At 66.9% G+C, this 461,373-nt stretch carries 414 protein-coding genes and 5 pseudogenes (2 of these 419 cut by a window edge); 226 read left to right on the top strand and 193 right to left on the bottom strand.

Annotation, left to right across the window (positions count from 1 at the left end; genetic code table 11):
- Positions 1-2,135, bottom strand: partial view of an FAD-binding and (Fe-S)-binding domain-containing protein gene (locus NWF22_RS06855; RefSeq protein WP_160900015.1) — the 5' portion only. Its footprint begins 979 nt before the window's first position; the window shows 2,135 of its 3,114 coding nt (coding positions 1-2,135); it begins with the start codon at positions 2,133-2,135; its stop codon lies off the left edge, out of view.
- Positions 2,132-3,457, bottom strand: a complete 1,326-nt coding sequence (locus NWF22_RS06850; RefSeq protein WP_160900016.1) for an aspartate aminotransferase family protein — start codon at positions 3,455-3,457, stop codon at positions 2,132-2,134. Before NWF22_RS06850 ends, NWF22_RS06855 begins: the two co-directional genes overlap by 4 nt.
- Positions 3,458-3,628: 171 nt before the next feature.
- Here NWF22_RS06850 and NWF22_RS06845 point away from each other — a divergent pair, with 171 nt between their 5' ends.
- The 4 genes from NWF22_RS06845 to NWF22_RS06830 all read left to right on the top strand — a co-directional run bounded on the left by NWF22_RS06845 (position 3,629) and on the right by NWF22_RS06830 (position 6,905).
- Positions 3,629-4,651, top strand: coding sequence for a D-2-hydroxyacid dehydrogenase (locus NWF22_RS06845; RefSeq protein ID WP_160900017.1), 1,023 nt, complete (start codon positions 3,629-3,631; stop codon positions 4,649-4,651).
- A gap of 4 nt (positions 4,652-4,655) precedes the next feature.
- Positions 4,656-5,588, top strand: a complete 933-nt coding sequence (locus tag NWF22_RS06840) for a TtfA family protein (protein WP_160900018.1) — start codon at positions 4,656-4,658, stop codon at positions 5,586-5,588.
- Positions 5,589-5,657: 69 nt separating this feature from the next.
- Entirely contained in the window at positions 5,658-6,221 is a 564-nt protein-coding gene (gene pyrE, locus NWF22_RS06835; protein ID WP_160900019.1) for an orotate phosphoribosyltransferase, read from the top strand.
- On the top strand, positions 6,222-6,905 hold the full coding sequence (locus tag NWF22_RS06830; RefSeq protein ID WP_160900020.1) for a TrmH family RNA methyltransferase: 684 nt from the start codon (positions 6,222-6,224) through the stop codon (positions 6,903-6,905).
- Between the two features lie 127 nt (positions 6,906-7,032).
- Here the strand turns inward: NWF22_RS06830 and NWF22_RS06825 are convergent, their stop codons facing one another.
- From NWF22_RS06825 to NWF22_RS06800, 6 genes are all read right to left on the bottom strand, one after another.
- Positions 7,033-8,517 (bottom strand): long-chain-fatty-acid--CoA ligase, encoded by a 1,485-nt coding sequence (locus tag NWF22_RS06825; RefSeq protein ID WP_160900021.1) that lies wholly within the window; start codon positions 8,515-8,517, stop codon positions 7,033-7,035.
- Between the two features lie 295 nt (positions 8,518-8,812).
- Positions 8,813-10,297, bottom strand: coding sequence for a long-chain-fatty-acid--CoA ligase (locus NWF22_RS06820; protein ID WP_160900022.1), 1,485 nt, complete (start codon positions 10,295-10,297; stop codon positions 8,813-8,815).
- A gap of 20 nt (positions 10,298-10,317) precedes the next feature.
- A complete protein-coding gene (locus tag NWF22_RS06815; protein WP_160900023.1) occupies positions 10,318-11,724 on the bottom strand; it encodes an SRPBCC family protein in 1,407 nt (468 codons plus the stop codon).
- Positions 11,725-11,736: 12 nt separating this feature from the next.
- Positions 11,737-12,750, bottom strand: coding sequence for an alpha-ketoacid dehydrogenase subunit beta (locus tag NWF22_RS06810; RefSeq protein WP_160900024.1), 1,014 nt, complete (start codon positions 12,748-12,750; stop codon positions 11,737-11,739).
- On the bottom strand, positions 12,747-13,814 hold the full coding sequence (locus tag NWF22_RS06805) for a thiamine pyrophosphate-dependent dehydrogenase E1 component subunit alpha (RefSeq protein ID WP_160900025.1): 1,068 nt from the start codon (positions 13,812-13,814) through the stop codon (positions 12,747-12,749). The genes NWF22_RS06810 and NWF22_RS06805 overlap by 4 nt, the downstream gene beginning before the upstream one ends.
- A gap of 67 nt (positions 13,815-13,881) precedes the next feature.
- Positions 13,882-14,880 (bottom strand): NAD-dependent epimerase/dehydratase family protein, encoded by a 999-nt coding sequence (locus NWF22_RS06800; protein ID WP_160900026.1) that lies wholly within the window; start codon positions 14,878-14,880, stop codon positions 13,882-13,884.
- A 157-nt stretch (positions 14,881-15,037) separates the two neighbouring features.
- Between NWF22_RS06800 and NWF22_RS06795 the strand changes: the two genes are divergently transcribed.
- A complete protein-coding gene (locus NWF22_RS06795; RefSeq protein WP_258321348.1) occupies positions 15,038-15,796 on the top strand; it encodes a MerR family transcriptional regulator in 759 nt (252 codons plus the stop codon).
- 27 nt (positions 15,797-15,823) lie between these two features.
- On the opposite strand, the gene NWF22_RS06790 is transcribed toward NWF22_RS06795, so the two are convergent.
- Positions 15,824-16,423: an MOSC domain-containing protein gene (locus NWF22_RS06790; RefSeq protein ID WP_160900027.1), complete on the bottom strand. Its 600-nt coding sequence runs from the start codon at positions 16,421-16,423 to the stop codon at positions 15,824-15,826.
- A 102-nt stretch (positions 16,424-16,525) separates the two neighbouring features.
- Here NWF22_RS06790 and NWF22_RS06785 point away from each other — a divergent pair, with 102 nt between their 5' ends.
- Positions 16,526-17,716 carry a phosphatase PAP2 family protein gene (locus NWF22_RS06785; RefSeq protein ID WP_309249736.1) on the top strand — a complete coding sequence of 397 codons (1,191 nt, stop codon included), beginning with the start codon at positions 16,526-16,528 and terminating at the stop codon, positions 17,714-17,716.
- Positions 17,717-17,771: 55 nt separating this feature from the next.
- Here NWF22_RS06785 and NWF22_RS06780 read toward each other — a convergent pair whose 3' ends face one another.
- Together NWF22_RS06780 and NWF22_RS06775 are read right to left on the bottom strand one after the other, a co-directional pair.
- Positions 17,772-18,494, bottom strand: coding sequence for a VTT domain-containing protein (locus NWF22_RS06780; RefSeq protein WP_160900028.1), 723 nt, complete (start codon positions 18,492-18,494; stop codon positions 17,772-17,774).
- A 219-nt stretch (positions 18,495-18,713) separates the two neighbouring features.
- Positions 18,714-19,697, bottom strand: coding sequence for a DUF368 domain-containing protein (locus tag NWF22_RS06775; RefSeq protein ID WP_160900029.1), 984 nt, complete (start codon positions 19,695-19,697; stop codon positions 18,714-18,716).
- A 182-nt stretch (positions 19,698-19,879) separates the two neighbouring features.
- Between NWF22_RS06775 and fbaA the strand changes: the two genes are divergently transcribed.
- The gene (fbaA, locus tag NWF22_RS06770; RefSeq protein ID WP_160900030.1) at positions 19,880-20,917 is read left to right on the top strand and encodes a class II fructose-bisphosphate aldolase; all 1,038 of its coding nucleotides are present in this window, start codon (positions 19,880-19,882) and stop codon (positions 20,915-20,917) included.
- Between the two features lie 460 nt (positions 20,918-21,377).
- Here the strand turns inward: fbaA and NWF22_RS06765 are convergent, their stop codons facing one another.
- A complete protein-coding gene (locus NWF22_RS06765; protein WP_160900031.1) occupies positions 21,378-23,393 on the bottom strand; it encodes an Rv0361 family membrane protein in 2,016 nt (671 codons plus the stop codon).
- A 244-nt stretch (positions 23,394-23,637) separates the two neighbouring features.
- Between NWF22_RS06765 and NWF22_RS06760 the strand changes: the two genes are divergently transcribed.
- The 7 genes from NWF22_RS06760 (at position 23,638) to NWF22_RS06730 (ending at position 32,561) form a co-directional block, all read left to right on the top strand.
- Positions 23,638-24,075: a DUF3151 domain-containing protein gene (locus NWF22_RS06760; RefSeq protein ID WP_160900032.1), complete on the top strand. Its 438-nt coding sequence runs from the start codon at positions 23,638-23,640 to the stop codon at positions 24,073-24,075.
- 38 nt (positions 24,076-24,113) lie between these two features.
- A complete protein-coding gene (locus NWF22_RS06755; RefSeq protein ID WP_160901323.1) occupies positions 24,114-25,208 on the top strand; it encodes an FUSC family protein in 1,095 nt (364 codons plus the stop codon).
- Positions 25,209-25,282: 74 nt separating this feature from the next.
- Positions 25,283-26,203, top strand: a complete 921-nt coding sequence (locus tag NWF22_RS06750) for a cation diffusion facilitator family transporter (protein ID WP_160900033.1) — start codon at positions 25,283-25,285, stop codon at positions 26,201-26,203.
- Positions 26,204-26,287: 84 nt separating this feature from the next.
- Positions 26,288-26,938, top strand: coding sequence for a pyridoxamine 5'-phosphate oxidase family protein (locus NWF22_RS06745; protein ID WP_160900034.1), 651 nt, complete (start codon positions 26,288-26,290; stop codon positions 26,936-26,938).
- A gap of 148 nt (positions 26,939-27,086) precedes the next feature.
- Complete coding sequence (locus NWF22_RS06740) at positions 27,087-28,145, top strand: alpha/beta hydrolase (protein WP_233750842.1); 1,059 nt, start codon at positions 27,087-27,089, stop codon at positions 28,143-28,145.
- A complete protein-coding gene (locus tag NWF22_RS06735) occupies positions 28,138-30,690 on the top strand; it encodes an AMP-binding protein (protein WP_233750843.1) in 2,553 nt (850 codons plus the stop codon). The genes NWF22_RS06740 and NWF22_RS06735 overlap by 8 nt, the downstream gene beginning before the upstream one ends.
- Positions 30,687-32,561: a glycosyltransferase family 2 protein gene (locus NWF22_RS06730; protein ID WP_160900036.1), complete on the top strand. Its 1,875-nt coding sequence runs from the start codon at positions 30,687-30,689 to the stop codon at positions 32,559-32,561. The genes NWF22_RS06735 and NWF22_RS06730 overlap by 4 nt, the downstream gene beginning before the upstream one ends.
- A gap of 5 nt (positions 32,562-32,566) precedes the next feature.
- Here NWF22_RS06730 and NWF22_RS06725 read toward each other — a convergent pair whose 3' ends face one another.
- From NWF22_RS06725 to NWF22_RS06715, 3 genes are read right to left on the bottom strand one after another with little or no spacing between them, the layout of a single operon-like run.
- Positions 32,567-33,424 carry an ABC transporter permease gene (locus tag NWF22_RS06725; protein WP_160900037.1) on the bottom strand — a complete coding sequence of 286 codons (858 nt, stop codon included), beginning with the start codon at positions 33,422-33,424 and terminating at the stop codon, positions 32,567-32,569.
- Entirely contained in the window at positions 33,421-34,245 is an 825-nt protein-coding gene (locus tag NWF22_RS06720) for an ABC transporter permease (RefSeq protein WP_160900038.1), read from the bottom strand. Before NWF22_RS06720 ends, NWF22_RS06725 begins: the two co-directional genes overlap by 4 nt.
- Complete coding sequence (locus tag NWF22_RS06715) at positions 34,242-35,255, bottom strand: ATP-binding cassette domain-containing protein (protein WP_160901325.1); 1,014 nt, start codon at positions 35,253-35,255, stop codon at positions 34,242-34,244. The genes NWF22_RS06720 and NWF22_RS06715 overlap by 4 nt, the downstream gene beginning before the upstream one ends.
- 278 nt (positions 35,256-35,533) lie before the next feature.
- Between NWF22_RS06715 and NWF22_RS06710 the strand changes: the two genes are divergently transcribed.
- Positions 35,534-52,858: a non-ribosomal peptide synthetase gene (locus NWF22_RS06710; RefSeq protein ID WP_202398134.1), complete on the top strand. Its 17,325-nt coding sequence runs from the start codon at positions 35,534-35,536 to the stop codon at positions 52,856-52,858.
- Positions 52,855-53,718: a glycosyltransferase family 2 protein gene (locus NWF22_RS06705; RefSeq protein WP_160900039.1), complete on the top strand. Its 864-nt coding sequence runs from the start codon at positions 52,855-52,857 to the stop codon at positions 53,716-53,718. Before NWF22_RS06710 ends, NWF22_RS06705 begins: the two co-directional genes overlap by 4 nt.
- 4 nt (positions 53,719-53,722) lie before the next feature.
- Here NWF22_RS06705 and NWF22_RS06700 read toward each other — a convergent pair whose 3' ends face one another.
- Together NWF22_RS06700 and NWF22_RS06695 are read right to left on the bottom strand one after the other, a co-directional pair.
- Positions 53,723-54,556 carry a site-2 protease family protein gene (locus NWF22_RS06700; protein ID WP_160900040.1) on the bottom strand — a complete coding sequence of 278 codons (834 nt, stop codon included), beginning with the start codon at positions 54,554-54,556 and terminating at the stop codon, positions 53,723-53,725.
- Positions 54,553-55,209: a hypothetical protein gene (locus NWF22_RS06695; RefSeq protein ID WP_160900041.1), complete on the bottom strand. Its 657-nt coding sequence runs from the start codon at positions 55,207-55,209 to the stop codon at positions 54,553-54,555. The genes NWF22_RS06700 and NWF22_RS06695 overlap by 4 nt, the downstream gene beginning before the upstream one ends.
- A 79-nt stretch (positions 55,210-55,288) precedes the next feature.
- Here NWF22_RS06695 and NWF22_RS06690 point away from each other — a divergent pair, with 79 nt between their 5' ends.
- On the top strand, positions 55,289-56,575 hold the full coding sequence (locus NWF22_RS06690; RefSeq protein ID WP_160900042.1) for an adenylosuccinate synthase: 1,287 nt from the start codon (positions 55,289-55,291) through the stop codon (positions 56,573-56,575).
- Positions 56,576-56,623: 48 nt separating this feature from the next.
- Entirely contained in the window at positions 56,624-58,174 is a 1,551-nt protein-coding gene (locus NWF22_RS06685) for an adenylate/guanylate cyclase domain-containing protein (RefSeq protein WP_160900043.1), read from the top strand.
- Here NWF22_RS06685 and NWF22_RS06680 read toward each other — a convergent pair.
- On the bottom strand, positions 58,158-60,158 hold the full coding sequence (locus tag NWF22_RS06680) for an HNH endonuclease signature motif containing protein (RefSeq protein WP_160900044.1): 2,001 nt from the start codon (positions 60,156-60,158) through the stop codon (positions 58,158-58,160). The genes NWF22_RS06685 and NWF22_RS06680 overlap by 17 nt on opposite strands.
- Before the next feature lie 837 nt (positions 60,159-60,995).
- Here NWF22_RS06680 and NWF22_RS06675 point away from each other — a divergent pair.
- From NWF22_RS06675 to NWF22_RS06665, 3 genes are all read left to right on the top strand, one after another.
- Complete coding sequence (locus NWF22_RS06675; protein WP_160901327.1) at positions 60,996-61,349, top strand: UBP-type zinc finger domain-containing protein; 354 nt, start codon at positions 60,996-60,998, stop codon at positions 61,347-61,349.
- 81 nt (positions 61,350-61,430) lie between these two features.
- On the top strand, positions 61,431-63,296 hold the full coding sequence (gene purT, locus NWF22_RS06670) for a formate-dependent phosphoribosylglycinamide formyltransferase (protein WP_160900045.1): 1,866 nt from the start codon (positions 61,431-61,433) through the stop codon (positions 63,294-63,296).
- A gap of 12 nt (positions 63,297-63,308) precedes the next feature.
- On the top strand, positions 63,309-63,788 hold the full coding sequence (locus NWF22_RS06665; protein ID WP_160900046.1) for a DUF456 domain-containing protein: 480 nt from the start codon (positions 63,309-63,311) through the stop codon (positions 63,786-63,788).
- 47 nt (positions 63,789-63,835) lie between these two features.
- Here NWF22_RS06665 and NWF22_RS06660 read toward each other — a convergent pair whose 3' ends face one another.
- Positions 63,836-64,951 carry an alpha/beta hydrolase gene (locus tag NWF22_RS06660; RefSeq protein ID WP_160900047.1) on the bottom strand — a complete coding sequence of 372 codons (1,116 nt, stop codon included), beginning with the start codon at positions 64,949-64,951 and terminating at the stop codon, positions 63,836-63,838.
- Positions 64,952-65,183: 232 nt separating this feature from the next.
- On the opposite strand from NWF22_RS06660, the gene NWF22_RS06655 reads away from it, so the two are divergent.
- Complete coding sequence (locus NWF22_RS06655; RefSeq protein ID WP_160900048.1) at positions 65,184-66,077, top strand: hypothetical protein; 894 nt, start codon at positions 65,184-65,186, stop codon at positions 66,075-66,077.
- 19 nt (positions 66,078-66,096) lie between these two features.
- Here the strand turns inward: NWF22_RS06655 and NWF22_RS06650 are convergent, their stop codons facing one another.
- The 3 genes from NWF22_RS06650 to NWF22_RS06640 are packed head-to-tail and all read right to left on the bottom strand — an operon-like array spanning position 66,097 to position 69,115.
- Positions 66,097-66,951: an ABC transporter ATP-binding protein gene (locus NWF22_RS06650; RefSeq protein WP_160900049.1), complete on the bottom strand. Its 855-nt coding sequence runs from the start codon at positions 66,949-66,951 to the stop codon at positions 66,097-66,099.
- Positions 66,948-68,069, bottom strand: a complete 1,122-nt coding sequence (locus NWF22_RS06645) for a FecCD family ABC transporter permease (protein WP_160900050.1) — start codon at positions 68,067-68,069, stop codon at positions 66,948-66,950. The genes NWF22_RS06650 and NWF22_RS06645 overlap by 4 nt, the downstream gene beginning before the upstream one ends.
- Positions 68,066-69,115 (bottom strand): FecCD family ABC transporter permease, encoded by a 1,050-nt coding sequence (locus NWF22_RS06640; protein ID WP_160900051.1) that lies wholly within the window; start codon positions 69,113-69,115, stop codon positions 68,066-68,068. The genes NWF22_RS06645 and NWF22_RS06640 overlap by 4 nt, the downstream gene beginning before the upstream one ends.
- A gap of 237 nt (positions 69,116-69,352) precedes the next feature.
- Between NWF22_RS06640 and NWF22_RS06635 the strand changes: the two genes are divergently transcribed.
- The gene (locus NWF22_RS06635) at positions 69,353-69,802 is read left to right on the top strand and encodes a hypothetical protein (protein WP_160900052.1); all 450 of its coding nucleotides are present in this window, start codon (positions 69,353-69,355) and stop codon (positions 69,800-69,802) included.
- 261 nt (positions 69,803-70,063) lie between these two features.
- Here the strand turns inward: NWF22_RS06635 and NWF22_RS06630 are convergent, their stop codons facing one another.
- Together NWF22_RS06630 and NWF22_RS06625 are read right to left on the bottom strand one after the other, a co-directional pair.
- Positions 70,064-71,461, bottom strand: coding sequence for an FAD-dependent oxidoreductase (locus NWF22_RS06630; protein ID WP_160900053.1), 1,398 nt, complete (start codon positions 71,459-71,461; stop codon positions 70,064-70,066).
- Between the two features lie 153 nt (positions 71,462-71,614).
- Complete coding sequence (locus NWF22_RS06625) at positions 71,615-72,649, bottom strand: ABC transporter substrate-binding protein (protein WP_160900054.1); 1,035 nt, start codon at positions 72,647-72,649, stop codon at positions 71,615-71,617.
- 103 nt (positions 72,650-72,752) lie between these two features.
- Here NWF22_RS06625 and NWF22_RS06620 point away from each other — a divergent pair, with 103 nt between their 5' ends.
- Genes NWF22_RS06620 through NWF22_RS06610 form a run of 3 tightly spaced genes read left to right on the top strand, consistent with a single transcriptional unit; the run spans position 72,753 to position 74,865 of the window.
- Positions 72,753-73,259, top strand: a complete 507-nt coding sequence (locus tag NWF22_RS06620) for an Rv0361 family membrane protein (protein WP_160900055.1) — start codon at positions 72,753-72,755, stop codon at positions 73,257-73,259.
- Positions 73,256-73,669: a rhodanese-like domain-containing protein gene (locus tag NWF22_RS06615; RefSeq protein ID WP_160900056.1), complete on the top strand. Its 414-nt coding sequence runs from the start codon at positions 73,256-73,258 to the stop codon at positions 73,667-73,669. The genes NWF22_RS06620 and NWF22_RS06615 overlap by 4 nt, the downstream gene beginning before the upstream one ends.
- Positions 73,666-74,865: an O-succinylhomoserine sulfhydrylase gene (locus NWF22_RS06610; protein ID WP_160900057.1), complete on the top strand. Its 1,200-nt coding sequence runs from the start codon at positions 73,666-73,668 to the stop codon at positions 74,863-74,865. Before NWF22_RS06615 ends, NWF22_RS06610 begins: the two co-directional genes overlap by 4 nt.
- A gap of 99 nt (positions 74,866-74,964) precedes the next feature.
- On the opposite strand, the gene NWF22_RS06605 is transcribed toward NWF22_RS06610, so the two are convergent.
- The 3 genes from NWF22_RS06605 to alc all read right to left on the bottom strand — a co-directional run bounded on the left by NWF22_RS06605 (position 74,965) and on the right by alc (position 78,151).
- Entirely contained in the window at positions 74,965-75,921 is a 957-nt protein-coding gene (locus tag NWF22_RS06605) for an ERCC4 domain-containing protein (protein WP_160900058.1), read from the bottom strand.
- Positions 75,914-77,008 carry an isochorismate synthase gene (locus NWF22_RS06600; RefSeq protein WP_202398135.1) on the bottom strand — a complete coding sequence of 365 codons (1,095 nt, stop codon included), beginning with the start codon at positions 77,006-77,008 and terminating at the stop codon, positions 75,914-75,916. The genes NWF22_RS06605 and NWF22_RS06600 overlap by 8 nt, the downstream gene beginning before the upstream one ends.
- A 159-nt stretch (positions 77,009-77,167) precedes the next feature.
- Positions 77,168-78,151 carry an allantoicase gene (alc, locus tag NWF22_RS06595; protein ID WP_202398236.1) on the bottom strand — a complete coding sequence of 328 codons (984 nt, stop codon included), beginning with the start codon at positions 78,149-78,151 and terminating at the stop codon, positions 77,168-77,170.
- Positions 78,152-78,350: 199 nt separating this feature from the next.
- Between alc and NWF22_RS06590 the strand changes: the two genes are divergently transcribed.
- Both NWF22_RS06590 and NWF22_RS06585 read left to right on the top strand, forming a co-directional pair.
- A complete protein-coding gene (locus NWF22_RS06590) occupies positions 78,351-78,851 on the top strand; it encodes a MarR family winged helix-turn-helix transcriptional regulator (protein WP_160900060.1) in 501 nt (166 codons plus the stop codon).
- Positions 78,848-80,530 (top strand): MDR family MFS transporter, encoded by a 1,683-nt coding sequence (locus tag NWF22_RS06585; protein WP_160900061.1) that lies wholly within the window; start codon positions 78,848-78,850, stop codon positions 80,528-80,530. The genes NWF22_RS06590 and NWF22_RS06585 overlap by 4 nt, the downstream gene beginning before the upstream one ends.
- A gap of 88 nt (positions 80,531-80,618) precedes the next feature.
- On the opposite strand, the gene NWF22_RS06580 is transcribed toward NWF22_RS06585, so the two are convergent.
- On the bottom strand, positions 80,619-81,131 hold the full coding sequence (locus tag NWF22_RS06580; protein WP_160900062.1) for an inorganic diphosphatase: 513 nt from the start codon (positions 81,129-81,131) through the stop codon (positions 80,619-80,621).
- A 134-nt stretch (positions 81,132-81,265) separates the two neighbouring features.
- Between NWF22_RS06580 and dacB the strand changes: the two genes are divergently transcribed.
- The 3 genes from dacB to tilS are packed head-to-tail and all read left to right on the top strand — an operon-like array spanning position 81,266 to position 84,671.
- Positions 81,266-82,669, top strand: a complete 1,404-nt coding sequence (dacB, locus tag NWF22_RS06575; RefSeq protein WP_258321346.1) for a D-alanyl-D-alanine carboxypeptidase/D-alanyl-D-alanine endopeptidase — start codon at positions 81,266-81,268, stop codon at positions 82,667-82,669.
- Complete coding sequence (locus NWF22_RS06570) at positions 82,666-83,742, top strand: Rv3626c family coenzyme F420 biosynthesis-associated protein (RefSeq protein WP_233750845.1); 1,077 nt, start codon at positions 82,666-82,668, stop codon at positions 83,740-83,742. The genes dacB and NWF22_RS06570 overlap by 4 nt, the downstream gene beginning before the upstream one ends.
- A complete protein-coding gene (gene tilS, locus NWF22_RS06565) occupies positions 83,721-84,671 on the top strand; it encodes a tRNA lysidine(34) synthetase TilS (RefSeq protein ID WP_160900065.1) in 951 nt (316 codons plus the stop codon). The genes NWF22_RS06570 and tilS overlap by 22 nt, the downstream gene beginning before the upstream one ends.
- A 143-nt stretch (positions 84,672-84,814) precedes the next feature.
- On the opposite strand, the gene NWF22_RS06560 is transcribed toward tilS, so the two are convergent.
- Positions 84,815-85,453 carry a DUF8020 domain-containing protein gene (locus NWF22_RS06560; RefSeq protein ID WP_309249735.1) on the bottom strand — a complete coding sequence of 213 codons (639 nt, stop codon included), beginning with the start codon at positions 85,451-85,453 and terminating at the stop codon, positions 84,815-84,817.
- 458 nt (positions 85,454-85,911) lie between these two features.
- Here NWF22_RS06560 and hpt point away from each other — a divergent pair, with 458 nt between their 5' ends.
- The 14 genes from hpt to lysS all read left to right on the top strand — a co-directional run bounded on the left by hpt (position 85,912) and on the right by lysS (position 99,054).
- Positions 85,912-86,508: a hypoxanthine phosphoribosyltransferase gene (hpt, locus tag NWF22_RS06555; protein WP_160900067.1), complete on the top strand. Its 597-nt coding sequence runs from the start codon at positions 85,912-85,914 to the stop codon at positions 86,506-86,508.
- Between the two features lie 192 nt (positions 86,509-86,700).
- Complete coding sequence (ftsH, locus tag NWF22_RS06550) at positions 86,701-89,163, top strand: ATP-dependent zinc metalloprotease FtsH (protein ID WP_160900068.1); 2,463 nt, start codon at positions 86,701-86,703, stop codon at positions 89,161-89,163.
- A 52-nt stretch (positions 89,164-89,215) separates the two neighbouring features.
- Positions 89,216-89,854: a GTP cyclohydrolase I FolE gene (gene folE / locus NWF22_RS06545; RefSeq protein WP_202398136.1), complete on the top strand. Its 639-nt coding sequence runs from the start codon at positions 89,216-89,218 to the stop codon at positions 89,852-89,854.
- A 17-nt stretch (positions 89,855-89,871) separates the two neighbouring features.
- Positions 89,872-90,792 (top strand): dihydropteroate synthase, encoded by a 921-nt coding sequence (gene folP / locus NWF22_RS06540; RefSeq protein ID WP_160900069.1) that lies wholly within the window; start codon positions 89,872-89,874, stop codon positions 90,790-90,792.
- Entirely contained in the window at positions 90,792-91,181 is a 390-nt protein-coding gene (folB, locus tag NWF22_RS06535; protein WP_160900070.1) for a dihydroneopterin aldolase, read from the top strand. Before folP ends, folB begins: the two co-directional genes overlap by 1 nt.
- Entirely contained in the window at positions 91,181-91,708 is a 528-nt protein-coding gene (gene folK, locus NWF22_RS06530; RefSeq protein ID WP_160900071.1) for a 2-amino-4-hydroxy-6-hydroxymethyldihydropteridine diphosphokinase, read from the top strand. The genes folB and folK overlap by 1 nt, the downstream gene beginning before the upstream one ends.
- Positions 91,705-92,232 (top strand): DUF3180 domain-containing protein, encoded by a 528-nt coding sequence (locus NWF22_RS06525; protein WP_160900072.1) that lies wholly within the window; start codon positions 91,705-91,707, stop codon positions 92,230-92,232. The genes folK and NWF22_RS06525 overlap by 4 nt, the downstream gene beginning before the upstream one ends.
- Before the next feature lie 84 nt (positions 92,233-92,316).
- On the top strand, positions 92,317-93,465 hold the full coding sequence (locus NWF22_RS06520; protein ID WP_160900073.1) for a DUF6779 domain-containing protein: 1,149 nt from the start codon (positions 92,317-92,319) through the stop codon (positions 93,463-93,465).
- Positions 93,466-93,685: 220 nt separating this feature from the next.
- Positions 93,686-94,687, top strand: a complete 1,002-nt coding sequence (locus NWF22_RS06515; RefSeq protein WP_160900074.1) for a Rossmann-like and DUF2520 domain-containing protein — start codon at positions 93,686-93,688, stop codon at positions 94,685-94,687.
- On the top strand, positions 94,684-95,601 hold the full coding sequence (gene panC / locus NWF22_RS06510) for a pantoate--beta-alanine ligase (protein WP_160900075.1): 918 nt from the start codon (positions 94,684-94,686) through the stop codon (positions 95,599-95,601). Before NWF22_RS06515 ends, panC begins: the two co-directional genes overlap by 4 nt.
- Before the next feature lie 27 nt (positions 95,602-95,628).
- Positions 95,629-96,054: an aspartate 1-decarboxylase gene (panD, locus tag NWF22_RS06505; RefSeq protein ID WP_160900076.1), complete on the top strand. Its 426-nt coding sequence runs from the start codon at positions 95,629-95,631 to the stop codon at positions 96,052-96,054.
- Positions 96,055-96,063: 9 nt separating this feature from the next.
- Positions 96,064-96,867 (top strand): type III pantothenate kinase, encoded by an 804-nt coding sequence (locus NWF22_RS06500; RefSeq protein ID WP_160900077.1) that lies wholly within the window; start codon positions 96,064-96,066, stop codon positions 96,865-96,867.
- A 154-nt stretch (positions 96,868-97,021) separates the two neighbouring features.
- Positions 97,022-97,444 (top strand): rhodanese-like domain-containing protein, encoded by a 423-nt coding sequence (locus tag NWF22_RS06495; protein WP_160900078.1) that lies wholly within the window; start codon positions 97,022-97,024, stop codon positions 97,442-97,444.
- Positions 97,445-97,509: 65 nt separating this feature from the next.
- The gene (lysS, locus tag NWF22_RS06490; RefSeq protein ID WP_160900079.1) at positions 97,510-99,054 is read left to right on the top strand and encodes a lysine--tRNA ligase; all 1,545 of its coding nucleotides are present in this window, start codon (positions 97,510-97,512) and stop codon (positions 99,052-99,054) included.
- A 63-nt stretch (positions 99,055-99,117) separates the two neighbouring features.
- On the opposite strand, the gene NWF22_RS06485 is transcribed toward lysS, so the two are convergent.
- The 3 genes from NWF22_RS06485 to NWF22_RS06475 all read right to left on the bottom strand — a co-directional run bounded on the left by NWF22_RS06485 (position 99,118) and on the right by NWF22_RS06475 (position 102,715).
- A complete protein-coding gene (locus tag NWF22_RS06485) occupies positions 99,118-99,270 on the bottom strand; it encodes a hypothetical protein (protein ID WP_160900080.1) in 153 nt (50 codons plus the stop codon).
- 294 nt (positions 99,271-99,564) lie between these two features.
- Entirely contained in the window at positions 99,565-101,052 is a 1,488-nt protein-coding gene (locus NWF22_RS06480; protein WP_160900081.1) for a bifunctional aminoglycoside phosphotransferase/ATP-binding protein, read from the bottom strand.
- 94 nt (positions 101,053-101,146) lie between these two features.
- Complete coding sequence (locus NWF22_RS06475; RefSeq protein ID WP_160900082.1) at positions 101,147-102,715, bottom strand: FadD3 family acyl-CoA ligase; 1,569 nt, start codon at positions 102,713-102,715, stop codon at positions 101,147-101,149.
- A 42-nt stretch (positions 102,716-102,757) separates the two neighbouring features.
- On the opposite strand from NWF22_RS06475, the gene NWF22_RS06470 reads away from it, so the two are divergent.
- The 6 genes from NWF22_RS06470 (at position 102,758) to NWF22_RS06445 (ending at position 110,149) form a co-directional block, all read left to right on the top strand.
- Positions 102,758-104,026 (top strand): acyl-CoA dehydrogenase family protein, encoded by a 1,269-nt coding sequence (locus NWF22_RS06470; protein ID WP_160900083.1) that lies wholly within the window; start codon positions 102,758-102,760, stop codon positions 104,024-104,026.
- On the top strand, positions 104,023-104,868 hold the full coding sequence (locus NWF22_RS06465; RefSeq protein ID WP_258321345.1) for an SDR family oxidoreductase: 846 nt from the start codon (positions 104,023-104,025) through the stop codon (positions 104,866-104,868). The genes NWF22_RS06470 and NWF22_RS06465 overlap by 4 nt, the downstream gene beginning before the upstream one ends.
- A 21-nt stretch (positions 104,869-104,889) precedes the next feature.
- On the top strand, positions 104,890-106,044 hold the full coding sequence (locus NWF22_RS06460; RefSeq protein ID WP_160900084.1) for an acetyl-CoA C-acetyltransferase: 1,155 nt from the start codon (positions 104,890-104,892) through the stop codon (positions 106,042-106,044).
- A gap of 162 nt (positions 106,045-106,206) precedes the next feature.
- A complete protein-coding gene (locus tag NWF22_RS06455; protein WP_160900085.1) occupies positions 106,207-107,715 on the top strand; it encodes an aldehyde dehydrogenase family protein in 1,509 nt (502 codons plus the stop codon).
- A gap of 97 nt (positions 107,716-107,812) precedes the next feature.
- Complete coding sequence (locus NWF22_RS06450) at positions 107,813-108,415, top strand: TetR/AcrR family transcriptional regulator (RefSeq protein WP_160900086.1); 603 nt, start codon at positions 107,813-107,815, stop codon at positions 108,413-108,415.
- Between the two features lie 135 nt (positions 108,416-108,550).
- Positions 108,551-110,149: an acyl-CoA synthetase gene (locus NWF22_RS06445; RefSeq protein WP_160900087.1), complete on the top strand. Its 1,599-nt coding sequence runs from the start codon at positions 108,551-108,553 to the stop codon at positions 110,147-110,149.
- 45 nt (positions 110,150-110,194) lie between these two features.
- Here the strand turns inward: NWF22_RS06445 and NWF22_RS06440 are convergent, their stop codons facing one another.
- Genes NWF22_RS06440 through echA20 form a run of 4 tightly spaced genes read right to left on the bottom strand, consistent with a single transcriptional unit; the run spans position 110,195 to position 113,752 of the window.
- Positions 110,195-111,286 carry an NAD(P)H-dependent flavin oxidoreductase gene (locus NWF22_RS06440; RefSeq protein ID WP_160900088.1) on the bottom strand — a complete coding sequence of 364 codons (1,092 nt, stop codon included), beginning with the start codon at positions 111,284-111,286 and terminating at the stop codon, positions 110,195-110,197.
- Positions 111,283-112,095, bottom strand: a complete 813-nt coding sequence (locus tag NWF22_RS06435; protein ID WP_202398138.1) for a CoA-transferase subunit beta — start codon at positions 112,093-112,095, stop codon at positions 111,283-111,285. Before NWF22_RS06435 ends, NWF22_RS06440 begins: the two co-directional genes overlap by 4 nt.
- The gene (locus NWF22_RS06430; RefSeq protein WP_160900090.1) at positions 112,065-112,964 is read right to left on the bottom strand and encodes a CoA transferase subunit A; all 900 of its coding nucleotides are present in this window, start codon (positions 112,962-112,964) and stop codon (positions 112,065-112,067) included. Before NWF22_RS06430 ends, NWF22_RS06435 begins: the two co-directional genes overlap by 31 nt.
- Positions 112,964-113,752 carry a (7aS)-7a-methyl-1,5-dioxo-2,3,5,6,7,7a-hexahydro-1H-indene-carboxyl-CoA hydrolase gene (gene echA20, locus NWF22_RS06425; RefSeq protein ID WP_160900091.1) on the bottom strand — a complete coding sequence of 263 codons (789 nt, stop codon included), beginning with the start codon at positions 113,750-113,752 and terminating at the stop codon, positions 112,964-112,966. Before echA20 ends, NWF22_RS06430 begins: the two co-directional genes overlap by 1 nt.
- A 68-nt stretch (positions 113,753-113,820) precedes the next feature.
- Between echA20 and NWF22_RS06420 the strand changes: the two genes are divergently transcribed.
- From NWF22_RS06420 to NWF22_RS06400, 5 genes are all read left to right on the top strand, one after another.
- Positions 113,821-114,645 carry an SDR family oxidoreductase gene (locus NWF22_RS06420; RefSeq protein ID WP_160900092.1) on the top strand — a complete coding sequence of 275 codons (825 nt, stop codon included), beginning with the start codon at positions 113,821-113,823 and terminating at the stop codon, positions 114,643-114,645.
- A 43-nt stretch (positions 114,646-114,688) separates the two neighbouring features.
- Positions 114,689-115,585, top strand: coding sequence for an SDR family oxidoreductase (locus NWF22_RS06415; protein WP_160900093.1), 897 nt, complete (start codon positions 114,689-114,691; stop codon positions 115,583-115,585).
- Positions 115,586-115,587: 2 nt separating this feature from the next.
- On the top strand, positions 115,588-115,971 hold the full coding sequence (locus NWF22_RS06410; protein WP_160900094.1) for a DUF8021 domain-containing protein: 384 nt from the start codon (positions 115,588-115,590) through the stop codon (positions 115,969-115,971).
- A gap of 190 nt (positions 115,972-116,161) precedes the next feature.
- Complete coding sequence (locus NWF22_RS06405) at positions 116,162-116,551, top strand: DUF5313 domain-containing protein (RefSeq protein ID WP_160900095.1); 390 nt, start codon at positions 116,162-116,164, stop codon at positions 116,549-116,551.
- A 5-nt stretch (positions 116,552-116,556) separates the two neighbouring features.
- Complete coding sequence (locus tag NWF22_RS06400) at positions 116,557-117,045, top strand: MarR family winged helix-turn-helix transcriptional regulator (protein ID WP_258321344.1); 489 nt, start codon at positions 116,557-116,559, stop codon at positions 117,043-117,045.
- 20 nt (positions 117,046-117,065) lie between these two features.
- Here NWF22_RS06400 and NWF22_RS06395 read toward each other — a convergent pair whose 3' ends face one another.
- Positions 117,066-117,722, bottom strand: coding sequence for a GNAT family N-acetyltransferase (locus NWF22_RS06395; protein ID WP_160900097.1), 657 nt, complete (start codon positions 117,720-117,722; stop codon positions 117,066-117,068).
- Between the two features lie 345 nt (positions 117,723-118,067).
- Here NWF22_RS06395 and fadD8 point away from each other — a divergent pair, with 345 nt between their 5' ends.
- Positions 118,068-119,708, top strand: coding sequence for a fatty-acid--CoA ligase FadD8 (gene fadD8 / locus NWF22_RS06390; RefSeq protein ID WP_160900098.1), 1,641 nt, complete (start codon positions 118,068-118,070; stop codon positions 119,706-119,708).
- An 84-nt stretch (positions 119,709-119,792) separates the two neighbouring features.
- Here the strand turns inward: fadD8 and NWF22_RS06385 are convergent, their stop codons facing one another.
- Positions 119,793-121,037, bottom strand: coding sequence for a cytochrome P450 (locus tag NWF22_RS06385; protein ID WP_160900099.1), 1,245 nt, complete (start codon positions 121,035-121,037; stop codon positions 119,793-119,795).
- A gap of 250 nt (positions 121,038-121,287) precedes the next feature.
- On the opposite strand from NWF22_RS06385, the gene NWF22_RS06380 reads away from it, so the two are divergent.
- Positions 121,288-121,893: a TetR/AcrR family transcriptional regulator gene (locus tag NWF22_RS06380; protein WP_160900100.1), complete on the top strand. Its 606-nt coding sequence runs from the start codon at positions 121,288-121,290 to the stop codon at positions 121,891-121,893.
- 35 nt (positions 121,894-121,928) lie between these two features.
- Here the strand turns inward: NWF22_RS06380 and NWF22_RS06375 are convergent, their stop codons facing one another.
- Entirely contained in the window at positions 121,929-122,417 is a 489-nt protein-coding gene (locus NWF22_RS06375) for a nitroreductase family deazaflavin-dependent oxidoreductase (RefSeq protein ID WP_202398139.1), read from the bottom strand.
- On the bottom strand, positions 122,417-123,580 hold the full coding sequence (locus tag NWF22_RS06370; protein ID WP_160900102.1) for a steroid 3-ketoacyl-CoA thiolase: 1,164 nt from the start codon (positions 123,578-123,580) through the stop codon (positions 122,417-122,419). The genes NWF22_RS06375 and NWF22_RS06370 overlap by 1 nt, the downstream gene beginning before the upstream one ends.
- 330 nt (positions 123,581-123,910) lie before the next feature.
- On the opposite strand from NWF22_RS06370, the gene NWF22_RS06365 reads away from it, so the two are divergent.
- Both NWF22_RS06365 and NWF22_RS06360 read left to right on the top strand, forming a co-directional pair.
- A complete protein-coding gene (locus NWF22_RS06365) occupies positions 123,911-125,200 on the top strand; it encodes a cytochrome P450 (RefSeq protein WP_373691983.1) in 1,290 nt (429 codons plus the stop codon).
- A gap of 10 nt (positions 125,201-125,210) precedes the next feature.
- Positions 125,211-125,663, top strand: a complete 453-nt coding sequence (locus tag NWF22_RS06360) for a nuclear transport factor 2 family protein (protein ID WP_160900104.1) — start codon at positions 125,211-125,213, stop codon at positions 125,661-125,663.
- Between the two features lie 200 nt (positions 125,664-125,863).
- Here the strand turns inward: NWF22_RS06360 and NWF22_RS06355 are convergent, their stop codons facing one another.
- The 3 genes from NWF22_RS06355 to NWF22_RS06345 are packed head-to-tail and all read right to left on the bottom strand — an operon-like array spanning position 125,864 to position 129,157.
- Positions 125,864-127,042: a thiolase family protein gene (locus tag NWF22_RS06355; protein WP_160900105.1), complete on the bottom strand. Its 1,179-nt coding sequence runs from the start codon at positions 127,040-127,042 to the stop codon at positions 125,864-125,866.
- Entirely contained in the window at positions 127,042-128,076 is a 1,035-nt protein-coding gene (locus NWF22_RS06350) for a thiolase family protein (protein ID WP_160900106.1), read from the bottom strand. The genes NWF22_RS06355 and NWF22_RS06350 overlap by 1 nt, the downstream gene beginning before the upstream one ends.
- Positions 128,077-128,122: 46 nt before the next feature.
- Entirely contained in the window at positions 128,123-129,157 is a 1,035-nt protein-coding gene (locus tag NWF22_RS06345; protein WP_160900107.1) for a Zn-ribbon domain-containing OB-fold protein, read from the bottom strand.
- A gap of 69 nt (positions 129,158-129,226) precedes the next feature.
- On the opposite strand from NWF22_RS06345, the gene NWF22_RS06340 reads away from it, so the two are divergent.
- Entirely contained in the window at positions 129,227-130,264 is a 1,038-nt protein-coding gene (locus NWF22_RS06340) for an LLM class F420-dependent oxidoreductase (protein WP_160900108.1), read from the top strand.
- A gap of 91 nt (positions 130,265-130,355) precedes the next feature.
- Here the strand turns inward: NWF22_RS06340 and NWF22_RS06335 are convergent, their stop codons facing one another.
- The 3 genes from NWF22_RS06335 to NWF22_RS06325 all read right to left on the bottom strand — a co-directional run bounded on the left by NWF22_RS06335 (position 130,356) and on the right by NWF22_RS06325 (position 133,137).
- A complete protein-coding gene (locus NWF22_RS06335; protein ID WP_160900109.1) occupies positions 130,356-131,954 on the bottom strand; it encodes an HNH endonuclease signature motif containing protein in 1,599 nt (532 codons plus the stop codon).
- Positions 131,955-132,125: 171 nt separating this feature from the next.
- Positions 132,126-132,728, bottom strand: coding sequence for a TetR/AcrR family transcriptional regulator (locus tag NWF22_RS06330; RefSeq protein WP_160900110.1), 603 nt, complete (start codon positions 132,726-132,728; stop codon positions 132,126-132,128).
- Entirely contained in the window at positions 132,700-133,137 is a 438-nt protein-coding gene (locus NWF22_RS06325; protein WP_160900111.1) for a PaaI family thioesterase, read from the bottom strand. The genes NWF22_RS06330 and NWF22_RS06325 overlap by 29 nt, the downstream gene beginning before the upstream one ends.
- A gap of 114 nt (positions 133,138-133,251) precedes the next feature.
- Here NWF22_RS06325 and NWF22_RS06320 point away from each other — a divergent pair, with 114 nt between their 5' ends.
- Entirely contained in the window at positions 133,252-134,673 is a 1,422-nt protein-coding gene (locus tag NWF22_RS06320) for a cytochrome P450 (protein WP_373691982.1), read from the top strand.
- Here the strand turns inward: NWF22_RS06320 and NWF22_RS06315 are convergent.
- The 4 genes from NWF22_RS06315 to NWF22_RS06300 all read right to left on the bottom strand — a co-directional run bounded on the left by NWF22_RS06315 (position 134,627) and on the right by NWF22_RS06300 (position 137,320).
- On the bottom strand, positions 134,627-135,421 hold the full coding sequence (locus NWF22_RS06315; protein WP_258321343.1) for a cytochrome c oxidase assembly protein: 795 nt from the start codon (positions 135,419-135,421) through the stop codon (positions 134,627-134,629). The two genes, NWF22_RS06320 and NWF22_RS06315, sit on opposite strands and share 47 nt — an antisense overlap.
- A 44-nt stretch (positions 135,422-135,465) precedes the next feature.
- On the bottom strand, positions 135,466-136,041 hold the full coding sequence (locus NWF22_RS06310; protein ID WP_160900113.1) for a DUF2243 domain-containing protein: 576 nt from the start codon (positions 136,039-136,041) through the stop codon (positions 135,466-135,468).
- The gene (locus tag NWF22_RS06305; protein ID WP_160900114.1) at positions 136,038-136,412 is read right to left on the bottom strand and encodes a hypothetical protein; all 375 of its coding nucleotides are present in this window, start codon (positions 136,410-136,412) and stop codon (positions 136,038-136,040) included. The genes NWF22_RS06310 and NWF22_RS06305 overlap by 4 nt, the downstream gene beginning before the upstream one ends.
- Before the next feature lie 86 nt (positions 136,413-136,498).
- Positions 136,499-137,320, bottom strand: coding sequence for a crotonase/enoyl-CoA hydratase family protein (locus tag NWF22_RS06300; protein WP_160900115.1), 822 nt, complete (start codon positions 137,318-137,320; stop codon positions 136,499-136,501).
- A gap of 70 nt (positions 137,321-137,390) precedes the next feature.
- Between NWF22_RS06300 and NWF22_RS06295 the strand changes: the two genes are divergently transcribed.
- The 3 genes from NWF22_RS06295 (at position 137,391) to NWF22_RS06285 (ending at position 141,126) form a co-directional block, all read left to right on the top strand.
- Positions 137,391-139,052, top strand: coding sequence for an acyl-CoA synthetase (locus NWF22_RS06295; protein ID WP_160900116.1), 1,662 nt, complete (start codon positions 137,391-137,393; stop codon positions 139,050-139,052).
- Positions 139,053-139,069: 17 nt separating this feature from the next.
- A complete protein-coding gene (locus tag NWF22_RS06290; protein WP_160900117.1) occupies positions 139,070-140,218 on the top strand; it encodes an NAD(P)H-dependent flavin oxidoreductase in 1,149 nt (382 codons plus the stop codon).
- Positions 140,219-140,307: 89 nt separating this feature from the next.
- Positions 140,308-141,126, top strand: a complete 819-nt coding sequence (locus NWF22_RS06285; protein ID WP_160900118.1) for a DUF1206 domain-containing protein — start codon at positions 140,308-140,310, stop codon at positions 141,124-141,126.
- 91 nt (positions 141,127-141,217) lie between these two features.
- Here the strand turns inward: NWF22_RS06285 and NWF22_RS06280 are convergent, their stop codons facing one another.
- The 3 genes from NWF22_RS06280 to NWF22_RS06270 are packed head-to-tail and all read right to left on the bottom strand — an operon-like array spanning position 141,218 to position 145,135.
- Positions 141,218-142,753 carry a long-chain-fatty-acid--CoA ligase gene (locus NWF22_RS06280; protein WP_160900119.1) on the bottom strand — a complete coding sequence of 512 codons (1,536 nt, stop codon included), beginning with the start codon at positions 142,751-142,753 and terminating at the stop codon, positions 141,218-141,220.
- The gene (locus NWF22_RS06275) at positions 142,750-143,898 is read right to left on the bottom strand and encodes an acyl-CoA dehydrogenase family protein (protein ID WP_160900120.1); all 1,149 of its coding nucleotides are present in this window, start codon (positions 143,896-143,898) and stop codon (positions 142,750-142,752) included. Before NWF22_RS06275 ends, NWF22_RS06280 begins: the two co-directional genes overlap by 4 nt.
- Positions 143,899-143,929: 31 nt before the next feature.
- Positions 143,930-145,135 (bottom strand): acyl-CoA dehydrogenase family protein, encoded by a 1,206-nt coding sequence (locus tag NWF22_RS06270; RefSeq protein ID WP_160900121.1) that lies wholly within the window; start codon positions 145,133-145,135, stop codon positions 143,930-143,932.
- A gap of 127 nt (positions 145,136-145,262) precedes the next feature.
- Here NWF22_RS06270 and NWF22_RS06265 point away from each other — a divergent pair, with 127 nt between their 5' ends.
- The 13 genes from NWF22_RS06265 to NWF22_RS06205 all read left to right on the top strand — a co-directional run bounded on the left by NWF22_RS06265 (position 145,263) and on the right by NWF22_RS06205 (position 157,706).
- Complete coding sequence (locus NWF22_RS06265; protein WP_160900122.1) at positions 145,263-145,451, top strand: ferredoxin; 189 nt, start codon at positions 145,263-145,265, stop codon at positions 145,449-145,451.
- Positions 145,452-145,546: 95 nt separating this feature from the next.
- Entirely contained in the window at positions 145,547-146,437 is an 891-nt protein-coding gene (locus NWF22_RS06260; RefSeq protein WP_160900123.1) for a 3-oxoacyl-ACP reductase, read from the top strand.
- A gap of 115 nt (positions 146,438-146,552) precedes the next feature.
- Entirely contained in the window at positions 146,553-147,293 is a 741-nt protein-coding gene (locus tag NWF22_RS06255; protein ID WP_202398248.1) for an MlaE family ABC transporter permease, read from the top strand.
- 3 nt (positions 147,294-147,296) lie between these two features.
- On the top strand, positions 147,297-148,148 hold the full coding sequence (locus NWF22_RS06250; protein ID WP_160900125.1) for an MlaE family ABC transporter permease: 852 nt from the start codon (positions 147,297-147,299) through the stop codon (positions 148,146-148,148).
- A 15-nt stretch (positions 148,149-148,163) separates the two neighbouring features.
- The gene (locus NWF22_RS06245) at positions 148,164-149,342 is read left to right on the top strand and encodes an MCE family protein (RefSeq protein WP_160900126.1); all 1,179 of its coding nucleotides are present in this window, start codon (positions 148,164-148,166) and stop codon (positions 149,340-149,342) included.
- Positions 149,335-150,393 (top strand): MCE family protein, encoded by a 1,059-nt coding sequence (locus NWF22_RS06240; protein ID WP_160900127.1) that lies wholly within the window; start codon positions 149,335-149,337, stop codon positions 150,391-150,393. The genes NWF22_RS06245 and NWF22_RS06240 overlap by 8 nt, the downstream gene beginning before the upstream one ends.
- Positions 150,390-151,616: an MCE family protein gene (locus tag NWF22_RS06235; RefSeq protein ID WP_160900128.1), complete on the top strand. Its 1,227-nt coding sequence runs from the start codon at positions 150,390-150,392 to the stop codon at positions 151,614-151,616. The genes NWF22_RS06240 and NWF22_RS06235 overlap by 4 nt, the downstream gene beginning before the upstream one ends.
- A 4-nt stretch (positions 151,617-151,620) precedes the next feature.
- Positions 151,621-152,874 carry an MCE family protein gene (locus NWF22_RS06230; RefSeq protein WP_160900129.1) on the top strand — a complete coding sequence of 418 codons (1,254 nt, stop codon included), beginning with the start codon at positions 151,621-151,623 and terminating at the stop codon, positions 152,872-152,874.
- Positions 152,871-154,148 carry an MlaD family protein gene (locus NWF22_RS06225; protein WP_160900130.1) on the top strand — a complete coding sequence of 426 codons (1,278 nt, stop codon included), beginning with the start codon at positions 152,871-152,873 and terminating at the stop codon, positions 154,146-154,148. Before NWF22_RS06230 ends, NWF22_RS06225 begins: the two co-directional genes overlap by 4 nt.
- Positions 154,148-155,572, top strand: coding sequence for an MCE family protein (locus NWF22_RS06220; RefSeq protein WP_160900131.1), 1,425 nt, complete (start codon positions 154,148-154,150; stop codon positions 155,570-155,572). Before NWF22_RS06225 ends, NWF22_RS06220 begins: the two co-directional genes overlap by 1 nt.
- Positions 155,536-156,423 carry an Rv1363c family protein gene (locus NWF22_RS06215; protein ID WP_160900132.1) on the top strand — a complete coding sequence of 296 codons (888 nt, stop codon included), beginning with the start codon at positions 155,536-155,538 and terminating at the stop codon, positions 156,421-156,423. Before NWF22_RS06220 ends, NWF22_RS06215 begins: the two co-directional genes overlap by 37 nt.
- On the top strand, positions 156,423-157,019 hold the full coding sequence (locus tag NWF22_RS06210) for a hypothetical protein (RefSeq protein WP_202398142.1): 597 nt from the start codon (positions 156,423-156,425) through the stop codon (positions 157,017-157,019). The genes NWF22_RS06215 and NWF22_RS06210 overlap by 1 nt, the downstream gene beginning before the upstream one ends.
- 66 nt (positions 157,020-157,085) lie before the next feature.
- Positions 157,086-157,706 (top strand): hypothetical protein, encoded by a 621-nt coding sequence (locus NWF22_RS06205; RefSeq protein WP_258321342.1) that lies wholly within the window; start codon positions 157,086-157,088, stop codon positions 157,704-157,706.
- Positions 157,707-157,771: 65 nt separating this feature from the next.
- Here the strand turns inward: NWF22_RS06205 and NWF22_RS06200 are convergent, their stop codons facing one another.
- The 3 genes from NWF22_RS06200 to NWF22_RS06190 form a co-directional block, all read right to left on the bottom strand.
- Positions 157,772-159,274 (bottom strand): aldehyde dehydrogenase, encoded by a 1,503-nt coding sequence (locus tag NWF22_RS06200; RefSeq protein WP_160900135.1) that lies wholly within the window; start codon positions 159,272-159,274, stop codon positions 157,772-157,774.
- A 91-nt stretch (positions 159,275-159,365) separates the two neighbouring features.
- Positions 159,366-160,019, bottom strand: coding sequence for an LON peptidase substrate-binding domain-containing protein (locus tag NWF22_RS06195; protein WP_309249734.1), 654 nt, complete (start codon positions 160,017-160,019; stop codon positions 159,366-159,368).
- A 45-nt stretch (positions 160,020-160,064) separates the two neighbouring features.
- A complete protein-coding gene (locus NWF22_RS06190) occupies positions 160,065-160,373 on the bottom strand; it encodes an antibiotic biosynthesis monooxygenase family protein (protein ID WP_160900136.1) in 309 nt (102 codons plus the stop codon).
- 64 nt (positions 160,374-160,437) lie between these two features.
- Between NWF22_RS06190 and NWF22_RS06185 the strand changes: the two genes are divergently transcribed.
- Together NWF22_RS06185 and NWF22_RS06180 are read left to right on the top strand one after the other, a co-directional pair.
- On the top strand, positions 160,438-160,821 hold the full coding sequence (locus tag NWF22_RS06185) for a DUF427 domain-containing protein (RefSeq protein ID WP_160900137.1): 384 nt from the start codon (positions 160,438-160,440) through the stop codon (positions 160,819-160,821).
- A 53-nt stretch (positions 160,822-160,874) separates the two neighbouring features.
- Entirely contained in the window at positions 160,875-161,702 is an 828-nt protein-coding gene (locus tag NWF22_RS06180) for an alpha/beta fold hydrolase (protein WP_160901333.1), read from the top strand.
- Between the two features lie 6 nt (positions 161,703-161,708).
- Here the strand turns inward: NWF22_RS06180 and NWF22_RS06175 are convergent, their stop codons facing one another.
- On the bottom strand, positions 161,709-162,605 hold the full coding sequence (locus NWF22_RS06175) for an iron-sulfur binding domain-containing protein (protein ID WP_160900138.1): 897 nt from the start codon (positions 162,603-162,605) through the stop codon (positions 161,709-161,711).
- Between NWF22_RS06175 and NWF22_RS06170 the strand changes: the two genes are divergently transcribed.
- Both NWF22_RS06170 and NWF22_RS06165 read left to right on the top strand, forming a co-directional pair.
- A complete protein-coding gene (locus NWF22_RS06170; protein WP_160900139.1) occupies positions 162,604-163,248 on the top strand; it encodes a carbonic anhydrase in 645 nt (214 codons plus the stop codon). The two genes, NWF22_RS06175 and NWF22_RS06170, sit on opposite strands and share 2 nt — an antisense overlap.
- 115 nt (positions 163,249-163,363) lie before the next feature.
- Positions 163,364-164,131 carry a hypothetical protein gene (locus NWF22_RS06165; protein WP_160900140.1) on the top strand — a complete coding sequence of 256 codons (768 nt, stop codon included), beginning with the start codon at positions 163,364-163,366 and terminating at the stop codon, positions 164,129-164,131.
- Between the two features lie 57 nt (positions 164,132-164,188).
- Here NWF22_RS06165 and NWF22_RS06160 read toward each other — a convergent pair whose 3' ends face one another.
- On the bottom strand, positions 164,189-165,196 hold the full coding sequence (locus tag NWF22_RS06160) for a LacI family DNA-binding transcriptional regulator (RefSeq protein WP_160900141.1): 1,008 nt from the start codon (positions 165,194-165,196) through the stop codon (positions 164,189-164,191).
- 159 nt (positions 165,197-165,355) lie between these two features.
- Between NWF22_RS06160 and NWF22_RS06155 the strand changes: the two genes are divergently transcribed.
- Both NWF22_RS06155 and NWF22_RS06150 read left to right on the top strand, forming a co-directional pair.
- Positions 165,356-166,543 carry an acyl-CoA dehydrogenase family protein gene (locus tag NWF22_RS06155; protein WP_160900142.1) on the top strand — a complete coding sequence of 396 codons (1,188 nt, stop codon included), beginning with the start codon at positions 165,356-165,358 and terminating at the stop codon, positions 166,541-166,543.
- Complete coding sequence (locus tag NWF22_RS06150; protein ID WP_160900143.1) at positions 166,540-167,736, top strand: CaiB/BaiF CoA transferase family protein; 1,197 nt, start codon at positions 166,540-166,542, stop codon at positions 167,734-167,736. Before NWF22_RS06155 ends, NWF22_RS06150 begins: the two co-directional genes overlap by 4 nt.
- Before the next feature lie 17 nt (positions 167,737-167,753).
- Here NWF22_RS06150 and disA read toward each other — a convergent pair whose 3' ends face one another.
- Positions 167,754-168,836, bottom strand: coding sequence for a DNA integrity scanning diadenylate cyclase DisA (gene disA, locus NWF22_RS06145; protein ID WP_160900144.1), 1,083 nt, complete (start codon positions 168,834-168,836; stop codon positions 167,754-167,756).
- 88 nt (positions 168,837-168,924) lie between these two features.
- Here disA and NWF22_RS06140 point away from each other — a divergent pair, with 88 nt between their 5' ends.
- Positions 168,925-169,455 (top strand): PaaI family thioesterase, encoded by a 531-nt coding sequence (locus NWF22_RS06140; RefSeq protein ID WP_258321341.1) that lies wholly within the window; start codon positions 168,925-168,927, stop codon positions 169,453-169,455.
- 12 nt (positions 169,456-169,467) lie between these two features.
- Here the strand turns inward: NWF22_RS06140 and radA are convergent, their stop codons facing one another.
- Both radA and NWF22_RS06130 read right to left on the bottom strand, forming a co-directional pair.
- On the bottom strand, positions 169,468-170,844 hold the full coding sequence (gene radA / locus NWF22_RS06135; protein WP_160900146.1) for a DNA repair protein RadA: 1,377 nt from the start codon (positions 170,842-170,844) through the stop codon (positions 169,468-169,470).
- Positions 170,845-170,994: 150 nt separating this feature from the next.
- Positions 170,995-171,588: a copper chaperone PCu(A)C domain-containing protein gene (locus NWF22_RS06130; protein ID WP_160900147.1), complete on the bottom strand. Its 594-nt coding sequence runs from the start codon at positions 171,586-171,588 to the stop codon at positions 170,995-170,997.
- 398 nt (positions 171,589-171,986) lie between these two features.
- Between NWF22_RS06130 and NWF22_RS06125 the strand changes: the two genes are divergently transcribed.
- From NWF22_RS06125 to NWF22_RS06095, 7 genes and pseudogenes are all read left to right on the top strand, one after another.
- On the top strand, positions 171,987-172,475 hold the full coding sequence (locus tag NWF22_RS06125) for a CarD family transcriptional regulator (protein WP_160900148.1): 489 nt from the start codon (positions 171,987-171,989) through the stop codon (positions 172,473-172,475).
- Between the two features lie 108 nt (positions 172,476-172,583).
- Positions 172,584-173,258 (top strand): annotated as a pseudogene (gene ispD / locus NWF22_RS06120) (2-C-methyl-D-erythritol 4-phosphate cytidylyltransferase); the annotation flags it as partial.
- A gap of 152 nt (positions 173,259-173,410) precedes the next feature.
- Entirely contained in the window at positions 173,411-173,869 is a 459-nt protein-coding gene (gene ispF / locus NWF22_RS06115; RefSeq protein ID WP_160900150.1) for a 2-C-methyl-D-erythritol 2,4-cyclodiphosphate synthase, read from the top strand.
- A gap of 53 nt (positions 173,870-173,922) precedes the next feature.
- On the top strand, positions 173,923-175,317 hold the full coding sequence (gene cysS / locus NWF22_RS06110) for a cysteine--tRNA ligase (RefSeq protein ID WP_160900151.1): 1,395 nt from the start codon (positions 173,923-173,925) through the stop codon (positions 175,315-175,317).
- Position 175,318: 1 nt separating this feature from the next.
- Positions 175,319-176,272, top strand: coding sequence for a 23S rRNA (guanosine(2251)-2'-O)-methyltransferase RlmB (rlmB, locus tag NWF22_RS06105; RefSeq protein ID WP_160900152.1), 954 nt, complete (start codon positions 175,319-175,321; stop codon positions 176,270-176,272).
- A gap of 188 nt (positions 176,273-176,460) precedes the next feature.
- The gene (locus tag NWF22_RS06100) at positions 176,461-177,213 is read left to right on the top strand and encodes a 5-oxoprolinase subunit PxpA (protein WP_160900153.1); all 753 of its coding nucleotides are present in this window, start codon (positions 176,461-176,463) and stop codon (positions 177,211-177,213) included.
- A gap of 124 nt (positions 177,214-177,337) precedes the next feature.
- Positions 177,338-178,888 (top strand): carboxylesterase/lipase family protein, encoded by a 1,551-nt coding sequence (locus NWF22_RS06095; RefSeq protein ID WP_160900154.1) that lies wholly within the window; start codon positions 177,338-177,340, stop codon positions 178,886-178,888.
- 5 nt (positions 178,889-178,893) lie between these two features.
- On the opposite strand, the gene NWF22_RS06090 is transcribed toward NWF22_RS06095, so the two are convergent.
- Positions 178,894-179,700: an alpha/beta fold hydrolase gene (locus tag NWF22_RS06090; RefSeq protein ID WP_160900155.1), complete on the bottom strand. Its 807-nt coding sequence runs from the start codon at positions 179,698-179,700 to the stop codon at positions 178,894-178,896.
- Between the two features lie 229 nt (positions 179,701-179,929).
- Here NWF22_RS06090 and NWF22_RS06085 point away from each other — a divergent pair, with 229 nt between their 5' ends.
- Genes NWF22_RS06085 through NWF22_RS06070 form a run of 4 tightly spaced genes read left to right on the top strand, consistent with a single transcriptional unit; the run spans position 179,930 to position 186,604 of the window.
- Positions 179,930-181,900, top strand: a complete 1,971-nt coding sequence (locus NWF22_RS06085) for a hypothetical protein (RefSeq protein WP_160900156.1) — start codon at positions 179,930-179,932, stop codon at positions 181,898-181,900.
- Positions 181,897-183,426: a hypothetical protein gene (locus NWF22_RS06080; RefSeq protein ID WP_160900157.1), complete on the top strand. Its 1,530-nt coding sequence runs from the start codon at positions 181,897-181,899 to the stop codon at positions 183,424-183,426. Before NWF22_RS06085 ends, NWF22_RS06080 begins: the two co-directional genes overlap by 4 nt.
- Positions 183,423-184,925: a glycosyltransferase gene (locus tag NWF22_RS06075; RefSeq protein WP_258321340.1), complete on the top strand. Its 1,503-nt coding sequence runs from the start codon at positions 183,423-183,425 to the stop codon at positions 184,923-184,925. Before NWF22_RS06080 ends, NWF22_RS06075 begins: the two co-directional genes overlap by 4 nt.
- The gene (locus NWF22_RS06070) at positions 184,922-186,604 is read left to right on the top strand and encodes an ArnT family glycosyltransferase (protein ID WP_160900158.1); all 1,683 of its coding nucleotides are present in this window, start codon (positions 184,922-184,924) and stop codon (positions 186,602-186,604) included. Before NWF22_RS06075 ends, NWF22_RS06070 begins: the two co-directional genes overlap by 4 nt.
- On the opposite strand, the gene NWF22_RS06065 is transcribed toward NWF22_RS06070, so the two are convergent.
- The gene (locus NWF22_RS06065; protein WP_160901335.1) at positions 186,597-187,685 is read right to left on the bottom strand and encodes a glycoside hydrolase 5 family protein; all 1,089 of its coding nucleotides are present in this window, start codon (positions 187,683-187,685) and stop codon (positions 186,597-186,599) included. The genes NWF22_RS06070 and NWF22_RS06065 overlap by 8 nt on opposite strands.
- Positions 187,686-187,784: 99 nt before the next feature.
- Between NWF22_RS06065 and NWF22_RS06060 the strand changes: the two genes are divergently transcribed.
- Entirely contained in the window at positions 187,785-188,288 is a 504-nt protein-coding gene (locus tag NWF22_RS06060) for a DUF2599 domain-containing protein (RefSeq protein ID WP_160900159.1), read from the top strand.
- A 96-nt stretch (positions 188,289-188,384) separates the two neighbouring features.
- Here NWF22_RS06060 and NWF22_RS06055 read toward each other — a convergent pair whose 3' ends face one another.
- The 5 genes from NWF22_RS06055 to NWF22_RS06035 form a co-directional block, all read right to left on the bottom strand.
- Positions 188,385-189,260, bottom strand: coding sequence for a metal ABC transporter permease (locus NWF22_RS06055; protein WP_160900160.1), 876 nt, complete (start codon positions 189,258-189,260; stop codon positions 188,385-188,387).
- Positions 189,257-190,135 carry a metal ABC transporter ATP-binding protein gene (locus NWF22_RS06050; protein ID WP_160900161.1) on the bottom strand — a complete coding sequence of 293 codons (879 nt, stop codon included), beginning with the start codon at positions 190,133-190,135 and terminating at the stop codon, positions 189,257-189,259. Before NWF22_RS06050 ends, NWF22_RS06055 begins: the two co-directional genes overlap by 4 nt.
- A gap of 4 nt (positions 190,136-190,139) precedes the next feature.
- Positions 190,140-191,141 carry a metal ABC transporter solute-binding protein, Zn/Mn family gene (locus tag NWF22_RS06045; RefSeq protein ID WP_160900162.1) on the bottom strand — a complete coding sequence of 334 codons (1,002 nt, stop codon included), beginning with the start codon at positions 191,139-191,141 and terminating at the stop codon, positions 190,140-190,142.
- Positions 191,142-191,232: 91 nt separating this feature from the next.
- Positions 191,233-191,811, bottom strand: coding sequence for a TetR/AcrR family transcriptional regulator (locus tag NWF22_RS06040; RefSeq protein ID WP_160900163.1), 579 nt, complete (start codon positions 191,809-191,811; stop codon positions 191,233-191,235).
- A gap of 9 nt (positions 191,812-191,820) precedes the next feature.
- Positions 191,821-193,086, bottom strand: a complete 1,266-nt coding sequence (locus NWF22_RS06035) for a cytochrome P450 (protein ID WP_160900164.1) — start codon at positions 193,084-193,086, stop codon at positions 191,821-191,823.
- A gap of 129 nt (positions 193,087-193,215) precedes the next feature.
- Here NWF22_RS06035 and mshA point away from each other — a divergent pair, with 129 nt between their 5' ends.
- From mshA to NWF22_RS06020, 3 genes are all read left to right on the top strand, one after another.
- A complete protein-coding gene (gene mshA / locus NWF22_RS06030; protein WP_160900165.1) occupies positions 193,216-194,562 on the top strand; it encodes a D-inositol-3-phosphate glycosyltransferase in 1,347 nt (448 codons plus the stop codon).
- 48 nt (positions 194,563-194,610) lie between these two features.
- Positions 194,611-195,228, top strand: coding sequence for a type III secretion system chaperone family protein (locus tag NWF22_RS06025; RefSeq protein WP_160900166.1), 618 nt, complete (start codon positions 194,611-194,613; stop codon positions 195,226-195,228).
- 187 nt (positions 195,229-195,415) lie between these two features.
- A complete protein-coding gene (locus NWF22_RS06020) occupies positions 195,416-197,020 on the top strand; it encodes a 4-coumarate--CoA ligase family protein (protein WP_160900167.1) in 1,605 nt (534 codons plus the stop codon).
- Positions 197,021-197,085: 65 nt separating this feature from the next.
- On the opposite strand, the gene NWF22_RS06015 is transcribed toward NWF22_RS06020, so the two are convergent.
- The 14 genes from NWF22_RS06015 to NWF22_RS05950 all read right to left on the bottom strand — a co-directional run bounded on the left by NWF22_RS06015 (position 197,086) and on the right by NWF22_RS05950 (position 209,533).
- Positions 197,086-197,727, bottom strand: coding sequence for a TetR/AcrR family transcriptional regulator (locus NWF22_RS06015; RefSeq protein ID WP_160900168.1), 642 nt, complete (start codon positions 197,725-197,727; stop codon positions 197,086-197,088).
- Positions 197,724-198,974: an NAD(P)/FAD-dependent oxidoreductase gene (locus NWF22_RS06010; RefSeq protein ID WP_160900169.1), complete on the bottom strand. Its 1,251-nt coding sequence runs from the start codon at positions 198,972-198,974 to the stop codon at positions 197,724-197,726. The genes NWF22_RS06015 and NWF22_RS06010 overlap by 4 nt, the downstream gene beginning before the upstream one ends.
- On the bottom strand, positions 198,974-199,294 hold the full coding sequence (locus NWF22_RS06005; protein ID WP_160900170.1) for a 2Fe-2S iron-sulfur cluster-binding protein: 321 nt from the start codon (positions 199,292-199,294) through the stop codon (positions 198,974-198,976). Before NWF22_RS06005 ends, NWF22_RS06010 begins: the two co-directional genes overlap by 1 nt.
- A 47-nt stretch (positions 199,295-199,341) precedes the next feature.
- A complete protein-coding gene (locus tag NWF22_RS06000; RefSeq protein WP_160900171.1) occupies positions 199,342-200,598 on the bottom strand; it encodes a cytochrome P450 in 1,257 nt (418 codons plus the stop codon).
- A gap of 129 nt (positions 200,599-200,727) precedes the next feature.
- The gene (locus NWF22_RS05995) at positions 200,728-201,150 is read right to left on the bottom strand and encodes a universal stress protein (protein ID WP_160900172.1); all 423 of its coding nucleotides are present in this window, start codon (positions 201,148-201,150) and stop codon (positions 200,728-200,730) included.
- A gap of 79 nt (positions 201,151-201,229) precedes the next feature.
- On the bottom strand, positions 201,230-202,297 hold the full coding sequence (locus tag NWF22_RS05990; protein ID WP_233750846.1) for an NAD(P)-dependent alcohol dehydrogenase: 1,068 nt from the start codon (positions 202,295-202,297) through the stop codon (positions 201,230-201,232).
- A 17-nt stretch (positions 202,298-202,314) separates the two neighbouring features.
- Positions 202,315-203,469, bottom strand: coding sequence for a thiolase family protein (locus NWF22_RS05985; RefSeq protein WP_160900173.1), 1,155 nt, complete (start codon positions 203,467-203,469; stop codon positions 202,315-202,317).
- On the bottom strand, positions 203,466-203,870 hold the full coding sequence (locus tag NWF22_RS05980) for a Zn-ribbon domain-containing OB-fold protein (protein ID WP_160900174.1): 405 nt from the start codon (positions 203,868-203,870) through the stop codon (positions 203,466-203,468). Before NWF22_RS05980 ends, NWF22_RS05985 begins: the two co-directional genes overlap by 4 nt.
- The gene (locus tag NWF22_RS05975; protein WP_160900175.1) at positions 203,867-204,895 is read right to left on the bottom strand and encodes an NADP-dependent oxidoreductase; all 1,029 of its coding nucleotides are present in this window, start codon (positions 204,893-204,895) and stop codon (positions 203,867-203,869) included. The genes NWF22_RS05980 and NWF22_RS05975 overlap by 4 nt, the downstream gene beginning before the upstream one ends.
- A gap of 8 nt (positions 204,896-204,903) precedes the next feature.
- The gene (locus NWF22_RS05970; RefSeq protein ID WP_160900176.1) at positions 204,904-205,668 is read right to left on the bottom strand and encodes an SDR family NAD(P)-dependent oxidoreductase; all 765 of its coding nucleotides are present in this window, start codon (positions 205,666-205,668) and stop codon (positions 204,904-204,906) included.
- A 115-nt stretch (positions 205,669-205,783) separates the two neighbouring features.
- Positions 205,784-206,383 (bottom strand): TIGR03086 family metal-binding protein, encoded by a 600-nt coding sequence (locus NWF22_RS05965; RefSeq protein WP_160900177.1) that lies wholly within the window; start codon positions 206,381-206,383, stop codon positions 205,784-205,786.
- On the bottom strand, positions 206,380-207,915 hold the full coding sequence (locus tag NWF22_RS05960; protein WP_258321338.1) for an AMP-binding protein: 1,536 nt from the start codon (positions 207,913-207,915) through the stop codon (positions 206,380-206,382). Before NWF22_RS05960 ends, NWF22_RS05965 begins: the two co-directional genes overlap by 4 nt.
- An 80-nt stretch (positions 207,916-207,995) precedes the next feature.
- The gene (locus NWF22_RS05955) at positions 207,996-208,817 is read right to left on the bottom strand and encodes a glucose 1-dehydrogenase (RefSeq protein WP_160900178.1); all 822 of its coding nucleotides are present in this window, start codon (positions 208,815-208,817) and stop codon (positions 207,996-207,998) included.
- Between the two features lie 101 nt (positions 208,818-208,918).
- Positions 208,919-209,533 (bottom strand): TetR/AcrR family transcriptional regulator, encoded by a 615-nt coding sequence (locus NWF22_RS05950; RefSeq protein ID WP_160900179.1) that lies wholly within the window; start codon positions 209,531-209,533, stop codon positions 208,919-208,921.
- A 72-nt stretch (positions 209,534-209,605) separates the two neighbouring features.
- Between NWF22_RS05950 and NWF22_RS05945 the strand changes: the two genes are divergently transcribed.
- Positions 209,606-210,241, top strand: coding sequence for a TetR/AcrR family transcriptional regulator (locus NWF22_RS05945; RefSeq protein WP_160900180.1), 636 nt, complete (start codon positions 209,606-209,608; stop codon positions 210,239-210,241).
- 61 nt (positions 210,242-210,302) lie between these two features.
- Here the strand turns inward: NWF22_RS05945 and NWF22_RS05940 are convergent, their stop codons facing one another.
- Entirely contained in the window at positions 210,303-210,716 is a 414-nt protein-coding gene (locus NWF22_RS05940; RefSeq protein ID WP_160900181.1) for a nuclear transport factor 2 family protein, read from the bottom strand.
- Positions 210,717-210,815: 99 nt separating this feature from the next.
- On the opposite strand from NWF22_RS05940, the gene NWF22_RS05935 reads away from it, so the two are divergent.
- The 16 genes from NWF22_RS05935 (at position 210,816) to NWF22_RS05860 (ending at position 227,657) form a co-directional block, all read left to right on the top strand.
- Complete coding sequence (locus NWF22_RS05935) at positions 210,816-211,913, top strand: Rv3169 family protein (RefSeq protein ID WP_160900182.1); 1,098 nt, start codon at positions 210,816-210,818, stop codon at positions 211,911-211,913.
- Positions 211,904-212,356, top strand: a complete 453-nt coding sequence (locus NWF22_RS05930; protein ID WP_160900183.1) for a nuclear transport factor 2 family protein — start codon at positions 211,904-211,906, stop codon at positions 212,354-212,356. The genes NWF22_RS05935 and NWF22_RS05930 overlap by 10 nt, the downstream gene beginning before the upstream one ends.
- The gene (locus NWF22_RS05925; RefSeq protein WP_160900184.1) at positions 212,353-213,117 is read left to right on the top strand and encodes an SDR family NAD(P)-dependent oxidoreductase; all 765 of its coding nucleotides are present in this window, start codon (positions 212,353-212,355) and stop codon (positions 213,115-213,117) included. The genes NWF22_RS05930 and NWF22_RS05925 overlap by 4 nt, the downstream gene beginning before the upstream one ends.
- The gene (locus tag NWF22_RS05920) at positions 213,114-213,710 is read left to right on the top strand and encodes a histidine phosphatase family protein (protein WP_160900185.1); all 597 of its coding nucleotides are present in this window, start codon (positions 213,114-213,116) and stop codon (positions 213,708-213,710) included. The genes NWF22_RS05925 and NWF22_RS05920 overlap by 4 nt, the downstream gene beginning before the upstream one ends.
- A 112-nt stretch (positions 213,711-213,822) precedes the next feature.
- Entirely contained in the window at positions 213,823-214,833 is a 1,011-nt protein-coding gene (locus tag NWF22_RS05915) for an NAD-dependent epimerase/dehydratase family protein (RefSeq protein WP_160900186.1), read from the top strand.
- Complete coding sequence (locus tag NWF22_RS05910) at positions 214,830-216,173, top strand: phosphotransferase family protein (protein WP_160900187.1); 1,344 nt, start codon at positions 214,830-214,832, stop codon at positions 216,171-216,173. Before NWF22_RS05915 ends, NWF22_RS05910 begins: the two co-directional genes overlap by 4 nt.
- Before the next feature lie 29 nt (positions 216,174-216,202).
- Positions 216,203-217,606 (top strand): aromatic ring-hydroxylating oxygenase subunit alpha, encoded by a 1,404-nt coding sequence (locus tag NWF22_RS05905; RefSeq protein ID WP_160900188.1) that lies wholly within the window; start codon positions 216,203-216,205, stop codon positions 217,604-217,606.
- On the top strand, positions 217,603-217,887 hold the full coding sequence (locus NWF22_RS05900) for a VOC family protein (RefSeq protein ID WP_160900189.1): 285 nt from the start codon (positions 217,603-217,605) through the stop codon (positions 217,885-217,887). Before NWF22_RS05905 ends, NWF22_RS05900 begins: the two co-directional genes overlap by 4 nt.
- On the top strand, positions 217,877-219,328 hold the full coding sequence (locus NWF22_RS05895; protein ID WP_258321337.1) for an aldehyde dehydrogenase family protein: 1,452 nt from the start codon (positions 217,877-217,879) through the stop codon (positions 219,326-219,328). Before NWF22_RS05900 ends, NWF22_RS05895 begins: the two co-directional genes overlap by 11 nt.
- 7 nt (positions 219,329-219,335) lie before the next feature.
- A complete protein-coding gene (locus NWF22_RS05890; protein ID WP_160900190.1) occupies positions 219,336-220,364 on the top strand; it encodes a thiamine pyrophosphate-dependent dehydrogenase E1 component subunit alpha in 1,029 nt (342 codons plus the stop codon).
- Positions 220,352-221,353, top strand: a complete 1,002-nt coding sequence (locus NWF22_RS05885; RefSeq protein WP_160900191.1) for an alpha-ketoacid dehydrogenase subunit beta — start codon at positions 220,352-220,354, stop codon at positions 221,351-221,353. Before NWF22_RS05890 ends, NWF22_RS05885 begins: the two co-directional genes overlap by 13 nt.
- Positions 221,354-221,649: 296 nt before the next feature.
- The gene (locus tag NWF22_RS05880) at positions 221,650-222,471 is read left to right on the top strand and encodes an ABC transporter ATP-binding protein (protein WP_160900192.1); all 822 of its coding nucleotides are present in this window, start codon (positions 221,650-221,652) and stop codon (positions 222,469-222,471) included.
- Entirely contained in the window at positions 222,458-223,357 is a 900-nt protein-coding gene (locus tag NWF22_RS05875) for an ABC transporter permease (protein ID WP_160900193.1), read from the top strand. Before NWF22_RS05880 ends, NWF22_RS05875 begins: the two co-directional genes overlap by 14 nt.
- Positions 223,354-224,457, top strand: coding sequence for a phosphotransferase (locus NWF22_RS05870; protein WP_160900194.1), 1,104 nt, complete (start codon positions 223,354-223,356; stop codon positions 224,455-224,457). Before NWF22_RS05875 ends, NWF22_RS05870 begins: the two co-directional genes overlap by 4 nt.
- 67 nt (positions 224,458-224,524) lie before the next feature.
- Entirely contained in the window at positions 224,525-226,834 is a 2,310-nt protein-coding gene (locus NWF22_RS05865; RefSeq protein ID WP_202398145.1) for an arylsulfatase, read from the top strand.
- Between the two features lie 46 nt (positions 226,835-226,880).
- Positions 226,881-227,657 (top strand): SDR family NAD(P)-dependent oxidoreductase, encoded by a 777-nt coding sequence (locus NWF22_RS05860; RefSeq protein ID WP_258321336.1) that lies wholly within the window; start codon positions 226,881-226,883, stop codon positions 227,655-227,657.
- A 102-nt stretch (positions 227,658-227,759) separates the two neighbouring features.
- Here the strand turns inward: NWF22_RS05860 and NWF22_RS05855 are convergent, their stop codons facing one another.
- Genes NWF22_RS05855 through NWF22_RS05840 form a run of 4 tightly spaced genes read right to left on the bottom strand, consistent with a single transcriptional unit; the run spans position 227,760 to position 229,927 of the window.
- Complete coding sequence (locus NWF22_RS05855; protein ID WP_160900197.1) at positions 227,760-228,053, bottom strand: DUF202 domain-containing protein; 294 nt, start codon at positions 228,051-228,053, stop codon at positions 227,760-227,762.
- Positions 228,054-228,073: 20 nt separating this feature from the next.
- On the bottom strand, positions 228,074-228,433 hold the full coding sequence (locus NWF22_RS05850) for a YidH family protein (protein WP_160900198.1): 360 nt from the start codon (positions 228,431-228,433) through the stop codon (positions 228,074-228,076).
- On the bottom strand, positions 228,423-228,887 hold the full coding sequence (locus tag NWF22_RS05845) for a nuclear transport factor 2 family protein (protein ID WP_160900199.1): 465 nt from the start codon (positions 228,885-228,887) through the stop codon (positions 228,423-228,425). Before NWF22_RS05845 ends, NWF22_RS05850 begins: the two co-directional genes overlap by 11 nt.
- Entirely contained in the window at positions 228,884-229,927 is a 1,044-nt protein-coding gene (locus NWF22_RS05840; protein WP_160900200.1) for an ABC transporter substrate-binding protein, read from the bottom strand. The genes NWF22_RS05845 and NWF22_RS05840 overlap by 4 nt, the downstream gene beginning before the upstream one ends.
- A gap of 384 nt (positions 229,928-230,311) precedes the next feature.
- On the opposite strand from NWF22_RS05840, the gene NWF22_RS05835 reads away from it, so the two are divergent.
- Entirely contained in the window at positions 230,312-230,629 is a 318-nt protein-coding gene (locus tag NWF22_RS05835; RefSeq protein ID WP_373691981.1) for a 2Fe-2S iron-sulfur cluster-binding protein, read from the top strand.
- 68 nt (positions 230,630-230,697) lie between these two features.
- Here NWF22_RS05835 and NWF22_RS05830 read toward each other — a convergent pair whose 3' ends face one another.
- The gene (locus NWF22_RS05830) at positions 230,698-232,134 is read right to left on the bottom strand and encodes an APC family permease (protein ID WP_160900202.1); all 1,437 of its coding nucleotides are present in this window, start codon (positions 232,132-232,134) and stop codon (positions 230,698-230,700) included.
- 102 nt (positions 232,135-232,236) lie between these two features.
- Here NWF22_RS05830 and NWF22_RS05825 point away from each other — a divergent pair, with 102 nt between their 5' ends.
- The 5 genes from NWF22_RS05825 to NWF22_RS05805 all read left to right on the top strand — a co-directional run bounded on the left by NWF22_RS05825 (position 232,237) and on the right by NWF22_RS05805 (position 236,321).
- Positions 232,237-232,893, top strand: coding sequence for a DUF1361 domain-containing protein (locus NWF22_RS05825; RefSeq protein ID WP_160900203.1), 657 nt, complete (start codon positions 232,237-232,239; stop codon positions 232,891-232,893).
- Positions 232,894-232,922: 29 nt separating this feature from the next.
- Positions 232,923-233,669: a phosphoglyceromutase gene (locus NWF22_RS05820; protein WP_160900204.1), complete on the top strand. Its 747-nt coding sequence runs from the start codon at positions 232,923-232,925 to the stop codon at positions 233,667-233,669.
- Positions 233,670-233,773: 104 nt separating this feature from the next.
- Positions 233,774-234,127, top strand: coding sequence for a GNAT family N-acetyltransferase (locus tag NWF22_RS05815; RefSeq protein WP_160900205.1), 354 nt, complete (start codon positions 233,774-233,776; stop codon positions 234,125-234,127).
- 119 nt (positions 234,128-234,246) lie between these two features.
- Positions 234,247-235,638 carry a sensor histidine kinase gene (locus tag NWF22_RS05810; protein WP_258321335.1) on the top strand — a complete coding sequence of 464 codons (1,392 nt, stop codon included), beginning with the start codon at positions 234,247-234,249 and terminating at the stop codon, positions 235,636-235,638.
- Entirely contained in the window at positions 235,635-236,321 is a 687-nt protein-coding gene (locus NWF22_RS05805) for a winged helix-turn-helix domain-containing protein (RefSeq protein ID WP_160900206.1), read from the top strand. The genes NWF22_RS05810 and NWF22_RS05805 overlap by 4 nt, the downstream gene beginning before the upstream one ends.
- Before the next feature lie 42 nt (positions 236,322-236,363).
- On the opposite strand, the gene NWF22_RS05800 is transcribed toward NWF22_RS05805, so the two are convergent.
- Positions 236,364-237,191, bottom strand: a complete 828-nt coding sequence (locus NWF22_RS05800) for a DUF3109 family protein (protein ID WP_160901340.1) — start codon at positions 237,189-237,191, stop codon at positions 236,364-236,366.
- A gap of 148 nt (positions 237,192-237,339) precedes the next feature.
- On the opposite strand from NWF22_RS05800, the gene NWF22_RS05795 reads away from it, so the two are divergent.
- From NWF22_RS05795 to NWF22_RS05750, 10 genes are all read left to right on the top strand, one after another.
- A complete protein-coding gene (locus NWF22_RS05795) occupies positions 237,340-238,332 on the top strand; it encodes a Ppx/GppA family phosphatase (RefSeq protein WP_160900207.1) in 993 nt (330 codons plus the stop codon).
- A 98-nt stretch (positions 238,333-238,430) separates the two neighbouring features.
- On the top strand, positions 238,431-240,152 hold the full coding sequence (locus NWF22_RS05790) for an Rv0497 family membrane protein (RefSeq protein ID WP_160900208.1): 1,722 nt from the start codon (positions 238,431-238,433) through the stop codon (positions 240,150-240,152).
- A gap of 7 nt (positions 240,153-240,159) precedes the next feature.
- Positions 240,160-241,074 carry a sugar phosphate isomerase/epimerase family protein gene (locus NWF22_RS05785; RefSeq protein WP_160900209.1) on the top strand — a complete coding sequence of 305 codons (915 nt, stop codon included), beginning with the start codon at positions 240,160-240,162 and terminating at the stop codon, positions 241,072-241,074.
- Between the two features lie 31 nt (positions 241,075-241,105).
- Positions 241,106-241,957 (top strand): thioesterase family protein, encoded by an 852-nt coding sequence (locus NWF22_RS05780; protein WP_160900210.1) that lies wholly within the window; start codon positions 241,106-241,108, stop codon positions 241,955-241,957.
- Between the two features lie 43 nt (positions 241,958-242,000).
- On the top strand, positions 242,001-242,870 hold the full coding sequence (proC, locus tag NWF22_RS05775; protein WP_160900211.1) for a pyrroline-5-carboxylate reductase: 870 nt from the start codon (positions 242,001-242,003) through the stop codon (positions 242,868-242,870).
- Positions 242,871-243,060: 190 nt separating this feature from the next.
- Positions 243,061-243,294: a helix-turn-helix domain-containing protein gene (locus tag NWF22_RS05770; RefSeq protein ID WP_160900212.1), complete on the top strand. Its 234-nt coding sequence runs from the start codon at positions 243,061-243,063 to the stop codon at positions 243,292-243,294.
- 266 nt (positions 243,295-243,560) lie between these two features.
- Complete coding sequence (locus tag NWF22_RS05765) at positions 243,561-243,662, top strand: 30S ribosomal protein bS22 (protein WP_003402602.1); 102 nt, start codon at positions 243,561-243,563, stop codon at positions 243,660-243,662.
- 172 nt (positions 243,663-243,834) lie between these two features.
- On the top strand, positions 243,835-244,887 hold the full coding sequence (locus tag NWF22_RS05760; RefSeq protein ID WP_160900213.1) for an NAD-dependent epimerase/dehydratase family protein: 1,053 nt from the start codon (positions 243,835-243,837) through the stop codon (positions 244,885-244,887).
- A gap of 173 nt (positions 244,888-245,060) precedes the next feature.
- Positions 245,061-246,260 carry a lysophospholipid acyltransferase family protein gene (locus tag NWF22_RS05755; RefSeq protein ID WP_258321334.1) on the top strand — a complete coding sequence of 400 codons (1,200 nt, stop codon included), beginning with the start codon at positions 245,061-245,063 and terminating at the stop codon, positions 246,258-246,260.
- Between the two features lie 68 nt (positions 246,261-246,328).
- Positions 246,329-247,492, top strand: a complete 1,164-nt coding sequence (locus NWF22_RS05750; protein WP_160900215.1) for a zinc-binding dehydrogenase — start codon at positions 246,329-246,331, stop codon at positions 247,490-247,492.
- Positions 247,493-247,501: 9 nt separating this feature from the next.
- Here NWF22_RS05750 and NWF22_RS05745 read toward each other — a convergent pair whose 3' ends face one another.
- Together NWF22_RS05745 and NWF22_RS05740 are read right to left on the bottom strand one after the other, a co-directional pair.
- Complete coding sequence (locus NWF22_RS05745) at positions 247,502-248,884, bottom strand: DUF2252 domain-containing protein (protein WP_160900216.1); 1,383 nt, start codon at positions 248,882-248,884, stop codon at positions 247,502-247,504.
- A gap of 21 nt (positions 248,885-248,905) precedes the next feature.
- Positions 248,906-249,922: an HAD family hydrolase gene (locus NWF22_RS05740; protein ID WP_160901341.1), complete on the bottom strand. Its 1,017-nt coding sequence runs from the start codon at positions 249,920-249,922 to the stop codon at positions 248,906-248,908.
- Between the two features lie 344 nt (positions 249,923-250,266).
- On the opposite strand from NWF22_RS05740, the gene NWF22_RS05735 reads away from it, so the two are divergent.
- From NWF22_RS05735 to NWF22_RS05690, 10 genes are all read left to right on the top strand, one after another.
- On the top strand, positions 250,267-250,533 hold the full coding sequence (locus tag NWF22_RS05735) for a glutaredoxin family protein (RefSeq protein WP_160900217.1): 267 nt from the start codon (positions 250,267-250,269) through the stop codon (positions 250,531-250,533).
- Between the two features lie 225 nt (positions 250,534-250,758).
- Positions 250,759-251,424, top strand: a complete 666-nt coding sequence (locus NWF22_RS05730) for a redox-sensing transcriptional repressor Rex (RefSeq protein WP_258321422.1) — start codon at positions 250,759-250,761, stop codon at positions 251,422-251,424.
- Positions 251,421-252,797: a glutamyl-tRNA reductase gene (locus NWF22_RS05725; protein WP_160900219.1), complete on the top strand. Its 1,377-nt coding sequence runs from the start codon at positions 251,421-251,423 to the stop codon at positions 252,795-252,797. The genes NWF22_RS05730 and NWF22_RS05725 overlap by 4 nt, the downstream gene beginning before the upstream one ends.
- Positions 252,794-253,744: a hydroxymethylbilane synthase gene (gene hemC / locus NWF22_RS05720; protein ID WP_258321333.1), complete on the top strand. Its 951-nt coding sequence runs from the start codon at positions 252,794-252,796 to the stop codon at positions 253,742-253,744. The genes NWF22_RS05725 and hemC overlap by 4 nt, the downstream gene beginning before the upstream one ends.
- Positions 253,745-253,790: 46 nt before the next feature.
- Positions 253,791-255,521: a bifunctional uroporphyrinogen-III C-methyltransferase/uroporphyrinogen-III synthase gene (locus NWF22_RS05715; protein WP_160900220.1), complete on the top strand. Its 1,731-nt coding sequence runs from the start codon at positions 253,791-253,793 to the stop codon at positions 255,519-255,521.
- A gap of 124 nt (positions 255,522-255,645) precedes the next feature.
- Complete coding sequence (gene hemB, locus NWF22_RS05710) at positions 255,646-256,623, top strand: porphobilinogen synthase (RefSeq protein WP_160900221.1); 978 nt, start codon at positions 255,646-255,648, stop codon at positions 256,621-256,623.
- Between the two features lie 69 nt (positions 256,624-256,692).
- The gene (locus NWF22_RS05705; protein WP_160900222.1) at positions 256,693-257,373 is read left to right on the top strand and encodes a hypothetical protein; all 681 of its coding nucleotides are present in this window, start codon (positions 256,693-256,695) and stop codon (positions 257,371-257,373) included.
- Positions 257,360-257,788 carry a hypothetical protein gene (locus NWF22_RS05700; protein ID WP_160900223.1) on the top strand — a complete coding sequence of 143 codons (429 nt, stop codon included), beginning with the start codon at positions 257,360-257,362 and terminating at the stop codon, positions 257,786-257,788. The genes NWF22_RS05705 and NWF22_RS05700 overlap by 14 nt, the downstream gene beginning before the upstream one ends.
- Positions 257,785-258,408, top strand: a complete 624-nt coding sequence (mce1N, locus tag NWF22_RS05695) for a transport-regulating membrane protein Mce1N (RefSeq protein WP_309249733.1) — start codon at positions 257,785-257,787, stop codon at positions 258,406-258,408. Before NWF22_RS05700 ends, mce1N begins: the two co-directional genes overlap by 4 nt.
- 142 nt (positions 258,409-258,550) lie before the next feature.
- On the top strand, positions 258,551-259,477 hold the full coding sequence (locus tag NWF22_RS05690; RefSeq protein ID WP_160900224.1) for a type IV toxin-antitoxin system AbiEi family antitoxin domain-containing protein: 927 nt from the start codon (positions 258,551-258,553) through the stop codon (positions 259,475-259,477).
- Positions 259,478-259,620: 143 nt separating this feature from the next.
- On the opposite strand, the gene NWF22_RS05685 is transcribed toward NWF22_RS05690, so the two are convergent.
- Entirely contained in the window at positions 259,621-261,651 is a 2,031-nt protein-coding gene (locus tag NWF22_RS05685; protein ID WP_160900225.1) for an acyl-CoA dehydrogenase family protein, read from the bottom strand.
- Between the two features lie 498 nt (positions 261,652-262,149).
- On the opposite strand from NWF22_RS05685, the gene NWF22_RS05680 reads away from it, so the two are divergent.
- From NWF22_RS05680 to NWF22_RS05665, 4 genes are all read left to right on the top strand, one after another.
- A complete protein-coding gene (locus NWF22_RS05680; RefSeq protein ID WP_160900226.1) occupies positions 262,150-262,902 on the top strand; it encodes a GAF and ANTAR domain-containing protein in 753 nt (250 codons plus the stop codon).
- Positions 262,903-262,907: 5 nt separating this feature from the next.
- Positions 262,908-263,597, top strand: a complete 690-nt coding sequence (locus tag NWF22_RS05675; RefSeq protein WP_160900227.1) for a TetR family transcriptional regulator — start codon at positions 262,908-262,910, stop codon at positions 263,595-263,597.
- A 116-nt stretch (positions 263,598-263,713) separates the two neighbouring features.
- On the top strand, positions 263,714-264,877 hold the full coding sequence (locus NWF22_RS05670; protein ID WP_160900228.1) for an acyl-CoA dehydrogenase: 1,164 nt from the start codon (positions 263,714-263,716) through the stop codon (positions 264,875-264,877).
- Positions 264,878-265,085: 208 nt separating this feature from the next.
- On the top strand, positions 265,086-265,976 hold the full coding sequence (locus NWF22_RS05665; RefSeq protein ID WP_160900229.1) for a PDDEXK-like endonuclease domain-containing protein: 891 nt from the start codon (positions 265,086-265,088) through the stop codon (positions 265,974-265,976).
- Between the two features lie 153 nt (positions 265,977-266,129).
- On the opposite strand, the gene NWF22_RS05660 is transcribed toward NWF22_RS05665, so the two are convergent.
- From NWF22_RS05660 to gabT, 3 genes are read right to left on the bottom strand one after another with little or no spacing between them, the layout of a single operon-like run.
- Positions 266,130-266,687 (bottom strand): YdcF family protein, encoded by a 558-nt coding sequence (locus NWF22_RS05660; protein WP_160900230.1) that lies wholly within the window; start codon positions 266,685-266,687, stop codon positions 266,130-266,132.
- 20 nt (positions 266,688-266,707) lie between these two features.
- Positions 266,708-268,177: an NAD-dependent succinate-semialdehyde dehydrogenase gene (locus tag NWF22_RS05655; RefSeq protein WP_160900231.1), complete on the bottom strand. Its 1,470-nt coding sequence runs from the start codon at positions 268,175-268,177 to the stop codon at positions 266,708-266,710.
- A 41-nt stretch (positions 268,178-268,218) separates the two neighbouring features.
- Entirely contained in the window at positions 268,219-269,571 is a 1,353-nt protein-coding gene (gene gabT / locus NWF22_RS05650) for a 4-aminobutyrate--2-oxoglutarate transaminase (protein WP_160900232.1), read from the bottom strand.
- Positions 269,572-269,708: 137 nt separating this feature from the next.
- Between gabT and NWF22_RS05645 the strand changes: the two genes are divergently transcribed.
- Positions 269,709-271,208, top strand: coding sequence for a PucR family transcriptional regulator (locus NWF22_RS05645; protein ID WP_160900233.1), 1,500 nt, complete (start codon positions 269,709-269,711; stop codon positions 271,206-271,208).
- Positions 271,205-272,107 carry an SGNH/GDSL hydrolase family protein gene (locus tag NWF22_RS05640; protein WP_258321332.1) on the top strand — a complete coding sequence of 301 codons (903 nt, stop codon included), beginning with the start codon at positions 271,205-271,207 and terminating at the stop codon, positions 272,105-272,107. The genes NWF22_RS05645 and NWF22_RS05640 overlap by 4 nt, the downstream gene beginning before the upstream one ends.
- A gap of 349 nt (positions 272,108-272,456) precedes the next feature.
- Here NWF22_RS05640 and NWF22_RS05635 read toward each other — a convergent pair whose 3' ends face one another.
- Both NWF22_RS05635 and NWF22_RS05630 read right to left on the bottom strand, forming a co-directional pair.
- Positions 272,457-273,668, bottom strand: a complete 1,212-nt coding sequence (locus NWF22_RS05635; RefSeq protein WP_160900234.1) for a PrsW family intramembrane metalloprotease — start codon at positions 273,666-273,668, stop codon at positions 272,457-272,459.
- On the bottom strand, positions 273,665-274,234 hold the full coding sequence (locus tag NWF22_RS05630; RefSeq protein WP_160900236.1) for a hypothetical protein: 570 nt from the start codon (positions 274,232-274,234) through the stop codon (positions 273,665-273,667). Before NWF22_RS05630 ends, NWF22_RS05635 begins: the two co-directional genes overlap by 4 nt.
- Positions 274,235-274,501: 267 nt before the next feature.
- On the opposite strand from NWF22_RS05630, the gene hemL reads away from it, so the two are divergent.
- Genes hemL through ccsB form a run of 6 tightly spaced genes read left to right on the top strand, consistent with a single transcriptional unit; the run spans position 274,502 to position 280,701 of the window.
- Positions 274,502-275,821, top strand: a complete 1,320-nt coding sequence (hemL, locus tag NWF22_RS05625) for a glutamate-1-semialdehyde 2,1-aminomutase (protein WP_160900237.1) — start codon at positions 274,502-274,504, stop codon at positions 275,819-275,821.
- A 14-nt stretch (positions 275,822-275,835) separates the two neighbouring features.
- Positions 275,836-276,465: a histidine phosphatase family protein gene (locus tag NWF22_RS05620; protein WP_160900238.1), complete on the top strand. Its 630-nt coding sequence runs from the start codon at positions 275,836-275,838 to the stop codon at positions 276,463-276,465.
- Between the two features lie 24 nt (positions 276,466-276,489).
- On the top strand, positions 276,490-277,119 hold the full coding sequence (locus NWF22_RS05615; RefSeq protein WP_160900239.1) for a TlpA family protein disulfide reductase: 630 nt from the start codon (positions 276,490-276,492) through the stop codon (positions 277,117-277,119).
- Positions 277,116-277,922 (top strand): cytochrome c biogenesis CcdA family protein, encoded by an 807-nt coding sequence (locus NWF22_RS05610; protein ID WP_258321331.1) that lies wholly within the window; start codon positions 277,116-277,118, stop codon positions 277,920-277,922. Before NWF22_RS05615 ends, NWF22_RS05610 begins: the two co-directional genes overlap by 4 nt.
- Positions 277,919-279,640: a cytochrome c biogenesis protein ResB gene (gene resB / locus NWF22_RS05605; protein ID WP_160900240.1), complete on the top strand. Its 1,722-nt coding sequence runs from the start codon at positions 277,919-277,921 to the stop codon at positions 279,638-279,640. Before NWF22_RS05610 ends, resB begins: the two co-directional genes overlap by 4 nt.
- Before the next feature lie 26 nt (positions 279,641-279,666).
- Positions 279,667-280,701, top strand: coding sequence for a c-type cytochrome biogenesis protein CcsB (gene ccsB, locus NWF22_RS05600; RefSeq protein ID WP_160900241.1), 1,035 nt, complete (start codon positions 279,667-279,669; stop codon positions 280,699-280,701).
- A gap of 62 nt (positions 280,702-280,763) precedes the next feature.
- Here ccsB and NWF22_RS05595 read toward each other — a convergent pair whose 3' ends face one another.
- From NWF22_RS05595 to NWF22_RS05585, 3 genes are all read right to left on the bottom strand, one after another.
- Entirely contained in the window at positions 280,764-281,246 is a 483-nt protein-coding gene (locus NWF22_RS05595) for a helix-turn-helix domain-containing protein (RefSeq protein WP_160900243.1), read from the bottom strand.
- A gap of 144 nt (positions 281,247-281,390) precedes the next feature.
- A complete protein-coding gene (locus NWF22_RS05590; protein ID WP_160900245.1) occupies positions 281,391-281,621 on the bottom strand; it encodes a hypothetical protein in 231 nt (76 codons plus the stop codon).
- A gap of 57 nt (positions 281,622-281,678) precedes the next feature.
- Positions 281,679-281,903, bottom strand: a complete 225-nt coding sequence (locus NWF22_RS05585) for a BldC family transcriptional regulator (protein ID WP_258321330.1) — start codon at positions 281,901-281,903, stop codon at positions 281,679-281,681.
- A gap of 204 nt (positions 281,904-282,107) precedes the next feature.
- On the opposite strand from NWF22_RS05585, the gene NWF22_RS05580 reads away from it, so the two are divergent.
- Positions 282,108-282,470: a DUF4229 domain-containing protein gene (locus tag NWF22_RS05580; RefSeq protein WP_258321329.1), complete on the top strand. Its 363-nt coding sequence runs from the start codon at positions 282,108-282,110 to the stop codon at positions 282,468-282,470.
- A 5-nt stretch (positions 282,471-282,475) separates the two neighbouring features.
- Positions 282,476-283,609, top strand: coding sequence for an L-cysteine desulfhydrase Cds1 (cds1, locus tag NWF22_RS05575; protein ID WP_160900246.1), 1,134 nt, complete (start codon positions 282,476-282,478; stop codon positions 283,607-283,609).
- A 2-nt stretch (positions 283,610-283,611) separates the two neighbouring features.
- Here cds1 and NWF22_RS05570 read toward each other — a convergent pair whose 3' ends face one another.
- The 9 genes from NWF22_RS05570 to NWF22_RS05530 all read right to left on the bottom strand — a co-directional run bounded on the left by NWF22_RS05570 (position 283,612) and on the right by NWF22_RS05530 (position 294,999).
- Positions 283,612-284,391, bottom strand: coding sequence for an alpha/beta hydrolase (locus NWF22_RS05570; RefSeq protein ID WP_160900247.1), 780 nt, complete (start codon positions 284,389-284,391; stop codon positions 283,612-283,614).
- The gene (locus tag NWF22_RS05565; RefSeq protein WP_160900248.1) at positions 284,391-285,314 is read right to left on the bottom strand and encodes a glycoside hydrolase family 16 protein; all 924 of its coding nucleotides are present in this window, start codon (positions 285,312-285,314) and stop codon (positions 284,391-284,393) included. Before NWF22_RS05565 ends, NWF22_RS05570 begins: the two co-directional genes overlap by 1 nt.
- Positions 285,311-286,597: a hypothetical protein gene (locus NWF22_RS05560; protein ID WP_160900249.1), complete on the bottom strand. Its 1,287-nt coding sequence runs from the start codon at positions 286,595-286,597 to the stop codon at positions 285,311-285,313. The genes NWF22_RS05565 and NWF22_RS05560 overlap by 4 nt, the downstream gene beginning before the upstream one ends.
- Complete coding sequence (locus NWF22_RS05555; protein ID WP_160900250.1) at positions 286,591-288,747, bottom strand: hypothetical protein; 2,157 nt, start codon at positions 288,745-288,747, stop codon at positions 286,591-286,593. Before NWF22_RS05555 ends, NWF22_RS05560 begins: the two co-directional genes overlap by 7 nt.
- On the bottom strand, positions 288,744-290,174 hold the full coding sequence (locus NWF22_RS05550; protein WP_160900251.1) for a glycosyltransferase family 2 protein: 1,431 nt from the start codon (positions 290,172-290,174) through the stop codon (positions 288,744-288,746). Before NWF22_RS05550 ends, NWF22_RS05555 begins: the two co-directional genes overlap by 4 nt.
- Complete coding sequence (locus NWF22_RS05545) at positions 290,161-291,507, bottom strand: polysaccharide pyruvyl transferase family protein (RefSeq protein ID WP_160900252.1); 1,347 nt, start codon at positions 291,505-291,507, stop codon at positions 290,161-290,163. Before NWF22_RS05545 ends, NWF22_RS05550 begins: the two co-directional genes overlap by 14 nt.
- On the bottom strand, positions 291,504-292,808 hold the full coding sequence (locus tag NWF22_RS05540; RefSeq protein WP_160900253.1) for a lipopolysaccharide biosynthesis protein: 1,305 nt from the start codon (positions 292,806-292,808) through the stop codon (positions 291,504-291,506). Before NWF22_RS05540 ends, NWF22_RS05545 begins: the two co-directional genes overlap by 4 nt.
- Entirely contained in the window at positions 292,805-294,022 is a 1,218-nt protein-coding gene (locus NWF22_RS05535; protein WP_160900255.1) for a glycosyltransferase family 4 protein, read from the bottom strand. The genes NWF22_RS05540 and NWF22_RS05535 overlap by 4 nt, the downstream gene beginning before the upstream one ends.
- 182 nt (positions 294,023-294,204) lie before the next feature.
- A complete protein-coding gene (locus NWF22_RS05530; protein ID WP_160900256.1) occupies positions 294,205-294,999 on the bottom strand; it encodes a glycosyltransferase family 2 protein in 795 nt (264 codons plus the stop codon).
- A 209-nt stretch (positions 295,000-295,208) separates the two neighbouring features.
- Between NWF22_RS05530 and NWF22_RS05525 the strand changes: the two genes are divergently transcribed.
- From NWF22_RS05525 to NWF22_RS05510, 4 genes are all read left to right on the top strand, one after another.
- Positions 295,209-296,267 (top strand): glycosyltransferase family 2 protein, encoded by a 1,059-nt coding sequence (locus NWF22_RS05525; RefSeq protein WP_233750847.1) that lies wholly within the window; start codon positions 295,209-295,211, stop codon positions 296,265-296,267.
- Complete coding sequence (locus NWF22_RS05520) at positions 296,264-297,097, top strand: glycoside hydrolase family 16 protein (RefSeq protein ID WP_258321328.1); 834 nt, start codon at positions 296,264-296,266, stop codon at positions 297,095-297,097. Before NWF22_RS05525 ends, NWF22_RS05520 begins: the two co-directional genes overlap by 4 nt.
- A gap of 187 nt (positions 297,098-297,284) precedes the next feature.
- Entirely contained in the window at positions 297,285-297,983 is a 699-nt protein-coding gene (locus NWF22_RS05515; protein ID WP_160900257.1) for an ABC transporter ATP-binding protein, read from the top strand.
- Positions 297,984-298,012: 29 nt separating this feature from the next.
- A complete protein-coding gene (locus NWF22_RS05510; RefSeq protein ID WP_160900258.1) occupies positions 298,013-300,541 on the top strand; it encodes an FtsX-like permease family protein in 2,529 nt (842 codons plus the stop codon).
- An 84-nt stretch (positions 300,542-300,625) separates the two neighbouring features.
- Here NWF22_RS05510 and NWF22_RS05505 read toward each other — a convergent pair whose 3' ends face one another.
- The 4 genes from NWF22_RS05505 to NWF22_RS05490 are packed head-to-tail and all read right to left on the bottom strand — an operon-like array spanning position 300,626 to position 304,875.
- Positions 300,626-301,342, bottom strand: coding sequence for a type 1 glutamine amidotransferase (locus tag NWF22_RS05505; RefSeq protein ID WP_160900259.1), 717 nt, complete (start codon positions 301,340-301,342; stop codon positions 300,626-300,628).
- Positions 301,343-301,365: 23 nt separating this feature from the next.
- A complete protein-coding gene (locus NWF22_RS05500; RefSeq protein WP_160900260.1) occupies positions 301,366-302,040 on the bottom strand; it encodes an aromatic-ring-hydroxylating dioxygenase subunit beta in 675 nt (224 codons plus the stop codon).
- The gene (locus NWF22_RS05495; RefSeq protein WP_160900262.1) at positions 302,037-303,350 is read right to left on the bottom strand and encodes an aromatic ring-hydroxylating oxygenase subunit alpha; all 1,314 of its coding nucleotides are present in this window, start codon (positions 303,348-303,350) and stop codon (positions 302,037-302,039) included. Before NWF22_RS05495 ends, NWF22_RS05500 begins: the two co-directional genes overlap by 4 nt.
- 28 nt (positions 303,351-303,378) lie before the next feature.
- A complete protein-coding gene (locus NWF22_RS05490) occupies positions 303,379-304,875 on the bottom strand; it encodes a glutamine synthetase family protein (RefSeq protein WP_160900263.1) in 1,497 nt (498 codons plus the stop codon).
- 163 nt (positions 304,876-305,038) lie between these two features.
- On the opposite strand from NWF22_RS05490, the gene NWF22_RS05485 reads away from it, so the two are divergent.
- From NWF22_RS05485 to NWF22_RS05435, 11 genes are all read left to right on the top strand, one after another.
- Entirely contained in the window at positions 305,039-305,941 is a 903-nt protein-coding gene (locus NWF22_RS05485; protein ID WP_160900265.1) for a MurR/RpiR family transcriptional regulator, read from the top strand.
- A gap of 67 nt (positions 305,942-306,008) precedes the next feature.
- A complete protein-coding gene (locus NWF22_RS05480; protein ID WP_160900266.1) occupies positions 306,009-306,329 on the top strand; it encodes a hypothetical protein in 321 nt (106 codons plus the stop codon).
- Positions 306,329-307,996: an alpha/beta hydrolase gene (locus NWF22_RS05475; RefSeq protein WP_233750848.1), complete on the top strand. Its 1,668-nt coding sequence runs from the start codon at positions 306,329-306,331 to the stop codon at positions 307,994-307,996. Before NWF22_RS05480 ends, NWF22_RS05475 begins: the two co-directional genes overlap by 1 nt.
- Before the next feature lie 70 nt (positions 307,997-308,066).
- Positions 308,067-308,348 carry a helix-turn-helix domain-containing protein gene (locus NWF22_RS05470; protein ID WP_160900268.1) on the top strand — a complete coding sequence of 94 codons (282 nt, stop codon included), beginning with the start codon at positions 308,067-308,069 and terminating at the stop codon, positions 308,346-308,348.
- Entirely contained in the window at positions 308,341-309,216 is an 876-nt protein-coding gene (locus tag NWF22_RS05465) for a Clp protease N-terminal domain-containing protein (protein ID WP_160900269.1), read from the top strand. The genes NWF22_RS05470 and NWF22_RS05465 overlap by 8 nt, the downstream gene beginning before the upstream one ends.
- A gap of 117 nt (positions 309,217-309,333) precedes the next feature.
- On the top strand, positions 309,334-309,651 hold the full coding sequence (locus NWF22_RS05460; RefSeq protein ID WP_160901351.1) for a hypothetical protein: 318 nt from the start codon (positions 309,334-309,336) through the stop codon (positions 309,649-309,651).
- Between the two features lie 150 nt (positions 309,652-309,801).
- The gene (locus tag NWF22_RS05455; protein ID WP_160900271.1) at positions 309,802-310,461 is read left to right on the top strand and encodes a response regulator transcription factor; all 660 of its coding nucleotides are present in this window, start codon (positions 309,802-309,804) and stop codon (positions 310,459-310,461) included.
- Positions 310,428-311,633, top strand: coding sequence for a sensor histidine kinase (locus tag NWF22_RS05450; RefSeq protein WP_160900272.1), 1,206 nt, complete (start codon positions 310,428-310,430; stop codon positions 311,631-311,633). Before NWF22_RS05455 ends, NWF22_RS05450 begins: the two co-directional genes overlap by 34 nt.
- The gene (locus NWF22_RS05445) at positions 311,630-312,709 is read left to right on the top strand and encodes a DUF8320 family protein (protein ID WP_160900274.1); all 1,080 of its coding nucleotides are present in this window, start codon (positions 311,630-311,632) and stop codon (positions 312,707-312,709) included. Before NWF22_RS05450 ends, NWF22_RS05445 begins: the two co-directional genes overlap by 4 nt.
- Before the next feature lie 141 nt (positions 312,710-312,850).
- The gene (locus tag NWF22_RS05440) at positions 312,851-313,150 is read left to right on the top strand and encodes a LuxR C-terminal-related transcriptional regulator (RefSeq protein ID WP_258321327.1); all 300 of its coding nucleotides are present in this window, start codon (positions 312,851-312,853) and stop codon (positions 313,148-313,150) included.
- A gap of 642 nt (positions 313,151-313,792) precedes the next feature.
- Positions 313,793-317,695: a DUF3376 domain-containing protein gene (locus NWF22_RS05435; RefSeq protein ID WP_160900277.1), complete on the top strand. Its 3,903-nt coding sequence runs from the start codon at positions 313,793-313,795 to the stop codon at positions 317,693-317,695.
- Positions 317,696-317,935: 240 nt separating this feature from the next.
- Here NWF22_RS05435 and NWF22_RS05430 read toward each other — a convergent pair whose 3' ends face one another.
- The 14 genes from NWF22_RS05430 to NWF22_RS05365 form a co-directional block, all read right to left on the bottom strand.
- On the bottom strand, positions 317,936-318,550 hold the full coding sequence (locus tag NWF22_RS05430) for a YdcF family protein (protein ID WP_160900278.1): 615 nt from the start codon (positions 318,548-318,550) through the stop codon (positions 317,936-317,938).
- 46 nt (positions 318,551-318,596) lie between these two features.
- On the bottom strand, positions 318,597-319,466 hold the full coding sequence (locus NWF22_RS05425) for a 1,4-dihydroxy-2-naphthoate polyprenyltransferase (protein WP_160900280.1): 870 nt from the start codon (positions 319,464-319,466) through the stop codon (positions 318,597-318,599).
- 38 nt (positions 319,467-319,504) lie between these two features.
- A complete protein-coding gene (locus NWF22_RS05420; RefSeq protein ID WP_160900281.1) occupies positions 319,505-320,896 on the bottom strand; it encodes an FAD-dependent oxidoreductase in 1,392 nt (463 codons plus the stop codon).
- 37 nt (positions 320,897-320,933) lie between these two features.
- Positions 320,934-321,608, bottom strand: a complete 675-nt coding sequence (locus tag NWF22_RS05415) for a GntR family transcriptional regulator (RefSeq protein WP_160900283.1) — start codon at positions 321,606-321,608, stop codon at positions 320,934-320,936.
- Positions 321,609-321,708: 100 nt separating this feature from the next.
- Positions 321,709-322,779, bottom strand: a complete 1,071-nt coding sequence (locus tag NWF22_RS05410; RefSeq protein ID WP_160900285.1) for an amidohydrolase family protein — start codon at positions 322,777-322,779, stop codon at positions 321,709-321,711.
- Positions 322,776-323,864 (bottom strand): ABC transporter substrate-binding protein, encoded by a 1,089-nt coding sequence (locus tag NWF22_RS05405; protein WP_160900287.1) that lies wholly within the window; start codon positions 323,862-323,864, stop codon positions 322,776-322,778. Before NWF22_RS05405 ends, NWF22_RS05410 begins: the two co-directional genes overlap by 4 nt.
- Positions 323,865-323,950: 86 nt before the next feature.
- Complete coding sequence (locus tag NWF22_RS05400; protein WP_160900289.1) at positions 323,951-324,775, bottom strand: ABC transporter permease; 825 nt, start codon at positions 324,773-324,775, stop codon at positions 323,951-323,953.
- Positions 324,772-325,623 carry an ABC transporter ATP-binding protein gene (locus NWF22_RS05395; RefSeq protein ID WP_160900291.1) on the bottom strand — a complete coding sequence of 284 codons (852 nt, stop codon included), beginning with the start codon at positions 325,621-325,623 and terminating at the stop codon, positions 324,772-324,774. Before NWF22_RS05395 ends, NWF22_RS05400 begins: the two co-directional genes overlap by 4 nt.
- Positions 325,620-326,501, bottom strand: coding sequence for an ABC transporter permease (locus tag NWF22_RS05390; RefSeq protein ID WP_160900292.1), 882 nt, complete (start codon positions 326,499-326,501; stop codon positions 325,620-325,622). Before NWF22_RS05390 ends, NWF22_RS05395 begins: the two co-directional genes overlap by 4 nt.
- 51 nt (positions 326,502-326,552) lie before the next feature.
- Entirely contained in the window at positions 326,553-327,749 is a 1,197-nt protein-coding gene (locus tag NWF22_RS05385; RefSeq protein WP_160900293.1) for an aromatic ring-hydroxylating oxygenase subunit alpha, read from the bottom strand.
- 39 nt (positions 327,750-327,788) lie between these two features.
- A complete protein-coding gene (locus tag NWF22_RS05380; RefSeq protein WP_160900294.1) occupies positions 327,789-328,211 on the bottom strand; it encodes a cupin domain-containing protein in 423 nt (140 codons plus the stop codon).
- Entirely contained in the window at positions 328,201-328,635 is a 435-nt protein-coding gene (locus tag NWF22_RS05375; protein ID WP_160900295.1) for a RidA family protein, read from the bottom strand. The genes NWF22_RS05380 and NWF22_RS05375 overlap by 11 nt, the downstream gene beginning before the upstream one ends.
- Complete coding sequence (locus NWF22_RS05370; RefSeq protein WP_160900296.1) at positions 328,632-329,546, bottom strand: fumarylacetoacetate hydrolase family protein; 915 nt, start codon at positions 329,544-329,546, stop codon at positions 328,632-328,634. The genes NWF22_RS05375 and NWF22_RS05370 overlap by 4 nt, the downstream gene beginning before the upstream one ends.
- A complete protein-coding gene (locus NWF22_RS05365; protein ID WP_160900297.1) occupies positions 329,543-330,055 on the bottom strand; it encodes a nuclear transport factor 2 family protein in 513 nt (170 codons plus the stop codon). The genes NWF22_RS05370 and NWF22_RS05365 overlap by 4 nt, the downstream gene beginning before the upstream one ends.
- Positions 330,056-330,568: 513 nt before the next feature.
- Here NWF22_RS05365 and NWF22_RS05360 point away from each other — a divergent pair.
- The 3 genes from NWF22_RS05360 (at position 330,569) to NWF22_RS05350 (ending at position 333,337) form a co-directional block, all read left to right on the top strand.
- On the top strand, positions 330,569-331,570 hold the full coding sequence (locus NWF22_RS05360; protein WP_258321326.1) for an ABC transporter substrate-binding protein: 1,002 nt from the start codon (positions 330,569-330,571) through the stop codon (positions 331,568-331,570).
- A gap of 14 nt (positions 331,571-331,584) precedes the next feature.
- A complete protein-coding gene (locus NWF22_RS05355; RefSeq protein WP_160900299.1) occupies positions 331,585-332,598 on the top strand; it encodes an isopenicillin N synthase family dioxygenase in 1,014 nt (337 codons plus the stop codon).
- A gap of 244 nt (positions 332,599-332,842) precedes the next feature.
- Positions 332,843-333,337 (top strand): hypothetical protein, encoded by a 495-nt coding sequence (locus tag NWF22_RS05350; protein WP_202398149.1) that lies wholly within the window; start codon positions 332,843-332,845, stop codon positions 333,335-333,337.
- Between the two features lie 178 nt (positions 333,338-333,515).
- Here NWF22_RS05350 and NWF22_RS05345 read toward each other — a convergent pair whose 3' ends face one another.
- From NWF22_RS05345 to NWF22_RS05335, 3 genes are all read right to left on the bottom strand, one after another.
- A complete protein-coding gene (locus NWF22_RS05345) occupies positions 333,516-333,797 on the bottom strand; it encodes a hypothetical protein (RefSeq protein ID WP_160900300.1) in 282 nt (93 codons plus the stop codon).
- Between the two features lie 22 nt (positions 333,798-333,819).
- Positions 333,820-334,653, bottom strand: a complete 834-nt coding sequence (locus tag NWF22_RS05340) for an SGNH/GDSL hydrolase family protein (protein WP_160900301.1) — start codon at positions 334,651-334,653, stop codon at positions 333,820-333,822.
- A 141-nt stretch (positions 334,654-334,794) separates the two neighbouring features.
- Positions 334,795-335,991 (bottom strand): alpha/beta hydrolase, encoded by a 1,197-nt coding sequence (locus NWF22_RS05335; protein ID WP_258321325.1) that lies wholly within the window; start codon positions 335,989-335,991, stop codon positions 334,795-334,797.
- Positions 335,992-336,102: 111 nt separating this feature from the next.
- Here NWF22_RS05335 and NWF22_RS05330 point away from each other — a divergent pair, with 111 nt between their 5' ends.
- On the top strand, positions 336,103-337,989 hold the full coding sequence (locus NWF22_RS05330; protein WP_160900302.1) for a glycosyltransferase family 2 protein: 1,887 nt from the start codon (positions 336,103-336,105) through the stop codon (positions 337,987-337,989).
- Positions 337,990-338,021: 32 nt separating this feature from the next.
- Positions 338,022-340,106: an acyltransferase family protein gene (locus NWF22_RS05325; protein WP_373692005.1), complete on the top strand. Its 2,085-nt coding sequence runs from the start codon at positions 338,022-338,024 to the stop codon at positions 340,104-340,106.
- A 95-nt stretch (positions 340,107-340,201) separates the two neighbouring features.
- Here NWF22_RS05325 and NWF22_RS05320 read toward each other — a convergent pair whose 3' ends face one another.
- Entirely contained in the window at positions 340,202-341,770 is a 1,569-nt protein-coding gene (locus NWF22_RS05320) for an HNH endonuclease signature motif containing protein (RefSeq protein WP_160900304.1), read from the bottom strand.
- Positions 341,771-341,986: 216 nt separating this feature from the next.
- Between NWF22_RS05320 and NWF22_RS05315 the strand changes: the two genes are divergently transcribed.
- Positions 341,987-342,847: a universal stress protein gene (locus tag NWF22_RS05315; RefSeq protein WP_160900305.1), complete on the top strand. Its 861-nt coding sequence runs from the start codon at positions 341,987-341,989 to the stop codon at positions 342,845-342,847.
- A 3-nt stretch (positions 342,848-342,850) separates the two neighbouring features.
- On the opposite strand, the gene NWF22_RS05310 is transcribed toward NWF22_RS05315, so the two are convergent.
- From NWF22_RS05310 to NWF22_RS05300, 3 genes are all read right to left on the bottom strand, one after another.
- Positions 342,851-343,861: a glycoside hydrolase family 26 protein gene (locus tag NWF22_RS05310; RefSeq protein ID WP_160900306.1), complete on the bottom strand. Its 1,011-nt coding sequence runs from the start codon at positions 343,859-343,861 to the stop codon at positions 342,851-342,853.
- Between the two features lie 375 nt (positions 343,862-344,236).
- Complete coding sequence (locus tag NWF22_RS05305) at positions 344,237-344,794, bottom strand: hypothetical protein (RefSeq protein WP_233750850.1); 558 nt, start codon at positions 344,792-344,794, stop codon at positions 344,237-344,239.
- A gap of 44 nt (positions 344,795-344,838) precedes the next feature.
- Positions 344,839-345,147: a hypothetical protein gene (locus NWF22_RS05300; RefSeq protein ID WP_160900307.1), complete on the bottom strand. Its 309-nt coding sequence runs from the start codon at positions 345,145-345,147 to the stop codon at positions 344,839-344,841.
- A gap of 130 nt (positions 345,148-345,277) precedes the next feature.
- Between NWF22_RS05300 and NWF22_RS05295 the strand changes: the two genes are divergently transcribed.
- The 7 genes from NWF22_RS05295 (at position 345,278) to NWF22_RS05265 (ending at position 348,611) form a co-directional block, all read left to right on the top strand.
- Positions 345,278-346,390 carry a T6SS phospholipase effector Tle1-like catalytic domain-containing protein gene (locus tag NWF22_RS05295; protein ID WP_160900308.1) on the top strand — a complete coding sequence of 371 codons (1,113 nt, stop codon included), beginning with the start codon at positions 345,278-345,280 and terminating at the stop codon, positions 346,388-346,390.
- Between the two features lie 232 nt (positions 346,391-346,622).
- Positions 346,623-346,805 (top strand): antitoxin VbhA family protein, encoded by a 183-nt coding sequence (locus tag NWF22_RS05290; RefSeq protein WP_160900309.1) that lies wholly within the window; start codon positions 346,623-346,625, stop codon positions 346,803-346,805.
- A 6-nt stretch (positions 346,806-346,811) separates the two neighbouring features.
- Positions 346,812-347,450, top strand: a complete 639-nt coding sequence (locus NWF22_RS05285; protein WP_160900310.1) for a Fic/DOC family protein — start codon at positions 346,812-346,814, stop codon at positions 347,448-347,450.
- A 63-nt stretch (positions 347,451-347,513) separates the two neighbouring features.
- Complete coding sequence (locus NWF22_RS05280) at positions 347,514-347,681, top strand: hypothetical protein (RefSeq protein ID WP_202398151.1); 168 nt, start codon at positions 347,514-347,516, stop codon at positions 347,679-347,681.
- A 21-nt stretch (positions 347,682-347,702) separates the two neighbouring features.
- Complete coding sequence (locus NWF22_RS05275; protein WP_160900311.1) at positions 347,703-348,101, top strand: phage holin family protein; 399 nt, start codon at positions 347,703-347,705, stop codon at positions 348,099-348,101.
- Positions 348,098-348,331, top strand: coding sequence for a DUF3618 domain-containing protein (locus tag NWF22_RS05270; RefSeq protein WP_160900312.1), 234 nt, complete (start codon positions 348,098-348,100; stop codon positions 348,329-348,331). Before NWF22_RS05275 ends, NWF22_RS05270 begins: the two co-directional genes overlap by 4 nt.
- 10 nt (positions 348,332-348,341) lie before the next feature.
- The gene (locus NWF22_RS05265) at positions 348,342-348,611 is read left to right on the top strand and encodes a DUF4235 domain-containing protein (protein WP_160900313.1); all 270 of its coding nucleotides are present in this window, start codon (positions 348,342-348,344) and stop codon (positions 348,609-348,611) included.
- Between the two features lie 25 nt (positions 348,612-348,636).
- Here the strand turns inward: NWF22_RS05265 and NWF22_RS05260 are convergent, their stop codons facing one another.
- Positions 348,637-349,779: an epoxide hydrolase family protein gene (locus NWF22_RS05260; protein WP_160900314.1), complete on the bottom strand. Its 1,143-nt coding sequence runs from the start codon at positions 349,777-349,779 to the stop codon at positions 348,637-348,639.
- Positions 349,780-349,930: 151 nt separating this feature from the next.
- Entirely contained in the window at positions 349,931-350,374 is a 444-nt protein-coding gene (locus NWF22_RS05255; protein ID WP_160901354.1) for an Hsp20/alpha crystallin family protein, read from the bottom strand.
- Positions 350,375-350,654: 280 nt separating this feature from the next.
- Here NWF22_RS05255 and NWF22_RS05250 point away from each other — a divergent pair, with 280 nt between their 5' ends.
- Positions 350,655-350,867, top strand: a complete 213-nt coding sequence (locus tag NWF22_RS05250) for a ribbon-helix-helix domain-containing protein (RefSeq protein WP_202398153.1) — start codon at positions 350,655-350,657, stop codon at positions 350,865-350,867.
- Positions 350,864-351,271: a PIN domain-containing protein gene (locus tag NWF22_RS05245; RefSeq protein WP_160900315.1), complete on the top strand. Its 408-nt coding sequence runs from the start codon at positions 350,864-350,866 to the stop codon at positions 351,269-351,271. The genes NWF22_RS05250 and NWF22_RS05245 overlap by 4 nt, the downstream gene beginning before the upstream one ends.
- Before the next feature lie 33 nt (positions 351,272-351,304).
- On the opposite strand, the gene NWF22_RS05240 is transcribed toward NWF22_RS05245, so the two are convergent.
- The 3 genes from NWF22_RS05240 to NWF22_RS05230 all read right to left on the bottom strand — a co-directional run bounded on the left by NWF22_RS05240 (position 351,305) and on the right by NWF22_RS05230 (position 353,798).
- On the bottom strand, positions 351,305-352,489 hold the full coding sequence (locus tag NWF22_RS05240) for an ABC transporter permease (RefSeq protein WP_233750851.1): 1,185 nt from the start codon (positions 352,487-352,489) through the stop codon (positions 351,305-351,307).
- Positions 352,490-352,491: 2 nt separating this feature from the next.
- A complete protein-coding gene (locus NWF22_RS05235) occupies positions 352,492-353,331 on the bottom strand; it encodes an ABC transporter ATP-binding protein (RefSeq protein WP_160900316.1) in 840 nt (279 codons plus the stop codon).
- A 173-nt stretch (positions 353,332-353,504) separates the two neighbouring features.
- Positions 353,505-353,798 (bottom strand): GlsB/YeaQ/YmgE family stress response membrane protein, encoded by a 294-nt coding sequence (locus tag NWF22_RS05230; RefSeq protein ID WP_160901357.1) that lies wholly within the window; start codon positions 353,796-353,798, stop codon positions 353,505-353,507.
- A gap of 603 nt (positions 353,799-354,401) precedes the next feature.
- On the opposite strand from NWF22_RS05230, the gene NWF22_RS05225 reads away from it, so the two are divergent.
- The 5 genes from NWF22_RS05225 to NWF22_RS05205 all read left to right on the top strand — a co-directional run bounded on the left by NWF22_RS05225 (position 354,402) and on the right by NWF22_RS05205 (position 360,155).
- A complete protein-coding gene (locus NWF22_RS05225) occupies positions 354,402-355,760 on the top strand; it encodes an IS1096 element passenger TnpR family protein (RefSeq protein WP_160900317.1) in 1,359 nt (452 codons plus the stop codon).
- Entirely contained in the window at positions 355,711-356,112 is a 402-nt protein-coding gene (locus NWF22_RS05220; RefSeq protein WP_160900318.1) for a plasmid pRiA4b ORF-3 family protein, read from the top strand. The genes NWF22_RS05225 and NWF22_RS05220 overlap by 50 nt, the downstream gene beginning before the upstream one ends.
- Before the next feature lie 736 nt (positions 356,113-356,848).
- Positions 356,849-357,982 carry a tetratricopeptide repeat protein gene (locus tag NWF22_RS05215; protein WP_160900319.1) on the top strand — a complete coding sequence of 378 codons (1,134 nt, stop codon included), beginning with the start codon at positions 356,849-356,851 and terminating at the stop codon, positions 357,980-357,982.
- Positions 357,928-359,490 (top strand): Hsp70 family protein, encoded by a 1,563-nt coding sequence (locus tag NWF22_RS05210; protein WP_233750852.1) that lies wholly within the window; start codon positions 357,928-357,930, stop codon positions 359,488-359,490. The genes NWF22_RS05215 and NWF22_RS05210 overlap by 55 nt, the downstream gene beginning before the upstream one ends.
- Positions 359,487-360,155, top strand: coding sequence for a nucleotide exchange factor GrpE (locus NWF22_RS05205; protein ID WP_160900320.1), 669 nt, complete (start codon positions 359,487-359,489; stop codon positions 360,153-360,155). Before NWF22_RS05210 ends, NWF22_RS05205 begins: the two co-directional genes overlap by 4 nt.
- Before the next feature lie 510 nt (positions 360,156-360,665).
- Here the strand turns inward: NWF22_RS05205 and NWF22_RS05200 are convergent.
- The 7 genes from NWF22_RS05200 to NWF22_RS24615 all read right to left on the bottom strand — a co-directional run bounded on the left by NWF22_RS05200 (position 360,666) and on the right by NWF22_RS24615 (position 368,637).
- Positions 360,666-361,535, bottom strand: coding sequence for a glycosyl hydrolase (locus tag NWF22_RS05200; protein ID WP_160900321.1), 870 nt, complete (start codon positions 361,533-361,535; stop codon positions 360,666-360,668).
- Position 361,536: 1 nt separating this feature from the next.
- Positions 361,537-362,577, bottom strand: a complete 1,041-nt coding sequence (gene galE / locus NWF22_RS05195; RefSeq protein ID WP_233750853.1) for a UDP-glucose 4-epimerase GalE — start codon at positions 362,575-362,577, stop codon at positions 361,537-361,539.
- Positions 362,574-364,532 (bottom strand): glycosyltransferase family 2 protein, encoded by a 1,959-nt coding sequence (locus NWF22_RS05190; protein WP_160900322.1) that lies wholly within the window; start codon positions 364,530-364,532, stop codon positions 362,574-362,576. The genes galE and NWF22_RS05190 overlap by 4 nt, the downstream gene beginning before the upstream one ends.
- Positions 364,529-365,512, bottom strand: coding sequence for a UDP-glucuronic acid decarboxylase family protein (locus NWF22_RS05185; protein ID WP_160900323.1), 984 nt, complete (start codon positions 365,510-365,512; stop codon positions 364,529-364,531). Before NWF22_RS05185 ends, NWF22_RS05190 begins: the two co-directional genes overlap by 4 nt.
- A 29-nt stretch (positions 365,513-365,541) precedes the next feature.
- Positions 365,542-366,861, bottom strand: a complete 1,320-nt coding sequence (locus NWF22_RS05180) for a UDP-glucose dehydrogenase family protein (RefSeq protein WP_202398154.1) — start codon at positions 366,859-366,861, stop codon at positions 365,542-365,544.
- Between the two features lie 358 nt (positions 366,862-367,219).
- Positions 367,220-368,089 (bottom strand): glycosyl hydrolase, encoded by an 870-nt coding sequence (locus tag NWF22_RS05175; RefSeq protein WP_160900325.1) that lies wholly within the window; start codon positions 368,087-368,089, stop codon positions 367,220-367,222.
- A gap of 206 nt (positions 368,090-368,295) precedes the next feature.
- On the bottom strand, positions 368,296-368,637 hold the full coding sequence (locus NWF22_RS24615) for a hypothetical protein (protein WP_507237299.1): 342 nt from the start codon (positions 368,635-368,637) through the stop codon (positions 368,296-368,298).
- 414 nt (positions 368,638-369,051) lie between these two features.
- Here NWF22_RS24615 and NWF22_RS05165 point away from each other — a divergent pair, with 414 nt between their 5' ends.
- Positions 369,052-369,393, top strand: coding sequence for a helix-turn-helix domain-containing protein (locus NWF22_RS05165; protein WP_160900326.1), 342 nt, complete (start codon positions 369,052-369,054; stop codon positions 369,391-369,393).
- Entirely contained in the window at positions 369,390-370,301 is a 912-nt protein-coding gene (locus NWF22_RS05160) for an ImmA/IrrE family metallo-endopeptidase (RefSeq protein WP_160900327.1), read from the top strand. Before NWF22_RS05165 ends, NWF22_RS05160 begins: the two co-directional genes overlap by 4 nt.
- 168 nt (positions 370,302-370,469) lie before the next feature.
- Here NWF22_RS05160 and NWF22_RS05155 read toward each other — a convergent pair whose 3' ends face one another.
- The 3 genes from NWF22_RS05155 to NWF22_RS05145 are packed head-to-tail and all read right to left on the bottom strand — an operon-like array spanning position 370,470 to position 372,909.
- Positions 370,470-371,030 carry a hypothetical protein gene (locus tag NWF22_RS05155; protein WP_160900328.1) on the bottom strand — a complete coding sequence of 187 codons (561 nt, stop codon included), beginning with the start codon at positions 371,028-371,030 and terminating at the stop codon, positions 370,470-370,472.
- 11 nt (positions 371,031-371,041) lie between these two features.
- Positions 371,042-372,247: a DUF1772 domain-containing protein gene (locus tag NWF22_RS05150; protein WP_160900329.1), complete on the bottom strand. Its 1,206-nt coding sequence runs from the start codon at positions 372,245-372,247 to the stop codon at positions 371,042-371,044.
- Positions 372,244-372,909: an MspA family porin gene (locus tag NWF22_RS05145; RefSeq protein ID WP_160900330.1), complete on the bottom strand. Its 666-nt coding sequence runs from the start codon at positions 372,907-372,909 to the stop codon at positions 372,244-372,246. The genes NWF22_RS05150 and NWF22_RS05145 overlap by 4 nt, the downstream gene beginning before the upstream one ends.
- A 460-nt stretch (positions 372,910-373,369) precedes the next feature.
- Here NWF22_RS05145 and NWF22_RS05140 point away from each other — a divergent pair, with 460 nt between their 5' ends.
- The 3 genes from NWF22_RS05140 to NWF22_RS05130 are packed head-to-tail and all read left to right on the top strand — an operon-like array spanning position 373,370 to position 377,569.
- The gene (locus NWF22_RS05140) at positions 373,370-373,600 is read left to right on the top strand and encodes a hypothetical protein (RefSeq protein ID WP_160900331.1); all 231 of its coding nucleotides are present in this window, start codon (positions 373,370-373,372) and stop codon (positions 373,598-373,600) included.
- Complete coding sequence (locus NWF22_RS05135; RefSeq protein WP_160900332.1) at positions 373,569-374,462, top strand: cupin-like domain-containing protein; 894 nt, start codon at positions 373,569-373,571, stop codon at positions 374,460-374,462. The genes NWF22_RS05140 and NWF22_RS05135 overlap by 32 nt, the downstream gene beginning before the upstream one ends.
- On the top strand, positions 374,459-377,569 hold the full coding sequence (locus NWF22_RS05130; RefSeq protein WP_160900333.1) for a lantibiotic dehydratase: 3,111 nt from the start codon (positions 374,459-374,461) through the stop codon (positions 377,567-377,569). Before NWF22_RS05135 ends, NWF22_RS05130 begins: the two co-directional genes overlap by 4 nt.
- An 85-nt stretch (positions 377,570-377,654) precedes the next feature.
- On the opposite strand, the gene NWF22_RS05125 is transcribed toward NWF22_RS05130, so the two are convergent.
- Together NWF22_RS05125 and NWF22_RS05120 are read right to left on the bottom strand one after the other, a co-directional pair.
- Positions 377,655-378,197 carry a hypothetical protein gene (locus tag NWF22_RS05125; protein WP_160900334.1) on the bottom strand — a complete coding sequence of 181 codons (543 nt, stop codon included), beginning with the start codon at positions 378,195-378,197 and terminating at the stop codon, positions 377,655-377,657.
- Between the two features lie 94 nt (positions 378,198-378,291).
- Entirely contained in the window at positions 378,292-379,230 is a 939-nt protein-coding gene (locus NWF22_RS05120; RefSeq protein ID WP_202398155.1) for a sulfite exporter TauE/SafE family protein, read from the bottom strand.
- Positions 379,231-379,693: 463 nt separating this feature from the next.
- Here NWF22_RS05120 and NWF22_RS05115 point away from each other — a divergent pair, with 463 nt between their 5' ends.
- Genes NWF22_RS05115 through NWF22_RS05105 form a run of 3 tightly spaced genes read left to right on the top strand, consistent with a single transcriptional unit; the run spans position 379,694 to position 382,574 of the window.
- Positions 379,694-380,353 carry a response regulator transcription factor gene (locus tag NWF22_RS05115; protein WP_160900335.1) on the top strand — a complete coding sequence of 220 codons (660 nt, stop codon included), beginning with the start codon at positions 379,694-379,696 and terminating at the stop codon, positions 380,351-380,353.
- Positions 380,317-381,516 (top strand): sensor histidine kinase, encoded by a 1,200-nt coding sequence (locus NWF22_RS05110; protein ID WP_160900336.1) that lies wholly within the window; start codon positions 380,317-380,319, stop codon positions 381,514-381,516. The genes NWF22_RS05115 and NWF22_RS05110 overlap by 37 nt, the downstream gene beginning before the upstream one ends.
- Positions 381,513-382,574 carry a DUF8320 family protein gene (locus NWF22_RS05105; RefSeq protein ID WP_160900337.1) on the top strand — a complete coding sequence of 354 codons (1,062 nt, stop codon included), beginning with the start codon at positions 381,513-381,515 and terminating at the stop codon, positions 382,572-382,574. The genes NWF22_RS05110 and NWF22_RS05105 overlap by 4 nt, the downstream gene beginning before the upstream one ends.
- A 26-nt stretch (positions 382,575-382,600) precedes the next feature.
- Here NWF22_RS05105 and NWF22_RS05100 read toward each other — a convergent pair whose 3' ends face one another.
- Positions 382,601-383,530: a PA domain-containing protein gene (locus tag NWF22_RS05100; protein ID WP_160900338.1), complete on the bottom strand. Its 930-nt coding sequence runs from the start codon at positions 383,528-383,530 to the stop codon at positions 382,601-382,603.
- Between the two features lie 626 nt (positions 383,531-384,156).
- On the opposite strand from NWF22_RS05100, the gene NWF22_RS05095 reads away from it, so the two are divergent.
- The 3 genes from NWF22_RS05095 to NWF22_RS05085 all read left to right on the top strand — a co-directional run bounded on the left by NWF22_RS05095 (position 384,157) and on the right by NWF22_RS05085 (position 385,546).
- Positions 384,157-384,375, top strand: coding sequence for a hypothetical protein (locus tag NWF22_RS05095; protein WP_160900339.1), 219 nt, complete (start codon positions 384,157-384,159; stop codon positions 384,373-384,375).
- Between the two features lie 271 nt (positions 384,376-384,646).
- Positions 384,647-385,024 carry a hypothetical protein gene (locus tag NWF22_RS05090; RefSeq protein ID WP_160900340.1) on the top strand — a complete coding sequence of 126 codons (378 nt, stop codon included), beginning with the start codon at positions 384,647-384,649 and terminating at the stop codon, positions 385,022-385,024.
- Between the two features lie 15 nt (positions 385,025-385,039).
- The gene (locus NWF22_RS05085) at positions 385,040-385,546 is read left to right on the top strand and encodes a hypothetical protein (RefSeq protein ID WP_160900341.1); all 507 of its coding nucleotides are present in this window, start codon (positions 385,040-385,042) and stop codon (positions 385,544-385,546) included.
- Positions 385,547-385,855: 309 nt separating this feature from the next.
- Here the strand turns inward: NWF22_RS05085 and NWF22_RS05080 are convergent, their stop codons facing one another.
- Together NWF22_RS05080 and NWF22_RS05075 are read right to left on the bottom strand one after the other, a co-directional pair.
- Entirely contained in the window at positions 385,856-386,302 is a 447-nt protein-coding gene (locus NWF22_RS05080; protein ID WP_160900342.1) for a hypothetical protein, read from the bottom strand.
- 153 nt (positions 386,303-386,455) lie between these two features.
- The gene (locus NWF22_RS05075) at positions 386,456-386,845 is read right to left on the bottom strand and encodes a DUF5997 family protein (RefSeq protein ID WP_160901362.1); all 390 of its coding nucleotides are present in this window, start codon (positions 386,843-386,845) and stop codon (positions 386,456-386,458) included.
- A 41-nt stretch (positions 386,846-386,886) separates the two neighbouring features.
- On the opposite strand from NWF22_RS05075, the gene NWF22_RS05070 reads away from it, so the two are divergent.
- Entirely contained in the window at positions 386,887-387,654 is a 768-nt protein-coding gene (locus NWF22_RS05070) for a LysR family substrate-binding domain-containing protein (protein WP_202398283.1), read from the top strand.
- Positions 387,655-387,950: 296 nt separating this feature from the next.
- Here NWF22_RS05070 and NWF22_RS05065 read toward each other — a convergent pair whose 3' ends face one another.
- Positions 387,951-388,103: a hypothetical protein gene (locus NWF22_RS05065; protein ID WP_202398156.1), complete on the bottom strand. Its 153-nt coding sequence runs from the start codon at positions 388,101-388,103 to the stop codon at positions 387,951-387,953.
- A gap of 577 nt (positions 388,104-388,680) precedes the next feature.
- The gene (locus NWF22_RS05060) at positions 388,681-392,331 is read right to left on the bottom strand and encodes a DUF4062 domain-containing protein (protein ID WP_160900344.1); all 3,651 of its coding nucleotides are present in this window, start codon (positions 392,329-392,331) and stop codon (positions 388,681-388,683) included.
- 1,611 nt (positions 392,332-393,942) lie between these two features.
- Between NWF22_RS05060 and NWF22_RS05055 the strand changes: the two genes are divergently transcribed.
- Both NWF22_RS05055 and NWF22_RS05050 read left to right on the top strand, forming a co-directional pair.
- Positions 393,943-395,574: a phenylacetate--CoA ligase family protein gene (locus NWF22_RS05055; RefSeq protein ID WP_160900345.1), complete on the top strand. Its 1,632-nt coding sequence runs from the start codon at positions 393,943-393,945 to the stop codon at positions 395,572-395,574.
- Positions 395,571-396,596 (top strand): ThiF family adenylyltransferase, encoded by a 1,026-nt coding sequence (locus NWF22_RS05050; RefSeq protein ID WP_160900346.1) that lies wholly within the window; start codon positions 395,571-395,573, stop codon positions 396,594-396,596. The genes NWF22_RS05055 and NWF22_RS05050 overlap by 4 nt, the downstream gene beginning before the upstream one ends.
- A gap of 27 nt (positions 396,597-396,623) precedes the next feature.
- Here NWF22_RS05050 and NWF22_RS05045 read toward each other — a convergent pair whose 3' ends face one another.
- Entirely contained in the window at positions 396,624-397,355 is a 732-nt protein-coding gene (locus tag NWF22_RS05045) for an MSMEG_1198 family transcriptional regulator (protein WP_160900347.1), read from the bottom strand.
- 181 nt (positions 397,356-397,536) lie between these two features.
- On the opposite strand from NWF22_RS05045, the gene NWF22_RS05040 reads away from it, so the two are divergent.
- On the top strand, positions 397,537-398,319 hold the full coding sequence (locus NWF22_RS05040) for a helix-turn-helix domain-containing protein (protein ID WP_160900348.1): 783 nt from the start codon (positions 397,537-397,539) through the stop codon (positions 398,317-398,319).
- Here NWF22_RS05040 and NWF22_RS05035 read toward each other — a convergent pair.
- The 4 genes from NWF22_RS05035 to NWF22_RS05020 all read right to left on the bottom strand — a co-directional run bounded on the left by NWF22_RS05035 (position 398,241) and on the right by NWF22_RS05020 (position 402,881).
- Positions 398,241-398,834 carry a hypothetical protein gene (locus tag NWF22_RS05035; RefSeq protein WP_160900349.1) on the bottom strand — a complete coding sequence of 198 codons (594 nt, stop codon included), beginning with the start codon at positions 398,832-398,834 and terminating at the stop codon, positions 398,241-398,243. The two genes, NWF22_RS05040 and NWF22_RS05035, sit on opposite strands and share 79 nt — an antisense overlap.
- A 281-nt stretch (positions 398,835-399,115) precedes the next feature.
- A complete protein-coding gene (locus tag NWF22_RS05030) occupies positions 399,116-400,429 on the bottom strand; it encodes a CHAT domain-containing protein (protein ID WP_160900350.1) in 1,314 nt (437 codons plus the stop codon).
- Between the two features lie 11 nt (positions 400,430-400,440).
- Positions 400,441-401,772, bottom strand: a complete 1,332-nt coding sequence (locus tag NWF22_RS05025) for a hypothetical protein (protein WP_160900351.1) — start codon at positions 401,770-401,772, stop codon at positions 400,441-400,443.
- Positions 401,772-402,881 carry a hypothetical protein gene (locus NWF22_RS05020; protein WP_160900352.1) on the bottom strand — a complete coding sequence of 370 codons (1,110 nt, stop codon included), beginning with the start codon at positions 402,879-402,881 and terminating at the stop codon, positions 401,772-401,774. The genes NWF22_RS05025 and NWF22_RS05020 overlap by 1 nt, the downstream gene beginning before the upstream one ends.
- 563 nt (positions 402,882-403,444) lie before the next feature.
- Here NWF22_RS05020 and NWF22_RS05015 point away from each other — a divergent pair.
- The 3 genes from NWF22_RS05015 to NWF22_RS05005 all read left to right on the top strand — a co-directional run bounded on the left by NWF22_RS05015 (position 403,445) and on the right by NWF22_RS05005 (position 405,658).
- On the top strand, positions 403,445-403,636 hold the full coding sequence (locus tag NWF22_RS05015) for a hypothetical protein (protein WP_160900353.1): 192 nt from the start codon (positions 403,445-403,447) through the stop codon (positions 403,634-403,636).
- A 73-nt stretch (positions 403,637-403,709) separates the two neighbouring features.
- The gene (locus NWF22_RS05010; RefSeq protein WP_160900354.1) at positions 403,710-404,180 is read left to right on the top strand and encodes an NYN domain-containing protein; all 471 of its coding nucleotides are present in this window, start codon (positions 403,710-403,712) and stop codon (positions 404,178-404,180) included.
- Positions 404,180-405,658 carry a hypothetical protein gene (locus tag NWF22_RS05005; RefSeq protein ID WP_160900355.1) on the top strand — a complete coding sequence of 493 codons (1,479 nt, stop codon included), beginning with the start codon at positions 404,180-404,182 and terminating at the stop codon, positions 405,656-405,658. Before NWF22_RS05010 ends, NWF22_RS05005 begins: the two co-directional genes overlap by 1 nt.
- 69 nt (positions 405,659-405,727) lie before the next feature.
- Here the strand turns inward: NWF22_RS05005 and NWF22_RS05000 are convergent, their stop codons facing one another.
- The 10 genes from NWF22_RS05000 to NWF22_RS04955 form a co-directional block, all read right to left on the bottom strand.
- Positions 405,728-406,246: a hypothetical protein gene (locus tag NWF22_RS05000; RefSeq protein ID WP_160900356.1), complete on the bottom strand. Its 519-nt coding sequence runs from the start codon at positions 406,244-406,246 to the stop codon at positions 405,728-405,730.
- Positions 406,243-407,979, bottom strand: coding sequence for a HesA/MoeB/ThiF family protein (locus NWF22_RS04995; RefSeq protein WP_160900357.1), 1,737 nt, complete (start codon positions 407,977-407,979; stop codon positions 406,243-406,245). The genes NWF22_RS05000 and NWF22_RS04995 overlap by 4 nt, the downstream gene beginning before the upstream one ends.
- Positions 407,980-408,043: 64 nt before the next feature.
- On the bottom strand, positions 408,044-408,874 hold the full coding sequence (locus NWF22_RS04990; RefSeq protein ID WP_160900358.1) for a hypothetical protein: 831 nt from the start codon (positions 408,872-408,874) through the stop codon (positions 408,044-408,046).
- Positions 408,875-408,991: 117 nt separating this feature from the next.
- A complete protein-coding gene (locus tag NWF22_RS04985; RefSeq protein WP_160900359.1) occupies positions 408,992-410,152 on the bottom strand; it encodes a hypothetical protein in 1,161 nt (386 codons plus the stop codon).
- Positions 410,152-411,273, bottom strand: a complete 1,122-nt coding sequence (locus NWF22_RS04980; RefSeq protein WP_160900360.1) for a hypothetical protein — start codon at positions 411,271-411,273, stop codon at positions 410,152-410,154. Before NWF22_RS04980 ends, NWF22_RS04985 begins: the two co-directional genes overlap by 1 nt.
- 119 nt (positions 411,274-411,392) lie before the next feature.
- Positions 411,393-412,667, bottom strand: coding sequence for a hypothetical protein (locus NWF22_RS04975; RefSeq protein WP_160900361.1), 1,275 nt, complete (start codon positions 412,665-412,667; stop codon positions 411,393-411,395).
- The gene (locus NWF22_RS04970; protein ID WP_160900362.1) at positions 412,654-414,222 is read right to left on the bottom strand and encodes a hypothetical protein; all 1,569 of its coding nucleotides are present in this window, start codon (positions 414,220-414,222) and stop codon (positions 412,654-412,656) included. Before NWF22_RS04970 ends, NWF22_RS04975 begins: the two co-directional genes overlap by 14 nt.
- A gap of 38 nt (positions 414,223-414,260) precedes the next feature.
- The gene (locus NWF22_RS04965) at positions 414,261-415,340 is read right to left on the bottom strand and encodes a caspase family protein (RefSeq protein ID WP_160900363.1); all 1,080 of its coding nucleotides are present in this window, start codon (positions 415,338-415,340) and stop codon (positions 414,261-414,263) included.
- A gap of 48 nt (positions 415,341-415,388) precedes the next feature.
- Positions 415,389-416,123 (bottom strand): type IV secretory system conjugative DNA transfer family protein, encoded by a 735-nt coding sequence (locus tag NWF22_RS04960; RefSeq protein ID WP_160900364.1) that lies wholly within the window; start codon positions 416,121-416,123, stop codon positions 415,389-415,391.
- On the bottom strand, positions 416,120-416,611 hold the full coding sequence (locus tag NWF22_RS04955) for a hypothetical protein (RefSeq protein WP_160900365.1): 492 nt from the start codon (positions 416,609-416,611) through the stop codon (positions 416,120-416,122). Before NWF22_RS04955 ends, NWF22_RS04960 begins: the two co-directional genes overlap by 4 nt.
- A 369-nt stretch (positions 416,612-416,980) precedes the next feature.
- On the opposite strand from NWF22_RS04955, the gene NWF22_RS04950 reads away from it, so the two are divergent.
- From NWF22_RS04950 to NWF22_RS04930, 5 genes are read left to right on the top strand one after another with little or no spacing between them, the layout of a single operon-like run.
- On the top strand, positions 416,981-418,354 hold the full coding sequence (locus tag NWF22_RS04950) for a hypothetical protein (RefSeq protein ID WP_160900366.1): 1,374 nt from the start codon (positions 416,981-416,983) through the stop codon (positions 418,352-418,354).
- A complete protein-coding gene (locus NWF22_RS04945) occupies positions 418,351-419,118 on the top strand; it encodes a vWA domain-containing protein (RefSeq protein WP_160900367.1) in 768 nt (255 codons plus the stop codon). The genes NWF22_RS04950 and NWF22_RS04945 overlap by 4 nt, the downstream gene beginning before the upstream one ends.
- Positions 419,115-420,350, top strand: coding sequence for an OmpA family protein (locus NWF22_RS04940; RefSeq protein WP_160900368.1), 1,236 nt, complete (start codon positions 419,115-419,117; stop codon positions 420,348-420,350). The genes NWF22_RS04945 and NWF22_RS04940 overlap by 4 nt, the downstream gene beginning before the upstream one ends.
- Positions 420,347-422,569: a type IV secretory system conjugative DNA transfer family protein gene (locus tag NWF22_RS04935; RefSeq protein ID WP_160900369.1), complete on the top strand. Its 2,223-nt coding sequence runs from the start codon at positions 420,347-420,349 to the stop codon at positions 422,567-422,569. Before NWF22_RS04940 ends, NWF22_RS04935 begins: the two co-directional genes overlap by 4 nt.
- Positions 422,566-423,366, top strand: coding sequence for a DUF5663 domain-containing protein (locus NWF22_RS04930; RefSeq protein ID WP_160900370.1), 801 nt, complete (start codon positions 422,566-422,568; stop codon positions 423,364-423,366). Before NWF22_RS04935 ends, NWF22_RS04930 begins: the two co-directional genes overlap by 4 nt.
- On the opposite strand, the gene NWF22_RS04925 is transcribed toward NWF22_RS04930, so the two are convergent.
- Positions 423,356-425,938: a hypothetical protein gene (locus NWF22_RS04925; RefSeq protein ID WP_160900371.1), complete on the bottom strand. Its 2,583-nt coding sequence runs from the start codon at positions 425,936-425,938 to the stop codon at positions 423,356-423,358. The two genes, NWF22_RS04930 and NWF22_RS04925, sit on opposite strands and share 11 nt — an antisense overlap.
- 103 nt (positions 425,939-426,041) lie before the next feature.
- Here NWF22_RS04925 and NWF22_RS04920 point away from each other — a divergent pair, with 103 nt between their 5' ends.
- Complete coding sequence (locus NWF22_RS04920; RefSeq protein WP_160900372.1) at positions 426,042-429,098, top strand: toll/interleukin-1 receptor domain-containing protein; 3,057 nt, start codon at positions 426,042-426,044, stop codon at positions 429,096-429,098.
- Positions 429,099-429,118: 20 nt separating this feature from the next.
- Here NWF22_RS04920 and NWF22_RS04915 read toward each other — a convergent pair whose 3' ends face one another.
- Positions 429,119-429,997: a hypothetical protein gene (locus NWF22_RS04915; RefSeq protein WP_160900373.1), complete on the bottom strand. Its 879-nt coding sequence runs from the start codon at positions 429,995-429,997 to the stop codon at positions 429,119-429,121.
- 230 nt (positions 429,998-430,227) lie between these two features.
- The gene (locus NWF22_RS04910) at positions 430,228-430,815 is read right to left on the bottom strand and encodes a hypothetical protein (RefSeq protein WP_160900374.1); all 588 of its coding nucleotides are present in this window, start codon (positions 430,813-430,815) and stop codon (positions 430,228-430,230) included.
- Between the two features lie 348 nt (positions 430,816-431,163).
- On the opposite strand from NWF22_RS04910, the gene NWF22_RS04905 reads away from it, so the two are divergent.
- The 3 genes from NWF22_RS04905 (at position 431,164) to NWF22_RS04895 (ending at position 433,390) form a co-directional block, all read left to right on the top strand.
- On the top strand, positions 431,164-431,919 hold the full coding sequence (locus tag NWF22_RS04905) for a hypothetical protein (protein WP_160900375.1): 756 nt from the start codon (positions 431,164-431,166) through the stop codon (positions 431,917-431,919).
- A gap of 77 nt (positions 431,920-431,996) precedes the next feature.
- Positions 431,997-432,674, top strand: a complete 678-nt coding sequence (locus NWF22_RS04900; RefSeq protein ID WP_160900376.1) for a hypothetical protein — start codon at positions 431,997-431,999, stop codon at positions 432,672-432,674.
- A gap of 251 nt (positions 432,675-432,925) precedes the next feature.
- Positions 432,926-433,390, top strand: coding sequence for a hypothetical protein (locus NWF22_RS04895; RefSeq protein WP_160900377.1), 465 nt, complete (start codon positions 432,926-432,928; stop codon positions 433,388-433,390).
- 42 nt (positions 433,391-433,432) lie between these two features.
- Here NWF22_RS04895 and NWF22_RS04890 read toward each other — a convergent pair.
- A protein-coding gene (locus NWF22_RS04890) for an IS3 family transposase (RefSeq protein WP_160900378.1) occupies positions 433,433-434,577 on the bottom strand; the annotation gives its coding sequence in 2 pieces (ribosomal slippage) (positions 433,433-434,310 and positions 434,310-434,577; 1,146 coding nt in all).
- 226 nt (positions 434,578-434,803) lie between these two features.
- Between NWF22_RS04890 and NWF22_RS04885 the strand changes: the two genes are divergently transcribed.
- Together NWF22_RS04885 and NWF22_RS04880 are read left to right on the top strand one after the other, a co-directional pair.
- Positions 434,804-436,054: a toll/interleukin-1 receptor domain-containing protein gene (locus NWF22_RS04885; protein ID WP_160900379.1), complete on the top strand. Its 1,251-nt coding sequence runs from the start codon at positions 434,804-434,806 to the stop codon at positions 436,052-436,054.
- Complete coding sequence (locus tag NWF22_RS04880) at positions 436,051-436,896, top strand: hypothetical protein (protein ID WP_160900380.1); 846 nt, start codon at positions 436,051-436,053, stop codon at positions 436,894-436,896. The genes NWF22_RS04885 and NWF22_RS04880 overlap by 4 nt, the downstream gene beginning before the upstream one ends.
- A 38-nt stretch (positions 436,897-436,934) precedes the next feature.
- On the opposite strand, the gene NWF22_RS04875 is transcribed toward NWF22_RS04880, so the two are convergent.
- From NWF22_RS04875 to NWF22_RS04850, 6 genes are all read right to left on the bottom strand, one after another.
- The gene (locus tag NWF22_RS04875) at positions 436,935-437,621 is read right to left on the bottom strand and encodes an LppP/LprE family lipoprotein (RefSeq protein WP_160900381.1); all 687 of its coding nucleotides are present in this window, start codon (positions 437,619-437,621) and stop codon (positions 436,935-436,937) included.
- Positions 437,609-437,854, bottom strand: a complete 246-nt coding sequence (locus NWF22_RS04870; protein ID WP_160900382.1) for a hypothetical protein — start codon at positions 437,852-437,854, stop codon at positions 437,609-437,611. Before NWF22_RS04870 ends, NWF22_RS04875 begins: the two co-directional genes overlap by 13 nt.
- Positions 437,855-437,931: 77 nt before the next feature.
- Positions 437,932-440,436 carry a toll/interleukin-1 receptor domain-containing protein gene (locus NWF22_RS04865; protein WP_160900383.1) on the bottom strand — a complete coding sequence of 835 codons (2,505 nt, stop codon included), beginning with the start codon at positions 440,434-440,436 and terminating at the stop codon, positions 437,932-437,934.
- Positions 440,436-442,586, bottom strand: a complete 2,151-nt coding sequence (locus NWF22_RS04860; protein ID WP_160900384.1) for a toll/interleukin-1 receptor domain-containing protein — start codon at positions 442,584-442,586, stop codon at positions 440,436-440,438. Before NWF22_RS04860 ends, NWF22_RS04865 begins: the two co-directional genes overlap by 1 nt.
- Entirely contained in the window at positions 442,583-444,826 is a 2,244-nt protein-coding gene (locus NWF22_RS04855; protein ID WP_160900385.1) for a WD40 repeat domain-containing protein, read from the bottom strand. Before NWF22_RS04855 ends, NWF22_RS04860 begins: the two co-directional genes overlap by 4 nt.
- A 41-nt stretch (positions 444,827-444,867) precedes the next feature.
- A complete protein-coding gene (locus tag NWF22_RS04850; protein WP_160900386.1) occupies positions 444,868-445,221 on the bottom strand; it encodes a hypothetical protein in 354 nt (117 codons plus the stop codon).
- Between the two features lie 485 nt (positions 445,222-445,706).
- On the opposite strand from NWF22_RS04850, the gene NWF22_RS04845 reads away from it, so the two are divergent.
- Complete coding sequence (locus tag NWF22_RS04845; RefSeq protein WP_160900387.1) at positions 445,707-446,906, top strand: toll/interleukin-1 receptor domain-containing protein; 1,200 nt, start codon at positions 445,707-445,709, stop codon at positions 446,904-446,906.
- Between the two features lie 108 nt (positions 446,907-447,014).
- Here the strand turns inward: NWF22_RS04845 and NWF22_RS04840 are convergent, their stop codons facing one another.
- The 9 genes and pseudogenes from NWF22_RS04840 to NWF22_RS04800 all read right to left on the bottom strand — a co-directional run.
- Positions 447,015-447,302: a hypothetical protein gene (locus NWF22_RS04840; RefSeq protein ID WP_160900388.1), complete on the bottom strand. Its 288-nt coding sequence runs from the start codon at positions 447,300-447,302 to the stop codon at positions 447,015-447,017.
- Between the two features lie 212 nt (positions 447,303-447,514).
- Positions 447,515-447,634 (bottom strand): hydrogenase maturation nickel metallochaperone HypA, encoded by a 120-nt coding sequence (locus tag NWF22_RS04835; protein ID WP_233750856.1) that lies wholly within the window; start codon positions 447,632-447,634, stop codon positions 447,515-447,517.
- 55 nt (positions 447,635-447,689) lie between these two features.
- The gene (locus NWF22_RS04830) at positions 447,690-449,138 is read right to left on the bottom strand and encodes a hypothetical protein (protein WP_160900389.1); all 1,449 of its coding nucleotides are present in this window, start codon (positions 449,136-449,138) and stop codon (positions 447,690-447,692) included.
- Positions 449,135-449,737, bottom strand: coding sequence for a hypothetical protein (locus NWF22_RS04825; RefSeq protein ID WP_160900390.1), 603 nt, complete (start codon positions 449,735-449,737; stop codon positions 449,135-449,137). Before NWF22_RS04825 ends, NWF22_RS04830 begins: the two co-directional genes overlap by 4 nt.
- Before the next feature lie 13 nt (positions 449,738-449,750).
- On the bottom strand, positions 449,751-451,304 hold the full coding sequence (locus NWF22_RS04820) for a DUF4407 domain-containing protein (RefSeq protein WP_160900391.1): 1,554 nt from the start codon (positions 451,302-451,304) through the stop codon (positions 449,751-449,753).
- Positions 451,301-451,846 (bottom strand): hypothetical protein, encoded by a 546-nt coding sequence (locus NWF22_RS04815; protein WP_160900392.1) that lies wholly within the window; start codon positions 451,844-451,846, stop codon positions 451,301-451,303. Before NWF22_RS04815 ends, NWF22_RS04820 begins: the two co-directional genes overlap by 4 nt.
- Positions 451,847-451,920: 74 nt before the next feature.
- The gene (locus NWF22_RS04810; protein WP_160900393.1) at positions 451,921-452,694 is read right to left on the bottom strand and encodes a protein phosphatase 2C domain-containing protein; all 774 of its coding nucleotides are present in this window, start codon (positions 452,692-452,694) and stop codon (positions 451,921-451,923) included.
- 104 nt (positions 452,695-452,798) lie between these two features.
- Positions 452,799-453,515, bottom strand: a complete 717-nt coding sequence (locus NWF22_RS04805; protein WP_160900394.1) for a vWA domain-containing protein — start codon at positions 453,513-453,515, stop codon at positions 452,799-452,801.
- 523 nt (positions 453,516-454,038) lie between these two features.
- Positions 454,039-454,599 (bottom strand): annotated as a pseudogene (locus NWF22_RS04800) (transposase); the annotation flags it as partial.
- 156 nt (positions 454,600-454,755) lie between these two features.
- Here NWF22_RS04800 and NWF22_RS04795 point away from each other — a divergent pair.
- Positions 454,756-455,579: pseudogene (locus NWF22_RS04795) on the top strand (transposase).
- Positions 455,580-456,118: 539 nt separating this feature from the next.
- Entirely contained in the window at positions 456,119-457,558 is a 1,440-nt protein-coding gene (gene ltrA / locus NWF22_RS04790) for a group II intron reverse transcriptase/maturase (protein WP_160900395.1), read from the top strand.
- Positions 457,559-457,825: 267 nt separating this feature from the next.
- Here ltrA and NWF22_RS04785 read toward each other — a convergent pair.
- From NWF22_RS04785 to NWF22_RS04775, 3 genes and pseudogenes are all read right to left on the bottom strand, one after another.
- A pseudogene (locus tag NWF22_RS04785) lies at positions 457,826-458,264 on the bottom strand (IS1380 family transposase); the annotation flags it as partial.
- A gap of 310 nt (positions 458,265-458,574) precedes the next feature.
- Entirely contained in the window at positions 458,575-458,907 is a 333-nt protein-coding gene (locus NWF22_RS04780) for a hypothetical protein (RefSeq protein WP_160900396.1), read from the bottom strand.
- Positions 458,908-459,270 (bottom strand): hypothetical protein, encoded by a 363-nt coding sequence (locus NWF22_RS04775; protein WP_160900397.1) that lies wholly within the window; start codon positions 459,268-459,270, stop codon positions 458,908-458,910. It abuts the gene before it with no gap.
- Between the two features lie 283 nt (positions 459,271-459,553).
- Between NWF22_RS04775 and NWF22_RS04770 the strand changes: the two are divergent.
- Positions 459,554-459,964 (top strand): annotated as a pseudogene (locus NWF22_RS04770) (LysR substrate-binding domain-containing protein); the annotation flags it as partial.
- A 62-nt stretch (positions 459,965-460,026) separates the two neighbouring features.
- Positions 460,027-461,373 carry the 5' portion of an ArnT family glycosyltransferase gene (locus NWF22_RS04765; RefSeq protein WP_160900398.1) on the top strand. 153 nt of this gene lie beyond the right edge of the window, so 1,347 of the gene's 1,500 nt are visible here — the first part of the coding sequence; it begins with the start codon at positions 460,027-460,029; the stop codon falls past the right edge of the window.

Raw genomic sequence — 461,373 nt, 5'->3', positions numbered from 1 at the left:
CCGGCGATGCCGAGCCAGGCGGGCATCCAACCCAGCGAATAGTGCGACAGGGGACGTCGTCGTCCGGCGTAGTGGTGGTGCAGGAACTCGGCCTTGTAGGTGGCCATGTCGACGCCGGTCGGGCAGTCGGTGGAGCACGCCTTGCAGGACAGGCACAGGTCCAGTGCCTCGGCCACATCGGTTGACCGCCAACCGGAGTCGATGTCCGGGGCGGTGCGCACCATCTCCTGCAGCACCCGCGCACGTCCGCGGGTGGAATCCTTCTCGTCACCGGTGGCCCGGTAGCTCGGGCACATCACCCCGCCCGACGACGCGCGGCATCGTCCGACACCGATGCAGCCCTGCACAGCGTGCACGAACGGGTCGAGGAGTAGCTGCTGGCGGCCCGGGTCCGGGGTGGCCGCTTGTGTGGAGCCGGCCCCGTGGCCGAGGTCGAACATCGTCGGCCAGCGGCGCGCGGGCACCTCGGCGAGCGCGAGATCGTCGGTGATCGGGTCCGGGTCGACGATGGAGCCCGGGTTGAGCACCCCCTGCGGGTCCCAGATCCGTTTGAACTCCGCGAAGGCGTCGAGCATCGCCGGCGAGTACATCACCGGCAGCAGCGCCGAGCGCGCCCGGCCGTCACCGTGCTCGCCGGACAGCGAGCCGCCGTGCTCGACGACGAGACGCGCTGCCTCGGAACAGAACCGGTCCATCGTCGCGCGGCCCTCGGCGGAGCGCAGGTCGAACGTGATCCGCACATGCATGCACCCCGCGCCGAAGTGGCCGTACATCACCCCGGTGAGGTCGTGATGGTCGAGGAGCCCGGTGAAATCGTCGAGATAGTCGGCCAGACGCTCCGGCGCGACGGCCGCGTCCTCCCAGCCGGGCCATGATTCGTACCCGCTGTCGGCGCCGTCGTCATCGGGATCGGCCAGGCGCGAGGAGAGCCCGGCGCCGTCCTCGCGGACCCGCCAGAGCGACTTGCGCGCAACCGGATCGGGCACGGTGGTGCCGGCGATCATCCGCCCGCCGGCCCGGAGCTCGTCGAGCAACCGCTTGGCGGTGGCCGCCACATCGGTCTCGGAAAGCTGTGTGGCGCTGTGCTCATCGAGATCGATGAACAGCCACGCCGTGCAGTCTCGATCGGCGATGCCGGGCAAGGCGGCGACGGTGTCCCGACCACGTCGCGCAGCCATGGTGGCGACGATCTTGCGGTCGATGCCCTCCACCGCCGACGGCGCGTAGGGCAGGATCGTCGGGACATCGCGCGCCGCGTCGCTGACCGTCGGGTACCCGACGCACAGCAGCAACGGCGAGGTGGCCACCGGAACCAGACGCACCCGGGCCGCAACCACGATCGCGCACGTGCCCTCACTCCCGACGAGTGCCCGTGCCACGTCGAACCCGTTCTCCGGCAACATCTTCGATAGGTGGTAGCCGGACACCTGGCGCGGGATGGTCTCCAGGTCGGTGCGCAAGATCGCCAGGTTGCGTGCGGTCAGATCCCGCAACTGCGCGGTCAGCAGGTCGGCGCGTGCGGCGGCGTCGGTGTCGGAGGGGTCGGTCGCGCTGATCCCGGTACGGGTGGCGGTCAGGCGCAATCCGTCGGCGGTGACGAGGAAGAGTTCCTCGACGTGATCGGTGGTGCGGCCGTGCCGCACCGAGTGATTGCCGCAGGCGTCGTTGCCGATGGCGCCACCGAGCGTGGCCCGCGACGCCGACGACGGATCGGGTGCAAATGTGAGCCGGCCGTCGGTGACCGAGCGGGCGTGGGCCGCGAGTGTGGTGAGCACGATGCCGCTGTCGGCGACCGCGGTGGCCTCCTCGGCGTCCACCGCACGCACCTGGTGCATGTGGCGGGACAGGTCGATGACCACACCCCGCCCGATGGCGTTGCCGGCCATCGACGTACCGCCGCCGCGCGCGATGAGCGCGATGCCGTGGGCATGGCAGTACGCGGCGGTGCGCGCCACATCGCGATCGGTGTGCGGGAACACCACCGCCAGTGGGCGAATCCGGTAATTGGAAGCGTCGTAGGAATACTCGGCGAGCCGCCGCGGCGCGGTGTCGACCTCGACACCGAGCGCGGTGAGGTCGCCGGAAACGTCTAAGTCTCCGGCGCGAGCGGATCCCCTGGTGTCGACATCGGTCATCTCTGCCCGAGCGTATCGTCTGCGAACACATCGGACAGGGTGGTCGCGAACCGCTCCAGCCCCAGCGCGATCTCGTCCTCGGTCACCACCAGCGCAGGGATGAGGCGCACCACGTTTCCGGCCGGGCCGCAGGTCAGGGTGAGCAGCCCGTGGCGGGTGGTGGCCTGCTGCACCGCGGCGGCGGCAGCCGCATCGGGTACCGGGACGTCGCCGTCGCCGCGCGCGACGAACTCGATGCCCGCCATCAGTCCCAGGCCACGCACGTCGCCGATCGCGTCGAAACGTGCGGCGATGTCCTGCAATCCGCTGAGCAGCTGCATGCCGCGGACGCGTGCGTTCTCCACGAGGTTCTCATCGCGGATCACGTCGATGGTGGCGATGGCGGCCGCCGCGGCGACCGCGTTGCCGCCGTAGGTGCCGCCCTGGGACCCGGGCCAGGCCTTGCTCATCAGCTCGGTCGACGCGGCGATCGCCGAGATGGGGAAGCCCGACGCGAGGCCCTTGGCGGTGATCAGGATGTCGGGCGTGAGATCCGTCGCATGCTGATGTCCCCAGAACTTGCCGGTGCGACCGAAACCGGCCTGCACCTCGTCGAGGATGAACAGGATGCCGTGGCGATCGGCACGCTCGCGCAGACCCTCCAGGAACCGTGGCGGGGTGGGCAGGTATCCGCCGTCGCCGAGGACCGGCTCGATGAGGAACGCGGCGGTGTCATTGGGCGCCACCCGCGACTGCAGCAGGTAGTCGAGCTCACGCAACGCGAAGTCGACGGCGGCGTCGGTGTCCCAGCCGTAGCGGTAGGCGTAAGGGAACGGGGACATGTGCACACCCGACATGAGCGGGGAGAAGCCGGCCGAGAAGCGGGTGCCTGCGGTGGTCAGGCTGGCCGCGGCCACGGTGCGGCCGTGGAAGCCGCCCTGGAAGACGATGATGTTCGGGCGGGCGGTGGCCATGCGGGCCAGCCGGATGGCGGCCTCGACGGCTTCGGAACCGGAGTTGGCGTAGAACACCGAGTCGAGGCCGAGTGGCAGGACGCCGCCGAGCTTCTCGGTCAGTTCCAGCAGCGGCGGATGCATCACCGTCGTGTACTGGGCGTGGATGATCTTGGTGCACTGCTCCTGGGCGGCGGCGACCACGCGCGGGTGGCAGTGGCCGGTGCTGGTGACACCGATGCCGGTGGTGAAGTCGAGGTAGTCGTGGCCGTCGGTGCCATGAATCCAGGAGCCCTGCGCGTGGTCGACGACGACGGGCGTCGCCTGTTTCAGTGCGGGGCTCAGCGATGCGGTCTGGGCGGTCTGCATGGTTTCGGCAGTGACGGTCATGCGTACACGGTGACGGTCGATCGTCGGATTGTCAACAATTAGACATCGAGGCTGGTCGGGTCCGTCGTCGTCGAGGTTTCCGGCCGCAGTTTCAGGTTCTGGCTTGGGGTCGGAAGTGCGGCCAAAACCCGTAGCTGCGGCCGGAACGAGCGGCTCTGGTTACGGTGAGGCGTGGCCACACAACGACCGATCATCGCGATCCTGGGGGCCGACGGGGTCCCGGACCCGACCAACCTCGATGAGATCTCCGATCTCGCCACCATCCGGCCGTGTACCGCGCAGACCTTGCCGACGGCACTGACGGGCGCCGACGTCCTGCTGGTATGGGATTTCTTCTCCCGCGCCCTCAAGGACAACTGGGGTCCGGCGACCGCGGATCTGCGCTGGGTGCATGTGTGCGCGGCCGGGGTCGATTCGCTGCTGTTCGACGATCTGCGCTCCTCGCCGATCGTGGTCACCAACGCCGCGGGGGTGTTCGACCGCCCCATCGCCGAGTTCGTACTCGCATCGGTCCTCGCGCAGCACAAGCAACTGCACGTGTCCCGAAGGTTGCAGGACCAGCGGGTGTGGCAGCACCGCGAGACCACCCGTACCGAGGGCACATCGGCGTTGGTCATCGGAACCGGCGGCATCGGCCGGGCCACCGCACGTCTGCTCCGCGCCGTCGGCGTCGAGGTGACCGGGGCGGGGCGCACCGCGCGCGCCGACGACCCCGACTTCGGGACCGTCGTCCCCACTGTCGACCTGGCCGCCCACGTCGGTGACTTCGACACGGTGGTGGCCATCGCGCCGCTCACCTCCCAGACCGAACGGATGATCGACGCCACGGTGCTGCGGGCCATGCGTCCCGACGCACATCTCGTGAACGTGGGCCGCGGGCAGCTCGTCGACGAACCGGCCTTGATCGCGGCGCTGCAGCAGGGTGAGATCGGCGCGGCCTCCCTGGACGTGTTCACCGACGAACCGCTCGATCCGTCGAGTCCGTTCTGGGCGATGGACAACGTGGCCATCTCGGCACATATGAGCGGTGACGTGGTGGGGTGGCGTGATGTGCTCGCCGATCAGTTCCTCACCAATCTGCGTCGCTACCTCGAGACCGAGGGACACCTCGCGGACACATTGGGCAATGTGGTCGACAAAGATCGTGGATACGTCGTGAGCGCTACACGCACGGGCGGCGATAGTAGGCTGTAGCGCGATGACCATCGTGTATTTCGTGATCGCCGTGTTGGCGCTGGCCGGTGCGGTCGCCCTGTTGTGGCTCGACCGGCAGCGCTCGAGTGCCGTGCGGCACCGGCGAGCGGTGTGGGGGGACGCACACGAGTTCAAGTTCCGGGAGACGGACAATAAGCTGCGCAAGGTTTTTCACCGCGCGACGATGAATGTGCCGGACCGGGTCGCGGTGCAGGACGTCGCCTTCGGTCACTTCGGTGGCACCGAGGCGGTGGTCTTCGACCTGGCGGAGACGGCCACGGTGGTCGCGGTTCGGCGGGCGACGCCGTCGTCGGTGGTGGTCGACCTGCGGCATGAGGATGTGCTCGCACCCGCCGAGGAAGATGTCGAGTTGCTGGGTGCGATGGGTCCGCGCGTCATGTTCTCCAACAACCTCGACGTCGCACGCCGGGTGTGCGACCGGCGGATGGTGGCCCTGGCCAACAACGCCCCACCGTTCATCGAGGTGCTGTGGAACGAGGGCAACTGGGTCCTGGGATCGATGCCCTTGACCACCGAGGATGCCCAACTCGACACCGGACTCGAGGTGGTGCGGCGCTTCGCCGACCTGCTGCGAGTGCTCCCGCCGACCGTCGATCCCCAGGATGCGCCCGATCCCCGCGATCCCCACGGCCCCACGCGCGCCGAGTTGGCCGACGAGAAGACCGAGTCGATGCGGGACAAGCAGCGCCGCGCCCGATTGGCCGCCGCGTCCGACGAGCCGCCACCGGAGGAGGCCACGACCGCCGTGGGTGACGACGCCCCGCCGTCACCGACCCGGGCATGGAGCGCGGCACCGGAATCGGCGCCGGGACGTCGGATGCAGCCGATGCCGGTGCGCCCGCCGCAGCGTCCCTATGACATGCCGCCGGGCACACCGCCGCCGGCGGAGCGGCCCAACCGGCACCGCAAGGACTGAGCCGGTCGCCGACCGCCGGATATCCGACGCCACCGACATCCCACATCGACCTCGAGAAGCGAGCCTGACATGTCCTCGTCCGCCCCGAACAGCGTGAGTACCGATGATCGATCGCGGTTGGCGCAGTTGGTCACCGACCTCGCCGTGGTGCACGGGCGGGTGACGTTGTCGTCGGGCAAGGAAGCCGACTACTACGTCGATCTGCGTCGGGCGACCTTGCATCACGAGGCATCGCGTCTGATCGGCAGCCTGATGCGGGAGTTGACCGCCGACTGGGAGTACGACTCGGTGGGCGGACTGACCTTGGGGGCCGATCCGGTGGCGACCTCGATCATGCATGCCGCCGGCCGGCCGATCGATGCGTTCGTGGTGCGCAAGGCCACCAAGACCCACGGCATGCAGCGACGGATCGAGGGTCCCGACATCGCCGGGCGCAACGTCCTCGTCGTCGAGGACACCTCCACCACCGGTGCGTCCCCGTCGACGGCGGTGGAGGCGGCGCGCGAAGCCGGTGCGACAGTGATCGGGGTGGCCACCGTGGTGGACCGCGCCACCGGTGCCGATGAGGTGATCTCGGCGCTCGGTGTGCCGTATCGGTCGCTGCTCGGCCTCGGCGACCTCGGACTGGGTTAGGTGGAGCACCAACCCGCCGACGATCAGCCCGGACCCACCGAGTGGCAACCGCGGTCGATTCCGGCGGTGGGGGTGGGACCGTGGGCCGACGAGCATGACGATGCACCACCGGCCGATCCGCGCTACGACGCGCAGCTCCTCGCCGACGGGGACACCCGCAATGTCGTGGATTCCTACCGGTATTGGACGCGTGATGCGATCGTTGCCGACATCGACGCGCGCCGACACCCGTTTCATGTCGCGATCGAGAACTTCGCCCATGACGCCAACATCGGCACGGTGGTACGTACCGCCAACGCGTTCGCCGCGGCTGCTGTGCACATCGTCGGACGCCGGCGGTGGAACAGGCGTGGTGCGATGGTCACCGACCGCTATCAGCATCTGATGCACCATGATTCGGTCGCCGAGCTGATCGGATGGGCGCGCTCTGAGGGACTCGCGGTGGTGGCGGTGGACAACACGCCCGGGGCGCAGCGCCTCGAGACGGCCGACCTGCCCAGAGAGTGTGTGCTGTTGTTCGGACAGGAGGGTCCGGGTGTGAGTGAGGACGCCCATGCCCACGCCGATCTCACCGTGTCGATCGCCCAGTTCGGGTCCACCCGGAGCATCAATGCCGGTGTGGCAGCAGGTATTGCGATGCATGCGTGGGTGCGCCGGCATGCCGACTTGGATGTGGCGTGGTAGCGGTGGGCTGGTTTCGATACGCCCGTGCTCGCGGGCTCGCTCGGGCCACTCAACCAGCGGTTGAGTGATCGCCCGGGACAGCGGCGCTCATCCCCCGACCGGATGAGCGCCGCTGACCCGAAGGTCTTCAGCCGACGGTGATCTCGCGTTTGAGGATCTTGCCGGTTGGTCCGAGTGGCAGTGCGTCGACGATGCGCACCACGCGGGGGTACTTATAGGCGGCGACGCGCTCTTTGGCGAACTCGCTGATCTCGTCCTCGGTCACCGACATTCCCGGTTTGAGGGTGATCACCGCGGCGATTTCCTCGCCGTGCATCTGGCTGGGGATGCCGACGACGGCGGCGCTGCCGACGGCGGGGTGGGTGTAGAGGACTTCCTCGATCTCGCGGGGGTAGACGTTGTAGCCGCCGCGGATGATCATGTCCTTGGCGCGGTCGACGATGTAGTAGTAGCCGTCCTCGTCGCGGCGGCCGATGTCGCCGGTGCGGAACCAGCCGTTGTGCATCACCGAGTCGGTGGCGTTGGGGTTGTTGAAGTAGCCCTTCATCACGTTGTGGCCTTTGATGACGATCTCGCCGTCGCTGCCCTCGGGTACCTCGTTCCAGTCGGGGTCGACGAGTTTCAGTTCGACGCCCTCGATCGGCTGGCCCACCGAACCGGGCTTCCGGACCCGACCCGCGTGGTTGAAAGTGGCCGCGGCAGACGTCTCCGACAGCCCGTAGCCCTCCAGAATCGAGGCGCCGTAGGTCTCGTCGAATGCGGACAAGACCTCGACCGGCAACGCGGCACCCCCCGACACGCAGCGGGTGAGGCTCGAGGTGTTGAACTGCGCGTGGTCCGGGAACTGAGCCAAGGCCACGTACATCGTCGGGACACCCCCCATGTGGGTCACCTTGTCGCGCTCGATGATCTCCAGCGCGCGCCGCGGTTCGAAGCGCGGGAGGAGGGTGAGGGTGGCGCCGGTCAGGAAAGCGGTGTTCATCATCACGGTCTGACCGAACACGTGGAACAGCGGCAGTCCCCCGAACACGACATCGCCGGCTGCGAGACCGAGAAGTGTTTCTGCGGCGCAGGTCTCAGCATTCTTCGTCATATTCGAGTGCGTCAGTTCGGCACCTTTGGGGGCGCCGGTGGTGCCCGATGTGTAGAGGATCACCGCGGTGTCGTCGTCGGCTCGAGGGGTGGCCCGGGTGGCGGCGTGCGACAACACCTCATAGAGGAAGTTGCTCGGGTCGACCTCGACGAAGGTCACGCCGGCATCGGCGGCGCCCTTGGCAGCCTGCTCGGCGACGCCGTTCCAGGCGAAGAATGCCGTGGCGCCGCTGTCGGCGAGGACATGGGCGAACTCACGGGCCTTGTAGAGAGGATTCATCGGCACCACGACGCCGCCCGCCCAGAGGATGCCGTAGTAGATCACCGGCATGTGCAGCAGGTTGGGCATGGACACCGCCACCCGGTCACCGGGCGCGACCCCGAGGTCGCGCAGCCAACGCGCGGTGCGGGCTGCCAGCGACTTGATCTCGGCGTAGGTGATCTCGGTGTCGTCCATCCTGACGGCAACGGCGGCAGGATGCCGTTCCGTGGTGTGGCGCAGGTTGTCGATGAGGGTCATGGGCGGTCCTTCTCCTGGATCCGAGGAATCGACATTCGAAGGGTCGTCGCGCTTGCCGCGCGTCGACACGGTCAGCACCGGATCGCTGGCAACTTACAGTAATTACTGTAACATGCCGGTAATACTTCACGATCCGCTATTTTGTGCAATCGCGGTGTGACGTTTGCCTCATACGCCGCCAGTGCATTCGCGATATCCACTCAACCAGCGGGGGATGCCCCAGGCTCGCGGTTCGCTCGGGAAGCCGGCGCGGCGCTCACCCCTCGACGGGATGAGCGCCGCAACTCAAAGGCGGTCAGCTGACGGTGATCTCGCGTTTGAGGATCTTGCCGGTTGGTCCGAGTGGCAGTGCGTCGACGATGCGCACCACGCGGGGGTACTTGTAGGCGGCGACGCGCTCTTTGGCGAACTCGCTGATCTCGTCCTCGGTCACCGACATTCCCGGTTTGAGGGTGATCACAGCGGCGATTTCCTCGCCGTGCAGCTGGCTGGGGATGCCGACGACGGCGGCGCTGCCGACGGCGGGGTGGGTGTAGAGGACTTCCTCGATCTCGCGGGGGTAGACGTTGTAGCCGCCGCGGATGATCATGTCCTTGGCGCGGTCGACGATGTAGTAGTAGCCGTCCTCGTCGCGGCGGCCGATGTCGCCGGTGCGGAACCAGCCGTTGTGCATCACCGAGTCGGTGGCGTTGGGGTTGTTGAAGTAGCCCTTCATCACGTTGTGGCCTTTGATGACGATCTCGCCGTCGCTGCCCTCGGGTACCTCGTTCCAGTCGGGGTCGACGAGTTTCAGTTCGACGCCCTCGATCGGCTGGCCCACCGAACCGGGCTTGCGTTCGCGGTCGGCGTGGTTGAACGACGCCACCGGCGACGTCTCCGACAGCCCGTAGCCCTCGAGAACCATGGCGCCGTAGGTATCTTCGAAGGCGGACAAGACCTCGACCGGCAGCGCCGAGCCGCCCGATACGCACCGGGTGAGGCTCGACGTGTCGTACCGGTCACGGTCGGGGTACTGCGACAGTGCGACGAACATGGTCGGCACGCCACCCATGTGGGTGACCTTGTCGCGCTCGATGATCTCCAGCGCCCGCTGCGGATCGAAGCGGGGCAGCAGGGTCAGGGTGGCGCCGGTGAGCACCGCGGCGTTCATCATGCAGGTCTGTCCGAAGACGTGGAACAGCGGCAGGCCACCGAACACCATGTCGCCGGCGGACAATCCGATCAGCCGGTCGTCGGCACACACCTCGGCGTTGCGCACCATGTTCGCGTGGGTCAGCTCGGCGCCCTTCGGTGCTCCGGTGGTGCCGGAGGTATAGAGGATCACCGCGGTGTCGTCGTCGTCACGCGCGGTGGGACGGGCCGTCGCATGAGCGGCGATCTGCCCGACGAAGGTGGCGGGGTCGACCTCGATGAACTGCACACCGGCCTCGGCGGCGCCCTTGGCGGCCTGCTCGGCGACGCCGTTCCAGGCGAAGAACGCCGTGGCACCGCTGTCGGACAGCACGTGGGCGAATTCCCGGTCCTTGTAGAGCGGGTTCATCGGCACGACGACGCCACCGGCCCACAGGATTCCGTAGTACAGCACCGGCATGTGCGGGATGTTCGGCAGCGACACCGCCACCCGGTCACCGGGTTTCACGCCGAGATCGCGCAGCCACTGTGCGGTCTTGGCGGCCAGGCCGCTGAGCTGGGCGTAGGTGATCTCGGTGTCGTCCAGTTTGATCGCGACAACATCGGGGTGATCTTCGGCGGTATGACGCAGGTTGTTCGTGAGGTTCATGGGGAAGGTCCTTTCGAAGGTCAGTGAGCGGTGCGTTCGGCGGCGCGGGCGAGGCCGTCGGCCAGCGTCTGCACCATGCGGCCGGTGATGGCGGTGGAGCCCGGCAGCAGAGTGCGGTACTGCGCCTCCCAGGTGATGGTGCTGCCGCCGCCCGGCTCGGCCTCGACGTCGACGAAGCTGTGGTACCGCTTCATGCCGGGGGCGCCCTTGGCGGTGTACTCCATCCGTCGGGGGGCCTCGGCCGCGACGATCTGCTCGTGGACCGTCATGCCGGCCGGCCCGCCGCTGAGCTTGCGGATGAGCCCGACGCCGTTGTCGTCTCCCGCACTGAGCACCTCGGACCGCTTGAACGGCGTCCAGTCGAACATCGACGCGTGATCGGTGAGCACCGCCCACACCTGTTCGGGGGTGGCCGAGGTCCGCGCGACGGCGCTCACCCGCTTGAGCGGTGGCCGCTTCTCGGTGAAACCGAGCTCGAGCAGACCCAACGGATCGACCGGACGACGCTTGCCCTTGCTCCCGTGCCAGAGCAACTCGATCGAGAAGCCCAGGGGGTCATTGACATACGAGGCGTACCAGAACTTGTCCACCACGGTGCCCTTGGTGGTGTTCGGCTCGATGCCGTGCGGCCGGCCCTTCTCCACGAGGGCGTCCAGCGACGCCCGATCGGGCAGTCCGAGTGCGATGTTGAGGATGCCGATGTCGCTGATGTGGTAGCCGGTCGGCCACGGCTTGCCGATCGGATCGAGGTACTGCACCACCTCGAGGAACGCGTCGCCGCTACGGACGACGAAGGACTCACGCGTGGAACCGTCGAGGCTCCAGAGCTTTTCGTGCTCGGTGTCGTGCAGGGCGAGGTCCACCTCGGGCAGCCCCATCACGTCCACCCAGGTGCGGCGGGCCTCGGCGAGGTCGGGCACCGACAAGGTGACGAAACGGGCGACGGCGGGGGAGTCCGGCCGGGCGCCCATGCCCTCGACGCGCGGGTCGTCTTCCATGAGTTCGAGCAGGATGCCGTCCGGGTCCTTGACGCAGACCCGGCGCGACCCGAGTATGCCCATCGGTTCGGTCAGCGGCGTCACGTTGCGGCGGGCCAGCGCCGCCAGCGTGGCATCGAAGTCGGCGACGTGGAATCCGACTGTGGTGTAACCGATGTCATTGGGTCGCCAGTCGGCAGGAACCGGCTTCGGGTGCGGCTTGGAGAATTCGAACAGTTCCATCTGGAAGCCGGGGGTGCCGTCGAGCATCCACCAGCAGACGCTGGTGGCGCCGGGAACATTCTGCACGTCCTCGGAACCGAGCAGCGGGACGAACGCGTGGGTGCCGCCGGACTCGGTGAAGCCGAAGATGTCGCGGTACCAACGCTGACTGTGCTGGATGTCGCGGACGCTGAGCGCGATCTGGACGAGGGGAAGTGACGTGGTCATGATGGTGTGTCCTCAGGCAAGGGATTTCGCGGCCGAGGCGATGCGCTCGGCGTTGGGCAATGCCGCGTATTCCAGATGCGGCGCGAACGGGATGGTCTGGTCGACCGCAACTCGCGCGTAGCGCGCGGAGGTGCCGGATTCCAAGAGCAGAGCGGCGATCTCGCCGGTCAGCCCGCCACGGCTGTAGTCCTCGTCGGCGACGACGACGCGGCCGGTGCGGCCGACGTGGGAGACGATCGCCTCGGTGTCGAGCGGGGCGAGGGTGCGCAGGTCGAGCACGGTCGCCTCGATGCCGTCGGCGGCGAGCTGGTCGGCGGCCTCGAGGCAGCGGTGTACACCGATGCCGACCGACACCAGGGTGATGTCACCACCCTCGCGGCGAGTTGCGGCCTGTCCGAACGGGATCGGGGTCACCACGTCGTCGACGTCGCCGATGGCGCCGGCCCTGGGCTGGACGGGGGTCAGGTCGAGCGTGTCGCGCTGGTCGCCGCCGAGGTAGTCCAGGATCTGCTGGTCGAGCAGCTTGGGGGTGAGGAAGACGGTGAAATCGTCGCTCTGCACGGCCGACAGCATCAGCCCGGCGGCGTCGGCCGGGGTGGACGGCACCACGACCTCGGTGGACGGATAGGACGCGAGGCTGCCCCAGAAGGTCTGCTCGTGCTGGCCGCCGTCGGCGTACCAGCCGCCGACACCGGCGCGCAGCACCATCGGGATGTTCCAGCGGCCGCCGGAGAAGTCCTTGAACTTGGAGCCGGCGTTGGCGATGGCCGACCAGCCGACCATGCCGAAGTCGATCATGTAGAGCTCGACCACCGGGCGCAGGCCGGCCATGGCGGCGCCGATCCCGGCGTACATGAAGCCCTGCTCGGAGATCGGGGTGTCGCGCACCCGCTCCACGCCGAAGCGGCTCTGCAGCACGCGGCGCAGGATCTCGACGTCCTCACCCCAGGTGACCACCGAGGGGTCGGCGGCCATGGCCTGGCCGAGGGCGTGATCGACGGCTTCGTCATAGCGCATGATGGTCATCGGGTTCCTCCTGTGGTGACGCCGAAGCCGATGCGCTTGCCGACGCGCGTACGGGCTGCGGTGATGGCGGCGAGCACGTCGGCTCGTTCCTGGGCTTCGATGGTGGCGGCGGCGTCCGCGTCGACCAGACTGCGGCCGCGGCGGACCGGGTCCTTGCGGTTGTTGACAACCATGTCGCGGGCGAAGCGGCCACTGCGCTTGCCGACGCCGATCATGGCGCGCACCTTCTCGCCGGTGGTGCCGCCCTCGGCGTTGGTGAGACCGCCCTGCAGTTCGGGCAGCCACACCGACAGTTGCTTCTTGGGGTCGCGCAGCAGACCCACCAGCGGGTCACCCTCGAGGTGTCCATTGGGGCGGTGGCAGGTCACATACAGGAACCCGGGGCCCTTGCCCGCGCGTGCGCGGTCGATGAGTTTGCCTGCGGCCCGGTGCACATCGCGCACCTTGTGGCCGGCAGCCGTCTCGACGGCGAGACCGAATCCCTTGGCACGTTGCACCGGACTGCCGGCGGTCTGATCGCTGGAGTAGGTGGTGATGCCCCACTTGTTGTCCTTGCAGACGAACACCACCGGCAGGTTCCAGGCGACGGCCATGTTGTAGGCCTCCATCATCATGCCCTGGTTCATTGCGGCCTCACCGTGGAAGGTGACCGCGACGTTGCCCGGGTTGGCGCGGGTGTGCGCGATGGCCTGTCCGACGGCGAGCGGCCCGCCCGCGCCGACGATGCCGTCGGCGCCGGCATTGCAGTCGGGATCGAAGATGTGCATGTGCCCGGCCATGCCGCGCGCGATGCCCTCGTCGGAACCGAGGACCTCGAGCATCAGCGGTTCGAGATCGATGCCGCGACCGACGAACGGACCGGTGTTGCGGTGATCGAGGGCGAGGGTGTCGGCGTCGTTGAGGTGCGCGAGGACACCGGCGTTGATGCCCTCCTCGCCCTGGGCCGAGTGGTACTCACCCGGCACCAGGCCGTCCTTCCAGGCTTCGACGAATGCCTCGTCCACCAGCCGCATCCGGACCATCATCCGGTAGATACGGGCGGCGTCCATCCGGGTGGTGCTCATCGGTGACCTCCGAAGATCGTGTTGTGTGTCATGGGGTTTCCTGTTCGGTGCGAGGGCAAGCGGTCGTTCAGATGAGGCCTTCGCGGCGTGCCCACGCCTTCTGGCGCGCCATGCCCTCTTCATAGGAGACGACGGGTTTGAAGCCGAGTACGTCGCGGGCCTTCGCGTTGGAGACGACGACGTGGCGGTTGAACATGTGCATCAGGGCCGGACCGAGTTCGCTCTTGACCCCGAGGCGGCGCTGCAGCTTGCCGACCACACCGAGCGCGGGTGCAGCCACCTTGATCGGCAGGGTGGTCACCTTGCCGCCGGGGACCCACGAGGCCAGCTCGCCGAAGTACTCGGCGCAGGTGCGGATCGATTCCTCGCCGACGTTGAAGATCTGGCCCTCGACCGACGCGCCATCGGCGGCCAGCAGCAGCACCATCGCGTCGACGAAGTTGTCGATGTAGATCACGTCGAAGACGCCGGATCCGCCCTCGGGCAGCAGCATCTGGTTCTTCTTGATCATCGCGAGCGGTTCGCGAATCCACACCGAGCCCGGGCCGTAGACGTCGGCGGGACGCACGATGACGGTCTCCATGCCGCGTTTGGCGTTGGCGAGCACCGTGAGCTCGGAGTTGGTCTTCGTATCGGTGTAGGTGCTGATCCCGCCGGTGACCCGGGTCGGGTGGTCCTCGGTGACGTGATCGGGGTAGTCCCAGCCGTACGCGGCGATCGAGCTGAGGTGCACGAAGCGGCCGACGCCCGCGTCCACTGCCGCGTCGATGACCTTCTTGGTGCCCAGCACGTTGACCTCCCATGCCTGTTCGACGGGGGCGACGGTGCTGACGATGGCGGCGGTGTGGATCACAGCGTCGACGCCCTCGAGTGCATGTGCCCAGGTCGACGGGTCGGTGGTGCTGCCGGCGATGATCCCCTCGGCGGGGTCGGCGACCAGGTCGACGCCGGTGACCGTGGCGCCGAGTTCACGCAGCCGGGCCGCGAGTGTGCGGCCGATGAAACCACCGGCTCCGGTGATGAAGACCGAACCGGGAACGGTGGGGTTGGGACGGGCGTCCGACATGGTGACCTCCGGGTGGATGCGGGTGCGAGGTGTGGGTCATCACTGAGTGTTGTCAGTAATTACTGTCACAACACAGTAAGGTGAGTCACATAGCACTGTCAAGTGTTGTTCAAGGCGCTACTGGGCAATGGCACCAGGAGGTGATTTCATAGGAGAGGTGACGACCAACAACGCCATCGAGGCCTCCTTCACCATCACCGAGCTCGAGAAGGTCGCCGAGGTGCCCGCACGGACGATCCGCTATTACCAGTCCGAGGGCCTGTTGCCGCGTCCGTCCCGCCGAGGCGGGCAGGCGGTGTACGGGCCGCAGCACCTCGAGCGATTGCGATCGATCGCCGCGTTGCAGGGACGTGGGTTGCGACTCCAGACCATCAAGGCGGTACTCGGCAACACCGGGGAGCCGACCTCGGAGGTGGTGGACCTACTGGGGCCCTCGATCGCCGGGGCGGCCTGGCTGGCGACATCGGAACGTGAGCTCGATGAGGGGGAACTCGCCGACCTGCTCGGCGATGCGTACCCCGACCGGGTGGCCGACCTGGTGTCCACGGGCTACCTCGAGCGTCGGCAGGGCGCCGACGGTCGCAAGGTGTGGTTTGCGCCGAGTGTCCCGCAGTTGCGCGGCGCGCTGGAGATGGCCGCCATCGGAACGGATCTGGAACTGAGTCGGTGGTCGGCCGACGAGATGCGGGTGGTCCTGCGGGATCTGTCTGAACGTCTGGTGGCGAAGTGGATCACCGAGGCCGGCAAGATCTATCACGGCACCGCGAGTCGGGCCGAGTTCGAGCAGAACCTGGAACGTATCCGGGCCGTGGCGTGGCAGTCGGCGGCGCATGTGATGGCCGAGGAGATCGGGTCGGCAGTGCACCGCACCGACGAGATCCGGGAGCGGCTCGCGGCCGGTGACATCACGCCGTAAGCGCTGCCCGGTGGTTGTCGGACCTGCTCAGTCGCGGCGGAACATCTCGATGAGCCGGTTCGCCGAATCGAGTGCGAGCACGCGGCCGCGCCGGGCAAGCCGTCGGGTCGGTGACGGCGGGGTGGGCGGTGTGATCGTCAGCGTGTCGCCCACCCGGATCCGGCCTGCTGTCGTCACGTCGGCGTAGACCCCGAGATACCGATCGGCGGTGCCGGCCACCGCGCGGGTCAGCGCGGCCTCCACCGGGAGATCCTCGTGGGCGCGACTGGGCACCACGCAGCGCACCGTCCGCATCACCACACGCAACCGTGCGCCGCCGACGTCGAGGGCGGTGTCCGGCCACGCCGACTCCGGTAGAACGTCGGCGGGTGGGCCGCCGGCCAGCACGACGTTCGGTCGGAACCGCCTGGCCTCGAGGTGATCGACACCCATCGCGGTCGCGATGGTCGACAGGCTCGTCTCGGTGATCAGGTGCACCGGACACAGATCGACGAAACTGCCCGGCGGGGTGGCATTACGGGTCAGCGTCGCCAGTGCGCGGGCATTCATGTCGGAGACCTTCGGCAGTTTCTCGTCGGGCCGGATACCGAGGTCGCGGGCGAGGGCATCGGGGGTCAACGAGCTCATCCGCTCTCCGGTCTGATCGTTGGCGGCATCGGCCGTGCCGGGCTCACGGTAACCGATCGTTCACTTGCGCAACCATCCTCGGGGACGGAAGAGTGATGAACCGTGTCGATCTCGCGCCCACGTCTCGCGTCCCGCCGTCTCGCGTCCCGCCGTCCTGCGCTCGTCCGTGCTGCCGTCACCACACTGGCCGCGCTGACCGTCGGGCTCGGATTCCTCTCCGGCGGGGTCGCCGTCGCCGCTCCCACCCAGGTGGCCGGGCCGGCCACCTTCTCGCCCGCCCAGATCCTCGGGCCGTACCCGTCGGACTACCCGCCGGGCGGCACCTATGTACCGGTGCTGGACGGATTCGACCACCTGCGCGACAACCGGCCCGACATCATCGCGCAGAACCTGGACACCGCGGTGCGGATCAACAACTCGGCGACCAAGGCGCAGCAGGCCGATGCGATCGCCATCAACTACGACGACCGGTTGATCTCGCTGTCAGAGGGACTCGGGACCAAGCTCGGTCCCGAATTCCGCCGGCTGCTCGCCGACGGCCAGATCCCCAAGGTGGCCGCGCTCACCGAGGGCTACACCGCGCGAGCGATGCTGCCGCTGGGCACCACGCTGATCGAGAAGGAGATCTTCGGCAACCCGCGTCCGTTCGTGGCGGCGCCCGGCCGCATCGAGCGCTACAACCGGCCAGGCGAGGACCTGTACGCCGATCTCGGCGGCAACGGGTCCTACCCGTCCGGGCACACCAGCATGGGTTACCTGTTCGGCGGGATGCTCGCCTATTGGCTGCCCGAACTCGGCCCGCAGATCATCGCCCGCGCCGGTGAGATCGGGCTGGGCCGCATCGTGCTGGGTGTGCACTACCCGCTGGACGTGATGGGTGGACGGATTCTGGCGACCGACCTGCTCACCGCGCGGCTGCGTGATCCCGGATTCGCGGCCCTCATCGACCAGGCCGGTCAGCAGCTGCGCGCCCAACTCGAGCGCGCGGTCGGCATGCCGCTGGCGAGGTTCATCGCCGCCGACACCCCGTACCTGAGTTCGCAGCAGGCAGTGCAGGCGCACCGGCAGATGATGACCTACGGTTTCGACCGGATCACGCCGCAACAGCGCAACGAGATCCCGGCGTCGGCCGCGCTGCTGCTGAAGAGTCGCTTCCCCCACCTGACCGATGCGCAGCGACTGGACATCATCCGCCGCACCGCGATCTCTTCGGGCTACCCGCTGGACAAGGCCGGGTCGAACGGCGGCTGGCTGCGAATCGACCTGGCCGCGGCCTACGCGGTGGTGCCGTGACCTGCCGCATGCACTGAGCTGCGGCGCCGTGTGACAGCGCGTCCGGGGTGGCCGACTACAGCGTGTGCTCCGGCGTCCCGGCCTCGACATCCACCGGCTCTTCGACGATGGGCCGACGCGAACGCAGGAATCGTTTGGTGACCTCGATGATGATCGGGACCACTGAGATGAACACGATCAGTAGGAAGATCAGGTCGATGTTGTCGCGGATGACGGCGATCTGGCCGAGGAAGAAGCCCAGCAGCGTGACACCGGCGCCCCACACGATGGCCCCCGCGACGTTGTAGACCAGGAAGACCGGATACCGCATCTTGGCAGCGCCGGCGACCAGCGGAGCGTAGGTGCGCACGATCGGTACGAACCGCGCCAAGAAGATCGTGATCGGGCCGTGCTTCTCGAAGAACTCGTGCGCCTCGAAGATGTAGCGCTCCTTGAGCACCTTGGCGTTCGGGCGGAAGAGCGAGTACCCCACTCGGTTGCCGATCCAGTACCCGACCTGATCACCGAGGAAGGCGGCGATGGGGATCGTCACCAGCAGCACCCACAGCGGGGCGAACGGTTCGATGTCGGCGGACTTCGCCGCGACGATCAGACCCGCCGTGAACAGCAGCGAATCGCCGGGCAGCAACGGGAACAGCAACCCCGACTCGATGAACACGACCAGCAGCAGGCCGGCCAGGATCCAGGTGCCGAAGGAGTTCAGCAGGTTGACCGGATCCAGGAACCCCGGCATCAGGGCGAGATTGGTCGTGGTGGTGGCAAGGGCGGTGTCGATCACGACGAATCAATGTACCCGCGCGGCGGGGGCGGACGATATTTCCGCGCTGGGAATTGGCTGAGTGGTGCTGTTCGTAAGTTCGTCCGGGGTATTCGGTGGAGCGATGGGCGACTGGCAAGGCGGAGGAGGGAGCGATGACAGCGTCATCGTGACCGACGACAACGCAGCCAGTCGTTCATCGAACGCCGAAGACACCCGACGAACTTTCGGACAGGACCACTAGGGGGTTGCTGTGGCCGAGGCGCGGGCGTCGGCGGCGTAGACCTTGTGCTGAACGAGCGCGACCAACCCCACCACGACCACGCCCAGGACGAACAACCCCAGCGCTCCGGGCCATTCGTCACCGACACCCATCAGGCCGCCGTCGTCGGTCTGCCAGGGCCACAGCGCCCGTAGCGAACCGAGTAGCAGGCCGGCGGCCGCGATCATGGCGGTGGTGTGATGGTGTTCGAGTATCCACTCGAGGATGCGGACGAAGGTCACGATGCCGACCAGCGCACCCAGGGCGAAGACCGCGAGATACTGCAGGTCACGGTCGTCGACGGCCGCCATCGTCGGTGCGTAGATGCCGACCACCAACAAGAAGAACGACCCCGAGACCCCCGGCAGGACCAACGCGCACACGGCGACCGCGGCGGCACAGAACACAAGGATCAGCGGCGGATCGGCGATCTCGCTGCGCGGCAGTGACGTGAGCACGAAGACCGCGGCGGCCATCGCGACGAACACCCCGGCACCGCGGAGCTTGGCGCCGCGGCGCTCGAGGTCACCGGGTCGCACCTCGAGGAACGGGATACCCACCGAGGCAGCGATCATGCCCATGAACAGGGCCTTGGAGTAGACGGGTTGCTCTGTGACGAACGTCTCCATGATCCCGGCGATGGAGAAGACGGCGATGAGCATGCCGACCGCCACCGGCAGGAGCAGCCACCAGTCGATGCAACGCGCATGTACTCGCCAGTCCGAGCGCAGGACCATGGCCCGCGGGACGTCGGTGAGGTGTTTGGCCGACGCGATCAGCCTGCTGTAGATCCCGGTGACCAGTGCGACGGTGCCGCCGGAAACTCCCGGAACGGTCTCGGCCAGCCCCATCAATCCACCGCGGACCACGTTGGCGACGGTGGCCCCGGTCGGGGGCCGCGGATTGTCGGGAGTTGAATCCTGCGGTGCCCGATTCTCCTCTGACGGCGTCACGGTTGCCATCCTAACGGTCACGGTGGGCAGCCGGCGGCGAGGCGCCCACGGGGCGATTCGCTCGCTCAGGGTGCCTGCGCCAGCGGGCCGGCATCTCATCAGGCAGCCGCAACAGCGGGCCGTATACCTGCCATACTGAGACGCGATGGCAGCTCGCGCCTGCGAGAACCCTACATTCGAAGGATTCGTCGATGCCCATTGCAACGCCAGAGCAGTACGCAGAGATGTTCGACAAGGCCAAGAAGGGGGGCTATGCGTTCCCCGCGATCAACTGCACGTCGTCGTCGACGATCAACTCAGCCATCAAGGGCTTCGCCGACGCCGGCAGTGACGGCATCATCCAGTTCTCCACCGGCGGCGCCGAGTTCGGCTCCGGTCTCGGCGTGAAGGACATGGTGACCGGCGCGGTCGCCCTGGCCGAGTTCGCCCACGTGGTGGCCGACAAGTACGACGTCACCATCGGTTTGCACACCGACCACTGCCCCAAGGACAAGCTCGACACCTACGTGCGTCCGCTGCTCGCGATCTCGCAGGAGCGCGTCGACGCCGGGAAGAACCCGCTGTTCCAGTCGCACATGTGGGACGGCAGCGCGGTACCGCTGCCGGAGAACCTCGAGATCGCCAAGGAACTGCTCGCCAAGGCGGGCGCGGCCAAGATCATCCTGGAGATCGAGATCGGCGTCGTCGGCGGTGAAGAGGACGGTGTGGAGGCAGCCATCGACGACAAGCTGTTCACCACGCCCGAGGACTTCGAGAAGACCCTCGACGCGCTCGGCGCCAGCGACACCGGCAACCGGTACCTGCTGGCGGCCACCTTCGGCAACGTGCACGGTGTGTACAAGCCGGGCAACGTGAAGCTGCGTCCCGACGTGCTCAACACCGGCCAGGAGGTCGCGGTCAAGAAGCTCGGCCTGGCCGAGGGTGCCAAGCCCTTCGACTTCGTCTTCCACGGCGGGTCGGGGTCGCTCAAGAGCGAGATCGAAGAAGCGCTCAGCTACGGCGTGGTGAAGATGAACGTCGACACCGACACCCAATACGCCTACACCCGGCCCATCGCCGGTCACATGTTCGCCAACTACGACGGTGTGCTCAAGATCGACGGCGACGTGGGCAACAAGAAGACCTACGATCCGCGCGTCTGGTCGAAGAAGGCCGAGGCCTCGATGTCCGAGCGCGTGATGGAGGCCTGCACCGACCTGAAGTCGGTGGGCAAGTCCATCAGCGCCTGATCACCGCACACGCACGACAGCGCCCGGTTCGCCGGGCGCTGTCCGCGTCTCAGGAGGGTGGTCGTGTGGCCCGGAGTGTTGTGTGGCCCGGAGTGTTGTGTGGCTCAGAGTGTGGTCAGCCCGACGGCGACCCCCACCGCGAGCGCCAGCATGACCAGTGCCGCCATCACGACAGGCGGATCGACCCGGCGTCGCGCCGGACGCGGAGCCGCAGCCGGCCGGGTCGGTTGGTGTTCGACTCGCAGCGGACGCGTCTGTGGTTCGAAGAGCGGGGGTTCGAAGAGCGGGGGTTCGACCCGTGGGGGGTCGAAAAGCGGGGGTTCGGCCCGTGCGGGTTCGACCGGCTGGGGTTGGTACCGACGCTCCCCGGCGCCGTTCGGTGCAGTCGGCGTGTCCGTACCGGTCGGGTGATGTACCCAGGTCGACTGGCGTCGAAGGCGTTGCGTGGGTCCGGTCCCGGTCACTGCGGCGTGCACACCTTCCACTCCTCGCCGGACTTCTGCAGGTTGATGGTCACCGTCTGCGGTTGGTCCGGGTTGGCGCTCTGCACCGCCGACACCTCGACCACCGCCTGCTCGCCGTCGCCGGTCAGCTTGACCGCTTTGATCTCGTCGATGCGGACGAGTTCGTCGCGTGCCCTCTGGCCGTCGTAGATCTTCTGGAAGTCGGCATCGCTGATCGACGCGTAGAACTGCTGCCGCTCGCCACAGGTGATGGAGCGCAGCGTCGCGAGATCACCTTCGTAGAGGGCCGTCGAGAACTCTTCGGCGGTGTCGGCGGCCTCGTCTGCCGGGGCCGGCGGACGGAGGTTGAGGAATCCGAACACCGCGCCGGCCACGGCCAGCACGACCACCACCGCGGCCGCGGCGATCCACCAACGCCGGCTGCCCCGCTTTTTCTCGCCGGATGTCCCGCGGGACTTCTCGGTCGCGGATGTCGTGGCGCCGCTCGCGCGGTCGGCCGGGCTTGTGGGCGGGATGACCTCCGGCTTGTGGGCGGCGGTCGACCAACCCTGTGCGGCGGATGTCTTGGCGGTGGCTGCGCCGGCGGCGGCCGCACCTGCCGCGGCGGCCGCCGGAAGCGCCTTCGTGGTGCCGGAATCGGCATCGTCGTCGGCGGTGGCGTCGGACTGTTCGTCGTCGTCATCCGTGTGGTCTGTGTCGACGTCGTCCGTGTCGCCGGGGGGTGTATCGCCCCCTTCGGATTCGCCCCCTTCGGATTCATCGCCGCCGGATTCAACACCGCCGGATTCAACACCGTCGGTTTCAACACCGGTGGCGACTGCCTCGTCGACGTCGGCCCACTCGTCGGTCGGGTCGTCGATCGAGTCGTCCGTGGGTTCCGCCTCGTCGGAGCCGGTGGGTTCGGCGTCGTCAGCGGAGTTCTCGGTGTGGTCGTCGGCGGGGGACGGTTCGTCGGCGACCGTCTCGATCGACTCCAGCGCCTCGAGTTCGTCGTCGTCGGGGAGGTCGTCGCGCCGGATGACGGTGGTGGCCGAATCGGTGGGGCCGATGCCGCCGCCGGGCTTGCGCCGTTCGACGGGCGCGTCCCCCTCATCGGTCGACTCATCTGTGGTCTCGTCGTCGTCGACCGCGCTGATGCTGTCGAGATCCTCGAGGTCGGCGATCTCGGGCAGGTCCTCACGCCGGATCACCGCGGTCGCGGAATCGATGCCCCGACCACCCTTCGGCTTCGGTCGGGAGGGCTCGGTCTGCTCCGCTGCGGCGGGAGTGTCGTGCTGGTCCGCCGACTCGACCTGCTCGGCCTCGACCTGCTCGGCCTCGGACGTCCCTGACTCAGCCTGTTCGGACTCAGCCTGTTCGGACTTGGCCTGTTCGGAGTCGGCTGGTTCGGATTCGGAGTCGGCGGGTTCGGCGTCGTCTGGCTCGGTATCGGTGCCGGCCTGCTCGGATGCGGCGTTGTCGGACTCGGCGTCCGCGGTTGCGTCGCCGTCTGCCGGCTCCGTCTCGGGGACATCGCCGTCCGATTCGCCCTCGGCGGCGTCGACGTCGTCCGGTGCGACGTCGGCAGTCGCGTCGACCTCGGACCCGCCTGCGGACTCGGCGCCGAAGTCGTCGGTCTCGGTCACCACGTCGTCTTGCCCGGTGTCGTCTTGCCCGGCACTGTCCTGCCCGGTGTCGTCGGTGTCGGTCCCGGCACCTTCGGGGTCGGCGACGTCGCTGTCCGCGGCCTCCGCGGCGGTGCCCTCCGGCTGGGTGTCGACCGCGGCGGTCGGCGCGGCCGACTCGCTCGTGTCCGGCTCTGTGTTCACAGGCTCTGCGTCCACAGAGGTGGGTTCGGCCACGCCATCGTTGTTCGTCTGGTCTGTCACCGCTGCGTCGTCGCCCTTCGTACTGTCGACCCAGGAATCATCCGGACCGCGGCGGCCGGGTCGGGCCGCCTGGTCGTTACCGCGATTGCGCCACGCCTGCAGGGCACGGCGGATCAGCGAGCCGTCGTCTCGCGATGAAGGCATCGTCGTCTACACCCCGCTTCCCCGGATGGAATCTGATCGGCGTCGGTGAGTGTGTGACGTCCCCCGCCGAATGGGTTCGCGTCGTGGCCGATCGCGCCACTCACACTAGCGAATGGCCACCCGATTCAGCACTTGGTGGGCACGGTTGCTGCTGTTGGGGAGACCGACTGCATGACCACCTCGCCGGGCCGCGTGCACCGGGCGGTCGCCCGTCCGTCCCCAAGCGGGGTGCTTCAATGGTGTGATGACTTCTTTCGGAGATCTCCTGGGCCCGCAGCCGGTGCTGCTCACCGGCGACGACGAGGCGGAATCGGACCTGCTCAACGGGGTGGCACCCGCACAGGTCGCGGCGGCGCATCCGACGGCATCCATCGCGTGGGCGTACCTGGCCGATGCGGCGCTCGGGGCGTCCGCCGACGGCTCGGACACCGGCAAGGTCATCGAGGCCTATGCCTATGCCCGCACCGGATACCACCGCGGACTCGATCAGTTGCGCCGGCACGGCTGGAAGGGTTTCGGCCCGGTGCCGTGGAGCCATGAACCCAACCAGGGCTTCCTGCGCTGCGTCGGCGCGCTGGCCCGCGCGGCCAAGGCGGTCGGCGAAGAGGACGAATACCTGCGTTGCCTGGACCTGCTCAACGACAGTGATCCGAACGCCGTGCAGCATCTCGGGCTGGCCTGACCGACCCGCCGGCGCGACCGCTGACCGCCGTGACCGACATGCTGCGGACCCGACTCCACGCGTTGCCGCCTCCGCTGTACCGACGCGTCCGCCGACTGTGGCTGTCGATCGTCCCGATCGTCCAGTGCTCGCTGGCCGCCGGAATCGCCTGGTGGGTGGCGGTGGTGGTGTTCGACCATCCGCAGCCGTTCTTCGCGCCCATCGCCGCCGTCCTCTCGCTCGGCCTGTCGTTGGGCAAACGATGGCGTCGATCGGTCGAACTGGTCAGTGGCGTCGTGATCGGCATCCTGGTCGGCGACCTGCTGATCTCGGTGATCGGCTCGGGAGCGTGGCAGATCATCGTGGTGGTCGCGCTCGCGATGGCCATTGCGGTGTTCGTCGACGACGGCCCGCTGATCCCGATGCAGGCGGCATCGTCGGCGGTACTGGTGGCGACGTTGCTACCGCCCGGCGGGGCCGGCGGATTCCACCGGGCGATCGACGCGCTGATCGGTGGCCTCATCGGCATCCTCATCGGCGCGCTGGTCCCGGTGAACCCGGCACACCGGGCCCGGCGCGACGCAGCCGGTCTGCTCGCCACGATGCGCGACGCGGCGCGCCGGCTCGCCCACGGGCTGCGCGACATGGACGAACACGAGGTGTCCGCCGCGCTGGCGTCGGCGCGTGGCACGCAAGAGGCCATCAACACCATGCGGGCCGACATGCGCGGCGGCAAGGAGGTCAGCGCCATCTCGCCGCTGTACTGGAGCTCGCGTGAGCGGCTGCAGCGCATCTCGGCGACCGCCGACCCCATCGACAACGCCGTGCGCAACTTCCGGATCATCGCCCGGCGCGCGCTGGGGATGACGCAGCGCGGCGAGGCGCTCGACCCGGCCATCATCGACATCCTGGACGACGTCGGCGAGGCATTCGAGGTACTCCGCGCGATGATGATCGCCAAGCCGAACGAGGAACCCGATCAGGCCGACGCCGCCCGGGTACTGCGCAGCATCGCGCGCAAGGCCAAACCGGAGCTCGTGGCGCACAGCTCGTTGTCGGAGACGGCGGTGATGGCCGAGATCCGCTCGCTGCTGATCGACATGCTGATGATCAGCGGCCTGCGCCGGTCGTCGGCGGCGGCCACCCTGCGCTGACCGATCCCGCCATGGGCCGGAGCGGAGCGCCGCCCTTGTCATATATGCGAAAAGCTGCATATATTGGCGTCGTCATGGGCCACTCACATTCGCACTCTCACACGCCCGGCGCCGTCGCCGAGCCGGCGGGCCATCGCCGGATCTGGCCGATGGCGGTCGCCGTCGCGATGATCGGCGCGTACTTCGTCGTCGAACTCGTGACCGGCCTGCTGGTCGACTCGCTGGCATTGATCGCCGACGCCGGCCACATGCTCACCGACGTCGTCGCGCTCTGCATGGGGCTGGTCGCGCTGCTGCTGGCCCGGCACGGCTCGGCCACCGACGACCGCAGCTTCGGCTGGTACCGGGCCGAGGTGTTCACCGCCGTCGCCAACGCCGTACTGCTGATCGGTGTCGCGGCCTTCGTGCTCTACGAGGCGATCCGCCGCATCGGCACCGATCCCGAGGTTCCCGGACTCACCCTCATCGTGGTCGCGCTGGTCGGTTTGGCCGTCAACGTGGCGATGATGCTGTTGCTGCGCGCCGATTCCCGGCAGTCGATCGCGGTGCGCGGCGCCTACCTCGAGGTGCTCGCCGACGCGGTCGGCAGCGTGGGGGTGCTTGTCGCCGGCGTCATCGCGCTGACCACCGGCTGGGGGTATGCCGACGTCGTGGCGGCCGTGCTGATCGCGCTGTGGGTGGTGCCCCGGGCGGTGCGGCTCGCGATGGACGCCCTGCGCATCCTCAACCAGCAGGCGCCCGCGCACGTCGACGTCGACGCCCTGCGGCAGGAGCTGGCGGCGATCCCGTCGGTCGACGACGTCCACGACCTGCACGTGTGGTCGTTGACCACCGGGATGGATGTTGCCACCGTGCATCTCGACAGCGACTGCACCAGCAGCGAGGTGCTGACCGCCGCCCAGGTGGTGATGGAGCGCCACGGCCTCGGGCACGCCACGATCCAGGTGGATCCGACCGACGTGCAGCGACGCTGCCGCGACGAACTCCAGTGGTGACCGCGTCCGGATCGCCGTGTACCCCACGTGCGAGGTGGCGATATTCGGTGGCGCGGAGGATGTTCGCTGGGCATCCTGACATCCATGACGACCGACGAACTGGCCTCCCTCACCCGTAAACCCGACCGGGGTGGTGATCGCGCACTGCTCGACGAGGTCCTCGACGAGGCGCGCGTCGGTGTGCTGTCGACGGTCACCGACAACGGCATGCCGTGGTCGGTGCCGATGCTCGCGGCGCGCGACGGTGATCGGCTATTGATCCACGGATCGTCCGGGGCCGGCGCGCTGCGGCACGTCGCCGCCGGTGCGCCGGTGACGTTCACGGCGTTTCTCATCGACGGCCTCGTGGTTGCCCAGACATTGTTCGACCATTCGATCAACTACCGGTCGGCAGTGGTACGCGGCGCGCTAGAGGCCGTCGGGCCCGACGACGCATCCCGCGCCCTCGACGTCTTCTCCGATGCGATCCTGCCCGGCCGCAGCGCCGAGGTGCGTGCGCACACGCGTAAGGAACTGTCGGCGACGGTGATCCTCGCGTTGCCGATCCTCGACGGGTGTTGGCTGACGAAGGCGCGCACCGGTGGGCCCGGCGACGGCGGGGCGGACGGGTGGACCGGTCACATTCCGATGCGGACGATCTACGACGATCCGGTGACCGCGACACCGGGTGCGGTGCCGGACTCGGTGACGAGGCTGACCAACCGCTCGTCGCGTGGTGATGCGGAGGAACAATGAGATCGCCTGTGGCTCAACGGTTGTTGCGCATTCTCGGTGATTGTGCCGCTCGCAGGCCTGCTGTTGCTGCGCACCCGTTGTACCTGTTGATATAAGGTAGGCTAAGCTAACTTTCGTGGACAGGGGTGCTTCCGGATTCAATCGAGTGATGAGCTCCTCGGTGCCGTTGGCGCAGAGCCGTTTCATGACGCCGCGCCGCCGTGCACGCCGCTCTGCGCGGGTCGGGCAGACCGTGTTCGTCACCGTCCTGCTCGCTCTCACGCTGACACAGCTGGGCGCGGGGACCGCGGCTGCGCGTGACCGGGAGGGAGCGGCAACGGTCACCGGACTGACGCAGGTCGACGGCGCACTGTGGGAGATGACCGTCGACTCGCCGACGATGGGGTCGGTCCCGTTCCAGGTGATCCGGCCGAACGGTGCGCCGGCTGGTGCACCCACGCTCTATCTGCTGAACGGCGCCGGTGGCGGCGAGGATGGGGCGAACTGGCTGGCGCAGACCGATGCCCAACAGTTCTTCGCCGACAAGTTCGTCAACGTGGTGATCCCGGCGCGCGGTCTGGGGAGCTATTACACCGACTGGATCGCCGCCGATCCCCGGATGGGACAACCGATGTGGGCGACCTTCCTCACCGACGAGCTGCCTGCAGCAGTGGACCATGCGCTGGCCGGCAACGGCCGCAACGCCATCGCCGGCCTGTCCATGTCGGCGACATCGGTGCTCGACCTCGCCACCATCGCCCCCGGCCTGTACCGATCAGTGGCCGCGTACAGCGGTTGCGCCCGCACCAGCACTCCGGAAGGGGAGGCCGCCGTACGCGGGATCGTGTACGCGGCCGCCGGCGGCGACGCCGACAACATGTGGGGGCCCAGTGGCTCGCCGCTGTGGCGTCAACACGACCCGTATCTGAATGCCGAGAAGCTGCGTGGCACGAGGCTCTACCTGTCCAGCGGCAGCGGTACGCCGGGGCGCTACGACACCCCGAGTGCCCAGGCGCCGGGTGCCCCGCCCATCGCCAACCAGATCCTGGTGGGTGGTGCGCTGGAGGCGGCCACCCGCGCCTGCACCGAAGCCATGGCGAAACGCCTGCGCCAGTTGTCCATCCCCGCGCAGGTGCACCTACCGTCCGCCGGCACCCATTCCTGGGGGTACTGGGAGGATGAGCTGCACCGATCCTGGCCGACCCTGGCAGCGGGACTCGATGACTGAACCGACCACCACCCTCGCCCGGTGGCGCGCGACCGCGGACCGTTGCGCGGACGCGATCGCCGTGTGCAGCCCCGACGGTTCGGTCACCTACGGCGAGGCTCGTGACCACGCCGACGAGCGCGGCCGTGCCCTGGCCGCCGCCGTCGACGAACCCGGCCGGCCGGTCGCGGTCGACGTGGAGTCCGACGTCGACTCGGTGCTCGCCGTGCTGTCGGTGTTGTGTTCGGGGCATCCGGTGATCCTGCTCGACCCGCTGCTGCCCGACGAGCGGCGCGATCACATCCTCGCGTTGTCGGGGGCCCGCAGGTTCTACCCCGCGGCGATCGCCGCCCTGCCCGCATCCGCCACCCCGGTGCCCGAGCCGGGACCGCTCGATCCGTCGATCCTGATCTTCACCTCCGGCTCCACCGGAAAACCCAAGGGGCTGATTCATTCCCAGCGCGGCTGGGTCAACCAGGCCGACGACGGCCACGAATTTCTCGGCCTCGGTCCGGGTGATCGGATGGCGGTGCTGCTGCCCATCGGTTTCGGCGCGGGCGTCGACTGCCTGGTGATGGGCTTGCTCAACGGGGCCACCCTGCTGCTGTGGGATGTACGCCGACGTACCACCGCCGGACTGCGCGACTGGCTCGATGCCGAGGCCGCGACAACCGCCCACTGCACACCGTCGCTGCTCCGGTCGTGGCTGGGTGACCTGGATGCCGACGCCGCCCTCCCGGCGCTGCGTCTGCTCTCGACCTGTGGCGAGCCGGTCCGCGGTGCCGATGTCACCCGGCTACGGCGCACGCTCATGCCGTCCGGTGTGTTCTGCAGCTGGTCGGGCTCCTCCGAGATGGGCAACCTCGCATTCCATCTCGTCGGCCCGGATCGGGATGTGCCCGACGGAGTCCTGGCGGTGGGTGTTCCGGCCCGAGACAAGCATGTCCGAATCGTCGACGATGACGGCAACGACGTCGCCGACGGCCAGGCCGGCGAGATCGTGGTCGAGTCCGGTCACCTGGCCCTGGGATATCACAACGACCCCGAGCTCACCGCCGCCCGATTCGAAGCACTGGGCAATGGCCGGACACGCTTGCGCACCGGCGATCTGGGTCGTCTTGACGACACCGGCATGCTGCACCTGATGGGTCGGCGCGACGACGCGATCAAGGTGCGCGGGTACCTGGTGGAGCCGGCGGAGGTGGAGACCGCGCTGCGGGCCATGTCGTGGACCGTCGACGCCGTGGTGTCCGCGAATGCCGCACGCACCCAACTCGTCGCACACGTGGCCGTCGCCCCGGACACCTGGACGCCATCACCCGCCGAGGTGCGCACGGCGTTGGCCACGACCTTGGCGCCCTGGATGATTCCGCGCGACGTGGTCATCATGACCGACCTGCCACGCAACGAACGCGGGAAGGTGGATCGGGCGGCGTTGCCGCAACCGGAACGTCGGCGCGACCCGGAGCCGGTGCGTGGACCCACCGAGTCGGCCCTGATGCATCTGTGGTGCGACGTGTTGGGAGTCCCCGACGTGGGCCGCGACGAGGATTTCATCTCGCTGGGCGGTGACTCGCTGGCCGCGGCCACAATGCTGGCCGAACTGCGCGAGCGGTGGCTGGTCGACATCTCGACAGCGGAATTCGTCGCCGCCCCCACGATCGCCACCCTCGCCGCGCTGCTCGACGATGCGCATCGCGAGCGGGTGGCGTCCGGCACGATCAGCACCGTGCGGGCCGGGAGTGGGCAACCGGTGTTCCTCATCGCCGGCGCGGGCAGCCCGGCGGCGAGTCTGGTACCGCTGGCACGCCGGATCGACGGGGATCGAAAGGTCTTCGGACTGCAGGCACACGGATTGGAGCAACGCGGCCGCGCCGACCGGTCGATCCGGTCGGCGGCCCGGCGCGCCGTCCGCGACATCACGGCAGCGGTCGACAACGGTCCCTACCTGATCGGCGGCTACTCCTTCGGTGCCTTCGTGGCGGTCGAGGCGGCGACCATCCTGCGGGACCGCGGCGAGGACTGCGCTCAGGTCGTCCTCATCGATCCCGTCTTCGAGCCAGAACTCCTGCACCGGGTCTGCGGCGATGTGCCGCAAGGGAATCGGGCGCACAAGGCTACACGGCGCCTCCTGGGCGACAGGTCGGCCGCACTGCCCGATCGCGGAGTCACCGAGCACGCCGACGACGGCCCGACGTCTCAGCCCGCCTGGCAGCGGTGGTGGAATGCGGTGGCGATGCGGGGGCTGGTTGCGACCGCCGGGCTGGTGCGGCTACCCACCACCCTGCAGTGGACCGTCTTCTGGGATCTGGGCCGTCAACTGATCCGCCGGCATCGACCGACGCCGTATGCCGGTCCGGTCACGGTGATCCGGGCAACGACCAATCCGGACGACCCCGGCGTGTGGAAGCGGTTGGCCACCGGCGACCTCACCGTGGCCACGGTACCCGGAGACCATCACTCGATGATGCGCGAACCGCTGGTGGCCGAGACCGCGGCGGCGGTGGACCGCGCCATCTCCGCCGATGCCGGAGCGCGGTGCGCTCTGCGGGCGGTCACATCGTGAGAACTGTTGCGGCGGTGATCGCGTCGTTCGAACCGGGACCGGAACTGGTGAAGTCGGTCGAGGCGGTTGTCGGTCAGGTCGAATCGGTGTATGTCGTCGACGACGGCTCGCCCTCGTTGAACGGGCCGACAGCCGACCGTGTCCGAGCGCACCTCGACGCATGCGCATCGCTGGGCGCCCACGTCCTCGGGACACCGATGAACAGCGGCATCGGACACGCCCTCAACCGCGGCGTCCGCGCGGCACTGGCGTCCGGGGCCGACGCCATCCTCACCCTCGATCAGGACTCGGTCATCGACGACGACTATGTGGCGTCGGTGACTGTGCACCTCGACCTGGCCGCCTCCGTCGGGATCGACGATGCGCTCGCCTCACCGGCCACCATCAACGGTGAGGTCGCACCGTTCTGGTTCGCGCACCAGGGGTTGACCCTTGCTTTCGAACCGCTCCAGTCGGGACTCGTCATCACCCGCAGTGTGTTCGAGAAGGCCGGACTCTTCGAGGAGGGGCTGTTCATCGACTGCGTCGACACCGAGTTCTATCTGCGCGCCCGCGCACACGGGGCGCATGCGCTGATCGTGCCCGGCACCGACATCCGGCATCGCCTGGGTCGGCCGGCGCGGTGGACCCCGCCGCGACCGGTGCGAAAGCTGCTGCGCGGCCGGCCGGCCGGAGCCGCGATCGAGTTCTCCGAGGACGCGCCGTTTCGGCACTACTACATCGCACGCAACCGGCTGGCGTTGTACCGCAGATACGGTGGTGCCGAGAAGCTGTGGGTGACGGCGTCGGTACTCAAGGACTCGTTCGTCCGGGGCCGGGCGATGTTGATCGGCAGTGAGCGTGTGTCCCGCACCTATTTCACCGTGGCCGGGGTCCGCGCCGCGGTGCGCGGGGAGACCGGTCGTATCCCGTCGCGGACGGTGCTGCGCGGGGAGCGCCTGCGCCCACGCCGTGTCACGACACCGGAGGCACGTGTGGGTGCCGAGCGCGCCGCGCCGGAGTTGGTGTCGGTGATCATCCCCGTCCGCGATGGCGTCGACGTCATCGACACTCAGCTGGACGCGCTCGGCGCGCAAACCTATCAGCGCCCATTCGAAGTGATCATCGCCGACAACGGGTCCCGCGACGGCCTCCGCGAACACATCGAACACCACCCGCTGCGCGAGCGGCTGAGCCTGGCATGGGTCGACGCGTCGGCACGCGGCGGCGGCTCCTTCGCCCGCAACGCCGGCGCGCATGCGGCGGCCGGCGACTTCTACGCGTTCTGCGACGGCGACGACCGTGTCTACCCGCAGTGGCTCGAGCACATGACCGCTGCGGCGATGCGCTACGACGCGGTCGGCGGTGCGGTCGAGACACATTCGCTCAATTCCGCCGATGCACAGAGCTGGCGTGACATGCTGCCACCGGAGACACCCTATGAATTCCCGGGTTTCCTGCCGGTGTCACCGACCTGCAACTTCGGTGTCTGGGCGGACATGTTCGCGAAGGTGAACGGTTTCGACGTCGAGTACGACCGTGGCGCCGAGGATTCCGACTTCGCGATTCGCGTGCAGCTCGCCGGCGGAGTACTCGGGCACGCGCCGCAAGCCCTGGTCGCCTACCGTCTGCGGGACACGCTGCCAGGGATCTGGAGCCAGTCGGTGATGTGCGGTGAGGGTGATGCCCAGCTCTACTCCGACTACCGCGCCTACGGCCTGCCCCGCCGGCCCTGGTACGGGACGGTGGATGTGGTGCTCTATCTCGTGCTGCGCAACCCGCTGCTGCCCACCGCGATCACGCGGGTCCCGACCGGTCGCTGGCTGTTCCACGCCGGTAACCTGGTGGGCCGCATCAAGGGCAGCATCCGGCATCGCGCGTACTACGTGTGAACACCTCACCCACGTAGCGCTGCCCGCCGGTAGCCGATCAGGGCGGGACCGGTGAACACCACCAGCACCGCGGCCGACCAGGCCGAGGTCAGCATCAGCGGCTGCAGCAGTGCTCCGCCGGTCGCCATCGCCTTGATGGCCTCCACCCCGCAACTGAGCGGCTGATATTCGACGATCGGGCGCAGCCAACCGGGGTAGGCGTCGGCGGGGACAAAGCCGGTGTTGAAGAACATGGCCAGATTGGTGCCGATCGCCACCCATTCGACGATGTGGGAGTCGCGCGAGAGCAACGCCAGCGCGGTCACCATCATCGAGAACGACAATCCGAAAGCGGTTGCCACACCCAGGATGCCGAGATATCCGAGGACTCCGGTCTCGATGCGGAAACCGATGGTGGTGCCGACGAGCAGGATGAAGCTCACGGTGACCACCACCCGCACCGCCTCGGCGGCGAGTCGGCCCGTCATCGCGGCGGCCCGGTGGACCGGCAGGGTCCACATCCTGGTCAGCAGGCCCGATGTCCGTTCGCGCCGCAGGCCGAGACCGCTGATCGAGGCTCCCGACATCGCGCCGATCAGAGCCACCATCGGCACCATTCCGAATGCGTACGAGGTACCGGAGTGGTCACTGACCGAGCGGTCGAGCACCAGCCAGAACAACAGCACCATCAGTGCCGGGAACAACAGTGATTGCAGTAGCGTCGCCGGATCCTTGCTCCACTTCACCAGGATTCGCTGCGCCTGCAGGCCGGCCCCGCGCATCAGGGCAAGCACACTCTGCTCCGGTGCCCACATGTCGCCTTCCGGGAAGGGGAGTGGCCCGGTGGTCGACGTGGCGATGTCGGCGGGCGTCGCGTGGTTCATGCGTGGGCCCGCCGATGGGTCTGGGTGTAGTGGGCCACGCCGACGAAGACCACCGCGAGACCCACGAGCCAGCCGAGCGCGGGTGCCGCGGTGTGCATCGTCGGCTCGCCGGCCGCGAGTTCCCGCATGGTCGCGGAGAAGTGGGAGATGGGCTGATTGCGGGCGAACGGTTGCGCCCACTCCGGGAAGGCGTCCTCCGGGACGAAGCCGGTGGACAGCAGACCCAGCACCAGTTGCGGCAACACCAACAACTGTGAGGTGGCCTCCGGACTTCGGGCGATCAACCCCAACGAATCGGCGCCGATCGCCAGGACCAGTCCCAGGGCGAGCGCGAACGCGACGAAGCCCAGTGTGTCCAGAGGGTCTCCGTCGAACGAGAAGCCCAGCACGGCCCCGAACAGCAGGGCCGCGGCCATCGAGATCACCGATCGGATCATCGAGGTGCTCATCCGGGCGCACAACGGCACGAGCGGGCGGACCGGCATCGACGCCAGCCGACGACTCATCCCACGCAACTTGTCCAACGTGGCGCGCTGTGCCGCGGCGACCGCGGTGAACGCGATGGCCTGCAGCACGATGATCGGCATCAGGAACTGCGCGTAGTCGATCCCCCGGTCGGCCATGATCAGCCGCAGGGGCAGATAGAAGCCGAGCGCGAACACCACCGGCATCACCACCGCGATCACGAATTCGCCCTCGGAGTGCGCCGAGCGAACCGCGCGCCCCGTCGCGGTGACCCATTGACGCCAGAACACCGGACCGCGGGCGAACACATCCGGGTCGGATCGGTCCGGCCACACGACCGGAAGCGGTGCCGTCATCGGCCGACACCGACCTGATCAGCGGTCGATCCGGTCAGCGTCAGGAACACGTCGTCGAGGGTCGGTTTACGCAAGCCCACATCGACGAGGCCCACACCAGCAGTGCGTGCGAGGGTGATCACCTGTTCCATGGTCTGGACCCCGTCGGGCGCCGCGAGTGTCACCGCACCGTTGTCTGACACCGAAGCGCGGTGTGCGGCACCGAGTTCCCGGGTGATGGCCACAACGAGCGTTGTGCTCTGGTTGGGATTGCGCAGGATCGCCTCGCAGTAGGTGCCGCCGACCTGATGCTTCAGTGAGTCGGCGCTGCCCTCGGCGACGACCCGGCCACGGTCCATCACGATGATGTTGTCGCTGAGCAGATCGGCCTCTTCGAGGTACTGCGTGGTGAGCAGTGTGGTGATCCCGTCGGCGCGCAGGGTCTCGACCAACGACCACACCGCCTGCCGACTGCGTGGATCGAGGCCGGTCGTCGGCTCGTCGAGGAACATCACCGACGGTCGGGTCACCAGCCCGCAGGCGATGTCGAGGCGTCGACGCATACCGCCGGAGTATGCGTACACGGGGCGCTTGGCGGCGTCGGTCAACCCGAACCGTTCCAGTAGGTAGTCGGCGCGCTCGCGTGCCGCGCCGCGGCGTAGTCCGAGCATTCGGCCGAAGAACACGAGATTGTCTCGGCCACCGAGGGTTTCGTCGAGCGCCGCATACTGTCCGGTCATCGAGATGACGTTGCGGACACCGGCGGGGTCATCGACCAGATCGTGCCCACACACCTCGGCCGAACCGGAATCGGGCGCGATCAGCGTGCACAGCACGTCCACCAGCGTGGTCTTCCCGGCACCGTTGGGACCGAGGATGCCCAGCACGCCGCCGCGTGGGACGTCGAAGGTCACCCCGTTGAGCGCATGGACCGATTCGAACGACTTGTGCAGGTCACGAACCGTGACCGCCGGATCCACAACTGACGTGGAGACATTGTGGCCCTGGGCATTACGAGGACGGACGCCCATTGTATTCTCACCCATCCCGCTACTCTCGACAGTGCCTCTCTCGTTGGTCAACGTAGCAAGGTCCATAGGGGCCATGAACCGCGCACTCGTTGACGATGGACGAACCACGGCGTTCGGTCGGTCGGATGCCGGTTAGGTTAGCCTTTGCTCTGTAGGTTACCCTAACCAAATGCTGACGCGGAACGCTAGGTCAGGACGCCACCCGCTCACTGCCGGACGGCTGTCATCGGCGTGCAGAGGTGCTCGGACAATGTCCCCGACAACGTGATGCGTGAGTGATGGTGATCGATCAATCGCCGGCCGAGCATGTGGTGCCCCTCTCGGCGGCCCAGCGCAGTATGTGGTTCGCCCAGCAGCTCGTCCCCGACGTCCCGCTGAACATCGCGCAGTACGTTGATGTCCGCGGCGACCTGGACCGGGCACTGCTGACCGAGGTGGGCCGCCAGGTGGCCCGCGACCTGCACGTCGGCATGATGCGACTGGTGCCCGGCACCACACCGGACGGGGTGCCGCAGCAGATGTTCGATGACTCGCTGCGCGATGAGATGCTTCATCTGGACTTCCGCGGCCGCGCTGACCCCGAGGCCGACGCGCGCGCCTGGATGGACGCGGAGTTCCGCCGCCCAGTGGATCTGCTGGCGGATCGGCTCATCGAGTCGGCGACGATCCGGATCGCCGACGATCGCCATTTCTGGTACACGCGTGTGCATCACATCGTTCTGGACGGCTACGGTGCGGCAACGTTCTCCCACCGTGCGGCCGAGGTCTACACCGCGCGCGTGGCCGGCCTGCCCGTCCCGCCGAGCCGCGCCGGGAGCATCGCCGACCTGCACGCCGACGACCTGGCCTACCGCGAGTCGGCTCGGTATGAGCGTGATCGCGAGTACTGGTCGCAATCGCTGCGCGACCTGCCCGAACCGGTGCGACTGGCCGACCCCGACCCAGCCGTCACCCCGCGCACCCACACCTGCGGAGATGCCCTCGACCCCGTCCTGAGCGACCGGCTCGCCGAACGCGCCAGCGCCTTCGGCACGGCGCTGCCCTCCCTGGTCACCGCCGCGGCCGCATTGTTCCTCGCCCAGGGCACCGGCGCCGACGACGTGGTCCTGAGCCTGCCGGTGTCCGCGCGCACCAATGCCCTGCTGCGCCGATCGGGCGGCATGGTGAGCAACGTGGTCCCGATCCGCAGCCGGATCACCGCCGAGACCACCGTCGCCGAACTCGTCGCCGGCGTGACCGCAGAGATGAGTGGGGCACTGCGGCGGCAGCGGTACCGCTTCGAGGACATGCGCCGCGACATGACCGACGGCGCCGCCGCGCGTCCGGCCACCGCCGACGTCGGACGCGGCTTCTTCGGGCCCGCGGTCAACGTGATGACCTTCCGATCCGAGACGCGGCTGGGCGAGTGCACGGGCCGCAGCTACATCCTCACCACCGGGCCGGTGGAAGATCTGTCGTTCACCATCTACACCGGCACCGGGTCGACGCGAATCGAGTTGGAGGGCAACGCCGCGGCATATCCGCCGGACACTCTGCGCGACCACCACCGGCGTTTCCTGCGGGTGCTGGCGCAACTGGTCGATGCACCGGGAGACCGGCGCGCGCTGGCCCTCGACTCCTTCACCGACGACGAACGCGCCCGGCTGATCCCGGCCGCAGGGCCGGCCGCCGCCACATCTGTCACGTTGCCCGACCTGTTCGCCGCGGTCACCGACCGGCACGCGGCGATGACCGCCCTCATCTCCGGCGACACCGACCTCACCTACGCCGAACTCGGCGCCAGGGTCAACCGGTTCGCCCGCGTCCTCATCGACCGCGGGGTTGGCCCGGGCAGCCTGGTCGCCGTCGTGCTGCCACGCAGTCCGTTGTCGGTGGTCACCGAACTCGCCGTGCTCGCGGCCGGCGCTGCGTTCCTCCCGATCGATCCCGAGTCGCCCGCCGACCGTATCCGCTTCCTGCTCGCCGACAGCGCTGCCGACCACGGCATCACCGCACCCGGGCACGACGATGCGCTCCCGGAGACGAGCGGTACGACCCGCTGGCACCGCTGCTACTCGCCGGAGATCCTGGACCGGCACCGGGCCGCTTCTCCGGAGCCGATCACCGATGCCGACCGCCTCCGGCCGCTGCGTGTCGACGATCCCGCCTACCTCATCTACACCTCGGGATCGACCGGCCGGCCCAAGGGTGTGCTGGTGTCCCACCGCGGACTGTCGTCGCTGGCGGCCGAGCAGAACCGGCGCTACGAGGTCGGACCGGGCGCAGTCACACTGCATTTCGCGTCCCCGAGCTTCGACGCATCGATCCTCGAACTGCTGCTCGCCTTCGCCTCCGGCGCCACCATGGTGATCGCGTCCACCGACGTGTACGGCGGCGCGGAACTGGCCGCACTGCTGCGCGGATCGCGGGTCACCCACGCCTTCATCACTCCGGCCGCCCTGGCGTCGGTTCCGGACACCGACCTCGACGACCTGCACACCGTCATCGTGGGCGGGGAGGCCTGCCCGCCGGAACTGGTCCGGCAGTGGGCGGTCGGGCGCCGGATGTTCAACGCCTACGGCCCCACCGAGACCACCGTGATGGCCGCACTGGCCGGGCCCATGCGCGGCTGCGAACCCGTGACGATCGGCCGGCCGATCACCGGAACCACCGCGGTGATCCTCGACCGCCGGCTGCGGCCGGTCCCGATCGGTTCGACCGGCGAACTCTACCTCGGCGGAGTCGGGGTGGCACTCGGCTACCACCGCCGAAACGCGCTGACCGCAGGCCGATTCGTGGCCGACCCGTATGGCGGTCCCGGCGCCAGGATGTACCGGACCGGCGACCTCGCGCGCTGGACCGCCGACGGCGAACTCGACTATCGGGGCCGAGCGGACCGGCAGGTCAAGATCCGTGGATTCCGCATCGAACTCGGTGAGGTCGAAGCCGCCCTGGCCGCGGTGCCCGGGGTCGACTTCGCCGCCTGCGACGTGCGCGGTGACGCCGGCGCGCCGATGCTGGTGGGCTACCTGACCGGCGACGTCGCCCACGACGAGGTCACCACCACGCTGCGCCGTCGTCTCCCGGCGCACATGGTGCCGGCCGCCCTGGTCACGGTGACGACGATCCCGCTGACCACCTCCGGCAAACTGGATCGCGCCGCGCTGCCCGCGCCGAGGTTCGACGCCGCCGACTACGTGCGACCCGAGACGGATGCGGAGCGGCTTGCGGCGGAGGTCTTCGCCGAGATCCTCGACGTCGGTGAGGTGGGGCGCAACGACGACTTCTTCGCGCTGGGCGGCAACTCGCTGATCGCCACCCAGGTGGTGGCCGCGATCAACGACCGCCTGGCCACCACCGTCCCGGTGCGCTGGATCTTCGAGTCCCCGACGGTCGCGGCACTCGGACTGCGGCTCGATCAACAGCCGGGTGGTGACGACGGCCCACAGCTGCGCCCGGTGCCCGCCGATGGCCGCGCCACCCCGCTGTCGCCTGCGCAGCACCGCATGTGGGTCCTGAACCAGTTCGACCCCGACTCGGCGATGTACAACATCCCGATCGCCCTGCGGCTGCGTGGGCCACTCGACGTGGCGGCGCTCACCGCCGCCGTGACCGACCTGCTCGACCGGCACGAACCGCTGCGCACGGTGTACCCGGACACACCCGACGGCCCGATCCAGGAAGTCCTCGACGTCGCCGACGTGACCCTCGAGCTGACCGGTGACATCCGCAGTGTCCCGGAATCCGAACTGTCGGCCACGCTCGTCGAACTCGCCGCGGCCGGATTCGACGTGAGCGCGACGCCACCGATCCGCGCGCACCTCCTGCGGGTGGCCGACGACGACCACGTGGTGCTCTGCGTGGTGCACCACATCAGCGCCGACGGGTCCTCGACCGCGCCACTGGCCCGGGATCTGGCGGTGGCCTACCGGAACCGCCGTCTCGGGGAGCAACCCGGCTGGCAACCGCTACCGGTGACCTACCGCGACTACACCCGCTGGCATCACGTCCTGATGGGCAGCGAGTCCGACCCGGCGTCCACGATCGCGCGGCAACTCGCCTACTGGCAACACCAGCTCGACGGACTGCCGGAACGACTCGAGCTACCCACCGACCGCCCCCGCCCGGCCGCCCTGCGCGGACACTGCGGCGAGGTGCGTACCGAACTGTCACCGACCGTGGTATCAGGTCTGCGGTCGGTGGCCGAGTCCACCGGGACGACACCGTTCATGGTGGCGCACACGGCTCTTGCGGTGACGCTGGCGCGGTTGTCCGGCAGTGACGACATCGCGGTCGGCACCCCGGTCGCGGGGCGTGGCCACCGGAGTCTGGTCGATCTGGTCGGCATGTTCGTCGGAACCCTGGTGCTGCGCACCCGGTTGCATCCCGGCGACGATTTCCGGACCGTGCTCACCGCCGTCCGCGACACCGACCTGGATGCGTTCGACCGCGCCGACATCCCGTTCGACCGACTCGTCGACCTGATCAACCCGGTGCGCTCGGCGGCGCACCATCCGCTGTTCCAAGTCGGCTTCTCCTATCAGAACATGGCGCCCACCCACCTGACCCTCGACGACCTCGAGGTCGAGGTCATCGAACAATCGGCCGGCATGGCCAAATCCGAACTGCACCTGACGATCACCGAGACCGACACCGGAATGTCCGTGCTGTGGGATTTCGACCGCGACCTCTACGATGAGTCCACCGTGTCACGCTGGCACGACCTGTGGACCGCCATCGTGGAGGCTGCCGTCGCCGACCCGAGCCGGGCCATCGGTGATCTCGCCGCCCCAGATCTCACCGCCCCCGGTCTCTCCGCCGGTGCGGGCAGTGCCGGGGTGCTCATCGGGGCGCGCGCCGAATCCGGTGTGCAAACGCTGCCCGATCTGCTCGACGCCGCGGCGGATCGGTCGCCCGACGCGATCGCGATCTGGAGCGAAACCGCCGACACCGTGGTCGAATCCACGTATCGGGCCACGGCATGCCGCACCAACCGACTCGCCCGCCTGCTGATCGATGCCAGGGTGGGACCAGAAAGCCGGGTGGTGGTGGCGATGGCGCGCTCGCCGCGCATGGTGGAGGCGATCCTCGCCGTGCTGCGTGCGGGTGGCGCCTACGTGCCGATCGACCCGGACGCACCGATCGAGCGCACCGCGCGGATCATCGAATCCACCTCGCCGGCAGTGATCCTCACCGACGCCGACCTCCCACACCTCACCACATCGGCCGCCTCGCTGGTCGATCTACGCATCGCCGAGGTCGACCGATTCGCCGGTCACCCCGTCACCGACGCCGAGCGCCGCCGCCCGCTGCGCGCCGACAACACCGCCTACGTCATCCACACCTCCGGGTCGACCGGCACACCCAAGGGAGTCGCCGTCTCACACGGCGCGATCGCGACCCAACTGCGATGGAAACGCTCCGCGTATCCCATCGGGGCCACCGACACGGTGCTGCTCAAGACACCCATCACCTTCGATCTGTCGGTGTGGGAACTGTTCTGGCCGCTGGTCTCCGGTGCGCGACTCGCCCTCGCGGCAGCCGGCGGGCACCGGGACGCGGGCTACCTGGGCGTGGTGTGCGAGCGGGCCGGTGTGACCGCGGCCCACTTCGTGCCATCGCTGTTGGAGGCCTACCTCGACTCGCGCGCCGACGGCACCGTCGCCGATCATGCGACGCTCGACACCGTCCTGTGCATCGGCGAGGCGTTGCGCCCGGCCACGGCCCGACGCGCCGCCACCGAGCTCGGCGTCCGCGTGGTGAACCTCTACGGACCCACCGAGGCCGCCGTCGGCATCACCGAACACCGTTGGCATGCCGACGAGGCCGCCTCGGTGACCGTCCCGATCGGCCGGCCGGTCGCCGGTTCCGACGCCCTGGTGCTCGACCGCCGGCTGCATCCGGTGCCGGCCGGGGTCACCGGCGAGCTCTACCTGGCCGGACCGCAGTTGGCGACCGGCTACCAGGGGCGCGCCGACCTCACCGCCGAACGGTTCGTGGCCGACCCGCGGGATGTGGGCCGGCGGATGTACCGCACCGGTGACCTGGTGCGTGTGAATACCGACGGCGAACTGGAATATCTGGGCCGCAACGACTTCCAGGTGAAGATCCGCGGTCAGCGCATCGAACTCGGCGAGATCGAACAAGCACTCATCCACGACACCGACGTCAGCGGCGCAGCCGTGGCCGTCCATCACGGCGACACCCTGGTCGCCTACCTGGTGCCCCGCCCCGGTGTATCCGTCGATCCCGACGAGGTCCTGGCACGCGCACGCGCGGTGCTGCCCGGCTACATGGTGCCGGCCGCGGTGATGATTCTCGACGAGTTGCCGCTGGGTGTACACGGAAAGCTGGACCGTTCCCGGTTACCGGTGCCGGAGCGCGCCGCGACGCCCTACGCCGCGCCGGCGACCCCGACCGAACACGTCCTCGTCGACATCCTCACCGACCTGCTCGACGGCCGCACCGCCGACGACCAGCCGATCGGCCGCGACGACTCGTTCTTCGGCCTCGGCGGCAACTCCCTGCTCGCGACGCGGTTCTCGGCACAGGTCGGCCGTCGGCTGGGTCGCGACGTGCCGGTGCGGGCGGTGTTCGAGGCACCGGTCATCGCCGATCTCGCCCGCTGGGTGGAGTCGGCACCGGTGGCCGATCGCCCCGCCATCGGAGCGCTGACACGTCCGGAGGTGCTGCCGCTGTCGCGGTCGCAGCACCGGATGTGGCTGATGGAACAATTCGCCCCGGGAACCGGTCTCTACAACCTGCCCGTGGCCGTCCGGCTGGCCGACACCCCCGATCCCGACACACTGCGCGCGGCACTGCGGCAGGTCATCGAGCGGCACGAGGTGCTACGCACCGTCTATCCCGACGACGGCGGTGTGCCGCGGCAGCTGGTGCTGCCTGCCGACGACGCCGTGGCCGATGTCGCCGGCGGCCTCGACGACGATCGTGTGGTCTCCGAAACCGAACTCGGCGCGACCATCACATCGATCGCGGCCGAGGGATTCGACCTCTCTACCCGAATCCCGGTGCGGGTCCGGCTGCTGCGTACCGATGCCGACTTGACGGTGCTGGTGCTGGTGTTGCATCACATCGCCGCGGACGGGTGGTCGTTCGGGCCACTGCTGCGCGACCTGCTCGCCGCCTACACCGGTGCGGACACCGCACCCGCCCTGCCCGTCCAGTACGCCGACTTCGCGCTCTGGCAGGCGCAGCTGCTCGGTGACGACGCGCATCCCGCCCACCCGTCGCTGCACCGTCTGCGCGAGTACTGGCGCGGGGTGCTCACCGATGCGCCCGGGCCGCTGCCGCTGCCCACCGACCGGCCCCGCCCGGTACATCCCACACATCGCGGCGCCACTCTCGACACCCACCTCGATCCCGAACTGATCGGTGCGGCCGACGACTTCGCGCGCAGTCGGCAGGCGTCACTGTTCCACGTACTGCATGCCGCGCTCGCGGTGACCCTCGCACGGTTCAGCGGTACCGCCGACATCACCATCGGCACCCCGGTTTCGGGACGGGGTGCCGCCGAACTCGACGACCTCATCGGCATGTTCGTCGAGACCGTGGTGCTGCGCACCCGCATCGACGAATCCGTCTCCGCCGCAGAACTCCTGCGTCAGATCCGCGACGTCGACGTCGCCGCCATCGCGAACGGTGAGGTGCCATTCGACGAACTGGCCGCACAATACGAACCCGACCGCTCTGGCTCCCACCATCCGCTCTTTCAGGTGATGCTCGCCGTCGGGGACCCGGCTCCCGAGATCGCCGGCGCCACCCTGATCGACGCCGAGCTGCCGGTGGCGCGCTTCGACCTGCACGCCACGGTCGATCTGCCCGCCGATGCCACGACACCCGACCGTCCGGTGCGGATCCGCTGGACCTACGCCACCGATCTCTTCGACGGGGCGACGGTGTCGCAGGTGGCCGAACAGTTCCGTGCCGTGCTGTCGGAGTTGCCCGTCCAGCCGACCCGAGCGGTGCACCGGACGGCAGGCCCGGACGTGGCAGGCCGCCATCGGATGATTGCCGAGTGGGGCCAGACCCCGGCGCCCGCACCGATTCTCGGGGTCAGTCATCCGGGCCGCACCCTCGCCGACCTGCTGCCGATCGCGGCAGACCGCACCCCCGACGCGGTCGCCGTGGTGACGGAGACCGACACCGTCACCTTCGCCGACTTCGCCGCTCGCGTCGCACGCACCGCGCGGATGTTGATCGCCGCCGGTGTCGCACCCGAACACACGGTCGCGGTGGTGGTGGAACGCTCACTGGACATGCTGGTCGCCGTGCATGCCACCGTTGCCGCAGGCGGCGCCTATGTGCCCGTGGATCCGTCCTGGCCGGCACAACGCATCGACACCATGCTGCGTGCGGTGCGCCCGGTCGTCGCCTTCACCCGCGAAGACCGCCATCTGCCGGCCGACCTGCCGACCCGCGTCGTCGACCCCGCCGATCCGTGCAGTGACTGGCCGGACTCGACGGTGACCGACAGTGACCGGCGTGCCCCATTGCGGCCACAACACCCCGCCTACGTGCTGTTCACCTCCGGTTCCACCGGCACGCCGAAAGCCGTGGTGGTGCCCCATGCCGGCATCGTCAACCGCCTCGACTGGATGCAGTCGGGGTACCCGGTGGACGAGTCGGATGTGATTGTGCACAAGACGCCCGCCATCTTCGACGTGTCCGTGTGGGAGTTGTTCTGGGGCTTGGCGACCGGTGCGCGGACGGTGCTCGCGCCGGCCGACGCCCACCGCGATCCGTATCGGATCGCCGAGTTGCTGCGCGACCACGCGGTCACCGTGGTGCACTTCGTGCCGGCCATGCTCGACACCTTCCTCGCCGCGCTCCCCGCCGACGCGCGGTTCCCGGCGTTGCGGCACGTGGTCACCAGCGGGGAGGCGTTGGGCTCACCGGCCGCCGCAGAACTGTTGCGGCGCACGCCGGGACGTCTGCACAACCTGTACGGACCCACCGAGGCCGCGGTCGACATCACCGCCGCCACCGTGCGGGCCGACGAGATCGCGGACCGGCCGGTCCCGATCGGCCGGCCGGTCCCCGGCGGGCAGGTCTACGTCCTCGACCGCTACCTGCGACCCGTGCCGTCCGGGGTCACCGGCGAACTCTATCTCGGTGGCATCCAGCTCGCCCGCGGCTACCACGGTCGCGGGGACCTCACCGCGGCCCGGTTCGTCGCTTCACCGTGGGCACACGGCGCCCGGTTGTATCGGACCGGCGACCTCGTGCGCTGGCGCACCACCGATCATGCCGCGTCCCCGGTACTGGAGTACCTGGGCCGCACCGACTTCCAGGTGAAGATCCGCGGCCAGCGGGTGGAACTCGGCGAGATCGAAACCGTGCTCGCCGCACATCCCGCGGTGGCCGCCGCGGTCGTCGTGGTCCACCCCGATCGCCGGCTCGGTGAGCAGCTCGTCGGGCATGTGGTGGCGCATACCGAGGCAGATCCGATCGACGAGCGGCTGCTGCGCGCTCATCTGCGGGAGATGCTGCCCGAACACATGGTGCCCGCGCACATCGTGGTCAGTGACGCCTTCCCGCTCGGGACCGGCGGCAAGGTCGATCGCCGCGCATTGCCCGCACCCACCCGATCCGCCGCACCCGCCCGATCCCGAGGCCCACAGACCGCGGCGGAGCGGGTGGTGGTGGCGGTGTTCACCGAGATCCTCGGGGTCGAGGTCGGGGTGGACGACGACTTCTTCGAGTCCGGCGGCAACTCGCTGGCGGCCACGCGCATCGTCGCGGGCGTCGCGCAGCGGCTCGGCGTGCAGGTACCCGTGCGAGCCGTGTTCGACGGGCGCACGGCAGCGGCGGTGGCCGCGGCCGCGGATGCGCTCGGCCCGAACACGCCGGGCCCGAATGCGGCGGCCCTGCGGCCGCGACCCGCCGAGCTCCCGCTGTCGGCGGCCCAGCGGCAGATGGTGGTGCACAACCGTATTCACCCCGACTCTGCGGCCTACCGCATCGTCGCGCCGGCGCGGGTGCCCCAGGCCATTGACGGCGCGGCGCTGCGGGCGGCGCTCGCCGATGTCCTCGACCGCCACGAGATCCTGCGCACCGTCTATCCCGACGGCAGTGCGGGGCAGGGGCCCACCCAACGCGTGCTCGAGCCGGGACCCGGGCAGATCGCCGACCTCGTCCGCATCGTCGACGGCCCGCTGCCCGCCGGTGCGTCCGTCGAGGAATCGCTGATGGCCGCCGGCCTCGCCGAACCGGTGGACCTGAGCACCGACCTGCCGTTGCGGCTGCTGCTGCGCCCCGTCGACTCCGACGCCACGAGTATCGTGCTCGTGGTCCACCATGTTGCCGCCGATGGTTGGTCGCTGCGCATCCTGGCGCGGGACCTGGCCGAGGCCTACACGGCGCGCTGCGCCGGACACGCTCCGCAGTGGTCGCCGCTGCCGCTGCAGTACGCGGATCACGTGCTGCGCACCGGCCGGCGTCTCGGTTCCGCCGATGACGAGACCTCGCTGCTGGCAGAGCATCTGCGTCACTGGCGGGAAGTGCTGGCCGACGCTCCGGCGCTGTCGGTACCCGAGGCGGACGCGGACGCCGAACCCGCAGCGACCGCCGCAGTGCAACGACTGGCTCTGGACACCGTGACGTGGCAGCGGATCGCCGAGCTGGCGACGCGACACCGCACGACGTCGTTCGCGGTGCTGCACGCCGCCCTCGCGGTCACCCTGACCCGGTCCGGGGCGGGGCGCGACGTGGTGATCGGTACGCCCACCGCCGGACGCTGGGAGTCCGACGTCGCCGAGTCGGTCGGCATGTTCGTGTCGATGGTGGCGCTGCGCAGTGTCGTCGACGAGACCGGCGACTTCGCTGCGGTGGTCGGTCAGTCCCGCGAACAGATCGTCGCGGCCCTCGAACATTCGGCCATCGACGTGGAGCAGGTCGTCGAGGATCTGGGCCTGTCGCGGGGCGACGGCCGCCACCCGCTGATCCAGGTGACGTTCACCGTGGACGGTGACGACCATCCCGCGGCAGCTGGTGAGGCGCTTGTGCCGCAACGGCTGGACGTGCCGATGGCCCGATTCGACCTGGAGTTCACCGCCGTCACCGACGCTCGCGGCGAACGGGTCCTCGAACTCGTGTATCGCCCGGATGTGTACCGCGCCGACACCGCTGCGGCCCTGTTGGCCCGGTTCGCGACCGCCGTCGATGCGCTGACCACACACCCGGGTGCGGCGTTGCACACCGTCGAGCTCCTGACCTCCCGGGAACGTCGCGCGTTGGACGCGGCCGCCGGTCCGGCAGCGGTGGCACCACGGTTGCTGTCCGACATCCTCGACACACCTGGTCACCGACTCCTCGGCTGCGATCCCTGCGCATCCGATTCCGCGCTGCGGGAGTTCGACGATGCCGAATTGCGGTGCGCAACCGAAGCACTTGCGGACCGCCTGCGCATCGCGGGTGCCGGGCCGGAAGCCGTGGTCGCGGTATACCTGAGCCGCTCGGTCCGCTTCTACATCGCGGTCCGGGCGGTGGCGGCGACCGGTGCGGCGTTCGTCCCGATCGACCCGCGCCAGCCCGATGATCGGGTGGCGTTCATGCTCGACGACTCCGGCGCACGCATCGTCGTCACCACCACCGGCGAGCGGAATGAGTGTGCCGCAGGGTTGTGGGACGGGGTCGGCGAGGTGATCGACCTCGATGCCGAACCGGCCGCGGTGCAACGACCGGCGCATCGGCCACCGCAGCAATCGGCCCGACGGCACGTCGACCAGCTCGCATACCTGATCTACACCTCCGGGTCCACCGGCCGGCCCAAAGCCGTTGCCGTCACCCACCGTGGGCTGTCGGCCTTCGCGGCCGAGCAGCGCCGCTACGGTGCCGGTGGTGACAGCCGGGTGCTGCACTCCGCGTCGCCGGGTTTCGACGCGGCCATCCTGGAGTTGCTGTTGGCCGCCGATGCCGGCGCGACATCGGTGATCGCACCGGCCGATGTCTACGGTGCCGGCGAGCTGACCGACTTCCTGCACGAGCATGCGGTGACACACGCCTTCCTCACCCCCGGCGCACTCGACACGATCGAGATGCCTGGCGACGACACGGGTGCTCGCGATCCGCTGCCGCGGCTCGAGGTGCTGATCGTCGGCGGCGACGCGTGCGCCCCGGACACCGCCAACCGCTGGATCGCTGTGGGCAAGAAGTTCTTCAACGCCTACGGCCCCACCGAGTCGACCATCATGGCGACCGCCGCCGGCCCGCTGCCGCCGGTGTCGGGCACCGCGGTACCCATCGGACGGGAGATCACGGGAACCACCGTCGGCGTGCTGACGTCGACCCTGACCCGGTGTGCGCCCGGGGTCACCGGCGAGCTGTATGTTGCCGGACAGGGGCTGGCCCGCGGCTATCACGGGCGGCCCGGTTTGACCGCGCTCACCTTCGTCGCCGACCCGGACGGCCCGCCCGGATCGCGCCGGTATCGCACCGGTGACCTGGTTCGTCAGGTTCCAGACGACGATGGGGCACTCACCCTGATCCATCAGGGACGCCGCGACTTCCAGATCAAGATCCGCGGCCACCGCGTCGAACTCGGTGAGGTGGAGGCCGCCCTGCGGTCCCACCCGGGAGTCGGGGCCGCCGTCGCCGTCGGCCGCCCCGGTCCGGGTGGTGGGCTCGCATTGGTGGCCTACGTCACGGTGGACGAAACGGGTGCGTTCGATCGCGGATCACTGCAGGCACATCTGCGGTCGAGGCTGCCCGCCTACGCGGTGCCGGCGTCGATCACCGAACTCGATGCGCTGCCATTGACCGCGGCCGGCAAGATCGATCGCCGCGCCCTGCCCGAACCCCGCTTCGAGGTCGTGGCGCAGGTGGCTCCGGCCACTCCCGACGAGGAGATGGTCGCCGGCGCCTTCGCCGAGGTCCTCGGCGTAGCCCGCATCGGAGTGCTCGACAACTTCTTCGAGGTCGGCGGCGACTCGCTGTCGGCCACCCGCGCGGTGTCCCGGTTGCGGGCGGCGACGGGTCGCGACCTCGCGGTCCGCGATCTGTTCGACGCCCCGACCGTCCGGGAACTCGTCCATCGGATCGGTCGGGCCGAGACCGGCAACACCCCGCTACTCGGAGCGCTGCCGCGCCCGGCGCAGATCCCGCTCTCCCCGGCCCAGCAACGGATGTGGTTCCTCAACCGCTTCGACCCGTCGGCGGCCACCGAGAACATCCCGATCATCTTGCGGCTCACCGGAACGCTGGAACACAAGGCATTCGAAGCAGCTCTGGCCGATCTCGTCGGCCGCCACGAGGCGCTGCGCACCAGGTACCCGGCCGACACCGAGGGACACCCGCATCAGGTGGTCCTGTCGCCCGCCGACGTCCCGGTGAAGCTGGCGCCGCAACTGGTGGCGGCGGCCGCCCTGCCGGATGTGGTGCGGGCGGTGATGCGCACCGAATTCGATGTGACCGCCGAGCCACCGGTGCGTGCGGATCTGTTCTCGGTGCAGCGAACCGATGGTGCGGTTACCGACCATGTCTTCGCGCTGGTGCTCCACCACATCAGCGCCGACGGTCTGTCGCTGGTCGGGCTCGCGACCGAACTGTCCGACGCCTACCGTGCCCGGCTGTCGGGCGCCGCACCGGACGTCGAGCCGCTCACCGTGCAGTACGCGGATTTCGCGATCTGGCAGCAGGCGTTGCTGGCCGACACCGGGGGCCGCGCCGCAACGGAACTGGCCTTCTGGCAGGCCCAGTTGGCCGACGCCCCACCGGTGATCGACCTGCCGACCGACCGGCCGCGGCCGGCCCGGCGAAACGGGGTCGGTGCGCGCATCGACGTCGACCTCGACGCCGACCTGCACGCCCGGATGCTCGCCTTCGCACAACGTCATTCGGCGAGCGCATTCATGGTGGCGCACACGGCGTTGGCGGTTCTGCTCGGGCGGATCGGCGCCAACCGCGACGTGGTGATCGGCACGCCGGTCGCCGGACGTGACGACGAACGGCTCGAACGCGTGGTGGGCATGTTCGTGAACATGCTCGCGCTACGCACCGAGATCCCCGCCCACGCCACCGGTACGGAGGCGCTGGCCATCGCGCGGGCCACGGATCTGGCGGCGTTCTCCCACACCACGTTGCCCTTCGATCGTGTCGTCGACGGACTGGAACTGACCCGCACCGCCGCACGGCATCCGGTGTTCCAGGTGGCGTTGTCGTTCCAGAACATCGGTCGCCTCGCGATCGACCTCCCGGATCTGTCGATCGAGGCCATCGACGACGACAACGGCCTCGCCGAGTTCGACCTGCACCTCACCCTGGGCGAACGCTGGAACGGTGCGACACCCGCCGGGCTGAGTGCCCAGTTGTCGTACGCCACCGAACTGTTCGACGACAGCACCGCGCGTGACCTGACCCGCCGGTTCATCGCGGTACTCGACGGACTGCTGACGCATCCGGAGCGGGCGGTCGGTGACCTCGACATCCTCGACGACGCCGAACGCCGGTCGGCGACAGCAGCAGCGCTGCCGACGGAGCCGGCCGAATTCGATCTCGCCGCACAGTTCGCGCGGCAGGTCTGCCGCACACCGGATGCGCGCGCCGTCTCGTGGGGTGCATGCCATCTCACCTACCGGCAGTTCCATACCCGGGTGGCCGCAGTGGCCGCGGAACTGGTGCGACGCGGCGTCGGACCGGAGGATCGGGTCGCGATCGCCCTGCCGCGTGGGCTCGATCAGCTCACCGCCATGTTCGCGGTGGTGACCGTGGGCGGAGCCTACGTGCCGGTCGACGCCACCGTCGGTGCGCAACGCGCACAGCTGATCGTGGCGTCGGCCGATCCCGCGGTGGTGATCGCCGACGACGGCACGGCCACGTTCGACCGGCCCGTGCTGACCATCACCGAGGTGACCCGCGAGCGAGCCCGGGCCGAGGGCCGATGTGGCCGGGTGCGGCCGCTACGACCCGACAACCCGGCCTATGTGCTGTTCACGTCCGGCTCGACCGGTCGTCCCAAAGGTGTTGCGGCGTCCTACGCCGCGGTCGCCGAACAGTTGCGATGGATGCAGCAGACCCATGCGCTCGACGACACCGACGCCGTCATGATCAAGACGGCCGCGGGCTTCGATCTGTCGGTGTGGGAGTACTGGTGGGCGCTGCTGTCCGGTGCCCGGGTGGTGATTGCCGACCCCGGCGTGGAACGCGACGGCCGCGCCCTCGGCGATGCCATGGAGCGGTCCGGGGTGACCGTGCTGCCCACGGTGCCGTCGGCGCTGTCGATGATGATCGACGGTGAACGGTTCCCGGCGTCGGTGCGCACCGTACTGTGCATCGGTGAGGAGTTGCCTGCCGCGGTGGTGCGGCGTGCGTCGGCGCTGTCGTCGGCCGAGATCCACAACCTCTATGGGCCCACCGAGGCGACCGTCAGCGTGACCGCGCACCGGGTGGATGCGGGTGCCGAGTCCGATCGCATCCCGATCGGCCGTGCGCAGCCGTCGGTGGCGTTGCGCATCCTCGATGCGCGGCTGCATCCGGTGGCCCCGGGTGTGGCCGGCGAACTCTACCTCGGCGGCATCCAGCTGGCCCGTGGCTACCACGGCGATCCGATGCGCACCGCGTCGTCGTTCGTGGCCGATCCGTTCACCGGCGAGCGGATGTACCGCACCGGAGACCTGGTGCGGTACAACACGAGCGGGGAACTCGAGTATCTCGGGCGCACCGACCATCAGCTCAAGGTGCACGGCTTCCGCATCGAACCCGGCGAGATCGAGGCCGCGTTGCGGCGCTGTGCCGAGGTCGACGACGCGGTGGTCGTCACCGCCGGCGACCACCACGATCTGCGGCTGGTCGGGTTCGTCGTCGGCACAGCCGCCGTCGACGACGTGCCACGGCAGCTGCGGGACCTGCTGCCCGCCTACATGATCCCGGAGATCCACCACCTCGAGTCGTTGCCGTACACGCCGAACGGCAAGATCGACCGGCAGGCGCTGCCGCAGCCGCCGCGACCGAGACGGGAGTACGTCGCGCCGTGCACGCCGGTACAGGCGGCCGTGGTGCGCGTGGTGCAGACCGTCACCGGCGCCGAGCGGGTCGGTGTGTCGGACAACTTCTTCGGCGTCGGCGGCAACTCGTTGTCGGCCACCCGGGTCGCCGCCGGGCTGGAAGCCGACCTCGGCGTGGCGGTCCCGGTGCGTGCGCTGTTCGAATCCGCCGATCTCGCCGAACTGTCCGATGCGGTGGCCGAACTGGTCGAGCGGGGCGTCGACGACGACACCGCGTTGGGCCGGGTCCGCATCGAGGGCGCGGTCGCGCCGATCGCGCCTGCACAACGCCGCATCTTCGCAGCCGTCGCCGACGGTGTCGGCGCCGACTGGAATGTGCCGTTCGCGCTGAGATTGTCCGGTGAGATGGACCTCGCGGCGCTGCGGGCGGCGCTGCTCGATGTGCTCGACCGGCATGAGGCGTTGCGGACGACGTATCGCGACGACGCGGAGCCCGAGTTGCTCGTGGCCGACGTCGACGATCTGCGCGGGATGCTGGAACGGGACCTGGATCCGGTGCCGGTCGACGCCGCGGAGGTCACTCGCGTGGTCGACGCGATCGCCTGGTCGCCGCTGGAGTTCGACGGGGTGGCGCCGCTGCGGGTGCGGCTGCTGAGGCTCGACGAGCACACCCATGTGCTGGTGGTGGTGGCCCACCATCTCGGTGTCGACGGACAGTCGATGTCGTTGCTGATCCGGGACATGGTGGTGGCGTTCGCCGCTCGTAGCAGCGGTGCGACCCCGGACCTGCCCGAGCCGGGTGTCCGGTACCGCGACTACGCCCAGTGGCAACGCCGCGTGCTGGGCGCGCCGGGTACGCCGTCGTCGCAGGGGCGACGTCAACTCGACTATTGGACCGCGAGATTCGCCGATCGGCGGGACGGCGTCCGGCCGCGGCTGCGGACCGACCGGCCTCGGCCCGAGCAATGGGACCCGGCGGGGGAGGGGATCGAGTTCGCGGTGTCGCCGTCGGTGCATGCCGCGCTGGACGATCTCGCGAAAACCCGTTCGGTGGCGTTGTTCTCGCTGCTGCAGGCGACGTTTGCGGTGGTCCTCGCCGAGCTCTCCGGCGACCCGGATGTGCATGTGGCGACTGCGAACGCCAACCGGCCGCAGCCGGAGCTGGCCGGTGTGGTCGGCAACTTCTCCGAGGATCTGCCGATGCGCCTGGACGTCGACGATCGCCGCACGATCGGGAAGGTGGTCGCCGACGTGCATGATCAGCTGATCGGTGGTCTGCGCCATCCGGATGTGTCCACTCCGGATCTGGTGGCAGCGCTGGGCATCCCGTATACGCCCGGCGAGCATCCGCTGTTCCCGGCGACGCTCATCGTGCAGCCGGCGCCGGAGGCGGGGGTGGACGCGGAACTCGATCTCGGTGCGGTGCGGGTGAGCCGTGAGCCCATCGGGCGGGTGGTGGCCAAACACGAAATGGAGATCACCATGCTGGAGCGGCGCGACGATGGCGCGGCGGCCGGGTTGACCGGGACACTGATGTATCCGGTGGCGCTGTTCGATCGCACCACAGCCGAATCGGTGGTGGCCGGTTTCGGGTCGGTGCTCGCCCAGCTGGCCGCGCGCGGCATCGATGTGTCCGTCGCCGAGCTGCGGAGCCTGCTGCAGTGAGCGCGTCGGTGGTGATCGCCGTCTACCGCGGCCTGCCGGATCTCGACGTACAACTCGACGCGCTGGCCGCGCAGGACCATCCGGGCCGGTTCGAGGTGATCCTCAGCGACAACGAGGGCAGCGACGAACTGCGGCGCCACGCCGCGACACATCCGCACCGGGAGCGTCTGGACCTGCGCTATGTCGACTCGTCGGCGGTGGCGGGAACCTCCTACGCCCGCAATGTCGGGACACGCGCGGCCCGATACGATTTCATCGCCTACTGCGATCAGGACGATGCGGTGTATCCGGGCTGGCTGCGGGCGCTGGTCGACGAGGGGCAGCGCTGCGACATCGTCGGCGGGCCGTTGGAGCGCGACACCCTCAATGATCCGGTGGTCGCGGCATGGCGGGCGTTGCCCGAGCCGGACCGGGAGGTGGTGCTCGCACGGTTTCTGCCGATCACGTTCGGCTGCAATCTGGGGGTGCGGCGCGACGTGTTCGACGCCGTCGGCGGGTGGGACGAGTCGTACCCGACTGCCGGCAGTGACGTCGAGTTCTGCTGGCGGGTACAGACAGCGGGCTATCGCTTCGGCTACGCGCCGGAAGCGATGGTGGCCTACCGGTATCGCACCGGGTTGCGCGAGACGTGGCATCAGGTGGTCGACTACGGACGTGCGGAGGCACGGGCGGCCAAGCAGTTCGGGGCACCCGGCCGCCACTGGTGGTGGTTTCCCGTCCACGCTGCCGTGGTGGCCGGGACGGCGCCGGTGTGGCCGTGGGCGTGGTCGCGCAAGCGTCGGGGAGCGTGGGTGTGGGTCACCGGCAACCTCGTCGGCCGCATCCGGGGCAGCGTCCGATATCGGCTGCTGTACCTGTGATCTGTCAGCGCCAGAACACGAACAGATTCCAGCCGTAGGCCGCCAGCACGCTCGGTACGCCGGACAGACCGAACAGCCAGTAGACGAGGTCGAAGAACGCCCGATTGAGGAATGGGATGAACAGCAACGCGAACACGATCAGGAAGCCGTACGGCGCGACCTTCTGCATCGAGAACCGGGTCTTGTCGGACAGATACGGTTCGATCGCGCCGTAACCGTCGAAACCGGGCACCGGCAGGAGGTTGAGCACGGCTGCGGTGATCTGCAGGAACGCCAGCATCGACAGGGCGGCCCACAGATTGAGGCCGTCGACCAGATAGAGCACACCGCCCGAGCCCTGGGCGCCGAGTCCGTCGGGTGCGTACAGACGCACCACGATCAACAGGATGGCGCCGAGAGCGGCGTTGGTGAGCGGACCGGCCAGCGACACGATCGTGCGTTTCGCCCGCGTGAAACCGTGCTGGTGGACATAGACGGCGCCGCCCGGAAATCCGATGCCGCCCAACAGGATGATCAGCAGCGGCAAACCGAGTGAGAGGCCGGGGTGGGTGTAGCGCAGCGGGTTGAGGGTGAGGTAGCCGCGGAGTTCCGCGTTGCGGTCGCCGAAGCGGAATGCGGTGACGGCGTGGGCGAATTCGTGCAGGCACAGTGAGATGACCCAGCCGGCCAGCACCAACAGCAGCGTGCCGCCGACCGATTCGAGGTTGCGGCCCGGTGCGGAGCCCGCGACCAGCCAGCCGCCCACCGCGGCGGCCACCACCAGGCCGAGGAACACCGGGCCGGGACGGACGGCGCGGATGATCTCGCGGGTCGTCGGACGCATCGGTGTCGAGGTCATGGGCGGACCAGGCGCAGGTCGGTGTCGTGCCGGTAGAAGGTGGAGCGTTTGAGTACGCGGGGATTCACCACACCCTCCCGTTCGACGACGATGTTGGTGCCGCCGGTCTGTGCGGCCCGGCCGGCTACCCAACGGGCGGGCAGCAGCAATCGTTCCACCTGGGCGCGCAGTCCCGGCGCGGTAGGCGTCGGTTCGATGAGGATCGAGCGCACCTCACCGCGGAACAGTCGCTCGCTGTCGACATAGGTCTCGCCGTGGAGTTTGGCGCCCTCGGCGCCGAGGTGGCGGGCGCGGCCGACCAGGACGGTGGCCGCGTCGTCGCGGATCAGGGGCACCGACGTCGCCGTGCCGTGTTCGGCGAGTTCCCGGGCTGCGGGGCCGTGCGGAAGGCCGTAGCGTTTGGTGGCGTCGGTGGCTTCCGCGGGCAGGAATGCCACGTCGACGTCGAGGCGTTCGGACAGCATCAGCGCGGCCAGCACGTGCGCGAAGTAGGTGTCGGCCTCGTCGGCGAGGGTGGGGGCGACACGCTCGGCGACCCGGGGTTCGACCAGGAGCCGGGTGAGCGTCGGGTCGGCCACCGCCTCGGTGACCGCGGCGCGGATGGCGGTCTTGTCGTCGGAGCGGGAGGCCTGCGAGATCAGCGCAAATGACACGCCAATAGCGTATCGACACCGGTGAACAAGTAAGGTTGGCCTGTTGTTCACCCGTCCCGACTCGAAGGAGTAACCGACCATGGCCGCGATCGTGCTGATCGGCGCCCAATGGGGTGACGAGGGCAAAGGCAAGGCGACCGACCTCCTGGGCGGGAAGCTGCAATGGGTTGTCCGCTACCAGGGCGGCAACAATGCAGGTCACACCGTGGTGCTGCCGAACGGCGAGACCTTCGCCCTGCACCTGATCCCGTCGGGCATCCTCACGCCGGGGGTCAAGAACGTCATCGGCAACGGTGTCGTGGTGGACCCGGGCGTGCTGCTCACCGAGTTGGGCGGGCTCGACGACCGCGATGTCGACACGACCGGTCTGATGATCTCCGCGGACGCGCACCTGCTGATGCCGTACCACGTGGCGATCGACAAGGTGACCGAGCGATTCCTCGGCAACAAGAAGATCGGCACCACCGGCCGCGGCATCGGGCCGTGCTACCAGGACAAGATCGCCCGCGTCGGCGTGCGCGCGGCAGACGTGCTCGACGAGAAGATCCTCAGCCAGAAGGTCGAGGCGGCCCTCGAGCTGAAGAATCAGGTCCTGGTCAAGATCTACAACCGCCGCGCACTCGACCCGGCGCAGGTGGTCGACGAGGTGCTCGAGCAGGCCGACGGCTTCAAGCATCGGATCGCCGACACCCGGCTGCTGCTCAACCAGGCGCTCGAACGTGGTGAGACGGTGCTGCTGGAGGGCTCGCAGGGCACGTTGCTCGACGTCGACCACGGCACGTATCCGTACGTGACGTCGTCGAACCCCACCTCGGGCGGCGCGGCGGTGGGCGCCGGGATCGGGCCCAACAAGATCACCACGGTGCTGGGCATCCTGAAGGCCTACACGACGCGCGTGGGTTCGGGGCCGTTCCCGACCGAGCTGTTCGACGAGTGGGGCGCCTATCTGGCCAAGACCGGCGGCGAGGTCGGCGTGACCACCGGGCGTGCCCGCCGCTGCGGCTGGTTCGATGCGGTGATCGCACGATATGCGACGCGCGTCAACGGCATCACCGACTACTTCCTCACCAAGCTCGACGTGCTGTCCAGCCTGGACACCGTGCCGATCTGTGTGGCCTACGACGTCGACGGTGAGCGTGTCGAGGACATGCCGATGACACAGACCGGTTTCCATCATGCGAAGCCGATCTACGAGGAGATGCCCGGCTGGTGGGAGGACATCTCCGGGTGTAAGACCTTCGAGGAACTGCCCAAGAACGCGCAGGATTACATTCTGCGGCTCGAAGACCTTGCCGGCGCACACATCTCGTGCATCGGTGTCGGTCCGGGGCGCGATCAGACCATCGTCCGCCGCGAGATCGTCTAGCGGGTCACCAGCGGTCGGAGCACGACGATAGGCCGTCGAGGGGGCGGGATGGATCGGGGTAGCCGCGACTACGGTTCGATCCTGCTCGGGTCGGCATCCGAGGGTGGGTTCAAGCAGCGGGTCCGTATCCAGACGCTGTTGACGTCATCGCTGTTGATCGCCAACCTGATCGGTGCAATTCTCGCGATCGCGTTGTCGGCGGTGGGGATTCCGCAGCCGTCGTTGTTCCAGTCGGACCTGTGGTGGGTCAACTACATTGCGGTACCGGTGTATGTGGTGGTGGCGTTCGTCGTCGGCACCGTGCTCGGGACCGTCGTGGTGGTGCGAGATCTGCAGTGGGCCATCCGGGATCGTGCGCCGACCGCGAAGGACGCCCGGCGTGCTCAGCGTGCACCGTGGCGCCTGGTGTTCATCCAGAGCGTGTTGTGGGCGGTGGCGACCGTCATGTTCACCATCATGTACGGCGTGCTGGACCCGAATCTGATCCCGAAGATGTTCTTCGTGGTGGGGCTCAGCGGCGTCGTCGTGGTCGCGATCTCCTACCTGCTCATCGAGTTCGCGCTGCGGCCCGTGGCGGCCGAGGTGATCAGCGCCGGCTACGGACGCCGTAAGCGTAGTGGTGTTCGCTCGCGGTCGATCGTGTCGTGGATGGTGGGGTCGGCGATACCGATCATCGGCATCCTGTTGGTGGTGTTCTTCGGTGCGTTCCGCGATGACACGTCGAAACTCGACCTGTTCGTGGGTGTCACGGTGCTCGCCGTGATCGCCTTGTCGACCGGGTTGCTGCTGACGGTGTTGACCAGTATCAGTGTGACGGCGCCGATCCGCAGTGTCCGGACCGCGATGAAGCGGGTGCAGAGCGGACGGATCTCCGAGGTCGATCTGGTGGTGTACGACGGTACCGAGCTCGGTGACCTGCAGGTGGGTTTCAACAGCATGGTCGGCGGGCTGCGTGAGCGCGAACGGATGCGGGATCTGTTCGGCCGTCATGTGGGTCGTGACGTGGCCGAGGCGGCGCTACAGCAGGACCCGGAGCTCGGCGGTGCCGAACGCACGGTGGCGGTGGTGTTCGTCGACGTGATCGGCTCCACCACACTCGCTGCCGGCCGCAGTCCGACCGAGGTCGTCGAGATCCTCAACCGGTTCTTCGCCGTGATCGTGGCTGCGGTGGAACGTGGGGAAGGGCTGGTCAACAAGTTTGAAGGTGACGCCGTCCTGGCGATCTTCGGTGCGCCGATCGCGATCGACGATCCGGCAGGCGCTGCGTTGGGGGCGGCCCGTGAGATCGCGGACTGCCTGGCCGACGACGTGCCCGACATCTCCGCGGGTATCGGCGTCAGCTACGGGACCGTGGTGGCCGGAAATGTCGGCGCCATCGAACGATTCGAGTACACGGTGATCGGCGATCCGGTCAACGAGAGTGCGCGGCTGTCGGAGTTGGCCAAGCGTGATCCGCGCCGGCCGCTCGCCTCGGGTCGAGCGGTGGATGCGGCCGGCGGGGAGTCGACGTCGTGGGAGCGGCAAGAGGACACAACGCTGCGGGGTCGCACCGAAGAGACGGTGGTGTACGCAGCACGCGTCGTCAGCGCGGGTAGGTGACGATGCACTGACCGGTGCGGGCGTTGCGCCAGGTGATGGTGCGGTCGGTGTGCATGGTGGGGAGCCACGGGCCGTCGTGTTTGCGGTCGTGGTCGGGTCGGCATAGGGGTGCGAGGTTGAAGGCCACGGTCCAGCCGCCGGCCAGCGGGTCGGCGTGGAGGAATTTGTGTAGGTGGTCGAGTTCGCACTCTTCGGAGGGTCGGCCGCAGTAGGGGTAGCGGCAGCGTCGGTCGAGTTGGATGATTTCGGCGCGTAAGGCTGCTGAGGGTGCGTAGGTCAGTGCCCCGGGTGGTGGGGTGGCGTAGCCGCCGTGCCCGGTGGGGTCGATCGGCGGGGCCGGTGTGCGGTTGCCGAAGATGATCAGGCCGCTGGCGGTGCGGGTTTCACTCGGTGGGGCGGTGATGGTGGTGGCGTGGGGTGCGATCCGTGCGGCGTGGGCGGGGTCGATGGCGCCGTAGCCCATCAGGCGGGTGGGGTCGAGGCCGGTGGGGTCGTGCAGCAGGGTCAGGCCGGGGACGACGAGGCCTTCGTTGGTGTCGGAATCGGTGTCGGAGTCCGGGTCGGTGTCGGCGGGGTCGTCGTCAGAGTCATCGGCTACCGCGGCGTCTGCTGTGTCCTCGGCGTGTTCGGCGTCCGTGGTGAGTTCGGCTGCTGGTGCCGCGGTGTTGTCGGTGTCCGCGTCGTCGGTGCTGTTCGCGTCGGGGTCGTCGGTCGGCTCTGCATCGGCCCCGTCGGTGTCGTGCTCGGCGCGAGGTGCGGTGATGAAGTCTCGTCGGGATTCCGCGGTGGGCGCGATGTCCGAGTCGATGTCACGGTGATCGTCGAGGTCGGCGAGGGTGATCGGCTGTTCTTCGGCCGCGTCAGGTCCACCCATTGCGGGTTCGTCGGTGGTGTCGACGGGTGCAGTGGCGTCGCCGCCCGTGCTGGTGTCGACCGACGAGTCGCGGACACTGTTGTCACCCGCACTCGGGGTGGTGGCCGATGCTGGGTTGTTGGTGCGGGTCTGTGTGGCCGGGCAGGTGTCGTCGCCGCAGTGGCAGCGCAACTTCGCGCCGGGGGCCTTGATGATCTCGGCGAATGCGGCGACGCGTTGGGCTTTGATGCTGCGGCCGTCGCGGCGGCACACTCGCCGGCTGATCAACGCGCCGATCCGGTCGCGCAGGTGTACGCCGTGTTCGGCGGGGATGCAGGCGTCGACGGTCATGTGTCCGAATGCTTCGCTACCGATTTTCACATCGCCGAATAGGTCGGCGATGTCGTCGTGGGCTTCGACGGCCCGGTCGGGGTCGAGGGTGATGATGATGGCGTCGAGATCGGCTTGCAGCGCGGTGTCGGTGGTCGGGCGGCTGGCCAGATCGAGGACCACATCGTCGAAATCCCACGGCTCATCGTCGGTGGGATCGGTGTCGGCCGCACCATCACCGGCATCACCGGCGTCATCGTCGGTGCCGGCATCGTCGGTACCAGCATCGTCGGTGCCGGCATTCTCGGTGTCGAAGTCGAGGGTGAGGTCCTCGTCGGTGTCGGTGTCGGTGTCGGTGGTGTCGGCGGTGTCGGTGAGTTCGGCCAGTCGGGCTCGGAGGTCGCCGGTGGGGCCGGTGGCGGCGCCGCGGATGGCCACGCCCAGGCGGTGGGGGCTCAGGTCACCGGCGCGGAAGGCGTCACGGATCTTGGGGTGTTCGTCGAGGAGTTCGTCGAGGTGGACCCATTCGCCGGCTTTGGTTCGGGCGATGCCCAGTTGCAGCGAGATTTCGCCTATGGCGGCTTTGTCGGCGGCGTTGCGGATTCGGTTCGGGACGTAGTCGTTGTATCCGGTGAGGCGCTCGTTGTAGGTGGATTGGCCGATTTGGCGGGCGATCTGCATGGCGACGGCTTGGGCTTGATTGCTCAGCCGGAGGGCGTCGCGACCGTACTGGGCCAACTCGTCGAGGCTGCTGGTGGCCAGCAGGGCGTCGTCGGCGGCACGGTCGGTGAAGGTGAACACGACACGCTCCTTTCCGGCGACGACAGCGAGATCGGGATCGGGTTTGGTTGGTGGGGAATCGAACTGCTACCAGACTATCGGGCGGGTCCGACAACTTTGGTGGGCTGCGGGTGGGGTGTGGATGAGTTTTTCGTTCGGTGTTGGGTTCAGGATATCGGTGGGGTGTGACAATTCCGTTCGGGGTGACATTGCCTGCGGGACAATGCTCGTGGCCGGTTCGTCTCGGGTGGTGGTGGTCTCGATACGTCCTCGGCTGGCGCCTCGGCCTACTCGACCACCGGAGGTGTCGTCGCGGGATTGGTTGGTGGGGAATCGAACTGCTGTCAGAGTATCGGGTGGATCCGACAGTTTCGTTGGGCTGCGGGTGGGGTGTGGATGAGTTGTTGGATCGGTGTTGGGTTCAGGATATCGGTGGGGTGTGACAATCTTGTTCGGGTGACATTGCCTGCGGGACAATGCTTGCAGCGGCTCTATCTCGGGTGGTGGTGGTCTCGATACGACCTCGGCTAGCGCCTCGGCCTACTCGACCACCAGAAAGGCTGGCGCCTCGGCCTATTCGACCACCAGATAGGCTGGCGCCTCGGTCTACTCGACCACCAGAGGGCTGGCGCCTCGGCCTACTCGACCACCAGTGAGTCGCTCCCGTCCAATCCGGTGGTTGAGTAGTCCGAGCCGATAGGCGAGGACGTATCGACACAGCCCGACCGCCCCTTGCCGAAGCTGGTCGCTACCTCGCAAATCCGGCTTTCCCGACCGCCCCCAACTCCTGCTTGAGCAAGGTTGAATTCGATGCCGGACCGCGTCCGTTCCTCGGTGAAACGGGGGATGATGGTGGGCATGCGAATCTTCGGGCGGCCCGCCGGTGAACATTCCAGGGGGAGAGAGCCCGGCGGCCCAGCGCGCGACCTCGACCCCCGCTGCGCTGAACTGGCGACCATCGGCGCTGACGTCAACGCCGACCCCGAACCGCGGGCCGGTGACCGCTCGGCGTGCGAGGAATGCACGCTACTCGGCGAGCACCATTGGTCGCACCTACGGATCTGCCTCACCTGTGGCCACGTGGGCTGCTGCGACTCCAGTCCGCGACGCCATGCGGCCGCCCACTTCGAGGAGACCGGCCATCCGGTGATGCGCTCGGTGGAGCCCGGCGAGGTCTGGCGATGGTGCTATGTCCATCAGTTGGCGGACTGAGGCAGTTGCTCGGGCGCCCGGCGAGGCGGTTCGGCGTGATCTGCCGGCGGTCGTGCACTGAACTGCACGTAGGATTTGGGCATGACGTCAGAGAGCGACAACGCTTCGCAGGCGTCGGCGCCGGCGGGCGGAGAGGCCGCGTCGGCACCGGACGCGCAGGCTCCCACCCCGGCAGAACACGCTGTCCCGGCCGAACAGGCACCGGCAGCACAGGCACCGGCCGACCAGCAGCAGGAGGACCGTGGTCCGGGGCAGGCTGTCCCGGCACCGGCCGTCGGACCGCCCGCGGTGATCGGCACCCCGCTGAGCCCGTCGGCCACCAAGGTGATGGTGCTCGGCGCCGGTGAACTGGGCAAAGAGGTCATCATCGCGTTCCAGCGTCTCGGCGTCGAGGTGATCGCCGTCGACCGCTACGCCGATGCCCCGGGGCAGCAGGTAGCCCATCACGCCGAGGTCATCGACATGACCGACCCGGCCGCGTTGCTGGCGCTGATCGAGCGCTACCGGCCGCACTACGTGGTCCCCGAGATCGAGGCCATCGCCACCGAGGCCCTCATCGAAGTCGAGAAGCGCGCGCTCGCCGAGGTCATCCCGACCGCACACGCCGTGGTCGCCACGATGAACCGCGAAGGCATCCGGCGCCTCGCCGACGAGGAACTCGGACTGCCCACCTCGCCGTATCTGTTCGCGTCGTCTGCGGAGGATCTGGAGGCGGCGGTCGCCGAGATCGGATTCCCCTGTGTGGTGAAGCCGGTGATGTCGTCGTCGGGCAAGGGCCAGACCGTGGTGCGCGCCCCCGCCGACATCGGTACAGCCTGGGAGAACGCGACCACGGGTGCGCGGGTGCAGGGCGAGCGGGTCATCGTCGAAGGCTTCATCGAATTCGACTACGAGATCACGCTGCTTACGGTGCGTGCGATCGATCCCGTCACCGGGCGGCTCGCCTCACACTTCTGCGCACCGATCGGCCATCAGCAGGTCGGCGGCGACTACGTGGAGAGCTGGCAGCCGCACGAGATGTCCGCCGACGCGTTGGCCGCCGCCACCTCCATCGCCGCACGTATCGCCACCGCGATGGGCGACGGCAAGCTCGGTGGCCGGGGCATCTTCGGCGTCGAACTGTTCGTCCAGGGCGACGACGTGTACTTCTCTGAGGTCAGCCCGCGCCCGCACGACACCGGACTGGTGACGCTGGCGACCCAACGCCTGTCCGAGTTCGAGATGCACGCGCGCGCCATCCTGGGTTTGCCCGTCGACGTCACCCTCGCCTCACCAGGCGCGTCGGCGGTCATCTACGGGCAGCTCGACGAACCGGCCATCGGATTCAGCAACGTCGCACGTGCACTGGCCGTTCCCGAGACCGACATCCGTCTGTTCGGCAAACCGCAGAGCTTCCACCGCCGACGGATGGGCGTCATCACCGCCACCGCCGACGACGTGGCCACCGCCCGTCAACGCGCTGTGCAGGCGGCCTCGCTGGTGACGCCGGTGGCCGCGCGACCCTTCGAACGCGCGGTCCCGGAGCCGCTGGGCAACCCGCCGGTGCCGCCACCGCCACGTCGACCCGGGCCGCCGCCGCAGGGCGCACCGACTCCGCCGGCGCCGGGCGGACCGCAGCGTCCCCACCAGCCCGGCGGCGGATATCCGGGTGGTCCACCACGTCCGGGCGGGCCGCCGATGCCCGGACAACCGCCGCGGCCGGGCCCCGGCGGGCGACCACCCCAAGGCGCACCGCCGGGACCTCCGCCGGGTGGCCCGCGCCCGGGCCCGCCCCCCATGCGTGGACCGCAGCCACCGCGCGGTGGCGCACCCGGACGTCCGGCCGGCCCGCCACCGGGCCGGCCCAGTCCCCCGCCGCCGGGTCCCACCCCGCCGCCGGTGTCGCATCCGGTCGGGCCCTCGGCGAACCGTCCGGCCGACGAACCGTCGCGCGCCTCGGTCGACTGACCCGAACGCCCCATGTCGCTGGGTGGAGAACTGCTCATCGGGGCGGTCATCCTGGTCGGATTGCTGGGCATCGTGTTCCCGGTGCTGCCCGGAACGATCCTGGTGGCCGCGGCCATCGGCGTCTGGGCATTCGCGGTCGGCGGCTGGGCATGGGGCATCTTCGCCGCCGCCGCCACGGTCATCGTGCTCGGTGAAGTGATCAAGTATTTCGTCGCCGGCCGATCGTTGAAGGCGGCCGGCATCCCCAATACGACCATCGCCGTCGGAGGTGTCCTCGGGATCATCGGATTCTTCGTCATCCCGGTGATCGGCCTGTTCATCGGGTTCGTCGTCGGCGCCATGATCGCCGAACTGATCCGCACCCGAAGCGCCCGCGCGGCCTGGCGGGGCACGGTGTCGTCGTCGAAGGCCGCGGTCATCACCATCGGCATCGAATTGTTCGCCGCGCTGCTGGGGACCGCGATCTGGCTGGTCGGGGCGGGGGTCTGGTGAACGAGGACGCACCCGGCTAGCTACCTCGCGGCGAACACCCTGGTGGGTCAGTGCGTTTGCTCGGCGTTCGGATCCGGTGTGACGTATGTGCCGGCGAGTTCCTTGAGAGACCGGAATACTCGTTTGGACGCCTCGGCCCACGGCATGAGGATGGGGAACACGTGGAACATGCCGGGTTCTTCCATGCCGCGTACGGACACCTCGGCTTTCTCGAGGCTCTCCACGAATTCGCGGATGCCGTCCCGGAACATCTCGTCGGCACCCCAGCAGACGAACGTCGGTGGCCACCAGGTGGGGTCCGGCTCGGCGTGCACGGGCGAGACCCGGGAGTCGTTGGGCTGGATGCCATGCAGGTACGGGGCAACCGGGACGTTCCACGGGAGAATGTCGGACTGTGCGTTGTCGGAGATCGACGGGTGATCCAGATCCAGATCCACCTCCGGTGAGAACAGCGCCATCGCAGCGGGTTTCGGCAGACCTTCGGCATGCAGATGCGAGATCAGCGACGTGGCGAGTCCGCCGCCACCGGAGTCGCCGGCGATGGCCAGGTGGCTCGGGTCGACACCGCGGTCCAACAACTCGCGGTAGACGTCGGCCGCGTCGAGCAGCGGTGCCGGGAAGGGGAATTCGGGCGCCATCCGGTAGTCGGCGATGAAGACCTCATATCCGGTGATCCCGACGAGGGAGGCGGCGAACGCCGCATACATGATGGGCGACGTCCCGATGTACCCGCCTCCGTGCAGGTACAGGACGGTGGCGCCGATCGACTCCTTGTTCTCCGCGTCCTCGACGTAGGCGTCGGTGCTCGCCTTTGCCCGACACCAGACGCCCGATACCCCGCCTACTGTGTCCTCGGTGATCTCCACACGGTTCACGACCTCGACGAACGGTGGTATCACCACCTTGCAGATGTCGTCGAGGATCTTCTCCATCGACCGGAACTCCTCGATCGGCAGGCCCATCGAGAACCCCATGAACGACCTGACGGTCTGGCGGGTGACGGATTGTCCGAGGTTGTCCAAGATGCCTGACGGTCCCTGCCACGGCCGGCGAAAAGGCACGCGCGCCAGCCCGTTCAGCAGGCACTCGGCCAGGCCCACCACCGTGAGCGCGGTGACCGGGGTGGAGGCGGTCTCGACCTCTGGGCGGTCGGCCATCACCATGCTGAGTTCCTCATCTCGGAGTTGTCGGAGTCGTGCGTCGGTGTTGGTGTCGGTCTCAGGCGATCGGTGATCCATCCCAGGATACGTCGAAGACTGAGCGGCCATCATCTCTAGGCCAGGTCCGGCAATCGTTGTTCGATGTCCTGTCACAGAACGCAACTGGGGTGTGCGACGGCATGTGAACGCACCCGGGTGAGCGACATGACCCGGGTGCGCCGGATATCGTCGGCGCATGTTCACGGTGGGAATCATTGCGGCCACCCTGGCGGCGGTGGCCTACGGACTGTCCACCGTGCTGCGCGCGATGGGCGCCCAGCGCGCCGACGACCTGTCGACGGACACGGTGACCGCGGGCGGTGCCGACCCGTCGTTGCGGTCCACCCTGCAGACCTTCCGTGATCCCGCGTTCCTGCTCGGCACCCTGATGGTGATCCTGGGCTTCGCCGGTGGGGCCGTCGCGGCTCGGTTGCTGCCGCTGTTCCTGGCGCAGACGATTGTCGCGGGCAACCTCATCATCACCGCGTTACTGGGCACTGTCCTGTTGAATACGGCTCTGCGTGGACGGGATTGGCTCGCGATGGGGGTTGTCGTCGGTTCCCTGTGCATGCTCGGGGCATCGGCCTCCCACGAAGCGCCGACCCGACCGGACGACATGTTCCATTGGGTCCTGTTCATCCTCGTCGCGTCGGGCACGGTGCTGGGACTGTTCGTCATGCACCTGCTCGGTCGGCGGGGTGCGATCTTCGGGGGAGCGTTGGCTGGGATGCTGTACGGCGCGATCGCAGTGGCGGTGCGTGTGCTGGACGGTGTGCACCCCTTCGACCCGGTGGTGCTGATGCTGGACCCGGCCGCACCGACGATCGCGATCGCCGGTGCGGGCGCCTTCTACGTGCAAACCGTTGCGTTGCAACTCGGACCGGTCAACGGCGTGACGGCCGTGCTCGTGGTCGGCGAAACGGGGTTGCCCTCGATCATCGGGGTGCTGTTTCTCGGCGACCAGGCGATCGACGGCCTGGCCTGGCTCGCCTACGTCGGTTTCCTGGGCGCCATCAGTGGTGCCGTCGCGGTCGCGCTGATGACGACACATGAGCAGAACGCGCCCGGCACCGCGTCGGAGACGGCATGACCGTGAGCGGCCGCGACGATCAGGCGCGTTGGATGCGTGGCAGCCGCGAACCGAGCGGGATGATCATCGGACCACCGGCGACCGGATCCGCCATCACGTGCGCCTGCAGGCCGAATGCGTGGTCGAGGAGTTCCGCGGTGATCACCTCGTCGGGCCGACCGTGCGCGACGAGCTGACCCGCCCGCATCACGAACAGCGAATCACTGTAGCGGGCAGCAAGATTGAGGTCGTGCAAGACCATCACCACGGTCTTGCCGTGTTCGGTGCGCAACGTGTGCACGAGGTCGAGGATCTCCACCGAGTGGGCGAGATCGAGGTAGGTGGTCGGTTCGTCGAGCAGGAGCAGATCCGTTTCCTGGGCGAGGGTCAATGCGATCCACACCCGCTGGCGCTGACCGCCCGACAGCGCGTCGATCGGGCGGTCGGCGAGATCGGCGGTCTCGGTCTGTTCCAGGGCCCACGCCACCGCGGCCTCGTCGGCGGCGGTGGCCTGCTGATACCAGCGTTGGTGGGGATGACGACCGCGGATCACCAGGTCGGCGACGGTGAGACCCTCCGGCGCCACCGGGTTCTGCGGCAACAGGCCCAGCGTGCGGGCCACCGTCTTGGGGCGCATCCGGTTGATGTCGTCGCCGTCGAGGTAGACCGTGCCGGCCCGCGGTGGCAGCAGCCGCGACAGCGCCCGCAGCAACGTCGACTTCCCACAGCCGTTGGGACCGATGATGGTGGTGATCTGGGCGTCGGGGATGGCGATGTCCAGGTCGGCGATCACCGTCCGGTCGTCGTAGCCGACGTGCAGGCCCTGCGCCCGCAGCCGGCAGGCCGAGACCGACGACACGTCCGGGATGAGGCCGGTGCCGGGAGCAGTGTTCATACCGTGGCCTTTCGGGACATGGTGATCATGAGGTAGATGAGGAACGGGCCGCCGATCGCGGCGGTGACGATGCCGACCGGCAGGTTGCCGGGCAGCACCGTGCGGCACAGCAGATCGCCGCCGAGGACCAGCATCGCGCCGATCAACCCCGACGCGAGCGGTGTGGGCTGGGGCGATCCGGTCAGCCGCAGCGCGATCTGCGGGGCCAGCAGCGCGACGAACGCAATCGGTCCGGCCGCCGAGACACACAGCGCGGTGATGAACACCGCGGCCACCAGCACGACCGCCGTGACCCGACCCGTGTTCACGCCGAGTCCGCGGGCGATGTCGGGGCCCAGACCCAGCACGCCGATCGGTCGCGACAAGCCGATCACCATCGTCATGCCGACGGTGACCGCGATCAGCGACGGCCACACGTCGGTCCATGTCGCCTGCGACACCGATCCCACCAGCCAGGTCTGGGCTCGCGCGGCGTCGGCGATCTGCGCCCGGGTCAACATGTAACTGGTCAGTGCCTGCAGCATCCAGGTGACGCCGACGCCGATGATGACCAGCCGGAACGGGTCGATGCCCGCATTGGCCCGGCGGCCGGGCCAGGCCAGGACGTACATGGCGATGGCGGTCACGAACCCGCCGAGCAGCGCTGCCGTCGGGATGCCGAGGCCGGCGAGCCAGGCGCCCCAACTCGTGGAGAAGGCGATGGCGGCGACCGCGGCGGCGCTCGCCCCGGCGGTGATGCCGAGGATGTCGGGGGTCGCCAGGGGGTTGCGGGCGATCCGCTGGGTCAGCGCACCGGCCATACCGAAACCGAAACCCACCAGCAGCGAGACCAGCGCCCGGGGCAGCGAGACGTCGAAGACCACCACGTTCTCGATGCGGGTACCGCCACCGAGCAGGACGCGGGCGACGTCGAGCGGGCCCATCGGGTAGTCGCTGACCCCGACGCTGAGCAGGAACAGCAGCAGGGTGATCGCGGCGCCCGCGATACCCACCGTCAGCATCCTCGGCCGGATCACCCAGGACGACGGTCCCACCCGGATGATGCGTCGGGTGGTCGGGCGTTGCGCCGTCCCGTCGGGTTCCGGCACGGCCGGCTGGGGCCGGAGGTCGACGGTCATACGCTCACCAGCTTCCGTCGGCGGACCAGGGCGATCAGGAACGGTGCACCGACCAGCGCGAGCACCACGCCGACCTGGATCTCGCCGGGTCGGGCGATGACGCGGCCGAGGATGTCGCACACCAGGATGAGGATCGCACCCAACAACGCCGAGTAGGGCACGATCCACCGATAGTCGGGTCCGACGATGGCGCGGGAGATGTGCGGCACCACCAGGCCCAGGAAGACGATCGGACCGCATGCGGCCGTCGCGGCCCCGATGAGCAGGGTGATGGTGAGGATCCCGACCGATCGGATCAGCACCACGCGGGAGCCGAGTGCTTTGGTCATGTCCTCGCCGAGGCTCAGCACATTGAGGAAGTAGCCGCTGCCCAGCGCCAGGATCAGCCCGACGACGATGAACGGCAGGCTCGCGGAGAACACGTCGAGTCCACGTCCGGTGGTGGCACCGACGTTCCAGAACCGCCAGGCGTCGAGGGTGACGCTGTCGGTGAGCACGATGCCCGAGGTGATCGCGAGCAGCAGCGCGGACAGTCCGGTACCGGCCAGCACCAGCGTCAGCGGACTCGCCCCGGACAGCGCGGACAGGCCGAAGACCGCACTGGCCGCGATGAGGGCGCCGAGCAGGCCGAACGCCATGTAGGCGATCGGGCTCTGGATACCGAGTACGTAGACGCCGACCACCACCGCGCACGCTGCTCCGGCGTTCACCCCGAGCATGCCGGGGTCGGCGAGCGGGTTGCGGGTGTGTCCTTGGGCGAGCGCGCCCGCGGCACCGATCGCCAGGCCCACGACCAGGCCGAGCACCGTCCGCGGGAACCGGAGGTCCCAGACGATGCCGTAGACGTCGTCGGCGCCGGGTGGGGCCGTGGGCGACTCCAGCACGACCCACGGCACCCCGTGGAAGTGGGTGAGGGCCAGATGCGGCCATCCGCCGGCCTGCAATGCGTCGATGACCTCGCCGAGTCCGAGCTGACGGGTACCGATGGCGACGGAGGCCAGGAGTGCCACCACAAGTACCGCGGTGAGCAGCACAATCCCGGTCATTCGACGCACAAAGGGTAACCTTACCAACCTTTCTCGGCCGCGGAAGTCAGGGCCGAACGTCCCAATATCCGTTGTATAACGAATTGTTCGCCGGGCTGTGAAGATGCTGAGCGGTGCGTAACGATTCGGCATGGACGGGCCGATAATCCCACCACACGTTGCAGAGAGAAGACGTCACTGACGAGACCGTGCCGTGCCGGCATGGCGTCATGAGGACAACAAGTAGGGAGAGGTTCGATGAGAGCATCACTCAAGCGTGCGGGGGCGGCCGTGCTGGCCACGGTCGGTATCGCAGCCGGTTCGCTGGCCGGTACCGCGCCGGCACAGTCGGCCGTACCGGGCGATCTGCAGATCCTCGGGGGGATCGAATGCCACTTCGGGCAGTGGGGCCAGCCGTGGAATCAGGCCTGGTACATGTATCGCTGGATGACCGTGCGCAACATCGGTGACACCACCATGCACGACGTGATCCTCAACGAGATCAACGGTGCGTCGGTACGCGTCAAGGAGCTCAAGCCGGGCGAATCGATGTCGAAGTGGAACGGCAACCGCTGGGTCCGCCCGATCGAGACCCGCTGGTTCGGATGCTTCCCGTCCTCGATCTCCGGGTTCACCTTCTCCAACGAAGCCGAGAACCTGACCAACAACTTCGGTTACTGGCAGAACTTCCGTCGGATCGACAACTGACGCCCACCCGCACGTTCGGGAGGTGACGTCACCTCCCGGTTTCGCGCCGACAGAACCCGGATTCGCGCCGACAGAACCCGGATTCGCGCCGACAGAACCTCGGCGTACGCCGACAGAACCCAAAAAATCACCGAGAGAACCCACCGTCTTGGACGGAGGCCCGCGACTGTGATCGCGGGTGGGTTCTCTCGGTGATTTTTTGGGTTCTGTCGGCCGCCGTGCTGAGCACGTTGGCGAGGTAGCTCGCCAACGTGCCTCGCGTCAGCTGGAGGGGCGCACGACCTTGTCGGGCTCGCTGGCGGCCAGCATGTCCTCGCGCTCGACGACCTTGACGCGTTCGCGGCCCTCGGCGGCGCCCAGGGCGCGCTCGTGCTCGTCGAGGCGGTACCAGCCGTCCCAGGTGGTGAACGGGATGCTCTTGGCCTCGAGGATCTCGATGAGAGCGTCCTCGGCCGGGCGGCTCGGCGAGAGCAGGGCACCGTTGGTCATGTCCTCGAGGATGCAGTCGACGGTCTCGTTGGCGTCACCCTTGGTGTGGCCGATCAGGCCGACGGGTCCGCGCTTGACCCAGCCGGTGGTGTAGATGCCGGTGAGCTGGCTGCCCTCGTCGAACACGCGGCCGGCCTCGTTCGGGATCACGCCGGCCTGGTGGTCGAACGGGATCTGCGGCAGGTTGTCCGACAGGTAGCCGACGGCACGGTAGACCGCGCCGATCTCCCAGTCGGTGTGCTTGCCGGTCGGCTTGACGTTGCCGGTGCCGTCGAGCTGGGTGCGCTCGGTGCGCAAACCGACGACCTTGCCGTCCTCGCCGAGGATCTCCACGGGGTTTTCGAAGAAGTGCAGGTAGAGCTTGTGGATCGCGCCCTGCTTGGGGTCGCGGATGGCGTAGTTCTCGATGATCGTCGCGACCTGGTCGGTGATCTTCGACCCGCGGCGCGCGACTGCCGAACCCTCGTCGTAGTCGATGTCCTCGGGTGCGACGATGACCTCGATGTTCGGTGAGTGATCGAGCTCTTTGAGTTCCAACGGGGTGAACTTGGCCTGCGCCGGTCCGCGGCGGCCGAATACGTGCACCTCGACGGCCTTGTTGGCCTTGAGGCCTTCGTAGACGTTGGCGGGGATCTCGGTGGGCAGTAGTTCGTCACCGGTCTTGGCCAGCACGCGTGCGACGTCGAGCGCCACGTTGCCGACACCGATGACGGCGACCTTCTCCTGATCCAGCGGCCAGGTGCGCGGGAAGTCGGGGTGTCCGTCGTACCAGGCGACGAACTGGGCGGCGCCGTAGCTGCCCTCGAGGTCGATGCCGGGGATGCCGAGCGCGCGGTCGTCGGTGGCGCCGGTGGAGAAGATCACCGCGTCGTAGAGGTCGCGGAGTTCGTCCAGGGTGATGTCGGTGCCGTAGTCGACGTTGCCGATGAGTCGTACCTGCGGCTTGTCGAGCACCTTGTGCAGCGCCGTGATGATGCCCTTGATACGCGGATGATCAGGTGCCACGCCGTACCGGATCAGACCGAACGGTGCGGGCATGCGCTCGAACAGGTCGATGCTGACGCCTCGGTCCTTGGCGGTGTCGGACTTCATCAACGCGTCGGCGGCGTAGATCCCGGCGGGACCTGCACCGACGATGGCAACCCGCAACGGGCGGCTGGTGTCACTCATGGAATAGGTGCTTTCCGTGGCTCTCTCGGTGACTTCCGGTGAAGAAGTCGGTGGCGGTGGCCGCTGACGCGGCGCCTATCCCTTCTACGGTAGGCGCTGATCGTCGTCGGCCAAAATCTCTTGTGAGGTAAACCTCACCTATGTCCTCGGTGGTCAGCGCTGTGCGGCTGCCGAAATGGGCTCGACGGCCTGGGCGGCCACCCACGGGATGGTGAGCACGGTCGGCACCGACATCGCGCTGCCCACCTGCTGATCGAGGTAGACGACGCGGCCCTCGGTCACCACCGGCAGCCGTGACCAGGCCGGATCGTTGCGCAGACGATCGTTGGCGCCGTCCCAGTCGACCGCGACCACCACGTCCACGTCGTTGAGCATGGACATGTTCTCGGCGGAGATCGAACCGTAGAAGCCGTTGGTGATGGCCGGTTGCAGCGACTCGGGAAAGCTGAGTCCGTAGTCGGCGAGGGCCTGCCCGCGGCCGTCATCGGCGCTGTAGATCGACAGCCCGCCGTCGGGCGCCGCGGTGACCACCACGCCGGTCTTGCCGGCGAACTCCGGATGCTGCTCGCGGATGTCGGCGAGGAAGGACTCCGTCTCATCGATCTTGGCCTGCGCCTGCTCGGGTAGCCCCACGGCGCGACCGATCTGCGTGGTCTGCACATCCCAGGGGACCTGCCAGTCCGGGTGGTCGGCGGGACGCACGACGGTCGGCGCGGCCTTCGACAGGATGTCGTACTGCTCGCGGGTCGGCGCGGCGCCGACGGCGGTGACCAGGTCTGGCTCGGTCTGCAGGGCCAACGGGATCTGGCTGCCGAATTGGGCCGCCGCCTGCGGCAGGATCACCGGCTCGGCATCACCGAGCAGGTCGGCGTTCCAGGGCGCGCTGCGCTGCGTCGGATCGGCGAACGGGGCGATCGTCGTCGGTGTGATACCCAGCGCCAACAAGGTGTCGGCGTCGCCCACCCCCATCGCGGCGACACGGGACGGTTGCGCGGACACCGTGGTCGCGCCGTACTCGTGGTCGATGGTGACCGGCAGGGCGCCGGGATCGGCAGCCGGCATCGACGACGATGCCGCGGTGTCCTCGTCGGGTGCGCTACACGCTCCGACGGACAGGGCGGCGACCACCGCGAGTGACGTGATCGCGATCCGTCCCGGGCGGGTGGGTCGTCTTCGGGGGACACGCATGAGGGCCTCCGGGCAGCGGTGGGTTGGTAAAGCTACCCTAACCACAGCCTGCGGGTCGGTGCCCCGGCCAGGGGGCCTGACGACGGTCGATAGACTGCGCGCCATGGCCAAGCGTGCGGATGATCAGGGTCGTTCGGAGTCCGGTGGGCGTTCCGACGACCAGATGACGCCCGCACCGTCCTGGAAGGCCGCGTGGCCGTTTCTGGTCGCGTTGGGCCTCGTCGTGGTCGCCGCAGTCGGCATCAGCATCTCCTATCTGATCCGCCCGGCCGACGATCGGATGAGTACCGAGGCGCATATCCAGCACGCCGTCAACGATGTGTACACGGCGCGCAACGAGCTGGACTACACGCGTTACCGCGAGGCCACCTGTGCTGCGGAACTGGCGTCGGACAGCTTTCCGGACGAGGACACTTTCGTCGAGCAGAACCGGGTGTCGTTCGAGGAGAACGGGCAGATCGTCATCCCGGAGATCAGCGAGATCGACGTGAACGGTGACCGGGCGACCGCGCAGGTACATTGGCATTTCGACGAGACGCCCGACTCAGAGCAGGTCACGGATGTGGTCGTGGTGCGAGAAGACGGGGACTGGAAGGTGTGTACGTCGTGAGCTATGCGGGTGACCTCACGCCACTGGAGGCGTGGGAGAAGCTGGAGAACGACCCCAAAACGGTGCTGGTGGACTGCCGCACCCAGGCCGAGTGGGCGTTCGTCGGGGTGCCGGATCTCGAGGTGATCGGGAAGAAGGCGGTGTTCATCGAGTGGAACCGCTTCCCGGACGGGCGGCACAACGACGCGTTCGTCGCCGAGTTGCGCGACGCCGGGATAGCCGACGACGACGAGGTGATCTTCATCTGCCGTTCCGGACATCGGTCCATCGGGGCCGCGGAGGCCGCGACCGCGGACGGGGTCGCGAAGGCATACAACATGCTCGACGGCTTCGAGGGTGGGCTCGACGCCGACGACCATCGCGGTGGCGCCGGCTGGCGCGCGCAGAACCTGCCCTGGCGGCAATCGTGAGCAAGCAACTACCCGAAGGTGTCTCGGCCGACACGCTGGCCGTGCGGGCCGGGTTGGACCGGTCCGGATTCTTCGAGACCTCCGAGGCCCTCTATCTGACCAGCGGCTACGTCTACGACTCCGCCGAGGCCGCCGAACGCGCCTTCACCGGCGAGGACGAGCGCTTCGTCTACTCCCGTTACGGCAACCCCACGGTCGAGATGTTCCAGGAGCGGTTGCGTCAGATCGAAGGTGCGCAAGCTTGTTTCGCCACCGCCAGCGGGATGGCCGCGGTGTTCGTCGCGCTCGGGGCGCTGCTGAAGGCCGGCGACCGGTTGGTGGCCGCGCGCAGCCTGTTCGGCTCCTGCTTCGTGGTGTGCAACGAGATCCTGCCCCGCTGGGGTGTGGAGACCGTGTTCGTCGACGGCGAGGACCTCGACCAGTGGCGCGACGCGCTGTCGACGCCGACCACGGCGGTGTTTTTCGAAACCCCGTCGAATCCGATGCAGACGCTGGTCGACGTTGCCGCGGTGACCGAGATGGCGCATGCCGCCGGCGCGAAAGTGGTGCTGGACAACGTGTTCGCCACTCCGCTGCTGCAGCGCGGACTCGACATGGGCGCCGACGTCATCGTCTACTCCGGCACCAAGCACATCGATGGCCAGGGCCGCGTGATGGGTGGTGCGGTGCTCGGCGAGAAGGAGTTCATCGACGGCCCGGTGCAGACCCTGATGCGCCACACCGGTCCGGCGCTGAGTCCGTTCAACGCGTGGACGATGCTCAAGGGCCTCGAGACGATGCGGTTGCGGTTGGACGCCGCGGTGTCGTCGGCGTTGCGGATCGCCGAGTTCCTGGAGGCCGACCCGCGAGTTGCGTGGGTCAAATATCCCTTCCTGCAGTCTCATCCGCAGTACGAACTCGCCAAGGCGCAGATGTCGGGCGGCGGCACCGTGGTGACCTTCGAGATCGCCGACCGCGACGGTGTGGCGGGAAAGAAGCGGGCCTTCGAGGTGCTCAACGGTCTGCAGGTCATCGACATCTCCAACAATCTCGGTGATTCGAAGTCGCTGATCACCCACCCCGCCACCACCACTCATCGCGCGATGGGGCCGGAGGGTCGCGCCGCCATCGGCGTCACCGACTCCGTCGTGCGGCTGTCGGTGGGGCTCGAGGGCGTCGACGACCTGCTCGCGGATTTGGATCGGGCGCTGGGGTAAGACAGTCGGCGGGCTGATCTCGATACGGCCCTCGGCTAGTGTCCCGCGCCGGAAAGTCAGCCCAACCGCTGGTCGACGTATCGAGGTCGGTCGCTCCGCTCACCCCTCCGGTCGGTCGTTGCGCCGCTCCCACGCCGCCCGCACCCGCGCGGGGATACGTCCCTTCGCGGGCACGTCGATGCCCCGTCCGGCCGCCCACGCGCGGATCTCGGCGGGCGACGCCGACGGTCCGGCCAGGTCGGCGACCACGACGTCGGTGCGCGTGGACAGTCGCCACTCGTGCAGGGCGGCCCCGAGCCAGCGGTAGGTCCACTCCTCGGCCAGCTTTCGGTTGTCGCAGAACACGATCGGTACGCGCGGGAAGCGGACCTGCGCTTCGGCGAGTGCCTCTGCCAGCGTCGTGCCGGAGACGTACTCGCGCTTGAACACCGCGCTGTAGGACGCCTCGACCACCACGGCGGCCCGATGCAGACCGGCGAGATCGGAGAGTTGGTAGGTCAGCTTGCCCGACGTCAGACCGGCGCTGAGGTCATCGATGGATTTGCGCTCCACCGCACCGATCACGGTGTCCCCGTCGGTCACCGCGTAGTCTCCGGCGGGGAGCTTGCGCCGGGTGGTCGTCGTCTGCTGGTGGCCGAAACGGTAGGCATACCGTTCACCGCTGTCGACGACGATCTCGAGTATCTGCCCGTGCGCGCGGGCGGTGGGCAGCGTGACGTTGGGGCGGGCCTGCTTGGTGGTGCGCCGGGATTGCCAGAAGATCATCTCCCGGCCCCGCGCCCGGGTCAGCACGAACTGGGAGCGGTTCTCCCGGCCCCGCTCCAGCACCAAATCGATGGCGGCGCCGCGCTGCGACACCGTACGCACCGGAAGGCGGTCCACGATGTCGGCGTCGGTGGGCCACTCCTCGGCGCGGTGGCAGTAGATCTTGCTGGTGCGCGGCCAGGTGTCTCGTACTTTGAGGATCACGCCGTTGGCGCCCAGCGGGATTCGCACCAGATAGGGCAGTGAGGAGCCTTCCTCGGGGTTGTGGGCGATCAGGAAGTCGTCAGGCATGCTCCACCCCGAGGGCGTTCAGGACGGTGGCGAGTTTGGCGGTGGTCTCGTCGAGTTCGTCCTGCGGATCGGACTGGGCGACGATACCGCCGCCGGCCCAGGTGCGCAGGCTCTCTCGGTCCGCGGCCAGCCGTAGGCAGCGGATGGTGACCATCCACTCGCCGTCGCCGGCGGCGTCACACCAGCCGACCGCACCACCGTACAGTCGGCGCGGCTCCTCGACGTCGCGGATCAACTCGGCGGCAACATCACTCGGTGTGCCGCAGACCGCCGGGGTGGGACTCAGCAACGCCGCAAGATCCAGCGCGGTGACCGACGGATCACGCAGCGTGGCGCGGATCGGCGTCGCCAGATGCCAGATCTCGCCGGTGGAGCGGACCTCTGGGGTCGACGGTGCATCCAGATCCGAACTCAACGGGGCGAGCCGGTCGCGGAGGTAATCGACGACGAATCGGTGCTCGGCGAGGTCTTTCGACGACGACGCGAGCGCCTCGGCGGCCGCCCGGTCCGCCGCGGGGTCGTCGGATCGGCGCGCCGAACCGGCGTACGGACTGCAGGTGACTACACGACCCTGCTTGCGCAGCAACACTTCCGGACTCGACCCGAGCAACCACGAGGCGTCGCCGGTCACCGCTCCCACATCCACGGCGAAGGCATTGCGGTCGACGTTGCCGCCGGCCAATGCACCCAACAACTCGGTGATCTCGACGCCCGGTCGCACCACGATGTCGACGGCTCGGGCGAGCACCACCTTGTCGACCACGCCGTCGGCGATCTGTTTGATGGCCGCCACCACCCGGTCGCGGTGGGTCCGTGGATCCGGGTGCGTCGTCATCGACACGACCTGACGCGGAGTCGGCGGTGTCGGCGTGAGCGGCGCGTCGTCGAACTCCAGCAACCCCGGTTCCACCAACGCCGCCGCATCGGCCGGATCGAAGGGAATCGCCCCGGTGATGGCCCGCGCCGCGCCCGTGGACAAAGCGGCCCGGGCCGCAGCGGCGTCGGCAAAGGCGCGTCGAACACCGCGGCCACGGACGGTGCCGTGCGGCCGGGACAGCACGAACACGTCGCCGTCGGATGTGGACATGACCTCACGGTACCGGCGCGGCGCGGCGTGCTTTGCGCACGCCGATCCGAAATCGACGTGGCCGGGGTCGTCGGTGCCGCGGCCCGCGGCATCCGCGCAGCGAGCCCGCATCCGCGCACGTCGGGACATGCGCGGATGCGCGATTGGTGCGCGCGAAGCTCAGGCCTCGCCGCGCTCCCACTGCTCGATGAGTTCGGCCTCCGCATCGTCGGTCAACGTGCCGTACAGCTTGAACCGGGCCATGCCGCCGTCGGGATAGATGTCCATGCGCGCCTCGGTCATCGGACGGTCGAGGTCGATGACGAAGCGGTGGCGGGTGTCGGGCTGCAACTCGGTGCGGGGCAGGACCTCGAACCACTCGCCGTTCTCACCGTCGCGGCCGCGGACCGTGGCGGCACCCGGCGCGTTGCCCAGGAAGTAGCTGGTGTCGAGCTCGACGAGGTTGACGTTGCCACGCCCGGCGAGCCGGACCTGGACCCAGTCGTTGCCGTCGTCGCGGCGCCGGGAGGTCTCCCAGCCCTCGCCCATGTGCCGGGCCCGACCGGGCATCAGCAGATTGTTGGGTGAGCTGTAGAACATGTTGGAGCAGGCCGTGATCAGGCCACCGTTCTCCAACGCGGCGAGGTCGAAGTGCCCGTACCGGAAGAAATGCGGATTGGGCACGCCACGACCGTGGACCCGGAATCGGGCCACGCCGCCGTCGGGGTGCATCGTCAGCCGCGCGTGGGTGAACCGGTTCTTCGCATCGACCTTGAAGGGGTTGCGGGTATCGCCCTCGGCAGGGGTCTTGTCGACGATCGGGACCCACTCCACGTCGTTGAGCAGTTGATCGACCGAGACGACGCCCTCCACGGCCGCCGCCTCCACCGAGATGTGCGGGGGATAGTTGCCCTTGAACCACGACGTGTCGACCACCACGCCGTACACCACGCCGGGCGCGCCGAGCCGCACGATCGCCTGGTCGACGCCGCTCTGCCGACGACGACGGGTCTCCCAGCCGTCGTACACCTGGCCCTTGTGGCCGAAGGTGGCGGGCTGATACTGCGCCGGCGGCGTCTTGATGAGGTTCTGCGCCTCGGCGAACAGGTCGTCGTTGGTCCAGACCACCGCGCCACCGAGATCGCGGAGTGCGAGATCGGGCATCGAGGTGAAATGCGGACGATTGCCCGATGAGGGTGGCGGCTGAGGGGTCACGTTGTCTGATCGTAGGTAAGAGTTTGCCTTCCCACTAATCCGAGTGCATACTTGCACTCGGCAACTAATTGTTGCCAGCAACTAATTGCAAAGAGAAAGTAAAGAACTCGAGGGGTCCGGCCCCGAAACGTGACCACCGGGAGGCGTGATGCTCGACCAAGGAGCTCTCGACGAGCTGTTCGACACTCTCGCCCGCTACATCCGCATCCGTGACCGTGCGACGCACACCACGTTCAAGACGCGTGACGGCGAGGTCGAGTCGGCCGCGTTCAAGTCCCTGTTCCACCTCGCGCGCCAGCCGATGCGGTCGCGGGAACTGGCAGAGAACCTCAATGCCGACCCCTCGACGGTGAGTCGCTACGTGGCCCAACTGGTCGATCTCGGGCTGGTGCGCCGGGAAGCCGACCCCGACGACGGGCGTGCCACCCAGCTGGTGATCACCGACGACGGACGCGCCCGGGTCGAGGCGATGCGGGCGGTGCGCCGCACGGCGATGGACCAGGCCATGTCGGACTGGAGCGACGACGAGCTGCGGACCCTGGTCGGGTTGCTCGGCAGGTTTGTCGACGCCGCCGAGACGGTCATCGCACCACCGTGCGCGAAGGCCGGGCCCGACTCGCTTGATGCGCTTGGGAAAGGACAGAAATGACAGAATCCATGGCCGCGGCGCCTCGCGAGGACGTCGCCGGGGCAGGGTTGAGCCATCGTCAGATCATGACGGTCCTCGCCGGCCTGATGAGCGCCATGTTCCTCGCCGCACTCGACCAGACGATCGTGTCGACGTCGATCCGGACCATCGCCGACGATCTCGACGGCTACGACATGCAGGCGTGGGCGACCACCGCCTACCTGGTGACCGCGACCATCGTCACCCCGCTGTACGGCAAGTTGTCGGACATGTACGGGCGCAAGCCGTTCTTCATGGTCGCCATCTCGATCTTCGTGGTCGGGTCGCTGCTGTGCAGCCTGGCCACCTCGATGTACGAACTGGCGGCGTTCCGCGCCTTCCAGGGGCTCGGTGCCGGTGGTCTGATGACGCTGGCGTTGACCACCATCGGTGACATCGTGCCGCCGCGTGAACGTGCCAAGTACCAGGGCTACTTCCTGGCCGTGTTCGGCACCTCCAGCGTCCTGGGCCCGGTGCTCGGCGGTCTCTTCGCCGGCCAGTCGTCAATCCTGTGGGTTACCGGGTGGCGCTGGGTGTTCCTGGTCAACGTGCCGATCGGGCTCGCCGCGTTGGTGCTGATCTACAAGGTGCTCAACTACGACCAGCAGAAGGGCGAGGGCGGTCGCACCGACTACTGGGGTGCCACCGCGCTGGCGGTCGCCGTCGCGCCGCTGCTCATCGTCGCCGAGCAGGGCCGTGAATGGGGCTGGACCTCGGGCGCGGCCTGGCTGTGCTACGTGGTCGGGGTGGTCGGCATCGCCGCGTTCATCTGGATCGAGCACCGGATGGGTGATGAGGCGTTGATCCCGCTTCGGGTGTTCCGCAACCCGATCTTCTCGCAGGGCATCGGCATCTCGGTGATCGTGGGTGCGGCGATGTTCGGTGGCATCTCGATGCTGCCGCAGTACTACCAGGTGCTGCGCGGATCGAGTCCGATGGTCGCCGGCCTGCAGATGTTGCCGATGGTGCTCGGCCTGATGACCGGCTCGATCCTCTCCGGCCAGCTGATCTCGCGTACCGGGCGGTACAAGATCTTCCCGATCATCGGGTCGGTGCTGATCACCGTCGGTGCGTTCCTGATGCATCTCGTCGGCGTCGACACCCCGCTGTACCTGGTGATGCTCACCGCCGCCCTGATCGGTTTCGGCCTCGGCAACCTGATGCAGCCCGTCATGCTGGCGATGCAGAACATCCTGCCGCCCAAGGACATGGGCCTGTCCACGGGCACGGCGACCTTCTTCCGCCAGATCGGCGGCACCATGGGTGTGGCGGTGTTCTTCTCGGTGCTGTTCTCCCTGATGGGTCCGAACATCGCCGACGAGATGAGCTCGGCCGCCTCGCAGCCGGAATATCAGGCGGCGGTGGCGCAAGCCGCGCAGAGCGACAACCCGCAGACGCGGGAGTTCGCCCAAGGTCTGATCGCGGCGTCACAGAATCCCGGTCAGGCGTCGGCCTCCGCGGATGTCATGTCCGACACGTCGGTGATCCAGGCGCTGCCCGACGAACTGGCCCGGCCGATCAAGGTGGGCTTCGCCAACTCGATGGACACCGTCTTCCTGGCCGTGTCGATCATGGCGGCGTTCGCGATCATCGGGACGGTGACGTGGAAGGAACTGCCGTTGCGCACCGGCCGGCCCGTCGGCGCGACCGACGCCTCGTAAGTCACCCAAGCAACGCGCCCAGACCGCCGTGAGGCCGGTCCCGAGGTGACCTCGCCGGTGGTGGTGGCGTTGGGAGATGAGGCGGCGGTCAGCCGCGAGAGGGCTCGTTGGCGTGGGCGGGGTGCTCGGCCAGGCGATCGATGGCCTGCTGAGCGACCTTCTCGGCCTCGGCCTTGCCGACCCAACCACCGGGCTGGACTTCCTTGCCCGGTTCGAGGTCCTTGTAGTGCTCGAAGAAGTGGGAGATGGGGCCCAGTTCGTATTCGCTGACGTCGGTGATGTCCTGGATGTGGTCCCAGCGCACGTCGTCGGCGGGCACGCACAGCAGTTTGTCGTCGCCGCCGGCCTCGTCGGTCATGGTGTACATGCCGACCACGCGGGACTTGACGATGACGCCGGGGAACACCGACTCGGGCAGCAGCACCAGCGCGTCCAGCGGATCGCCGTCCTCACCGAGGGTGCCGTCGATGTAGCCGTAATCGGCCGGGTAGCCGAACGATGTGTACAGGTAGCGGTCGAGGTAGACCTTGCCGGTCTCGTGATCGACCTCGTACTTGTTGCGGCTACCCTTCGGGATCTCGATGGTCACATCGAATTCCACAGTTCCTCCTGGCACAGTTTGTCGCTGGTGGTGACGGCAGCCGACGAGCAGTCGCCTGCGCAGATCGCCTCAACGATACTGTGAGGCGGACACGGGGGCCCGACCCCCACGGCGATCACCGGAGGTGGCAGGGCGTGCGGCTCGGATCGACGACGCGGGACAGCAGATCGGGTCGCTCGCTCCGGTCCCGCCGCGGGGTGCTGTGGACGGTGATCTCGGTGGTCATCCTCGCCCTCATCGGCGGCGGCGCAGTGGCCGTCGCCCTGCAGCTCGACTCCGTCGACGAACTACCGCCCGGCATCCCGCCGCAGCCCGCCGCGATCACGGTGAACCCGCAGATCAACCCGGTCGTGCCGAATGCACCCGAACCGACCCCGGCCGGGGTGCAACAGGCCATCGCCGACGCCGTGGCCGACCCCGCGCTCGGCGAGTTCACCGGCGAGATCAGCGACGCCCTCACCGGTCAACAGCTCTGGTCGGACTCGCCCGCCGAACCACGTGTGCCCGCCTCCAATGCCAAGATCCTCACCGCTGCGGCGGCCCTGTTGGCGTTGCCGCACGACCAGCGGATCACCACCACGGTCGTGGCCGGCCCCGGCGGGCAGGTGATCCTCAAGGGAGCGGGCGACCCCACCCTCTCGGCGCAACCGACCGGCGCGGACACCTTCTACACCCGCGCACCCCGCATCGCCGACCTCGCCGCGCAGATCCGCAAGGCCGGCATCGACGTGACGTCCGTCGCCGTCGACACCAGCGCCTTCACCGGACCGACGATGGTGAGCACCTGGGACGACGCCGACATCGCCGGCGGCGACATCGCGCCCATCGAATCGCTGATGGTCGACGGCGCCCGCATCGAACCGCTCGACGAGTACTCGCCGCGTGTCGCCGACCCGGCGATCACCGCCGGGGAAGCGCTCGCCGCGGCCCTCGGCGTCGATGTCGCGGTCACCGAGCAGACCGTGCCGACCGGCGGGCAGGTGATCGCGCAGGTGCAGTCGGCGCCGCTGGTGACCCGCGTCAACGACATGATGCGGTTCAGTGACAACGTGCTCGCCGAGACGCTGTCGGTCGAACTGTCCGTCGCGCGGGGCGGGCCGCCGAGCCTGGCAGGCGGAGTGTCCGCGATCGTGGCGACGCTGAGTCAGCACGGTTTCGACATGTCCGCGGTGTCGCTGCGCGACGCGTCCGGGCTCTCGTACGCCAACCGGGTGCCCGCCGGTCTGCTCGACACCCTGATGGGCGCGGCCGCCGGGCCGTCGCAGCCGCTGATGCGGTCCCTGCTGGACGGGCTGCCGGTGGCCGGTGGCACGGGCACGCTCGCCGAGAGGTTCGACCCGGACACCAACCCCGGCGCCGGGTGGGTGCGGGCGAAGACGGGAACCCTCACCGGGGTGAGTTCGTTGACCGGGATAGTCCAGACGATCGATGGCCGGGTGTTGGCGTTCGCACTCATGTCAGGAGGCACGTCCCCGGTCGACGCGCGGCCCGCGCTCGACGACGTGGCCGGCGCACTGAGGGAATGCGGGTGCCGATGAACAGCAACGACACGACTGTCGACCAGGCCGACACCGAGTCGATCGGTGCGCGCATCGACTGGGGGTTGGCCGCGTCCACCGGCAAACGGCTCGCCCGGTCGGGACCCAAGACCACCGCGTACACGATCGACGCCGCACACGCGGAACTCGCCGACGCGGCCACCCGGGCCGAAGCGCCGGTCCGGGAGGTGACCGGCCTCGCCGACGGCCTGCGGGTGCCCACCACGCGCATCCTCGATCGCAGGGAATGGGTGGACGCCGCGTCGCGCTCGATGCAGTCGATGCTCGGTGTCACCGGCGACGCAGACACCTCCGGCCTCGCCGCACTGTCGGCGAAGGCCGGGGGAGTGCAGGCCGGCGGACTGCTCGCCTTCCTGTCCGGCGCCATCCTCGGCCAGTACGATCCGTTCACCCCCGACCCCGACACCGGCGACCCGGGTGTGCTCATGGTGGTGGCACCCAACATCATCGCCGTCGAACGCTCCCTGAAGGTGGTGCCCAGCGACTTCCGGCTGTGGGTCTGCCTGCACGAGGTGACCCACCGCGTGCAGTTCTCGGCCAACCCGTGGCTGCGGCAGTACATGATCGACAACCTCGAGATCCTCACCTCGGATGCCGGGGAGACCACCGGCGAGATCCTCGGTCGCATCACCGAGACGCTGCGCGGCGACAAACCCCGCGAGAAGGGCGTCCTCGGCGCCATGCAACTGCTGCAGACACCCGAACAGTACGAGGCGTTCAACCGCATGATGATGCTCGGCACGCTCCTCGAAGGGCACGCCGATCACGTGATGGACGCCGTCGGGCCCGCGCATGTGCCCACCGTCGCCACCATTCGCCAGGCCTTCGACAAACGACGTACGGCGCCGCGCAACCCGATCCAACGCATCATCCGCGCCCTCATCGGCATGGACGCCAAACTCGCCCAGTACATCCGCGGCAAGGCGTTCGTCGACGAAGTGGTCGGCGCGGTGGGGATGGAGCAGTTCAACACCATCTGGACGTCGCCGGAGACGATGCCGCGGCCGAACGAGATCGACGAACCGCGTCTATGGATGCAACGGGTGCTGTAACCCGCGCGATCGCCGATTTCGCGGTTCGTCGCCCGGCCGTCGGGGACGAGGTGTGCGTCGGACTGTCCGGTGGTCCGGACTCGCTGGCGTTGGTGGCGTGCGCGGTACGCGCCGGCCTGCGAGTACATGCGCTCGTTGTCGACCACGGGTTGCAGCCGGGGTCGGATGCGGTCGCTGTCGAGGCGGCCGACGCCGCTCGAGGGCTCGGCGCGGAAGCAACGGTGCTGCCGGTGAGTGTCGGCTCCGACGGTGGGATGGAGGCCGCCGCGCGCACCGCCCGCTACGCCGCGCTCGACGACGCCCGCGACGGCCGGGCGGTGCTGCTCGCCCATACCGCCGACGATCAGGCCGAAACGGTGGTGCTCGGCCTCGCCCGCGGCTCCGGCGCCCGGTCGATCGCCGGGATGCGGCCGTGGAATCCGCCCTGGGGCCGACCGTTGCTGCGCATTCGACGCGCGCAGACGCTGGCCGTCTGCATCGAGCTCGGCCTGCGACCCCATCGCGACCCGCACAACCGCGATCCCCGCTTCACCCGGGTGCGGGTGCGTGGCGAGGTGCTACCGCTGCTCGACGACGTGCTGCACGGCGGGGTCGTCGATGCGCTCGGCCGCACCGCCACCGCGCTGCAGGCCGACAACGACGCGCTCGACGCGCTCGCCGAGGACTGGTACCGCCGTGCGGCAGTCGAGGGTGATCTGGACGCCGAAGTCCTTGCCGCCGCCCCGGCCGCCCTGCGCACCCGGGTCCTGCGCCGCTGGTTGCTCGACGTCGGCGCCACCGAACCGACCCACCGAGTGATCGGCGCCGTCGACCGCCTGATCGTCGAACCGGGTTCCCACGGGCACGTCGCGATCGGCGGCGACCCGACGTCGCGGACCGTCGTCGCCCGTGCCGGCCCCCGCCTGCACGTCGTGCACCTGTCCCGCTGATGTCGGCGGATAGTTCAGGCCGCAGTTCCAGGGTCCGGCCGCAGTTCCTGCTCCAAGCCGGAACATGCAGGTGCGGCCAGAAAGAGTGACGGCCCGCCTCGTCGAGCGTGGAGGCGGACCGTCGGGGGTGAAGCGTTGTCGACTCAGTTGCGGGGCGGGACGAACGGGGAGTTGATGGTGTTGAAGTAATTGACGGCGGACCAGATCAGCGAACCGCCGCCGCCGAGTGCCAGGCCGACAATCCCGCCGAGCGATGCACCCAACGGAATGATGAACGGACATCCGATGACCGCTGCGAAAAGCCCGAGCGCGCAGCCTGCGATGCCTCCCACAATTGCACCCAGTACCGTGCCCACCAGCGAGGAGATGCTGATGCCCGCGCTCAACTCCTGATTGAAGCGCTGCAGTGCCTCGTCATCCCGCTCCTGCTTGGTCCGCGGCGCGTCGACCTTCTCCGCAGCCTGCATTCGCAACTGCTCCACCTCGAGCGGATTCACCGGAATGGCCCGCGCAACGTCACGAGACGGTATCAACGTCGCGGTGTTGCCGGAGGTCCGTGCATCGATGGGGAATTGCAGATATTCCTTGCGATAGTTCAGCGGCATCTGAAATGCGGTCGCGCCGGCGTTATTGCGAATGGCGAGCACACCGTTATTGGTGCTGATCGATCCGTTGTGCACGGTGATGGAGAAGGACGACGCTGTCGTATGAATGTCGTACGTCGTCGGCCCGGGCTGCGTCGGGGCGGCCTGGGCAACCCCGGCGAACGCTGTAATCGCCACGGTGACAAAGGAAAAGATGCTGAGCAGGCGCAGATGACGGAGGGGGCCTGGTCGGCGGGCGCGGGTGCCTGGATGTGAATGCATATGCGGTGTCTTTCAGGTCATCGACTCCGCGACGAGAGTCGGGACGGACAGGCTGCGTGAAGGAATCTCGTTCGCAGAACAAATGACCAGGCCCCCTGAAATCGAAGCGTCTGCGAACGAATTCACCTTCACAAATAAATGTTCTTTGTTGGAGGAAAGTGTGTCGCGTGTGAATCATGTTGCCATTCGTGATCTGAGTGTGATGCGCGACATGCCGTTCTCGCCCGAACTGTCGTACGAACGACCTACTCCGTGACCGGGCGTACTGGGACGCTCGATCAACGTCGCGCCGACGGCGCGGACAGGCGACCGGATTCGCGCGCCGTTCCGGTGGTGTCGGGCACGCACAGCCCCAGGCATGACAAGCTGGAACCGTGCAGTCCTCACAGGGATCCGACAACACACACGCCGACAACCCACACGCCTACGGCGACGACATCGAGGCGATCCTCATCACCGAGGGGCAGATCAAGCAGCGCACCCGGGAGCTGGCCGAATCGGTGGCGTCACGCTATGGCGACATCGAACAGGATCTGGTGCTGATCGGCGTCCTGAAGGGCGCGGTCATGTTCATGACGGACTTCGCCCGGGAGCTGAGTATCCCGTCGCAGATGGAGTTCATGGCGGTGTCGAGCTACGGGTCGTCGACGTCGTCGTCGGGCGTGGTGCGCATCCTCAAGGACCTCGACCGTGACATCACCGGTCGCGACGTGCTCATCGTCGAGGACATCATCGATTCCGGCCTGACGCTGTCGTGGCTGATGAGGAACCTCGCGACGCGCTCGCCGCGGTCCCTGGAGGTGTGCACCCTGCTGCGCAAACCCGAGGCCGTGCGTTCACCGGTCGACGTCGCCGATGTGGGCTTCGACATCCCGAACGAATTCGTCGTCGGCTACGGCCTCGATTTCGCCGAACGCTACCGCGATCTTCCCTTCATCGGACGGCTCCGGCCCACCGTCTACCAGAACTGAGCTCTCACCAGCGGCGAGGAGCCCGCGAGGGCAGGCCGGAACGGTTTTCCCCGGATGTTCGTTGACCGGTAGCCTCTACAAATACGGACAGCCGCGCTCACGAGGCGCGGCCGGCCGCGACGTCGACCGGGAAGGACAGTGGGAACGGCACGGGCAGGCAAGCCAGACCCGCCCGAACCACCACCAACAGGCATGAACCGAAAGTCAGTCTTCCGCAACCTCGCCATCGTGGCGTTGATCGTGCTCGCCCTGTGGGGCTGGAGCGTGATGCGTGACTCGGGCCGCGAGTACTCGTCCGTGGACACCTCGGTCGCGTTGACCCAGCTCAACGTGAAGAACACCGACCGCATCGACATCGATGACCGGGAACAGACGCTGCGTATCGAGCTGAAGAACCCGATCCAGGTCGACGGTCAGGACGTCACCAAGATCAGCGCCAAGTACCCGGCCGCCGCCGGCGACGAAGTGTTCAACTCCGTCACCCAGACCGGTGCCCCGTACCAGACCAATGTCACCGAGGATTCGGCGCTGTGGCAGATCCTGATCTTCATCCTGCCGATGCTGCTGCTGTTCGGGCTGTTCTTCTTCGTCATGAACCGCATGCAGGGCGGCGGCCGCGGCGGCGTCATGGGATTCGGCAAGTCCAAGGCCAAGCAGCTCACCAAGGACATGCCCAAGACCACCTTCGCCGACGTCGCCGGCGCCGACGAGGCGGTCGAAGAGCTCTACGAGATCAAGGACTTCCTGCAGAACCCGACCCGCTATCAGGCGCTCGGCGCCAAGATCCCCAAGGGTGTACTGCTGTTCGGTCCGCCCGGAACCGGTAAGACCCTGCTCGCCCGCGCCGTCGCCGGCGAGGCCGGGGTGCCGTTCTTCACCATCTCCGGTTCGGACTTCGTGGAGATGTTCGTCGGTGTCGGCGCCTCCCGGGTGCGTGACCTGTTCGAGCAGGCCAAGAACAACAGCCCGTGCATCATCTTCGTCGATGAGATCGACGCCGTCGGCCGCCAGCGCGGCGCCGGACTCGGCGGCGGCCACGACGAACGCGAGCAGACACTGAACCAGTTGCTCGTCGAGATGGACGGTTTCGGTGACCGTTCCGGCATCATCCTGATCGCCGCCACCAACCGGCCCGACATCCTCGACCCGGCGCTGCTGCGGCCCGGCCGCTTCGACCGGCAGATCCCGGTCGGCAACCCCGACATCGCCGGTCGCCGCGCGATCCTCAAGGTGCATGCCAACGGCAAGCCGATCGACGACGACGCCGACCTCGACGGCCTGGCCAAACGCACACCCGGTATGTCCGGCGCGGACCTGGCCAACGTGGTCAACGAGGCCGCGCTGCTCGCGGCCCGCGAGCACAAGAACACCATCACCGCAGAGATGCTCGAGGAAGCCGTCGACCGCGTCATCGGCGGCCCGCGCCGCAAGAGCCGCATCATCAGCGAACACGAGAAGAAGGTGGTCGCCTACCACGAGGGCGGCCACACCCTGGCGGCCTGGGCGATGCCCGACCTCGACCCGATCTACAAGGTCACCATCCTGGCCCGCGGCCGCACCGGCGGACACGCCCTCGCGGTACCCGAGCAGGACAAGGACCTGATGACCCGCTCGGAGATGATCGCGCGTCTGGTCATGGCCATGGGCGGACGGGCCGCCGAGGAACTCGTCTTCCACGAGCCGACCACCGGCGCGTCGAGCGACATCGACCAGGCGACCAAGATCGCCCGCGCGATGGTCACCGAGTACGGCATGAGTGCCAAACTCGGCGCGGTGCACTACGGCCAGGAACAGGGCGACCCCTTCCTGGGCCGGTCGATGGGCAACCAGGCGTCGTACTCGGCGGAGATCGCCAGCGAGATCGACGAAGAGGTACGCCGGCTGATCGAGGCCGCGCACACCGAGGCGTGGGCGATCCTGTCGGAGTACCGCGACACCCTCGATGTCCTCGCGTCGGAACTGTTGGACAAGGAGACGCTGACCCGCAAGGATCTCGAAGCCATCTTCGCCGACGTGCACAAGCGGCCGCGGATCACCACCTTCAACGAGTTCGGCGACCGCACCCCGAGCGAGAAGCCGCCGGTGAAAACACCGGGCGAGCTCGCGATCGAACGCGGTGAGCCATGGCCGCCGCCGGCGCCCGAGCCGATCCCGGAGCCGGTGGGTGCGGGCGGACCGTCCGGACATCCGGGCGCCGAACCCGGCTATCCGAACCCGACGCCGGGGCAGTCGTATCCACCGGCCTACCCGCCGCAGTCGGCGCCCGGTCAGCCCTACGGCGGCTACCAGGGGGCCGGCGGACATCAGGGCTCGGGCGGATACCAGGGCTCGGGCGGGTATTCCGGCCAGCCCACGCACGGCACCCGGCCCGACTACGGGGCTCCGCGCGACTGGTCGGCACCGGGCTGGCCGCCGCAAGACGCCCCGCAGGGCGGACCCAACGGGTCCCCGAGCGGTCCCCAGGGCTACGCCGGAAACCCGGGCCGGCCGGGCAATCCGGGTGCCGGGTACTCCGGTGAGGGCGTTCCGGGGCCGCAGAACGGTCACGGCGACCACGGCTATCCGAACGGCGCGAACGGCCACGGGACCGGATACGGCTCTCCCGGCCGGTATCCGGACGACCGCGGCCCCGACGACTCCGGCGCACGACACTAGAGGCACCCGCCGTCGCGCCGAACGCACGTTCCAGAACGGACCAGATGACACGATGACCATCAGTGAACAGCAGGACATGGATCGCGCGGTCGACGAACTCGCCCCGCGCACGCCCAGCGGCCGGCAGTTCGATCAGGTTCGCGCCGAGGCGGCGATCCGTGAACTGCTGATCGCGGTGGGGGAGGACCCTGATCGTGAGGGGCTCAAGCGCACCCCCACCCGGGTCGCCAACGCCTACCGGGAGATGTTCGCCGGGCTCTACACGGATCCCAGTGAGGTTCTCGCCACCATCTTCGACGAGAACCACGACGAACTGGTGCTGGTCAAGGACATCCCGATGTACTCGACCTGCGAACACCATCTCGTCTCCTTCCACGGGGTGGCGCACGTCGGCTACATCCCCGGCCAGGGCGGACAGGTCACCGGACTGAGCAAACTCGCGCGGGTCGTCGACCTCTACGCCAAGCGTCCGCAGGTTCAGGAACGGCTGACCAGCCAGATCGCCGACGCCATCGTCAAGCGGCTCGAACCGCGCGGGGTGATCGTGGTGATCGAGGCCGAGCATCTGTGCATGGCGATGCGTGGCATCCGCAAACCGGGCGCCACCACCACCACGTCGGCGGTGCGCGGACTGTTCAAGACCAGCGCCATCTCGCGCGGCGAGGCGCTCGACCTGATCTCGCGGACCTGAGCGGTCACCACCACCCGATGCGTCTGGATGCCGACCGCACCCTCGTGATGGGGGTCATCAACGTCACCGCCGACTCCTTCTCCGATGGCGGCCGCTACCTGGACCTCGACGCGGCGATCGCCCACGGGCACGACCTGATCGCCCAGGGCGCCGATCTGATCGACGTGGGTGGCGAATCCACTCGCCCGGGCGCCACCCGCGTGGACCCGGAGGTGGAGGCGGCGCGGGTCGCGCCGGTCATCAAAGGTCTCGCCGATGCCGGTGTGCCGCTGTCGGTGGACACCATGCGGGCCGCGGTGGCCGAGGCCGCCATCGATGCCGGGGTCACGGTCATCAACGATGTCTCCGGCGGGCGGGCCGACGCCGACATGGCGCGGGTCGTGGCCGACTCGGGCCTGCCGTGGATTCTGATGCACTGGCGTCCGGTCGACCGGGTCGCGGCGCGTGCCGGTGCACCGTTCACCCACGGTGTCGACGACGCCGGCGGCTACCGCGACGTGGTGGCCGAGGTCAGCGGGGAACTGCTCGCCCAGGTCGACTCGGCGGTGGACGCCGGCGTCGACCCCGACCGGATCATCCTCGACCCCGGCCTGGGTTTCGCCAAGACCGCCGACCACAACTGGGCGTTGCTGCACGCGCTGCCCACACTGGTCGGGCTGGGCTTCCCGGTGCTGGTGGGCGCCTCACGCAAGCGATTCCTCGGCACTCTGCTCGCCCGCGACGGCCAACCCCGCCCACCGGCGGGCCGCGAGGTCGCGACCGCCGCCATCTCCACGCTGGCCGCTGCCGACGGGGCGTGGGCGGTGCGGGTGCACGACGTGGCGAGCAGTCGCGACGCCATCGCGGTCGCCGGCGCATGGCGCAGCGGCGGACGGCGCGGACCGCGTGACGCCGCGGCGCCGGGACCGACGCGACACACGGGAGTGGGGAACAGCTGATGACCGACCGCATCGAACTGCGCGGACTGGTCGTCCGGGGCAATCACGGCGTCTTCGAACACGAACGGCGCGACGGGCAGGACTTCATCCTCGACGTCACACTGTGGCTCGACCTGGCCGCGGCCGCCGCCTCCGACGACCTCGCCGACACCGTGGACTACGGGGCGCTGGCCCAACGCGCCCACGACATCGTCGCCGGGCCGCCGCGCAACCTGATCGAGGCCGTCGGTGGGGAGGTGGCCGAGGCGCTGATGGACGACGAGCGCATCGCCGCCTGCGAGGTCACCGTGCACAAACCGTCGGCGCCCATCCCGCTGCGGTTCGCCGACGTCGCGGTGGTGACGCGACGCTCCCGGAAGGCGATGAGCTCCCGAAAGTCGCAGATGTGATGACGTATTCGCGTGTCGTCCTCTCGGCCGGGTCCAACATCGGTGACCGGCGCGCTCACCTGGCCGGCGTCGTCGAACGCCTCGCCGACGACCTCATCGCCGTCTCACCGGTGTATTCGACGGCGCCGTGGGGCGGCGTCGACCAGGACGACTTCTTCAACGTGACGTTGCTCGCCGGTGCCGACCGCAATCCCGGGCAGTGGCTCGACATCTGTCACGAGCTCGAGCAGGCCGCTGACCGTACCCGTGATGTGCGGTGGGGTCCCCGGACTCTCGACGTCGACGTCATCTCGGTCAGCCGCGACGGCGAGATCGTGCGCAGCGACGACCCCGCGCTCACGCTGCCGCATCCGCGTGCGGCGCAGCGTGCGTTCGTGCTGGTGCCGTGGCTGGCCATCGAACCCGACGCCACGCTCTGGACGCCGCAGGGCGAACGCCCCGTGGCCGATCTGATCGCCGAACTCGACCCCGACGAGCGCGCCGGTGTGGTGCCGGTCGACGACCTGCCCGCGGTGAGGCGACGATGACCGCACCGAGACGTCCACCGGAGGAGAACCAGGAATCTGGCCTCGGCCCCACCCGGGTGCGTGACCTCGCGGCCATCGCCGTGGTGGTGGCGATCGTGGCCTGGATCCTGGTCCGCTACAACTACGGCAGTCTGCCGCCGATGCCGCTGCTCGCCGGCTTGGTGCTCTACATCCTCGCCGCACTCGAGGCGGTGATCGCGTTCGTCGTGCGGGCTCGGGTGGCCTCCCGCGATGTGGGTCGCGCGCGTGGCCAACTGCATCCGCTGACCGCCGCGCGGGTGTTCGCGCTGGCGAAGTCGTCGGCAATCCTGGGCGCCATCGCGGTCGGCGTCTGGACCGGGTTGCTCGTGTTCCTGTGGACCCGCCACGATCTCGCGGCTGCGCAGCACGACCGGCCCGGCGCGATCGTCGGGCTGATCGGTGGCGTGCTTCTGGTGGCGGCCGCCCTGTGGCTCGAATATTGTTGTCGGGCACCCGATGACCCGACGGAAGACGCTGTCGGAGGCCATCCGGGGCCGGCCTGACCATCGCGTATAGCACCCGAACGATTCGTGACTCTCCGCAGTGCTTGTGCTACTTCAGTGCGGTCAGACGGTAAGTTCACGATCATGACGACCTCGAATGGCCGTTCCGCGGAGCCGCGGCGCTCCGGTAGATCGGTGGGACAATGGCTGCTGGGTCTGCTCATCGTGCTCGCCATCGCGGCCAGCATCCTGATGGTCTTCACCGACCAGTTGTCGATCAGCGGGTCTCTGGCGGTGATCGCCGCGCTGTGGGCGGCCGTGATCGGCGCCATTCTGGTGACCAAGTTCCGCCGCCAGGCCGAGAGCGCGGAGGCGAAGAGCCGGGACCTGCGGCTGGTGTACGAACTGCAGCTCGAGCGTGAGATCGCGGCTCGGCGCCAGTACGAACTCGACGTGGAGACCACGGTCCGCAAAGAGGTCAGCGCCGAGGCCAACGAAGAACTCGCCGACCTGAAGGCCCAGGTGCTGGCGCTGCGGTCGAGTCTGGAAATGTTGCTCGGCGAATCGCTGCCCGACCCGAGGGTGGCGCTGCCGAGCGACAAGCTGCGCGAACTGGCGTCCGGCATCGGCGCGCCCGGTGCTACCGGCTATCGGGCGGGATACGGCGCCGGTTTCGGACGCGACTACGCCACCGACGACAGCGTGCGCGCCGCCCAGGATTTCGCGACCACCGCACCGGCCGCCGATGCCGGTCGGCGTATCCCGGCCGACCTGGACCCCAACGAGATGACCGAGGTGATCCCGGTGATCACCGACGAGGCGCCGATCTCGGGACGGATCGCGACCGAGGTGCCCAGCGAGATCGCCGACGACCACGTGGAGGACGCCGTCCTCGCCGACGACGAGATGAGCGCCGAGGAGTCCGCGCCGGCCGGTGGCTACGTCGACGAATCGCCGACCGACGAATGGCCGCCGGCGGAGGCCGAACCCGAGACCGCCACCTCCGAGGTCGAAGAGCCGGTTGCCCCGCCAGAGGTCGCCGAACCGACCCATGCGGAGCCCCTCTCGGCGACTGCGGCGCCCGAACCGTCGCCGGAGTCGGTGCCGTTCGCCACGGTGGGACGCCACGAGGGCAGCGGCGACGAGGCGAACCCGGCACTGCAGGGACGTCGGCGGCGGCGCACCGACGACAGCGAGAGCGCCCACTCCGCGGGCCTGCCGGTCTCCGAGTTGCTCAGCCAGCTGCGGCAGTCCGGTGCGCCCGGCAGCGGCCGCCGTCGCCGAGAGGACTGACCCGCCCGCCGCCGTCATCGACCGACCTCACCTGTGGGCAGAGACATGTCGCGCGCCGTGGGTCCATGACGACGGCTGAGGTCTCTGTGGCGGTGACGCGAGCCTCGCGTGAGACCTGTCACAGGCATTGGCGTCGGGGTGTACCCAGGGCCTAGTCTTGCTCTGCAACGTCTGGTACCCGAGCTCAGCCGGGACTGGAACTTATCAGCGGAGGACAGCGGTGACCTCACCGAGCGATGATCTCGGCCCGTCCGGGCTGCGCGGAGATGCCCCCTACCTGTCGGGCGTCTCGAATCTGCCCACCCCGGCGCGGCTGACCGTCGGACTCATCTCCGCCGGTCGTGTCGGCACAGCAGTGGGCGCCGCCCTCGAGCAGGCCGGGCATGTGGTCGGTGCGGTGGTGGCCCGATCCGAGGCGTCTCGGCGTCGCGCCACCGATCGGCTGCCCGACTCCGAGATCCTGGACCTGCGCTCCGTCGTGGCCCGTTCGGAACTTCTGATCGTCGCCGTTCCCGACGCCGCACTCGATGCCGTCGTCGAGGAGATCGCCCACAGCGGGGCGCTGCGGCCCAACACACTCGTCGCGCACACCGCCGGGGCGGCCGGCGTCGGCGTGCTCACCCCCCTCGCCGAACTGGGCGCGCTACCCCTTGCCATCCATCCGGCGATGACCTTCGTCGGCACCGCCGACGACACCGTCCGGCTGCGGCAGGCCTGCTTCGGCGTCACCGCCGCCGACGAGGTCGGCTACGCCATCGCCCAGGCGCTGGTGTTGGAGATGGGCGGCGAGCCGGTGCGGATCGCCGAAGCCGACCGGGTGCTGTACCACGCCGCGCTCGCGCACGGCGCCAATCACCTGATCACTCTCATCACCGATGCGGTGGCCGCTCTCAACGCGGCGATCGAGGGTCGTGGCGGGCAGGCCGGGCGGGCGGCGGCCACCGTCGACGGCAGCGGCGCGATGCTCGCCGAACGCATTCTCGGACCGCTGGTGACGGCGTCGCTGCAGAACGTGTTGGAGCTCGGACCGCAGGCGTTGACCGGTCCGGTCGCCCGCGGCGATGCGAAGGCCGTCGCCGATCACCTCGCCGCATTGCGGACGCTGCCCGCCGACGGCGCCGGTGTCACCGACATCGCCGAGGCCTACCGGGTGCTGGCGCGCCGGACCGCCGGGCTCACCGATGCGCCCGCCGACCTCATCGACGTGCTGGAGACGACATGACCACCGATCTCGGCGACAAACCGTACACACCAGGCGAACTGACCGTTCACCGGGATCCGGCGACACTGCACCGGATCACCGCCGCGCTGCGGCGCGCGGGTAAGCGGGTGGCGCTCGTACCCACCATGGGCGCCCTGCACGCCGGGCACCTCGAACTGGTCCGGGCCGCGAAGGCCAGCGGCAACACCGTCGTCATCGTGTCGATCTTCGTCAACCCGCTGCAGTTCGGCGTCAACGAAGATCTCGACGCCTACCCGCGGACCTTCGACGCCGACTGCGAGCTGCTGCGGCCGCTCGGGGTGGAGCTGGTGTTCGCGCCGACCGTCGCGGACATGTACCCCCACGGTCAGCGCAGCATGGTCCATCCGGGCCCGGCCGGTGCCGTGCTCGACGGCATCTCCCGTCCCACGCACTTCGCCGGCATGCTGACCGTCGTCCTCAAGCTGCTGACCATCGTCGCGCCGCACGCCGCCTACTTCGGCGAGAAGGACTATCAGCAGCTGGTGCTGATCAAGCAGATGGTCGACGATCTGAACCTCGACGTCGATGTGGTGGGCGTGCCGACCGTACGCGAGTCGGACGGCTTGGCGATGTCCTCGCGCAATCGCTACCTCGATGAACGCCAGCGTGACCTGGCCACCACCCTGTCGGCTGCGCTGGTCGCCGGCGCCCATGCCGCGGCCGGCGGGCGCGATGCGATCCTGGCCGCCGCGCAGTCGGTGCTCGATGCCCATCCCGAGATCGAGGTCGACTACCTCGCGCTCACCGGCCGTCAGCTCGAGCCACCGCCCGAGCGCGGCGACGGACGACTACTGGTGGCCGCACGGGTCGGGCCGGCCCGACTCATCGACAACGTCGGCGTCGCGATCGGCACCGGGTTTGCCGGCCGCGACCCCGAACAACCACACCACTGACACCGAACACCCACCGAAGGGAATCTGATGTTCCGCACCATGATGAAGTCGAAGATCCACCGGGTTCGGGTCACCCAGGCCGACCTGCACTACGTCGGGTCGGTGACCATCGACCAGGATCTGCTCGACGCCGCCGACCTGCTCGAGGGCGAACAGGTCACCATCGTCGACATCAACAACGGCGCCCGCCTCGAGACCTACGTCATCGCCGGCGAGCGTGGTTCCGGCGTGATCGGGATCAACGGGGCCGCCGCGCATCTCGTACACCCCGACGATCTGGTGATCATCATCGCCTACGGCATCATGAACGAGCAGGAGCTGCGCGAGTACTCGCCGTCGGTGGTGTTCGTCGACGACGCCAACCGCGTGCTCGAGGCCGGCGACGATCCCGCGCGTGTGCCCGAGGGCTCGGGCCTGCGGGATCCGCGCGTCCTCGTCGACGCCGTCGTCTGATCCCCGCCCATGCTGCTGACCGTCGACGTCGGGAACACCAACATCCATCTCGGCGTCTTCGCCGGGGCCGGCGAACACGCGACGATGGTGCGCGACTGGCGCATCCACACCGAACCGAACCTGACCTCCGACGAGCTCGCGCTGCTCGTCCGCGGCCTGCTGGGCTCCGACGTCGAGCAGGTGACCGGGGTCGCGGCGCTGTCCACGGTGCCGTCGCTGTTGCGTGAGTTGCGGGTGATGGTGCCGCGCTATTTCGGCGACGGTCATCACCACGTGCTGCTGGAACCCGGTGTGCGGACCGGGGTTCCGCTGCTGGTGGACAACCCCAAAGAGGTCGGCACCGACCGCGTCGCCAACTGCGTTGCCGCCCACCACAACTACCCGAAGGGGCCGTGCATCGTGGTGGCCTTCGGCACCGCCACCGTGGTGGACGCCATCTCGACGAAGGGCGAATTCCTCGGTGGTGCCATCGCGCCGGGCGTGAACCTCGCGGTGGAGGCGCTTTCCGAACACACCGTGACCGTGCGCAAGGTGGAGTTGATGCCGCCGCGCAGTGTGCTGGGCAAGAACACCGTCGAAGCGCTGCAGTCGGGCATCCTCTACGGGTTTGCCGGCCAGGTCGACGCGCTGGTGGACCGCGTCCGCGACACCATCGACGGCTTCGACTCCGACGACGTCGCCGTGGTGGCCACCGGGTTCCTCGCGCCGCTGATGTTCGACGAGTGCGAGACCCTCACCGCCCATCACCCCTACCTGACCCTCGACGGACTGCGGCTGGTCTACGAACGGTCCAAGCAGCAGCGGCGGCGCTGAGGCGGGCTCCGGGTCTGGTGCCCCGCGACGATCTGTGGCACACTGTTCGCCGTGATCATGAGCTGTCTGGAGTGTTGTCAGGGCTGAGTTCCGCATCTGCGGCCGCCCTTCTTCGACGACCCCCGCTCACTCGATCACTCTCACAGGACCTCACATGACCGCCGTCCTCGGTACCCCCGTCACCACTGTCACTTCCTCCGCCGGCGCTGCCCCGCTGTCGGCGCAGGCGACCGACTACGCCGCTCTCGTCGCCTCGGGAACGACGCCCGTCGACGTGCGCAGCCAGCGTAAACGTCAGGCCGACGGCGTCCTGTCCGGTGCACTGGCCATCGATGCCGCCGAACTCCTCACCCGCCTCACGCCGGGCACCCCGGAGTCGCTGAGCAGCGCACACGCCGATGCCCGCTGGCTGCTGATCAGCGACGACGGCCACGAGGCCGAGTGGCTGGCCTGGCATCTGCAGGCGCGCGGCATCACCGGCGCCGTGTTCGTCGTCGGCGGGTACCGCGCCCTGCGGCGGGCCCGCGTCGTCGGCACCATCAGCGAGCAGGAACTCGCCGCGATCTCGGCCCACTGAACCGAGTCGCCACCCAGCTCGACCGGGCAACGGGCGCGACACCTGATTCCGATAAGGTCTCGGGGGTGAGCAACACTCCTACCACGCAGAACGCGCCCGCAGACGCTGCCGACGACAACACGCCGGAACAACTCCGGATCCGTCGGGAGAAGCGCGAGGCCATTCTGGGCGAAGGACGCGAGGCCTACCCGGTCTCCATCGCGCGCACGCACAGTCTGTCGGAGATCCGGGCCGCCCACCCCGACCTCGAGGCGGGCACCGAGACCGGCGAGATCGTCGGCGTCGCGGGCCGCATCATCTTCCTACGCAACAAGGGCAAGTTGTGCTTCGCAACCCTGCAGGAAGGTGACGGCACCCAGCTGCAGGCGATGATCAGCTTCAACGGCGTCGGCGAGGACGCGCTGGTCCGGTGGAAGGCCCAGGTGGATCTCGGCGACATCGTGTACGTGCACGGCGAGGTGATCAGCTCGCGCACCGGTGAGCTGTCGGTGATGGCCGATTCGTGGGAGATGGCGTCGAAGGCGTTGCGGCCCTTGCCCGTCGCCCACAAGGAGATGAACGAGGAAACCCGCGTCCGGCAGCGCTACGTGGACCTCATCATGCGCCCGGAGGCCCGGGCGAACGCCCGCACCCGCATCGCGGTGATGTCCGAGCTGCGAAATGCGCTGGGCCGCAGAGGCTTCCTCGAGGTCGAGACGCCGATGCTGCAGACGCTGCACGGTGGTGCGGCGGCGCGACCGTTCGTCACCCACTCCAACGCCTTCGACATGGATCTGTATCTGCGTATCGCACCGGAGTTGTTCCTGAAGCGGTGCATCGTGGGCGGTATCGAGCGGGTCTTCGAGATCAACCGCAACTTCCGCAACGAGGGCGCGGACTCCACCCACTCGCCGGAATTCGCGATGCTCGAGACCTATCAGGCCTACGGCACCTACGACGATGCCGCGGTGATGACCCGCGAACTCGTGCAAGAGGTCTCGCAGGGTGCGCTGGGCACGCTGACCCCGATGATGGCCGATGGCAGCGAGTACGACCTGTCCGGCGAGTGGACGTCGCTTCAGATGTACCCGTCGCTGTCGGAGGCGCTGGGCCAGGAGATCGTCCCGATGAGCGGCGATGCCGGCACGAGTGTCGACGAACTGCTCACGATCGCCGACCGGGTGGGTCTGGAGGTCCCGAAGGACAAGGGGTACGGCCACGGCAAGCTCGTCGAGGAGCTGTGGGAGCACATGGTGGGAGAACGCCTTTCCCAACCGGTGTTCGTCCGCGACTTCCCGGTCGAGACGTCGCCGCTGGTGCGTGCCCATCGCACGGTGCCCGGCGTCGCCGAGAAATGGGATCTGTATGTGCGCGGCTTCGAACTGGCCACCGGCTACTCCGAACTCGTCGACCCGGTGATCCAGCGCGAGCGATTTGTCGATCAGGCCCGGCTGGCTGCCGCCGGAGACGACGAGGCGATGCGTCTCGACGAGGAGTTCCTCGCCGCGATGGAGTACGGCATGCCGCCGACCGCGGGCACCGGGATGGGCATCGACCGGCTGTTGATGGCGCTGACCGGACTCGGTATCCGCGAGACGATCCTGTTCCCGCTGGTCAAGCCGCGGACCTGACCCGGCTTCTTGCGCTCCCCGGACTCAGGGAGCGCAAGTAGCCGATCAGATGCGCCCGATCCGTCAGCCGTTGGTCGTCCACAGCGGAGGCAGGAACGGGAAGAGCGCGTTGTGGGTTCCCGCGATCACATCCCAGATCGGTAGCCACACATTGTTGTAGACATCGGTTCCGGACAGCCAATAACCGAGTTCCAGAATGGATTCCGTACTTCCCACGTCTGCGCCCTTCTCTCGAGATTCATGTGCACCAGTCGGCACGGCCGAAACGATATCGGACGCGGATCTGCTCGCGTTCGTTGGGGTTAGGTTTGGCTACCCAAACTCCATGGCGCCGGGTCTCGATACGCCTCGTCGCAGGCTCCTCGGCTACTCGACCAGCGGTTTGTGTCGTCGGGTCTGGGTATGCCAGCGGTTTTGTGTCGTCGGGTGTCGATACGCCTCGTCGCAGGCTCCTCGGCTACTCGACCAGCGGTCGGTACCACCGCGCGACGAAGACCCCGCGCCTGAGACCTACAGCACCCGTGTGGGATCGGGTGCCGGACCCGCGTCGACCACCGTCCAGTCGGCCGGCGTCGGCAATGACGGGCTCTGCCGGCGCACGATCGTCGCGTCGGCATCCGACGGGTCTGCCGTGCGCGCGGCGACCCGGGCGATCCGCTCGGATTCCGACAACTCGAGCCAGATTCCGGTGAACCCCACCCCAGCAGCGGTCGCCACGCCCGCGATGGCGGCGCGGTCGTCGTCGCGGGCATAGACGGCGTCGGCGATCGCGCTCATACCGCCGCGCAGCAGTGGAACGGCCAGCCGGTTGATCTCGGCATACACCCTCCGGCTGGTCTCGGTGCGGTAGGCAGCCTCCGGCAGCCGCGTGAACAGGGGGACTCCGGCAAGACGTTTGCGCAGCACATCGCTGCGCAGGATGCGTGCCCCGGGTGCCTGACCGACGAGTCCGCCGACGGCGCGCGCCCACGTCGACTTGCCCGTCCCCGATCCGCCGCCGAACGCGATCAGCCGGGCGGGCACCGCGTCGAGGACACCCAACGCGAGATCGAGGTAGTGGCGCGCAGTGTCGGCGTGCCCTTCGGCGGCCTCGACATGGGCGCGGACGGTGGCCCGCACACTCAGCATGGTCGGGAGGAGGCGGTAGGCGTCCTCGTCGTCGGGGGACAGGTCGAGGTAGCTGTTGACGACGATGTTGGCCTCGGTGCGCAGTCCGCGGGCCCAGAGGTCCATCAGCAGGAAGGCGAGGTCGTAGAGGACGTCGGTGGTCGCCAGCTCCGCATCGAACTCCAGGCAGTCGAACGGGACGGGTTGCCCGTCGAGGATCGCGATGTTGGCCAGGTGAAGGTCGCCGTGACCGTGGCGTACCCGGCCGGCGCGGGCGCGGCGGTCGAGCAGGTCGGTGTCGCGGTCGATCAGTGTGCGCAGTCGTTCGGTCAGCTCGGCGGCCCGCGCCTGGTCGAGGATCTCGGGATAGGCGGCCATGCTGACCACGTTCCCGTCGACGACATCGCGCAGCCGGGCCGCACCCGCCTCGTCCGTGCACACCTCGGCCGAGGCATGCAGCGCCACCACCGATTCGGCGAGCGACCGGAGGAGCTGTGCGTCGAGATGGCCGGTTTCCGCGCAGCGGATCAGCAGGGCATCGTCGTCGAAACGCGTCATCTCCAACACCCAGTCGACGGTCTCGCCGGGGCCGTCGAGCGACACCGATCCGTCGGTGTCACGGCGGACGGCGTGCAGCCCGCGATACAACCGCGGTGCGGTGCGCCGGTTGAGGCGCAGCTCGGCCTCGAGGGCGTCGTGGCGCCGATCGGGGGTGCTGAAGTCGAGGTAGCTGAACCGCACCGGTCGCTTGAACTTCCACGCCCGGTCGCCGTTGAGGACGACCACCGCGGCGTGGGTGTCGACGCGTCGGGTGGGCAGGTGCGGGTCGAGGACGCCCGCCTCGTCCAGCCAGACCGAGCCGTCGATGTCGGTGGACTGCTGCTGTGTCATCGACTCCGCCCGCCGTTGTGGTCTGGTGTGATCCGCTGCGCGCCCCAGTGTAGGAACGGTCGTGCGGTGGCGCGCGGCGGCGCGACAGTCGCGGTCAGGAGCGAGCGGTGAGTTCCCGTTTGAGGATCTTGCCGGCGGCGTTGCGCGGGAACGCGTCGACGAACACCACCGACCGCGGCACCTTGAAGTTCGCGAGGTGTTGTTTGGCGTGGTCGATCACCGCGGCCTCGTCGAGCGCCGTGCCGTCGCGCACGGTGAGGTAGGCCCGGCCCACCTCACCCAGGCGCTCGTCGGGCACGCCGATCACCGCCGACTCGGTGACACCATCGAGTCGCGCCAGGGTCTGCTCGATCTCCGCCGGATAGACGTTGAAACCGCCGCAGATGTACATGTCCTTGAGTCGGTCGGTGATCTTGAGGTTCCCGCGCTCGTCGATGGTGCCGATGTCGCCGGTGTGCAGCCAGCCGTCGTCGTCGATGGTCTCCTTGGTGGCAGCCGGGTCGTCGAGGTAGCCGCGCATCACCATCGTCCCGCGGGCCAGCACCTCACCCTGTTCGGAGAGCGTGATCTCCATCCCGTCGAACGCCCGGCCGCAGGTGTTCGCGACGGTCTGATCGTCGTCGTCGGGCGTGCAGGTGGAGACGAAACCGCTCGCCTCGGTCAAACCGTATGCGGTGATCACCGTGTCGACACCCAGGTCGCTCTGTAGTCGCTCGATGAGGACGACCGGCACGATCGCGGCGCCGGTCACCACCAGGCGCAGCGACGACAGGTCACGTTCGGCGCGGTCCGGGTCGTCGAGGATGGTCTGGAAGATGGTGGGTGCACCCGGGAAGACGGTGGCGCGCTGAGCTTCGGCGAGCTTCATGGCCTCGGTCGGTGAGTACACCGCGAGCGGGAGCATGGTGGTACCGAACAGCGTGCACGGCAGGATGCCGGCCTTGTAGCCGAAGGTGTGGAAGTACGGGTTGACCATCAGATAGCGGTCGTGCGGGGAGAGTTTCCCGTTGGCGCCCCACGCGTGCGCGCCGGCGAGGGTCTGTTGATGTTCGGCCAGTACGCCTTTCGACTTCCCGGTGGTGCCCGAGGTGAACAGGATGTCGGAGATGTCGTCGGGGGCCACGGAGTCGGCCCGGCGTTCGGCCTCGGCCAGCGAGCTCTCGGTGGCGCGGCCCACGAAGTCGGTCCATGCCACGGCGCCGTCGGGTACCGGTGACGACGCGTCGAGCATCACCCCGACCACGGTGGCGGGCATCGCGGCGCGGTGATCGCGCATGAGGTCGGTCAGGTGATCGCCACCCAGGAACTCCCCGGACACGATCACCGCCCGAGCCGCGGAACGATCGATGATCTCGATCGCCTCGCCGGCGGTGTAGCGGGTGTTCAGCGGGACCAGGGTCGCGCCCGCATACTGCACACCGAGTGCGGCGATCGGCCAGTGGTAGCTGTTGGGTGCCCAGAGCGCGACGCGGTCGCCCGCGCTCACACCCGATGCGACGAGCGCACCCGCGAAGGTGCGGACCTCCTCGGCGAGCTGTGACCAGGTCATCTCGATGTGCGGGGTGTCCGACGAAGTCCACTGGTCGTCGACGATGGCGGTGCGTTGTGGCCAGGTCTGTTCCGCCCTGCGCAGGGCAGCAGGGGTCGTCAGGATCGCCTCCATGTCCCCAACCTAGCACTTGCTTGGTGCGCTAAGCTAGCGGCCATGACCTCGATCAATCTGGCCGACCGGGCGGTCGACCTCGGCGAATGGGCACGAACTGTCCCGGATGCCGACGACCAGTTCGCCCGCGCCGTACGGGAATGGCTCGATGAGAACCTGGTCGGGGAGTTCGCGGATCTCACGGGGCGCGGCGGTCCGGGCAGTGAGCACGAGTTCTTCGACCAACGGCTGGCCTGGGATCGTCATCTCGCCCGCGCCGGGTGGACCTGTCTCGGCTGGCCCGTCCGCTATGGCGGCCGCGGCGCGACGTTGGAGCAGCGGATCATCTTCCATCAGGAGTATGCGCGGGCGAACGCGCCCGCCCGGGTCAACCATCTGGGCGAGGAACTGCTTGGTCCGACGTTGATCGAGTACGGCACCGAGGAGCAGAAACAGCGTTTTCTGCCGGGCATCGTCGACGTCACGGAGTTGTGGGCGCAGGGTTATTCCGAACCCGGCGCCGGATCGGATCTCGCCGGGGTGTCGACCACCGCTGCGCTCGACGACGCCGGCGAGCGGTGGATCCTCAACGGGCAGAAGGTCTGGACGTCGCTGGCCCACGTCGCGCAGTGGTGCTTTGTGATCGCCCGGACCGAGAAGGGCTCCAGCAGACACCATGGACTGAGCTTCTTGCTGGTGCCCATCGAGCAACCGGGCGTCACGGTGCGCCCGATCCAGCAGCTCACCGGCACATCGGAATTCAACGAGGTGTTCTTCGACGATGCGGTCACCGACGCCGACCTCATCGTCGGGGAACCCGGTGACGGGTGGACGGTCGCGATGGGGTTGCTGCAGTTCGAGCGCGGTGTCTCCACGCTCGGACAGCAGGTCGGCTTCGAACGGGAATGGCGCAATCTCGCCGAGATCGCGCGGGGTAACGGCGCCGTGCACAATCCGGAGATCGCCTCACGACTGACCCGGGCCTGGATCGGGCTGACCGTGATGCGCGCCAACGCCCAACGCACGCTCGCCGGCGACATCGTCTCCGGAACAGCCGCCGCCTCGGTGTCGAAGTTGTTGTGGGCCAACTGGCATCGCGATCTCGGCGAGCTGGCGATGGCGATCGTCGGCGCGCCGTCACTCGTCGGCCCCACGCACACCGCCGAAGGCGCCGCCAACGACATCACCGATCCCGACCGCGTCGAACTCGACGAATGGCAACGGCTGTTCCTCTTCACCCGCGCCGACACCATCTACGGCGGCTCGAACGAGGTGCAGCGCAACATCATCGCCGAGCGCGTGCTCGGCCTACCGCGGGAGGCCCGACAGTGACCACCAGAACGCCCGTCGATGTGCGCACCGACACGGACAGCACGCAGCGTTCGCCGCTGGCCGACCCGCCCGCCGAAACCCCCGGGCACGGTCTGCTGCTCGGCCGCAAGGTGGTGGTGACCGCCGCCGCCGGGACGGGAATCGGCTTCGCCACCGCGCGTCGGGCGCTGATGGAGGGCGCCGACGTGGTGATCAGCGACTGGCACGAACGACGACTCGGCGAGGCACGCGACGCGCTCGCCGCGGAATTCACCGATCAGACCGTCGGACTGATCGCCTGCAACGTGCAGGAGTCCGCCCAGGTGGACGCGTTGATCGACTCGGCGGCAAGCGAACTCGGACGCATCGACGTGCTGGTCAACAACGCCGGACTCGGCGGCGAGACCCCGGTGGCCGACATGACCGACGAGGAATGGGACCGCGTCCTCGACATCACCCTCAACGGCACCTTCCGCGCCACCCGTGCCGCGCTGCGCTACTTCCGCGGCGTCGAACACGGGGGAGTGATCGTCAACAACGCGTCGGTCCTCGGCTGGCGAGCTCAGCGTGGACAGGCGCACTACGCGGCCGCGAAGGCCGGCGTCATGGCATTGACCCGGTGTTCGGCCGTGGAGGCCGCCGACGTCGGCGTCCGCATCAACGCCATCGCACCGTCGATCGCCAAGCACCCGTTCCTGGCGAAGGTGACCAGCGACGATCTGCTCGACGAACTGGCCTCCCGCGAGGCCTACGGCCGGGCGGCCGAGGTCTGGGAGGTGGCGGCCACCATCGCCATGCTCGCCAGCGACTACACCACCTATCTCACCGGCGAGGTCGTCTCGATCTCCAGCCAGCGTGCCTGACAACCGAATCGGAGCCCTCACATGAGCACACCCCAGGCCTACATCGTCGACGCCGTCCGGACCCCGGTCGGCAAGCGCAACGGGTCGCTCGCCAAAACCCACTCGGCCGACCTCGGCGCCCACGTCCTCAGCGGGTTGATCGATCGGACGGGTATCGACCCGAACGTCGTCGACGACGTGGTGTTCGGGTGTGTCGACGCCATCGGCCCGCAGGCCGGCAACATCGCGCGCACCGCGTGGCTGGCCGCGGGACTGCCGCTGGCCATCCCGGGCACCACCGTCGACCGGCAGTGCGGATCATCGCAGCAGGCCATCCATTTCGCCGCGCAGGGCGTGATGAGTGGCACCCAGGACGTCGTCGTCGCCGGTGGCGTACAGAACATGAGCGCCATCCCGATCTCGCAGGCGATGATCGCCGGGCGAGACCTCGGCTTCACCACCCCCACCGCGGAATCCGCCGGATGGCGGGAACGCTTCGGCGACGCCGAGATCTCCCAATTCCACGGTGCGGACATGATGGCCACCAAGTGGGACATCACCCGGGAGGACATGGAGCGCTGGGCGCTGCAATCGCACGAGCGGGCCCGCGCGGCGATCGCGGCCGGACACTTCGACAACGAGAACGTCCCGCTCGGCGACTGCATCGTCGACGAATGCCCACGCGAGACGTCGATGGAGAAGATGGCCGGGCTGTCGCCGCTGGCGGATGGGTCGCGGCTGACGGCAGCGGTGTCGTCGCAGATCTCCGACGGCGCCTCGGCGACGTTGGTCGTCTCGGAAAGGGCACTCGAGGAGTACGGACTCACCCCACGCGCCCGCATCCACCACATGTCGGTACGCGGCGACGACCCGGTGATGATGCTGTCTGCGCCGATCCCGGCGACGGCGTACGCGCTGGCGAAAACGGGCTTGTCGATCGACGACATCGATGTCGTCGAGATCAACGAGGCCTTCGCGTCCGTCGTGCTGTCGTGGATCAAGGAGACCGGCGCCGATCCCGCCAAGGTCAACCCGAACGGTGGGGCAATCGCGCTCGGGCATCCGCTCGGCGCGACCGGGGCCAAGCTGTTCGCGACCCTGCTCAACGAACTCGAACGTTCCGGTGGACGGTACGGCCTGCAGACGATGTGCGAGGGCGGCGGTACCGCGAACGTCACCATCATCGAGCGGCTCTAGACCCTCCCGGCCTCCGTGTGGGGCGCGTTGCGGGGGAGCGTTCTGAAAACGAGCGTGGCCACATATAGCATGGTGTGACGTGCCGCATACTATGATGGAACACCCACGCTGATTCGTCCCATCGCGGTGGCGTGGACAGTCGCAACGTTCGGAGGATCACACATGACCAAACCAGCAGAGGTGCAGACCGCGGTCGGGGACCGCGTGTCGTCGGAAGCCCACACGATGACCGAGCTGCTGGAGATCCAGCGGGCCGCGTTCCTGCGCGACGGCATCCCGGACGCCAAGACTCGCATCGACCGCATCACCCGGCTCTCGTCGCTGCTGCTCGACAACTCCGAGGAGATCGCCGAGGCCCTCGAGGCCGACTTCGGTTCCCGTCCGCGTGAGCTGTCGATGGCCACCGACATCGTCGGCTGCATGATCGACCTCACCCACCAGCGGCGGCACGCCGAAAAATGGATGAAGGAGGTCAACGTCGCCAAGGGGCAGGGGCTGGCCGGTTTCAAGCAGCGGCTGCGTCACGACCCGCTCGGCGTCGTCGGCATCATGGGCCCGTGGAACTTCCCGCTCAACCTGACGTTCGTGCCGGCCGGCTCGGCGTTCGCCGCCGGCAACCGGGTGCTGATGCGTCCGTCGTCGATCACCGCGCGTACCACCGACGTCATCGCCAAGCACGCTCCCGACTATTTCTCCATCGAAGAACTCGCCGTCATCACCAGCAAGCACGGCTCCGGCTCGGATTTCGCCAAGCTCAAGGTCGACCACATGTTCTTCACCGGTTCGCCCGAGGTGGGCTCGTCGGTGGCGCAGGAAGCGGCCAAGAACCTGGTCCCCGTCACCCTCGAACTGGGCGGCAAGAATCCCGCGGTGGTGGACCCCGACGCCGACATCGACAAGGCGGCCAAGTTCCTGGCCGATGCGCGCATGGTCAACGGTGGCCAGGTCTGCCTGTGCCCCGACTACGTGTTCGTGCCGGAGGCCAAGGTCGGTGAGTTCACCGACAAGGTGGTCGCGCGGTGGAAGGAGAAGTTCCCGACGATCCGCTCGAACACCGAGTACACCTCGACGATCAACGAGAAGAACTTCTCCCGCATCGTCGGCCTGATCGACGATGCCGTGGCGCTCGGCGCGACCAAGCATCAGGTGATCCCGGCCGGCGAGTCGTTGCCGGATGCCGAGGCGCGCAAGATCCCGCCGACGCTGCTGACCGGGGTCAAGGCCGGCATGAAGATCGAGGAGGACGAGGTCTTCGGTCCGGTCCTGACCGTCTACCCGTACCGGGATCTGTCCGAGGCGATCAGCCACATCAGCAGCCACCCGCATCCGCTGACCATGTACTGGTCCGGCGACGACAACGCGAACTACAAGAAACTGATCGACGGCACCCGCAGCGGTTCGGTCAACGCCAACGACTTCGCCACGCACCTGTTCAGCCTCGAGCTGCCGTTCGGCGGTGTCGGCAAGAGCGGTATGGGTGCCTACCACGGCCGCACCGGCTTCGAGACGTTCAGCCACGCACGTGCGGTGACGGTCTCGACGCTGCCGCTGTCGATCGCCGAGATGATGTCGCCGCCGTTCACCAACCGCGACAAGAAGATGACCAACGGTCAGCTCAAGATGTGGGCGCGCTTCAACAACAAGGCGATCAAGAAGAACAAGAAGCGCTGACGTAGGTTTCCTCTCACAGGACTTCTCACCGGAAGTCGCTCCGCTTGGCCGGGTTCGCAATGCGCGGACCCGGCCAAGCGCTTGCTAGGGTGAGCTCATGGCCCCACGCAGCAGTACCGTCACCGGTTCCACCAGGCGTGACGAACTGCTGGCCACAGCGGGCCGGATGTTCGCCGAGAACGGTCTGCGCTCCACCACGGTGCGCGACATCGCCGACGCCGCCGGCATTCTGTCCGGAAGTCTCTATCACCACTTCGACTCCAAGGAGTCGATGGTCGATGAGATCCTGCGGGGCTTCCTCGACGATCTGTTCGCGCGCTACCGGGAGATCGCCGCGGCCGGTCTCAGCGCCGCGGACACCCTGCGCGGTCTCGTGGTCGCCTCGTTCGAGTCGATCGACGCGCAGCGCAACGCTGTCGCCATCTATCAGGACGAGGCGAAACGTCTTGCGGCACAGGAACGTTTCGGCTACATCGGCGAGCTGAACACCGAGTTCCGCCAGTTGTGGCATGCGGTGTTGCGGCGCGGTGTCGACGACGGCGAGTTCCGTGCCGATCTCGACGTCGAGTTGGCCTACCGCTTCCTGCGGGACACCGTCTGGGTGGCGGTGCGCTGGTATCGCCCGGGGGGTGCGCTCTCGGCCGACGACATCGCCGGGCAGTATCTGTCGATCGTGCTCGACGGGATACTGCCGCGCTGACCGCGATACGGCGGCAGTCCCACGGGGTCGCCGGGACGACTATTGTCGGGGCCTCACTCTGGGGCTGCAGCTGTATACCGGCTTGCTACTGTGACCCGGGTAACTCCGGTAGCCGGACGCAGCGAAGGGCAGGTCATGACAGAGCGCTACACTCCCGCAACGGCCACAGCGATCGACACGGTCCGTCAGCACACCCTCGGTGACGTGTTGCGCCGGACGGCATTGCGAATGCCTGACAAGGTCGGAATCATCAACGGTGACGCGACGTTGACGTTCGCCGACGTGGATCAGGCGGTGAACCGGTGTGCCAACGCGCTGTCAGCGCGGGGTGTGGTCAAGGGCGACCGGATCGCGCTCGTCAGCCACAACTGCTGGCAGTTCGCCGTCCTGCACTACGCCTCGGCGCGCCTGGGTACGGTGCTCGTCCCGGTGAACTTCGGCCTGGGGCCCGAGGAGATCAGCTTCATCCTCGACCATTCGGGCGCGAGCGTGGTGGTCACCGAGGACGCCCTCGCGCCCACGGTGAGCAAGGCGATGGAGTTGTCCGGTCTGACCGACGCGGTCCGTGGCTGGATCCCGATGGCCGGCGCAACCGCGGAAGCAGGCTGGGACAACGTCGACGACTGGATGACCGCCGGCGACGACTCTGCCCCGCACGTGGCCGTCGCCGACGACGATCCGCTGCGGCTGATGTACACCAGCGGCACCGAATCGCGGCCCAAAGGCGTATTGCTGTCGTCGAAATCCCTGATCAGTCAATATGTCTCGTGTGCCATCGATGGCGGGATGAGTGCTGACGACGTGGAGATCCACACGCTGCCGCTGTTTCATTGCGCGCAACTCGACTGCTTCCTGTCGGTCGACATCTATCTGGGTGCCACCAGCATCATCTTGCCCGGACCCGACCCCGCGACGGTGCTGCAGACGATCGAGCAGCGCAAGGTGACGAAACTGTTCTGCCCGCCCACCGTGTGGATCTCGTTGCTGCGTCATCCTGACTTCGACAGGCGTGACCTGTCGTCGCTGCGCAAGGGCTACTACGGTGCGTCCGCGATGCCGGTGGAGGTGTTGCGTGAACTCGGCGAGCGGCTTCCCGATGTCTCGTTGTGGAACTTCTATGGACAGACCGAGATGTCGCCACTGGCAACCATTCTGCAGCCCCACGAACAGCTCGAGCGGGCCGGATCGGCCGGGCGTGCAGCGCTCAACGTGGAGACCCGGGTCGTCGACGACGAGGACAACCCGGTCCCAACGGGCGAGGTGGGTGAGATCGTGCACCGCAGTCCACATGCGTCGCTGGGCTACTACAACGACGAGGACAAGACGGCGGCGGCATTCCGCAACGGCTGGTTCCACTCCGGCGACCTCGGCATCATCGACGCCGACGGCTATCTCTCGGTGGTCGACCGCAAGAAGGACATGATCAAGACCGGCGGCGAGAACGTCGCCTCGCGGGAGGTCGAGGAGGCCATCTATCTACTCGACGGGGTCGCCGAGGTAGCGGTGTTCGGTGTGCCGCACCCGAAATGGATCGAGGCGGTGACCGCGGTCATCGTGCCCAAGGAGGGCGTGGAGATCACCGAAGAGCAGGTCGACGAGCATCTGGCCGGCATCCTTGCCGGCTACAAGCGGCCCAAGTACGTGGTGCTCGCCGACGCGTTGCCGAAGAACCCCAGCGGCAAGATCCTCAAGAAGGATCTACGGACGCGGCACGCGGACATCGCCGGCGCCTGAGCCCGAGCACGGCGGCCGGCCGGGTGTGGAAATGACCGGCTGCCGTCAACCCAAGGTGCCGAGTGCCTTCAGCCGATCGTGCGCCTGCGTCACGATCGACTGCACGAGTTCGTCGCAACTCGGCAGATCATCGATCATGCCCACGACCTGACCCGACGCGAGCACCCCGGCCTCGGTGTTGCCCTCGACCAGCCCGGCGCGCAACAGCATCGGGGTGTTGCCGGCCATGATGACCTGTTGCCAGCTGCGTTCACCGGACTTGCGCATGGTGCGGCCGTCGCGCAGCATCGTGGTCCACTTCATGCCGGTCATCTGCTTGAACTCGTTGGCATTGCGCGCCGCCGCGGCGAGCGCTCTGATCCGGCTGCCGCTCTCCAGTGCCTCCACGAGCGGAGTCCGCAGGACGCGGTGTGGCATGCCGTCGACCTTCACCGACACCACCGTGTCGCCGAGGCCGCGCTGCAGGTACTCCTGCTTCACCGAATCCGGCACCGCGCTGTCAGTGGTCAGCAGGAACCGGGTGCCCATCGCGACCCCCTCGGCTCCGTACGACAACGCGGCGACCAGCCCGCGGCCGTCGAAGAAGCCACCCGCGGCGACAACTGGCATGTCGATGCCCTTGGCCGACAACGCATCCAGCACCGACGGCAACAGCAACGTGGTGGCCACCGGGCCGGTGTGGCCGCCGCCTTCACCGCCCTGCACGATCACCGCGTCGGCGCCCCACGACGCGACCTTGACGGCATGCTTGGCAGCGCCGATCGACGGGATCACCAAGATCCCGTTGGCCTTCAGCTTCGCGATCAACTCCTGCTTGGGTGCCAGGGCGAACGACGCCACTCGCACCCCTTCGCGGATGAGCAGATCGATGCGCTCCGGTGCGTCGGCGGCGTCGGCGCGGATGTTGACGCCGAACGGCTTGTCGGTCAACGACTTCGTCTTCGCGATCGCGGCTGCTAGCTCGGCGTAGGTCATCGTCGCCGATGCGAGGATGCCCAGGCCGCCGGCATTCGACGTGGCCGAGGTCAGCGACGGCCCCGACACCCAGCCCATGCCGGTCTGCACGATGGGGTAGTCGATGCCGACGAGTTCGGTGAATCGGGTCGAGAGGCTCGCTGCCCGGGCCGGGGAGGTCATTTCACTTCTCGATTCCGGACGCCCTTGGGGTCGAGCACATCCCGGATCAGGGTCAATTCCTCGTCGGTCGGGAGTCGGGTGGTGGGGGCATCGGCGAGGCCGGCGATCTCGAAGCCGGTGTTCTCGGCGACGTCCTCGGCGGTGACGCCGGGGTGCAGCGACCGTGCGCGCATGGTGTGGTCGGGGCCCTCGAAGTCGAAGACGCCCAGGTTGGTCACCACTCGCGGGATGTTCAGGTAGCGGAACGCCGGATTGTCGGGATCGACCTTGTCGTAACCGATTCCCGAGACGATGTCGACGGTGTCGGTGAACACCCGCGCCGAGTGACGGGCCACCCAGTAGCTGGTCGGATGGTTGATGGTGTTGCCGGGTGCGCCGCGCACGCCGAACATCTGCCGGGTCGGGTGTTGTAGCGGCCCGAACGCCGACAGGTTCTGGTTGCCGTACCGGTCGATCTGGTTGGCGCCCATCACCACGTGTCGACGTCCCGATGCGACGACGTCGAACACCTTGCGGAACGGCATCCACCCCTCGATCGGACCGGACTTGCCGATGGCCGGGGTGTCGGACAGGATCAGCGCCTCACCGTCGGTGATCAACAGATCGGGTTCGGTGGTCAGCCGGGCCAGACGTGCGCCGATCAGCGGCGTCGGCGCCATCGGGGACGCCATGATCTCGCCGGCGCCGGAGAAGATCTCGGCGCACGCGACGACACAGATCTCGGCGCGGGTGGTTTCGACAGGCTCAACCGGCGAAGAGCTCGTGTCGGCGGTGGTGCTCACTGCTGGTCCTCCTGCTCGCCTTGCCATTCGGTGACCGCATGCTGGTAGTCGGCCTCGTCGACCTCGAGGAAGCGTTTCGAGAACGCCGCCCAGGTGTCGGGGTCCTTCGCCGACTCCACATAGAACTGCTGGAACTTCTCGTCGCGGCCGTACTCGCCCGCAAAGGTGAAATGCGCGCCGTTCGGCGTGTGCACCACCCGGTCCACATTCATCCGGTTCAGCAACAACCGCTGGGTCGGAACGGTTTTGACCAGAACCTCGGTGGAGACGATCTGGTCGGTCTCGAGATAGCGGCGTTCGGCGGCGCCGCAGAAGATGTCGTCCATGTACGGGTCGACGCCGGTATAGGCGGCGTTGCCGCGGCTGTCGGCGAGATCGAGATGGACGAAGGCCGCGTCGAGCCGCAGTGCGGGCATCGCGATCAACGTCTCGGTTCGACCGTCGGCCACGGGGTAGGGGGACTCGACGGTCTTGAGTTCGCCCGCCCAGAAATTGGGGACGTCGGAACCGAGGCCGGCACGGATCGGCAGAAACGGCAGTCGGGCAGCAGCCGCTTCGAGGCCGCATTTGACCATGCCCTCGTCCATCTCACGTGCCTCGAGCGCGCCCGACGTGCGGGCCTTCGCGAACCACGGATCGTAGAACGGAGCGGAGTCCAGAGAGACGAACCCGTAGTAGGCGCGGCGGACTTTGCCGGCAGCGCAGAGTAGTCCGAGGTCGGGTCCGCCGTAGGTGACGACGGTCAGATCCCTGATGTCGGAGCGGGCCAGCGCGCGGACCAGCGCCATCGGCTTGCGCCGCGAACCCCATCCGCCGATGCCGATGGTCATGCCGTCGCGCAGTTCGTCGATGACGTCGTCGAGCGAACTGGTCTTGTCGGTTGGGGTGGCCGTCATCAGGCGCGTCCTCCAGTGCTGGTCGATCCGGCGGTGTCGAGGGCCTTACCGGTGCTGACGAAGGCGTCGCGGTGTTCGTCGGCGACGCCGGCCAGATTGAGTTCGAAGGTGAAGCCCTGCTCGAGCCGGTAGCTGCTCTTCACATCGACCGGATCGATGTGATTGATGGCCTCTTTGGCGGCCCGGATCACCCGGGTGTCCTTGGTGGCGATCTTCTCGGCCACCTCCATCGCGGCGTCGAGGAGATCCTCGCGGGCCACCACGCGGTACACCGAGCCGAAATGCTCGAGTTGCTGGGCGGTTACGTTCTGCGCGGTGTAGTACAGGGTGCGCATCATGTGCTGCGGTACCAGGCGGGCCAGATGCGTCGCTGCGCCGAGCGCACCGCGGTCGACCTCGGGCAGGCCGAACACCGCATCGTCGGTGGCGACGATGACATCAGCGTTGCCGACCAACCCGATCCCGCCGCCCACGCAGAACCCGTTGACCGCGGCGATCACCGGAACCGCGCAGTCGTAGACGGCGGAGAACGCCGCCGCGCACCCGCGATTGGCGCCGATCAGCGCGTCGAAACCGGCGGTGGCCTGCATCTCCTTGATGTCGACGCCGGCGTTGAACCCGCGCCCTTCGGCCCGGAGGATCACGACGTGGGTGGACAGGTCCTCGCCGGCTGCGGTGATGGCGTCGGCCAGTTCGAACCAGGCTGCGGACGGCAACGCGTTGACCGGCGGGTAGTCGACGGTCACCGTCACGATCCCGCTCTCGGTGCGTGTGGTGGTGATCGGCACACCTGCTCCTCTCGAGTCCTTCAGAACACAACCAAGCAAGTGCTTGGTTGTTTGGTAGGGTAGCACTCATGAAGGCAGACGGGCAGGTCGCTGGTCAGGGCGTCGCCGGCGCCGCTTCGGCAGCCGCGCGTGGGCTGGATCTGGGCCTGGACAAGCAGGTCGTGCTGGTGACGGGTGGGACACGAGGGGTGGGTGCGGGCATCGCGCGCGTGCTCGCCGATCTCGGTGCCGTTCCCGTGGTGTGTGGACGCAATCCCGGTCCCGACTCCGAGGTCGAGTTCGTGACCTGCGATGTGCGGGATGCGGATGCGGTCGATGCCATGGTGCGGGGCATCGTCGAGACGCACGGCCGGCTCGACGGTGTGGTGAACAACGCCGGGGGGTCGCCGTTCGCGCCGGCCGCCGATGCGTCGCCGCGTTTCGCGAGCAAGATCGTCGAACTGAACCTGCTGGCGCCGTTGACCGTCGCTCGTGCGGCGCACGCGATGATGTGCCAACAGGAGGGTGGTGGAGCGATCGTGAACGTGTCCAGCGTCAGTGGGCATCGACCGTCACCGGGGACCTCGGCCTATGGGGCGGCCAAGGCGGGGCTGGACAACGCGATCACGTCACTGGCCATCGAATGGGCGCCACAGGTCCGCATCAACTCGGTGGTCTGCGGGTCGGTGCTGACCGAACAGGCGCATCTGCACTACGGTGACGACGCCGGTGTCGCGGCCGTGGCTGCGACGATCCCGATGGGCCGGCTGGCGATGCCCGAGGACGTCGGCAACGCCGTCGCCTTTCTGCTCAGTCCGTTGGCCGGTTACATCACCGGTTCCACGCTGACAGTGCATGGTGGTGGTGAGCGACCGGCCTTCCTCGCCGCGGCGACCGCAGACAACAAGGTATGAGTCGCCCAGGATGGCGCAGGGCAATCGATGAAGGGGAGAAGTCGTGGTGGACAAGTTGAATGAAGGTCGGGTCGCCATTGTGACCGGTGCCGGACAGGGTATCGGGCGCGCACACGCGCTCGCCTTCGCCGCCGAGGGGGCGCAGGTGGTGGTCAACGACTTCGACACCAACTCGGCGCACGCCGTCGCCGACGAGATCGTCACGGCGGGCGGCCGGGCCATTCCCGTCGTCTCCGATGTGGCCGACTGGGATGCCGGCGCGGCCATGATCGCCACCGCCGTCGACACATTCGGCGGGCTCGACATCATCGTCAACAACGCCGGGTTCGTGCGCGATCGGATGCTGGTGGCCATGTCCGAAGACGAGTGGGATGCCGTGGTGCGAGTTCATCTCAAGGGTCACTTCGTGACACTGCACCATGCCGCCGCATACTGGCGTAGCGAATCGAAAGCGGGTCGTCAGCGAACCGCTCGCATCATCAACACCTCTTCGGGCGCAGGACTTTTCGGTTCGGTGGGGCAGGGCAACTATGTGGCCGCCAAGGCCGGTATCACCGCTCTGACCATCCAGGCGGCGGCCGAACTGGGCAACTACGGGGTGACCGCCAACGCGATCGCACCGTCGGCGCGTACGCAGATGACGATGGGTGCCGGAGAGGCGATGGCCGCGCAGATGGCCGCGCCGGCCGACGGCTCCTTCGACGCCATGGACCCCGCGAACATCTCGCCGCTGGTGGTGTGGCTGGGATCGACGGAGTCCTCCTCGGTCACGGGCCGCGTCTTCGAAGTGGAAGGTGGCAAGGTCACCGTCATCGACGCCTTCCAGCGCAGCGCCGAGCAGGACAAGGGCTCTCGGTGGGCACCCGGCGAACTGGGCCCGGTGGTCGACGAACTCCTCGCGAAGTCGCCGGTGCCGGTTCCGGTCTACGGCGCGCGGTAGACGTGACGCCGGACCGCGATCCCGAGCGCGCGGCGCAACGCGTCGCCGCCGCGCGTGCCTATGTCGACGCCCTGGTCAGCCACGACCCTTCCGGGGTGTCGCTACATCCGGAGTGCACCCGGGTCGAGTTGGGCCTGAAGACCGGCCGCAACGGACCGCATATCGCGCGGGGTCTCCGTCGGGGCCCTCAGTTCCGGCTGATCCACCGGATCAGTGAGTTCTCGGCCGACGTCGATGGCCACATGGTGGCCACACGGTACTGGGTGCATGTGCGACCCAAGGCGCTCGGGTTGGCTGCGCATGTCCACGAGTCGTTTGTCGTCGACGAGGAGTACCGGATTCGGGCGATCGTCGCGCGGTTCGGGGTGCCGCGGCGGCGGGTGTAGGCGGGGTCTCGATACGCGTGCTCGCCCAGGGGCTCGCAGGCTACTCGACCGGCGGGGGGCGCTTGCTCGCGCGGGGCTACTCGACGGGCCGGGGGCGCGTGCTCGCGCGGGGACAGTTCTGGTGATCGAGTAGCGACGAAGAAGCGTATCGAGATCATCGAGGAACGATTTGATCGTGTACGATTGATTCGTGCAAACGTCAACCACCAGCGATCGTCCTCGCGGGCTGCAATACATCCGATACTGCTACGGCGCGAGAATGCCGAAGTCGATGAACGAATGGGTCGCCAACGACCTTGCGGGACCGCACGCCACACTGCGCATGGTGGTGCGCTGGGCGATTCCGGTTCTCATGCTGATGCTGCCGTTCCTCCTGGTGCCGGCGCCGTGGGATGTCCGGATCACCATGGCACTACCGATCCCCATCGCCTACGTGTTCTTCACGTTGGCGCTCAACCGCGTCTACCGCCGGCATCGACTGGAACAGCACGGTCTCGATCCCGATCTGATCGACAAGCGCGAGAAGGAACGCAACGCGGACCTCTACGACGAGTACCACCGCAAGTATCGCGGGCGGTGACCGGCGTGACCACCTCAGGCGTGGACATCAAAGGCGGAGAGTCGAATCCGCTGCTGCTGGAACGGCAGGTGTGTTTCGCGCTGGCCGTGGCGAATCGTTCGGTGCTGAAGATCTACCGGCGACTGCTCGAGCCGCTCGGCCTGACCCACCCGCAATACCTCGTGATGCTGGCGCTGTGGGAGGACTCGCCGCGCGCGGTGAAGGACCTCGGGCAGGTTCTGCAACTCGATTCGGCCACGTTGTCGCCACTGCTGAAGCGGCTCGAGGCGTCGGGTCTCGTCGTTCGGCAGCGTCGTGGTGACGACGAACGCAACGTCGACGTCGCGTTGACCGATCAGGGCTGGGCGCTCCGCGAACAGGCCTTGGGTATCCCGCCCGCCGTGGTCGAGGCACTGGGCGTCGACCTCGACGTGCTCGATGAGCTGCACGACGTCCTCACCCGCGTCAATGCCGCTGCCACCCGGGCCGACGGGGCGGCCGCGGCTCGGGCCTGACGCACTTACGTGCAGCACCACTACGCGCTGGGTGCACGTACCACCATGTGGGCACCGGGGAAGTAGGCGGCCATCTCCGCGCGCGACTTGCGCAGGCATGCCGTCCCGTAGCCCTTCTTCCGGTGATCGGGGTGAATCCAGATCCGGACGTCGACCTCGCTACCCGTCAGTTCGCCGAACACGAACCCGACCTTCTCGCCGCCATCGATGCCGACGAGCCAGACCGCGTCCTCGTTGTGGACGCGTTCGTTGGCCTTGGCGATCTCGTCGGCGATGTCGCCGGCGGGGGAGCCCGAGCCGTCGCCGGCAACCTGGAGTTCCTCGGTGCGGGTGGTGAACAGGTCGGCGTCGGCGGTCGCGTCGAACGGGCGCAGTTCGAGCGTGTCGCCGCTGCTGGCGGGACGCTCGGCCAAGGTGAAGGTGAGCGCGCTGTTGAGGTCGTCGAGTTCGGCCTGATTCTTGCGACGCTCGTCCTTGGTGAGCTGGAAGAAGGACATGCCGAGGATCGCCTCGGCGCCCAGGGTGGACTTGTCGAGGAGTTGTGCGACAGCCTCCACTGCCTCATCGCGGTTCTCGGCGTCGACGATGGCGTCGAGGACCTCGTGCCGGCGCTCGAATGCGGTCAGGAGGGCATCGGTGATGTCGCGGCGGCTGGTGGCCAGATCCAGATCGGTCATGGTCACCGATCTTAGTGGTCCTGTCCGTAAGTTCGTCGGGTGTCTTCGGCGTTCGATGGGCGACTGGCTGCGTTGTCGTCGGTCACGATGACGCTGTCATCGCTCCCTCCTCCGCCTTGCCAGTCGCCCATCGCTCCACCGAATACCCCGGATGAACTTACGAACAGCACCACTTAGTTGAGCGCCCGCGACGTGTGGTGATGAGCACCACGAGACGCCAATCCGCGAGAAGGAACGTGTTCTACCATTGACGGTGGTCCTGAAACTCGGCATCAGACCACGTCAAGAAGCCGTATAGTCGTCAGTTCTTCCGAAATTCTGAAACACGTCCTAGTGTTGGTGTCCATGACTGCTCTTCAGGATTCGACGACCGAATTCGATCATTTGCGCGGCGGCACCCATCTCGGTGACCTGTTGGTGGCCGCACTACGTCGGCATGCGGACCGCACGGTGCTGTTCCTCGGCGACACCGAGCTCACCGGGCGTCACATGGCCGACGCCGTCAGTCGCTATCAGCAGGCATTCGAATCGCTGGGTGCCGGGACCGGTTCGACGGTGGGTCTGCTCGCGCTGAATCGGCCCGAGGTGCTGCTGGTGATCGGTGCCGGTCAGACCCAGGGCTGGCGGCGCACCGCGCTGCACCCGCTCGGGTCGCTCGACGACCACGCCTACGTGCTGTCGGATGCGGGCGTGACGACGTTGGTCATCGACCCGGTGCCGATGTTCGTCGAACGAGCAGCGGCATTGGTCGAGCGGGTCGACAGCCTCAAACAGGTGCTGACGTTGGGTCCGGTGCCCGAGCAGCTCGCCGCCTACGGCCGCGATGTCATCGCCGAGGCGGAGAACTTCGCGCCCAAGCCGTTGGCTGCGGCCGACCTGCCGCCCGAACACATCGTGTCGATCACCTACACCGGCGGCACCACGGGCAAACCCAAGGGCGTCATCGGTACCGCGCGGGCGATGTCGACGATGACCCAGATCCAGCTCTCCGAGTGGGAGTGGCCGGAGAATCCCCGATTCCTGATGTGCACCCCGCTGTCGCATGCGGGTGCCGCGTTCTTCGTACCCACTCTGATCAAGGGCGGGTGCATGGTGGTGATGGGCAAGTTCGACCCGGGTGAGGTACTGCGCGTCATCGAGTCCGAACGCATCACCGCGACGATGCTCGTGCCGTCCATGCTGTACGCGCTGATGGACCACCCCGATTCGAAGACCCGTGACCTCTCGTCGCTGGAGACGGTGTATTATGGCGCGTCGGCGATCAATCCGGTGCGACTCGCGGAGGCCATCGAACGATTCGGTCCCATCTTCGCGCAGTACTACGGCCAGTCCGAGGCGCCCATGGTGATCAGCTACCTCGGCAAGAACGACCACCCCAAACCCGGTGACGATCCGCGTCGGCTGAGCAGTTGTGGCCGGCCGTCGGCGTTCCTGCGGACCGCTCTGCTCGGGCCCGACGACAAGCCGGTGGCCCAGGGGGACCCGGGCGAGATCTGCGTGGCGGGACCACTGCTGGCCGGTGGCTACTGGGGGCTGCCGGAGCAGACCGCCGACACCTTTCGCGACGGCTGGCTCCGCACCGGTGACGTCGCCCGCGAAGACGCCGACGGATTCTGGTACATCGTCGACCGCACCAAGGACATGATCGTCACCGGCGGGTTCAACGTCTTCCCGCGTGAGGTCGAAGACGTTGTGGCCGAACACCCGTCGGTGGGGCAGGTGGGCGTCATCGGAGTGCCCGACGACAAGTGGGGCGAAGCCGTGACGGCCGTGGTGGTGCTGCGCGACGACGCCGACCAGGATGCGGTCACAAAGGAACGGATCACCCGTGAGATCCAGGAGTCGGTCAAGGCCCGCAAGGGTGCCGTCCAGTCGCCCAAGCAGGTCGTCTACGCCGACTCGCTTCCGCTGACCGCGCTGGGTAAGCCGGACAAGAAGGCGCTGCGTGCACAGTACTGGGAGTCGGCCGAGCGCGGCATCGGGTGAGTGCTGCTGGTCCCACTCAACCAGCAGTTGAGGGGGATACCTGGTGATCGAGTAGCCGCGAACGGAGTGAGTGGAGTGTCGAGATCATCGTCCATCCGGTCGGTAGGACACCTGCAGATCCTTGACGCCATTGAGCCAACCCGAGCGAACACGTTGCGGCTCGGCGAGTTTGGTCATGTCGGGAACGATGTCGGCGAGCGTGTTGAACATGGTGTTCACCTCGAGTCGCGCCAGATTGGCGCCGATACAGAAGTGCGCGCCGTTGCCGCCGAAGCTCAGGTGCGGATTGGGGTCGCGGGTGATGTCGAAGGCGAACGGGTCGTCGAACACCTCCTCGTCGTAATTGGCTGAGCTGTAGAACAATCCGACACGCTGGCCCGCGGCGATGGGCACCCCGCCGACCTCGGTGTCACATGTCGCGGTGCGCTGGAAGCAGTGCACCGGTGTCGCCCACCGGATGGCCTCGTCGACGGCGGTCGCGGGACGCTCACGTCGATACAGGTCCCACTGCCCGGGGTTGTCGAGAAATGCGTTGATGCCGTTGCTGATCGCATTTCGGGTCGTCTCGTTTCCGGCGATGACGAGCAGGATGACGAACAGGCCGAACTCGGTCTCGCTCAGCGCATGGCCGTCGATGTCGGCCTGTACCAGCACGGTGACGATGTCGTCGCGCGGAGTGGTGCGTCGGTCCTCGGCCATCGCAGAGGCGTAGTTCAGCATCTCGACGTTGGCGGTGAACGGATCGTATTTGCTGTCCGGGTCGTCGGGGTTGACCATCGAGTCGGCGAGTTCGCACAGATACGCGTGGTCACTCTCGGGCACGCCCAGTAGATCGAGGATTGCCCGCAGCGGCAGGTGGATCGCGATGTCCTCGACGAAGTTGCCGGTGCCGGTCTGCGCAGCGTTCGAGACCACCTCCCTGGCGTGCCGGGCGAGGGATTCCTCGAGTGTGGCGACGGCTCGGGGCGTGAACATCCGCGAGACGATCTTGCGCATCCGCGTGTGCTCGGGCGGATCCATGTTGAGCAGGAACGCGCGGGAAGCCTCCACCTGCTCGCGCGTAGATGTCTCGGGCATGCGCATGACCGCACCCTTGGCCCAGTTCGACCACGTGGCGGTGTCTTTGGAGATCGCTCGGATGTCGGCATGCCGGGAGACGACCCAGAACCCCTCGTCGTCGAAGAACGCCGGTCCGATCGCCTGAGGGTTCCACCAGACCGGGGCCGTCGCGCGTCGTTCGGCGAACTCGCGCAACGGCAGACCACGCTCAAGCAGCAGGGGGTCGGTGAAATCGATCTCGTCGAAGGTCTGCTCGGCCGATGTCGTCATGGCGTTCCCGCGTTCCCCGTGGCGCAGCTGGTGTGTCCTACGTCAGATGACGGTCCGGCAAGGGGTGATGTGGTCAACGCAGCCTCCTCATCGTGGCGCGGCGCGGGGCATTTGTCGTTTCCCTGTGTCGCCGGTCACTACACCATACACCTGTGTTCGACACGTATGGTCTATTGCCGCGCGCGGGTCGGCTGTGGATGCCGGTAGGCTGATCCGCCATGGACGGGTGCGCTGGCGTGGGCGGCGGTTGATGCGTACCCACGGGTGGGGTGGTCGGGTCCCGGTCAACGACGACGAGGCGCGGGCACGGATTCTCGAGGCCACCCGAACCACGATCGACCGGCGCGGCACGTCGACGGGCCTTGCCGATGTCGCGCGCGAACTCGGTGTCACCCGGCAGACCGTCTACCGGTACTACGCGGGCATCGACGAATTGCTCGCCGCGACCGCGGTACAGGCCGTCGATGCGCTGCTCGAACGGATCGCGGTGCGGCTGCGCGGTATCGAGCAGCCCGATGTGGCGGTGGTCGAGGGCCTGGTAGCGGTTCGCGACGAGCTCCGCGACGACGACTACGTCGGTCTGTTGCTCCGTGCCGACCGGGTGAGCGCGCCCGTCGTCGGTGAGTTCACCTCCGAGCTCGGCCGGACCTTCGCGCGCTCGATCATCGACCGGATGGACGTCGACTGGACGGCGTGCGGCTACACCGACGACGATCTCGGAACCCTCATCGAGATCCTGCTGCGCACACTGCAATCCATGGTGCTCGACCCGAGCGACCGTGACGGCGACGACATGCGTCGCTTCCTGGACGCGTGGGCCGGTGCGGCGGTGCGGGCGATGCCGACCGGTGGTTGAGTGGTGGCCATCTGATCGCCGGCCGCGCCCTTCGGTCAGCGCGGCTCGCAGATCACCACCGGGATCGTCCGTTCCGTCCAGGCGGCATACGTGTCGAAATCGGCATAGGTGTCGACGAGTTCCGGCCATAGTTCGGCGCGTTCGGCGTCCGACGCGGTCCGGGCGGTGAGGGCGAAGGTCTCTTTGCCGAGTTGGATCGTCACTGCCGGATCGGCGACGAGGTTGAGGTACCACGCCGGATTCTTGGGTAGTCCGCCCTGGGATGCGACGAGGATGAAGGTGTCGCCCTTGCGCAGGAAGATCAGCGGCGCCGTGCGGGGTTCGCCTGTCTTGCGTCCGGTCGTGGTGAGCAGGCAGACCGGAACGGGTTTGCCGAATCCCGCGCCGACGCGCCAATACTTGCCGAGCCGGCCCCCGGTTACCTTGTAGAGTCTGGTGTTCAGGCGTGAGCCCACCTTGATCAACGACTGGACAACCGGTGAACCCAACTGTTTCGGCCGATTGGCCGGATCCATGACCGGCATCAGATCCGCTCGATGATGGTGGCGGTCGACAATGCCCCGCCGGCGCACATCGTGATCAACGCCGTCTGCTTGTCGGCCCGTTCGAGTTCGTGCAGCGCCGTGGTGATGAGCCGGGAACCCGTGCTGCCCACCGGGTGTCCCAGCGCAATCGCGCCACCGTTGACGTTGACCTTGTCCATGTCGGCCTGGTGCACCTGCGCCCAACTGAGGACGACCGAGGCGAATGCCTCGTTGATCTCCACGATGTCGATGTCCGACAGCGACATCCCGGACTTCTCCAGCACCCGCTCGGTGGACTGGACCGGGCCGTCGAGGTGGTAGTACGGTTCTGCGCCCACCAGCGCTTGTGCCACGAACCGCGCGCGTGGGGTGAGTCCGAGTGCACGGGCCTTGGCCTCGTCCATGATGAGGACCGAGGCAGCGCCGTCGGAGATCTGCGACGACGTTCCCGCCGTGTGGATGCCGCCATCGAGCACCGGCTTCAGCGCGGCCAGTGATTCCAGCGTGGTGTCGCGCAGACCCTGGTCGCGACTGACGTCGAGGATCTTTCCGGTGAGCTCGCCCTCCTTGGTGCGCTCGGGGGCCTTGAGGGACAGCACTTCTCGATCGAAGCGTCCTTCTGCCCAGGCCTGCTTCGCCAGTCGCTGACTGCGTTCGCCCAGCGCGTCGGTGTCGGCTCGGGTGATGCCCCGGCGCTCGGCGATGCGTTCGGCGGAGGCGAACTGATTGGGCATCTCGACGTTCCACGACTCCGCGTGATACGGGCCGGCATCGGAGCCGACGTTCGCGCCCAGCGGGACCATGGTCATGGTCTCCACGCCACAGGCGATACCCACATCGATGGTGTCGGTGGCGATCAGTCCGGCGATCAGGTGATTGGCCTGCTGGGCCGAACCGCACTGGCAGTCGATGGTCGTCGCACCGACGTGCTCGGGCAGTCCGGCCGAGAGCCACGCCTTGCGGGTGATGTTGCCGGCCTGCGCGCCCGCCTGCGTCACGCAGCCGCCAATGGCCTGCTCCACGATCGACGGATCGATGCCGGCCTTCTCGATCAGGCCGCGCTGGGTCATCCCCAGGAGTTCCTCGGCATGCAGACCCGACAGCCATCCGGCCCGTTTTCCGATCGGCGTACGCGCCGCCTCCACGATCACCGGCACACCCATGCCCGTCTCCTCTTCATCTCTGTCGGCTTCGACCTCGCACCCAACGTAGAACAAGTTCTCATTGGCGTCCATGGGCCTGCCGGCCCCGCGCGCTGAACCTGTTCTGGAACGGCCAGCGGATAGTCGCGGAGGGCAAGGGGGCCGGCCGCGGTTCCGTCCACCTGCGTCAAATACTGATATTGCAATGGTCGTTGGTATCATTTGTGCACGTCATGGACTCGGCCGCCCGGCAAAACTAGAACAAGTTTCAATCCGGAACTGTCATCCGCATCACAATGTGCTCTAATGAGACTGAAACAGGTTCTAAATCTCAGAGCGAGGTGGTGTGACGTGACCCAGGCACAGGGTGCGACGACCGGCGCCGATTCGGGGGGCGCTACGGCCGGTTATCCGTTCATGGAGCAGGAGGGCTGGGACTTCACGAACCCGGAACTGCTCGAGAAGGGCATTCCGGTGGAGGAGTTCGCCCAGCTCCGCAGAACGGCTCCCGTCTGGTGGAACGCCCAGCTGCCGGGGAAGGGCGGCGGTTTTCACGACGGCGGGTACTGGGTGGTGTCCAAGCACGCCCACATCCGCGAGATCTCGAAGAACAACGACGACTGGTCGACCGCCACCAACGGCGTCATCATGCGCTTCGACGACGAGATGACCCAGGATCAGCTCGACGTCACCAAGGCGCTGTTGATCAACCACGATCCGCCCGACCACACCCGGCTGCGCAAGCTGGTCTCCAAGGCCTTCACGCCGCGCGCGGTGCATTCGCTGGAGGAGAAGCTCGACAACGCCGCGCGCACGATCGTGAGCAAGGCCGCCGAGAAGGGGACCGGCGACTTCGTCCATGATGTCGCCGTCGACCTGCCGCTGCTGGCCATCGCCGACCTGCTCGGTGTGCCCGAAGAGGACCGCGGCAAGTTGTTCGACTGGTCGAACAACATGATGAACTACGACGACCCGGAGTTCGGTGAGGACCCGGAGATGGCGTCCGCGGAGATCCTGGGATACGGCTACACGATGGCCGAGGCGCGGCGGAAGAACCCGGTCGACGACATCGTCTCGACCTTGGTGAACGCCGACATCGATGGTCAGTCCCTCGACGAGACCGAGTTCGGGTTCTTCTTCATCCTGCTGACCGTCGCGGGCAACGAGACCACACGCAACGCCATCAGCCACGGCATGAACGCCTTCCTCGACCACCCGGATCAGTGGGAGCTGTTCAAGAGAGAACGGCCCGCGACCGCGGTCGACGAGATCGTCAGATGGGCGACACCGGTCAACTGCTTCCAGCGGACTGCCAAGCGCGACACGCAGATCGGTGGAGTCGACGTCGCCGAGGGGGAGCGCGTCGGGCTGTTCTATGGCTCGGCCAACTACGACGAGGACGTCTTCGACAAGCCGTTCGACTTCAACATCCTGCGCGATCCCAACCCGCATGTCGGGTTCGGCGGCAACGGTGCGCACTTCTGCGTCGGCGCCAACCTGGCCCGCATGGAGATCAACCTGATGTTCAACGCCATCGCCGACTTGGTGCCCGACATCAGCAAACTCGAGTCGCCGCGCCGGCTGCGCCATGGCTGGATCAACGGTGTGAAAGAACTCCAGGTCGACTACGGCACGAAATGACCGGGCCGAAATGACCACGCAGGAAAAGGAGACGCCGGCCTACCTGAACATCGACCGGGAGAATCATCCCGCGGTGGTGGCGGGACGCCGGTCCCGCGAGTTCGTCGCCGCGCGCGACAAGCAGGCGTGGGTGGAGAACTTCGCCGCCGAGGGATCGGTGGAGGATCCGGTGGGGCCCTCGATGTTCGACCCGGAAGGCAAGGGATTCCACGGGCACGAACAGATCGCAGAGTTCTGGGACAAGTCGATCGCCACCACCGAGAGCATCGAATTCGTCTTCGACGACGAGATCATCTGCGGCAACGAGGTCGCCTACGTCGGCAAGATCGTCACCCACATCGCCGGGCATGTGTCCGAGGCGCACGGCGTGTTCACCTATCGCGCCGACGCCAACGGGAAGATGAGCGCGCTGCGCGCGTTCTGGGAGGTCGAGAAAACGATCGCGTCGGTCAGGCCTGTCTAACCCGACCTTGCAGCTCCGCGTGCCCAGCGCGGAGGCCGGCCACCTTTCGCGCCGACAGAACCCAGAATTTCGCCGAGAGAACCCTCCTCTACTCGCCGACGGCTTGATGCTGTCGGCGAAAGAGAGGGTTCTCTCGGCGAAATTCTGGGTTCTGTCGGCCTCCGTGTGGGGACGTTGGGAAGGGAGGTGACGCCCCCGGGCTAGTGGGTGGGCTTGGAGGCCCCGACCAGCCACATCGAGAAGTACTGCGAGCCACCGCCGTAGGCGTGGCCGAGGGCCTTGCGGGCGTCGGGGACCTGATGTGCGCCGGCTTTGCCCATCACCTGGATTGCGGCCTCGGCGAAGCGGATCATGCCGGATGCGCCGATCGGATTGGACGACAGCACGCCGCCGGAGGCGTTGAGCGGGATGCGGCCACCGATCTCGGTTTCGCCGGCCTCGGTGAGTTTCCAGCCTTCACCTTCGGCAGCGAATCCGAGGCTCTCCAGCCACATCGGTTCGAACCACGAGAACGGCACGTACACCTCGGCGGCGTCGATCTCCTCGATCGGATTGTCGATGCCGCCGGCTTTCCAGAGGGCGGCAGCAGCGTCGCGGCTGGCCTGCGGGTTCACCACGTTACGGTGGGCGAACGCGAGGGGTTCGGTGCGCATCGCCGTGGCATGAATCCATGCCACCGGGTTGCCGCCCGCGACGGCGGCATCGGCCACGTCCTCGGCGCCGATCACCACCGCGCACGCCCCATCCGACGACGGGCACGTCTCGTCGTAGCGGATCGGGTCCCACAGCATCTGGCTGCTCATCACCTTCTCGACGGTGAGATCCGACTGCTGCAGATGGGCCAGCGGATTGAGTGAACCGTTACGGCGGTCCTTGGCGGCGACCATCGCGCCGATGTGTTCGGGGGCGCCCGATTGGCGGATGTAGGCACGCACGTGCGGGGCGAAGAACCCGCCGGCACCAGCGCCGACCGGTTTGGTGAATGGAACGGGGATCGACAACGCCCACATGGCATTCGACTCGGACTGCTTCTCCCAGGCAACGGCAAGGACACGCTTGTGCACCCCGGCGAACACGAGCGATGCGGCCACGTTGGCCGTCGATCCGCCCACAGACCCGGCCGTGTGCACCCGAATCATTCGCTTGCCGACGGCGCCGAGTGCCTCGGCCATCGCCAGTTCGGGCATCATCGACCCCTCGAACAGGTCGGGCGCTTTGCCGATCACGATGGCGTCGACATCGTCGATGGACACCTGGGCGTCGGCCAGGGCGGCGTCGATGGCCTCCCGGCACATGCCGGCCATCGTGACGTCGTGACGCTTGGCGACGTACTTGGTCTGGCCGGTGCCCAGGACTGCTGCGCGATTGTTGTGGGCCATCAGTTCTCGTCTCCTGCCAGAGTGACCACCATGTTCTGCTGCAGCAGTGGGCCGCTCGACGCATGCGCCACCGCGGTGCCGGCGTTGCCGGTGAGGATCTCGTGAGCCGCGTAACCGACGCGCTGCAGTCCGGCGGAGAACAGCGAGTTGCCCGCCAGTGAGCCGCCGGACGGGTTGATGCGCACCGAATCCGGGAGGTCGAGTGCGTTACGCACGATCAGCTCCTGATGGGTGAATGACGCGTTGATCTCGGCGACGTCGACCGCGCGGCTGCGGTCGCCGAAGGCGGTGTCGCCGGCCAGCTTCGTCGACGGCGAGACGGTCAGATTCCGAGCGCCGAAGTTGGGTGTGTCGATGCGGTGATCCCAGCCGGTGACGAAAGCCGGATTGGCCACCAGTTCGCGGGCCTTGCGCTCACTGGCGATGATGACCGCGGCCGCAGCATCGGTGTAGGGGGCGATGTCGTGGGCGCGCAACGGGTCTGCCACGTAGTCGGCGCCGAGCACGTCGTCGACCGACGAGCCCGAGGTGCGGGCGGCGACGGCGGCCATATCCGCCTCGGTCCAGGTGCCGGCGTCGAGGCCGGCACGGGCCTGCAACGCTCCCAGTGATCGGGCGTCGGGCCACAGCGGCCCGACGGTGTACGGATCGAGCTGCAGGGCGAGAGTCTGATCCATGTTGCCTGCGGTGGACTTGCCGAAACCGTAAGCCAGGGCGAGGTCGACCTCGCCGGTGGCGATCTTGACCCACGCCTCGTACAACGCCCAGGCGCCGTCCATCTCGACGTGTGATTCGTGGATCGGCGGCATCGCGCCGATCGAGTCGATCGCCGAGATGAACGAGAATGCTCGACCGGCAAGGTAGTCCGACGAGCCGCTGCACCAGAACTCGATGTCGGTGCGGGAGATGCCGAGGTCGGCATAGAGCTTGCTGAAACAGGGGATCAGCATCTCGACGCCGTTGGTGGTGCCGTGCGTCCCGACGATGTTCGGGCTGTGCGCGAACCCGACGATCGCGATCCGGGGGAGGGTCACTGGAGAACTCCTAGAGGGAAGTGTTCGGTCGAAGAGTCGTTGTCACTCACAGGAACTCGCGATAGGACTCGTAGTCGGCGTCGGGTTCACCGGTCGGACGGAAGTGGCTGATGCTGCCCATGGACAGTTCTCGCTCCTCCTCGGGCTGCCAGACGGCCTGAACGCGCATGCCCATGCGTACGTCCGAGGCCTCGCAGTCGAGGATCAGGTGCAGGAACGGAATGTCGGTGCCGTCGAGGAGCACGTAGGCGGCCACGTACGGTGGCTTGATCCGCTGACCCTGGAAGGGCACGTTGACGATGCAGAACGTGGTCACGATCCCGGTGTCGGCCAACTCGACTCGCTCCACCGCGGCCGAACCGTCGGACGGGCTGACCGCCTTCGGTGGGAAGTAGACGCGCCCGGCATCCACCCCGGACCCGATCCGCGACCCGTACAGCTTGCCGGCCTTCAGTCCCTCGAGATACCAGGACTCCTCCTCGGTGGCCGAGTGGATGATCTCGGTGCTGATGGGGGTCGGCATGACGATGAGTTCGTCGTCGGAGTTCTCGGCCTCGTTCGCCGGTACCGCGTCGGCGGTGTCACCGGGCGCGAAGCAGGCGATGTCGTCGATACGACCGATGCGGGCCGCCTTCCAGACGGCATGAACCCGTAGGCCGGTCGAGATGTCGGCAGGCGAGTCCACCGCAACCGCATGCAGCAGTGCCGTATCGGCACCGTCGAGCTTGATCAGCGCCCAGGCGAAGGGCTTGTCGAGGGGTTGCGGCGCCAGCGGCTGCGGTTGCCACGACCAGGTGACGACGGTGCCCACCGAGGCGACGTCGACCAGCTCGGTGGTCTTCGCGCCGCCGATCGGGTCGAACTCGCGCGGCGGCACCGACACCGTGCCATCGCTGCTCTTCGATCCCACGATCCGTCCGTCGCGCAGGGCGAGGGCGAACTGGCTCAGGACCGGTCCGAGCGAGCGCGTGTATGCGAAGGAGTTCGTCAGCGGCGCGGACAGGATCTCCGACTGTGGCGCGGGAACCTCGGCGACCGGACTCGCCGGGGCAGGGCGGGGTGCAGTTGTGCTGGTGCTCACCCATCGAGTAGAACACGTTCTAGTATTGAGGCACAAGATGCACGTCACAGACCCGCGGAGGATGCCCACGTGAAGCTCGGACTGCAGCTCGGATACTGGGGTGCCGGCCCCATCGGCAATGCCCCGGAGCTCATCGCGGCCGCGGAGGACGCCGGCTTCGATGCGGTGTTCACGGCCGAGTCGTGGGGATCGGACACCTACACTCCGTTGGCCTGGTGGGGAGCAGCGACCGAGCGGATCCGACTCGGTACGGCCGTCTCGCAGCTGTCCGCGCGGCCGCCGACATCACTGGCGATGGCGGCGCTGACCCTCGACCACCTGTCGAACGGCCGGCACATCATCGGCCTGGGCGTCTCGGGGCCACAGGTGGTCGAGGGGTGGTACGGGCAACCGTTCGGGAAACCGTTGGCGCGCACCCGTGAGTACGTCCAGGTGATCCGCGACGTTCTGGCCCGCGAGGATCGGGTGACCAACGGTGGGCCGCACTACCCGCTGCCGTACCCGGCCGAGTCGCCCGGATCGAGCGGACTCGGCAAGCCGCTCAAGTCGATCACGCATCCGCTGCGCGCCGACATCCCGATCTGGCTCGGCGCCGAGGGACCCATGAACGTCGCGCAGACCGCCGAGATCGCCGACGGATGGCTAGCCATCTTCTACAGCCTGCGTCTGGCCGATCAGTACGAGCAGTGGCTGGCCGAGGGTTTCGCGCGGCCGGGTGCGCGGCATACTCGCGACGACTTCGAGGTGGCGGCCACGGTGCAGGTGGTCATCACCGACGACGTGTCCGCCGCGGTCGAGCGATATCGTCCGTCGACCGCGCTCTACGTCGGCGGTATGGGCGCCAAGGAGAAGAACTTTCACGCCGAGCTGTATCGGCGGATGGGCTACGGCGACGCCGTCGACGAGATCGGGGCGCTGTTCCGCGAGGGCCGGAAGGTCGAGGCGATGGCAGCGGTCCCCGACGAAATGGTGCGCGAGACGATGATCGCCGGCACGGCCGACGAGGTGCGTGCGCAGATCAAGCAGTGGGAGGCCGCGGGCGTGAGCATGTTGATGGTGACCGCACGTGATGTGGCAACGATCCGGCAGTTGGCGACGCTGGTGTGACCGGCGGCAAAATTCTCGCGCGCCCAGCGATCAACCGCGCGTGCAGTTTCGTGCGCGGTTGATCGGCGGGCGCGCGAGAGGTCCCGCGTGGTTACCGCGCCCGAGCCAGCAGCCGTCGTCGGGCCTGGTGACTTGTTCGACGTCGCTTGCGCTTTCGTCGTCGAGCACTTGCCGCCGCCCGCGCCGGGGGGATCGGCTTGCGCCGAACTGCTGCGGCCGCAGACGGTGGCGGTTCGGGTTCGGCGGCTTGCGGTTCCTCGCTGATCGTGCCGTTGCGTAGGTAGTGTTCGAACAGTTCACCGACCTCGTGCACCCGGTTGACCTGGGGTGGTCCGGGTGGGCTGCCGTCGAGTGGGTTCAGCGACCATCCGGCGCGTCCGGCGTCGCGACCTTCGCGGATGATGCGGGTGGTCCACTGTCCGGGTTTGGGGCCGACCATCCGGTTGTGCGGTGGGCAGGCAGGCGCGTTCATGTCGATGTCGGTGGTTCCGCCGTCGGCCCAATCCTTGTCTGCGTGATGGATTTCGACGATCGCGCTCGGACGCGGGCAGCCCGGTTTGGAACATCCACCGCCGCCGTCCTGGGCAAACAGCATCAATCGTTGCGCTCGGCTGGCCAACCGTTTGGCGGTACCCAGATACAGCGGCTCGGCCGTGTGGTCTTTGAACACCGCGAGGTGGAACTGCGCCTCGGCGGCCATCTCGATGATGTCGGACATGGGTAGTTGGGTGCCGGTCGCGGTGTGCCCGAACCCGGCGCGGTCACGTAGATCGGCTTCGTTGACCTTGACGATGATGTGTGGCGGCAGACCACGGTGACTCTTGCCGAGTACCCCACCGTCGAGGACCAGCTTGAACAGGGCTTCGAGGGCGTCGTGGTTGCGTTGTCCCGTCGACCGATGGTCGCGGCCGGCAGCCTCTTTCAGCGCTGCGATGTCGGCGTCGGTGTTCGCGCCTCGCGGCGACTGGTCGTCGTCGGGGTTGTTCATCCCGGGGGCGGCCATTTTCGCCAGAATCACATCGAGCATGGCGCGTGCCTTCGGGGTGAGTGCACCCTCGATCTCGCTCATCGACTGATCGTCTTGATCAGCGACCAGCACCGAGCGGCGGCGGGCGCGGTCACGTTCGTCGGCCAGGGTGCCGTCGGGGTCGATCCGGCCCAGTAACTCGGCACCGGCTTTGAGGATCTGTTTGGGTGTCAGGGTGCGGGCGAACTCGGCCATCATCGCTTCGGCCTTCTCCGCGACATCCAATGGCACCGACATCGGGATCTTCTTCAACACCTTCACCACGGCATCGACGTGCGCGGGTGCGGCGGCACCGTCGGCGACCACCGCAGCCAACGTCGGATACCGTGGCGGGGTGAGTTCACCTTGCAATGAACGGAATTGGGCCAACGCCCGCATATGCTTCAGGCGGCGGCGGTGATCGGGCATCCGCAGATGGTGCTCCATCACCTCGCCGATATGGCGGTACCCGAGTTGGCCGGCCACGCCGCGGTCGTTGCAATCCATCATCCGGCGGTGCCCGATCCCATACATCCGGCGGTAGGCACGCTCATGCTGTTCCGCGGCTGCGAGCACTGAACTGTCCAGGGCAGGGGTGACGTCGACAGCATCGATCCGGTCCAACAGGTCATGAAGCTGCGCATACAGCGACTCCACCTCGGTGACCTGATCAATGTCCGACAAATCTGCAGCCCCCCAGCCCGTCAGTTCGAACGTATATTCGAGAGTAACGCGGAAGTTCGATGGTTGCAACCATTTTCTCGCAGGACGCCGGTGAGAGTTCGGTATCGGCACATCAGTGACACCGTGCGGGTGGTCTTGCACGCACGGGCGCGCCCACAGCCGCTCTCGCCGTCACGGAAGGTCCGCAGGAACCTCGGCCAGGATCGCCTCGGCGGACCGTAGTGTGAAGTCGCGCAACCACTCCGCCGGCCGGCCGCGGTGGGGGAGGTGGCGCCGCACGGCGGCGTAGGGCAGGTCCACGAGGGCGAAGGTGACGCGATCCATCACCTCTGCATCGGCGCGGCCGAAGCGTCGTCGAGCGTAGTCGCGCACCGCTTCGCGCGTGGCGTGGTTGTGGGCTGTGAGGTCGGCGGCCAGGGTGTCGGGCCACGAGTTCAGCAGGTCGCGTTTGTCGTACTGGAGTAACAGCGTCGATTCACGGGGATGTGCCGCTGTCCAGTCGAAGCAGTGGGCAACCGCGGCCCCGGCCCCCTCGGCGACATCGTCGAGGCGCACGGCGGCGACCAGACCTTCCTGATACCGAACGATGGTGCGCAGCCACAACCGGGCCATCAATTCGTCGCGAGTCGCAAAGCGGTGATACACCGAGCCCGACGGAGCCTCGATCGCCTTGCCGACAGCGGTTGCGGTGGCCGCCGCGGGGCCGGATTCGATGACGATCGCCAGTGCCGCGTCGAGGATCTCGTCACTGCTGAAGCGCGGTTTTCGGCCCACGACTCCGAACCATGCTCGTGCCCTGCGCGGCGGCGACCACGCGCCGGCCCCCGTCCGCGTCGACGACGCTGATAACGCACCGCGCAACGGCTTTCGTGCGTCCTGCGTGCACGAGGGTGGCGTGGGCGACGAGTTCGCTGCCGGTGCGCGCGGGCGACAAGTACTCGATCGAGAACCCGCTGGTGACGATATCGGGACCGAGGCCGAGCGCCGCGGCATAGGTGAGCGCGTTGTCGGCGAGGTAGCTCAACACCCCGCCGTGGATGTAGCCGTACTGCTGACGCAGATCGTCGCGGACGTCGACGGCCAGCGTCACCCCGTCCTGGTCGAGCTGGGTCAGCCGAGCGCCGATCACCCGGCTGAATGGCTGGGCCTCGAGCACGGACTGCGCAAACTGCAGATCCATCATTTATTGGAGACTGCTCTCTATTACGCGATGTGTCAAGAGGGTGGGGTTACGGGATCGACAGAATCCAACCCTGGGTGGATTGACATCGCCCGCGCCCGGGCGCAGGGTCGAATCGTGGTCAGGACAGTGAAGAACGACTGGTCGGGGCAAACCTTTCCGCACGCCGGCCGACGCAAACCGATCATCGGCGACCTCGGTGTCTCGAGCCCGCGTCATCCGATTCTCGATCTGCTGGAGTGGGGCGCCGACCTCGGACCCATCTTCGAGATGCGGATCTTCCGGCAGAACTTCGTGTTCGTCTCCAGCGCCGAGCTCACCGCCGAACTGTGCGACGAGACCCGATTCTGCAAGGCGCTGCCGCCGGCGATCACCGCGTTGCGTCAGTACGCCGGGGACGGACTGTTCACGGCCCAGAACGACGAACCCAATTGGCAGCTCGCGCATGAGCTGCTGATGCCGGCATTCACCAAGTCGGCGATGCAGTCCTATCACCCGATCATGTTGGCCACCACCGATGAACTCTTCGACTACTGGCAACGACAATCCGGCCCGGTGGACGTCACGCAGTCGATGACGAAACTGACGATGGAGACACTGAGCCGCGCGGCGTTCAGTCACGACTTCGGGTCCTTCACCAGTGCACAGCCGCATCCGTTCGTCGGCGCGATGATCCGTGCTCTGGAGACCGGACGGCGCAAGGGTGGTCTGCGGACCGCCCCCGGCGGATCACTGCTCGGCAGGTTCATCGACCGGCGCAATGCCGGCGAACAGACCTACGTCGACGAGATGCTCGATGCTCTCATCGCCGAACGGTCGGGCTCCGCCGACGATCACGATCTACTCGGCATCATGCTCAACGCGTCGCACCCGGAGACCGGGGAGCGATTGTCACCGTTGAACATTCGCTATCAGATCCTGACGTTCCTGGTCGCCGGACACGAGACGACGTCGGGGGCGCTGTCGTTCACGCTCTACTACCTGTCCCGTAACCCGCACTGTCTCGCCGAGGCGCGGCGAGAGGCCGACGAGATACTCGGCGATGACCCGGATGCGGTACCGACCTTCGAACAGATCCCCAAATTCCGCTACATCCGGCGCTGCCTCGACGAGGCGCTGCGCATCTGGCCCACCGTCCCCGGCTTCGCCCGTGCTCCGCGCGAGGAGACCATGGTGGGCGGTAAATATCCGATGCGCCCGGAGGACTGGGCGGTGATCGTGCTGGGGCTGGTGCATCGCGACCCGTCGGTGTGGGACGCCCCGGACGTCTACGACCCAGACCGCTTCCTGCCGGCCAACGTCAAGAAGCGACCGGCGCACAGCTACAAACCGTTCGGCGCCGGGCTGCGGGCGTGCATCGGCCGGCAGTTCGCGCTGCACGAGTCGGTGCTGGTGCTCGCCCGGATCCTGCATCGGTACGAGTTGTCGGGTGACCCGGACTATGAGCTCGCGGTCGACGAGCGGTTGACGATGGTGCCGCGTGGTTTCCAGCTCAACCTGCAGCCGCGGCGCCATCCAGCCGTGGTGCCGGCGCGCTGATACCGGACGACCGGCGCGGCCGAATGGGCCGATGGGTCTGTCGATGATCGGGTCGCCACGTCAGCAGCAGCGCGAGAGCGAGCAGAATCTCGGCGATGTCACCCCAGTAGTACATCAGGGTCCCGCCGGCCCGGATCTCATCGGCCGGTGCGTCGACGGCGACGAATGCTCCGGCATAGAGCAGTTGGGCGATGACGGCGTGACCAGCGATCGCCACACCCAACACCACCAACCGAACCCGGACCCCTGGCCGCCCCGGCCCCGGATCAGGGCCGGCGATCAGCCACGCGAAGAGATATCCGACCACGAAGAAGTGGATGTGTATCGCCGTGTGCACGATGTCGGACCGCTGCGAGATCGCGAAGAGGGGGCTGAAATAGAGTGCGGCGAGGCCGCCGATGTTGGCGACGAGAAGCACGATGGGGTTGGTGACCAGGTGCGCGGGCGAAGACCGCAGGATGCGGCCGACGAAGCGACCCACCTGCGGCGGGCCCGATCGCAACAGCAACGTCACCGGCGCCGACAACACGATCGCCAGCGGCGCGAACATGCCGATCAGTAGATGGCCGAGCATGTGGCTGCCGAAACCGGGAGCCGTTGCCGGACCTACCGCGACCGCCAGGATGACCATCCCGGCCAGGAAACTTGCTGTCCGCCAGTGGTTCCAGCCGCGAGCCTCACGATGGCGGCGATGCGCGGCCGCGCAGTACACGACCACGGCGACAGCCGCGAGACCGATGGTGGCCACGGTCGCGACCGGAAACGAGGTGCTGCTCCCGTGCGCCAGCACCATCATGTGTCGGCGTGCACGGCGTCGGCCCCTCGTGGCTGAATCGGCCGCGCGGTGCGTTGCAGTGCCCAGCCGCCGACCACCAACAGCGCACCCAGCAACAGGAAGCCGAGATCCCACAGCAACTGGTGCTCACCGCTGCGTACATGGTGAATACGCAGGATGTGATGGTCGATGACGCCTTCCACCAGGTTGAACAGGCCCCAGCCGACCAGGACCCAGCCCCACAGCGCACGCGACGTCCACAAGCGACGGCGTGCGTCGGTGACCCGCGAGTACAGCAAGGCCAGACCGATCAACACCGCGAGCCACGTGAAGGTGTGAAAGAGACCGTCCCACACCGTGTTGATCTCCAGCCCGTGCACGGTGTCGGCCGAGTAGTAGGACACACCGATGCGGTCGTCGTCGGTGCTGGTGAGCATGTGGTGCCACTGCAGCAACTGATGCAGCAGGATCCCGTCGACGAAGCCGCCGAGTCCGACACCGAGCACGATGCCGGGTAGCGCCAGCGTGCGCCTGCGCTCGTCGGCCGGCGAGCCGGTGCGGTCGGTTGTGGTCTCGTGCTCGGCCGCGGTCATCGTGGCTCGTCGAATCCGGGGGTGCGTTGTGCGGCCGCCATCGATCCGCCCGCCTCGTCGGCAGTCTGGCCGCCGATGGCAGCCATTTCGGAATCGCCTGTGCCGTCGGTCTGTAGGTCGCCGTCAGGCACCTCGTCGATGTCGGGCTCTTCCTCGGCGAGCCGCTCGTCGAGTGTCTCGCCCTCGCGTTGCTCGCGTGTGGTGACCCCGGTGCGGTCGGCCGCTGACCACCCCTCGGGTGGATCGATCCCGTCCTCGAGCGGGTCGAGTTGGAGTCGGTCCTCGTCGAGGTCCTCGGCGTCGACGGACGTCGTGAGTTCCGGGTTCACCGAGTCGGCCGGATCGGGGATCATTGGCTGATCGGATGTCATGCGTGCCTCCTCTCCTCTGCGCGAGAGGGGCGTACCCGCTATCGGTGAGCGTCAATCATGGGCGGTGCCCATCGGTGGCCGGTGCATCACTCGCCGGTGAAGACTGGCTTTTCCTTGTTGGCGAACGCCCGCGGACCGACCTTGGCGTCCTTGCTCTTGAACACCGAGATGCCCAGCTTCGACTCGATCTCGAAGGCGTCGAGTTCGTGCATGCCCTCGGTGTCGCGCATCGTCTTGAGGATGGCCTGTACGGCGAGCGGGCCGTTGGCGGCGATCGTCTCGGCGATCTCGAGCGCCTTGTCCAACGCCGAACCGTCGGGCACCACATAGCCGATCAGGCCGTACTCCTTGGCTTCCGCCGCGGTGATGTGGCGTCCGGTCAGCAACAGGTCGGCCGCGATGGTGTACGGGATCTGCCGGGGGAGGCGTACCGCGCTGCCGCCCAGTGGGAACAGTCCCCAGCGTGCCTCGGCCACACCGAACTTCGCGCTCTCGCCGGCGACGCGGATGTCGGTGCCCTGCAGGATCTCGGTGCCGCCGGCGATGGCCGGCCCCTCGACCGCGGCGATCAGCGGCTTGGTGAGTCGACGGCCCTTCAGCAGTGCGGGCAGACTCGCTGGGTTCCAGGTGCCCGCCTCGGCGGTGTCGCCGGGCGAGTTCTGGTTCATCGCCTTGAGGTCCATGCCCGCGCAGAAGGCGCCACCCGCACCGGTCAGGATCGCGACGCGGATATCGGGGTCGGCGTCGACCTGATCCCACGCCTCGACCATGATGCGCATCATCTCCGCGGACAGCGCGTTGCGGGCCTGCGGGCGGTTCATCGTCACGATCAACACATGCCCGCGCTTCTCGACGAGGCAGTCGGGAGCGTGCTCGGTGGCGGTGTCGGAACCGGCAACTGTGGTCATCGAGAGTTCCTCGCGATCTCTGTGCGGATTGCTGCTTGCTCAAAACGATAACACGTTCTAATTTTGATCCATGGCCTACACGATTGCCGACCTCATCGAGCATGCCGTCGATCTGATGCCCGAGCGCACCGCCCTGGAATCCGGCGACCGATCCCGCACCTACGCCGAGTTGGAAGCGCGGTCCAATGCGCTGGCACACAAACTGCGCGAACTCGGTGTGCAACCCGGTGATCGGGTGGGCCTGTACAGCAGGAACACCATCGAGGCGGTCGAGTCGATGGTCGCCGTCTTCAAGGCCCGCGCGGTGATGGTGAACGTCAACTACCGCTACGTGGAGGCCGAACTCGAGCACATCTTCACCGACTCCGGGATGAAGGTGCTGATCCACGAGCGCCAGTTCTGCGAACGCGTCTGCAACACGTTGCCGAATGCACCGTCGATCGAGCATCGGATCGCGATTGAGGACGGCGCCGGGAGCGAAGCGAGCGGGTCGAGTGAACACGGCACCGATGCGACGTTGAGCTGCGAAGGTTACGAGGACACCATTCGATTCGAGGATGCGATCGCCGGGTCATCCACCGAGCGCGACTTCGACGAGCGCAGCAACGACGACCTCTACATGCTCTACACCGGTGGCACCACCGGCAAACCCAAGGGCGTGGTGTGGCGCCAGGAGGACGTGTGGCGTGTGCTCGGGGGCGGAATCGACTGGTACACCAGTGAACCCGTGGCCGACGAGTGGAAACTCGCGCAGGACGGGGCGGCCGGAGGGCAGCTGGTCCGATTCCCGATCCCGCCCTTCATCCACGGCGGATCGCAGTGGGCCATCTTCCAGTCGCTCTTTGCCGGCGGCAAGGCCGTCGTCTATCCCGAGTTCAATGGCGGCGCGGCCTGGGACATCGTCGAACGACATGGGGTGAACGTCATCTTCATCACCGGCGACGCCATGGGCCGGCCGATGATCGAGGCGCTGGCCGAGAAGGACAGCCACGATCTGTCGTCGGTCGTATCCATCGCATCGTCGGCCTGCCTGTTCTCGCCCAGCATCAAGGACCAGTTCGTCGACCGGTTCCCCAACGCGGTCATCGTCGACGCGATCGGGTCGTCGGAGACCGGGTTCGGCGGGATGAGCGTGGTGGCCAAGGGCGCCCCGCACAGCGGCGGTCCGCGGGTCAAGGCAGACAGCGAAACCCATGTGCTGCGTGAGGACGGCACCCCGGTGGAGCCCGGCAGCGGTGAGATCGGTGTGCTGGCGCGTTCCGGGCATGTGCCGTTGCGCTACCACAACGATCCGGAGAAGTCGGCCAAGACCTTCAAGGAGTTCGACGGCGTCCGGTACTCACTGCCCGGTGACCACGCGCAGCTGGAATCCGACGGCACCATCACGATGCTCGGCCGGGGCTCGGTGTCGATCAACACCGGCGGCGAGAAGGTCTTCCCCGAGGAGGTCGAAGGTGCGCTCAAGGCCCATCACGACGTCTTCGACACCGTCGTGGTGGGAGTGCCCGACGATCGCTGGGGTCAGCGGGTGGCCGCGGTGATCGCCACCCGCGACGGGGCCCGGCCGTCGCTCGCCGAGCTCAACGACGTGGTCCGCAAAGAGCTCGCGGGCTACAAATGTCCGCGCAGCGTCTGGTTCGTCGAGGAGATCAAACGTTCGCCTGCGGGCAAACCCGACTACCGGTGGGGTAGCGCGGTCACCGCGCAGCGCACCGCCGACGAGGCGCTGTAGCGCCGGAAAGAGCTGACATGCGTACCGAACTGACCGAACGCTTCGGCATCGACTATCCGATCTTCGGCTTCACCCCGAGCCAGCATGTGGCGGCGGCGATCAGCCGCGCCGGCGGCCTGGGCGTGCTGGGCTGTGTGCGGTTCAACGAGGCAGACGAACTCGACGAGGTCCTCGAGTGGATGCACGAGAACACCGACGGCAAACCGTTCGGGGTGGACATCGTGATGCCGGCGAAGGTGCCCACCGAGGGCAGCAAGATGGATCTGGACTCGATGATCCCGCCCGAGCACCGCGCCTTCGTCGAACGCACCCTCGACGACCTCGGTGTGCCGCCGCTGCCCAACGGCGACCGGGTCAACGCCGGAGTGCTCGGCTGGCTGCACTCCGTCGCTCGATCCCACGTGGACGTCGCGATGGAACACACCCGAAAGTACGGGCAGATCAAGCTGATCGCGAACGCACTGGGTTCCCCACCGGAGGACGTCATCGCGACATCCCACGACAACGGCCTGCTCGTCGCGGCGCTGGCCGGCGCGAAGGAACATGCGTTGCACCACGTGCAGGCGGGCGTGGACATCGTGATCGCGCAGGGCTATGAGGGTGGTGGGCACACCGGCGAGGTCACCTCGATGATCCTGTGGCCCGAACTGGTGGACGCACTGGGCGATTCGGCACCCGTGCTGGCCGCGGGTGGAGTGGGCAGCGGCCGGCAGATGGCGGCTGCGATCGCCCTTGGCGCCCAAGGCGTCTGGATGGGCACCTACTGGCTGACCGCGGCCGAATACAAACTCGGCATGGCGCCCGACGCCGACGGACCCTCCACCGTCCAGCAGGCGCTGCTGAAGGCGACCTCACGCGACACCGTGCGCCGGCGCATCTACTCGGGAAAACCGGCCCGCCTGCTCAAGACCAAGTGGACCGACGCCTGGGACGCCCCCGGAGCACCCGAGCCGTTGCCGATGCCCCTGCAGAACCTCCTCGTCGGCGAAGCACATGCCCGGATCTCGGCGGCCGACGACCCGGAGGTGGTCGCCATGCCCGCCGGTCAGATCGTCGGTCGCTGCAACGAGATCACCCCGGTCGCAGAACTCATCGACGGCCTGGTGACGGAGTACGAGCAGGCGATCGCCCGGATGAACAAAACGTTGACGACGCCGGTGGGCTGAACGTCCGTTTCGTTCCGGGGTGAATCGGATATCCGTGGCGTTGTGCACGCGAGGGCCGATCACCCTCACCCCGAACGGAACGGACACCGATGACCCACAATCAGGCCAAGCAGACCGTCGACCGCGTCACCGACAGCCCGTGGTTCGAGCGAGCGGCGCGCGCCGGCTACATCGTGACCGGTCTGCTCCACCTGCTCATCGCCTACATCGTGGTGCGGATCGCCTTCGGCGACGGCGGTAGCGCCGACAATTCGGGTGCCCTGGCGGTGTTCGCCGGCGAACCGGGCGGTCAGGTGGCCCTGTGGGTGGCCGCAGTGGCGTTCGTGGCGCTCGCATTGTGGCGGCTGGCCGAGGCCATCCTCGGCGGCAAGGCCAACGAGTCCGGTTCGGGAGACGACGGACTCAGCGGATGGTTCGACCGCGGGAAAGCGCTGGCGCTCTGTATCCTCTACTTCGGTCTCGCCTGGTCGGCGGCGAACTTCGCGATGGGGAGCGGTGAGTCGTCGGGCCGGCAGAACGCGAGCATGAGTGCTCGACTGATGCAGCACACCGGCGGCAAGGTGCTGCTCGTCATCGTCGGGCTGGTGATCCTCGCGGTCGGCGGCTACTTCGTCTACAAGGGCGTCACCCGCAACTTCCTCGATGACCTGCGCAGGGGCGGGGGAGAGATCGTCACCACCACCGGCATCATCGGCTACGCGGCCAAGGGCGTGGTCATCGGGGGCGCCGGGGTGCTGGTCATCGTCGCGGCGATCCGCGCCGACCCGACGAAAGCGGCGGGTATGGATGCAGCGGTCAAGACACTCGCCGGACTGCCGGCCGGACAGCTCTTGCTGATCCTCGCCGCCATCGGGCTGGCCGCCTACGGCGTGTACTGCTTCGTGATGTCGCGCTGGGCGCGGATGTAGCCGTTCCGCCGGTATCCGCCTGCGGTCGCAGCGTCGGAACGCGACGATTATTGCCGCGTGGACGCCCTGGTGCCGCGCTGGGATACCGACCTCAGGACGATGAACTGATGGCCGGCGCCACATAGGCCCCGTCACGCCGAACCCAGGTCGGCGGGCCCGATGTCTCGCGCAGCCGGCGTTTGACTGTCTTGAATGTCGCGGTGTCGGGTAGTTCGTGGGTCAGGCGTACCCGGTGCGGCCACTGCTTCGGCCCGAGATCGCCCTGGCGGCTGAGGAACTCGTTGAAGTCTTCGGGGTCGAGGGAGTTGTCGACCACCAACACCGCCTCGATCTCATCGCCGATCTCCACCGGGATGCCGTAGACGGCGACCTGCCGAACGGCGCGGTGGCGCAGCAGGATGCGCTCGATCGGTCCGGTGCCGAGATTCTCCCCGTCCACCCGCAGCCAGTCACCGAGCCGGCCGGCGAAGTGCAGGAAGCCGGCATCGTCGACCCAGCCGAGGTCGCCGGTGTGGTAGATGCCCCCGCGCATGCGATCGGCGGTGGCGTCGGGATCGTTGTAGTAGCCGCTGAACAGCCCGGCACCCGACGAATTGACGATCTCGCCCACCTCGCCGACGGCCACCGGTTCACCCGTCTCCGGGTCCACCACGCACGTCGGCGCGCGCAACGGTCCGAGTGCGTCCGGTGGGGTGTCGGGGGTGCGGGTGATCGCAACGCCGCCCTCGGTGGAACCGAATCCGTCCACGACGCGGCATCCGAACCGGTCGGCGAAACGTGCCCGGTCGCGGGCCGAGGCCTCGTTGCCGTACATGATGCGCAGGGTGTTGTCGGCGTCGTCGGGTGATTCGGGGGTGGCGAGGACATAGTTGAGCGGCTTGCCGACGTAGTTGGCGAAGGTGATGCCGAAGCGCCGGACGTCGGGCAGAAAACCGCCGGCGGAGAAGCGCTCCCGCAATGCGATCGATGCCCCGCCGGCCAGCGCGACCGACCACCCGGCGATCACCGCGTTGGAGTGGAACATCGGCATCGACAGGTAGACGACGTCGTCGCGGCCGATGTCGAAGCGCTCGGCCAGCATCGCGCCGCTCTGGGCGAAGGTGCGCTGGGTGCAGCGCACGGCCTTCGGGTCGCCGGTGGTGCCCGAGGTGAAGATCAGCATCATCAGATCGTCGGGTGCGGGGGTCTCGATTTCGACAAGCTCAATCCAGCGGATACGCCGGCTCGCTTCGCTCGCGCGGCTACTCGACCAGCGGGTGACATCGAGCACCGGAATCCCCGGTTCGACGTCGGCGAGCAGATGCCGACATCGACTGTCGGTCAACACGATCTGACAATCGGACCGGCGGATGTCGGCGGCCAACGCCGCGCCACGTCGCGTGGTGTTGAGCCCCACCAGCACAAACGATCCCAGAGCGGCGGCACCGAGCAGGTAACTGAACTCTGGTGTGTTGTCCATCAACACCCCGACGTGCGGTGGCGCGCCGTCGGGGAGGAGTCCGCGCAACGCGGCGCCGCGCGCAGCGGATTCGGCGACATGCTCACGCCACGAGACGAATCCGTGCTCGTGATGCAGACCGCGGTCGTCGACGTCGGCGATCGTGAGGAGTAGTTCGGCGAGGGTCACACCGGCGTCGCTGCCAGGTCGGCGCCGATCGCCGCCAACACCACGGGTGCCGAACCCAAGGTGAATTCGTTCTGCTTGGCGCGCAGGAAATATCGATGCACCGGGTGGCTGGTGTCGAGTCCCACGCCGCCGTGGACATGGACAGCGGTGTGCGCGACGCGGTGACCGGCCTCGGTGGCCCAGAACTTCGCGGTGGCGATCGCGGTCCGCAGGTCGGCTTTGGTGCCGGTGGGGGCGTCGGAGAAGAAGTTCGCGAGCATCCAGGCGGCCTGGGTGGTGGTCAACGACAGTCCTTGTGCGTCGATGTATCCATCGGCCAGTCGCTGTGCCACCGCCTGGAAGGAACCGATCGCGCGGCCGAACTGCTCGCGCTCTCGGGCATATTCGGCGGTCAGCTCCAACGCGCGAGTCACCACGCCGGACTGTTCGGCGCAGATCGCCAGAGTGAGGCGTTCGGCGACGTCCCGGACGGCCGCAGCACCGCCGTCGAGCACATGATCGGCGTCGACCGTGACGTCGGCGAGTTCCACCTCGCCGGTGGGGCTCTTGCCGGTAGAGGCGGTGTCGGTGATCCGCACACCCGGCGCGTCGGTCGGCACGACCACCGCGAGCGGGCCGTCCGGGCCGGTGGCGTTCACGATCAGGAACTGGGCCGCGGTGGCGTAGGGGACGTTGACCTTGGTGCCGTCGAGGATCACGCGATCATCGGAGATCCGCGCGCCGGCGGTGGGTGCGTTCACATCGACACCGAGGTCCTCTTCGAACGCCACGGTCACGACCGACTCGCCGCCGGCCGCGTGGCGGAGCAGCGATGTCTGCAACGACCGTGGGCCGCGCGCAGCGAGCACCGGCAACGCCGCACAGGCATGCACCCCGAACGGGACGCGCGCCAGTGCGCGACCGAGTTCCTCGGCGACCACGGAGTTCTCGATGGCGCCGAGGTCACCGCCGCGGTCGCCGGCGAGCGCGGCGGGCACCTCGAGTCCGAGCAGCCCGGCCGCACCGAACTCGCGCCAGAGTTCGGTGTCGATCGGGGCGTCGGATGCCTCCAGCTCGGCGACCCGTTCGGGAGTGCTGACCTTGGCGGCGATGTCGCGGGCGAGGCCGCGAATGTCCTCGGCGGTCTCGGGGAGGGTGAAGTCCATGGTGGGTGGCTTTCTTGTGGGGTGGATCGGGTCAGCGCCGGGCGGCGGGGAGGCCGAGGGCGAGCATGCCGATGATGTCGCGCTGGATCTCGTTGGTGCCGCCGCCGAAGGTGAGGATCAGCGAGGTGCGGTGGAACCGTTCGAGGCGACCGTTGAGATGGGCGCCGGCCGAACCCTGGCGCAGGGTGGCTGCCGGGCCGACCACCTCCATCAGCAGCCGGTAGGCCTCGGTGGCGAACTCGGTGCCGAACACCTTGGTGGCCGAGGCGTCGGCCGGGCTCGGCGATCCCCCGGAGCTCGCGATCGACGCGATCTTCCAGTTGATGAGCTTCAGGAACTCCACCTTGGCGTGCACCCGGGCCAGGTTGGCCTGCACCCACGGCGCGTCGATGACGCGCTGACCGTCGCCGGTCTTGGTGTGCTGGGCCCACTCGATGGTCTCGCGCAACGCGGTCTGGATCGGGGCGGCGCTGCACAGCGCGACCCGCTCGTGGTTGAGCTGATTGGTCACCAGCGGCCAGCCGCCGCCCTCCTCGCCGACGCGTGCGCTGACCGGCACCCGGACATCGGAGTAGTAGGTGGCGCTGGTGTCGACCCCGGCCATCGTGTGCACCGGCGTGTAGCTGAACCCCTCGGCGTCGGTGGGCACGATGATCATCGAGATGCCGCGGTGTTTCTTCCCGCCGGGCTCCAGCGTGGACGGATCGGTGCGGCAGGCCAGCCAGATGTAGTCGGCGTAGGGGACCAGGCTGGTCCACATCTTCTGGCCGTTGATGACGTAGTCGTCACCATCGCGGATGGCGGTGGTGCGCAGGGCGGCGAGGTCGGTGCCGGCGCCGGGTTCGGAGTAGCCGATGGAGAAGTGCAGTCGACCGGCGGCGATCTTGGGTAGGAAGAACGCCTTCTGTTCCTCGGTGCCGTAGTGCATGATCGTCGGCGCCACCGAGTTGATGGTCAGGAATGGCACCGGTGCGCCGGCGATCGCGGCCTCGTCGGTGAAGATCAGTTGATCCATCATCGAGCGGTTCTGCCCGCCGTACTCGGTGGGCCAGCCGAGCGCGAGCCAGCCGTCGGCGCCCATCTGCGCGACCACGTCCCGGTAGGCGTCGCCTTCGCCGAGTTCTCCGCCCTCGCCGCCACTCAGCGCGGCGCGGCGTTCGTCGGTCATCAATCCGGCAAAATAGGACCGGAGTTCCCGGCGGAGGTCGGCCTGATGATCGGTGTAGGCGATACGCATCGGGATCTCCGTGTCATAGTGGACAGCCGTGTGGTGGCGGGCGCATGCTCGCCAACTTCTGAAACACGTTCTAACCTGTAGATCACAGCCCGTCAACCAGACAATCCGTCGGGAGAAGGAGTTCGGTATGCGAATCAAGGCAGATTTCGACCTCTGCGAGTCCAACGCTGTGTGCGTGGGTATGGCACCCGACGTCTTCGACCTCGACGACAACGACTACCTGGTGATTCTCAAAGAAGAGGTCACTGCCGAGCGCGAGGAGGAGATGCGTCAGGTGGTGGCCAGCTGCCCGAAATCCGCGCTGTCGCTCGAGTGAGTCCCACGGAGCAATTCTGACCAACCGGTTCCGGTGGCCCCGCGTTCGTGCTAGAACAGGTTCTAGTTTTTGAAACCTTGGGAAAGGGTGAAGGCGTGGGCCGGTCGTTGGACGGACGTGTGGCGGTGGTGACGGGCGCCGGTGGCGGACTCGGGCGTGCGGAGGCCATCGGCCTCGCCGCCGAGGGGGCGACGGTGATCGTCAACGATCTCGCCACGTCTCTGGAGGCCAGTGATGTGCTCGACGTGATCGGCTCCGCCGGCGGCCGCGCGATCCCGGTGGCCGGCGACATCGCCGAGTCGGCGACAGCGACCGAGATCGTGCGCACCGCCACCGACGACCTCGGTGGTCTCGACATCGTGATGAGCAATGCGGGGATCACCCGCGACAAGATGCTATTCAACATGACCGACGACGAGTGGGACCTCGTCATCCGCGTCCACCTGCGCGGGCACTTCCTGCTCAACCGCAACGCCGCGAGCCACTGGCGCGCGGCAGCCAAGGCCGCCGGCGAACCCGTCTACGGACGCCTGATCAACACCGCCTCAGAAGCGGGGTTGCTCGGCCCCGGCGGCCAGGCCAACTATGCCGCCGCCAAATCCGGGATCATCGCGTTGACCGTCTCCGCCTCGCGGGCACTGGCCCGCTACGGCGTCACGGCCAACGCCATCTGTCCTCGTGCGCGCACGTCGATGACGTCGGACGTCTTCGGTGATGCGCCGACCGACGGGGTGGACCCGCTCGGTCCCGACCACGTCGTCACGTTGGTCAAATATCTCGCCGGCGCGGACGCCGGCAACGTCAGCGGGCAGGTGTTCGTCGTCTACGGCGGCAAGGTGATGTTGATGGCGGCGCCGACGGTCGAGGAGACCTTCAGCGCGGTCGGCGACGCATGGGAGGACGCGGACCTGACCAAGACGCTGACCAGCTATTTTGCCGGGCGCGACGCATCGCGGTCGTTCTCGGCGAGTGAACTGGTCGACTGACCAAATATCACGCGCGGTGCGTGATAGGTTCGCGGTGTTCGGCGGGGCGGGCACTTACGGCGGGTAGCTACCCGGGGGGTTAGGAGTGTTGGTGTTCGAGAAGCTCGCGACGCCCATGGCAGGCGTTGGAGACTTCGTCGCGCTGGGGGTGGAATCCTCGCGAGAACTGCTCCGTCGTCCGTTCCAGTGGCGTGAGACGGTCGAGCAGTCCTGGGCCATCGCGCGTGTCTCGATGATGCCGACGTTGCTGGTGGCGATCCCGTTCACCGTGCTCGTCAGCTTCACCCTGAACATCCTGTTACGCGAGATCGGTGCCCAGGACCTGTCCGGGGCAGGTGCGGCGCTGGGCACCATCACGCAGATCGGGCCCATCGTCACCGTGCTCATCGTCGCCGGTGCCGGTGCCACGGCGATCTGCGCCGACCTCGGCGCCCGCACCATTCGCGAAGAGATCGACGCGATGAAGGTGCTCGGCATCAACCCGATCCATCGGCTCGTCGTCCCCCGCATCATCGCCTCCACCGGGGTCGCGATCCTGCTGAACAGCCTCGTGTGCACCATCGGCATCGGCGGCGGATTCATGTTCTCGGTGTTCCTGCAGGACGTGAACCCCGGCGCGTTCATCGCGAACCTCACGCTGCTCACCGGGTTCGGCGAACTGATGATCTCGATGGTCAAGGCCGCGTTGTTCGGTCTGTTCGCCGGGATGGTCGGCTGCTATCAGGGCCTCAACGTCAAAGGTGGCGCCAAAGGCGTCGGCGACGCGGTCAACGAGACCGTCGTCTACTCGTTCATGGCGCTGTTCGTGGTGAACGTGGTGGTCACCGCGGTCGGTCTCAAGGCGACGGCGGGCTGAGCGATGGTCCTTCCGTTCACCACCCGCCTGCGCAGCGCCCGGGTCGCGGTCAAACGCGCCGGCGAGGACTGGGACCAGATCGGCGATCAGGCGCTGTTCTACTGGGACAGCATCATCGCCATCCCGCGCGCCCTGCGGCAGTACAAGAAGGAGACGCTGCGGCTGATCGCCGAGATCTCCATGGGCACCGGCGCGCTGGCGATGATCGGCGGCACCGTGGTGGTGGTCGGCTTTCTCACGCTGTTCACCGGCGGCACCATCGCGGTGCAGGGCTACAGCTCGCTGGCCAACATCGGCGTCGAGGCGCTGACCGGCTTCTTCTCCGCGTTCATCAACGTCCGCATCGCGGTGCCGGTGATCGCCGGTATCGCGCTGGCCGCCACCATCGGCGCCGGCGCGACCGCCCAGCTCGGCGCGATGCGGGTCAGTGAGGAGATCGACGCGCTGGAGACGATGGCGATCGCGTCCATCCCGTTCCTGGTCAGTACCCGGATCGTCGCCGGTCTGATCGCGATCATCCCGCTCTATTCGCTGGCGTCGTTGGCGTCCTTCCTGGCCAGCCGGTTCGCGACGGTCATCCTGTACGGGCAGTCACCGGGTGTCTACGACCACTACTTCAACACCTTCCTGATCCCGTCGGACATCCTCTGGTCGTTCGTGCAGGCGATCTGCATGGCGGTCGCGGTGATGCTGATCCACACCTACTACGGCTACAACGCCTCCGGGGGGCCGGTCGGTGTCGGTGTGGCCGTCGGCAACGCGGTGCGCGCCTCGCTGGTCGTGGTCGTGGTGATCACCCTGCTGACCTCTCTCGCCATCTACGGCGTCGACGGCAAGTTCAATCTGGCGGGATAGGGCTGGCGCACAGACATGGCACGACGACAAGAGCGGAGCAGGGCCGTCCGGCGCACCGCCGCGGTCATCATGGTCGGCGGACTCGTCGCGATCATCGCGGCCGCATCGGGCCAGTTCCTCGGCTGGTTCGCCTCCACACAGACGGTGACGGTGCAGGCGCCACGCGCCGGCCTGGTGATGAGTCCCGACGCGAAGGTACGGCTACGGGGTGTGCCCGTCGGTCGGGTCGAGTCCATCGACACCGGTGACGACGAGGCCGTGCTGACCTTGAGTATCGACTCCGATCAGATGTCGAACATCCCCGGAAACGTCGGCGCCGACATCAAGTCGAACACGATCTTCGGCGCCAAGGCCGTCAACCTGGTGGTGCCGGAGTCGGGCCCGAGCGGACAGCTACAGCCCGACCAGACCATCACCGCCGATCACGTCGTGGTGGAGCTCAACACCGTGTACCAGCAGCTGGTGAACGTGCTCGCCGAGTTGCAGCCGGAGAAGCTCAACTCCGTGGTCGGTGCCGTCAACACCGCGTTGGCCGGCCAGGGCGAGCAGGTCGGGGCCGCCCTCGAGCAACTGTCGAACCTGCTGGCCAAGACCAACGACCACCTGCCCGAACTCGACGAACTGATCCGGCAGGCCGCGACCACCACCAACGTGTACGCCGACGCGGCGCCCGACCTGATGCGCACCGTGGACAACTTCACCTATCTCGGCAACACACTGGTCGCCGAGTCCGCCAATCTCGATGCGCTGCTGATCAACGCGACCGGGATGGCCGACACCATCAACGGCGAACTCGCGCCGTCGAAGCAGACGCTGATCTCCGCGCTGACCAACCTGGACCCGGTGTCGCAGCTACTGGGCTATCAGGCCCCGGGCATCGAGTGCTTCCTCACCACGTCGGCGGTCTCGGCCGACCTGGCCAAACCCTATTTCGGCGGCAAGAACGGCAACCTGCTGCTCTACGCCGGCCTGCTGCCCGGCAAGGAGCCCTACACCTACCCGGAGAGCCTGCCCCGCGTGGCTGCCGCGGGTCCGCCGACATGTGCGGGCGGGCTGAGTGATCCGACCACCAAGGTCCACTCCGACTTCTATGTGACCGACAACGCGCCGGTGCCGTATCAGCCGCGTACCAAGCCGAAAGCCAACCGCGAGAAACTGTTCCAACTTCTGTTCGGGGAGCCGGGACGTGGATAACCGTGCACGCGCATTTCGCGCGACCGTCATCAAACTCGGCGCCTTCGCCGTCGTCATGGTGCTGGTCTTCGTCGGCCTCGTGGTGGTGTTCAGCAACTATCGCTCGGGTGCCTCCGACGACTACCGTGCCGTGTTCACCAGCGCGTCGGCGATGAAGTCCGGCAGCAAGGTCAAGATCGCCGGCGTGGAGGTCGGCCAGGTGTCCGGGGTGTCGCTGACCCGCGACAACGAGGCCGAGGTGGAGTTCTCGGTGGACCGCGAGTATCGGCTGCCGTCCTCGGTGCGGGCGTTGATCCGGTACGAGAACCTCACCGGCGACCGATATCTGGAGCTCGAACAGGGCACCGGGGCCGCCGGTGAGTACCTGTCGCCCGGCGATCGGATCCCGGTGGAACAGACCGAGCCCGCACTCGACCTCGACAAACTCCTCGGCGGCTTCAAACCGCTGTTCCGCACCTTGGATCCCGATGAGGTCAACGAGCTCTCGGCGTCGATCGTCGCCGTCTTCCAGGGGCAGGGGCCGGCACTGAACAAGCTGCTCGCCGACACCGCGTCGTTCACCAGCGCGCTGGCCGACCGCGACCAGCTCATCGACCAGGTGATCGGCAACCTCAACACCACCCTCGGTACCCTCGACGGCGACCGCACCGGCCTCGACAGCAGCATCGACCAGCTGCAACAGCTGGCCTCGGGCCTCGCCGCCCAGCGTGGGGTCATCGGGAATTCGCTGACCCAGACGTCGAAGGTGACCAACGGTCTGGCCGATCTGTTGCAGACCACCCGACCCGACCTGCAGCAGATGGTGGCGAACACCGGCAGCACGTCGCAGGAACTGCTCAACGCCGAACCGTACCTGCGGTCGCTGATCCCGCGGCTGCCCAACGACTACAAGATGCTGTCCAACCTGGGCTCATACGGCGCCTGGTTGCAGATCTACTTCTGCCGAATCCGGTTGTTGCTCACCGGTCCCGGCGGCAAACAGTACTTCTTCACCTCGAACGACGTGATGGGTGACACGACCAAGGCAGGCGGGAGGTGCGCGGCGCAATGACCGGACCGTTCGGCAGGCTCTTCAGCAGCCAGCGCAGCGAGTCGACCGAAGCCGAGGTCTCCCGCGAGGCCAAACGCGGCGGACGCAGCCGCGCCGGCATCGGCATCATCGGCGTGGTGGTGACCACGCTCGTGGTGGTGGTCGCGATGCAGATGGACAACCTGCCGTATCTTCGCCCGATCAGCTCGTACACAGCCTATTTCGACGACGCCGGTGGCCTGGTCACCGGTGACATCGTGACCGTCGCGGGGGTCAACGTGGGCACCGTGCAGAACATCGAACTCGCACCGACCGACGACGGAACCAAGGCGGCGGTGACCTTTCGGTTGAACGACACCGTGGTGCTGGGCACCGAGACACAGGCCGCCATCAAGACCGAGACCGTGCTCGGCCGCCGGAACCTGACGATCCTGCCGTACGGCACCGGCCGGATCGAGCCGGGCGGACAGATCCCGAATCGCAACACCGTCGCGCCCTATTCGCTCACCGATGTCCTCGACGACGCCACCACCACGCTGTCGGAGACCGACACCGACGAACTGAACGAAGCGTTGACCACGTTGTCGGCGGCCTTCGCCAAGACCCCCGACCAGGTGCAGGATGCGGTCGACGGAGTGGGTCGGCTGTCTGCGGCGATCGCCGACCGCGACAACACGCTGCGCGAACTGCTCGCCAAGGCCAACGGCGTCACCAAGATCCTGGCCGACCGCAACCAGCAGATCAACTCGCTTCTCGTCGATGCGAATTCGCTGCTCGGCGAGCTACAGATGCGACGTGCGGCGATCGCCGAACTGATCACCGGTACGCGCGACGTGGCCGCCCAGGTCAGTGGCTTCATCGCCGACAACAATGCACAGCTCGCGCCGACGCTGGAGAAGCTCGACGGTGTACTCGACATCCTGAACGACAACGAGCAGAGCCTGCGCGAGACCATCGACCGACTCGGACCGTATGCGAATGCGCTCGGCGAGGCCGTCTCGAACGGTCCCAACTTCGACTCGCTGGTCGGTGTCTCCACCTTCGGCGACTACACCGCGACCTTCCTCGAGGTGCTGCGGCAGAAGTATCCGGAGGCGGCGAAGGCCTTCAGTTACAGCGGTTTCCCGCTGCTGCCCAATGCGTGGAGCGAGGCGCCACCCGCCGGCAGTCGGCCGGAGTCGCCGAAGCCCCCGCCCGCGACGTATCCGACACCGCCGCCGACCAGCTCGAGATCAGGAGGGTAGTGCGATGACCAAACGTGTGATGCAGGTCGTCGCGGGTGTCGTGCTGATCTCGCTCGTGGCCGTCGCCGCCTACCTGGGATTCACCAAGGCGACGACGAAGACGGTGACCGCCTACTTCCCGTCGGCCACCGGACTCTACGACGGCGACCCGGTGCGGGTCCTCGGTGTCGACGTGGGGTCGGTCACCTCCATCACGCCCCGCGAAGGTGATGTGCGGGTGCAGATGTCGATCGACCGCGACACCCCGATCCCGGCGGACGCCAAGGCCGTGGTGGTGGCCCGCAGCCTCGTCTCCGGACGCTTCATCCAGCTGACCCCGGTGTACTCGGACGGCCCGCAACTCGACGACGGCGACGCCATCCCGATGAAACGCACCGCCGTCCCGATGGAGTGGGACGACGTGAAAAAGCAGCTCGGTGACCTGACCGAGGCGGTCGGTCCGCAGGGGGCCGAGCCGGGCACCGCCGCCACCGCCATCGACGTGTTCGAACAGAACCTCAACGGCAACGGCGCGGCGATCAACCAGTCGATCACCGAATTGTCGGACGTGATGGACACTCTCGCCGCCGGACGCGGCGACCTGTTCGCCACCATCCGCAGCCTGCAGAAACTCACCGACGCGCTCTCGGACAGCCACGAACAGCTCGTGCAGTTCAACGGCCGCATCGCGTCGGTCGGTGACGTACTGGCCGACAACACCGATGCGCTCGACGGTGCGCTGCACAATCTGGATTCGGCGATGACCGACATCCAAGGTTTCATCGCGCAGAACAAGGACGCGCTGACGACGTCGGTGGCCGATCTCGCCCAGACCACCTCGATACTGGCCGACAAGGACGAACAGTTCCGCGGTCTGTTGCACTCGGCGCCCAACCAACTGGCCAACTTCTACAACATCTACAACCCGCTGACCGGTTCGTTGTCGGGCGTGTTCGGGCTGGGCATGGGCAACAACCTCATCACCCTGTTGTGCGGCACCATGGACGCCAACAACCGGCCCGGCCAGAGCCAGGCCGACGTCGAACACTGTGTGGATGTGCTCGCACCGATGTTGTCGACCATCGCGGTGGCCTATCCGCCGTTCATGACCAACCCGGTCACCGGCATCAACGCCACCCCCGACCAGATCACCTACCAGAACGCGAGCGTGAAGGCGCGCGCCCAGGCCGGCGTCCGGGCCCAGGATGCCCAGACCCGACGCGACAACGGCGGCGGCGCTCTCGGCGATCTCCTCGTCCCGTGGGGAGCCGAAGGATGACCGGGCAGATCCTGCGCCGAGTGCGGCTGCTGCTGGTGTTCGCCACGGTGATCGTCGCGGCCACCGCCTGCGGATTCTCCGGACTCAACAGCCTGCCGGTGCCCGGCGCCCAGGGCACCGGAAACGGCGCCTACCAGATCAGCGCGGTCCTCCCCAACGCCGCCGGCCTGGTCCCCAACGCGCCGGTGATGATCGACGATGTCACCGTCGGATCGGTCGGCACCATCGAGGTGCGTGACTGGAACGCCGAACTCGACATCCGTCTCGACGAGGGGGTCGAGGTCCCCCGGGGCTCACACGTGATGGTGGGGATGACCAGCGTCCTGGGCTCGAACCACCTGCAGATCGTGGAACCCGCCTCCTCCTCCGACGGCTACCTGGCACCCGGCGATCAGATCCCGCTGCCGGCGTGCCCGGCATCGCCGAACATCGCGGAGCCGACCATGACTGCCGCGGTCCCCGACGTCACCTCGGCCCAACAGGTTCCGGGCTGCTCCTACCCGACCACCGAGCAGGTGCTGAGCTCGTTGTCGGTGGTGCTCAACGGGGGTGGGCTCTCGCAGTTCGGTGACGTCGTGCACGAGATGGACGCCATCTTCGGCGGGCGGCAGGAGGCGATCGCCGAACTCATCCCGCAGTTGAACGTGCTGGTCGCCGACCTGGACCGGCAGAAGAACGACATCATCCGGGCGATGGAAGGCCTCGACCGGCTGACCGCGGCCGTCAACGAGCAGACGCCGACGGTGGAGAAGGCGCTCGCGGATGCACCGCAGATCCTGCAGTTGCTCAACGATCAGCGCCAACAGTTCGTCACCGCGCTCGACTCCCTGGGCCGGCTGTCGAAGACCACCAACGACATCCTCGACGCCAACAGCGACGACATCGAGACGATCGTGGCGAATCTGAACCCGGTGCTCGAGCAGCTCGCGGCCGCTGGACCCGCACTGCCCGGTTCGCTGAAGATCCTGCTCACCTTCCCGTTCCTGGAGGAGGCCATCCCCACCATCGTCAAGGGCGACTACGTCAACTCCGATCTGGTGCTGGATCTGACCTTCGAGAGCCTCAACAACACCATCTTCCGGTCGGTCGGCGCCGTCGGACCCGAAGGCGTCGCCGGTACGCCCGCCGGCGCCGCCAAGCGCGGACTCGATCCGTTCACGTCGCCGCTCACCCCGGGCGGCGAACGGCGACCCGACTCCGACGAACCGGTGCCCGCGCCGGCGGCGACACCGAGCGCGGCCACACCGAAACCCGGTACGGGAGGTGGCAACTGATGAAGATCACCCGGTTCGTCCGCATCCAGCTGATCATCTTCGCGATCGTCACCGTGGTCGCGATGGTGGCGATGGCCCTCTTCTACGTCCGGCTGCCGGCGATGTTCGGCATCGGCCGCTACCAGGTGGAACTCAACCTGCCGAGCACCGGTGGCCTGTATCAGAACGCCAACGTCAGCTATCGCGGCGTCAACGTGGGCAAGGTGGAGGCGGTACGGCTCACCGAGGACGGCGTACAGGCGTCGCTGTCGATCGACAGCGACACCACGATCCCTGCGTCGTCGCAGGCGTCGGTGCGCAGCGTGTCGGCGGTCGGTGAGCAGTATGTGGAGTTCACGCCCCGACCAGACGGGCCGAGCGGCAACCTCCATGACGGGTCGGTGGTCACCAGCGACGATGTGCCGGTGGAGATCTCGTCGGTCCTCGATCAGGCCAACGCACTGTTGGACAAGGTCGGCGACACCAAACTGCGGGCGCTGATGGACGAGGCGTTCACCGCGTTCAACGGCACCGCCGAGGATCTGCGGCGGCTGCTCGACTCGATGATCCTGCTCGTCGACGACGCGGACAAGAATGCCGATGTGACCATTGATCTGGTGCGGGAGGCGGGTCCGCTGTTGGCGACGCAGTCGGCGACTGCCGACGACATCCGCGCGTGGACCGCCGACGTCACCGCGGTCACCGATCAGCTGCGTGCCAACAACCCCGAGATCACCGACCTGCTGCAGCAGGGGCCCACCACGGCCTCGCAGACCGAGCAGTTGTTCGCATCGATGGATCAGACCCTGCCCCTGTTGATCTCGAATCTGGGTGTGGCATCGAAAACCTTGGCGGTGTATCTGCCCAATCTGCAGCAGATCCTCGTCATCTATCCACGACTGATCGACGCGCTGCTCACCGCACTCAATGCCGGCGACCCGAGATACGGCCCGAGCGTGATGTTCTCGCTGGGCTTCCAGGATCCGCCGCCGTGTACGGTCGGCTTCCTGCCACGCTCGGACTGGCGGTTCCCCTCGGCCCAGACCGCGCGGGAGCTCCCACCGGGCATGTTGTGCCGGGTGCCGCAGGACGCCCAGGTCGCGGTGCGCGGGGCGCGCAACTATCCGTGCGTCGAGTTCCCCGGCCGGCGTGCGCCGACGCCCGCGGAATGCCGCACCGGCTACCAGCCGGAGGCCGGGACGAACGACGCCTTCCCCAATGGGTTGCCCGGCATCCGGTTGCCCAACGAACCGGCCGGCTACACCACTCCGGGGACGCCGTCCGACCACGAGCCCGGCCCGGCCGTGTACGCCACCGGTTACGATCCGAAGACCGGAGATTTCATCGGGCCGGACGGAAAGACGTACAACGCCGGCACCGGACAGGATTCGCAAGGACAAGACAGCACATGGCAGAGCCTGATAACGAAGACCGTCGAGGGCTGACCCCGCCGGCCGGGCAGCCCAGACCGGTACGCCGGGCACCGTTGCGGCGTCCGCGCCGCCCGGATGCCCGAGACACCGACGACACCGACGACACCGACGACACCGCCGACAGCGCCGACAGCGCCGACACCGCGAGCGCAACCGACCGCGGCGATGCCGGCGCGGAGGGTGCCGACAACTCAGCGGCGGCGAGCGCGGACACCGTCGATGAGGCCGCCGACCGCCCCACCGGGAAGGTCGAGGCCGATCCGACCGAGGTCGAACAACGACTCGGTTATCGGGAACGCCGCAAGCGTCGCCCAACGGCCCCGCAGCCCACGGCACCGACCTCGACCGGAGGCGTGCGCTACCGCGGCACCCGGCGCTCACGCGGGTGGATCGTCGGTGGCGCCGTGGGCGCGGTGATCCTCGTCGCGAGCCTCGTCGCCGCCGTCGTATTCGCGCTCGGCATCGGCCGCATCACCGACGAACAGGAACTGCGCCAGGAGTATTCGACCTTCGCCCAGCAGATGGTGGTGAACCTGACATCGCTCAACGCCGACAACGTCGACGACGCGATGAAGACGTTGGAGGACAAGACCAGCGGCCGCGCCCACCAGCAGATGCAGGACTCCATGAAGCAGGCGGTGAGCCTGGTGCGGGACCAGAACCTCGACACCAAGTCCACGGTGATCTCCGACGCCGTGACCCAGGCGACCCCCGACGAGGGCACCGTCATCTTGGTATATGGATGGCAGATGAAGCCCGAGAACCCCGACGAGCAGACCATCGTGCAGACCTTCCGCTGGCGGGTCCAAATCACCCGGATCAATGATGAGTTGAAGATGACGAACTTCGAGTGGGTGACCTGATGCAGCTCACCACCCGCCGATTTCTGGTGTCGGCCGCGATCGTGGTCACCATCGCATGCGTCTGTGTCGCAGGCTTTCTCGGATATCGCTACAACGAGCTACGGCTCACCGAGCAGGCCCGCGAGTCATCGCTGGCGGCGGCCGAGGACTACGCGACGACGATGTTCGGTTACACGCCGGACAACGTCGAAGATCATGTCGCACAGTCGAAGCAGGTGCTCACCGGTGCGGCCAAACCGACCTATGAAGACCTCGTGACGAAGAACAACCTGGTGTCCGAGGTGCAGAAGCAACTCGTGGTCTCCGAAGTGACGATCCAGGACGCCGGTGTGGTGACCAACACCGCCGACACCTCACAGGTGTTGATCTTCATGAACCAGTCGGTGACCCGCGGCGGAAAAGACCTCGTCCGGGTGGACCCGAGCCGACTGACCTTCGACATGGTCTCCCACGGCGGCCGCTGGATGATCACGGGTATCGATGTGATCACCGATGATTCGTTCCGCAGCCGGATCGAGCAGACCGACACACCGCCGCCGGGTGCGGTGCCGCTGCCGGCCCCGAGCGCGCCTGCGTCGCCGACTCCGGCGGGCTGACCGTTCGTGGTGGCAGGACGAGGGAGGATCGATCCGGTGTTGGTAGGTCGAGGTGTCGCTCTGGCAGTGGCAGCACCGGTGGTCGCGGCGACGGCGAGTGTGGCGGCGGTGTTTCTCAGTGGTGCGCATCGTCGTCTGGGTGCGTCGGTCGAGGAAGTCCGGATGTCGCTGCCCGGGGACGAGTTGCTGCCGACAGCGCAGGTGCAGAACGACCGCGCGTGCACCCTCCCGGCCGCGCCTGCCGACGTGTGGCCGTGGATCGCTCAGCTGGGGCAGGACAAGGCCGGGTTCTACTCCTGGGAGGCGCTGGAGAACCTCGCCGGCTGTCAGATCGTGGGGGCAACCCGGGTTCATCCGGAATGGCAGAACATCGCCGTCGGCGACCCGTTCCGGCTACATCCCGATGTCGCATTGCGGGTGGCCCGTGTCGAACCAGGGCGGGCGCTGGTCGTCACGTCACAGGGCGGCGATGCCCTGGGCGACATGGCCATCGAGACCACGTGGGCGTTCTGCCTGTCACCGATCGACGGATCGACGGGGTCGCCGGCCACCCGCCTGCACCTGCGCGAGCGCTACTGCACCCCCAGCCGGGCCTCCCGTGCGTTGACGGAGGCGACCAGCGTGATCAGTGCGCTGATGAGCTGGCGGATGATGTCGAATCTCGCCGCGCTGGTTTCGGTGTCGTAGGCTTCGGACAGAATCGGGGCCCGTCGACAAGGCGGTCGACGGGCCCCGGTATCCCCTGTGAGAGATCAGGCTTCGGAGGTGTATCCCATCGGCATGAGGATCGACTTGTGTTCGAGGTAGGACTCGAGACCTTCGCGGCCATTCTCGCGGCCGATGCCGGAGCTCTTGTAGCCGCCGAAGGGTGATGCGGGATCGATGGCGTACCAGTTGATGCCGAGCGTGCCGGTGCGGATCTGCTTGGCGATCTCCACGCCGCGCGCCACATCCGCCGTCCAGATCGACCCGGCCAGACCGTAATCGGAGTCATTGGCGATTCTGATCGCCTCGTCGACGGTGTCGTAGGCGATGACGCTGATGACCGGGCCGAAGATCTCCTCGCGCGCGATCGTCATGTCGTTGGTGACACCGGTGAAGATCGTCGGCGTCACGTAGAAGCCGTTGTCGAGGCCGTCGGGGCGGGTGCCCTCCAGCACCGCGGTCGCGCCTTCCGCTTTGCCCTTGGCGACATAGCCTTCCACCTTGTCGCGCTGTTTGGCCGTGATGATCGGACCCAGCATGGTGCCCTCGGCCGTGGGCAGACCGGGCGTGAACGACTTCGCGGTCTCCACCATCGCCGCGACGATCTCGTCGTGCCGTGAACGCGGGACCAGCACACGGGTCTGCGCCACGCACGCCTGCCCGGCGTTGATCAGGCCGGCCGAGAACACCAGCATGTGGATGTTCGACTCGAGATCGATGTCGTCGAGGACGATGGCCGCGGACTTGCCACCGAGTTCCAGCGAACAGCGTTTCAGGTTCTCGCCGCACCGTGCCGCGATCGCGCGACCGGCCGCGGTCGACCCGGTGAAGGTGATCTTGTCGACGTCGGGATGCTCGACAAGCGCCTTTCCGGTTTCCGGGCCGCCGGGCACCACCGAGATCACGCCTTCGGGCACCCCGGCCTCGACGAAGATCTGCGCCAACAGATTCGCGTTGAGCGGAGTCTCCGGTGCCGGCTTGAGGACGATCGAACATCCGGCGGCCAGCGCCGGCCCGAACTTGTTGCACAGCAGGAACAGCGGCACATTCCAGGCGATGATCGCGCCGACCACCCCGACTGCCTCCCGGGTCACCAGGGTCTCGCCGAACAGTCCGATGCGCTTTTCTTCCCAAGGGAACTCGGTGGCAGCCGCGGCGTAACCCTGCAGGACACCGGTCGCCGGCAACTGCTGCAGTGTCGCGACATCGGTGGGCGTCGCGCCCATCTCGGCCGATACCAGATTGGTGATATCGGCACTGCGTTCGTTGATCAGATCGGCGGCGCGGTTGAGCACGGCGGCCCGTTCGGCCGGCGGCGTGGCGCTCCAGATGCCCGAGTCGAAGGCCGCGCGGGCGCGGGTGACGGCGGTGTCGACGTCGGTCTCGTCGGCGAGCGGAACCGAGCCCACCCGTTCCCCGGTGGCCGGCGAGAACACCTCGAGCGTCTCGGCCGAATGCGGATCGACCCACTGTCCACCGAGGAACAGCTGCGGCTGGTCGCCGGCGCCGACGAGGGCGGACGGCGGTCGGGACTCGACGGTCTCGGTCATAGATGTGCTCCTGGATCGGGTGTGAACTACTCCACACCCGATACTAGAACACGTTCTAACTTTGTGGCCAGGGGCGGTCGCGGCCCGCCGATCAGCGACCGAAGCGGATCATTGCGGTCAACCCCTCGACGACGTCATCGAGCACGTCGACCTGCGCGGCGACCGTGTCACGCTCGAGGAGGAGCTGCCGGTCGGCCGGGCCGATCGGCAACCGCAGCGTCCAGGCGAACAGACCGTGTTCGACGACGTCGTCCACCTCGAACTCCGGAAGACCTGCCGGGGCAGCCTCCGGACGGGTCTCGGCGACCTCGTTGACGAATGCGGTCAGCCGGTCACGCAGGTCGAGAATGCGCGGGTGGTCGGCGGTGGCGATGGCGATATCGGGCAACGGCTCGGTGATCGCCCGCGGATACGGGTCGTCGGGCAACCATTCGGTCACCCGGAACCGCCCGGCTCCGGTGCAGGTCAGGGAGGCCTGACCGTCGGCCTGGCGCAACACGTTGTCGATGCGTGCGTACGTGCCGACGTCGTGGCGGACATCGCCGCCGCCCACCTCGTGGCCGCGGGCGATGAGCACCACACCGAAGAATCCGGACCCCTCGGCCTTCTCGGCGCGGCCGAGGCAGTCCGTCAGCATCTGCCGATAGCGAGGCTCGAAGATCCTCAGCGGCAACGGTTCACCGGGGAGCAGCGCCGTGCCCAACGGAAACATCGGCGTCACCGGCGGGCCGGGCTCCGGCGTCACAGGTCGGCCATCATCGGCGCTGCGACGAAGCGCTCACCGACACAGTCAGGTCGACGGTTTGGCGTCGAGTACGACCTCGAACTCGAGTAGGTCGGAGCCGCTGGCGACCGGTTTGGCCCGCTCTCCGGAATGTGCCTCGCGCGCGGGGCCCGACACCCACGCCTGGAAGTCCTCCTCGGTCTCCCAGTGCGTGACCACGAAGTAGCGGTCGTCGCCCTTGACCGGGCGCAGCAATTGGAATCCCAGGAAGCCCTGGGAACCGTCGACCGAATGGGCCCGATGGGCGAATCGCTTCTCGAGCTCGGGTCCGGCACCGTCGGGGACAGAGATGGCGTTGATCTTCACAACAGACATGGCCTCACCCTACTGGCATGCTGGAGGCCGAGACCGGCAGTTCGTATCGGAGGCGAGGTTCGAGATGGCACGGGAGCGATTGACGCCGGGGCCGGAACACCCCATCACGGTGGAGCCCGCGGGCGGACGGGTCGTGGTGCGCGCGGGTGACGTGGTGGTGGCCGACAGCGAGTCCGCGCAGATCCTTCGGGAAGCGAAATACCCGCCGGTGGTCTACCTCCCACTGGCGGATGTGAATTCGTCGATGCTGCGCGACAGTGCGTCGACCACGTACTGTCCGTTCAAGGGCGAGGCGAACTACTTCGACCTCGTCGTCGACGGCGGTGTGTCGGAGGACGCGGTCTGGGTGTACCGCGACCCCTATGATGCTGTCTCGACCATCGCCGGTCATGTCGCGTTCTACCCGGACCGGGTGCAGATGCAGACCGAGGTCGCTGCGGCCAGGTAGGTCGGCGCTGCCATACCCTGGAGTCCGTGACGACCGAGTACGTGGCGGAAACGATGAGCAGGTCGACCGAGGACTGTGCGGCGGTGGCCCGGGAGATCGGGCTGCGCGATCACGGCGGGCCGGTCGACGTCGACGGTCACACTGTTCGTGGCGTGGGTCCGATCGTGCTGTTGCACGGGCTGATGGGTCGCGGACGGACCTGGCGGCGCCAGATCCCGTGGTTGCGCCGGCACGGCCGGGTCTTCACCTTCGACGCGGCCTTCCACACCGGCGCCGACGTCTCGTCGCCCGATGACCCAGCCGAGCTGTCCACCGAGCGCTTCGTGGCCGACCTCGCCGAGATCCTCGTCTGGATCGATCAGGGCCCGGCCGTGCTCGTCGGCCATTCCATGGGCGGGCTGCATGCCTGGTGTACCGCGGCGGCCTACCCGGAGATGGTGTCGGCGTTGGTCATCGAGGATATGGCGCCCGACTTTCGCGGGCACACCACCCAGGCCTGGACACCGTGGTTCGAGTCCTGGCCCGAGCGCTTCGAGTCCGTCGAGGACGCCCAGCAGATGTTCGGTGAGGTCGCCGGGCGGTACTTCTTCGAGGCCTTCGACGACGGACGGCTCCACGGCAGCCTGCAGATGTGGACCGAGATCGCCGACGAATGGGGTCGTCGCGATTTCTGGTCGCAGTGGCGGTCGGTGGATGTGCCCGCCCTGCTCATCGAGGCCGGCAACTCGGTCACCCCGCCCGGGCAGATGCGCACCATGTGTTCGCTCCAGCAGCGGGCCGACCATCTGTGCGTGCCCGGTGCCGGACATCTCGTGCACGACGATGCGCCAGACGTCTACCGGGGTGCGGTGGAGGCGTTCCTGTCGGGGCTCCCGAGTTGAGGGCAGCTAAGGGGACTCTCCCGCAAGACAATACCGCCCGTCGTCGGTGAGCTCGACGAGTCCGTCGACGAGCAGGGAGTCGAGCGCGCGGTCGCGCTGCGCGGTGTCCGACGTCCACACCTGGTCGAGTCGCGGGCGTTCGACCGGATGGGTGGTGCCCCGCAGGACGTCGAGCAGCAATCCACGCACCTGGCGATCGGTGCCGGTGAACTTCTGCACCTTGCGCGGCGGGCCGGTGTGGGCGGGCCGTCCGAGTCGGACCCAGGTGCAGTCGGTGAGCGGGCAGTCGTCGCACCGGGGTTTGCGCGCCGTGCACACCAGTGCGCCGAGCTCCATCAACGCGGCGGAGAACCGGGGCGCCGAATCGCTCGGGGAGCCGTCGGCCGCGCGCGGGAGTAGCGCGTCGGCGTCGGCCAGATCGGCCCGCGCCGGGTTGCCCGGCTGCTCCCGCCCGTGCACCGCGCGCGCGATGACCCGCCGGACGTTGGTGTCCACCACCGGAACCGGCTGCCCGTAGGCGAAACAGGCGATCGCGCGAGCCGTGTAGTCGCCGATACCGGGCAACTGCAGCATCACGTGTACGTCGTCGGGGACCCGGTCGTCGTGATCGCGGGCCAGCACGGTGGCGCACTCGTGCAGTCGCAGGGCGCGACGCGGATAGCCGAGCTTGCCCCAGGCGCGGAGCACCTCGCCCGGGGACGCGGCAGCCATCGCCGACGGGACGGGCCAGCGCTGCACCCATTCCCGCCACGGTCCGACGACCCGTGAGACGGGAGTCTGCTGCAACATGATCTCGCTGATCAGGATCTGCCATCCCGACAATCCCGGCTCCCGCCACGGCAGGTCACGCTCGTGGAGGTCGAACCAGCCCAGCAGCGTGGGCGGTGGCACACTATTCGACATGAGCCAACTGACGCCCACCGAAGCCTGGAAGATCCTGCAAGAGGGGAACGATCGGTTCGTCGCCGGAGAGTCTCAACATCCCAAACAGGGTATCCAGGACCGTGCCCGCCTCACGTCGGGGCAGGACCCGCACGTCGTCTTGTTCGGATGCTCGGACTCGCGGCTGTCCGCGGAGATCATCTTCGATCAGGGGCTCGGCGACATGTTCGTGGTCCGCACCGCGGGCCAGGTCCTCGACTCGGCCGTCATCGGCTCGCTGGAGTTCGCCGCCGCCGTCCTGGAGGTGCCGCTGATCGCCGTGCTCGGCCACGACAGCTGCGGCGCGGTCAAGGCGACACTCAACGCGCTCGACAATCTCGAGATCCCCGGCGGATACATCCGCGACGTCGTCGAGAAGGTGAGCCCCAGCATCCTCGCCGGGCGTAGCGAAGGCCTGACCCGGGTCGATGAGTTCGAGGCGCGCCATGTGCTCGAGACCGGCAAACAGCTGATGGAGCGCAGCCGGATCATCGCCGAGCGGGTCGAGGACGGTCGCCTCGCGATCGTCGGGTTGACCTACGAACTCGGCGAGGGCCGTGCGCAGGTCCGCGGCGTGCTCGGTCAGCTCGACGGAGTCGAGACGGTCGGCGTGGTGCGTGGCTGAGGTCACCACCGGCAGCTGAACCCCAACTTTAGACTTTTCGCCGGTCAGACCCGGTTTGTGCGACACGCCGAGTTGGGTCGGACTGTCGTTTCTCGCCTCCCGTTAGCGTGGGGGCGTGATCGAACCGAGCGGCCCGCTACCACCCGAGATCTATTGGCGACGACGAGTCGTCGCGTTCGGTGGTGCCGTCCTCGTGATCGGTCTGGTCATCGGTTTGATCATCTGGGCCACCAGCAGCGGTGGCGACGAACCCAGCAACACCGCGGCCACATCGTCCGCACCGTCGTCGACGACCGCCTATGCGGCCGGGTCGTCGGAACCCTCGGAGAGTGCCGCGGTGGCCGGTGGTGGAACCGGCGGCGGCGTGGCCGGCGGCAACGTGGCCGCAGGGGACCCCAACGACGCCTCGGCGTCCGGAGATGTCCCGGCGCCCGGCGGCGAGTCACAGGCACCCGGCCCGGTCCCGGAGTCGGGGTTGTGCCCGGACGCCAACATCTCCGTGGTGCTCTACACCGACAAACCCACCTACTCCCAAGGTGACCAGCCGGTGTTCACCATCGTCACGACCAACGCCGGCCTCACCGAGTGCACTCGTGACGTCGGCAAGTCTGCCCAGAACGTGATCGTCCGCAACCTCGACGGCACCCGGACGCTGTGGTCGGCGCGCGACTGTTCGCCGCTGCAGACCCCGAACAACGTGAGCCTCAAGCCCTCCCAGCAAGTGCGCGACACCATCACCTGGTCGTTCACCACGAGCAGCCCCGGCTGTGACACGCCACGTGTGCCAGTCCCGGTCGGGGCCTACCAGGCCATCGGGAAGATCGGGGAGAAGGAGTCCGCGCCGATCACGTTCAACGTGGTCGCGCCCGCGCAGGAGCCGTGACCCCGGTTTTGTAGTACCAACCGTCGAAAAATCGCCTGTTCGTACTACAAAAACGGGCTAGGTGGTGGCTCGGGCGATGAGTTCGACCGGCAGGCGAATCGTTTCCGGTTCGCGGTCGGCGACCAGGTCGAGCAGGCGGCGAGTGGCAGTGGCGCCGATCTCGTGGGCGGGTGAACGCACCGTGGTGAGCGGGACCGGCAACTGAGCGACCACCGGGATGTCGTTGTAGCCGATCAGCGCGAGATCGTCGGGGATGCGCAAGCCGAGATCGCGGGCCACACCCATCACGCCGATGGCGATCGTGTCGGAGACCGCGAAGATCGCGCGGGGGCGGTCCGGGGTGTCGAGAAGACGACGACCGGCGGCGATCCCGCCGTCCACCTCGAACCCGGACGCGACGATCCGGCCCGGCGGCAACGGCACCGACGACGCCTGCAGGGCGGCGCGGAATCCCGCAGTGCGGTCCGATGCCGTCGTCGCGTGCGAAGGCCCCGCGATGACCGCGAGGTCGGTGTGGCCGCGGTCGAGCAGGTGGCGCGCGGCGAGATAGCCGCCGTGTCGGTCGTCGCCGCCGACGAACGGCAGTCTCGAGCCGGCATGTCGGGTGACCGCGAGCAGCGGGAGTCGACCCAGCTTCAGGGACTCGACGAATGGGTCGCCGGGGGTGTGCAGGCCGCTGATCATCAGCCCGTCGACCTGTCGACCGACCAGTAGTTCGACGGCCCGCTGTTGCGCTTCGAGGTCATCCGGCGGACTGGACAGCAGCACCGAGTACCCGGCCTTCGTCGCGGCCTCCTCGATGCCCTGATACGTCGTCGCGACCACGCCGTCGGTCAAGCGGGTCATCACCACACCCAGGGTGGTGGTCTTGCGGGTACGCAGGCTCGCCGCCCAGACGTTGCGCTGATAGCCGAGTTCGTCGGCCACCCGTCGCACCCGCTGGGCCGACTCCGACCAACCCACCACCGGTTCCGGCTGACGCAACACCCGCGACGCCGTCGAGACGTGCACACCGGCGCGCTCGGCGATCTCCTTGAGTGTCGGTGCCCGATCCGCTTCGGTCACGTGCTGGGCCTCCCCTCGACCGCGTTGACGAACCGCGAGTGTGACTCTACCCTAGGCGATGCAAACGTTCTCGCAAACGTTAGCGAGAACGTTCTTTCGCCACGTGAGCCCGCAGTAATGTGAAGACTGTTGCCGACGCTGCCACCGGAGGTAGATCTCATGTCCCGACCCCAGACCCTCGGCCAGCTGTTCGCGCTGGATTCGCTGCTCGAACCGGAGGAGATCGCCATCCGCGACACCGTCCGAAAATTCGGCGACGAACGACTCCGCCCGCACATCGCGGACTGGTTCGAGGAAGCGCACCTGCCGGCGCGCGATCTGGCGAAGGAACTGGGCGCGCTCGGCGCGTTGGGTATGCATCTCGACGGTTACGGCTGCCCGGGTATGAGCGCCACCGCCTACGGACTGGCGTGCCTCGAACTCGAGGCCGTCGACTCGGGCATCCGCAGCCTGGTGTCGGTGCAGGGTTCGCTCGCGATGTTCTCGATCCATCACTGGGGGAGCGAGGAACAGAAGCAGGAATGGCTGCCGCGGATGGCCGCCGGCGACGCGATCGGGTGCTTCGGGCTGACCGAACCCGACTTCGGCTCCAACCCGGCCGGCATGCGCACCAACGCCAAGCGCGACGGCCACGACTGGGTGCTCAACGGCACCAAGATGTGGATCACCAACGGGTCCATCGCCGACGTCGCGGTGGTGTGGGCGCAGACCGACCTCGACGACAGTCCGCGCGGCATACGCGGATTCGTCGTCCCGACCGACACTCCGGGCTTCTCCGCGCCCGAGATCACCAAAAAGCTCTCGCTGCGCGCATCGGTCACCTCGGAGCTGGTGCTCGAGGACGTGCGGCTACCGGCCTCGGCGATGCTGCCGAAGGCCGAAGGGCTCCGCGGACCGCTGACCTCGCTGGGCGAGGCGCGGTTCGGGATCATCTTCGGTGCGGTCGGCGCCGCGCGCGACTGCCTGGAGACGGCCATCGACTACGCACAGTCGCGTCATGTGTTCGACAAGCCGCTGGCGGGATATCAACTGACGCAGGCGAAGATCGCCGACATGGCGCTCGAGGTGGGCAAGGGGCATCTGCTGGCCTACCATCTCGGGCGGCTCAAGGACCGCGGCGAGATCACCCCCGAGCGTGTCAGCCTGGGCAAACTCAACAATGTCCGCGAGGCCATCGCCATCGCTCGCGAATGCCGAACCATCTTGGGCGCCAACGGCATAACCCTTGAGTACCCGGTCATCCGGCACGCCAACAATCTGGAGTCGGTGCTCACCTACGAGGGCACCTCCGAGGTGCATCAACTCACCATCGGCAAGGCACTGACCGGGGAGGGCGCATTCCGGTGAGCGCCGCGCTCGACGGTCTGGTCATCGCCGATTTCGGTCGGGTGCTGGCCGGGCCGTATGCGACGATGCTGCTCGCCGATCTCGGTGCCGAGGTGATCAAGGTCGAGCGGCCCGGTGTGGGCGACGACACCCGCGCCTGGGGGCCACCCTGGGTGGGCTCCGGTGATGATGTCGAGTCGTCGTACTTCCTGTCGGCGAACCGCAACAAGCAGTCCGTCGCACTGGATCTCACCGACGATGACGGACTCGACGCCGCCCGCCGACTGGTGGCGCGTGCCGATGTGGTGGTGGAGAACTTCCTGCCCGGCACCATGGATCGCCTCGGCCTCGGCTACGACGCGGTGCGTGAGATCAACCCCGACATCGTCTACTGCTCGGTCACCGGCTTCGGCGGTGGCAATCAGCTTCCCGGCTACGACCTGCTCATCCAGGCCGTCGGCGGCCTGATGAGCATCACCGGCCCCGACCCGGACACACCCACCAAGGTCGGTGTCGCGATGGTCGACGTGATCACCGGACTGCATGCGGCCGTTGGCATTCTGTCTGCGCTGCGGCATCGGGATCGCACCGGTGAGGGGCAGCGGGTCGAGGTCAACCTGCTGTCGTCGTTGCTGTCCGCGCTGGTGAATCAGACCTCGGCGTATGTGACCGCGGGCGTGGTGCCGCACGCGATGGGCAACCGGCATCCCAGCATCGCGCCCTATGAGGTGTTCGGTACGGCGGATCGGCCGCTGGTGCTCGCGGTCGGCAACGACCGACAGTTCGCTGCCCTCGTCGATGCGCTGGGCCGGCCGGAACTTGCTGCCGACGAACGGTTCTCGTTGAACCAGGCGCGGGTGGCGCATCGTGCGGAACTGGGGGAGATCCTCAACGGCGCGCTCGCCGCCGACACCGCCGACCGTTGGTTCGAACGACTCACGAAACGACGCGTGCCGTGCGGCCCGCTCAACGACATCGCCGACGCTCTCGCTCTGGCCGACCGTCTGGGTCTGTCACCCGTCGTCGAGATCGCGGATCCGCGCCGAGCCATGCCCCTCCGCACCGTCGCCAACCCGATCCGCCTGTCGGCCACCCCCGCCACCTACCGCACCGCGCCGCCCCGGTTGGGTGAGCACACCGTTCCGGCCGCAGCTGCAGGTTCCGGCCGCAGTTCCTGCTCCAAGCCGGAACCCGGGCCTGCGGCCAGAAGTTGAAGACCTCTCGGCCGCGACTACTCGTACCGTTCGATGCTGCTCTCGGCGAGACGGGAGAGTCCCTCGCGGATGTGGCGTGCCCAGATGCCGCCGATACCCTCGACCGCCTGCAGGTCGGCGGCACTCGTCGCGAGCAGCGCCTGCAGTGTGCCGAAACTGCGCACCAGCCGGTCGACGTGGGCGAACTGCAGACGCGAGATCCGCGCGAGCAGTCGATAGCCGCGCGGGCTCATCGCAGTGTCCTGCGCGTCGATCGTCGTCGGATATCCGAATGCGCCGGCCAGGAGCGTCAGATCGAGCAGGTCGGCGTCGGAGAGTTGCTCGACGGTCTCCAGGGTCTGCCGCACCTCCTCGGTGCTCGCCGGCTCGGGGCTGGCGAAGTAGTCGCGCACCAGGAGTTCGCGCATGGTGTCGTTGTCGCTGATCAGTTCCTCGAGCTGCAGGCTCACCTGGCGGCCGTTGACGCCGAGTTCGAGTACGTACTCCTCGATCTCGACCGACACCCGGCGCACCATCTCCATCCGCTGCGCGGTGGACATCGCGTCGCGCAACAATACGTAGTCCTCGATCTCGGCGCGGGACAGCTGTGCGATCACCTCGTCGAGCCGGGTCTTGTAGCGCTCTAGCGTCGCCAACGCGACGTTCGCGCGGGACAGGATGGGGTCGGGACTCTCGACGACCCGGCGCACGCCGCCCACGTAGACGCTGACGATCGACATCGATGCACTCACCGAGATCACCGGATGACCGGTCTGCACCGAGGTGCGTTCGGCGGCGCGGTGCCGGGTGCCGGATTCCTCGGTCGGGATCGACGGGTCGGGCACCAACTGGACGTTGGCCCGGACGATGCGTTTGCCGTCGGTGGACAACACCACCGCCCCGTCCATCTTGGCGAGCTCACGCAAGCGGGTCGGTGCGAACTCCACGTCGAGATGGAACCCGCCGTCGCAGATCCGTTCCACGTCGGAGTCATGGCCGATGACGATGAGCGCGCCGGTGCCGCCGCGCAGGATGCGCTCGAGGCCATCGCGCAATCCGGTGCCGGGTGCGACCCGCGCCAGGGTCTCCCGGGTGAGCTCGGATGTCGCGGTCTCCGCCATGTCGGCCTTCCTACGGCTCGGGTGGGTGCGCCCACCGCATGCAGGTGCGCTGCGACTAGGGTATCGGGACGTGAAGAGCAGTTTTGTGGTGCCTACCGACCTTGATCCCGTCCAACGCCATCCGAAGGCGGCGAAGGCCGGTGAGCGGATGCGGGCGCACAATCCGATGTGCTACGGGTGCGGCCAGGAGTCGGTCGAGGGATTGCGCCTGCAGATGTTCGCCGGCGAGGACTTCGAGGTGACCGCGGCCATGGATGTCCCGGCACGCTTCGAGGGTGGCCCCGGCGTCATCCACGGCGGTGTGCTGTCCACCGCATTCGACGACGTGATGGGCATGGTGCCGCTGCTGATCGGGCCAGCGGCGGTGACGGCGCATCTCGAGGTGGACTACCAACGGCCGATCCCGATCGGGTCGCGACTGCACTTCACCGCGACGCTGTTGGGTCGCCAGCGCCGCAAGGTCTACGCCGAAGCTGTCGCACATCTCGGCGATCCGGACCAACCTGTCGCGACCGCACACGCCATCCTCGTCACCATCAACGCCCGAGAACACTTCGCCGATCATCTGTCGAACAGCGCGATGGCCGACGAGTACAAGGCGCGGATGTCGCGCCCCTGAGGCGCGAAGCGCTCAGAACGGGGCGTCGACCACGTCGCGGCTCTTGGCCGCGACTGCCTGCGCGAGGTTGTCCACCCGGGTGATCCGGATGCCCGACGGCAGTTTCTCGTCGGTGCCGGCCGGGATGATCGCGTGTGCGAAGCCGAGCCGTTTCGCCTCGGCCACCCGACGTGCGACCGCCGACACCCGGCGCACCTCACCGGCCAGGCCCACCTCGCCGATCGCCACGGTGTTGTGCGGGATCGGTTGATTCTTGACGGCGGAACCGATGGCCAACGCGATCGCGAGATCGGTGGCCGGCTCGGTGACCCGCATGCCGCCGACCGTCGACACATAGACCTCTTGATCGTCCAACTTCACGCCGAGACGGCTCTGTAGGACCGCGATCAGCATCGCCACCCGCGCCGAGTCCACACCGGAGACCGCCCGCCTCGGCATGGCCATCGTCGATTTGTTGGTCAGCGCCTGGATCTCGCCGACGAGTGCCCGCTTGCCGTCCATCGTCACCATCGCCGTGGAGCCGCTGACGTCCACGTCTCGCTCGTGGCGGAAGATGCCGGACGGATCGGGGACCTCGTGCATGCCGTCGTCGCGTTGTTCGAAGCACCCCACTTCGTCGGCGGCGCCGAAACGGTTCTTGATGCCGCGCACCATCCGCAGCGTCGAATGGCGATCGCCCTCGAACGACAACACGACGTCGACGAGATGCTCGAGCGACCGCGGCCCCGCCACCGCCCCGTCCTTGGTGACGTGCCCGACCAGGATCACCGCGACGCCGCGGTTCTTGGCCATCGACACCAGTGCGGTGGTGACCGCCCGGATCTGGGTGACCCCGCCGGTGACGCCGTCGGTGCCGGTGGCCACGACGGTCTGCACCGAGTCCACGATCACCAGTGACGGATTGACCGCGTCGACGTGACCCAGGATCGTCGCGAGGTCGGTTTCGGCCGCGAGGAAAACGTTCTCGTGGACGGCGTCGGTGCGTTCGGCGCGCATGCGCACCTGTCCCGCGGATTCCTCGCCGGTCAGATACAGCGCGGTACGGCCGCCGCGCGCCCAGTGTTTGACGCTCTCGAGCAACAGGGTGGATTTGCCGACGCCGGGTTCGCCGGCCAGCAGGATCACCGAGCCGGGCACCACTCCGCGGCCCAATACCCGGTCGAGTTCCCCGATCCCGGTGGCGATGGCGGCCGAGGAATGGGCGTCGATCTCGGTGAGCGGGCGCGCCGGACTCGTCGGCGCCACCCCACCGCCGCCGGTGGCACGTGTGGGCATCGACGCGACCTCGTCGACGGTGCCCCACGCCCCGCAGTCCGGGCACCGGCCGACCCACTTGGCGACCGTGTGTCCGCAGGCGCTGCACCGGAACGTCGACCTCGCTTTTGCCACGCGCTCACCCTAGTCGCGTCGTCCGACGGCGCAGTCGTGACGAACCGGTGTCATCGACCCGGCGCACAAAAAACCTCACCTGTCGCCGGGGACCCTCCGCGTGGAAGGGGTCTGCGACGACAGGTGAGGTCTGTGAGTACGGCGCTCGGCTCAGTGCTCTTCGCCGACGTGCTGATCGGCGGGTGGCTCGGCCTGTCGGATCTTGTCCTGGCGCACCATGTAGGTGCCGGCATCGACCGGGGTGTCGACGGTGATCTCGCCGGACTTCTCGAAACGGAACGTGAGCGGTGTGGTGAGGCCCGGGGCGACGCTGTCGCCGGCGCCGTCGAGGGTGACCGACAGGCGTTCTTCCTCATCGGTGGCCTCGACGCCCTCGGGTTCGAGCAGTCCCACCGGCTTGCCGGCGCGCAGCGCCTGACCTGCCGGGATCGACTGATCGCCGCCGGTGATGGTCACCGAGCCGCCCTTCGGCGCGTCGATGCCGACGAGGCGATCGTTCTCCAGCGTATCGATGTTGCTGATGACGAATGCGACCTCGAAGGGCCCGCCGTTGCCGAACACCTCGTCGGCCTTCTCCGTCGGATAGATGATCTGTACGTCGCGCAGTTGCAGCGAGCCCAGCGTTGCCGTGTTGCCGTTGACGGCCGGCTCCATGCTGTTGGTCTGCGAGATCTGGCCGGCGCCGCAGGCGGTGGTGCCCAGCGCCAGGGCGATGCCGAATGCGGCGACCGCGGTGGCCTTCACCGCTCGCGCACCGAGTGTGCGTCCAGCGACAGTTCGCTCACTCTGAGTGTGCGCAGCCGAACGTCGAGCGGTTTTCCGAAGCACTGACACCCGTTCCTCCCAGGTTCAAAGAAGGCCGACACGCCACCCGGCGCGAACCCTGCACTACGCAGCGTAGTGGGCGCCGGGGAGAAAAGTCCGATCGGGTGCCGGATTGGTCTGCCCGAGCAGCGACGTACCCGGTTGTGCACAGGGTCCGAGGAAGGGTTCGTGGGGCCGATCACGGCGTGGTTTGTGCAGGTCCGTAGGCTCTCCCGAGGGCTGCGCGGGTGCCTGTTCAGGGCGTTGACCTGCACCGTTGGGTGTGCCCTCTCGGACGCCCGTGCTAGACTGGCTGTACTCGAAAGGGGCATGGAACATTGAACTTCAAAGTTGGCGACACCGTTGTCTACCCCCATCACGGTGCTGCTCGAGTCGAAGACATCGTGACTCGGACCATCAAGGGTGAACAGATCGAATACCTTGTTCTCAAAGTCGCCGATGGTGACATGACCGTCCAGATCCCCTCGACGAAGCTCGAATACGTCGGTGTGCGCGATGTGGTCGGTGAAGAGGGTCTCGACCAGGTTTTCCAGGTGCTTCGCGCCCCGCATACGGAGGAGCCCACCAACTGGGCCCGCCGCTTCAAGGCGAATCAGGAGAAGCTCATCTCCGGCGACATCATCAAGGTCGCCGAGATCGTGCGTGACCTGTGGCGCCGTGAGCAGGACCGTGGACTGTCGGCCGGTGAGAAGCGCATGCTGACCCGCGCCCGTCGTGTGCTGGTCGATGAGCTGTCGCTCGCGCAGAACACCGACGACGCGAAGGCCACGAGCATCCTCGACGAGGTCCTGGCCGCGGCGTCCTGAGTCGCGTAGGTGGCTGACTTCTCGGCCGACGCGGTTCGTCCCCCCGCTTTTCCTTCCTCCCCCCGTTATCGGCGGGGGAGGAATGAAAACGAGGCGGATGAACCACACTTGCGTGTCGCCGTCGTCATCCCGGCCGCCGGGTCGGGTACCCGCCTCGGTGAGTCGGTGCCCAAGGCGTTCGTCTCCCTCGGTGACCGGACGATTCTCGAGGTCTGCGTCGCGGGCGTTCTCGCCGCGCACATCGCCGACACCGTCGTCGTGGTGGTACCGACAGAGCTGATCGACACCGCGCAGCAACTCGTGCCCGAGGCGATCGTGGTCGCCGGTGGTGCGCACCGCTCCGACTCCGTCCGGGCCGGTCTGGCGGCGGCCGGTGCGGCCGACATCGTGCTCGTCCACGACGCCGCACGTCCCCTCACCCCGCCCGGGGTGTTCGACCGGGTCGTCGCAGCCGTGCGTGCGGGTCATCCGGCGGTGGTGCCCGGACTGCCCGTCGCCGACACCCTCAAACAGATCGACCCGCATCCGGTCGACGGTGCCGAACGCGTCGTCGCGACCGTGGATCGCGATCTGCTGCGCGCCGTGCAGACCCCGCAGGGCTTCACCCGCGAGGCGCTGCAGCGTGCCCACGCCGACGATTCCGGGCTGGCCACCGACGACGCCGGCCTCGCCGAACGCTGCGGCATCCCCGTGTACATCGTGGCGGGTGACCCCCTGGCATTGAAGATCACCACACCGTGGGATCTGCGGATCGCGCGCGACGTCGTCGCGGAGGGCGCATCTTCCGCTGGTCGAGTGGGCGAGGAGCCGTATCTTTCTGCTGGTCGAGTAGGTGACGAGCGTAGCGAGGAACCGTATCTTTCTGCTGGTCGAGTAGGTGACGCGCGTAGCGAGGAACCGTATCGAGACCCCCCGCCCCAGCATCGGAGAACCCCATGAGAGTCGGCATCGGAACCGACGCCCACCAGGTCGACGCCGACTCGCCGTGCTGGATGGTCGGCCTGCATTTCCCCGACGAGCCCGGATGCGCCGGACATTCCGACGGTGACGTCGGCGCCCACGCACTCTGCGACGCGGTGCTCTCGGCGGCCGGCCTCGGTGACGTCGGATCGGTGTTCGGCACCGGGCGACCCGAATGGGCCGGCGTGTCCGGGGTCGCGATGCTCCAGCACGTGCGGACCCTGATCGCCGCCGAGGGGCTCGGCGTGGTGAACGCGGCGGTCCAGGTGATCGGCAACCGACCCAAGATCGGTCCGCGCCGTGACGAGGCGCAGCGCGTGCTTGGTGCGGCGCTCGGTGCGCCGGTGTCGGTGTCGGCGACCACCACCGACGGGCTGGGGATGACCGGCCGCGGGGAAGGTGTGGCGGCGGTCGCGACCGCGTTGCTGGACTGACCCGATGCCGGGGCAGCCCGAACGGGGAATCTGACCAGGTAGACTCGCACGTCGTGACCTTGCGCCTATATGACACCGCAACCCGAGAGGTGCGCGACTTCGTGCCGCTGCGCCCCGGCCACGCCTCGGTGTACCTGTGTGGCGCCACCGTCCAGGGCATTCCGCACATCGGGCACGTGCGCAGCGGCATCGCGTTCGACGTACTCCGCCGCTGGCTCGAACACCAGGGCCTCGATGTCCTGTTCGTCCGAAACGTCACCGACATCGACGACAAGATCCTGCGCAAGGCCGACGATGCCGGGCGGCCGTGGTGGGAGTGGGCGGCCACTCACGAGCGGGCCTTCGACTCCGCCTACGACGCACTCGGCGTGCTGCCGCCCTCCGGTGAGCCGCGCGCGACCGGCTTCGTCACGCAGATGGTCGAGTACATGGAGCGGCTCGTCGAACGTGGGCACGCCTACGCCGCCGACGGCAACGTGTACTTCGACGTGCAGAGCCTGCCCGATTACGGCGCGCTGTCCGGCCACCGGCTCGACGACGTGCATCAGGGCGAGAGTGCGGGCACCGGCAAACGCGACCCGCGCGATTTCACTCTGTGGAAGGCCGCCAAACCCGACGAGCCGTCGTGGCCCACCCCGTGGGGGCGCGGCCGGCCGGGATGGCATCTCGAATGCTCGGCGATGGCGACTTCGCTGCTCGGCGCCGAATTCGACATCCACTGCGGTGGAATGGATCTCATCTTTCCGCACCACGAGAACGAGATCGCGCAGGCGCACGGCGCGGGCGACCCGTTCGCACGCTACTGGCTGCACAACGGGTGGGTCACCATGGGCGGCGAGAAGATGAGCAAGTCGCTGGGCAACGTGGTGGCGATTCCCGCGATGCTCGAGCGCGTGCGGGCCGTCGAACTCCGCTACTACCTGGGCAGCGCCCACTACCGTTCGATGCTGGAGTACTCCGAGGGGGCGCTGACCGAGGCCGCCGCCGGCTATCGGCGGGTCGAGTCGTTCATCAACCGGGTGTCCTCGCGTATCGGAACTGTCGAACTCGGCGATGTGCCGGACGAGTTCGGTGCCGCGCTCGACGATGATCTCGGTGTTCCGGCGGCGCTGGCCACCGTCCACAACGTGGTGCGCCAGGGCAACACCGCACTCGAATCGGGCGACGGCGCAGGTGCCTTGGCGGCCGCGACGTCGGTGCGGGCCATGATGGGTATCCTCGGTGTCGATCCGCTCGACCCGCACTGGATCGACGAGCAGGCCGACGAATCCGCGGCCACCACGGCCCTCGATGTGCTGGTGCGAGCCGAACTGCAGCGGCGTGCACAGGCGCGCGCCGACAAGGACTGGGCCACCGCCGACGCGGTCCGGGACCGGCTGGCCGAGGCCGGCATCGAGGTCACCGACACGCCGGACGGGGCGCAATGGTCGCTGAAGGGAACCTCCTGAGATGGCCGGAAACTCGAAACGCAAAGGTGCCGTTCGCAAGTCAGGCACCAAGAAGGGGCAGACCGTCGGCTCCGGCGGGCAACGTCGGCGCGGACTCGAGGGCCGCGGCGCCACACCGAAGGCCGTCGACCGCCCGTATCACCCCGCGCACAAACGGGCCAAGGCCGCATCGAAATCCACCACCGGACGTCCCCGTGCCAACCGCAAGGACGATGGGCCCGAGTATGTGTTGGGCCGCAACCCCGTCCTGGAATGTCTGCGGGCCGGTGTCCCGGCGACCGCACTGTATCTGGCGACCAATTCCGATCCAGATGATCGCGTGGCGGAGGCGGTCAAGATCGCCGGCGACAACGCGGTCACCATCCTGGAGGTCGGCAAACCCGAACTCGACCGGATGTCGTCGAACGGGATGCATCAGGGGATCGCGCTGCAGGTGCCCGAATACAGCTACGCCCACCCGAATGACCTGATGCGCGACGCGATCGACAGCGGCACCCCGCCGTTGCTGGTGGCGCTGGACAACATCACCGACCCCCGCAACCTGGGTGCGGTGATCCGGTCGGTGGCCGCGTTCGGCGGGCACGGCGTGGTGATCCCGCAGCGCCGCAGCGCCAGTGTCACCGCCGTCGCGTGGCGCACCAGCGCGGGTGCGGCCGCACGGCTGCCGGTTGCGCAGGCGCCCAATCTGACTCGCACACTGAAGGATTGGGCGGCGACTGGTGCGCAGCTCGTCGGGCTGGACACCGAGGGCGATGTGACCCTTGACGACTACGACGGCACCGGACCCACGGTCATCGTGGTCGGCTCCGAGGGTAAGGGGTTGTCGCGGTTGGTGCGGGAGAACTGCGACTCGATCCTGTCCATCCCGATGGCCGGCGACGTCGAGAGCCTGAACGCCTCGGTGGCGGCCGGTGTGGTGCTCGCCGAATTCGCCCGCCAGCGTCGTCAGGCCTGACCGCGCCGACAGAACCCCGACTCTCGCCGACAGAACCCCGAATCTCGCCGACAGAACCCCGAATCTCGCCGACAGAACCCCAAATCTCGCCGAGAGAACCCGGTTTTGACGGTGGAACCCCTGATCTGGCCGACACAAGCCGGTTGCCGCCTGGCGTCAGTGGTTCAGGTCGTCACTAGACTGAACTCATGACGCGGTCCGAGATCATCGTCGACCTGAACGCCGACCTCGGTGAGGGTGTCGGCGACGACGAGGCGATGATCGGCGTGGTGACCAGCGCGAACGTCGCCTGTGGTTTCCACGCCGGCGATCCGCACGAACTGCTCGCGACGTGCCGCGCGGCCGTCGCGGCCGGCGTGCGCATCGGCGCCCAGGTCTCCTATCCCGACCGCGAAGGGTTCGGCCGGCGGTTCATGGACATCGAACCGACACGGCTGACCGCCGACATCATCTATCAGATCGGTGCACTGCAGGCGATCGCACGATCTGTCGGTGCCGACGTCGAGTACGTGAAACCGCATGGCGCGTTGTACAACTCGATCGTCGCCCACGAACGCCAGGCCGATGCGGTGATCGATGCGATCGTCGAACTCGGTACCGAGTTGCCGCTGATGGGGCTGCCCGGATCGCTCTCCTTGCGTCGTGCGGAGCGCAGAGGTATCCGGGTCATCGCGGAGGCCTTCGCCGATCGCGGCTACCGGCCGGACGGCACATTGGTGCCCCGATCGGAGCGGGGTGCGGTGCTGACGGACACCGAGGAGATCGCACGGCGGGTGGTGGCGATGGTCGAACGCCACGAGATCCGGGCCGTCGACGGAACGGTGATGCGCATGGAGGCCGAGTCGGTGTGTCTGCACGGCGACACCCCGGGAGCCGTCGAGCATGCCCGGGCGGTCCGTAGTGCATTGGCCGCTGCGGGTATCGGCTTGGCGGCGCGCTGAGGGTTCTGTCGGCGAGATTCCGGGTTCTGTCGGCGCGATTTCGGGTTCTGTCGGCGGGTGGCGGGCAAGCGCGGAGTGACGGGGGTCACGATGACGCGGGAGCGCCTGCACTATCTTGGGGTCTATGACAGCGATCGATAGCAGGGTTACCACCGCCGATGGCATCGTCGAGGGGGCTCGGGGCAAGCGCACACGGCACGGCACCATCAGCTGGAAGGGCATCCCCTTCGCCGCGCCGCCGGTGGCCGGCCTGCGATTCCGGGACCCGCAGCCGGTGCATCCGTGGCCGGGGGTGCGCGACTGCACCCGCTTCGGCAAGGCGGCGATCCAGGAGAAGATGTACACCGCGGTCGGTCCCGGCCGGTATCAGCCGATGGGCGAGGACTGTCTGACCCTGAACGTGTTCGCCCCCGACCTGCCGTCGGAGCGACCACGCCCGGTGATGGTCTTCATCCACGGCGGCGCCTACATCCTCGGTACGGCGGCCACCCCGCTCTACGAGGGTTCGCTGCTCGCGCGTGCCGAGGACGTGATCGTGGTGACCGTGCAGTACCGGTTCGGGCCGTTCGGCTACCTCGATCTCAATGCGTACAGCACCGACGAGCGGCGGTTCGACTCGAATCTCGGCCTCAAAGACCAGGTCGCGGCCCTGCAGTGGGTGCAGCGCAACATCGCGGCCTTCGGCGGTGACCCCGACAATGTGACGATCTTCGGCGAGAGCGCCGGAGCGTCCGCGGTGTTGTCGCTGATGTGCGCGCCGGCCGCGAAGGGGCTGTTCGCGCGGGCGATCTCGCAGAGCCCCGCGCCCGACCTGGCCCTCGACGCCGACTCCGCCCGCATCTACGCCGACGAGTTCCTGCGGATTCTGCGTGACCCCACCCGGCGTGCCACCACGGTCGACGATGACGTCGACCCGATCGCCCCGGACGAGGTACAGGCCTTGTTGTCGCGGGCCTCGGCGCGCGACATCCTGCGGGCCGGGGACCGACTGATGAAGTTCGCGCAGGTGGCCGGGTTGCACCATCCGATCCCGTTCGGCCCGGTGGTCGACGGTGACTATCTGACCGAACTCCCGTTGGAGGCGGCCGCGTCCGGCACGACCCATCCGGTGCCGCTGATCATCGGGAGCAACCGCGATGAAGGCCTGCTGTTCCGGAAGCTGTGGGATGTGCTGCCCGACGCCGAGAAGGCTCTGGTGAAAGTCGGCGACGACCAGGCACGCGAGGAGATCGCCGCGCTCTACGACGGCGGGGATCGCGACCTCATCCGGTTGGCTGCGGATTCGGTGTTCTGGGCGCCGATGCTGGCGTTCGCGGAGGGGCACGCCGCAGTGGCGCCCACATACGTGTACCGCTACGACTTCCAGAGCCGGGTGCTTGCGGCCACCGGCATGGGCGCCACCCATGCGATGGAACTGTTCGCGGTGTTCGGCGCCTTCCGGTCGGCGATCGGCGCGGGCTTCGCGGTGGGGGACTGGCGCTCGACGGCCCGGATCATCCGGTCGGTGCAAGCCCGCTGGGGTGCGTTCGCGACGGCCGGGGTGCCCGGGTTGGGCTGGCCCGCCTACGATCCGGCCTCCCGCAAGGTCCTCATCATCGACAATCCCGATCGGGTGGAAGCCGATCCTGACGGTGCGCGCCGCCTCGCCTGGCGCAAGGTGCACGTCCCGGCCTGAGTGGCTCAGCGGTAGGGCACCCAGTGGGCGGGCGGCTCGGCCGCCAGGTACGAGATCACCAGCGGGTTGAACAGCTCCGGCGCCTCGACCGGCAGGATGTGGGTGCCCGGCAGCACGGCCAGCCGGCCGTTGGGCAGTGCGCGGACCATCTCGAGCACATGGTCGAGGCGGGCCACGCCATGGTCGGGTGCCACCACCAGCGTGGGCGCGGTGACACCGGCCAGCACCGCCAGGTCGAGGTCGGGTTCGCGTTCCAGCATGGCCAGGGTCTTGTCGTAGACGACGCCGAAGTGCTCCGGGCCGTCCGGGGTCACCGCGACGTAGCCGTCCCGCAGGAACTCCACCGTCGCGGGATGGCGGTTGCGGATCAGGTCCAGGAACTCGGCCGCGTCCTGCCCGGCCTGATTGACGTAGGTCGACGTCGCCACCAGTCTGTTCACCAGATCCGGACGACGCTGCGCGATGAGCAGGGCGATCACGGCGCCGTCGCTCCAGCCGACCAGATGCGCCGGGGTGCCCACCACGCCCTCGAGGTAGGCGATGGTCTCGGTGACCATGTCATCGAGGGTGAACGGCCCGGCATGGTCCGGTGAGTGTCCGTGACCGCTGCGTTCCGGCGCGAAGAGGGACATACCCGCGTGCGCGAAATCGGCGAACTGCGTACCCCAGGAGGACGCCGACCCGAACGCGCCGTGGAGCAGCACGACCGGCGGGCCGGACGGATCGCCGCCACAGAAATGCCAGATCCGCCGTCCGCCGACGTCGATGTAGACGCCGCCGTCGACCCGCTCACCGATGGTCACGCTCGACACCACGTCATCGTTTCAGAATCCGCGGGGCCGATGGGAAACGGTTGCGACTCGAATGCGCAACAGGAGCCGACACCGTCTGGCCGCCGGGCGATGTGCGGAATCGACCCGGCCGTGTCGTTGTCCGGCCGGTGACCGCGGATTCGGATACCTTTCCAGGTGGAGTTCACTGGACCGGTTGCTGTTGAGAGTGCGCGAGGGTCGGGGGTCGTCGTGTGCGCGGGAGGGTTCGATGTACGTTCGCCAGGGGTTTGGCCGTCGCGTGCACATGGTCTCGGTGGTGTCGGTCGTGATCGGGTTGATCGTGGCGGTCAGTGGTGTGGCAGGGTCGGCATCCGCCGCGCCCGGAGACCCGCCGCCGGCCATGAGCCTGCGCGATCTGGGCGCATCCACCACGGTCACGTTCCCCGGTCAGCAGGGCGAGGTCAGCCTGAGCCTGCCGGTCGCCCCCGATCTCACGCCGTCGGTGCTGCGCGCCGACACCCAGGTGCCCGCCTTCGTGACCGGTGGCAGCATCGACGTGCTGCAGGGCGAGCGGCTGATCTCCCGCACGCCGCTCCCCACCGGGGTCAACGCGTCGATCGAACTGCCGCTGCGCGGGGTCCGCGTCGATCAGAACGCCGTAAACCTCACGTTGCGTGCCTATCTGCGCGTCGACGGGTTCTGCCAATTCGATCCCGACAATGCGCTGCGGATGACCAACACCTCCGTGGTCTACACCGGCCGCGAGGCGATCCCGCAGACGGTCGCCGAATTCCTCCCGCCGACCCTGCGCGGACTCACCATCTACGTGCCCGACGACGTCGGCGAGGCCGAAGGTGCGGCAGCAGTCAATCTCGCCACCGCCGTGGTGTCGCAGTATGCACCCGCACCGGTACCCATCGAGACGGTCGCGTTGCCGCGCGGTTCGATGGTGCCGCCGACGGTCGCCGGCCCGCTCGAGCGGCAGATCGTCGTCAACGGTGACGCCGACCCCGGTCTGACCATCGAAACCTCGCGCGGTTCCTCGTATCTGGTGATCGGTGGTTCCGACGAGGACCTGCTCACCCAGACCCAGTTCCTGACCTCCAACCTGGCCCCCATCGCGTTGAGTTCCTCGGCGGTGGCCGGCGCCCTGCACAACGCGCCGCAGCTGCCGCAGTCGGTGCAGACACTGAGCAACCTCGGCGTACCCGACCAGTCGATCACCTCGGCGGCCTGGCCGCGGCTGACCTTCGGCATCGACCAGACGCGTCTGGGTTGGTCTGCCACCGGGGTCCGCGTGCAGCTCATCGGTTCCTACAGCCCCGGGCCCTCCGGCTCCTCCAGCTCCGACGGCGCCATCGCGGTGCGGGTGGGGGACCGGGTCATCACCACCATCCCGACCGACGACTCCGGCACCTTCAACACCTGGGTCGACATCCCCGACGACGTGCTGCGCCGCTATACCGAGGTGTCGCTGACCCTCGAACGCGGCAACCTCGGCGAGACCTGCGGCAGCGGCTACCGCAACACGTTGAGCTTGTCGTCGGCCGGCGAGATCACCTCTGAGCAGGCCGATCCGCCGCAGCCCGCGGGCTTCGGTTCGCTGCCGCAGGCGCTGATGCCGCGGACCCAGTTGGCGTGGACCACCGGCGATTCTGCCGACGTCGCGCGGGCCGTATCCATCGTCACCGGCCTGCAGGCGCTGTCGGCGGTGCCGCTCGGAATCGACGTGGTGTCGATGGACACCGCCTCGACGTCGGGGCAGCCCGCCATCCTGATCTCCGCCGACGGCGCCGGACTACCCGATCTGACGCTGCCGCTACAGGCCGACGGCCGGACGCTGACCGTCACGTCCACGGGCAGTTCCGCGCAGGCGTCGACGGTCACCCTCACTCCCGGCATCGAGTTCGGCGCGCTGGAGGTGACCCGCCAGGACGGGCGCACCCTGGTGGTGGCGACCTCGACCGACGACGCACGCGACCTCGACGCACTGCTGGACTGGTTGACCGCCGACAACGCCCGGTGGGCATCGCTCGACGGTGACGCCATCGTGCAGGTCAGCGGGCAGGAGCCGGTGGCGCTGTCGGCCGACGAGGTCAATCAGGGCGCCGAGGAGCCCGATCGCATCGGCTCGTGGATCATCGCGGTGGCGCTGCTCGGTGCGCTCGTACTCGCCGGCGCAGTGATCTTCGGGACGATCGTCATCCGGCGGCGGCGCGGGCGGCCGGAGTCGTCGTGACCACGACGACCGCGCCGGTTCCGGCACCGGGAGCGTCCGGACCGGGGCTGCGCGAGCGCATCTCGCAGGAGATCACCTGGGTGTTGATCCTGCGCTGGGTGCTGGTCTTGCTCGCGACAGCGGTGGCGTTCTGGAACACGTTGCGTGCCATCGTCATCGAGATGGGCGCGCAGACGATCATCACATATCTTCCGGCCGTGTTGGTTCTGGTGATCATCGCGGCCACCGGGGTCTCGTGGCGGCGTGGCGTGGAACGCCCGATCCACGATCGTCAGACCGATGTGATCGTCGGCGTCGTGCTGCTGTTCACCTCCGTGACCATCAAGTTTCTCAACCTGCGCTACACCGCCGCCTACCTGGTGAGCCACGTCGACCTGCTTGCGCTGTGGATGTTTGTGCTCGGCAGTTGCTGTCTGGTCTTCGGGCTGCGTCCGGTGGCCCGCTACCGCTGGGTGTGGTTGCTGCTGTTGATGATCTTTCCCGTGCCCTATCGGGTGGAGGTGCTGGTTCTGCACGGCGGTCCGATGTCGTCGGGCATCGTCATGGTGGCCTTCGGTGCGGCCGCGACCGGTGTCGCATCGGCACGGACACCGATGCGCGGACTCGTCGGCGCCTCGATCGCCGCCGTGGCCGGAACGCTCGGTCTGCTCGTGGTGCGCACCCTGACCCCCGACGCGCGCCTGTGGGTGTACCAGACGATCCCCGCGGTTGTCGCCGCACTCACTGCGTGTGCGGTGTTGTATGTCGACCGACGTCGCGTCACGCACGTCGCGTGGAGTCCGCTGGGCCGCGACAAGTATCCGCCGGCGGTGACGAAGGTGGGCCGGCCCGCTTATGTGATCGCATTGGCGGGGGTAGCGATGGCGTTGATTCCGATCCCCACCTTCGGTGCCACCGTGAACACCCGCGTCGACGGCCTCGACACCCGACCGCCGTTGCTCGTTCCGTCCGGCTGGGTCGCCGGGCAGGTCCGTCAGTACGACTGGGTCACCCGGATGTACGGTCGCACCGCGGTGATGACCGATCAGGACATCTATCAGGCGCAGGGCAGCCTCGAGTACGACAAGTTCGCTCGCCCACGCAAGATCGTCGCCAATACCATCGAGAGCCCTCGGCCGATCACATTCGAGGTGTATCCCGTCTACTTCGTATACGACCTGGTCGGTGACCGCTTCAGCGAGTCGCTGGAGATACCGCTGCCGGGCAGGGTGACCGGCTATCTGCAGACCGTCGTCGATGACACCAGCTACCTCACGTTCAACCGGCTGACCTGGGAATGGAACAACGGCACCACCACACAGCGGGTCACTCTCATCTCGGTCGACAACCATGAACCCGACGCGCAGTTTCCGTCGCCGCAACCCACCGTCGTCCGCAATCTCAACACCTTCATCACTGTGCTGTTCCGCGGCAACTCGGTGGTCACCGACCTCGAACCACAGTTCAAGGACATGAACCTGCTGATCGACTGCGCGACCGATCTGATCAACGCACAGCTCGAGGCGATCGAGGGGAGGGAGCCGTGACGCCGCGCGCCGGCCGTGGTGTCGCCGAGCTGCTCGACGACGCCGACTACCGGGAGGCGGCGCTCTACGACGCGGTGGAGCGGTTGCGTGACACCGACGCCCAGATGTCGGCGTCGCTGCCGTTCAGCCGGGGGCAGAAGATCATCGGAATAGTCGTGGTCATCATCGTGGCGGCACTGCTCGTCGTGTTCCCGGTGCCCACCGCCGCCGGCCTGATCTCGGTCGCGACCGTCGTCTACATCCTGGCGCTGATCGACCGGTTGATCATCTTCCGTCGCGGGCTGGTCAACGGCGCGATCCGGATCACCGACGAGCAGGCCCGGGCGATCCCGGACGACGAGCTGCCGCCGTACACCGTACTGGTGCCCGCCTACGGCGAACCCGAGGTCGTCGGAGATCTCATCGCGGCCATGGAATCGTTGGCGTATCCCCGCGAGAAGCTGCAGGTGCTGCTACTGCTCGAGGCCGATGACGAACCGACGATCACCGCCGCCCGGGACGTCGGCGACAACGACCTGGTGACCGTGGTGCTCGTGCCGCCTGCGGACCCGCGCACCAAGCCGAAGGCCTGCAACTACGGACTGCACTTCGCCACCGGCGACATTGTCACCATCTTCGATGCCGAGGATCTGCCCGACCCGCTGCAACTGCGTCGCGCGGTCGCCGCCTTCCGGCAGGAGGACGACCGCGTGGTGTGTGTGCAGTGCGCGCTCAACTTCCACAATCCCCGCGACAACATCCTCACCGAATGGTTCACCGCCGACTACGGCATCTGGTTCGGCTACCTGCTGCCCGGCCTGATGGTCAGTCGCGCGCCGATCCCCTTGGGCGGCACGTCGAACCACTTCCGCCGCGACATCCTCGACGACATCGGCGCCTGGGACCCGTTCAACGTGACCGAAGATGCCGACCTCGGGGTGCGGATCTCCGGAAACAATTACCGCACAGCGGTTCTCGACTCGATCACGCTCGAGGAGGCCAACGTCGACCCGATCAACTGGGTACGGCAGCGGTCGCGTTGGTACAAGGGCTACATGCAGACGTGGCTGGTGCACATGCGTCGGCCCGTCGCGTTGTGGCACATCCTCGGTCCGGTGGCGTGGTACCGGTTCACACTCCTCATCGCCGGCACCCCGGTCATCGCCTGCATGAACATGGTCTTCTGGCTGATCATGGTCATCTGGATGGCGGGACAGCCCGCCGTGTTCGCCGACCTGTTTCCCGGTCCGATCTACTACCTGTCGCTCATCTCGCTGATCTTCGGCAACGGCGCCGCCATCTACATGAACCTCGTCGCCCTGCGCGAGGACGGTCGCAGTGCGCTGGTGTGGTCGGGGTTGATGGTGCCGGCGTACTGGGTGCTGATGAGCATCGCCGCCATCAAGGGTATGTGGCAGATGCTGTTCAATCCGTCGTACTGGGAGAAGACCTTCCACGGCTTGTCCGGCGGCGGAGACGAGAAGACGAGCGCGGAGTCGACGAGCGAGGCCGCGACGTGACGCCGCGGCGGCAGACGATCGCTTTGTTTCTGGCGGTGTGGTTGTTCTACCTGGTGATCGCGGTGTGGCTGGCCACGGACATCCGCTGGTACTTCGGCGATTCGCTCTCCCGCGTCCAGTCGGCACAGAGTGTGCTGTTCAGTCGCGATCCGCACCTGTCGGCGATCGGATTCATCTTCACCCCGCTCACCGCGATCGTGCAGTTGCCGCTGACCGCGTTGACCCCGATCTTTCCCGCGATGACGACCTCGGCGCTCTCCGCGGCGGTGATGTCGTCGGTGTTCATGGCCGGCTCCGTGGTGCAGGTGGCCGGCATCGCCCGCGATCGCGGTGTGGCGCCATGGATCTCGATCACAGCGAGCGCCTGCTACGCACTCAACCCGATGATCGTGCTGTACGCCGCGAACGGGATGAGTGAGGCGCCGTACCTGTTCTTCCTGGCGTGGGCGGGTCGTCGCCTCATCCGCTGGGTCGACACCGACGACGTCCATGACCTCGTCGCTACCGGGATCGCGTTGGGTTTCGCCTACCTCACCCGCTACGACGGCGCGGCCGCAGCGCTGGGTACCGGGGTTGTGGTGGCGCTGGTGACCTTCCGACGAAGCGACCGGACCGATCGGGTGACGCGCGTGATCCTCGACGTCGCGCTCGTCGCGCTGCCGGCATTCGTCGCCTTCGTCCTCTGGGCCTTCACCAGCTGGCTGATCACCGGGGACCTGTTCGCTCAGTTGTCCTCGGCCTACGGCAACGCCGCCATCATCGAACAATCCGGCGGCAGCGGATCGGCTACCGCGCGGGAAGCGCTGGTGTTCTCGGCCACCGAATTGTTCATCCTCGCGCCGCTGTTCCCGCTGCTGTTGGCGGTGGTTGCCATCGTGCGCTATCGGCGCAGGCGGTTCTATCCACTGTTGGTACCGATGGCCGTCATCGGCGTCGTGGTGGTGTTCCAGGTGTACAGCTATTCGCAGGGATCGACGTTTGCGTTCCTGCGCTTCTATCTGAGCGCCGTCCTGCTGTCGGTCGCCGTCGCTCTGCTGGCCGTCCCCGCCCGTCGTGCGAGTCCGACGCGTCGGCCGGGTATCCATGCGAGTCGGCCACATATCGTCGTGCGACGTGGGTTCGGGTATGTGGCGCTGGGGGTGTGCGCCGTCATCACCATGGCAGTGGCGATTCCGACCACGGCCGTCGGCATGGGATCGCCGACCTACGCCCCGCAGGAGTTCGCGGTGTATTCCCTCGGGGCCGGTGCCGATGCGGTCGATCAGCAGACACTCGACGCGCAGCGGGTGATTCGCTCGTTCCGGACCGAGCGGTCGATTGCGCAGTACCTCGACGGGTTGAATCTGCCCGACGGCAGCGTGCTCTGTGACACGGTGTACGGCTTCGCCGTCGTTGCGCAATCGCAGAAGCCCAAGCAGTTCGTCATCCCGTCGGATCAGGATTTCACCGAGATCGTCAACGACCCGGCCAGGCACGGCGTGCAGTACATGTTGGCGGTACCCCGCAGTGGGCGCGGGGAATCCGACGCACTCAATGTTCGCTTCCCGACGCTCTACGAGAACGGTGCGCAGGTGGGAGTGCTGGTGATGGAGGCCCGAAACGTCGGTGCGGACCTTCCTGATTGGCGGATCTACCGGGTCACCACGTCCGGTGAACTGGTGGGCAACGGCGTCAGCTGACGGTGTCGGCCACGACCTGCCACGCCGGGTCGTCCGGTCCGATGTCGTAGGTGCACTCACCGGTGCGGGGATCGGGAACGTATGCCCACAGCAGCGCGCCCGCGGTACCGGCGTCGCGTTGCTGGTCGATCTTGATCCGCAGACCCCGCGCCCGAGTCGTGGCGTCGAGGCACGAGCCGGCCTCGACACCGATCTCGTTGACCACGATGGGTTTCCCGATCTCGCGGGCCTGGTCGAGGCGAGTAGGTAGGTCGCTGCCGGACGGGCCGTAGTCGCTGAGGTTGCCACCGTAGTCGTGGAAGTCGAGCACGTCGATCATCGCGGATCCGGCGACCTCACGGTAGTCGGAGCCCTCGAGCCCGCACTGATCACCGCCGACGAAGCCGGAGAAGATCGGGCGATCGGGATCGATGGACCGCAGCAGGGCGCCGGCGTCGTCGAAGAACGATCGCAGGACGGCGGCGCCGCCGGGCGGGCATTCGCGCACCTGCCAGTCGCAGCCCTGTGCGCCGCACACACTGGCCTCCGGCTCGCCGATGAGCTCCCACCCGGCGATCGTCGGCCGGCCCTTCCACCGGGTCACCGCGGTGCGGACCCAGTCGGCAAACGTCATGCCGCCCAGCGACTTCTGCGACTGCCAACCGTCGACGTACCACTCGCGTTCCTTGAATGCCTCGTCCTCACACTGGCCGGTGCTGCCGGCGAGGACCGGCAACACCATCTGCTCGTGCCGGGTCGCCGCGTCGAACACGGCGTCGAGCGGCCCGAAGTCGATGAGCCCACTGTTCTTGTCCACGACGAACATCGAGAACAGGTTGAACCGGGTCAGCGCCCGGGCGGGCAATCTGTCGAAATACGCGTCGAGATCCACCTCGGCGCCGCAGCCCTCGTTCACCGACCAGTCGGTGCCGAGCTGATACGCGTTGAACCCGGTCGGCCACCAGTCCTGGTTGTCGAGCCGCAGCCCGGTGTCGGTGACGGTCACGCGCTCGGTGAAGCCCTCGATGACGGTGGGACTCGTCAGCGGAGGGCGGGCACTCGTGGAGCAGGCGGCGAGGCCGGTCACCGCGACGACGAGCATGCACCACAGCGCGATCGATCGTGGGCGGCTCACCTTCGCAGGCTACCCGCGGTCGGGGTGACTGCCGATTCGGGTCGGGTGGGCGCTAACCTGCCGGGTATGGTGCGTCCTGACGATCTCGCAACTGCGGTTCGTCGTGCGGGTGCGCTCACTGCAGCCGTACTGCTCGGTGCGACGTTGAGTGGCTGCGCGGGAACCGACGACGCACCACCGCCGTCGTCGTCGACCGCGAGCGCGACGACGCAGACGACTGTGCCGGTGACGAGCACGCCGGTCACCGCGACCCCGGTGCTCCCACCGCCGTACGTCGACCACGCGACGTGGGTCGACACCGCGGTCGGGCCGAGCCTGCAGATCGTGCCCACCCCGGCCGGGCGACGCACCGAGAACCCCACCGGCGACGACATCGCCTGGGCGGAGGTACTGCAGATGGTCCCGGGAGCCGACACCCCGGGTATGCGCGCACAGTTCGACTGTCACTGGGATTTCGCGCGCCTCGTGGAGCCGGACAAACCCAGCTGGAACATCGAACCGCAGCGACCGGTGGTCACCGACGACGTGATGATCTCGACCCGGTGCAACCCCGGCTTCGCCGAGGAGTGACCCCCCCGCCCACCCCCCAACGCCACCGGCACAGTCAGCGCGAATCGGGACCCCCGCCGTGCCGATGGCGTTCGGGCGGGAAGCCAGCGGGCGGAGCTAACGGGTGACGAACTGCCGCCGATGACCCGCCCAGCGGCACACCACATAGATGACGAACGAGATCGTCGTGACGAACACCGACACCGGTAGTCCCGGCGCCAGCGACAGGATGAGCCCGCCGACCGCGGCGACCTCGGCGAAGATCACCGACACGATGACCACGGTTGTGGGGTTGGCGGTCAGACGCGCCGCCGCGGCAGCCGGGGTGATCATCAGCGACATCACCAGCAGCGCGCCGATGATCTGCACGCCCTGCGCGCACGCCAGACCCATCAGCACCGCGAACACCACCGACAGTGTGCGGATCGGCACGCCGGCGGCGGCGGCCAGCCGCGGATCGAGGGACGCGAACAGCAACGGACGGTAAATGATCGCCATCCCGACGATCACCACGACGGCGGTGATCGCGATGGCCGTCAGTCCGCCGGTGCCGACACTGACCACCTGGCCGGTGAGCATGGCGAAACCGGTACGCGCGCTGCCGTAGAGCGCCAGGAACAGCACGGCGAGACCCAGACCGAACGCCATCACCACGCCGATCACCGAGTCACGTTCGCGCGCACGGTTGCCGAGGAAGCCGAAGACCCCGGCTGCGATGACCGCACCGATCACCCCGCCGACGTTGACGCTGATGCCCAGCAGCAGTGCGGCCGCGGCGCCGGTCACCGACAGCTCGCTGACGCCGTGGACGGCGAACGACATCTGTCGGGCGACGATCAGCGGACCGAGGATGCCGCCGAGCAGACCCAGCAGTGCAATGGCCAGCAGCGACTGCTGGACGAAGTCGCGGCTCAGCAGATCTGCGGTGGCGCTGAAGTCCCAGAACTTGCTGAACTCGATCTCGGCGGCCGCCCATGGTTGTGCGACGGTCATGCCCGGGGGTCTCGCTCTGCGTTGACGACGGGTGACGGATCGACGGCCGCCGCGGGGAAGACGGGCGGATCGGCATGCTCCTCGCAGTGATGGCCGTCCTCACCGCCGATCACCACCAGCCGACCGTTGACCCGCAACACCTCGACGTCGCTGCCGTACAGATTCGACAGCGTCGCCGTGGTCATCACCTCGTCGGGGGTGCCGATCCGGAACCGGCCGCCCACCAGGTACAGGACCCGGTCCACGTAGGGCAGGATCGGGTTGATCTCGTGGGTGACGAACACGATCGCGGTGTTCGCGGAGCGTCGGCGTTCGTCGATGAGCTCGACCACCCGATGCTGGTTGGTGGGGTCCAGGCTCGACAGCGGCTCATCGCACAGCAACAGTGCCGGGTCCGACGTCAGGCTCTGGGCGACCCGCAGCCGCTGCTGTTCACCACCAGACAGCAGTCCCATCGGCGCGTCGGCGTAGGCGGTGGCGCCGACCTCGGCGAGCGCGGCGTCGACGAGTTGCCGTCGACGGCCGCGGCCGCGCAGTCCGATACCCCAGCGTGCGCCGTCGACACCGAAACCCACCAGGTCGCGGCCGCGCATCGCCATCGGGTCGGAGTCGTCGGCATGCTGTTGCGGGATGTAGCCGATCGCGTCGGTCACCTCGAGTTGTCCGGCGTCGAGTCCGTACTGACCCAGCAGACACCGCAGGAACGACGTCTTACCCGATCCGTTCGGGCCGAGGACGGCGACGAACTCGCCCGGCGAGATCGTCAGATTCAGGTCCTCCCACAACACCCTAGAACCGAACGCCAGGCGCGCATGGGAGAACGTCGCCACGGGCGAGTTCGGATCGCGCGGTGCGCGATGAGCCGATGGGGCCATGAGGTCAGTGTGCGTCATGCGATCCGAGGGCGTTGCTCAAGTCCTCGATCTGCGCGGACTGCCAGGCGATGTAGTCGGTGGTGCCGTCGGGCAGCGTCTCGGTGAACCGCACGACCGGCACATCCGAGCTCTGCGCCACCGACAGCACGGCCTCGGTCACCGAGTCCACCGCCTGGATGTTGTAGATCAGCGCGTGCACGGTGCCCGACGTCAGCAGGTCCTCCATCGCGGCGCGGTCGGCGGCCGCCGGCGACTGGCCCTCCTCGACGGACTGGGTGAATCCGGCCGGTGCGGAGTCGACGAGACCCGCCTCGGCCAGCAGGTAGCCGGCCAGCGGTTCGGTCTGGGCGACCTCGGTGCCGTCGTGGTCGGCCTTGATGGTCGCGAGTTCCCCGCGCAGCCCGTCGATCCCGGTGGTGAACTGTTCGGCGTTCGACCGGAACTCGTCGGCGTTGGCCGGGTCGATCTCGCCGAGTTGATCGGCCACCTGGGTCGCCACCTCGCCGACGACGGCCAGGTCGTAGAAGACGTGCTCGTTGAGTGCGGACTCGTCGTGGGCATGCGCGTCGTGGGATTCCGCCTCGTCGTGGGCGTCGCCGGATTCCTCGTCCGCGTGGTCCTCGTCCGCGTGGTCCTCGGCGGCGTGGTCCTCTGCGGTGAGCAGTTCGAAGGCGTTGATGGCGGGGACGTCGGTGCCGGCGATCGCGTCTTCCATGTACTGGTCGTAGTGGCCGCCGTTGAGCACCACGAGATCGGCGTCGGACACGGTGGCGGTGTCGGCCGCCGACGGTTCGAACTCGTGCGGGTCGCCCTCGTTGTTGGTGTAGAGGGTGGTCACCGTCGCCTTGTCGCCGGCGACCGTCGAGGCGACCGAACCCCAGACGTTGGTGGAGGTCACCACCGTCGGCATGCCGTCGGTCGACGTGTCGTCGCCGCCCGAGCATCCGGCCAGCACCAGGGTGCCGGTGCCGATCAATGCGGCTGTGGTGGCCAGGGTTCGCCTCATCGTTCTCCGCCTTACGCAAATGATAATCGTTGCCGAAAGCAGTGTAAGCGATGTGCCTGCGCGGCCGAAACCGGGTGTCGGGGCGGGTGGCCTATCGGGGTGCGAGCACCACGGGCACCACGAACCGGTCCAGCAGCGCGGCTTCGGCCTCCGCCGACTCGGCCGGACCGGTCAGCAGCGACACGATCACCCGCACCAACCAGCGGGCGCGTTCGGCGAGGTCGGCGCTGTCGGTGCCGGGCGCGACCTCGGCGAGGAACTCGGTGGCGAGGCGTTCGATGGCGGGGGACACCAGCGCCAGTGACGTCGACCGGCCCGCGGCGTCGGGGAGGAACCAGGTCGACAGCGCCGGGTTGTTCCGAACGCCGCGCACCGCCGTCAGCACCGCGGTCACCAGCCGCGTCGACGGTTCCGGCTCGTCGCGCACGGCATCGGAGACGGCGGCGCCCAGATCGGTGGCCGCGCGGTCGACATAGGCCGCGAGCACTTCGGATTTGCCGGGGTAGTAGCGGTAGAGGGTGGCGCGTGAGCAGCCGACCGCGGCGGCCAATCCACGCATCGTCACCGCGGCGACACCGTGCTCGACGAACAGCTGCTCGGCGACGTCGAGGATGCGGCCCGCAGCCAATTCGGCGCGTTCGGGGGCCAGCCAGTCCGTGCGTTCGGCCATCGATCTCCTCTACTCGGCCCGAAATGGGACATAGACGGGACGTCGCACGTAGTTGCCCTCGGCCCATTCGATGCTGTCGACGTCGACGAAGAAGTCCGGGAAGCGTGTGAGCAGCTCGGTCAATGCCACCCGGGCCTGCATGCGGGCGGCCGCGGCGCCGAGGCAGTGATGATTGCCGTGGCTGAACGTCAGGATCCGCCGGGGTCCGCGCGTGACGTCCAGCATGTCGGCGTCGGGTCCGAAGGCCCGCGGATCGCGGTTGGCCGACGCGTAGCAGAGCAGCACCTTGCGCCCGGCCGGGATGGTGACCGGGCCGTCGGGGGTGTCGGGGTAGGTGACTGCGCGGGTGGTGGTGCGGGCCAGGCCCTGCACCGGCGAGGTCAGGCGCAGCAGTTCGTCGACGGCACCGGGGATCAGGCCCGGGTCGTCGACGAGACGTCGGCGCTGGTCGCGATGGCGTTCGAGCAGGGCGACGCTGCCACCGAGCATGCCGGTGGTGGTGTCGTTGCCGCCGGCGACCATGGTGAAGGTGAACGCCAGGATCGACAGCAGGCCGCCCGGATCGGCGGGGTCGTCGGCGAGGCCCGCGCGCACCAGCTGCGACACCGTGTCGTCGGCGGGATGGCGGGTACGGAACTCCACGAGTTCGGTGAAGTAGGCCAGCATCTCCAGTGTCGCCGCGCCGGCCTCCTCGGCCGCCGCGGCCATCCCGCCGACGCCCGACGTCGCGCCGACGATGGCCTGCGTCCAACCGTCAAAACGGGTCCGGTCCTGTTCGGGGACCCCGAGATAATGCGCGACCACCATGCTCGGCAGCGGCTTGAACAACTCCCCGACGATGTCGGCGGGACCGTCGGTGCGCAGCCCCGCGAGGCGTTCGACCACGAACTCGCGCACCGTCGGCTCCACCTCGATCACCTGCCGCGGCGTGAACCCGCGTGCGACGAGTTTGCGGAATGCGGTGTGCGATGGCGGGTCCTGCATCACCATCGGCGGATGGTCGGCCATGCCGATGGCCTCGAGTTCGCCGTAGGTCACGGTCAAGCCCTGCGCCGACGAGAAGGTCGTGGCGTCGTCGGCGGCGGCGAGTACGTCGGCGTGCCGGGTGAGGACCCAGTAGTCGGCGGCCGGATCGCCGGGGTGCTCGACCCGATGGACCGGCGAGTGTTCGCGCAGTGCCGCGTACATCGGATATGGATCGGCCCACGTCGGCCCGGATCGCAGAGTGAACCGGGCTTCCGTCGCTCGCGCCGCATCAGACATGTCAGCCGTCATGTAGTGATGATGAGACACCGTAGAAAATGTGTCAACGAGGTGCGCCGACCGTGCCCGCGATCTTGCCGGTCGAGGCGGGGGGAACGGGGTGCGGCGTGCACATCCGCCCGTCTTCTCTAGGCTGAAAGGATGAGCAGCCCCTCGATGCCGCGGCGCGTCGCACTCGTCTCCGTGCACACGTCTCCGCTGGCGCAGCCGGGTACCGGCGACGCCGGGGGGATGAACGTCTACGTCTGGCAGACGGCGACACGGATGGCCCAGCGCGGTATCGAGGTGGAGATCTTCACCCGGGCCACGTCCTCGTCGGATGCACCGGTGGTGACCGCCGCGCCCGGGATCACCGTACGCAATGTGGTCGCCGGGCCGTTCGAAGGGCTCGACAAACGTGATCTGCCGGCGCAGTTGTGTGCCTTCACCGCCGGCGTGCTGCGCGCCGAGGCGATGCACAAACCCGGCTACTACGACCTCATCCACTCCCACTACTGGCTGTCCGGGCAGGTCGGCTGGCTGGCGCGCGACCGGTGGGGCGTCCCGCTGGTCCACACCGCACACACCCTGGCCGCGGTGAAGAATGCCTCGTTGGCCAAGGGCGACACCGCCGAGCCGATGCTGCGGGTCATCGGCGAACAGCAGGTCGTCGACGAAGCCGACCGCATGGTGGTCAACACCGACACCGAGGCCACCGAACTCGTCTCGATGTACAACGCCGACCCGGACCGCATCGACGTGGTCAACCCCGGCGCCGATCTCGACGTCTACTCGCCGGGGTCGCGTGAACTCGCCCGCGCCGAACTGGGACTGCGCGCCGACGAGACCATCCTGACCTTCGTCGGACGCATCCAGCCCCTCAAGGCGCCCGACGTCCTGCTCGCGGCCGCCGCGCCGATCATCGAGCGCGCCCGTCGATCGGGTCGGCCGGTGCGGGTGCTGATCGTCGGCGGACCGTCCGGGAGCGGGCTGGACCGCCCGACGGCGCTGATGGATCTGGCCGGCGAACTCGGTATCGGCGCCGAGGTGACATTCCTGCCGCCGCAACCGTCGGCTCAGCTGGCGCAGATCTACCGGGCATCGGACCTGGTCGCGGTCCCGAGCTACTCGGAGAGTTTCGGTCTGGTGGCCGTGGAGGCGCAGGCATGTGGGACGCCGGTGGTGGCCGCCGATGTCGGTGGCCTGAGCGTGGCCGTGGCCCACGGCCGCTCCGGTCTGCTCGTCGACGGCCACGACGTCGAGGACTGGACCGCGGCCATCGAAGGGCTGCTGGTCACCCCCGACCGACTCGCCGGTATGCGGCTCAACGCCCGGCCGCACGCCGAACAGTTCTCCTGGGAGCAGACCGCCGACGACCTGCTGGCCTCCTATTCCGCCGCGATGCACTCCTTCGCCGCCCGCAATCCCGGGTCCATCGGGGCGGCCTCCGCCCGCCGCGCGGCGCGCCGGTTGCGTCGGATCCGGCCGAAGGTTCACGTGAGCCAGTGAGCCGCACAATCCGTTGGATTCGCCCAATGAGTGCAGGGAAGTGATCGTGTGAACCAGGCCGAGATCGTCGACGTTCTCGAATCTGCGCTGACCGAGCGGGAGATCGACTTCAGTCGCCGGGATGCCGGCGGTGCGCAGGCCGACCACTTCGTCATCGAACTGCCCGGCGAACGCAAACTCACCACGACCGTGTTGCTCACCGCAGGACCGCACGGTGTGCGTGTCGAGGCCTTCGTCTGCCGACGGCCCGACGAGAACCACGAACAGGTCTACCGCTACCTGCTGCGTCGCAACCGACGGCTCTACGGCGTCGCCTACACCATCGACAACACCGGCGACATCTACCTGGTCGGCCGGATCTCCGGCGACGCGCTGGGCGCCGACGAACTCGACCGCGTGCTCGGACAGGTCCTCGAGGCCGCCGACGGCGATTTCAACACACTGCTCGAAATCGGCTTCCTGACGTCTATCCAGCGGGAATGGGCGTGGCGGGTGTCGCGGGGCGAATCGCTGCGCAATCTGCTGGCGTTCGAGCACCTCATCGACAAGGACTCCCTGCCCGAACCGGGTCAGCCGCTGCCCGGCCGGTACGTGCCCGGTGAGACCACCGCAGCCGATACCGCGGCGCAGCGCTCCGGCGGATCCTTCGCCGACGACGAGGACTGATCGCCCCTCGGGCCGCCGCTGGTGGTCCGGATCACACCGTTCGCGGCGCCCGTCGTAGAGTTGTCGGCGTGCCGATCGCCCGGCCGCCGGCAGAGCGGAATCAGGCGAATCGGGCAACGTGTTCCTGCCTTATGTGACAATGAATGTTGTTACGATTGCTGCCTGGTGTTCCCCCAACGGAGGTGTCATGAGCTTCACGAGTCCATTCCCCGATGTCGAGATCCCGAATCAGACGGTCTTCGACTTCTTGTTCGGATCGATCACCGATGACGACATGGACCGCGTCGCGCTGGTCGATCCGAAGTCGGGGGACGAGACGACCTATGCCCGGTTGATCGGACAGATCCACGCGGCTGCCGGCGCGCTGTGGGCCAAGGGCATCGGTGTCGGTGACGTCGTGGGGATTCTGTCACCCAACATCCCGGCGTTCGCGACCGTCTTCCACGCCATCCTGCGGGCCGGCGGCACTGCGACGACGATCAACGCGTTGTTCACCGCGCCGGAGATCGCCAAGCAGCTGACCGACTCCAAGGCGAAGATGCTGGTCACCGTCTCGCCGCTGGCCGAACAAGCCCAGATCGCGGCGAAGGAGGTGGGCATCTCCGACGAGAACGTGATCATCCTCGACGGTGCCGGTCTGAAGGAGACGGGTCATCCCAACGCCGTCGACCTGCTGGCCCCGAACCTGCCGGCGCCCCAGGTCACCATCGACCCGGCCACGCATGTGGCGGCGCTGCCCTACAGTTCCGGGACCACCGGCAACCCCAAGGGTGTGGCGCTGACGCACCGCAACCTGGTCGCCAACGTCGCGCAGATCAAGCCGTTGCAGGGCATGACCGCCGACGACGTGGTGATCGCCGTGCTGCCGTTCTTCCACATCTACGGTATGACTGTGCTGCTCAACGCGGCGCTCTACAACCGTGGCCGTCTGGTCATCATGCCGAGATTCGACCTGGTGGAGTTCCTGGAGAACATCCAGAACTTCAAGGTCACCACCGCCTACATCGCCCCGCCGGTGGCCGTCGCGTTGGCCAAACACCCGATCGTCGACAGTTACGACCTGTCGTCGCTGACGGTGATGATGTCGGGCGCCGCCCCGCTCGACGACGAACTCGGCAAGGCCGTGGCCAAGCGGCTCGACCTGCACATGCTGCAGGGCTACGGCATGAGCGAGCTCTCCCCGGTCAGCCACCTGATCCCCATCGACACGAAGGCGGCGCTCGGCTACGACGAGCCACCGCTCTCGTCGACCGGATGGGCCATCCCGAACACCGAGAACAAGATCGTCGACCCGGCCACCGGCGACGAGATCGGCCTGCCGGCCGAGGGGCTCTCGGAGCCCGGCGAACTGTGGGTCAAGGGGCCCAACGTGATGCTCGGCTACCTGGGCAACGAGCAGGCCACCGCCGACACCATCGACGCCGACGGGTACCTGCACACCGGCGACCTCGCACAGGTCGACCCGACCGGCTGCGTCTACATCGTCGACCGGCTCAAGGAGCTCATCAAGTACAAGGGCTACCAGGTGCCGCCCGCCGAACTCGAGGCCTTGCTGCTGACCCATCCGCAGATCGCCGACACGGCGGTGATCGGCGTCGTGGACGACGACGGTGAGGAGATCCCGAAGGCATTCGTCGTCGCCCAGGCCGGCGCGGAATTGACCGCCGATGAGGTGATCGAGTTCGTCGCCGCAAAGGTGGCCCCGCACAAGAAGGTCCGCGCCGTCGAGTTCATCGAGGCCATCCCCAAGTCGGCCTCGGGCAAGATCCTGCGGAAGGACCTGCGCAAGTAGTTCCCGCTGCCTCGTGGTCGAGTGGGTTGCCACTCGACCACGAGGCAGCACGTCAGACCGCAGCGTCAGGTCGTGAGCCGCAGGAGGCGCAGGAGGCCGTCGACGTCTGTGCGGGCGCTGCCGTGTGAGCTCAGATTGCGTTCCAGCAGCCATCCCATGACGGTGAAACGCAGGTGTTCGGCGAGTTCGTCGGTATCGAGGTCATCGGGGAACTCCGCATTACGCGTGCCGATCTCTGCGATCCGCTCGAACGAGCGCCGTTGAAGTTCGGTGCGGTGATCGACCAGTCGGCGGAATCGGGGATTCCGAGAGGCTTCGAGAGGCAGCGCCGTCAGGAACTCGGGGAAGTGCGGTAGTGTTTCGCCCGCTCGATCGGCCGCATTGACGAACGCTGCCAGTGCCTCACGTGCCGTGGACTTGTCGCGGATACTGTCCTGCAATACATCCCAGACTTTCGTGATCGAGGCGTCGAACACCGCCTCGTAGAGGGACTCTTTGTCGGGGAAATAATGATAGAAGGCGCTGGGGACGATCTCGGCACCCCGGCACACCTCGGAGACGGCCGCACGGTCGTAACCGTTCTCCGCGAACAGCTTTCGCGCCGACTCGATCAGATTTGCCCGTGTCTCGGCGCTGTTGCTCTTGGACGGGCGGCCACGACGCTTGCGCGTGGGCGGTACGGCAGCCACATCCGACGGCCGTGTCATGCGGCTGCGCTCGTGACGACCAACTTCTTCAGCGGGACTGACATGTCCGCACATTCGGCCATGTTCACAGTCATGACCTTACCAAGCAGGTTGCGGACGGTCACGAAGTCGACAGGACGGTTCACGCATTGGGCACCTCGCAGCCGGCCGTCGTCGAAGAACAACACCGAGAAGGCACCCGAACTCGGCTCTCCGCGCACCACGCGCTCGAGTCCGGGCGCCGACACATCGCCCACCATCTGCAGCTTGAGGTCTCCCTGATCCGACCAGAACCACGGGATGAGCTGATAGGGCGCAGGATTCCCGAGGAGCGTGCGGGCGGCGTTCTTCGCGTGCTCCGTGGCGTTGTTGACGCTCTCGATCCGGCGCCGACCGGAGCCGCCCGGCGCCGGGTTGGGCATCGACGCGCAATCCCCGGCGGCCACGGTGAGGCCGTCGGAGGCCCGGCCGAATTCGTCGACGACCACGCCGTCCTGGCACTCCAGACCCATCGATTCGGCCAGTGCGGTGCGCGGGCGGACACCGATGCCCACCAGCACGAGGTCGGCGCGCACGATGCGTCCGTCCGCGAGTTCGACGCCGGTGGCCATGCCGTCGGCCCCGCGGATTTCCTGCACAGCGGAGCCGAGGAACACCTCGATTCCATTGTTGCGGTGCGCATCGAGGAAGAACGACGAGATCTCCTCCTCGACGGCCCGACCCATGAGGCGCCCGGCCGCTTCGACCACGGTGACCCGTGCGCCGAGTTTGCGTGCCGTGGCGGCGGCCTCGAGTCCGATGAAGCCGCCACCCACCACTACGACGTCGTGCGCTGCACGCACCGCGACCGAGATCGCCAGAGCGTCGGACAGGTCACGCAGGTAGTGCACGCCCTCGAGGTCGGCGCCGGGCACCGGTAAGGCCACCACTTCGGCGCCGACGGTGAGCGCCAGACGTCCGAAATCGATTCGAGCGCCGGTGGTGGTGATGGCCTCACCCCCGTCGGAATCGCGGTGGATCTGGGTCACGTACTCGCCGGTCACGACGTCGATTCCGTGATCGCGATAGAACGACTCGCTGCGCAATGCAAGAGACTCCACCGTCGCGGTCCCGGCGAGCAGCCCTTTGGACAGCGGGGGACGGTGGTACGGCAGGTGCGGCTCGGCGCCGACGAGCACGATCGGCTCGGTGTCACCGTTCTCTCGCAATGAGGCGGCGAGCTGCATCCCCGAATGGCTGGCTCCGACGATCAGGGTTCCGGCCGGCATCAGTACTGGCTCTCCGGAGTTGTGACCCGTAGCCGCTGTTGCGCTGTCGGCCGGATCTGGCAGGACAGGCGTGAGTGGGGGAGGCGATCGGTGGCCACGCCGTCGAGCATGTCGTCCTCCATCTCACCGACCTCGCCGAACTCCTGCCAGCAAGCTTCGTCGACGTAGACGTGGCAGGTCGAACAACTGAGAGCACCACCGCATTCGCCGACGATTCCCGGGACGCCGTTACGGACGGCCGCCTCCATCACGGATTCTCCGGGGCCGGTGGTCTGGACGGTGCTGGTGCCGTCGGGATGAAGATATGTTACCTCGGACATGAGTACTCCTCGGGTTGGTCGGACGGCGGCTGAGTGCCGGGAGGATCTCAGAAAAGCTGTAGGTGAACGGATTTCGGACCGTACATGGTGTACATGGGCCGCATTTCCGGGGCCTGCGTCAACTGCATCGCCGGGTAGCGGGAGACGAGCGTCGACACCGCGACCTCGGTTTCCAGCCGAGCCAGCCAGGCGCCGAGGCAGCGGTGGATGCCGTAGCCGAGCGTGACGTGCTGGGCCGCATCGGACCGCGTGATGTCGAGTCTCTCGGGATCCGTGAAGACCAGGGGGTCGCGATTGGCGCAGGCGAGCAGCATCCGGACAGATCGGCCTCGCGCGACCGGCACACCGCCGGCCTCGGCGTCGGTGACGGCGACGCGACGGACTGACTGTACGGAGCCGTTGTGCCGGAGGAACTCGTTGACTGCACCGGCGGCCAGTGACGGATCGTCGCGCAGTCGATCGAACTGCTCTCGGTTGTTCAGCAGGGCGATGATGCTGTTGCCGATGAGGTTGGTGGTGGTCTCGTGCCCGGCGAACAACAGCAGAACCAGCATGCCCGTCAGCTGTTCCTCGCTGAGTCCGGTGCCGTCGGGGCTGCCGTTCAGCAACGCCCCGAACAGGTCGGTGGTGTCGCCACCGTCGCGGCGATGCTCGATCAGCTCGTGGATGAGCCCGCGGAAGCCGAGGTAGGCGTCGTAGGCAGCATCGAGGTTGGCGTGACCGGTGTCGAAGGCGACCGCGAGTTCGTCCGACCAGGCGCGGATCTCGGCGTTGCGGTCGCGGCCGATACCCAGCAGATCGCAGATGACGTTGAGCGGCAGGGGATGTGCGAGGTCCCTGACGAGTTCCATCTCGCCGCGCTCGTCGACGGGGGTGAGCAGTTCGTCGACGAAGGACTGGATCGTCTCCCGCATCTGCGCGACCCGGCGCGGGGTGAAGGCGAACTGGATGAGTCCGCGCATGTTCGCGTGTACGGGATCGTCGTTGTCGTTCATCCAGCCACTCTCGAAGCCGGCGAGTTCGTGCAACTTCGCGAGCTGCGCCGGGGACAGGTCATCGATGTCGCCGCCGTAGATCGAGCGGTCGCGCGCCGAGGAGAAGGTGACCGGGTTGCCGAGCACGGCACGCACATCGCCATGGCCGGTCAGGATCAGGTCGCCGTTCACCTCCAGGACCGAACCGTGCGCGCGCAGGCGTTCGTAGATCTCGAACTGACCGGCGAGTGACTCCACGTCACCGGAGAAGAGTCTGGCCAGCTCGAGCTCCAGGTCGGTAGCGGCGGTGGTGGCAGCGGCGGTGGCCATGGCGAGCCTTTCGAACGGCAATAAATGAAATTGCGTTCTATTTTATATACCGACGTGTGACTGTCAACACTCCCGCAACATCGAGTTGCCCGATTCCGGCACGCCGCTCTCGCGGCCGGGTGTTGGGGTTCAGACCGTCTTCGCGATGTAGACGTCGCAGGGGGCGTGATGGGCGACGGAGTTCGCCACACTGCCGAGCACCCGGCCGAGGCCCCTCATGCCCCGGTTGCCAACCACGATGAGATTCGCCTGGCGGCGTTCGGCCTCGTCGACGAGGACTTGCTGTGGCTTGCCGAGTGCGGAGCCGGCCGTGACGGCAGGCGTGATCTCCCGCAATTCATCGGCTATCTGCTCGGCGAGCGAGCGGGCCTCCTCGGCCGTCGCGACGGGCGCCACGTCGCTCCCGCTGCCGACGGTCTTGGTCTCGTGACGCTCGAATGCAGAGACAACGTGCAACGCGGCGTCCATCCCGAGAGCGAGATTTGCTGCGGTTCGTGCTGCCTCCCGGGCGGTGGCGCTGTCGTCGACACCTACCAGAACGAGTCCGGGCATGTTGATTCCTCCTGTTGCGGTCGGTCCTGCAAGTTTTGATAGCAGATCTATAGAAACTTTACCGCCCGCGCATCCGGAATCAGGGCAGAATGACGGCTCTTCCGTTGATGCGGCCGTCACCGAGATCACGGTAGGCGTCCGCGACCGCGTCGAGCGGGTACGTCGTCACATCGGCACTCAGAACGCCCCGCGCGGCCAGGTCGACCACGTCGGCGAGCTCGCTGCGGGACCCCCAGTATGTGGTCTGCACAGAGACCTCGTTCGGAAGTCGCTGCCCGAACCCGACCGAGGCCGCCCCGCCGGCGGCACCGACCACGGTCAGGTCACCCAGGGGCCGGACGATCGAGCTTGCGAGGTCGAGGCTGTCCGGAGAGCCGACGAAGTCGAGGACGACGTCGGAGCCCCGGCCCGAGGTGATGTCACGGATCTTCTCCGCCGCGGTGTCGTCGGGCGCAACGAGATGGTGGGCGCCCGCACGGCCGGCCGTTTCGCGTGACTCGGGACGGACGTCGACGGCGACGATCGTTGCCTGGGTGAGGCCTTTCAGTGCCTGTACCGCGAATCCCCCGAGACCCCCGATGCCGACAACGGTGACAGTGGCGTCGGGATCGGCCAGCTTCGGCAACGATCGCCGCACGGCGTGGTACGAGGTCAGCGCCGCGTCCGACAGCGGCGCCGCCTCGGCCACCGGCAGGCCCGACGGCAACGGTACGAGGTGTCGATCGGCGTCGCGCACCACCATGTACTCGGCCATGCCGCCGTCGAGTCCGAGGCCGCCTCCGCCGCCGGGGGCGGCGGCACGCTCCGGGTGATCGCAGTACGGGTCCACGCCGCTGACGCAGCGCGCGCAGCTACCGCAGCCCCAGGCGCCCATCACGATCACCGCGTCACCGTCGGCGTGGTCGCGGACGTCGCCGCCGACCTCGACGACCCAGCCGGCGTTCTCGTGGCCGAGGACGAAGCCTGCCGGCCACGGAGCGCCGGTGGCGTCACTGCGGTGCATCAGATGCAGATCCGACCGGCAAGCACCCGCGCCGGCGACGCGGATCAGTGCATCTCTCGGGCCAGGCCGGGGGATGGGCACGGTGGTCAGGCGCGGTGGGCTGCCCCATGCGTCGAGCCGGTAGGCCGTCATCGTCTCGGACATCGTCGTCCTCCGATCGTTCAGGCGGTCAGCACGGTGCACGCGCTGATGCCGGGGGCGCCGTACACATGGGTGAATCCGACCTCGGGTGCACCGCCGACCTGGCGTTCGCCGGCATGGCCACGTAATTGAGTGGCCACCTCGTGCACCTGCCGTAAACCTGATGCGCCCACCGGCTCACCGTTGGCCAGGCAACCACCGTCGGTGTTCACCGGCAGTCGACCGGAGAATGCGGTGCCGCCGGAACGGATCAGCTCGGTCTGTTCTCCGTGGGCGCACAGACCTGTCTCGGCCAGATGGATCACCTCGGCACCGGCGTCGGTGTCCTGCAATTGCGCGACGTCGACGTCGGCGGGTGCGATGCCCGCCGTGGCGAAGGCGTCGGCTGCGGCCGCCACCGACGGACTCGCGTCGGCGCCGGGGGTGAGCCAACTCGAGAAGACCTCGAAGGACCCGAACGGGCGGGTCCGCATCACCGACGCTGCCAGCCGGATCGGCCGGTGCGGCAGGTCCCGCGCGCGTTCGGGCGTGGTGAGGACCACTGCTACCGCCCCTTCGCCGGGCGAGCAGAGCATGTATTTGGTCAACGGCGGGTTCACCGGGGGTGCATCCATGATCTCGGCCGCGGACATCGCCTTACGGCGCCACGCGTCCGGATTCGACGCGCCGGCGGCGAAGGCCTTCGCCGCCACGTCGCCGAGCAGGTCGTCGGGCAGCCCGTGTACGTCGAGATAGCGCCGCGCCTTCATCGCGAAGAACTGCGTGGTGACCATCATGCCCGCTTCGGCGTACCAGTCGCCGTGACCATAATCCTTGGCCCGTGAACCGAATGCGCCACGACCGTGCTTGTCGAAGCCGACGACGAGTACCGTCTGCGCGTCCCCGGATCGGATCGCCTGTGCGGCGGTGGTCAATGCGACAGTCCCGGTCGCACAGCCGTTTCGGACGTTGACGAACGGGATGCCGGTCAATCCGAGTGAGGCCACCAGTGTGTCGGGTTTGCCGGACTCGTTGCTGCCGCCGACGGCATAGTCGATGTCCGACCACGTCAGTCCGGCATCGGCGAGTGCCGCGCGGGCCGCGTCGATACCCATCGCCCGGCCGCTGATGTCGTCACCCAAACGGCCGAATGCCGTGCGGCCCAATCCCACCAGCGTGATGTCGGCCGAACTCATACATCCTCCTCGACCGGTCGGAATGCGTAGCCCGTCGCGTGCTCGCCGTCGGGGGTGTCCCAACGGTGCGGCACCAGCCGCATGCGTGCGGCGGTGCGCAACTCATCGGGTCCGGCGTCGAGCAGTGATTCCACAATGACCTCGCCGAGATCGATGTACCCGACGCAGAACGGGGTGAATCCCTCCGGCGGTGCCACAAACGGCGGCTTCGGACAGAACGTCTGCACGGTCCATGTCCACAGGGTTCCCTCGCGCGGCAGGGCCACCTCACTCATCGAGCGGGTCGTGCAGCGCGGGCAGTCGGACTGCGGAGGGAATGTGGTGGTCGTGCAGGTCGTGCACCGAGAACCGGCCAGTTGCAGCGGATCTCGTGCGGCGAACAGTTGCGATGTCGGGCTCACGCGGACTCCTCGGACAGCTGGACCAGTGCCTTCCCCACGTTGCCGCCGGTCAGCATCGACAAGAACGCATCCGGGGCGTTCTCGATCCCGGTGCTCACCGTGGCCTGCGAACGCACCTTGCCCTCGCGCAGCCATGCCGAGACGGTCGCCTCGAACTCGGCGCGCAGGTCCTCGTGGTCGCGGACGATGAAACCCTGGATGGTCAAACGCTTCAACGTCGCCTGAATGAGATGGCTGATGGCCGGTGAGCTGTCGCGATCTCGCATGTCGGAGATCATGCCGCACAATGCTACTCGGCCACGCTCGCGCAGCGCGTACAGCGCGGCCACGAGATGCTCGCCGCCGACGTTGTCGAAGTAGAGGTCGATACCCGCCGGCGCAGCCGCGTCGAGACCGGCGGACAGGTCGTCGCGATAGTCGATCCCGGCGTCGAAACCCAACTCGTCGACGAGGAAGCGGGCCTTCTTCGGACCGCCGGCGCTGCCGATCACCCGGTCGGCGCCGAGCAGACGGGCGAACTGACCGGCAGCGCTGCCGACCGCGCCGGCCGCCGCGGAGACGAACACGGTGTCGCCCTTCGCAAGCCGGCCCGCGCGGGTCAGCCCCACATAGGCGGTGAATCCGGTCTGGCCGAGGATGCCCAGCCAGTCCGGCAGCGCCGCCGTCGACGGATCCACCGGGGTGGCCGTTGCCGCGTCGACGACGGCGTGTTCGCGCCACCCGAGGCGATGGCGGACGTGGCTGCCCACGGCCACCGCCGGTAGGGTGCTCGCGATCACCTCACCCACCGCCGACCCATCCAGTGGATCGCCGACGGTGAAGTTTGTGGTGTAGTGCTTTTCCGTGGTCTCCATCCGGCCGCGCATCGCCGGGTCCACGCTCATGTAGATGTTGCGGACCAGGAGCTGTCCATCGCGGAGTTCGGGCACCGGGGCCGTGACCACGTCGAAGTTCTCCGGGCCCGGTTCACCGTCCGGACGCGAGGCGAGGGTCACCATCCGGGTCTTTGCCACGGAAGACGTCATGAGCTCTCCTAGAACTGGACTCGGCTGACGAATCCACCGTCGACGACGAGGTTCGTGCCGGTGATGTACGAAGCCGCCGGGCTGCCGAGGAAGGTGACAGCGCGTGCCACATCCTCGGGAGTGCCGAGGTGGCCCATCGGGATTCGTTTCTGGATCGCCTCGTAGAACTCGGTGCGACCTTCCTTGATCCGCTCCCAGGTGCCGCCGGGGAACTCGACCGGGCCGGGGGAGACGGTGTTGACGCGAATGCCCTGCGGGGCGAGAGTGCGAGCCAGGGCTGCCGCGTGGTGGATCACACCGGCTTTGGCGGCGCCATAGGAGTTCGGGCCGGTCGGCGGCAGCGTGTCGAATGCGGACGTGGTTCCGATCGAGACGATCGCCCCGCTGTCGCTGTCGGACAGTCGCGGGATCGCGGCTTCGCAGAGCCGGACGAAAGCCAACAGGTCGGCGCGGAAGCTGGTCTCCCACTGCTCCGGGCCCTTCTGCGTGCCCACGGAGGCATTCGAGACCACGAGGTCCAGCCCACCGAGTTGGGCGACGGCGTCGGCGACGAACGGCTCGATGGCGGCGTCATCGGAGATGTCGAGGGTGGCCGTGTGCACCGTCGCGCCGGTGGCGCGCAGTTCTTCGGCGGTCTCCTTGAGTGCTTCCTCGCCGCGTGCGCAGATGGCGAGATCGACGCCTTCGGCGGCGAGTTGGGTGGCGATGGCCTTGCCCAGGCCCCGGCTGGCGCCGGTGACGATGGCCTTGCGGCCGGACAGTCCGAGATCCATGATGTGATCCTTTCTCGCGGTCGCCGGTTCGGCGCAGCCGCTGGTGGTCGGGGCCGTTGGTTCGGATCGGCCGTGATTCGGGCCTGATCAGGGCTGTCGGATCAGGCCGAGGGGATCAAGAGGTGAGCGGGCGGCGGCCCAGGAAGGCCATGAGTCGGGCGGTCGGCCCGTCCGACGGCGCGGGGGCCAGTTCGGGCGCGAACGCGCGCGGCCGTCGGATCGCCTCGTCGGGCAGCGATCGGAAGAAGCCGTTCATGTACTCCAGCCAACCCGCCGGCAACTCCTCGTCGATGCCGAGCGATTGGGCGAGATCCCAGCGATGGATCGCGAAGTCGCAGCCGTGAAAGCGCAGCTTGGCGTGCGGGGAGTCGTCAGCCAGCGGCCATCGCCCGTCGAGATCGGACACCTTGAGCTGCGCGCGCAACGCGGCGGAGGTCTCCCGCCACCGATCCAGGGCGGGCCCAGTCGATTCCGGCGCGACCCAGGTCGCTCCCCGCAGGAAGGCGACCGCGCGGTCGGCGGTGTCGGCGGTGTGCTGCACCAGATCCTCGATCGTCCATCCGTCGCATGTGGTGTCGCGCCCGAATTGGTCGGCGTTCACCTCGGCGACTCGCTCGTCGAACAGGGCCATGCCGCCGATCAACAGGGAGCGAAGTGATTGTGGTGTGGCGACCTTCTGGTCTCGGTCGGGACCGGTGTCCACTGAATTGCTCATCGGGCCGTCATCTCCTCGGTGTGTCGGTTTCGGAGCGAGCGTTTGTCGACCTTGCCCATGGCGTTGCGCGGGAGTTCGGTGATCTGTCGGAACGCGCGTGGCACCTTGTAGCCGGCCAGGGATTCCTTCATGAACGAGATCAGCTCTGTCTCATCGGTTTCGGTGTCGCCGGATGGCACGACCAGAGCTAGCAGCGACTCGCCGAGATCGGGGTGGGGCACGCCGATGACGGCGACCTCGGCCACATCGGGGTGTTGCTGCAGGACGCGTTCGATCTCCGCCGGGTAGAGGTTGACCCCACCCGAGATCACCATGTCGGAGATTCGATCGGTGACATAGACGAACCCGTCGTCGTCGACGTACCCGACATCGCCGAGAGTCGCGACACCGGGCGCAAGATGTGCCTTGGCGGTCTTTTCCGGGTCCTCGTGGAACTCGACGTCGTACTCGGGGGGAGTGCGAAAGCCCAGGACGCCCACCTCGCCCGCGGGGAGCGCGGTGCCGTCCTCGTCGAGCACCACAGCCTCGAACGGGGGGATCGCGCGCCCCACCGACCCGGGATGCTCGAGCCATTCGGTGCTGTTGATGCGGCACACCGTGCCGATCTCGCTGCCGCCGTAGGACTCCGTGAGTACGGGGCCCCACCACTCGATCATCGAGCGCTTGACGTCGGGTGGGCATGCCGAGCCGGTGTGGGCCACCGACACCAGCGACGACATGTCATAGCGCTCGCGGGTCTCCGGCGGCAGATCCAGCAATCGGCGGAAATGGGTGGGCACCATCACCGACGACGTCACCCGGTGACGTTGGATGAGCTCCAAGACGTGCTCGGGGTCGAACTTGCCTCCGACGATCACCGGACGACCGGACACGAGGTGTCGCAGCGAGGTCAGCGGGCCGTTGTGCTGCAGCGGCCCCACCACCAGGTGCGGGCCCTCGGGGAAGCTCTGCTTGGCGGACAGGGCGTCGGCGTAGTCGGCGGCCGTGGCGAATGTCCTCGGCAGCCACCGGACCTCGGTACCACGGGCCCGACCGGTGGTGCCGGAGGTGTACACCAGTGGGGGATGGGGCGCGCGATCCGACGCGTGCTCGCCCGCCGCGCTCCGGGTCGAAACCGATGCCGGCCACGGCTGCTGAGACCCGGTCGGCTCGATCCCGTGCACGATGACCGGAATGTCCAGGGCGGTGGCGGCTCCGGTTGCGGCCGCAGCGCTGCTCGGGCCTGACACGACCCCGGCGGCGCGCGCGTCGGTCAGCTGATCGATCAGTTCGGTGTCGGTCAGCTGCCGGGAGAGCGCGACGGTCCCGATACCGGTAAGGATGCCCGCGACGTGGGCGATCATGGTCTCCACTCGGTTCTCGCCGAGGACTCCGATGCGCCGCTCGGGCGAGTCGACCAGATCCTCGAACGCTGCGGCGGTGGTCTCGACCTCCGCAGCCAGTTCACTCCAGTCGAGGCTGCGGATGTCGTCGACCAGCGCGATGCTTTCCGGCTCGGCGGCGGCGCGGAGTCCGATGCTTCCGAGTCTCACGATGGTGCCTCCTTGGGGTGGCGTCTGTCCGACGCGCGACCACCTCATCATCGCTACTAACGCTATTACATGTCAAGAAACTACGAAGATCTTCTTGCCCAACTGGCCAACTGGTCGGTGGTGACGCCTTCTTTGGACCCCGAGGTCAGTCCGCCATCGACCATCACCGTGGTTCCGCTGACGAATGCGGCCTCGTCGCTGGCCAGCCACACCGCGGCATTGGCGACGTCCTCGGGTAGTCCGTGGTGTCCGCGCAGCGGGGTGCGCTTGCGGAAGGCCTCGGCCATCTGCTCCGGATCGTCCGGGTCGTCGACGACCCGGCTGATCGTCATCGGGGTGACGATCTTGCCCGGGCCGATCGCCACCACGCGAATGCCGTGGGTGGACAGTTCGGCGGCGACGTTGCGCGTCAGACCCACCACGCCCGCCTTGGCACCCGCGTAGAGATGCGGCCCCCAGCCTCCCTGCACTCCGGCGATACTGGTTGTAGACAGGATCACTCCTGCACCAACGGGTTTCATCACTCGTGCGGCATGCTTCATGCCCAGGAACACCGACCGCAACAGCACCGCTGTCACGAATTCGAACTCATCGAGCCGGAGTTCGTCGATGGGGCCGGAGGCGCCCACGACGCCGGCGTTGTTGAACATGCAGTCCAGTCGGCCGTGGCGGGTGACCGCGTCGTCGACCAGACTCGCGACGTCGTCCTCGGATGTCACGTCGCACCGGCGGAAAGCTGCGCGCGGACCGAGTTCCTCGGCGATCGCGTGACCCTGTGCCTCGTTGATGTCGGCGAGCAGGACGTCGGCGCCCTCCTCGGTCATGCGGCGTGCGCTGGCCTGACCCAATCCGCTCGCGGCACCCGTGACGATGATGACCTTGCCTTCGAGTCGTCCCGGCATCGTCTACCACCTTCCTTCGTGTTTCGACAGATGAACACGTGTAAGTGTTCAGCAACACTATGCACAGAAAGGTGGTGCTTTGCCCAGAGGCAATCTCGGGGTCAGACGCGGTCGTCGGCAGGGGTGAGCACCCGGGTGCACAGGGCGACGAACTCGTCGCGGAAGCGTCGCGGTCCCAGGGTTCGATAGGTGGAGTCCAGCGAGAGTTCGGCGCGCAGTGCGGATTCGAGGACGGTGTTGAGAGCCACTGCGTCCACGGCTGCACTCGTCGGTGTGCGGACCGGTTCGGCCCGGACGATCGCCGCGGTGGCTGCAGCGACAGCGCGCGCCGTGTAGGCCTGTCGCGCCACCTCTATCGCCACGTTGACGCCCTTGGATGTCACGAAGTAGACGGTCGCATGTGCGCGGCGACCGATCGCGTCGTCGAGCAGGTGGCCACACACGTCGATGACGTCCTGAAGTGACGCTGCCTGGCCCCACCACTCCTCGGCGTGTGTGGCCCACGACTCGCCGAAACTGCTGACGACCTCTTGAAACAGCTCGTCGCGCGACGAGAAGTGGTAGTAGAACGCCGCCGGGGTCATGTTCACGTGGCGGACGATCTCGGCGATGGTCACCAGATCCGGGGGTTTCACGGCGAACAACTCGACCGCGCCCTCGATCAGCTGATATCGGCGGGACGGCCGGTGCGCTGGCCTGCGCCTGGATTCTGGCATGGCGCTACACTATCGGACAGTCGCCCCGTTCCTTTTGCGTGAGGGTCTGCGGTACCGAGAGGGGAGAACGCGTTGGGATCACCAGAGGTCGTCGGCGCCAAGCCGGCGCATCGGCCGTCGCGTCGCCAGGAGCTGGTCCAAGCAGCCATCGGAGTCTTTGCACGTAACGGCTACGCCGAGTCCAGTGTGGAGCAGATCGCGGAGGAGGCCGGTGTGGTGCCGACCGCGATCTACTACCACTTCGGCACCAAAGAGGAGCTGTTTCACGAAGCCCTCAAGTGCGCGATGGACGAATTCAGTGACGCGATCTCGACGCTGCGCACCAGCGGCGAACCCGCCGGCGGCGATGTTCTGCGGGACGTGGTGCGGGCCGGTTGGAACTGGTGGGAGTCCCATCCGAACGAGAGCTTGTTGATCGGGCGGTACTCGCAGTCGACCACCGGCCGGGCGCTCGAGCTGCGTGGAGAGTGGGAAGATCGTCACGCTGCCCGCGCCTATGACTACCTGAGTGCGAATTCGGGCACGCCCAAGTCCAGTCGACTGGCCCGCGAACAACAGGCGGTGAGCACGCTCAAGATCCGCGCGTTGCTCGATGTGATTCTGTCGGCTGAGGCGTCGACGCTGCCCGGTGGGCCGCTGGCCGGGCACGATTCCGAAGAACTCGCCATGGAACTCGCAGAGGTGTGTGTCCGGCTCATGAACAACTGACCATCCGGCGGGCCGACGGCCGAGGAGGCCGCCGGCCCGCAGTGGCGTGCAGGTGCGGTGTCTACTGCATCGACCGCAGGCGTGCGCCGCCGTCGTGATAGTCCATCTCGTAGCCGACCTTCTCGCCGTCGAAGACGAGGTAGCTCATGCCCGGCACGCTCCACCGGCGACCGACGTACTCCTCCCCGAGTGAGGTGTCGGTCTGAGTGGCCGTCATCGTCCACGTCATCGCGAGGCCGTCCGGGCGGTGCCAGAACTCGCCGGTGGGTTCGAGGATCAGGTCGGGATAGCGCTTGAGGCCGTGTCCGAAATAGGCGCGGATGTTTTCCCAGCCCTCGTATCGTCCACCGACCGAATCCTCGAGAACCGGTGTGTCGCTGAGGTAATGGGCCGGCGCGTCGAGGTCTCCGCTGGACCATGCCGCGAACAGCGCCTTGACCACTGCTTCCCGTTCCTCGCGCTCGGAGATCGTCATCTCGGCATCCTTTCGTCGTGACCACGGGCTATAGATTCTGGAGTCAATCTACAGTATGGTGGCCCTGACAGTGAACGACAGCCCTCGGAAGGAAGTCCCGTGCTCATTGGGATGGACGAGTACCCGTTCCATCAGATCGCCGAATCCTTCGCGGGTGCCGCGACCGGCGATCCGTCCTGGAATGACGGACATTATTTCGGTATCACCGATCACGACGGTCGGGTCAGTCTGACCGCAAGCATCCGCCTGTACCCCAACAACGACGTGATCGACGGGTTCGTCTGCCTTCGTCATCGCGACAAGCAGTACAACGTCCGCGTGTCCCGCCGGCTGCGCCCCGACATCGACACCCTGCGAGTCGGACCGCTCGGTATGGAGATCGCCGAACCGATGAAGTCGGTGCGCCTGTTCCTCGAGCCCAACGAACGCGGCATCGAGCTGGATCTGTTGTGCACCACCACGGTTACGCCCGTACGCAGTCCGGTGGAGACCACCCGCATCGACGGCCGTCTGGTCAGCGAACGCACCACCTACGAGGTCACCGGCTCGGTCGCCGGATGGGTGCGGGTGGCCGACGAGCGCATCGAACTGCGCGACGACACCGCATCGTTCTTCCGCAATCATTCCTGGGGTATGCACCCGGGTCGTGGTGGGCCGCGTACATACGCCGCGCCCGGGCAGTCCAAGCGCCGGACTCCCGGCGTTCGTCAGTGGGTGCTGTTCCGCACACCCGGATCGGGTGGGCACTTCTTTCTCGACCCGAGCGGTCGGCGCGCATCCGGCCGGGGAGTGCTGATGTACCCGGACCGGCTGGTCGACGTCACCGAGGTCGAGTCGGCGCCCGAGTTCCACGACGGCGGCCGACGGCTGTCGGGCGGCAGCTTCACCCTCACCGCCGCCGATGGCGCGGTCACCACCTACAAGGTGACCGACCTGGGGTGGGTGTACTGCCAGGGTGGAGGCTACTTCGGTGGCTGGGACGACGGGCTCGGGCAGGGCGTGTTCCGCGGCGATTCCTACGCCGAGGGCGAGGTCTGGGACGTCTCCCATCCCACCACGGTGGTCGACGAGAGCGGTCGTTCGTTCGAGTTCGACCACGACTGGGCGGAGAACTTCGTCCGGCTCACCGGCCCGGACGGTGTCGGGGCCGCCCACTACGAATGTGTGGTCATCCGGGAGGCCGAGCAGTGGAGTTGAGTGATCTGCGCAGTCGCGCCGAGATCTCCGACGCGCTGGCTGCGCTGGCCTGGGCGCAGGACCGTAAGGACTGGGCGCACGTGCGCGCGGCCTATCTGCCCGACGCCACCTACGTGCATCCCGGTGGCCGTCTCGAGGGCGCCGACGCCATCGCCGACCGCACCTCACGCGCGCTCGACCTCCTCGATTCCTCCCAACACCTCGTGGGATCGATCGTGATCGAGGTGTGCGGATCGCACGCCACCTCGCTCGCCCAGTTCCAGGCGGTACACGTCCGCGAAGACGCTGTGGGCGGCGAGCTTTACACGATTGCGGGCAGTTACACGGACCGCTGGACGCTCACCGAGGGCGGTTGGCGCATCGCACATCGTGAACAGCAGTACTACTGGCGCACCGGCAACCGCGAGGTCGTGGTGCCGACCGACCTAGGAGACAAATCGTGACCGATCTGACGAACCGAACGGTGCTGATCACCGGAGCCAACCGTGGATTGGGCGTGAGTCTGGTCGACGTCGCCCTCGCGCGAGGAGCGAGCAAGGTCTACGCGGCCGCGCGAAACCCGGAAATGCTCGCCGAGGCGGTCGCCGCCGCGGACGGACGCGTGGTACCGGTGCGGCTGGATGTCACCGACCCCGCGCAGATCGAGGAGGCGGCTGCGGTCGGCGACGTCGACCTCGTGATCAGCAATGCCGGCATCACCTGCCAGGTGCCCATCGTCGCCACCGACAACATCGACGACTTCCGGAAAACCATGGAGGTCAACTACTTCGGCACGATGAATCTGGTGCGAGCGTTCGCCGATCAGATTCGGTCGCGCTCGGGCGGGTTCGTGTTCATTCTGTCGGTGGCCGCGGTCTCGCTGTCGCGCAGCGCACCCGCCTACAGCGCCAGCAAGGCGGCCACGCTGATGCTCGCATCCTCGGTACGCGAGGAACTGCGTGCCGACGGCGTGGAGGTGACCGTATCGCTGCCGGGCTGGATCGACACCGACATGGCCGCCGCGCTTCCCGGGGAGAAGGCGACTCCCCGTGAGGTCGCCGAACGCTCCATCGACGGCCACCTGGCCGGTGACGCGGTGGTGTGGCCCGATCGCTTCGCCGAACTGGTCCGCGACACCGTCGACGACCAGATGCTCGACCTGCTCACCCGGCCGCGTGACGTCATGAACGCACTCGCCCAGCAGTTCACCCGGACCAGCGCATGACCGAGCTGCTGTTGGTGCGTCATGCCCGGCCCCGCTCGGGCGGATTCGACCCGGAACTCGATGAGGTCGGTCGCGCGCAGGCGCATGCGCTGGCAGCGCAGCTGGCCGGCGAGCCACTGACCGCTGTGGTGTGCAGCGACCTGCGGCGAGCCTGCGAGACCGCCGAGATCATCGCCGCCGAACACGACCTCGTACCCACCCCGATGGGCGGTCTACGGGAGTGGGGACTCCCGGCGGATTCGATGGAGTACGTGGCGTTGGAATCGCTGGCCGCCGACCATCCCGGTGTCCGGGCCCTCGACGAGGGCCGGTTCATGGATTTCGTGCCCAAGCGGGTGGACGTGCCCGCGTTCCAGCAGGTCGTACGGGACACTTTCGACGCCATCCTCGAAGCGCACCCCGCCGGTCGGGTTGCCGTGGTCTGTCACGGCGGGACCATCAACGCCTATGTCGGCCAACTCGTGGCCATCCCCGACGTGTTCTGGTTCCACCCGGACTACACGAGCGTCTCGCGACTGGAGCGTCGGCCCAGCGGTCGGGTGGTGATTCGGTCCCTCAACGAGGCACATCACCTCTTAGTGGAATCCGAGTAGAAAAAGTCTGCCCGAAAGCCTAGGCAAGAGACCGCCTGGACAGTTAAAGTAGTCGTACTACAGAATCTATCGAGGGCTGTTGCCCAGAACACAGAAAGCGAAGGGGTACGGCATGCGTGCACTGGTACTCGGAGGCTCGAGCTTCGTGGGGGGTCGCCTGGTCCAGCGGTTGCTCGCGGACGGCGACGACGTCACCATCCTCAACCGGGGGAAGTCGGCTCCGGCCCCGGCGGGTGTGCGCACCCTGACTGCGGACCGCCGCGACATCGCGTCGATGCGCACTGCGCTGGCCGGTACCAAATGGGACGTCGTCTACGACGTCTCCGGTTACATCATGGCCACCGATGCCGAGAACTTCACCGGCCTCGTCGACATCCTCGAGGGCAACGTCGGGCGTTACGTCTACGTCTCCTCGGTGATGGCGTATGCGCAGGCGGGTCTGTTTCCCTGGACCGAGGACTTCGCGCAGCGTGACGAACCGCCGACCACCTACGGTGGCTTCAAGGTCTTTGCGGAGAACCTGCTGCTCGAGCGTCACCGCGCCAACGGCCTGCCGGCCACGATCGCGCGGCCGGCGGCCATCTACGGTCCCGACAACAACATCTTCGACATGGAGTCGGCGATGTTCCTGCGTCTGCGCAACAACCTGCCCGTGTTGCTGCCGCACGGTGGGTTGGTCACCGGTTCGTTCGGCCATGTCGACGACTTCGTCGGTGCGCTGCGTGCGATGGCCACCGCCGACGCCGCGGTCGGGGAGATCTTCAACGTGACCGGCTCCGGGATCACCGCCGCCGCCTACGTTCAGACTCTCGCCGAGATCGTCGGCGTGACGCCCGAGGTCATCCACGTTCCCGATGACATGCTCGACGAGCTGGAGAAGCCCGCGTTCTGCCGACTGTTCCGCGCCCGCCACCACGGCGTGCTGTCGACGCAGAAGATCGAGGACGTCCTCGGCGTGCCGCCGGAGCGTGGATTCCAGGTCGGCCACGAACAGACCTACGAGTGGTTCCTGAGCAGCCCGCTGGCCGGTGAAGCCTCGAATCTGGCAGACCCGCTGTGGGGCAAGGGTTTCGACCTGCAGTACGAGGAAGAGATCGTGCGCCGGCTGGGGGCGATGGCATGAGCCGCTCGCAGTCCAATCACGACGTCGCCCTGTGGCGTTCGGTGCAGGCGACACTCGAGGACCAGATCATCCCCGTCCTCGGACCCGGTATCGAACGCGACAACGCCCGCCAGCTGACCGGTGTGGCCCGCTACGTGCTCGCCCGTGAAGCCGACTCCGCCGAGCGTGACAGCGGGCTCGCCGACACTCTCGGCATGCCCGACGCCGAGGAGGCCGAGCTGTTGAGTCGGGCGGCGGATCTGCTGGTCGAGAACGTCACCGCCAACGGCTCGTCGACCGACGTCACCGCCGTCCGCAAGCACCTGCTCGACCGGCTTGCCGTCGACATCGCCGACGCCGCCCCGCTGCTGGAGACCTTCTCGGGACATGCGCCCGTGGAGGCCTCCGAGGACGCGGTCGAGGTGCCCGAACTCGGTGCTCTCACAACGTGGTTCGCGGCCAAGATCGGCGAACCTGTCGACCTGGGCCTGTCCGTGATGGTCGGGGGGCACTCACGACGGATGCTCAATGCCAAGGTGACGACGAGCAGCGAGGTGCTCGAACTGATCGTCCGGATCGAACAGGGCGGCATGTTCGGCACCGAGGGCACTTCCGAGGCCCGGGTGATGAAAGAGGTATCCGAGGCCGGTTATCCCGCGCCGAATGTGCGCTGGATCGAGACCGACGAATCCGTGCTGGGGCAGCCCTTCTTCGTGATGGACCGCGTGCCCGGTACGCCCGTCGTCGAGGATCCGGCGGTGATCGACACCTATGTCGCGAAACTGCACGAACTGCACCAGCTCGACCCCGTCGTGGCGACTGCCGGTCTCGGCCCGGTCCCCGAGTCGGGGGAGGCGGCCATCTCCGCGATGATCGACCACTGGCTGGGCATCTACCGCGACTCCGTGGAGCACCGGATCCCGCTACTCGAGGAGTGTGCGGAGTGGTTGCGAGTCAACCTGCGGCCGACCGGCCCAGTGGTGCTCGTGCACGGTGATCCCGGGCCGGGCAACTTCCTGCACGTCGACGGTGAGATTACCGCGCTCACCGACTGGGAACTGGCCCATTACGGTGACGCCGCCGAGGACTGGACCTACTTCGGTGCCATCCGCGCCCGTCGCATGCACGACGCCGCCACCTGGCGCTCGATCTTCACCGAGCATGCCGGCGTGACGTTCGACGACGAGGACTGGTTGGCCTGGGAGGGCTTCAACCAGTTCAAGGGCGCCTGCGTGAACCTCACCGCCCTACGCATCTTCAACGAGGGTGTCATCACCACACCCAACCTGCTGGCCATCGGAACCGCTGTACACCTGCGTTTCCTGAACCGGCTCACCGAGATCGTCGGACAGCTCCGCTGACCGCCGATCGACCCGATGGAGGAATTGCGATGACCACCACACACAACCGCGACATCGAGACCGCGCAGCCGCAGTCCGGTGAGGCGAACAAGGCGGTGCCGTGGTACGACCTGGTCCACCAGGATGCGATCGCCCTGCCGGAGTACTTGCGCGAGGCGCATCACTACACCCCGCGCAGCACCGAGGTGCCGTTGGATCGCTACACGTCTCGGGAGTGGCATGAGGCGGAGAAGAAGCATCTCTGGCGCAAGGTGTGGCAGATGGCCTGCCGCGAGGAGCATCTGCCCGAGGTCGGTAGCTATATCGTCTACGACATCGTCGGGGAGAGCTACATCGTGGTGCGTTCGCGGGACGGCATCAAGGCGTATGTGAACGCCTGCCTGCATCGCGGCCGAACCCTGAAGGACTATGACGGCCGTTGCAGCGAGTTCCGTTGCAGCTTTCATGGTTTCACCTGGCGACTGGACGGCTCGCTGCGCTTCATCCCGGCCGCCGGCGAACTCCCGGAGGTGGAACTCGACAGCCCGAAGTGGGCGCTGCCGGAGGCCAAGGTCGGCACATGGGGCGGATTCGTCTTCATCAACCCCGATCCGGATGCCGAGCCACTCGAGGACTTCCTCGGTGACCTGCCCGATCACTTCGCACGCTGGAACTTCGAGCAGCGCTATCTCGAGGCGCATGTGGCAAAACTGCTGCGCTGCAACTGGAAGGTCGCCCAAGAGGCCTTTGACGAAGGCCTACACCTCGGTGCCACCCATCCGCAGTCGTCACCGTATGTCGGCGACATCAACGCCGCGGTCGACGTGTACGGCAACTACGCCCGCCAGATCAGTCCGTCCGGCACGCCGGTGGAGGACCTGCCCGTTGACGTGGAGGACGTCGACATCGTCAAGCGCATGCTTGACATCCGTGAGGGCGAGGCACTGCCGATCCCGTTCCAGCAGGATTCAACTGCCCGCGGCAGCATGTCGGGGGCAGCTCGGGAGCGGTGGCGTGCGGCGATCGGGGACGAGGCCGACGACGTGTCCGACGCCGAGCTGATCGATCACTGGAACTACGCGATCTACCCTAATTTCCATCCGTGGGGTGGCTACAACCGGATCGTGTACCGCTTCCGGCCCAACGGAGACCGCCACGACGAGTGCATCTTCGAGGTCATGTTCCTCACACCCTATCGAGGCGAGCGTCCCAAGACCGCCGAGTGCACCTGGGTCGGTTTCGACGAGTCGGCCGCCGAGAAGGCCCCGGAGCTTTCGACTCTGGCGATGGTGATGGACCAGGACTGCTTCAACATGGAGGCAGTTCAGCGGGGACTGATGACGACCCGTCGGTCCACCGCGCTGTTGACCACCTACCAGGAGTCGATGATCGCCTGGCGTCACGACCTGCTCACCGACTGGGTCGAGAACGCTGAACAGGGAGACGGCTCGTGAGCGCGAATCGCAGGACGTATCAGGAGATGGCCGGCGACGAGATCGTCCAGGGCGCCATCCGAAATCCGTGGAACCCTCGTGCCGCCTACGTGTTCGACCCCGACTCGCACACCGTGGTCGTCACCATGGGGTCGCGGTGGGGGCGGTTCACGGCCAACGGTGAGCATCTCGAGGGACCGCTGTTCGAAGCCGACCCGGAACTGTGCATCTGGATGTCGCGGCCACGCCCGAAGAATCACCATCGCACCAGTCGAGTTGTGGAGGCCACCGGTGAGCGCTGAGACCATCGAACAGATCGACGGCGTCGATCTGCGCCCGGCCGCCTACATCGACGGCACCTGGCACCACGGCGACGACACGACCACCGTGACCGATTCGGCCACCGGTGCGCCGGTCGGCAGCATCGAGATGGCCTCGCAGCAGCAGGCCGTAGCCGCCGTGCAGGCCGCCGAGCTGGCGTTCGAGCAGTGGTCGCAGACTCCGCTGTCCGAGCGACGCTCGATACTGGAGAAGCTCACCGCCGGTCTGCGGGCCCGTAGTGGCGACATCGCGACGACGACGGCTGCCGAGGTCGGCAGCGTGATGTCGTTCGCCGAGCGTGTGCAGGCGGGTCTGCCCGTACGGGTGCTGGACTCGACACTCGACGTGATCGACGAGGTCGACCGCGAAGAGGTCATCGGAACCTCGCGGGTACTGGGTCGGCCTGTCGGCGTCGTGGCCGCCATCACCCCGTGGAACTACCCGCTGTACCAGGCGATGGGCAAGATCGCGCCCGCGCTGGCAGCCGGGTGCACCGTCGTGCTCAAACCTCCGCAGTTGGCGCCGCTGACCGCATACGACCTCGTCGACGAACTCGAGAAGGCCGGTCTGCCACCCGGGGTGCTCAATGTCGTGCAGGGCAGCGGGCGGGCGCTGGGCGAGGTCCTGTGTGATCATCCGTCAGTCGACATGGTGAGCTTCACCGGATCGACCGGGGCAGGATCGACAATCGCGGCGACCGCCGCGCGGACTGTCAAGAAGGTCGCGCTCGAACTCGGCGGTAAGTCCGCCAATGTGCTCCTCGACGACGCGGATCTCGACAAGGCGATCCCGAGTGCCGTGCGCTACTTCCTGATGAACAACGGACAGACCTGTGCGGCGCTCACCCGATTGGTGGTGCCGCGACGTCTCAAGGCGGAGGTCGAGGAGCGGATCGTGGCCGAGGTCGGTACCCAGGTCGTCGGCGATCCGCGCGATCCGGCCGCCACGGTGGGGCCGATGGTCAGTGATGCACAGCGGCGCAGCGTCGAGGGCTACATCTCGCGCGGGATCTCCGGGGAAGGTCGGCTGCTGGTGGGTGGCCTCGACGTTCCGGAGCATCTCGCCGGGGGCCACTACGTGATGCCCACGGTCTTCGGCGACGTCGATCCGTCGGCGGTGATCGCGCAGGAGGAGATCTTCGGTCCGGTGCTCGTCATCCACACCGTGGACGACGACGACGCGGCCGTCGCGGTCGCCAACGACTCGCCGTATGGCCTGTCCGGAGGCGTGTGGTCGCGTGATCGGGACCGGGCGGTCTCGGTGGCACGGCGACTGCGGACCGGTCAGGTCGCGATCAATGGCGCCTCTTTCAATGCGGCCGCCCCCTTTGGCGGGTTCAAACAGTCCGGATACGGCCGCGAACTCGGTCGACACGGTTTGCACGAGTACCTGGGGCCGCAGTCGCTCCAGTTCCACGAGTGAGGACGACATGACAGACACGCTCACCAACCCCGGTGTCACCGGCACGTCCGGCGACGGCGCACCGCCGCACGACGACCGGTTGGCGATGCATCGGATGATGTTGGAGATCCGCTACTTCGAGGAGGCCTGGACCCGGCTCTTCCATCGCGGTGCCACCGGTCCCGGGCACTCGTCGATCGGCATGGAGGCGATCGCGGCTGCCTTCGGCACACTCATGCGCCCCGGCGATTCCACCTACGCGACCTACCGCGGTCACGCGCACACGCTGGCCCGTGGGGTGCCGGCGGATGCCACGATGGCCGAACTGCTCGGGCGAGCCACCGGCATCAACGGCGGCAAGGGCGGATCCATGCACCTGACGAGCGTCGAGCACGGGATGATGGGTTCCTACGCCATCGTGGGTGCGCACCTGCCCATCGCCGCCGGGACGGCGCTGGCGGCCAAATACCGGGGCACAGACGACGTCACCGTGTGCTTCTTCGGTGACGGGGCGACCAACATCGGCGCCTTCCATGAGGCGCTCAACCTGGCGGCGACGTGGTCGCTGCCGGTGGTGTACGTGTGCGAGAACAACCATTACATGGAGTACACCGCGATCAGCGAGGTGACCGCGGTGCCTCGGCCCGCTGCCGACCGTGCGGCAGCCTACGGGCTCGACGCCATCGTCGTCGACGGCAACGATGCGGACGTGATGTACGCCGCGGCAGACGCGGCCATCGCGCGGGCGCGCTCGGGCGCGGGCCCGTCGTTGATCGAGGCGATCACCTATCGGCATCTGGGACATGCCAGTTCCGACCCGGGTAAGTACCGCCCGGCCGACGAGGTCGAGGAGTGGAAGGGCCGCGACCCCATCCCGGCTTACCGCGAGCGACTGCGCGACGCCGGGGTCGGTGCGGACGAACTGGACGCGATGGAGCAGCAGGCGCGCGAGATGGCCGACAAGGCAGCCACCTTCGCGGTCGAATCGCCGCTGCCGTCGGTGGACGGGGTCGACAAGAACGTGTGGGCAGACGGAGGTTCGGCATGGCGGAGATGACATATCGATCAGCGGTCGGGCGTGCGATCGCGCAAGAGATGCGCAACGACGACCGCGTGTTCCTGATCGGTGAGGACGTGGCCAAGGCCGGTGGCGTCTTCAAGACGACCGGCGGGTTGCTCGACGAGTTCGGCCCCGAACGCGTGATGGACACCCCGATCTCCGAACAGGCGATCATCGGTGCGGCGATGGGTGCGGCGTCCTCGGGTCTGCGACCGATCGCCGAGATCATGTTCGCCGACTTCGTTCTGGTGACCCAGGACATCGTGGCCAACCAGATCGCGAAGGCCCGGTACATGACCGACGGGCAGATGAACCTGCCGCTGGTCATCCGCTTCGGCTCCGGCGGCGGGTTGCGTTTCGGCGCACAGCATTCGCAGTCGGTGGAGAACTGGATGATGATGATCCCGGGTCTCAAGGTGGTGGCGCCGTCGACGCCGCGCGATCTGATCGGACTGTTCGCGGCCGCGGTGCGTGACCCGGACCCGGTGATGTTCATCGAGCACAAGGGTCTGCTCGCGAGCAAGGGCGAGGTGCCCGACGGCGAAATCGTCGACGAGCTCGGTGTGGCCAAGGTGCTCCGTGAGGGCCGCGACGCCACTATCGTCGCGGTCGGGATGATGGTCGGGCGGGCGCTGGCAGCGGCCGATGATCTGGCGCAGCAGGGCTTTGACGTCGAGGTGATCGACGTCCGTTCGCTGGTGCCGCTGGACATGACAACGATCTTGGACAGCGTGCGCAAGACCGGCTGCTTGTTCACCGTCGAGGAGAACCCGCGGCTGTGCGGCTGGGGTGCGGAGGTCGTGTCGATCGTCACCGAGGAGATCTTCGACCACCTCGACGGCCCGACAGTGCGCATCACCACCCCGCATCTCCCGCTGCCGCACGCAGGGGTACTCGAGGACGCGGTCATACCGTCCGTGGAGCGCATTGTGGATTCCGTCTCCTCCCTCCTGGGGGCCGAGCCGCGCCGGCTCACCCCCGCCTGAACCCCGGGTGGCACGTGGGCGTGTGCGGCCTGCGTGCCACTCGGCCAGCAACCGCGGCGATTCTGATGTCTACATTCAGTAATCGTCGCGGTTTCTGCTGTTCAAGGCGACTTGAATATTCCAGCTAGTAGTAGTGAGTTTCTAGAAAGTAGCCCGGAATGGCTTGACATCGGGTGTCTGATACCGCGAAAATGGTGTGCGTGCCGTCACAGGCGGCGCAGCCCCGTGGTAGATGCCACCGACCTGACCAAGCCCCTTTGCGGGCACCAGCACAACATGGGACGGCTGATGTCGACATGAACCTGATTTCCAAAGAACGAGAGACTCTCGCCCAGAAGCGGGACTCCGGCGCGCCCTCGGTGAACCTCGAAGGCGTCAGTGTGGCGTTCGACGTTCCCGGCAAGGGCAGCATGCTGGCTGTCGACAACATCGATCTCGAGGTGCCCGCCGGACAGTTCGTCGCTCTCGTCGGGCCGAGCGGTTGCGGCAAGACCACCGCGCTGAACATGCTGGCCGGGCTGATGACGCCCAGCGCCGGGACCGTCAGCCGCTACGGCAAGCCCGTCACCGGCCCGTCGCGCGACATCGGCTACATGCTGGCCCGATCGGCGCTCACGCCGTGGCGCACGGTCCGCAAGAACGTCGAACTCGGACTCGAGATCCGCGGTATCCCCGCGAAGGAGCGCAAAGAGCGCTCGATGAACCTGCTCGAGATCCTCAAGATCGACCACTTCGCCGACGCCTTCCCGTCACAGATGTCGCACGGTATGCAGCAGCGCGTGGCCATCGCCCGCACCCTCGCCATCGATCCCGACCTGTGGCTGATGGACGAGCCTTTCGGCGCACTCGACGCGCAGACGCGGGTACGAGTGCAGACCGACTTCATGCGCATCTGGGAGGGCAGCGGCAAGACGGTGCTTTTCGTGACCCACGACCTCTCGGAGGCCGTCATGATGGCCGACCGCGTCATCGTCATGACCCAGCGACCGGCCAAGATCAAGCTCGACATGATGGTCGATGTCGAGCGTCCCCGCAACCCGCAAGAGCAACTGTTCGACCCACGGCTCGAGGAAATCGAGCGCACGCTCTGGGAGGAGCTTCGCCATGAGTTCAACTGAGCGCCACGCCACGCTCCCGCCGCCGGTGTCTCCCGACGACGACAAGCCGGCCGCGAAAGCCGGCACCACGCAACAGCAGCCGCCGCGCAAGAAGCGATCGATCAATTTCGACTGGCCGGTACTCGCCGGGCAACTCGGCATCTTCGTCGCGCTGATCGCGATCTGGTACTGGGCCGTGGAGGCCGAGTGGATGCCGCGCATGTACACGGCCACCCCGATGGAGACGTGGAACCGTCTGATCGAACTGTTCGGCCAGGAAGAGTTCTGGAACTCGATGCGGATCACCATGCAGGAGACCCTCTTCGGCTGGATCATCGGTTGTTCGGCCGGTCTCGTCGTCGGTCTCATCATGGGTCGCTGGACTCGGATGGCCCCGATTTTCGACCCCTACCTGACCTTCGCCAATGCCACCCCGAAGATCGCACTCGCGCCGTTCTTCATCCTCTGGTTCGGCGTCGGCCCGTCGTCGAAGGTCGTGCTGGCAGCAGTCATCGTCTTCTTCATCGTCCAGGTACCCACCCAGGCGGCCGTGTCGCAGGTATCGCCCGACCTCAACACCGTGGCGACCACGATGGGCGCCACCGAACTACAGAAGTTCCGCATGGTGGTCCTGCCGGGCATCATGGCTCCGGTCTTCGGCGCTTTCCGACTCGCCGCGGTCTACTCGCTGCTGGCTGTGGTCATGGGTGAATTCATCGCCGCCCGAGAGGGTTTGGGGCAGGCACTGATCACCGCTACCAATCAGTTCGACATGAGCACGGCATTTGCCCTACTGATCGTCCTCGCGACGCTGGCGGTCCTGATCAACTTCGTGGTGACCGCCGTGGAGCGCCGGCTCTTGCGCTGGCGGACCATGGAGTCGGGCGGCAAGACGGTGTCGGTGTGACCTCTCGGACGCCGCGACCGGTGGCGAGACCGTTCCCGACCGGCTCGGATGAGCTCACCGGGAGCTGGCTCGCCACCACGCTCGGATCCAGCGGGGCGCGGACCCCCGAGGTCGAGGTGAGCCGGATCGGGGAGGGGCGGGGCCACATGGGTTCCGCCTTCCGGATTCGGGTCGTCGGCGACGAGCCGGCCGACCTGCCCCGTTCTGTGGTGGTGAAACTGCCCGCCACGCAGGAAGAAGCCCGACAGACCGCCGATCGCGGGGGTCTCTACGAGCGGGAAGTGCTCTTCTTCCAGGAGATCGCGCCACGCATCCCGATGCGGGTCCCCGGATGTCATGCCGCCGGATACGCCGCGGGTGAAGGGTTCGTCCTCGTGCTCGAGGACCTCGGTGGTGCCACCGAAATCGATCAGCTCGACGGTCTCGAACCCGCCCTCGCGGTGGGGATTCTGGAGCAACTCGCCGATTTCCACGCCATGTGGTGGGAGTCCGACGAATTGGCGTCGATGACCTGGGCGACCAGACACACCGACGCACACCGCGTCGCCAACCTCACCCGAATCCTGCGCGAGGGCTGGCCACGCCTGACGGCATCGCTTGCCGATGTGTTGCCGAACGGCTGTCACGAGGCCGGCGCGGACATGGCCGACCTGCTGCCGGACGCGTTCGCGGCACTGGCGAACGCTCCGCAGACCCTGCTGCATGGTGACGTCCGACTCGACAACGTGCTGTTCGTGGACCCCGAGTCGCCGGCAGTGATCCTGGACTGGCAGAGCGTGTCGCGAGGGGCGGCGGTGATCGACGTCGCCTATTTCCTTGCACAGAACATCTCGGCCACCGAACTCGAGGTGCGCGGCGGTGAACTACTCACCGCATACCGCAACAGGCTCGCCTGCCATGGCGTCGAGATGGACACCACGGCGTTGCGTGATCAGATCGCATTGGCGATGCCGCTCACCTTCGCCGTGGCGTCGTCGCTGTTCGTGCTCGCCGACACCTCCGATGAACGCACTCGTGAGCTTGCTCGAGTGATGGCGACACGGGCTGCCGCGGCCGTCGACCACTTCGGTCATCCGCGCGACGTCTTGCAGTCGGTGTGAAGACACACGTGTGGGACAGACGGTGCGGCTCGTGAAGTCCCATGATCCGGAGAAAGGAATGAACCCCGTGTCAGACCGAGATCCCTCGGCATACCGTGGATTCCAGGGAGAGGTCGGACCGACCTTCGCGTCGTCGTCACCTTGGTGGCCGCAGCGACCGACGGCGCCGGAAGGTGCGCCCAATGTCATCGTGATGCTCGTCGATGACATGGGGTTCTCCGACCTGGCCTGCTACGGCTCCGAGATACCCACCCCGCATGCCGACGCCACCGCCGAGCGAGGCATTCGGTTTGCCAACTTCCACAGCACGCCGATGTGTTCGCCCACCCGCGCTGCGCTGATGACCGGTCGCAATGCACATGCGGCAGGCGTCGGCTTCGTCGCACACGTCGACCCAGGATTCCCCGGCTATGCGTCCGAATTGCCGGCGAATCAGCCGACCATGGCCGAGACCCTGCGAGACAACGGGTACTCCACCTTCATGGTGGGCAAATGGCATCTGTGCAAGGAACAGGACATGTCCGAGGCCGGTAGCCGACATTCGTGGCCACTGCAGCGTGGATTCGACCAGTTCTACGGCTTTCTCGAGGCGTTGACCAACTTCCACCAGCCTCACCGGCTGTATGAGGGCAACACTGTCGTGGACACCGATCAGTTCGACGACGACTATTACCTCACCGACGATCTCACCGACCGCGCTGTCCGGATGATCCGCGAGACCAAGACCGCGAATCCGGACAAACCTTTCTTCCTCTACTACTCGCACGGTGCGGTGCACGCGCCATTGCACGCCAAGGCCGACGACATCGCCCGGCACCGTGGCAACTACGACGACGGATGGGATGCCCTGCGCGCCCGCAGATTCGAGCGGCAGAAGGAACTCGGCATCGTGGGCGAGGACACCGTGCTGCCGCCGCGCAACAGCGAACCCGGTGAGGACGTACGTGCGTGGGAGTCGTTGTCCGACGATGAGAAAGCGCTCTACCCGCGGTACATGGAGGTCTATGCCGCGATGGTCGAGTCCGTTGACCAGAGTCTCGGTCGGCTTCGGGAAACCCTGGCCGAACTGGGTGAGCTGGACAACACGATCATTGTGCTGACCAGCGACAACGGCGCCTCTCGCGAAGGCAAGGCGAGTGGTACCACCGCCTACTTCCGTGACGGTGGCAGCCAGACCCGCGACGTGGATGCCAAGGTCATCGCCGAATCCCTGGAGCGCATCGACGAGATCGGTGGCCCCACCACCTGGCCGCACTATCCCCGCGGCTGGGCGATGGCGTGTAACACTCCCTTCCGGCTGTACAAGGTCTCCACGGTCGCCGGCGGTCACCAGGTGCCGATGATCGTGTCCTGGCCGCAGCGACTCGCGCCGCGCGCAGAACCCGTGCGCTGGCAGTACTCCCATGTCACCGACCTGCTGCCGACGCTCATCGACTGGATCGGTCTGGCCCCCGTGCCGGATCGCCACGGGTTGGCCGCTGATCCGATGCACGGGGTCAGCCTGCGCTCGGTGATCGAGGACCCCGAAACGCCCTCGGAGCACACCCGCCAGCACTATGAGTGCATGGGCAATCGGGCCATCTTCGACGGTGGATGGGAGGCACTCACCATCCACACCGCCAAGACGCCGTTCGCGCAGGACAACTGGCAGCTCTACGACCTCGCTGCCGATCCCACGCAGACCAACGATCTGGCAGCCGCCGAGCCGGAGCGCCTCGAGCAGTTGGTGCGTCTGTGGGAGCAGGAGGCATGGGACAACCAGGTCTATCCGCTCGATGAGGGCGCTCGGGTCAAGTACCTGTACCGGCCCGATGGTGAGGAGGTCTACTCCGAGCCGCTCTCGATCCGCCGCGGCACACCGACTCTCGAACGGTGGCGTTCTGCGCGGCTGATCGCCGGACGTTCCTTCCGGATCGTGCCCGACTGGGACCCGCGTCCTGGGGACGAAGGCGTCCTGGTCGCGCACGGCGGACAGGAGTCCGGGTACCTCGTGTATGTGGAAAACGACTTGATCCATTTCGTGCACAACAACTGTGGGGAGATGCGGAAGGTCGCCACCCGGCTCGAGGGTCGCGACGTGGTGATCGACGTGAACGCGCCCGGCGGCGGCGTGTGGAACGTCGCCCTGGTGGTCGACGGTATCGTCCGTGACTGTCTGCAGGGTGTGCGTCAGTTCGCCGGCTTCTTGCCGTTCAACGGGATCGACGTCGGGAAGGACACCCGTTCGCCCGTCGACTGGGAGCTGAGCAGACGCAAGGGCACATTCCCATTCACCGGGGCGCTGCACGCGGTGCGCTATGAACCCGGCGAACTCGCGCCGGATGCACCCGCCAACCGCCTCGACGAGGCCGTGGCGATCGGCCTGGCGCTCGAATAACGTTCACCCACAACGAATTCAGATACAACGAACGACGGAGGACTACGTGACGAGTGTGCTGCAAGACAAGGTGGCGGTGATCACCGGCGGAACGGCCGGAATCGGCAAGGCGATCGCCCGAGCATTCCTGGACGAGGGCGCGCTGGTGGTGATCAGCGGCCGCAGTGCCGAATCTGGCGAGAAGGCGCTGGCCGAGCTCGGCGCAGGCGACCGGGCACGCTTCGTCTCCGCCGACGTGACCAGCCGCGCCGACCTGGACCGGCTGATCGACGCGGCGCAGGCGTGGCAGGGGCGCCTGGACATCACCGTGCTCAACGCCGGCGGCGTCGGGAAGTCGAGCCAGATCGCGGTGATGGATGACGACGAGTGGGAACTCGAGCTGAATCTGAATCTCACACATACCTTCCGTGGGATCCGGCGGTCCCTCAAGTACATGCTCGAACAGCGGTCGGGACGCATTCTGTGCATGTCCTCGGTCGAGGGCAAGCGTGGTCGGCCCGGGATCGGCGGGTACGCCGCGAACAAGGCGGCCATCACCACCCTGACCCGGTCGGTCTCCCAAGAGGTCGGTACCGAGGGTGTCACCGTCAACTCTTTGTGCCCCGGTCTGGTGGTGACCGACCAGGTCAACGATCGTGCCGGCAAGGGGCAGGGCATGTCCGGCGTCGACGAGGTGGTGGCGAGCTACAGCCGCGAGGCGGCCATCAAGCGGCCGGTGCTACCCGAGGAGGTGGCCGCCGCTGCCGTGTTCCTCGCCTCGGATGCTGCGTCGGGCATCACGGGGCAGGCGATCTCGATCGACGGTGGGACATCTCAGCACTGACGACGAGGTCGACGACAGGGGCCCGGACACCCGATCGGTGTCCGGGCCCACTGCTGTGGTCGTGTGGTCTGGTTTGTCGAACGGCTGTTCAGCCCGGCGACATCAGGTTCCGGTGACCAGTGCGATCGCCTCGCACAATCCGAGGACGGCCACGGCGAGGGCGACCAGCAGCGCGGCCCTACCGCCACGACTGCGCTGACGAGGGTGGCGCAGTCGCGCCTCGGCGAACGACCAACCACCCAGTCCGAGGCCCGCAACCAGCGGGACCACCGACCAGATGCCCCAGTTGTCGACCATGAGGCGGCACATGATCGCCCCGCCGGCCATGACCGCCAGGGCCGTGCGTTGCCAGGACAACGAGGTCCGTTCGTCGGCGACCCCGGTGTCGGCTGCCATGCCTTCGTCGTCCACGCTCTTCAGAGCACCACGAGCAGGATCAGGCCGAGCACGACGATCGCGGCCGCCAGTATCGCTGACGTCCACGAGGCCGGCAGCGGCCGGCCGCGTCGCAGTGCGTACTCGGCCCGAGCCCATCGGGACCACGACGCCCCGGCGCACAGGATGCCGAGAAACACCAGCGCTGCGGCCATCAGGTGCTGAACGGCCCGTGGGATGCCCAGGTCGAAGGCGTTCACGGCCACCCCGGCCGCGACCATCGCCAGCGCGGTGCGAATCCACGCGAGAAATGTCCGCTCATTGGCCAGGGTGAACCGGTAATCGGGTTCGTCGCTGTCACGATAAACCCACTTGGGCCAGCGTTGGGTGTCACTCACCATGACGGGGGAGGACAAATCCTTGGCCCTCCAGCGACGCCATCGGAGCTTGTCGATCGAAGTACTCCTCGTCGTGGACCACGAGTCCGTCGCGGAACGAGATCCAGGCCATCCCGTCGATGCGTGCTTTCCGTCCGGCCAGCTTGTCGCCGAACTTCGAGCCCTTCATGCGTCCGGTCATGGTCCAGGTGCATGCCGCAGTGTCGCCGTCGACCCAGACTCGGGTGGCGCGGCTACGCTGATCATCCCATGCGTCGAGGCTGCGTGCGTAGAACGCCTTGATGGCCTCACGGCCCTCGAACTGGCCGTTGACACTGTCGAAGAAGGTCGCGTCCGGGTGGAATCGCGCGGCCACCAGTTCCGGGTCCTCGCTGCTCCATGCCTCGAAGACCTGGTGCACCAGCTCCCGGACGTCGTGGGTTACGTCGGGGTGTGTGTCGGTGCGCTCGCCTGTCACTGGCCCTCACTCCCTGCCGTGTCCACTCGAATGGTGAAGTCCTCGCCGGTGTAATCCTTGGAGACGTCGCCGGTGCTCTTGACCCACTGCGCGGCCGTCGTCAGTTCCGAGATGTCCTCATCGGTGAGGGGCACCTGGTCTGCGAAGTTGTCCATGCTGTTGTCGTACAACGCATCAGCGGTGTCAGTGGGGACCGAGAGCGAGCTCTGCAGCAGCTCGATGACCTCATCGCGGTTGGCGGGATCCTTCATCCAGTCGAAGGTGGTCGTCATGACGTCGACATACCGGTTGAGCACGTCGGGGTTGGCTTCGGCGTACTCGGCGGTCACCGTGCCGATGACGCCCGGCCACATGAGGCTTTCCGGTCCCTCGCCGTCACGCAGCGAGAACGGCGCCTTGGCGAGTCCGTTCTGGGTCGCCTGCGTGATGCCGGGCTCGATGGTCATCGCCATATCGATCTGGCCGTTCTGCATCGCGGCCATGGTCGTGGCGGGCAGGCCGGTGGCGATGTAGGTCTGGCGCTCGGGATCGACGCCGGCCTCCTGGAACAGGGTGCGTGCCATGTCCTCGGCTCCGGTGCCGCGGGCGATGACACCGACCTTGGCGCCTTCGAGCTGCTTCATCGTTTCTTGCCAGTCGCCTTGCGCTGCGGTGATCGGGTAGTCCGACCGGACGATGATGTCGAACTGCGAGGCCTTGGTGACCGCAGTGAAGGCCTTGAGGTCGGTCCCCTTGTCGATGATCGGCAGGAGGTTGTTGGGCACATTGTCGACGATGTCGAGCTGGCCGGATACCTGCGCAGCGGTTTGTTCGGGCCCGCTCTTGATGCCGACGAACTCGGGTGCGAGGCCGCCCTCAGTGAAGAATCCCTTCTCCTCGGCGACGAACAACGGGAATTGGGGGAACGCCGGGGCGCGACCGATCTGCACCTCGATGTTGCCGTCTTCGTTCATGGCCGAGCCGGAATCGCCGCCACACGCGGCCATCGTTGTCGCCGCTGCCACAAGGGCGACGCCCGAAACGAATCTGCGGAACCTCATCTGCACATCTCCATCGTTGGAAGTGGACTGTATATCAAGTAAGTACCTTACACGGATTCTCTAGAAAGTGTGACCCCTGACACTGAAAAAAGTCTGACTCCCGCGCAACCTCGCGGGACCTCAGGGTGTTCGCGACACGATTCATCGTGGTGAGAGGGTGGTATGTCCGGTCGATCGGATGTGGTACCCGATCCCGCGGACTCGGGTGATGGCGGCAGGAGGGGCGTTGGGCGTGGACCGCGCCAGGTGTTGAGAAACATCTACCGTTGATACTTGAATTGAAGTACAGTAAATCATCGAATGTCGGAGTACCTTGAAGGCTGGCCAGCGGGCCGCGACGGTTCGAGGTGGGTAACGCGACCGAGCAATGCCGGAGGGATTGTGATGCAGAGCGCACACGCGGAATCGCCGACGGAGGCGACCACCTCCGCCGAGGGCGAGTTCACGGTGACGGCGGCCCGATCACAGGTCAGTACGACGGTGGCGCCTGATCGGACAGTACTGGAGGCATTGCGTGAGGCAGGCGTCGCCGTGCCGAGTTCGTGTGAAGTCGGCATCTGTGGCACCTGCGAGACCGCGGTTCTGCGAGGTTGCCCTGACCATCGTGACTCGTTGCTGACCGACGAAGAGCGCCGGTCGAATCAGGTGATGCTGGTCTGTGTCTCGCGCTCACGGTCTGCAGAGCTCGAACTCGACCTCTGAGCCGCTATTGAATGGGTGCGCCGGCCCCGCAAGCTCGCCTCCCAACGCGCCCACTCAGCCCGAGGAACTCACCTCACGTCTTCGAGGTGACGATTCCCGCCAACCGGGTGACGTCGGTGCCACCAGTAGGTGACGGCCCACAGGATCACCCCGAGTAGAAGCAGCCAACCGGCGATCACATACTGCTCGTTGTCGGCGCGGGCGAACGGCAGGGTGAGCGCGCCCGACGTCACCGCACCCAGGATGGCGAACACGATGTTGGTCTGGAAGTGCTTGTGTTCCACCTTGTCTCGCCGCAGGACCAGCACCGACACGTTCACCACGGTGAACACGGCCAACAGCAGCAGCGCGGTGGTGCCGCCGAGGAGGCCGACGACGTTGCTGTCCGGGTCGGAACTGACGTAGACGAGCAGACACAGCGCGATGACCGTGGTGAAGATGATCGCCGCGAACGGGGTCCGACGACCCGGGTGGACGTAGGCCAGGAACTTCGGCAGCACACCCTGCTTGGCCATCCCGTAGAGCAGGCGGCTGGCCATCATCATGTTGATCAGCGCGGTGTTGGCGACGGCGAACATCGAGATCCAGGGCACCAACTCGGTCATCGGGAAGTCCGGCGCCGCGGTCTCGACCACCTGGACGAGTGGCGTGTCACTGTCGGCGAGATCGCCGACCGGGACGATCGCGACGGCCGCGATCGCGATCAGCACGTAGACCACCGCGGTGAGGCCCAGCCCGGTGAGCATGACCTTCGGGAAGATGCGGGTCGGTTCCTTACACTCCTCGGCCATGTTCACCGAGTCCTCGAAGCCGACGAGGGCGAAGAAGGCCAGCGCCGTCGCGGCGGACACGGCGATGAAGGCGTTCTTGTCCGCGGCGGTGTCGAACGCCACCACCGCATCCCAGTGCTCGGCGTTGCCGCCGACGATGAACCAGTAGCCGATGAAGATCACCAGCAGCAGACCGGACAATTCCACCAGAGTCAGCACCACGTTGGTGCCGACACCCTCGGCCACCCCGCGGAAGTTGATGAACATCACCAGCAGCAGGAACCCGATCGCGCAGAACAGCAGTGCGGGACTGGTGGAGTCCGGCTCGTCGCCGCCGCTGAATGCGGTCAGCATGTTCGCGGCGAAGGCACGCGATGCCGTGGTGGCCGACGTGATGCCCGAACACATCACCGTGAACAGCACGATGAAGGTCAGAAAGTGGATTCCGAAGGCCTTGTGCACGTACAGCGCGGCGCCGGCGGCCTGTGGATACTTGGTGACCAGTTCGAGGTAAGAGAATGCGGTGAGGGTGGCGACCGCGAAGGCGATCAGGAACGGTAGCCAGGCCGCGCCGCCGACCTCGCCGGCCACCTGACCGGTCAGCGCGTAGACGCCGGTGCCCAGAATGTCGCCGATGATGAACAACAGCAACAGCTTCGGGCCGAGAACGCGTTTGAGCTCTGCTTGTTCGGGGGTGGCGGCACCGGTCGCGCCGGAATCCGCGCCGACGGTCATGAGAGTGAAACTAGACCTGTTCGCGGGTGTTCGCGCGATTTCGCTGCGGCGGTGACCGGATCGATGCCCGTGTCGGGCAGCGCGTTCGGGCACACTGGTCCGATGACGGACGCGCGCACGGTGATCCTGCTCGGCGCACTGCTGGCCACCACCGGACTCACCGTGGCACTCGGTGTCACCGACCCGGCCGCACCGCTGACCTATCCGACGCGATTCCTGGTCTGGAATCTCTTCCTCGCGTGGATACCGATGGCCTTCGCGTTGGCGTTCGTCGTGATCCGTCGGCGCGGTTGGCTGATCCCCGTCGGCCTCGGCTGGCTGGCGTTCTTGCCGAACGCGCCCTACCTGGTCACCGACCTGGTCCACCTCGGTCAGGGTGTCGACCTGTGGCGGCACGTCCTGCAGTATGGGTTCGCCGCCTGGACCGGGATCATGCTCGGTGTGGTGTCCATGCTGCTCGTGCATCGGCGGGTCGATCGCGACCACGGCGTGCTCGCGGGCTGGGCCGTCGTCGCCGTCTCGGTGGGGTTGTGTGCCGTGGGCATAGTCATCGGGCGCTTCCAGCGGTGGAACTCGTGGGACCTGGTGACCAGGCCGGATGCGGTGGTCGCGTCGACACTGGAGTGGGTGCGGTCGCCGCTGGCGGAGGTGGAGTCGACCGGTGTCGCGGTGGCCGTGGCGGCGTTCTTCGGGCTCGCCTATCTGACCGTCTGGTCACTGGGCGCGACCGATCTCCTCGCGCGTCGCGCGAGCAGGTGACGTGCCGGTGATTGTGCGAAACTCTACCCATGACCAACGGCACCTTGATCCTGATGCGGCACGGCGAGAGCGAATGGAACGCGTCCAACCAGTTCACCGGGTGGGTCGATGTGGCACTCACCGAGAAGGGTGAGGCCGAGGCGGTGCGCGCCGGCGAACTGCTCGTCGAGCACGATGTGCTGCCCGACATCCTCTACACCTCCTTGCTGCGTCGGGCCATCCAGACCGCCCAGATCGCGCTGGACAAGGCCGACCGGCATTGGATTCCGGTGACGCGTGACTGGCGGCTCAACGAGCGCCACTACGGCAAGCTGCAGGGCCTCAACAAGGCCGAGATCAAAGAGGAGTTCGGCGACGAGCAGTTCATGCTGTGGCGCCGCAGCTACGACACCCCGCCGCCACCGATCGACCCCGATGCGGAATACAGCCAGACCGGCGATGCGCGATACGCCGACCTCGACGAGGTGCCGCTGACCGAATGCCTCAAGGACGTGGTGGAACGGATGGTGCCGTACTTCATCGAGACCATCGCCGCCGACATCACGGCCGGCAAGACGGTGTTGATCGCCGCGCACGGCAACTCGCTGCGTGCGCTGGTCAAATACCTCGACGACATCTCCGACGCCGACATCGCCGGACTCAACATCCCCACCGGCAACCCGTTGCGCTATGACCTCGACGAGAATCTGAAGCCGCTCAACCCGGGTGGCACGTACCTCGACCCGGAGGCAGCTGCCGCCGGCGCCGCCGCGGTGGCGGCGCAGGGGCAGAAGTGAGTCGATCCGGCGGATGTCGCCGACCCCCGATTTCCACCATGCCGTTGGGCCTGTAATGAAAACGGCATGGTGGGAATCATGTGAGTCGCGCTACATTGGATGCCATGGCGAATGACAGGAGTCTGAGGATCGATCATTCCCCTGCTCAGGAGCGGTACGAGGCGATCTTGAGTGTGGATTCCAGCGGCTCTGCGGCGGAATCCGGGGACTATCCGACCGACGCAGACCAGGTGGTGGGCTACCTCGACTACGTGTCGGAGCCCTATCAGGTTGTGTTGACCCATACTGTGATCCACGAGCAGTTCAGTGGGCACGGCTATGCCGGGCAACTGGTGCGCGTGGTCCTCGATGACATCCGTGCCACGGGCAAGCAGGTGGTGCCCGTGTGTTCCTACGTGCAGCGGTTCATCAGCCAGCACCCGGAGTACGCCGACATGGCGGTTCCGGTTCCGCAGTGACGCGGACTTTAGCGGCGTCACCATCACACCGGGGCAGATAGTCCGAACGCCATATGAACAGCATCGGAACAATCGCGCTGGATGTGCAGGGCGCGTTCGCTGAGCCGTAAGCTGCCATTGTGACCGTTGCATTGCTCGTCGCGGCGATCGCCATCGCGCTTGTCTGTTTTGTCGGTGGAGCCCTTGCCGGGCTCCTCGCGCGTCGTCAGGGTCGGGGGGCCGGACTGTTGACCTGGTGGAGGAAGTCCTCCACCGATGGTGAGTCGTCCGAAGAAACCGCCTCCACGACGACCGGACTCGTCTCGCGTCGTGTGATCACCGCAAACGCCCCGCGCGAGGTGTCCGCCACCGCCGAACTGCGCGACTCCGACGTCAGCCTGACCACCGACGACGGCCGGATGACCAAAGCCGGTCTGCTCAGCCTGATCGTGCGCAACAGTGAACACGCGGTCGCCGTGGTCGACCGCTTCCGTGATGTCGTCCTCTTCAACCACCAGGCCGTCGAACTCGGCGTGGTCCGCGATCGGTTGCTCGCCGATGCGGTCTGGGATGCGGCCAAGGAGGTCCTGGACACCGCGGTCGAGGCCCGCTTCGAGTTCACCCCGGTGCAGTCGTCCTACGGCTTCGTCTCCACCGGCCGGGCGACCGCCCGTCAGGTCGAGTCGGTCCGCTGCCTGGTGCGGCTGGTCGCCCACGAGGACGAGCAGTACGCCGTGGTGTACGGCACCGACGACACCGAACACCGGCGGGTGGAGGCCACCCGCCGCGACTTCGTCGCCAACGTCTCGCATGAGCTGAAGACGCCGGTCGGCGCCGTTGGTTTGCTCGCCGAGGCCTTGCTGGAATCCTCCGATGACCCGGAATCCGTGGAGCATTTCGGTCGCCGCGTGCTGGTCGAATCCGATCGGCTCGGGAACATGGTCAGTGAGCTGATCGCGCTGTCCCGTCTGCAGGGTGGTGAGACACCGGAGTTCACCACCGTCGACGTCGACGAACTGCTGCGCGAGGCGGTCGACACCGCCGCCACGACCGCGGAGGCCGCCGGGATCACTTTGCGTGCCGACGACGAGAGTGGTCTGTGCGTACGCGGCGACCGGGTGCTGTTGCTGACCGCGATCAGCAACCTCGTGGTGAACGCGATCGCATACTCGCCGGCCAACACGACGGTCTCCATCAGCCGCCGCCTGACCCCGATCGACGGTCGCCCGATGGTGGCGATCGCGGTGACCGACCGAGGCATCGGTATCGCCGCCGACGATCAGGAGCGGGTCTTCGAACGGTTCTTCCGTGTCGACAAGGCGCGGTCGCGACTGACCGGCGGCACCGGGCTGGGGCTGGCGATCGTGAAGCACGTCGCAGCCAACCACGACGGCACGATCGGGCTGTGGAGCAAACCGGGTACCGGCTCCACCTTCACCTTGTGCATCCCCGAGGATCTGACCGCCAGCATCCTCGACGGCGACCACGCGGATGTGCCCAGCAACCAACGACAAGAGGACTTACATCGGTGACGCACGTACTGATCGTCGAGGACGAGGAATCGCTGGCCGATCCACTGGCCTTCCTCCTTCGTAAAGAGGGTTTCGAAGCGAGTGTCATCAACGATGGGGCGCAAGCGCTCTCGGCGTTCGACCGGGTGAGCCCCGACATCGTCCTGCTGGACCTGATGCTGCCGGGCATGAGCGGCACCGAGATCTGTAAGACACTCCGGGCGCGCTCGAGTGTCCCGGTGATCATGGTGACCGCCCGCGACAGCGAGATCGACAAGGTCGTCGGCCTCGAACTCGGTGCCGACGACTACGTGACCAAGCCGTACTCGGCGCGTGAACTGATCGCCCGCATCCGCGCCGTGTTGCGCCGCGGCGGCGACGCCGGTGAGGAAGAGCTCACCGTCGGTGTCATCGAGGAGGGCCCGGTCCGGATGGACGTCGAGCGCCACACCGTCGCCGTCAACGGCGACGCCATCACGTTGCCGCTCAAAGAGTTCGACCTGCTCGAGTACCTGTTGCGCAACGCCGGCCGCGTCCTGACCCGCGGTCAGCTGATCGACCGGGTGTGGGGTGCCGACTACGTTGGCGACACCAAGACCCTCGACGTGCACGTCAAGCGGCTGCGCTCCAAGATCGAACCCGACCCCAGCAACCCCAAACACCTCGTGACCGTCCGCGGGCTCGGCTACAAGTTCGAGCCGTAAAGCACCGCAACCTCACCGCCCACTCGACACGAAAGAAGGACCTCAGTCCTCGATGAGGTTGTACTTCTGATCGCTGTCGCGACGTGTGGTGGCGGCGGTGGTCGCCGGGTGCACGGCGATGAGACCCAGGCCGTTTCGGCGGCGGCAGGCGGCTGCGAGGGCTTCGTAGGCGGACGCTCCGATGAGTTCGGTCAGCTCGGGGGCGTACGACTGCCACACCTGCGTGGCGCCGACGTGGGCGTCGGGGGAGCCGGAGCAGTACCACTTGAGGTCGTGGCCGCCCTCGCCCCAGCCGCGGCGGTCGTATTCGGTGATCGTGGTGCGCAGCACCTCGGTCCCGTCGGGTCGTCCCACCCAGTCCTGCTCGCGGCGGATCGGCAGCTGCCAACAGACGTCGGGTTTCACCGTCAGCGGCTCCAGGCCCCGTTTCAGCGCCATCGAGTGCAGTGCACAACCCTCGCCGCCGGCGAAGCCGGGGCGGTTGAGGAAGATGCAGGCGCCCTTGTGTTTCCGGGTCTTCAGCGCGGGTTCGTCATCGAGGTCGCTCTCCTCGAGATAGCCGCGCGGACCGAGCGGATCCTTGCCGCTGCCCTTTTTGTGGAACTGCCAGTCGTCCTCGGTCAGCATCGCCATCGCCTTGGCGAGTTTCTTGCGGTCGTCCTTGTCCGACAGATACGCGCCGTGGCTGCAGCATCCGTCGGTCTCGCGGCCCTCGATGATCCCCTGGCACGCGGGGGTGCCGAACACGCATGTCCAATACGACAACAGCCACGTCAGGTCGGCCTTGATGACGTGTTCGGGGTTGTCCGGATCGGCGAATTCGTACCATTCGCGAGGGAAGTCGAGATCGACCTCGGGCGCGGGGGTGATGCGTTCAGGGGCCGCGGGACGCGAGGCTTGGGTGCGGGTCACATATCAACGGTAACCGTCGCGGGCCGTTGCAGCCCGGACGGGCGCAGCGCCCGATTCGACCCGCCGGGTCCCGGCCGCAACCGGCGAGGCAGTAGTCTTGAGGGCCGTGCGTCTAGGAGTGCTCGACGTGGGCAGCAACACCGTTCATCTGCTGGTGGTGGATGCCCATCGCGGTGGCCATCCCACCCCGATGAGTTCGACGAAATCAGTCCTGCGGCTCGCCGAGCAGATCGACGACCGCGGGCGCCTCACCGACCGCGCCGCCACCAAACTCATCGAGTCGGTGGACGAATTCACCCACATCGCGTCGACGTCGGGCTGCGAGCAGATCATGGCGTTCGCGACGTCGGCGGTGCGGGACGCGAGCAACAGCGACGAGGTCCTCGCCGCGGTCGCCGCCAAGACCGGGGTCGATGTGACCGTGCTGTCGGGCCGCGACGAGGCGCGACTGACGTCGTTGGCGGTCCGCCGCTGGTACGGATGGAGCGCCGGGCGCATCCTGGCCCTCGACATCGGCGGCGGATCGCTGGAGATGTCCAACGGCGTCGACGAAGAACCCGAGTCGGCGTTGTCGTTGCCGCTGGGTGCCGGGCGACTGACCCGGGAATGGTTGCCCGGTGACCCACCCGACCGCCGACGCGTCTCGGTGCTGCGGGACTGGCTCGACGCCGAGCTCCGCCCGGTCGCCAAGGAGCTGGTCGGTCCCGGTCGGCCCGATCTGGCCGTCGGCACGTCGAAGACCTTTCGCAGCCTGGCGCGACTGACCGGGGCAGCGCCGTCGAGCGCCGGTCCGCGGGTGAAACGTCAGCTCACCGCGAACGGGCTGCGGCAGCTGATCGCCTTCATCTCCCGCATGACCCGCGACGACCGCGCCGAACTCGAAGGTGTCAGCGCCGACCGGGCCGGACAGTTGGTCGCCGGCGCGCTTGTCGCGGAGGCCGCCATGCGGGCGATGTCAGTCGATACACTTGAGATCTGTCCGTGGGCTCTGCGTGAGGGGGTCATCCTGCGTCGGCTGGATTCCGAGCCGACGCAGGCAGCGGAAACCGTCGGCGCCGAGACCGTGGGCACCGCCCACGACGGTCGCGACCGCGGCTGATCGGCGCGCCTATTCTTGAGTCGGGACGAGCCGACCACATACTCACAAGACGTCCCGCGTGCGGGCGAGGAACATCTCGAGGACGGAGAGCGCACTGTATGGCTAGCGAATCAGGTTCCGGGGGCAGAGCGAGCGGGCCTGATGACACCGACTCCCGGCCGATCTCGGTCTCGGAGTTGCTCGCACGTAGCCGTGCGGAAGGCGAGGCGTCTGCCGCACCCACTCGGGAGTCCCGCAATCGGCGTCGTGTCGGCCGGGAAGGCGCGGTCTCGGTCTCGGAGCTGACCGGCGAGATCCCGCGGGTGCGCGTCGCCGATGAGCAGACCGAGAGCGGCGGGTCTGAGCAACCGGGCCGGTCGACCCCGGCCACCGGGCAGCGACCGACTCCGCCGTCGGCGCCGTTCCCGCGGTCCGCCGCGCCCGTGCCACGCCGTCATGCCGACGACCGCGCGTTCCCCGAGCGCGCACCCGGGGCGGCGGACAACGCCTGGACGCCGGCCGGTGCCACCCCGCCCCGCCAGATGCCCGGCATGTCGTCGAGCGGGATGCCCTCCTTCGCGCAGCCGGCCACCCGCGACTTCCGCGCCGCGGACGTCGCCGATCGGGACGTGCGGGCGACCGCGCCGTCGGCGACCCGATCGGCCGAGGAGAACGAGAACGCGAACGCTGTCACCGGCATCATCCCGGTCGTCGGGGACAACTCGGACGGGCTGGTGGTGGTCGACTCCGACGATGTCGACGTCGTGGAGCTCGCCGCACCCGAGGCGCCTACGCCCGAGACACCTACGCCCGAGGCCTCCACGTCCGAGACATCCACGCCCGAGATACCCACGCCCGAGAGATCCACGCCCGAGAGATCCACGCCCAAGGCCTCGGCAGACGACTTCGAGGCCTACCGCGCCTTCTCCGATATCGAGGAGGACGAGCCGGCACCGCGCAAGGGGTTGTTCGGTCTGTCGAAGGGCCTGCGGAAGAAGAAGGACCGTTCGGCTCGTCCGGCCGCCGCGCGCGAACGTCAACGACGCGCGGTCGAGGCCGCGACCGTCGCCGACGCCGACCACACACCGGCCGCGTCCGTCGAGGTCGAGGATGCTGCCCCCGCAGCCGAGCCGACCGCAGCCGAGCCGACCGCAGCCGAGAGCACCGCCGAGCAGTCCGCCACGACGCAGGAATCCGCAGACCAGCCCTCCGCAGACCAGAAATCCACAGATCAGGCGACCTCCGACGAGAGCCCCGCAGAACAAACCGCCGTCCTGGGCATGATGGCGGCCCCGGTGGCGGGCGCCGCGATCGCCGACGACACCGCGACGAACGACGACACCGCGATCCCCGAGGACACCGCGATCCCCGAGGACACCGCGACGAACGACGACACCGCGATCCCCGAGGACACCGCGACCCCCGCCGACACCGCGATCACCGACGATGCGGCGGAGACGGCGACGCAGGCGAGCGCCGATTCTGTCGAGTCGGCCGAGACCGGCGACACCACCGCGGCGGCCGACGACCACCCCGGTGAGACCGACGCCGTCACCCCCGACGCCGACGGCACGAAAGAGCCGTCACCGGTGCTCGCGTGGCTGTCGATCATCGGGCAGTCGCTGGCCGGCCTGGCCATCGGCGTCGGCCTGTTCTGGGGTTTCACCGAGCTGTGGAAGTGGAATGTGTACTTCGCGCTGGTGCTGGCGGTGCTGGTGATCTTCGGCATCGTCACCTTCGCCCACCTGGTGCGACGGACCAAGGACCTGACCACCACACTGCTCGCGATGGGGGTGGCGCTGATCGTCACGATCGGCCCGCTCGTGTTGCTGGCGACCTGACGGGCCCGTGAACACGACCCCGACCCCTCCGGTCCGCGACGAGATACCCGTCGGTTTGTCCACGGCCTCGGTGTACCCGCAGAACACCGAGGCGGCCTTCGTCTACGCCGCCGAACTCGGCTTCGACGGCGTCGAACTCATGGTGTGGGGTGAACCGGTCAGCCAGGACATCAAACACGTGGAGTACCTGTCGGAGCGCTACCAGGTGCCGGTGCTGTCGGTGCACGCGCCGTGTCTGCTGATCTCCCAGCGGGTGTGGGGCCGCGATCCGCTGGTGAAGCTCGGCCGGTCGGTGCAGGCCGCCGAGGACCTCGGTGCGCAGACCGTCGTGGTGCATCCGCCGTTTCGCTGGCAGCGCTCGTACGTCGACGGCTTCGACGACCTGGTCGCCGCACTCGAGGACGACAGCGGCATCGCCATTGCGGTGGAGAACATGTTCCCGATGCGGGCAGACCGGCTGTTCGGCGCCGGGGAGCGTTCGGCGCGCCGGCTTCGCGATCGCGGCGGCGGCCCGGGGCCCTCGGCGTCGGCGTTCGGCAAGTCCATCGACCCCACCGACGACGGCTACGCCCACTACACCCTCGATCTCTCGCACACGGCGACCGCGGGCGCGGATGCGCTCGCGATGTTCGACCGGATGGGAAGCGCGCTGAACCATCTGCATCTCGCCGACGGTGACGGGGCCGCAACCGACGAACATCTGCCGCCCGGCGACGGTGACCAGCCGTGCGCGCAGGTGTGCCGCCGACTCGCCGACAGCGACTTCGCCGGCGCAGTTGTGCTCGAGGTCACAACGAGTTCGGCCCGCACCAAACCCGAACGCAGTGCGCTGCTGGCACGTTCGCTAGATTTTGCCCGGCGGCATCTCGCACGGGGACTGCCGTCCGACGAAGCCGGTGCAGTGCGTTCCGAACGGAGCTGAGCTCCCGGCACAGCCGAGGAGACAGCCCATCATGAGTCACAAACTCGCCGAGATCCTGGCACTCACCGAGGTGTCGCGCGCCGGTGCCGACCGGATCACCTACCGCGCGAGGATGGACCCGGTGTTCACCATCGGCCCCAAGGTGCACGGCGGAAGCCTGCAGATGGTGGTGGCCAACGCCGCCCGCCGGGCACTCGTGGACCTCGCGCCCGACCACGATGCGGCCGCTGCGGACGGCAAGATCCCGGTCGCCATCACCAGCGACTACCTCTCGGCACCCGATGCCGCCGACGTCGACCTCGAGATCACCGTCCGCAAGCGGGGGCGCACGGTGACCGTGATGACCGTCGACGCGGTGCAGAACGGCCGCACCATGGTGTCGTCGTCGGTGACCTGCGCCCGGCCCGACACCGGCGCCCCGCACCACTCGGCCCCCAGCGTCCTCGACGACACGCCCGCCGATCCCGCGGTCGACGGCATCGGCCTCGACAACTCGCCGATGGCCGAGGTCAATCATCTGGGCCCGGCGCTGGACCTGGTGCTCGACCCGACGACGTTCCCTGTCGCCCGCGGCGAGACCGGTGAGCCCACCGTGCGTGGTTGGGCCCGGCCGAAGGGCGCCGAGTCCGACATCGACTTCGCCGTGCTGGTGTGCGACATCTCGCCACCGGTGGTGATGAACCTGGCCCTGTTCGGGTGGGCGCCGACGGTGCAGCTGACCACCTATGTGCGCCGGCATCCGGCGCCGGGGTGGCTGCGGTTCGCCGCGACGAGCACCGAGGTGGGACCCGGGATGTTCGAGGAGGATCACCTCGTGGTGGACTCGACCGGAACGGTCGTCGCGCAGTCGCGGCAGCTCGCGCTCATCCCGCAGCGGTCGTGACCGGCCGCGCACACACATCCGGAAGTTGCAGAAAGGCGCACCTGTGAGTGAACGCATCGCCATCGTCGGTGGCGGCAAGATCGGCGAAGCGCTGCTGGCCGGGCTGATCCAGTCCGGCAAGCAGACCAAAGATCTCGTCGTCGCCGAGAAGATGCCCAAACGTGCCAAGGAGATCGCCGACGAATACGGCGTCCTGGTCACCGATGTGACCACCGCGGCCGAGGGTGCGCAGTATGTGTTCCTGGCCATCAAACCCGACGACGTGGATTCGGTGCTGCGCGAGCTGTCCAGCGCCGACGACGACGCCGAGTCCGAACGCGTCACGGTGTCCCTGGTCGCCGGGCTGCCGCTGTCGCGCTACGAGAACGGACTGCAGGCGGGTTCCCCGGTGGTGCGGGTCATGCCCAACACGCCGATGCTGGTCAACGAGGCCATGTCGGCGGTGTCGGTCGGCCGCTACGTCGGTGACGATCAGCTCGCCGCCGTGGTGCGTCTGCTCGAGACGGTAGGCAAGGTCGCGGTGGTCCCGGAGAAGCAGATGGATGCGGTGACCGCGGTGTCGGGGTCGGGCCCCGCCTACGTCTTCCTGATGGCCGAGGCGATGATCGATGCGGGTGTGGCCCTCGGGCTGAGCCGGGTGCAGGCGAGCGAGCTGACGGTACAGACCATCCGCGGTGCGGGGCTGCTGCTCAGCGAGTCCGGGTTGTCGCCGGTGGATCTGCGGGCCGCGGTGACATCGCCCGGCGGCACCACCGCCGCTGCCATCCGTCAGTTCGAGGCGAACGGCTTCCGGCACGGTGTCTACGAGGCCACCCGGGCCTGCGCGGCCGTCAGCAAGAAGGCCGGATATCGACCCGACGTTGAGGGTTTGGGCGGTCCCAGCTCAGGCCGCACTGACGTCGACGCCCCATGATTTTGGGGTAGATTCGCCAGAAACCCCAGGATGTGGGGGTGAGCGCCGAATGTAGGCCCAACATTCGCACAACTCACGTCGCTTTTTTCACATCAGCCACGCTAAGCTCCTTTAAGCACGTGCGTGTCTGGTGTCCGCCGGAGGGGAAGCCGGCGGCCGCGACGCGTGCTCTGAGAGGTATGGGTTTTTCATGGCACCTGCAGACAAGCCTGGTGACAGGACCGGCGCGGTGAGCAATGCAGCCTCGGGTTCGCAGTTCCTCACGGTCGCCGAGGTCGCATCCCTGATGCGCGTTTCGAAGATGACGGTCTACCGCCTCGTGCACAGTGGCGAGTTGCCGGCCGTGCGCGTGGGCCGCTCGTTCCGGGTGCACGCCAAGGCTGTGCACGACTACCTGGAGACCTCGTATTTCGACGTCGGCTGAGGCCGGCCCCGAACCGATTCGACTCCCTCGACAGATCGCATGATGATGTGATCTGCCGGGGGAGTTGCGGCATGTGGGGCAGATGGTCCCGGTCGACGACCGTCGCTGTTCCGAGCCGATTTCTTCTGATCCACCCGATTTCTTCTGATCCACACCGACCGGTAATGTGGGAGGTCGCGTGCTGATGCCCCCGCGTCGCGTCAGGCACCGGCTGGGCACACCAGAGAAATCAGTAGTAACCGCGTCAACCGTGAGGAAGCACCCAAATGGGTTCAGTGATCAAGAAGCGCCGCAAGCGCATGTCGAAGAAGAAGCACCGCAAGCTGCTGCGGCGTACCCGGGTGCAGCGTCGTAAACTCGGCAAATAGTCGTCTCGAAGGGGCCCGACCGATCATGGTCGGGCCCCTTCGCGTTGTCGCCACCATCTCGCATGTCGCACCCCGGTCTCGTTCACGCTGCCGATCGAAGGCGCAGATCCGGACCGAGGGAGCGACGACCAGGCGCTGGGCGCGCCACCGGTGGCGCGGTTAACCTGTGACCATGTCCGACGAGCAGTCCTCACCGCCCCGGACCGTCCTGGTCACGGGCGCGTCCACATTTCTCGGCGGCTATCTGGTCGCCCGTCTGGCGGCCAACCCCGCCATCGAGCGGGTGCTCGCCGTGGACTCCCGGGTGCCCCGCAAGGACCTGCTGCGCCGGATGGGGCGCGCCGAGTTCCTCCGCCTCGACATCCGACGACCCGCCATCGCGAAGGCCATCGCCGGTTACGAGGTCGACACGGTGGTGCACGCGGCGACCTCGATCATGGAGACCGCCCCGCATTCGGCGGCGATCAAGGAGTTCAACGTCGTCGGCGCGATGCAGGTCTGCGCGGCCTGTCAACGCAGTCCCTCGGTCAAGCGGCTCATCCTGCGTTCCACCGCGATGGTCTACGGTGCGAGCGGGCGTGACCCGTCACACTTCTCCGAGGAGACCACCGCGCGCCGCGAACCCAAACGTGGGTATGGCCGCGATCTGCTCGACATCGAAGGCTACGTCCGCGGACTCGGTCGGCGGCGCCAGGACATCGAGGTGACCATCGTGCGGCCGCAGGCGATCCTGGGGCCGCGGATCAACACCCGCATGGGGTCGTATCTCTCCCTGCCCATCGTGCCGACGGTGATCGGGTATCAGCCGCGGCTGCAGTTCCTGCACGAGGAGGATGCGCTCGCGGCGATGGAGCATGTCACCCTGACCGGAAGACCCGGGACCTTCAACGTCTCCGGTGAGGGCGTGGTGACCCTGACGCAGGCGATCCGCCGGATCGGACACCTCGAACTGCCGGTCCCCAGCAGCCTGCTCGCGCCGATCACGGGCGTCTTCCAGGATCTGCGTTCGGCCAAGCTGCGGTCGAGTCAGACCGAATACCTCACGTACGGACGGGTACTCGACACGACCCGGATGCGCCTGGAACTCGGCTTCGCGCCCAAGTTCTCCACGTTGGAGACTGTCGACGACTTCATCGCCCGCGGCGGTTCACAACCGGTCGTCGGTCCGGATACGTGGCGCTCGCTCGAGCGCAAAGTTGTTGGTGCGGCGCATCAGCTGCAATGACGACATCTGATGTGAATATCCATTAGTCTGGGGCGTGTGCGAGTTGGCGCACACGCGAGCGCAACGGTGATGCAGCCTCTAGACTTGGACGCCAGACCCACTACGGGCACGCGTACCATTGAGGCTGATCGCCGACATGGGCGTCGGGGCTGATCGGATCAATGGACGCAGAGGTGAGTATCTTGGCAGGTGGCGGCGCTACGGACGCACGTACCGCGAAGGTGATTCAGCTGTATGCGACCTCCGGAGGCGTGGCGGAATCCCAGGGGAACCGCACCGCGGTACGCGAGCAGGGTCGCCGTCGACACCCCAGTCAGCAAACCGGCGGCCACGTCACGAAATCAACGCCCACGCAAGGAAATTCTCGGCAACCCGCGCAACTCGGACATCCCAACACCGACGGGTTCGGCCGGCCGGCGGCCGCGGTGACCCCGATCAGCGACGAGGTCCGACTGCCGGCCGAGTCGCTCGGGGTGGAACACCTCGGTCCCAACCGCTCGAGTCCGTTGTTCTCGTTGTCCGGTCTGCGCGGTGCGGTGGCCGATTCGCTGACCGCTACGGCCGGCTTCATCCGGGAGCGGATGACCGGCGACTACGAGGTCGACGAGTTCGGATTCGACCCCCACTTCACCGAGTCGGTGTGGTTCCCCGCGGTGCGACAAGTGTATGACAAATGGTTTCGGGTCGAGGTGACCGGCGTGGAGAACCTCCCCGTCGAGGGCGGGGCGCTGCTGGTCGCGAACCACGCGGGAACGTTGCCGATCGACGCGATCATGACGTCGTTGGCCGTACGCGACAATCATCCCACCGGTCGGCATCTCCGACTCCTGGCTGCCGACATGGCCTTTGAGGCCCCGGCGGTCGGCGAGGTGGCCCGCCGCATCGGCGCCACCGTCGCGTGCACCTCCGACGCCGACCGGCTGCTGCGGGCCGGTGAACTGACCGCTGTGTGGCCCGAGGGGTTCAAGGGCATCGGCAAGCTCTACAAGGACCGCTACAAGCTGCAGCGGTTCGGGCGCGGCGGGTTCGTCACCACGGCCCTGCGCAACGCGTCGCCGATCATCCCGGTCTCCATCGTCGGCTCCGAAGAGATCTATCCGATGTTGGCCGACCTCAAGCCGCTCGCGAAAGTCCTTGGGCTGCCCTATTTCCCGATCACGCCCACCTTCCCGTGGCTGGGTCCGCTCGGCGTGGTGCCGCTGCCGTCGAAGTGGCACATCCACTTCGGCCGTCCCATCGAGACCGGCTCCTACGACGAGTCCTCGGCCGACGACCCGATGGTGGTGTTCGACCTCACCGACCACGTCCGCGAGGAAATCCAGCAGACCTTGTTCCGGATGCTCAGTCGTCGCGGTAGCGTCTACTTCGGCTGACCTGGGTTCCTGAGCCACCTGTTCCCCGGCGAGCTGCTCAGGGCCAGTCGGGACACGAAGGGGCGTGGATGAAAGCGGTTGCGTGTCAGCACGGTGAGCTCTCCGTCGTCGAGCTGCCGACACCCACACCCGGCCCGGGGCAGGTGCTGATCCGCGTCATCCGCGCCGGCATCTGCGGCTCCGATCTGCATGCGCGCACCCACGGTGACGCCGGCGCCGACGTCGCCGACGAAGTGGGCTACCCGGGCTTCATGCGGTCGGCCGAGTCGGTCGTCATGGGTCACGAATTCACCGGCGACGTCGTCGCCTACGGGCCCGGATGTCGTCGCCGATGGCCGCCGGGCACGCCGGTGGTGTCGGTGCCGATGATCAAACACGGCGACGACGCCCACCTCACCGGGTTGTCGGCGCAGGCGCCGGGTGCCTATGCCGACCTGATGCTGGTCGCCGAGGACCTCACGATGCCGGTACCCGATGGGGTGCCGGCCGAGCTGGCCGCGCTCACCGAACCCCTGGCCGTCGCCCACCACGCGGTGCGCCGCGGCGATGTCGGCAAGCGCGACGTGGCGGTGGTCATCGGGTGCGGTCCGATCGGACTGGCGGTGATCCTGATGCTCAAGGCGGCCGGGATACGAACGGTGGTCGCCAGCGACCTGTCCGCCGGTCGCCGGGGTCTGGCCCGCCGGTGCGGCGCCGACATCGCGGTGGACCCGCGGACCGATTCGCCGTGGCAGGCGAGTACGCAGAAGCGACGCTATCTCACCTCCGCCACCGATCTCTTCGACACTGCGTTCTCCGCGATGCACGATCTGCAACGCCTTCCCGGGCTGCCGTGGGCGAAGGTGATGCGGGTGGCCGAACGAGTGGGCGCCACCCCGCGGGGGCCGGTGGTGTTCGAATGCGTCGGGGTACCCGGCATCATCGAGGACATCTGCTCGCACGCACCGTTCCGCTCGCGGGTGGTGGTGGTCGGGGTGTGTATGCAGCCGGACACCTTCCGGCCCGCCATGCCGATCAACAAGGAGATCGAGCTGCGCTTCGTCTTCGCCTACGATCCAGGCGAATTCCACGACACCCTGCAGATGATCGCGGATGCGAAGGTGGACCCACGTCCGCTGATCACCGCCACCGTCGGCCTCGGCGGTGTCGCCGCCGCCTTCGAGGCATTGGGATCGGCCGAACACCACGCGAAGGTGCTCATCGATCCGACCTCCGACGACGTCCGCCTGTAGCGCTGCTGCTCAGTTTTCGTCGGCGGGTACCCGACCCGCCCGGACCGCCGCGACGAGCGTCTCGTGGTCTGCCTCGGTGCGGTCGGCGTAGCGCACGGCGTGGCGTCCGATCACCTCGTCGAGGTCGGAGTCGTCCTCGAAGTAACCGGCGAGTAGTCGTGGGTCGAGCGACCGCGCATGGGCGCGGGCCAACAGGGCGCCGGCAAGGCGGCCGTAGTCGTCGAGATGATCGCGTTCCAGCGCGGTGGGGTCGATGTCGCCCTTGAGGTTTCGGAACTGTCGGACGATGTAGGGGCGGTCGTCGACGGTGGTCCAGCCCAGCAGGATGTCGGTCTCGGTCTGCACCAGACGGGCCCCGTGCACGATCCGCTTGCCCTCATGCCGGCCAGTGGGCTCCGGCAGGTACGGCGCCAGCGCCGACGGTTGGGCCTGCTTGAGTTGCAGCACCAGCACCTCGTCGTCGTTGCCCAGCAGCAGCGCCACATAGCTGCGCAGTCCGACGCTGCCGGTACCGACGATGCGGAACGCGACGTCGGCGACCGAGTAGCGGGCGATCAGGTTACGCCGCGACTCGCGCAGCGTGTCCGCGTAGCGTTCGAGGCCGTCGACGATCGCGTCGGAGACGGCCGGGTCGACCGCGGTCAGAATCGGTGGGTCCTCGACGAAACGTCTGCTGCGGATACCGGTTTCGTGATCCTCGAGATGTTCGGTCCACTTCGCGGCCACCTTCGCGCTGGTGTTGCGGCGTGCCTTCTGCGCCGCCTTCGCGAAGTCGTCGAGCAGTTCGTCGGCCTTAGCCTTCTCCAAAACCGATTCGTCGGGCAACGCGTTCCACGAGCGTAGGAACCCGATCTCGGCCAGCCCGCGCATGGTGCGGCGGTAGGACTTCACCGAATCCTCGGCGGCCTCGACACACCCGGATTCCGAGACCCCACCCTCGCGCCCGGCGAGGACCAGGCTCGCCGCCAGCCGTTTGAGATCCCACTCCCACGGGCCGTCCATGGTCTCATCGAAATCGTTGATGTCCATGACGATCTGGCCGTCGGGTGTGCCGTAGAGCCCGAAATTGGCGGCATGGGCGTCGCCGCACAACCGGGCGGTCAGACCGGTGGTCGGCGAGCCCGCGAGATCAGCGGCCATCAGGCCGGCGGCACCCCGGAAGAACGCGAACGGCGATGCGATCATCCGGCCGATCCGCAGCGGGATCAGATGCTCGAGACGATTGGCGTTGGAGGCCGCCACGAAGTCGAGAACCGCGGGCCGGGTGTCGGATTCGGCCGGGTGGTCGTGCGCCTGGATGGGGATGTTCGCGCGTAGCGCGCGCCCACGATCGAATAGTTCCCCGGAGTCGACGTGGGTACGCAGATCGACTCTGCCGCGGTGTGTGGCCATGGTGGATACCGCCGGTGGCGATCAGCCCCGATACTGACGGATCACCCGGGTCGCGGTGGCCGCGCCGGCTCCGGCGGCACCGAGCACCAACGCGGTGGTGGCACCGTACTTGGCCGCTTTGCGGGCGGTGCGGAAGTCGTAGATCTCCCACCCACGGACCTTCGCGACATCCCGGAGGTCGGCGTCGGGGTTGATCGCGACCGCGTTGCCCACCAACGACAGCATCGGCACATCGTTGTGAGAATCCGAATATGCGGTGCAGCGCTTGAGATTCAGGCCTTCGCGGATGGCCAGCGCGCGCACCGCGTGGGCCTTGCCCGGACCGTGCAGGATGTCGCCGACCAGCCGGCCGGTGAACACGCCGTCGACGCTCTCGGCCACGGTGCCCAACGCTCCGGTCAGACCGAGACGTTCGGCGATGGTCTGCGCGAGCTCGACCGGGGTGGCGGTCACCAGCCACACCTGCTGTCCGGCGTCGAGGTGGCGCTGTGCGAGTGCGCGGGTGCCGGGCCAGATCTTCTCCGCGATGTAGTCGTCGTAGATGTCCTCGCCGAGTTGGACGAGTTCGGAGGTGTGTCGTCCGGCGATGAACGACAACGCCTTCTCGCGGCCCTGCGCCACATCGTCGGCGTTCTCCTTGCCGGTGATCTGGAATTTCGCCTGGGTCCAGGCGAAGTCGAAGATGTCGCCGTAGGTGAAGTATTTGTGTGCGGCCAGCCCGCGCGCGAAGTGGATGATCGACGCGCCCTGCACGAGCGTGTTGTCCACGTCGAAGAAGGCGGCCGCGGTCAGGTCCCGCGGTGTGTCGGTCGGTTCGATGTCGTCGGCCGGACGCGCCCGCAACGAGTCGACGGCCGCCTTGGCGCTCGCCTCACCGGCCAGCGACTGACGCAACTCGTGAGCGGTCTGCCGGAAGCGGCCACTGGTCGCGCGGGCGCGTTCGGCGATCCAGGTCGCGACTCGGGACTGCTCCTCGTCGTCGGGATCCTCGTCGTGGTCGTCGCCGGAGTCGTCGTGGTGCGCACCGCCGGGGTCCATCGCGTCGGCGTGGGCTTCCCAGTCCTCCCCGTCGATCGCGGTCTCATCGGCGGCGTGCTCACCGGAGGCGGGGGCGGGTGGCTCCTCGGCCTCGTCGTGCACCGGCTCGGTCGGATCGTCCGCACCGGAGCCCGGGACCTCGGCCACGGCTCACCTCCACTCGCTCCATCGGAAAACCCAGCTCGTCGGAAACCCGGCTTGTCAGACACCCGGCTTCGTCGGGAGTCCCACAGTAGCCACGCTCCAGCGTAGTCGGGAGGGATTGCGAGGGGTGACACACTGGTCGGCACCACCGCCCGCGACGCGGTCGCGGTGACGCAGGCGGACGATCCGAGGAGAATGTTGTGTCGTTGACCTTGCTGACGCGCGCCGGATGCTCGTTGTGTCGCGTCGCCCACACCGAACTGACCCGCATCTGTGCAGATCTCGGGGTCGATTTCGACGAGGTCGACGTCGACCGGAAGGCCGCCCACGGCGATCCGGCGCTGCGTGCCGAGTTCGGCGATCGGCTGCCGGTGGTGCTGCTCGACGGCGAGGAACACAGCTACTGGGAGGTCGACGAGCCCCGGTTGCGGGCCGATCTCGCGGCGCGCCCCGGCGCCGGCGGGTGAACGGCATGTGTGGGGCCGTTTAAGAACACGTTATCGCGCGGTATACCCTCACCTGAGGTATTGGGGGTTCACAGCGAGGTTGGGGGCGGCCTCGGCGGGCCGGAAGAAGGTGACCACAGCGTGAGCGGCAGTGCGACGGCGTCGGGCGGCCCCCACGCCGCGAAAGCGGCCCCCGACAGCCCCGACAACCCCGACAACCCCGAGCCCCCGGCCCCGACGGCGGAGATCCCCGAGCCGACGGTCACCCGGCTGGCGACCTATCTGCACGTGTTGCACTCCTTCGGCCAACGTGGCGTCCTGGTGGCGTCCAGCAACCAGCTGGCCACCGCTGCCGGGGTCAATCCCGCCATCCTGCGCAAGGACCTGTCCCATGTGGGCGCCAACGGTGTGCGCGGCGTCGGCTACGACGTCGGCGGGTTGACCGCGCGGATCTCGATGGTCCTGCACACCGACAGCACCCACACCGTGGCGCTGGCGGGCGCCGGATGTCTGGGGCGCGCGTTGCTGACCCACGCCGGATTCGGCCGGGGTTTCCGTGTCGCCGCGATGTTCGACGCCGACCCCGACGTGGTGGGCACCGTGGTCACGCCCGGCGGCCCGCAGGTGGCCCCGCTGTCCGCGATCGCCGAGGTCTGTGCAGGTCGCGGCGATGATCCGATCGAGATCGGGGTCATCGCCACTGCCGACGACGACGCCCAGGCGGCGTGCGACGCACTGGTCGGGGTGGGGGTCCGTCAGCTGTTGAACCTCACGCCGACGACACTGACAACGGGCTCCGATGTCGTCGTCAGGCAGGTTGATCTAGCCTTGGAGCTACAGGTGTTGGCTTTCAACGCGACGCGTTCGCGTGTCCGCCGACCAGTCTTGGGTGAGGAAACGGTGACGGCGTGAGTGTTTTGTTGTTCGGGGTCTCGCACCGCAGCGCACCGGTCGAGGTGCTCGAGCGGCTGACGGTCTCCGACCATGATCGGCCCAAAATCGTCGACGAACTGTTGTCGTCGCGGGCCATTTCGGAAGCGATGCTGGTCTCCACGTGCAACCGGGTGGAGATCTACGCCGTCGTCGACGCGTTCCACCCGGCGCTGGAGTCGGTGGGTGCGGTCCTCGGAGACCACTCGGGGATGAGTGTCAACGAGATGACCCGCCACGCCTATGTGCGGTACTCCGAGGCCGCCGTCGAGCATCTGTTCACCGTCGCCGCCGGACTCGACTCGCTGGTCGTCGGTGAGCAGCAGATCCTCGGTCAGATCCGCAACGCCTATCTCGACGCCGACGCGCACAGGTCGGCCGGGCGGGTGCTGCACGAGCTCGCGCAGCAGGCGCTGCGTGTCGGCAAGCGGGTGCACACCGAGACCGGCATCGACCGGGCCGGTGCCTCGGTGGTCTCGGTGGCGCTGCACCGCGCCCAGTCGTTGCTGGTCCGTGAGGGCGCCGAGGGCATGCGCTCGGCGGTCGTCGTCGGCGCCGGCGCGATGGGTGGCCTGGCCACCGCCCAGCTCGCCCGGGAGGGCGTGCGGGACCTGGTCGTGGTCAACCGCACCGTCGCCAACGCCGAGCACCTCGCCGGCAACGTCGCCGCCAACCACGGCATCGCGGTGCGCGGTGTCGGCCTCGATGATCTCCCGGCGGCGATGGCGACCGCCGATGTCGTGGTCACCTGCACCGGATCGGTCGGTTCGGTGGTCGGAGTGGGTGAGGTCCATTCGGCGCTGGCCACCCGAACCGACTCGCGTCCCCTGGTGATCTGCGACCTCGGCCTGCCCCGCAACGTCGACCCGGCGGCCGGCCGACTGCCCCGCGTGCACGTGGTGGACATCGAGGGGCTGCGCGGCGACGCCGAGACGCAGGCCGCCGACAACGACACCTCGGCGGCGCGATCGATCGTCGCCGCCGAACTCGCCGATTACCTCACCCACCAGCGTCAGGCCGAGGTGACGCCGACCGTGGCCGCGCTGCGGCAACGTGCGGCCGAGGTCGTCGAGGCCGAGATCCTGCGCCTCGACGCGCGGCTGCCCGAGCTCGACGACCCGCAGCGCGACGAGGTCGCCAAGACCGTGCGCCGTGTCGTGGACAAACTGCTGCACGCGCCGACCGTGCGGGTCAAACAACTGGCCTCCACGCCCAACGGCGACCACTACGCCGAGGCGCTGCGGGAACTGTTCGAGCTCGCGCCGGGTGCCACCGAGTCGGTCTCTGCGCCCGAGGTCGGTGGGCTGGTCACACCCGACACCGGGCTCGCCGACCGCGACCGCGGAGAGAAGTGAGCGCGGCCGCCGGCCAGGACGTGATCCGCATCGGAACGCGGGGTTCACTGCTGGCCCGAACCCAGGCCCAGACCGTCGCCGACGCCCTGATCGCCGCCGGACACCCGGCCGAACTGGTCATCATCAAGACCGCCGGCGACGCCTCGCAGGCGCCGGTCGCCGAGATCGGGGTGGGGGTGTTCACCACCGCGATCCGCGTCGCACTCCAGAACCGCGAGGTCGACGTCGCGATCCACTCCTACAAGGACCTGCCCACCGCCCCCGAACCCGGCCTCGTCATCCCGGCGATCCCGCCGCGCGAAGATCCGCGAGACGCCCTGGTCAGCCGGGGTGGCATGGTGCTCGGCGAGCTGCCCCCGGGGTCCACGGTGGGTACGTCGGCGCCGCGGCGGGCGGCACAGCTTAGAGCATTGGGTCTCGGTTTGGAAATCCGCCCCCTACGAGGCAACCTTGATTCTCGGTTGGGCAAAGTCGCCAGCGGTGAACTCGATGCAGTCGTGGTCGCCCGGGCCGGTCTGGTACGGATCGGCAGAGCCGACGAGGTCACCGAGTCGCTGGACCCGGTGGTCCTGCTACCGGCACCGGCACAGGGCGCCTTGGCAGTGGAGTGCCGCTCCGACGATGCCGAACTGGTGAGAATACTCGCCGAGTTGGACGACGCGTCCACACGCGCGGCGATCGACGCCGAACGCTCGGTGCTCGCGGCCCTGGAGGCCGGGTGCACCGCGCCGATCGGGGCGATCGCCGAGGTGGTCGAGTCGATCGACGAGGACGGGCGGATCTTCGCCGAACTGTCACTGCGTGCCGCGGTGGCGGCGGAGGACGGATCGGATGTGATCCGGGCCTCGACGGTGGGACCGGTCGATCGCGCGGAACAACTCGGCAAGGATCTCGCCGCCGAACTGCTGGAGCTGGGAGCGGGCGAACTCGTATCGCATCTCCGGTAGCAGAAGGAACTGCAGCTCCGAACCAGGGGCAGGAGAGTGCGAACTCATGAGCCGTACGAAAAAGGTCAATCAGGGACGGAACCTGTCGGCGCCGGGAGCGAAGCGAGCGGGCCGGATCTTGTTCGTCGGATCGGGTCCGGGAGATCCCGATCTGCTGACCGTGCGTGCCCGCAACGCCATCGAGAAGGCGACCACCGCGTACATCGACCCTGACGTGCCGTCCGGCGTGGTCGAGATGCTCGGCGCAGCTCATCGGGATGAGGCTGCCGACGAGCCGCGGTCGAGCCGGGCCGCCAAGAAGACCCCGTCTACCAAGAAGGCGTCGACCACCGACGACAACACCACAGCCGACGCCGCGACTGGCGACACTGCGGCCGCCGGCGACGACGCCGAGACCGCCGAGGATTCGGTGGTGCATCCCGCGCTCGGCGATCCCGCCGAGGTCGCCAAGACACTCGTCGCCGCCGCGAAGGCCGGCGAGGACGTGGTCCGGGTGGTCTCCGGTGACCCGCTGACCACCGACTCGGTGCTCGCCGAGGTCAACGCCGTCGCGCGGACCGCGGTGCACTTCGAGGTGCTGCCGGGGTTGCCCGCCGCCTCGGTGGTGCCCAGCTACGCCGGCATGCCACTCGGCTCCACCCACAGCGAGGCCGACGTCCGCGCCGAGGGCGTCGACTGGGCGGCGCTGGCCGCCGCACCCGGCCCACTGGTGCTGCACGCCACCGCCGCTCATCTCGCGGAGACCGCCAGCGCGCTCACCGAGCACGGCATGGCCCCGCAGACCCCCGTCGCGATCACCGTCAACGGCACCACCTGCGCGCAGCGCACCATCGAGGCGACGCTGGCCACGCTCAACGAGCAGGGCAATGCTCTGGTGGGTCCGCTGATCCTGACCGTCGGCAAGGTCGTCGGCCAGCGCGGCAAGCTCTCCTGGTGGGAGTCGCGCGCGCTGTACGGCTGGACCGTGCTGGTGCCGCGGACCAAGGATCAGGCCGGTGACATGAGCGAGCGGCTGCGCAGTCACGGCGCCATCCCCAAGGAGGTGCCGACGATCGCCGTCGAGCCGCCGCGCAGCCCGGCCCAGATGGAAAGGGCCGTCAAGGGTTTGGTGGACGGCCGCTACCAGTGGGTGGTGTTCACCTCCACCAACGCGGTGCGTGCCGTGTGGGAGAAGTTCGCCGAGTTCGGGCTGGACGCCCGCGCGTTCTCCGGGGTGAAGATCGCCTGCGTCGGCGAGGCCACCGCGGAGAAGGTGCGCACCTTCGGGATCGAGCCGGAGCTCGTTCCGTCGGGTGAGCAGAGCTCGCTGGGACTGCTCGACGACTTCCCGCCGTACGACGACGTGTTCGACCCGGTCAACCGAATCCTGTTGCCGCGCGCCGACATCGCCACCGAGACGCTGTCGGAGGGGTTGCGCGAACGCGGCTGGGAGATCGACGACGTGACCGCGTACCGCACGGTGCGCGCCGCGCCGCCGCCCGCCGAGACCCGCGAGATGATCAAGACCGGTGGTTTCGACGCCGTCTGCTTCACCTCGAGTTCCACCGTTCGTAACCTGGTCGGCATCGCCGGAAAGCCGCACGCGCGCACCATCGTCGCGTGTATCGGACCCAAGACGGCCGAGACGGCAACCGAATTCGGTCTGCGGGTCGATGTGCAGCCGGAGAACGCCTCGGTGCACGAGTTGGTCGACGCGCTCGCCGAGCACGCCGCCCGGCTGCGCGCCGAGGGTGCCCTGCCGCCGCCGCGGAAGAAGTCGCGCCGCTCCCGGTCCTGACCTTCGGTCGGCACGGCGCGCTGCGAGCCAACGCAACCCGCGAGTGTTTCTCGGTTCTCGCGAGTCGGACGAGACTCGCGGGAACCGGAACCCACTCGCGGCGGGAGCTCACGAAGGAGCTGACATGTCACCGGTGATCCGTCCCCGACGTCTGCGGTCCACGCCCGCGCTGCGCAGGCTCGTCGCCGAGACCAGCCTCATGCCCCACGATCTGGTGTTGCCGATGTTCGTCGCCGACGGCATCGACGCCCCGCGGGAAATCTCCTCGATGCCCGGCGTCGTGCAACACACCTTCGATTCGCTGCGCACGGCCGCCGACGAGGCGGTGCGCGCCGGTGTCGGTGGGCTGATGCTGTTCGGCGTGCCCGCACCGGCCGACAAGGACGCCGAGGGCACCTGCGCCGACGCCGACGACGGGGTGCTCAACCGTGCGCTGCGGACGCTGTCCGACGACCTCGGTGACGCCACCGTGCTGATGGCCGACACCTGCCTCGACGAGTTCACCGACCACGGCCACTGCGGCGTCGTCGACGGCAGGGGTCGCGTCGACAACGACGCCACCCTCGAGCGGTACGTGTCGATGTCGCTGGCCCAGGCGCGCGCCGGTGCGCACCTGCTCGGGCCGAGCGGGATGATGGACGGCCAGGTCGCCGCCATCCGCGCCGGCCTCGACGCCGCGGGTTACACCGACACCGGCATCCTCGCCTACGCGGCCAAATACGCGTCGGCGTTCTACGGTCCGTTCCGCGAGGCCGTCGGGTCGTCGTTGCAGGGCGACCGACGCACCTATCAGCAGGACGCCGCCAACCGGATCGAGTCGCTACGGGAGATCCGCCTCGACATCGACGAAGGCGCCGACCTGGTGATGGTGAAACCGGCGATGAGCTACCTCGACATCGTCCGCGACGCCGCCGAGATCGCCGATGTCCCGGTGGCCGCCTACCAGATCAGCGGTGAATACTCGATGATCACCGCCGCCGCCGAACGCGGGTGGATCGACCGCGACGCCGCCGCCCTCGAATCACTCGTCTCGATCAAACGGGCCGGTGCGTCGGTCATTCTCAGCTATTTCGCGACCGAGGTCGCCGGCCGGTTGGCGTAGGCGCGTGGCAGCGCGGGGGGCCATCGGTGGGTGGATGGCCGCCGAGTCCGATTCACTACTCTGGAGCCCATGACCGCTCCGCACCAGCCAGCGTCGACGGAACCGGGGGCACGACCCCGGCGACCCGATGCCGTCGCCATCGCCACCGAACTCTGGGTGGTGGTCATCCTCGGTCAGCTCGTCGCCTTCATCGGCCAGTATCCGTCGCTGCGGGAGGCCTGGGACCGGCAGGTCAACACCCTGCCGGCGGATACCCCGCGCGAAGAACTCGACCTGCTCAACTCCTCGGCGACCCTCATCGCGGTGCTGGCGCTGGTCGGACTCGCGCTGACGGTGGTATCGGCGGTGCTGGTGCTGTTGACCCGCAACGGCTACAACTGGGCCCGCATCGTCATCGCAGCGGCCGGCGTGTTCCTCGCGGTGAACCTGGTGTTCATGATCTTCGGCGAGGTCGACCCGGTGTGGGTGATGGTGCCGATGGTGCTCAGTGGTGTCGCGGCGATCGGTGCCTCGGTGCTGCTGCTGCGCCGTGAGAGCGAGCAGTACTGCCGTGACATGAGCGAACATCGTCGCCGCCCCGCGCCTCCACCTCCGGGACCGCCGTCGGGCGGTGGTCACGGATACCGGCAGGGGCCGGCGCCGTGGACGTATGGTGGCGGACAGCACAATGGCGGACAGCATGGGGGCGGCGATCCCTACTCGAGCCGTCCACATCCGAACGAAGGAAACCGATCCCGTGGTGAGTCCTGACCCCGCACGCCGACCCAAACAGGTCTCCTGGGCCTACCGGTGTTGGACGATCAGCGGTGGCCTGCTGGTGGCGCTCGGCGTGTTCTACGTGATCCTCGGGATCATCGCGTCGGGCCCCGTCTTGCTGCCCGTCGGGCTCGGGGTCATCGTCGGCGCCGTCGGCGTCGCATTCGTCATGCTCGGCAGCAAGGCATTCCTCGGCGATGCGCGGTGGCGGTCGTCGCTGTCCGCGCTCACCCTGGTCGTGGTGGTGCTGCTGTTGTTCCTGAGCTTCGGTATCCCCATCCTCGCGTTCGCGCTGTTGGCCGCCCTCGTGGGCTTGTTCGGCTCGCTGCTGGCATTTCGGCCGGAGTCGGAGACCTGGTACTCCACCGACGATCCGGACGCCCCGTCGAATCCGACCCACCTCTCGTGACCGACGCCGACGACACTCCGGACGGGGACACTCCGCCCGGGGACGCTCCGCGCGGGGACGTTCCGGACGGGGACGTTGCAGCGGGCGACACCCCGGCCGAGGGGGCTTCGCCCGCCGCCGCGGCTCCCACCGATCCGTCGCCGGTCGACGAGGGTGAGCTGCTCTTCTACGAGCCGGGCGGCAGTTGGTGGGTGGTCGCGATCGGTCCGGTGCTGATCGGTGCGGTCCTCGCGATGGAGATCGCCGGTCCCGGCCAGGTGCACTGGCTGGTGCTCGGTATCTTCGCGGTCATCCTGGTCGGCTTCTCGGTGGTGCAGGTCCACGCCGCACGCACCCACGTCAGCGTTCGCCTCACCGAGACGACCTTGCAGCAGGGTACGCGCACGCTGCCGCTGACCGACATCGCGACCATCTACCCGGCCAACAACGGTGCCGAGCACCAGCCGTGGGAGAGCGCCCGCGCGCTGGGGGAACTGCCCGCGGTGCCGCGGCGCCGCAAGGGCGTCGGTGTGAAACTCGTCGACGGCGGTACCGCGCAGGCGTGGGCCCGCGACGTCGACCGGTTCCGCACCGAACTCACCGAAGCGCACCTGGCCGCGCAGATCCGCCGCGACTCCTGATTCAGGGGCCGCTCGCCGACCGGCCCGACGGCAACCACATGGAGAACTGACATCCACGGCGGTTGCTACCTGTGTGGATGTCAGTTCCCCATGTGGTTTGCCGTCGAGGGAGCCGAACGGGGTCGTCGTGCGTCCAAAAGACATGACGCAACCAACTCCCGACCACCACGGCATCATCTACCGTCGAGCAGCCCTCGACGAGGGGTACACCGACAAGCAACTCACTCGTCGTGTCGACGACGCGACGATGACCCGGATCTGGTCCGGTGCGTATGTGCTCAACACGGGCGAAACCCGCACACCGGAGGAACTGCACCGCCTCACGGCGATCGCCGCGGTCACCTCGAGTCCGGACAGCGGCTTCGCGCTGAGCCATCAGTCCGCCGGCGTGCTACACGGCCTTTCCCTGCTCACCCCGCAACTCGACCGCGTGCATCTCAGTACCGGATATGCCACCGGCGCGCGGCTGGAAAAGCGTCGACACCTGCACTCGGGCGCTCTCGACGATGCCGACACCGTCGTCGTCGACGGGATTCGCGTGACGTCGCTGGAGCGCACCGTGGTCGACATAGCCTGCAGTGTCGGCTTCGCCCAGGCATTGGCCGCATTCGACTCGGCGCTACGCAACGGCGCCGACGCGGCCGTCATCGCCGAGTATCTCGAGGGACACAAACGCGGTGTCGGGCAGGCTCGACGCGCCCTCGGCCACGCCGATGCCGGTGCGGAGAACGCGGGCGAATCGTGGGGCAGGGCGCAACTGATCTGCGCCGGACTGCCGACCCCACGGCTCCAACACGAGTTCTACGACGACGCGGGCGTGTTCATCGCCCGTACCGACTACGACTGGTTGGGCAAGCTGGCCGCGGAGTTCGACGGCATGGCCAAATACCAGCGGCACCTGGCCGACGGCGAGACCGCGTTCGACGCCATGCGCCGGGAGAAGGAACGCGAGGACGCGTTGCGCCGCCTGGGGGTGATGGTGATCCGCTGGGTCTGGGAGGACCTGCGCCGCAACCGGGTGGTACCGATGGTGCGGGAGTGGCTCGACCGCCTCGGCATCGCCGCGTGACGTCGGCGCCGCAGACGCCCACCGGGGATCGCATCCACATGGGGAACTGACAACCACACAGGTTGTAACCGCCGTGGATGTCAGTTCCCCATGTGGTGTGGCCGGGGTTGGCTGGGGCGGGGAGGCCCGAGCCGGCCCGGGCGTCAGCCGTTGCGCAGCATGGGGGCGGTCAGCAGCGCCTCGGGGATGCCGAAGGCGTCGACCAGGGTGCGCGCGTGCGGCCGCAGTTCCCGGCACAGTTCGTTGACGCCGCGCCGGATGGCCTTGGCCCGTTCCACCGACACATGCCGGTGCATCAGGAACCACGAGATGTCGTCCTCGAGGGCGGAGTAGACGAACAGATCGCACACCTTGCCGAGGAGTTCGGCGGCCGACCGCGAATCGCAGTCCTCGATGGCCTGGACGAACGCTTCGAGCACCAGCCGCTCGGTCCGTGCGCGCCCGACCTTCAGCAGATGATCCTGGGCATTGTTGAACACCTCGAACGGATCGTTCTCGTCATCAGTGGCCCGCCGCAGCCGCTGGGCGCATGTCCGCACCAGATGGTCCTCGCGGTTGCGGAACAATCGCAGCTGGGTGCCGCGGTTGGTGAGGTTCGACTTCTCGGTGTCCTCGTCGGAACTCTCCAGCAACGTCTGCACCACTTGGCGTACCGCGGTCTTCTCGACGACGACGTCGCGCGCCATACTCGCGATGAACTTCACCCAGCCGCCGGCCGACAGACCCTGCACGTCGTCGGCGTAGGCCGACAGCAACTCCTTGGCGACGAGTTGGGTGAGGACGGTGTTGTCGCCCTCGAAGGTGGTGAACACGTCGATGTCGCCGCGCATGATCGAGATCTGATTCTCGTCGAGATATCCGGCGCCGCCACAGGCCTCCCGGCTGACGTTGATCGCATGTGAGGCATGCCAGGTGGCGTAGGCCTTCAACCCCGCCGCGGCACTCTCCAGTTCACGCTGCCGGCCGGCGTCGGAGTCGTCGGGAGCCGACTGCACCGCGTGCAGTTCCTCGGTCAGTTCGTTCTGGGCGAAGGCGATCGCATACGACTTGGCGATGAGCGGCAACAGCTTTCGCTGATGTCCCAGGTAATCCAGGACGATGATCTCGCTCTCGGCGTCGGGCGCCTCGAACTGCTTGCGGATCAAGCCGTAACGCGTGGCGAGGGCGAGCGCCTTGCGGCCGGCCGCGCCGGCGGTCGCGGCCACACTGACGCGACCGCGGATGAGGGTGCCCAGCATCGTGAAGAACCGTCGGTTCGGGTTCTCGATCGGCGAGGAGTACGTGCCGTCGGCTTCGACGTCGGCGTACTTGTTGAGCAGGTTGTCGGCGGGCACACGGACGTGGTCGAACATGATGCGCCCGTTGTCCACGCCGGCCAGTCCGCCCTTGTAGCCGCAGTCACTGGTCGTGACGCCGGGCAGGTCGTTGCCGTCGGCGTCGCGGATCGGCACCAGAAAACAGTGCACGCCGCGACTCGTCGGCTCCTCGCCCGGTCCGCCGGTGATCAGCTGGGCGAACACCGCCGCGATGGTGGCGTGCTGGGCGGCGCCGCCGATGTAGTCCTTGCGCGCCGACGGGGTGGGGGAGTCGATGATGAATTCGCGGGCCTCGGGATCGTAGGTGGCGGTGGTCTCCAGCGCCTGCACGTTGGAGCCGTGGCCGGTCTCGGTCATCGCGAAGCAACCGAGCAGATCGAGGCTGATGGTGTCGGCGACGTACCGGTCGTGGTGCCGGGCGGTGCCCAGATTCTCGACCGCCCCACCGAACAGGCCCCACTGCACGCCGGCCTTCACCATCAGCGAGAGGTCGGCGTACCCCAGCATCTCGATCGCGGTGATCGATGCGCCGACGTCGCCGGTCCCGCCGTGGTCCTTGGCGAATCCGGCGGCCGAGAAGCCGCTGCCGCCCAGCTCGCGCATCTCCTCGAGCATGCGTGCGCGCGCCTCGTCGAGCGTGCGCGACGGGTCCGGCAAAAGGTCGGCCCGGTCGGCGTTGCTGCGGGCCATGTCGCGGGTGGATCGCCACGGACCGTCGAGTTCGTAGCGGAGGTTGTCCACCAGCAGGGCACGCTCGTCATCGGACAGGTCGTCGGTCGGCGGGACGACGACCTCGGGGTCGTCGCGGACGGCGTCGTCGTCGGTGGTGGTGGACGGGCTGTCGGTGGAGGTTGCCATGACTCCACGTTACGGATAAGCCAGCCGCAGATCGTGGTGTTCGCGCATGGTTCCGGTGCTGTCGAGATCGAAATGTTGGTGAGGTCACGGATGGCACTCGATGGCGCCCGACCGGTCGCGATGGCGCCATCACGAATGATATTTTCACCACCGTGCACAGCGCGTGCTGGCCGTCGTCGGGGCGGGCAGCCCGGCTTGTCGGGAGGTGGAAGCTGTGTTCGATTCGGATCAGGGCGATGGTTGTCGTCCGTGGGGCAGTCCCATCCTCATGTGTGTAGGTACCCGGTGGTATCAGGTCACCCTGCTGCCGACGCCGCCGCCCACCGCAGTGCGCCGCTGAGGCCTTCTGCGGCGCGGCCGGCTTCCCGTGCGTGACGGCTGTGCCGGCCAACGTCCAACCTGTCCGCGAGTCGCCCGCTTCGACGCTCGGGCGCTCGAATCCTCAGTGACGAGATCCCGCCACGGTCATGTCCGTGCTGCGGGACACGAGGTACGACCATGCCCAACAGAGTGCACCAATCGATTGCCGAACTGGCCCGGCGCCTACACGATGTGCCGGAAACGGCCGATCGGGTCGACGTATTGCTCGAGTCGGTGACCGCCGAGGCGATCGACAAGGTCCCGGGTGCCGATCATGCCGGGGTGCTGCTCCTCGACAAGAAGCAGACCATCACGACCCTCGCGTCGACCGACGAGGTGATGTCCAGGGTTGCGCGCATCCAGGTGGAGACGGGGGACGGCCCGTGCCTGCATGCCGCCCGGCACCACCGCGAGCAGGTGCTGATCAATGACATCGCCGCCGATCAGCGGTGGCCGACCTTCTCAGCGCGGGTGGTCGCCGAGACGACGGTGCGGGCCGGGTTGTCGTTTCACCTGTTCACCCATAAAGGGACCATCGGTGCGTTGAACCTCTTCGCCGATGAGGTCGACGCCTTCTCCCCGGACTCCGAGGAGGTCGGGGTCATCTTCGCAACCCATGCCGCCCTGGCGCTGGGTGCGGTTCGCGAGCAACAGAACTTCCGCAGCGCACTGGCCTCCCGCGACACCATCGGCCAGGCCAAAGGGATGCTGATGGAACGCTTCTCGATCGACGCGATCGGCGCCTTCGAACTGCTGCGTCGTCTGTCCCAGGAGACCAACACACCGTTGGTGGACGTGGCGCGTCAGGTGATCGAGACCGACGGCAGCTCGCCGGCGTCGTGCCGTTCGTCCGGGCGCGGGTCGGCGCAGCGTGCATCTCGCGCATACTGACTCCCATGCCGAGCGCATCTCCCAGCACCGACGACCCGGCCGATTTCCGCGTGCACGTCGTCGCCGAGTCGATCCGGCTGTTCGCCGAGCAGGGCTACGAATCGACGACCGTCGAGCAGATCGCGGCGGCCGCCGGCATCTCGCGCCGCACGTTCTTCCGCCAGTTCGGCGCGAAGGAAGACGTCATCTTCGCCGACCACGAGTCGCTGCTCACCGCGGTGTCGGCCCACCTCGCCGCCGGCGACGACCCGTGGCGGGTGGTGTGTTCGGCGGCCGAACTCGTGTTCGTGCACTTCCGGGATGCCCGCGAGATGGCGGTTCGACGGTTCCGGGTGGTCCAGGAGGTTCCCGCGTTGCGTGACCGGGAGCTGGTCACCACCTACCGCTACCAGCGTCTGTTCGAGGACTCGCTGCGGTCGCGGCTGCCCGACGAATCGCCGGTGCGGCTCATCGGCTATGCCGCGGCGGTCACCGGAGCCCACAACTACCTGCTGCGGGCGATGGTCCGCGGCGACGAAGACGCCACCCTGCAGCGGCTGCGCGACGAGCTCGACCACCTACGGGCGACGTTCACCGGGGGCGCGGCACTCGGTGCCGTGACCGTGGTGACCCATTCGGCCGAGATGTCGCCGGAGGAGATCGGGCGGCGGGTCGTCGAACAACTGCGTGCGGAGCAGCGCGATCACGGACAATAGGGGAGGCAGCAACGCGGCCGGGACTTGGCACTGAGTGCCGTTCTCAGCTACGCTGACCCCAAAACCCTGGCACTGAGTGTCTATCGCTGAGTGTGTGAACCCGCTAAGGAGTGATCATGGCGTTCGGCAACCCCGACTTCAACGTCTTCGAACTGCCCGAAGAGCACGTGGCGCTGCGTGAGGCCATCCGCGCGCTGTCCGAGAAAGAGATCGAGCCGCATGCGGCCGACGTCGACGAGAACTCACGCTTCCCGCAGGAGGCCCTCGACGCGCTCGTGGCGTCGGGCTTCAACGCGATCCACGTGCCCGAGGCCTACGACGGCCAGGGTGCGGACTCGGTCGCCGCGTGCATCGTCATCGAAGAGGTCGCGCGGGTGTGCGCGTCGTCGTCGCTGATCCCGGCGGTCAACAAGCTCGGCACCATGGGCCTGATCCTCAACGGTTCCGATGAGCTGAAGAAGCAGGTGCTGCCGTCGATCGCATCCGGTGAGGCGATGGCGTCCTATGCGCTCTCCGAGCGCGAGGCCGGCTCGGACGCCGGGTCGATGAAGACCCGTGCCCGCAAGGACGGCAACAACTGGGTGATCAACGGCTCCAAGTGCTGGATCACCAACGGCGGCAAGTCGAGCTGGTACACCGTGATGGCCGTGACCGACCCGGAGAAGGGGGCCAACGGCATCTCGTCGTTCATGGTCCACAAGGACGATCCGGGCTTCACCGTCGGGCCGCTGGAGAAGAAGCTCGGCATCAAGGGCTCGCCCACCGCCGAACTCTACTTCGAGGACTGCACCATCCCCTCCGACCGGATCGTCGGCGATGAGGGCACCGGTTTCAAGACCGCCCTGCAGACCCTCGATCACACCCGTCCGACGATCGGCGCGCAGGCCGTCGGCATCGCGCAGGGCGCGTTGGACAAGGCCATCGAATACGTCAAGGACCGCAAGCAGTTCGGCAAGTCGATCGCCTCGTTCCAGGGGGTCGAGTTCATGATCGCCGACATGGCGATGAAGGTGGAGGCCGCGCGTCTGATGGTCTACACCTCGGCCGCGCGCGCCGAGCGTGGCGAGAAGAACCTCGGCTTCATCTCGGCGGCGTCGAAGTGCTTCGCCTCCGACGTGGCGATGGAGGTCACCACCGACGCCGTGCAACTGTTCGGCGGTGCGGGCTACACCCGCGACTTCCCGGTCGAGCGGATGATGCGCGACGCCAAGATCACCCAGATCTATGAAGGCACCAATCAGATCCAGCGTGTCGTGATGAGCCGCGCGCTGCTGCGCTGACCCGCGCCGTCTGCCGAGGGCGCCCCGTCGACCCCGTCGACAGGGCGCCCTTTCTCGCTGACTGGGCGCCGTTCCCCGTCGAGTGGGCGCTGTTTCTCGTTGACTGGGCGCCGTTCCGGATCGAGTGAGCATTTGTCCGACATCGGCCACGCCTCGAGCTTCGGCGATATCGATGGAACCCCCGTGCCGGCTGCTGCGTCGAAGATGCATGACATTCGAACACCAGGCGACACCCCGCACTATCTCGCGCAAGGATGCGCTCACCGACCTCGGATTGACCCCCGAGCAGTTCGCGGCGGAGTTCACCGTGCTGCGCGGCAACAACCACCTGCATCGCGGTCAGCTCATGACGGCGCAGCAGCGGATCATCACCGTCGTGGACCAGGCCCATGGCGATCCCGTGATCGCCGGCGAGTCCGCGCTGATCATGTATGGCAGTCGCTGGCACGACGACGATTTCACGATCGAGCTCATCCGCGGGACATCCGCATCGGGTCGCCCCGCGCGGGGGACGGTCACTCGCCGACTCGACCTTTCGCCAACCGAGATCGTCGAGATCCAGGGGAGGAAGGTCACCTCACCGCTGCGCACGGCATTCGACCTAGGACGTCAGCGGTCGCGCATGCAGGCGATCGGTGACCTCGACGCGCTGGCCGCGGTGGTTCCCCTTGACCTGGACGAACTGATGGCCTTCGCCGTGAAACACAAGAGATCCCGATACGTCAGGGTGCTGCGGGAGCTCATTCCGCTGATCGATGGGCGTGCGGAGTCGCCTCGGGAAAGTGCGCTGCGACTCTTCATGCATGACGTCGGACTGCCCAAACCCGATCTGCAGGTGGAGGTGCGCGACGAATTCGGAAAGGTGATCGCCAGATGTGACCTCGCGTACGAGGCCGCGAAGATCGCCATCGAGTATGACGGCGAGGCCTATCACTCGACGCCGGAGCAGCTCGCGCACGATAGTGTGCGGACCGTGGCACTGGATCGGTTGGAATGGAAGGTCATCCGGGTCACCGCGAAACGACTTCGTTCAGAGCCCTTTGTGGTGGTGGAAGAAGTCTGGGATGCACTCCGTGCGCGGGGCTTCTACTTCTGCTGATACGTCCGGCGAACGTATGGCAGTGCACATTCGATCGAAAACAGCGCCCACTCAACGGGAAATGACGCACACTCAACGGGAAACGGTGCCGGGTCGACGGCGACTGCGACGGGGCGGCGCGGCGGGGGACGGGAACAGTGGAAGGGGAGCGGATCAGGCATACGCCGGGCGGAACTCCAGGCGGGCATGCTGTTTGCGCGCCGCGGTCCGGAAGTCGTTGAGCGCGCGCCCCATGTGGAAACCGTTGGTCACGATCAGCGCACCGGTGGCGCCCATATGCTTGAGCATCGCCACCGTGTTCGTCGCGTTGGCGACGGTGCTGGTGGAGGCGGCCTCGTTGATCATCTGCCATATCGGCACGCCGCGCCGCAACAGACCGACATTCATGAACTGTGCCTCCGACACCGGCAGCCACCAGGTGTTGCCGCCGGACACGATCATCCGGTTGAACGGGTGCGACAACGCCAGGTTCGCTGCCACGTTCATCCGTTGCTCCAAGATGGCCGGCGTCTGGCCGAACGTGCCCATCTTGGCACCGAGCACCACGATGTAGCGCGTCGGCGGACTCTGCCACAGGAAGATGCTGTTCGGCGAGAACAGGTCGGCACTCCCGGCGCCCAGACTTCCGGTGTCTGTGCGTGCCGGAGCGGCCACGGCCACGCTCAGCGCGGTGAGAAGTGCGAGGAGAAGTGCGGCCACCCGAACGCGCATGGCACGAGTGTACCCATCTGTCAGGTCAACGCGATGTATTTGACCGACAGGTACTCATCGATGCCTTCGCTGCCGCCTTCGCGTCCGATACCCGACTGCTTCACACCACCGAAGGGGGCGGCCGGGTCGGAGATGACACCACGGTTCACGCCGACCATCCCCGAGTCCAATCCCTCGGCCACTCGCATGCAGCGTTCGAGGTCGCGGCTGTAGAAGTACGACGCGAGTCCGTACTCGGTCGAGTTGGCGGCCTTGATGGCGTCGGCCTCGGACTCGAAGGTGCTGATCACCGCTACCGGACCGAAGATCTCGTCGCGCGTGACCGGTGCGTACGCATCGACCCGGTCGAGCACCGTCGCCGGGTAGAAGTAGCCCTTGCCCTCGGGCACCTTGCCGCCCAACCGGACCCGCGCACCATCGGCGATCGCGCCGTCCACCATCTCGGCGACCTTGTCGCGCTGCTTGGCGCTCACCAACGGTCCCAGGGTGACGCCCTCGTCGTATCCGGCGCCGAGCCGTACGGCCGCCATCTTCTCGGTGAGCTTCGCCGTGAACTCCTCCGCGACACCGGACTGCACCAGGAACCGATTGGCCGCGGTGCACGCCTCGCCGCCGTTGCGCATCTTCGCCAGATATGCACCCTCCACCGCGGCGTCGATGTCGGCGTCGTCGAACACCAGGAACGGCGCGTTGCCACCGAGTTCCATCGACGTGCGCTGTACCCGTTCGGCGGCCTGCGCCATCAGGTTGCGGCCGACCGGCGTCGAGCCGGTGAAGCTGATCTTGCGGATGCGGTCATCGGTGATGATCGCCGACGACACGTCACCGGCATTGCTGGTCGGCAACACCGACAGCACCCCGGCGGGCAGGCCGGCCTCGGCGAACACCGCGGCCAGGGCCAGCATGGTCAGCGGGGTTTCGTGCGCGGGCTTGACCAGCATGACGTTCCCGGCGGCCAACGCCGGACCGATCTTGCGGGTGCCCATCGCGAGGGGGAAGTTCCACGGCGTGATCGCCAACGACGGCCCGACCGGCGCATGCGACACCAGGATTCGGCCGTTGCCCGCGGGCGCGGTGGCGAACCGGCCGCCGATGCGGACGGCCTCCTCGGCGAACCAACGCAGGAACTCGGTGCCGTACTTGGTCTCGGCCTGACTGTCGGGTAGTGCACGCCCGAGTTCCAGCGTCATCAGCATGGCGATGTCGTCGGCCCGGTCGGTGAGCAGTTCGAATGCGCGGCGCAGGATCTCGCCGCGCTCGCGGGCCGGGGTGGCGGCCCAGTCGTCGGCGACTGCCGCAGCCTTGTCGAGGGCGCGGCGCGCATCGTCCACGCCGGCGTCGGCCACCGAGGTCAGCGGTTCTTCGGTGGCCGGGTCGTACACGGTGAATGTCTCGCCCGACGACGCCGGCACCGATTCGCCATCGATCCACAGCCCGGTCGGTACGTTGTCCAGCACGGTGCGCGGGTTGTCAACGATGGTGTCAGTCATCAGATCTCACTTCCTTCGATATGTGTTGTGCAGAATGTGACTCACGCGGGGGTGAGGGCCTCGTCGAGGATCTGCAGGCCCTCGCGCAGCAGATCATCATCGATGACCATCGGTGGCAGCAGTCGCACAACATTGCCGTAGGTGCCGCAGGTGAGGACCACCACTCCGCGGGAGAGTGCGTGCGCCGCAGCCGCCTTGGCCAGTTCCGGATTGGGTTCGGTGGTACCGGGTTTCACCAATTCGACGGCGATCATCGCGCCGCGACCGCGGATCTCGCCGATGACGTCGTGGCCGGCGGCGGCGAGACGTTCGGCGGTCGCCGACAACGACGCGAACGCGATCTCCCCGATGTGGCGCGCACGTGCGTTCAGATCGAGAGTCGACATCTGTTCGATCGTGGCCAACGCGGCGGCACACGCGACCGGATTGCCGCTGTAGGTGCCGCCGAGCCCGCCGGGATGCACCGCATCCATCAGGTCGGCGCGGCCGGTGACCGCCGACAACGGCATCCCGCCGGCGATCCCCTTGGCGGTGGTGATCAGATCCGGGACCACGCCTTCGTGTTCGCTGGCGAACCACGCACCGGTGCGGCAGAACCCGCTCTGGACCTCGTCGGCGATGAACACCACGCCGTGCATCCGGCACCAGGCGGCCAGCGTCGGCAGGAAACCCGGTGCGGGCACGATGAAACCGCCCTCACCCTGGATGGGTTCGACGATGACCGCTGCCACGCTGTCGGCGGTGAGCTGGGTGTCGATCATGCCGATGGCGCGGTTGGCGGCGGCAACTCCGTCGGCCCCCTCCGGGTCCCGCAGCGGGTAGCTCATCGGCATCCGGTACACCTCCGGCGCGAACGGGCCGAAATTGTGCTTGTAGGGAATGGATTTCGCGGTGAGTGCCATGGTCAGGTTGGTGCGGCCGTGATATGCGTGGTCGAAGGCGACCACCGCGTTGCGCCCGGTGGCCAACCGTGCGACCTTGACTGCATTCTCCACTGCCTCGGCGCCGGAGTTGAACAGCACCGTTCGCTTCTCGTGATCGCCGGGGGTCAGTTCGTTGAGCTTCTCGGCGACGGCCACATATCCCTCGTAGGGGGTGACCATGAAGCAGGTGTGGGTGAGCCGGTGCGCCTGTGCGGCGACGGCGTCGGCAACCGCCGGGTTGCTGGCTCCGACTCCGGTGACAGCGATGCCCGACCCCAGGTCGATCAGTGAGTTGCCGTCGGCGTCGACGATGATGCCGCCGTCGGCGTCGACCGCGAACACCGGCGTAGCCGACCCGAGTCCGGCCGCGACCGCGCGGCAGCGACGCTCCGTCAGCGCGACCGAGCGTGGCCCCGGGAGCTCGGTGACGAGATGCCGCTTCTGAGGTACCCGGTAGGTGATGGCGGTCATCTCGTCCTCATTCCGTCGATGGTGGGTTCGGCGCTCCTCACGCCCCAGTCTTCGCCGACAACCCGACCGAGGTGACCTGACAATGTGTACAGTCTGATCTCCATCACGCTCCACCTTGTCCAGCTACAGTGGTGGGCATGACGACGGTGCGCTGGCTGCTGGCCCAGCGACGTCTCCACCTGACGCTGCGCGGCGGGTCGGTGGGTCTCGATCGGCACGTCGACTGTGTGATGACCAGCGAACTGACCGAGCCCGGCGAATGGTTGTCCGGCGACGAGGTGCTGTTGACCACGGGGCTGCGGCTCGGTGACCCGACGATCTGGCGCGACTACCTCGAGCGCCTCGATGCCGTCGGCGTGGCGGCGGTCGGAGTGGGTGTGGGTTTCGAGTTCGACACGGTGCCCGCCGATATGGCGTCGATCGCCGACGATCTGGGCCTACCGCTGTTCGAGGTTCCGCTGCCGGTGCCGTTCTCCGCGATCACCCGCGCCGTGCTGGATCAGATCGCCGCGCAACGATCGTCGCGGCTGCTGGCGGCCACCAAAGCGCAACCGAAGATGACCCGCGCGGCCGCCTCGGGCGGGTCGACGGCGGTGGTCCGCGAACTCGCCGACGCGGTGGGGCAGAACGTGGTGCTACTCGACACCGGCCTGGCCGTGGTGGCCGGCGCACCCGGGCCCACGTCGTCAGCAGACCTGAACCGGTTGCGCGACCTGGTGATTCGTGACCCGACGTCGGCGGCGGCGGTCACGGTGACCGATTCTGCCACGATTGCGGTGTCCCGGGTCGGCTCCGGCGGACGAACCTTCGGACACCTCGGCACGGTGGGGCGCACCGCCCTCGACGACGTCGCGCGGATGCTTGTCGGCCACGCGATCTCGCTGCTGGCCATCGAGCACGCGAAACCACGCCAGCTACGCCGCGATCTTGTCGAGTTGCACACCGACACACTGGCATCGGCGCTCGACGATCCCACCGAGCGAGTTGGCGTACAACGTATTCTGGCGCGGGCCGCCGACCCGTCGGGACGGGTGCGGGCGCTGGCGTTGCGCTTCGGCGACGACGACGCGGCCACCCGCGGGCAGCGCCTGCTGGTCGATGAGCTCGACGGTCGGTGGCATGCGGTCTTCGTACACCGCGACGGACCGGAACTGGTGGTGCTGCTCCGCGGCGACGATTCCGTCGAGCTGGCGGCCACCCTGTTCGCCGTCGTCAACTCCGCCGGCCCGGTCGGTGGTGGGGTGGGGGCGGTGACCGATGTGCGTGACGTCGCCGACGCCGTCCGGCAGGCGAGGCTGGCCTGCCGGACGGCGGCCGTCGGACAGCTCGCCGATCTGCACGGGACCCGGTCGCTGCTGACCGTCGACGCCGTGCGCCGCGCGCTTGCCGACGCGCACACCCAACTGCTGGCCCCTGTGCTGAACCACGACGACGAGCACGGCACCGAGCTGCGGGAGACGTTGTTGGCCTACCTGGAGGCCAACGGCAACTGGGGCGTTGCCGCCGCGGCGCGTGGTGTGCACCGGCACACACTGCGGCACCGGGTCGAACGAATCGAGGATCTGTTGGATGTGGACCTGACCGACGCGCGTGTCCGAGCCGAACTGTTGTTGATGTTGTTGGGAGCGCAGGAGTGAGAAAGACTGTGGCCGCTGGGATCGCGGCAGCCGTGATGACCATTGCCGGCTGCGCCGACGACATCGACGACTCCGCGGCGCCGAGTGCACCCCCGACGCCCCCGTCGGTGAGCGCCTCCACCACAACGGACACCGACCAACTGCACCTGGTGAACCTGGGCGACAGCTTCTCCGCCGCGGCCGGCGTGCAACCCCTGGTCGCCGACTCCCCGGTGCTGTGCCTGCGGTCGTCGCGCAATTTCGCGCACGTGCTCGCCGCCGCCGAGGGCTACCGGTTGACGGATGTGAGTTGCAGCGGCGCCGACACAACAGACTTCGCGTCGCTCCAGTACGACGGCGTACCACCACAACTGGATGCGCTCACCGACGACGCCGACATCGTCACGGTGATGATCGGCGGCAACGACAGCGACCTCTACAGCACCGCAATCCGCGAGTGCGCCGACCTCGCCGCCCGCGATCTGTCCGGATCACCGTGCGCGGACACCCGCGGCGCCGAGTACGTCGACATCGTCGAGAACCAGACCGCGCCGGCACTTCTCGACGCGCTGCAGGCGGTGCGTGACAAGGCGCCCGATGCCGAGATCCTGGTCGTCGGCTATCCGTGGATACTGCCGCCGACCGGCGGCTGCTACCCGGCCATGCCGGTCGCGACCGGCGATGTCACGTATCTGCGTGAGCTGCAATCGGTTCTGAATGCCGCTCTGCAGCGCGCGGCCGAGCAGACCGGAGCCCGGTTCGTTGATATGGCGCCGGCGTCGGAAGGCCACGACGCCTGTGCTCCGGTGGGGCAGCGGTGGATCGAACCGCGCAACGGCGCGTCCGGCGCAGCCCCCGTCCACCCGAACGCGGCCGGCCAGCAGGCCATCGCCGACGCAGTGGCTGCGGCGCTGGAGTAGTCGTATCCGGCTGCGGTCTCAGGGGGTGGGGCCGACAACAATTGTCGGCGGCCACCCACGCTGCCGCAGCTGTATACGGCGTCGGTAGTCCACAGGTCGGGTGCCGGTCCACAGAATCACACACCGCTATGCGCGGAACCCGATTTGGCCGGTTTCGTCGGCATGCTCGACCTCATGATGGAGTTCGCGACAAGGAGGCAACCCGAATGGGCGGCCGCCGACGTCGTCGGGCGTCTCCACCTGTCGCCTGAGCGACTGGTAGCGACAATTGTCGTCACCGCCCGCCGCTGGGGCTGCTGTCGAATACGGTCGAACGGCAGCCGGGGTGGGTTCGGCGGCGGAGCTGGCCTCAGCTGTTGATCGACACCTCACCGCGCACCCGCGTCACCTCCGACCGGGCGAACTCGACCTCGGGTGTGTCCGCACCGCGCGAGCGGGCCAACGCGTCGGCAAGGTCTCCGGCAGCCTCGACCACCCAGCTCTCCCGGCGCCGGCCGTCGTGCCCGCCGGCAGCCTTGCGTAGCCGCCGCCGCTGCTTCCAGTCGCCCGCGACGGCCGCCAACTCGTCGTCGGTGAGTACGCCGGTGGTGACCTCGGGCGCGAGAATGTCTCGGAGATACCGGCGTTCGCGACCGACGACGAGATGGAACACCCAGACCACGACGGCCAGGAAGACCAACATGACGATCACTAGTTCCACCATGACCACGGCGTCGTTCGGCGCGGGCAGGAAGGCGCCCATCGAGTCCCAGAACCAGTGCATCGCGACCGGAATCGCGAGAAAACCGAGCCCGCGCGCCACGTTGCGCGGTTCGCCCGGTCGGCCGAGCAGGTAGACGATGCCCGCGCCGACGATCGCCGAGAACAAGATGTGCCCCGACAACCCGGTCAGCATCCGCTGCACGGCCACGCCGAATCCGATGTCACCGGCGTCCGCGCCGAAATGCGAACCCGCGAGATTGAACGAGTAGAGGACGTCCTCCAAGATCTGGAAACCCAAGCCGCAGAACGCGCCGACGATGAAGCCGTCGAACGCCGTACGGATCACCTTGGGCGCCAGATAGATCAAGAGCACGACGCCGAGCCCCTTGGAGATCTCCTCGGTCAGTGGGGCGGTGAGCCCGGCAGACCACTCGGCGGCGAACTGCTGGCCGAATGCCTTGGCGTACAGAGCTCGGATCGGATCGTTGGCGTTGATGGCGATGGCCATCGTGGCGCCGACCGCACCCCACACCAGCGCCGTCAGCACTACGCTGCCGGGCACGGGGGAGTAGCGGTCGATGTAGCGGGTGAACCACCACAGCACCACGCCGTAGACGAGCAACACGGCGATGGTGGTGCCGAGTTCGCCCGCGTAGGCGTGCCACGGCGCCGCGAACATGGTGATCGTGAGCATCGCTCCGTAGGCGACGATCGCGATGTACACCCACCAACACAGGTTGCGTGGCTGGATGAACCGGAAGCCCTCGCCGCGACCGGACTTGGTGATGGCGTCGAGGCGGGCGCGCTGGAGGTGGGGCGGATTCTGTTGCGGCATCTGGTCGCCGGCGGTCGTGGTCACTCCGATGCCTCTCCGATGGTGATGCTCTGGATCATCCGGGCGATGTCCTCGGCGGATTCCCGCTCGTACTCCGGCGGCACCGCCGCGACGACCTCCACACCGAGTCCGTCGTCCACGAACGCCGCGACAACGCCTTCGCCGGTCGGGACCTGATAGTCGGCGATCACGCCGCGATGCCCGTCGGTGGTGGTGATGGACGCCGCTTTCTGTCCGATGTCGGGGGCCAGATCGCCGAGGTCGGCGTTGTTGTCGCGGATCTGGTCGAGCAACTCCTCGGGGGTGCCGTCGAAGGGTGCGGTGCGGATCTGCAGCACGATGCCCGAATCGGCGACGGTCGCCACCGGCGGGTACTCGCCGCCCGGCAGCGGTTGGCTCTCGCGCAGCCCGCCGGTGATGTTCCAGCCGACGGTCGGGGTGAACGTGACGCGATCACCGACAGCCATCACATCGCCGGCGACCACCGGATCGTCGTAGTCGACCGACGCGTTGATCATCGCCGGTACGAACGACAGGATCAGCGCGATCGCCAGGACGACGAACCCCGGCACCAGCGTGCGGCTGTCCATGCCGAAGCGTCGTTTGTCGACGGGAATCCAAGACTCGGGAGGCTCATAGACTGGTGCGTCTTCGACCGATGTGTCGACGGCGTGTGCAGGCAAGGCGCGTCCTCGGGTTCGCGGGGCTGGGCACGGTCACTGTAGCGGGTACACAGGTACTGTGTGCGGCTACGCCGACACCCGGAACGCCGCACCACGGTCGCCCACGTCACACTCTCCCTGAGAACACCCTGAACAATTTTGGCCCTCACGAGGCGATTTGGAACACTGGTCCCCGTGACCCGATCCGCTGAAGTCGCCGCGAAGTCTGCAGCGCTGTTCGCCCGCGCTGCCCAGGTCATCCCCGGCGGGGTCAACTCCCCGGTCCGGGCGTTCTCCGCAGTCGGTGGAGATCCGCGCTTCATCGCCTCGGCGCAGGGGTGCCGACTCACCGACGTCGACGGCAACGAGTACATCGATCTGGTCTGCTCCTGGGGTCCGATGATCCTCGGCCATGCACATCCCGCGGTTGTCTCCGCAGTGCAGCAGGCAGCCGCCGGCGGCCTCTCCTTCGGCGCGCCCACCTCGTCGGAGATCGAACTCGCCGAGGAGATCATCGACCGCGTCGACCCCGTCGAGCAGGTCCGGCTGGTCAACTCCGGGACCGAGGCCACCATGTCGGCCATCCGGCTCGCCCGCGGCTACACCGGGCGGAGCAAGGTCATCAAGTTCGCCGGCTGCTACCACGGCCACGTCGACGCCCTGCTGGCCGACGCCGGGTCCGGTGTCGCCACCCTCGGCCTGCCCACCTCGCCGGGCGTCACGGGCGCGTCCGCGCACGACACACTGGTCCTGCCCTACAACGACCTGAAGGCCGTCGCCAAGGCGTTCGAGGAGTTCGGCGACGACATCGCCGCCGTCATCACCGAGGCCGCCGCCGGCAACATGGGTGCGGTCGCACCGCACGACGGCTTCAACGCCGGCCTGCGTGAACTCACCCGACGCCACGGCGCGCTGCTGATCATGGACGAGGTGATGACCGGCTTCCGCGTCAGCCCGTCCGGCTGGTACGGCCTCGACGGCGTCGGCGGCGACCTCTACACCTTCGGCAAGGTGATGAGCGGTGGCCTGCCCGCCGCCGCGTTCGGCGGCCGCGCCGACGTGATGGAACGCCTCGCCCCGACCGGCCCGGTCTATCAGGCCGGCACACTGTCGGGGAACCCGGTGGCCGTCGCCGCCGGCCTGGCCACCCTGCGCAACGCCGACGCCGCCGTCTACCGCGCCCTCGACGACAACGCCGACCGTCTCGCCACACTGCTGACCGACGCCCTCGACGCCGCCGGCGTGGCCCACCGCGTGCAGCGCGCCGGCAGCATGCTCAGCGTCTTCTTCACCGACGCAGGCGAGCCGATCGCCGACTATCCGGGTGTGAAGGCCACCGAGACCTGGCGTTTTGCCCCGTTTTTCCATGCGCTGCTCGAGCGTGGCGTCTATCCGCCGCCGAGTGCGTTCGAGGCCTGGTTTGTGTCCGCGGCGCTGGACGACGATGCTTTCTCTCGTATCGCCGATGCACTGCCGGCAGCCGCGCAGGCCGCTGCCGCAGCGGTCCCGAGCTGACCCGGGGGAGACAGATGACCAACACGATCGTCCACATGATGCGGCACGGGGAAGTCCACAACCCCGAAGGCATCCTCTACGGGCGCCTGCCCGGCTTCCGGCTGTCGGACACCGGGCGCGCCCAGGCCAACAAGGTGGCCGCCACCCTCGCCGACCACGACGTGACCGCCGTGTTCGCCTCGCCGCTGCAGCGTGCGCAGGAGACCGCCACCCCCATCGCCGGGGCGCACGGACTCGAGATCATCACCAACGACGAACTCATCGAGGCCGACAACGTCTTCGAGGGCCTGAAGGTGTCCGTCGGCGACGGCGCGCTGAGCAAACCGCGCCACTGGCCCAAGATGCGGGATCCGTTCACCCCGTCGTGGGGTGAGCCCTACATCCAGCTGGCCCACCGCATGCTGGCCGCGGCCAACAAGGCCCGCGACGCCGCGCGCGGCCACGAAGCCGTCTGCGTCAGCCACCAGCTGCCCGTCTACACGTTGCGCCGCTTCCTGGAAGGCCAGCGGCTGTGGCACGACCCGCGCCGGCGGCAGTGCTCGCTGGCGTCGCTGACCAGCCTGATCTACGAGGACGACGCGCTCGTCGACATCATCTACTCCGAGCCGGTGGGCGCCTCGGACCCGTTGGCCACCGGGGCGTGACCGGCCCGGTGCGATAGGACGAATGTGCGAAGGTTCTCTCTGCTGCTGGCGGCGCTGGCGGTCGTGATCGGTGTGGTCGGCGGCTGCAGCACCGGCGACGACGCCGTCGCGCAGGGAGACACGTTCGAGTTCGTCTCACCGGGCGGACAGATGGTGATCACCTACCCGCCTGAGCAGCGGAAACCGGTCGCCGAACTGTCGGGCCCGGACCTGATCACCGACGAGCCGCTCGCGCTCGGCGACGAACGCTTCGCCGACAAGGTCGTCGTCATCAACGTCTGGGGCTCCTGGTGCGGCCCATGCCGCGGCGAGGCCGACGACCTCGAAACCGTCTACGAGAACACCAAGGATCTCGGCGTCGAGTTCCTCGGGATCGACCTGCGCGACGACCGGCAGAGCGCCAAGGACTTCGTCGCCGACCGCAACGTCGGCTACCCGTCCATCTACGACTTCGACGGCATCACCCTCGCCGCGTTGACCACTCCCACCTCGGTGGTGCCCACCACCGTCGTACTCGACCGGCAGCACCGTCCCGCGGCGGTGTTCCTCAAGGCCGTCACCGCCGAGGAACTCGACGCGACCGTGCGCCGGATCGCCGCCGAAAGCCCCGCCGCAGCGCCGGCGTCGTCGGCGGTCGAGCAGGGTGCGCCGTGATCGACCTCGCCCCGCAGGCCGCCATCGGCGAGACCTTCGCCACCACCGTCACCTCCGGACCGTTGCTGCTGGCGCTGGCCGCCTGCGTCATCGCCGGCCTGGTCTCCTTCGCCTCCCCGTGCGTGGTGCCGCTCGTTCCCGGCTATCTGTCGTATCTGGCCGGTCTGGTCGGCGCCGAGGCGCCCGCGGTCACCGTCGGCGAACCCGCCAAGAGCGGCCGATCGCGGGTGGCGATCGCCGCCGCGCTGTTCGTCCTCGGCTTCACCGTCATCTTCGTCGCGGCCACCGCCACCGTGCTCGGCATCACCAGCACCTTCGTGGTCAATCGCGAACTTCTGCAGCGCATCGGCGGTGTGGTCACCATCCTGATGGGGCTGGTGTTCATCGGCCTGGTGCCCGCCATGCAACACGAGTTCCGGTTCGCGCCGCGCCGCATGTCCAACATCGTGGGTGCACCGTTGCTCGGCGCCGTCTTCGCACTCGGCTGGACCCCGTGCCTGGGTCCGACGTTGGCCGCGGTGATCGCCACCGCCAGCGGCACCGAGGGCGCCACCGCCGCCAAAGGGGTGGCGCTGATCGTCGCCTACTGCGCCGGCCTCGGCATCCCGTTCGTCATCCTCGCCTTCTCCTCGGCGTGGGCGCTGCGCAGCCTCGGCTGGCTGCGCAATCACGCCCGCGCCATCCAGGTGTTCGGCGGCATCATGCTGATCGCCGTCGGCATCGCCCTGGTGACCGGCGCGTGGGACCAGTTCATCGTCTGGGTGCGCGACGCCTTCATCACCGACACGGAGCTACCCGTATGACCGAGGTGACCACCGACCGCCGCGACACCGCCGACGTACCGCCGCCGCGCCGTCCGCACTGGTTCCGCCGCCGCGTGCTGTGGCCGGCGCGCAACCTGTGGCGCTCGCTGACCTCGATGCGCACCGCGCTGATCCTGCTGTTCCTGCTCGCGCTGGCCGCCATCCCCGGCGCGTTGCTGCCGCAGCGGTCGCTCAACGAACAGAAGACGCTCACCTACATCGCCGACCACGGGTGGATCGGCGAGTGGATGGACCGGCTGCAGCTGTTCGACGTCTTCTCCAGCGCCTGGTTCACCGCCATCTACGTGCTGCTGTTCGTGTCCCTGGTGGGCTGCCTGACGCCGCGGATGATCGAGCACTTCCACAGCCTGCGGGCCAAGCCGGTGGCCGCGCCGCGCAACCTCAAGCGGCTGCCGCGGCACGTCACGATCGAGGTCGACGGCGAGCCGGAGGAGATCGCCGAGCGGATATCGCGGAATCTGCGTGGGTGGCGGCGGGTGATCTCGATACGCCCCTCCGCAGGCTCCGGGGCTACTCGATCTGCGGGGGACGCGGGGGGAAGTGCCGACGTCGTCGAGGTCTCCGCCGAGAAGGGGTATCTGCGCGAGTTCGGCAACCTGGTCTTCCACTTCGCGTTGCTCGCGCTGCTGGTGTCGATCGCGCTCGGCAAACTCTACGGCTACGAGGGCACCCGCAGCCTGGTCGCCGACGGCGAGGGTCTGTGCAACACCTCGACCGCCGTCTACGACTCCTTCCGCGCCGGCAACCTCGTCGACGGCACCGACCTCGAGCCGTTCTGCTTCCGCGTCGACGACTTCGAGGCGACCTTCCTGCCCAACGGTCAGCCGGACATGTACACCGCGCAGGTCCGCTACGCCGAGGGCACGCCGAGTGCCGACGCATCGACCTGGCCCACCGCGCGCATCCGCGTCAACGAGCCGCTGCGCGTCGCCGGCGACCGCGTGTACGTGCTGGGCAACGGCTTCGCCCCGACGTTCACCGTCACCTTCCCCAACGGGGAGCAGCGCACCCAGACGGTGCCGTTCATCCCCGACGAACTGCAGACGATGATGTCGTCGGGTGCGATCCGGTTCGACACCCCCGCCGGGCTCTACCCGGACGCCGACGAGCGCCGCAACCATCAGATCGCGGTGGAAGGTCTGTTCGCGCCGACCGCCAACTTCCACGGCACCCTGCTGACGTCGGCCTCCCCGGAGCCGAACGACCCGTACGTGGCCATCCGCATCTACGAGGGCGACACCGGCCTGGACACCGGCCTGCCGCAGAACGCGTACTCGCTCGACAAGTCGCTGATCGATCAGGGTCGACTCCAACAACGCGCCCAGGTGAACCTGGGCGAGGGACAGACCCACACGCTGGCCGACGGCACGCAGGTGCGGTTCGACGGCTACCAGCGGTGGGTGTCGGTGCAGGTGTCGCATGATCCGGCCCAGATCTGGGTGCTGGTGTCGTCGATCGCGATGCTGGGCGGATTGCTCGTGTCGCTGCTGATCCGGCGGCGACGCATCTGGGCGCGCGTCGTGCCGGTCACCACGTCCGATTCCGGCGACGGAACCAAACGACGTACGGTAGTAGAGATTGCCGGCCTGGCGCGCACCGATCAGGCGGGCTGGGGCGAGGGATTCACCGAGCAGGCGCGTCGCCTGGTGATCGACCCGGACGACCCAGACGCCGGACGCGCCGCACGGCGCCTGTAGCAGTCAGCAACGAAAGGACGGGTGCCATGAATACGGGCTCGACGCAGGTCGACGAGACGCTCGCGCGCTACTCCGACCTCCTGTTCGGCACCGCCATCACGGTGTACGTGGTGGCGATGGTGCTGTTCCTGGCCGCCCTCGCCGGCGCGCGGGCACGCAAACTCGCCCCCGCCGCCCAGCTGGTGACCTCCGGCGGCGCGACGGTGGCCGTCGACGACCGCGCACCCGGCCGCATCGACGGTCCGGCCCCGCGCCGTCCCAAGGGCTCCCGGCTGGCCGCGATGGCCTATCCGGTGGTGTTCGTCGGGCTGATCGCGCACATCGCCTCGATCGTGCTGCGGGGCCTGGCCACCGACCGGGCGCCGTGGGGCAACATGTACGAGTTCATCTCGCTGACGTGTGCGGCCTGCGTGGTCGCCGGTGTGGTGGTGCTGCGCAAGCCCGAGCATCGTCCGCTGCTGTCGTTCGTGCTGCTGCCGGTCGCGTTGCTGATGTTCATCGGCGGCCGCTGGCTCTACACCCAGGCCGCGCCGGTGGTGCCGGCACTGAAGTCGTACTGGCTGGCCGTGCACGTCTCGATCATCTCGATTTCGTCGGGTGTGCTACTGGTGTCCGGTGTCGCGAGCCTGCTCTACCTGGTCAAGGTGCGGTGGGGGAGCACCGAAACCGACGCCGACGACGACGCCACCGACCCGCTGACCGGCAAGGGCCTGTTCGCCGGCACGCGCCGCATCGTCGCGCACATCCCGAACGCCGACGCGCTCGACCGGCTCGCCTACAAGTGCGTCGTCTTCGGTTTCCCGCTGTTCGGTCTGGGCGTGATCTGCGGCGCCATCTGGGCCGAGGCCGCCTGGGGCCGATTCTGGGGCTGGGACCCCAAGGAGACGGTGTCGTTCATCGCCTGGGTCATCTACGCGGCCTATCTGCATGCCCGCGCGACGGCCGGCTGGCGCAACAACGCGGCCGCGTGGATCAACGTCGCCGGGTTCGTGACGCTGCTGTTCAACCTGTTCGCCATCAACCTGGTGGTGTCCGGGCTGCACTCCTACGCCGGCCTGTGAGTTGCGCCGGCCTGTGAGTGGCGCCGGACTGTGAGTCGGCTGCCGGGTGATCGGCGGTCGGATCAGGCCGGGTTCTGGTTCTCGCCGGGCGGCGCCACGGTGTCGCCCTGTGCCTGCGCCTGGGCCTTGACCACCTTCAGCAGGTCGATCAGCACATCGATGGTGTCCGGGCAGATGGCCCGCACGTCGATCCCGGACAGATGGGTGCCGGTGGTGGCGAGCATCTCCACATACTCCCGCTGCTGGCGGACCCGCTCGAGATCCTCGTCGGGATTGGCCAGGAAATAGGTGACACTCACCTCGAAGGCCCGTGAGATGGCCTCCACGGTGCGGAACGAGGGCGTGCGCGCCTTGCCGGTCCGCAACTGGGAGATGTAGGCGTCCGACAGCGAGTAACCCAATCCGTTGGCACGTTCGGCGATCTTCTTGCCGGTGTACGGTGCGCCGTTCTCGTCCCGGGAATGCTCGAACAGATACCCCAACTTCTCGGCGAAGCTGGAGTCGTCGTCATGCGCCGGAGTTCGGCGCGCATCACCGGCTGTCACCCTCGTTTGTCCCCCGCGTCCACGTCGATACTGTCATCGCCACCGGCGCAGTCGACTGACAGCGGAGTCAACCGCACTGCGTAGTGAGACGAGATTACCCTACCTCGGGGTAGGGTTCGCGGCCGTGAGTTCCGGTACCCGCGATCAGGCGTCGTCGCCATCGGACCCGTTGGTGCCACGGGTCCGACGATCGAGGTCGCGCAGGAAATCAGGGTCGTCGTCGGGGCCTACCGGACCCGACGGCTTGGCCGGCCTCGTCGGTCGACGGGGCGCGTGGTCATCGCGCTCGTCCGACTCTCCGAGTTGAGGGCCGAAGGCACGCCACAACAGGAAAGCAATTGCTGCGATCCCGATCAAAGCAAACAGAAACGTCATGGCAACCTCCCGTAAACCAGCGTACGTGAGGTTGCGACGGAACGGGGCAGACCCTGCTCAGTGGGTGCGGCGGTTCAGCAGTTCGACGACGTCGGACTCCCGGAAACGTCGGTGTCCACCCGGGGTGCGGATCGAGCCGAGCAGGCCCGAACTGGCCCAGCGGGCGACAGTCTTCGGATTCACGTTGAACATGGCTGCCACCTGGCCTGGCGTCAGGGTGTGCTGACTGGCGAGACCGGGGGTGATGACGCCGGGGGCTCCGGCTGCGTCGGTGATCGTCACGATGTTCCTCTCTCCGCCCACAAAGGTGGCGATCTGGGATCACCTCATGGATACACGCCGGTATGCCGGGTGTTCGAACAGTCAGGAAACGGTAAAGAGAGTGCAAAACCGGCATTCCGGGCGGGCCCTGGCGTGCGAGGGGGCGCTCGGCCGATCGCATAACCCCAGTACGCTGGGTGCAGAGATCGGAAAGAAGGCTCATTCGTGACAGAACAGAACGCCTCCGGGTCCCCGGACGCAGCAGACCCCGCCGCCACCACCCAGGCCACAACCCCCACCCAGGCGACCGCCGGCAGCGTGGCGCTCGCGGTGGCGATGTACACCGTGGCCCGCCTGGCGCTCGTCGTGGCGGTCGCGGCGATCATCATGGGGGTCGGCGCGCTCGTCGGCGTCGAGGTGCCGCTGCTGGTGGCAGCCGTGTTCGGCGTGCTCATCGCGCTGCCGCTGGGACTGGTCCTGTTCAAGAAGCTGCGGCTGCGGGTCAACAGCCAGATCGCCGCCGTCGACGACGCGCGCCGAGCGCGCCACGACGACCTGCAGTCGCGTCTGCGCGGCACATCGGACTGACCCCGGTGCAGCCGACGAGGATCGTCGACCACCGTGGCGACCGGGCGTGGTCGGAGAATGCCGTCCGCCTGATCGAGGCCGACGGCCGACGCAGCGCCGACACCCATCTGCACCGGCTCGCGCTGCCCGACTGGTCGCGCTGGACCGACGACGGACGCGAGACCGGCATCGAGCTCTATCTCAAGGACGAGAGCACCCATCCGACCGGCTCTCTCAAACACCGGTTGGCGCGGTCGCTGTTCCTGTACGCGATCTGCAACGGGTGGGTCACCGAGGGCACCACGGTCATCGAGGCGTCCTCGGGGTCGACGGCGGTCAGCGAGGCCTACTTCGCCAAACTGATCGGCGTCCCGTTCATCGCGGTGATGACGTCGAGCACCTCGCCGGCCAAGACGGCCCTGATCGAACGCGAAGGCGGCCGCTGCCACTTCGTCGACCGGCCCGGCGACGTGTATTCCGAGGCGCTGCGGCTCGAGGCGGAACTCGGCGGGCACTTCATCGACCAGTTCACGATGGCCGAGCGGGCCACGGACTGGCGGGGCAACAACAACATCGCCGAATCGATCTTCGCCCAGATGTCGCAGGAGGATCACCCGATCCCGACATGGATCGTGGTGGGCGCCGGGACCGGCGGGACGTCGGCCACGCTGGGTCGTTACGTGCGGTATCGGCGCCACCCCACCTGGCTGGCGGTGGTGGATCCGCAGAACTCGGTGTTCCTACCCGCCTACGACACCGGCGACGGCTCGCTGCGCGCCGAGGTCGGCTCGCGCATCGAGGGGATCGGACGTCCGCGGGTGGAGCCGTCGTTCGTCTCACAGGTGATCGACCGGATGATCGGCGTGCCCGACAACGCCTCGATCGCCACCGCCCGGCTGTTCAGCGAACGACTCGGCCGCCTGGTGGGCGGGTCCACCGGCACCAATCTGTGGGGTGCGCTGCAGATCGTCGCCGAGATGGCCGCGCAGCGCCGCCCGGGCAGCGTGGTCACCCTGCTGTGTGATTCGGGGGACCGCTACGCCGGCACCTACTTCGACGACGACTGGCTGAACCGGCAGGGCTTCGACCTCCACGAACCGATCGCCGTCCTCGAGGAGTTCTTCGCCTCCGGTCACTGGACCGGCGCCACCACCACCTGACCTCACCGCGGGTCGTGCCGGGCGAATGCCAGCGCGGCGTCACCGCCGTAACAGCTGCCGTCCACATGGTCGCCGGCGCACACCCGCAATGCCACGGTGGCGGCCTTGCCGAAGCGGATCGCGAAGGCGCGTGCCCCGGCCGCCGACGGCACCACCGTGTCGGCCGTCGAGTAGAAGAACAGCATCCGCCGGTGCTCGTAGGCGGAAGCGGGCTCCGACAACGGGTCCGCGCGCTGGGGGACCGTGCCCTCCCACGCCTCGACGATGAAGTCGACGCCGCGCATCGTCGGCGGCAGACCGGTCAGCGGTGACACCCCGACGAGACCGTCGATGCCGGCGAACTCCGGTTCGGCGTAGAGCCGCAGGGCCGGCAGCACACCCATCGACTCGCCCGCGAAGAGCAATCTGCGGGTGCCGAATTCGGCGCGGGAGCGGTTGATCAACGTCCGGTAGGCCGACATCGCGGCGTCGTTGCCGAACGAGTTTCCGCCGGCCGACGCCGACACCACCACCCAACCGCTGCGCAGGAACGGCTCTGCGAAGTGACGGTGCTTGGGGTTGTGCGTGAATTCGGTTCCGTCGGAGTCCATCCCGTGGAACCAGACGACGATTCCGGTTGGATCGGTGTTCTCCTGGTGATAGGCGCGCATGTCGGGGCCCAGGTCGTCGGTGATGATCCCGGCGCCGAGGTCTTCGGGCGGTGGGGGGCTGTCACATCCCGCCACCACGACGGTGATGAGGACCAGCAGGCCGATGACGAATCGCTGCAGAAGTGTGCGCATCAGCCGTACATCCGCACCCAGTCGACGGACATCTCCGCGGGCAGCGCATCGGCGTCGACCGGCCCGGGCCATTCGCCGCCGGCGGCGACGTTGAGCACGAGGAAGAACGGATCGTCCATCACCCAGACCGACTGCGCCGGGATGTCATCGGGGGTCAGGGTGATGACGGTGTCGCCGTCGAGGCCGATGCGAACCAGGCCGGGCTGCCGGTACACCCAGTAGACGTGATAGGCGCCGGGCGTCGCGGCCTCCGCAGCAGGTAGCCGCCGTTGCACCTTCCACGGTGTCTTGATCGACAGGTCGGTGCGCGGCCCGATCGCGCCGACCGAGTTGTCCTGCACCGAGTTGACGTGCTCGTAGATGTCGATCTCACCCGATTCCGGGTAGCCGACGACCTCCAGCCCCGACCCGAGCATCCAGATCGCCGGATGGATGCCCTGACCTTCCGGCAGCCGTGCGCGCACCGCGAGCAGCCCGGTCGACGTGTCGAACTTGCCGAGTGTGTCGATCCGTGCCGACGTCACCCGGTCACCGTCGCGGCGGGCCACGATGCGCAGGTTGCCCGAGCCGTCCAGCGACACGTTCTGTGGCGAATCGGTGTAGGTCTGCTTCTCGTCGTTCCCCCATCCGCCGTCGCCGGTACGGATGTTCCACATCCGTGCGCTCGGCAGGGTGCCGGCGGCGCCGCTGAACTCGTCGGCGGCCACCAGTCCCAGATCGGTCTGCAGGGTCACCAGATCGTTTGACTGCAGGGAACCGTTGGCCGCCGCATCGACCCCGGCGGCGACCAGTGACGCGGTCGCCGCGAACGACCCGACGACCACCCAGATCGGCACGGGGCGTGTGCCGTTGGGTGACCGGAACAGATCACGCAGATAGCGCCCGCAGGCGTGGAGCGGACGTCGGATGAATCGAGGTGTCACGGTGCTTCTCCCAGATCGAGGACTTCGCGCGCGTCGAGTATCGCCACGGGATCGCCGGTCGCCAGTTCCAGCGCTCGCGCAACGGCGTCGGGATGGTGATACCGGGCGTCGAAGGACGCCGAGATGTCATGGCGATCACGCATCTTCGGTGTCAGCAGCGCGATACCTCGACTTCCCACGGGATCGCTGATCGCGGCGAACTCGTGCGCGTCGAACCCACCCAGCCAGCCGCCGTCGGGCATGGCGTCCAGACCCAGCAGATGGCTGAACGACAGCGTCGTCCCCGCCCCGATCGCCACCGGTTCGTCGCCGCGCCCGTCCGGTCCGCCCAGTCGGCGCCGCATCTCCGCCGCCCACTCGCCGGCGGAGATGGCCAGCATCGCGGCCAGTGGCCGACCCGACGTCATCGCCGACGACAACTCGTGTTGCAGCGCAGCCGGATCGTGCGGTGCAGCGAACGGGAGGTTCAGGCCCACCGCGACATTCCCGAGGTGCTCGGCCAGCGACCGGTCGTAACGGCCGACGTCGACGACGACATGCGCCACCGGGTCGAGGTCGAATCCCGCCGCGACGAACGCCCGTGTCAGCGCGGCCATCAGCAGCACCGCCACCGAACATCCGGGTGCGTTGGCACGGCGCCACTCCTGCAGCGCGGCGAGCTCACCGACACCGAGGTACGCGGTCACCGTACTCGGCTCGGGTGGGCCGGCCGCCGCCGCGATGTCGGACCCTGTGGCGGCGGGTATCTTGTTGTGCGCCTCGGCGATCAGCTCCGGCACGCTGCGCGGACGCCGCAGGAGGTGTCGGGTCAGCGCCCAGAGCAGGTGCGGTCGCTCGGCCGGCGCCATCGCCCAGTCGGGTGTAGGCCGAGATGCGCACTGCGACAGATACACCCAGAGCCGGACGACCAGGCCGCCGCCGAAGACGGCATGGGATAGATCGGTGATCAGGTGATCGCCCGCCAGGTACAGTCGCACGCCGTCGGGAGTGGGGGTGCGACGTCGCAGCAGGATCAGCTTGTCCACGAGGTCGAGGTGATCGGTGCCCGGAAAGTCCTCGGACCAGCACCGCACGGACTCGTCGAGACGGTCCGGTTCGTAGCGCCACCGCCGGCGATCGGACGCCGGCCCGCGACGCAACCCGAGTCGGTTACCCGTCGACAGCGCGGCCAGCCGCACGACGTCGGCAGCGAGTTCGTCGCGAGACGGTAGCTGCAGCGGTCCCATCCCGACGATGACCCGCGCATCGCCGGCGGCGCGATCCAACAGAGTCGGCTTCACCATGGCTCGCTCTCGGTCGGGACGTGTTCATAGCGGAAGACGATCGTGTCCGGGTCGGATCGGTCGCGACGCCAGTTCGGTTCCTCATCGAGGCGTTCGACCAGCGACTCGATCGCGCCGGACCGGAAGTACCCGAAGTAGTCGCTGTAGATTGACATCTGGCGTGGCAGGACCATGTAGAAACCGCCGCCGGCGAACCGGCCCAGGTTGTTGAGGAAGTCGATGTCCTCGTCGGTGGGGAATCCGCGCGACAGCGAGTTCCGCAGGAACACCAGCGGACGGTCGTAGCCCGGATTGGCCTCGGCTATCCGTACGTAGTCGCCGCTCGGCCGCTCCGGCCAACCGGCCGGTGCCATGCGGACAATCACGGTGGACGGTTCCGCCTCGGCCAACATCTGCTGACTCAGTGTCACCTGTGATCTGGTGATCACGTTGTAGGCCCACCCGCTGTAGTAGCCGTGGAAAGCACCGACGGCCACCACGCCGATCGCGCCCGTCACCAGCACGGTCCGCAATCTCGGCCGGCGCTTCGCTGTGTCCGGGTCGCCACCACCGGGCAGCACCTCGGCGAGTGCGGCGCCCACCAGGATGCTGCAGCCGACGAGCGAGTAGAGAAAGACCCGGAAGATGGCCTCGCCTCCGTAGCTCTGTCCGGCGAGCAGCAGGATCGGTGAGAAGGCCACCACCGGCAGTGCCCAATCGGGGTTGCCGCGCCGCCAGAGGTACACGAAAGCGGCTGCGGCGCTGAACCACACGGCGAACGCGACGCCGCGGTCGACAGCCTCGGTGACCGATCGCGCAACCGAGTCACCTGTGGCGCCACCGATATTGGTCTTGGCGTTGTCCAACGGATTCGAACCCGTGAACAGGCCGTACTTCATCACCGACGACAGCCGCGGGAGGATGTAGGCCAACCACACGCCGCCACACGCCGCGATCAGCCAGATCGGGCGGACCCGGTTGAGCAGGGTCAGCAGTCCGCCGCAGCCGAGCACCCACACCGGCGTCAGTTGGTGGCCCACCGCGATCACGCCCATCAGTGGGATGGCGAAATAGGCTGCTGCGGTCTGCGTCCGGGAGCCGGCGAACAGTGCGATCACCGTCACCGCGAGCACCAGCGCGACCGATTGCGGCGCGTAGTAGTCCTGGCCCACCCAGTTGACGAGTTCGGCGCACATCACCGCGATGAGTCCGGCGCGCACCGACAGGCCCAGTGCGCGGGCCAGGCCCCAGATCGCGGCGGCCAGCAGGACATGCATGACCGGAGCGAACCAGTGCGCGACATCCACCGGATCGGTCCCACTGGCCGCGCTGAACCAGGCGGCACCGGCGAAGAACCCCGGCCAGCGAGTGTAGATGTCGACGAACGACGGTGGTAGGGAACCGGTGTCGCCGACGAAGTCGACGAGTCCGATGTGTTTGTAGGTCCACGCGTAGATGGGGACCTCGGTCAGCAGCGACACCGGGAAGCGGATGATGACGATCGTGGCCGCGATCGCCGACGTCGCGACGAGGGTGTCGTCGGTGATCACACACCACACGAACACGATGACCGTACCCACCAGCGCGGTCGCCATCACCAGCCCGCCCGGGGTGAACATCAGTCCGAACAGCCCCACGTCGGCCCCCGACGCCAACACCAGCCCGACCGCCCACAGCGCCAGCAGGCCCGTCAGCGCCCGAAACCGCGTCGACGACCAGAGCCGGCGCACTCGGCGGCGGGGGCGTGCCAGCCGCCACCGGCGGCGCAGCTCCGTTCGTGTCCTCGCCGGAGCGCGCCGGCGAAGTCCCCATCCGCCGGAGAGCAGGCAGACGGTTGCCAATGCGAGTGTGACGGCCGTCGGCGAGTACCTGCCCAGCCACAGCAGGCCGGTCGCCACTCCGATCGGAGCAGCCAGACCCAGCGCGGGGAACAGGGCGAGACGAAGGTGGCTCGGAAGCCGCAGCGGCCAGGTGAGCGCGGTACCCAGGCCGCCGATGAGCATGGGCGCCACCAACAACAGCCGCAGCATCGCCGGCAGCGGGATGAGGGACAGCACAGCCGCAGCACCTGACGCCGCGGCGATCGGCGGACCCAGCGGGATGGGTGTACGCGGCCGCACCGGCATCGTCGACGGGACGTCGACGATGCCGTCGGGCTGGGCGGGGGTCACTGTGACGATGATGTGCTCCCTGGTGAGCCGACGGCCGCGACAATCGGCGGCAGCGCTGCGAAGGACCGGAACGGTGCGGCCTTACGGCCCTGAGCGCGTGCGGTGAGCAGTGCGCGGGGCCCGGCCATCAGGCCGGTGATCTCCTCGCGGCCCGCACCGGCCACGGTCCGGTGCACCTGCACGGGTCCGGTGGCGGCTGTGCCGACCGGCCTCGATCGTGCGCCGACCGACACGACGAGATGCCGCAACGCCGATCCGGAGCGCGACCACGCCAATGGCGCCAGCTGCCGATCCATCGCCACCTTGGTGAGCCACGCACCCAGACCGAGGCCGTAGCCGTGGGCCTGCGACAACAGGGCGCCGTCGTCGGTCCGGTGCTGATGCCAGGTGATGGCGTCTGGTTCGAACACCAGCGTGTACCCGCCGACGAGGGTGCGCACGAACCAGTCGATGTCCTCGCCTCCCTTGGTCGGTGACCCGGCGCCCAGCGCCTCGTCGAATCCGCCGAGCTCGAAGGCGGTGGCACGTCGGACCGCGAAGTTGGCGCCGGTGCCGTAGTCGGCCACCCGGAACGGGAACAGTGCGCCATGCACCCCGCCGTCGGCGATGGCGTAGGTGCGTCGCGAGATGCTCGACGACCAGCCGACGCGCTGCTCGAACACCACCTGTGCAGTGGTGTGCAACTGGGCCGCCGGCACCAGGCCGGTCACGCAGCCCACGGCAGGGTCGGCGAACGGCCGGCTCAGACATCGCAGCCAATGCCGGTCGACGATCACGTCGTCGTCGGTGAACGCGACGACACCGTGGCGGGCCTCTTCGAGACCACGATTGCGGGCCGCTGCCAACCCCGGCACGGACGCGTTCACCACCCGGAGTCGCGGGTCGTGGTGGGCGTCGACGTAGCGCCAGGTGTCCAGCGACGACGCGGCGTTGTCGACGATGACGACCTCGAACTCCGGATAGTCCATCGCCAGCAGTGAATCGACCACCCGGGTGAGCTCGCGGGTGCGGTCGCGGGTGCAGACGACCACCGATACCGGCGGCGCGGCGGCAGCGGCGGGTGCCGGTGGCGCGGCCGGCAGTCGCGCGGCCTCCCGCGTGACCTCGCGGCCGAGTACAGTGCCGGACTCCACGCCGACGTCGATGAAGCCGCGCACCGCCGTGCCGTCGCGCACCAGCAGCCGCGCCCGGGTGTGGTGGTGCGGCTCGCGCAGCAGCACCGTGTCGGCGAAGCGGTCTCCGGCCTGGATCTCGCCCACCCATCGGGCTCCGATATCGAGCGGGTCGGCATCGAGCGGACCCGTGTCGCGCGGTCGGGTACCGGCCGCGTCGACGCGGCTGCTCTCCGCGTTGCTCAGGATCGGGATGAGCTCGGTGATCTCGATGCCGGCGGGTTCGGCCGGCCTGTCCTCGTCATGTGTGTGCATCGTGTGCATCCCCTGTCTCGCGCGTGTCATGGGTGTCGGAGGTCGTGTCGGGTCGCGCCGGATGTAGCCAATCGGCCGCCCGGCTGGTGAGCCTGGTGCGGTGACGGCGGCTGATCGCGGCGAGGCGACCCCGCGTGTCGGGGTCGCCCACCCGTGGTGCCAGCGCGTCGACCAGACGCCCGGCGGTGATGTCGGTGAAGTCGGCCACACAGTCGGCGAGGCCCGCCGAGGTCATCACGCCGGTCGATTTGGCGGAGAAGTAGCCGATCGCGAATGTCGGTGTGCCCGAGAGCAGAGCGAGTACGGCCGCGTGCAGACGCACCGCGATCATCGCGCCGGCGAGACCGTACAGGGCCGCGAGTTCATCGGGCCCGAGATCGTCGTCGAGGTAGTGCACCGGCACCCCGGCCTCGCGTAGCAGGCCGGTCAGTGTCCGCGAGATCGGCCGGTCGTCCTCGATGTCGGTGGGCCCCAGGGTGTGTGCCACCACCAGGACCTGGTCGATGAGGCCCCGATCGCGTAAGAGCTGCGCCGAGACGACCAGTTCGCGGCACACCCGCAGGTCGTCCGCCGGGCCGAGCGACGGGTGTGCGCGCATCGCGATCACCGCGGTCCGACGCATCGGGACGTCGAGTCCGTCGACGACCGATGAGACGCGCTCGGACATCGTCGGTTCGATCGCGTAGGCCATGTCGGGGGCCAACTCCGGGCCGGGTAGGGCGAGATCGGCGGCGACCTTCAGCGATGCCTGGTCTCGGACGATGGTCGCGGTCGCCGACGACAGCATGCGGCGGGCCATCGCGGCGGTCGTGCGCCGCGTCGGCGGGAACGGTCCCAGGGTGTGTCCGAGCAGCACGGTCGGAATGTCCATGAGCGCAGCCGTCCGCAGCGGAATGGTCAGCGTGAACAGGCGGGCCATGCTCACCAGCGGGTTCACCGACGCGTCGCTGTACAGGTTGGATCCGCCGACGCCGACGACCAGGTCGGCGTCGGCGAACAACTCCGCGAAGCCACGATGCGGTCGCCCGGTGGCGATCGCGGCGGCCGGCCCGGTCAAGCGGGCCAGCCAGATCGGCACGTCGACCAGCGGTGTGGCGCTGCGCTTCCCACGCAACTCGGTGGGCGCCGGCATCGGTCGGATCCGGGACCGCGGATGTGCCCGGGCCACGTGCCGGGTCCCGACGATCGTCGGCTCGGTCCCCTCGGTGAGACCCACGACGGTGACATCGGCGTCCGGCCGGGCCTGCTCGACGAGCCTCAGAACGCCGCTGGTGATCGCCGAATCGCCCTTGTTGTCGTCGTGCCAGGCGTTGACCAGCACCACATGTGTCATCGGACGGCCTCCACTGTCTGTGAGCCGATGGCGGGCCTCGGGTGGGTGGCCCGGCGCGTCCACAACCTGTGGCAGCCAACCGCCCCCAGCAGCGCCGAGCCGACGGCCAGCCCGCCGGCCGCACCGATCGCGCCCCATCGGGCGGTGAGGCCCACCAGGATCGGCACCGACAGCGCACTGGTCGTGAGATTGGTGATCAGCAGGGTGCGGGTGGCCAACGTGGCCCGCAGCACCGCCGCCCAGGTCACGAAGGCCACCCGCGCGGCCGAGCCCACGCACAGCAGTGCCAGCGTCACCCAGAGGATGGTGGTGTCGTAGTCGCGCCCGAAGAATGTGAACAGGATCGGCGCCACCGCCACCAGCAGCACGACACCGGCCGTCAGCACCGCGGTCTGGGTGACCCGCCAGATCCGGGTGACGGTGGCATCCGGATCGGCCGCGGTGGGTAGGTGTTTCGTCAGCGCGGTCGCGGTGCCGATGGACAGGTAGTCCAGACCCTGCGAGATCGGCAGCATCAGGGCGAGCATGGCGCCCTCCACCGGCCCGGCCAGCCAGGTGACCAGAAACGGCGCGCCGAGCAACGGTCCCATCGAGATCAGACCGGCCGTACCGTCGCGCACCGCGAAGCCGATCAGCTGACGCCGGCCGTGGTCGCGGAGGACATCGTCGGCGGGCACTTCGCGATCGATCACCCGGCGGACGAGGACGGCGGCCACCACACAGGTCAGCACCGACGCGCTGAGCGTCGCGGCGACCGCGGCGTGCGCGACCGCACCCCACAGCAGCAGCGGTACCAACGCGATCTTGACGATCGCGCCGGCCATGTTGAGCGCCGGAAGCCGTCGGGCCACCGACAGCGCGGTCAGCACGGTGTCCTTGAATGCGAAGAACGCCATGATGATCGAGCCGGCGGCAACCACTGCGAGGACGGTCGCCGGCGACACGTGCTGATCGATGGTGAACGCGCCCAACGTGCCCGCGACCCCACCGGCCAGGGCCGAGCCGACCAGGACCACCAGTGCCGCCTGGCGGAGCAGCCGTGCGCGTTTGGGGGCCGGCGTCGCCGGGATCATCGCGGTCATGGCGTTACCCGCCCCGGAGGCCGCGACCGTACCGGCCATGGTCATCAGGGAGAGCAATGCGGTCTGCACGCCCAGTTCGTGCGGCGGGATCATCCGGGCGACGACCGTCCAGAACGCGATCCCGGTCACCGCGGTCAGCACCGATGTGGTGATCAGTGCCACCGAGTCGACGGCGATCGAGCCGGGCATCATGGTGCGAACACGCAGTGCGACACTCATGGCGCACCGACGCGGGCGCGGGTGGCCGGCGAGCACACCGCGCGCAGCACCTGGGCGTTCGCGGTGGCCTGGGCACCGAGCCGATGACGGTGCAGCACATGGGCGCGTGCCGCCGCGCCCAAGTCGCGGCGCAGGGGTGCCGACCCGAATACGCGACGGGCGGCCCGGACGAGTCCGTCGACGTCGCGTGGCGCGACCACATAGCCGGTCTCGCCGTCGCGCACCGACTCTCGCACGCCGGCCGCCTCGTAGGCCGCGACCGGGACGCCCGCGGACTGGGCTTCGATCACCCCGAGCGGCATACCCTCGATGAGGCCGGTGTGCAGATACAGGTCGGCAGCACCCAGCAGCCGCGGGATGTCGTCGCGGGCCCCGAGGAACCGGATCCGGCCGGGCGGCAACGCTGCGGCCCGTTCCCGGACCCGGCGTTCGTAGTCGCCGTGGCCCGAGGTGGTACCGGCGACCAGCACGGTGACCGATTCGTCGCAGGCGGAGGCGAGGTCGACGAGGTCCTCGATGTGCTTGCTCGGGTCGATCCGGGTGGCGGCCAGCGCCACTCGCTGACTCTCGGTGATGCCCAGTTCGCGGCGCACCTCACGTCGGGCCTCGTCGTCGGGCGGGGTGAACACCGAGGTGTCCACCCCGTTCGGGATCACCGAGACACGCCCCCGTACGCCCGCGCCGACGGTGTCGGCGACCGACTCGCTGACCGCGATGGTGTGTCCGGCGCCGGCCACCGCCAGATCCCGCAGCCGCCGCCCCAATCCCGGGACCGACGTCTCGTGCAGGGTGAGCACCGTCGGCACCCGCCAGATACGTGCTGCCACAGCGGCATCGACGTGGGTCCAGTGGGAGTTGGCCAGCACCAGGTCGTAGCCGCCCCGGATCGCCGCGCGGGCGATCAGGCGCGGTACCGCCAGTGAACGGCCCAGCTCTGTGGCCAATCGCGGTGCACTGATGCGTGATTCATCGCGGATCGACCGCGACACGGGCAGCGCCAGCGGGATCGCCGGGAGGTCGTGCGAGTGCCAGTGCTCGTATTGCTCGAGCTCCGGCGGGCAGGCCAGGGTCAGGTCGACGCCGTCGGTTGCCAGCAGCGGGCGCAGGCGCAGCAGGTACTGCTGCGCGCCCCACAGCCCCGGGCCCTGGTCGAGGACCAGGACCCGCAGGGCGGTGTGCTTGCGAGCGTGCGGCGCCGTGGTCGTGTACGCCACGGCAGGTACTCCTAGGTGAGTGTGGTGTCAGCGCAAAGATTTTCGGTGCAGGCGAACGTTAATGCACTCGAATCTTGAGTGCATGTCGGTTCCGGTGCAGGCGAATTCCGGCGCATGAGATGTCCGCGCGCGAGATGTCCGGGCGCGAGATGTTCGGGCGCGAGATTTCGGTGCGGCGCGGGTCAGCTCGCCGATGCGCCGAGGCCGGGTGCGGCGAGGCCGCCGTGCACCGGTGCGTGGATCACTTCGGCGGCCGCGCGCGAATGTGCCGAGCGTTCGTCGAAGATCGTTCGCAGCACGCGTATCCCGTCGGTGACGGCGTTGAGGTTGCTCTCCCCGTGGATGCGGTCGCGTTCGTAGCTGGCCACTTCCACGATGTGCAGGCCGGCCTGCGCGACGCGGATGTTCATCAGCGTCTCCACCTCGAATCCGTCACCCCACTGCGGCTCGCTCAATGCCGGGCTGGGCAGGCCGATGGTCGGTAGGCAGTGCCGCCAGAACGCGTTGTAGCCGTAGCACAGATCGGTGAACCGGGCGCCGTAGAGCCGGTTGACGATACCGTTGAGTCCCTGGTTCCCGAGCCTGCGCAACCGGGTGATGTCGGAACTCCCACCTCGATAGGTGAACCGCGATCCCTTGGCGAAATCAGCTCCTTCGCACAGTGATTGGACGAAGAAGGGAATCTCTCCGGCATCGGTGGAGCCGTCGGCGTCGATCATCACGATGATCTGTCCGCGGGCCGCCGCGAATCCGCATGCGAGAGCGTTGCCCTTGCCGTTGCGTGTCTGGGTGATGATGCGTGCGCGTGGCCACAGCGACCGGGCCACGTCGATGGTGTCATCTGTCGAGTGGCCGTCGACGACGATGATCTCGGCGATTCCGTCGGGCATACGACGCGCGACGTGCGGGAGGTTCTTGGCCTCGTTCCGCGTGGGAATCACCACGGTGACATCAGGATGTTGAATCCGCATTCTCATTTCCCCCGAAAAATGAATGACGGCGATGGATGCAGGGCGGCTTCTTTGCCCCACGGTGACAATCGTGGCCCCAACCGGCCGCAACCGCAAGGGGCCGAGGGCGTTATTGCGTTAACCCTTGGTGAACGCGCTCGTTCTGGTTGTGATAGCGCCCACTTCGGTCCATCGGATGTTGCGCGGCCGCGCGTCGCGGGGGCCATACTCGGATCATGGAATCGGGGGCCATGGGAAGCGACGACATCACCGTCGTCATCTGCGCGTACACACATCGTCGCTGGAACGATCTGTGTTCGTCCATCACATCCGTTGTCACACAAGCTCCGCCGCCGTTCGAGCTTCTCGTGGTGACCGACCACAACGATGAACTCGGCGACGACGTGGTGGACTTCGTGGCCCGGACCACGCCGACGGTGCCGGTGCGGGTGCTGCGCAACACCGGACCGCAGGGACTCTCGGGGGCGCGCAACACCGGGGTGGCGGCCGCACGCACCGCGGTCGTCGCGTTCCTCGACGACGATGCGACCGCCGACGACGGCTGGGTGCAGACGATGGTGGCCGGCTACACCGATGGGCGGGTGCGGGGCGTGGGTGGCCACGCGCGCGCACGGTGGCCCGGCGGGCGGCGTCCGGGGTGGTTCCCGGCGGAGTTCGACTGGGTGGTCGGCTGCAGCTATCCCGGGCAGCCGACGGTGTGTGAACCCGTACGGAACTTCATCGGCGCCAACATGTCACTGCGTCGCGACGACATCATCGCCGCCGGCGGTTTCCACACCGGTCTCGGCCGGGTGGGGCGGATTCCGCTGGGCTGTGAGGAGACCGAACTGTGTATCCGGATCACCCGATCGAGTGCCGGAGCGCGACTCGTCTTCGATCCGGCGATGGCCGTCGCGCACCGCGTGACCGAGGACCGCACCTCGCCGCGCTACTACCTCCGCAGATGCTACGCCGAAGGCGTCTCGAAAGCTGCGGTGTCCGGATTGGTCGGTGCCGCAGACGGACTCGCCAGCGAGCGGACATACACCGCGGTGGTGCTGCCCCGCGGCATCGCCTCCCGGATCGGCGGCCTGGTGGGGCTGGTTCCGGCCACCGCTGCGGCGCGGTCCCGGGCGGAGATGGCGACCCAGTCCGCGATGATCGTGGCGGGCGCACTGGTGACCGCCGCAGGCTATGCCCGCGCGCGGCTGTCGGGAGCGACGGTGCCCGAGCGCGCCGACAGTCAGATCCCGATCGCGGTTGCGCAGCCGGCACTGCGGAAGAGCGGCACGTGAGCCGCCGCCACGGGCTCGTTCGGGGACTGGTGATCCCGACGCTGCTGGCGCTGGCGGCCGTGGGGTCGGTGCCCGGTGGATCGGCACAGGCGACGGTGGTTGCGTCCGAGGACTTCACCGGCCCGGCCGGTGTCGCACCGGACCCGTCGGTCTGGACCCACGACGTCGGTGGCGGCGGCTGGGGTAACGGCGAACGGCAGGTGTACACCTCGTCGACCCGTAATGCCCGGCTCGACGGTCGCGGCCATCTGGTGATCGAGGCACACCGCGAGGGCGGCCGCATCACCTCGGCACGGCTCACCACCCGCGGCCGGTATGCCTTTCGGTGGGGGACGGTCGCCGCCCGGATCAAGGTGCCGATCGGTACCGGCCTGCACCCGGCATTCTGGCTTCTCGGCGCAGATCTCGGAACGGTCGGCTATCCCGAGTCCGGGGAGATCGACATCATGGAATTCGTCAATGCCGGAACCTCCTGGCATACCGCGCTACACGGGCCCACGCACGGCGGCACCCATTGGCAGGTGACCCGGTCCGGACCGTTCTGGGGTTTGGCGGGTGCGCGTTTCCACACCTATGCCGTTCATCGCGTGCCCGGGCTGATCGTCATGTCGATCGACGATCGGGTGGTGAGCACCTACACCCCGGCCATGTTGCCGCCGAATGCGCGATGGGTCTTCGACAAGCCGATGAATGTGCTGTTGAACCTCGCTGTCGGTGGTCGCTGGCCCGGACCCGTCGCGCCGTCCACCACATTTCCCGCGCGGATGCTCGTCGACTGGGTGCGGTTCATCCCGGACACCGAAACGGGCGGATCGATGTCGGCGACTTAGTGGTGCTGTTCGTAAGTTCGTCCGGGGTTTTCGGTGGAGCGATGGGCGACTGGCAAGGCGGTGGAGGGAGCGATGACAGCGTCATCGTGACCGACGACAACGCAGCCAGTCGTTCATCGAACGCCGAAGACACCCGACGAACTTACGGACAGGACCACTAAGGTCGACCTCACTGGGTTGGGCTACCATGCGGTCTGTGAGCTCTGTCGCGGATGAACCGCTGGTCAAGGCCGTCAATCTGGTGCGGGAGTACCAGATGGGAGACCAGCGGGTGCGGGCCCTCGACGGGCTGGACCTGACCCTCGACGGCGGTCAGTTCGCGTCGATCGTCGGCCCATCGGGCGCCGGCAAGAGCACACTGCTGCACGTACTCGGTGCGCTGGACACCCCGACGTCGGGCACCATCACCGTCGACGGTACCGATCTCGGCTCGCTGGACGACGCCGCCGCCTCGGCGTTTCGGCGCCACCGCGTCGGCTTCGTCTTCCAGTTCTTCAATCTCGTGCCGACCATGTCCGCGTGGGAGAACGTCGCCCTGCCGCGGTTGCTCGACAGTCAGTCCCTGCGCAAGGCCAAGCCGCGCGCCATCGAGCTGCTCGAGCGGGTCGGCCTGGGCGCGCGTGTCGATCACCGCCCGTCCGAACTGTCCGGCGGACAGATGCAGCGTGTCGCCATCGCGCGGTCGCTGATCATGGACCCGACCATCCTGCTGGCCGACGAGCCCACCGGCAACCTGGACTCCAAGACCGGCGACGCGGTGCTGCAGCTGTTGTCCGAGGTCGCCCACGACACCCCGAACCGACTGGTGGTGATGGTGACCCACGACGCGCATGCCGCCGACGTCGCCGACACCACCGTCACGGTCCGGGACGGGAAGACCGCGTGAGACGGTCCTCCACGCGCACAATCCGTCCGGTGCGGTCGGTGGTGTCCGGGCTGTCGCGGATCCGGGTGCTGAACCTGCGGGAGATCCGGACACATCGGCTGCGGGTGGTCACCTCACTGCTGGTGGTCGTGGTGGCGTCGGCGCTGCTGATCTCGGTGCTCGGGCTCTATGGTTCGCTGACCGAATCGGTGCGGCAGGTCAACGCCGCCATCAGCGGCAGCGCCCAGGTCGAGGTCGCCGCCATCGCCGACTCCGGCGTCGACGACGACCTCGCCGCCGAGATCCGCCGTGCCGTCCCGGAGGCGAAATCCGTGGTGCCACTGGTCCGTAACTCGGTGGTCATCGACGACCGCAACGTCGCTCTGCTCGGTTCGGATTTCCGGGTGACCGCGCTGTCCGGGGACCTGCGGGAGGCGGCGGCGCAGCAGCAGTCCGGCGGCGTCGACGAGGGCGACCTCGCGGACGGGATCGTCGCCGGATCGGGTACCGGGCTCACCGAGGGTGAGCGCCTCACCATCAATGATGTTGACGTCCAGGTGATCTCGGTGATCGACGGCGACGCTGCCGACGCGCTCAACCGCGGCAACTTCATCTTCGCCTACCTCGGTCTCGCGCAACGGCTCGCCGCCCAGGAGGGCAAGGTCGACTCGATCCTGATCGTCGCCGAGCCGGGCACCGACATCGCTGCGCTCAAGGAATCGGTGGCCTCGGTGGTCGACGGCCGGGCCGTGGTGGTGGACCCCGACTTCCGCGCCGAGCAGGTCGAGACGGCGAGCTCGGTGACTCGTGACGCGACCCTGCTGGTCTCGCTGATCTCGCTGGTCATCGCCGGCTTCCTGGTGTTCAACACGATGAACATGGCGGTGGCGTCGCGGCGGCAGTCGTTGGCGATGATGCGGGCGCTCGGGGCGCGCCGCAGTCACCTCGTCGGCGATCTGCTCGGCGAGTCGGCGTTGTTCGGGTTGGTCGGCGGTGCCCTCGGGGTGCCGATCGGCATCCTCGCCGGCCGCTGGGCGATCGGCCGGATCCCGGAGGCCAACACGGATCAGATGGCGACCGCGGTGAGCTATCACCTGCCCGTCTACGCGCCGGTCATCGCCATCGGTGCGTGTGTCCTCGCCTGCGTCGCGGCGACGACGCTCGCGGCCCGCTCGGTGTTCGCCGTGTCGCCGGTGGAGGCGATGGTCGCCGGCGAGGTCGCCGACGGCACCGGCAAGAACGGCCGCAGCGTGTGGATCGCCGGGATCGTGGGTGTCGTGCTGCTGGTGGCGTCGTGGTTCGTGGCGACCGGCGTACCGGGTCGTCCGGCCATCCTGGCCGGTGCGGTGTTCGCCGTCGGCGCCCTGCTGCTCTGCTACGCGCTCACGGTGCCGCTGGTCGAGTTGGTGGTGGGGTTGTCGCGGCGCCTGCGCGGTCCCGGACAGCTCGCGGCGGTCAACACCGAACGCGCGCCGCGCCGGGCCTGGGCGACGCTGATGACGGTGGCGGTGGCCGTTGCGGTCGGTATGGGCACCTCCGGGGCGCTCGACAACCTGGTCAGCTCCATCTCCGGTTCGCTCGACGGCCTGGCCGATCCGGACTTCTACGTGTCCACCGACAGCTCGGGCCTGCCGATCGGACCCGCGTTACCCGACGAACTCGCCGGGGCGGTCGCGCAGGTCCCCGGCGTGACGCAGGTGGTGGGCTCGCAGTGGGCGTCGATCAACGTCGACGAAGCCAAGATCTACGTCCAGGGGCTGGAGCCGAATTCGTTGGCGCCCTTCGTGAAGAAGGCCGACCCCGAGGCCCTGCAACAGGTGATCGCCGGCGACGGGATGCTGATGTCCACCATCCTGGCCCGCACCCTCGACGTCGCGGAGGGCGACACGCTGCAGATGGCCACGCCCAGTGGCTATCGGAACATCGTGATCCGGGACCTCGTCAACTACATCTCGATGGGGTCGGGGACCGCGGCGATGAGCAATGCGGTGCTGTCGGAGTGGTTCGACCGACCGGGCGCCACCTACCTGCAGGTGTCCACCGACCCGGCCGCCGACCCAGACGAGATCCGCCGCGAACTCGAGGCGGTGACCGCCGAGTATCCGACCAGCCTGGGGAAACCGGCCGACGTGGAGTCGGGTGCGGAATCGCTCGAGAACGCGCAGGCCCAGGCCGAGCAGGCGGGGGCATTCACCGTCGCCATCCAGTGGATCGTCGCGCTCGCCGCCGCGGTCGCCCTGCTGAACACGCTGCTGCTGTCGGTGATCGAACGTCGCCGTGAGCTCGGCGTGCTGCGGGCGATGGGGGCGTCGCGACGCTTCGTCTCCCGGATGGTGGTCGCCGAGGCCGCCGGCGTCGCCTTGATCGGATCCCTGACCGGCCTGATACTCGGTGGGGCACTGCACTTCTTGTCCGACAAGATCCTGTGGGCCACCACCTCGATCGACATCCAGTACTCGCCGCGCCCCACCACGCTGATCTTCGTCGCCGTCGCCTGCGGTTTATGCATCGTCGGCGCACTGATCCCGGCCATGCGCGCCTCCCGCATGAACATCAGCGAGTCGATCCTCAACGAATAGCCGCCCCCACCCGCTGGCCGCATCTGACTGCTGGTCGAGTAGCAGCGAACGTAGTGAGTCGCGTATCGAGACCCCGACCGCCGCTCAGGCGCCCGCCACACCCACATCCAACCCGGCATGCGCCAGGAACCGCTCGAACAGCCGATCACAATCGGCGGCCGCGGCGTCGGTGCGTTCCGCGATCGACGCCGCCAGCGCCACGAGATCGACGTCATGGTCGGACATGTCGGATTTCGGGCCGGAGAATCCGTCCTTCCAGGCGACAAAGCACTCCGGGCTGATCTCGGGATGGAACTGCACCCCGAGATGCGGGCCGCTCACGAAGGCCTGCACCCCCGCCGCGTTGTGGGCGATCACCTCGACGTCGTCGGGCACGGTGATGGTGTCGTAGTGGTACTGCATCCACGGGCCGTCGGCCACCAGGTCCGGCCGCGTCGTCGCGACCGGAACGAAACCGTGCTCCGGCCGACTGCTCACCGCGACCGTTCCGCCCAGCGCGCTGGCCAGGATCTGACCCCCGAAGCAGATGCCGTAGATGGGCACCCCGGCGGCGATGGCCTCGCGCAGGTACTCGCGCTCCCGGTCGATCCACGGCAACGACTCGTCGTGCACCGAATCGGCCGAGCCGGTCACCACCAGCAGATCCACGTCGCTCGGCGTGGGAAACGGCTCGTCCTCGTCGGCCGCCACGATGTCCACGTCGAAGCCGCGCCGTTCCATCGCCGGCAGCAGCGACCCGACGATCGCGCGGCGGTAGTCCGGCAGGACGTTGTGGACCAGCGTCAATGCTCGCAACCCCATGCCGCGGAGCCTACCCGCCGACACTAGATCAGGAAGGTCAGATTGTGGTGGCTGCGGTGGCCGTCGACGAGGCAGACGATCTTGCGGTCGATCTTGAGTCGACCGTCCTCACGAACGAACACATGCCCCATCCACCCGGGGATCACCTGCAGGGCGTGCCCGTCGCGCATCTCGTGCACCACGAACTGCGAGCGGATCTTCACCTCATCCGGATTATCGGTCGGTACCCGGACGAAGCCGGTGTTCACATGCGTCGTGTACGACGGCGGCAACTGCGAGTACGCAACCCCCGTCCGCAGCCACACGATCCGATCCCCCATGCGCCGCCGATCGTCGAACGCGATCGTCACACGCGTGCTCGGATCGCCGACGTCCGGATCGGGCATATCCCGCGCGGCCGGGATCCAATAGAGGCACTCGCGTGAATACAGTTGGTACCACTGCTCGAATGCGCGACGATCCAGCAGCCAGCTCTCGTGCAGGACGAGTGCCTCGTAGGCGTCGCGCTCCTCAGTGGTCAAAGGGGTGCCGACCGCACCCCACTCGACGAGGTCGTTCCGCAGTTTTGCATAGTAGGCGTCGTCGATGTAGGTCGAGTGCAGGCTGTCGGCGAGGATGGTGTCGAGCGCGAACTGCACCACCGGGTCATCGGCGTTGCGGTGCACGGAGGCGCCGGTGTAGGCGTCGGTATCGGTCATCGTGCCACCAACTTCGTCTCGGAGATCATGCGTGTGCGCCACTCCCGCCAGAACGCGCGGATGGGTAGCTCATCGGTGACCGGTCCGGTCAGATGTCCGCGCGCATCGAGGCTTTCGCGTCCGGTGTGCAGATGTCGGTGCGTCACCACCCACTCCATTTCCTCGACCCCGAGGCCGGCCTGACACTCTTCGAAGTTGGCAAGATCGTCGGGTTCGCCGAATGCCGGGAAGTCCTCCTGCAGTCGCACACGCAGCGCGTTGACCTCCGTCGGTAGATCGGGTGCGTGCAGACTCGTCGAATACCAGACCAGGTCGGTCTCGTCGACCGCGATCGGTTCGATGACCTGGATCTGGTTGCCGATGATCAGCAGGTTCGGGAAGATGTTGAGGTTCATCCCGGAGCCGACGACCACGTCGAGCGCCGCCTTGGCCTGCGCGTCGTCGAGCCGCGCTCGGATGAGCTGTTCGTAGGCGTCCTGACCGGGCATCGGAGCGGCCGACTCCCAATAGCTGTCGATCTCGGCGCGTTGATCGAGGAAGGTGTTGCCGTTGTCGAGGTCGGTGACGGTCTGCAGTCCCGAATCGACATCGCCGAGCGCCCACTGCATGTCGACACCGACGCCGTAGCGCTCCTTGCGCATCCGCAGCAACGAAGCATGCGAGAAGCCGGGGTGATAGCCGTCGGCCGAATTGTCGTAGACGAGTTTCCAATTCCCCTTGCAGTTGAGCCGTGTCTGCCCATGTCGCACCACCAACTCGGCGCCGGACCAGCGGTCCAGCCACTGATCGATGTAGTCGGTCACATCACCGAGATGCTCACCCAAATCGGCGATCTCGTGGTTCAAGGTGCCGAAGATGAAGCCGCGGTAGGACTCCACCCGCAGCCGCCCCAAACCGAGTTCCGCAGCATTGAAATCGGAACCGTAACCCTTGCGCATCGGGACACCGGTGAGTCTGCCGGTGTTGTCGAATGTCCAGTTGTGATACGGACACATGAAGCTGCGGGCGTTTCCGCTGTCCACCCGGCAGACCGTCGCGCCGCGATGGGTGCACCGGTTGATCAGGCCGTGGAGGGTGCCGTCACGGCCACGGGTGACGATGACCGGTCGCAGGCCCAGCTTCCGCCGAACGAAATCGTTCGGTTCGGGGATCTCGCTCTCGTGCGCGAGGTAGGTCCACGTCCCGCCGTACACCTTGGTCATCTCGGTGGCGAAGACGGCCGGATCGGTGTAAAGACTGCGGTGCACCCGTCGCTCGGTCACGAGTTCGTCGAGTCGATGGATGGTGGCATCGGTTGTTGTGTGGCTCAACGTAACTCCTCTATCTGGCGGCGGCGCCTCAGTACTTGGTGAAGTACTCACGGTGCTCCCATTCGGTGACGACGTCGGGGTTGTGCTCCCAGTCCGGTTCCGCCTCCAGGAAGCGGCCGATCTCCGAGGCCTTCAACCCGAGCAGCCAGTCGACGAAGATGTTGCCGAAGGTCTGCCGGAAGAACTCGCTGCGCTTGAGCTCGTCGACCGCCTCCATCAACGTCACCGGCAGTTTCGGGCGATCGGTGGCGCTGTACGGGTCGGCCTCCACCGGACCGGGATCGAGCTCTCGCCGGATGCCGTCGAGGCCGGCCGCGATCTGACATCCCAGATAGAGATACGGATTCGCGGTCGGCTCGCCGATCCGGTTCTCGATGTGCGACGTCGGATCACCGGGACCACCCTGCACGCGACACATCGCCGCGCGGTTGTCGTGGCCCCACGTGGCGCGGTCGGGTGCCAACGAATAGGGCCGACGACGGTGATAGCCGTTGATGCTGGGAGTGGTGAACACCGAAGCAGCCGAAGCATGTTCGAGTAGTCCGCCGACGAAGTGCCGACCCAGCGGGGACAGCAGATCATCGGATCCGGCCGCGGCCGGGAAGAGATTGATGCCGTCGCGATCGGACACGCTCTGGTGCAGATGCCAGCCGCTGGCGCAGAAGCCGGGCAGACCGGGCCGGGTCATGAAGGTGGCGTGCAGTCCCATTCGCGCGCTGACCTGTTTGATCATCGACCGGAACAGCGTCATGGTGTCGGCGGCCTCGAGTGCGCCGAGCACGTCGAAGGTGAACTCGAGCTGACCGGGCCCGAGTTCGTCTTCCATGGTGCGCAATGGCATGCCCAGCTTGTCGGCGTAGTCGGCGACCACGGTGAGGAAGTCGTCGATGGCATCCATCTGGACCTCCGACTGATACGCGTAGCCCTTGCCGATCGTCTCCACGACCGGCGGGGCCGGGGGCATGCCGAGCGCGCCGCTGTCGGCGGGTGCGAGTTTCGGGTCCACCACCCGCGTCAGGTAGAACTCGACCTCCAGGCCCGCGACATAGTGCAGGCCCTCGCTCTCGAGGTCGGCGACGACCTGCTTGAGCTTGTGGCGGGCATCGAAGGGCACCGGTGTGCCGTCGTTGAAATACATGTCGCCGAGAACCCACCCGGTTCCCGGCGCCCACGGGAGTTCCCGGAAGGTCAGCGGGTCGGGCACCAGGACCAGGTCGGGGAATCCTTCCATCTCGGCCATGTCCAGGCTGCCGCCCGTGGTGAACGGGTTGAACGCGATGTTCTCGCCCGAGTCGAAATTGTATTGCGCAGAGCTGAAGTCGAGTCCATTGGTGAGGGTGGACAGGAAGGTCTTGGGCAAGGTGGTCTTGCCGCGGAGCTTGCCCTGCGGGTCTGCCACACTCACTCGTACCGTGGTGAACTCGCCGGCACGGACCCGCTCGGCGATGGCGTCGGCGGCCGCTTGTTGTTGCGGCGTCCAGAGGTTGTGACGGGCGATGAATCCGAGGGTGGCCTGGTCGTGCATGCGTTCTCCTGCGGGCGTGGGGCTTGAGGTGCGGCGTCCAGCCAACGTTATGTGCGTTACGCCAGTAGTGCTCGACGTAATGCGTTAAACGTTTGTAACGCCGCAGCCGACGAATTTGCGGACAGGACCACTTAGACTCCCCAGATATGACGGGGCTGACGCGATGACGGAGGGGCCGCCCAGCGAGGGCACGGTCGCGCAACGAATCCGACAGGTGCGGCACACGTTGGCGCCGGGGGAGATGCGGGTGGTGGCGGCGCTGACCGATTCGTATCCGACGGCGGGGCTGGTTCCCATCGCACAGCTCGCCGCCGAAGCCGACGTCAGTGCCCCCACTGCCCTGCGTTTGGTCGGCAAGCTCGGGTTCTCCGGCTACGGCGCGTTTCAGGAGGCGTTGCGCGAGGAGGTGCAGACGCGGCTGTTCTCGCCGGTCGCCGTCTACCCGGACGCCGACGAGTCGGTGGCCGAGGAGTCGGCGCTGAGCTCTGCGGCGACGCTGTACACGGACGGTCTGCGCTCGACCATCGGCAGTCTGGTGGTGTCGGAGCTGCAGGAGGCGGTCTCCGCGGTGGCCGATCCCGCCAATTCGGTGATGTGCGTGGGCGGTCGGTTCAGTTCGGTGCTGGCCACGCAGCTGGCGCGGTACCTGCATATGCTGCGTACCGATGTCGTCGAGGTCCCGCCGAACTCCGGCGACCAGATGGCCGCGCAGATCGACGTCGGCACACAGACGGTGGTCATCCTCTTCGACTATCGCCGTTACCAGCACGCCACCATCGACTGGGGAATGGCTGCAGCCGACCGGGGTGCTCAGCTGATCCTGGTGACCGACCGGTACCTCTCACCGCTGGCCTCGTTGGCCACCTGGGTGTTCCCGACCAGTCACGCCGGTCCGGGGCCGTTCGATTCCATGACGCACGGCTTCATGCTGGTGGAACTCCTGGTGTCGCTGGTGGCCAAGGAACTCGGCGGGCCCGCTCGCGATCGGCTGGCCGGATTCGAGGAGCTGCAACTCGCCGCGGAGGAACCACGGCGGCAAGGTCCCGGGAACCGCCGGCGCGGCTGATGCGTCCAACTGACCGACGACATGTTTCGTCGCTCATGTTCTCGCTCGGCCCGGTAAGGAGCCCCCGATGCCACTCTCGTCCCCCGATTCCCGTGTTGCGGCTTCCCTTGTTGCGGCGCCTGCGGAGATCGTCGCCGCCGCGCGCACCTCGCGTGCCGAGGCGATACGTGTGGCGGCCATCGAACTGGTTGTCCGACAGCAGGGTTCGGCGCCACCCCCGCAGGGTCGGACGATGCGTGCCCTGCTCGACGCCGACGACGTGATCCGCGGTGCGGCGGATTCGCTGCGCGGGCGTCTGGAAGAGATGAGTACCGTGCTCACCGACTTCGTGACCGGAATCCGCGACGCCGACGACGCGTCCGCCCGGGAGCTGCGGTCGCGGCGCTGATGCGGCCGACCATCTCCGAACTGCGAGAGTGGCGACCCGACGCCGTCACCGCGGCCGGCGCCGCAGCGCATGCGGCGTCCGACATCGTCGATCGCGCGACGCGCCAGGTCATCCGGGCCGTCGACGCGACCCACTGGACCGGCACCACCGCCGTCTGGGCGCACCACTACGCCGACGACACCGGCGTCCGGGCCGCCCGGCTGCGGCGGCTACTCGTCCAGGTCGCCGACGAGGCCGAGAATGCCGGCGCCGATCTGGCGCACGCACGCGAGATCGTGCTCGCCGAGGTCGATGCCGCTATCGCCGACGGGTATGCCGTCACCGACGACGGGCACGTGACCGGCCGCGCGGGCCCCGACGAGCGTTCGAGAACTGCCGAAGTGCGAATCCGACAGGGGCTCAGCGTCATCGATGCTGTCGACGAGCAACGAGGCGCGCGGATCGACCAACTGGTGGCGGCGATGTCGGCCGGTGGGGGAGGCGCCGGTGTGACCCTGCCCGACGGCAGCAGCGCCGACGCCGGCCGGGTGGTGACCGCGCTGACCCGGATGACACCGTCGACGCGGCGGGCATTCCTGTCGCAGCTCACCGAGGGGGATCGCAGACAGATCGCAGTGGCCGATCCCCACGTCGTCGGCAATCTCGACGGCGTGGACTTCGAATTGCGCACCGCCGCGAACGATCTCGCGATCCGTGCGGCGCTGGACGCCGAACGCCGCGCCGGCCGCGGCGACGACCGCCGGGCACGCCGTCTCGCCGAACTCCTGCGCCCGCGCGCCGACGGCACCCGGCGCCGGTTCATCGCCTTCGACAACACCGCGCAGGGGCACGTCATCGAGATGGTCGGTGTGCTGGATGCGGAGACCCGCAACGCGGCAGTGTTGGTGCCCGGTACCGGCGCCGGCCTCGACACCATCGATCAGAGTGTCGCGGCGGCCACCGAACTCGCCCGCGCGACCGACGGTCCCGTGTTCGTGTACCTCGACGGCGACCTGCCGCAGACGATGGGATACGAAGGTCTCGACGACGCCGTCGGAGCCGGCGCGATGCTCGGTTCGCTTGCGGGTCCGCTCGGGCAGGCTCTGGGTACCGCCGGGGCAGCGGCGGCCTCCCTCGACGACTCGGCGGCCGCCCCCCGGTTCGCGCGGGAGATGGCACCCGGACTCGTCGGCTTCGCCGCGGAGCTTGACGCCGAGATCGCCGCACACGCGCCCGGCGCGGCGCTGACCGTCATCGGCCACTCCTACGGCGGGTCGGTGGTCGGTTCCGCCGAACAACTCGGGCTGCGCGCCGACCGGGTCGTCTACGCGTCGTCGGCGGGCACCGGCGTGTTCGACGGCCCGTGGCGCAATCCGAACCCCGACGTCGAGCGCTATTCGCTGACCGCCCCCGGCGACCCGATCCAGTACGTGCAGGCGCTGCCGGGAAATCCGCACGGCGACGATCCCGACACCGCACCCGGTGTGCTCCGGCTCGACACCGGCTTCTACGCACCCGGCGCCGACGGTTCGCGGACGCCGGTGGCCGGGGTCGACGGCCACAGCGACTATTGGCGCGACCCCGGCTCCGATGCGTTCGGCAACATCGTGCGGGTCATCGTCGGTGAGCAGCCCAGCGGCTATGTCGAACGGACGCCCGACTTCCCGCTGCGTATCCCCTGGCCGTGATGCCGCCACCCGCCTCGGTCACCTGTCAACAATTCTTGACACCAGGCGACTGTCAACATAACCTGACAACATGCGCGACGAACAGGACCAGGCCGAGATGGCCGATCGCGATACCTCCGGACTAGCCGGAGACGCCGCGAGCGACGACCCGGCGCGGGGTCTGGCCGCCGTCCGCGCGCTGCGCACCCTGGCCGACCGGCTCGAGGACGTGCAGGTGGCCAATGCCCGCGCCCACGGCTGGAGCTGGCAGGCGATCGCAGAGGTCCTGCAGATCAGCCGCCAGGCCGTGCATCAGAAACATGCACACCGCGAGGTCCGCGACAGCGGGCCGGAAGGAGACACCAATGTTTGAGCGATTCACCCGCGACGACAGAATGCTCATGGCTTTCGCCATGCAAGAGGCCGGCGACCTCGGTCACCGGCAGCTCGGGAACGACCACCTCATCCTGGGCATGCTCTGTAATGCCCGCAGTCCGCTGTTCACCCTGCTCGCCGAGCAGGGACTCACCCTGCCGACGGCACGCGAGGCGGTGCGGACCTATCACACCGAACACGACGACGAGTCCGAGGCGACCGCCACGGATTCCGAGGAGGAATCGGCCCGACAACGCTACGACGAGGACCGTGCGGCGCTGCGCAGCATCGGGATCGACCTCGACAAGGTCCGCGAGGCGGTCCGCGGACGGTTCGGTGAGGACCTGTCCGAGGGCTGGGCTCGACGCCCCGAACGCGGGCCCGGCGGTCGACGCGGTCGCGGTCGCGGACGTGGCCCCGGTCATCGGCACGGCCACGGCCATGGCCCCCACCACGGACGTGGCCCCGACGGTTGCGGCCCCGAGGGCTGGGGACGGGAAGCCTGGGGGCGCGAGGGCTTCGGCCCCGGTGGCGGCCCGTTCGGACCGGGCGGCCCCGGCGGACCCTTCGGCCCCGGTGGACCGTTTGCCGAGGACGGGCCCTGGGAGCCCGGGCGAGGCCGCCGTGGTCCGCGCGGCCGGGGCAGTCGACCGCGGTTCGCCGCGTCGGCCCGGTCGACCATGGCCAAGGGCGTGGAGATCGCGCGAGAGCGTGGCGACCGCCGGCTGCGGCCCGAGTACCTGCTGCTGGCCATCATCGACATCGCCGACGACGCGTCGCGAGCGGTGATCGAGTCGGCCACCACCCCCGACGACCTGAAGGCCGCCGTCTGGGCGAGCCTGCCCGACGTCGAGGCCGAGGTCTGACCGGGCGCCGAACACTCCCGGCGAGTGAGGCCAACGTGTCGCCCACCGGCACGTTGGCCTCACTCCGCTGCAGAGTTGAGCGCATACCCACACTCGAACTAATGTTCGAGTGTGGGTATGCAGTGGATCGGCGGCGACAGCGGCCAGCCACGACGGCCGGTGTTCTTCCCGGTCGGCCACAAGGCGGTGCTCATCGACCTCAACGCGCTGTACCCGCAGACCCCGCACCACTCCGGCGAGTACTTCCCCGACGGCCTGCAGATCCGGTCGGTCCACCTCGGTGTGCTCACCGCGTGGGCGCGGTCGGAATGGGGTGAGTGGTACGGCAAGGTGACCTACACGATCACCGCGCGCGACCGCCAGGAGAAGGTCACGCACTGGGTTCCGGGCTGGGCGTTGCGCCCCGCCGACCCCCGGCCGGCGGCACAGTCATGAATCGTCACATTTTCGTTTCAATCCCGAACTACTTCTCATTAGTCGTATTTTCTGAATTCCCCTCGGGAAAGCGTCGATGTCGTCCGAAGGAATGAACGGAAATACCGCCCTTCGTCCGCCACTGTCGGACCGGTAAGAGATGATGTCGGCATGACCGAACGGCCCGGCGGGGCGTGGCGCATCGGAGTGGTGGACGATCACGAGCAGATCGTCCGCGGGTTGCGCGCCACCCTCGACGAACAACCCGACATGGAGCTGGTCGCGGGCGCCGGGACGGTGAGCGCGCTACTGGCCACCACCACCGACATCGATCTGGTGCTGCTGGACCTGCGTCTGGGCGACGGGACATCGTCGATCGCCAACATCGAGACATTGCGCGCGGCAGGGGTTCCGGCGCTCGTGTACACCTCGGGCGACGAGATGTACATGGTGCGTCAGGCGGCGAGCGCCGGAGTGATGGGTGTGGTTCGCAAGAATGCGCGGGAGGGGGAATTGCTCGACGCCATGCGGTGCGCATTGTCGGGCGACACGGTGCCCGGTATCGATTGGGCGGCGGCGATCGATTCCGATCCCGGTTTCGTGGACCTCTCGCCGCAATTGCGCCGCGTTCTCGAGTTGTATGCGGCCGGCGAATCGTCGGCGCGGGTCGCCAGAGAAATGAACATCTCCACCGAGACCGTCACCGACTACGTCAACCGCATCCGCGGGCGCTACAACACCGCCGGGCGGCCCGCGCCCACCAAGACCGATCTCTACAAGCGTGCGATCGAGGATGGATGGCTGCCGATACCGCGGCGCTTCCGGAGGTGACCGACGCGCGCGATGAACGCGACGAGTACGCGGGCCGGCGCATCCTGCGGCTGCTGTCGGGGTTCGTCGCCGTCGGCTACCTCGCCTACGCCCTGATGACCGCGTCCATGGTGGTCGAGACCGCCGCGGACATGCAGCCGTGGTGGACGGTGCTCGCGCTCATCCTCACCTTCGGCACCGGACTGGCCATGGCGCCGGCGGGCTGGTGGGGTGATGTCCGGCGGATCCGGCTCGTCGCCGGCGTGGCGGCCTGCGGATACGCCGTGTCGGTCGGGCTGTGGTGGTTCGCGTGGTCGGGGCAGGAGCTCGACCTGGTCGGCGGGCTCTGGCTGTCGCAGTTCCCCGGCCTCGCCGCCATCGCCGCGGCGCTGGCGTTCCGGCCGGTCATCGCGTTCGGCTACCTGTTCGTCGTCAACTCCACGGTCATCGCGCTGAGCCACCTGCTGCGGCCGGCGACGCTCAACGGGCCGCTGTTCGTCGACATCGCATGGGGCTGCTCCTATTCGCTGATCTTCGTATCCGCCGCGGTGATGGCCATCCGCACCGCCGGCATCCTCGATCAGACGAGGTCGGAGGCGTTTCGCGCCACCGCCGCGGCCGCCGCCGCCGACGCGCGATCGACCGAGCGCAGCCGGTTCGATGCCCTCACCCACGACAACGTGATGTCCACCTTGCTGACGGCCTCGCGCCGGGGCGGATCGCCCGAACTCGCCGAGGACGCGCGTGCGGCGCTGGCCGCCGTCGATCGCGCCGCGGCCGGTGACGGACCCGAGACGGTCGGCGGCCACGACGCGATCAGCCAGATACGGGCGGCGGTGGGACTGGTCGACCCCACCCTGACCGTGCGCGTGCACGTCGATGACCCACTGCCCGCCTATCCCGGCGAGGTGGTGTCGGCGATCGCCTCGGCCAGCGCCGAGGCCGTTCGTAACAGCCGACGACATGCCGGCGCGGAGGCCACGACGACGGTGACCGCATCGGCGTCGCCATCGTCGCTGCGGGTGGATATCCGCGATGACGGGCGCGGCTTCGACCCGACCCACGTGCCGGCATCGCGGCTGGGCATCGCGGTCAGTGTGCTGGGCCGCATCCGCCGCATCGAGGGCGGAGCGGCCACCGTCGAGTCGCGCCCCGGCGGCGGCACCCGGGTGGTCGTGGAGTGGTCGGCATGAGCGCGCTGCGACCGAGTTCGGCGACCGACCAGGACGTGCGTGACCTGCTCGGCATGCGACAGCCCGGTGCGTGGCTGGTCGCCGCGGCATTCCTGGCGGCCACTTGGTCGACGATCGGGTACATCCTCATCAGAGACCCGGCGGAGTGGCCGACGATCCTGGCGGGCGTCATCCTCACCGCGGCGGTGGTGGCCATCCTGCAGGTCCCCGGCGATCCGCTGCCGCGGGGGACCACGATCGCGCTCGCAGCGGCCGGACCGGTCGCCTGCGCGTGCGCATTGTGGGCCACGGCGGGTCCGGGCGTCCCGTGGACCTCATCGTTGATGGTGATGTGGGCACACAGCGGGATCACCGCGGTCTACTGCTTCATGTGCGTGCGCGGACGCCTCGTCGCCCCGTGGCTCGGATTCCTCGCAGCCTCCGCCGTGTACGCGTTCTGGGCCGAGTCCCTCGGACAATCTCCGGTCGAGGCATTGCGGATGGTCGCCATCAACCTGGCGCCACTGATCATGGGCACGCTCTTCTCCTTGACGCTGCGCCCGACCGCACGGGCGGTGTTCGCTCTGCGGTCCCAGACCATCACCCAGGTCGCGCGGTTGTCCGCCGACACGGCCGCCGACGAGGAACGCGCCCATCAGGTCGCCTTCCTCGACAGCCTCGCGCGGCCGATGCTCGAACGCATCGCGTCCGGGGCACCGCTGACCGATGACGAACGCATCCAGTGCGCATTGCTCGAGGCGCATCTGCGCGACCGGCTGCGCGCGCCGCTGATGACGGCACTCGACCTCGAGGAGCCGGCCTACCGCGCCCGGGCCCACGGCGTGGAGGTGGTGTTCATCGACGACTCCGGCGCCCGCCCCGACGGCGAGGGCACCGATCCGATCGACTCGCGGGTGGCCTCGGCGGTGCGTGATCTCGCCGGCTCGGTGCTCGCCGCCGCGCGCACCGGACAGGTGTTCGTGCGGGTCGCGCCGCCACACGGTTCCATCGCAGCCTCCGTGCTGCATCGCCGCCCCGACGGCAGCAGCGTGCGCTCGGAGATCGACAAGACCGGCGGCATCCGTTCGTACAACTAACTGTCACCCCAGTCCTGGGGGCACCGAAACATGCGTCTGGCCGAATGTGTCGGCATAACCTAGTTTGATGTATGGCAGCCATGCGCGTGTGAGGAACCAATGATGACGAACGCAATTGTCCGGGAACACTATTCATCCCCTGTGCTGAGCGACCGCGAGGTCGACGTACTGGTCCGATGGGTCGCCGACCGCCCCATGCGCGAGATCGCCCGAGACCTGTTCATCACCGACGCGACGGTCCGGACACATCTGGTGCGCATCCGCGGCAAATATCGTGCCGCCGGGCGTCCGGCCACCACCAAGATCGCGCTACTCGTCCGTGCGATTGAGGACGGTTACACCACGATCAACGAGATCGCGGCCAGTGTCGGCCGGGCCAACGCGCCGGCTGCCCAGCCGTGCGATGGCGCCGTCCGGCGCCCGGGGCGACTCGCCGGCTGAGCCCCACCGGCATCATCTGATCGAACGAACCGGGGTCGCGCGGTTCGCACATTTCGGTAACACCCGTGTTGGCTCAGATCTCCGGATTCTGCGGCCCGCACGGCTGTGACCTGGGGCGCTACAGTGCCCGGTGGACACCAACCCGGTCCGGGCCGCCCGGAGCCGAGCGCAAGATCCGACATCGACAACCCCACGGCAGCGGTCATTTCCGCCCGGCAGCCCAACGCGGATACCGACCGGTGGTGTGCTGCAACGGAATTTACAACCAGACCTCGCCGCGGCCACGCCGGCGAGCGGAATACCGCCGACCCGGTCGATACGGCTGACCCAGATGACACGTCAGCGCGCCGGCACGACACCATCGGCGATGGCGCAGCGCTCCGGCGTCATCTGGGACAGCCGCCGCCACCCCGTCGACCCACTCTCACCGACTTGGGCAGAGGTTTCACGGGGTTGGACACCAACGTGAGCCAACTCGGGTCGCCGGCTGAGCCTACCGACGTCATCCGACCGAACGAACCAGGGTTGCGCGGTTCGCTCATTTCGGTAACAGAACCGCCCCGAGATCAGGTCGGGGCAGATCTGGGCCCCGGGTTGTTGCCACCATGAGGCACCGATCCCGAACTCCCGATCGAGGCCCCGATGACGACCTCTCGTGCCGACACCGACGCGGCCGACGGCCGGCGCCCCACCCTGCGCATCGCGCTCGCCATGCGCGGCGGGGTCAGCATGGCCGTGTGGATTGGGGGCGCGGTCGCCGAATTCGACGTGTTGCGGCGCGCGCTGCTCGACACCGACGCCGACCCGGTGTGTCCCGACGACCGATGCCCCGCCGACGCCCGAGCGGCCTGCCCGCGCCGCATCGCGCGGAATCGCCGTGCCGAGGTCTACCGGCGGATGGTGCGCGAGGCCGGCTACGACCACGTCGAATTCGACATCCTCGCCGGTGCCAGCGCCGGCGGCCTGAATGCCATCCTCTTCGCGCTCGCCCAGTCCTACGGCGTGGCCACCGACGACATCGTCCTGCGGATGTGGAAGGACCGCGGCGGGCTGTGGGATCTGCTGCGCCGGCCGGGCGTCGCACGGGTGTCGTCGATCCTGCGCGGCGACGACCAGTTCCTCACGATCGCCGCCGACACCCTGGCCGAGATCGCCGAGGCCGCCACCCACGCCGACCGGACCGAACAGACCGCGGTGGAGCGGCTGACGGTGGAACTCGCCGCGACCGTCCTGCCGGACCCTCAGGAACCCGGCCTCAGCAACCAGGCCGGATTCACCTTCATGCGGCGGCCCGGTGGTCTGCGCACCCGATTCTCGACCATCCCGGGCATCAGCGACGAGACGCTGGCCGACTCGGCGGTTCAACGCGCCCGCAGCCTCGGCCGGATGGCGTTGGCCGCGCGCGCCACCTCGTCGTTCCCGGGGGCCTTCGAGCCGGCGTCGGTGCACTCGGTCACCGGGGCGTCCGCCGACGGGGTGCGCCGCACCAATGCCGGCGACGAACGCGGCGTCGGACGGATTCGGCTGACCATCCGGACGATCACCGGTTGGTTCCGGCTCGAACCGATCGACTGGCAGCGCTGGGTCGAGCGCAACCGGGTGTGGAACATGGCGCCGGTCTTCCCGTACGCGCGATCCGCGCGATCGGCCGGCGGCTGCGAGCGGCTCGGCCGTGATTGCGACCGGTTCGACGTCGTCGACGGCGGGGTGTTCGACAACATCCCGATCGGCCGGGCATTGCGGGCCATCCAGCGCGCCACCGCCACCGAGGAATCACACCGACACCTGCTCTACCTGGACCCGCAGCCGCCCGCCGCCACATATCCGACGATGCTGCCCGACGATGTCCGCTTCGACCCCACCACCGACGGTGGCGTGCCGACCGACCGGCAGAGCATGCTGCGGCGGCTGCGCGACGCCGACACCGGCGTCGACTGGGTGCAGGTCATCCGGGCGTCGATGGCATTGCGCACCCGCACCGAGACCGCCGACGACGAGATCGTCGCCGTCCAGGAGTACAACGAGCGATGTGCGTCGATCGCACACCGGCTGACGTCGTTGGCCGGTGTCCTCGACGCCGACCGACCGGCAGATATCGCCTCCTGGCTGCCCGGCTACCTCGAGGCCCGGATCGGACGCGACATCCCGGCCGTCGCCGACCTGCTCCGCAATCCGCGCGAGCACTTCTGTGTGCCGCCGTTCGGTGGCGTCGACCTCCCCGACAAGCGACCCGATCCGACGGTGGTCGCCGCGGAGATCACCGCGCTGTATGTCGGTTTCGGCGATGACACCGGCAGTGACGCCGCCCGCGAAACCTTCATCAGCGGTGATGTCGACGGCCTCGCCGACACCGCGGTGCTGCTGGTCGCCTGGGTCCAGGCACTCGGGCACGCGGCCTCTGCGGACCTGGTGCGCAGCAAGGACGTGCTCTATCGGTGTCTGGCCATGCTGCTGTACGTGCGCCACGAGACCATGTATCGGGAACTGCTGTTCTCCGGCGGCGATGACACTGGCGGTGACGACGGCGACCGCACGGTGCCGATCCGCGATCGCCTCCGGGCCGCGCTGAACGGGCAGAGCGACTGGCGGATCGCCGCCGAACTCGTGGCCGCGATCGCCCCGGTCTCGTCCGACGAGGCGGTGGCCGACGCCGACTTCTATCGGCTGCTGGTCGAGATGGGTGCACGACGAGCCGACGGCGAATCGCCGCTGCTCCCGACGATCCGGACCGTTCTGGACAACGAACTCCGATGCATCCGCGCGGCCACCCACGCTCTGCCCGACCGTGCCGGGCTCGGCATCTATGGTGCCCTCGCCGACGTCGCCGACCCCAGCGCGTTCCACCTCGTGCGGCTGTGTCTGCCCGCCGGGATTCCGACCACCGCCATGGGAGTGAACTTCGCCGCGATCACCGGCGACAACCCGGCAACCGAGGTGGGCGGGCTCGACCTGACACCGCTGCGCGAGGCGGCGGTGCAGAAACAGACCCAGCAGTGGGTGCGCAAGAAGATCGACCCGGCGCAGATCAACCCGACGATCATCACCGACGCGGTGGAGCACACCAACCAACTCGCCCGCGCCGACATGAAACTCGCCGGCACCGAGCTGCACCGCTTCGGCGGGTTCCTGTCCCGGCGCTGGCGCGAGAACGACTGGTACTGGGGTCGACTGGACGCCGCCACCGGCATCCTCGGCCTGCTCACAAAGATGGGCGCGCCCGAGCCGCCGGACGCCGACGACCCGCGCCGGCTGATCCTCGCCGAGGGCGACGAACTGTGCCGCGCGGGCACCGACGCGACCACGGAGCCACTGAAACAACGACTGGCCACCGTCGGTGGGGAGTCGCTGGCGGACCTCACCCCGTTGTACCGCTTCGCCCTGGTCTCCCGGATCCTCCCGCTGGCCGTTCGCGGACTGCAGCCGTCCTCCCGGTCGGGCGGACTGGTGACCCGAGCCGTGCGGATGGCCGCGCTCATCATGGCCCGGCCGGTGGCGGTGATCGCGTGTCTGTTCGCCGACACCCTGCGGCTCCTCGGCGCCCTCGCCGTCTCGTGCACCGCGGCCGCACTGCTGGGTGCCGCCATGACCGACACCGCGGGACAGCGCATGTTCCTATCGGTGATCGTCGCCATCGGTGTGGTGTCATTCGTGCTCGGTCGGGGAGTCCGCAAGCGCTGGCGGGTCGTCGTCCACCACTTCGACGCCGGTCGCACCAAGCGATTGGACGACGAGACCCGGAAGAAGCGTTTCGGCGTGTGGCCGGAGGTCATCGCCGCCTCCCGACGACGGGCCGCGATTCGCTACTGGGCGAACATCGTGGTGGGCGTGGTGTTCGTGGCCGGCGCGGGCTGGCTGATCGTGTGGCCACAGTGGTGGCTGGAAGTCGGCTCGGAACTGATGGTGCTGGTGGTGGTCGCGTGCGGTCTGTTGATGTGGTGGCTGTACCGGCGATCGTTGACCGCCCGGCCGTTGCCCCGACCATCCGGCGGCAGGGTCGCGGCGCTCGTGGCCACCGGCGTCCTGTATGTCATCGCCGCGACGGCGGCCACGCTGCTGGCCTGGTATCCGTGCACGGACACACCCGAGCTCGATCGCTGCGTGCGGCCCCTCGACGTTATCGACGCACTCCCGAAGTGGGGGTGGGTGACGTCATTCTTGGATTGGGGCGTCGCGCAGGTCGGCCACTCCGGTCAACTTCTGACCGCGACCACGGTGACCGTGGTGGTGTCCGCGACGGTGCTCGCGTTGATCAGCGTGTGGGGGTGGACCCCCTGGTACTTCATGGTCGGTGAGGCCGTGGTGATCGCGGCGCTCGCACTGGTCGGCCTGCTGATCGTCGCGGCGTTCGACGGGCTGGACAACCCGGTGACCGATCTGCTGCCGGTGGCCATCTGGTTGATCGGGATGGGAGTGATGCATCAGCTGACCAAACCCATCCATGCCGGGTTGCTGGCGGCCTCGGGCCGCGACATCTTCCGGGAACGGTGGCGGCTGGTGTCGCAGATGCGCGGGCGGTGGGCCGACGCTGAGGCGCCTGAACGCTGAGGCGCCTGAACGCTGAGACGTCTGAGTGCGGTGAGTCGAGAAGAAGTGAGCACCGCGTGCGGCAGGGAGTTCAGGCCGGCGCACGCGGTGCTCGGTGTTCTCATCATCCGGCTCACCGGTTGTGGAAGGGGGGGATCCACACCCTGGTGAATTCCGGATCAAGCCCCGACAAGAACATTCACGATGCTAACAAACTGGTGGGTATGGTGCCTGCTGCGGGGCACGAGGTGACGCATGACACTAGGTGTCGCAGCCCAGCGCCGTCGCCTTCATCAGCCCGCCGTACTGGTACGCGTAGGTGTAGGCCCAGTCCCGCCACGACTGTGCGTAGCTGCGCGGCACACTGCGCATGACGACCTCGCGGTCCGAGCACTGGCCGAAGATGTAGCGCGCCCGCACGAGGTGATAGCGCCAACTCACCACGATCACCGACCGCCACCCGCGCGCGGTGGCCATGTGCTGCACGAACATCGCCTCGCCACGCGTGGTGGACGGGTGCGGCTCGAAGCAGATCACCTCGATCGAGTCCGTCCCGGCATCGCAGACCCGGTTCATCAGGTCCTGCTCGGAGCGTTTGTACGGCCGGTAGGGATCGGAGATCAGCACGGTGTCGGCGTAGCCGTCGGCCGCCAGTTCGAGTCCGTAGTCCTCCCGCCCGTCGTGCTCGCCGCCGAGCACCACGATCGCATCGGCCGGGCGCAGCGGATCCTGATGGTCGCGGGTGAACAGCTGATAGCCCAGCACGCCGACGGCCAGGGCGAGGGTGAGCACCAGGCAGACGGCCGCGGCGAGCAGCGTCTGCCGGCGCCGTCGGCGGCGGTTGGGTCCGCGCACCAGGACAGTGGTTGCGCGCATGGGCCAAGGGTATTGGCGGGGCCGGCGACACGCCGACCCGGGACGGCTACCCGATGACCAATCCCACAGCCGTCAGGACCGCCCACACCAGCATCGCCTGCCCGGTGATCCCCAGCGACGGGATGAGCCGCGGGCCCATCGCGCCACGGCGCACCGGCACCGACGCCGCCCAGATCAGCGGCGCGGCGAGCAGACCGAGCAGCGCCCACGGGGTGGCCGCGATCAACGCGACACTGATCACCATCGGTACCGTCAGCAGCGCGGCGAACAGGACACGAGTCCGCTTGTCGCCGAGCCGAACCGCGAGCGTGATCTTGCCCGACTCGGTGTCGCCGGGGATGTCGCGGAGGTTGTTGACCACCAGCACCGCCGACGACAGGGACCCGACCGCGACGGCACACAACACACCCACCCAGTCGATCGCGTCGCTCACCACGAACTGGGTGCCGAGCACGGCGACGAGGCCGAAGAAGACGAACACGGCGACCTCGCCGAGGCCGATGTAGCCGTACGGCTTCTTGCCGCCGGTGTAGAACCAGGCGCCGGCGATGCAGATCGCGCCGACCACCACCAGCCACCACGCGGTGGTGACCGCGAGCACCAGCCCGCACAGCGCGCCGACGGCGAAACACCCGAACGCCGCGCGCTTGACCGCCGCAGGGGCCGCCGCGCCCGAACCCACCAGCCGCATCGGGCCGACGCGGTCGTCGTCGGTGCCGCGCACCCCGTCGGAATAGTCGTTGGCGAAATTCACGCCGACGATGAGCGCCATCGCGACGATCAGCGCCAGCGCCGCCTTCCACCACACCACGTCGCCGAGGTCGCCGACCGCGCCGACGCCCACCACGACCGGTGCGATCGCGTTGGGCAGTGTGCGTGGACGGGCGCCCTGGATCCACTCCTTCGGGGTTGCCATCCTGCCGATCTTTCCACGAGCGCGCGCAGCGGTTGTCGTCAGTTCCCGCCGAGCGAGGCGGCGAGCATCTCGTCCCGCTCGACCACCTTGATGCGTTCGCGGCCGGCCGCACTGCCCAGCGCGCGCTCGTGTTCGTCGAGTCGATACCAGCCGTCCCACGTGGTGAACGCGACGTTCTTCGCCGTCAGCAGCTTCGTGACCGCCTCCACACCCGGATTCTGCGGCGTCGGCAACGCGCCGTCGGCCAGATCGCGCAGTAGACAGTCGACGGTCTCGTTGGCATCACCCTTGGTGTGACCGATGAGTCCGATCGGGCCGCGCTTGATCCAGCCGGTGGCGTACAGCCCGGCGAGGTGGCGGCCCTCGTCGAACACGCGGCCGGCCTCGTTGGGGATGACGCCGGCCGCGGCGTCGAACGGAACCTCCGGCAGGTCGTCGGACAGGTAGCCCACCGCCCGGTACACCGCACCGACCGGCCACTCGGTGATCTCCCCGGTGGGTCGGACGTTGCCGGTGCCGTCGAGACGCGTCCGTTCGGTGCGCAGCCCCACCACCTGGCCGTCGGCGCCGACGATTTCCACCGGGTTCTCGAAGAAGTGCAGGAACAATTTGTGTTTCGCACCGGTATCGCTGTCGCGCAGTGCGTAGTTCTCGATGATGGTGGCGACCTGGTCGGTGATCTTGCTGCTGCGCCGCGCCACCGCCGATCCTTCGTCGTAGTCGATGTCCTCCGGGCTCACCACCACCTCGATGTTCGGCGAATGAGCGAGTTCTTTGAGTTCCAGCGGCGTGAACTTGGCCTGCGCCGGGCCGCGCCGGCCGAAGACGTGCACCTCGCGCGCTCTGTTGGCGCGCAGACCGTCGTAGACGTTGCCGGGGATCTCCGTGGGCAGCAGTTCATCCGCGGTCTTGGCCAGCACCCGGGCCACATCGAGCGCGACGTTTCCCACCCCGATCACCGCAACCTTCTCGGCGGTCAGCGGCCACGTCCGCGGGACGTCGGGATGCCCGTCGTACCACGCGACGAACTGTGCCGCCCCGAAACTCCCCTCGAGTTCGGCACCGGGAACCGGCAGTTCGCGGTCGTCGGTGGCGCCGGTGGAGAAGATGACCGCGTCATAGCACCAACGCAGTTCCTCCAGCGTGATATCGGTGCCGTACTCCACATTCCCGAGAAATCGGACCTGCGGCTTGTCGAGCACCTTGTGCAATGCGGTCACGATCCCCTTGATGCGGGGATGGTCGGGCGCGACGCCGTACCGGATCAGCCCGAACGGCGCCGGTAGTCGTTCGAACAGGTCGATGCTCACCCCCTGCTCGCCGGCGGTGTCGGACTTCATCAGGGCGTCCGCCGCATAGATCCCGGCGGGGCCGGCTCCGATGATGGCGACACGCAGCGGTCGTTCGGTGGTCTTCAGGGCAGCCGTCATCGCGGCATCTCTCCATTTCACGGGCTCAGACGGGGCGTCAGCCGTCCATCGATTTCAGTGCCGAGGTCAAGGTGTCGTGCAGGTGGGCGACCGCGATCTCCACGGCCGCGTCCACATCCCGACGCCGGGCGATCTCGACCATGCTGAGGTGGTCGCGTTGGGCACGTTCGCGGCGAGTGGACTCCGATCCGATCGCGAGGCCCACATAGAGCGTCGACAGGTCGGTGAGATTTCCCAGGATCGTTCGCGTCCTGGGCAATTCGGAGGTCGTGTCCATCAGCCAGTGGAAGCGACGGTTGGCCTCCACCCACTCCTCGGCCGGCAACTCCATGGTCATCGACCGGGCCAGGAACTCGGCCTCATCGAGTTCCTCGTCGGACAGCATCATCACCGCGGCCGCCACACTCGACGGGATCAGCGTCTTGCGGAGCTCATAGACCTCGATCAGTTCGGCTCGACAGGTCTGATGGATGGTGGCGCCGCGGTAGGCGTCGAAGTCCACCAGACCCTCGGCCTCGAGTTCGCGAAGGGCCTCGCGCACCGGCGTCACACTCACACCGAGGCGTGCCGCGATGTCGGACTGCACGATCCGGGAGCCGGCCGGGAGTTCACCGCTCACAATGGCCTTGCGCAACCGGTCGGCGACGTTGCGGTTGACCGTCGCCGACTTCGGCTGCGGCGCCCGCCGCGTGCGGGGCGGCAGCGCGCTCACGCCGCACCGCCGGCGTGAGCGGGCCCCGTGCCCGGCCGCTGATGCCCGAGAAGGTGCAGGTTCATGGTGTTGTCCCCGATGTCGCAGGACGTCTCTGACGTCACAGAACAATTCCCTGCCCAGGAGTGGTCATCGCCACAACTGCGCCGGACAATCGTAGCCCAACATAAGGGTTGCGACGGCCCTCGCCGGTCTCGGTGCCCACCTCTCGCGAGGTCGTCGGGTCGACGATGATCGTCGACTCCTCGACCAGATCGGCGGTGCCGAAGATCTCCGCCGGTGCGGTGGTGAGCTTCGGCCACAGCGAGTTCAACGCGAGGCTCTCGGCCTTGACCAGCGTCATCAGTACCGACAGCAGATACCGCTGACTCGACAGTCCGGGGCCCGTCGCACCGTGCACCGGTGCGTTGTCGTCGGTCGCGATCATGTCGATGTGGGAGTCGAGTACCTCGAGCAGCGACGTGCGGGCGTCCTCGCCGGGGACCGGCGGGAGCACGTGCAGTCCCTCGGCGTGGCCCTCGGCCAGCGACAACAGATAGTGCGGTGAGGTCTGGATCGTCGCCGCCGGCGTCGTGCGCATCAGCTCGGCCGTGGCCCGGGACCGGGCGTGCCGGTGGTGCAGTGGACCGCCGCGCAGATCGGCCACCCACGCCAGGTCGTCGTCGTCCCACGAGTAGACCACCGCGGTCAGCCCGGCCTCCCAGACCGCTTCGATGTTGCGCATGAAGTTCGGGTCCGGCGAGTACAGCTTGCACACCCTCGCCCAGTTCTTCTGTAATGCCTCGGCGTTGTCGCCCAGCCAGGCGGCGAAACCGTCGGTGTCCTCCGGTTCCACCGACAGGGTCGGGATGTAGCGGGGCAGCCGCGTCGATGCGCAGTACTCGCCGACCTCGGCGACATCGAAGTACCGCAACTCCTGCCATTGCAGCGCCGTGTTGACGTGGGTCACGCCGCCGAGGCGGGGACTGTGCGACTCCTGGTGGCGCAGACCCTGACTCAGCAGCGGGATGTGGGCGTCACCGTCGTAGATGCCCGGCAGTGCCCAGAAGTTGGAGCCGTCGATGCGCGACGGACCGGCCGCGGCGGGCGACGAGACGGGTACGGTGATGTCGGCATGACCGCCGGTCAGTGGGTGATAGACGTTGGTGAAGACGACTTCTCGGGTGTTCACGGGGCAACGTTCTCCATCGGTGCGAACTGCGCGTTGGTCAGGTCGACGTCGGTGAGCTGGGCGACGGCCGCGTCGTAGATCTCGGTTCCCATCATGGCGTCGAGATCCGGGTCATTTTCCACCACACCGGTTTCGGTGAGCACGTCGGCGGTCTGCTGATACAGGTCGCGGTCCATGGTGCCGATCGGGACGTCGGTGGACCAGACCGAGGTGTTGACCTCGTTCATCTGCCACCGCATGAACTCGGGATCGATGGAGGCACCGGCATCGGCCACGAATTGCACGCACTCGTCGGGATTGTCCCGGCAGTAGACCTGCCCGCGGATGGTCGCCGCGGTGAATGCCGCGGCCTCATCGGGATTCGCGGCCACGTACTCGCCGTTGCCGAACAGCTGCAGCCCCACCGTGGCGGTGTCGTCGTCGGCGTAGTCGTAGATGGTGAGGTCTTCCGGTGCGACGCCGGCCTGCAGGATCTGGCCGACCTCGTTGTAGCTGTAGGCCGAGGCCATGTCGATCTCACCGTTGAGGAACTGCGACATGTCGAAGCCCTGCTCCACCAGCGTCACGTCGGTGTTCTGATCGATGCCGTGCTTGGCCAGCGAGGCGTACAGGGAGTTGGCCGACGACCACACGCCGATGCGTTGGCCCTCCCACGTCTCCGGGCCCTCGAGACCGTCCTCGGCCATCGACACCAGGCGCAGCGATGTCTCCTGCTCCAACTGGGCCAGCGTCACCAGATCGGTACCCACATCGTTGGACAGGAAGACGTTGCTGCCGTTGTCGATTCCGTATTGGGCGCTGCCGGCGCCGACGAGCTGCTCGGCGTTGACCTCGGGGCCGCCCGGCCGGATGGTGACATCGATGCCGGCGTCGGAGTAGTAGCCCAGCGCGTCGGCCGCGTAGACAGACGCGAACTCCGGTTGGATGACCCACCCCAGGACGACTTCGACCGATCCGTCGGAGGCGGTGTCGGAATCGCTTCCGCAGGCGGTGAGACCGAGTGCGGAGATTGCCGCGACAGCAGCTGCGGCGAGCTTGGCTCGGCCCGATCGGGACGCGCGGGAGCCGGGGGACAACAGTGACATGATGAATTCCTTGATCGGTTGAGATGTCGAAGATCGGTTGAGGTTTCGAATGGACTACTGCGACAGAGAGGTAGGGGATGCTGCGCTCAGGACGAGCGCGACGGATGCCAGCGCAGCACCCGGCGGTCGACCACCGCGATGACGAGATAGAGGACCAGCGCGAAGGCGAACGCGACGAGTGCGGCGCCCCAGGTGTCGGCGACGCGGGACTGCACCGCCGACGACTTGATGAACGTGCCCAGCGTGTTGAGTTCGCCGCCGAAGAACTCGGCCACGATGGCGATGGAGAAGGCGGTCGGCATGGCCACCCGCAGTGCACTCATGCACGCCGGCAACATCGACGGCAGATAGAGACCCCGCACCGTCTGCAGCGGCGAGACCGCCATTGACCGGAACGCCTCCACCAGACCGCGGTCGGTGTCGCGCAGGCCGCGCAACAGAAAGCTGAGCACGATCGGGTAGACGGCCACCGAGACCACGAAGATGCGCGAGGCCGGTGTCAGCCCGAAGAACACATTCGCGATCGGCACCAGCGCCACCATCGGCAACGCCAGCAGGGCGGCGGCCACCACCTCGGCGCCGCGACCCAGCGCACGTACCCGGAAGGCGAGCACCGCGGAGGCCGCACCGACCAGGCCGCCGACCAGCAGCCCGGCCATCGCCTCATACAGCGTGTGCAGCCCGAGCCCGAGGAAGAACGTCGGGCGTTCGGCGAAGGCCTCCCACACCGCCACCGGCGTGGGCAGCACGAACGGCTTGATCCCGGCGGCCTCCACCCAGATCTGCCAGGCGATCAGGAGTGCGACGACGACGGCGATCGGTCCCAGCACGGTGCTCACCCGGCGGGCGCCGCGGCCGGATCGCCCCGACCGCCCCGCCGGCCCACGCAGGACGGGTGCGGCGGCGGTCATGTGCTCGCCCCGGACGGACCGGCGGCCAGCGCCAGCAGCCGTCGCACCTCGGTGGTGATCTGGAAGAACCGTTCGGATTCGGCCAGATGCGGTCCGCGCTCACGCGGCAGATCCACCGGGAGATGGCTGACGATCCGGCCCGGATTGCGACCCATCACCACGATGTCGGTGGACAGCGCCACCGCCTCGGCGATGCTGTGGGTGACGAACACGATCGTCTTGCCGGTGGTGGCCCACAGATCGTGCAATTCGTAGTTGAGCCGTTCGCGCAGGATCTCGTCGAGCGCACCGAACGGCTCGTCCATCAGCACGATGCCCGGATCGGTCACCAGCGCCCGGGCGATGGCCGCGCGTTGGGCCATGCCGCCGGACAGCGTGCGGGGATGGGCATCGCCGTAACCGTCCAGGCCGACCTTCGCCAGTTCGGCGTCGGCGAGGGCGGCGCGGCGGCTCGCACTCACTCCCATCGCCTCCAGCGGGAGTTCGACGTTGCGGCGCACCGACCGCCACGGCACCAGATTCGGGCTCTGGAACACCATGGACATCGCATGGTCGCGCCGGCACTCATCCGGCGTGCGGGCGCCGATGCGGACGCTTCCACCCGACACCGGTTCGAGGTCGGCGATCATGCGCAGCAGCGTCGACTTGCCGCAGCCGGACGGGCCGATCAGCGAGACGAACGATCCGGCCTCCACGACATGATCGATCGAGTCCAGGATCAGGGTGTCGCCGTAGTACTTGGTGACCGCGTCCAGCGAGATCGCGTTCGGCACAGCGATGTCGGTGGTGGCGCGTGCACCCGACGCCGACACGTCGACGGTCGGTTCGAAGGTGGGGAAGGGGCTCATCGGACGTTCCTTGTCTCGGGCGGCGTGCGGAGGGCGAGTCGGGCGGCGATCGACGCGAGCGCCGACAACACGAACACCAGCAGCACCCCGCCGGCCATCGCGACCAGCGCCGAGCACCACAGTGCTTCCGGGTCGGTCAGGTAGTAGGAGGCGGCGGTCAGCATCGTCGCGGCGATGCCATCCGATGTCCCGCTGGGCAATTCGGCGACGATGGAGCCGGTGACCGCGAGTGCGGTGGCGGTCCGGACTGTCGCCACGGCGGCCAACGTCACCTGCGGCAGTTCGAGGCTCAGAAACGTGCGTCCTCGCGAGAAACCCAAGCTCTCGAACAGCTTTCGCTGATCGATCGGGATGTCGGTGATCGATCGGGCCACCGCCACGTACACGGGGAAGAACGCGAGCATCGCGGCGATCACCGCGCGGGCGAACCAGCCCTCGCCCAACAGGATCACCAGCGCGGGCACGATCGCCACCAGCGGCAGTGTCTGACTCGCCACCAGCACCGGGGTGAGGGTCCGCGACGTGAACTGGGACTTCGCGGTGATGATCCCCAGCAGCGCCCCGACGAGCAGACCCAGCAGGACGCCGACCAGCGACTGCTGCAATGTCACGCCCACACTCTCGGCCAGCGCCATCCAGCGGACCTGACCGGACGGCGTCTCCGCGCCGAATGCGGCCGCGATGGACCAGCTGTGCGGCATGGTGATGTCGGAGACCCCGAAGGCCCACTTCGCGCCCTCGAAGAGGGCCACCACCACGACCAGCGACGCCATCACCCATGCCAGGCTGCGCACCATCGCGGGCAGCGCGCCCGCACGACCGGCACTCGCCCCGGTCGGCCGCCCCGCCGGGGCCGAGACCGTTTGTCGTGTTGTCACTCTTGACAATTCACCGACAGACATAGCGGTGACCTCCCTGGTCGGCAGAATTCAGGCACCGTAGGACTGCGACTTGGCGTGCGCCTGATACCGCAGCGCCAGCCACCGGTTGACCTGCGGCAGCGTGGTCTCCTGCCAGCTGTAGCGACCGCGCTTGGCGTAGCGCGAGCGCTGCCCGTTCTGCATACGCTCGTTGGTCACCATGTCCTGGTCGTTGATCACCTGGTTGACCGCGTTCTGCATCTCGAAGGCCCAGTCGAAGCCGGCCGCCTTCTTGGTCTCGGCCGGGAACAGCCAGGCCACCTTCAAGGTCATCGAGTTGGCGCTCTCCGGGATGATCAGGAAGTAGAACACCTGCTCGGGACTCAGCGCGAAGAACACCGTCGGCAGCACCGAGGCGAACATGATGCGGCTGCGATGCTCCTCGTCGAGGCCCGGCAGGATCGGCAGGATCGCCTTGCCGGTCGGGTTGAAGCCCGCATCCATGTACCGGTAGTTGGTGGGATGCATGATCACGTTGTCGGTGTCCTCGAACTCCACGAACTCGGCCATCGAGGCCGGCGCGATGTCGTGGTAGCCCATGTGCACGAACGACGTGTGATAGGGCTCGAGTGCGTTCTCGTGCATGCCCTTCCAGTTCCAGGGCAGTCCGGTGAACTCCTGCTCGCCGGTGATCTCCAGGTTCGCGACGTCGAAGATCTCCATCTCGCCATGCAGCTTGGTGAGTTGCGGTGCCAGCGGTTCGGCGTCGAGATCCATGTTCGCGAAGATCATCCCGTGCCAGATCTCCACCTTCAGGTTGGGTAGTGCGGTCTCCTTGCGGAGCTCGGCGATCGGGCAGGTCTCCTTCATCTCCGGCGCCGCCTTGAGCTGACCGGTGAGGTCGTAGGCCCAGTAGTGATACGGGCAGCGGAACTGTTTGGTGTTGCCCTGCTCCTTGCTGTCGATCACCGGATACGCGCGGTGCTGGCAGATCGCCGACATCACCCGGATCTGCTCGTCGCGGTCGCGCACCACGATGAGCGGTTCGTCGCCGATGGTGATCGCATAGAAGTCACCGGGGTTGGGTACCTGGCTGATGTGCCCGAGACACAGCCACTCCTTGGCGAAGATGGCCTCCTTCTCGAACTCGTAGAACTCTTCGGATGTGTAGACCTCGGTCGGCATGGTGCGCGCCGAGGTGACGTCGGCGTCGGGGATGCCGAGGCGGTCGAGGACGTCTTGGACCAACGCGGGGATCGCGTTCATGGGGAACTCCTGGTGAGCTGTGGGGTGAACCGGGGTCGCTCAGACGTTGCGGACCACGGGTTGTTCGCTGTTGCGGGTGACCACGCAGACGCATTCGACGTCGAGATCGTTGAACTCTTCGTGCACGAGGCCACCGGGGATGACGGCGATCTGGCCGGCCGAGGCGGTGAACTCCTCCGGTCCGTTCGGGCCGTGGACGCGGAAACGCATGGCGCCGCCGACGATGCAGACGATGGAGGTCTGATCGGTGTGGTGGTGGGGGACCGACGAGTGGCCGGGCGGCAGCTTGCTGACGCCCATCCACATACCGCCGGCCGAGGCCGCCGAACCACGGGAGAGCGAGCCGGAACCACCGCCGGCGGCGGCCGAGTTGTCGGCGATCATGCCCGAGTCGACGAGCTGGCTTCCGCTGGGGTAGGTGCTGGTGTCGCCATCCTGGGTGGGGGTGATGTCAGCCGACATGGAGTGCGCCTTCCGGGATCGGGGTGTGGGTGGTGGCCAGGGCCTCGATCTCGACCAGGAACTCGGGACGGACGAGACGTTGGATCACCAGCAGGGTGTTGCCCGGCGGACGCCGGTTCGGGTAGAGGTCGGCGAAGATCAGTTCACGTACCCGGTAGAACTCGGCGATGTGGTCGGGGTCGACGAGATAGGTGGTGAACTTGACGACCTCGGCCAGCGACGAGCCGGATGCCGTCAGCACACTGTCCAGATGGCCGAAGACGGTGCGCAGTTGGGTTTCGAAGTCCCCGACGCCCACACTGTTGCCGTCGACGTCGGTGCTGAGTTGACCGGCCACCGAGACCAATTGGGCGCCGGGCGGGGTGATGACGGCGGGACTGTAGAAGCCCACGGTCTCCGCGTCGGTGAATACTGCGGTGTTCATCGTGCTCCTTGCTGGGCGGTGGGCTGGGTGGCGGTGGGGGAGAGTTCGTCGAAGACGAGCTCCGCGGGTGGATGCATGGGTGCATCGGGTGCGCGGCGGATCGCATTGGACAGTCGGCCGATTCCCGAGACCTCGGCCTCCACCACCACTCCCGGTACCAGGAATTCCGGTGGGGTGCGGGTGAATCCGACTCCGGACGGGGTGCCGGTGGCAATGATGTCGCCGGGCTGCAGTTCCAGGTATCGGCTCAGCGTGCAGATCTGCTGAGAGATCGAGAAGATCATGTCGGTGGTGCTCGCCCGCTGCTTCTCGGTGCCGTCGACGCGCAGCGACACCTCGACGGCCGGCGGATAGGCGATCTCGTCGGCCGTCACCACCCACGGGCCCACCGGGGTGGACGCATCGATGTTCTTGCCGATGTGCCACTGCGAGAAGCGTTTCTGCAGATCCCGAGCGGTCACGTCGTTGACGACGGTGTAGCCGAAGATGTGCTCGGCCACCGTCTCCGGGGTGATGTTGCGGCCGGCCCGACCGATCACCACACCGAGTTCCACCTCCCAGTCGAATTCCGCCGACACCGATTCGTCGAGTTCGAGCTCGTCGGCCGGCCCGGCCAGCGCGCTGCGGGTCTTGAAGAAGACGATCGGGTCGGTCGGGATCTGCGCCACGAAGTGGTCGGCGGATTCCCGCTGGTGATCCACATAATTGATGCCGAAGCAGAACATGCCACGGCTGCTTTCGGCGATCGGGGCCAGCAGGCGCACCTCGTCGAGCGGGTGCGAGACCTCCGAGACGGACGGCACGGCACCGGCGATGAGGTCGTCGAGGGACTCGCCGACGGGGAACACCTGGTCGTCGCGAACCACGCCGACACCGGCCATACCGCCGTGCTCGAAACGCACGATTCTCATGACTGCACCGCCACGGCATCGGACAGGTGGCGGCGTCGCAGCCACCCGTCGTCGTACGGGGTCTGGAAATCGAGGGTCAATCGCAGGTGGGAGATCTTCCACTCACCGTCGCGACGTTCGAAGTCGTCCACATAGTGGCCGCCCTGCCAGACGGCCATTTCGTCGCGGATCGTGCACGGCTCCAATAACTTCCACCGTCCCACCGCGGTATCCCCGGTGACGGTGATCGCCTCGTTGGTCAGGTAGTGGACGGTGAACCACAGACGGTCGGGGCTGTGGTCGAACATGTCGGCGATCGCGTCGCGTCCTTCCCAGCGGCATCCGGGGATGGTCTCGCCCGAGAGGTCGAGTTCCTCCCAGACCGCGTCCTCCCAGAACAACTCGCCCATGCCGAGTCGCCTCTTCTCGTCCGCCCATTGCATGTAGTGGGCCTTGACCGCTCGGACGGCGTCGCGCGCCTCCAACCGGTCCAGGCGTGCCACCACATCCTGGATTTCGGCATCATTCATTTTGATCGGGTCGCTCCCTTGAGACATGAACTGCCCAGTACGGCAGTGAATCTGCGCGATGGTCGCAACATCGATGGTGCGGGTTCCATGCGCTGACAGATCTAATATTATTTGATTAGCCAGGCTATGCAACCGCTCGGATGTTAAGCGTCAGTTACGTGAATCCATCGAACCCGCGTCGACGACAACTGGGGTTGCAACCTCGGTCAGATCCAATATTATTGGATTCGTCGCGTGGTTCTCCGGCCATTCTGTTGCCGTCGATTCCGCGGACATTCCCTGGTGTACAGCCATTTACGGCAACTGCGCCGCGATCTCGGGTGACGGTTCGGTCGATGCGGCCCGTTCCGGACATGAGGTGTGCATCCGATGCGCACCCGACTTCCGACTTCTTGCCAAGGAGAACGTGTGATATTCGCATCAGTCCGAAAATCGTCCGCCGTGGTATCCCGATCCCATCGATCCCGGCCTCGATGGCTCGCCGCGGCGGCGGCGTGTGTCGCTGCTTCGACGGTGCTGGCCGCCTGTGGCAGCGACTCGGAGGCCGGCGCCGACGGTGCGGTCACCGTCGTGACCGGGTGGGTGGTCCAGCCCGAATTCGCTCAGGTCTACGCTGCGGAGGCGCTGGGTTACTACGATGATGCCGGCCTGGACGTGACGATCCAGGCTGGTGGACCGGAAGTGAACGCCGAGCAACTCGTTGGCGCGAATTCGGCCCAGTTCGGTGTGGACGCGGGCAGCAACGTCCTGACGTCCAACGACATCGGGACGGACCTGGTCTCGCTGACGCAGCTGGAGCAGGAGTCGTCACTTCGTTTGCTGTCGTGGGCGGAAGACAACCTGGATACGCCGGAATCGTGGGAAGGCAAGCGAATCGGCATCTGGTCGTCGGTGAACTCGCTGTATGCCTCGCTTGCCAAGCACGGGCTGGACAGGGACACCGACGTCACGCTCGTCGAACAAGGCTTCGATGTCTCGCAGTTCCTCAACGGAGACGTCGATCTGGCCTCGGCATACGCGTACAACGAGCCAGGCCAACTCGTCCAGGCCGGCGTCCCGCTCGAAGACATCGCCATTTACAACTACGCCAGCGACGACACCGAGACGCTGGGGCTGCAGGTCTTCGGCAACGGTGACTTCGTACGCGAGAACCCGGAACTGGCCGCCGACTTCGTGGCCGCCACACTTCGTGGCCAGATTCACTGCCGCGACAACCCCCAAGAGTGCGTGAGCTTCGTGGCCGATGCGGGATCCAGCATGGACAGCGACTTCATGCTGTGGCAGATGAACGAGATGAACAAGTCGATCTGGAGCTCCGATCTGCCTCTGGGAACACTCGATCAGGCTGCATTCCAGCAGACCTCGGACGTGCTGAGCGAGACCGGTGTGATCGAGTCCGCGCCGGATCTCGATGAGCTGATGCGCACCGATGTGTACGACGACGCGGTCACCAGGGTCGGCGACGTCGACCTCACCAGCGCCACCTTCGAACCACTTCCGAACGTCAGCCCCTAGGAGAGGTGAATCCCATGCCAGAAGTCTTTCCTCCCGTTGTGGATCTGTCCTTGCCCGATGCACCCGCCCAGATCGATCGCGTGTGCCGCGACGTCGGCTTCTTCCAAGTCGTCGAGCACGGCATCGAGCAGTCATTGACGGATTCCGTGTTCGACGTGGCCGACCGGTTCTTCGGCCTGCCCTTGTCGGCGAAGCTGCCGTGGTCGTCGGATTCTCCTGAGGTCGAGCGTGGATACTCAGCCAAGGGAACCGAGGGACTCGGGTACACCCTCGATCTGGAACAACCGCCAGATCTGTTCGAGGCCTTGACTTTCGGTCGTGAAGTACTTCCCGACGATTCTGCATTCCACACGACCGAACACAGTTTCTTCGCTCCCAACATCTGGCCGACCGAACCCACGGAGTTGCGGTCGACGATGCTGGCCTACTGGGATGCGGCGCAAGCCGTTGTCCATCGGATCACCGGCTTGATGGCAACTGGACTGGACCTCGATCCCGACTACTTCGAGCCGTTCACCGACAAGGCGGTCGAGGCGGTGCGGATCAACTACTTCGAGGGCAGGCCGGGCGACAAGGCGGCGACGAACCAATTCGGCATCGGTCCGCACACCGACTACGGCATAGTGACCGTGCTCCTGACCGATCAGGAACCCGCTCTACAGGTGTACACCGATTCGGGGGAATGGCGTTATGTCACGCCGGTGCCTGGTGCGCTGGTCGTCAACGTGGGTGATCTGCTGTCGCGGTGGACCAATGACCGTTGGCGGTCGACGCTGCACCGCGTCGTGCCGGTTCTGACGACCGACAACTCGGTGCGGCGCCGGCGTTCGGTCCCGTTTTTCCACGAGGGCAATTTCGATGCGCTCATCGAGTGCCTCCCCACCTGCGTCAGTGACGACAACCCTGCCCGGTACGGGCCGATCAGGGGCGGTGAGCACGTTCACGCCAAGACGATGTCGGGCCGGTTGCTCGAGGCGGCCGGCGCGGAGTCGACTCTCGGCGATCGAGCCCAGGGGTTGACCACCTGATGTCGTGCCGGAGCCGCTAAACGGCGGTCGACGACGGTAGCGGGTGAGGATCGCTCAGTACGGCCACCGCTGGATCCGTCCTCTCGCTCCGCACCCCGCACACACTCGGCTTGGGTTGTGAGCCCCGCCACCGGCCCGGCGGGGACATCCACCAGCTGATAGGTTGCGATGTGGATGGCAAAGGCTGTCCGGCACAATCGTGTTCACGCAGGACCTGTGTTCACGCAATCTTCGGGGAGATTGAATGAAGAAGACACTTGTTACAGGTATCGCCGCACTCACGTTGGTGGGGACCGCCGGTGCTGCCGGCCTGGCCACCGCGCCGGCGCACGCGACGCCGTCGGCGGCGGTGATCGCCACATCGGCGCCGTCGATGGCCGAGAAGCAGGCGATGAAGCAGGCCATTCTCGCGGCTCTCGAGACCTCGCCGGTCGACGAGGAGATCGAAGAGGTCGAGGAGGCCGGTACCGCAGAGGAGGCGGAGGTCGAGGAGCCCGGCACCGGTTCGGCGGGCTCCTCGAGCGGCTCTGCTGGTTCCTCCAGCGGCTCCTCCTCGGGGTCGGCTGACCTCGAACCGATCATCGACGACTTTCTCGAGAACTTCGACTGGGCGGTCGTCACCGTTCCGTTGATCTCGATCTTTCTCCAGGCGCAGGGCCTCCCGGCGGTGGTCGCCACGCCGTTGGCTCAACTCATCTGGAGCGTGATCGAGGCCATCTCACCGGCGCGGGCCGCGTAGCAGCCGGCACGGTAGACCCGCACCGAAACCAGCGCCGCACCGCACACCCTCAGCCGTCACCCATCGGACCGTCGATGGGTGACGGCTGAGTTGGCGTGTGCATCTGCACCCACCCCACTTCTCGCAATCCACCTTGCATCCGAAGCACGGTGGCTTCGGCGAATCGAGGTGGCTGCGTTCAGGAGCGCCGATGCCGCCCACCTGGACGCGCCCGCCACACCGTGATCGCCGCGATAATCACACCGATCACCGACAGCAGATCCGATTCGGTGATGCCGTGCGCACGGCTGTAACTCCACAGCACCCGACCTTCGATGGGGCCGTTGCCCACCACCCACATGCCGGACACCATGACGAGCACGATCGCCGCCTGCACCGACGGCCGCGCCAGGCACCAGGCGCCGGTCACGAACAGCAGGTTGAGGATGACCAGCGCATGGAACGAGGCGGACGCACTCATGGGGTCCGGATGCCGCGAACGGCTACTGCGCTTCGGGCAGCCCGTAGGCCGCCAGCACCGTCTTGGTCCACAGCTGCTGGCCGTCGGCGTTCGGGTTCACCCCGTCCCGCAGCAGCGCCGACAGTTGGGTGGTGTCGGTGGGGAAGGCGGAGTTCACGTCGATCACCTGGATGCCCTCGGCGTCCATGGCGGCCGCGAAGCCCTCGAGCTGTGCGTCGGCATCCGCTCCTTGCGCGGGGCTCTGCTTGATGGCCACCAGGTCGGCGTCGGGGTAGCGCTGGCGCAATTCGGTGATCAGCGGTTGCAGCTGCGGAGCGAGCGGCGCGCTGGTGTCCTGGGTGTGGCCGAAGTTGAGCATGATCAGATCCGGCGTCACATCGGGCGCGATCATCGTGTCCAGGTTGTCCAGCGTGTAGTCGGCGTCTTTGCCCGAGGCGCTGGCGTTCCAGAATCCGACCGGGCCGTTCGGGCCGTCGCCCAGGCCCACCATCTCGCCGTAGCTGTCGGTGGCGGGGTTCCAGTACCTGGTGGCCACCGGGCGGCCGAGCGTCTGGCTGACCGACTCGCCGAGTGCGGGCGCCCATCCGTTCTGGTCGGCGCCCGTCGAGTCACCGAGCAACACCAGGGTCTTCGGGGTCTCCGGATTGGCCCGGGCATCATCGACGAACGCGACGGTCGCGGGGGTCTGCATCGCGGTGCTCGTGGCGGGTAGCGACTGCGCCGCCGGTGACGACGTCGGCGCGGTGCGGTTCGACGACACGATCAGCCCGACCGCCAGCACGATCACGCACACGCCCATGACGATCCACGCCCACAGGGGCGCCGAATCCCAGATCCGCTTCACAACTTTCGGCATCCCCGCACACTCCAGACTCCCGAATCGACCACAAACCCAATTCGCCGGTCTGCAGCGCCGGTTTGCTTCAGCGCCGCCCCCGACCGTGTCACTGTAGCGGGCAACCGGCCCGACGCTCTCGATGAGTGGACACCGACGCGCTCAGCAGTCGCTCGGCGCGACCTGTCCGGTGAGGCGGTCGCTCATCCACTTCGCCATCATCGAACCGGGGTCCAGCGAATGTCCTTGCCCCTCACGGCGGACCCGCAGAACACGGTCTCCGGCGCCGCACGCACGCGCAAGTGTGAGTTGCATTACGTCGGGCGGGATGATGTCGTCGCGGCTGCCGTAGAACGCGATGATCGGCACCTCGGTGGAGTCCCGGGGCAACGCGTAGGCCTGCACGGCGGCCATCAGATCGTCGGCGGCACCCGGCGTGACGGCCCGGAACTCGTCAGGCGGGGCGGGCTGGGCGGCCAACGCCGTGGCCGTCGACGAGCACGACAGCGTGCCTGCGGCGCCCTGCCCGAGGTGATCGCCCGGGGTGACCTGGTCGGAGCCCTGCGCCACGCCCTGCACCAGCAGCGGATAGAGGTAGCGTTGCGCCACCGTCAACGCCCCGTCCTGGGCGTTGTGGACCAGATACGTCGCATCCAGCAACGGCGCCACCGCCACCGCCCCGAGCAGCTCGCCGGTGTCGTCGCCGTAGGCCGCGTACTGCTCGGCGGTCGCCCACGCCGCCGCGCCGCCCTGTGATCGGCCGACCGCGAACCACTGCGATCCGATCGACGGCTCGACGGACCGTGCCGCGCGGACCGCGTCAACGACGTTGTAGGCCGCCGTGTGCGGTTCCAGGTAGGGGTGCGCGGCGGGCTCGCCGGTGCGGATACCCAGGCCCTGATAGTCGGTGGTCACCACGGCGTAGCCGCGACGCAGGAAGTCGTCGATGGCGCCGAGATCGCCGAACATGTCCGGCCGGTCCGACGGTGCGCAATCGCGGCTGATGCCGGTGGTGCCGTGTGCGTAGGCGATCAGCGGCCACCCGTCGGCGGGGCGTCGTTCATCCGAAGGTATGAAAACCGCGCCACTGACCGCGGTGGCGGCGCCGTCGACGCCCGACGTGGAGCGATAGACGATCCGGTTGATGTCGGTGTCGGCGGGCAGGGCGGCCGTCCAGGTGTCGAGACCGGGATCGGTGCGCATCACCTCACCGCGCCCGGAACGGGCATCCGCGCTGATCGCGACGCCGGACGAGGTGCTCGCCGGCACCGCGGTCGGGTCCACGGATGCGCACGCCGCGGCCATCGGCGACACGGCGACCACACAGGCCACCGCCACCGTTCTCCACCGCCGTTGCACAGAAGAAAGGTAACGGCTCTCACTGCGTCGGCGAACTCGGCCATCGTCGGTTCCGGGCCGATGGCATTTCCGCAGTTTGCGTAGACGGGCACGGTCACCGATTCTGGTCGAATGGAGTTGGTGATCGGGGGACGCGACTCGGCGGTCGAGGCGATCGCCGATGCGGATACCGAGCCGATCTCCGTCGCTCAACGACCGTTGAGCCGCCGCAAGTCCGAAGCGCCTGCGCCGGAATACGATCCGCAGGCCGTGTCGCCGCCCCACAGCGACGAGGTCTACGACTATCTGGGTCCGCAGATGCGCTGGATCCAGTTGTTTCTGATCGCGGCTTTTGTACTGGTCGGCTGGTCGATGTTTCTTTTCGCCACCGGTCGGCCCTATTTGTGGCCGGTATTCCTTGTGCTGGGCGCAAATGTGATCGGAACCACATTGTCGGCGTTGACCGGAACGTATCGGCGTCGTGTGACGTGGCGGTCGCATCAGGAGCGGATCACTGACTGGCAGACCAGCGGCAGCCGGCATCCGTCGGTCGACGTCTTCCTGCCGACCTGCGGCGAGGGTGTCGACATCCTGCGTAACACCTACCGGCACGTGTCGGCGATGCGGTGGGAGAGTCCGCTGACCGTCTACGTGCTCGACGACGCGGACCGCGACGAGGTGCGCGAACTCGCCGCCGACCACGGATTCCGCTACATCGTGCGCCCCGACCGCGGGCATCTGCGCAAGGCCGGCAACCTGCGCCACGCGTACACGGTCAGTTCGGGCGAGCTGATCGTCATCTTCGACGCCGACTTCTGCCCACGCCCGGATTTCCTGCAGCACCTGGTGCCCTACCTCGACGACCCGCAGGTGGCCATCGCGCAGAGCCCGCAAACGTTCACCACCACCGAGGCGATGAACTGGATTCAGCGCACCGCCGGGGCGACCCAGGAGTTCTTCTACCGCTGGGTGCTGCCGTCGCGCGACCGGATCGGTGCGGCCAACTGTGTCGGCACGTCGGCGGTCTACCGGCGCAGTGCGCTCGAGCAGGTCGACGGGTTCGCCGCGATCGAACACTCCGAGGATCTGCACACCGGCCGGCACCTGCAGCAGGCCGGTTACGAGATCCGGTACGTACCCGTGGTGCTCTCGCGCGGACTGTGCCCGTCGGATCTGGCCGGCTTCCTCAACCAGCAGTACCGCTGGTGCCAGGGTTCGCTGTCACGGCTGCGCAACGACCACATCGAGGCGCCGCGCCGGATGCGGGTGCGGCAGTGGTTGGCGCACTGGGCGGGCATCTTCTACTACCTGACCACCGCGATGAACGTCTTCCTGCTGTTCCTGCCGGGCATCATCATGGCGGCGGTCTATCCCGACGACGTGCAGCCCCGACAGCTCGTGCCGTTCCTGCTGGGGCTGTGGGTGTACGTGGTGCTGTTCCCGCTGGTGTCGCGGTCGCGATGGCGGCTGGAGGTGCTGCGCGTCCAGATCGCCTACAGCTTCGCCCACACCATCGCCATCTGGCACAAGGTGATCGGCCGTGAGATCGACTGGGTGCCCACCGGGGCCATCGGCAAGAGCAACGCGCTGGCGCGATCCATCTCCTGGCTCGGCAGCATTGCGCTGGGCGGCTCGCTGCTGGCGTTCTGGGGGTTCATCATCCGCGACGTGGTGGTCTACGGCCTCGCCGACTTCTGGATGATGCTCGGCTTCGTCATCGCCTACACCTATCTGACCGGCCCGCTGCTGCTGGAATTCCTGCGCGTGCTGGTGCCGCGCCTCTCCCCGCTCTCGGAGCAGCGCGCTTCCCCGTCCGCTGCGGAGCCGGCTGCCGAAGTTCTGGACGGGTCAGAGAAGGCCACCCGACCGCTGCCGACCCGCACCGAGCACCGCCCCCGCTCCACCAACTGGAACCGCATCACTGCCTGGGAGGTGATCGGCTACACCAGCGCGATCCTGTTCATCGGAGCGTTGGCGTTGGGCTGGTTCGACATCATGCTGCCGTGGGCGGGCGCGTGACGACGGTCGACTCCGAGGCGCCGACCACGCCGGTGCGCATCCCCGCCGCCAGGACCTTCTTCGACGACATCGCCGGCCTGCGCGGCATCGCCGTCCTGCTGGTGGTGCTGTTCCACGCGCACGTGCCGTTCGTCACCGGCGGATTCGTCGGCGTCGACATCTTCTTCGTCATCTCCGGATTCCTGATCACCCGGCTGCTGATCCGCGAGTACGAGCGCACCGGGTCGCTCTCGTTCAAGGGCTTCTACGCACGCCGGGCGCGACGCATCATCCCGGCGGCCGCGCTGGTGATCGTGGTGTCGATCATCGGTGCTGCGCTGACCATGCCGCTGCTCAAAGTCTTCAAACAGGCCATCGACCTGCTCGCGGCCGCCGCACAATTGGCCAACTGGCACTTCCTGTCGCAGAACGCCGACTATCTGGCCGGCGCCATCGACGGCAGCCTCGCCACACATTTCTGGTCGCTGTCGATCGAGGAACAGCTGTACTTCCTCTGGCCGCTGGCGGTGTTCGCCGCCGCCGCCATCGCGTCGAGAACCGCGCTGCGCCGAGTTGTCTCGATGCGCGTCGCGGTGGGCATCGTGGTGGGGGCGTTGACGCTCGCCTCGCTGATCGCCTCGATCCGGATCACCCCGACCGACCCCGCCACCGCCTACATGGCCACCTACACCCGCGCCTGGCAGTTCGGAGTCGGCGGCCTGCTCGCCGTGATCGCACCGCTGTTCGCGTTGCGCCGGAAGACCCCGCGGATCGCCGCGATCGTTGCGATCCTGATGGGTTGGCTCGGCGTCGCCGGCATCATCGTGGCCGCGACGATGATCGACGCGCACACCCCATACCCCGGCACCGCCGCCCTCCTGCCCACCATGGCCGCCGCCCTGGTCATTGCCGCCGGCCAGCTCTTCCCAGCCTCCGCCCGAGCACCTTCCCCCCAACCCCACACCCCCAACCTCACCGCCGGCCGCCTCCTCGCCACCCCACCCCTGACGTTCCTCGGCCGCGTCTCCTACGCCTGGTACCTCTGGCACTGGCCGGCCATCGTCCTCTTCGAAACCGTCACCGGCGCATCGTCGTGGCCGGTCCTGCTGCTGGTATCACTGGCGGCACTCGGCATCGCCACACTCTCGACGCTGTTCTTCGAGGAACCGATCATCAACAACCGCGAGTTGCGCCGCAACACCTCGGCGTCGATCTCGGTCGGCATCACCGGTGTCGTCGTCGGACTCACCGTCACGATGATTGCCGGCATCCTCACCGTGCAGATCGCCAGCCGCGACACCGTCGCCAACGCCGCGCTGAGCTACCAGTCGGTGTTCGGCACCGAGAGCGGTGAGCCGGCGGGACCGGTGGTACCCAACCCGTTCCAGGCCTACGACGACCGCCCCGAACCGCACGAATGTCTGATCCCGGTCGGCGAACCCTCCGCCGGCGTCGACTGCACCTTCGGGCCGGATCACGGCACCCCGGTGGTCCTGTTCGGCGACAGTCACGCCGACCACTGGTCGGAGGCGATCCGCAGCATCGGCTCCACCCACGGTTGGCGTGTTCACCAGTTCACCAAGGCGGCGTGCCCGGCGCAGAACCTGCAACCACGTCCGGGCGTCGCCGACCCGTACACCCAACCCGAGTGCGCCCAGTGGCGGCGGGATGCGCTGGCCGACATCCAGGCGATCGAGCCGCGCATCATCTTCGTGTCGTCGTTGTCGACGTACGTCCCCGACCGCGACGACGTCGAGGCCGCCTGGGACGACACGCTCACCACGCTGCGCTCGACCGGCGCGAAGATCGTCTACATCGCCGACACCCCGTATCCGGGCTTCCAGATCCCCGACTGCATCTCCGGTGCGATGGACAATTGGCACAGGTGCGATTTCGAGCTCGACGGCTTCACCCGGATCGAACCGATCCTCGACGAGCAGGCCCGCGGACAGAGCACCGACATCCTCACCATCGGCGTCAACGACCTGCTGTGCGACGGCAACCTGTGTTTCCCGGCGCGCAACAAGATCCTGTTCTACCGCGACGACTCGCACCTCACCGCCACCGCCGCCGAGGTGCTGGAACCGGCCCTTGTGCGGCAGCTCGACGAGGCGCGGTTCGACTACGGCGGGCGGTAGGCGGGCCGACGGACCGAGACTTCGCGCGCCCAGCTACCAACCGCGCGTGCAGTTTCGCGCGCGGTTGATCGACGGGCGCGCGAGAATCTCGCGACCTACCGCACCCGAGCCAGCAGCCGTCGTCGGGCCTGGTGACTCGTGCGACGCCGCTTGCGCTTTCGGCGTCGAGCACGCGCGGCCGCTCGCGCCGGGGGGATCGGCTGGCGCTGAACCGCTGCGGCCGCAACCGGCGGTTCGGGTTCGGCGGCTTGTGGGTCCTCGCTGATCGTGCCGGTGCGTAGGTAGTGTTCGAACAGTTCGCCGACCTCGTGCACCCGGTTGACTTGGGGTGGTCCGGGTGGGCTGCCGTCGAGTGGGTTCAGTGACCACCCGGCGCGTCCGGCGTCACGACCTTTGCGGATGATGCGGGTGGTCCACTGCCCGGGCTTGGGGCCGACCATCCGGTTGTGCGGTGGGCACGCCGGAGCGGTCTTGTCGATGTCGGTCGTTCCGCCGTCGGCCCAATCCTTGTCTGCGTGATGGATTTCGATGATCGCGCTCGGATTCGAGCAGCCGGGTTTCGAACATCCACCGCCGCCGTCCTGGGCGAAGTGCATCAACCGTTGCGCCCGACTGGCAAAGCGTTTGGCGGTGCCCAGATACAACGGCTCGGCTGTGTGGTCCTTGAACACCGCGAGGTGGAACTGCGCCTCGGCGGCCATCTCGATGATGTCGGCCATGGGTAGTTGGGTGCCCGTCGCGGTGTGCCCGAAACCGGCGCGGTCGCGTAGATCGGCTTCGTTGACCTTGACGATGATGTGTGGGGGCAGACCGCGGTGACTCTTGCCGAGTACCCCACCGTCGAGCACCAGTTGGAACAGGGCCTCGAGAGCGTCGTGGTTGCGTTGGCCGGTCGACCGATGATCGCGGCCGGCGGCCTCTTTCAGCTTGTCGATGTCGGCGTCGAGGGTCGCGCCGCGCGGCGAGTCGCTGTCGTCTGGGTTGTTCATCCCGGGAGCGGCCATCTTCGCGAGTATCACGTCGAGCATGGCGCGTGCCTTCGGGGTGAGTGCACCCTCGATCTCGCTCATCGACTGATCGTCTTGGTCGCCGATCAGCACCGAGCGGCGTCGGGCGCGGTCACGCTCGTCGGCCAGGGTGCCGTCGGGGTCGATGCGGCCGAGGAGTCCGGCTCCGGCCGTGAGGATTTGTTTGGGGGTCAGAGTGCGGGCGAATTCGGCCATCATCGTCTCGGCCTTCTCGGCGACGTCCAGCGGCACCGAGCGGGGAATCTTCTTGAGTACTTTGAGAACAGCATCGACATGGGCGGGCGCGGCCGCTCCCTCGGCGACCACCGCAGCCAACGCCGCATAGCGGGGCGGGGTGAGTTCGCCCTGCAGTGAACGGAATTGCGCCAACGCCCGCATATGGTTCATGCGGCGGCGATGATCGGGGATGCGTAGATGATGTGCCATCATCTCGCCGATATGGCGGTACCCGAGTTGGCCGGCCACGCCGCGGTCGTTGCAGTCCATCATCCGGCGATGCCCCATCAGACTCATCCGACGATAGGCACGCTCGTGCTGTTCGGCGACATCGAGGATCGCATCCTGCGGAGCGCGGGTGGTGTCGACGGCGTCGATGCGGTCCAGCAGGTCGTGCAGCTGCGCATACAGCTGCTGCACTTCACTGACCTGATCCCTGATCTGACCGCTGCCCGACACTGTGTAGCCCCCCAGCCCGCCGTTCGAACGTATCTTCGAGATTAACCGCAATCTTTGATGTCCGCAACCCGTTGATCGAAAGCGCACATCGAGGGACGAAATGCCCTGACCCCGGACGTCGATCAGGAGTGAACTGGAGGTGTCGCGGGAAACGGACTACGGATGAGGAGGCGGTCGATGACTGTACGTGATGGCTCGATAGTGGTGGCGGTGGACGGCTCGGACAACGCGCTGGTCGCCACGCGATGGGCGGCCATCGCGGCGGAACGCGAGAACCTCCCGCTCGACGTCGTGTGCGCCTTCGAGAACCCGCCGGTCGTGCCGACGCAGGCGTTCCTCGACGGGCTGCGTGACGAAGCGCGCGAGCGCGTCGACGAGGCGGCGGCTCTGGCGGAGAAGGTGGCCCCGGGTCTGAACGTGGCGGCGTCGATCGTCGAGGCGCGCCCGGCGTTGCTGTTGCGGGCGCTGTCGTCGCGGGCGCACTACCTGGTGGTCGGCAGCCGTGGACGCGGGGGAGTGACGGGGCTACTCCTGGGCTCGGTGAGCACGTATGTGGTGGCGCACGGCGACTGTCCGGTGGTGGTGGTTCCGCCCGCCGAAACGGCCGAACCGCCGGCCGGCGCTGTCGTGGTCGGACTGGACGGCTCGCAGGTCGCGCACAAGGCCGCAGTGGAGGCATTTCGTCAGGCGCAGTTGCTGAAGACGTCGCTGGTCGCCGTCCACACCTACAGTGCGCTGTCCGGTGAGGTCATCGGTGGTCGGCACATGCCGCCCCGGCAGCAGCTCCATGATGAGGCGGTGGAGCTGGTGACTGCGCAGCTTGGCGATCTTCGCGAGCAGTATCCGGATGTCAACGTCGACACCGTTCTCAGCGTGGACAAACCGGCGCAGAGCATCCTCGATCAGGCCAAGGACGCACCGCTCGTGGTACTCGGCAATCGCGGGCGCGGCGGTTTCCGTGGACTGCTGCTCGGGTCGACGTGTCAATCGGTGCTGCATGTCGCACCGTGCCCGGTGATGGTGGTGCACACGCAGTAGCGCTCACCGGTCGACGATTCCGGCCAGCCCGCCCCGGAAAGCCTCGGTACTGGCCGGCGTCGTGTTGAATCGCCAATCACGTTCCTTGTCGGTCTGGAACCACAGGAACGCTTCGAACCGCGGCTCGGATTCGACGATGGCGAAGAAGTCGCGAATCCAGTTGGCCTTGAGTTCCGGCGATGGACCGTCGGCGCAGCCGACCTCGGTGATCAGCAGGGGTTGGTTCGCGCCGATCATTCGCAGCCGAGACAGGCTGCGCGGAAACAGGTCTGGCGCCGACTGCCAGTGATGCCCGGGCACATCTCCCCAGTTGTATCCGTCGACGGCCAGGTAGTCGACGACGCCGTGACCCGGATAGGCATCCCCGAAATCCGTGGTCGCGTCAGTCAGTACGTTGGGCGCCCAGACGAAGCGCACATTGTCGGCGCTGGCGTCGTCGAAGATGTTCCACATCCGATTCCACGCGGCCCGGTAGTCCGCAGCAGTGTTGCCGCTCATGCCGATCGCCCACGGGTACCAGGTGCCGTTCATCTCCTGTGCGAATCGCAGGAGCACCGGTCGGCCCCACTCCGACAGCTGTGCGGCCCATCGTCGGAAGTCGGCGTCGAAGTCACCCGCCGCAATGCGCGACAACGCATATCGTGGCTGCTCGATGCCGCCGCCGGGCTGCCAGGGTTCGAGTGTGAGCAGCGGACTGGCCCCCGCGTCGACGATCGCGTCCAGATCGGCGAGCGGCGCGTTGTCGCCGATCGCGGCAAAGCGGTGCAGGAAGCCGGGCGCAGCAGCGGCCAAGACCGCGAGTTGCTCGATCGGCGACGGCGACGACGCGGAGGCCGGCAGGACACTCGGGATGAACGCGCCCCAGCGGCGGTCGGGTGCGGGCTCATCACCGGCGGTGGGGGGCGAGCAGGCCGTCAACGGCAGGGCGACCGACCCGACCAGCAACAGTGTGCGCAACACCTCCCGACGCGACCAGACGCGCTTCGGCGCGTGCGAGGTCGGCGCGGGCGTCATGGGTCCATCTTGGCGGGTGGCGGGCGTTGTGTCGTCGGAGGGGAGGTGCGTGGGCATCGCAGCTGGTGTTCAACCGGCATCGGCCAGGTCTCGCCGCTCGATGATGGCGTTGACTCGAATGGTCAAGTGGTCGGACTCAGGACGCTGCGGGGCGGCATCGCGGGTCGACTTCGGCCACGCGGGTGGCATCGGGGAACGCGGGCCGTCGACCGCCCGCGTTCCCCGAGACCACCCGGTTCTCTACGACGACCCGCGCGAGCGTCCCGAGTCGTCGCACAACTGGAAGCGGCATCCATCCCGCCGCGGTCACGCTCGGGATCACCGACGATCCACCCCCGCACTCCCGTCATCGAAGGCGTGAGCCCGGGAAACTCGTCAGGTCGGGCAATGCACCGTGTACTCCCACACAGTGCCTTCCTCCGGTCCCGTGACCCGAACCACCACGTAGTTCTGTGCCCCGGGCGGCAGCGTCACGCGGGCGCTGCCGGTACCTTCGTTCAGGTTGTCGCCCACGTACCCGGTGTTGTGGACGAGGCGCCCCTGATAGAAGACCTTGATCTCATCGGGCTGGTTCACGGTCTCGTAGTCGAGGGTGAACGCCGTGGGACCGGTGCGGCCCAGGATGTGTCTGGTCTCCGTGACACCTTCGCCGCCGGACTTTGTCTGCTGATTGCATTGCTGCACAGGCGGTGACGGTCCAAATAGCCCGTCGAGACTGCCGAAGGGCAGCCCTTCGAGGCTACCGAGGTCAAGGCCTTCCAGACTTCCCGGACCGAGGCTGCCGAAGTCGAGGTCGGCCGGTTGACGAGGGGATGCCGATGCCGTGCCGGTGGCGGTCGCCAGCGTTGCGGCCAGCACGGAGACGGCAACGACGAGCGCAGGACGATACTTATGGATGCCGGTGGAACCGCGCGGCTGATTCGGTCCGGTCATGACGAACTCCGAGAACTCTTGATGGAGCAGTGACGACATCAAACCTAGCCACCCGATCCGGACGGCACCATCGCCCAGATATGCGAATATCGCAAGGCTGCAAAGTCTTTCGTTCGATATGCAAACGGGATCACGTCGGCGCGTGCTTCGTCGGTGCGCCCGTTGACCGTATCGCCGGTCTCGAACTGAACTGCACTGTAGCCATCGGCAACGGCCAGGGCGTCGTTCAGCTTCGTTCGCTGATCCTCGATGTCACGGGGTACGACGTTGAAGAACCTATGCTTCGGCTTGTCGAAATCGACAATGTCCAACTCGGACAGCGACTTGTTGGTTTGGACCAGGGCTATCTCCAACGCAATCTGCGGGATCCGACCCGTGTCCCGCGATCCTGCACGTCTCGCCGGCCAAACCATAGATCTGATGGACTGATCACCACAGAACGCACACACCACACGCCGCACCCCTCAACGCCGAGGAGCCCTGATGCCCAACGACGACCCCGAACCCACCCCCCGCACCCTGGTGATCTGCCTGGACGGCACCACCAACGAACCCGAGACCGGCTTCACCAACGTCGCGCGGATGTTCGACGTCTGCGTGAAAGACCACACCCAGCTCGTCTACTACGACCCGGGCGTCGGCACGATGGGGTCGCGCGCCGCGGTCACGCAGACGGGTCGGGCGCTGACGCGGGTCGCGGGAATGGTGGCCGGCTTCGGCATCCGCGACAACATCGAGGAGGCCTACACCTGGTTGTGCCAGCGGTATCGACCTGGCGATCAGATCTTCGTGTTCGGCTTCTCGCGCGGGGCCTACACGGCGCGCGCGTTGACCGGGATGCTGCGCACCGTCGGACTCCTGCACGCCGACGCCGTCAACCTGGTGCCCTACGCGCTGAAGCTCTACACGCGGTCGGGTCCCAACTCGGATTCAGCCGAAGGGCCCGCCGACCGTGGCGCGGAAAAGGAATTCTGGAAGCTGCGCAACGACTTCCGCACCAAGTTCGGCAACCCGGATTTCCCGGGACCGTTCCGCAACACCAAACAGGTTCGGTTCCTGGGTGTCTGGGACACCGTGAAGTCGGTTGGCTGGCTCAATCTGCGCGCCCGGTTCGAGGTGGCCCGCTGGCCGTTCACCGCCAACATCGACAACGTGCAGACCGCGCGGCATGCTCTGGCCATCGACGAACGCCGACGTCCCTTCGCCGAATACCGATTCGCCGCGGAGGCCACCGCTGATCGGGACGTGCAGGAAGTGTGGTTCGCCGGCGTGCACGGCGACGTCGGCGGCCAGTGTCGCGAGGACAGCCGCCTACCCGACATCGCCCTCGCGTGGATGATCGACGAAGCTCACTCTGGCGGTGTTCGCGTCGACGAGAAGGCGTACCGGCGGATGCTCGGCGTGAAGTTCGGGACGCCGCTCGACGATGAGGTTGCGCTCGGTGAGATCGTCCCCAATACGAGAGGGTGGCGCCTGGCAGGTGGGTGGCGCGATCGCCGGCCCAGATCCGACGATGTCCTACACCCAAGCGTCGCACATCGCGTCGAGGCGACGCGCCATGGCGCGCAACCGTATCGGTCGCCGTTCGACAGGTGAGGTACCCAGCCGCCCTCGGGTGCCGCGGGCCCATTCCGATCCCGCGGGTCGCCTCGGAGAACGCGGCCCGTCGACGACCCGCGCGACCTGAGACGACCCGCGCGATCGGAGCCGACCCGCGTTCCCGAGCCTGACCGCCACGGTACGGCGAACACCACGCCATCGGAAGGTCTAGCGGCAGCGTCGCCGGGGTCGACTACCATCGAAAAGATCACCGGTTATAGGAGTCGGCATGAGCGAAGTGGAAAAGGCCCAGCGACGGGTCCGCACCATCCGCAAGATCCGTCACAGCTCAGAATTAGAGGGTGCGCGAAGTACGGACGCCACCCGGGCTGATCAGCGGGCGTACGCTCGCGGGACGATCAGCGTCGCGGAACTCGGTGATCGGGTGCGTCGCCGCTACAACATCCAGTAGGAGCAGGTGGCAAGACCCTGGGACACGGGTGACCTCGACCAAAACTGGTCAGGCTACTTCATCCCCGGAACCGAGGTCCTTCGCAATCGTGTTGGGGCGACGATGCCCGACGACCTCAGAGATGCCGAGAATGATCTGGTGGAGGTACGCGTTCTGGAGTTGAGAGAGGCGCCCGAGATCGTCGGGCGGCGCACCTACTACCTCGACTACCTGTGCGCGATCCACCGGCAGCTGTTTCAGGATGTGTACGACTGGGCAGGAGAACTGCGCACCGTCGGGATCGAGAAGGACGACGAGGCATTCTGCCCACCTGGGAACATTGCTCAGCCGATGGTTCATGTTGCCAGAGAAATTCATCGACTTGGTCGGCTTCGGAGTGTGGCCCGACCGGATCTCCCTCGCGTTGTCACATACCTCTACGACTACGTGAACTTCGCCCACCCCTTTCGTGAGGGCAACGGACGCTCAACACGGGAGTTCTTCGATCTCTTGCTGTCCGAGCGGGCAGCCGGACTTGATTGGCAACGCACAGACCTTGGAGAAATGCACGATGCATGCCATGCCGCCCGCGGTGACCAAGACCTGTCGCTGCTGGAAGGCATGTTTGGCCGAATCCTCGATTCGGACCCGGCGTACGACTTCTGATTGCCCGGACTGAGCGAAGAGCCGTTGGGGTTTCGCATCCATCTCTGGTGGTACCCGACACCCATGACCGATCACAACGATGCACCGGATCTCGACGACGTGATGACCCCGACCGAGGAGGTCACGCCCGACCATCGCGAGCACGCGAAAGAGCCGAAGCACCTCGACGACGACGCGCTGGCGCAACGCGCCGAGCACGAGCAGCTGGTCGACGACGCGCGCCGCGACTGACTCGCCCAGGAGGATGACACCGTGACCGAGCAACCGCCCCAGGATCTCTCGACCGTCCAGCTCGTCGAGCGCCTGCAGCACCAGACCACTACGTTGGTCAAGACCGAGATCCGCGACGCCCTCGATGAGGTGAAGACCAAGAGCACGCGCCTGGGCGTGGGCGTCGGGGTCTCCGGCGTCGGGGCGCTGCTGCTGTTCTTCGCCCTCGCGACCTTCGTGGCCGCCGCCGTCCTCGGCTTGGCGAACGCGGTGGATCCGTGGCTGTCGGCGGTGATCGTCGGCGCGATCCTGCTGGTCATCGGCGCCATCGTGGCCGCGATCGGCGCGCGACGCGCGAAGGCTGCCGTTCCACCCGCGCCACAACACACCGCCGCTAGCGTGCAGCGCGACGTCGACACCGTGAAGGAGCATCTGCGATGACCACTCCCGACGACGTGCCACCCGTCGAGCAGCAGCGCGAAGAGCTCGCCCAGACCGTGGACGCCCTCACCGACAAACTCGATGTTCGCGCGCGTGCGCAGGACGCTGCCAACCGCACCGTGCAGTCGGCAACCGCGACCGCCCGCGACAACCAGCAGCTGCTGATCGGCGTGGCCGCCGCGGTACTCGCCGTCGGCGCGGTCGTGGTGATCCGCCGGAAACTTCGATAGGAATGGTCAGATGAGCAACGTCTCCAAGACCCTGTACAAGCCACTCGCGCTCGGCATCAGCATCCTCGGCGGCATGGCTGCCGGCGCGGTCTTCAACAAGGTGTGGGCGCAGTTCTCCGACGAGCCCGACGCGCCGAACCCGAAAGACCTGCAGCGCAGCACCAGAGAGGTTCTTGCCGCGGCAGCGCTGCAGGGATTGATCTACGGAGTGGTGAAGGCGGCGATCGACCGGGCCGGCGCCCGGGGCTACAAGGCCGTCACCCACGAAACACCGGAGTAGCCCGCCGCTCTGATCGGCGGTGACGTCAGGCGAGTCCGCCGAAGAACGTCCGGATGTCGTCGGCGAGCAGCTTCGGCTCCTCCATTGCCGGGAAGTGACCGCCTTCGACGAACTCGGTCCAGTGGCCGATCATCTGCCCCGGGTCCATCGCGCGACGCACCAGCGGGTCTGTGTCGAAGACGACCCAGCCCGACGGCACGTTGCCGGCCATCACCACATCCATCCCGGAATGTTCAGCCTCGTAATAGAATTGAGCGCTCGACTCACCGGCGCGGGTGAACCAGTACAGGCTGATGTTGGTCAGCAGCTGGTCACGGTCCACCGACTCGTCCGGAGTCCGGTAGGCGCCGACGTCCCCGGTCGCGAACTTCTCGGCGATCCACGCGAGCAGGCCGACCGGTGAATCGGTGAGCGCGGCGCCGATGGTGTCGGGGCGATGATTGTGCATCTCGAGATACCCGCGCTCGGCCGTCGCCGTGGCGCGCACCGCCTCGAGCCGGGCGGTCTCGTCGGCCGACAGTCCCTCCGGATAGGGAAATGTGGTGCCGACCAACCCCAGAATCCGGCGGTCGACGCCGATGTGCGTGCCGATGGCCCGGTCGGGATACGTCGCCGCGAGGCGACCGGTGATCCCCGACCCGATGTCGGTGCCGTGTACCGCGAACCTCTCGTACCCCAGCCGCGTCATGATCTCGGCGTAGGCATCGGCTGTCCGTGCCAGCTCCCAACCCGTGCCGGACAGCGGCGTGGAGAATCCGAAGCCGGGTGGCGACGGAATGACAATGTGGAACTCGTCGGTCAACAGCGGGACGAGGTGGAGGTACTCGACGAACGAACCCGGCCAGCCGTGGTTCAACATCAACGGAATGGCATCAGGCCGTGCCGATTCCACGTGGACGACGTGGAAGGTCTGACCGTCGATGACGGTGGTGACCTGGTCGTACTCGTTGAGTGCTGCTTCCTGGGCACGCCAGTCGAATCCGTCGCGCCAGTACTCGGCGAGCTCGGACAGGTAGGCCTGCGGGATGCCCCGGCTGAAGTCGGTGCGGGCCTCCCGGCCCGGTACCGGGTGCGGCCGGCGGGTGTGCGCCAGCCGGGTGCGAAGGTCGTCGAGCTCGGCCTGGGCGATGTCGATACGGAACGGTGTAAGGGCGTTGTTCTCGGTCATGACGTCCACCTTGGCGGGCAAGGCGGTCAACCACTGTCCGCGATTGCCGCGGAACCACCGATGACATGGCCGCACTCTGGCGTGGACGGACCAGCCGCCACGCCAGAGTGCGAAACCTTGTCACAGAACCGGTTACCGAGTCACCGCGTCATCACTCCGCATGGGCCGCGATCTGCTCCGGACGACCCTTGGCCTCGACCTCGATCTTGCGCGGTTTGGCCCGCTCGGCCAGCGGAATCGTCAGTGTCAGAACGCCGTTGTCGTAGTCGGCGGTGATGCGCGAGGTGTCGATGCCCTCGCCCAACGACAACTGACGTCGATAGGTGCCCGCGAAGCGTTCGCTGCTCAGCCACTGCACACCCTCGTCCGACGGCGCACTGCGCTGCGCGGAGAGGGTCAGGGTGCCGTTGTCGACGCTGATGTCGATGGAGCCGGGATCGGCGCCGGGCAGGTCGGCCACCAGCATGTAGTGGTCGTCGACCTTGTACAGATCCAGCGGCATAAACCGCGGGGTGCGTTGGGTCCCGGTCATCGAACCGGTCATCAGTCCCCGAGTAAGCGCATCAACATCGCTGAACGGATCAAAACGAAGCACAGCCACTCACCTCCTGAACCAAGGCTGCCCGCCACCCGTTGACGAGCAGCTCATTCGCTGTACAACTCCATAAATAGCACTGGATCGACCGTTGCGCTAGCACTCGAGCGCAAAGAGTGCTAGAAAATTTTCGATCGTCCCGCGCCAGTACAGCACCGCCGGAATGACAAGGAGGACACCATGACTGCGCGCTATTCCCGGTCGAGTGGGCGCCGATTTCGGGCGCCTGGCCTCAGCGTCGCCGGTGGCGGCACATACCACCGGTGGTACCATACGTGGCATGGCGAAGACCACCTTGTATCTCCCGGACGACCTGAAACGAGCCATCGAGCTCGAGGCGCGTCGCCGGGCGATCTCCGAGGCAGAAGTCGTGCGGCAGGCGCTCCGTGAGGCATTGAGTGGCAACACCGTTCGTCCGCGGGGTGCGCTCTTTTCCGGGAGTGAACCCATCGCCGATCGAGTAGACGAGCTACTCGACGGGTTCGGCGAGTGATCGTCGACACGAGCGCGCTGCTGGCGTACTTCGACGCCGCCGAACCGCAGCATGATGCCGTTGCCGAGTCGATCGAGTCTGCGAGCGAGCCGCTGGTGGTGTCGCCGTATGTGGTCGCTGAGCTGGACTACCTGGTGTTGACCCGGCACGGGTCGCGCGCCGAGCGATTGGTGCTCGCTGAGCTCGCCTCGGGCGCATGGGAACTTGCCGCGATGTCGCGTGATCGGCTCGCGGCGGCGACAGCTGTTGTGGAGAAGTACGCCGACGTTCCGATCGGCATCGCCGATGCGTCGAACATCGTCCTGGCCGACGCTTACCAAACCAGGACGATTGCGACTCTCGATCGTCGGCACTTCGGTGTGTTGCGGCTCGGTGACGGATCAGCGCCGATCATCGTGCCCTGACCTGCGCAATGTGCCCGGGTGTCGCATGCCCGGTCACGCGATCCGCACCCCTCTCGGCAACGTCCCGGCCGGCACCCGCAACCGCCGTGCCGCGACGACCACCCCGATCGCGCCGAACACGAGGTTGATGAACAGGCCCAGGTACCAGCTGTCGCCGACGCGGGCCTGCTCGTGTGCGCGCTTGTCGCGGTAGTACCCGCTGAGTCCGTCGTCGGCAGAGCCGCTGTAGTAGACGGTCCCCTCGCCACAGGTCGGGGCGTCGACATAGGGACCCGCGCGGGACGCCGACAGCATCTCCGCGATCGGCGCGGCGAGTGTCGGGCCGGGCGGGAGATTGTCGGAGTCCCAGCCATCCACCGGTGGGTTGTCGTAGGGGGCAACGACATCGGGCACAATCAGCGCCGGATTCGGGGTAAGCAGCCACCAGATGCGCTCAGTGTGATGAAACGTCTGCGTGACCTCGACATCCTCGCAGGGTGGGGGAGTCTGGACCGGCTCGGAGAACTCGTCCGACCACGAATACTGCGCCCGCACCACCTCGTGTTCTTGTGCGGTGGTGGTGTAGAGCAACCCGAACAACGCCGGAAGTCCCAGCAGCAGAAAGAACACCGTCGCCTGCGTCAACACCGCAGATCCGGCCGGACGTGACGTCATCGCCGAGAAGCCCAGCCCGATACCGCAATAGCAGGCGAACAACGCAGCGCACACGATGACGCCGAGGATGCCGGGCCCGATGCCGTAGGGTGCGGCCACGACGGCCCACACCAGATACGGCAGGGCAATGACCATCAACGCCAGACAGCTCATCCAGTTGCCGATCAACTTGCCCACGGCGAGTTGCCAATTGCTGATGGGGGTGGCCTGCACCACGGCCAGGGTGGCGTCCTTGCGGTCACCGTTGATCGCGGTCGCGGTCAACGTGGGTGCCAGCACGATCCCAAGGAACAGCAGGGTGCCCAGCACGATGGAGTACAGGTTCTGCGCCCAGTCGCGGTAGTCGGCGCCCACCGGACTGAGCGCGACGAACATCGAACCGAACACCACCGCCGAGATGACGAGGAATGCCACCGTCAGGGTGATCTTCCAGCGGGTGGTGCGCACGCGTTGGCGCACTTCGAGTCCGACGATCACGCCGACCACCGTCCACCACTGTCGGAACCGTCGTGGTCGGGGCGCCGCTGGTCCGCCAGTCGGCATCGTCTTGGTCAAGGGGGTCATCGTCAAGTCCTGTCGGCGTCGAGCGCCAGGTAGGCGTCCTCGAGTTCGGTGTCGATACGGGCGAATTCGACGACCTGATGGCCCGCGACGATCAACTCGGCGAGATGTTGTGCGGCGACCTGTTCGTCGGGAAAACGCATCGTGGTCGCCGACGCCGCAGGCTGCCCCGCCTCCCGGATGCGCCAACGATGTCCCGCCGACAGTTCGGAGGGGCGGGTGCGGCCCTCGGTCATGATGATCACATCGTCGACCATCTCCGACAGCTCGGTGAGAATGTGCGACGAGATCAGCACGGCGCAACCGGAATCGGCGAGGGCGCGCAACTGATCACGCAACTCCACCCGCGACCGGGGATCCATGCCGGAGGCCGGCTCATCCAACAGCAACACACGGGGACGATGCACCAGCGTGCGCGCGAACCCCAACCGCTGCTTCTGCCCACGGGACAGTTCGTGCGCGGGACGGTCGGCGAACTCGGCCAGATGCACCAACTCGAGCAGGTCGACGGCCCGACGTCGCGCCTCGGTACGCGAGAGCCCGTGCAGGCGACCGAACGTCGACAGGATCTCGACCGCGGTGAGGCTGTCCCAGGTGCCGAACACATCTGGCATCCAGCCGACTATCGACCGCAGCCGCGAACCGTCGATCTCGGTTCCGTCGACAGTGATCGTGCCGGTATCCGGCTGCAACAGCCCTGCCAGCATCAGCAACAACGTGGTTTTGCCGGCACCGTTCGGGCCGACGAGGCCGGTGATGGTGCCCGATGCGACCGAGACGTCGGCGCCCGCGACCGCAATATGTCGTCCGAACGCGCGGGTCAGTCCGCGAGCCGCCAGTGCCATGCGGCGACACTACCTGCCCGCTGCCGACAGGCCGACTATGCGCGTGCGAACTCGACGGGATGTGGGTCGCGCGGCCAGGATGACCAAGCGCAGCGCCGAGATCGCAACACCTGCCACAGACGCAACAAGAGCGGGTTGGTTCGGCGTCCGAACCAACCCGCTCATTGCCGGATTCAGCGTCTGCCGGTCACCAACTTGACCAGGAACAACAGGATCACCGACCCGAGCAGCGCGGTGAAGAAGGTGAACCACCATCCGCCGCTGGCGGTGTCGAAGGCGAAACTCAGCAGGAACCCGCCCAGGAATGCTCCGATGACCCCGACGACCACGTTCAGCACAACGCCCATCTGGGCATCGGTTCCCATGATCTTGCTGGCCAGCCACCCGGCGATACCGCCGATGATGATGTAGCCGATCCAACCCACTGCTGTCGTGGTCGTGGAACGCTCGGCCACCACTGTGTACATCACGTCTGACGCGCTCACTCCGCGACCTCTCTGTCTTTCGAGCTTCTCTGCGATCGCAATTGTCCTCGTTCGAGGCATCTCTGGTTACCCGGGAGAAACGAAACTCAAACCGAGCGGGGATGTCTCGGCTCGGTAGCCCTCGCGACCCGTACGGCCCGGGAGGGCCGTTATCGAAACGTCACCGTGGTCGCGAATACGCCACGAAGCCGACGACGCGGTAGAAGACGGCAGGGCACACCTTTGGCGTTGTGAAACAGTGCGAGGGCACTGCGAGGGGAGACACCACGATGTCGGCAGCAAAGGAACCATTCGTCGCGAACGGTGCACCCCATCCGGTCGATCCGGTGATCGACCACGCACGAGCTGCTGTGGTTATCGGAGCGTCTTTCGGCGCGAGCGCGCTACTCACTTTCGGCATGCTCTTCACCTAGAACCGGGTCTGTCCACCGCATAGCCGGGCGTGACTGTCCGCGAGCATCACCAGTCAGAGGTGTCGGCTGGATAATCCATTCGAGGACGCTCCGCGGTGATCCGGACGGACACGTGAGGGCAGGAACTGGACACAACACCGTCATCGTCGCCGGCCAACTACAGTTCGATGTGATGTCGAAGAACAGGTCGAAGAAGCAGCAGAACCGCGATCGCCGCAAGGCCAAGCGGGCCTCACGCGACAACTCCACCGTGGTTCCGCTGTTCCCGCCGTCCACACAGGAGACATCCGCGCTGATCCCGGCCGGATTCGAGGAGTGGGTGTCGACTGAGCTCTTCTCCGCCGAAGAGGTCTCCGTCCACGGGTTCATGGAGCAACTCGAGATCCTCTTGGTCGCGGTGGCCGGCGTGCATCCGGAGTTCGATGCCACCGCGTGGACGATGGACGACGTTGAGGCCATGGGTAGCTTCCTCGACTTCATGATCGAGAAGGAATCGATCCCGGTCGACCAGGCGCGGGTGATCGCCTTCTCGGGGATGATGTTGGCGAGGTTCCTGACCGAGCACGGCAGGTGGGCCGGTGACCCCGATGCGCCCGCATTCGCCCAGGAGCGACTCCCCGCTGCGGTCGGGCTGATGCTGGGCACCACCGAGATCGGACCAGTCGACGAGGACGTCGAACGAGCGGCACTGCTGGCCACCCAACCGTTGGCGCAGATCACGGTGCTGTTGGACTGGCTCGGCGACGGCCGCCCCACCACGCCGAATCGGTGGCTCAAACCGGCAGCCGCCCGTGAACTCGCACAGGCGCTCGGCCTTGAGATGCCGCCCGGTCGCAGCAGCATGAGCAATTTCGCTCCCCTCCGGTACCTGTGGCTCTATGCGCAGGCGATGGGGCTGATCAAGGTGAACACGGTGCGGGCGACGCCGGTGCGGACTGCAGCGGAGTGGCAAGCGGCGCCTGTGCAGGCACTTCGCACCGCATTGACCACCTGGATCGATGCCATGTTCCCCGAAGACATCGACAACGAGTTCTCCACACAGTTCTACGAGAGCCTGGCTGCCATCATCATGGCCGGCTGCACGAACTTCGCCAACACTCGCGCCGACATCGACGGCTGGGTGGAGAAGTTGGGATACAGCGAAGTGCTCGTGAGTGCGCTGCATTCCCGGCTGGCCTCGTCCATCGACGAAGGGTGGCTGACACTCGAGTCCGACACCTACGTGGTGCCCGACGCGCTCCGGCCGGCTGTGCTGCCCGCAATACCGCAACTCGGCCAGATGCCGACGGCCAAGGACGGCGCCCCGTTCACTGACGCCCCCATCGAGGGTGAGCTGCATGTGCAGATCGAGCTCGACGGGGTGAACCCGCCGGTGTGGCGGCTGCTCGTCGTCAATTCACTCACCACACTGACCGAATTCCACGAGATCCTGCAGACCGTGTTCGACTGGGAGAATAGTCATCTGCACCAGTTCACCGCCGGTGGCCGACGGTGGATGGACGAGCGCGCTGACCGGCGACGGTCGTGGTGATCTGCACAGCGAACACGACGTCATGATCGGCGAAATCCTCCGAGCACCCGGCGCGCAGATGACCTACGAGTACGACTTCGGCGACGGGTGGTCGCACCTGATCACCGTGGCCGACATCAATCCCGCTCCCGACGAATCGCATCCGGCGGTCCTCGATGGAGAGGGGATGGCGCCGCTCGAGGACGTCGGCGGGCCGTTCGGGTGGGACGACTTCGTCGCTGCGGTCAGCGACCCGCGTCACCCCGACCACGCCGAACTTCGCGAGTGGGCCGGCTTGTCGCCCGGACAATCGTTCGATCCGACCGCGTTCGACCTTGCGGCGGTGAATCGGCAACTGCGGCGGTTGTTTTAGTCGTTGGCGGAGGCGTCCGGAGCTGAGGCGCCGCAGAGCTTGCGGAGGGCAGCTCCACCCGAGCCCCGAGGTGGCACGTAGCGCTGGCGGACGGACCAAGCGCGACGTCAGCGTCGCTGGCGTCGTGGTCGACGACACCCAGCGGCTCTTGGCGATCAATTGCCGCGACGATGGGTCGTGGCAGATCCCAGGTAGTGTCCTAGAACTGGACGAATCCACCGCGGCTTGCTGTCCGGATCACGAATAGCACCCCTTCGCCGGCACAACCGGTTGGGCAGCGGCGCCAGGACAATCTTGGTCATCCGCCAGGGCACTTCAACAGCAAGTGTCCGACTCTCTCCGGGGGTTCGGCGGCGACAGCTCGGAATCCGCAGATCGCGAGAGGCCGAACTAGCGAATCGTATGCTAACTAAAGGATTTTCGAACGATCGATGGCCACGCTGAACAAGGAGGTGTGCGGGGAGAGTTGACATGGGAGACTGGTCGAAAGTCGCTCGTGCCGCGGAGGATCTATGAATTCTCACAATCTGTTATCGCTCAAAGAATTTCACGATCATGGCGATAGGCGATTGGACAGCCCTTGACTCTGGTTCACTCCGGCTGAGACGGGGCAGTCCCACACCTGCCGAGTTCGCATGAATGGATTACACCTGGGCCGAGTTTCGCGGCGTAACATGCTACTCCTAGGTACTCAAAACGCGACCTATGCAGCGCGGCAGGAGAATTGGAGCAAACGATGGTCGAAGTTGACTTCTACGAGTTGCTCGGTGTCCCACGTACAGCTGATGAAGGCGAGATAGAGCGCGCCTCCAAACAGGCTACGCGGCAGTGGACGAAGCGAGCGTCGTCTCCGAACCTCGATGTGAGGCATGAAGCCGAGACCAAAATGAAGCGCCTGCGGGAGGCGCGAGAGGCGCTCTTGTCGGGTCCTGAGCGCCGTGCGGAGTACGATCGGGCACTGCAACAAGGCATCGTGCCTGCTGCAGCACCGGCGCAGCCTGCACCGGCAGCGGGTGGTGGAACCGACTGGGTCGCGGCGGCGCGGGCGGCTCTGGCTGCCAACGACTATCACTCCGCCGCCTACGCGGCGAAGGAAGCAACAACGGTGCTGGGCGGCAACGCGGAATCATGGAGCCTTCGTTCACGAGCGAATCTGGGACTTGGCCGGGTGCCAGACGCGCTCTACGAGGCACGTCAGGCGACCGAGATCGAGATCAACAACGCTGAGTATCACTTCAACCTGGGGAACGTGTACGAGCAGTTGGCGGACTGGGCAAACGCGCTCAAGGAGTACCAGGTTGCCACCCAGTTGGATACGTCGAGTTTCGTCTATCCGCTGGCTCAAGGCTCCGTCCTCCAACAGAACGGACTCCTCGACGAAGCCATCGACATGTATCGAAGAGTGTTCGCGAATCATCCCGGGGCCGAACCAGTCCGCTTCTACCTTGCGATGGCGCTCCTTGAGAAGGCCGAATCGATTCCGAAACTACAGCGATCGGGTTCGTACGCAGTTACCCAGGAATCGGAAATACAGCCGATTGCCGAGCTTGCGGACGAGGCGAAACAATTGTGCCAAGACCCAGATGTACAAAGCGCTGCTGACGATATTCTGTCGTACATTCGCAAACAAAAGGATGCGGTCTGGTGCCTGCCCACGATGGTGTCCGATGCTCCGTTTATCTGGATCGGCGGAATCCTCGGAGCATTTATTCTTGGCCTGGTCATTTCCGGAGCCTCCAGTGGGATCGGCGCGATACTCATTCTAGGGGCGATTGTCGTTGCCGGATTGGTGATCTGGCAGTCACGTGTCCCGCGATGGAAGAAATCTCAGCGCAAGAACTCAGTCGCATTGATGATGGCCGGTCACTGATGGGAAGTGTAGTCGGTATCGATTTAGGGACCACCAATTCAGCGGTAGCGGTATTGGGCCATGACGGCCTGCCAACAATCATCCACAATCGCGAAGGTGACAATACAACCCCCTCCGCGGTTCTGTTCGATGACGGCGAAGTAACTGTTGGGAAGCAGGCGAAGAACGCGGAGACGTCCCTGCCGAACAGTGTCGTACGGTTCGTGAAGCGGCACATGGGCAATCCCGACTACAGGTTCATGCCCGACCGGACCGAACGCGAATATGGCCCCGAGGCTATTTCGTCGTTCATTTTGCGGTTCTTGGTCGACGATGCATCGGACTTTCTGGGAGAAGAAGTCGTCGACGTCGTGATCACAGTTCCGGCCTACTTCGGCGATGCTGAGCGGACGGCGACCCGCCAGGCCGGAGAAATCGCTGGACTGAATGTATTGCAGGTGATCAATGAGCCAACCGCGGCAGCGCTCAGTTTCGGACTCAAGGGTACCTATAGCGGAAAGGTACTCGTTTATGATTTGGGTGGCGGCACCTTTGATGCCACGTTGATGGACATCTCGGCCAACAATTTCAGAGTGTTGGCGTCGGCCGGAGATCGAAACTTGGGGGGATTCGATTTCGACAATGAACTGATCAGGCTGGTGTCAGATCGGTACCGTGAGCTCGGTGGAACTGTGGACACCGAGGACTATCGGCAGATTGCGCTTATTCGAGAGCAGGCAGAAGCTGCCAAACATCGGCTTTCGACAAGTGAGAAGGCAAAGGTTCGTATCGGTAGCGAGTCGGTCACCATAGTCCGCGACGAATTTGATCGCGCGATTGCGGACCTGGTGACCAGAACCCGGTACATATTGGAAGACGTTATGGACCAGGCTGGTTTGTCCTACGGCGACGTAGACAAGCTGCTATTGGTCGGAGGCTCTACGCGGATGAAGATCATAGAGCGTTCGGTCAGGGAATGGACCGGGCTTGAGCCTGACAAGAGTATTCACCCCGACGAGGCCGTCGCACTCGGTGCCGCGATCGTAGCCGAGCTGCGGAGCGCGGCGGAGTCGGGGAAAGCACCTGCAGTACGGGCCACGGTGGAAGATGTTGTCGCTCAGGGTCTCGGCGTGGCGGTAGTTTCGGATGATGGCTCCAAGATGCTGAACAGCGTAGTTGTGGAGCCGAATACACACGTGCCGAATCGCATCAAAGCCAGCTCGTTCGCGACGGTCGGGGCTACGCGTCAGATAAGGCTGCAGATCACCGAAGGCGATGAGAACGGAGTGGAACTTCAGTATGTAAAGGTCCTTGGTGAATCCTTACTGTGTTTGGACTACGACCTTCCGGCGAGAGCGCCACTGAACGTTGTCTTTGTCGTGAATGAAGACTCGACAGTCGAGGTCGAGTTGCATGACTCGGCGAATGAGATGCTGATCGGACAGATGGCCGTACACCGAAATTCGAATCTCAAACAAGTCGATGTCGTTGCCCTTCGCAAGCAGAGCAGAGAAGTTGTCGTGCAATGAGTGTGAACGATCACATTTCGGAGTCCGCTGATCGTGTCGACCTGGCAGAGGGTGGTTCGGCGGCGGCGCCAGCTATGGATGACGATGTCGTACCGCCTGGTTCGATCAACGCACGAGCGGATGGCGGTGACTCGAAGCTCTTTGATCGTTCGTCTGCTGAGTCGAATCGGTGGGCAGTGGAGCGTGACGGTCAGCTTCTGGAGGCGGTGAATGCACGGTTCGATCGGATTGAGAAGGCGCTCGGAGCCACCTCGCACGCTGTTCAGCACAACCACGAGCACGCGATGGTCATACTGAGAGACCGAGCGGTCGCTGCCGAATCCGGGGTGACGCAGTCATTGCTCCGTCCGATCGGGCGCCAGATCGCGGCATTGATCGATCGCGTAGAGCTTGAGGCTGTCAGGAAGCAGGCAGAACCGTGGTCGCTACTGATGAGCGTTGTCGACGAACTCTTGGACGTGCTAGCGGATTTCGGTGTTGAGACGATTGAATGCGCTCCCGGCGAAGAAGTAGACAGGGCCCGGCATCGTGTCGTAGAGACACTATCCGAGCGTAATGGTGAGGGTCGGGAGCTGCACATCGTCGAGCGAGTTCGGCAAGGGTATGAAGTTGGGGGACATGTTCTTCGCCCTGCCGAGGTGGTGGGTGAGTGGGTGCAAGGCTAGCGCGAGAGATCGCAGGATCGAAGGCGCCGTTCCGCCGTTGTCATTTGCCACCGTGAACCGTGATCTCGGGCTTGTTGATCCCGAGAGTCACTGAAAGAAAGGAAATGCAAATGTCGGAGACCGGATCACCTTCCCGGACTGGTGATTACACGGAGGTTCACAAGTGTCGGAGTTGTGGTCGAGCGTTCTGGGGGAAGCGGTCATGGAATCACGTGACGGTGATTTGTCCGCATTGCGGGGCGGGGAACTGAGACAGCAGCTCGTTCAGCGGTGTGGGAGATCGAGGAGGAGTCCCGCGCCGCTCGGCGGCCGGCTGCCGCTGCCGTTGCTGACCACGCATTGGGCGGGTGCGACCGTGTCGAGCCTGACGCCGTTCCGGCACGACGACTCGCTCTACTGGGTGCGGGCACACATCGTGGAACTCGACGATCTGCTTGGCTGTCGATCGACGGGCTACACACAGAGGCGTATCGCTACAGCCGGATCGGGCGAACTACCCACCCCTGACGATCAGGACAACATCCGAAACCGCTCTCCCACCATGGTGGGCCGTCCGTTGATGTACAGGGCGGTCTCCGGTTCATCGGGCCACGGCGGCAACGAGAACCACGCCCACCGTTCGAGGAAGGGGATGGTGGTCATCATCGCGGCTGCAGCGGTGAGGAAGTCAGTCTGTGCCGGCGGTGCCATCGCGTCTGAGGTGGTGTGCTGAAAGGTGATGAGACTGAACTCGGTGAGCCACAACGGACGGCCGTAACGCCGGTGGACGGTGTACAGATAGTTGCGCAGGTCGTCGAGAGCGGCCGGCAACGAGTACGGTCGCCGCAGCCACGGCCCGGGATACCAGTGGACGGGGATGAAATCGACACGCAACCCGCGTGCTCGGGCACCGGTCATGAATCGGTCGAGCCACCCGCCGGGGAGGTGTCCGTCGGCGGAGACGGCGGGTGCGCCGAGGCGTAGTCCGGTGCGCTGCAGTCGTGGCCATGCGGTCAGTGCCTCGTCGACGGTCATGTCGGCTTGCGTGGCGATGTCGGGCTCGTTGAAGCCGAGCAGCACGGTGCCGTTGCTGCGGGCGCGGCGCAGCGCACCGTCGGTGAGGTCGCGTCGACCCCAGATCATGGGCACGAATTCACATCCGGCGGGGGTGGCGACGCCTTCGTGGTCGGGCGTCCAGGTGTAGTACCAGCGGGCGCCGGAGTTCGCGAGTGCGGTACTGACCCCGGGTCCCTGCCAGAGGCCGACACCAGGTAGCGGACCCGGAGGCGGTGGTCGCAGTAGCTGTTGGGGTTGCGAAGACGCCGTGGAGTGACCGAAGCCGGCGGCGGCCAGTCCGAGGCCTCCGGCCAGCAGGGCGCGGCGAGTCAAGTCGGATGTCATCTCAACGTCGGTACCCGTCGGGGTTGAGTTGCTGGAAACGCCAGCTGTCACGGCACATGATGGCCAGATCGTACTTCGGTGTCCACCCCCACGCGAGGCGCACGACGTCGGTGTTGGCCACCAGTCTCGGCACGTCGCCGGGTCGGCGGTCGGTGACGGTGAATGGGATGTCGCGCTCGGCGGCCGCGGCAAATGCGGTGCGCAGTTCGAGGACCGACGTGCCCTGACCGGTACCGAGATTGTGCAGTTGCATGCCGTGCTGGTCGTCGACGTGCTCCAGGGCGGTGACATGGCCGCGGGCGATGTCGACGACGTGGACATAGTCGCGGATGGCGGAGCCGTCAGGTGTCGGATAGTCCCCTCCGAACACCTGCACCCGCCCGCGTTTGCCGGCGGCCACCTGCGCGAGGTACGGAACGATGTTGCGCGGCGTGCCGTGGGGGTCCTCGCCGAGCAGCCCACTCGGGTGGGCGCCGATCGGGTTGAAGTAGCGCAAGCTGATCGCCCGGAGATCGTCGTGATGGCGGCAGGCCTGCTCGATCATCTGCTCGCAGGCGAGTTTCGACCAGGCGTACGGGTTGGCCGGCGCGGTGGGTGCGGTTTCGTCGAGGTCGTCGGCGCCGGTGGCGCCATAAATCGAGCACGACGAGGAGAATACGATCCGGTGCACGCCGGCCCGCCGCGCCGCGGCCAGCAATGTGGCGGTGCCGCCGACGTTGGTGTGGAAGTAGTCGAGGGGGATCTCGGTCGATTCACCGACCGCCTTGCGTGCGGCGAAATGGATGACGGCGTCGATGCGGTGGCGCCCGAAGATGGTATCCATCGCTGCCGCGTCGGTGATGTCGGCGACCTCGAGAACCGGAGCGGCGCCGGCGATCTCGGCGACGCGATCGAGCGCCTGGGCGTGCCCGGTGGACAAATCGTCGACCACGATGACGTCGTGTCCGGCTTCGATGAGTTCGACACAGGTGTGGCTGCCGATGAACCCGGCGCCGCCGGTGACGAGCACCCGCATCGGGCGGGCGGTGTGAATGGTGGTCATGTCATGAAAACTTCCACGAGATGGGACAGGTAGACAACGGTGACGAGGGCGACGGGCACCGCCGCTACGGCGCATACCAGCAGCGGGGCGCGCACCAGCCGCGTCGCGGCGCCGATACCGAGAGCGGTGCGACGTCGGGTGTCGCGGGCGTGCAGCACCGTGACCAGAGTCGCCACCGTCACTTGCGCCGTGGCGGTCAGCAGCGACAGCCCGACGTAGCCGACCACCGGCGGGTTGTCGAGACCTGCTGCGGCGCAGACGGTGAGGATCACCGCGGCCGCGCAGAACGGCAGTACGAGCCGGACCGGGAACACCTGGGGCCCGGTGCTGCCTTTCGGCGTCACCTTGAAGTCGACGGTGCGTGGCATGACCCGTTCCGCCATCGCGACGGCCACGCCGAGAACGATGAACGGCCATCGGCTCGCCGCGTATAGGGCGCGTTCCCAGCTGACGATCGGGGCGTTGGCGGGCCGCAGCAGGCCGTGCCGGCGGATCACCAGGCTGATCAGCAGGATCCAGGCGTTGAGTGCGAACCACAACGCGAAGAAGAGCACGAAATTCACCGACACCCACGGGGACCCGGTGGCGCAGGCGATCGCGAACAGGCATATCCCGCCGACCGACATCAGCGCGAGCAGGAGGTCGAATCCGGATTGGAACGTGAACTGTGCGGCCAGCCGGCGGGGGAGCACGCGGCGCGTACGCAGCACCAGCCCGAAGAAGACCGTCGTGAGGCTGTGCGCCCACTGGAATTCCTGTGTCACCATCGCGGCGAAGTCAGGCGGACCGTCACCGCGGGCCGCGGCGTTGATCGCGAACGCGCCACGCCACCCGGCGACGTTGAGTAGATACGAGGTGGTGAAATCCTCGGCGAGGTCGGGGCCGAGACCGCCGATCTGCCGCAGTGCGCTGGTGCGCACCGCGTAGTGCGACCCGATGCACACCGGGGTGCCGTCGCCGTTGAAGCCGAGTTGTTGCGCGCCGTGGAACACCGCCTCGTCATGCGGGCGGCCGCGCACCGTCCACGACAGCCCCGCGTTGGCGTCGCACACACTCGGCGCTGCCACATAGCCGACTGCCGGATCGGCGAAGTGGCGCACCATCTCCCGGAGGTAGCCGAGGGCAGGAACGTGGTCGGAGTCGAGTTGGGAGACCACGTCGTAGCTCTCGTATCCGAAGTGGTCGTAGAAGTAGGCGAGATTGCCCTCCTTGCAGCGACGCCGGCGTGGCCAGGTGGTCCGCTGGTAGCGAGAGTCGTCGCGGCGGGTCGAGATCAGCACACCGCGCTCGGCGCACCACACGATGGTCTCCTCGCTGGGGTCCTCGTCGGCCAGCCAGACGTCGTACTGCCACGGATGATCTTGCGCCAGCATCGCTTCCAGCGTGGTGCGCACCAGCGGCCACGGTTCCGACGGCGCCTTCGTCACGATCATCGCCACCCGCAGGCAGGGCGGCGCAACCTCCGGCGCCAGGCTGCGCATCCGGTTGACCGCCTGCAGGAAGAACATCGACAGCGCCAGCACCCCGAGCAACAGCACCGAGTTGACGACGAAGCCGACAATCGAGATCCGGTTGCCGGGCAGCAGCCACCACACCACCAACCCGGCGAGGGTTGCCACCCAGCCCGCCGACAAGAACGCGATCGCACGTGCGGGACCACGGGGTAGGGTGCGCGCCAGCATGTTCGCACCGGCGGTGCGGCGCTGCGGAAGTGGCCCGAACACCGGCCCCGACGGGCGCACGTCCACCACCCGCCCATCGGACAGGTCACTCAGGTAGTCGCGCAACTCCTCCTCGTCTGCCTGCGTCTCGGCGGCCGGGAGCGCGCGGTGCCGACCGCTCGCCGACGACGGCGGTGCGGGGAGAACCCGGATCGGTGCGGTCGGCACATCGTCGGGGTCGCGGTAGCGTTCGATGACCTCGGTCGGCGCGTCGACGTCGAATCTCGGCGTCAACTGGCCGCCCTCGACGGCTCCACCGCGCCGACCTCCACGGCGCCGACCTCCACCGCCCGGTGATTGCGGTTCCAGTTGATGGTCATCGCCAGGCCGGTGGCGACGTCCACCTTCGGTTGCCAGCCGAGTTCGTTTCGTGCCCGACCGATGTCGGGGCGACGGCGGGTCGGATCATCCTGCGGCAGCGGTCGATACTCGATCGTCGAGGTCGACCCGGTGATGTCGCGGACGAGTTCGGCGATCTGCAGCACCGTCATCTCGTGCGGGTTTCCGAGGTTGATCGGCCCGTGCACGGGTGTGTCGATCAGGGCGATCAGTCCGCGCACCAGATCCGAGACGTAACAGAGGCTTCGGGTCTGGCCGCCGTCGCCGTAGACGGTCAGCGGCTCACCGCGCAGGGACTGCGCGATGAAGTTGGTGACCACCCGGCCGTCGTCGAGGCGCATCCGAGGCCCGTAGGTGTTGAAGATGCGCGCGATGCCGGCGTTCACACCTTCGCGTACGTATGCGGCGACGAGGGCCTCGGCGTAGCGTTTGGCCTCGTCGTACATGCTGCGCGGGCCGGTGGGATTGACGTTGCCCCAATAGTCTTCGCGTTGCGGATGGATGGCCGGGTCGCCGTACACCTCGCTCGTGGAGGCCTGCACGAACCGGGCCTGATGGGTGGCGGCGAGGTCGAGTGCGTTCTTGGTGCCGTCCGACCCGGTGGTGAGGGTGAAGACCGGTCGCCGGCTGTATCCCGGCGGGGAGGCGAGGCTGGCCAGGTTGGCGACAGCGTCGACGGGACCCGAGACGGCGAGCGGGGTGCGGATGTCCTGGATCTCCAGGTGGAATCGGGGCGACTCCAGCAGGTGGGCGATGTTCTCGATGCGCCCGGAGGCGAGGTTGTCGACGCAGACCACGTCGTCGCCGCGGTCATGAAGCGCCTGGCAGAGGTGGGAGCCGATGAATCCGGCACCGCCGGTGATGACGACACGCATGGGTGAGTTCTCTTTTCTGTGACTATGTGTCAGCGTCGACCGATGCCGCGGTAGGTCCAGCCGGCGTCGCGCCAGACGTCGGGGTCGAGGCAGTTGCGGGCGTCGATCAGGACGCGCTGCTGCACCGGCTCGCTGAGCTGTTCGGGTGTCAGGTCACGGATCTCGGCCCATTCGGTCATGACGAGGACCACGTCGGCGCCCTTGCAGGCGGCGAGCGGCGAATCGCAGTACCGCAACTCCGGGTGCCGCTTCTCGGCGTTGTCCATTCCGTGCGGGTCCCAGGCCTGCACCTCAACCCCCGCGTCGGCCAGGCGTGCCGCCACGTCGAGGGCGGGAGAGTCGCGCACGTCGTCGGAGTCGGGTTTGAACGTCAGGCCCAGGACCGCAGCCCGGGGGCTGTCGATGCCGCTGCATGCGTCGAGGGCCATGGTCGCGACGCGGGTGCGTTGGCGGGCATTGATCTCATCGACCCCGGACAGTAGGTCGGCCGCCGCGGTCGCCCCGAGTTCTTCGGCGCGTGCGCGGAAGGCGCGAACGTCTTTGGGCAGGCAGGCGCCGCCGAAGCCGAGTCCGGCGTTGAGGAACCGCCGGCCGATGCGGTTGTCGTAGCCGATGGCATCGGCGAGCACGGTCACGTCGGCGTCGACGGCGTCGCACACTTCGGCGACACTGTTGATGAACGAGATCTTGGTGGCCAGAAACGAATTCGCCGCCACCTTGGTGAGTTCGGCCGTGGCGAGGTCGGTGGTCACCAGGGGTGTCCCGTCGGCCAGCGACTGGGCGTAGACCTCCCGCGCGACGGATTTGACCCGGCTGCGGTCGGCTGCCGCGGCACCGAGGACGATCCGGTCGGGACGCAACGTGTCCTCGACTGCGGTGCCCTCGCGGAGGAACTCCGGGTTCCAGCCGAAGCCGATGTCGGCCGACGGGGCGAGTTCGCGCAACCGCGCGGCAACCTGTACGGCCGTACCAACCGGTACGGTGGACTTGCCCAACACCACGGCCGGCCGGGTGAGCAGCGGTCCGAGGGTTTCGATCACGGCGTTGACCTGGGTCAGGTCTGCGGCCGCTGAATCGGCACGCTGTGGCGTGCCGACGGCGATGAAGTGCACGTCGGCGCGCGCCGCCAACTCATACGAGCAGGTGAAACGGAGTCGGCCGGACGCGGTGTGCTTGCGCAGCAGGTCCGCCAACCCCGGTTCGTACAGCGGCGCTTCACCTTTCTGCAATTGTGCAATTTTTGCGGGATCGACGTCGACGCCGATCACCTCATGACCCAACTCGGCCATACACGCCGCATGCGTGACGCCGAGATAGCCGGTACCGAATACCGCAATGTCCATCGACAAGGCTCCCTAGAAGACGGGTCCCCGCGCCCGGTGTGCGTTTCCGTACCTACTCAGCGGCCTCGACGTTGCGGCCATAGAACAGGCGCGGTGACGACGACCTCACGCGGACGCCCCCGAGGGCCACGTCCCACCTGGGGTGGGAAAGATCTGCCACCTTCGCGAACCGACTGTCCCGGCAGTCGATTCGGCGACCGCGGATGCGGTGGACGCCCCGGATGCAGGTCGTCGGATATGCGCGCCGCGATCACGAAGTTGCACATTACAACGATAGTTGAGGTACGTCGACCGGAGTGACCACCATCACCGAGCGGTCCGGACCGTCATGGGCCGATGCTGCGGGAATGTGGCGTCTGACGAGTCACGCCAACACCCGGAACCGATCGCCGACCACGGTGGGCTCCTCGTCGACGTAGAGCGCGGTCTCGGGGCCCGGCGGCCAGGGCGGCAGCGCGAACCACGCCCACCGTTCGAGGTAGGGGATGGTGGTCATCATCGCGGCGGCGGCGACCAGGAAGTCGGCCTGATCCTGAGGTCTCATGGCGTCTGCGGTGTGTTGGTAGGTGATGAGGCCGAATTCGGTGAGCCACAGCGGTAGGCCGTATCGGCGATGCACGGCCTGCAGATACTTCCGTAGGTTGTCGACGGCGGCGTCGGTGGAGTAGTTTCGGCGCAGCCCCGGCGGGACGTACCAGTGCACGGGGATGAAATCGACACGGTAGCCGAGTGCGCGGGCGCCGACCATGAATCGGTCGAGCCAGTGGCCAGGGACGGCGCCCTTGATCGCCACGGCGGGGGCGCCGAGACGCAGCCCGGTGTTCTGAAGGCGCGGCCACGCGGCGAGGGCCTCGTCGACAGCCATATTGGCTTGGCTCGCGACGTCGGGCTCGTTGAAGCCGAGCAGCACACTCCCGTTGTCGCGGGCCCGGCGCAACGCGTCGTCGGTGAGGTCGCGTCGACCCCAGATCATCGGAACGAACTCGCAACCTGCGGGTGTGGCGACACCCGTGTGGTCGGGGGCCCAGGTGTAGTACCAGCGGGCGGCGGAGTCGGCGAGTGCGGCGCTGACCCCGGAGCCTTGCCACAGGCCGACCCCCGGCAAGGCGCCGGGCGGCGGTGGTTGCAGCAGCTGGCGGGGTCGCGAGGAGGCTGTGGCGCAACTGGTGAGTCCGGTTGCGGCCAGGCCGAGACCGCCGGCGAGCAACGCGCGACGGGTCAGGCCTGGATACACGCATCACGACGCTACCCGTCAAAGTCGCAATGCCGGAAATTCACCTGCGGTTATGACACACGACTGCGAGATTGTGTATTGGGAGCGCCCCGTCGGACCAGTCGGGGGGTGGTCCGACGGGGCGCCGGGGTGGCTTCCGGTCCGGCCCCGGTCGGGGGAGAGGGGCCGGGCTGAAAGCCTCGCCCTCAACGATAGTTGATTATTGATTAGCTGGATGCGGTGGGCGTGGAGTGATGTGCGGTTCGAGCGTTCCGCGGAACGTCATGCGGCGGCGAGCTCGGCGTCGGATTGCCGGTCTTCCATGCCCACACCGCGTACAGCACCTCGGTCGCGTAGCCGACGTTCAGGTGACGTCCGGGGCTGATCGGCAGCACGGCGTCGTCGTCGATCGCACTGTCGGGTCGCCAACCGTCGGGCTTGTGCACCGCGGATGCGCGCTCGATGGTCGATCCATCCGATCTGTGGAAGCTGAACTGTTGCTTCCCTTGGGCTTTGATCGCGAATTCGCCTCGGTGCAGAGCGCGATGATGGGCGGAACACAACAGGATCAGGTTGTCGGCGGCCGTAATTGAGCACCACGCCGCGTTGTCCGTTGCGCTTCTTGCCGTGTTCTACTTTCGGACTGCTCCGCCACAGGCGGCTTCGTCGACGTCTGCGTCCTCGGGCGCGGGTCCGTCGTCGAGGTGGGGGTCGAAGATGCTGGGCGGCTTGCTCGTTGGTGATGCCTCGTGTGCGACGACGGCAGTGCGGCAACCGACATCATGGCCCCCTGCCAGACGTGAACCGGTTACCGATCAATGTATCGACGGCCTCTGGCAAGTTGAGCGTTCCGCGGAACGCTCAAGGGCCGGTTGTGGAGGGTTGGTGAAGCCGGCCCTTGGCCGCTGAGGTCGAACTCGACAGCGACCCGGACACCTACAGTTGAATCACCCTTGTCGATCTTGATTCAGGAGGTGTGGGCGATGCGAGACGAGGAGATGGCACACGCGATCACGCGGGCGATGGCGGCAGCGGGGCTGAGTCAGCGAGATCTCGCGCAGGTCACTGACATCTCCCAATCCACGCTGTGTCGGATCATGACGGGCAAGCGAACGGTGAAGATGAACGAGCTCGTGGCCATTGCCCACGCCACGGGCTGTACCGTCGGCGAGCTCGCCAACTCATCCGCGCTGGCTGACCGGGTGCAGTACGCGGCGCGCTCCACCAATGGTGCGACGATGCAGGAGATGCGCGAGCGGCTGCTGCACTTTCTGGAACTCGACGCCTATCTTGACGACCAGGGCATCACCACGCCGACCGTATGAGGGTTGAAGCGCAGGCACGTGCCGCGGCAGCCGCCTTTCGCGCTGATCATCATCTGGGTGCCCAACCGCTTGGCGATGTCATCACCGTCATCGAGCAAACGACCGGAATCGATGTGGCAGTGCTCGACGTCGGACCCGACGAACACGGCCTCGCCATGCGCGACCCGGACCGTCACACTGTGATGATCGCGGTCGCCAAGACCCGCTCGCCCCTGCGTCAACGCAGCGCATTGGCGCACGAATTGGCACACGTGGTGTTCGAGGATTGGACCGACGCGCCGGAGAGCAAGTCGCCGTCGAGTCCCGTGGAGCAGCGTGCCCGCGCGTTCGCCCGCCACCTACTGGTGCCCATCGAGTCCATCGCCGACACCGTGGAGGGTGGCTCGTCGGCAGGCCTCGCCGACTTGTCCCGCGTAGTGCAGCTGTTCGGTGTATCCCCCGCGATCGCAGCGATCGTCATGGGCGATGCCGGTGTCATCCATGCCGACACCGTTGAGCGGTGGAAAGTGCTGACCACTCCTCAAGTCGCGGCCCGGTTCGGGTGGCTCGATCACTACGAGACGCTGCAACAGCAGTCCGATCGGCCACGTGCACCTCAGAAACTTGTCAGCCGGCTCATCGCCGGATATGTCGACAACGTGGTGTCCGCCCAAACCATTGCGACCGTCCTCGGGCAGCGCGTCGCCGCGGTGATCGCCAACCTCGAGCAGCAAGGTATCGCCGCCAAACCACTCACCGTCGAGTGGGGCGATTCAGATGACCTTCCCGCCATGGATCACGCGAGCTCAAGAGAGCCCCGCCGGACCAGTCGGGGGTCGGTCCGGCGGGGCGCGCCCGGGAGGCTTTCGTCCGGTCCCGATCGGGAGAGAAGGGGCCGGCTTGAAAGCCTGGCCCTCAGCGATAGTTGACTATCGATTCGCTCGTGCGGCCGATGCGGAGCTTCGCAACTCCTCCGTGAGCGTTCCGCGGAACGCTCGACATCTCAGATCGCATCCCACGGCCAGGGTCCGTCTGGCTGAGCTCGGGCCCGCTCCAGGTGGTCAACTGTCTTTGCGGTCACGAGCCGCGCCGATTCTCTACTCAGGCGCCTTTTCGTCGTATCCGACGCCGAAGACTGTGTTTTCACACTCGGGAACCCTATTTCTCAAGCCGGCTGTGAACGCGATCCCTGCGTCCGCGTTGGCTGCGCGCTTGAGTTCTGCAATATCCGCCGAGATCCGTGGGTAGGTTTCCAACCAAAGTTCGACGACTCCAGGAGACTCCATGTCCGCGCATACCGGGCCGATGATTTGTTCATCCAATGAGCCCGCGCTCGTCTCTGTATTTGGTAATACGTGAATAACGTAGTCGGAACTTCCGGTACTCGGTTCATAGCGAATGAGGCTGAAGAGTTCGGCAACCGACATTCCCGCCATGTCCGACGTCCGGATTCCACCACGTTTCATGGCGTCGGACGGCGTGTTGTCATGAACGTTCGACGCGGCTGGCTCTGAAGAACTGCGAACAACTAGAAGCCATCCGGCAACCAGTAGACCTGCAGTAAGAAAGATGCACACCGCGATCACGACAATCCGGGAAGATGTCCTGGGCGTCCCGCTCTCGGCGGGGTCGTCGCCCCCATCGGAGGAAGGTAACATTCTTTGTATTCTCATTCTCTCGCCACCACCCTCAATCCCGTTGGCACGTAGTAGTAGAAGGTCTTTGTCCATACGACCTTCTTTTCTTGCGTGCTGTACTTCTGCATCACGTATGAGTACTGTGCGTATTCTGTATAGGCATCGGCCGCGTGATTTGGGCCAAGCGCGTCAGCTGAAACCTGAACGTCGGTTCCGTTCGAAATCATATCCTCAACCGACCGGCCCGTCGTTTTCGTAACGCTGCTCTCGACGCCAGCGTTGACAGCTTCTAGATCGAATCCAGCCGCTCCCGACACTTCTTCCGAAGTCTCAACACTGTTCGCGACCGATTTCGACCGATCATACTTGAAGGTGCAAGTGTTCTGGCTGCCCGGAGGGAGGGTGCATGAACTCACCGGGCCGTGCTCAGGGAAGTAGGTCTGCCGCTCATAGCGAGTACTGATGATGTTGTAGTCGAAATCTGGATAGCATTTACCGCCGCCCGTGCCCGGTACGCCGAAGCCGAAGTTGTTGCGATGGTGTCCTTCTGGACATCCGTCTAGGCGCGCCTTCTGCGGCTTGAGCAGCAGATTATTGGGTTCCCTTGCACTTTGCACTTCAGGTCGCGGATGCGCGGGATTCGACGTCGGGGACGCCGAGGGGCCGACTTCGCCGCTGCGAGGCGGCTCCACGCCAGAAGAAGCTGCATCCCCCGGCGGCAAACTCACTCCACTGGCCTGAGATTCCCGCTGTCGCACGCTGCTTGGAACCGCCGACCGAGGTGAATCAGGCGCCTCGACGATCGGCGATTGCCCGGGGGTGGTGGTTGGGATATCGGTGGGTGCCTGGGCTCCCACGCCAGGGCCGGTGCCGGTTGTGGCACCTGTGGTCTCGCCGACGCCGGGTGCGGTCACCGACGGCGGCGCGGTGGTGTTCGTGGTGGTGCCCGGGTCGTGGCACACATACGGCACCGGCGGATGCGGCGCCTGCGAGGCCGGCTGCCCGTTGGCCACCGCCCACGACTGTGCCCACGCGCTGTTGTAGGCCGCGGTCTCCCGCGCGCACCGCTCGGCCGGTGTCTCCGCGTCAGCATCGTTCCTGGACAACAGCACCGGTACCATCGCCGCGACGGTCACGATCATCACCGCAACGGTCAGCAACACAGAACGTGCCAGCGCCCACCTCCGCCGATCGACGGCCCGACCCATTCTGTCCTCGTGGCTCGGCATCGTGCTCACAGCCACGTCCTTGCCGAATGGATGTTGACGGTGTCATCAGCAGTCGAGGTGGAAACCGAGAACCGGAAGATCAACCGCACCGTCGTCGGACCCGCACACCCGTCAACCCCGACACGCACCCGCTTCGCTCGTATCGAGGCCCGATTCATGACCAGTTCCTTCTTGCCCAGCGAGATCTCGGTGACTAGTCCGGGCACGATCTTCGCTGAGATCGACGGCGACACCGCTGCCGAACCACCCACCGTCACGCCAGGAACACCGCTGATCGTCACATTCGCGTTCGGTCCGAACGAGGACCCAAACCCGAATGTCGCCCCATCAGACACATCGATCTGGCAGCCTACGGCCAGGAATTGTTCAAGCACGCCGACATTCACCGGCTGAGTCGGGGTGCGCCCGGGTGCCGGGGTGATCAACGCTCCCACCCGCGCCGAGATCCATCCCTCCCGGGAGGCGAAACTGTTGGCGATGTTGCTCATCGGGTTGACCACCAACTCCGATCCCCGCAACTCCAGCTTCCACCCGTCATCGGTGACCGACGAGTCATACGTGGAGGCGAGTGGTGTGGGAGAGGCACTCGCGGGGGCCTCCGGGGCGGCGATACCGAGGATCGCGGCGGCAGCCGCCGCCACTATTCCCACTTTCGGGGTACGACGAATCATCAACTCCCCCTTGAACCCGGACATCTCAACTGGCCGCCGGTGCGCAAAGGGGCTGATAGTGAAGCGGGCCCCCCGACCGCCGCTGGTGTGCCACTATGGCACAAGAAGTACAGTATCGGCAACCATATAATTACTTTGGCACAGTGGCGGTCGAAGTCCGACCGTGACGACTGAGGTCAGACTTGGGCCCGTCTGGCCAGCCCGGAAGTGGAAAGTAGCGCGGCCAAGTCACCGCTGTCCGCATCTGACCGGAACCTTGGCGGCTGACCATGTTCTGTGCCTCTTCGGTGAATCCGTTCCAACGACCACTGCCAACTGGGGTAGCCCACTACGCGTGTTCCGCCGCCAATACCGGACGACGCTGGTAGCAGCCGGAACGGTGACCACGTCGTCGACGCCGTCGGACCCGTCATCGCCCCGGTCGCTGTCCGTACTGTCGCGACCCGAACGGAGCACTCCCATGAACGACGACACCACCCCCGTACCACCGGTCCGCCGAAAGTTGAAGCTGCGGCGCGAGACCCTCGACCATCTGCGCGACGACCTGTTCAACTTGCAGGACGTGAGTTTGTGGACCTGCGCGGGTGATCGGATTCCCACCATCGGTTCGGACCCCGCACTCGTGGAGATCGATGACGTCCACATCCAGGTACACATCGATGTCTACGACGGCTCACACGACCGCGAGTGATCTGCCGGCAGCGGTCGCCGTGCCGCGCCACCACGCCGCCGACTTGCGGGTGCGGGCGTGGCACAGCGAACCGCGGGTCATCGTCGACGCCGGCGCGCGCTGGCCGGCCCTGCGACGATGGACACCCGACTACCTCACCCGGGTGGCAGGCGACCGTGACGTCCGCGTGCGTGAGGCCACCGGACCGCCGACCAATCTGTTCCAAAGACCCTGCGACAGTGGCTGGATCGCGTTCGCCGACTACCTGAACTGGGTCCTCGACATCGACACCGAGGTGGCCGGTCGCTACCTCGGCGACCACACCGACCTCGCCCACGCCATCCGACTCATCGGCGACCTCGAGCTGACAACGTCCTACTACCTCAACGGCCAACTCGCCGCGGTATCCCCGCAACTGGCCGACGATGTGCGCATACCCGACTGGCTGGCGACCCCGATCCGGTCGGTGAACCTGTGGTGCGGCGTGATCGGCACGTCGTGTGGCCTGCACTGCGATCTGGTGCCCAACTGCAATGCGCAAGTCGTCGGCCACAAACACTTCTCGCTTTATCCGCCCGATCAGACGCGGCTGCTGTACCGGATCGGTGGCCGCACACACTGCCGCTTCGATCCCAGCGCACCCGACTTCGCCGCCTTCCCCCGCGCCCGACGGGCCACCCGCTGGGAGTGCACGTTGGCTCCCGGTGAGGCCCTCTACATCCCTCCCGGCTGGTATCACCAGGTCACCGTGGTGTCCGGGTGGTCGGTCAATGTGAACGTCTTCTGGGAGCGGTCGTGGCCGCACGGGCTGCTGGCACCGGCGCTGTGGCCACACCTGCTGCGGCTGGCGACAGCACAAGCACGACAACGACTCTCCCGATGACCGACTTCTTCGTGCTGCGCACCCCACTGCTGCCGGTACACGCCCTGACCGCACTGGAGTCCGACGATGGACCACCCGATGCGGACACGGTCGCCCGTGACCGTGACCGGACGCGGCAGTTCCTGCGGCAGTTGTTCTGCCGTGCCGACGTCGCCGAGGCGCTGCGTCTGGCGTCGCCGTCGTTGGCGCGCGCCTTCGACGGCTGGCTCGAGACCCCGACCGAAAGCGTCGACGTCTCGCTGCTGTCCTACGCCTCCCGCATGACCACGCGGTCGACACCGTTCGGGCTGTTCGCCGGCTGGTCACTCGGCGACGTGTCCGCCACCACCGAACTTCGGCTGGCGCCGGCCGACTGCTACCGCCGCCGCACCAGTCTGGACTGCGGCTACCTCGAGGAGCTGGGTGCCGCGGTGGCGGCCCACCCGGCTGTTGCGCCGACACTGACGGTGGTCCCGAACCCGTCGCTCTACCGAGCCGGCGGGCGGTGGCGGTATCTGCAGGCCCACGGCGGGGCCATCGACCTCGTCGCGCTCACCCCCGACGACACTCTGGATGCAGTACTGGCCTGGGCGCATGACGGTGCATGCCGTGGCGCGCTGGGCGCGCGACTCCACGAGCTCGATGGCACCATCGATCCGGACGAGGCCGCCGAGTACATCGCCACCCTGATCGAGCAGCAGGTGCTGGTGGGGCCGCTGACCCGACACGTCACCGGTCCCGACCCGGTGTACACGGTGCTCGACACCCTGGCCGACGCGGCCGCCCCCGACGACCTGACCGCATCGATACGTCTGGCGCACAACGCAGTACGACGACTCGACACACTTCCGCCTGGTCAGGGACTCCGCGACATCGGAACAGTCCGCGCCGCGCTCGCATCGGTGGCGCCCACCCTATCGACGCCGTCGGTGCGGTGCGACCTGGTCAAGCCCGCCGACGCCCGCCTCAGCACTGGTGTCGTCGCGGCTATCCGCGACGGTGTGGACCTGCTGGAACGGATCGGTGACCCGGCCCCGCGCGATCCGTTGTGCCCCTTCGTATCGGCCTTCACCCGTCGATACGGCGACCGTGCGGTACCGCTTGGCGAAGCGCTCGACCCCGAGTGCGGAATCGGATTCCCCGAGACGTCGACGACCCGACAGGTGTCCGCGGGCGCCGACCCACTGCTGGACGGCATCCGGTTTCCGGCGGCCGCCGATTCCCGCGCCACCACGTTCGGTCCGCGAGGCCGGCTGCTGGCCCGATGGCTTTACGCTGCAGCCCGCGACGGCAAGCGCGAGATCATCCTTGGTGAAGCAGAGTGTGCCGCGTTGCAAGCGGCGACACCGGACGGGCGTGGGGGGCCGGCGTCGTGCAGCGCGCTGGTCACCGTGCTGGCCGCCGATGCCGCGGCGATCGATCGCGGCGACTATCGCCTGTGCCTGTCCGGTGTCGAAGGGCCCTCGGGGACAGAACTGTTGGGCCGCTTCTGTCGCGACGGCGATGAACTGACCGAGCGGGTTCGTGAGCATCTGCGGCGAGAAGAAGCCCGACAACCGGACGTCGTGTTCGCCGAGATCGTCCACCTACCCGAGCCGCGCATGGGCAATGTGGTGGCCCGACCCGTGTTGCGTGACTACGAGATTCCGTTCGTGGGACGTTCCGGTGCGCCGCTGGACCGGCAGATCACACTCGCCGATCTGCGGGTGTCGGTCCGGGCGGGACACATCGAACTGCGCTCGGAGCGGCTGGGCCGCACAGTGATTCCGCGACTGAGCACCGCGCACAACAGTCACGGACCGGGCAACATCGCGCTCTACCGCTTCCTGTGCGCGGTGCAGCACCAGGACGCCACGCCGTGGCTGACCTTCACGTTCGGTGCGCTCGACGACGCGCCGTTCCTGCCGCGCGTGTCGAGCGGACGCTACATCCTGTCGCGGGCCCGCTGGAACCTCACCGACCGCGACCTGCGCGCCGTCCGCGACAACCTTGGCGTCGCGCGGGTGGCCGCGATGCACGAGCTGCGCCGCGCCTGTGATCTGCCGCGCTGGGTCGCGGTCGGGGACGGCGCTGACCGGACGATCACTGCGGACCTGGCCAATCCTGTCTTCGCCGACGTGGTCGCCGGCCTCGCCCGCAAACACCGACAGCTGACGATGGTTGAGACCTTCCTCGACGAGTCCGAGACGCCGGTCGTCGGTCCGGACGGACGCTATCTCCACGAGATCGTCGTTCCCCTGCATCGCACCGTCGACCCCGCACCGAGCGACGCGGCGCCCAGGCCCGCGATGGTGCCGAAGTCGTTTCCGCGCAAAATGTTCCCCGGCTCCGACTGGCTGTACGTCAAGGTGTACACCGGTCCCGCGACCGCAGACATCGTGCTGCGCGACGCGATACGACCTGTGGTGGCCGACCAACTGCGCCGCGGCGTGATCGACCAGTGGTTCTTTGTCCGGTACGGCGACCCGGAGTGGCACGTGCGGTTGCGCGTACACGGTGCCGGCGCCCGATTGCTCGGCGACGCACTGCCGGCGTTGGCCGCCGCCTGCAACGAGCACGCAGACGTGGTGTGGCGGGTGCAGGTCGACACCTACGAGCGGGAGGTGGAGCGCTATGGCGGCGCTGCCGGGATGCTCCTCGCCGAACAGGCCTTCTTCGCCGACAGCACTGCCTCGATGAAGATCCTGGCGACCGAGAGCAGCGGCGGCGTCCCGCGGTGGCACCTCGCCATCGTCGGCGCGGACCGGCTCCTCGCCGACCTGGGCCTGACGATGCAGAACCGGCACGCGATCATCGCCGCCGCACATGCCCGGCTCGCCACCCGGCTGGGCCTCGACACAGCACTGCGCAAGCAGCTCGGGGCCCGCTACCGCCGGGAGCGCGCGGTACTGGAGCATCTTCTCGACGATGCTGCCCAGCCGGCTTTCGAGCAACGTGGCCGCGAGCTGACGGTGGTTCGCACCCACCTCGACGACGCCGTCGGACCGGCGAACGTGGCCGATTGGGTGGGCAGCCTGGTGCACATGCACCTCAACCGGATGATGCGGATGCCCACGGCACGCCAGGAGTTCGTCATCTACGACATGTTGATCCGCTGGTATCGGTCGAGGTTGGCGCGGTGCAGATAGATTCGATCCGGCGGGGTTCGCTCTGCCTGAATGTGATCAGCTCAGTGACCCGAGGCAAGCGAGCGCGTGACGGGCTTTCGCGTAGTCACAACCCCAGATCGGCTCGGACCGCGTACATGAGGTCCGCGAAAGCAGCATCAACTTCCTCGCGCGAAGACACATACGAATCCGCATTCTCCTCGTACTTTGTGCCTAGTTGCCAGAGTCGGACAGAAAAGGCCTCAACCGCATTGGAGAGCTCTGCTGAACCGAAGACCTGCAGGTCTTCATGGTCTTCATCGAATCTATCGCCTTTTTCCGAGACCGCGCGAACTCGGTCGTGGCAGCCGGTACGGTCGTCGAGAACGACACACCATGAGAGATCCCAAGCCTCTTGACGAATGCGTATGGCATCTCCCGCGAGGGCCTGGTACCGCTCGGTGAGCTCGTTGCGGCGGAAGTCCTCAACTGCCCGCTCGTCGTCAGCTTGAACGACAAAAAACGACGTGGCTGAAGCGATGCCTCCTCCAATTAGAGCTGCTGCCAAGGCGAGAACTACCTCGCGCATCCACTTGTTCCGGGAGCTTGAGCGGGATGGGTCGTCGTGGACAGCCTCGAGATTCCCAGAAGCCGGTTGGGGATCGGTCATCGAATGAAATATAGCCTGCAGCAAATCCAACTGCGCATCGCCCATCGTAGGTCGTCGGCATGGGTCGCAGACTAGCGCGAGAAAATGGACAGGCTCAGTGGCCTGCCGATTGCCCGCCGACCCCAGCCTTCCGCCCCTGCCAATTCGTCGCCTTCAGCCCATACCGCATCCGCACGACCATCCACCCGACAGTCCCCGCGACAAGCGCGACACCCAACCCGACGAGCGTCAACAGATTGCTGACACCGAGCATCTTCAACCCGGCGGCGAGCAGCACCAGTGCCAGTGCGCGTCGCACCAGTCCGGCCGACGCCCGCGACGAAATGCGGGCACCGATGTAGGCGCCCGGAATGCTGCCGACCAGCAGCGGCAGCACCACACTCCAGTCGACGTCACCGAACAGCAGGTGACCCGCGGCGGCGGCGATGACCAGGGGGACTGCTTGGGCGAGGTCGGTGCCGACCAGCCAGTTGGCTGACAGCAGTGGGTACAGGGTCATCAGGGCGATGATGACCAACGAGCCTGAGCCGACCGACGTCAGGCCCACGACGAGTCCACCGATGATGCCGACCAGTAGGGTGGGTAGCACGCGGACGGCGATGTCGCCGCCGGCGGCGGTACTGGCGCCGGCGAGTCCACCGGTCATGTTGTGCCGCAGGGTGAGGTAGGCGCGGCCGACAAGTCCGGCCGCCGCGATCAGCAGCACGACGCCGAGCGCGGTTTTGACGAAGGCGCTGACCCCGGCCAAGGGGCCGATCCAGGCGATGACCAGCGCTCCGCAGAACGCTGCCGGCGCCGACCCGATGACCAGCCATTTCACGATCGCCCAGTGGATGGTGCCGTTGCGCATGTGCACCACGGTGCCGACGGGTTTGGTGGCGGCGCTGACCACGAGGTCGCTGGAGACGGCGGTCAGTGGGGGAACGTTGAAGAACAGCACCAGCGCCGGGGTCATCAATGCGCCGCCGCCCAAACCGGTCAGCCCGATGACGATGCCGATGCCGAGGGCGGCGATGGCCATCTCGTAGTTCATCCGGGTGGTACCTCGCTGTCCAATCCGTCGGACCGAGGATAGGCCAGAGCCCGGGATACTCCCCAGGCGGCTCACGACGCCGATGCCGTCGAACCGAGTCAACCGACGAACTTGATTCGGTCGAATCCGAGCTGCATGGCTGCCGCAGCCGTTGGCTAAGCGTGTACCAGCACACCGAAGACGGGCAGTCGTCGTGTCGCACCCGGGTGGAGACCGCAGATATGCGGGCGGAGCGTCTTCAGTCGGCCGATCGAGATGCGTACGACGGTCTTCGTGATTGTCGCGTATGTAGCTTCGGAAGCTAGTCGGCAATTCGCCTCTTCCGCTCAATCAGCGAGAAAATGATTGTGCATCGGTCATTCGACGAAATGCGTGCTGCGTTTTCGAATCGACCATCCGGTGAAAATCCGACTCGTCGCATACTCTGAGATCGCGTCTTTCTCGGCCGTGTTCAAGGAGATCTGTGGACAGCTCACGTCGGATCGGTGTCGTCGAAGACCACGCGGTCACGGTCGCCGGCATTCGCGCACTGCTCGAGCCGTATCCGGAGCTGGCCATCATCGCTGCCGCACCGAGCGTGGCCGAGTTGCTGGCCGAGACCACGGATCTCGACCTGGTGATCCTGGATCTGCGACTGCCCGACGGTTCGTCGCCGGCCGCCAACGTCGCCGATCTCGGCGCTGCCGGTATCGACAACGTCCTGGTGTTCACCTCCGGTGAGGAGCCGTATCTGGTCAGAACTGCGGCCAAGGCCGGGGTGCTGGGAGTGGTGCGCAAGTCTGAGCACGATGCGGTGGTGATCGCCGCGATCCGTCGGGCAGCCGACGGTGGCGTGGTCGGCACGATGGACTGGGCGATGGCCATCGACGGCGACGCCGACTTCGCCGATGTCGCGCTGAGTCCTCGGCAGCGCGAAGTCCTCAGCCTGTACGCGTCCGGGGAGTCGGCGCAGCGGGTGGCGACGCTGTCGGGACTGTCGCCGGACACGGTCAACGACTACCTGACCCGCATCCGGCAGAAGTACGCCGCCTCGGGTCGGCCGGCCCCCACCAAAACCGACCTGTATCAGCGCGCATTGGAGGACGGATGGCTACCCTTTCCCCGTCGTCGGCGAAACCGCTGACCCGCACCGAAGAGCAAAGCGCAGCAACACGAATCGAGCGCCTGTTCTCGATCTTCGTCGGTGCCGGTTACTTTGCCTATCTGGCGATCCTGGCACCACAGATCGTCGCGCAGTTCGCCATCACCGCGACGTGGTGGAATCTCACCGCGCCGGCCGCCATCTTCATCCCGCCCGCGTTCCTGCTAACCGCCGCCGTCCTGCGCAAACGGGTAATGGCCCGCAGAGCCGCGCGGACCTGCGCGATCGTGTTCCCGGTCGTCGCGCTCTGCTGGCTGCCGGCATGGAACGGCGGCACCGTCGCCGATCAGGTGTGGTTCTCCATCATCCCGGGCCTGGCCGCACTGGCCGCGGCCATCACCCTGCCGCCGCGGTGGACGCTGACGTTGATGACGGCGGCGATCGTGCCGGCGCAGGTGGCCAACGCCATCGGCCGACCCGACGACTATCCGGCCAACCTCACCGCCAACTTCTTGTTCGCCTTCGCGTTCATCCTGCCGTACGCGTGCGCCGCATTGATGGCGATGCGCACCGGGAGGCTGCTCGACGAAACGCGCGCCGACGCCTACGCGGGTGCCGCTGCGGCCGCCGAGGCCGATGCCCGACGCAGCCAACGCGGTCACGTCGACGGCCTGATGCACGACTGGGTCATCTCGACACTTCTCGCCGCCGCCAAGCAGGGGAACACCGACTCGGTTCGACGGCAGGCGACCATCACCCTGGACAAGCTGAACTCGCCACCCGAGGAGGTCACCACACTGTCGGCCGGTGCTATCCGCACGCGACTGCGCAGCGCCATCCTGGCGGTGGACGTCAGCCAAAAGGTCAACACCCGCATCGACGACGACGCGGACTCGCTGCGTGCTCCCGTCGACGTTGTCGACGTCTTGGAGTCCGCGACCGCCGAGGCGTTGCGCAACAGCATCATCCACGCCGGCGATGACGCCGACCGTGCGGTGGCACTGCACATCGCCGCCGACGCCATCAGCATCACCGTGGTCGACGACGGCTGTGGCTTCGACCCCACCGGTATCCCACCGCATCGTCTCGGTCTCGCGGTGAGCATCCTGGCGCGGGTGCGGTCACTGCCCGGCGGGTCGGCGGAGGTGGAGTCGGCGCCGGATGCCGGCACCCGCGTCGACCTGCGATGGGAGAACCCGCAGTGAGTGTGCTCGATTTCCGGCTGAACCGGGAGACCGGTGACGTCCGGTCGCTGCTGGGGATGAACACCCGCGTCGCCTGGGCGATCGCGGCGTTCTTCCTGGCGGCCGAGGCGACCCTGTTCGCGACGTCGGCGGGTGACCTGGCTGCCGTCTGGCCGGGCGTGACTTTGCTCGCGCTGCTGGCGATGGGGGCGGTGGCCATCCTCGCGGTCCGCCAGGATCCGCTGCCCGCGCCGTTCGCGGCGGCTGTGGTCATCACGACGACGCCCGCGGCGTACGCCTGCTTCCACGTCCTTCCGGTGCCGAACAGCTCGCCGGATCAGCTGTGGATGTTCGGTGCGATCACCATGCTGTGCACCTGGCTCTGTGTGCGCGGACGCGTCGGGACGGCTTGGCTGACGATGGCCGGTCTCATCGCCGCGTCCATCCTGTGGACGGTCACCACCGACCGCGGGGCGCTCGAGGGTTTCGCTGCCAGTGTGGTGAACCTGGGGCCGCTGCTGATGTCGACGTTGTTCGCCGCCACCATCCGGCCCGCCGCCCGCGACATCTATGAACTCCGCCGGCGTGCCGTGGAGCAGTCTGCGACCCGCGCAGCAGCAGTCGCCGCCGTGGCCGAACGTGACCAGCGTCTGCGCGCACTCAATGCCGAGGTGACTCCGTTGCTGCAGCGGATCGCCGATGATGCGCCGCTCACCGCTGCCGAACGCGAGCGGTGCCGCACCCTGGAAGCCCAGATCCGGGATTCCTTGCGAGCGCCGATACTGGCCGGCACCCCGACGGTCGCGGCGGCCGCGTCACGGGCCCGCGCCCGCGGTGTCGAGGTGATCATGGTCGACGGACACGCTCTCGACGACGCCGACGACTCCGTGCGTACCTCGGTACTGTCGCGTATCGCCGACGAATTGGACTGTGCCACCCAGGGTTCTGCGGTGATCCGCATCCTGCCGCCGGGTCGCGCGCTGTGCGCCACGGTAGTGGTCGACGGACCGCGCGCTGTGCTGCGGGTCGAGTTCATGGCTGATGGGACCGCACGCGACGAGACATCTGCCGCTGTGTGACGTGTCAGGCGGCTTGTCGTGTTCCCTCATGGATGGCGCTGGTCGACAACGACTTCTGCGTCAAACTGGATTGTCGCTGTTGCTGCCGTCAGCAGGTGATCGACCGCTGCTGGATCGATCGCGGTCAGTACCGGCATCTCGGTCAGGGTCACCCGGGGCGTCGTCCAGTAGCGCTGGTCGATGTCATCGCCGGGCGCGAGGATGATCAGTCCGGCCGCGCCGGCGTCGCTTGCGGCGGAGTATTTCTCCTCTACCGAGCATGTGCCGTGGGTGGTGACGGCGATCCATCCGGTGAGGTCGGCGCCGACACTGCATCCGTCCCCGATCATCCGTATCGGCATGTCGACGATGTCGGCTCTGCTCGAAAAGGGAAGGGGCCATAGCGTGATCGGACGGCTATCAATCTGCGCGATGACAGCGGAGGACCAGTACCGATAGCTGGTCACAGGCCTCAATGCGGAGGGCGTGGGGTGGGTACCGGGCGGGATGGTCGGAGGTGGGTTGCGCAGAATCTCCGGCGGAGCGAGAAATGCGACGTAGCGGCCGCCGGAAGTGTCGTGGTCGCGTAAACCCCGCAACGCCGACAGCCTCGGCGGCAGCTGCCACGTTGCGTCGGTGGGTAGGCGGCGCCAGTGAATGGCATCGGAACGTCGTGATGACACAAGGGGATACGCGGCGGGTTCGATGACGTCGAACGCCAGGATGTCGTCGCCCAGATGGTCGGGTTCGCCGTCGTACTGGCCGTCGTAGTCGCCGAGCCGAATGTCTCTGGCGAGACCGCGGAGCGGCGCGGCGACGCCCCAACGAGATCGAAAGACCACGAACAACGTGGTGCCCTCAGTCCAGCAGGCGAACAGGTCCACGTCGTCGGCTGAGTGGCTCCCCGGCGAGGTCACAAGGTGCGCAATGGTTTCCGCGGCACCACGGGCGACGACCACCCAATCCGAGTCCTTCACAACGCGATCCCCCTGTTATGCGATCGCTGCGGCCCTACCGGATGTGCTGGGCGGTTTACGCGGGTGATCGTAACGCGCGGACGTCGCGGCCTCGCGGGGCCCCGCCGAGGGGTGGGGACCTGTCGGCCATCACCAGCGGCGCCGAGCACCCACGCCTTGTGGTTGAAAACGGTGGGGTGGAGGTCCGCGTCGGACCTCGCCTGTCAGAACCGGCGAATTTGCTATTGCAAATCTGATCGTCCCATGGCAGGCTCCAAGCCGCCGGTTCACGTTGGTGAATCGGTCTGATCGCGGTGTCGGGGGACGCTTGCCTGTTCGGTCTGGGTGCGTTCCGCGGTCATCGCCGGGTGTCCACGCTGTGATGCGTGGTGGGAGGCGGTTTCGGATGGCTCGTCGGCTGGGAGGTGCTGGACCTCGACGCGTCGGAGTTGGCTGTCAACGCGATTCGAATATTGCTGATAGTGCATCATCGCGCGAGGGATGGGTGTCATCGAAGGTCAACGCCGACGTTGCTGGGACTACCCCCGGCTCGTCAAGCCCGGAACGAAATTCTGCACGCGGGTGAAGAAGTCCGCAACGGCGCAGAAATGGAGTGAGTGGGCGTGCATGGACATCAAGAAATGAGGATGGCAGCAAGAGGGCTACTCATCGTTTTCCAGTATGTCTCAGCATTTCTCGCGCTCCTGTTCGCTTTCGCATTCGTCTTCGCCCTCGTCACATTCGGCGCGGTTATCTGGTGGCAACCACTCTCCTTCGTGCTGTTCGGCGCACTGGCGTACGGAAGTCGTCAGCTGGGGAAACGCTTTGCGGTGCAGCCCGATCTGTCGACACGTCGAGTTGAGTAGGCCGATCTGACGGAGAGCTCGGTACCTCACAAACGAGTGTTCACGAACCAGGGCTGCTCGAGGTCGAGCTGGCCGAGGACATGGGAATTGCGCAAGCCTGCTCGGGCAGCGATCGAGCCTGCTCAGGCCGCCCAGCGCCGGGGCGAGAGCCGCGGCCGGCCGCAGTATCGACCACCTCGGCTCATAGGTCTGTACCTGGGCTGATATGCGCGGTATCTTGTGATTGGAGGTGTGATTGATGGGTGCTGTTGATTATCGTCAACCTGTTGATGTGGCCGCTGAACAGCGCACACACCGCGAGGTGCTGCAACTGAGCGACGCCGATCTGGCGGCGCGGGTGCGAGTCGGCCTCGGAGCCAAACTCGCAGCGTACCTGGGCAATGTGAAGGAAACCCGAGCGGTGCGGCAGTGGGCTGCGGGCGAACGCGCGATCCGCGACCGAGCGGTTGTGCAGCGCTACCGCGTCGCCCTGGAGGTGTTGGGCATCCTGCGGTCGCAGGTCAGTCCGGAGGTGGCCCAGGCGTGGTTTCAGGGCCTCAACCCGGTGCTCGACGATCAGGCGCCGCTGATGGTGCTGCGGTCCTCGGCCGGTGACGATGACGCGGCACGTGACGTGCTGGGCGCTGCGCGGGCATTCGTGGCGCTGTAGGTAGATTCATCGGCCGTGACCGACGATCGCTGGCATGGCCGTGCCCTTCAGGACGAGCCGGCGGTTCGGATCAGCTACGTCAAGGCCGGGCCGCTGGCCTGGCCGGAATGGCCCTACATCGGGTCCGGACGCTGGGACGACCCGAACGGCCGGTTCCTCGAGGTCGGGCATCCGACGACGTTGGCGTCGCTACATCGTGAGTTCGGCGGATATGCGGTCTCGTGTGGTCTTGCCGAGGGAGTGGACCTGTCGGCGATCACCAGCGCCGCCCGCGAATTCACCCAACACTTGTCGGGAGCGTTGTATCGGGAATTACGCTTCTCCAGCTACCCCCGAGACCTCGACGGCATCGAGTATCCCTCCCGGCATGGCATCGGGTCGCGACTGTGGGCACTCTACGAACGTCCAGACCGCAAACTTCGCGACCGAGCACGACTGGAGACAGCAGGCGTGTGCCTCGACAGCGACCCCGACCTGATCATGGCCATGGACCTTCACCATTTGCGATGGGCGACACCGTAGAAGGCGGCCGCTGCCGGTTGATGTTGATCGAGGACATCGGACCCGAGGACTCACATGGCATCGATCGGATCTGACCAACGCCAGACACAAAGCGCCCCGCCAGACCAGTCGGGGGTCGGTCTGACGGGGCGCCGGGGTGGCTTCCCGACCGGTCCCGGTCGGGGGAGTGGGACCGGAGGGAAAGCCTCAGATTCAACGATAGTTGTCCGGTCAGCTATTCCCCGTCGCCATCCTCCCGCGCGCGCCGCTTGTCCGCGTGCAGGGCCTTGATGCGGCGTTCTTCGCGCCACACCGCCGAACGCAGTGCGCTCACATCTCCATCGCCCACACCGTGAGCAGCAGTCCTGACTCGATGCCGTCGTCATAGCTGATGCTGAGCTGGTAATCACCCGTCGTGGACAGGTACACCTGCTTGCTGCGTTCGAGGTTCGGCCTGCGTACCTCCTCGTAGAACGGGCCGTCGTTCTCACTGATCATCGTCCGCTCGAGCTCTTCGCTGACGCTGGAACGTTGCAGGAGCGCCGTGCGTGTCTGCGGTGATGCGGTACGCACCACCAGCCGCGCCGACGAATCCGGGAAACTCGCGTGGTGCTCGCAGGAGACCACCTGTTCGGTGTCGGACAGCCGTAACCCCATGTCCGCGGCGTTGGGGACCACCGAGTCGCACGGGTAGCGGTGCGCCAGTCGCGGTACGGCGATCGCTGCCGCGACGAGTCCGACGATGACGACTGCGCAGCCGAGCCAGATCCGCAGCATCCGACGGCGCCGGCTCTGCGATGTCGACTCCCCGGTCCCTGAGGAGCGAGGCGCTAGCCGAGTGTCACGAAGGGCCCTTCGTGACGACCCTCCGCAGGCTCCTGATCGGGCAACCCGGATTCCCTTCGGCAGCGTCCCGGCCGGTTCACAGAATCACACCTCGGGCTCGGCGTCCGCTTCCTCCCGCGCCCGCCGCTTGTCCGCGTGCAGCGACTTAATGCGTCGTTCTTCACGCCGCACCTCGAGCTGCGTCGCGCGTTCGGCCGCCAGCCAGTCCGGCATCTCGGCGAGCAGCTCCTCGATCTGCGCGGTGGTGAGCGCTTCGGTGATGCCGCCGCGGACCAGGCCGGAGTTGGAGATGCCGAGTTTGGCGGCGACCAGATTCTTCGGATGCGGGCCCTCGGCGCGCAGCGTGCGCAGCCATTCCGGTGGGTCGGCCTGCAGCTCGGCGAGTTCGGCTCGGGTGATGGGGTGCTCGCGGAACTCGGCCGGGGTCGCCGGCAGGTACACGTCCAGCTTCTTGGCGGCGGTGGCCGGCTTCATCGACTGTGAGCTCATCGGCCGAGGATATCGCGCGGTAGCCTCTGGTCGTGACCACACCCGACGCGACCACCAGCGACGACGCCCCGGTGTTTCGGCTGGCGTTCGTGCCGGGGGCCATGCCGGGCAAGTGGGTGCGGATCTGGGAGCAACGACGACCCGATGTGCCGCTGGAGCTCGTCGCCCTCGATGTCGCGGACTGTGCCGAGGCCGTCGGGCAGGGGCGCGTGCAGATGGCGATCACCCGCCTGCCCGAGGCGCTGGGGCACGGTGACGCGGGCGCCCATCACAGCATCGACCTCTATGAGGAGACCACCGTCGTGGTGGTGCCCAAAGACCACGTGCTGACCGCGGGCGATGAGATGACGCTGGCCGATCTCGCCGACGAACAGGTGCTTTGGCCACTCGACGAACCGTTGACGGTGACTCAGCGCCCGGGTTCAGCAGTGAGCCATCGACCCGAGACCACCGGTGACGCCATCGAACTCGTCGCCGCCGGGATCGGGGTGCTGCTGGTGCCGCAGTCGTTGGCGCGGCTGCATCACCGCAAGGATCTGGTGCACCGCCCGGTGACTGACGCCCCGACCTCGACGGTGGGGCTGCTGTGGCCGCAACCGACCACCGAACTCGCCGACGAGTTCATCGGCATCGTGCGTGGTCGGAAGGCGACGTCGTCGCGGGGCCGTTCCGAGGAGGCGCCCAAACGGTCGGCCCGGGAGAAGGCGGCGGCCAAGCGGGCGGCACGCGAAGCGGCCGGGAAGATCCCCGGCAAGGGTGCTCGACGAGGTTCGGGACGTCCTAATCGTCGGTAACCGGCTCTTCCGTACCCGCGGTTCGCCGTCGACGATGCCGAAGAAATCTCGAATCTACTGGGGCCTTTACCTCTAGCTGAAGTCATTCGGCGCACCCGGCGCCGGCGATGAGGATACGGCTGGTTCCGCCGAAGTCATGCAGCGCCATGAGGCTGCCTGCGAACAACTCCGAGTGCCATCGATGTCCGGGGACGTCGCGGCCCAGTTGTAGCCGTCGAGTCCGAGATGGTCGACGTGGGCGTCCCCGTGGCAGGTCGCGTTGAACCCGACGTGCCGAGCGTGAGAACGACGGTCGCTTAGACGAACTTGAGGGTGGTGGCCCCCGCCGCGAGGATGTCGGAGCGCATCCGGGTCCCGGTGGCGCGGTAGTTGGCGGCGGTGTTGCTGTTGATGCCGATCGACCACGGTCTCCAGGTGCCGATCATCTCTTGCGTGAAGCGCAGCAGCACTGGCTTGTTCCACGACGCCAGCTCGGTGCCCCAGCGAGAGAGGTCGGCTTCGAAGCCGCCGGCCGCGATACGGTTCAGGTCAGGGCGTATCGCGGTTGGTTGATGCCGAGGCCTGCCCCGGCCAGCTTCGAGGTTCAGTAGTCCTTAGTAGGGGAGTGGCGCCCGTGGTCGGTGATCGCCGTCATCGCGTCGAGGTCGGAATGGGGACCGAGTCGCCGATGGCGGCGAAGCGGTGCAGATACCTGGGTGCGCGTCGGCCAGCGTCGCGAGTTGCTCGATAGGGGAGCGAATCGAACCAGGGGCGGGCGTGACACTCGGGATGAGTGCTCCCCAGGACCGTTCGGTGCCGGCGATGGGCGCTGGATCTGCCGACGTGCACGCGGGGAGGGCAAGCGACGGGCTGGCCGACATCATGCGGAAGACGTCGCGTCGAGAGTAGCGGGATACCTTCGTCGCTGGTCTCCGAGTGGGACGAGCTGGATTGGTTCCGGAATACTTCAGTCCAGCGCCGCAAGTAGTCGGAAAATCTGAGGTTACTCGCCAACCGGTCCTCGGGATACCGCCTCATGGCTTGCCGTCACGACTGGAGATGGCAGGCGGTGACATCCAGAATTCGCTGATGCTCGTCGTCCAAACCTTCGAGATCCTCAAGGCTTTGGTAGATGAGGCGCGCGTTCGCAAGAACAGTCGGGTCCCCTGAAACCGCACCGGCCAACGTCTGGGCGAGCATCCGGCCCAGGTGGTCCTCCACCTGTGTATCCGATCTTCCGGAGCACATCGTGAACAGCTCATCAGCCCAGCGACAGTGTGACATGATATCGCCGATATCGATCTCCGCCGTGAGTCCCGCCAGCGAATCGGCTTCTTCGAGTATGCCTATAAGCTCTTCACGGACGTTCTCGAGGCGTTCGCGCAGAATTTCGTATGCTGTGGCTTCACCGTCGGCGAATTCGTAGCCGGCTTGTTGGAGCGCGACCGCCCTACGCCCGAGTGCCAACGACAACTCGTACTCGCCGTCGGCTGCACCCACGTCGACTGCCGCGGTCAACAATGCGACTTCGGCGACCGCGCGGCTGTCGTCGTCGATGACAGTTCCGAGGTGGTCGCCGTCGAGCAATTCGAGCATGCGTTCCACAATCGTCGTGACCGAGCCATCCAGTCGAGAGAAGGCCCATCCGAACACGGCTCGCGCGGCAATGCCGATGAAATCACTCGGGTCCACCTTGTCGTCGTCGATGGCGAGTTCTGCAAGGCGCAATGCCGACTCCGCCGAGCTACCCGCTTGTTCGGCAGTATCGAGTAGCGACAATCTCTCAGTCAATAGTGCCATCAATTCGGCGCGCACGATTCTCATGGTGGGATTCAGTGCCAAGCCAACTTCGAGACGCCACCGCGCTCTGTCGATCTCCGAGAGCGCACGCACGAGGTCACCTGGGGACGGATTCCCGCCCTCCGCGACTTGGAGCCCGACCGCGACTTCAGTACGTACACGAGCGCACAGGGCCATCAACACGCCGTAGATCGCAGCTCCACCGGTTGTATCGAAGGCCTGTTCCGCCCGTGAGAGGTCGTCTTCAAGCGGAGGTAAGGTCGCGGTGATTCCTAGGAGCATCACCGCACGGTTCGCAACGGATTCGAGGATTCGGAGGTACTCGCCGGCGTCATCGTCGGGAGGCAATTGTTCGAGATGGTCGCGTGCGCTTTCCAGACGAAAACCAATTTGTTGAAAGTCCTCGAACGTCGGGTCTGTTCGGTCGAAAACAGTTAACGCGAACTGGGTGACCATGGTCAACTGAACCTCGATGAACATTCGACGCTCGAAGTCGTTGACTGGATCTAAGTATGGCCCCTGTGACAGTTGAGCATGCCCGTCGACGAGCGCTCGGATAAACGGCTCCCAGTGTCCGAAAACACCACCAATGCCGCTTGCACCAGGCAACGTGCTGAGTTGAGCCAGTACGTCGGCGGCAGACGCACCGGTCCGGGAAGCGGCGGAAGCAGGCATTTGTTCTAACGCTTCTTTGATCTCTACAGCCGCTTGTGACGCCTGGGCCAGGTCCATCCTGGTGACAGCGGACACCAGGAAGGACGTCAAGGTCAGTTTCTCATCGGGCGGCAGCGGCAGCTCAAGGACCGAGCGCACGGCAGCCGCGTCCGAGGTAGCAACGGCGAAAACTGCCCCGAACAACGCGACCGACGAGACCGCGGATAGCTGTGGGTCGTGGAGAGCGTGTGCGAGAAACGGAATGTCGTCTGCGATCCACAATTGGAGGAGGAGTTCGTCGATGCGCAGGGGATCATCCAGCGGTAGCGTCAGCAGGTGAGCGATGAAGGTGCGGCGGTAGTCGAGGACAACCGCCTCCGGATCTCCACCGACCTCCAAAATGCTATCGGCGAGAATACCCCTCCATGCCTGCTCCGTGGAATCAGAGACAAACGCCATTCGCCCGCTGTCTCGGACGTCGATAAGTCCGTCGAACAAGTCCTGGGTTACCGACAACATGGTTGGGGTAATCGCACTGACGCCATATCCGCTTTCGTCCCGTCGGAACTTGCTTCCCTCCCCAAAGATCGACAGGACGTCAAATTCCCTTACGCCCGAAGACGACACCGTGAGCAGAATTAGGGCGGGTGTCACAGACGGGTCAGCGAACTCCAGCAGCCGGAACAGGTAGTCAGAGCTTAGATCCTCCAGGTCTGCGGGAAGCTGTTCGATGGTTCTGGAAAGCATCGCTCGCAGCCGGACCTGAGGGTCCGCCGACGAGTCCTCGTTTCGAAGTGAATGATAATCATGTCGTGACAATGTCAAGAGCAATTGCGTGGCAATGCTGAGCCACCGCGCATTCGCCGACTTGTGAGCAAGTCGGCGGATCAACAGTTCGGGCAATGAGCGGTGATGCCGCGCAATGGCTCCGCTGACCATCAGGCGCGCGTCTTCGGGGGACAGCGGGTTGAGTTCGAACACTGTGGTCAGTGGTCTGGTTCGAACGATGTGCGCTGCAGGTGAACCGTTGTTGGCCGAGACGACGAAGTAGGCTCCCTGCACCATCTCTGTGGACATCCAGGCCAGCGAGTACGATTCGCTGTCGGTGCTAGCCATCTTATCGAGGCCGTCGACGATGATCGTCGGCTCGCTGCCGAGCCGAGGCGGGCCCAAACACTCGATCCAGGAAGGCAGCACATCACCGAGACGCAGGCCATCGGGATCGTGCTGACTGGCGACGCGCTCGGCCAGGTCGGGATCGAGCTGCGCCAGCAAGACAAGCAGACAAACAGCGAGGCGTGTCGATCTCGGGGTGATCCCAACGCGACAGTACGCACGATCCGAACGATCGTGAATCGCACGGTGTGGAACGGTACTGAGGTTCCCATCGCAGGCAATCTTGGCCAGCAGTGCAGACTTTCCCGCTCCCGGGTCGGCGAGCACGGCGACCATGGAGTCGGCAAAGCGCATGCGCAAGCGACTGAACTCGTTGACCTCGTCGCCCAGCCGCCATGCCCTTCCAAACGGATCGGGCCTGCCGCGGTGGTCTTCAAGGGCCTCGAGCACGTCTGCACGGCCCCGGAAGTTGTCTGCCTCCTCCTCCATGCGTCCACGATGGAGCCCGACTTCCTCGGCGATCCAACTCTGCTTTTCGGCGACTTCGCCAAGAACCTGGCGGGCCAGCGCCAGGAGTGCATGCTGCAGGTACTCGGTGAAGGTCTCGCCGAAGTCCTGCTGCCCGGCTTCGCTGAATGCATGGTACCGGTGTACGGTGCACCCCGCGTCGTGGAGGTGACGACGCAACTCCGAAATTTGCGGTTTGTCAGCGGCACGCGCGTGTCCGCCAGGCACCTCGCAATGCCGGGACAAGAATATCGGTGACAATCGTTCGAGGGATGAGGCATTGGCTGCTGCCGCCATCATTTCGAGGGCAGTGACGGATAAAGGAAACCCCGGAGCTTGGACGCCCGCACGCGCCAGAATCTCTCGCGCGTCGACCTGATTCGGAAGGTACCCGTACGAATCGCCGATCAGTCCGACGAATAGCGGTAAACAGCGTCGCAGTTCGTCGACGCATCGTTGCAGGATTACTCTTTCGCGCAGCCGTTGATCTGTGCTCTCGTCGGTCTCGATGCCCCACCGAAAGTCGAGCGCGTAGAGAGCGGCCGATCGCCCCTTTGCGCGAAGCAGCCGATTGACGTTGGGAATCACCAGGGAGTTGATCACGTCGCGCTCGTGGTCCATGTCTCGGAACGTTGATGCGATGAAGACCGGGATGCGTTGCCAGGCTGACGCCCTCGTCCGCGTTGGCGTACCAGTCACAATGCAACCTCATTCATGTCGCCCGCATGCTCCTAAAACCCCGATTCGATCAATCCCAGGTCTGCAGCCCGATAGTCACATTCAAGTGGATCTCTCCCCGATCGGTGAGTTGTTCGGCGACAAACGAGATGAGAATCGTGCGTCTGACCGACGCTAAACGCGTCTCTGTGGCGCATGTCGGCGCGATCCAGATCGAGACGCTCGCGCGCGATCCTTACAGAGTAGACATCGGTGGGTGATAGTCGCTCAAGGGCGAAGAAGTGCGTGCGTCGCCGTCGTAATGCGGCATTCGAGCTTGAGCGGGCGATGCCTGGTCAGCCGGCCGGCGTGTAGTTGACATGAGACGACCCGGGCTTTCGGAAACCTGGAGTTGCGGATGGGGTTGGAAGGGTTGGCGGTGGCCGGTGTGTCCCGGCTGCCTGATCGCGCGTGTCGTCGAGGTGGCTACGGCCGATTCGGACGCGCCGCGGTGTGCCCGGGCTGTGGTGTCGGCTCGACATAGCCGCACCAGCGCGGCGGTCACCTGGTGGCTGCTGGCCCAGTCGAAGCCGTTTCGCACCGTGGTGACCCATGGGATGATCGGCTCGTCGGCCGCGTACGCCCCCGCGGTCACCGACACCCATGTCGCCGTACGTACAGTGGGTGGCCGATCATTCCCACCTGGTGAAACCTGCCTAGCGACGTGGTCACTGCGGTCCGCAGCTCGGCCACCTTCGATGCCCACGGCCGCCGCGGCCGCAAACAGGACCCGGAATAGGCCCACCCGAACGGCGGCTGGTGATCTCCCAGGAATGACTGTCGAACAGATCATTTGCGAAGATGCGGTGAGCGCTGACCGATCGTGATCCGACCGGTCAGATCCTAGCCGGCTACATCGCGAAATAGGGCCTCCGGGCATTGTCGACCGCCGCGAGGGCGCCGACGAGCAGAGATCCGCGCCCGTCTCTACCGCCTACACAGGTCCGTGTACCGACACCCAGATCCCCGGGGCCACCCGCTGGTGCCGAAGGAGAATGGTGGCGGCGGTCCTGCCCACCGGGCTCACCAACGCCGTCACCGAGGGCGCACCCGACTGTTCAAGCAGGCCAACATACCGCGACACTGAGAACTCACGCCGCCAGACACGATCCCCCTGCGCCCGCGCCCAGCGGGCCAACATCCAGCAATTCCACTGGGCTGAGCAGTGCGCGGCCAACTTCGAGACGTGCAGAACTTATAGGATTGCAGAATCCGCAGGTGTCGCAGTTCGATCGTCGGTCCACTCGTCTCCGCCGACACGGGCTGAACACCAGCTGCGCGCGTGCACGCTGCTCGAGTGCATGCAGCTCGGGTGCGAGCCGCGCGGCAGGTGCACTATCCTCCGATGCCGGTGCGGTAGTCGTCCAACGACACGGCCGAAGCAACCTATAGCCGGACCCCGTGAAATGGTGATTCGTTGGTACTCGAGCCCGTGGCAGCCCAGGGAAGACCGCGCCTGGGTGGTACTTCCTTATTTGTGTTGCGTTTCCAGCAGCTTGGCGGGCGGGTCAGGCTGTGCTTTTGGTGACCTCCGGTTGCCAGAAGCCTGAAGAATTTCGAACACCCAGTTCATCGCTTCAGGCGACAACTGCAAAGGTCAGTGTCCAGTACTGTCACACACCTGTCACGGTGTGCGAAAAAGGGGACGGGAGGCTGATGAGCGGACCAGAGGAAGAAGCGGCTGACGGACAGACCTCAGACTCGAAGTTGGCGACTCGGCACCCCCAGCAGCCGATCGTCGGCATCGATACCGCCGTCGAACTTGCACGCCGAGCAGCGGAGCGAGTCCCGGCGTACAACAAGCTCCTGACCGCGAACGGGGCGGACCCGGACGCGATCGACGAGGCAAGCTTTCACGCCCTGCCGCCGATGACCAAGGCTGACTATCTCAAGGCCTACGACCAACCCGAACTCGTGTGGGACGCGGATCTCGGCAGGGTGGTGAACTGGTCGGCCAGCTCCGGCTCATCGGGAATGCCGACGTACTTTCCGCGCAGCCGAAAGTCTCTCTACGACAGCATTCGCTTCCACGAGCAGATCCTGCGTGACACATTCCATGCACATGAGCGCACTACGTTGGCTGTCAACACCTTCGCGATGGGAACGTGGATTGCCGGTAGTTACACCCTGATGGCGCTCAACGGTGCCAACGACCTCGAGATTCCGGTCAGCGTCATCTCGCCTGGCATCGAGATCGACGATGCGGTCCGAGCTCTCACCGAGTTGGCACCCAACTACGAGCAAGTCGTCATCACCGGCTACCCACCCCACGTGAAGGATGTCCTGGACCGACTGGCTGCCGACGCGCCGGCAGCCCTGAGCCAGGACATCAAGCTGCTGCTGGCTGGTGAACTGATCACCGAGACCTGGCGGGACCACCTGCTCAAGCGCATCGGGAAGCCAAACGACCCCGCAAGTATCGTGCTCATCTATGGGACCGCAGATGCCGGGCTGATGGGATTCGAAACCTCGCTGTCGATCGCCATCCGCCGTGCCGCGGAGCACGATCCGAACCTTCGTGGGGCACTTTTCGATGAGGACGTGACGCACCTGCCGACCTTCGTCGAGTACGACCCGGTAGCTCGATATGTCGAGACCGATGAGGACGGTTGCCTGCTGTTCACCCTCGACACCACGCTGCCGCTCGTGCGTTACCGCATCAAGGATGAAGGCGAACTCTACGACGGCTCGACAATGAGGGATGTGCTCGAAGCGTACGGTCACGACGAGTTGGCGCAACGGGTCACCGACAACCACTTCTTGGCGTTGTATGGTCGCCCGGATGTGGCGGTCACCTTCTACGCGGTCAACATCTACTTCCACAATGTCCAACCCGTGGTGGAAGATCCACGTGTCGCCGATGCGCTGAGCGGCTACTTCCACATGCCGCACCCAGAGAACGCCGACCTCTCGATGACCCTCCGGATCATGTTCGAGCTCAAGAATGGCGTTACCGAAACCGAGTCGCTGCGCGAGACGCTCGCCCAGATCGCCTACGAGGAGTTGCGACACAGCAACGGGGAGTACCGAACCCTCTGCGACGGCAAAGGAGAACCGGCACATCCCGTCGTGAGCCTGCATAGCTATCGCAGTCGTCCGGAGTTCGAACGCAAGGCGAAACAACAACACACAGGAAAACGTCGATGACCGGTCTTGTTGAAATCCTGCACCCACACGACGATGCCGGCCGCATCCGTTACCTCCGCGATGCCGACGGCTATGCGTTGGTCGATGGCTGGGAATCGGCGCTCGAGGACCTACACAAGCTCGACCAGTACAGCACGACGCCCACCGACTACGATCCCGCGGACTTGGATCGCACTACCCGCTACATCGCCTATCCGTGGCGCAGGACCATTGTCCGACTTCCCGAAGCATCCGTCTTCCACCGTTTGCGCACCGCGCGTAACCGATTCCTGATCACCGACGACGAGCAGCGCTCCTGGACATCAGGGCTCATCGCGATCGCCGGACTCAGCGTCGGCGGTTCGGTGCTCTCGGTGTGTGCGCTCACCGGCGCCCGACGCCTGCGTATCGCCGACCCGGACACGCTGGGTCCGTCGAACCTCAACAGGCTCGTGGGATCTGTGTGCGACCTCGGCGTTCCCAAGACGACGTTGGCATACCGACGCGTTCTCGAGGCCGACCCGTACGCCGTGGTGGAGACGTTCCCCGGAGGGTTTCACCCCGACATGGCAGATCGCTTCATCGGCGGCGGCGCCACTCCACGCGCCCGCGTGCTCGTCGAGGAGATGGACGATCTCGCGATGAAGGTACGCATCCGGCACCACGCCCGAGCCGCCCACGTGCCGGTCATCATGGTGACTGACAACGGTGACGACGTGATCCTCGATATTGAACGGTTCGACCTCGAACCTGACCGGCCACTGTTTCACGGTCGGGCCGGCGATGTCGAGACGCTTACTGACGACGAATTGCGCAAGCCGGAGCGCCGCGTCGAGATCGCCGGCACCATCGTGGGCGACGACGTCGCCGACCGCCTGAAGGTGGCGCTGGGCGAAGTCGGCAAGACCATCCCGTCATGGCCGCAGTTGGGCACCGCCGCGACCCTCGCGGGGGTCGTCGGCGCGCTCGCGGCACGCAAGGTCATCTGCGGAGCAGATCTACCGTCCGGACGGCACCACGTCCGGGTCAGCGACCTCGGGTGACCTTGTCGTGGGCAGCGATTCGGTGTGTCAGACGGGTTTCAGGACATCTTCGTGGCCATGCCGGCGGCACCAACTGACCAGATAGCGCGCGTGCAGGCCGCACCATCGGTAAACAGACGCCTGGGTCAGCTGCAGGCGGGTGTCATGTTCGCCGCGTCGCGTCATGATCGGGCCCAGGTAGTGACTGGTGACCTTGTTCGCCGTGTTGGGTGACACACTGGCCGCTTTCGCCAGCGAAGCATTGTCCGACGTGCACCCCGACGCGATGGCGCCGGCCAGGCGGCCCGCGGTGGTGCCGCGCTGCCCGACGAACTCCTTGTACAGCGGAACCGCGCGTGGCGCAGGCCCGGCGTCATCGGTCCGCTTGCCGACCGCAGCGGCTCTGATGGCCGCGACGATCGCCTCCAACCCGTCGGACTTTCTGACGATGCCGGAGACCTCGTCACGTAGCCGCGCCTCGTCAAGGTGGTCCTGCTCCATCGAGTGCCCCTGGGTGGCGAGCAGGACCGGGGCCATCCGGTCGGCGTCGCGGAGCACGTTGATGACATCCAAGCCGTCGAACGACCATTCCGCGTCTGGGTTGTTCCAGATCAGATCTGCGATGACGACGTCGAATCGAACCTTCCCGGTCACGCTGCGCACCAGACCGGCCCTGTCGCCGACCACCTCGACGACGACGCCGTCGAGATCTCGTTCCATCGACGTGGAGATCACCCGGCCCAGTGGCGACGCCACGAGCACTCGCATCCCGCTAGCCATGCGTAGTAGTTAACACCAGCCTGGCTGGGCATGCGCAATCTGGTATGCCGCAACGCAGGAAAGCCCGGAAGCCACTCGATGCCGTCGAGTTCAAGCGAATCGTCCTGTTCCGCATCGGCGTCTGTGTCCGAAGAATTGAAGTCACCGATTGATTGCTTCGTAGCGCACCTAGGAGATCCGAATGACCGCGTTGATCGACCGATACCCGGACAGTGCCATCTCAACCGTGGGTGAGGCACCGCATATCGCGGTCATCGCCGAGCACGATCTCTTTGACGCCGCTCTTGTCGCGCTAGTCGAGAAGCTCGGCGGTCGGCCAGTCCTGATAGACCTCGATGCCTCCCGCTTACCGGCGGCCGGCCCAACGCCGTCGGTGGCCCTCGTGCGTGCGGCGAACCGCGCCGAGCGGGTCCGGCGCGACGTGCAACTGCGTTCCGCCCGGATACTTGTCATTGATGTCAGGGCAGGCTCGACGGGTGCCGTAAGGACGGTCGATCAACTGCGTGCATTCATGCCCTCGGCGGTCGCGTCGTCGACAGCACCACGTGCCCTGTCTCGGGTGCATGTGACTGCCCGGGAGCTCGAGGTCCTCACGACCTATCTCACCGGTGCCACGATCACCGAAACGGCGCGGCATCACTTTCTTGCCGAATCGACTGTGCGTACCCATTATCGCCGAGTGTCAGACCGCTACACGGATGCTGGGCGCTCGATCGGCAACCGGGTTCGGCTGCTTCTCGCGCTCGTCGCCGACGGCTACATTGAGCCGTCAAATCTCCTCCATGCCGCGGACGCCAACCCGCCCACCCCTGAGCATGAGGCGACACCAACCGTTCCGGTGTGCCGCGGCGTCCGACTCGTGCATTCGGGCGGTCTCGGTCGCGATCACCACGCTTCCACCGTGGGAACCGAGGTGAAGATCACGCGCAGGTCGGGATCGAGAGCGGCCGCCATCTCCCGCTGAGCACCCAGCACGACCCGGTGAGTGCCGCTGTTGATCGGATAGCGCAGCTCCGCTGGTGGCTCCATCGCGAGCTCGCGGTTGTCGAGCAGGCGTGCCGCGGCCTCAGACCGGTGCGACGAACTCTGCGAGCCCGCCGCGTCATCGGTGGTCACGACGGATCGGCTGTCTGAGGAAACGTCGACCCACAATTCTGTCGACCAGAACGAGAGCTTCTCTCCTCCGGGGTCCGCGCCCGCGTCTTCTTCGCCGAAGTCGGCATCCACCGAGTGTGTGCCCGCGTTGAGGCCACTGTCGATGAGTTCGGCCACCAGTGCAGCAGAGCCGTGTTCGTAGGCCAGCGACAGCGTCGCAGCGAGTCTGCGGTCGGCGATGAGCGCCCAGCGACGCCGGCGCGCGGAGTCATCGAACTGGAATCGTTCGTGCTCGCAGGCGATCCAGGATGCGGTCGCGATGTCGATGGCGCTAGCGATCAGTTCGTCTCGGCGCGCATCGTCTTCCGACGCTTCCGCGAGCATCCTGCGGGCTCTGCTCCATTGCACGTTGGCCTGGTGGTGGTGAAGTCCGGCTTCGCGGAAACCGTCTGTGGCTCGTTCGAAGTGCCGGTCGGCTCGCGGGTAGTCGTGCAACCCAACATAAAGCCATGCTATTTCACAATCGCAGAGCGCGGCTTTCTCCACATGGCCGACGGATCCGAGTTTTTGCCGCAGGATAAGCAGGCGTTCGAGTTCCGTGCCGTGAACGGCTGGATCGCCGACTGTCGGTGGGAGTTCGGGTGTGGTGGACGGACAATCGTTGGTCATTGCGCGTGGACTTCCGCGTCCTCATCGAGCGGTTCGCACCAGTGGTCGGTGACCGCCGCCCAGATTAGTGGTGAATACTGTAAATCGCTCGTGTCCCTCCACCGCGCGAGTTGGCGGCACTGCCACCGGTTCAGTGTCTCGACCGGATCGGCAGCGCGGTGTGCTTCGTCGACTGCAAGTGCCAGGCGGGTGGTCGGACCGGGAACGGACGTCTCGCGAGCAGCGTCATTCATCACGGTGTCCGACGGAAGAGCCCATCGGGTGGTTGTCACCAACTCGGCGCCAGAGTTCATGCATGCAGTGACCAGTCCGAAGATCTCCCGGCTGCGGTAGTCGACAGCACCTTCGCAGGCAATGATCGCCACGCGGGGTGGCATGGGCCACAACGAATGTCCGCTGCGGTCCTCCATCGAGGGCGGGATGGCCACATCGGCTGGACCCATCGAAGGGTATTTGGTGCCGTACAGGAGATCCAATGCCGAGAATGGACGGTGTGAGCGGCCCTTTACCGCGCACAGCCCCCAGTGGTACTCCCCGTCGGACAGGTGTAGTGACGCCGACCCTGGCTGCTGCCTGTTCGCGCTGACGTGCCCGAAGTACAGCATGCGCCCCGGGTTGTTCCGCAGGTCTTCGCCCAGCTTCCATCGCATGATCTGCCTACGCACCACGGAACCATCCGTGTGTGGGGTGCGCTCGAGTAGATTGACGAAGGAATCGACACCCGAACGAGCCGTCGAGACATGTGGTGGGAGCACCTGGTCGAGACCTGCGGCCGCCGGGACCTCAGGATCGATCACATAGAGCACGGGTCGACGCGCCAACTCCTGCGACCAGCGCTTCGGGACGACCGCTCGGCCGGCTCGAAGCGTCGCGGGCGGCACACAATACAACTGCGCCCTCTCCATCAGCCGGATGTCACCGTCGATCGGCAGAAGGTCGAGGGGCACCCTGGCGAGGGATGGGCTAGGTGTGTATCTCACTGTCACGCGGCCGCGACGCGAGCGCGCCGAGATCTCCCGGGACACGTCGGCGCCGAGAATCTGCGCCGCCAGGTTGCCACTGAATTCGGCTTCGCGTGTCGTCGTCGACAGCGGACCCTTGAGAGCGCGTTGGACATCGTCGGCTCTGTGGCCATCTGCACCGGCGTCTCCGATCAGCGCGTCGTCGAGCTGCGACGTGATCTGTCGTATGGCGCCAGGCGAGAGCCTCCTAACGACAGGATTGTCCACGTCGTCGAGCCATCGATACGACACGAAAGTGGCGCCGGCATCAACGGCCCGGATCTGCAGGGTGAGTGGTTCGTCGTGCATCTGTCGCGTTGCTACCAGCCGGTCTCCGCATGCAATTCCGCTAGCGTCGGTCGTATTGGGCTGTCGGGGGCGAAGTCGCCGGCCACGAGTTCCTGCAATCGCAGGACCCCTTCCCGAAAGTCGGCGACCAACTTCTGGTGATCTGGGGACTGGAGGTGAAGAAGAATGTCCTCCAGCTCTATTCGTGCATTGGCGGCCCAGTCGTCTGCCTGTTGTCGGCAATGCGCAACGGCGTGTCCGGCGGCGTCGACAAGTTCCGGTGCCGTGGCCGAGTTCACGAGTGTCAGAATCGCCCGCCCGCGCCGATGGTTCGTCCAGGCGTGGCGGCATGCTCGGTCCACCTGGGCCAGGCGAACGTCCAACGGGCGGGCAGATACCTCATCGAGCGGGACATCGAGGGTGACCATCAGGAAGTGCAGATCATCGAGCTCATGTTCGGCTAGCCACAATAGTGCCACCATGCGCATGCCGCTCGCCTCGCACGGCGCAGAGGACACCAGTTCGCCGGTGGCCCGCTCGACCGCAATCACGAACAGTCCGGCCGCCTCCGAACTGCTGGTGTAGATGGCGTCGCGCACCACAGCCGATGCCTCGACCGTGTCGTCGCCGATCATCCGAAGTGCCAGGTCGTGCTCGTCTGGGCCGGTGAATCGCATCAGACGGGGTGGAAGCAGGCTCAAGTCCAGGAAGTCACCCGCAGCGTTCGGAGGGGGTGGGCTGAACGTGGTTGCGAGCTCCTCTTGATGGATTGACAGGACCATCTCGGACCAGCGTGCGTCTTGGCCGTCCACGATGGCGGACGCCACGGTGGCGATCGCGTTCTCGGGGTCCATCGCCGGACACTGCGCGACCGCGACCTCGAGTTCCTCCGCGATGGATTCGCCGCCATTCTCAGCGAGGTCGTCGAGCACTTCCTCCATGCTCGACGTTGCCATGAGGTATCGGCCGCGAGCACCGTCCATGTCGCCGCAGAGTGCTGCGGCGTGTGCCTCGTCGAGGGTGACGATGCCGGGGTCGAGGTCGCCGAGATGGAATCTGCTGACCGCATGAATGGTGGCGGCGCGTGCGATCTCATCCACCAGTTGCGGCTGTGGAAGGGTCGCGCCCGTCGGAGCGTCGACGAGAGCAGTGAGAAATCCTGGGTCGGTGAAACAGGTGGCGCCCGAGTCGCGGTCGGAGTCGTCGGCGACCACGGTCAGGACACAACTCGGGTCGGCGGCATCGACGCCGAGGCCGAGGTTGTGCGCGTCGAACGCGACCGGGCCGAGCGCCGCCCCCGTGTGCGCGCGCCAGACGATCAGGCCGTCAGCGGAGCGTTCCACGGACCCGGTGATTGGTGCCATCACGCTTCTCCGATCTTGCGGGCTGCGTTCTGGGCGGCCTTCACCAGCAGTTCGACGTAGCGGATCGCGGAGGCGAGCTGGAGGGTACGCGCTCGTGAGGGCGGTGGCTTGGTCCAGCGCGCGCTGACCGCTGCCGCGACACCGTCGCTGAACACCTGCGGGTCGGCGAGGCCGTCCATGGCCAGAGCGGCTTCCCAACAGAGACTCTCATCGTCGAGTCGCTGAGTCGGGTCACGCGAGATCCATATGCGAGCGAACTCGCACAGTTGGGTGCGGGCCAGGTGGTGCTCGAGGTCGCCATCGGAAACGACCATCGCCGCACGCGTACCCGACGACGCCGTTCGTCGGGTGGCGATCACCCGAGACTTCGTCCGGTGTGGAGCGGTGTCAGGGCGCGCGAGGTCGGCTACGGCCACTTTCGTACGGTCGGGCACTCCACCGGCTGACCGCAGTTTCTCCGCCAGGTCAAGGTAGTGCTCGGCCAGCACGGTGCGAAGGTTCCCGTCGTCGGGATCGTTCTTGAGACGCAGGCCGGTCAGGTACTTTTGCAGCCTGCTTCGGTACTCGTGCAACGCGATTCGGGAATGCGTCTGATGGCGTGAACGCTGGTTCTGCACGAAATCGTCGACTCCGCTACGCGTGACAATCATGTCGGAGTCAGTGAGCTCACGGCGGATCGGGACCACCGCCCGGCGGCCCATCTCGCGGATGGCGTGCCCGACACTTGCCGGCACGGTGGGCCGCAGGGACGCCACACTCCTGGCCCAGCCAGAGGTGTAGCGCGACAACGGGTCGACGTAGGCGGCGACGACCGCGGAGACCTCGCACCACCCATCGACATCATCGCGCGGTTCAGTCGCACGTCGGAGCAGTTCGGGCACCGCAGGCGCGAACCCGTCGACAACCCAGTCCACCCGGGCCAGGTTGCCTGACCATGCTTGCAGTTCCCTGACAAAAGTCTTCGGGTCGGTGACCTCCACACCGCGCGCCACCTCGACGTACCAGAGTCTCAGCAACGCATTGCGGCTGATCGCGGTTTCGGTGGTCCCGGACCACCACATGCCCTGTGGTGCTGGCCGTGGCCGCGGAACCGTGGGTGCGGGGAGCACGTCGGCGCTCCTCGCCCCGGCTGCATCACCCCATGCACTCACAGTCTTGCTCGCTTCCTCGACGATCCCGCGCTCGATTCTGACACGTTGTTCTGCGTCTAGCTGCACGGTAGCGGTGGAGCGCTCGTAGCGATGTCCACCGTTTCGAGGGTTCGTGGGTACGCACGGATGTTCGGTCCCCCTTCCGGACGATATCGTTGTCGCCTCGGTGGATCTAAACCATGTCGACAAAGCGACCGCGTACCGCATTGGGCGTACCGCATTGGGCGTGTCGCCCGGCGCCCCGACGACGTTGAGGTGACGATCACGCCACTCGAGCCGCCTCGCCCTGTGGTGGGGGACCCGGCGGCACCTACTCGACGAGTGGATAGCCATATGCCGGCAGCAGGAGATGAGCGAATCGGGAGTGCGGGTTGAATCGCCAGAGCAGCCGCCGACTTCGGTCTGTATCGGATGGACAAGGCAAATGACCCGCCATCCGGGGCGCGTTTCCGGTCTCGTCTTACAGGCGGGATCGGTATCTCCCATGAGCGCCAATGGTTGGCGTGAGGAGGAGAACTGTCATGACCGGCTACAACCCGACGTGTGCCAACTGCCACCGCTGCGCCAAGTGTCGCGGTGAGGGCACGGTCGACGTGGTGAAGTACGAAACCGACTACAAAGGCAAGCAGCATCGCGTGGCGCGTCGTGAGACGTGCCCGTCCTGCCGCGGCGTGGGTGGTCGTGTCGGTGTCGGCAAGCACAATCACCGCTGAGTCGACTCGACGACGCGGGATCGGTCTGAGGGGTGGAGGGCGCAGCGCCCTCCACCCCGAAAGGAGCCACACAATGTGCATCACCACCAGTCGCAAGTACATCGTCGTCGACCTCGAGAATCTCTTGGGGCGCGACCGTTCGCTGGAGGGTGTTCGAGAAGTCTGGGGCCACCTCAAGCCGCTGATCACCCCCGGCGATCAGGTGCTGGTCGCATCCGGGCCCACGCTGGCCAAAGCCGCCGTTTTCGCGCTGGCCGGTGAAGGTGTCCGGTACTACGTCCGCGCCGACAGCGACTCTGTCGCCGAACTGATCTATCGAGTCGACGAGTCTCATGCTGCTTCCCGTTATTCGACGTTTGTGATTTGCAGCGGCAATGGGCGTTTCACCGAAATGGCGGAACGGGCCCGTGGTGCCGGCCTCGCAGTGTGGCAGCTCTGTGGCCGCGGTGCCCTCAGCCGCAGCCTGCGGGACGCCACTGCGCTCCACGGGCATCTGAGGTTGTCACCGGAGCCGACCAATCGCGAGTTCGCGCTGGCGTCCTGATGACTGACGACGGATACCGTGATGATGCCCGGGGTGCGCTCACCCCGGGCACCATCGAACTTCCCCGGTTTCTCAGTCCTGCGTGCTCGCTGGTGTCACTGCGGGTGCGCGAGGTAGCGGGAGGCGTTGCCCTGGAGCAGGCCATCGAGGTCGATGATCGCATCGGCTGGCAGCGACAGTGGGTGTGGCGCTTCGTGTCGCCGACGGCGAGCGATGGTGCACGGCCCTCGACTCTCGATTCGATCGCAGCGACGCTGGCGAAGCTGACGGAGGTCGGTTGCACCGTCGGACAGATCACCACCGTGACCGGATGTCATTGGCCGACAACTATCGTCGATGGCGACGTCGACGGTCTGATCGCGGCCTGCCTTGGCCGCGGCTGGACCCTCTGGCCACATCCGGTCGATCCGGCCACACCTGGTAGCTCGTTTGTCTGGCGGGTGACGACCGGCATCGATGGGTGCCGCTTCGCCGTCGGCGAAGACGAGTATGTGATCCGCGCTGGTGGCGCAGAGCGAGTACTCGTTCCGAATACGACATGTATCTACCGATTCGACGGCCCGGAGAGCTCCAATGGCAACCCGAACCCGATCGGGTGGGGATCTCACGTCGTAGAGAACATGGATTCCAACGATCCGTCGGACCGGAATACTTTGCTCGGCCTGTTGCACAGATGGATTCCGCTGCGCGACGTGGCCGAAGCGATCGACGCACGATACCGACCGATCGATCCGGCTGGGCTGGTTGATGCCAACGTCGACGGCGGGTGTCGCGACGCCACCGAGGACGATGACCGAACCGTCATCGAGGTTCCGGGCGACCGTCGTGACGAAGTTCGACGATTCTGTGTGACCAAGGCTGACTATGGCTGGAGCCTCGGGGTTCACGACGGAGATGAGTGGTCGGAAGTGCATCGCTGGGCGGACACGGACAACTCGGATGCGATGCCTCGAAACGTCGTCGTGCATCGTCAGACGACGGCGACCGTCGCGGAGGCGGTCCGCTCGGCGTTGATTGCCGGTGCGACCGCGTCAGATCTGTGCACCTTCACCGGTGATGTGTGGCCGACTCTCGGCCACACCGGGATGCTCGACGGTTTTGCCGCCGCATGTACCGGACATGGCTGGTGTCCGTGGCCGCTTGCGCCTCGGCGGGATTCGACCGATATCGGGTGCATGTGGAGTGCGTGCATCGTCGAGGGGAACCGCTACGTTGTCGACTCCGTCGAGCGGGTGGTGCAGCTCGGCGGAATTCGTGCGGTGGAAGCGTCCGTGGGTGGCCGGTCCATCATGTGGTCGAGCTTTGACTCCCTACCCGGCGTTGCCGGACGGGCGCACATCCTGGAAGGATTTCGTCCCGGTCGGGCCGAGCACTGGGCGGCGTTGCTCGCCGCTGTGCGAACCGGTGCACTGGCCGACGGCCGCCTCGGGGTGACCGCCTGCGGCGGTTTCGTTGCTCTGGCGGCAGATAGCATTTGAGCACAGACGAAGACATCACCGACCACAGCGAAGCGGCGCCGCGCGGGGCGCCGCTTCGCTGTGGGCGTATCAACGCCCTCGTGTCGTTCCCGTGTAGAGACTGACCGCCGCCCCGGCGGCTGCGAATGCGGGCCCGACGAACCAGTTGCCCGGTTCTGGACCACCCTTCATCGAGAACCACACGACCGCGACGACGACGCCGACAAGGAAGCCGAACATCGCGCCCGTCCGTGTGAGGTCGGTGAGGGCGTCGGAGCGGCTGTGGGTATGGCGCTCGGCAACGATGCCGAGTGTGATGACCCCGAAAACGATGACCCAGGTGAGGAGTTCCCGGAAGCCGCCACCTTGGCCGGGCGAGAAACTTGACCCGGCAAATACCTGAGTGATGAACGCAAGCGGGATCAGCGACCCGAACCAGAGCAGACCGACTCGACCGATGTCACCGAGCAGGGAGGGGCGGGTCGGCGTAGGTGCCTGGATGCGCGGTGTCGCGATGCGGGGAGAGGGGACGCGCGGTGCGGGCCCCCTGCGCTGCGGCCGACCCTGAGGCAGGTCCTCGGCCCCAGGGGGCAGACCGTTGAATTTCACGATGCCACCTCCTCGACACCCGGAGGGAGCATCCTCGGAACACCCGAGCCGCCGAACACCGCGGCGGGTTCCTCCGGATGCTCACCGCACACCGCGCACTCGGCTCGTGGCCCGGTCAGATACCACGCTGAATCAAACGAGGGTGATGACCGGCCCGGACGCAGCTCGGTGAGGCGACGATGATCCGGGACGCTCGACTGCTGAAAGTACGTGCGTGATTGCGCAATGATCGGTGAGATCCACTCCGCCAGTGGTCCTTCCTGTTGGCCGAGCGCAAGTGCCATCCGAACGCCTCGAGCCACCGTCGCGATGATGTCGACGCCGAGCGCGGGCGCCGACACGAGCCGACCGCTCCCGTAGTCCGTGGTTCCCCGATCACCGCTGCCGACAGGATCTCCGATGATGCAACGCAAACAGGCTGTGCCCGATTTGGGTACCACGGTCACCATCTCGCCGGCCTCCCCGAGCTCGAACATCTTGACCGACACGAGCGGCGTTCCGCGGCGGTACAGGTGGTGACCGAGCCAGAACTCGCCCGCGAGGTCATCCGACGCGAACACCGCGACATCAATGTCGTCCAAGATTGAGAGATCGAGATCCTGGATGTGGGCGTCGATCGCCGTCATCCGCACCTCCGGATTGATCTCGCGGAGTCGATGCTGCAGTGCAGCTACTTTGAGCATTCCGACATCAGAGCGATCGTAAGTGGTGCGAGACAGATTCGGCAGTTCGACGGTGTCGAAGTCGACAACCGTGAGATCGCAGACACCACTGCGCACCAACATTTCGGCGGAGGTGGACCCGACCGACCCGGCCCCGACCACCAGGTAGCGTGCGCGCACACCATCGGGAAGGTGATGTGACAAGCGATCGTCCATCGACGCAGTCGATGCCGCAGCCTGCTCGGCCCGAACCAGTTCTCCGACAGCATCGCTGAGTCGGCGGCGCGAATCGTGACCCACTTTCCACGCCGGAACCACAGCTCCGGCCTGTGACGTCAGAAGGAGCGGTGCCTGGGTTGGGTATTCGGCGGGGAACACGACCGTGCACAGGCTCTTCTCGCCCGCGTGCAAGCTGACCGCCGGCAGGTGCCGGCCCTCGATCTCCATCTCCCTGGTCGCAGAGGCAACGACGGGAGTCTCGACGAACGCCGAGAGATGTTGACACACATGAGTGATGTCGCGGTGCAGCGGGATCACATGGATCGGCGCCGGACGCACTTCGACGGTGTCCTCGTTGGGGGCCGCCGAATACGCGGCGAAGGTGCCGTTCGGGAGATCGACCAGGTGTCGTTCGCCCAGGCGCAGGACCGAACGCATGTCCTGGCGTCTGGCCCGAACCACGATGGGAAACAACGCGTCCCGAATCGTCGGATTCGTGGCCAGCTGGTTGGCGAAGGCCACGTGATCGGGGCCGCTGGGTTCGCCGTAGACACCGGGATGGCTGTGCAGCGTCCCCCCGTAGTGGCGCATCGGGCGCTGTTTCAAATGCTCCGTCAGTGCATCGGCGAGCAGGCGACTGTGCCAGTAGCTGACCTGTTCGCCGGGACGCGGGTCCGCGAGGAAGTCGACGACGATTCGTTCCCGTGTCGCGATCAACGCTCCACCCCGTTCGGGCTTGTGTGCGGCGATCGTCTCGTCGATACGGGCGAGGGCTTCGTCGGTGATCGACCACGGCGTACCAGGCCGCTGTACCGCGACCCGGGACGTAACTGACGTGCGGCGGGAGAACATGTCTGCTCCATTTCGTGACTTGCCAGGGTGAGATCGTTTGCGTGCGGTCATGGGGTCGTCGTCCTCACTGGCGGTACGGGAACTCGCGCCCCCGCACCACCTCGCCCATTCCGGCTGCCCATTGGGCGGACCGCACGACACACGAAGACAGCGACGGCATCCCGCCACGTGAGTCGGTGGACAGGCACAGGACTGCACCCTGGCCGTTGCGGCCGGGGTACAGATGAACGTGGTGCGCGGATACACCGGGTTCGCCGACCCAACTATTGAGGTCGGTGTTGGTGAGCCGCCCGTTCTGCATCATCTGAAACAGCCACAGGTGGGCGTGGTAAAGCCCGGTCGAATTGTCCCGTTCGATGACCGCATGCAGTTGGTCGCCGTATTTCGTCGGCCTGGTGTGCAGGTACATGCCGTGGGATCCAGCGGAGAAGTACTCCGGCATATCGGAAACCGGACGCAGGACCTCGACGTAACGACCGGCCGCACCCGAGTTGGCCAGCTTCCTGACCTCCGCGATATCGGTGGCCGACATCGCGGCGAACCGCTTGTCGGTGAGATCCACCGAGCGTGTCGCGTCCCCTTCCCGTGGCTTGCCGGTCACGAACTGTCCGCCGACGATACGGACCTCTTCGCCGGCGTCCTGCGCGTTCTCGATGACGGGGAACTCGTCACCGTATCCACCGCCGGAAGCGAACCGGTCGTCGGTCAGTGAGACCGAGTCGCTCTGCGTCGCACCAGCGTGTGTCGACGGCGCGATCGCACCGCCGCGGATGGCAAGGTCCTGAGGTGGATCAACGACATCGGGCAGTCGCTGTGCGTAGACCGGTGCGCCGGTCAGCGGATCGACCGTCGGCTCGAGATCGATCACGTGTCGATCGTCGGGTGGTGCACCCATAGTGTGGGTCCTTTCGTGGGTGGGGCCGGCCCGAGCGCCGGCTACCCGATCTACCGATCCCGCGTCGGTCGGGGGGTCGGTTCCCACATCGTCATGCCGAGAGGCGCGACCGGAATTTCATGCGTGATTGCCGTCGATACGCGCAGCGGTCACAAGTTCGGCCAGCAACGGCCGCAGTGGACCCGTGCGGGTAAGCGGCAGGGCGTTCAGTCGCGTGTCGACGTTGAGGGCGGGATAGTTATCCACCGCGTTCATCGCGGACACGTGGGCGAAATCGGCCTCGACGGCATTCTGGAGGGCAGTCGCCGCCCCGGCCATTCGGTGCCACGAATAGGCGATCTGCGTCGCTTCGATCTGGTTCGCGAGCACCGCGTCGTCGGAGCTCAGATAGGGTCCACCCACCGATTCGAAGTCGCGGATCTCGACGGTGATACCGTGCCGGCGGCCACGCGCAGGAAGTGTCGCGACGAAATGCCCACCGGCGAGTGTGAGGTCGCTCAATGACACCAGGGCACTTTCCTCGTCGAAGAGGCGCGCGACCAGGCGCTCCGCAGCGGGCGTGGAGGCGCCGATTCCGGGGAACGCGCGGACCCTGATACGCGTCAGATCGTCGTCCAGCGTCGCCTGTGCCGACTCGCGGTCGATGATGCGCGCGGGCACCGATCGTGGGTCGACGACGATGCGGACTGGCAGCGGCATCGACTGTGCTGCCCCCTTGGCTCTTGTCCTGGTCTGGCGCCGCCGCGGGTCGTCCGCGGACTCGGTGTCGGCGATGGTTGCCCGCGGAGCGATCAGTGCGTGCAGTTCGGCAGGTGGCTTCCCATACGGTGCGGCGGCGTAGACGCGGGCGAACTCGTCGAAGATCGGTCCCCATGTCGGGATCTTGTGTAGGAGCCCATGAAGCGTGTCGCGGGCCACCCCGTAGAAGAAGTCCGCCTGGGCTGTGTTGCCCACCAGTGAATGTGCGTATGCGAGGTCCGCGGGTAGGACATCGTCGAAGGAACCCAGCTCGTCGAAGGGCAGTTGGAACCACCGATCGATGCCGGTGACGACCGCAAGACGCGACCATTCCTCGGGAAGAGCCGGAATGCCAGTCGTCTCGATGGATCGAGCCAGCGCGGCACCCACATTCGTGGGACTCGGGGTGGGAACGAGGTCGACGCGAACCGGATGGTTGGGGCTCAGGAGATCGATAACGCAACTTCCGTGGTCAAACGTCACCAGTGAGTCGAGGAGGCTTCGGGGCCACGGGGCGGTGTAGTCGAGATCGTGTGCCATCACTGCGCCTCCGTGCTCTCCGGAACCAGGACGCGTAGCGATTCGCGCAGCGCCGCGACCGCCAATCGAGAAGCGGCAGAGGAAGGCTTGACGTCCTGCTGAGGTGAATCCTGCAAGAAGCTCAAGGCCTCGCGCGAAGCGGGAGTGTCCACTCCGTTCAGCAGCGTCGCCGCATGTGCGTACAGTGCGTCGATGGTGATCTGCTCGTCGAGTGAGTCGGCGAGCGCGCCGACGGACTGTGGGGTGACCGTGATTGTCCGGGTGTGCCGGGTCGGCTGCCGCTGCTCGGCTACCAGGATCTCGCGCAATAGGCCCGCGTAGCGCGCACCATGCGGAAACCCCAGCGTCGTAAGCTCATCGCGCAGCGATATGAGCCAGCTCCTCGCGCTTTCATCCGGCACCCTGGCATCGGGAACTGCCGGGCACGCGGGGAAATCGAGCATCAGGTGGAGTGAGCGTCTGCTGTCCGCGCGGTCGGACAATGCGTCAGGTGCGTGACGCAGGTAGTAGTCGGTGAACACGGCTGCGAATCGCTCGCGCGCTGATCGATGTTTGTCAGGCGTGGAGAAGCGGTTGTGCAGCGTGGAGGCAACGAACGGCTGGTCAGCAAACCCGCCGTCGACGAGGGATCGGCGGAAAGCTGCGGTGAACGCCGACTCGTCGGAATGGGAGTCCTGCTGGGAAACGCGAAGATAGTGCTCCCACATGGAGTCTCGAAATTGGGACCAGTTCTTGTCACCGCGGATCCCCTGGTCCACGGTTGACGGCAGTTGCATCTGGCGGTAGCGGGCGATGGACCGTCGGTCGTCACTCCTGTCGATGCGTTCGGTCCACTCCCTTACCTGATTCGCGACGACCGAGTTGTCGTCGCTGTCCAACAAGGCCATGAGGCACAGGGCTACCGCGGTTCGGTTCTTCTCGATTTCGCGGTGCTCGGTGGCTTTGGGATCGGTTCCGACCAAATCGCCGAAGTCGAGGACCACCTTGTCTTGGTCGTACATCCACGATGTGGTGAGGATCAGGGCGGTACGCAGATGTGATGCTGATCGGGCGACGGTTTGGCGCGTGTGGTGGCGGCCGTCGGCGTTGAGTGCATCGAGGTTCCCGACGATCTCGGCCATCCAGATCTTCACATGGGTGGTCGACGACCACGCACCGAGCTGATCTGCGCCGAAGCGATCGGCGAGTTCGCCTGCAGCACGCTTGATCTGCGTGACGGTCCGGGCGTCGAGCTCGGGATTCATGACTGGTCGTTCTCCCACGTGACGTGTTCGGCGATGAAACCCTCGTTTCCCAAGTGGCCGGCACGTTCGACGATGAGGTCGATGATGCTCGATCGACCGCGTTCTGCGGCAGAGCGCCCGACCGTGGACAGGCGGGGTCGACGCATGTATGCCGGGTCGAACACGTCGACGACGAAGTCGGATGTCGGCACCGCGGTGAGGCGGCGTCGTCCGGTGAAAACTCTCCGCGTCGAATCGAACTCGAGCGCAAAGACGTCGGGAACACTCGCCAGGTCGTCGGCCTGGTAGCTGCGGGCCATCAACTGCACGGCGGGATTGGCTTGTGCCGAGGCGTCGAGGTTCACGGTCAGCCACGGGGTGCCCTGCTCGTGGCGGACGGTCCAGTTGATGTTGCTGTGTCGAGCCAGCGCGGTTCGCGGCGGTAGTTGCGCCCAATCCGCCTCCGAGGACCCGGACCGGGTCGGGGTGATCCAGATACCGCTGGCGCCCTCCTTGGTTCGGACAAGCTCGGGCCAGGCGTACGCGCGCGCGGACCGTACCGCGGACGCAGCGAGGTCAGCGTCGAGAACCTGCCAGTCGGTGGCGTCCAAGATGTCGGCGGCGGTGCCGTCTTCGGTGTCGATACGGTCCAGGAGCGCCACGGATTCGGCATAGCCGGGCGAATCGGGGGCGACGATGTCAACGGTGGCGCGCAATGCTGTGGTGAGTATGCCGAGTCGCCGATGTGCAGTACTTCCCGCTGTGGACCGGAGGTCGTCGATCACGCGGACCAGAGTGCGCGAATGTGGTTGTAGCAGCTGCTGAATCGGTGCGAGATCGGCGAAGAGTGGCTCGGCCAGCCAGGCCAGAGCACCGATTTCGAGGTCGAGGAGTCCTACATCGATATTGGGAACCTCGTCGGCTCCGCTGGGCCACCAGCGATGCAACCAGTATCCGACACCGAGCCGTGCGACGATGCCGGACAACTCACCCTGACGGGCGGGCGCGACATCGGGTGCTCCGGCGTCACCGTCGTCAAAACGTGCGACAGCATCGGCGGCGTCAGTGCCGTAAACGAGGTCCAGCCACGTCTGGGCTCGGAGCGGGTCGTCGAGCAACACGGTGGGTACGGTAGTGGGATCGGTGACGTCGACGCAGACGGTGCCGCCGTCGGCGCGGATCGAAGCCAGATGAATAGGTGGTGGCGCGGGTCGGTCCGACGCGATGACGATCAGTCCTCCGTCGCGTCTGATACCGACGTCGCCCCACTCGTTGTTCTCATTCTGGTTCATGGGAGTCCATCCATGCGAAGACATCTCGCAGTTCGAGAGTGGTGTCGGCCAGGGACGTCCATGTCTCCCATTGCCAGAGCAGCTCCGGTGACGGTGGTCGCTGCTGTCGTGCTGTGCGCCAGAAGGTCTGCCAGGCGACGGCGTCGTCGACGGCCTCCTGCACGAGTTCGACGGATTCGGCGAGGTCGCGGTACGAGGATTCGGGCGCGGATGATGGACCCGATCCGGTCGTCGGGGCGTACACCCTGGCATCGATCCGGTTGGTGACGGTGCGGGCCGTCCCGGTGAGCAGGTCGTGTGCAGCGGCGGCATCGTAGTCGGCGATGCCCCGTACGTCATGACCATGGATGCGCTTCCAGAGCGTGGACATGTAGTACGAGCTGGGATCTTCGGCAGCGTCACCGACGTAGGGTGTTGTCGCGGAACCAGATGATTTCTCGCGCTGCTCCTTCCACTTGGCGAAGCACGTGCGCACTCGATTCGCCACCAGGGTGTCGGCAACCTCTTGGCCGGCAATCGCGGTGGGTTTCTCGTCGCGCGCACCGATCATCGGGACGACCGTGGCGCCCAGCGCCATGACACATCGTGCCGCGTGGCTATCGACCCCCAAGGGGCGGCACGAGCGGTCCACTTCGAGGTCGAGCAGGTCGCGTTCGGGTGGGAGTCGGGTGCGGGTGGATCGTTCACCACGCAGGACCGATGCCAGTCGGCGTTCGACGCTGGTGTCGAGCCATGGGGTTGCCGGTCCCGCGGATCGAACTGCCTGGGGTTCGTCGGCTATGAGAATTGGCGCGGGTGACGGCGGTGACGTGGATGCCAGGCCCAGTGCGGCTGTGCGCCATTCCCACAACGAGGCATCGATGGCACGGACTGCTTCCCATTTGGCAGTGCTCGACGTGCCCGGGCCGACGAGTTCGTCGGTGGTGGCGGTACCGTCGCGCAACGCGCGATGCTTGGTGTCGAGGGCTGTGTCGTCGAGGAACCCGATCGCCGTCGACTCATAGCGACGCATATCGCGGTCGAATGTGGTCGGCTTGGGCCGCGGCGCGGACTCTCGATCGCGCCGTCTGGTCAAATCCTCGACGACGATGGCGTCGGTGAGGTAGTTGCGTACGGTCGCGATGTTGCGTGCCGCTGTGGTCGCAGCGACTATTTCGCTGGCTGTCTCATGATCGAGGGGTGCGAGGTATCGCGATTCCTCCCACGCGAGTTTCAGTAGTGCCTCACGCTTGTCAGCGACACCCAATACCTGACCGCTGCTCGATGTTTCGAGTGTCGGGAGCATCTCGGCGAGACGGACCAACCGTTCAGTCTGGGCGCCAACGGCCTGTCGGATACGTTCGGCGTTCTCCTCCGCCGTCCGGCTTTGATCCAGCTTCTCGATGGTCTTGTCACCCCGAATATGCACGTAGCCACGAAGTTTGGCGGGCAGCATGAGGTCATCGGCGATGTCGGCGCCGAACGCGGTGGGGAACAGGCTACGAATCGTACGATTGCTCGGGAACCATCCGTCGCCGTCACGCTGTGAAAGCGCAGGATGGACGGCCTCGGGCAACGCCGTCCATGCCTCGCGCCAGACTGATCGGATTCGAGTCATTCCGGCGGCAGGAGGCCGCGGTTGACCAGCGACCAGTAGTACTTGCCGATTCCGGTGAGTTCCACGGTGTCGCCGTTGTGACAACAGTCCCAGAGATCTTGATCTGGCGTCGTCGTGGCGACCAATCCACCGTTGCGGAACAGCTTGATGGCATCGAGCTCGCACTGCGCGGGGCTACCGGAGAACGGCTCGTAGACGACGCCCTCGCCGGTTCGTGGTTTGGCGCCGGCGCATCCGGGCACATAGTCATGTTCTGCGGTGAGCTTCTTTGCATGACCTTCGTCGAAGATCTGCACGATCTTGACGAGCTGCTCGCGCCGAAGTGGTGCCTTGACGCGTCGGATGGGACGAGCCTTGTCGACATGTGCCTTGAATGTGGGTCGCTGGGTTGAATCGGTGAATCCCTGCGCCGCGTAGGCGTAGAGGTCGAGTGAGGTGATGTAGCCGAGGACGTCGGCGGCGCCACCCTCAAGACCGCCGATGAGCAGTTCGGTGAACGCCCCCACCGGTCTCTCTCCGGCCCGCTCGACTTCGAGAGCCGGCTCGTATTTGCGGGCCGCGGTCAGGATGGCGAGACCCTCCCGGATCACCGCACGGTCGGGACGGAAGGGATCGCTGCCCACTTCGGCCCAGTCGGGAATGTGGCCATCCTCGTTGCCGACGCCGCCTGAGAAACAACAGTCCAGGATGAGGGTGATGCTCTCGGCTTTGGATGTGTTGACCAAGACCATCAGGTCATTGAACGACATCGCGACGTTGTTGTACGCGACGAACTCTCCACCCCAGGGTTGCGCGCGGCCGTGTCCGGAGTAGTAAAAGAGCAGTTCGGTGTTGTCGTCGACATCGGCGCCCACCAGGAGTTCGGTGACAGCCGCCTGAATCTGGTGGTCCAGGACTCCGCGGCCGTTCTCTTCGATGAGGCTGGTGACCTGCCAGTTCTCGACGGGGCCGTCGTGCGTGTCGTCGTGGGCGAGGACCCTCGCCATCGCGCGCGCATCAGACGGCGCCGAAGGCAGGCGGCCGGAGTCGAACGCCCGCTCGATTCCGACTACAAGTGCGCGTCGTTTGGACGTCATGGTTGAAAGCTCCAACTGTGAATGGCGGGTAGGACGAGACTATCGGAGTCAACGCCCGCGGGATCGGATCTGGGTTCGGGTTTCGCGGAGTGGCACCAGACCGTCGGCCGTGGCCGCGATCGTTGTTCGAACCATTCGGTCGACCTCGAACTGTCCGTAGTCTCGCAGTCGTTCGGCCCCCCCCGCCGTTCGGTGCGTGCTTGGAACCGGCCGGGATGGCATTTGTGCGCGTCTGATCGGGTTGCTGCGGTGTCGTGCCCACGTCGCATCCGCGGCGGTGAGTACCCGGATCGGTTCGGTGAGGTCGCCGAGCAGCAGCCACCGGGCGACGTCCTCGACGCTGAACCGAGCTTTCGCCGCCGCGTGCAGCAGCGCTGCGAGCAGTCGTTCGCCCTGGGACTCGAAGAAGAGGCTGGTCTCGTAGTCGGATTCGTGTGATTCGGCGGTCGGCAGCGATTGCGCACGACGAAGGGCATTGTCCCAGCTGGCGCATCCGGTGAGGGGCGACCACGACGTGGCCCGCACCCGTGGATGCCGGGGTAGGTCGTCGGGGGTGATCGCGAAAACGCACGCAGGTCCGTCGTCGAGGCGCTGATCGATGGTGGCTTCGAATACGCCGGGTTTGCTCGATGCGACGATCACAGGACGACGATGGGTCAGGATCGTCGGTACCAACTTGCCCGAGGTTTTGCCGCTGCGTGCGGGTCCGAGCCCCAGTGCGTGGGACTCGTCGTCGACGACCACCGGCGTGCCCGAGTGCATGTCGTGGCTGACGACGATCACAGCGCCACCGCGGCGACCCGACCACGACCATCGGTATGACGTCGGCGACTGTGAGCAACAACGGCAACACACCCCGAGAGAATGAGTGTGCCGGGGTGGGGTCGGATCGCCCGGACGTGGCGGTAACCGCCGAACGAAGGGCCGTAGGCGTCGAGTTCGGTGCCGACGTGGAGTCGACGTGCCTGCGCCACAGGGAGTTCCTCGGTGCGCCCGGCGTCGGCGGTGATGAGCACCTGCCGTCCGGGTTTGGCGATGCCGGTTTGACGACCCGACTCGGCTCGCATCGTCGATGTCGCGGTGTGTGCGCCGAGGGGTCGGGCACCCGGGATCTTGCTCGCGATGAACGCGACGAGGACGACGACGATCCCGACTGGCAGAAGGAGGCACTGAAGCGAGGCCAGCATATTGGTGAGCGCCCTGGTGACGATCAGCGCGGCGAGGAACAGCAGCACGAGCGCAGCCAGCGTGGCCCGGATTCCACTTGCCACGGCCACCAACGGTGTTTCGGACTCGGAGATCACGCGCCCGCGCGTGGTCAATGTGCCTGTTGTGCATCGGGTTCACTGCGGGATCCGGGTCTGGGCGCTGGTTGATGATCCGTTCACACGTCGCCGCCAGTCGGGTCGGTCCGGGGTGTGATTGGTCATGGTTCTCCTCAGGTCTGGGGTGTATCCCAGGGTGGAGGAGGTTGCGCGGGTCAGGAATTCACGTGTGATTTGGTGGGACTGCAGTCGCGATTCGCCCTAGCCCCGGCGTAACAAGTGTGAATTTCTGCAATTCACACGACTTATCAAGTGCCCCCTCCTCGGTGGTTGGCTCGTCGGACGCCAACACAACCACCGAAAGGAACGGCACCCATGTCCACAACCGACGACCTCGACAGCGAGGCACAACTCGAACCACCGCAGCAGACGGTTCGTGCTGAGGCCCCCGACACCGGCACCCGGGAGGGTCGCGAGCTCACCCACGGTGAGGTCCGTATCCCCATCCAGGCGATCACCGCGATGGAGCACCAACAGCTCGATCGCTCAGCCGAGATCAGTAGTCGCATCGCGCGGCTCAAAGCAGCTGCGACTGCGTGCGCTGCGTGGCTGATGAAGCGCGGCCTCACCGAGACCGGCACCTGGATATCGGATCAGGCAGCCTACAAGCGGCACCATGAAGCAGCCGTCGACGAGAAGAACGGTGACGACGTGGCATTGGCCCGCCGTCCCCGCATCGCGCAGTGGATGTACGTCAGCCTCTTTGCGGTCCTGGTCGTCGCCGATTTCTGGTTCTTCTTCGCGCTGTGGAGCGACGTCGAGGATTCGCCCGGGCTCTTATCGGCCGAGTCGTTGCAGGCCTTCATCTACGCCCTCATCACTCCGGTCGTGCAGTTCACCGTCGCGCTCGCGTTCGGCCGCGTCGTAGCCGCATGGTTGCATACCGGAAAGGGTATGTCCGACAAGGATCGTCGACTCCTCATTGTCGTGGGCGGCATCGCGCTGGTGTCCGTGCTCGCCGTCGTCTTCGGCGTGATGCAGCGGATGACCGTCCTGCACGCGGCCGATGGTGGGGTGTCGCTGAATCCGGTCCTGTTCTACTCGCTGTTCCTGCTCCTGCCGCTCGGCCTGGGCATCGCGGAGGCGCTCAGGCACGACCACGATGTCGCGATCGACGACTACCGACGCACCGCCAAGGACGCAGCGGCCGCCCATGTCGACGAGACCGTGGACACCGGGACGGCGCTCTACGAGGAATGGGTGGGTGCGTACGAGTCGGTCACCGAGCTCCGGGACGAGACGCGCCTGCAACTGCAGGAGCCGTTGCGGGCGGCGGCTGACCTGATCTCGCAGGAACGTGCGCATCATGGCCACGACGGTTCGTATGCCAAGGTTCTGTGGAGCAGCCACGAGGGGCCGTACGTAGGCGAGAAGTGGGTCGATATTGAACTGCCCACCGGTGCCGTCGATCAGGTCATCGACGGCCCGATACCGCGGGTCAACCTCGACCGTGTCAATCGGCTCGATGCCGCGATGACTGAGCACAAGCCGCCGACAGCTGGTGAGTGGATGGCTGAGGTCAAGAAGGTCCTCGTCCGCGGCGGCGACACCACAGCCCACGACGTCGTAGCCAACGACGCCCAGGTGGCCGACGCCGAGGACGTCGTCGACGAAGCATGGGGTCGCGAGCTCGACGAGAAGATGGATGATGCTCTTGCCGAGAATGATCTGAAGTCGAGCGATCGATGAGCGCGGTGTTTCGTGCGCCGGTGGGTCTGGAGCGGCCCACCGGCGGGCGTGCCCCGTCCCCGCTTCGCAGCCCGTGGCCGCTGGCCGAACCGATCGGTTCCAAGAAGCCCTCGCGTAGGGAGCGCCATGCGGCGCGTCAGGTGCTCGGCCGCGTGACGTTGGCTCCCGGTACTCCGTTGCGGTTGTGGATCATCGGCGACGACTCGGGATCGATGATGTCGGTGGCGGGACCACGCGAAGCGGCAGTCCTCGAGCTGATGCGGTGGGCGCAACGCCACCTGGGACCCGAGGACGAGATCGGGGTGATCGCGTTTGGCGGCGACGTGTGCGTACGCATGGAGCCGGTGTCGGTGCGCGACAAGATGACACTCGACGAGCCCGAACTCACTTCGTACGCAACGATGCTCGGCCCCACCTGGCAACTGATCGCGGGATTCCCGCGGACCCACAAGCTGACTCTGGCCGTCTTGGTCTCCGACGGTTTGGTCGCCGACCTCACCGGTCCGGGCAGCCGCGTCAATGCGATGGCGGCCGGGATCAACGGAGTCACTCTGCTGATCCCGTCGGAATGTTCGTTCACCGGCGGAGTCCCCGGCAGCTGGTCGGCGGCCTTCCCCGACGATCCGGCCCGCGTCATCGACTCGTCGGCGCCCGCGTTGGCGACCGAGGTCGTCGCGTCCATCGCCGCTCTCACCGGGCGGGACGCACGCGGGATCGGTCTGAGCGGTGCAGTACCTGATTCGCAATCGAAGGAGAGAACGTGAAACGCACGTCCAAGATTGCCCTCGGCGCAGCCGGGGGTCTCGTGGTCGCCGGGGTGGTCGCCGTCGGCATCCACGAGTCCGGCAGTTCGTCGCCGGCGTCACCCGGGGCAGCCGGGACCTTCGCCGCAGATCCGGCAGTCGCCGAGGCGCTGGCCGCCGAACAATGCAGCTACATGACTAAGCCCGGCGACGAGAACGGCACCAATACCGTTGTGCTGGTCAGCCGTACCGGACTCATGGGTGGGGCATCTCTGCCGACCCAACTGCTCGACGCCCTGGGAGAAACCAGCGGCGGGCAGGATGCGCCGGTGGGTTCGCTGACTCTGATCACGGTAGGCGGGAAGAACGAACGACCGCGTGTGGTTCTCGATGGTGCCGCACTCACCGACCCCAAGGCGGGAGAGAAGCGGGCGGAGCGGCTGGCCGCCAAGCTGCCGGCCTGTGTGACCGCAGCCCTCGACGCCACTCCGGGAGCAACTGAACCCGGCAGCGACGAACTGTTGGCCCAACAGGTCGCGGCGCAAGCCGCGCAGGACCGAGTGGTAGTCGTCTCCGACGGCGAGGCCAACACCGGATTGCTGGATCTGCGCATCCAGAACTACGCGCACGGAGACCCGGCGGACGCCGTGGCCAGGGTGGCCGACGCCGGACAACTCCCGAAGTTCGACGGCATCAACGTCACCTACTTCGGGATCGGTCAGAACCGCACCGAAGCCGAACGCACCTGGCTGAGGAGCTTCTACACCGAGATGTGTATCGCCGCCGGTGGCAGCTGCACCGTCGCAAAGGATCTTGTCCCGGTCGACACCGAAGCGCGGAACGTTCCCGCGGACCCGCCGCTGGAAGCGGTCACCGCGATTGCAGCGGGACCCAAGACGGTCTATCGCGTGGACTCGGCCGCGTTCGCGGCCAACTCCACCGACCTTGTGGACGCCGACGCGGTCGTTGCAGCGCTCACGTCGATCGCCGAGACTGCGAAAAACAACCGGGTGCAGAAGATCACGGTCGGTGGGCATGCGTGCGACGACACCTCGCCGGTGTCCGAGCTGGTGCAGATCTCGCAGCAGCGGGCAGACAAGATCGCCGGGCTCCTGCAGCAACAGGGTGTCGCCGCAGCCATCACGGCAACCGGTTTCGGTGCAGAGCAGCCGGTTTCAGGACCGGAGTCCGATGGCACGTATACGTTCGCGCAATGCGCCGCCAACCGTCGCGTCGAGATCGTCCTCGGATGAGCGGCCAAATGAACATCGAGTGCGATGGTGGCCCGGAGCACGAGCGTATCGACGTGCGCATCGACGCACTGCGGCGTCACAGCACCGAGCGTGCCGCGGAACTGCGGGCCGAACTGCCGACAAGATTGGCGGGCCTGCTGATCGAGGCCCCGGACGCCACGGTCAGCACGTCGCTGATCGTCGACGACGAGGGCATCGTCGATGCGCGTGTCTCAGTCACCGGCCGGTGCGTCGACGAGGTCGCGCAGGCGACAGACGCATTGTTGCATGTTGTCGGTGAGACCGACAGTCGCCCAAAGCCACTCACCCAGCACGATGATGTGCTGGGCGAGTGGGCGATCGTCCCCGACGACACGACAAGCCGGCTCGGGTTCACCATCGACGCCGCCAAGTGGTCGTCGGCGCCGCAGTGGTCGCCAAGATCGGTGCTAGACGCCGCCGGTTTAGCAGCTGAACTCTCGGCGATGGCCCACACCGGTATCCGGGTGGAGGCTCGCACACTCGACGGCGATACAACCCGCTGCCGGGTGCGGCTCACCGCGCTTGGCTCCACCGAAACCCCGTCGATTCAGTTGCGTGCCCTGGTGCGTCGCAGGTTTTCCGGTCTCGTGATCTCGGCCAACGCCGACGATCCCAGGATGTGGCTGACGGTGGAATCCGATGAACTCGCCGGAGTGGTGGCGATTCCCGTGGGAGGACCCGATCCGACACCGGGCTTCTACACCGCGCCGGCGGCACCGATCGCGGTCGGCCCGACTCGACGGCACGGCACCGGAACCGCGATCCGGCTCGGGCACGCGGTCACCACCATCGGCCGGCAACTGCCGGTGGAACTGCCCGAGCCCGAACGCCGTCGGCACGTCCAGGTGGTGGGGCAGACCGGTACCGGGAAGAGCTCCACGATCGCAGCCCTGGTGCATGAGATCGCCGCGGCCGACGAGGGCTGCATCGTGCTCGATCCGCACGGGACTCTCATCGACCGGATCCTGGCAGAGCTGCCGTCGGATTCAGCTGAGCGTACCTGGGTGATCAGCTGTGGAGATGTGGACAACCCGGTACCGATTTCCACTCTGGCCGAGTCGGATCCGGTGCGGCGAGACATCGCTATCGCCGACACCTGCGCGATCTTCCAGGAAATCTTCGACAAGAAGGAGACCGGTATCGTCGGCCCCCGATTCCAGGAGCGGGTCGCGATGGCGATGCGGGCAGGTCGAGCTCTTTACGGGGATACTGCGTCGATTCTGGATGTGCCGATGATCCTGAGCGACGACCTGGTGATGACCGAAGCCGTGACGCGCACCGACGACGAACGCCTCACCGCATGGTTCGCCAACAACAAGTCAGCCCGCCGGTCTTCTGATCACGGAGAGCTGGTTTCCTGGGTCAACTCCAAGTTCGAGCCGTTCTCGAACACCGCGGCAGTACGGGGGATTCTCGGATCGGGTTATGACGCTCTCGATTTCGCCAGCCTGATGGACGAGGGACAGGTCATTCTCGTCGACCTGTCGAAGGCCGATCTCGGGGAATCGGCGACCCGGTTGCTCGGCTACCTATACCTGAACCGGGTGTGGGCGGGTGCGTTGACGCGCAAACGAACCGATCGCTCGTTCACTGTCGTTGTCGACGAGGCGCAGTCGCTGCTGGCTGGTTCGCTCTCTTCGATGCTGTCGGAAGGACGCAAATTCGGCCTGTCGGTAGTGATCGCCCATCAGTTCTTGGGCCAGCTCGACGAGGACTTACGGCCTGCAGTCGATGGCAACGTTGCGACAACGATTGCCTTCCGCAGTGCGGTGAGTGATGCGGCAGCATTGTCGGTGCGGTTCGGTGGGCTTGTCGACACGACGACACTTACGACCCTGCCCGACCTTTCGGCTGTGCTGATGCGCAACAGTGGGCCTGCCGCGGTACCGCACACCTTGATCGTCGATCACAACGAACGAGTTGCCCCGCGCACCGGTGGCGAGCGAACTTCGTTCGACGACGAGATCATCTGCCGCACACATCGAGAACTCGTCGACCCCTATCGCGACCGGACAGCCGCCGCAGTTCGCGGGGTATCCCACGTCGCACAGACCCGGCGAGAACTGAAGGCCCGCGACACGGGCGCCCGTCCCGGACCGGAGTCCAACTTTCTCGCCGACTGGGTGGCAAAGCGAGAAGCGACCACAAGTACCGAACCGACAAGCACCGAACCGACCGAACCAGCGGAGGCATCATGACTTCAACCAACAATCCCGACCCCGTGATGTACTGCGCCATCCGGATGTTCCTGCCGGGTCTCGCGGACGACGACGCGGCGGACCTCACGCAACGTGCTTTCGCGCAGGTCGAGAAGCGGGTCGGGAGCAGACTGGCGTCGGGTCTGAGCGACGCGCAGCTCGAGGAATTCGAGAAACTCATCGACGCGGGTCGCGACGACGAGTGTGCGCAGTGGCTCGAACGAGAAGTACCCGATTACCCCCGTGTGGTGGTCGAGGAGCGGACTGCGGTCATCGCCGAGGTTGTCCGGGTCGTATCCGTAGACCTGGCTGCGGTCCGCGGCAGCAGGTTGTTCGACGAGATCAAGCGGACCGATCTGCACGATCTGCGGGAACTGTTTGCCGACAATGACTCCGACAATGACTCCGACAACGACTCTGACGATCCTGCGCAGGGTGATGACGATGCTGTACTGGTGAGGGTTCAACCCGATGGTCCAGTGGCGGTGTGGACCGAAGCCGACGCCGGGCCACGCCGATTCATCGTACGCTGCGAGATCCAGATACCGATCGGCGACGAGGCAATGGCCGAGGCAGAGCAGTTCTGCAACCTCTGGAACTCCGGCTGCCCGATTGTGACGCTGCGGCTACGCCTCGAAGGGGAGCGCCCAGCTCTCGCTGCCGAGGGCGGAATTCCGTTTGGAGCAGGTATGAGTCAACCGCAACTTGCTTATCACGTCGACCTGGCGCATCGGGCGATCGCGGAGACAGTCAGCGAGCTTACGCAGATGGCAGCAGCGGTTTCCGCTACCGCGTAGCGTCGCCCTTCTCCGGTTTTCGTACGATCTGGTAGCCAAAGCAGGCGGCGATCGCTGGGTAGGTTTCCCGCACGATTCGGCGGTTGTAGTTGGCGGTGCGGCGGTTCTGTGCTGGACGCTGCGACGTCGCGCCGTCGACGTAGTCACCGCTGAGGTTGCTGAGCTCATCGAATGTCAGGACGTCTGCGCCGGATCCGCTGTAGGTCGCGCAGCGTTCGATCTTGCGCTCGACACGCAGCCGCCGCTTTCCCAGTGTTCCGTCGTCGAGAACCGGCCGCTGGTAGCGCGGCCTGCGGCGACGGCTGTCGTCGGGCCACCAACGCCTCCGCCAGTCGGCATGTTCGCGCGCGGCGATCCGTTCCACCATGGCATCCGGGAAGTTGGGGTCATCGGGGGCGCCGGGACCCTCAAAACGTCGCAGCTCCCAGCCCTCGTCGTCGAGGAAGGTCAGCATGTTCTTGACGGCGCTCTCGCTGGAGTACCAGTTGGAGATGCGTTTACGTGCATTGCGGCGACTCGTCTTGATCCTCGTGCCGGCACCTACGAGATTTCTGGGCTCGGCGGGGATCTCGCCCCACCACTCGGCCAACTCTTTGCGCGCTGCGGCTCGCTCCACAGTCTTGGTTTCGCTGGCCAACGGCTCGCCGGGTAGCCATCCCTTGATCGCCCGGTCTTCGGCGAACATGAACTCGTAGGTCTGATTGAAGAGTCTGGCCCACTGCAGGCGGATGTCGTCGGTGACCAGATGCGCGTCGAGTCCGATCTCGTCCGGATCGACGTATGCGATGGTGCTCTCATTCTGTATGCGGGCGATCGCGGAAAGCCATTGGCGGCCCGGTACGACCGATACCGTCGAGTCAAAGCTGGCCATCGCCGTAGTGATGAGTCTGCCGTCGCCGACCACTACCGTCAGCGACGGAGGTGCCGCCAGCGTTGATCGGTCCTCCAGCACCCGCGTCATGACTGCGGAACTGTCCGCGCCCACGTAGATGCGTACCACTATTATTGTGTCGTCCGCACGGCTGTTGTCCCTGGCGGCGTCATCCTCGGTCCGCAGTCGTATGTCGATGACTTCGTTGGTTGTCTGGGTGCGCAGATCTTCGTTACCCCACATGAACTTTCGGCTCCACGATTGGCGGAGCAACCACCGGCGCAGGGTGGCCGAAAGTGGCTCACCTGTGGTGCGGTCCGCCGGTGCGTGGTGGTCGACGTCGATGACATCGACGACCACGGCGTCGATCAGCGGTGCGGTGGCGGTGTCGTCGGGGTGTGCTTTGGACATGGCTGCCGACCCTGTTGCAATTGCGTCTATGAGGTGGCATACATGTTCGGCGACGTTCTCTGCTGGGCAGGTGACGTCTTGGTCGGGCAACGTGGTCAGTCGCTGTGGCCGCATCGCCTCGACGAGCTTCGCGTCTTTGACGACGGAGACCACCGAGAACCGTTCGGTGACGTGGGTGCGCCGGGCGGCAGTACCCACCACGGATTGAAGATCGAGATTTCTGGAATCCGAGTCGGTAGCAATGACGACATTTTCGGCGCGAGACAGGATGTGTCGCGCCACTCCGAAGTCCCCGCACTCGGCGAAGGACCGCATTTCCACCTTCGGCAGAAGGTGCCCGCACGCGCGGGCTGCCTCACCGTCGGGCTCCTCGGTGATCAAGAGCGCACGGATCTTGTGCTCGGCGCAGGAACGTACGATCGCGGCGGCCGAATGACCTGAACCGACGACCACCAAACGGGGTCGGCGGATCCAGGACCGAGTCCTGTGCCAGGCGCGGGCACTGAGTTTGATGACGACGCCACTGGCCGCGGCGATGGTCAGGGTGAATGCGAAGACCGAGGCCGCGGCGATGCGAACCGGGGGAACCGGGTCGAATTGGTCACCGATCAGCGGAATGTAGCCACCCGTGAACATTGCCATCGTCGAGTACACCTGTTGGATAAAGGACTTCTGGGCCGTTTCATACGTGGTGGCGACCGCCCAGAAACCAACAAGCGCCGCCGAGATGGCCCATACCGTCAGGATGGTCGGCACCAAGGTGGGTATCGCTGTGCGCGAGCGGTAGCTGATCTTGTTCGACACAGACCTCACGCGCTGGACGGTGACAGCCCCGGCGGCCTGTACAAGCGTGAGCAGCGTGATCCCGGCCGCATGAAACCAGCGACCTGCCCGGGTGGGTCGACTGGGAGGTCGGATCTCCTCGTAGGTCTTGCTGAACTGATCCGCCGGTACCGGCCAGTGTTCGCCGGAGGCACCTTCGACGACCCAATCACCTTCGTGAGCGCGTGCGGGTCCTTCGAGCGTGACAAGCGTCTCCGGTGCGCTCACCTGGCGGGCTCGGAACATCCCGACGCGTCGATATCTACCGGGTGCGACGAACTCGTAGGAGCGGGGGAATAGTTCTGCGGCGACTGAACGCTGGTTGCCGTCGGTGTCAGTGATCCGCCAGTCGCCGGCTCTGGCCTGCAGCGTGTCGCCGTTCTCGGTCTGCCAGGTCCATGGGGAGTCGAGACGTACGGCGTCGACCTCGCCACGTCTGTTGAACTGCTTCCACTCGCCATCGCTCATGCGCCAACTCTCGATGCCTCTGATTAGGAAACGACGGCTCAGGTTACGTCAAATCCCTGGTAGAGATCGAGCCGACGTCGCGGGCCAATGGCAGAATGCATGCGTGCCGAATCTAAAGCCGCCGTTTCCCGCGTACCGGGGTTCCGACGGCTACGCCTTTGTTTCCTATGCGCACGCCGACGCCGAACTCGTGTATCCAATCATCACACGACTGCACGACGAGGGATTTCGGATTTGGTATGACGAAGGCATCGAACCGGGTGAGGAGTGGGCGAAGCGTCTCGACTCTGCAATCCAGGGCTGCAGTGCCTTCGTATTGTTCGTGTCCGCGGTGTCGGTTGCGCGGCCGGGGGTGACCAACGAGGTTCACGTAGCGCATACGACCAATAGGCAATTTCTTCCGATCCTGCTGGAGGAGGCGGATCTGCCGCCTGGAATCAGGCTGGCGGGGGGTCCGATCCAGGGTGTGACGGCATTCCGTCAGCCGAGAGACAAGACCTACGCAGAGGTCCGGGCGGCGTTGGCGAAGTTCGGGGTAGTCGTCGATGAGCACTCGCGTACGGTGCAGGTATCCGAGCCTGCGGTCACTGACCACGGTCAGGGACTACTGGCGGGTCGACCCCGCCGGCGCGCCAGGAATCTCACGGCCGGCGAAGCGTTTGTCGACCGCGTCCCCGAGAGCGTGGCTCTCCGAAAGTCCTACGAACGTCAGTACCAGCGGCTGATCGGCGTGGAACCGTTGCAGAGCGACGTCTTTCCCAATGTCCTGGTCTTCTTCGGAGGTGGTGGACTGGGCAAGACCGGCCTGTCGAAACGGTTGGAGCGTTGGATGTCAGGTGGACTCTCCGACGCGAAAGAATGGGGCGTGTGGCCACACCAGACGGTTACGTCGGTGCGATGGGACTTTCACACTTCGACCGGCAACGTCGATTTGGTTCAGCTCCTACTGACGTTGCGTGCATCGTTGGTGCCGTGGGGTCGGTCCTGGGGTGCGTTCGACATCGCGTTGGGGCGCTACCTTGAAGCCGTCCGACCCGGTCAGCAGGACAATCTGGGTTTGACGGGTAATGCCGAAGACCAGGTGCTTCGCACATTCAAGGGCGTCGCTGCAGAACTCGGCCTGAGTCCGATAGCCACGCTCACGCCGGCGTCGGTACGTTACGTCTGCAACGAGCTGCAGATGGCGCATCATCGCGAGCACCGGCTCTGGTCTCGCGAGGGGCTGACGGATGTCTTGACCGGCGCAGAATCGATCACGCAGGGATCCCAGAATCCCGATGTCGTGGTGGACCTGCTCTACGTCTTGAGTGAGGAGATCGCCGCGATCGCGCCTGCCGAGCGCCCTGTACTTGTGTTCTTCTTGGACCCGTTCGAGAGGGTCCAGAACCAATTGGGCGAAAGCGTTTTGGCGGACCTCATCGCCGCATTGCCGTTGGCGCTTTTTGTTGTCACTGGGCGGAACAAGCTGCGATGGGCAGAGCCCGGCTACACCCGATTGACCGTCGCGGGCCCGGCGGCGTGGCCAGGACTGGTCGAAGGAGCCATCGACGATCCACGTCAGCATATTCTCGGTCGACTCAGCGACGACGATACGAGATTGTTCTATCGGTCGCGGCGTGACCGCTCGCGCTGGAACATGTCCGACCACGTGATCGAGGGACTCGTCCAACGCTCTGGGGGCCTGCCTCTCCATATAGAAGCCGTCCTGAAGCTGACAGAGAATCTTCAGAAAGCAAATCCCGGAATCGAATTCACCGGCGAGGCTCTCAGTGGCGAGCTCCCCGACGTGGTGACAAACCTTGTCGACACGCTGACTCGTGAAGAAGCGGATGCTTTCCGGGCTGCCTGCGTCCTCCCTGCATTCGACGTGGCGTTGGCTGCAGCGGTCGGAAAGGTGCACGGGCAGGAAGTTGAGCGGGCGATTAACGACGCCCTCATCGAGAAGGACGAGTCGAGCGTCTATCCGTACCGCGTCCACGACGAAATCCGTCGTCTGATCCGACTGGATCGCACGTCCCGCGGCGCGTGGAGTGAGCAGGAGTGGAAAGACGCTGCGCGGCGCGGAATGGACGAAGCGATTGCACGTGTCGAAGCCGGCCACGCGCAAAGCTCGGACGAGACTCAGTTGGCAGGACTCGCGCTCGCGATCAATCTGGGGTTCGAGTGGGATCAGTATCCTTCGGGGCTCGCGAAGTTGATCCATGACGGTCCGTCCATCGTCGGTCTCGCGCCATTGATTCCTCCGTTGTCGGAGGCGAAAACCGGCTCTGCCATTGGCGATCTGATTCAATTCGTCCACGCGATGACAGTGTCGTACATCGATGCGGGAGACGTGCTCAAGGCGATCAACTCGCCTCATCCTGAGGTGGACAGGTATGCGCGCCTGTGGAGTGCATACCGCTTGCGGGCGGTAGCGAGGTTCGACGAGGCGCTCGCGGAGCTGCGAGAGCTAGTCCAGCGATATCCGGACAAGGCCAGAACCGCTCAGAATCAGATCGGGGTGACCCTTCGAACGTCACGGCGATTCGTCGACGCTCTCGATCACATTCGCAGCGTAAGGCCCGACAGGATCGAGGACTACGAGAGGTCGATCAATCGGCTACACGGTATTCCCGATTTGGACGCTGCGGGAACTGCGAGGAAATTGAGCGAGACCACCTCGCGCCGCTACCAATCTGAGCTCGAGGTCACTGACCTGGTTCGTCGTTCGCGTTTCGAGGGCGGCGTAGACCCTCGAGAAGTCGACATCGCGATGGAGCGAGCGCTCGACCGCGGGCAGCGGTCTGACTACCGCAATTGCCTGCTACTCAAGGGGTATGACGCTCTTGCCGATAACCAGCGATACGCCGATGCGTTGGCCCGGCTGGAGGAGCACATGGCATCGTACGGTTCAACGGCGCCGTCGGGTGTTCATTTGCGCTGTCTCCGAGCGCTGTTGACAGGTGATCCGGAGGACGCCCGCGCAGGGTATGAGACGCTAGTCGCACGGCTGCGCCCGCGAGGGACGGCCTGGATTCCGGCTGAGGTATGGCTCGAAGAACTGGGTTATGAGATTCCCCCGGTGGACTCGCAATGGCTCATCCCGTACGACCAGGTGCGGGCCAACTGGTTGGTTGTGGCCGACCGGATCATCGAACGGGCCAAAGGCAACGTCGGATGAACACCAACGCCGAACGAGCTTCAGGAGTCTTCGGCCTGTTCTGTGTGACGGGCGACGAACGCCTTGAGTCGCTGCTGCCACCTGGGAGACCGGCTCTCGGTTTGGCAACGTTCGGCAAGGGCGAGTGCCTCGGCGACGAGTCCATCGTCCAAGATCTGGCGCTCGTATAGTTCGAGTTGATCGGTGATCCTGCTACGTAGCCCAACATCGGACAGATCGAGGCTTTCGAGGGCGACGAACGCTTGGGCGATATCCATTTCGAAGAGGCTCTGTATGAGACGTCGACCGAGGCCGACGTCGGTGGATCGATTGGCGATCTCGACCGCGTTGCGGAGGAACTCGGGGTCAGGTGGCCGAGTGGTGTACAGGTCCACGAGGCGGTCGAATGCCAAGCGTTGGACTCCTTGCTCGGCTGAGCCGAGGAGATCGGTGGCCAATTCTTCTGTTGCAGCGGATAGTTCGGCCAGCGCGGAAATCGCGCTCTTTCGAGAGGTCTTGTCGGCCAGATCATCACCGGCCAGATCGACCGCCCACTGAATTTGTTGCGCAGACAGTGCGGATGGGTCGGAAGACATCTTCAGAAGAAACGCGCGCCGGCTCTGCTGCTCGATGAGCCCCAGTCCCAGCTGTAGGAGCCGGCCCAGTTGGCGGCGTAGCTGTTCACGGAAACCGGACTCGGGGAACTGGATGATGGTTCCCCGATACTCGCGCTCAACCATGCTGAGCGTCGTGACCAGGTTGCTGTCGTCGGCGTCGGCGAGGGGAGCGGTGCCCGTCGCCTGGACGAGAGTTAGATATCGGGCGTAGGTGCGGTCGAGGCAGAGGATGAGGAACGGTTTCCCGCTGGAGACGACCTCCACGAACTCTGTCTGCCAGGTGATCGTGCCGAGTTGTTCCACGATCACGAACACACAGAGGTCAGCTGACCCGACCGTGGCCCGCGAATTGTCCTCCCAGGTGGCGGTGGAGGAGTTCACGTACAGGATTTCTCCCGAGAGATAGTGAAGGGGACTACCTCCGATTTCTTCGACGACGACACGGAAATCGTCTCGGACCAGCTGGGTGTCGCGAGCACCGCAGAGCATGACGTCAAGCACCGGCTTTGACTCCTCTGTGACAACCGCCGTGGCTATAGCAGTTGCTTGAGCTTGAGGGAGAGGCCGACTCCCTTGGCGTGGCGTACTATGCGACCGGCCTGGCGATCACCCCGGTAATGTCCGCTACGGTCTTCGTAGTGGGTGAACTTGTGATCGTGATCCAATTCGAGAATGTCGTCTTCGGTCATTGCGCGGACGGTGCAGTCTGACTCTCGTTTGGTGACGCCGGAGTTGAATAGGGTGAAATCGCCCCACTGCCATACTTTCAGGAGTTCTCCGTTGGTGGCCAGCACCCAACTGTTTGTTTCCTCGTACTCGTATGCCTTGTGCCGCTTGCACTTTCCCTGTGTTATGAAGTGGCGCGTCGAAAACAGAACCCAATGGCTGCCGACTACTTCAATAGATCTTTCATGCGTTTCGTGGGCTGTATATGTCTCCTTCTTGAGGCCAAGAAAGCCTACTGACCGGATCTTGACTACAGGAACATAGACCTGTGTGCACTTGGTCAGTGGTTCAGCCGGTGCGGTGGTCGTCTCCCGCGCCACCCGGCGGGCGTAAGCCCGAATACGCCTAGTGTCCAGTGTGCTCGCGGCGTACTTACCTGGCACGTTGCTGGTCATCGAAATTGCTCCGTTCACAGACGTTGTCGGTTCTCCACTGGAGGGTATGTCGATGATTGACCACACGCTAGGCAGCGAGGTGGTTGATGGTCGGATTCACCCGTTTGGGGCACAAAGTTGCTGCACAGATCTGATCTGTCGGTTGTAGACTTCAGACCACGCGCACGGGACACCTTCGTCCCGCCAGAGATGAACAGGAAGGCTGGACATGGCTTGTGCTTGTCAGAAGGAAGGCAAATCGCTCTGTCAGTGGTGTGCGGAAGCAATCCGCCACAATATTTCGAACCACAGCTGCAGTTCGTTCGGTACCTGTGACTGAACGAATCGTGCGGCGATAGAGTCCCTGGCGTGAGCGTTTTCGATAGCTACTGGGATCGTGCTGTAGAGAATCAGAAACTCTTCGATGATGGCTTTGCCCGATCGGTTTCGGGTTTGCGTCGCGAAATCGCAGCGATCCAGGATCTGGCCCGTGACGTGGCTCACGAGCTCACCCGCACTGGTGTGAAGCCGAACGCAACGGTCTGTGATCTGGGGTTTCGACTCGCAACGCGACGGGGTCGATCCCGCTCCATTTACATCGAGCCTTCCGGTGTCCCGCAACGCGCTTGGCTCGTCCAGATGCGCGCAGGCCCGTATCTCAGGCTTGCCGTCGACGGGTCAATTTGGGAGCAACGTCAGGTGCGCTGCCCGATTGAACAGGGTGTAACCTACAGCTTTCTTTGTCCTGGAATGGAATCCATTATCGTGCGGAACACCTTCGGTCTGGCAGTGCCTGAACGAATGGACTTCTCCTCGGCAGTCACTTCAGCCTCTGTAGCAGATTATTCTGGCACATCGCGAAGGGGCGGCCGGCTGAAATTGCGGTTTATGGGTGACGCCAGGCCAGACGCCTGGGGGTGTGGTCACCAACACCCCATCCAGAACTCCTCGCAGCATGTGCACTGCGCTCCCGCCCCGAATGCGGAGTGGCAATTCAACGACGAAGACGAGTTTCGTTGGGGTGACCGAGGTCTTGTAGAAGTGGGGACGTCCAAGAGTACTGAACAAATCGAACCGCACTCTGTGACCGGTGCCCTCCGCAGTCTCTTGTCCGGCAGAAGCTGAGTCGCGCCCATGGCCACACACTACTTGACAGGGGTCCGCTGATGGGGCGAGGAGGCGACGACGACGTTGTGCGCCAGATGATCACCAGCGCGCGTGATGCCCTCATCGACGCAGAGGCGCACTTCGCCGAGGCTGCAAGATTCTTGACGATGAAAGGGGTCGCTACCGACATCGAGGTGGCGCACCTGTCCATGACCCGGAAACGAGGGCTTCTAGGCAGGAATTCGCCAGTGATAGAGGTCAGCGCGTCACAGGTAACGCCGGCTTGGTACTTCAATCTGTTCCTGGTCGCCGACACACGCTTGGGCGTCGACGGATCGGTCTGGTTTCGGCAAGGTCTGTCCCGGAAACCTACGAATGCCGCGGTCGAGTTCCGGTCTCCGCCAGGTACGTCGTACATAACAGAAAATGGCAAGAACGCATGGAGCTTCTATGAGCCATACGACTTTCGACGCGCTATAAAATTGTTGTCTGAGAAAGAGAGTCTCACCGAGACTGTACGCCGCACCTCAGATGGACTTCACATCGACCTCGAGTTCCCGGGCGCAGCGATCGAAACTCGCAGTGGCAGAACACTAATTGAGTATCGGGGACCTTCGCTACAGTTCGTCAATCAGACTCGAGGCGCCCTCGCGCGCTGCGTGCCCAGCATGGAATCACTCTACCTGACCGGTCGCTACGACAGCCGGTCCGACTGGGCATCGCTCGCTGACCTGACTGGACATGCAGTCGGACGAATGGCGCAGCGCCGGTGAATCATTCACGGCGTTCCTGGCTTACGGGATCGGAAAGGAAGTTAATCACCCCATCCGAGAGGAATTGCACCATGATCCGGTCAACCGTCGTTTCTATGCAAGCCATTTATACCTGTCGCGGATGCGGCACCTAAATTGCCTACCCTGGCCGGTTCACCAAATACTCGGTGTACCTCAAGCTCGATCAGCCCGATATCTGCCTGCCAGTGGTAGCGCCAGTATCCAAATTGCATGTATGAATAGGAGTGTTTGTGATCGATGCAACGCAGTATCAGCAGCTAACGAGAGCAGTCTTTGCCAACGCGTCGGTCGGCGCTGGTGAGTTGACGCCGATGATCCAGTACACCAGCAGCGGGGTTCTGGCGATCGCAGGAGAATCTGTCGGGAGGATCGGCTTCGGAATAGCTTCGGAAATCAGTCCTACGGCAGCACTTCTCGAGATCTTGGACGAGACGAATAAGCTGATGGACTTCGGGCATTACTGGCTTGCTGCGGGCGCGGACAACGAGAATTGGAGTCTCGTCTGCGGCTTCAAGATTCCCTATGCAACAGCGACTGCCGAGCACGTTGTCGAACTCGCATCCGGTATCGCAAATGGTGGAAGCGATGCGATCGCCAACGTTGTCCGTCAGAAGATTGCGTCAACGCCGCATCGCCCGTATTGGCTGGACGACACGGATCCCGGTGCGCAGGCGTTGGTGGCAGGTCCCCGATAGCCGGTCCAGTCGGTTCTAGAGCCAGTTCCTACTTGCAGTTGATCAGTCGATCTCGCAGCCCACGGGGTGATGCCGGTGGGTGCAGCCAGCAGCGTACTCGGCCGGAGTGCGGTAGCCCAGTGCCGAGTGGCGGTGTCGGTGGTTGTGGTCGTCTTTGAAGTCGCCGATGACCACGCGGGCCTCGAGCAGGGTGGGCCAGCAGTTGCGGTTCAAACACTCGTCGCGGAGTCGGTTGTTGAACGACTCGATGAACCCGTTGTTCCACGGCGTGCCGGGCGGAATGTAGGAGATGCCCACCGACCCTGCGCAGAACGCTTGGAGGGCCTCTGAGATGAACTCAGGGCCGTTATCCATGCGCAGCACCATGGGTGGGCCACCCCAGATCGCGAACGTCTTCTCCAACTCCTCGATCAACCGGTCGGCGGTGATCGAGCGGTCCACGATGTTGAGCAACGACAGGCGGGTGTGCTCATCAACCATCGACGCGATCTTGATCTTGTGCCCGTCGACGGTGGAATCGAACTGAAAGTCCAATGCCCACACCACCTTCGGTGCGTCCGCAGCCACGATCGGCACCGACGATTGACCGGCCCGTTTGCGGCGCGGCGCGCGGCGCACCTGCAGTCCTTCTTCCTTCCACAGCCGGTGCACCTTCTTCTTGTTCACGGTGTCGCCTTCGTCGAACCGCAGCCAGGCCCAGGCTCGCCGGAACCCGTGGCGCGGGTTCTGACGGGCGTAGGTGCGTAGCTGCTCGCGAAGTCCGGCATCCGGGTCGGCCGGAGTCTGCGCTTGCGGTAGTTGGCGGTAGGCTGAGCGGGCAAGCCCAACCACCTTGCACGCCTTGCGTTCTGACATGTTCATCACGTCTTTGAGCATGTCGATCGCGGCGCGTTTGGCGGTCGGGCTCAGAATTTTCCCTTCGCGATCTCCCGCAGCGCGTCCTTCTCCAACTCGGCATCGGCCAGCAGCCGCTTGAGCCGGCCGTTCTGCTCACGCAGCTCCTTGAGCTCCTTCGCGGCATCAGCGTCCATACCGCCGTACTGGCGGCGCCAGTTGTACAAGGTGGCTGCCGACACCTCCAGGTCAGCGGCGATCTCCTCACCGGTCTTGCCCTGCGCAGCCAACTCGTCGGCCCGTCGCAGTTTGCGCACAATGTCCTCAGCCGAGTGACGCTTGCGTCCTGCCATGATCCCCATCGTCCCTTCTCTGCCCTCACCAGGGCAATCAGGACTCTAAAACAGACCGGACCGGATCACGGGGAACACGCCGTTGGTCCTCACCAGTCATCTCGGCTAGCAATGAGGCAGGGCTGCCTGGACTCGATCCGCCGATGCGTGTGTGATCGGTCAGCGGGGGCAGGGGAAATCGACACGCGGCTCCCGGCTCCAGGCCTCAATCGTGGTATCAACGGGTATGATGGCGAAACTGCGCCTTGTGCCGCCCACCCTTGAGGTATTTGTCCTGTGGCATCCCGACGACGAGATCGGGGTCACCGTGGCCGATACTCTGCTGACCCACTTCCACGGTCCTGCCTTCTCGGGCCTCGTCGGTGGGGCAGTTGAGGTATACACGCGTAGCGCGCCGTGGGCTAGCCCGGATGGCCCGCCCCGTCCACTCCCGTTTATGTCCGACGCCGCAGATGGACCGCCTGCGTCGGTGACGACCGTCGTCGTCATCGTCCATGGCGTGAATCTTGCGCAAGCCGCCGAGTACGACGACCACTGGGCCGAGTATCTCTCGCAGGTAGCAGAGACCGGCGAACAGAATCCCCATGTGGCCGTGTTCGGTGTGGTTGCCTCCGATGCGGTGATGAGACAGGGAACGCGTCTGAACACCTTGTTCGGGGCCAATCAGGCGCTCTCGCCTCGCGGTTTGATCGACCCCAGAGTTCTCTGTCGTGACCTGTGTCATTCGATAACCGGCTTTGTCTCCGGCGCACCACGTGAACGGTTGCGCGTGTTCATCAGTTACACAACACGTTGCAACGCCGATGACGAAAGCGGACACCTGCGGGACCTGGTCTCGGCCGTGCGCGATGGCATTGCTGGAACCCACATGACGACGTTCTTCGACGAGGCCGATATCCAGCCGGACTCCCGGTGGGAGGACGAGGTCACGCGGCTGGCGGAGACCAGCGCCCTGTTCGTGGTGCGCACCGATCGGTACTCGAGCCGGGAATGGTGTCAGCGCGAAGTGCTCGCTGCCAAACGGAGCGACATGCCTGTCGTCATCCTGGCGGCGTTGTTCGAAGGGGAGGAGCGAGGGTCCTTCCTCATGGATCATCTCCCGTCGGTGGCCTGTGACCCGACCGACGAGCATGCCAGGATGGCAGCGATCGAGGTGGCTTTGTCCAAACTTGTCGATGACGCGCTCAAACGCGCGCTCTGGCGGCTCCAGCGTGAGCAACCGGAGATGGACGCATTCGACTGGCTACCTGCCAACGCCCCCGAGCCGGTGACCCTCGCACGCTGGCTGCGGACACGGGATCCTGCCGAGATGCCGACATCCGACGATCAGATCTACGTTTTACATCCCGATCCGCCTCTCGGCCCGGCGGAGGTCATGGCACTCGACGACGTGCTAGCACTGGGTGGATTGGACGGTCTAGTGGAGATTTTCACGCCCCGCACCTTTGCAAGTCGTGGCGGACGGGTCCGCAGATGAAGCGGGAAGATCCGGCTCTTGTCGCCCAGAATGCCTTGGCGGGCAGGGTCATCGGGATCAGCGCCTCGGACAGTGCCGACCTGGACAGGCTCGGGCTCACGTCGCGTCACATCGAGCTCGCGGTGGGTGAACTAACACGGGCTTTGCTGCTGGCCGGTGCCTCGGTTGCCTATGGCGGCCGACTCAAGCCCCTGGGCTTCACCGGATTGATGGTCGAGGAACTCCGACGCTACGCAACGACGCGCCGCAGCGCCCTGGTGCTGTACGTGGCGTGGCCACAGCATGCCGACCTCACGGCCGCCGAGCTGGCAGAAGTGAGGGACTTGCTGGGAGTGTCGGGACGGCTGATGCTGCTCGATCCGGCCGGCAACGACTTCCGACGTGCACGCGGTGCCACCGCCGGGCCGTCGATGGACGTCGGCGCGGCACAGGCCTATACCGCGCTGCGGCGGAGGCTTGTTCGCGATACCGATGCGCGTGTTGTGCTGGGTGGACGGCTCCGCGACGGAGCGAAACCCGGTGTCCTGGAGGAAGTGGCATTCTCCGTCGGGTCGGGACAGCCGGTCTACATCGCCGGAGGTTTCGGTGGTGCTGCGACCGCGGTCGGCGCGCGACTCAGTCCCGACACTTTCGATTGGCTGCCCGGCGACCTGCCCCACGGAATCGCAGGGTCTCTGGTTCAGCAATCCCTGGCCGAATGTGCAGACGAGGCGAAGACCGCCGACTGGTCAGTAGCATCCGACGGGCTCGGTGACGCCGACAGGCGGTGCCTGCACGCGACGCATCGCCCAGGCGAGGTCGCTTCTCTCGTGGTGTATGGGCTCGCCCGACGATTCGCCTGAGGCTGACCTCCGTGGTGGCCTATCCCGCAGGGCCGGAGTCAACTCAGCACCCGCGCACTCACCAATCGCACTGTGTCGCCGTCGATCTGCCATGTGGACTCTGAGGTACCCGACGCGCAGCAATTCGGGTCCGCGCTGCGATACCACTGCTCCTTGACCGTCAGAGTGTCGCCCGCACGGGCGATGTCCGTGACGATCGTGGGGTGTTCGCCTTGCTTCGGTTGCTGGGCGGGCAACTCGGCGAACACGCGGGAGTTGTCGCCTTCTTTGGCGAAGAGTAGGTAGCTCGTTGCGATATTGCCAGCTGCCGTGCCGCCGCCGTTGTCGCAACTCGCCCGGTGTCCGAGGAGGGTTGATCTTCCAGGGGCGGTGAGATCGGTAGCTTCGGCGAACATGAAAACATGAACCTTCCCCCAGGAAGAGGACTGTGTTGTCGCTTCGAAATCCGACAATTGAACGCTTCCAGGTACACCGCAAAAGGCTGCGGTGATCGGAACACTGGACCAGCCCTTTACATCTTTCGGTGTTGGAAAGTCCACGGCCGCAGTCGACGCGGCTGAATCTACTGCGGCTGTCGTGGACACCTCGGAGACTTCGGGCAGGTCGGTCTCGGCGGTGGGGGTGATGGGGTCGGCCCGGTCTGCGGAGCCGCAGGCACAGACGGCGAACAGCCCGGCGAGCACTGCTGCGAGCAGCAGACGCGGAGCGCGGATCAACGACTGCATGGTGCACTCATTTCTTCGCCGGGAAGATACTCGTCCCACTCGGACTGCGTGATCGGTCGGGTCCGCGTACAGATCTGATTGAGCACCCGATCCGGATCGAGTGGAATGACATACGAGGTCTGATCGACGCGGTCGGAGATCGCAAGGTAGTCGCCCGAGGGTGAGATGTCGAAGCTCTGACCCAGATTCGACAGGGTGGTGTCGATCGCCATGATCTCGGTGGGCCCTACCATCGTGGGTAAAGTCCACAGGGTCAGGATGCCGTTTTCGTCCATTGTGCCGAGAAGACTCGAGCTCGTCTGTATTTCGGTTAGTCCTGATAGGTGACGGGATCGAGTCCATGTTTTCCGGACCGCCGCGTCGGAGATTCGGTAGCCGGTGAGTGATAGCCGGTGAGTGAACCTGAATTCTCATCTCCTACCACGAACGTGGTGTCGTCGACGAACGCGAGTATGGGCGACAAGGTGGGGATCGCACCATAGGTGCGCTTTCCATCGGCAGCCATGATCTCGACACCTTCGTCCGTGCATATGGCCAACCGCTTCCCCGATGGTGAGAAACTAGCGCAATCAATGTCTTTCGATACCACGGTGTGCGGATCGCGAAAAGGTGCGCCGGTGTCGGAGTAGGTCCAGCGCACCGCACGTGCTTCCGAGCTCACGAGTACATCTTTCGACCCGGGGATGGGATCTACTCGTGCTGAGCTGTCTACTGGCCACTCACTGTTTTCCGTAGCAGCCCGTACCGAGTTGGAATGCGGATCGAGGACGCCCGTTCCCGACTTTGTGAGGATAAAATCTCCAGATGGCCCGAGAAATATGGCCTCACTTGCGGCGGCCGGTGTGAGTGAAATCTGTTGGCCAGATCCCAGGTCTGTAAGTTTCGGCGGGGTGGTACCCGTCAGGAGTCGCTTGCCATCATCGGAGATTTGGGGTTGCCTGCCTGGAACCGTAGTCCCACCGGACAATCCAGCACGCTGAGCGCCCCTGATTGGCCAGATACGGACCGCGCTGTACTCGTTGCGCTCGACCTCGTTGCCGGCGGGTGCATTGTCTACGCCGGATGGCCTGAAACCACCCGAGAAGGTCGCCACCGCAGTCCCGGATGGATTGAAGGAACTTTCCGATACCCCCGTCACCCGCCCGGGTAGTGCATCGCCGCCGATGGGATGAGTTGGATCGGTGATGTCCCACAATTGACTGCTCCCCAATCTGGAGTGGGAGACCAACAAGGTGCGGTCATTGGGCGAGAAAGACGCGCTGATCCCAGACGCTACAAAGCTACCTTGTTTGAGTGGATGCTCGGGCGATGATATGTCCCAAATGGTTCCGGTGTTGTCTGTTGTGAGCAGCAGCTTCTTGCCGCTGTCGCTGACGGTTATGGCCCTGTCCTCGGCGGGAATTCTCCCTCTGAGGGCAAGCCCCTCGCCAGACCATGTCAGGACAGCAACAGTGGTGGTGCTCTCGCGGGCGACTGCTACGCGGCCGCTTCGGCTGAAGGTGAACGTGCCCAACCCGTTACTGCGGAGGGCTGTGAGGTTTGCCTCGTGCAGTGTATCCGCCAGTTCAGCAACCGCGAGACCGTTGTCATGCTTGGCAGCCAATCGTGCGCCCGAGGGATCAAAGAAGATCTGACCAATCATTGCGTCGCTGTTCAGCGATGAACCGTTTGGCGGAATGATGAGTCGGGACTCGACCGTGTCGACCACAGTGTGATCGCGCGAAAGGTGGATCAGCTGGACATGTCCATTACGACCGCCAGTGGCTACGAGTTCGCCGTCCGGACTGATGGCCACAGACAGGGTTGGTCCGGACACGCTTGGCACCATGCCGATCTGCCGGGCCAAAGCGACATCGTAGATGGCAGTTCCCGCGTCTGAGGCGACGGCGACCATCGAACCGTCTGCGTTGAACTGTGCGTCGCGGGGCAAACCTGAAATCGGCAACACGGTGGGAAGTCGGGCGCTCTCGAGCAGCCCGGCTTTGACGAGGTCGCTGTAATCGTAGCGCGATGCGGTCGCGAGGAGTTGTCCGGCCAGGTCGGGGTCGCGATCACCGAGTGCGCGTGCTTGGGCGACCAGGGATCGTGACAGCGCGGAGTTGAGATTCTGCTCTGCCCTGATCCTTTCGCGAGCCTGCAGAACGCCGAGGACGAGCGCGACGACCAGGAGGAGCGAAAGGACGCTGATCACTGCGCCATACACCCATCGCGTGCGTCGTCGTGACGCGAGGTCAGCGAGGTCGGCTTCTCGCTGGCTCACACCGCGGATCGGTGCGATCAGCCGGCTGAGCACTGCCGACTTGAACTGCGGCTCGGACGCGAGCTTTGAACTGTCGACGCCGCGCATCCACCGGCCATCGATACAGAGCGGACTTCCCCGGAACAGGTGGTGGAACCTGGGGTTGATCGCGGTGGAGTCGGGCGTCACCTGGTGGTCGTCGTCCCATGACAACGAACCGCCCGTCAGGACCACCAGAACCGAGCCCACGCCTCCGCGGGTGAACCACTTTTCGAGTTCTGAATCCACACTTGCCGATACCGCGGATTCCGGACTCGCGAGCAGGATCAGGAACCGCGACGAGTGGAGTGCGCCGATAATCGCCTGCGGCAATTCCTCGCCGGTCACCAGGTCGGTGTCGTCGCGAAAGACCTGTGCTTCGGGGTCACGCCGCCGCAGCTTGCCCCATTTCTGCAGACCCCTCTGTATCTCTTTGGCAATTTCGATATCAGGGTTGCGTCGGTACGAAACGAAGGCATCGTATTTCGGGACGCTAGCGGCCTGCGGTTCTACTGAGCTTGCTTCCTCGACGCTCATTAGCCGTACAGCCCTAACTCTCCTGCCCGAGCGAGCAATTCGTTCGCACGCTGTCTCTGATGGGTGAGATCTGCGGCTTTCACGTCCACCCCGATCTGTAGGGCGGTACCGTCGTTCGTCACCGCCAGTATCTGGGAACCTGACGAGTTGAACGCCAGTCCGCGGACACTGCCCGTGGCCGGCCGGACGATGACAATCGGCTCGCCCGTGTCGGTGGTGAACACGCGAATGGTGCCGTCGGCGAACCCGAAAGCTACGAACTTTCCGTCGTCGCTCAATGCGGTCGCCGCCGCGCGGTCGATCGTCTGCCACGGATACACTAGTCGATCCCATCGAGGCTCAGCAGGATTAGTGAAGTTTCCGCGTGCTCCACAGCCGGCGTTACCGGCGGCGTCGCCGCCGTGATAAACGTAGTTGCCGTCATGCGACACGATGAGTGATTCCATGTCCTGAGGGCAGCCGGTCCCGCTGTCGGAGACCAAGCTCATCGACGCAGGGTCCATGTGGAGGACCAGCCCGATATTGGTTCCCACGTAGAGCCGTGAGTCGGTGCCGGTGACACTTGTGGCTCGTAGCGAATAGGGTAGCGGCGTCAATGTGAAGCCGCCGTTGGTGATGTTGAGAAGCCCAGCGCCGGCATTGCCGCATGCTACATAGACGATTTCGGGGCTGGCCCATGCAGAATCAAACGGTACACATCCCGGGAGGCCGAAGGTTCGTGTGGCGCTGTCGGTCAGTGAGACGAGTATGGCTGTGGCCTCTCCGCTGGTGATGTCCACCGAGGGTACGACGGCGTTATTTCCGTCAGCTGACAGCGCAATGTTCGTGGTGGAAAGGGCTGGGCCAGCACCGGGTAGTGTTTGTGTGCGCGCTACCGAGCTGTCAGGAAGGCTCATGGTGACCAGCGTTCCCGAGTCTGTCAGGACAAGCGCCTGATCCGTGTCTGGGATCGCGACGGCATCGCTGAAGACGCTGTGGTTTGAGGCGACCCGCGACCCGAATGGTGTGGGCCAGTGAATGATCTCACCCCCGACGGTCAGCCCAGACACGCCATCATCGTCTACGGCCAAAGCGGTGAGGTTGCCTTTGCCGCCACGAAGACGAAGCGTGTCGTTCCCGTAGTTCACGTCATGCGCCACCACGTCGGGCCCGTCGGCAACCAACAGCCACTCTTGTGCCGGGCTCCATGCCATAGCTGGAGTCGACGTGCTCAGAGTGATGGTCCGGTATGGCTTTCCGTCGCGTTCCACAGTGATCGTGCGTCGGCTGTTGTCGAGTTGGGCCACCATCCCAGACGCCGGCGCTGTGCCCGGGTGCCGTGACTCGTCGAGGTTGCGCTGCAGCTGCGGGGCGGCGCCTTCGGCGGTGACCGCATCAGGCAGTGGAACGCCGAACGCGCGACTGAACTGCGCTCGGTCCATGGTGCCAGAGGAATCAGATTGTGACAGTAGATCAAGATGCACATAGGGGTTGGTCTCCCACGCCGCCTCGTACTTCTGTTTTCCGGAGAAGGACTGGGTGGCGTCGTCGATATTCTGTTGCGCACCGTGCAGCCCATTGAACACGGCAATCCCGCCCAGAACGAGGACGACGGCAGCGAGAGATCCGGCACGTCGCCACGTTTTGCGGCGTCGCTGGCGACGCTCCGATGCAGTGAGGTACGCCGATACTTCGGTGGGGATACGTGTGGCTTGGCGGCGGGTGAACCCACGATACTTGGCGAGAGTTCGGCCGGAAGCCAGTACTCGCTGCTGCCGACCGTGGTGGGCCCACCGATCTGCACGTTCGAACAGCTCACTGCGGGTGCGTTCCTCAGGCGGAAAATGCAGGATCATTGTGACCAACTCCGCGGTGAACCTATCGAGATCACTACCTGGTGGAACCATGAATTCTGGGGCAGAGCAACTCTGAGCGATCTGAGTCTCGGTTTGGCAGTTCTCCGACGAGCGCCACGCAGGTGTGTCGATCACGACGAAGGCGGCAGCCCCCCAGATCGCTGTGGTGATCTCGGCCATCCATGGCACCGTGACCGGGATGTTGCGCTGGTCGATCCATACGGCACTTCCGCGCGCGCGGAGGCGGTCAGCAAGTGCAAGGGCCGGGCCGGCGCCGTCGGTCCGGCTGTAAGAGATGAATATGTGGCCAGTCATGAGGTGGCCTCGATTGGGTCCGCGCAAGGGTGAAGGTCGAACGTCGAGCGAGTGCGGTCGGTGAAAATGTCGCGCGTATCAGCCGGATAGCACATCCACTGCCGGTCGCGAATCCGTTGAAAGAGTCGCTGTGTGGACACACCACAGCCAGCACAAGACGGTGCGCGCCACCACACATCAGTACCGGTCTCCATCCATAGCTCGTTGTCTCCGTGCCACCCGATGGCGGTGACCGCGCGGTTCGCGGGACGCCATCGCCCCGCGATGGCGATCAAACCCTCTGGGTAAAGATCGATCTCGGTGACGACACCCGCGCTGGTGCCGACGGCGACGGTGGAACCGTCGGCATTGATCGCGACCACTGTGGGCGTACCCTCACCGAAGATGGTGCCCGGTATCCACGGCAATGAAGCGCCCCACGGAGCGCCCACGGATGTCGAGGTCGGGTTCATTGCCGCCGTAATCGATTTGTGGACAAGGTGAATCATCCCGTCATCACCCAGCCTGATCGACGATGACCCGAGAGCTGCTGATCGTGACGTCGTCACCTGAAGGTTGGTCGGCTTTGGTGTGGTGGTGACTTCGGTGAGGTCGGAGATGATCCCGACACCGCGAGACAGGCAGGCGACCCGGGTTCCATCGCTACTCACCGAGAAGACCTCGACAACACTGACTGCCGCGCAGATGCGCGCGGTTGTACCGGCCGTGAGGTCTGTCACCTGCGGCCCAGCTGCTGGAGATGAAATGAGTACGCGCCCACGGTCGTCTATGGCCAAGGATTTGACTGTGCGGGACGCGGGGAGCCCGGTGGGTGCGAAGCTGCCTCCGACGGGTGCAGTCCAGAGCTGCCCATCGTCGCCGACGAGGGCGAGGAGTTCTCCGGACGGTGAGATCGCGGCATCTCGCACGTCAGCACCACCAGATAGTGCGGATCGGTGCACCACAGCGTTCGACGTCGCGTTGACCACCAACAAGTCGTCGTTGTCTTTCACGACCGCCCAAATCGCCTCTCCGGCACCGCCCTGGATGTCGAAGACCTCTTCGTAGGTTCCGACCTTGCGCGGCGCCAGGCCGTTTGCATTCGCCGACCGCGTCAGTACCGTTATGGAGCCGCTGTCGTCGTAGATGGCTACAGTGTTCCCGGATTGGGATATCTGCAGGCCTGCGGGTTTACTGGAAGATGCGGTTATGGTGGTGCCGCTGGAGAGTTCGGTGACGCCAATTGTGTTGTCGGCGGCGAAGGTCGCCGCGAAACGGCCATTGGGTGTCGCGTCGGCCAAGTACAGGGGACTCTGGCTGATCTGTCGGCGTGAGGTCATCGCGCCGGTGTCGAGACTCCATTCGGCGAGTGTTCCTTCGCCATCGGCAGAGATGGCTACTGTCGGATCATTACCCAGAATGAACGCGTTGATGGCGGCGGTCTTGGTGTAACCGAGAACGCCGAGGTCCCAGGGATGGGACATCGCCTGGAGCAGCGCTCCCTGCGCCGTGTCGGGGACTGCACGGCCGTTGGCCGCTTGCTGATCGATCAGTCCGCCGAGCTTTAGTGCCTGTAGGTCGGCGCGGTCGGGGTTGTCATCGACGTTGAGTAGGGTGCCTGCCAGTGTGTTCGCTGATCGCAGGTTCTGCACCGCACGCCAACCGGTGAGCGCTATCGCGATCACTCCGATCAAAGCAACAGCGCGAAAGGCCCAACGGCCGTTGCGCTTCCACCATTCCCGCCGGGTCGCACGCGCGGACGCCGCTATGTACTCGACAAGCTGTGCGCTTGGTTCACCCGCCGCGTTGTCAGAGGCTGCTTGAGCGATCGCTTTGCGGTCGCTGACGAGGTAGTCGGGGTCGCGGTCGGCTGCTACCCAGGCTGCGGCCTGTGCCTCGAGCCCCTCGGTGTTGCGGTAGCGACCCAGATCGAACTGCAGGGCGTTGAGAAGTGACGCGTTGCGTGCGCCGACGTCGGTGGAGTCCCACAGGATCCAGTTCAAATCCGCGAGGAACGGTGGGACTTGCCGGGTATCGACGATCGGCGCGACACGCACTGGGATCAGTCGTGTGTCAGCCCATCCGCGCAATATCGTAAGTAGTCTTCGATCGGCGACGAGGGAGGGGGAGATAGCGATCATCGCCGCGCTCGGCGCTGGGACATCCGCGATATCTGTGATCCGGACGGCGTCGACGCCACGTTCGCGGAGGATGTCGACGATACCGTCGAGATTTGCGATTTCGTTGTCGCTGCCGATCACCAGTGTGTGGTTGGCAACGCTTCTGTCTGTTCCGGGCTGCATCACATCGGAATCCGACGGACCTTGCCGTCGCGTTTGAGCAATATCGAGGGGCAGTCGCCCTGCATGGCGATATGTATGTTCACCGGATCATCTTGGCTGGTCGTTGACCCAGTGAAACTCAACTGGAGCTGGCGTATTCCGGCAGGGCACATTCCTGCGGTCATCACGGTGCCGGTCGATCGCGTGTTGTAGACAGCACCTGCTTGATGGCCGTAGGGCGCGCCGGCGGCGGATCGGCCGACCACATACTGGTCGCCGAGAGGACCGCCGGGATCCGGGCTGCGTCCGAGGACGAGCGCTTCCAATCTGAACCGGACCCGGTTGACAGCGGCCATCTCGTCATCGGATGTCATGTAACGGAACCTGCCTTGTGCGTTAAATAGACAACGGGCAAGTCGATCCTAAGCTGAAGACTCGGGCCGCCGCGCGATGATTGCTCCGTTCGTACGCACGGAGCAATCAGGTCGTCCGATCGGTCGAGCAACGGTCGTGCCTGAAGAGAAGTGCCGTTTCAATCGCACCGACAGAACATCATGACGGCGTCTATCGGTCCGACTGGTCATCTCCGCCGGTGCGAGCTTTGAGCCTTCGCTGATCAACTCGCCCGCATTGCCCGAACACGTCCCAGTTGCGAAATCGACCAAACTCGAAAATGCCGCCCGTGCTCCAAATCAACTTCCCTTTGTGCACCATCGAGCGATGTTCGCACGATGCACAGGCGTCGGTCCCTATGTCGGCATCGAGGATCTCTTCCGTTGGTATTGGTTCGAGAGCCTCGAGTAGTACTGGTCGCGGGTCGAACCGCGCGATACTCTCCCGTATGCGACTCCTCGACCAGATGATCGTGCACCACCCTGACGGTGAACGCCGTATCCAACTGTTCTCCGGTGACCTCGCGCAGATCCCGGACGGCGAGGGGGTTGATGCATTGATCGTATCGGCGTTTCCCGACAGCTACGGGCCGACGCCAGGAACTCTGATCCGCGCCCTCGACCAGCGTGGGCTGTCCGTCGGCAAGCTTGCCCGCGACAAGCACATCGACCTCCGAACGACGTCGAGTTGCTGGCTGTCGCGGCCGGTCATGAGAGACGACCTCGGCTTCCGGTACGTCATCTGTTTCGAGCCGCTCTACCGGGGCATGGATGCACCCGCGCAGGTCGTCGGTGACCTCTTCCGCAGCCTTGTTCCGTTCACCACCGACGAGCCCTGGATCCGCAGTATCGCGATGCCCCTGCTTGCCGCCGGCAGTCAGCGAGAATCCGCGCCGCGAATGCTGCGAGCGATCCTGGATGCATCGGTGCACTGGCTGTCCGCCGGCGTAAACCTCGATCCGATCAAGATCGTGCTCTACTCCGCGATGCCCGAGGAAACGCAACACGAGCTGCTCGAGCAATTCCGTTCGAAGGCAAAGTCGCTCGCGTCGGAAGTGCCTTCGCCCCTGGCGAGCGGCTCTCGCGGGATCAGCGCCTTCCAGCACGACCTCTTCGTCAGCTACTCACGCGTCGACAGCGACGTCACCGATCGCTTCGTAGATCACGTGCGGACGCTTGATCCATCCATCCGGCTCTACCTTGACCGCTCAGAGCTTCAGTCGGGATCATCCTGGCAACAGTCCATCTACAAAGCAATCGATGACTCTCGGTTCGTGGTTTGTCTCTACTCGCCCGATTACCTGTCGTCGAAGGTGTGCATCGAAGAACTGCACATAGGCTGGATGAGACATCGCGAAGAGGGAGGCGTCCTGGTGCCCGCATTCCTTCGGTCCGCCCAACTGCCCTCGTATATGCGGCTTGTGCAATACGTTGACGTTCGGGAAGCTGACATGCACAGGATCGATGACTTCGCGGCACGCGTGGTCGATCGCGTCCACCGGGCGCGCTCTGAGCCTCGCCGGCGAGACGCCGAGACCGCCGGACCTCACACAGCCGGCCCCTCGTTGTCAGTCGGAACCGCGGAATCGCTCTCCACGCTTGTCGAACGACTCACCGACCGGGGCGAGGTCCACCTCGACGTGACAATCCGGCTTCGTGATGCCTGATTCGGTGCGCTGATGCGTCGGAGAGACGGATCGGTTGCACTACGCGCCGATGATTTGCAGGGGATTGGCCGCGCCCGGTCCTGAGTTCCCAGGACCGGGCGCTTGGCGCTAACGCACCAGCCGAGTCGCAGCGGCGACATCCGCGTCGAATCTTCCCGGCTCGATCTCGGCGATCGACCCGAGAGCCCGTACCAGCTGTGCGAGTTCGGCTTCGGCAGCCATCCGCGACTCCTCCACGCTCGGGTACGGCCCGTGGTCTGTGGCCGCCCACTCCTTGATCCGCCGAGCGTGGACGTCGGAGGTGACCCGGACGAGATCCTGACTCAATCGTGCAGCCATGATCGGGCTGAGCGCGCCGCGCCGGCTGATCGGTCGGTGAGCCCCAACGCTGTTCATCAACAGTCCTCTCTGCAGTTGTTCTTCAGACACACCTCACCTGCGAGGCGTCAGAGAGTTGGCCCAGAGTCGGACTTGGGGAAATCTGAATTATAGACCTGATTGACCAGGCGGACAAGGGTGCGCGTTGACTCATCGAAAATGCGCGCGTAGGGGTAGTCGTTGCCTCATCTGAAAATGTGCGCCTCTGCGGTGGCGGTGTGGCCGGGTTGTCAGCCCCACTTGATTCCGCACACCGGGCACTTGGTGTAGCGGTCCGGGTATGCGACCTCGGCGCCGCAACCGCGGCAGATGTACATGGCCTTCAGCGCGGACTGGGGGGTGTGGAACACTATCTTCTCCTCGTGTTGGGGGCTTGCAAGGGTCATACCGGTCCCGCGCCGGGTGTCATGGCGGGTTGGCGGCCAAGGCCTGGGCTGCCAGTTCGGCGGCCTTCCGGTTCAGATCAGGCCCGAAGGCCACGGAGAAGTCCGGACTAGTGAGCATCCCGGAGACTCCAGGCATGGTCAGTGCCTCGTCGTAGGACTGGAACGGCAGAGCCAGCGGAATCGCCGACCCATCGGCGAGGAAGTTGCGGACTGTGTCGGGCGCGGAACTGCCGGCGAGTGCGTCTGCCAGGGTCGCGAGATCGAGCGTGGGAAACGACGAGGCTGCTGGGCCGGCGGGCACCGTGACCATTTCGATAGTCGGCGGCTCGTACAGATACACGTCGACGCTGTGCGACTCGACGCTTCCATAACGGTTCCTCGCGATGACGCGGAAGCTTCCCGAAGATCCGGGGTTTACGGTGAGCCACTCATTCGCTGCCGAATCAGTGTGATACTGCTGGCCGTCGGGGGCGATCACCACCAGCGAATCATGGCCGGCCACATGCCATCGCACAGTGACCGTCGCGCCGTTCTGCACCGCCTCTGGCTCGACGGTGAATGCATGGACCTCGGGCGGTCGCGTCAGCGCAGCAATCCGTCGGTAGAAGTAGCCGTACCATTCCGCGGCGCTGGGACGGTCTGCTCGGGGGCCGCGGAGCCCCCGCTCGAATAACTCGAAACCCTCCCGGTCCGACACCGGCCGAAGGGCGCGGAACTGCGGGTCGAGGGATCGTGATGAAATAAGGATCTGAGCGCACAACCGAGCAATCTTGTAGCGGTCGGTCAGCTCATCCTGTCGGGACGTGTGGTTCTTCCCGGTGTTCTCCGGTGCCACCATGTGGGCCAGGTTCGCCTGCGTGAACTGTGGGGACCTGCCTTCGACTCGTGCCGGGTCGATGTCGACGAGCATCACCGGCGGATCGTGTTTCGAGGAGTACAGCACGTTCTTCTCGTTGATGTCCCCATATGTGATGTTGTGCCGGTGCAGCAGGGCGAATATTCGACACATCCAGGCGCACATGCGAATTCGCTCCACCAGGTCATCCTTGGCGACGATATCGACGACGCCGGAGCGCTCAGCCACTTCTGGATCAGTCAGATCTGTGAAGCTTCTCGGTTTGCTGATGTTGTGGGGGATCTGAATAATGTCATTTTCGAAGAAGTCGTCGGGGACGATTCGCATAAGGTACCCGACGACACCGCCGCCGGGCTCGGTCACCGTGTCGAGGGGCCACGTGGTGAGGTCGTCGAGAAGTTGCCGATCCGCGGCGTCCATCCTCCGCTGGTAGTCGATTAGCACCGCGACGTTATCGATGACTACCTGGTCCAACTTGGTTGGCTTCCACTCTTTGAACGCGCAGGAAGCGCTGGTAATGAGGCCGCTGGGCGTGGTGACCTTATAGACGGCGCCGAATCCTCCTTTTGCGAGATATGTTTCGACGTCGAGTGCGTCGCGCTGGACGGTCACGCAGCATCATCTCGCAGCGATCGGGTGCACTCGGCGATCCATTGCCGAACATCCCAGTCCCGCATCTCGCTTCCCACTCCGGCTTCGACAATGTCGCTGATAAACCAGTCGATCGCGCCGAGTATCTGAGTCGACGATCCGCTCCTATCGATGACCGCGCCATCTGCGTGCCATGCTGCTGCGGCGGCATCCGGCTCGATGCCCTCCATATCGGACATCACCCACAGCAGCGTTGGCCAATGGGCGAACTCGTGCGGTGACATTGGCTGTGAGGGGGTGTCGAGGACGATGGTCATGGCCGCAGAGATCCGCGGCGGTGCGCTCGCCCAGGCGTTGAAGGCGCGGTTTCCGTCGAGGACGTCGTCTATCTGAACGAGGTCTGTGAACGGAAGGGAGTGGCTGTCGAACAGCAGTTTCCCGCTTTCGTCCAGCAGGACTAGCCGCAGCTGGTCGTTGAGCCACGGGGACATGAACACGGCGTTTGCCAGGTGGCCGACGAGTTCGCGGGCGATCTCACGAACACCTGATGAAACAGCAAGGACCAGTTCGGTTCGCGACGGACCGGATAGAGTGTCGTCGATCGTGTTGGTGAGCAACATGTTCTACGGCTCCTTAAATTGTTCCGGGGTCCGGAAGGCTGGTGACGGTCACCGTCGGTCCGGGTGGGGTGGTGCCGTTGGCAGGCATCGGCTGGCCGGTCGGGTCATGGACATGTTTAGGCGCGGGCCCGTTTCCGACGACGTTCTGACGCCAAGCGTTCATTCGAACTCCGGCAGCGGCGCGGGCGGCGTCGCGCCACTCTGCTAACGCTTCGCTTACCACCTCGCGCTGGTGCTCTGCGACTTCCTTGTTCACCAGTCGGAGTGTCTGTTCGTGGTGCTGGGCCTGGTCCTGTTCCGCAGCGACCTCCACCTGCCGTCGGATATTTCTCTTCTCCCGGGCGTGGTCGAGTTCCTCCGCCTCCTCGTCCTTGACCCGTTGGGTTTCGGCCTGGGTACGGTGCCAGTCGGCAAGCGCTTGGTCGGTCTCGATGTCGTCGATTTGGTCGATAGCATTGTCATAAGCGGTCGGCTTGCCGAGGTTGGTCAGCACTTTGAAGATCACCGGCAGTAACTCGAGACAGATGAACAGTGCGGCCACTGCGAGGCGTGCCATCCGCGTGGTGCCGTCGGAGGCGGTCACATCGGACAGTGCTTGGAGTCGAGCGATCAGTCCGGTGTTGTTGAGTGCGACCTCGTGGCTGGTGCCGTTCGCGGCGTCGACCTTCTGCTGGAGGTCGTTGACCGTCTGCTGGACATGCGGAAGGTCTCTCTGGGCGTCGGCGATGGCCTGCTTGCTCTCCTCGAGAAGCTGCGGTCGCAGGGCATTGATGGTCTGCTGCTTCTTCGCCTCCTTGGCTGCGATCTGCTGTGTGGTGGCATCCCAGCGGGCCTGTGCTTCATTGGCTACTCGCTGTTTCGCGACGCACGCCGCGGCACAGCCCGCCACGCCCGTTCCGCCCGTGCCATCTTCTTCTGCCAGGGCTGCGGCGCGGGCCTTCTCGTAGTCGGACTTTTGTGTGGAAGCTGTCTTCGCGAGGGCGTCGATCTCACTCTGGATGGCCTTGACCTCGCTATTGGCCGCCGGATCGGTCGTTGGCCCCGCGTTGATGGTCGCCCGAAGTTCGCTCAGGGTCCCCTTCGCCGCCGCGAGGTCACTTGCCGTCGTCGACCCTTGGAGCTGGCTGCGGAGCTCCTCCTGCTGCGTGAGGATGTTCTTCTGGAGTTGAGCATCAACCTCCGGCTCGAAGATCTTGAGCATCAACGGGGTCGAGATCACAACCCCTATGACGAGTGCCAGGAAGACCCGGGGAATCGCGAGCATAATGAGTCGCTTGGGGTTGCGCTCTTTACCCATGCCCATGACCAGCATCCGGTCGAGGTTCAGGATTGCTATGCCCCAAGCGATTCCGAACACAATGGCGAAGAGGAGCACGTCTGTAACATCGGCAATGAGGAGCGCATAGGTGGCCGAGACCGCGGCGAACACGGCGGTCGTCATGATGACGGCCCCCATCGCCGCTTGACGCGGAAGCTGCCCCGGCATTCGTTCGAGCACGTCGCGGCGCGCGCCGCCGACCTGGGCGAAGAAGTACGCGACCGGACGCGAGGATCGATCGGTGGTCATTCGGGCACTCCGGGTTTGGGTTGTGACGATGCGCGGATTTGGGCGAGGAGCTGCAGTGGCAGGCCGATGCATAGGCCGACAAGGGAGATCATGATGGGCAGTGCCGGCTTTATCTGCCAGAGGTGGAGATAGCCGACAGCGTTGTAGCACGGCTTCGACAAGGGGTATCCGAGGTACAGTTTCAGCGGCGAACAGACCGAATACGACGGATGGCCTGCTTCGGTGAAAGAGTCCGCAGAGTCCGCGACCACCGCGGAGACGGCCATGGCCTCGAGATCGTTGGAGAGCATGCCTAGGGTGATTGGCACCGACAAGGCGAAGCCGATGGCTGCCCACGTCAGATAGTGCTCGACAACGTCGCGCCGGGCGACGTGTGGTTCACCCAACTCGGTGACAGTGCGATCTATCAAGCGCAGTACAGTCGGATAAATCGCCAGCCCCACAAGTAGTCCGAATCCCGACAGGGCACTTGAATAGGCTTGTCCGAGAGCGGTTGTGGACAGGGTTGGCAGTGCCGCGAGCGTCATGATGAACGCCGACACGGGGTCGTGAAGGCTCCTGCGGGCGTACTGGCCGAGTAAGACCCAGTTCTCCCGCCAGTAGCCAGTGTGGGCAATCACGGCGTCCAGAGGGCCACAGCCGTTCGGTCGTCGGTGAACGTCATCCGACCCACACCTACCTGTGCGGCGAAGTTGACTGCCCGGGGCGGATCGGCCCATTCGAGGGCAAGCCTGTTCCCGACCTCGTCGTCGAGCAGATCACCGACACCGTCGGAGCAGACCACCACGGTCGCACCGGGTTCCACCGTCGCCTGTTCGACGGTGAGGATCATGGGTCCGTCCGGGACAGATCGGGTGTGGTTCGATGAGATGAGCGCGTCGTTGGAAGCGTCCTTGCCGCCGACAAGCAGCCGCCACGCGGGAGTTGGTCCGCCGACCCGAGACCAGATCGACGAGTCGCCGAGCCCGCACAGAGTAAATGTCCACGGCCCCGGCCGACTGACGCCCTCGACAACAGCGATCGTCGCGGTCGTCGCCATCAGTGATTCGTTCTGCCCGAAACGATTCCATCGCGCCTTGCGGACGGCGCCTGCCGCTCGCTCGAACATGGGGGTCCACTCGTCGGCGGTGACGGGCGTCGCTGTCGTGTCGAGGGTCTGTCGCAGAAGTTTTCGTGAGACTACGGATGCTGCGATGTGGGAATGATCGAGACTTCCCACCCCGTCGCAGACGACTGCGACGAGCCGGTCGGCGTCCGGGCAGAACCCAACCTCGTAGTGGTCCTGGCGCGCCGTCGAGTAGTGGCGGTGTGCCAGACCGCGGACCGAAGCCGCGCGCACGTGCCATCCTGAGAAGTCGAAGGCGTCGCACACGGTGTCGGGTACGGACACACAAGAAAAGGGTTTGCCGCCGTTGACTTCTCGATAGGCTCGGCCAGGATCGCCTACCACGAACGGTTCAGGAGGCGACTCGGGCGGCGTGTCGCCGGCGACGGTCATGCCACCGTGTCCGCAACGAAGCCCTTCTTGAGGGCTCCTTGGGTGCCGGCATCATCGATTATGACCTCAGGCGCACCATCGCGGACACTGGAGCCGGTACTCACGACCGATTGTGCCACGACCTGGCCGATCGCCTTCATCGCCTCAGGGGTTCCAACTCCGTTTTTAGCAATGAAGTAGAATGTCTCGCTGCGCTTCTTGGGCCATACGATGCTTGCCAGGTTCTCTTCGAGAACATCGCCAAATCCCAGCGGGACGATGTTCGGGTATATCGGTGCCGAGGTGAGGGCGTCGAACGCCGCCCTCCAAGCGGCCTCGCTGTCGGAGAGGGGATCGCCGTCGGTCACGAAAAACACCAGTGGGCGTTGAACGCTGTCGTTAGGCTTCTCCGCCTTGATTGCCTGGACGTCTGCCTCGATCTGATTCTTGAGCGCGGTGAATGCTGCCGCGAAGGAGGTTCCGCCTTCGCAGCTGAGGAAATCGGCCTCACCAATAGTGTTGTCGTAGACGAGATTCGTCATCGGAATCTTGACGTTGGCCTTGTCGGAAAAGGTGATAAGCGAGACGCGGGCGACGTCAGCGAGCAGCGGGTCCGCGCAGATTTCGTTCTTCAATGTGCGCAGGCAGTCATTGAGGGCGGGCATGACCGTCTTCATGGACCAGGAGACGTCGAAGACCAGGTAAAAGGGGCAGGTGTTCAGTTGTTGAACCATGACTGAGTGCTCCGTGGGTAGAGGGGTGACTCTGGTGGGGTCGGGCCCGCGCCGGCGATCGGTCCTTGGCGGCCGATCATCGGTGAGTGAAGACGCGTCCCGGCGCGGCCACGCGGTCAGACGATCAGCTGATTGTCTGACCGCGGGCCTCGGTGCAGCGACCGTTGCAGCGAGGACAATGCTGGGTGGGACAGCGGTATCGACCGTACGGCCCGTCAGCCTTTTGAACCTTCGCGTAGAGGGACATTCCCACGTTGCAGTGGGGGCATTTCGGAGCCACGTCTGCACCTTTCGTTTGGATCGGAGTCTTCAGCCTATCTTTGGCTGATTCACGTGGCTGACCACAGCGCTTAGATTCATTCTTTCTGGCGACAGCCCGGTTCACCAGGTCTGGTGTCGGGTGTCGTGAATTGTGTTGACGTCGTTGAATCGGGTGGTGGGCGTGGTTGAGTCGCCGATCTCTGATTTCGGCGTGTTTCACTGGATTTCGGGTTCGGGGTTGGTGGGCCGGGGCGGTTAGGGGTCAGGCTGGCTGTCGTCGGCCGATCATGTTGTTGAACAACAGGTTCCATTCGTGTTCCCATGGCCACCTGGCCGGTAGGTGCAGGCTGATGCGTCGGGCGGAGGACGCGATACGGGCTGGGATACAGATAAGGGTTCGTCTGATGGTGGGTGTGGTGGCTTTGGCCAGGCGTGTGCCGCTGAGGCAGGCGGCGGCGCGGGTGAGGTTGAACGCGATCACTGCACACACCAGCCAGGCGGCGGCGTTGGCGTTGAACGTCCCCGACGGCAGAGGGGCCAGTGCGGAGGCTTTGAGGTCGGCGTGGACCTGCTCGATGATCGCGTGTCCGCGGTGGGTTTTGTCGGCGCTCACGGTGTCGAGGTCGCTGGTGGTGAAGAACGCATGAAACCGCCACACCTGGAACAGGCCGTTGCCCTGCGGCTGGAGGTCGGGGATGCGGCGTAGGACCAGCCGTCCGGGGATCTGCAGGGCTGTGGCTTTGGAGGTGAACGCAGTGAAGTCGATCTCGGCGACCTCGGCACGCGAGACCCATTGCTCGGTGTCGGCGTCGTAAATGGGCTCTTCCCGATTGACGGTGCGTGGAACAGGTTCTATCGACCACAAGATGTGGGGTGAGGAAGATCGCGTGATGTGGGCGGTGTGCCTGGAGATGTAGGTGGGTCCTGCGGTGTAAGGGTGAAAGCTCCTACACAACCACCAGCACACCAGACAGGACCCATGACGCAGCGTAGCGCGATTGCCGACACGATTTGCCGCACCATCGAGTTGGGGGTGTCGATCACCGACGCCGCGGTGGATGCCGAGGACTGTACGCACCTGTTCTGCCAGGTCCTGGCACCGAAGGACGCCTGCCCGGGCTGCGGCCAGTCGGGCCGGCTGCGTGATCACGTGGACCGTGAGGTCGCTGATCTGCCGATCGTCGGGCATCCGACCCGGCTGCACCTGAAGATCCCGCGCTACACGGGCGCTACACGTGCACCGCCACCGACTGCTCGACCTCGATCTTTCGTGCGGATGTGAGTGCGATCGTGGCGCCGCGGTCGCAGGTCACCCTACGCACCGCTACCTGGATCATGCGGCGGATGATCTGCGACAAGATGAGCGTGAAGGCCGTGGCCGCCTCGGTCGGGCTCGGCTGGAACAAGGCCGGTCTCGACGCGCATGACGAGCACCTGGCCGTATCGATGACCTACACGATCTACCAGGAGCTCATCGACGCCTACGACCAGGACAACCGCCGCGACGGCAAGATCGCGATGTACAAGCTGCTCAAACGCATCCACACCGGCCTGCCGGCCGGTCTGGCCGAGTTGGCGCAACTCGGCCGATCATTGTGGGCGCGACGTGCCGAGATCCTGGCCTGCTTCGACACCGGCGCCTCCAACGGACCGGTGGAAGCGATCAACGGCCGCCTCGAACACCTCCGCGGGATCGCGCTCGGATTCCGCAACCTCAACCACTACATCTTGGTGCGCCATGAGGCGCGGTACTTCCGATCGGAGGTGAGAGACCACCGATTTCGGGTCGTCGCAGCGGCCTGAGAAAGCTGAGGGCAGCTCCGCTCGCAGAGGAAGTGTAGCGGGTGGGGTGGAAGCGGCCCTGACAATGCCGGGACGTATCAGCACTGCCAGATGGTGCGGGGTCCGGCTAGCGAGACGAGAAGGTGTACGTGAGGAACCAGTGTTTGACGCCTCGTTAAGTGGCACCAACTGAAACCTGGCGGATATCGGTTGGGATCGTGGTGCGCATGACGGAATCAAGATGTCGTCACGTCCGCCGCCGGACGCATCCAGCGTTCGGCGGTAGCCAGCAGGGAAAGTCTGTGGCGTACCTGCTGGGGCCATCGGGGTAAAGCTGGGCGCCTCCCTCGTCAATCGGAAGCATCGTGAACATGGGAACCCGCCGGTTGTTCCCGAACAGACACCGCGCCCAGCGGTGGTGACGGGTAGGTGCGCTGTCCACCGATAGCCACGGGCGGGGACGGAGCGGTCGTAGTACTCCGGGGCCGGGAAAGCCGGCCACATGGGGAAGGACCGCAGTAGATCGGCAACGGAGGATTGTAATGGCAGGAGATGCACCGATGAATATCGGTGCCGCGCTGGAGAAGCCGTACACGGCTAGTCAGCGGGTACTGAGGATGCAGACGAAGTTGCATCGATGGGCGGCGGCCGATTCTGGTCGTCGGTTTGAGGATTTGTACAACCTCGTGGCCGACCCGTGTTTCCTCGCCGAGGCGTGGAGACGGGTGAGTGAGAACAAGGGAGCCCGTACCGCGGGCATCGACCGTCGCAGCGTGCGCTCGATCGAGGCATCCAGCCAGGGTGTGATCGGGTTTCTGGAAGATCTACGTGCTCAAATCAAGGCGCGGGAGTTTCGCCCGGTACCCGTGCGGCAGGTCATGATTCCCAAACCCGGTGGCAAGAAACGCGGTCTGGGTATTCCCACGATCGCGGACCGGGTTGTGCAGGCTTGCTTGAAACTGGTGTTGGAACCGATCTTCGAGGCCGACTTTTCGGCATCGAGTTATGGTTTCCGGCCAAAACGTCGCGCTCAGGACGCAATCGCGGATATCTGGTACCACACCAGCCGCGGTTATGAGTGGGTGTTCGAAGCCGATATCACCGCGTGCTTCGACGAGATCGATCACAGCGCCCTGCTCGACAAGGTGCGTGATCGGATCGTCGATCGACGGATCCTGGCCCTCATCAAGAAATTCCTGAAAGCGGGGATTCTCGGCGAAGGTCAGGTGACGCGGTATACCCACACCGGCACTCCGCAGGGCGGGATTCTCTCGCCGCTGCTGGCCAACATAGCCCTCTCCGTCCTCGACGACCACATCGAGGACTGGTGGGCGGCACACACCAACGCGACCGCCCGTTTCCGACATCGGCAACGCGGAGGAGCGACGTACCGACTGGTGCGGTACGCCGACGACTTCGTGATCATGGTGTTCGGAACGCGGGACCATGCGGACGCGTTGTGGACCAGTGTCAGTGACCTCCTGGCTCCGATGGGGTTGCGTCTATCCCCGGAGAAGACCAAGGTCGTTCACATCAACGAGGGCTTCGACTTCCTGGGATTCCACATCCAGCGGCATACCCAGCGAGGAAGCACCCGGAGGTACGTTTACGTGTATCCGTCGAAGAAGTCGCTGATTTCGATCCGGCGGAAACTCAAAGACGCCACCAAACAGATCACCCACGATCCCCCGGAACAGCTGTTCAGGCGACTGAGCCCCATGATCCGCGGGTGGACACAGTATTTCCGTCACAGTTCGGCCAGCAAGGCATTCGGCCAGCTCAGGTACTACCTGTGGTGGCGAGTGTGGGGCTGGCTCCGGAACAAGTACCCACGCACCGCGCGCCGGGCACTGTTCTGGAGATTCAACCGGACGCACTGGATGGAAAACAACGGGGTCCGGCTCTTCGACCCGGGATCGGTACGCATCCAGCGCTACCACTACCGCGGCACGAAGATCCCGTCCCCTTGGGACACCACCTCACACGCCGCCACAGCGTGATCTACGGAGAGCCGGATGCGGTGAAAGTCGCACGTCCGGTTCGGGAGCGCGGTCCCGGGAAATAGCCCGTGAGCAATCACGACACTACGCCCGGGACCGACGCTCACCGGTCACTGATCCACTCCGGACAACTCGCAGAACACCTGGACGCACTCTGAATCAGGAAGAGCCGATTTAGTGCTCGAAATCCAAAGTCGGAAATCCGCTGACCAGCACTGATGATCCACCGAGCGCCGAAAAATCTGTCAGGAGGTCCAACTCAGGGCAGGTGAGGGTGGTGATCGCCGAGTTCAACCCGCGCACCCGGGTGTAGCCGAACCCGGCACCTTGTTTGGCCGGACCATGTACTTCGATGATCGAGTCGTCGATGTCGACCATCACCGGCCCGTCGACCCCGGCCAGCACCGGCGTGCGGGCCGCCAGACCGGCCAACAGTCGGGTCGCGATCGCATCCATCTGGCGGACATGCCCGAACCGGAACTCGCGCAGGAACGATCCCAACGTTGACGGGGCATACGGATGGTCGAACACCCGCCCCATCGCCCCATGCCGCAACAGGTTCATGTCATCGATACTGTCGGCACCGGCCACCATCCCGGCGACCAGACGAAAACACCTTCCGGTCTGGGTTGGCGCCCTTGTCGGTCGGCGCCGTCAGACGCTCACCAGCCAGTTCCGAGAGCCCAACCCGCTCGGCCAACCGCATCACCGGTAGCAGCCCGACCGCACCCAAATTTGGATCATCGCAGGATGCAGACCTGACCGGATGACTGTGCGACAACCGCGACTACGAGATGCCCTTCTGTGTTATGAGTGCGGAACCTTAGACAAGTCCCATACTGTCACCCAGACAGGGCATTTCGTCTACCCGACACCGCCAGACCGCATACGAATCGGTGGATCGAGGCTGAGAAGGAGGTCCAACTCAGGCCTGCACTTCATGTTCCATTCACGGCACAACACACTGAAAGTCCTCTGGGTGTGGTCACCGTGTGTGAACGTGGCTCGAATGCCGGTCAATTATCCAGCGCAAAATATCCGTCTTGGGCCGAGTTCTCGAGCGCACGGCGCATGGCGTCGTCATCGGCTCCCAACGACGCGATGACTGCAAGCCCGACATCACCATAGTAGGTGAGCGAGCGAGGCAGCATCTCAAGTTCGAAGTCTTCTCTACTCATCAGCGCATTGGTCATGTCGACGAGACGGGTCCCCTGTGGCCACTGGCCGGCTTCGAATTTGGACTCGGCAGCGACTCGAAATATAACGGTCGCCCCGTAGAGTAATTTACCCGCATCTACTGTGTCTTCGTTCTCGAAGTAGAAATTGGACACTACTGTGCCAATGTCCATCTATGTATCGAGCGCTCCCTCGAAATTGCGCACAACCGGCCCCAAGGTCCAGTCACGTTTGTAGATAGGCGGTTCCGCGAGAATTTCCGAACATGCATCCGAGACCTTAGACCAGGGTAATTCTGACATCGTCGAGCTCCCCGCCGCGCGAGCCCAGTCGGCAACAGCGTTTCGATTCGCAATTCCCTGCACGTGTTCGACTAGACCGGATAGATCGCGAGAGAAATGGTTGAGGAGACGCAGGCGCCGAATCATGTCCGGATAGTTCTTGGCGATTGCGTGGTCACTCTCGACGCCAATTTTAATCAGGTCATTGAGTTCAGATATTTCGCTTTCTCGATACGCTTCGATCGATTCAAACATGGCAATTCCCTTCGCTTTAGTAGCACCCTATCGGTAGTTCGCTGCAAGTCCTCGAGCACAACCCGGAATTACTCCAATTGGGTGACAAAACAAGGCCGTCGGTTACCACCGTTACCTCCGCCAACCTCGATCTATCGAGGCAACCGGTTTGGGCTCCTTCGGAGGCGGCACTCGCAGGTGTCGAACCATCGCCTCGATAGACTGCGTTTCGGTCCTCAGCCCTCTCCGACCGGACCCGTCGACGCCGCTGCGTGACCGTTCCCGATACAGAATCGATCTAGTGCTGTGGCCGTCCGACGAACCGTTGACGGTGCCCGAGCGTCCGGGGTCGGCCGTGAGCCATCGACCGGAGACCACCGGCGACGCCATCGAACTCGTCGCCGCCGGGATCGGGGTGCTGTTGGTGCCGCAGTCGTTGGCGCGGCTGCATCACCGCAAGGATCTGGTGCATCGTCCGGTGACCGACGCTCCGACCTCGACGGTGGGGCTGCTGTGGCCGCAGCCGACCACCGATCTCGCCGATGAGTTCGTCGGCATCGTGCGTGGCCGCAAGGCGACGTCGTCGCGGGGCCGTACCGACGAGGTGCCGAAACGGTCGGCCCGGGAGAAGGCGGCGGCCAAGCGGGCGGCACGCGAAGCGGCCGGGAAGGTCCCTGGCAAGAGTGCTCGGCGAGGACGTCCCAAGCGTCGGTGACCGCGCGAGGGTGAGCTGCCGGTGGCGCCGCGCAGCCGACCCGGGTGATTCAATGGCCGACGATGCAGCGAGCAGCGGAGGGCGCCGGCCGAGTGACCGGTGCAGTCCTGGCGGGTGTCCTGGTAGTGCAGGCCGTCCTGACGGTGCGGCTGTCGAACTCGGCATTCCAGGACGAGGCGACCTATGTGTTCGCCGGACATCGGGTGCTGGCGCTGTGGCTGCACGGCACACCGACCTACGACGACTACCCGAGCTACTTCTCCGGTGCGCCGTTCCTGTATCCGGTGGCCGCAGCGCTGGCCGACGGCGTCGGGGGCCTCGAGGCCGCGCGGGCGTTGTCGCTGATGTGTGCGCTGGCGAGTACCGTGCTGCTCTACCTGGTCGCCCGCCGCTTGTTCGATCCCGCTGTGGCGGTCGGCGCCGCGTTCGTGTTCGCGGTGGCCGAACCGACCCTGGTGACCGGTCGCCTGGCCACCTATGACGCGGCTGCGCTGCTGCTGGTGGCGCTCGCCGTGTGGATCGGGGTGCGATGGTCCACCTCGACGATCCCTGCGCTGGTGTTCATGCCGCCTGTCCTGGTGCTGGCGATCTTCACGAAGTACGCCTTGGTGCTCTATGTGCCGGCGGTGATCGCGGTGTCGGCCATCGCGGTGGCCCGCGACCGTGGCCGCCGCGCGGCTCTCATTCACGCGGCGGCGGTGACCGGTCTGGTCGCCGTGCTGTCGGGGGCGTTTCTGGCCGCGGCGCCGCACCTGTGGGACGGGATCTACTCCACCACCCTGCATCGCGATCCGGGCGGCGACACCCGGTGGGACGTGGCGTCGGATGCCGCAGCCTATGTGGGCCTCGCGCTGCTGATCGCCGCTGCGGGGGCGATCAGATACTGCCGCACGACCTCACCGATCCCGCTCGACACCACCCCGCGACGGCTGCGCATCCTGCTGGCGGGGGTGCTGCTGGCGGCCGGAGTGGCGGCACCGGTCAACCAGATCCTCACGCAGACCACGCAGTCGCTGCACAAGCACGTGGGTTTCGGGCTGTGGTTCGCGGCGCCGCTGGCGGGCGTGGCGCTGATCAGTCTGCTGCGCACCCGCTCGTGGTGGCGGGTCGGGGTAGTGGCCGCACTCTGCATCGGGCTGGTGTGGACCGGGATGGCGCAGTCGGCCCACAAGTTTCATGAGTGGCCCGACAGCGCAGAGGTCGTCTCGACGTTGCGCGCGATGGTCCGGCCGGACTCGGGACGCTACCTGGTCGAGGAACACGAGGTGCCGCGTTATTACCTGCGCGATGTCACCGAGCCCTACCAGTGGATCGGGACCTCCTACTTCGAGTACTCCGATCCGCAGGGCGCCACCCTGACCGGGCTGCCCGCGTACGCGGCGGCGATCGGTGACGGCTACTTCGATGCC

The organism is Gordonia mangrovi (assembly GCF_024734075.1).
GTDB lineage: Bacteria > Actinomycetota > Actinomycetes > Mycobacteriales > Mycobacteriaceae > Gordonia > Gordonia mangrovi.
This window is presented reverse-complemented; position numbering and strand designations above follow the sequence as displayed.

Coding starts and splice junctions, on each gene's coding strand:
- NWF22_RS06210 (WP_202398142.1), top strand. CDS start 156,423: ATGCAGCTCACCACCCGCCGATTTCTGGTGTCGGCCGCGATCGTGGTC.
- NWF22_RS06325 (WP_160900111.1), bottom strand. CDS start 133,137: ATGATGGATCTGCAGTTTGCGCAGTCCGTGCTCGAGGCCCAGCCATTC.
- NWF22_RS05740 (WP_160901341.1), bottom strand. CDS start 249,922: ATGGACCCCGGCGGTGCGCACCACGACGACTCCGGCGACGACCACGAC.
- NWF22_RS05830 (WP_160900202.1), bottom strand. CDS start 232,134: ATGACCGTCGGCGCGGATTCCGGCGCGACCGGTGCCGCCACCCCCGAA.
- NWF22_RS06755 (WP_160901323.1), top strand. CDS start 24,114: ATGCTGCGGACCCGACTCCACGCGTTGCCGCCTCCGCTGTACCGACGC.
- NWF22_RS06300 (WP_160900115.1), bottom strand. CDS start 137,320: ATGACCACAGTTGCCGGTTCCGACACCGCCACCGAGCACGCTCCCGAC.
- galE (WP_233750853.1), bottom strand. CDS start 362,577: ATGACCACCATTCACACCGCCCGCCCGATGCGGGTGCTCGTCACCGGC.
- NWF22_RS04945 (WP_160900367.1), top strand. CDS start 418,351: ATGAGCGCGGTGTTTCGTGCGCCGGTGGGTCTGGAGCGGCCCACCGGC.
- NWF22_RS06520 (WP_160900073.1), top strand. CDS start 92,317: ATGACGACCTCGAATGGCCGTTCCGCGGAGCCGCGGCGCTCCGGTAGA.
- NWF22_RS05515 (WP_160900257.1), top strand. CDS start 297,285: ATGCGGTCTGTGAGCTCTGTCGCGGATGAACCGCTGGTCAAGGCCGTC.
- NWF22_RS05445 (WP_160900274.1), top strand. CDS start 311,630: ATGAGCGCGCTGCGACCGAGTTCGGCGACCGACCAGGACGTGCGTGAC.
- NWF22_RS05425 (WP_160900280.1), bottom strand. CDS start 319,466: ATGGCAACCCCGAAGGAGTGGATCCAGGGCGCCCGTCCACGCACACTG.
- NWF22_RS06360 (WP_160900104.1), top strand. CDS start 125,211: ATGACCACGCAGGAAAAGGAGACGCCGGCCTACCTGAACATCGACCGG.
- NWF22_RS04845 (WP_160900387.1), top strand. CDS start 445,707: ATGATCGTGCACCACCCTGACGGTGAACGCCGTATCCAACTGTTCTCC.
- alc (WP_202398236.1), bottom strand. CDS start 78,151: ATGCCCGATCTCGCACTCCGCGATCTCGGTGGCGCGGTGGTCTGGACC.
- NWF22_RS06635 (WP_160900052.1), top strand. CDS start 69,353: ATGAGAGCATCACTCAAGCGTGCGGGGGCGGCCGTGCTGGCCACGGTC.
- NWF22_RS06815 (WP_160900023.1), bottom strand. CDS start 11,724: ATGACCACGTCACTTCCCCTCGTCCAGATCGCGCTCAGCGTCCGCGAC.
- NWF22_RS06660 (WP_160900047.1), bottom strand. CDS start 64,951: ATGGTGATGGCCGACCGCCCAGAGGTCGAGACCGCCTCCACCCCGGTC.
- ftsH (WP_160900068.1), top strand. CDS start 86,701: ATGAACCGAAAGTCAGTCTTCCGCAACCTCGCCATCGTGGCGTTGATC.
- NWF22_RS05475 (WP_233750848.1), top strand. CDS start 306,329: ATGCGGCCGACCATCTCCGAACTGCGAGAGTGGCGACCCGACGCCGTC.
- NWF22_RS06180 (WP_160901333.1), top strand. CDS start 160,875: ATGAGCAGGTCGACCGAGGACTGTGCGGCGGTGGCCCGGGAGATCGGG.
- NWF22_RS05240 (WP_233750851.1), bottom strand. CDS start 352,489: ATGACCCCCTTGACCAAGACGATGCCGACTGGCGGACCAGCGGCGCCC.
- panC (WP_160900075.1), top strand. CDS start 94,684: ATGACCACCGATCTCGGCGACAAACCGTACACACCAGGCGAACTGACC.
- NWF22_RS05125 (WP_160900334.1), bottom strand. CDS start 378,197: ATGACCGATCCCCAACCGGCTTCTGGGAATCTCGAGGCTGTCCACGAC.
- gabT (WP_160900232.1), bottom strand. CDS start 269,571: ATGACCGCCATCACCTACCGGGTACCTCAGAAGCGGCATCTCGTCACC.
- NWF22_RS05825 (WP_160900203.1), top strand. CDS start 232,237: ATGACGGACGCGCGCACGGTGATCCTGCTCGGCGCACTGCTGGCCACC.
- NWF22_RS06825 (WP_160900021.1), bottom strand. CDS start 8,517: ATGACCCTCATCGACAACCTGCGCCACACCACGGAACGGCATCCTGCC.
- resB (WP_160900240.1), top strand. CDS start 277,919: ATGACCGAGGTGACCACCGACCGCCGCGACACCGCCGACGTACCGCCG.
- NWF22_RS04910 (WP_160900374.1), bottom strand. CDS start 430,815: ATGACCAGCAACGTGCCAGGTAAGTACGCCGCGAGCACACTGGACACT.
- NWF22_RS04780 (WP_160900396.1), bottom strand. CDS start 458,907: ATGGACATTGGCACAGTAGTGTCCAATTTCTACTTCGAGAACGAAGAC.
- NWF22_RS05060 (WP_160900344.1), bottom strand. CDS start 392,331: ATGGACCACGAGCGCGACGTGATCAACTCCCTGGTGATTCCCAACGTC.
- NWF22_RS05480 (WP_160900266.1), top strand. CDS start 306,009: ATGCCACTCTCGTCCCCCGATTCCCGTGTTGCGGCTTCCCTTGTTGCG.
- NWF22_RS05340 (WP_160900301.1), bottom strand. CDS start 334,653: ATGCCGAAAGTTGTGAAGCGGATCTGGGATTCGGCGCCCCTGTGGGCG.
- folB (WP_160900070.1), top strand. CDS start 90,792: ATGACCGACCGCATCGAACTGCGCGGACTGGTCGTCCGGGGCAATCAC.
- rlmB (WP_160900152.1), top strand. CDS start 175,319: ATGGCCGGAAACTCGAAACGCAAAGGTGCCGTTCGCAAGTCAGGCACC.
- NWF22_RS06230 (WP_160900129.1), top strand. CDS start 151,621: ATGACCAAACGTGTGATGCAGGTCGTCGCGGGTGTCGTGCTGATCTCG.
- NWF22_RS06305 (WP_160900114.1), bottom strand. CDS start 136,412: ATGACATCCGATCAGCCAATGATCCCCGATCCGGCCGACTCGGTGAAC.
- NWF22_RS06725 (WP_160900037.1), bottom strand. CDS start 33,424: ATGAACCACGCGACGCCCGCCGACATCGCCACGTCGACCACCGGGCCA.
- NWF22_RS05040 (WP_160900348.1), top strand. CDS start 397,537: ATGACCGCGTTGATCGACCGATACCCGGACAGTGCCATCTCAACCGTG.
- NWF22_RS04875 (WP_160900381.1), bottom strand. CDS start 437,621: ATGCAGTCGTTGATCCGCGCTCCGCGTCTGCTGCTCGCAGCAGTGCTC.
- NWF22_RS06570 (WP_233750845.1), top strand. CDS start 82,666: ATGAACAGCAACGACACGACTGTCGACCAGGCCGACACCGAGTCGATC.
- NWF22_RS06650 (WP_160900049.1), bottom strand. CDS start 66,951: ATGAACACTGCTCCCGGCACCGGCCTCATCCCGGACGTGTCGTCGGTC.
- NWF22_RS05820 (WP_160900204.1), top strand. CDS start 232,923: ATGACCAACGGCACCTTGATCCTGATGCGGCACGGCGAGAGCGAATGG.
- NWF22_RS04805 (WP_160900394.1), bottom strand. CDS start 453,515: ATGGTTCAACAACTGAACACCTGCCCCTTTTACCTGGTCTTCGACGTC.
- NWF22_RS05875 (WP_160900193.1), top strand. CDS start 222,458: ATGAGTTCAACTGAGCGCCACGCCACGCTCCCGCCGCCGGTGTCTCCC.
- NWF22_RS06155 (WP_160900142.1), top strand. CDS start 165,356: ATGTCCCGACCCCAGACCCTCGGCCAGCTGTTCGCGCTGGATTCGCTG.
- NWF22_RS06200 (WP_160900135.1), bottom strand. CDS start 159,274: ATGACCGAGACCGTCGAGTCCCGACCGCCGTCCGCCCTCGTCGGCGCC.
- ltrA (WP_160900395.1), top strand. CDS start 456,119: ATGAATATCGGTGCCGCGCTGGAGAAGCCGTACACGGCTAGTCAGCGG.
- NWF22_RS05260 (WP_160900314.1), bottom strand. CDS start 349,779: ATGACCGAGAACAACGCCCTTACACCGTTCCGTATCGACATCGCCCAG.
- NWF22_RS06495 (WP_160900078.1), top strand. CDS start 97,022: ATGACCGCCGTCCTCGGTACCCCCGTCACCACTGTCACTTCCTCCGCC.
- NWF22_RS06500 (WP_160900077.1), top strand. CDS start 96,064: ATGCTGCTGACCGTCGACGTCGGGAACACCAACATCCATCTCGGCGTC.
- NWF22_RS06645 (WP_160900050.1), bottom strand. CDS start 68,069: ATGACCGTCGACCTCCGGCCCCAGCCGGCCGTGCCGGAACCCGACGGG.
- NWF22_RS05155 (WP_160900328.1), bottom strand. CDS start 371,030: ATGTTACCTTCCTCCGATGGGGGCGACGACCCCGCCGAGAGCGGGACG.
- NWF22_RS05815 (WP_160900205.1), top strand. CDS start 233,774: ATGGCGAATGACAGGAGTCTGAGGATCGATCATTCCCCTGCTCAGGAG.
- NWF22_RS06665 (WP_160900046.1), top strand. CDS start 63,309: ATGTCGCTGGGTGGAGAACTGCTCATCGGGGCGGTCATCCTGGTCGGA.
- NWF22_RS05840 (WP_160900200.1), bottom strand. CDS start 229,927: ATGAGGTTCCGCAGATTCGTTTCGGGCGTCGCCCTTGTGGCAGCGGCG.
- NWF22_RS05880 (WP_160900192.1), top strand. CDS start 221,650: ATGAACCTGATTTCCAAAGAACGAGAGACTCTCGCCCAGAAGCGGGAC.
- NWF22_RS05505 (WP_160900259.1), bottom strand. CDS start 301,342: ATGGGGTTGCGAGCATTGACGCTGGTCCACAACGTCCTGCCGGACTAC.
- NWF22_RS05780 (WP_160900210.1), top strand. CDS start 241,106: ATGAGTCACAAACTCGCCGAGATCCTGGCACTCACCGAGGTGTCGCGC.
- NWF22_RS06745 (WP_160900034.1), top strand. CDS start 26,288: ATGACGACCGACGAACTGGCCTCCCTCACCCGTAAACCCGACCGGGGT.
- NWF22_RS05995 (WP_160900172.1), bottom strand. CDS start 201,150: ATGCCCGGACTCGTTCTGGTAGGTGTCGACGACAGCGCCACCGCCCGG.
- NWF22_RS06175 (WP_160900138.1), bottom strand. CDS start 162,605: ATGTCGAATAGTGTGCCACCGCCCACGCTGCTGGGCTGGTTCGACCTC.
- NWF22_RS05950 (WP_160900179.1), bottom strand. CDS start 209,533: ATGCCAGAATCCAGGCGCAGGCCAGCGCACCGGCCGTCCCGCCGATAT.
- NWF22_RS05835 (WP_373691981.1), top strand. CDS start 230,312: ATGCAGAGCGCACACGCGGAATCGCCGACGGAGGCGACCACCTCCGCC.
- NWF22_RS04935 (WP_160900369.1), top strand. CDS start 420,347: ATGAGCGGCCAAATGAACATCGAGTGCGATGGTGGCCCGGAGCACGAG.
- NWF22_RS06190 (WP_160900136.1), bottom strand. CDS start 160,373: ATGTCTGTTGTGAAGATCAACGCCATCTCTGTCCCCGACGGTGCCGGA.
- NWF22_RS06720 (WP_160900038.1), bottom strand. CDS start 34,245: ATGACGGCACCGCTTCCGGTCGTGTGGCCGGACCGATCCGACCCGGAT.
- NWF22_RS05655 (WP_160900231.1), bottom strand. CDS start 268,177: ATGACTGACACCATCGTTGACAACCCGCGCACCGTGCTGGACAACGTA.
- NWF22_RS06450 (WP_160900086.1), top strand. CDS start 107,813: ATGGCCCCACGCAGCAGTACCGTCACCGGTTCCACCAGGCGTGACGAA.
- NWF22_RS06460 (WP_160900084.1), top strand. CDS start 104,890: ATGAGCACACCCCAGGCCTACATCGTCGACGCCGTCCGGACCCCGGTC.
- NWF22_RS06000 (WP_160900171.1), bottom strand. CDS start 200,598: ATGGCCACCGCCGCTGCCACCACCGCCGCTACCGACCTGGAGCTCGAG.
- NWF22_RS05095 (WP_160900339.1), top strand. CDS start 384,157: ATGGCAGCAAGAGGGCTACTCATCGTTTTCCAGTATGTCTCAGCATTT.
- NWF22_RS04990 (WP_160900358.1), bottom strand. CDS start 408,874: ATGGGTGCACCACCCGACGATCGACACGTGATCGATCTCGAGCCGACG.
- NWF22_RS06480 (WP_160900081.1), bottom strand. CDS start 101,052: ATGACACAGCAGCAGTCCACCGACATCGACGGCTCGGTCTGGCTGGAC.
- NWF22_RS06585 (WP_160900061.1), top strand. CDS start 78,848: ATGACAGAATCCATGGCCGCGGCGCCTCGCGAGGACGTCGCCGGGGCA.
- NWF22_RS05990 (WP_233750846.1), bottom strand. CDS start 202,297: ATGTCCGAGACGATGACGGCCTACCGGCTCGACGCATGGGGCAGCCCA.
- NWF22_RS06095 (WP_160900154.1), top strand. CDS start 177,338: ATGACAGCGATCGATAGCAGGGTTACCACCGCCGATGGCATCGTCGAG.
- NWF22_RS06220 (WP_160900131.1), top strand. CDS start 154,148: ATGAAGATCACCCGGTTCGTCCGCATCCAGCTGATCATCTTCGCGATC.
- NWF22_RS05050 (WP_160900346.1), top strand. CDS start 395,571: ATGACCGGTCTTGTTGAAATCCTGCACCCACACGACGATGCCGGCCGC.
- NWF22_RS05315 (WP_160900305.1), top strand. CDS start 341,987: ATGACTGTACGTGATGGCTCGATAGTGGTGGCGGTGGACGGCTCGGAC.
- NWF22_RS05500 (WP_160900260.1), bottom strand. CDS start 302,040: ATGACCGATACCGACGCCTACACCGGCGCCTCCGTGCACCGCAACGCC.
- NWF22_RS05210 (WP_233750852.1), top strand. CDS start 357,928: ATGGAAGAAATCTCAGCGCAAGAACTCAGTCGCATTGATGATGGCCGG.
- NWF22_RS05660 (WP_160900230.1), bottom strand. CDS start 266,687: ATGCGCGTTCGGGTGGCCGCACTTCTCCTCGCACTTCTCACCGCGCTG.
- NWF22_RS06035 (WP_160900164.1), bottom strand. CDS start 193,086: ATGACGGCTGACATGTCTGATGCGGCGCGAGCGACGGAAGCCCGGTTC.
- NWF22_RS05920 (WP_160900185.1), top strand. CDS start 213,114: ATGACCGAGCTGCTGTTGGTGCGTCATGCCCGGCCCCGCTCGGGCGGA.
- NWF22_RS05750 (WP_160900215.1), top strand. CDS start 246,329: ATGAAAGCGGTTGCGTGTCAGCACGGTGAGCTCTCCGTCGTCGAGCTG.
- NWF22_RS05460 (WP_160901351.1), top strand. CDS start 309,334: ATGCAGTGGATCGGCGGCGACAGCGGCCAGCCACGACGGCCGGTGTTC.
- NWF22_RS06600 (WP_202398135.1), bottom strand. CDS start 77,008: ATGTCCACATCCGACGGCGACGTGTTCGTGCTGTCCCGGCCGCACGGC.
- NWF22_RS05140 (WP_160900331.1), top strand. CDS start 373,370: ATGAACGACGACACCACCCCCGTACCACCGGTCCGCCGAAAGTTGAAG.
- NWF22_RS05375 (WP_160900295.1), bottom strand. CDS start 328,635: ATGAACACCGCAGTATTCACCGACGCGGAGACCGTGGGCTTCTACAGT.
- NWF22_RS06250 (WP_160900125.1), top strand. CDS start 147,297: ATGGTCCTTCCGTTCACCACCCGCCTGCGCAGCGCCCGGGTCGCGGTC.
- NWF22_RS06750 (WP_160900033.1), top strand. CDS start 25,283: ATGGGCCACTCACATTCGCACTCTCACACGCCCGGCGCCGTCGCCGAG.
- NWF22_RS06185 (WP_160900137.1), top strand. CDS start 160,438: ATGGCACGGGAGCGATTGACGCCGGGGCCGGAACACCCCATCACGGTG.
- NWF22_RS06790 (WP_160900027.1), bottom strand. CDS start 16,423: ATGAGCTCGTTGACCCCCGATGCCCTCGCCCGCGACCTCGGTATCCGG.
- NWF22_RS06100 (WP_160900153.1), top strand. CDS start 176,461: ATGACGCGGTCCGAGATCATCGTCGACCTGAACGCCGACCTCGGTGAG.
- NWF22_RS06760 (WP_160900032.1), top strand. CDS start 23,638: ATGACTTCTTTCGGAGATCTCCTGGGCCCGCAGCCGGTGCTGCTCACC.
- NWF22_RS05970 (WP_160900176.1), bottom strand. CDS start 205,668: ATGGATCTCGGACTGTCCGGCCGCAAGGCCATCGTCACCGGCGCCAGC.
- NWF22_RS05855 (WP_160900197.1), bottom strand. CDS start 228,053: ATGGCAGCCGACACCGGGGTCGCCGACGAACGGACCTCGTTGTCCTGG.
- NWF22_RS06055 (WP_160900160.1), bottom strand. CDS start 189,260: ATGACCGTCGCACAACCATGGGCGGCCGCCGAGATCGAGTTCAGCAAG.
- NWF22_RS05160 (WP_160900327.1), top strand. CDS start 369,390: ATGAGGGTTGAAGCGCAGGCACGTGCCGCGGCAGCCGCCTTTCGCGCT.
- NWF22_RS06810 (WP_160900024.1), bottom strand. CDS start 12,750: ATGACCATCATGCGCTATGACGAAGCCGTCGATCACGCCCTCGGCCAG.
- NWF22_RS05365 (WP_160900297.1), bottom strand. CDS start 330,055: ATGAATGATGCCGAAATCCAGGATGTGGTGGCACGCCTGGACCGGTTG.
- NWF22_RS05045 (WP_160900347.1), bottom strand. CDS start 397,355: ATGGCTAGCGGGATGCGAGTGCTCGTGGCGTCGCCACTGGGCCGGGTG.
- folP (WP_160900069.1), top strand. CDS start 89,872: ATGCGTCTGGATGCCGACCGCACCCTCGTGATGGGGGTCATCAACGTC.
- NWF22_RS05770 (WP_160900212.1), top strand. CDS start 243,061: ATGGCACCTGCAGACAAGCCTGGTGACAGGACCGGCGCGGTGAGCAAT.
- NWF22_RS06235 (WP_160900128.1), top strand. CDS start 150,390: ATGACCGGACCGTTCGGCAGGCTCTTCAGCAGCCAGCGCAGCGAGTCG.
- NWF22_RS06690 (WP_160900042.1), top strand. CDS start 55,289: ATGGCCGCGATCGTGCTGATCGGCGCCCAATGGGGTGACGAGGGCAAA.
- ispF (WP_160900150.1), top strand. CDS start 173,411: ATGAGAGTCGGCATCGGAACCGACGCCCACCAGGTCGACGCCGACTCG.
- NWF22_RS04925 (WP_160900371.1), bottom strand. CDS start 425,938: ATGAGCGATGGCGAGTGGAAGCAGTTCAACAGACGTGGCGAGGTCGAC.
- NWF22_RS06700 (WP_160900040.1), bottom strand. CDS start 54,556: ATGACCTCGACACCGATGCGTCCGACGACCCGCGAGATCATCCGCGCC.
- NWF22_RS05015 (WP_160900353.1), top strand. CDS start 403,445: ATGACCGGCTACAACCCGACGTGTGCCAACTGCCACCGCTGCGCCAAG.
- NWF22_RS06065 (WP_160901335.1), bottom strand. CDS start 187,685: ATGCTCGTCGTCGCGGTGACCGGCCTCGCCGCCTGCTCCACGAGTGCC.
- NWF22_RS06625 (WP_160900054.1), bottom strand. CDS start 72,649: ATGCGTGTCCCCCGAAGACGACCCACCCGCCCGGGACGGATCGCGATC.
- NWF22_RS05455 (WP_160900271.1), top strand. CDS start 309,802: ATGACCGAACGGCCCGGCGGGGCGTGGCGCATCGGAGTGGTGGACGAT.
- NWF22_RS04985 (WP_160900359.1), bottom strand. CDS start 410,152: ATGGCACACGATCTCGACTACACCGCCCCGTGGCCCCGAAGCCTCCTC.
- NWF22_RS06060 (WP_160900159.1), top strand. CDS start 187,785: ATGGTGCGTCCTGACGATCTCGCAACTGCGGTTCGTCGTGCGGGTGCG.
- NWF22_RS06310 (WP_160900113.1), bottom strand. CDS start 136,041: ATGACCGCGGCCGAGCACGAGACCACAACCGACCGCACCGGCTCGCCG.
- NWF22_RS05470 (WP_160900268.1), top strand. CDS start 308,067: ATGCGCGACGAACAGGACCAGGCCGAGATGGCCGATCGCGATACCTCC.
- NWF22_RS05200 (WP_160900321.1), bottom strand. CDS start 361,535: ATGACATCCGACTTGACTCGCCGCGCCCTGCTGGCCGGAGGCCTCGGA.
- NWF22_RS05525 (WP_233750847.1), top strand. CDS start 295,209: ATGGAATCGGGGGCCATGGGAAGCGACGACATCACCGTCGTCATCTGC.
- pyrE (WP_160900019.1), top strand. CDS start 5,658: ATGTCCTCGTCCGCCCCGAACAGCGTGAGTACCGATGATCGATCGCGG.
- NWF22_RS05280 (WP_202398151.1), top strand. CDS start 347,514: ATGACCGATCACAACGATGCACCGGATCTCGACGACGTGATGACCCCG.
- NWF22_RS05205 (WP_160900320.1), top strand. CDS start 359,487: ATGAGTGTGAACGATCACATTTCGGAGTCCGCTGATCGTGTCGACCTG.
- NWF22_RS05345 (WP_160900300.1), bottom strand. CDS start 333,797: ATGAGTGCGTCCGCCTCGTTCCATGCGCTGGTCATCCTCAACCTGCTG.
- NWF22_RS06685 (WP_160900043.1), top strand. CDS start 56,624: ATGGATCGGGGTAGCCGCGACTACGGTTCGATCCTGCTCGGGTCGGCA.
- NWF22_RS06715 (WP_160901325.1), bottom strand. CDS start 35,255: ATGGGCGTCCGTCCTCGTAATGCCCAGGGCCACAATGTCTCCACGTCA.
- NWF22_RS05110 (WP_160900336.1), top strand. CDS start 380,317: ATGGCTACCCTTTCCCCGTCGTCGGCGAAACCGCTGACCCGCACCGAA.
- NWF22_RS04975 (WP_160900361.1), bottom strand. CDS start 412,667: ATGAACCAGAATGAGAACAACGAGTGGGGCGACGTCGGTATCAGACGC.
- NWF22_RS06290 (WP_160900117.1), top strand. CDS start 139,070: ATGCGTACCGAACTGACCGAACGCTTCGGCATCGACTATCCGATCTTC.
- NWF22_RS05290 (WP_160900309.1), top strand. CDS start 346,623: ATGAGCGAAGTGGAAAAGGCCCAGCGACGGGTCCGCACCATCCGCAAG.
- NWF22_RS06215 (WP_160900132.1), top strand. CDS start 155,536: ATGGCAGAGCCTGATAACGAAGACCGTCGAGGGCTGACCCCGCCGGCC.
- NWF22_RS05620 (WP_160900238.1), top strand. CDS start 275,836: ATGACCAACACGATCGTCCACATGATGCGGCACGGGGAAGTCCACAAC.
- NWF22_RS05025 (WP_160900351.1), bottom strand. CDS start 401,772: ATGGCACCAATCACCGGGTCCGTGGAACGCTCCGCTGACGGCCTGATC.
- NWF22_RS05760 (WP_160900213.1), top strand. CDS start 243,835: ATGTCCGACGAGCAGTCCTCACCGCCCCGGACCGTCCTGGTCACGGGC.
- NWF22_RS06475 (WP_160900082.1), bottom strand. CDS start 102,715: ATGGAGGCGATCCTGACGACCCCTGCTGCCCTGCGCAGGGCGGAACAG.
- NWF22_RS06255 (WP_202398248.1), top strand. CDS start 146,553: ATGGCAGGCGTTGGAGACTTCGTCGCGCTGGGGGTGGAATCCTCGCGA.
- NWF22_RS04865 (WP_160900383.1), bottom strand. CDS start 440,436: ATGAGCGTCGAGGAAGCAAGCTCAGTAGAACCGCAGGCCGCTAGCGTC.
- NWF22_RS05310 (WP_160900306.1), bottom strand. CDS start 343,861: ATGACGCCCGCGCCGACCTCGCACGCGCCGAAGCGCGTCTGGTCGCGT.
- NWF22_RS05385 (WP_160900293.1), bottom strand. CDS start 327,749: ATGAACGCGATCCCCGCGTTGGTCCAAGACGTCCTCGACCGCCTCGGC.
- NWF22_RS06420 (WP_160900092.1), top strand. CDS start 113,821: ATGAAGGCAGACGGGCAGGTCGCTGGTCAGGGCGTCGCCGGCGCCGCT.
- NWF22_RS05135 (WP_160900332.1), top strand. CDS start 373,569: ATGTCTACGACGGCTCACACGACCGCGAGTGATCTGCCGGCAGCGGTC.
- purT (WP_160900045.1), top strand. CDS start 61,431: ATGACGTCAGAGAGCGACAACGCTTCGCAGGCGTCGGCGCCGGCGGGC.
- NWF22_RS06005 (WP_160900170.1), bottom strand. CDS start 199,294: ATGTCCGAGGTAACATATCTTCATCCCGACGGCACCAGCACCGTCCAG.
- NWF22_RS05270 (WP_160900312.1), top strand. CDS start 348,098: ATGACCACTCCCGACGACGTGCCACCCGTCGAGCAGCAGCGCGAAGAG.
- hemB (WP_160900221.1), top strand. CDS start 255,646: ATGTCACCGGTGATCCGTCCCCGACGTCTGCGGTCCACGCCCGCGCTG.
- NWF22_RS05165 (WP_160900326.1), top strand. CDS start 369,052: ATGCGAGACGAGGAGATGGCACACGCGATCACGCGGGCGATGGCGGCA.
- NWF22_RS05010 (WP_160900354.1), top strand. CDS start 403,710: ATGTGCATCACCACCAGTCGCAAGTACATCGTCGTCGACCTCGAGAAT.
- folE (WP_202398136.1), top strand. CDS start 89,216: ATGACCATCAGTGAACAGCAGGACATGGATCGCGCGGTCGACGAACTC.
- NWF22_RS05295 (WP_160900308.1), top strand. CDS start 345,278: ATGCCCAACGACGACCCCGAACCCACCCCCCGCACCCTGGTGATCTGC.
- NWF22_RS06805 (WP_160900025.1), bottom strand. CDS start 13,814: ATGAGCACCACCCGGATGGACGCCGCCCGTATCTACCGGATGATGGTC.
- NWF22_RS05350 (WP_202398149.1), top strand. CDS start 332,843: ATGAAGAAGACACTTGTTACAGGTATCGCCGCACTCACGTTGGTGGGG.
- NWF22_RS06285 (WP_160900118.1), top strand. CDS start 140,308: ATGACCCACAATCAGGCCAAGCAGACCGTCGACCGCGTCACCGACAGC.
- NWF22_RS06395 (WP_160900097.1), bottom strand. CDS start 117,722: ATGACCGATCTGGATCTGGCCACCAGCCGCCGCGACATCACCGATGCC.
- NWF22_RS05915 (WP_160900186.1), top strand. CDS start 213,823: ATGCGTGCACTGGTACTCGGAGGCTCGAGCTTCGTGGGGGGTCGCCTG.
- NWF22_RS06275 (WP_160900120.1), bottom strand. CDS start 143,898: ATGGACTTCACCCTCCCCGAGACCGCCGAGGACATTCGCGGCCTCGCC.
- NWF22_RS06630 (WP_160900053.1), bottom strand. CDS start 71,461: ATGAGTGACACCAGCCGCCCGTTGCGGGTTGCCATCGTCGGTGCAGGT.
- NWF22_RS05705 (WP_160900222.1), top strand. CDS start 256,693: ATGACCGCTCCGCACCAGCCAGCGTCGACGGAACCGGGGGCACGACCC.
- NWF22_RS05530 (WP_160900256.1), bottom strand. CDS start 294,999: ATGAGAATGCGGATTCAACATCCTGATGTCACCGTGGTGATTCCCACG.
- NWF22_RS06375 (WP_202398139.1), bottom strand. CDS start 122,417: ATGCCGGTCATGGATCCGGCCAATCGGCCGAAACAGTTGGGTTCACCG.
- NWF22_RS06640 (WP_160900051.1), bottom strand. CDS start 69,115: ATGACCGGGATTGTGCTGCTCACCGCGGTACTTGTGGTGGCACTCCTG.
- NWF22_RS05670 (WP_160900228.1), top strand. CDS start 263,714: ATGGCGTTCGGCAACCCCGACTTCAACGTCTTCGAACTGCCCGAAGAG.
- NWF22_RS05225 (WP_160900317.1), top strand. CDS start 354,402: ATGTCGAAGAACAGGTCGAAGAAGCAGCAGAACCGCGATCGCCGCAAG.
- NWF22_RS04880 (WP_160900380.1), top strand. CDS start 436,051: ATGAAGCGGGAAGATCCGGCTCTTGTCGCCCAGAATGCCTTGGCGGGC.
- NWF22_RS05570 (WP_160900247.1), bottom strand. CDS start 284,391: ATGCGCACACTTCTGCAGCGATTCGTCATCGGCCTGCTGGTCCTCATC.
- NWF22_RS06800 (WP_160900026.1), bottom strand. CDS start 14,880: ATGTCGGACGCCCGTCCCAACCCCACCGTTCCCGGTTCGGTCTTCATC.
- NWF22_RS06085 (WP_160900156.1), top strand. CDS start 179,930: ATGTACGTTCGCCAGGGGTTTGGCCGTCGCGTGCACATGGTCTCGGTG.
- NWF22_RS04980 (WP_160900360.1), bottom strand. CDS start 411,273: ATGGCCGAGATCGTCGGGAACCTCGATGCACTCAACGCCGACGGCCGC.
- NWF22_RS05400 (WP_160900289.1), bottom strand. CDS start 324,775: ATGACCGCCGCCGCACCCGTCCTGCGTGGGCCGGCGGGGCGGTCGGGG.
- NWF22_RS05305 (WP_233750850.1), bottom strand. CDS start 344,794: ATGACCGGACCGAATCAGCCGCGCGGTTCCACCGGCATCCATAAGTAT.
- NWF22_RS05905 (WP_160900188.1), top strand. CDS start 216,203: ATGACCACCACACACAACCGCGACATCGAGACCGCGCAGCCGCAGTCC.
- NWF22_RS05080 (WP_160900342.1), bottom strand. CDS start 386,302: ATGCTGCGGATCTGGCTCGGCTGCGCAGTCGTCATCGTCGGACTCGTC.
- NWF22_RS06455 (WP_160900085.1), top strand. CDS start 106,207: ATGACCAAACCAGCAGAGGTGCAGACCGCGGTCGGGGACCGCGTGTCG.
- NWF22_RS05645 (WP_160900233.1), top strand. CDS start 269,709: ATGACGACGGTGCGCTGGCTGCTGGCCCAGCGACGTCTCCACCTGACG.
- NWF22_RS06225 (WP_160900130.1), top strand. CDS start 152,871: ATGACCGGGCAGATCCTGCGCCGAGTGCGGCTGCTGCTGGTGTTCGCC.
- NWF22_RS05675 (WP_160900227.1), top strand. CDS start 262,908: ATGCCGAGCGCATCTCCCAGCACCGACGACCCGGCCGATTTCCGCGTG.
- NWF22_RS06605 (WP_160900058.1), bottom strand. CDS start 75,921: ATGCCTGACGACTTCCTGATCGCCCACAACCCCGAGGAAGGCTCCTCA.
- NWF22_RS06040 (WP_160900163.1), bottom strand. CDS start 191,811: ATGGCCGAACGCACGGACTGGCTGGCCCCCGAACGCGCCGAATTGGCT.
- NWF22_RS04840 (WP_160900388.1), bottom strand. CDS start 447,302: ATGAACAGCGTTGGGGCTCACCGACCGATCAGCCGGCGCGGCGCGCTC.
- NWF22_RS04825 (WP_160900390.1), bottom strand. CDS start 449,737: ATGTTGCTCACCAACACGATCGACGACACTCTATCCGGTCCGTCGCGA.
- NWF22_RS05405 (WP_160900287.1), bottom strand. CDS start 323,864: ATGTCACTGTTGTCCCCCGGCTCCCGCGCGTCCCGATCGGGCCGAGCC.
- NWF22_RS05630 (WP_160900236.1), bottom strand. CDS start 274,234: ATGGACAGCCGCACGCTGGTGCCGGGGTTCGTCGTCCTGGCGATCGCG.
- NWF22_RS06710 (WP_202398134.1), top strand. CDS start 35,534: ATGGTGATCGATCAATCGCCGGCCGAGCATGTGGTGCCCCTCTCGGCG.
- NWF22_RS05215 (WP_160900319.1), top strand. CDS start 356,849: ATGGTCGAAGTTGACTTCTACGAGTTGCTCGGTGTCCCACGTACAGCT.
- NWF22_RS06765 (WP_160900031.1), bottom strand. CDS start 23,393: ATGCCTTCATCGCGAGACGACGGCTCGCTGATCCGCCGTGCCCTGCAG.
- NWF22_RS06590 (WP_160900060.1), top strand. CDS start 78,351: ATGCTCGACCAAGGAGCTCTCGACGAGCTGTTCGACACTCTCGCCCGC.
- NWF22_RS05910 (WP_160900187.1), top strand. CDS start 214,830: ATGAGCCGCTCGCAGTCCAATCACGACGTCGCCCTGTGGCGTTCGGTG.
- NWF22_RS04900 (WP_160900376.1), top strand. CDS start 431,997: ATGATCACCAGCGCGCGTGATGCCCTCATCGACGCAGAGGCGCACTTC.
- NWF22_RS04930 (WP_160900370.1), top strand. CDS start 422,566: ATGACTTCAACCAACAATCCCGACCCCGTGATGTACTGCGCCATCCGG.
- NWF22_RS05940 (WP_160900181.1), bottom strand. CDS start 210,716: ATGACGATCTCCGAGCGCGAGGAACGGGAAGCAGTGGTCAAGGCGCTG.
- NWF22_RS05355 (WP_160900299.1), top strand. CDS start 331,585: ATGCCAGAAGTCTTTCCTCCCGTTGTGGATCTGTCCTTGCCCGATGCA.
- disA (WP_160900144.1), bottom strand. CDS start 168,836: ATGGCGGAGACCGCGACATCCGAGCTCACCCGGGAGACCCTGGCGCGG.
- folK (WP_160900071.1), top strand. CDS start 91,181: ATGACGTATTCGCGTGTCGTCCTCTCGGCCGGGTCCAACATCGGTGAC.
- NWF22_RS06840 (WP_160900018.1), top strand. CDS start 4,656: ATGACCATCGTGTATTTCGTGATCGCCGTGTTGGCGCTGGCCGGTGCG.
- mshA (WP_160900165.1), top strand. CDS start 193,216: ATGAGCAGCCCCTCGATGCCGCGGCGCGTCGCACTCGTCTCCGTGCAC.
- NWF22_RS05430 (WP_160900278.1), bottom strand. CDS start 318,550: ATGCGCGCAACCACTGTCCTGGTGCGCGGACCCAACCGCCGCCGACGG.
- NWF22_RS05035 (WP_160900349.1), bottom strand. CDS start 398,834: ATGCTCGCGGAAGCGTCGGAAGACGATGCGCGCCGAGACGAACTGATC.
- NWF22_RS05540 (WP_160900253.1), bottom strand. CDS start 292,808: ATGAGTGTCGCACTGCGTGTTCGCACCATGATGCCCGGCTCGATCGCC.
- NWF22_RS05395 (WP_160900291.1), bottom strand. CDS start 325,623: ATGAGCCCCTTCCCCACCTTCGAACCGACCGTCGACGTGTCGGCGTCG.
- NWF22_RS05885 (WP_160900191.1), top strand. CDS start 220,352: ATGGCGGAGATGACATATCGATCAGCGGTCGGGCGTGCGATCGCGCAA.
- NWF22_RS05030 (WP_160900350.1), bottom strand. CDS start 400,429: ATGCACGACGAACCACTCACCCTGCAGATCCGGGCCGTTGATGCCGGC.
- NWF22_RS06010 (WP_160900169.1), bottom strand. CDS start 198,974: ATGCCGGCCGGAACCCTGATCGTCGGAGCCAGCCATTCGGGGATGCAG.
- NWF22_RS05005 (WP_160900355.1), top strand. CDS start 404,180: ATGACTGACGACGGATACCGTGATGATGCCCGGGGTGCGCTCACCCCG.
- ccsB (WP_160900241.1), top strand. CDS start 279,667: ATGAATACGGGCTCGACGCAGGTCGACGAGACGCTCGCGCGCTACTCC.
- NWF22_RS05145 (WP_160900330.1), bottom strand. CDS start 372,909: ATGATTCGTCGTACCCCGAAAGTGGGAATAGTGGCGGCGGCTGCCGCC.
- NWF22_RS06435 (WP_202398138.1), bottom strand. CDS start 112,095: ATGGCAAGGCGAGCAGGAGGACCAGCAGTGAGCACCACCGCCGACACG.
- NWF22_RS06445 (WP_160900087.1), top strand. CDS start 108,551: ATGACAGAGCGCTACACTCCCGCAACGGCCACAGCGATCGACACGGTC.
- NWF22_RS05330 (WP_160900302.1), top strand. CDS start 336,103: ATGGAGTTGGTGATCGGGGGACGCGACTCGGCGGTCGAGGCGATCGCC.
- NWF22_RS04995 (WP_160900357.1), bottom strand. CDS start 407,979: ATGTTCTCCCGCCGCACGTCAGTTACGTCCCGGGTCGCGGTACAGCGG.
- NWF22_RS04850 (WP_160900386.1), bottom strand. CDS start 445,221: ATGACATCCGATGACGAGATGGCCGCTGTCAACCGGGTCCGGTTCAGA.
- NWF22_RS05380 (WP_160900294.1), bottom strand. CDS start 328,211: ATGTCGGCTGACATCACCCCCACCCAGGATGGCGACACCAGCACCTAC.
- NWF22_RS06020 (WP_160900167.1), top strand. CDS start 195,416: ATGAGCTTCACGAGTCCATTCCCCGATGTCGAGATCCCGAATCAGACG.
- NWF22_RS05560 (WP_160900249.1), bottom strand. CDS start 286,597: ATGGTGAAGCCGACTCTGTTGGATCGCGCCGCCGGCGATGCGCGGGTC.
- NWF22_RS05485 (WP_160900265.1), top strand. CDS start 305,039: ATGACGGAGGGGCCGCCCAGCGAGGGCACGGTCGCGCAACGAATCCGA.
- NWF22_RS05130 (WP_160900333.1), top strand. CDS start 374,459: ATGACCGACTTCTTCGTGCTGCGCACCCCACTGCTGCCGGTACACGCC.
- NWF22_RS06655 (WP_160900048.1), top strand. CDS start 65,184: ATGTTCACGGTGGGAATCATTGCGGCCACCCTGGCGGCGGTGGCCTAC.
- NWF22_RS06440 (WP_160900088.1), bottom strand. CDS start 111,286: ATGACCTCCCCGGCCCGGGCAGCGAGCCTCTCGACCCGATTCACCGAA.
- NWF22_RS06015 (WP_160900168.1), bottom strand. CDS start 197,727: ATGACACGGCCGTCGGATGTGGCTGCCGTACCGCCCACGCGCAAGCGT.
- NWF22_RS05420 (WP_160900281.1), bottom strand. CDS start 320,896: ATGACGGCTGCCCTGAAGACCACCGAACGACCGCTGCGTGTCGCCATC.
- NWF22_RS06775 (WP_160900029.1), bottom strand. CDS start 19,697: ATGGCAACCGTGACGCCGTCAGAGGAGAATCGGGCACCGCAGGATTCA.
- NWF22_RS05435 (WP_160900277.1), top strand. CDS start 313,793: ATGACGACCTCTCGTGCCGACACCGACGCGGCCGACGGCCGGCGCCCC.
- NWF22_RS04885 (WP_160900379.1), top strand. CDS start 434,804: ATGATGGCGAAACTGCGCCTTGTGCCGCCCACCCTTGAGGTATTTGTC.
- NWF22_RS06170 (WP_160900139.1), top strand. CDS start 162,604: ATGAGCCAACTGACGCCCACCGAAGCCTGGAAGATCCTGCAAGAGGGG.
- NWF22_RS05690 (WP_160900224.1), top strand. CDS start 258,551: ATGACGCAACCAACTCCCGACCACCACGGCATCATCTACCGTCGAGCA.
- NWF22_RS05490 (WP_160900263.1), bottom strand. CDS start 304,875: ATGCACGACCAGGCCACCCTCGGATTCATCGCCCGTCACAACCTCTGG.
- NWF22_RS05790 (WP_160900208.1), top strand. CDS start 238,431: ATGGCTAGCGAATCAGGTTCCGGGGGCAGAGCGAGCGGGCCTGATGAC.
- NWF22_RS05185 (WP_160900323.1), bottom strand. CDS start 365,512: ATGCGTGTCGTCATCACCGGCGGTGCCGGATTCATCGGCTCCCACCTC.
- NWF22_RS05230 (WP_160901357.1), bottom strand. CDS start 353,798: ATGTACACAGTGGTGGCCGAGCGTTCCACGACCACGACAGCAGTGGGT.
- NWF22_RS04775 (WP_160900397.1), bottom strand. CDS start 459,270: ATGTTTGAATCGATCGAAGCGTATCGAGAAAGCGAAATATCTGAACTC.
- NWF22_RS04950 (WP_160900366.1), top strand. CDS start 416,981: ATGTCCACAACCGACGACCTCGACAGCGAGGCACAACTCGAACCACCG.
- NWF22_RS05450 (WP_160900272.1), top strand. CDS start 310,428: ATGGCTGCCGATACCGCGGCGCTTCCGGAGGTGACCGACGCGCGCGAT.
- NWF22_RS06385 (WP_160900099.1), bottom strand. CDS start 121,037: ATGACGACATCGGCCGAGCAGACCTTCGACGAGATCGATTTCACCGAC.
- NWF22_RS05765 (WP_003402602.1), top strand. CDS start 243,561: ATGGGTTCAGTGATCAAGAAGCGCCGCAAGCGCATGTCGAAGAAGAAG.
- NWF22_RS05890 (WP_160900190.1), top strand. CDS start 219,336: ATGACAGACACGCTCACCAACCCCGGTGTCACCGGCACGTCCGGCGAC.
- NWF22_RS05465 (WP_160900269.1), top strand. CDS start 308,341: ATGTTTGAGCGATTCACCCGCGACGACAGAATGCTCATGGCTTTCGCC.
- NWF22_RS05250 (WP_202398153.1), top strand. CDS start 350,655: ATGGCGAAGACCACCTTGTATCTCCCGGACGACCTGAAACGAGCCATC.
- NWF22_RS05550 (WP_160900251.1), bottom strand. CDS start 290,174: ATGCACACACATGACGAGGACAGGCCGGCCGAACCCGCCGGCATCGAG.
- NWF22_RS06380 (WP_160900100.1), top strand. CDS start 121,288: ATGCGTACCCACGGGTGGGGTGGTCGGGTCCCGGTCAACGACGACGAG.
- NWF22_RS05590 (WP_160900245.1), bottom strand. CDS start 281,621: ATGACGTTTCTGTTTGCTTTGATCGGGATCGCAGCAATTGCTTTCCTG.
- panD (WP_160900076.1), top strand. CDS start 95,629: ATGTTCCGCACCATGATGAAGTCGAAGATCCACCGGGTTCGGGTCACC.
- NWF22_RS06735 (WP_233750843.1), top strand. CDS start 28,138: ATGACTGAACCGACCACCACCCTCGCCCGGTGGCGCGCGACCGCGGAC.
- NWF22_RS05715 (WP_160900220.1), top strand. CDS start 253,791: ATGAGCCGTACGAAAAAGGTCAATCAGGGACGGAACCTGTCGGCGCCG.
- fadD8 (WP_160900098.1), top strand. CDS start 118,068: ATGACTGCTCTTCAGGATTCGACGACCGAATTCGATCATTTGCGCGGC.
- NWF22_RS05265 (WP_160900313.1), top strand. CDS start 348,342: ATGAGCAACGTCTCCAAGACCCTGTACAAGCCACTCGCGCTCGGCATC.
- NWF22_RS06675 (WP_160901327.1), top strand. CDS start 60,996: ATGCGAATCTTCGGGCGGCCCGCCGGTGAACATTCCAGGGGGAGAGAG.
- NWF22_RS05235 (WP_160900316.1), bottom strand. CDS start 353,331: ATGGCACTGGCGGCTCGCGGACTGACCCGCGCGTTCGGACGACATATT.
- NWF22_RS05985 (WP_160900173.1), bottom strand. CDS start 203,469: ATGAGTTCGGCCGACATCACGCTGGTGGGATTGGGCCGCACGGCATTC.
- NWF22_RS05965 (WP_160900177.1), bottom strand. CDS start 206,383: ATGAGCAATTCAGTGGACACCGGTCCCGACCGAGACCAGAAGGTCGCC.
- NWF22_RS06045 (WP_160900162.1), bottom strand. CDS start 191,141: ATGAGGCGAACCCTGGCCACCACAGCCGCATTGATCGGCACCGGCACC.
- NWF22_RS06820 (WP_160900022.1), bottom strand. CDS start 10,297: ATGAACCTCACGAACAACCTGCGTCATACCGCCGAAGATCACCCCGAT.
- NWF22_RS06370 (WP_160900102.1), bottom strand. CDS start 123,580: ATGGGTGTGCCGGTGATCGTGGAGGCGGCGCGTACGCCGATCGGAAAA.
- NWF22_RS06740 (WP_233750842.1), top strand. CDS start 27,087: ATGAGCTCCTCGGTGCCGTTGGCGCAGAGCCGTTTCATGACGCCGCGC.
- NWF22_RS05955 (WP_160900178.1), bottom strand. CDS start 208,817: ATGCCGGGACGACTCGAAGGCAAGGTCATCATCGTCACGGGTGCCGCG.
- NWF22_RS06430 (WP_160900090.1), bottom strand. CDS start 112,964: ATGACGGCCACCCCAACCGACAAGACCAGTTCGCTCGACGACGTCATC.
- NWF22_RS05545 (WP_160900252.1), bottom strand. CDS start 291,507: ATGACACATGTGGTGCTGGTCAACGCCTGGCACGACGACAACAAGGGC.
- tilS (WP_160900065.1), top strand. CDS start 83,721: ATGGATGCAACGGGTGCTGTAACCCGCGCGATCGCCGATTTCGCGGTT.
- NWF22_RS06470 (WP_160900083.1), top strand. CDS start 102,758: ATGACCTCGATCAATCTGGCCGACCGGGCGGTCGACCTCGGCGAATGG.
- NWF22_RS06355 (WP_160900105.1), bottom strand. CDS start 127,042: ATGGCCCACAACAATCGCGCAGCAGTCCTGGGCACCGGCCAGACCAAG.
- NWF22_RS05665 (WP_160900229.1), top strand. CDS start 265,086: ATGACATTCGAACACCAGGCGACACCCCGCACTATCTCGCGCAAGGAT.
- NWF22_RS05975 (WP_160900175.1), bottom strand. CDS start 204,895: ATGACGTCTTCCGTGGCAAAGACCCGGATGGTGACCCTCGCCTCGCGT.
- NWF22_RS06850 (WP_160900016.1), bottom strand. CDS start 3,457: ATGACCGTCACTGCCGAAACCATGCAGACCGCCCAGACCGCATCGCTG.
- NWF22_RS04965 (WP_160900363.1), bottom strand. CDS start 415,340: ATGACGTCCAAACGACGCGCACTTGTAGTCGGAATCGAGCGGGCGTTC.
- NWF22_RS06525 (WP_160900072.1), top strand. CDS start 91,705: ATGACCGCACCGAGACGTCCACCGGAGGAGAACCAGGAATCTGGCCTC.
- NWF22_RS06620 (WP_160900055.1), top strand. CDS start 72,753: ATGGCCAAGCGTGCGGATGATCAGGGTCGTTCGGAGTCCGGTGGGCGT.
- NWF22_RS05745 (WP_160900216.1), bottom strand. CDS start 248,884: ATGGCCACACACCGCGGCAGAGTCGATCTGCGTACCCACGTCGACTCC.
- NWF22_RS06295 (WP_160900116.1), top strand. CDS start 137,391: ATGGCCTACACGATTGCCGACCTCATCGAGCATGCCGTCGATCTGATG.
- NWF22_RS05120 (WP_202398155.1), bottom strand. CDS start 379,230: ATGAACTACGAGATGGCCATCGCCGCCCTCGGCATCGGCATCGTCATC.
- NWF22_RS05685 (WP_160900225.1), bottom strand. CDS start 261,651: ATGGCAACCTCCACCGACAGCCCGTCCACCACCACCGACGACGACGCC.
- NWF22_RS06265 (WP_160900122.1), top strand. CDS start 145,263: ATGCGAATCAAGGCAGATTTCGACCTCTGCGAGTCCAACGCTGTGTGC.
- NWF22_RS05075 (WP_160901362.1), bottom strand. CDS start 386,845: ATGAAGCCGGCCACCGCCGCCAAGAAGCTGGACGTGTACCTGCCGGCG.
- fbaA (WP_160900030.1), top strand. CDS start 19,880: ATGCCCATTGCAACGCCAGAGCAGTACGCAGAGATGTTCGACAAGGCC.
- NWF22_RS04870 (WP_160900382.1), bottom strand. CDS start 437,854: ATGGTAGGGCCCACCGAGATCATGGCGATCGACACCACCCTGTCGAAT.
- NWF22_RS06245 (WP_160900126.1), top strand. CDS start 148,164: ATGGCACGACGACAAGAGCGGAGCAGGGCCGTCCGGCGCACCGCCGCG.
- NWF22_RS05370 (WP_160900296.1), bottom strand. CDS start 329,546: ATGAGAATCGTGCGTTTCGAGCACGGCGGTATGGCCGGTGTCGGCGTG.
- NWF22_RS05850 (WP_160900198.1), bottom strand. CDS start 228,433: ATGGTGAGTGACACCCAACGCTGGCCCAAGTGGGTTTATCGTGACAGC.
- NWF22_RS05680 (WP_160900226.1), top strand. CDS start 262,150: ATGCCCAACAGAGTGCACCAATCGATTGCCGAACTGGCCCGGCGCCTA.
- NWF22_RS06270 (WP_160900121.1), bottom strand. CDS start 145,135: ATGCGTATCGCCTACACCGATCATCAGGCCGACCTCCGCCGGGAACTC.
- NWF22_RS06050 (WP_160900161.1), bottom strand. CDS start 190,135: ATGGCCCCATCGGCTCATCGCGCACCGCGCGATCCGAACTCGCCCGTG.
- NWF22_RS04860 (WP_160900384.1), bottom strand. CDS start 442,586: ATGACTGGCCACATATTCATCTCTTACAGCCGGACCGACGGCGCCGGC.
- NWF22_RS04820 (WP_160900391.1), bottom strand. CDS start 451,304: ATGACCACCGATCGATCCTCGCGTCCGGTCGCGTACTTCTTCGCCCAG.